The sequence below is a fragment of the Allobosea sp. GW822-FHT05A11 genome (genome assembly GCF_058800455.1).
On the sequence record NZ_JBXAMI010000003.1, the window covers coordinates 334,398 to 780,563 of the forward strand.

Annotated in this window: 419 protein-coding genes, 3 tRNA genes and 1 pseudogene (2 of these 423 running past the window's edge); 197 read left to right on the plus strand and 226 right to left on the minus strand. The window is 66.5% G+C overall.

All coding sequences use genetic code 11. From position 1 onward, the window contains the following. A protein-coding gene (gene ubiA, locus AC1RLU_RS11165; protein ID WP_113585671.1) for a 4-hydroxybenzoate octaprenyltransferase crosses the window boundary here: on the plus strand, nt 1-949 show its 3' portion. It extends 17 nt beyond the left edge of the window; only the last 949 of its 966 coding nucleotides appear in the window; its start codon lies beyond the left edge, outside the window; it ends in the stop codon at nt 947-949. Between the two features lie 3 nt (nt 950-952). Here the strand turns inward: ubiA and AC1RLU_RS11170 are convergent, their stop codons facing one another. Next, nucleotides 953-1,474, minus strand: coding sequence for a DUF6101 family protein (locus tag AC1RLU_RS11170; protein ID WP_492795561.1), 522 nt, complete (start codon nt 1,472-1,474; stop codon nt 953-955). Nucleotides 1,475-1,723: 249 nt separating this feature from the next. On the opposite strand from AC1RLU_RS11170, the gene AC1RLU_RS11175 reads away from it, so the two are divergent. From AC1RLU_RS11175 to lpxK, 5 genes are all read left to right on the plus strand, one after another. Next, on the plus strand, nt 1,724-2,551 hold the full coding sequence (locus AC1RLU_RS11175; RefSeq protein ID WP_492795563.1) for a 3'(2'),5'-bisphosphate nucleotidase CysQ: 828 nt from the start codon (nt 1,724-1,726) through the stop codon (nt 2,549-2,551). Between the two features lie 89 nt (nt 2,552-2,640). Then, nucleotides 2,641-2,883 carry a DUF4170 domain-containing protein gene (locus AC1RLU_RS11180; protein ID WP_082617077.1) on the plus strand — a complete coding sequence of 81 codons (243 nt, stop codon included), beginning with the start codon at nt 2,641-2,643 and terminating at the stop codon, nt 2,881-2,883. A gap of 42 nt (nt 2,884-2,925) precedes the next feature. Continuing rightward, on the plus strand, nt 2,926-3,663 hold the full coding sequence (locus AC1RLU_RS11185; protein WP_142114913.1) for a lysophospholipid acyltransferase family protein: 738 nt from the start codon (nt 2,926-2,928) through the stop codon (nt 3,661-3,663). Beyond that, nucleotides 3,660-4,964, plus strand: a complete 1,305-nt coding sequence (locus tag AC1RLU_RS11190) for a 3-deoxy-D-manno-octulosonic acid transferase (RefSeq protein WP_492795565.1) — start codon at nt 3,660-3,662, stop codon at nt 4,962-4,964. The genes AC1RLU_RS11185 and AC1RLU_RS11190 overlap by 4 nt, the downstream gene beginning before the upstream one ends. After that, nucleotides 4,964-5,971 carry a tetraacyldisaccharide 4'-kinase gene (lpxK, locus tag AC1RLU_RS11195; protein WP_492795567.1) on the plus strand — a complete coding sequence of 336 codons (1,008 nt, stop codon included), beginning with the start codon at nt 4,964-4,966 and terminating at the stop codon, nt 5,969-5,971. Before AC1RLU_RS11190 ends, lpxK begins: the two co-directional genes overlap by 1 nt. 15 nt (nt 5,972-5,986) lie before the next feature. On the opposite strand, the gene AC1RLU_RS11200 is transcribed toward lpxK, so the two are convergent. Beyond that, nucleotides 5,987-6,208, minus strand: a complete 222-nt coding sequence (locus tag AC1RLU_RS11200; RefSeq protein WP_492795568.1) for a DUF2093 domain-containing protein — start codon at nt 6,206-6,208, stop codon at nt 5,987-5,989. A 110-nt stretch (nt 6,209-6,318) separates the two neighbouring features. Here AC1RLU_RS11200 and AC1RLU_RS11205 point away from each other — a divergent pair, with 110 nt between their 5' ends. After that, nucleotides 6,319-7,131, plus strand: a complete 813-nt coding sequence (locus tag AC1RLU_RS11205) for a dienelactone hydrolase family protein (RefSeq protein WP_492795570.1) — start codon at nt 6,319-6,321, stop codon at nt 7,129-7,131. Between the two features lie 3 nt (nt 7,132-7,134). On the opposite strand, the gene xseA is transcribed toward AC1RLU_RS11205, so the two are convergent. Continuing rightward, on the minus strand, nt 7,135-8,730 hold the full coding sequence (gene xseA, locus AC1RLU_RS11210) for an exodeoxyribonuclease VII large subunit (protein WP_492795571.1): 1,596 nt from the start codon (nt 8,728-8,730) through the stop codon (nt 7,135-7,137). A 91-nt stretch (nt 8,731-8,821) separates the two neighbouring features. Here xseA and purD point away from each other — a divergent pair, with 91 nt between their 5' ends. From purD to AC1RLU_RS11225, 3 genes are read left to right on the plus strand one after another with little or no spacing between them, the layout of a single operon-like run. After that, on the plus strand, nt 8,822-10,099 hold the full coding sequence (gene purD / locus AC1RLU_RS11215) for a phosphoribosylamine--glycine ligase (protein ID WP_492795573.1): 1,278 nt from the start codon (nt 8,822-8,824) through the stop codon (nt 10,097-10,099). A 33-nt stretch (nt 10,100-10,132) separates the two neighbouring features. Next, on the plus strand, nt 10,133-11,047 hold the full coding sequence (locus tag AC1RLU_RS11220) for an alpha/beta fold hydrolase (RefSeq protein ID WP_492795574.1): 915 nt from the start codon (nt 10,133-10,135) through the stop codon (nt 11,045-11,047). A 24-nt stretch (nt 11,048-11,071) separates the two neighbouring features. Then, nucleotides 11,072-11,947 carry a patatin-like phospholipase family protein gene (locus AC1RLU_RS11225; protein WP_492795575.1) on the plus strand — a complete coding sequence of 292 codons (876 nt, stop codon included), beginning with the start codon at nt 11,072-11,074 and terminating at the stop codon, nt 11,945-11,947. Here AC1RLU_RS11225 and AC1RLU_RS11230 read toward each other — a convergent pair. Then, on the minus strand, nt 11,907-12,653 hold the full coding sequence (locus AC1RLU_RS11230; RefSeq protein WP_492795576.1) for an ArsR/SmtB family transcription factor: 747 nt from the start codon (nt 12,651-12,653) through the stop codon (nt 11,907-11,909). The two genes, AC1RLU_RS11225 and AC1RLU_RS11230, sit on opposite strands and share 41 nt — an antisense overlap. A gap of 105 nt (nt 12,654-12,758) precedes the next feature. Here AC1RLU_RS11230 and AC1RLU_RS11235 point away from each other — a divergent pair, with 105 nt between their 5' ends. Next, complete coding sequence (locus AC1RLU_RS11235; protein ID WP_492795577.1) at nt 12,759-13,502, plus strand: sulfite exporter TauE/SafE family protein; 744 nt, start codon at nt 12,759-12,761, stop codon at nt 13,500-13,502. 64 nt (nt 13,503-13,566) lie between these two features. After that, a complete protein-coding gene (locus tag AC1RLU_RS11240; protein ID WP_492795578.1) occupies nt 13,567-13,818 on the plus strand; it encodes a hypothetical protein in 252 nt (83 codons plus the stop codon). 3 nt (nt 13,819-13,821) lie between these two features. Here the strand turns inward: AC1RLU_RS11240 and AC1RLU_RS11245 are convergent, their stop codons facing one another. After that, nucleotides 13,822-14,286 carry a nucleoside deaminase gene (locus AC1RLU_RS11245; protein ID WP_492795579.1) on the minus strand — a complete coding sequence of 155 codons (465 nt, stop codon included), beginning with the start codon at nt 14,284-14,286 and terminating at the stop codon, nt 13,822-13,824. 123 nt (nt 14,287-14,409) lie between these two features. On the opposite strand from AC1RLU_RS11245, the gene AC1RLU_RS11250 reads away from it, so the two are divergent. The 4 genes and pseudogenes from AC1RLU_RS11250 to AC1RLU_RS11265 all read left to right on the plus strand — a co-directional run bounded on the left by AC1RLU_RS11250 (nt 14,410) and on the right by AC1RLU_RS11265 (nt 18,265). Next, a complete protein-coding gene (locus AC1RLU_RS11250) occupies nt 14,410-16,551 on the plus strand; it encodes a pseudouridine synthase (protein ID WP_492795580.1) in 2,142 nt (713 codons plus the stop codon). 3 nt (nt 16,552-16,554) lie between these two features. Next, nucleotides 16,555-17,118: a 16S rRNA (guanine(966)-N(2))-methyltransferase RsmD gene (gene rsmD, locus AC1RLU_RS11255; RefSeq protein ID WP_492795581.1), complete on the plus strand. Its 564-nt coding sequence runs from the start codon at nt 16,555-16,557 to the stop codon at nt 17,116-17,118. Between the two features lie 270 nt (nt 17,119-17,388). Then, a pseudogene (locus AC1RLU_RS11260) lies at nt 17,389-17,796 on the plus strand (phenylalanine 4-monooxygenase); the annotation flags it as partial. A 70-nt stretch (nt 17,797-17,866) separates the two neighbouring features. After that, complete coding sequence (locus AC1RLU_RS11265; protein WP_492795583.1) at nt 17,867-18,265, plus strand: hypothetical protein; 399 nt, start codon at nt 17,867-17,869, stop codon at nt 18,263-18,265. A 439-nt stretch (nt 18,266-18,704) separates the two neighbouring features. Here AC1RLU_RS11265 and mutL read toward each other — a convergent pair whose 3' ends face one another. The 9 genes from mutL to AC1RLU_RS11310 form a co-directional block, all read right to left on the minus strand. Next, a complete protein-coding gene (gene mutL, locus AC1RLU_RS11270; RefSeq protein WP_492795584.1) occupies nt 18,705-20,510 on the minus strand; it encodes a DNA mismatch repair endonuclease MutL in 1,806 nt (601 codons plus the stop codon). 155 nt (nt 20,511-20,665) lie between these two features. Continuing rightward, a complete protein-coding gene (locus AC1RLU_RS11275; protein ID WP_492795586.1) occupies nt 20,666-21,991 on the minus strand; it encodes a phosphoglucose isomerase-related protein in 1,326 nt (441 codons plus the stop codon). A gap of 34 nt (nt 21,992-22,025) precedes the next feature. Further along, nucleotides 22,026-23,321 carry a M16 family metallopeptidase gene (locus tag AC1RLU_RS11280; protein WP_492795588.1) on the minus strand — a complete coding sequence of 432 codons (1,296 nt, stop codon included), beginning with the start codon at nt 23,319-23,321 and terminating at the stop codon, nt 22,026-22,028. 53 nt (nt 23,322-23,374) lie between these two features. Continuing rightward, nucleotides 23,375-24,664 carry a M16 family metallopeptidase gene (locus AC1RLU_RS11285; protein ID WP_492795590.1) on the minus strand — a complete coding sequence of 430 codons (1,290 nt, stop codon included), beginning with the start codon at nt 24,662-24,664 and terminating at the stop codon, nt 23,375-23,377. Between the two features lie 148 nt (nt 24,665-24,812). Further along, nucleotides 24,813-25,457: a hypothetical protein gene (locus AC1RLU_RS11290; RefSeq protein WP_492795591.1), complete on the minus strand. Its 645-nt coding sequence runs from the start codon at nt 25,455-25,457 to the stop codon at nt 24,813-24,815. Nucleotides 25,458-25,530: 73 nt separating this feature from the next. Further along, nucleotides 25,531-26,013 carry a signal peptidase II gene (gene lspA / locus AC1RLU_RS11295; protein WP_142114899.1) on the minus strand — a complete coding sequence of 161 codons (483 nt, stop codon included), beginning with the start codon at nt 26,011-26,013 and terminating at the stop codon, nt 25,531-25,533. Beyond that, the gene (gene ileS, locus AC1RLU_RS11300; RefSeq protein WP_492795592.1) at nt 26,013-29,027 is read right to left on the minus strand and encodes an isoleucine--tRNA ligase; all 3,015 of its coding nucleotides are present in this window, start codon (nt 29,025-29,027) and stop codon (nt 26,013-26,015) included. The genes lspA and ileS overlap by 1 nt, the downstream gene beginning before the upstream one ends. 206 nt (nt 29,028-29,233) lie before the next feature. Next, nucleotides 29,234-30,217, minus strand: coding sequence for a bifunctional riboflavin kinase/FAD synthetase (locus AC1RLU_RS11305; protein ID WP_492795594.1), 984 nt, complete (start codon nt 30,215-30,217; stop codon nt 29,234-29,236). Nucleotides 30,218-30,318: 101 nt separating this feature from the next. After that, nucleotides 30,319-30,774: a MaoC family dehydratase gene (locus AC1RLU_RS11310; protein WP_244511894.1), complete on the minus strand. Its 456-nt coding sequence runs from the start codon at nt 30,772-30,774 to the stop codon at nt 30,319-30,321. 227 nt (nt 30,775-31,001) lie between these two features. On the opposite strand from AC1RLU_RS11310, the gene AC1RLU_RS11315 reads away from it, so the two are divergent. Continuing rightward, nucleotides 31,002-31,388: a response regulator gene (locus AC1RLU_RS11315; RefSeq protein WP_061964967.1), complete on the plus strand. Its 387-nt coding sequence runs from the start codon at nt 31,002-31,004 to the stop codon at nt 31,386-31,388. Nucleotides 31,389-31,494: 106 nt separating this feature from the next. Here the strand turns inward: AC1RLU_RS11315 and AC1RLU_RS11320 are convergent, their stop codons facing one another. The 3 genes from AC1RLU_RS11320 to AC1RLU_RS11330 form a co-directional block, all read right to left on the minus strand. Then, complete coding sequence (locus AC1RLU_RS11320) at nt 31,495-32,364, minus strand: TIGR01459 family HAD-type hydrolase (protein WP_248309252.1); 870 nt, start codon at nt 32,362-32,364, stop codon at nt 31,495-31,497. 115 nt (nt 32,365-32,479) lie between these two features. After that, nucleotides 32,480-33,976, minus strand: a complete 1,497-nt coding sequence (locus tag AC1RLU_RS11325) for an EAL domain-containing protein (protein WP_492795596.1) — start codon at nt 33,974-33,976, stop codon at nt 32,480-32,482. A gap of 134 nt (nt 33,977-34,110) precedes the next feature. Beyond that, nucleotides 34,111-35,871, minus strand: coding sequence for a tetratricopeptide repeat protein (locus tag AC1RLU_RS11330; protein WP_492795598.1), 1,761 nt, complete (start codon nt 35,869-35,871; stop codon nt 34,111-34,113). A 180-nt stretch (nt 35,872-36,051) separates the two neighbouring features. On the opposite strand from AC1RLU_RS11330, the gene aptA reads away from it, so the two are divergent. Continuing rightward, nucleotides 36,052-37,392: an omega-aminotransferase AptA gene (gene aptA, locus AC1RLU_RS11335; protein ID WP_091855934.1), complete on the plus strand. Its 1,341-nt coding sequence runs from the start codon at nt 36,052-36,054 to the stop codon at nt 37,390-37,392. A gap of 76 nt (nt 37,393-37,468) precedes the next feature. Here aptA and AC1RLU_RS11340 read toward each other — a convergent pair whose 3' ends face one another. From AC1RLU_RS11340 to AC1RLU_RS11350, 3 genes are all read right to left on the minus strand, one after another. After that, nucleotides 37,469-37,735 (minus strand): hypothetical protein, encoded by a 267-nt coding sequence (locus AC1RLU_RS11340; protein WP_492795600.1) that lies wholly within the window; start codon nt 37,733-37,735, stop codon nt 37,469-37,471. 34 nt (nt 37,736-37,769) lie between these two features. Further along, complete coding sequence (locus AC1RLU_RS11345) at nt 37,770-38,264, minus strand: peptide deformylase (RefSeq protein WP_492795601.1); 495 nt, start codon at nt 38,262-38,264, stop codon at nt 37,770-37,772. Between the two features lie 81 nt (nt 38,265-38,345). Then, nucleotides 38,346-39,119: an SDR family oxidoreductase gene (locus AC1RLU_RS11350; RefSeq protein ID WP_492795602.1), complete on the minus strand. Its 774-nt coding sequence runs from the start codon at nt 39,117-39,119 to the stop codon at nt 38,346-38,348. 116 nt (nt 39,120-39,235) lie between these two features. Between AC1RLU_RS11350 and AC1RLU_RS11355 the strand changes: the two genes are divergently transcribed. Continuing rightward, complete coding sequence (locus AC1RLU_RS11355; RefSeq protein ID WP_492795604.1) at nt 39,236-40,138, plus strand: LysR family transcriptional regulator; 903 nt, start codon at nt 39,236-39,238, stop codon at nt 40,136-40,138. 10 nt (nt 40,139-40,148) lie between these two features. Here the strand turns inward: AC1RLU_RS11355 and AC1RLU_RS11360 are convergent, their stop codons facing one another. The 4 genes from AC1RLU_RS11360 to AC1RLU_RS11375 form a co-directional block, all read right to left on the minus strand. Further along, nucleotides 40,149-42,350, minus strand: a complete 2,202-nt coding sequence (locus AC1RLU_RS11360; protein WP_492795606.1) for an FAD-dependent oxidoreductase — start codon at nt 42,348-42,350, stop codon at nt 40,149-40,151. A gap of 23 nt (nt 42,351-42,373) precedes the next feature. Next, nucleotides 42,374-43,582 carry an acetyl-CoA C-acetyltransferase gene (locus tag AC1RLU_RS11365; RefSeq protein WP_492795608.1) on the minus strand — a complete coding sequence of 403 codons (1,209 nt, stop codon included), beginning with the start codon at nt 43,580-43,582 and terminating at the stop codon, nt 42,374-42,376. A gap of 148 nt (nt 43,583-43,730) precedes the next feature. Further along, nucleotides 43,731-45,518, minus strand: a complete 1,788-nt coding sequence (locus AC1RLU_RS11370) for an acyl-CoA dehydrogenase C-terminal domain-containing protein (RefSeq protein ID WP_492795609.1) — start codon at nt 45,516-45,518, stop codon at nt 43,731-43,733. A 190-nt stretch (nt 45,519-45,708) separates the two neighbouring features. Then, entirely contained in the window at nt 45,709-46,146 is a 438-nt protein-coding gene (locus tag AC1RLU_RS11375) for a MerR family transcriptional regulator (protein ID WP_061964987.1), read from the minus strand. 374 nt (nt 46,147-46,520) lie between these two features. Between AC1RLU_RS11375 and AC1RLU_RS11380 the strand changes: the two genes are divergently transcribed. The 3 genes from AC1RLU_RS11380 to AC1RLU_RS11390 all read left to right on the plus strand — a co-directional run bounded on the left by AC1RLU_RS11380 (nt 46,521) and on the right by AC1RLU_RS11390 (nt 51,753). After that, the gene (locus tag AC1RLU_RS11380; RefSeq protein WP_492795611.1) at nt 46,521-49,874 is read left to right on the plus strand and encodes an SEL1-like repeat protein; all 3,354 of its coding nucleotides are present in this window, start codon (nt 46,521-46,523) and stop codon (nt 49,872-49,874) included. Nucleotides 49,875-50,056: 182 nt separating this feature from the next. Beyond that, the gene (locus tag AC1RLU_RS11385; RefSeq protein WP_061964991.1) at nt 50,057-50,986 is read left to right on the plus strand and encodes a sulfite exporter TauE/SafE family protein; all 930 of its coding nucleotides are present in this window, start codon (nt 50,057-50,059) and stop codon (nt 50,984-50,986) included. Next, nucleotides 50,983-51,753 (plus strand): TIGR02186 family protein, encoded by a 771-nt coding sequence (locus AC1RLU_RS11390; protein ID WP_061964993.1) that lies wholly within the window; start codon nt 50,983-50,985, stop codon nt 51,751-51,753. The genes AC1RLU_RS11385 and AC1RLU_RS11390 overlap by 4 nt, the downstream gene beginning before the upstream one ends. Here AC1RLU_RS11390 and AC1RLU_RS11395 read toward each other — a convergent pair. Next, nucleotides 51,750-52,994, minus strand: coding sequence for a molybdopterin molybdotransferase MoeA (locus AC1RLU_RS11395; protein WP_492795613.1), 1,245 nt, complete (start codon nt 52,992-52,994; stop codon nt 51,750-51,752). The two genes, AC1RLU_RS11390 and AC1RLU_RS11395, sit on opposite strands and share 4 nt — an antisense overlap. Nucleotides 52,995-53,143: 149 nt before the next feature. On the opposite strand from AC1RLU_RS11395, the gene AC1RLU_RS11400 reads away from it, so the two are divergent. The 3 genes from AC1RLU_RS11400 (at nt 53,144) to AC1RLU_RS11410 (ending at nt 55,026) form a co-directional block, all read left to right on the plus strand. Then, the gene (locus AC1RLU_RS11400) at nt 53,144-53,401 is read left to right on the plus strand and encodes a sulfurtransferase TusA family protein (protein WP_492795615.1); all 258 of its coding nucleotides are present in this window, start codon (nt 53,144-53,146) and stop codon (nt 53,399-53,401) included. A 27-nt stretch (nt 53,402-53,428) separates the two neighbouring features. Continuing rightward, complete coding sequence (locus AC1RLU_RS11405; protein WP_492795617.1) at nt 53,429-54,544, plus strand: Mrp/NBP35 family ATP-binding protein; 1,116 nt, start codon at nt 53,429-53,431, stop codon at nt 54,542-54,544. 80 nt (nt 54,545-54,624) lie between these two features. Beyond that, nucleotides 54,625-55,026 carry an SRPBCC family protein gene (locus AC1RLU_RS11410; RefSeq protein ID WP_061964999.1) on the plus strand — a complete coding sequence of 134 codons (402 nt, stop codon included), beginning with the start codon at nt 54,625-54,627 and terminating at the stop codon, nt 55,024-55,026. A gap of 7 nt (nt 55,027-55,033) precedes the next feature. Here AC1RLU_RS11410 and mobA read toward each other — a convergent pair whose 3' ends face one another. Together mobA and AC1RLU_RS11420 are read right to left on the minus strand one after the other, a co-directional pair. Continuing rightward, nucleotides 55,034-55,648, minus strand: a complete 615-nt coding sequence (gene mobA / locus AC1RLU_RS11415; RefSeq protein WP_492795619.1) for a molybdenum cofactor guanylyltransferase MobA — start codon at nt 55,646-55,648, stop codon at nt 55,034-55,036. Between the two features lie 9 nt (nt 55,649-55,657). Next, complete coding sequence (locus tag AC1RLU_RS11420; RefSeq protein ID WP_185745216.1) at nt 55,658-56,173, minus strand: DUF2478 domain-containing protein; 516 nt, start codon at nt 56,171-56,173, stop codon at nt 55,658-55,660. Between the two features lie 165 nt (nt 56,174-56,338). Here AC1RLU_RS11420 and AC1RLU_RS11425 point away from each other — a divergent pair, with 165 nt between their 5' ends. Together AC1RLU_RS11425 and AC1RLU_RS11430 are read left to right on the plus strand one after the other, a co-directional pair. Next, on the plus strand, nt 56,339-57,595 hold the full coding sequence (locus AC1RLU_RS11425) for a peptide ABC transporter permease (protein WP_142114884.1): 1,257 nt from the start codon (nt 56,339-56,341) through the stop codon (nt 57,593-57,595). Between the two features lie 90 nt (nt 57,596-57,685). Beyond that, nucleotides 57,686-58,669 carry a threonine ammonia-lyase gene (locus AC1RLU_RS11430; protein ID WP_492795621.1) on the plus strand — a complete coding sequence of 328 codons (984 nt, stop codon included), beginning with the start codon at nt 57,686-57,688 and terminating at the stop codon, nt 58,667-58,669. A 10-nt stretch (nt 58,670-58,679) separates the two neighbouring features. Here AC1RLU_RS11430 and AC1RLU_RS11435 read toward each other — a convergent pair whose 3' ends face one another. Continuing rightward, nucleotides 58,680-59,087, minus strand: coding sequence for a DUF882 domain-containing protein (locus AC1RLU_RS11435; RefSeq protein ID WP_162260064.1), 408 nt, complete (start codon nt 59,085-59,087; stop codon nt 58,680-58,682). A gap of 479 nt (nt 59,088-59,566) precedes the next feature. On the opposite strand from AC1RLU_RS11435, the gene AC1RLU_RS11440 reads away from it, so the two are divergent. Both AC1RLU_RS11440 and AC1RLU_RS11445 read left to right on the plus strand, forming a co-directional pair. Continuing rightward, nucleotides 59,567-60,739 (plus strand): M20 aminoacylase family protein, encoded by a 1,173-nt coding sequence (locus AC1RLU_RS11440; protein WP_061965010.1) that lies wholly within the window; start codon nt 59,567-59,569, stop codon nt 60,737-60,739. 10 nt (nt 60,740-60,749) lie between these two features. After that, nucleotides 60,750-61,853 (plus strand): NAD(P)/FAD-dependent oxidoreductase, encoded by a 1,104-nt coding sequence (locus AC1RLU_RS11445; RefSeq protein WP_492795622.1) that lies wholly within the window; start codon nt 60,750-60,752, stop codon nt 61,851-61,853. Between the two features lie 177 nt (nt 61,854-62,030). On the opposite strand, the gene eda is transcribed toward AC1RLU_RS11445, so the two are convergent. From eda to AC1RLU_RS11485, 8 genes are all read right to left on the minus strand, one after another. Further along, a complete protein-coding gene (eda, locus tag AC1RLU_RS11450; protein WP_492795624.1) occupies nt 62,031-62,675 on the minus strand; it encodes a bifunctional 4-hydroxy-2-oxoglutarate aldolase/2-dehydro-3-deoxy-phosphogluconate aldolase in 645 nt (214 codons plus the stop codon). 39 nt (nt 62,676-62,714) lie between these two features. After that, a complete protein-coding gene (gene pgl, locus AC1RLU_RS11455) occupies nt 62,715-63,401 on the minus strand; it encodes a 6-phosphogluconolactonase (protein WP_492795625.1) in 687 nt (228 codons plus the stop codon). Next, nucleotides 63,401-64,903, minus strand: coding sequence for a glucose-6-phosphate dehydrogenase (gene zwf, locus AC1RLU_RS11460; RefSeq protein ID WP_091855955.1), 1,503 nt, complete (start codon nt 64,901-64,903; stop codon nt 63,401-63,403). Before zwf ends, pgl begins: the two co-directional genes overlap by 1 nt. Nucleotides 64,904-65,074: 171 nt before the next feature. After that, nucleotides 65,075-65,827: an ABC transporter ATP-binding protein gene (locus AC1RLU_RS11465; protein ID WP_492795627.1), complete on the minus strand. Its 753-nt coding sequence runs from the start codon at nt 65,825-65,827 to the stop codon at nt 65,075-65,077. Beyond that, complete coding sequence (locus AC1RLU_RS11470) at nt 65,824-66,681, minus strand: ABC transporter ATP-binding protein (protein ID WP_492795628.1); 858 nt, start codon at nt 66,679-66,681, stop codon at nt 65,824-65,826. Before AC1RLU_RS11470 ends, AC1RLU_RS11465 begins: the two co-directional genes overlap by 4 nt. Nucleotides 66,682-66,685: 4 nt before the next feature. After that, nucleotides 66,686-67,591 (minus strand): nickel transporter permease, encoded by a 906-nt coding sequence (gene nikC / locus AC1RLU_RS11475; RefSeq protein WP_492795629.1) that lies wholly within the window; start codon nt 67,589-67,591, stop codon nt 66,686-66,688. Between the two features lie 10 nt (nt 67,592-67,601). Beyond that, nucleotides 67,602-68,666: an ABC transporter permease gene (locus tag AC1RLU_RS11480; protein WP_091855959.1), complete on the minus strand. Its 1,065-nt coding sequence runs from the start codon at nt 68,664-68,666 to the stop codon at nt 67,602-67,604. 156 nt (nt 68,667-68,822) lie between these two features. Then, a complete protein-coding gene (locus tag AC1RLU_RS11485; RefSeq protein WP_492795631.1) occupies nt 68,823-70,427 on the minus strand; it encodes an ABC transporter substrate-binding protein in 1,605 nt (534 codons plus the stop codon). Nucleotides 70,428-70,661: 234 nt separating this feature from the next. Between AC1RLU_RS11485 and AC1RLU_RS11490 the strand changes: the two genes are divergently transcribed. Genes AC1RLU_RS11490 through AC1RLU_RS11500 form a run of 3 tightly spaced genes read left to right on the plus strand, consistent with a single transcriptional unit; the run spans nt 70,662 to nt 77,469 of the window. Next, entirely contained in the window at nt 70,662-74,063 is a 3,402-nt protein-coding gene (locus AC1RLU_RS11490) for a transglutaminase family protein (RefSeq protein ID WP_492795633.1), read from the plus strand. Between the two features lie 8 nt (nt 74,064-74,071). Next, complete coding sequence (locus AC1RLU_RS11495) at nt 74,072-76,594, plus strand: circularly permuted type 2 ATP-grasp protein (protein WP_492795635.1); 2,523 nt, start codon at nt 74,072-74,074, stop codon at nt 76,592-76,594. Beyond that, the gene (locus AC1RLU_RS11500; protein WP_061965034.1) at nt 76,591-77,469 is read left to right on the plus strand and encodes a transglutaminase family protein; all 879 of its coding nucleotides are present in this window, start codon (nt 76,591-76,593) and stop codon (nt 77,467-77,469) included. The genes AC1RLU_RS11495 and AC1RLU_RS11500 overlap by 4 nt, the downstream gene beginning before the upstream one ends. A gap of 4 nt (nt 77,470-77,473) precedes the next feature. Here AC1RLU_RS11500 and AC1RLU_RS11505 read toward each other — a convergent pair whose 3' ends face one another. Beyond that, a complete protein-coding gene (locus tag AC1RLU_RS11505) occupies nt 77,474-77,836 on the minus strand; it encodes a winged helix-turn-helix transcriptional regulator (protein ID WP_492795637.1) in 363 nt (120 codons plus the stop codon). Nucleotides 77,837-77,935: 99 nt separating this feature from the next. On the opposite strand from AC1RLU_RS11505, the gene AC1RLU_RS11510 reads away from it, so the two are divergent. Next, a complete protein-coding gene (locus tag AC1RLU_RS11510) occupies nt 77,936-78,949 on the plus strand; it encodes a zinc-binding alcohol dehydrogenase family protein (RefSeq protein WP_492795639.1) in 1,014 nt (337 codons plus the stop codon). A gap of 21 nt (nt 78,950-78,970) precedes the next feature. On the opposite strand, the gene AC1RLU_RS11515 is transcribed toward AC1RLU_RS11510, so the two are convergent. The 3 genes from AC1RLU_RS11515 to AC1RLU_RS11525 all read right to left on the minus strand — a co-directional run bounded on the left by AC1RLU_RS11515 (nt 78,971) and on the right by AC1RLU_RS11525 (nt 81,161). Beyond that, nucleotides 78,971-79,303, minus strand: a complete 333-nt coding sequence (locus AC1RLU_RS11515) for a four-helix bundle copper-binding protein (RefSeq protein WP_492795641.1) — start codon at nt 79,301-79,303, stop codon at nt 78,971-78,973. Nucleotides 79,304-79,367: 64 nt separating this feature from the next. Continuing rightward, nucleotides 79,368-80,813 (minus strand): aldehyde dehydrogenase family protein, encoded by a 1,446-nt coding sequence (locus AC1RLU_RS11520; RefSeq protein ID WP_492795643.1) that lies wholly within the window; start codon nt 80,811-80,813, stop codon nt 79,368-79,370. Between the two features lie 78 nt (nt 80,814-80,891). Beyond that, nucleotides 80,892-81,161, minus strand: coding sequence for a hypothetical protein (locus tag AC1RLU_RS11525; RefSeq protein WP_492795644.1), 270 nt, complete (start codon nt 81,159-81,161; stop codon nt 80,892-80,894). Between the two features lie 56 nt (nt 81,162-81,217). Here AC1RLU_RS11525 and AC1RLU_RS11530 point away from each other — a divergent pair, with 56 nt between their 5' ends. Further along, a complete protein-coding gene (locus AC1RLU_RS11530) occupies nt 81,218-81,706 on the plus strand; it encodes a pyridoxamine 5'-phosphate oxidase family protein (protein WP_492795646.1) in 489 nt (162 codons plus the stop codon). Between the two features lie 6 nt (nt 81,707-81,712). Here AC1RLU_RS11530 and AC1RLU_RS11535 read toward each other — a convergent pair whose 3' ends face one another. The 4 genes from AC1RLU_RS11535 to AC1RLU_RS11550 all read right to left on the minus strand — a co-directional run bounded on the left by AC1RLU_RS11535 (nt 81,713) and on the right by AC1RLU_RS11550 (nt 85,009). Beyond that, on the minus strand, nt 81,713-82,363 hold the full coding sequence (locus tag AC1RLU_RS11535) for a phosphatase PAP2 family protein (protein ID WP_492795647.1): 651 nt from the start codon (nt 82,361-82,363) through the stop codon (nt 81,713-81,715). 95 nt (nt 82,364-82,458) lie between these two features. Next, entirely contained in the window at nt 82,459-83,358 is a 900-nt protein-coding gene (locus AC1RLU_RS11540; RefSeq protein ID WP_492795649.1) for a diacylglycerol/lipid kinase family protein, read from the minus strand. A gap of 44 nt (nt 83,359-83,402) precedes the next feature. Then, nucleotides 83,403-84,290 (minus strand): transglutaminase-like domain-containing protein, encoded by an 888-nt coding sequence (locus tag AC1RLU_RS11545; RefSeq protein WP_492795651.1) that lies wholly within the window; start codon nt 84,288-84,290, stop codon nt 83,403-83,405. Between the two features lie 335 nt (nt 84,291-84,625). Beyond that, nucleotides 84,626-85,009, minus strand: a complete 384-nt coding sequence (locus tag AC1RLU_RS11550) for a PRC-barrel domain-containing protein (RefSeq protein WP_061965051.1) — start codon at nt 85,007-85,009, stop codon at nt 84,626-84,628. 256 nt (nt 85,010-85,265) lie between these two features. Between AC1RLU_RS11550 and AC1RLU_RS11555 the strand changes: the two genes are divergently transcribed. After that, nucleotides 85,266-85,532, plus strand: a complete 267-nt coding sequence (locus AC1RLU_RS11555) for a YMGG-like glycine zipper-containing protein (protein ID WP_200959588.1) — start codon at nt 85,266-85,268, stop codon at nt 85,530-85,532. 78 nt (nt 85,533-85,610) lie between these two features. Here the strand turns inward: AC1RLU_RS11555 and hutC are convergent, their stop codons facing one another. After that, nucleotides 85,611-86,360, minus strand: coding sequence for a histidine utilization transcriptional repressor HutC (gene hutC / locus AC1RLU_RS11560; protein WP_492795653.1), 750 nt, complete (start codon nt 86,358-86,360; stop codon nt 85,611-85,613). A gap of 12 nt (nt 86,361-86,372) precedes the next feature. Further along, nucleotides 86,373-87,740, minus strand: coding sequence for a formimidoylglutamate deiminase (locus tag AC1RLU_RS11565; RefSeq protein ID WP_492795655.1), 1,368 nt, complete (start codon nt 87,738-87,740; stop codon nt 86,373-86,375). A 179-nt stretch (nt 87,741-87,919) separates the two neighbouring features. Here AC1RLU_RS11565 and hutI point away from each other — a divergent pair, with 179 nt between their 5' ends. From hutI to AC1RLU_RS11590, 5 genes are all read left to right on the plus strand, one after another. Then, nucleotides 87,920-89,086 carry an imidazolonepropionase gene (gene hutI / locus AC1RLU_RS11570; protein WP_492796206.1) on the plus strand — a complete coding sequence of 389 codons (1,167 nt, stop codon included), beginning with the start codon at nt 87,920-87,922 and terminating at the stop codon, nt 89,084-89,086. Continuing rightward, nucleotides 89,083-90,615, plus strand: coding sequence for a histidine ammonia-lyase (gene hutH / locus AC1RLU_RS11575; protein ID WP_492795656.1), 1,533 nt, complete (start codon nt 89,083-89,085; stop codon nt 90,613-90,615). The genes hutI and hutH overlap by 4 nt, the downstream gene beginning before the upstream one ends. Further along, nucleotides 90,612-91,421 (plus strand): N-formylglutamate deformylase, encoded by an 810-nt coding sequence (gene hutG / locus AC1RLU_RS11580; protein WP_492795658.1) that lies wholly within the window; start codon nt 90,612-90,614, stop codon nt 91,419-91,421. The genes hutH and hutG overlap by 4 nt, the downstream gene beginning before the upstream one ends. Then, nucleotides 91,418-93,085 (plus strand): urocanate hydratase, encoded by a 1,668-nt coding sequence (gene hutU, locus AC1RLU_RS11585; protein ID WP_492795659.1) that lies wholly within the window; start codon nt 91,418-91,420, stop codon nt 93,083-93,085. The genes hutG and hutU overlap by 4 nt, the downstream gene beginning before the upstream one ends. Nucleotides 93,086-93,167: 82 nt before the next feature. Further along, the gene (locus tag AC1RLU_RS11590; protein ID WP_492795661.1) at nt 93,168-93,728 is read left to right on the plus strand and encodes a HutD/Ves family protein; all 561 of its coding nucleotides are present in this window, start codon (nt 93,168-93,170) and stop codon (nt 93,726-93,728) included. Nucleotides 93,729-93,841: 113 nt separating this feature from the next. Here AC1RLU_RS11590 and AC1RLU_RS11595 read toward each other — a convergent pair whose 3' ends face one another. Then, nucleotides 93,842-94,921 (minus strand): citrate synthase/methylcitrate synthase, encoded by a 1,080-nt coding sequence (locus AC1RLU_RS11595; RefSeq protein ID WP_492795663.1) that lies wholly within the window; start codon nt 94,919-94,921, stop codon nt 93,842-93,844. A gap of 86 nt (nt 94,922-95,007) precedes the next feature. On the opposite strand from AC1RLU_RS11595, the gene AC1RLU_RS11600 reads away from it, so the two are divergent. Next, complete coding sequence (locus AC1RLU_RS11600) at nt 95,008-96,147, plus strand: citrate synthase family protein (protein WP_492795665.1); 1,140 nt, start codon at nt 95,008-95,010, stop codon at nt 96,145-96,147. Here AC1RLU_RS11600 and AC1RLU_RS11605 read toward each other — a convergent pair. The 5 genes from AC1RLU_RS11605 to AC1RLU_RS11625 form a co-directional block, all read right to left on the minus strand. Next, complete coding sequence (locus tag AC1RLU_RS11605; protein WP_282568653.1) at nt 96,144-97,349, minus strand: SAM-dependent methyltransferase; 1,206 nt, start codon at nt 97,347-97,349, stop codon at nt 96,144-96,146. The two genes, AC1RLU_RS11600 and AC1RLU_RS11605, sit on opposite strands and share 4 nt — an antisense overlap. A 179-nt stretch (nt 97,350-97,528) precedes the next feature. Beyond that, nucleotides 97,529-98,308 (minus strand): ABC transporter ATP-binding protein, encoded by a 780-nt coding sequence (locus AC1RLU_RS11610; protein WP_492795667.1) that lies wholly within the window; start codon nt 98,306-98,308, stop codon nt 97,529-97,531. Further along, nucleotides 98,305-99,078, minus strand: coding sequence for an ABC transporter permease (locus AC1RLU_RS11615; RefSeq protein ID WP_061965069.1), 774 nt, complete (start codon nt 99,076-99,078; stop codon nt 98,305-98,307). The genes AC1RLU_RS11610 and AC1RLU_RS11615 overlap by 4 nt, the downstream gene beginning before the upstream one ends. Beyond that, nucleotides 99,075-99,590 carry a mismatch-specific DNA-glycosylase gene (locus tag AC1RLU_RS11620; protein ID WP_492795669.1) on the minus strand — a complete coding sequence of 172 codons (516 nt, stop codon included), beginning with the start codon at nt 99,588-99,590 and terminating at the stop codon, nt 99,075-99,077. Before AC1RLU_RS11620 ends, AC1RLU_RS11615 begins: the two co-directional genes overlap by 4 nt. Nucleotides 99,591-99,600: 10 nt before the next feature. Beyond that, on the minus strand, nt 99,601-100,560 hold the full coding sequence (locus tag AC1RLU_RS11625; RefSeq protein WP_492795670.1) for an ABC transporter substrate-binding protein: 960 nt from the start codon (nt 100,558-100,560) through the stop codon (nt 99,601-99,603). 244 nt (nt 100,561-100,804) lie between these two features. Between AC1RLU_RS11625 and AC1RLU_RS11630 the strand changes: the two genes are divergently transcribed. Next, on the plus strand, nt 100,805-102,361 hold the full coding sequence (locus tag AC1RLU_RS11630; protein WP_492795671.1) for an acetolactate synthase large subunit: 1,557 nt from the start codon (nt 100,805-100,807) through the stop codon (nt 102,359-102,361). A 272-nt stretch (nt 102,362-102,633) separates the two neighbouring features. Here AC1RLU_RS11630 and AC1RLU_RS11635 read toward each other — a convergent pair whose 3' ends face one another. The 5 genes from AC1RLU_RS11635 to AC1RLU_RS11655 form a co-directional block, all read right to left on the minus strand. Further along, complete coding sequence (locus AC1RLU_RS11635) at nt 102,634-103,677, minus strand: histone deacetylase family protein (protein ID WP_492795673.1); 1,044 nt, start codon at nt 103,675-103,677, stop codon at nt 102,634-102,636. A 126-nt stretch (nt 103,678-103,803) separates the two neighbouring features. Continuing rightward, the gene (locus AC1RLU_RS11640; RefSeq protein WP_492795675.1) at nt 103,804-104,400 is read right to left on the minus strand and encodes a TetR/AcrR family transcriptional regulator; all 597 of its coding nucleotides are present in this window, start codon (nt 104,398-104,400) and stop codon (nt 103,804-103,806) included. 217 nt (nt 104,401-104,617) lie between these two features. After that, nucleotides 104,618-105,796 carry an acyl-CoA dehydrogenase family protein gene (locus tag AC1RLU_RS11645; protein ID WP_091855984.1) on the minus strand — a complete coding sequence of 393 codons (1,179 nt, stop codon included), beginning with the start codon at nt 105,794-105,796 and terminating at the stop codon, nt 104,618-104,620. 98 nt (nt 105,797-105,894) lie between these two features. Beyond that, nucleotides 105,895-107,016, minus strand: coding sequence for a GGDEF domain-containing protein (locus AC1RLU_RS11650; protein ID WP_185745214.1), 1,122 nt, complete (start codon nt 107,014-107,016; stop codon nt 105,895-105,897). 167 nt (nt 107,017-107,183) lie between these two features. After that, nucleotides 107,184-107,468 carry a hypothetical protein gene (locus AC1RLU_RS11655; RefSeq protein ID WP_492795677.1) on the minus strand — a complete coding sequence of 95 codons (285 nt, stop codon included), beginning with the start codon at nt 107,466-107,468 and terminating at the stop codon, nt 107,184-107,186. A 270-nt stretch (nt 107,469-107,738) separates the two neighbouring features. Here AC1RLU_RS11655 and AC1RLU_RS11660 point away from each other — a divergent pair, with 270 nt between their 5' ends. Further along, nucleotides 107,739-108,905 (plus strand): hypothetical protein, encoded by a 1,167-nt coding sequence (locus AC1RLU_RS11660; protein ID WP_492795679.1) that lies wholly within the window; start codon nt 107,739-107,741, stop codon nt 108,903-108,905. Nucleotides 108,906-109,082: 177 nt separating this feature from the next. Here the strand turns inward: AC1RLU_RS11660 and AC1RLU_RS11665 are convergent, their stop codons facing one another. The 6 genes from AC1RLU_RS11665 to AC1RLU_RS11690 form a co-directional block, all read right to left on the minus strand. Further along, on the minus strand, nt 109,083-110,039 hold the full coding sequence (locus tag AC1RLU_RS11665) for a succinylglutamate desuccinylase/aspartoacylase family protein (protein ID WP_492795681.1): 957 nt from the start codon (nt 110,037-110,039) through the stop codon (nt 109,083-109,085). A gap of 11 nt (nt 110,040-110,050) precedes the next feature. Then, nucleotides 110,051-110,872, minus strand: a complete 822-nt coding sequence (locus AC1RLU_RS11670; RefSeq protein ID WP_061965093.1) for an ABC transporter permease — start codon at nt 110,870-110,872, stop codon at nt 110,051-110,053. A gap of 14 nt (nt 110,873-110,886) precedes the next feature. Then, nucleotides 110,887-111,822 (minus strand): ABC transporter permease, encoded by a 936-nt coding sequence (locus AC1RLU_RS11675; protein WP_091855989.1) that lies wholly within the window; start codon nt 111,820-111,822, stop codon nt 110,887-110,889. Between the two features lie 139 nt (nt 111,823-111,961). Beyond that, a complete protein-coding gene (locus tag AC1RLU_RS11680; protein WP_061965097.1) occupies nt 111,962-113,551 on the minus strand; it encodes an ABC transporter substrate-binding protein in 1,590 nt (529 codons plus the stop codon). A gap of 214 nt (nt 113,552-113,765) precedes the next feature. Beyond that, nucleotides 113,766-115,388 (minus strand): amidohydrolase, encoded by a 1,623-nt coding sequence (locus tag AC1RLU_RS11685; protein WP_492795683.1) that lies wholly within the window; start codon nt 115,386-115,388, stop codon nt 113,766-113,768. 46 nt (nt 115,389-115,434) lie between these two features. Then, nucleotides 115,435-116,916: a M81 family metallopeptidase gene (locus AC1RLU_RS11690; RefSeq protein WP_492795685.1), complete on the minus strand. Its 1,482-nt coding sequence runs from the start codon at nt 116,914-116,916 to the stop codon at nt 115,435-115,437. A 229-nt stretch (nt 116,917-117,145) separates the two neighbouring features. On the opposite strand from AC1RLU_RS11690, the gene AC1RLU_RS11695 reads away from it, so the two are divergent. The 3 genes from AC1RLU_RS11695 to AC1RLU_RS11705 all read left to right on the plus strand — a co-directional run bounded on the left by AC1RLU_RS11695 (nt 117,146) and on the right by AC1RLU_RS11705 (nt 118,662). Continuing rightward, the gene (locus AC1RLU_RS11695) at nt 117,146-118,132 is read left to right on the plus strand and encodes a DNA topoisomerase IB (RefSeq protein ID WP_492795687.1); all 987 of its coding nucleotides are present in this window, start codon (nt 117,146-117,148) and stop codon (nt 118,130-118,132) included. Between the two features lie 64 nt (nt 118,133-118,196). Continuing rightward, a complete protein-coding gene (locus AC1RLU_RS11700) occupies nt 118,197-118,490 on the plus strand; it encodes a hypothetical protein (protein ID WP_492795688.1) in 294 nt (97 codons plus the stop codon). 22 nt (nt 118,491-118,512) lie between these two features. Next, nucleotides 118,513-118,662, plus strand: a complete 150-nt coding sequence (locus AC1RLU_RS11705) for a hypothetical protein (protein ID WP_492795690.1) — start codon at nt 118,513-118,515, stop codon at nt 118,660-118,662. A 45-nt stretch (nt 118,663-118,707) separates the two neighbouring features. Here the strand turns inward: AC1RLU_RS11705 and hemC are convergent, their stop codons facing one another. Both hemC and AC1RLU_RS11715 read right to left on the minus strand, forming a co-directional pair. Next, complete coding sequence (gene hemC, locus AC1RLU_RS11710; RefSeq protein ID WP_091855994.1) at nt 118,708-119,646, minus strand: hydroxymethylbilane synthase; 939 nt, start codon at nt 119,644-119,646, stop codon at nt 118,708-118,710. A gap of 105 nt (nt 119,647-119,751) precedes the next feature. Further along, nucleotides 119,752-121,197, minus strand: a complete 1,446-nt coding sequence (locus AC1RLU_RS11715) for an aminotransferase-like domain-containing protein (RefSeq protein WP_492795692.1) — start codon at nt 121,195-121,197, stop codon at nt 119,752-119,754. A gap of 98 nt (nt 121,198-121,295) precedes the next feature. Between AC1RLU_RS11715 and AC1RLU_RS11720 the strand changes: the two genes are divergently transcribed. Both AC1RLU_RS11720 and AC1RLU_RS11725 read left to right on the plus strand, forming a co-directional pair. Beyond that, complete coding sequence (locus AC1RLU_RS11720; protein WP_492795694.1) at nt 121,296-122,162, plus strand: DMT family transporter; 867 nt, start codon at nt 121,296-121,298, stop codon at nt 122,160-122,162. A 65-nt stretch (nt 122,163-122,227) separates the two neighbouring features. Then, nucleotides 122,228-122,491, plus strand: a complete 264-nt coding sequence (locus AC1RLU_RS11725; protein ID WP_061965110.1) for a DksA/TraR family C4-type zinc finger protein — start codon at nt 122,228-122,230, stop codon at nt 122,489-122,491. Nucleotides 122,492-122,590: 99 nt separating this feature from the next. Here the strand turns inward: AC1RLU_RS11725 and AC1RLU_RS11730 are convergent. From AC1RLU_RS11730 to AC1RLU_RS11745, 4 genes are all read right to left on the minus strand, one after another. Further along, nucleotides 122,591-122,666: transfer RNA gene (locus AC1RLU_RS11730), tRNA-Thr, on the minus strand. Nucleotides 122,667-122,757: 91 nt separating this feature from the next. Then, on the minus strand, nt 122,758-123,696 hold the full coding sequence (locus AC1RLU_RS11735; RefSeq protein WP_492796208.1) for a prephenate/arogenate dehydrogenase family protein: 939 nt from the start codon (nt 123,694-123,696) through the stop codon (nt 122,758-122,760). Between the two features lie 5 nt (nt 123,697-123,701). Continuing rightward, nucleotides 123,702-124,802, minus strand: a complete 1,101-nt coding sequence (gene hisC / locus AC1RLU_RS11740; protein ID WP_492796209.1) for a histidinol-phosphate transaminase — start codon at nt 124,800-124,802, stop codon at nt 123,702-123,704. A gap of 27 nt (nt 124,803-124,829) precedes the next feature. Beyond that, entirely contained in the window at nt 124,830-125,663 is an 834-nt protein-coding gene (locus AC1RLU_RS11745; protein WP_492795696.1) for a chorismate mutase, read from the minus strand. 169 nt (nt 125,664-125,832) lie between these two features. On the opposite strand from AC1RLU_RS11745, the gene metX reads away from it, so the two are divergent. Both metX and metW read left to right on the plus strand, forming a co-directional pair. Next, on the plus strand, nt 125,833-127,002 hold the full coding sequence (gene metX / locus AC1RLU_RS11750) for a homoserine O-acetyltransferase MetX (protein ID WP_492795698.1): 1,170 nt from the start codon (nt 125,833-125,835) through the stop codon (nt 127,000-127,002). Between the two features lie 3 nt (nt 127,003-127,005). After that, on the plus strand, nt 127,006-127,632 hold the full coding sequence (gene metW, locus AC1RLU_RS11755) for a methionine biosynthesis protein MetW (RefSeq protein ID WP_061965159.1): 627 nt from the start codon (nt 127,006-127,008) through the stop codon (nt 127,630-127,632). A 154-nt stretch (nt 127,633-127,786) separates the two neighbouring features. Here the strand turns inward: metW and clpB are convergent, their stop codons facing one another. Beyond that, nucleotides 127,787-130,405, minus strand: coding sequence for an ATP-dependent chaperone ClpB (gene clpB, locus AC1RLU_RS11760; RefSeq protein ID WP_091856001.1), 2,619 nt, complete (start codon nt 130,403-130,405; stop codon nt 127,787-127,789). A gap of 175 nt (nt 130,406-130,580) precedes the next feature. On the opposite strand from clpB, the gene AC1RLU_RS11765 reads away from it, so the two are divergent. Together AC1RLU_RS11765 and AC1RLU_RS11770 are read left to right on the plus strand one after the other, a co-directional pair. Continuing rightward, nucleotides 130,581-130,889 (plus strand): DUF2293 domain-containing protein, encoded by a 309-nt coding sequence (locus tag AC1RLU_RS11765; RefSeq protein ID WP_061965163.1) that lies wholly within the window; start codon nt 130,581-130,583, stop codon nt 130,887-130,889. Nucleotides 130,890-131,007: 118 nt separating this feature from the next. Beyond that, on the plus strand, nt 131,008-131,793 hold the full coding sequence (locus tag AC1RLU_RS11770; RefSeq protein WP_492795701.1) for an MOSC domain-containing protein: 786 nt from the start codon (nt 131,008-131,010) through the stop codon (nt 131,791-131,793). A gap of 99 nt (nt 131,794-131,892) precedes the next feature. Here the strand turns inward: AC1RLU_RS11770 and AC1RLU_RS11775 are convergent, their stop codons facing one another. The 6 genes from AC1RLU_RS11775 to AC1RLU_RS11800 all read right to left on the minus strand — a co-directional run bounded on the left by AC1RLU_RS11775 (nt 131,893) and on the right by AC1RLU_RS11800 (nt 139,675). Then, nucleotides 131,893-132,909: a DUF4167 domain-containing protein gene (locus AC1RLU_RS11775; protein ID WP_492795703.1), complete on the minus strand. Its 1,017-nt coding sequence runs from the start codon at nt 132,907-132,909 to the stop codon at nt 131,893-131,895. A 381-nt stretch (nt 132,910-133,290) separates the two neighbouring features. Continuing rightward, nucleotides 133,291-134,130 (minus strand): peptide chain release factor N(5)-glutamine methyltransferase, encoded by an 840-nt coding sequence (prmC, locus tag AC1RLU_RS11780; protein WP_492795704.1) that lies wholly within the window; start codon nt 134,128-134,130, stop codon nt 133,291-133,293. 65 nt (nt 134,131-134,195) lie between these two features. Beyond that, nucleotides 134,196-134,444: a hypothetical protein gene (locus AC1RLU_RS11785; protein ID WP_061965171.1), complete on the minus strand. Its 249-nt coding sequence runs from the start codon at nt 134,442-134,444 to the stop codon at nt 134,196-134,198. Nucleotides 134,445-134,518: 74 nt separating this feature from the next. Further along, complete coding sequence (gene prfA / locus AC1RLU_RS11790; RefSeq protein WP_061965173.1) at nt 134,519-135,604, minus strand: peptide chain release factor 1; 1,086 nt, start codon at nt 135,602-135,604, stop codon at nt 134,519-134,521. A gap of 56 nt (nt 135,605-135,660) precedes the next feature. Next, on the minus strand, nt 135,661-137,928 hold the full coding sequence (gene ptsP, locus AC1RLU_RS11795) for a phosphoenolpyruvate--protein phosphotransferase (RefSeq protein ID WP_492795706.1): 2,268 nt from the start codon (nt 137,926-137,928) through the stop codon (nt 135,661-135,663). A 181-nt stretch (nt 137,929-138,109) separates the two neighbouring features. Continuing rightward, nucleotides 138,110-139,675, minus strand: coding sequence for an alpha,alpha-trehalose-phosphate synthase (UDP-forming) (locus AC1RLU_RS11800; protein ID WP_492795708.1), 1,566 nt, complete (start codon nt 139,673-139,675; stop codon nt 138,110-138,112). Between the two features lie 280 nt (nt 139,676-139,955). On the opposite strand from AC1RLU_RS11800, the gene otsB reads away from it, so the two are divergent. Both otsB and AC1RLU_RS11810 read left to right on the plus strand, forming a co-directional pair. Beyond that, entirely contained in the window at nt 139,956-140,756 is an 801-nt protein-coding gene (gene otsB, locus AC1RLU_RS11805) for a trehalose-phosphatase (RefSeq protein ID WP_492795710.1), read from the plus strand. Between the two features lie 2 nt (nt 140,757-140,758). Further along, on the plus strand, nt 140,759-142,600 hold the full coding sequence (locus tag AC1RLU_RS11810; RefSeq protein WP_492795712.1) for a glycoside hydrolase family 15 protein: 1,842 nt from the start codon (nt 140,759-140,761) through the stop codon (nt 142,598-142,600). Between the two features lie 43 nt (nt 142,601-142,643). Here AC1RLU_RS11810 and AC1RLU_RS11815 read toward each other — a convergent pair whose 3' ends face one another. Continuing rightward, nucleotides 142,644-142,865 carry a putative antibiotic biosynthesis monooxygenase gene (locus AC1RLU_RS11815; protein ID WP_091856008.1) on the minus strand — a complete coding sequence of 74 codons (222 nt, stop codon included), beginning with the start codon at nt 142,863-142,865 and terminating at the stop codon, nt 142,644-142,646. A 103-nt stretch (nt 142,866-142,968) separates the two neighbouring features. On the opposite strand from AC1RLU_RS11815, the gene AC1RLU_RS11820 reads away from it, so the two are divergent. Continuing rightward, nucleotides 142,969-143,550, plus strand: coding sequence for a TetR/AcrR family transcriptional regulator (locus tag AC1RLU_RS11820; protein ID WP_492795714.1), 582 nt, complete (start codon nt 142,969-142,971; stop codon nt 143,548-143,550). Nucleotides 143,551-143,556: 6 nt separating this feature from the next. On the opposite strand, the gene AC1RLU_RS11825 is transcribed toward AC1RLU_RS11820, so the two are convergent. From AC1RLU_RS11825 to AC1RLU_RS11845, 5 genes are all read right to left on the minus strand, one after another. Continuing rightward, nucleotides 143,557-144,765 (minus strand): M20 family metallopeptidase, encoded by a 1,209-nt coding sequence (locus AC1RLU_RS11825; RefSeq protein ID WP_492795716.1) that lies wholly within the window; start codon nt 144,763-144,765, stop codon nt 143,557-143,559. 123 nt (nt 144,766-144,888) lie between these two features. Further along, nucleotides 144,889-147,657 (minus strand): tetratricopeptide repeat protein, encoded by a 2,769-nt coding sequence (locus AC1RLU_RS11830; protein ID WP_492795718.1) that lies wholly within the window; start codon nt 147,655-147,657, stop codon nt 144,889-144,891. A 108-nt stretch (nt 147,658-147,765) separates the two neighbouring features. Further along, a complete protein-coding gene (locus AC1RLU_RS11835; RefSeq protein WP_492795719.1) occupies nt 147,766-148,305 on the minus strand; it encodes a chromate transporter in 540 nt (179 codons plus the stop codon). Beyond that, nucleotides 148,305-148,871: a chromate transporter gene (locus AC1RLU_RS11840; RefSeq protein ID WP_492795721.1), complete on the minus strand. Its 567-nt coding sequence runs from the start codon at nt 148,869-148,871 to the stop codon at nt 148,305-148,307. Before AC1RLU_RS11840 ends, AC1RLU_RS11835 begins: the two co-directional genes overlap by 1 nt. Nucleotides 148,872-148,880: 9 nt before the next feature. Beyond that, entirely contained in the window at nt 148,881-149,513 is a 633-nt protein-coding gene (locus AC1RLU_RS11845) for a LysE family translocator (RefSeq protein ID WP_061965193.1), read from the minus strand. A gap of 172 nt (nt 149,514-149,685) precedes the next feature. On the opposite strand from AC1RLU_RS11845, the gene AC1RLU_RS11850 reads away from it, so the two are divergent. Further along, nucleotides 149,686-150,243 (plus strand): GNAT family acetyltransferase, encoded by a 558-nt coding sequence (locus AC1RLU_RS11850; RefSeq protein ID WP_142114833.1) that lies wholly within the window; start codon nt 149,686-149,688, stop codon nt 150,241-150,243. On the opposite strand, the gene AC1RLU_RS11855 is transcribed toward AC1RLU_RS11850, so the two are convergent. The 3 genes from AC1RLU_RS11855 to AC1RLU_RS11865 all read right to left on the minus strand — a co-directional run bounded on the left by AC1RLU_RS11855 (nt 150,240) and on the right by AC1RLU_RS11865 (nt 152,992). Next, nucleotides 150,240-150,746, minus strand: coding sequence for a DinB family protein (locus AC1RLU_RS11855; RefSeq protein ID WP_492795723.1), 507 nt, complete (start codon nt 150,744-150,746; stop codon nt 150,240-150,242). The genes AC1RLU_RS11850 and AC1RLU_RS11855 overlap by 4 nt on opposite strands. Nucleotides 150,747-150,759: 13 nt before the next feature. Then, complete coding sequence (locus AC1RLU_RS11860; RefSeq protein WP_492795724.1) at nt 150,760-151,983, minus strand: NAD(P)/FAD-dependent oxidoreductase; 1,224 nt, start codon at nt 151,981-151,983, stop codon at nt 150,760-150,762. Nucleotides 151,984-152,077: 94 nt separating this feature from the next. Continuing rightward, nucleotides 152,078-152,992 (minus strand): LysR family transcriptional regulator, encoded by a 915-nt coding sequence (locus AC1RLU_RS11865; RefSeq protein ID WP_492795726.1) that lies wholly within the window; start codon nt 152,990-152,992, stop codon nt 152,078-152,080. A gap of 165 nt (nt 152,993-153,157) precedes the next feature. Between AC1RLU_RS11865 and amaB the strand changes: the two genes are divergently transcribed. From amaB to AC1RLU_RS11885, 4 genes are all read left to right on the plus strand, one after another. Then, entirely contained in the window at nt 153,158-154,678 is a 1,521-nt protein-coding gene (gene amaB, locus AC1RLU_RS11870) for an L-piperidine-6-carboxylate dehydrogenase (RefSeq protein ID WP_492795728.1), read from the plus strand. 126 nt (nt 154,679-154,804) lie between these two features. After that, nucleotides 154,805-156,001 carry an acyl-CoA dehydrogenase gene (locus tag AC1RLU_RS11875; RefSeq protein WP_492795730.1) on the plus strand — a complete coding sequence of 399 codons (1,197 nt, stop codon included), beginning with the start codon at nt 154,805-154,807 and terminating at the stop codon, nt 155,999-156,001. Nucleotides 156,002-156,109: 108 nt separating this feature from the next. After that, nucleotides 156,110-157,300 (plus strand): CaiB/BaiF CoA transferase family protein, encoded by a 1,191-nt coding sequence (locus tag AC1RLU_RS11880; protein WP_492795732.1) that lies wholly within the window; start codon nt 156,110-156,112, stop codon nt 157,298-157,300. 132 nt (nt 157,301-157,432) lie between these two features. Further along, nucleotides 157,433-159,109, plus strand: a complete 1,677-nt coding sequence (locus tag AC1RLU_RS11885; RefSeq protein ID WP_492795734.1) for a thiamine pyrophosphate-binding protein — start codon at nt 157,433-157,435, stop codon at nt 159,107-159,109. Here AC1RLU_RS11885 and AC1RLU_RS11890 read toward each other — a convergent pair. Continuing rightward, on the minus strand, nt 159,106-159,648 hold the full coding sequence (locus AC1RLU_RS11890) for a cytochrome b (protein WP_492795735.1): 543 nt from the start codon (nt 159,646-159,648) through the stop codon (nt 159,106-159,108). The genes AC1RLU_RS11885 and AC1RLU_RS11890 overlap by 4 nt on opposite strands. A gap of 11 nt (nt 159,649-159,659) precedes the next feature. After that, nucleotides 159,660-160,226, minus strand: coding sequence for a YceI family protein (locus AC1RLU_RS11895; protein ID WP_492795737.1), 567 nt, complete (start codon nt 160,224-160,226; stop codon nt 159,660-159,662). A 188-nt stretch (nt 160,227-160,414) separates the two neighbouring features. Between AC1RLU_RS11895 and AC1RLU_RS11900 the strand changes: the two genes are divergently transcribed. Next, nucleotides 160,415-160,906, plus strand: coding sequence for a hypothetical protein (locus AC1RLU_RS11900; RefSeq protein WP_492795738.1), 492 nt, complete (start codon nt 160,415-160,417; stop codon nt 160,904-160,906). Nucleotides 160,907-160,916: 10 nt separating this feature from the next. Here AC1RLU_RS11900 and AC1RLU_RS11905 read toward each other — a convergent pair whose 3' ends face one another. From AC1RLU_RS11905 to AC1RLU_RS11925, 5 genes are all read right to left on the minus strand, one after another. Further along, nucleotides 160,917-161,516, minus strand: a complete 600-nt coding sequence (locus tag AC1RLU_RS11905; protein WP_492795740.1) for an HdeD family acid-resistance protein — start codon at nt 161,514-161,516, stop codon at nt 160,917-160,919. 142 nt (nt 161,517-161,658) lie between these two features. Continuing rightward, complete coding sequence (gene tal, locus AC1RLU_RS11910) at nt 161,659-162,627, minus strand: transaldolase (protein ID WP_492795741.1); 969 nt, start codon at nt 162,625-162,627, stop codon at nt 161,659-161,661. 210 nt (nt 162,628-162,837) lie between these two features. Further along, complete coding sequence (locus AC1RLU_RS11915) at nt 162,838-163,674, minus strand: carbohydrate ABC transporter permease (RefSeq protein WP_492795743.1); 837 nt, start codon at nt 163,672-163,674, stop codon at nt 162,838-162,840. Continuing rightward, a complete protein-coding gene (locus AC1RLU_RS11920; RefSeq protein ID WP_113585375.1) occupies nt 163,671-164,546 on the minus strand; it encodes an ABC transporter permease subunit in 876 nt (291 codons plus the stop codon). Before AC1RLU_RS11920 ends, AC1RLU_RS11915 begins: the two co-directional genes overlap by 4 nt. A 165-nt stretch (nt 164,547-164,711) precedes the next feature. Then, nucleotides 164,712-166,094 (minus strand): ABC transporter substrate-binding protein, encoded by a 1,383-nt coding sequence (locus AC1RLU_RS11925; protein ID WP_492795744.1) that lies wholly within the window; start codon nt 166,092-166,094, stop codon nt 164,712-164,714. Nucleotides 166,095-166,405: 311 nt separating this feature from the next. On the opposite strand from AC1RLU_RS11925, the gene AC1RLU_RS11930 reads away from it, so the two are divergent. From AC1RLU_RS11930 to AC1RLU_RS11940, 3 genes are all read left to right on the plus strand, one after another. Further along, nucleotides 166,406-167,386 carry an ABC transporter substrate-binding protein gene (locus AC1RLU_RS11930; RefSeq protein WP_492795745.1) on the plus strand — a complete coding sequence of 327 codons (981 nt, stop codon included), beginning with the start codon at nt 166,406-166,408 and terminating at the stop codon, nt 167,384-167,386. Between the two features lie 31 nt (nt 167,387-167,417). Beyond that, entirely contained in the window at nt 167,418-169,169 is a 1,752-nt protein-coding gene (locus AC1RLU_RS11935) for an ABC transporter permease (RefSeq protein WP_492795747.1), read from the plus strand. An 86-nt stretch (nt 169,170-169,255) separates the two neighbouring features. Further along, the gene (locus AC1RLU_RS11940; protein WP_492795749.1) at nt 169,256-170,563 is read left to right on the plus strand and encodes a GGDEF domain-containing response regulator; all 1,308 of its coding nucleotides are present in this window, start codon (nt 169,256-169,258) and stop codon (nt 170,561-170,563) included. A 2-nt stretch (nt 170,564-170,565) separates the two neighbouring features. On the opposite strand, the gene AC1RLU_RS11945 is transcribed toward AC1RLU_RS11940, so the two are convergent. Beyond that, nucleotides 170,566-171,495: a LysR family transcriptional regulator gene (locus AC1RLU_RS11945; RefSeq protein ID WP_492795751.1), complete on the minus strand. Its 930-nt coding sequence runs from the start codon at nt 171,493-171,495 to the stop codon at nt 170,566-170,568. A 123-nt stretch (nt 171,496-171,618) separates the two neighbouring features. Between AC1RLU_RS11945 and AC1RLU_RS11950 the strand changes: the two genes are divergently transcribed. The 7 genes from AC1RLU_RS11950 (at nt 171,619) to AC1RLU_RS11980 (ending at nt 177,428) form a co-directional block, all read left to right on the plus strand. Beyond that, nucleotides 171,619-173,115 (plus strand): CoA-acylating methylmalonate-semialdehyde dehydrogenase, encoded by a 1,497-nt coding sequence (locus tag AC1RLU_RS11950; RefSeq protein ID WP_061965233.1) that lies wholly within the window; start codon nt 171,619-171,621, stop codon nt 173,113-173,115. A 22-nt stretch (nt 173,116-173,137) separates the two neighbouring features. Next, a complete protein-coding gene (locus AC1RLU_RS11955) occupies nt 173,138-173,689 on the plus strand; it encodes a hypothetical protein (RefSeq protein ID WP_492795752.1) in 552 nt (183 codons plus the stop codon). Next, complete coding sequence (locus AC1RLU_RS11960) at nt 173,686-174,840, plus strand: isobutyryl-CoA dehydrogenase (RefSeq protein ID WP_492795754.1); 1,155 nt, start codon at nt 173,686-173,688, stop codon at nt 174,838-174,840. The genes AC1RLU_RS11955 and AC1RLU_RS11960 overlap by 4 nt, the downstream gene beginning before the upstream one ends. A gap of 148 nt (nt 174,841-174,988) precedes the next feature. Beyond that, nucleotides 174,989-175,876 carry a 3-hydroxyisobutyrate dehydrogenase gene (gene mmsB, locus AC1RLU_RS11965; protein WP_492795755.1) on the plus strand — a complete coding sequence of 296 codons (888 nt, stop codon included), beginning with the start codon at nt 174,989-174,991 and terminating at the stop codon, nt 175,874-175,876. A 43-nt stretch (nt 175,877-175,919) separates the two neighbouring features. Then, a complete protein-coding gene (gene nudC / locus AC1RLU_RS11970; protein ID WP_492795757.1) occupies nt 175,920-176,876 on the plus strand; it encodes an NAD(+) diphosphatase in 957 nt (318 codons plus the stop codon). An 87-nt stretch (nt 176,877-176,963) separates the two neighbouring features. Continuing rightward, nucleotides 176,964-177,191, plus strand: coding sequence for a helix-turn-helix domain-containing protein (locus AC1RLU_RS11975; RefSeq protein WP_492795759.1), 228 nt, complete (start codon nt 176,964-176,966; stop codon nt 177,189-177,191). 6 nt (nt 177,192-177,197) lie between these two features. After that, nucleotides 177,198-177,428, plus strand: coding sequence for a hypothetical protein (locus AC1RLU_RS11980; RefSeq protein WP_492795760.1), 231 nt, complete (start codon nt 177,198-177,200; stop codon nt 177,426-177,428). 46 nt (nt 177,429-177,474) lie between these two features. Here the strand turns inward: AC1RLU_RS11980 and AC1RLU_RS11985 are convergent, their stop codons facing one another. After that, nucleotides 177,475-178,329: a prephenate dehydratase gene (locus AC1RLU_RS11985; protein ID WP_061965246.1), complete on the minus strand. Its 855-nt coding sequence runs from the start codon at nt 178,327-178,329 to the stop codon at nt 177,475-177,477. Nucleotides 178,330-178,407: 78 nt separating this feature from the next. After that, nucleotides 178,408-179,142, minus strand: coding sequence for a 3-deoxy-manno-octulosonate cytidylyltransferase (locus tag AC1RLU_RS11990; RefSeq protein WP_492795762.1), 735 nt, complete (start codon nt 179,140-179,142; stop codon nt 178,408-178,410). Nucleotides 179,143-179,343: 201 nt separating this feature from the next. Between AC1RLU_RS11990 and AC1RLU_RS11995 the strand changes: the two genes are divergently transcribed. The 6 genes from AC1RLU_RS11995 (at nt 179,344) to AC1RLU_RS12020 (ending at nt 187,048) form a co-directional block, all read left to right on the plus strand. Continuing rightward, nucleotides 179,344-179,886 (plus strand): c-type cytochrome, encoded by a 543-nt coding sequence (locus AC1RLU_RS11995; RefSeq protein ID WP_061965247.1) that lies wholly within the window; start codon nt 179,344-179,346, stop codon nt 179,884-179,886. Between the two features lie 177 nt (nt 179,887-180,063). Beyond that, the gene (locus AC1RLU_RS12000) at nt 180,064-181,932 is read left to right on the plus strand and encodes an extracellular solute-binding protein (protein ID WP_492795764.1); all 1,869 of its coding nucleotides are present in this window, start codon (nt 180,064-180,066) and stop codon (nt 181,930-181,932) included. Between the two features lie 7 nt (nt 181,933-181,939). Next, nucleotides 181,940-183,028 (plus strand): microcin C ABC transporter permease YejB, encoded by a 1,089-nt coding sequence (locus tag AC1RLU_RS12005; RefSeq protein WP_113585328.1) that lies wholly within the window; start codon nt 181,940-181,942, stop codon nt 183,026-183,028. A gap of 2 nt (nt 183,029-183,030) precedes the next feature. Continuing rightward, nucleotides 183,031-184,203 (plus strand): ABC transporter permease, encoded by a 1,173-nt coding sequence (locus AC1RLU_RS12010; RefSeq protein ID WP_492795766.1) that lies wholly within the window; start codon nt 183,031-183,033, stop codon nt 184,201-184,203. Next, nucleotides 184,200-185,828 (plus strand): ABC transporter ATP-binding protein, encoded by a 1,629-nt coding sequence (locus tag AC1RLU_RS12015; RefSeq protein WP_492795768.1) that lies wholly within the window; start codon nt 184,200-184,202, stop codon nt 185,826-185,828. The genes AC1RLU_RS12010 and AC1RLU_RS12015 overlap by 4 nt, the downstream gene beginning before the upstream one ends. Before the next feature lie 2 nt (nt 185,829-185,830). Beyond that, complete coding sequence (locus AC1RLU_RS12020) at nt 185,831-187,048, plus strand: phosphopentomutase (protein ID WP_492795770.1); 1,218 nt, start codon at nt 185,831-185,833, stop codon at nt 187,046-187,048. Between the two features lie 3 nt (nt 187,049-187,051). Here the strand turns inward: AC1RLU_RS12020 and AC1RLU_RS12025 are convergent, their stop codons facing one another. Beyond that, nucleotides 187,052-188,509, minus strand: a complete 1,458-nt coding sequence (locus AC1RLU_RS12025) for a methyl-accepting chemotaxis protein (RefSeq protein ID WP_492795772.1) — start codon at nt 188,507-188,509, stop codon at nt 187,052-187,054. Beyond that, nucleotides 188,506-188,832, minus strand: coding sequence for a hypothetical protein (locus tag AC1RLU_RS12030; protein WP_492795774.1), 327 nt, complete (start codon nt 188,830-188,832; stop codon nt 188,506-188,508). The genes AC1RLU_RS12025 and AC1RLU_RS12030 overlap by 4 nt, the downstream gene beginning before the upstream one ends. Nucleotides 188,833-189,057: 225 nt before the next feature. Between AC1RLU_RS12030 and AC1RLU_RS12035 the strand changes: the two genes are divergently transcribed. Next, entirely contained in the window at nt 189,058-189,486 is a 429-nt protein-coding gene (locus AC1RLU_RS12035) for a TadE/TadG family type IV pilus assembly protein (protein WP_492795775.1), read from the plus strand. Nucleotides 189,487-189,523: 37 nt separating this feature from the next. After that, nucleotides 189,524-191,260: a pilus assembly protein TadG-related protein gene (locus AC1RLU_RS12040; protein ID WP_492795777.1), complete on the plus strand. Its 1,737-nt coding sequence runs from the start codon at nt 189,524-189,526 to the stop codon at nt 191,258-191,260. A gap of 6 nt (nt 191,261-191,266) precedes the next feature. On the opposite strand, the gene AC1RLU_RS12045 is transcribed toward AC1RLU_RS12040, so the two are convergent. The 6 genes from AC1RLU_RS12045 to AC1RLU_RS12070 all read right to left on the minus strand — a co-directional run bounded on the left by AC1RLU_RS12045 (nt 191,267) and on the right by AC1RLU_RS12070 (nt 195,658). Then, nucleotides 191,267-191,671 (minus strand): arsenate-mycothiol transferase ArsC, encoded by a 405-nt coding sequence (locus AC1RLU_RS12045; protein ID WP_082617235.1) that lies wholly within the window; start codon nt 191,669-191,671, stop codon nt 191,267-191,269. 107 nt (nt 191,672-191,778) lie between these two features. Beyond that, a complete protein-coding gene (locus tag AC1RLU_RS12050; protein WP_061965262.1) occupies nt 191,779-192,267 on the minus strand; it encodes a UPF0262 family protein in 489 nt (162 codons plus the stop codon). Between the two features lie 37 nt (nt 192,268-192,304). Beyond that, entirely contained in the window at nt 192,305-193,597 is a 1,293-nt protein-coding gene (gene hisD, locus AC1RLU_RS12055; protein ID WP_492795778.1) for a histidinol dehydrogenase, read from the minus strand. 41 nt (nt 193,598-193,638) lie between these two features. Beyond that, complete coding sequence (locus AC1RLU_RS12060) at nt 193,639-194,085, minus strand: DUF2948 family protein (RefSeq protein ID WP_061965266.1); 447 nt, start codon at nt 194,083-194,085, stop codon at nt 193,639-193,641. Nucleotides 194,086-194,145: 60 nt separating this feature from the next. Continuing rightward, complete coding sequence (murA, locus tag AC1RLU_RS12065; RefSeq protein WP_492795780.1) at nt 194,146-195,435, minus strand: UDP-N-acetylglucosamine 1-carboxyvinyltransferase; 1,290 nt, start codon at nt 195,433-195,435, stop codon at nt 194,146-194,148. 61 nt (nt 195,436-195,496) lie between these two features. Next, nucleotides 195,497-195,658, minus strand: coding sequence for a hypothetical protein (locus AC1RLU_RS12070; protein WP_170843316.1), 162 nt, complete (start codon nt 195,656-195,658; stop codon nt 195,497-195,499). Nucleotides 195,659-196,079: 421 nt separating this feature from the next. On the opposite strand from AC1RLU_RS12070, the gene AC1RLU_RS12075 reads away from it, so the two are divergent. The 4 genes from AC1RLU_RS12075 to AC1RLU_RS12090 all read left to right on the plus strand — a co-directional run bounded on the left by AC1RLU_RS12075 (nt 196,080) and on the right by AC1RLU_RS12090 (nt 202,521). Continuing rightward, a complete protein-coding gene (locus AC1RLU_RS12075) occupies nt 196,080-197,021 on the plus strand; it encodes an enoyl-CoA hydratase-related protein (RefSeq protein ID WP_492795782.1) in 942 nt (313 codons plus the stop codon). Nucleotides 197,022-197,179: 158 nt separating this feature from the next. Further along, nucleotides 197,180-199,510, plus strand: coding sequence for a putative bifunctional diguanylate cyclase/phosphodiesterase (locus AC1RLU_RS12080; RefSeq protein WP_492795784.1), 2,331 nt, complete (start codon nt 197,180-197,182; stop codon nt 199,508-199,510). Between the two features lie 105 nt (nt 199,511-199,615). Beyond that, the gene (locus tag AC1RLU_RS12085) at nt 199,616-201,061 is read left to right on the plus strand and encodes an FAD-dependent oxidoreductase (RefSeq protein WP_492795786.1); all 1,446 of its coding nucleotides are present in this window, start codon (nt 199,616-199,618) and stop codon (nt 201,059-201,061) included. An 11-nt stretch (nt 201,062-201,072) separates the two neighbouring features. After that, the gene (locus AC1RLU_RS12090; protein ID WP_492795788.1) at nt 201,073-202,521 is read left to right on the plus strand and encodes a sensor histidine kinase; all 1,449 of its coding nucleotides are present in this window, start codon (nt 201,073-201,075) and stop codon (nt 202,519-202,521) included. A 14-nt stretch (nt 202,522-202,535) separates the two neighbouring features. Here the strand turns inward: AC1RLU_RS12090 and AC1RLU_RS12095 are convergent, their stop codons facing one another. Further along, nucleotides 202,536-203,165, minus strand: coding sequence for a S24 family peptidase (locus AC1RLU_RS12095; protein ID WP_061965276.1), 630 nt, complete (start codon nt 203,163-203,165; stop codon nt 202,536-202,538). Nucleotides 203,166-203,332: 167 nt separating this feature from the next. Between AC1RLU_RS12095 and AC1RLU_RS12100 the strand changes: the two genes are divergently transcribed. Together AC1RLU_RS12100 and AC1RLU_RS12105 are read left to right on the plus strand one after the other, a co-directional pair. After that, on the plus strand, nt 203,333-203,677 hold the full coding sequence (locus AC1RLU_RS12100) for a DUF952 domain-containing protein (RefSeq protein ID WP_492795790.1): 345 nt from the start codon (nt 203,333-203,335) through the stop codon (nt 203,675-203,677). After that, nucleotides 203,674-204,762, plus strand: a complete 1,089-nt coding sequence (locus AC1RLU_RS12105; protein WP_492795791.1) for a quinone-dependent dihydroorotate dehydrogenase — start codon at nt 203,674-203,676, stop codon at nt 204,760-204,762. The genes AC1RLU_RS12100 and AC1RLU_RS12105 overlap by 4 nt, the downstream gene beginning before the upstream one ends. Before the next feature lie 3 nt (nt 204,763-204,765). Here the strand turns inward: AC1RLU_RS12105 and AC1RLU_RS12110 are convergent, their stop codons facing one another. From AC1RLU_RS12110 to AC1RLU_RS12120, 3 genes are all read right to left on the minus strand, one after another. Continuing rightward, nucleotides 204,766-205,020, minus strand: a complete 255-nt coding sequence (locus AC1RLU_RS12110) for a DUF6460 domain-containing protein (protein ID WP_244492708.1) — start codon at nt 205,018-205,020, stop codon at nt 204,766-204,768. A 103-nt stretch (nt 205,021-205,123) separates the two neighbouring features. Beyond that, on the minus strand, nt 205,124-205,804 hold the full coding sequence (locus AC1RLU_RS12115; protein WP_061965284.1) for a response regulator transcription factor: 681 nt from the start codon (nt 205,802-205,804) through the stop codon (nt 205,124-205,126). 147 nt (nt 205,805-205,951) lie between these two features. Next, nucleotides 205,952-207,589, minus strand: a complete 1,638-nt coding sequence (locus AC1RLU_RS12120) for a cisplatin damage response ATP-dependent DNA ligase (RefSeq protein ID WP_492795793.1) — start codon at nt 207,587-207,589, stop codon at nt 205,952-205,954. 113 nt (nt 207,590-207,702) lie between these two features. Between AC1RLU_RS12120 and AC1RLU_RS12125 the strand changes: the two genes are divergently transcribed. Continuing rightward, a complete protein-coding gene (locus AC1RLU_RS12125) occupies nt 207,703-208,473 on the plus strand; it encodes an SGNH/GDSL hydrolase family protein (protein WP_492795795.1) in 771 nt (256 codons plus the stop codon). 7 nt (nt 208,474-208,480) lie between these two features. Here AC1RLU_RS12125 and AC1RLU_RS12130 read toward each other — a convergent pair whose 3' ends face one another. Beyond that, nucleotides 208,481-209,509, minus strand: a complete 1,029-nt coding sequence (locus AC1RLU_RS12130; protein WP_492795796.1) for a ligase-associated DNA damage response exonuclease — start codon at nt 209,507-209,509, stop codon at nt 208,481-208,483. Between the two features lie 179 nt (nt 209,510-209,688). Between AC1RLU_RS12130 and AC1RLU_RS12135 the strand changes: the two genes are divergently transcribed. Next, entirely contained in the window at nt 209,689-210,627 is a 939-nt protein-coding gene (locus tag AC1RLU_RS12135) for a class I SAM-dependent methyltransferase (protein WP_492795798.1), read from the plus strand. A gap of 35 nt (nt 210,628-210,662) precedes the next feature. On the opposite strand, the gene AC1RLU_RS12140 is transcribed toward AC1RLU_RS12135, so the two are convergent. After that, complete coding sequence (locus AC1RLU_RS12140; protein ID WP_492795799.1) at nt 210,663-211,328, minus strand: class I SAM-dependent methyltransferase; 666 nt, start codon at nt 211,326-211,328, stop codon at nt 210,663-210,665. Nucleotides 211,329-211,493: 165 nt separating this feature from the next. Between AC1RLU_RS12140 and AC1RLU_RS12145 the strand changes: the two genes are divergently transcribed. The 15 genes from AC1RLU_RS12145 to AC1RLU_RS12215 all read left to right on the plus strand — a co-directional run bounded on the left by AC1RLU_RS12145 (nt 211,494) and on the right by AC1RLU_RS12215 (nt 228,105). Then, nucleotides 211,494-213,980, plus strand: a complete 2,487-nt coding sequence (locus tag AC1RLU_RS12145) for a ligase-associated DNA damage response DEXH box helicase (RefSeq protein WP_492795800.1) — start codon at nt 211,494-211,496, stop codon at nt 213,978-213,980. Next, nucleotides 213,977-214,696 carry a ligase-associated DNA damage response endonuclease PdeM gene (gene pdeM / locus AC1RLU_RS12150; RefSeq protein ID WP_492795801.1) on the plus strand — a complete coding sequence of 240 codons (720 nt, stop codon included), beginning with the start codon at nt 213,977-213,979 and terminating at the stop codon, nt 214,694-214,696. Before AC1RLU_RS12145 ends, pdeM begins: the two co-directional genes overlap by 4 nt. A gap of 111 nt (nt 214,697-214,807) precedes the next feature. After that, nucleotides 214,808-214,882, plus strand: a tRNA-Thr gene (locus tag AC1RLU_RS12155). A 289-nt stretch (nt 214,883-215,171) separates the two neighbouring features. Continuing rightward, complete coding sequence (locus AC1RLU_RS12160) at nt 215,172-216,695, plus strand: ABC transporter substrate-binding protein (protein ID WP_492795803.1); 1,524 nt, start codon at nt 215,172-215,174, stop codon at nt 216,693-216,695. Beyond that, nucleotides 216,692-217,609: an ABC transporter permease gene (locus tag AC1RLU_RS12165; protein ID WP_492795805.1), complete on the plus strand. Its 918-nt coding sequence runs from the start codon at nt 216,692-216,694 to the stop codon at nt 217,607-217,609. Before AC1RLU_RS12160 ends, AC1RLU_RS12165 begins: the two co-directional genes overlap by 4 nt. A gap of 16 nt (nt 217,610-217,625) precedes the next feature. Beyond that, nucleotides 217,626-218,516 carry an ABC transporter permease gene (locus tag AC1RLU_RS12170; protein ID WP_113585357.1) on the plus strand — a complete coding sequence of 297 codons (891 nt, stop codon included), beginning with the start codon at nt 217,626-217,628 and terminating at the stop codon, nt 218,514-218,516. Between the two features lie 37 nt (nt 218,517-218,553). Further along, the gene (locus AC1RLU_RS12175; RefSeq protein ID WP_492795807.1) at nt 218,554-219,876 is read left to right on the plus strand and encodes an LLM class flavin-dependent oxidoreductase; all 1,323 of its coding nucleotides are present in this window, start codon (nt 218,554-218,556) and stop codon (nt 219,874-219,876) included. A 393-nt stretch (nt 219,877-220,269) separates the two neighbouring features. Next, a complete protein-coding gene (locus tag AC1RLU_RS12180; protein WP_492795809.1) occupies nt 220,270-220,896 on the plus strand; it encodes a GNAT family N-acetyltransferase in 627 nt (208 codons plus the stop codon). A gap of 249 nt (nt 220,897-221,145) precedes the next feature. Continuing rightward, nucleotides 221,146-221,742, plus strand: coding sequence for a flavin reductase family protein (locus tag AC1RLU_RS12185; RefSeq protein WP_492795810.1), 597 nt, complete (start codon nt 221,146-221,148; stop codon nt 221,740-221,742). Nucleotides 221,743-221,756: 14 nt separating this feature from the next. Further along, complete coding sequence (locus AC1RLU_RS12190) at nt 221,757-222,755, plus strand: MsnO8 family LLM class oxidoreductase (protein ID WP_492795811.1); 999 nt, start codon at nt 221,757-221,759, stop codon at nt 222,753-222,755. A gap of 19 nt (nt 222,756-222,774) precedes the next feature. Further along, a complete protein-coding gene (locus AC1RLU_RS12195) occupies nt 222,775-224,133 on the plus strand; it encodes an LLM class flavin-dependent oxidoreductase (protein ID WP_492795813.1) in 1,359 nt (452 codons plus the stop codon). Nucleotides 224,134-224,144: 11 nt separating this feature from the next. Further along, nucleotides 224,145-224,285, plus strand: a complete 141-nt coding sequence (locus AC1RLU_RS12200) for a hypothetical protein (protein ID WP_492795815.1) — start codon at nt 224,145-224,147, stop codon at nt 224,283-224,285. A gap of 30 nt (nt 224,286-224,315) precedes the next feature. Further along, nucleotides 224,316-226,094 carry an amino acid ABC transporter permease/ATP-binding protein gene (locus tag AC1RLU_RS12205; RefSeq protein ID WP_492795817.1) on the plus strand — a complete coding sequence of 593 codons (1,779 nt, stop codon included), beginning with the start codon at nt 224,316-224,318 and terminating at the stop codon, nt 226,092-226,094. Between the two features lie 26 nt (nt 226,095-226,120). Then, nucleotides 226,121-227,050, plus strand: coding sequence for an ABC transporter substrate-binding protein (locus tag AC1RLU_RS12210; protein ID WP_492795819.1), 930 nt, complete (start codon nt 226,121-226,123; stop codon nt 227,048-227,050). Nucleotides 227,051-227,115: 65 nt separating this feature from the next. Further along, nucleotides 227,116-228,105, plus strand: a complete 990-nt coding sequence (locus tag AC1RLU_RS12215; RefSeq protein WP_492795821.1) for a PLP-dependent cysteine synthase family protein — start codon at nt 227,116-227,118, stop codon at nt 228,103-228,105. Between the two features lie 59 nt (nt 228,106-228,164). Here the strand turns inward: AC1RLU_RS12215 and AC1RLU_RS12220 are convergent, their stop codons facing one another. Together AC1RLU_RS12220 and AC1RLU_RS12225 are read right to left on the minus strand one after the other, a co-directional pair. Further along, nucleotides 228,165-228,854, minus strand: a complete 690-nt coding sequence (locus AC1RLU_RS12220) for a response regulator transcription factor (protein ID WP_492795822.1) — start codon at nt 228,852-228,854, stop codon at nt 228,165-228,167. Next, on the minus strand, nt 228,851-230,296 hold the full coding sequence (locus AC1RLU_RS12225; protein WP_113585366.1) for an ATP-binding protein: 1,446 nt from the start codon (nt 230,294-230,296) through the stop codon (nt 228,851-228,853). Before AC1RLU_RS12225 ends, AC1RLU_RS12220 begins: the two co-directional genes overlap by 4 nt. Nucleotides 230,297-230,574: 278 nt before the next feature. Between AC1RLU_RS12225 and AC1RLU_RS12230 the strand changes: the two genes are divergently transcribed. Further along, nucleotides 230,575-231,177, plus strand: a complete 603-nt coding sequence (locus AC1RLU_RS12230) for a hypothetical protein (RefSeq protein WP_492795823.1) — start codon at nt 230,575-230,577, stop codon at nt 231,175-231,177. Between the two features lie 266 nt (nt 231,178-231,443). After that, nucleotides 231,444-235,565, plus strand: a complete 4,122-nt coding sequence (locus AC1RLU_RS12235) for an autotransporter domain-containing protein (RefSeq protein ID WP_492795825.1) — start codon at nt 231,444-231,446, stop codon at nt 235,563-235,565. 90 nt (nt 235,566-235,655) lie between these two features. Here the strand turns inward: AC1RLU_RS12235 and AC1RLU_RS12240 are convergent, their stop codons facing one another. Then, on the minus strand, nt 235,656-236,723 hold the full coding sequence (locus AC1RLU_RS12240) for an NAD/NADP octopine/nopaline dehydrogenase family protein (RefSeq protein WP_492795827.1): 1,068 nt from the start codon (nt 236,721-236,723) through the stop codon (nt 235,656-235,658). Between the two features lie 103 nt (nt 236,724-236,826). Between AC1RLU_RS12240 and AC1RLU_RS12245 the strand changes: the two genes are divergently transcribed. Genes AC1RLU_RS12245 through hydA form a run of 6 tightly spaced genes read left to right on the plus strand, consistent with a single transcriptional unit; the run spans nt 236,827 to nt 242,013 of the window. Beyond that, nucleotides 236,827-237,693, plus strand: a complete 867-nt coding sequence (locus AC1RLU_RS12245) for a substrate-binding periplasmic protein (protein WP_492795828.1) — start codon at nt 236,827-236,829, stop codon at nt 237,691-237,693. Next, a complete protein-coding gene (locus AC1RLU_RS12250) occupies nt 237,693-238,454 on the plus strand; it encodes an amino acid ABC transporter ATP-binding protein (RefSeq protein WP_492795830.1) in 762 nt (253 codons plus the stop codon). Before AC1RLU_RS12245 ends, AC1RLU_RS12250 begins: the two co-directional genes overlap by 1 nt. A 2-nt stretch (nt 238,455-238,456) precedes the next feature. Continuing rightward, complete coding sequence (locus AC1RLU_RS12255) at nt 238,457-239,128, plus strand: amino acid ABC transporter permease (protein WP_091856072.1); 672 nt, start codon at nt 238,457-238,459, stop codon at nt 239,126-239,128. Nucleotides 239,129-239,134: 6 nt separating this feature from the next. Then, entirely contained in the window at nt 239,135-239,788 is a 654-nt protein-coding gene (locus tag AC1RLU_RS12260) for an amino acid ABC transporter permease (protein ID WP_492795832.1), read from the plus strand. Nucleotides 239,789-239,823: 35 nt separating this feature from the next. Then, nucleotides 239,824-240,564 (plus strand): GntR family transcriptional regulator, encoded by a 741-nt coding sequence (locus tag AC1RLU_RS12265; RefSeq protein ID WP_492795834.1) that lies wholly within the window; start codon nt 239,824-239,826, stop codon nt 240,562-240,564. Nucleotides 240,565-240,570: 6 nt separating this feature from the next. Further along, the gene (gene hydA, locus AC1RLU_RS12270) at nt 240,571-242,013 is read left to right on the plus strand and encodes a dihydropyrimidinase (RefSeq protein WP_492795836.1); all 1,443 of its coding nucleotides are present in this window, start codon (nt 240,571-240,573) and stop codon (nt 242,011-242,013) included. Nucleotides 242,014-242,060: 47 nt separating this feature from the next. On the opposite strand, the gene AC1RLU_RS12275 is transcribed toward hydA, so the two are convergent. Then, entirely contained in the window at nt 242,061-242,819 is a 759-nt protein-coding gene (locus AC1RLU_RS12275) for an AraC family transcriptional regulator (RefSeq protein WP_492795837.1), read from the minus strand. Nucleotides 242,820-243,058: 239 nt separating this feature from the next. Between AC1RLU_RS12275 and AC1RLU_RS12280 the strand changes: the two genes are divergently transcribed. From AC1RLU_RS12280 to AC1RLU_RS12290, 3 genes are all read left to right on the plus strand, one after another. Beyond that, nucleotides 243,059-245,287 carry a TonB-dependent siderophore receptor gene (locus tag AC1RLU_RS12280; protein WP_492795839.1) on the plus strand — a complete coding sequence of 743 codons (2,229 nt, stop codon included), beginning with the start codon at nt 243,059-243,061 and terminating at the stop codon, nt 245,285-245,287. Nucleotides 245,288-245,292: 5 nt separating this feature from the next. Continuing rightward, nucleotides 245,293-246,435: an ABC transporter substrate-binding protein gene (locus AC1RLU_RS12285; protein ID WP_492795841.1), complete on the plus strand. Its 1,143-nt coding sequence runs from the start codon at nt 245,293-245,295 to the stop codon at nt 246,433-246,435. 146 nt (nt 246,436-246,581) lie between these two features. Then, nucleotides 246,582-246,761 carry a hypothetical protein gene (locus AC1RLU_RS12290; protein WP_454031738.1) on the plus strand — a complete coding sequence of 60 codons (180 nt, stop codon included), beginning with the start codon at nt 246,582-246,584 and terminating at the stop codon, nt 246,759-246,761. 38 nt (nt 246,762-246,799) lie between these two features. On the opposite strand, the gene AC1RLU_RS12295 is transcribed toward AC1RLU_RS12290, so the two are convergent. From AC1RLU_RS12295 to AC1RLU_RS12345, 11 genes are all read right to left on the minus strand, one after another. Then, nucleotides 246,800-247,273: a nucleoside deaminase gene (locus AC1RLU_RS12295; protein ID WP_492795842.1), complete on the minus strand. Its 474-nt coding sequence runs from the start codon at nt 247,271-247,273 to the stop codon at nt 246,800-246,802. Nucleotides 247,274-247,289: 16 nt separating this feature from the next. Further along, the gene (locus AC1RLU_RS12300; RefSeq protein WP_082617237.1) at nt 247,290-247,883 is read right to left on the minus strand and encodes an ankyrin repeat domain-containing protein; all 594 of its coding nucleotides are present in this window, start codon (nt 247,881-247,883) and stop codon (nt 247,290-247,292) included. A 178-nt stretch (nt 247,884-248,061) separates the two neighbouring features. Further along, on the minus strand, nt 248,062-248,946 hold the full coding sequence (locus AC1RLU_RS12305; protein ID WP_492795844.1) for a DMT family transporter: 885 nt from the start codon (nt 248,944-248,946) through the stop codon (nt 248,062-248,064). Further along, nucleotides 248,943-250,232, minus strand: a complete 1,290-nt coding sequence (locus AC1RLU_RS12310) for an ArgE/DapE family deacylase (protein WP_492795845.1) — start codon at nt 250,230-250,232, stop codon at nt 248,943-248,945. The genes AC1RLU_RS12305 and AC1RLU_RS12310 overlap by 4 nt, the downstream gene beginning before the upstream one ends. Nucleotides 250,233-250,362: 130 nt before the next feature. Beyond that, nucleotides 250,363-251,970 (minus strand): ABC transporter ATP-binding protein, encoded by a 1,608-nt coding sequence (locus AC1RLU_RS12315; protein WP_492795846.1) that lies wholly within the window; start codon nt 251,968-251,970, stop codon nt 250,363-250,365. 8 nt (nt 251,971-251,978) lie between these two features. Beyond that, nucleotides 251,979-252,815 (minus strand): ABC transporter permease, encoded by an 837-nt coding sequence (locus AC1RLU_RS12320; RefSeq protein WP_492795848.1) that lies wholly within the window; start codon nt 252,813-252,815, stop codon nt 251,979-251,981. Next, on the minus strand, nt 252,812-253,789 hold the full coding sequence (locus AC1RLU_RS12325; RefSeq protein ID WP_492795849.1) for an ABC transporter permease: 978 nt from the start codon (nt 253,787-253,789) through the stop codon (nt 252,812-252,814). The genes AC1RLU_RS12320 and AC1RLU_RS12325 overlap by 4 nt, the downstream gene beginning before the upstream one ends. 165 nt (nt 253,790-253,954) lie before the next feature. Further along, nucleotides 253,955-255,523 carry an ABC transporter substrate-binding protein gene (locus AC1RLU_RS12330; protein ID WP_492795850.1) on the minus strand — a complete coding sequence of 523 codons (1,569 nt, stop codon included), beginning with the start codon at nt 255,521-255,523 and terminating at the stop codon, nt 253,955-253,957. 123 nt (nt 255,524-255,646) lie between these two features. Then, nucleotides 255,647-256,441 (minus strand): bestrophin-like domain, encoded by a 795-nt coding sequence (locus tag AC1RLU_RS12335; RefSeq protein ID WP_492795851.1) that lies wholly within the window; start codon nt 256,439-256,441, stop codon nt 255,647-255,649. 113 nt (nt 256,442-256,554) lie between these two features. Continuing rightward, nucleotides 256,555-257,163 (minus strand): helix-turn-helix transcriptional regulator, encoded by a 609-nt coding sequence (locus AC1RLU_RS12340; protein WP_492795852.1) that lies wholly within the window; start codon nt 257,161-257,163, stop codon nt 256,555-256,557. 187 nt (nt 257,164-257,350) lie between these two features. Next, the gene (locus AC1RLU_RS12345) at nt 257,351-258,121 is read right to left on the minus strand and encodes a GntR family transcriptional regulator (RefSeq protein WP_248309245.1); all 771 of its coding nucleotides are present in this window, start codon (nt 258,119-258,121) and stop codon (nt 257,351-257,353) included. 59 nt (nt 258,122-258,180) lie between these two features. Here AC1RLU_RS12345 and AC1RLU_RS12350 point away from each other — a divergent pair, with 59 nt between their 5' ends. Both AC1RLU_RS12350 and AC1RLU_RS12355 read left to right on the plus strand, forming a co-directional pair. Beyond that, nucleotides 258,181-259,122 carry a PfkB family carbohydrate kinase gene (locus tag AC1RLU_RS12350; RefSeq protein WP_492795853.1) on the plus strand — a complete coding sequence of 314 codons (942 nt, stop codon included), beginning with the start codon at nt 258,181-258,183 and terminating at the stop codon, nt 259,120-259,122. Nucleotides 259,123-259,242: 120 nt separating this feature from the next. Continuing rightward, nucleotides 259,243-260,382 carry a helix-turn-helix transcriptional regulator gene (locus AC1RLU_RS12355; RefSeq protein ID WP_492795854.1) on the plus strand — a complete coding sequence of 380 codons (1,140 nt, stop codon included), beginning with the start codon at nt 259,243-259,245 and terminating at the stop codon, nt 260,380-260,382. 135 nt (nt 260,383-260,517) lie between these two features. On the opposite strand, the gene AC1RLU_RS12360 is transcribed toward AC1RLU_RS12355, so the two are convergent. The 4 genes from AC1RLU_RS12360 to pyrF are packed head-to-tail and all read right to left on the minus strand — an operon-like array spanning nt 260,518 to nt 262,988. Continuing rightward, complete coding sequence (locus AC1RLU_RS12360; RefSeq protein WP_492795855.1) at nt 260,518-261,642, minus strand: anhydro-N-acetylmuramic acid kinase; 1,125 nt, start codon at nt 261,640-261,642, stop codon at nt 260,518-260,520. A 2-nt stretch (nt 261,643-261,644) separates the two neighbouring features. Further along, complete coding sequence (locus tag AC1RLU_RS12365) at nt 261,645-261,953, minus strand: DUF1330 domain-containing protein (protein ID WP_061965366.1); 309 nt, start codon at nt 261,951-261,953, stop codon at nt 261,645-261,647. A gap of 2 nt (nt 261,954-261,955) precedes the next feature. After that, complete coding sequence (locus AC1RLU_RS12370; protein WP_492795857.1) at nt 261,956-262,243, minus strand: DUF1330 domain-containing protein; 288 nt, start codon at nt 262,241-262,243, stop codon at nt 261,956-261,958. A gap of 37 nt (nt 262,244-262,280) precedes the next feature. Continuing rightward, nucleotides 262,281-262,988, minus strand: coding sequence for an orotidine-5'-phosphate decarboxylase (gene pyrF, locus AC1RLU_RS12375; RefSeq protein WP_061965370.1), 708 nt, complete (start codon nt 262,986-262,988; stop codon nt 262,281-262,283). 179 nt (nt 262,989-263,167) lie between these two features. On the opposite strand from pyrF, the gene AC1RLU_RS12380 reads away from it, so the two are divergent. Further along, nucleotides 263,168-263,932 carry a sulfite exporter TauE/SafE family protein gene (locus AC1RLU_RS12380; RefSeq protein ID WP_113587682.1) on the plus strand — a complete coding sequence of 255 codons (765 nt, stop codon included), beginning with the start codon at nt 263,168-263,170 and terminating at the stop codon, nt 263,930-263,932. A gap of 108 nt (nt 263,933-264,040) precedes the next feature. Here AC1RLU_RS12380 and AC1RLU_RS12385 read toward each other — a convergent pair whose 3' ends face one another. Genes AC1RLU_RS12385 through epmA form a run of 3 tightly spaced genes read right to left on the minus strand, consistent with a single transcriptional unit; the run spans nt 264,041 to nt 266,847 of the window. Continuing rightward, nucleotides 264,041-264,703 carry a DsbA family oxidoreductase gene (locus AC1RLU_RS12385; protein ID WP_091856092.1) on the minus strand — a complete coding sequence of 221 codons (663 nt, stop codon included), beginning with the start codon at nt 264,701-264,703 and terminating at the stop codon, nt 264,041-264,043. 15 nt (nt 264,704-264,718) lie between these two features. Continuing rightward, nucleotides 264,719-265,786 (minus strand): lysine-2,3-aminomutase-like protein, encoded by a 1,068-nt coding sequence (locus AC1RLU_RS12390; protein WP_492795860.1) that lies wholly within the window; start codon nt 265,784-265,786, stop codon nt 264,719-264,721. Next, nucleotides 265,783-266,847, minus strand: a complete 1,065-nt coding sequence (gene epmA / locus AC1RLU_RS12395) for an EF-P lysine aminoacylase EpmA (RefSeq protein WP_492795862.1) — start codon at nt 266,845-266,847, stop codon at nt 265,783-265,785. Before epmA ends, AC1RLU_RS12390 begins: the two co-directional genes overlap by 4 nt. 115 nt (nt 266,848-266,962) lie before the next feature. On the opposite strand from epmA, the gene efp reads away from it, so the two are divergent. From efp to AC1RLU_RS12410, 3 genes are all read left to right on the plus strand, one after another. After that, entirely contained in the window at nt 266,963-267,532 is a 570-nt protein-coding gene (efp, locus tag AC1RLU_RS12400; RefSeq protein ID WP_061965380.1) for an elongation factor P, read from the plus strand. Between the two features lie 89 nt (nt 267,533-267,621). After that, nucleotides 267,622-268,140 carry a DUF1993 domain-containing protein gene (locus tag AC1RLU_RS12405; RefSeq protein ID WP_306226668.1) on the plus strand — a complete coding sequence of 173 codons (519 nt, stop codon included), beginning with the start codon at nt 267,622-267,624 and terminating at the stop codon, nt 268,138-268,140. 16 nt (nt 268,141-268,156) lie between these two features. Then, the gene (locus AC1RLU_RS12410) at nt 268,157-268,615 is read left to right on the plus strand and encodes a GNAT family N-acetyltransferase (RefSeq protein ID WP_492795864.1); all 459 of its coding nucleotides are present in this window, start codon (nt 268,157-268,159) and stop codon (nt 268,613-268,615) included. A 319-nt stretch (nt 268,616-268,934) separates the two neighbouring features. Here AC1RLU_RS12410 and AC1RLU_RS12415 read toward each other — a convergent pair whose 3' ends face one another. From AC1RLU_RS12415 to AC1RLU_RS12460, 10 genes are all read right to left on the minus strand, one after another. Continuing rightward, on the minus strand, nt 268,935-269,585 hold the full coding sequence (locus AC1RLU_RS12415) for an MBL fold metallo-hydrolase (RefSeq protein WP_061965384.1): 651 nt from the start codon (nt 269,583-269,585) through the stop codon (nt 268,935-268,937). 30 nt (nt 269,586-269,615) lie between these two features. Beyond that, entirely contained in the window at nt 269,616-269,939 is a 324-nt protein-coding gene (locus tag AC1RLU_RS12420; protein ID WP_061965386.1) for a hypothetical protein, read from the minus strand. Beyond that, entirely contained in the window at nt 269,936-271,552 is a 1,617-nt protein-coding gene (locus tag AC1RLU_RS12425; protein ID WP_492795865.1) for a fumarate hydratase, read from the minus strand. Before AC1RLU_RS12425 ends, AC1RLU_RS12420 begins: the two co-directional genes overlap by 4 nt. Before the next feature lie 120 nt (nt 271,553-271,672). After that, nucleotides 271,673-272,134 carry a PTS IIA-like nitrogen regulatory protein PtsN gene (gene ptsN / locus AC1RLU_RS12430; RefSeq protein ID WP_061965390.1) on the minus strand — a complete coding sequence of 154 codons (462 nt, stop codon included), beginning with the start codon at nt 272,132-272,134 and terminating at the stop codon, nt 271,673-271,675. An 85-nt stretch (nt 272,135-272,219) separates the two neighbouring features. After that, on the minus strand, nt 272,220-272,804 hold the full coding sequence (gene hpf / locus AC1RLU_RS12435) for a ribosome hibernation-promoting factor, HPF/YfiA family (protein ID WP_142114777.1): 585 nt from the start codon (nt 272,802-272,804) through the stop codon (nt 272,220-272,222). Between the two features lie 136 nt (nt 272,805-272,940). Further along, on the minus strand, nt 272,941-274,464 hold the full coding sequence (gene rpoN / locus AC1RLU_RS12440; RefSeq protein WP_492795868.1) for an RNA polymerase factor sigma-54: 1,524 nt from the start codon (nt 274,462-274,464) through the stop codon (nt 272,941-272,943). Nucleotides 274,465-274,621: 157 nt separating this feature from the next. Continuing rightward, nucleotides 274,622-275,584 (minus strand): LPS export ABC transporter ATP-binding protein, encoded by a 963-nt coding sequence (gene lptB, locus AC1RLU_RS12445; RefSeq protein ID WP_142114776.1) that lies wholly within the window; start codon nt 275,582-275,584, stop codon nt 274,622-274,624. Then, the gene (locus AC1RLU_RS12450; protein WP_492795869.1) at nt 275,514-276,224 is read right to left on the minus strand and encodes an LptA/OstA family protein; all 711 of its coding nucleotides are present in this window, start codon (nt 276,222-276,224) and stop codon (nt 275,514-275,516) included. Before AC1RLU_RS12450 ends, lptB begins: the two co-directional genes overlap by 71 nt. Before the next feature lies 1 nt (nt 276,225). Further along, nucleotides 276,226-277,014, minus strand: coding sequence for an LPS export ABC transporter periplasmic protein LptC (gene lptC, locus AC1RLU_RS12455; RefSeq protein WP_492795871.1), 789 nt, complete (start codon nt 277,012-277,014; stop codon nt 276,226-276,228). 144 nt (nt 277,015-277,158) lie between these two features. Then, the gene (locus AC1RLU_RS12460) at nt 277,159-277,773 is read right to left on the minus strand and encodes a ribonuclease D (RefSeq protein ID WP_492795873.1); all 615 of its coding nucleotides are present in this window, start codon (nt 277,771-277,773) and stop codon (nt 277,159-277,161) included. Between the two features lie 234 nt (nt 277,774-278,007). Between AC1RLU_RS12460 and AC1RLU_RS12465 the strand changes: the two genes are divergently transcribed. The 3 genes from AC1RLU_RS12465 (at nt 278,008) to AC1RLU_RS12475 (ending at nt 280,392) form a co-directional block, all read left to right on the plus strand. Further along, complete coding sequence (locus AC1RLU_RS12465) at nt 278,008-278,436, plus strand: DUF805 domain-containing protein (RefSeq protein WP_091856103.1); 429 nt, start codon at nt 278,008-278,010, stop codon at nt 278,434-278,436. Nucleotides 278,437-278,527: 91 nt separating this feature from the next. After that, the gene (dapE, locus tag AC1RLU_RS12470; protein WP_492795875.1) at nt 278,528-279,739 is read left to right on the plus strand and encodes a succinyl-diaminopimelate desuccinylase; all 1,212 of its coding nucleotides are present in this window, start codon (nt 278,528-278,530) and stop codon (nt 279,737-279,739) included. A 68-nt stretch (nt 279,740-279,807) separates the two neighbouring features. Beyond that, on the plus strand, nt 279,808-280,392 hold the full coding sequence (locus tag AC1RLU_RS12475; protein ID WP_139163490.1) for a hypothetical protein: 585 nt from the start codon (nt 279,808-279,810) through the stop codon (nt 280,390-280,392). Nucleotides 280,393-280,404: 12 nt separating this feature from the next. Here the strand turns inward: AC1RLU_RS12475 and truA are convergent, their stop codons facing one another. The 3 genes from truA to def all read right to left on the minus strand — a co-directional run bounded on the left by truA (nt 280,405) and on the right by def (nt 282,852). Next, a complete protein-coding gene (gene truA, locus AC1RLU_RS12480) occupies nt 280,405-281,157 on the minus strand; it encodes a tRNA pseudouridine(38-40) synthase TruA (RefSeq protein ID WP_492795877.1) in 753 nt (250 codons plus the stop codon). A 53-nt stretch (nt 281,158-281,210) separates the two neighbouring features. After that, nucleotides 281,211-282,140, minus strand: a complete 930-nt coding sequence (gene fmt / locus AC1RLU_RS12485) for a methionyl-tRNA formyltransferase (protein WP_492795879.1) — start codon at nt 282,138-282,140, stop codon at nt 281,211-281,213. A gap of 172 nt (nt 282,141-282,312) precedes the next feature. Beyond that, nucleotides 282,313-282,852: a peptide deformylase gene (gene def, locus AC1RLU_RS12490; RefSeq protein WP_492795881.1), complete on the minus strand. Its 540-nt coding sequence runs from the start codon at nt 282,850-282,852 to the stop codon at nt 282,313-282,315. A 114-nt stretch (nt 282,853-282,966) separates the two neighbouring features. Here def and AC1RLU_RS12495 point away from each other — a divergent pair, with 114 nt between their 5' ends. Both AC1RLU_RS12495 and AC1RLU_RS12500 read left to right on the plus strand, forming a co-directional pair. Continuing rightward, complete coding sequence (locus AC1RLU_RS12495; protein WP_492795882.1) at nt 282,967-284,151, plus strand: DNA recombination protein RmuC; 1,185 nt, start codon at nt 282,967-282,969, stop codon at nt 284,149-284,151. Nucleotides 284,152-284,470: 319 nt separating this feature from the next. Continuing rightward, nucleotides 284,471-286,453: a methyl-accepting chemotaxis protein gene (locus AC1RLU_RS12500; protein WP_492795884.1), complete on the plus strand. Its 1,983-nt coding sequence runs from the start codon at nt 284,471-284,473 to the stop codon at nt 286,451-286,453. 43 nt (nt 286,454-286,496) lie between these two features. Here AC1RLU_RS12500 and AC1RLU_RS12505 read toward each other — a convergent pair whose 3' ends face one another. The 4 genes from AC1RLU_RS12505 to AC1RLU_RS12520 form a co-directional block, all read right to left on the minus strand. Next, nucleotides 286,497-287,012: an OsmC family protein gene (locus AC1RLU_RS12505; RefSeq protein WP_492795886.1), complete on the minus strand. Its 516-nt coding sequence runs from the start codon at nt 287,010-287,012 to the stop codon at nt 286,497-286,499. A gap of 97 nt (nt 287,013-287,109) precedes the next feature. After that, on the minus strand, nt 287,110-287,892 hold the full coding sequence (locus AC1RLU_RS12510) for an ABC transporter ATP-binding protein (RefSeq protein WP_061969105.1): 783 nt from the start codon (nt 287,890-287,892) through the stop codon (nt 287,110-287,112). Nucleotides 287,893-287,904: 12 nt separating this feature from the next. Then, nucleotides 287,905-288,735: an ABC transporter permease gene (locus AC1RLU_RS12515; RefSeq protein WP_492795888.1), complete on the minus strand. Its 831-nt coding sequence runs from the start codon at nt 288,733-288,735 to the stop codon at nt 287,905-287,907. 18 nt (nt 288,736-288,753) lie between these two features. Further along, nucleotides 288,754-289,716 (minus strand): aliphatic sulfonate ABC transporter substrate-binding protein, encoded by a 963-nt coding sequence (locus AC1RLU_RS12520; RefSeq protein ID WP_142114772.1) that lies wholly within the window; start codon nt 289,714-289,716, stop codon nt 288,754-288,756. A 308-nt stretch (nt 289,717-290,024) separates the two neighbouring features. On the opposite strand from AC1RLU_RS12520, the gene AC1RLU_RS12525 reads away from it, so the two are divergent. The 3 genes from AC1RLU_RS12525 (at nt 290,025) to AC1RLU_RS12535 (ending at nt 294,188) form a co-directional block, all read left to right on the plus strand. Then, a complete protein-coding gene (locus tag AC1RLU_RS12525) occupies nt 290,025-292,793 on the plus strand; it encodes a [protein-PII] uridylyltransferase (protein WP_492796211.1) in 2,769 nt (922 codons plus the stop codon). Nucleotides 292,794-292,963: 170 nt separating this feature from the next. Next, nucleotides 292,964-293,563 (plus strand): nucleotide exchange factor GrpE, encoded by a 600-nt coding sequence (gene grpE / locus AC1RLU_RS12530; RefSeq protein WP_061968366.1) that lies wholly within the window; start codon nt 292,964-292,966, stop codon nt 293,561-293,563. A gap of 4 nt (nt 293,564-293,567) precedes the next feature. Next, nucleotides 293,568-294,188, plus strand: coding sequence for a trimeric intracellular cation channel family protein (locus AC1RLU_RS12535; RefSeq protein ID WP_492795891.1), 621 nt, complete (start codon nt 293,568-293,570; stop codon nt 294,186-294,188). Here the strand turns inward: AC1RLU_RS12535 and AC1RLU_RS12540 are convergent. The 3 genes from AC1RLU_RS12540 to AC1RLU_RS12550 form a co-directional block, all read right to left on the minus strand. Then, complete coding sequence (locus AC1RLU_RS12540; protein ID WP_492795893.1) at nt 294,185-294,808, minus strand: alpha-ketoglutarate-dependent dioxygenase AlkB family protein; 624 nt, start codon at nt 294,806-294,808, stop codon at nt 294,185-294,187. The genes AC1RLU_RS12535 and AC1RLU_RS12540 overlap by 4 nt on opposite strands. Nucleotides 294,809-294,810: 2 nt before the next feature. Continuing rightward, the gene (gene dapB / locus AC1RLU_RS12545) at nt 294,811-295,617 is read right to left on the minus strand and encodes a 4-hydroxy-tetrahydrodipicolinate reductase (RefSeq protein ID WP_091857864.1); all 807 of its coding nucleotides are present in this window, start codon (nt 295,615-295,617) and stop codon (nt 294,811-294,813) included. A gap of 162 nt (nt 295,618-295,779) precedes the next feature. Further along, nucleotides 295,780-296,769, minus strand: coding sequence for a Tim44 domain-containing protein (locus tag AC1RLU_RS12550; protein WP_492795895.1), 990 nt, complete (start codon nt 296,767-296,769; stop codon nt 295,780-295,782). A gap of 194 nt (nt 296,770-296,963) precedes the next feature. Here AC1RLU_RS12550 and AC1RLU_RS12555 point away from each other — a divergent pair, with 194 nt between their 5' ends. Both AC1RLU_RS12555 and AC1RLU_RS12560 read left to right on the plus strand, forming a co-directional pair. After that, the gene (locus AC1RLU_RS12555) at nt 296,964-297,263 is read left to right on the plus strand and encodes a hypothetical protein (RefSeq protein ID WP_492795896.1); all 300 of its coding nucleotides are present in this window, start codon (nt 296,964-296,966) and stop codon (nt 297,261-297,263) included. 591 nt (nt 297,264-297,854) lie between these two features. Continuing rightward, complete coding sequence (locus AC1RLU_RS12560) at nt 297,855-298,994, plus strand: extensin-like domain-containing protein (RefSeq protein ID WP_162260105.1); 1,140 nt, start codon at nt 297,855-297,857, stop codon at nt 298,992-298,994. A gap of 108 nt (nt 298,995-299,102) precedes the next feature. Here the strand turns inward: AC1RLU_RS12560 and mepA are convergent, their stop codons facing one another. Next, on the minus strand, nt 299,103-300,041 hold the full coding sequence (mepA, locus tag AC1RLU_RS12565; RefSeq protein WP_492795898.1) for a penicillin-insensitive murein endopeptidase: 939 nt from the start codon (nt 300,039-300,041) through the stop codon (nt 299,103-299,105). A gap of 116 nt (nt 300,042-300,157) precedes the next feature. Between mepA and AC1RLU_RS12570 the strand changes: the two genes are divergently transcribed. Together AC1RLU_RS12570 and AC1RLU_RS12575 are read left to right on the plus strand one after the other, a co-directional pair. Further along, complete coding sequence (locus AC1RLU_RS12570) at nt 300,158-301,138, plus strand: tripartite tricarboxylate transporter substrate binding protein (RefSeq protein WP_113584707.1); 981 nt, start codon at nt 300,158-300,160, stop codon at nt 301,136-301,138. A gap of 91 nt (nt 301,139-301,229) precedes the next feature. After that, a complete protein-coding gene (locus AC1RLU_RS12575; protein WP_082617459.1) occupies nt 301,230-301,400 on the plus strand; it encodes a DUF3309 family protein in 171 nt (56 codons plus the stop codon). A 24-nt stretch (nt 301,401-301,424) separates the two neighbouring features. Here AC1RLU_RS12575 and lhpI read toward each other — a convergent pair whose 3' ends face one another. From lhpI to AC1RLU_RS12610, 7 genes are all read right to left on the minus strand, one after another. After that, the gene (gene lhpI / locus AC1RLU_RS12580; protein WP_061968381.1) at nt 301,425-302,378 is read right to left on the minus strand and encodes a bifunctional Delta(1)-pyrroline-2-carboxylate/Delta(1)-piperideine-2-carboxylate reductase; all 954 of its coding nucleotides are present in this window, start codon (nt 302,376-302,378) and stop codon (nt 301,425-301,427) included. Next, nucleotides 302,378-302,716, minus strand: a complete 339-nt coding sequence (locus AC1RLU_RS12585) for a LapA family protein (protein ID WP_454031689.1) — start codon at nt 302,714-302,716, stop codon at nt 302,378-302,380. Before AC1RLU_RS12585 ends, lhpI begins: the two co-directional genes overlap by 1 nt. A gap of 37 nt (nt 302,717-302,753) precedes the next feature. Further along, complete coding sequence (gene ihfB, locus AC1RLU_RS12590) at nt 302,754-303,038, minus strand: integration host factor subunit beta (protein ID WP_047576935.1); 285 nt, start codon at nt 303,036-303,038, stop codon at nt 302,754-302,756. A gap of 28 nt (nt 303,039-303,066) precedes the next feature. Further along, on the minus strand, nt 303,067-304,038 hold the full coding sequence (sppA, locus tag AC1RLU_RS12595) for a signal peptide peptidase SppA (RefSeq protein ID WP_492795901.1): 972 nt from the start codon (nt 304,036-304,038) through the stop codon (nt 303,067-303,069). Nucleotides 304,039-304,199: 161 nt separating this feature from the next. Further along, a complete protein-coding gene (locus AC1RLU_RS12600; protein WP_492795903.1) occupies nt 304,200-305,489 on the minus strand; it encodes an Hsp70 family protein in 1,290 nt (429 codons plus the stop codon). Between the two features lie 157 nt (nt 305,490-305,646). After that, complete coding sequence (rpsA, locus tag AC1RLU_RS12605) at nt 305,647-307,350, minus strand: 30S ribosomal protein S1 (RefSeq protein WP_061968390.1); 1,704 nt, start codon at nt 307,348-307,350, stop codon at nt 305,647-305,649. Between the two features lie 314 nt (nt 307,351-307,664). Further along, on the minus strand, nt 307,665-308,204 hold the full coding sequence (locus AC1RLU_RS12610) for a hypothetical protein (protein WP_492795906.1): 540 nt from the start codon (nt 308,202-308,204) through the stop codon (nt 307,665-307,667). A 187-nt stretch (nt 308,205-308,391) separates the two neighbouring features. On the opposite strand from AC1RLU_RS12610, the gene AC1RLU_RS12615 reads away from it, so the two are divergent. Together AC1RLU_RS12615 and AC1RLU_RS12620 are read left to right on the plus strand one after the other, a co-directional pair. Beyond that, nucleotides 308,392-308,949, plus strand: coding sequence for a LemA family protein (locus AC1RLU_RS12615; RefSeq protein ID WP_061968393.1), 558 nt, complete (start codon nt 308,392-308,394; stop codon nt 308,947-308,949). 37 nt (nt 308,950-308,986) lie between these two features. Next, on the plus strand, nt 308,987-310,060 hold the full coding sequence (locus tag AC1RLU_RS12620) for a M48 family metallopeptidase (RefSeq protein WP_492795908.1): 1,074 nt from the start codon (nt 308,987-308,989) through the stop codon (nt 310,058-310,060). Nucleotides 310,061-310,063: 3 nt separating this feature from the next. On the opposite strand, the gene AC1RLU_RS12625 is transcribed toward AC1RLU_RS12620, so the two are convergent. Next, nucleotides 310,064-310,963, minus strand: coding sequence for an NHL repeat-containing protein (locus AC1RLU_RS12625; protein ID WP_492795910.1), 900 nt, complete (start codon nt 310,961-310,963; stop codon nt 310,064-310,066). Nucleotides 310,964-310,973: 10 nt separating this feature from the next. Next, the gene (locus tag AC1RLU_RS12630; protein ID WP_061968398.1) at nt 310,974-311,582 is read right to left on the minus strand and encodes a 2-hydroxychromene-2-carboxylate isomerase; all 609 of its coding nucleotides are present in this window, start codon (nt 311,580-311,582) and stop codon (nt 310,974-310,976) included. Nucleotides 311,583-311,829: 247 nt separating this feature from the next. Here AC1RLU_RS12630 and AC1RLU_RS12635 point away from each other — a divergent pair, with 247 nt between their 5' ends. Next, a complete protein-coding gene (locus AC1RLU_RS12635) occupies nt 311,830-313,062 on the plus strand; it encodes an argininosuccinate synthase (RefSeq protein WP_061968400.1) in 1,233 nt (410 codons plus the stop codon). 122 nt (nt 313,063-313,184) lie between these two features. On the opposite strand, the gene AC1RLU_RS12640 is transcribed toward AC1RLU_RS12635, so the two are convergent. Continuing rightward, complete coding sequence (locus AC1RLU_RS12640) at nt 313,185-313,469, minus strand: GIY-YIG nuclease family protein (protein ID WP_492795911.1); 285 nt, start codon at nt 313,467-313,469, stop codon at nt 313,185-313,187. Nucleotides 313,470-313,644: 175 nt separating this feature from the next. Between AC1RLU_RS12640 and AC1RLU_RS12645 the strand changes: the two genes are divergently transcribed. After that, nucleotides 313,645-313,995 (plus strand): hypothetical protein, encoded by a 351-nt coding sequence (locus tag AC1RLU_RS12645; protein WP_492795912.1) that lies wholly within the window; start codon nt 313,645-313,647, stop codon nt 313,993-313,995. 69 nt (nt 313,996-314,064) lie between these two features. Here AC1RLU_RS12645 and AC1RLU_RS12650 read toward each other — a convergent pair whose 3' ends face one another. From AC1RLU_RS12650 to fabA, 5 genes are all read right to left on the minus strand, one after another. Continuing rightward, nucleotides 314,065-314,310 carry a DUF2188 domain-containing protein gene (locus AC1RLU_RS12650; RefSeq protein ID WP_061968406.1) on the minus strand — a complete coding sequence of 82 codons (246 nt, stop codon included), beginning with the start codon at nt 314,308-314,310 and terminating at the stop codon, nt 314,065-314,067. A 54-nt stretch (nt 314,311-314,364) separates the two neighbouring features. Beyond that, the gene (gene fabI / locus AC1RLU_RS12655; protein ID WP_142114766.1) at nt 314,365-315,198 is read right to left on the minus strand and encodes an enoyl-ACP reductase FabI; all 834 of its coding nucleotides are present in this window, start codon (nt 315,196-315,198) and stop codon (nt 314,365-314,367) included. A gap of 124 nt (nt 315,199-315,322) precedes the next feature. Further along, nucleotides 315,323-315,595 (minus strand): DUF3303 family protein, encoded by a 273-nt coding sequence (locus AC1RLU_RS12660; protein WP_113584712.1) that lies wholly within the window; start codon nt 315,593-315,595, stop codon nt 315,323-315,325. A 7-nt stretch (nt 315,596-315,602) separates the two neighbouring features. Continuing rightward, nucleotides 315,603-316,829, minus strand: a complete 1,227-nt coding sequence (gene fabB, locus AC1RLU_RS12665; RefSeq protein WP_492795914.1) for a beta-ketoacyl-ACP synthase I — start codon at nt 316,827-316,829, stop codon at nt 315,603-315,605. Nucleotides 316,830-316,940: 111 nt separating this feature from the next. Beyond that, on the minus strand, nt 316,941-317,453 hold the full coding sequence (gene fabA, locus AC1RLU_RS12670; RefSeq protein WP_061968412.1) for a 3-hydroxyacyl-[acyl-carrier-protein] dehydratase FabA: 513 nt from the start codon (nt 317,451-317,453) through the stop codon (nt 316,941-316,943). A gap of 285 nt (nt 317,454-317,738) precedes the next feature. Between fabA and irrA the strand changes: the two genes are divergently transcribed. Together irrA and AC1RLU_RS12680 are read left to right on the plus strand one after the other, a co-directional pair. Next, nucleotides 317,739-318,203, plus strand: a complete 465-nt coding sequence (gene irrA / locus AC1RLU_RS12675) for an iron response transcriptional regulator IrrA (protein WP_492795915.1) — start codon at nt 317,739-317,741, stop codon at nt 318,201-318,203. Nucleotides 318,204-318,235: 32 nt separating this feature from the next. Next, entirely contained in the window at nt 318,236-319,006 is a 771-nt protein-coding gene (locus AC1RLU_RS12680) for a YbaY family lipoprotein (protein WP_492795916.1), read from the plus strand. Between the two features lie 15 nt (nt 319,007-319,021). Here the strand turns inward: AC1RLU_RS12680 and AC1RLU_RS12685 are convergent, their stop codons facing one another. Further along, nucleotides 319,022-319,552 (minus strand): SH3 domain-containing protein, encoded by a 531-nt coding sequence (locus tag AC1RLU_RS12685; protein WP_061968418.1) that lies wholly within the window; start codon nt 319,550-319,552, stop codon nt 319,022-319,024. Between the two features lie 178 nt (nt 319,553-319,730). On the opposite strand from AC1RLU_RS12685, the gene AC1RLU_RS12690 reads away from it, so the two are divergent. Continuing rightward, nucleotides 319,731-320,726: a 2-hydroxyacid dehydrogenase gene (locus tag AC1RLU_RS12690; RefSeq protein ID WP_061968419.1), complete on the plus strand. Its 996-nt coding sequence runs from the start codon at nt 319,731-319,733 to the stop codon at nt 320,724-320,726. 9 nt (nt 320,727-320,735) lie between these two features. On the opposite strand, the gene AC1RLU_RS12695 is transcribed toward AC1RLU_RS12690, so the two are convergent. Together AC1RLU_RS12695 and AC1RLU_RS12700 are read right to left on the minus strand one after the other, a co-directional pair. Continuing rightward, nucleotides 320,736-321,416: an HAD family hydrolase gene (locus AC1RLU_RS12695; RefSeq protein ID WP_492795917.1), complete on the minus strand. Its 681-nt coding sequence runs from the start codon at nt 321,414-321,416 to the stop codon at nt 320,736-320,738. Between the two features lie 20 nt (nt 321,417-321,436). Next, nucleotides 321,437-322,441 (minus strand): complex I NDUFA9 subunit family protein, encoded by a 1,005-nt coding sequence (locus AC1RLU_RS12700; protein ID WP_492795918.1) that lies wholly within the window; start codon nt 322,439-322,441, stop codon nt 321,437-321,439. 285 nt (nt 322,442-322,726) lie between these two features. Between AC1RLU_RS12700 and AC1RLU_RS12705 the strand changes: the two genes are divergently transcribed. Both AC1RLU_RS12705 and AC1RLU_RS12710 read left to right on the plus strand, forming a co-directional pair. After that, nucleotides 322,727-322,813 (plus strand) — tRNA-Leu (locus AC1RLU_RS12705). Between the two features lie 165 nt (nt 322,814-322,978). Then, entirely contained in the window at nt 322,979-323,428 is a 450-nt protein-coding gene (locus AC1RLU_RS12710; protein WP_492795919.1) for a hypothetical protein, read from the plus strand. A gap of 26 nt (nt 323,429-323,454) precedes the next feature. On the opposite strand, the gene AC1RLU_RS12715 is transcribed toward AC1RLU_RS12710, so the two are convergent. The 3 genes from AC1RLU_RS12715 to AC1RLU_RS12725 form a co-directional block, all read right to left on the minus strand. Further along, nucleotides 323,455-324,864: an NAD(P)/FAD-dependent oxidoreductase gene (locus tag AC1RLU_RS12715; RefSeq protein WP_492795920.1), complete on the minus strand. Its 1,410-nt coding sequence runs from the start codon at nt 324,862-324,864 to the stop codon at nt 323,455-323,457. 83 nt (nt 324,865-324,947) lie between these two features. Next, on the minus strand, nt 324,948-325,292 hold the full coding sequence (locus AC1RLU_RS12720; protein ID WP_142114353.1) for a RidA family protein: 345 nt from the start codon (nt 325,290-325,292) through the stop codon (nt 324,948-324,950). A 65-nt stretch (nt 325,293-325,357) separates the two neighbouring features. Further along, nucleotides 325,358-326,050, minus strand: a complete 693-nt coding sequence (locus tag AC1RLU_RS12725; RefSeq protein ID WP_492795921.1) for a cupin domain-containing protein — start codon at nt 326,048-326,050, stop codon at nt 325,358-325,360. Nucleotides 326,051-326,397: 347 nt separating this feature from the next. Here AC1RLU_RS12725 and AC1RLU_RS12730 point away from each other — a divergent pair, with 347 nt between their 5' ends. The 4 genes from AC1RLU_RS12730 to AC1RLU_RS12745 all read left to right on the plus strand — a co-directional run bounded on the left by AC1RLU_RS12730 (nt 326,398) and on the right by AC1RLU_RS12745 (nt 330,793). Further along, the gene (locus AC1RLU_RS12730) at nt 326,398-327,900 is read left to right on the plus strand and encodes an ABC transporter substrate-binding protein (protein ID WP_162766329.1); all 1,503 of its coding nucleotides are present in this window, start codon (nt 326,398-326,400) and stop codon (nt 327,898-327,900) included. A 46-nt stretch (nt 327,901-327,946) separates the two neighbouring features. Then, nucleotides 327,947-328,864 (plus strand): ABC transporter permease, encoded by a 918-nt coding sequence (locus AC1RLU_RS12735; RefSeq protein ID WP_091857331.1) that lies wholly within the window; start codon nt 327,947-327,949, stop codon nt 328,862-328,864. After that, nucleotides 328,861-329,754, plus strand: coding sequence for an ABC transporter permease (locus AC1RLU_RS12740; RefSeq protein WP_492795922.1), 894 nt, complete (start codon nt 328,861-328,863; stop codon nt 329,752-329,754). Before AC1RLU_RS12735 ends, AC1RLU_RS12740 begins: the two co-directional genes overlap by 4 nt. Nucleotides 329,755-329,851: 97 nt before the next feature. Then, complete coding sequence (locus AC1RLU_RS12745) at nt 329,852-330,793, plus strand: alpha/beta hydrolase (protein ID WP_492795923.1); 942 nt, start codon at nt 329,852-329,854, stop codon at nt 330,791-330,793. Nucleotides 330,794-331,011: 218 nt separating this feature from the next. On the opposite strand, the gene AC1RLU_RS12750 is transcribed toward AC1RLU_RS12745, so the two are convergent. Genes AC1RLU_RS12750 through AC1RLU_RS12785 form a run of 8 tightly spaced genes read right to left on the minus strand, consistent with a single transcriptional unit; the run spans nt 331,012 to nt 341,140 of the window. Continuing rightward, the gene (locus AC1RLU_RS12750; protein WP_492795924.1) at nt 331,012-332,169 is read right to left on the minus strand and encodes a DSD1 family PLP-dependent enzyme; all 1,158 of its coding nucleotides are present in this window, start codon (nt 332,167-332,169) and stop codon (nt 331,012-331,014) included. Next, nucleotides 332,166-333,908, minus strand: coding sequence for a hydantoinase B/oxoprolinase family protein (locus AC1RLU_RS12755; protein WP_492795925.1), 1,743 nt, complete (start codon nt 333,906-333,908; stop codon nt 332,166-332,168). Before AC1RLU_RS12755 ends, AC1RLU_RS12750 begins: the two co-directional genes overlap by 4 nt. Beyond that, on the minus strand, nt 333,905-335,980 hold the full coding sequence (locus AC1RLU_RS12760; RefSeq protein WP_492795926.1) for a hydantoinase/oxoprolinase family protein: 2,076 nt from the start codon (nt 335,978-335,980) through the stop codon (nt 333,905-333,907). The genes AC1RLU_RS12755 and AC1RLU_RS12760 overlap by 4 nt, the downstream gene beginning before the upstream one ends. Beyond that, a complete protein-coding gene (locus AC1RLU_RS12765; protein WP_113586156.1) occupies nt 335,967-336,839 on the minus strand; it encodes an ABC transporter ATP-binding protein in 873 nt (290 codons plus the stop codon). The genes AC1RLU_RS12760 and AC1RLU_RS12765 overlap by 14 nt, the downstream gene beginning before the upstream one ends. Beyond that, nucleotides 336,836-337,801, minus strand: coding sequence for an ABC transporter ATP-binding protein (locus tag AC1RLU_RS12770; protein WP_492795927.1), 966 nt, complete (start codon nt 337,799-337,801; stop codon nt 336,836-336,838). Before AC1RLU_RS12770 ends, AC1RLU_RS12765 begins: the two co-directional genes overlap by 4 nt. After that, on the minus strand, nt 337,798-338,682 hold the full coding sequence (locus AC1RLU_RS12775) for an ABC transporter permease (RefSeq protein ID WP_492795929.1): 885 nt from the start codon (nt 338,680-338,682) through the stop codon (nt 337,798-337,800). The genes AC1RLU_RS12770 and AC1RLU_RS12775 overlap by 4 nt, the downstream gene beginning before the upstream one ends. Next, nucleotides 338,679-339,623 (minus strand): ABC transporter permease, encoded by a 945-nt coding sequence (locus AC1RLU_RS12780; protein WP_061970805.1) that lies wholly within the window; start codon nt 339,621-339,623, stop codon nt 338,679-338,681. Before AC1RLU_RS12780 ends, AC1RLU_RS12775 begins: the two co-directional genes overlap by 4 nt. A gap of 14 nt (nt 339,624-339,637) precedes the next feature. Then, nucleotides 339,638-341,140, minus strand: coding sequence for an ABC transporter substrate-binding protein (locus tag AC1RLU_RS12785; protein WP_162766330.1), 1,503 nt, complete (start codon nt 341,138-341,140; stop codon nt 339,638-339,640). A 201-nt stretch (nt 341,141-341,341) separates the two neighbouring features. Between AC1RLU_RS12785 and AC1RLU_RS12790 the strand changes: the two genes are divergently transcribed. Then, the gene (locus AC1RLU_RS12790) at nt 341,342-342,232 is read left to right on the plus strand and encodes a LysR family transcriptional regulator (protein ID WP_492795931.1); all 891 of its coding nucleotides are present in this window, start codon (nt 341,342-341,344) and stop codon (nt 342,230-342,232) included. 65 nt (nt 342,233-342,297) lie between these two features. Here the strand turns inward: AC1RLU_RS12790 and AC1RLU_RS12795 are convergent, their stop codons facing one another. Genes AC1RLU_RS12795 through AC1RLU_RS12805 form a run of 3 tightly spaced genes read right to left on the minus strand, consistent with a single transcriptional unit; the run spans nt 342,298 to nt 345,817 of the window. After that, entirely contained in the window at nt 342,298-343,788 is a 1,491-nt protein-coding gene (locus AC1RLU_RS12795; protein WP_492795933.1) for a mannitol dehydrogenase family protein, read from the minus strand. A 30-nt stretch (nt 343,789-343,818) separates the two neighbouring features. Next, complete coding sequence (locus AC1RLU_RS12800) at nt 343,819-344,796, minus strand: carbohydrate kinase family protein (protein WP_492795935.1); 978 nt, start codon at nt 344,794-344,796, stop codon at nt 343,819-343,821. Nucleotides 344,797-344,836: 40 nt separating this feature from the next. Further along, a complete protein-coding gene (locus AC1RLU_RS12805) occupies nt 344,837-345,817 on the minus strand; it encodes a sugar-binding domain-containing protein (RefSeq protein ID WP_492795936.1) in 981 nt (326 codons plus the stop codon). Between the two features lie 188 nt (nt 345,818-346,005). On the opposite strand from AC1RLU_RS12805, the gene AC1RLU_RS12810 reads away from it, so the two are divergent. Genes AC1RLU_RS12810 through AC1RLU_RS12825 form a run of 4 tightly spaced genes read left to right on the plus strand, consistent with a single transcriptional unit; the run spans nt 346,006 to nt 349,843 of the window. After that, entirely contained in the window at nt 346,006-347,355 is a 1,350-nt protein-coding gene (locus tag AC1RLU_RS12810; protein WP_185745152.1) for an ABC transporter substrate-binding protein, read from the plus strand. A gap of 33 nt (nt 347,356-347,388) precedes the next feature. Continuing rightward, complete coding sequence (locus AC1RLU_RS12815) at nt 347,389-348,261, plus strand: carbohydrate ABC transporter permease (protein ID WP_492795939.1); 873 nt, start codon at nt 347,389-347,391, stop codon at nt 348,259-348,261. Next, entirely contained in the window at nt 348,258-349,052 is a 795-nt protein-coding gene (locus AC1RLU_RS12820; RefSeq protein WP_492795941.1) for a carbohydrate ABC transporter permease, read from the plus strand. The genes AC1RLU_RS12815 and AC1RLU_RS12820 overlap by 4 nt, the downstream gene beginning before the upstream one ends. Further along, a complete protein-coding gene (locus tag AC1RLU_RS12825) occupies nt 349,049-349,843 on the plus strand; it encodes an inositol monophosphatase family protein (RefSeq protein ID WP_492795943.1) in 795 nt (264 codons plus the stop codon). Before AC1RLU_RS12820 ends, AC1RLU_RS12825 begins: the two co-directional genes overlap by 4 nt. 94 nt (nt 349,844-349,937) lie before the next feature. On the opposite strand, the gene AC1RLU_RS12830 is transcribed toward AC1RLU_RS12825, so the two are convergent. Genes AC1RLU_RS12830 through AC1RLU_RS12840 form a run of 3 tightly spaced genes read right to left on the minus strand, consistent with a single transcriptional unit; the run spans nt 349,938 to nt 353,157 of the window. Beyond that, complete coding sequence (locus tag AC1RLU_RS12830) at nt 349,938-350,258, minus strand: hypothetical protein (protein WP_492795945.1); 321 nt, start codon at nt 350,256-350,258, stop codon at nt 349,938-349,940. Then, nucleotides 350,255-351,940, minus strand: coding sequence for a GMC family oxidoreductase (locus tag AC1RLU_RS12835; protein WP_492795947.1), 1,686 nt, complete (start codon nt 351,938-351,940; stop codon nt 350,255-350,257). The genes AC1RLU_RS12830 and AC1RLU_RS12835 overlap by 4 nt, the downstream gene beginning before the upstream one ends. Further along, nucleotides 351,937-353,157 carry an enolase C-terminal domain-like protein gene (locus AC1RLU_RS12840; protein ID WP_492795949.1) on the minus strand — a complete coding sequence of 407 codons (1,221 nt, stop codon included), beginning with the start codon at nt 353,155-353,157 and terminating at the stop codon, nt 351,937-351,939. Before AC1RLU_RS12840 ends, AC1RLU_RS12835 begins: the two co-directional genes overlap by 4 nt. A 100-nt stretch (nt 353,158-353,257) precedes the next feature. Between AC1RLU_RS12840 and AC1RLU_RS12845 the strand changes: the two genes are divergently transcribed. The 7 genes from AC1RLU_RS12845 to AC1RLU_RS12875 are packed head-to-tail and all read left to right on the plus strand — an operon-like array spanning nt 353,258 to nt 359,290. Further along, a complete protein-coding gene (locus AC1RLU_RS12845; protein WP_492795950.1) occupies nt 353,258-353,941 on the plus strand; it encodes a FadR/GntR family transcriptional regulator in 684 nt (227 codons plus the stop codon). 32 nt (nt 353,942-353,973) lie between these two features. Further along, the gene (locus AC1RLU_RS12850; RefSeq protein WP_492795952.1) at nt 353,974-355,269 is read left to right on the plus strand and encodes an ABC transporter substrate-binding protein; all 1,296 of its coding nucleotides are present in this window, start codon (nt 353,974-353,976) and stop codon (nt 355,267-355,269) included. 6 nt (nt 355,270-355,275) lie between these two features. Next, nucleotides 355,276-356,193 carry a carbohydrate ABC transporter permease gene (locus AC1RLU_RS12855; protein ID WP_061970832.1) on the plus strand — a complete coding sequence of 306 codons (918 nt, stop codon included), beginning with the start codon at nt 355,276-355,278 and terminating at the stop codon, nt 356,191-356,193. Beyond that, nucleotides 356,190-357,011 (plus strand): carbohydrate ABC transporter permease, encoded by an 822-nt coding sequence (locus AC1RLU_RS12860; RefSeq protein WP_492795954.1) that lies wholly within the window; start codon nt 356,190-356,192, stop codon nt 357,009-357,011. Before AC1RLU_RS12855 ends, AC1RLU_RS12860 begins: the two co-directional genes overlap by 4 nt. Nucleotides 357,012-357,016: 5 nt before the next feature. Then, nucleotides 357,017-358,129 carry an ABC transporter ATP-binding protein gene (locus AC1RLU_RS12865; RefSeq protein ID WP_492795956.1) on the plus strand — a complete coding sequence of 371 codons (1,113 nt, stop codon included), beginning with the start codon at nt 357,017-357,019 and terminating at the stop codon, nt 358,127-358,129. A 4-nt stretch (nt 358,130-358,133) separates the two neighbouring features. Next, complete coding sequence (locus tag AC1RLU_RS12870; RefSeq protein WP_492795958.1) at nt 358,134-358,880, plus strand: SDR family NAD(P)-dependent oxidoreductase; 747 nt, start codon at nt 358,134-358,136, stop codon at nt 358,878-358,880. 14 nt (nt 358,881-358,894) lie between these two features. Next, nucleotides 358,895-359,290, plus strand: a complete 396-nt coding sequence (locus AC1RLU_RS12875) for a GlcG/HbpS family heme-binding protein (RefSeq protein WP_061970840.1) — start codon at nt 358,895-358,897, stop codon at nt 359,288-359,290. A gap of 172 nt (nt 359,291-359,462) precedes the next feature. Here AC1RLU_RS12875 and AC1RLU_RS12880 read toward each other — a convergent pair whose 3' ends face one another. After that, nucleotides 359,463-360,080 (minus strand): glutathione S-transferase, encoded by a 618-nt coding sequence (locus AC1RLU_RS12880; RefSeq protein ID WP_492795960.1) that lies wholly within the window; start codon nt 360,078-360,080, stop codon nt 359,463-359,465. Nucleotides 360,081-360,280: 200 nt separating this feature from the next. On the opposite strand from AC1RLU_RS12880, the gene AC1RLU_RS12885 reads away from it, so the two are divergent. The 9 genes from AC1RLU_RS12885 to AC1RLU_RS12925 are packed head-to-tail and all read left to right on the plus strand — an operon-like array spanning nt 360,281 to nt 367,569. Further along, a complete protein-coding gene (locus AC1RLU_RS12885) occupies nt 360,281-361,543 on the plus strand; it encodes an ABC transporter substrate-binding protein (protein WP_492795962.1) in 1,263 nt (420 codons plus the stop codon). Nucleotides 361,544-361,589: 46 nt separating this feature from the next. Continuing rightward, nucleotides 361,590-362,474, plus strand: a complete 885-nt coding sequence (locus AC1RLU_RS12890) for a branched-chain amino acid ABC transporter permease (RefSeq protein ID WP_492795964.1) — start codon at nt 361,590-361,592, stop codon at nt 362,472-362,474. Further along, nucleotides 362,471-363,478: a branched-chain amino acid ABC transporter permease gene (locus AC1RLU_RS12895; RefSeq protein ID WP_492795966.1), complete on the plus strand. Its 1,008-nt coding sequence runs from the start codon at nt 362,471-362,473 to the stop codon at nt 363,476-363,478. The genes AC1RLU_RS12890 and AC1RLU_RS12895 overlap by 4 nt, the downstream gene beginning before the upstream one ends. Next, the gene (locus AC1RLU_RS12900; RefSeq protein ID WP_492795968.1) at nt 363,466-364,200 is read left to right on the plus strand and encodes an ABC transporter ATP-binding protein; all 735 of its coding nucleotides are present in this window, start codon (nt 363,466-363,468) and stop codon (nt 364,198-364,200) included. The genes AC1RLU_RS12895 and AC1RLU_RS12900 overlap by 13 nt, the downstream gene beginning before the upstream one ends. Beyond that, a complete protein-coding gene (locus AC1RLU_RS12905; protein ID WP_492795970.1) occupies nt 364,200-364,904 on the plus strand; it encodes an ABC transporter ATP-binding protein in 705 nt (234 codons plus the stop codon). Before AC1RLU_RS12900 ends, AC1RLU_RS12905 begins: the two co-directional genes overlap by 1 nt. Beyond that, complete coding sequence (locus AC1RLU_RS12910) at nt 364,867-365,550, plus strand: TetR/AcrR family transcriptional regulator (protein WP_492796212.1); 684 nt, start codon at nt 364,867-364,869, stop codon at nt 365,548-365,550. The genes AC1RLU_RS12905 and AC1RLU_RS12910 overlap by 38 nt, the downstream gene beginning before the upstream one ends. A 45-nt stretch (nt 365,551-365,595) precedes the next feature. Further along, entirely contained in the window at nt 365,596-366,114 is a 519-nt protein-coding gene (locus tag AC1RLU_RS12915; RefSeq protein WP_492795972.1) for a cupin domain-containing protein, read from the plus strand. 1 nt (nt 366,115) lies between these two features. After that, the gene (locus AC1RLU_RS12920) at nt 366,116-367,228 is read left to right on the plus strand and encodes an FAD-dependent oxidoreductase (RefSeq protein WP_492795974.1); all 1,113 of its coding nucleotides are present in this window, start codon (nt 366,116-366,118) and stop codon (nt 367,226-367,228) included. 35 nt (nt 367,229-367,263) lie between these two features. Continuing rightward, nucleotides 367,264-367,569: a hypothetical protein gene (locus AC1RLU_RS12925; RefSeq protein WP_492795976.1), complete on the plus strand. Its 306-nt coding sequence runs from the start codon at nt 367,264-367,266 to the stop codon at nt 367,567-367,569. Between the two features lie 184 nt (nt 367,570-367,753). On the opposite strand, the gene AC1RLU_RS12930 is transcribed toward AC1RLU_RS12925, so the two are convergent. The 3 genes from AC1RLU_RS12930 to AC1RLU_RS12940 all read right to left on the minus strand — a co-directional run bounded on the left by AC1RLU_RS12930 (nt 367,754) and on the right by AC1RLU_RS12940 (nt 370,252). After that, nucleotides 367,754-368,233, minus strand: a complete 480-nt coding sequence (locus AC1RLU_RS12930; RefSeq protein ID WP_492795977.1) for a c-type cytochrome — start codon at nt 368,231-368,233, stop codon at nt 367,754-367,756. A gap of 70 nt (nt 368,234-368,303) precedes the next feature. Next, nucleotides 368,304-369,758, minus strand: coding sequence for a glycosyltransferase (locus tag AC1RLU_RS12935; RefSeq protein ID WP_492795979.1), 1,455 nt, complete (start codon nt 369,756-369,758; stop codon nt 368,304-368,306). Further along, on the minus strand, nt 369,656-370,252 hold the full coding sequence (locus AC1RLU_RS12940) for a TetR/AcrR family transcriptional regulator (RefSeq protein ID WP_061971430.1): 597 nt from the start codon (nt 370,250-370,252) through the stop codon (nt 369,656-369,658). Before AC1RLU_RS12940 ends, AC1RLU_RS12935 begins: the two co-directional genes overlap by 103 nt. A gap of 259 nt (nt 370,253-370,511) precedes the next feature. Here AC1RLU_RS12940 and AC1RLU_RS12945 point away from each other — a divergent pair, with 259 nt between their 5' ends. Both AC1RLU_RS12945 and AC1RLU_RS12950 read left to right on the plus strand, forming a co-directional pair. Then, complete coding sequence (locus tag AC1RLU_RS12945; protein WP_492795980.1) at nt 370,512-371,186, plus strand: hypothetical protein; 675 nt, start codon at nt 370,512-370,514, stop codon at nt 371,184-371,186. Further along, nucleotides 371,084-371,446, plus strand: a complete 363-nt coding sequence (locus AC1RLU_RS12950) for an SDR family NAD(P)-dependent oxidoreductase (RefSeq protein WP_492795982.1) — start codon at nt 371,084-371,086, stop codon at nt 371,444-371,446. Before AC1RLU_RS12945 ends, AC1RLU_RS12950 begins: the two co-directional genes overlap by 103 nt. Nucleotides 371,447-371,518: 72 nt before the next feature. On the opposite strand, the gene AC1RLU_RS12955 is transcribed toward AC1RLU_RS12950, so the two are convergent. The 9 genes from AC1RLU_RS12955 to AC1RLU_RS12995 all read right to left on the minus strand — a co-directional run bounded on the left by AC1RLU_RS12955 (nt 371,519) and on the right by AC1RLU_RS12995 (nt 382,458). Then, entirely contained in the window at nt 371,519-372,574 is a 1,056-nt protein-coding gene (locus tag AC1RLU_RS12955) for an ABC transporter substrate-binding protein (RefSeq protein ID WP_492795984.1), read from the minus strand. A gap of 49 nt (nt 372,575-372,623) precedes the next feature. Next, entirely contained in the window at nt 372,624-374,168 is a 1,545-nt protein-coding gene (locus AC1RLU_RS12960; protein WP_492795985.1) for a M81 family metallopeptidase, read from the minus strand. Nucleotides 374,169-374,183: 15 nt separating this feature from the next. Continuing rightward, nucleotides 374,184-375,242 (minus strand): ABC transporter substrate-binding protein, encoded by a 1,059-nt coding sequence (locus AC1RLU_RS12965; protein WP_492795986.1) that lies wholly within the window; start codon nt 375,240-375,242, stop codon nt 374,184-374,186. 40 nt (nt 375,243-375,282) lie between these two features. Continuing rightward, a complete protein-coding gene (locus tag AC1RLU_RS12970; RefSeq protein WP_492795988.1) occupies nt 375,283-376,395 on the minus strand; it encodes an extracellular solute-binding protein in 1,113 nt (370 codons plus the stop codon). Nucleotides 376,396-376,434: 39 nt separating this feature from the next. After that, nucleotides 376,435-377,802, minus strand: a complete 1,368-nt coding sequence (locus AC1RLU_RS12975) for an amidohydrolase family protein (protein ID WP_492795990.1) — start codon at nt 377,800-377,802, stop codon at nt 376,435-376,437. A 12-nt stretch (nt 377,803-377,814) separates the two neighbouring features. Next, nucleotides 377,815-378,585 (minus strand): 3-oxoacyl-ACP reductase FabG, encoded by a 771-nt coding sequence (gene fabG, locus AC1RLU_RS12980; protein WP_492795992.1) that lies wholly within the window; start codon nt 378,583-378,585, stop codon nt 377,815-377,817. Next, nucleotides 378,585-380,315 (minus strand): acetolactate synthase catalytic subunit, encoded by a 1,731-nt coding sequence (locus AC1RLU_RS12985; protein ID WP_492795994.1) that lies wholly within the window; start codon nt 380,313-380,315, stop codon nt 378,585-378,587. Before AC1RLU_RS12985 ends, fabG begins: the two co-directional genes overlap by 1 nt. After that, nucleotides 380,312-381,667: an aspartate aminotransferase family protein gene (locus AC1RLU_RS12990; RefSeq protein WP_492795996.1), complete on the minus strand. Its 1,356-nt coding sequence runs from the start codon at nt 381,665-381,667 to the stop codon at nt 380,312-380,314. Before AC1RLU_RS12990 ends, AC1RLU_RS12985 begins: the two co-directional genes overlap by 4 nt. A 104-nt stretch (nt 381,668-381,771) precedes the next feature. Next, nucleotides 381,772-382,458, minus strand: coding sequence for a GntR family transcriptional regulator (locus AC1RLU_RS12995; RefSeq protein WP_061971449.1), 687 nt, complete (start codon nt 382,456-382,458; stop codon nt 381,772-381,774). A gap of 171 nt (nt 382,459-382,629) precedes the next feature. Here AC1RLU_RS12995 and AC1RLU_RS13000 point away from each other — a divergent pair, with 171 nt between their 5' ends. From AC1RLU_RS13000 to AC1RLU_RS13015, 4 genes are read left to right on the plus strand one after another with little or no spacing between them, the layout of a single operon-like run. Next, nucleotides 382,630-383,763 (plus strand): ABC transporter ATP-binding protein, encoded by a 1,134-nt coding sequence (locus tag AC1RLU_RS13000; RefSeq protein ID WP_492796213.1) that lies wholly within the window; start codon nt 382,630-382,632, stop codon nt 383,761-383,763. Between the two features lie 3 nt (nt 383,764-383,766). Continuing rightward, nucleotides 383,767-384,633, plus strand: a complete 867-nt coding sequence (locus tag AC1RLU_RS13005; RefSeq protein WP_492795998.1) for an ABC transporter permease — start codon at nt 383,767-383,769, stop codon at nt 384,631-384,633. A gap of 5 nt (nt 384,634-384,638) precedes the next feature. Beyond that, entirely contained in the window at nt 384,639-385,481 is an 843-nt protein-coding gene (locus AC1RLU_RS13010; protein ID WP_492796215.1) for an ABC transporter permease, read from the plus strand. 24 nt (nt 385,482-385,505) lie between these two features. Then, entirely contained in the window at nt 385,506-386,957 is a 1,452-nt protein-coding gene (locus tag AC1RLU_RS13015; protein WP_492796000.1) for an NAD-dependent succinate-semialdehyde dehydrogenase, read from the plus strand. A gap of 65 nt (nt 386,958-387,022) precedes the next feature. Here the strand turns inward: AC1RLU_RS13015 and AC1RLU_RS13020 are convergent, their stop codons facing one another. The 7 genes from AC1RLU_RS13020 to AC1RLU_RS13050 form a co-directional block, all read right to left on the minus strand. Next, nucleotides 387,023-388,273 (minus strand): serine hydrolase domain-containing protein, encoded by a 1,251-nt coding sequence (locus AC1RLU_RS13020; protein ID WP_492796002.1) that lies wholly within the window; start codon nt 388,271-388,273, stop codon nt 387,023-387,025. A 42-nt stretch (nt 388,274-388,315) separates the two neighbouring features. Further along, entirely contained in the window at nt 388,316-389,152 is an 837-nt protein-coding gene (locus AC1RLU_RS13025; protein WP_492796217.1) for an ABC transporter permease, read from the minus strand. A 32-nt stretch (nt 389,153-389,184) separates the two neighbouring features. Beyond that, entirely contained in the window at nt 389,185-390,126 is a 942-nt protein-coding gene (locus AC1RLU_RS13030; RefSeq protein WP_113584485.1) for an ABC transporter permease, read from the minus strand. Nucleotides 390,127-390,162: 36 nt separating this feature from the next. Then, complete coding sequence (locus AC1RLU_RS13035) at nt 390,163-391,734, minus strand: ABC transporter substrate-binding protein (RefSeq protein WP_091859888.1); 1,572 nt, start codon at nt 391,732-391,734, stop codon at nt 390,163-390,165. Beyond that, nucleotides 391,706-392,719: a hydroxymethylglutaryl-CoA lyase-like TIM-barrel protein gene (locus AC1RLU_RS13040; RefSeq protein ID WP_492796004.1), complete on the minus strand. Its 1,014-nt coding sequence runs from the start codon at nt 392,717-392,719 to the stop codon at nt 391,706-391,708. The genes AC1RLU_RS13035 and AC1RLU_RS13040 overlap by 29 nt, the downstream gene beginning before the upstream one ends. Beyond that, nucleotides 392,716-393,888, minus strand: a complete 1,173-nt coding sequence (locus tag AC1RLU_RS13045) for a CaiB/BaiF CoA transferase family protein (protein ID WP_492796005.1) — start codon at nt 393,886-393,888, stop codon at nt 392,716-392,718. The genes AC1RLU_RS13040 and AC1RLU_RS13045 overlap by 4 nt, the downstream gene beginning before the upstream one ends. Before the next feature lie 155 nt (nt 393,889-394,043). Further along, a complete protein-coding gene (locus AC1RLU_RS13050) occupies nt 394,044-395,996 on the minus strand; it encodes an aconitase family protein (RefSeq protein ID WP_492796007.1) in 1,953 nt (650 codons plus the stop codon). A 178-nt stretch (nt 395,997-396,174) separates the two neighbouring features. On the opposite strand from AC1RLU_RS13050, the gene AC1RLU_RS13055 reads away from it, so the two are divergent. Next, on the plus strand, nt 396,175-397,074 hold the full coding sequence (locus tag AC1RLU_RS13055) for a GntR family transcriptional regulator (RefSeq protein WP_061971435.1): 900 nt from the start codon (nt 396,175-396,177) through the stop codon (nt 397,072-397,074). 188 nt (nt 397,075-397,262) lie between these two features. Here AC1RLU_RS13055 and AC1RLU_RS13060 read toward each other — a convergent pair whose 3' ends face one another. The 11 genes from AC1RLU_RS13060 to AC1RLU_RS13110 form a co-directional block, all read right to left on the minus strand. Next, a complete protein-coding gene (locus AC1RLU_RS13060; RefSeq protein ID WP_492796009.1) occupies nt 397,263-397,961 on the minus strand; it encodes a MipA/OmpV family protein in 699 nt (232 codons plus the stop codon). 191 nt (nt 397,962-398,152) lie between these two features. Then, on the minus strand, nt 398,153-399,532 hold the full coding sequence (locus tag AC1RLU_RS13065; protein WP_492796011.1) for a sigma-54-dependent transcriptional regulator: 1,380 nt from the start codon (nt 399,530-399,532) through the stop codon (nt 398,153-398,155). Beyond that, nucleotides 399,529-401,280, minus strand: a complete 1,752-nt coding sequence (locus AC1RLU_RS13070) for a sensor histidine kinase (protein ID WP_492796013.1) — start codon at nt 401,278-401,280, stop codon at nt 399,529-399,531. Before AC1RLU_RS13070 ends, AC1RLU_RS13065 begins: the two co-directional genes overlap by 4 nt. Nucleotides 401,281-401,343: 63 nt before the next feature. Further along, nucleotides 401,344-401,769, minus strand: a complete 426-nt coding sequence (locus AC1RLU_RS13075) for a DUF2147 domain-containing protein (protein ID WP_492796015.1) — start codon at nt 401,767-401,769, stop codon at nt 401,344-401,346. Then, entirely contained in the window at nt 401,766-402,170 is a 405-nt protein-coding gene (locus tag AC1RLU_RS13080) for an EamA family transporter (RefSeq protein WP_492796016.1), read from the minus strand. Before AC1RLU_RS13080 ends, AC1RLU_RS13075 begins: the two co-directional genes overlap by 4 nt. Next, nucleotides 402,167-403,327, minus strand: coding sequence for a GNAT family N-acetyltransferase (locus tag AC1RLU_RS13085; RefSeq protein ID WP_492796018.1), 1,161 nt, complete (start codon nt 403,325-403,327; stop codon nt 402,167-402,169). Before AC1RLU_RS13085 ends, AC1RLU_RS13080 begins: the two co-directional genes overlap by 4 nt. A 5-nt stretch (nt 403,328-403,332) precedes the next feature. Further along, complete coding sequence (locus tag AC1RLU_RS13090; RefSeq protein WP_492796020.1) at nt 403,333-404,187, minus strand: alpha/beta hydrolase; 855 nt, start codon at nt 404,185-404,187, stop codon at nt 403,333-403,335. A 10-nt stretch (nt 404,188-404,197) separates the two neighbouring features. Further along, entirely contained in the window at nt 404,198-404,557 is a 360-nt protein-coding gene (locus AC1RLU_RS13095) for an EamA family transporter (RefSeq protein WP_492796022.1), read from the minus strand. Beyond that, complete coding sequence (locus AC1RLU_RS13100; RefSeq protein ID WP_492796023.1) at nt 404,554-405,435, minus strand: arginase family protein; 882 nt, start codon at nt 405,433-405,435, stop codon at nt 404,554-404,556. Before AC1RLU_RS13100 ends, AC1RLU_RS13095 begins: the two co-directional genes overlap by 4 nt. Nucleotides 405,436-405,488: 53 nt before the next feature. Further along, nucleotides 405,489-406,943, minus strand: coding sequence for an aspartate aminotransferase family protein (locus AC1RLU_RS13105; RefSeq protein WP_492796025.1), 1,455 nt, complete (start codon nt 406,941-406,943; stop codon nt 405,489-405,491). Beyond that, nucleotides 406,936-407,631, minus strand: coding sequence for an MtnX-like HAD-IB family phosphatase (locus AC1RLU_RS13110; RefSeq protein WP_492796026.1), 696 nt, complete (start codon nt 407,629-407,631; stop codon nt 406,936-406,938). The genes AC1RLU_RS13105 and AC1RLU_RS13110 overlap by 8 nt, the downstream gene beginning before the upstream one ends. A 286-nt stretch (nt 407,632-407,917) precedes the next feature. On the opposite strand from AC1RLU_RS13110, the gene AC1RLU_RS13115 reads away from it, so the two are divergent. From AC1RLU_RS13115 to AC1RLU_RS13140, 6 genes are all read left to right on the plus strand, one after another. Further along, complete coding sequence (locus AC1RLU_RS13115; RefSeq protein ID WP_492796028.1) at nt 407,918-408,043, plus strand: hypothetical protein; 126 nt, start codon at nt 407,918-407,920, stop codon at nt 408,041-408,043. Between the two features lie 337 nt (nt 408,044-408,380). Continuing rightward, complete coding sequence (locus AC1RLU_RS13120; RefSeq protein ID WP_492796219.1) at nt 408,381-409,253, plus strand: undecaprenyl-diphosphate phosphatase; 873 nt, start codon at nt 408,381-408,383, stop codon at nt 409,251-409,253. 418 nt (nt 409,254-409,671) lie between these two features. Continuing rightward, nucleotides 409,672-410,934, plus strand: a complete 1,263-nt coding sequence (locus tag AC1RLU_RS13125) for a cyclopropane fatty acid synthase (protein WP_492796221.1) — start codon at nt 409,672-409,674, stop codon at nt 410,932-410,934. A 440-nt stretch (nt 410,935-411,374) separates the two neighbouring features. Continuing rightward, nucleotides 411,375-412,373, plus strand: coding sequence for an ABC transporter substrate-binding protein (locus AC1RLU_RS13130; RefSeq protein WP_492796030.1), 999 nt, complete (start codon nt 411,375-411,377; stop codon nt 412,371-412,373). Between the two features lie 102 nt (nt 412,374-412,475). After that, nucleotides 412,476-413,300, plus strand: a complete 825-nt coding sequence (locus tag AC1RLU_RS13135) for an ABC transporter ATP-binding protein (protein WP_492796032.1) — start codon at nt 412,476-412,478, stop codon at nt 413,298-413,300. Nucleotides 413,301-413,311: 11 nt separating this feature from the next. Further along, nucleotides 413,312-414,184, plus strand: coding sequence for an ABC transporter permease (locus AC1RLU_RS13140; RefSeq protein WP_492796033.1), 873 nt, complete (start codon nt 413,312-413,314; stop codon nt 414,182-414,184). Nucleotides 414,185-414,187: 3 nt separating this feature from the next. On the opposite strand, the gene AC1RLU_RS13145 is transcribed toward AC1RLU_RS13140, so the two are convergent. The 6 genes from AC1RLU_RS13145 to AC1RLU_RS13170 all read right to left on the minus strand — a co-directional run bounded on the left by AC1RLU_RS13145 (nt 414,188) and on the right by AC1RLU_RS13170 (nt 420,879). Next, nucleotides 414,188-415,582, minus strand: coding sequence for a sensor histidine kinase (locus tag AC1RLU_RS13145; RefSeq protein WP_492796035.1), 1,395 nt, complete (start codon nt 415,580-415,582; stop codon nt 414,188-414,190). Continuing rightward, nucleotides 415,579-416,247: a response regulator gene (locus AC1RLU_RS13150; protein WP_492796037.1), complete on the minus strand. Its 669-nt coding sequence runs from the start codon at nt 416,245-416,247 to the stop codon at nt 415,579-415,581. Before AC1RLU_RS13150 ends, AC1RLU_RS13145 begins: the two co-directional genes overlap by 4 nt. Before the next feature lie 255 nt (nt 416,248-416,502). After that, on the minus strand, nt 416,503-417,654 hold the full coding sequence (locus tag AC1RLU_RS13155) for an ABC transporter substrate-binding protein (RefSeq protein WP_492796039.1): 1,152 nt from the start codon (nt 417,652-417,654) through the stop codon (nt 416,503-416,505). Further along, on the minus strand, nt 417,654-419,819 hold the full coding sequence (locus AC1RLU_RS13160; protein ID WP_492796041.1) for a TonB-dependent receptor: 2,166 nt from the start codon (nt 419,817-419,819) through the stop codon (nt 417,654-417,656). Before AC1RLU_RS13160 ends, AC1RLU_RS13155 begins: the two co-directional genes overlap by 1 nt. Before the next feature lie 314 nt (nt 419,820-420,133). Then, the gene (locus AC1RLU_RS13165; RefSeq protein ID WP_492796222.1) at nt 420,134-420,400 is read right to left on the minus strand and encodes a helix-turn-helix domain-containing protein; all 267 of its coding nucleotides are present in this window, start codon (nt 420,398-420,400) and stop codon (nt 420,134-420,136) included. Beyond that, on the minus strand, nt 420,283-420,879 hold the full coding sequence (locus tag AC1RLU_RS13170) for a Crp/Fnr family transcriptional regulator (protein WP_492796042.1): 597 nt from the start codon (nt 420,877-420,879) through the stop codon (nt 420,283-420,285). The genes AC1RLU_RS13165 and AC1RLU_RS13170 overlap by 118 nt, the downstream gene beginning before the upstream one ends. Nucleotides 420,880-421,101: 222 nt before the next feature. On the opposite strand from AC1RLU_RS13170, the gene AC1RLU_RS13175 reads away from it, so the two are divergent. The 4 genes from AC1RLU_RS13175 (at nt 421,102) to AC1RLU_RS13190 (ending at nt 426,060) form a co-directional block, all read left to right on the plus strand. Then, nucleotides 421,102-422,451: a substrate-binding protein gene (locus tag AC1RLU_RS13175; protein WP_492796044.1), complete on the plus strand. Its 1,350-nt coding sequence runs from the start codon at nt 421,102-421,104 to the stop codon at nt 422,449-422,451. 182 nt (nt 422,452-422,633) lie between these two features. Further along, nucleotides 422,634-423,509 carry a branched-chain amino acid ABC transporter permease gene (locus tag AC1RLU_RS13180; protein ID WP_061968432.1) on the plus strand — a complete coding sequence of 292 codons (876 nt, stop codon included), beginning with the start codon at nt 422,634-422,636 and terminating at the stop codon, nt 423,507-423,509. Nucleotides 423,510-423,514: 5 nt separating this feature from the next. After that, a complete protein-coding gene (locus tag AC1RLU_RS13185) occupies nt 423,515-425,365 on the plus strand; it encodes a branched-chain amino acid ABC transporter ATP-binding protein/permease (RefSeq protein WP_492796046.1) in 1,851 nt (616 codons plus the stop codon). Continuing rightward, entirely contained in the window at nt 425,362-426,060 is a 699-nt protein-coding gene (locus AC1RLU_RS13190; protein WP_492796048.1) for an ABC transporter ATP-binding protein, read from the plus strand. Before AC1RLU_RS13185 ends, AC1RLU_RS13190 begins: the two co-directional genes overlap by 4 nt. A gap of 152 nt (nt 426,061-426,212) precedes the next feature. On the opposite strand, the gene AC1RLU_RS13195 is transcribed toward AC1RLU_RS13190, so the two are convergent. Beyond that, on the minus strand, nt 426,213-427,130 hold the full coding sequence (locus AC1RLU_RS13195) for a LysR substrate-binding domain-containing protein (protein WP_200959644.1): 918 nt from the start codon (nt 427,128-427,130) through the stop codon (nt 426,213-426,215). A 121-nt stretch (nt 427,131-427,251) separates the two neighbouring features. Here AC1RLU_RS13195 and AC1RLU_RS13200 point away from each other — a divergent pair, with 121 nt between their 5' ends. The 8 genes from AC1RLU_RS13200 to AC1RLU_RS13235 all read left to right on the plus strand — a co-directional run bounded on the left by AC1RLU_RS13200 (nt 427,252) and on the right by AC1RLU_RS13235 (nt 437,075). Then, on the plus strand, nt 427,252-428,448 hold the full coding sequence (locus tag AC1RLU_RS13200; RefSeq protein ID WP_492796049.1) for a pyridoxal-phosphate dependent enzyme: 1,197 nt from the start codon (nt 427,252-427,254) through the stop codon (nt 428,446-428,448). After that, complete coding sequence (locus AC1RLU_RS13205; protein WP_492796051.1) at nt 428,445-429,287, plus strand: transporter substrate-binding domain-containing protein; 843 nt, start codon at nt 428,445-428,447, stop codon at nt 429,285-429,287. The genes AC1RLU_RS13200 and AC1RLU_RS13205 overlap by 4 nt, the downstream gene beginning before the upstream one ends. 71 nt (nt 429,288-429,358) lie before the next feature. Beyond that, nucleotides 429,359-430,021, plus strand: a complete 663-nt coding sequence (locus tag AC1RLU_RS13210) for an amino acid ABC transporter permease (RefSeq protein WP_061968440.1) — start codon at nt 429,359-429,361, stop codon at nt 430,019-430,021. A 10-nt stretch (nt 430,022-430,031) separates the two neighbouring features. Then, nucleotides 430,032-430,748: an amino acid ABC transporter permease gene (locus AC1RLU_RS13215; RefSeq protein ID WP_492796053.1), complete on the plus strand. Its 717-nt coding sequence runs from the start codon at nt 430,032-430,034 to the stop codon at nt 430,746-430,748. A gap of 37 nt (nt 430,749-430,785) precedes the next feature. Beyond that, nucleotides 430,786-432,285, plus strand: coding sequence for an argininosuccinate lyase (argH, locus tag AC1RLU_RS13220; protein ID WP_492796054.1), 1,500 nt, complete (start codon nt 430,786-430,788; stop codon nt 432,283-432,285). After that, entirely contained in the window at nt 432,282-433,046 is a 765-nt protein-coding gene (locus AC1RLU_RS13225) for an amino acid ABC transporter ATP-binding protein (RefSeq protein ID WP_492796055.1), read from the plus strand. Before argH ends, AC1RLU_RS13225 begins: the two co-directional genes overlap by 4 nt. Next, nucleotides 433,039-434,364, plus strand: a complete 1,326-nt coding sequence (locus AC1RLU_RS13230; RefSeq protein WP_113584728.1) for an NAD(P)/FAD-dependent oxidoreductase — start codon at nt 433,039-433,041, stop codon at nt 434,362-434,364. Before AC1RLU_RS13225 ends, AC1RLU_RS13230 begins: the two co-directional genes overlap by 8 nt. A 149-nt stretch (nt 434,365-434,513) precedes the next feature. Next, nucleotides 434,514-437,075: a bifunctional acetate--CoA ligase family protein/GNAT family N-acetyltransferase gene (locus tag AC1RLU_RS13235; protein ID WP_492796057.1), complete on the plus strand. Its 2,562-nt coding sequence runs from the start codon at nt 434,514-434,516 to the stop codon at nt 437,073-437,075. 33 nt (nt 437,076-437,108) lie between these two features. On the opposite strand, the gene AC1RLU_RS13240 is transcribed toward AC1RLU_RS13235, so the two are convergent. Then, a complete protein-coding gene (locus AC1RLU_RS13240; RefSeq protein WP_061968452.1) occupies nt 437,109-437,861 on the minus strand; it encodes an IclR family transcriptional regulator in 753 nt (250 codons plus the stop codon). A gap of 192 nt (nt 437,862-438,053) precedes the next feature. Here AC1RLU_RS13240 and AC1RLU_RS13245 point away from each other — a divergent pair, with 192 nt between their 5' ends. The 7 genes in view from AC1RLU_RS13245 to AC1RLU_RS13275 are tightly spaced (at most 52 nt apart) and all read left to right on the plus strand, a layout consistent with a single transcriptional unit that may run on beyond the window. Further along, nucleotides 438,054-438,995 (plus strand): ABC transporter permease, encoded by a 942-nt coding sequence (locus AC1RLU_RS13245; RefSeq protein ID WP_061968454.1) that lies wholly within the window; start codon nt 438,054-438,056, stop codon nt 438,993-438,995. After that, nucleotides 438,992-439,873, plus strand: a complete 882-nt coding sequence (locus AC1RLU_RS13250) for an ABC transporter permease (protein ID WP_492796059.1) — start codon at nt 438,992-438,994, stop codon at nt 439,871-439,873. Before AC1RLU_RS13245 ends, AC1RLU_RS13250 begins: the two co-directional genes overlap by 4 nt. After that, nucleotides 439,873-441,660, plus strand: a complete 1,788-nt coding sequence (locus AC1RLU_RS13255; RefSeq protein ID WP_492796060.1) for an ABC transporter ATP-binding protein — start codon at nt 439,873-439,875, stop codon at nt 441,658-441,660. The genes AC1RLU_RS13250 and AC1RLU_RS13255 overlap by 1 nt, the downstream gene beginning before the upstream one ends. A gap of 25 nt (nt 441,661-441,685) precedes the next feature. Next, nucleotides 441,686-443,038: an MmgE/PrpD family protein gene (locus AC1RLU_RS13260; protein ID WP_492796061.1), complete on the plus strand. Its 1,353-nt coding sequence runs from the start codon at nt 441,686-441,688 to the stop codon at nt 443,036-443,038. A gap of 2 nt (nt 443,039-443,040) precedes the next feature. After that, entirely contained in the window at nt 443,041-444,606 is a 1,566-nt protein-coding gene (locus AC1RLU_RS13265; RefSeq protein ID WP_492796063.1) for an ABC transporter substrate-binding protein, read from the plus strand. 52 nt (nt 444,607-444,658) lie between these two features. After that, the gene (locus tag AC1RLU_RS13270; RefSeq protein WP_492796065.1) at nt 444,659-445,954 is read left to right on the plus strand and encodes an NAD(P)/FAD-dependent oxidoreductase; all 1,296 of its coding nucleotides are present in this window, start codon (nt 444,659-444,661) and stop codon (nt 445,952-445,954) included. Between the two features lie 26 nt (nt 445,955-445,980). Beyond that, on the plus strand, nt 445,981-446,166 hold the 5' portion of the coding sequence (locus AC1RLU_RS13275; RefSeq protein WP_492796067.1) for an RNB domain-containing ribonuclease. It continues 1,200 nt past the right edge of the window; only the first 186 of its 1,386 coding nucleotides appear in the window; the start codon lies at nt 445,981-445,983; its stop codon lies off the right edge, out of view.

A 446,166-nucleotide genomic window follows, 5' to 3' on the forward strand; every position in this document is an offset into this window, starting at 1 on the left:
CCTCGGAACCATGCCCGGGCGTGACTCGCCCCTGCCCGACGCGCTGACCGGGCATTGGGTCGACACCCGAGCGCCCCTTGCCATCAGGCCATTCCTCAAGCTCGCCCGCATCGAGCGGCCGATCGGATGGTGGCTGCTGCTCATGCCCTGCTGGTGGGCGGCCGGGCTTGCCGCCATCGCCGCCGGCCAGCCCTATCCCAATCCCTGGCACTGCCTGCTCTTCTTCGTCGGCGCGGTCCTGATGCGCGGCGCGGGCTGCACCTTCAACGACATCATCGACCGCAAGCTCGACGCCGAGGTGGCACGCACCCGCGGGCGGCCGCTTCCGTCCGGCCAGGTCACGGCAAAGGCGGCCGCGCTGTTCATGATCGCGCAGGCGCTCGCGGGCCTCGTCGTGCTCATGCAGTTCAACCGCTTCACGATCATCCTCGGCATTGGCTCGCTGGCGATCGTCGCGATCTATCCGTTCATGAAGCGGATCACGAACATGCCGCAGTTCGTGCTCGGCCTCGCCTTCTCATGGGGCGGACTGATGGGCTGGAGCGCGGTCTTCGGCCGGCTCGATCCGCCGGCCTACCTGATCTATGCGGCCGCGATCGCCTGGACCGTCGGCTACGACACGATCTACGCCATGCAGGATCTCGAGGATGACGTCATCGCCGGCATCCGGTCGAGCGCCCGCTATTTCGGCGATCACACGCGCGAGGCGGTGGCGCTGTGCTTCGCGCTGGCGGTGCTGCTGACGGGCACCGCGATCTGGCTGGTTGGCGGCGGCCCCGCCGCCTGGCTCGGCTTCGCCGCCTTCGCCCTTCATCTCGGCCGGCAGGTGACGCGCATCAACGGTGCGAGCGCGCCCGAAGCCCTCAGGATATTCCGGTCGAACCGGGATGCCGGCCTGCTTCTGGCGGCCGGGCTCGCTCTCGATGCCGCGAGCCGCGGCTGGTTCTGACGGTCAGTCGGTCATCCGGTCGCCATTGACGATCACCGGCAGTTCGGCGAGGCGGCCCGTCTTGCGACGCGTGAGGAAACGCGGACGGCGACCGTTGAGCAGGCCGTGGCGGCGGCGGATACGAATCGCGCCCAGCGCAAGCCGGCCAAGCTGCGGATAAGGCTCGGTCACCGTGCCATCGGCGGCTTCGAGCAGCAGCGGCAAGCCGCTGGTCCGGCCGAAATCACGCCAGAGCGCGACCGCGTCCTCCTGATCGGCTGAAGCGACCACGATGGAGCGGCCGTCGCCGGCGGTCAGGGCCAGTTCGAAACGTTCGTCGTCACCGGCCGGATTGGCCAGCCGCAACGCGACGCCGCGCCAGTTGGCGCCGCCGCGCAGGATCCGCACGGGGCCGACGCGCTCGATCGCCGGGGCGACCGGACGAGCCGGCATCGGGTTGCGGGAAACGATCGCTGTGGTGGTCGGACCGCCGGAGAGAGCAGGCACAAAACCGCTCTCTCCGGCGGCCGGCGTGACGCTGGCCATCGGTTATAACGCCTCTCTCTAATCCCTGCTGCAACGGAGCCCTCTGTCGATGCCGGGGCTCTCGTGCTTGCCCTGTGAGGATGGCCGCCAGCCGTGTCCGAGCGCTTAAGGGGTTGGGTTAAAGGAAGGTGTTTTCGCCCTGATCCGGCCCTAAACCGGGGGTTTCCTGCCGGATGCTTGACGGAATCTTTCGATCCGTGGCCGCATTTTCGGCTTGAAACAGCGACTATCGCGGCCGATAGGAAAGCCATGAACGCCACCACGCTACCGATCGCGGCCGAACTGCTGAAAGCCGTCGGCGAAAGCTGCCTGGAAGCCGGCACGATCGCCCTCGATCTGTTCCGGCCCGGCGCGACGACCGCGGCGCGGACCTGGGCGAAAAGCGGCGGCTCGCCCGTCACCGAAGCCGATATCGGCGTCGACACCTTCCTGCGCATCCGGCTTTCGGAATTGCTGCCGGAAGCTGCATGGCTGTCCGAGGAGACGGTCGACGACGCCCAACGGCTCTCTCATCGCTATGTCTGGGTCGTCGATCCGATCGACGGCACGCGCGCCTTCATGCAGGGCTCGCCGGACTGGGCTGTCTGCGTCGCGCTGCTCGACCAGGGCGCGCCGATCCTCGGCATCGTCCATGCGCCGGCCTGCCAGGCGACCTATCGTGCGCTCGCCGGTGGCGGCGCGACGCTCAACGGCGAAACCATCCACGCCTCATCCGCACAAAGCCTGACCGGCGCGCGCATCGCCGGCCCCAAGCCGATGCTCGATGCGCTTGCCCAGTTCGAAAGCTTCCAGGCCGTTGCCCGGATTCCATCGCTGGCGCTGCGCCTGACGCGCGTTGCCGATGGCACGATCGATGCCGGGCTGATCTCGCCCGATGCCCGCGATTGGGATCTGGCGGCGGCCGATCTCGTGCTGAGCGAGGCAGGCGGCCGGTTGACCGATGGCGAGGCCGGGCCCGTCATCTACAATCGCGAAGTCCCTGTCCATGGCATGCTCGTTGCGAGCAACGGCAAGCTCGCCTCGCCCCTGCAGACCGCGATCGAGCGCCTGCGCGACGGACGGACGCAGCCGGCCTGACGATTTTTTTCAACGCTTCCGGCGCGGTCCGCTCGCTTGGACGACCGGGATGGCTTATGGGGGCGCCACGGCCCTTGCAGGAGAGTTCGATGAGCGCGGAACCGGAACAGAAGCAACTCCTTCACCTCGTCCTCGGCGGCGAGCTCGCCTCGCTCGAAGGCATCACCTTCAAGGACCTGGCCAAGCTCGACATCGTCGGCGTCTTCCCGAATTATGCCAGCGCCCACACGGCCTGGAAGGCCAAGGCGCAACAGACCGTCGACCAGGCGCAGACGCGCTATTTCATCGTCCATCTCCACCGGCTGCTCGACCCCGAGACCGCCAAGAGCTGAGCCGGGACGGGCTCTGAGCGACAGGACCTGACGACAGAATCCATGGGTTTTTCGATCCTCAAGACGCGCGTGGCGCAGGAAACGCTCGGCCGGCTGCTGGCCGGCTACCTGCGCCTCGTCCAGCGCACGAACCGGATCGTCTTCGAACCCGCCGATATCTACGACCATGTCCGGCCGGATTTGCCACTCATCTTTGCAATGTGGCACGGCCAGCACCTCATGATCCCCTTCGCCCGGCCGGACTGGATGCCGGCCTGCTCGCTGGTTTCGCGCCATGGCGACGGCGGCTTCAATGCGGTGGCGCTGCGCGAGCTCGGCATCGGCGCGATCCGCGGTTCCGGCGCACTCGGCAAGAAGATCCGCGAGAAGGGCGGCGCCGCCGCCTTCCTCGCCATGGTCCGGCGCCTCGCAGCGGGGGACACCATGGTGCTGACGGCCGATGTGCCCAAGCGCGCCCGCATCGTCGGCCCCGGCATCATCGCATTGGCACGCGCCTCCGGCCGGCCGATCCGGGCCGTCGCCGTGGTGACCAGCCGGCGCATCGACTTCAACAGCTGGGACCGCGCCTCGATCGGCCTTCCCTTCGGGCGCTGCGCCATCGTCGTCGGCGAGCCGATCCTGGTCGCGCGCGATGCCGACGAGGCCACGCAGGAAGCCGCACGCCTCGCCGTCCAGGCGAGCCTCGACGATGTCCATGCCCGCGGCTACGCGATCGTCGGCAGCCGTGACCCGGGCGCCGGCCTGCGCGAGAAGCAGCTTGCTGCCGGGGCAGCGGCATGAGCGGCAAGGGCGCGATCCTCAGGACATATCGCTACGCGACGGCGCTGCTGGAGCCGGCGGCGGCCGGACTCCTGCTCTGGCGCCGGCGCCGCGGCAAGGAAGACCCTGCGCGGCACGCGGAACGGCGCGGCCACGCGAGCGTCAAGCGGCCGAACAAGCCTTTGGTCTGGCTGCACGGCGCCAGCGTCGGCGAGACCGTGACCCTGCTGCCCCTCATCGCCAAATTGCAGAAGCGCGGCTTCGCCGTGCTGGTGACCTCGGGCACCGTGACCTCCGCCAGGTTGATGGCGGCGCGACTGCCGGGCGGCGTAATCCATCAATACATCCCGCTCGACGTGCCGCGCTACATGCGCCGCTTCATGGATCATTGGCGCCCGGATCTCTGCCTGATCTGCGAATCCGAGATCTGGCCGAACCTGCTGATCGAGGCGCAGCGCCGCGCCATCCCGGTGGTGATGGTCAACGGCCGGATGTCGGAGCGCTCCTTCGCCCGCTGGTACAAGATGCCGAAGACCTCGCGCTTCCTGCTCTCCTGCTTCGAGGCCTGCCTGGCGCAGTCGCAGGGCGATGCCGAGCGGCTGGCCCAGCTCGGCGCACCGCGCGTCAGCGTCGCCGGCAACCTGAAATTCGACGTGCCCGCCCCGCCCGCCGATTCCGATACGCTCGCCATTCTCGACGGCCAGACGACGGGCCGCCCGGTCTGGATCGCCGCGAGCACGCATCCCGGCGAGGACGAACTGGTGCTGGCCGCCCATCTCGCGATCAAGCCTTACCTGCCGAAGCTGCTCACCATCATCGCGCCGCGCCACCCCCAGCGCGGCCCGGAGATCGAGGCGCTGGCAGAGGCGAATGACGTCGCCGTCTCGCGCCGGGCGACGGGGGGAAGCCCGGAACGGAACGTCGATCTCTATGTCGCCGACACCGTCAACGAGCTCGGACTGTTCTACCGGCTCTCGCAGGTCGCCTTCCTCGGCGGCTCGCTGGTCGAGGGCATCGGCGGGCATAACCCGATCGAGCCGGCCAAGCTCGGCTGTGCCCTGCTGCACGGGCCCTATGTCCACAACAATGCCGAGATCTTCGCGGCCTTCGACCGCGACGGCGGCTCGCGCGAGGCCGCCGATGCACAGGCGCTGGCAGGCGCAGTGCATCGCTGGCTGAACAACCCGGCCGAGGCCCGGCAGGCGGCGCGTGCCGCCGCGCAGACCGCGACCGAACTCGGCGGCGCGCTGAACCGCACGCTGCATGCGATCGAGCCCTTGCTGATGCGGGTGGCGATTGGCCAGCGCGAGAGCGCGCCCTGATGCTGCGGCGCGCCCCGCGCTTCTGGTGGCGGGAGAAACCCACGCTACTCGCCCGGCTGCTCCAGCCGCTCGGCTTCCTCTACGGCCGGATCACCTTGCAGCGGATGCGCCAACCCGGAGCCGATGCCGGCCTGCCGGTGATCTGCGTCGGCAATTTCATCGCCGGCGGCGCCGGCAAGACGCCGACCGCGATCGCCATCGCCCGCCTGCTCGATGAACAGGGCGAAAAGCCCTTCGTGCTGATGCGCGGCTATGGCGGACGGCTTGCGGGGCCGGTCGAGGTCGATCCCGACCGGCATCGCGCTGCCGATGTCGGCGACGAGCCGCTGCTGATGGCCCGCCATGCCCGCACCGTCATCGCCCGCGACCGGGTGGCCGGCGCAAGGCTCGCGCGTGGACTCGGCGCCACCATCGTCGTGATGGATGACGGCCTGCAGAATCCGTCGCTGGTCAAGCATCTCAAGCTTGCGGTGGTCGACGGAGCAAGCGGCGCCGGAAACGGGCTGTGTCTGCCGGCCGGCCCCTTACGTGCCCCGCTCGTCGAGCAGATGAGTGAAGCCGACGCCATCGTCGCGATCGGCCTGGGGGATGCAGGTGAACGCGTCGCCGCCGTTGCGCGGGCGCAGGGGAAGCCGGTCCTGTCAGCCACGCTCAAGCCAGCCGACCCTGTCGCTTCACGCCTGCGCGGTCAGAAGGTCGTAGCGCTGTCAGGAATCGGCCGCCCGGAGAAATTCGCGGCGACCTTGCGGGAGACGGGGGCGATCGTCGCAGCCGAGCAGGCTCATGGCGATCACCACCCTTATGAACAGGCCGATATCGCCGCTGCGCTCGCAGCCGCGCGCGAACATGCTGCCGTGGTCGCGACAACGGAAAAGGACTGGACCAAGCTCGCGCCGCTCTGGCCCGAAGATGCCCGCGAGTCGCTGGTCGTGGTGCCGGTCTCGCTGGTCTTCGCGGAGCCGGTTGCGATCACCGGCCTGCTTGCAGCCCTCGCAAAGGCAGGCTGAGAGCCTCGCCGCTCGTCAAGCCCGGCCGGCGCGGCGCAGCCTGAGCAACGCGGCTTCCGACGAGGCATAGGCTTCCTGCCATTCGATCGACCAGTAGCGGAGATCGTCGAGGCGGATCGGCGCGCTCGTCACGGCGCAGCGCACGAAGGCGCCGGGCTTGACGACGCGGAACTCGCCCGGACCGTAGTCGACCACGGCTTCGGGGCCATGAGGCGGAAGGCGCTCGCTGATATTCATCAAAATTGCATCAAATCATTGATCGGGAAGCGGAAAGCCGGGATACTCAGGGGCTTGTGATAACCTTCTGGTCGGCGATGTCCAGTCTCCAGCGCCTCGCGGCGTGCCTGATGAGCCTTGCGCTGCTCGCAGCTCCGGCCGCCCGTGCCGGTGGCTATGAGCGCGTCGCGATTCCGGCCGACCAGGGAACATTGACGGGCATCCTCTATCTTCCGGCCGGTCAGGGGCCTTTCCCGGCCGTGATCGCCCTGCATGGTTGCGGCGGCTTGTGGCGCGCGCAAGGCCAACTCTCGATGCGACATGCCGATTGGGGCGAGCGGCTGGCCGGCATCGGCTTCGCCGTGCTGATGCCGGACAGCTTCGGCTCGCGCGGGCTCGGCTCGCAATGCGGGGTGAAGGACCTGACGGTCAGGGCCGGGCGCGAGCGCGTCGCCGATGCGATGGCCGCCCGGATCTGGCTGCAGCAGCGCGACAACATCAAACCCGACGCGATTGCCCTGCTCGGTTGGTCGAGTGGCGGCCTGACCGTGCTGACGGCGATCCGCAAGGAGCGGGCTCCCACCGACGGCAAGCCGGATTTCAAGCGCGCCGCCGCCTTCTACCCTGCCTGCCGGAGCCAGTCGGAATCGCCGAGCTTCTCCGCCCGCATCCCGCTGCTGATCCTGATGGGCGATGCCGACGACTGGACGCCGGCCGCACCCTGCGGACATCTGGCCAAGGCCGCACAAGCGCGCGGCGAGCAGGTCGGCCTCGTGCTTTATCCCGGCGCCCTGCATGATTTCGACCATCCGCGCCTCGAGGTGAAAGAGCGCGAGAACATCGCCTATTCCGCCAGCAGCACCGGAAAGGTCACTGTCGGCACCAATATGGCGGCACGCGAGGACGCGCTGAAACGGGTCAAGGCCTTCCTGAGCGCGCCTTGAATCTCAGAACAGGTCGCCCTGCGTTCCCGATGCCGGTCCCTTGCGAACCGGGCGCGGCGCCGGCGGTTTCGCTCCTCCGGCCTCGCCGCCCGCAACGGTGACGCCGAAGCTGCCATCGGCCAGTTGGACCGAAAGCGCCCTGCCCGGCTGGGCTGCCTCGACGCTGCGGACGAGCGCCCCGGCCTCGTCGCGGATCAGGGCATAGCCGCGGGACAGCACCGCTTCCGGCCCGAGCGAACGGATCAGCGTCCAGAGCGAGGAAAGCTGGTCCCGGCGGCGATGCAGCGCCTGGCCGAAAGCGCGCTCAGCACGCTCAGCCACAGCAGTTCCGCGTTCGCGGCGCTGGATCAGGCTCTGGCCGAAAGCGTTGCGGGCCCGCGTTTCCAGCGTGGTGAGGCGATCGCGGGCATTGGCGATCCGGGTGCGCTCGCCGGCGATGGCGTTGCCGCGGGCTGCGGCGAGCACGCGCCCGAAACCGGCGAGCTCAGCGCGCAGGCGGGCAAGGGCGACGCGGGGCGAGCGCGCCTCCAGCCGGCGAGACAGGGCCTGCAATTGCTGCTCATGCGTGCGCGCGTTCCTGGCAAGCGCCGGCGCCAGCCGCGTCGCGGCGAGATCGAGCCGCTGGCGCGGCGCGGAGAGGACGGCCTCCGGCCCCGGCAAAGCACGGGCGAGCGCCCTGAGATCGCTGCGGCGACGATCGGACAGGCGGAGCATCGCGCCGGAATGGCGGCGCGCGAGATCGGCGACGAAGCCCATCAGTTCCGCCCGCACCGGCACGACCTTCTCGGCCGCGCCGGTGGGGGTCGGCGCGCGCAGGTCCGCAGCGTGGTCGATCAGCGTCCAGTCAGTCTCGTGGCCGACGGCGGAGACCAGCGGAATCGCCGAATCCGCGGCGGCACGGACCACCACCTCCTCGTTGAAGCTCATCAGGTCTTCGAGCGAGCCGCCGCCGCGCGCGACGATGATGACGTCCGGCCGGGGGATGCGCCCGCCTGCCGGCAGCGCATTGAAGCCGGCGATGGCGTTGGCGACCTCGGCGGCGCTGGTCTCGCCCTGCACGCGCACCGGCCAGACCAGGACATGGCGCGGGAAGCGATCCTCAAGGCGGTGCAGGATGTCGCGGATGACGGCACCGGTCGGTGAGGTCACGACGCCGATGACGGAGGGCAGATAAGGGATGAGCTGCTTGCGCTCCTCGGCGAAGAGCCCCTCGGCGGCGAGCCGTTTGCGACGCTCCTCCAGCAGCGCCATCAGCGCGCCGGCGCCGGCCAGCTCCAGCGAATCGATGACGATCTGGTAGCTCGACTTGCCGGCGAAGGTGGTGATCTTGCCGGTGGCGATGACCTCCAGCCCTTCCTGCGGGCGCGTCTTCAGGCGGCCGAAGACGCCCTTCCAGATCACCGCGTCGATCTTGGCGTTGGTGTCCTTCAGCGAGAAATAGACATGGCCGGAAGCGACCGGGCCGCGATAGCCGGAAATCTCGCCGCGCACGCGCACGAAGCCGAAATTGTCCTCGATGGTGCGCTTCAGCGCACCGGAGAGGTCCGAGACGCTCCACTCGGGCGCATTGCCGGTCGTCTGCTGCGATTCGCTGGTCATGGCCGGACCATAGCCGGACCGATGATGCAGCAGAAGCGTTGCCCGCGGCGCTAGGTGCCGCTATTGCGCCCGTGACGGAGCGGAGAGCGCGATGAAAATTCTTCTGATCGGTTCGGGCGGCCGCGAGCACGCGCTCGCCTGGGCGATTTCGGCCTCGCCGCTCTGCGACACGCTGTTCATCGCGCCGGGCAATCCCGGCACCGCTCATTGCGGCGAGAATGTCGTGATCGATATCGCCGACCATGCCGCCGTCGTGGCGTTCTGCCGGTTGCAGGGCATCGACCTCGTCGTCGTCGGGCCGGAAGGGCCCTTGGTCGCCGGCATCGCCGATGATCTCCGGGCCGCCAGCATCAAGGTCTTCGGACCGTCCAAGGCCGCCGCCCAGCTCGAAGGCTCGAAGGGCTTCACCAAGGAGCTCTGCGCCGAATTCGACATTCCGACCGCCGGCTTCGGCCGCTTCGGCAATGCCGCTTCCGCCAAGGCCTATGTCGCGGCCCAGGGCGCACCGATCGTGATCAAGGCCGACGGGCTCGCCGCCGGCAAGGGCGTGATCATGGCGCAGACGCTGGACGAGGCGAACGAGGCCATCGACATGATGTTCTCCGGCAGCTTCGGCGCGGCCGGGGCCGAGGTCGTGGTCGAGGAATGGATGATCGGCGAGGAAGCGAGCTTCTTCGCGCTCTGCGACGGCAAGCATGCGCTGGCTCTCGCCTCGGCGCAGGATCACAAGCGCGTCGGCGACGGCGATACCGGCCCGAATACCGGCGGCATGGGCGCCTATTCGCCGGCCCCGGTGATGACGCCCGCGCTGACCGAGCGCGTCATGGCCGAGATCATCCGGCCGACGCTGGCCGGCATGACCAAGCGCGGCACGCCGTTCCAGGGCGTGCTCTTCGCCGGGCTGATGATCACGGCGCAGGGACCGAAGCTGATCGAATACAACACCCGCTTCGGCGACCCCGAATGCGAGGTGCTGATGCCGCGCCTCAAGAGCGACATCGTGCCGGCACTGCTGGCCGCCTGCGACGGCATGCTCGACCAGGTCGACCTGCGCTGGCGCGACGAGGCGGCGCTGACCGTCGTGCTCGCGGCCAAGGGCTATCCGGCCAAGCCGGAGACCGGCAGCGTCATCCGCGATGTCGAGAAGGCGGAGGCGCTGGATGAGGTGCTCGTCTTCCATGCCGGCACGAAGCTCTCGAACGGCGATCTCGTCGCCAATGGCGGGCGCGTGCTGAACGTGGTCGCGCTCGGCAAGAGCGTCGGCGAGGCGCAGAAGCGGGCCTATGAGGCCGTCGACAAGATCGACTGGCCCGGCGGCTTCTGCCGTCGCGATATCGGCTGGCAGGCAGTGAAGCGCGAGCAAGGCTGACAGCTCGCCATCGCCGGGGCTATGCTCTCAGGCATGGCGAACATCGACAGTCTCTTCCCCGGCTTCAAGGCGCACTGGATCGACGGGCCGGTCGGCAAGATCTTCGCGCGTGTCGGCGGCGAGGGCCCGCCACTGGTGCTGATCCACGGCTTTCCGCAGACCCATGCCGAATGGCATCGATTGGCGCCGGAACTGGCAAAGACCCACACCGTGGTCTGCCCCGACCTGCGCGGCTATGGCTGGTCGGCCGCGCCGCATGGTGACGGCGGCCGGGAGACCTATACCAAGCGTGGCATGGGCGAGGATATCGTCACGGTGATGCAGGCGCTCGGCCATATCCGCTTCGGCGTGATCGGCCATGACCGCGGGGCGCGCGTTGCCTATCGTCTCGCGCTCGACCACCCCGGTCGGGTCGAGCGGCTCGTCCTGCTCGACATCCTGCCGACCGTCTCGATGTGGGAAGGCATGAACGCGGCCCGCGCCATGCAGGTCTATCACTGGACCTTCCTGGCCCAGCCCGAGCCGATCCCGGAAAACCTGCTCAAGGCCGATCCGGTCGGCTGGCTCGACCGCACCATCGCGAGCTGGAGCCGGGCGAAGAATCTCGACCTGTTCGACCCGCTGGCGATGCAGTCCTATGCGGAATCCTTCAGCGATCCCTCGCGAACCCACGCGGCCTGCGAGGACTATCGCGCCGGCGCCACCACCGATATCGAACACGACAAGGCCGATCTCGCGGCGGGCAAGCGCATCCTCTGTCCGACGCTCGTCCTCTGGGGCGAGGCCGGTATCCCGGCCAAGGGCGCAAGCCCGCTGGACGTCTGGCACCAGACTTTCGCGCCACAGGCCGAGGGCCAGGCGATCGACAGCGGCCACTTCCTGCCGGAAGAGAACCCGCAGGCGACGCTCGCGGCGCTGAAGCCGTTCCTGTCACAGGCTGCGACCTAAGCCGAGGTGCGGGCCGCGAAAGACATGACCAGCCCCCGCAGCGCCGATCCCAAGCAGAGCTTTGGCAGCGCGCCCGAGATCGCGCTCGTGCTCGGAGCCGGCGGAGCGCGGGGCCTGAGCCATATCGCCGTGCTGGAGGCCTTCGACGAGCTCGGCCTCAAGCCCAACCGCATCTCCGGCTGCTCGATCGGCGCCATCATCGGCGCAGCCTATGCCGCCGGGCTCTCCGGCCGGGAGTTGCGCGAGCATGTGCTGTCGACCTTCCGCGATCGGGCGCGGGTGATCGCACGCCTGCTCGATTGCCGCGTCGGCAAGCTCGCCGATCTCGTGCGCGGCCTCGGCAATCCCGTCCTGCTCGACGGCGAGCGCCTGCTCGACCTGTTCTGGCCGGAGGCCGTGCCGGATCGTTTCGAAGAATTGGCGATCCCGTTTAAGGCGATCGCGGCGGATTACCATCGCCACAGCGAAGTCATGCTACATGACGGGCCACTGACGCCGGCCGTCGCGGCCTCCCTCGCAATACCCGGGCTGATCCGGCCGGTCGCACTCGGCGGGCGCGTGCTGATCGACGGCGGGGCCATCGATCCCCTGCCCTATCGGGAGTTGCTGGCGCCCGGCCGCATCGTGGTCGCGGTCGATGTCAGCGCTCCCATGGCCGAGCCCGGCGAAGTCCGCATTCCCGGCGCGATGGAGGCGCTTGTCGGCGCCTCGCAGATCCTGACCCGCTCGCTGGTCCAGCGCCTGATCGAGCAGGAGCCGCCGGACATCCTGATCCGTGCGGGAGCCGACCGCATCGGCGGACTCGATTTCTTCAAGGCGAAGGCGATCCTCGCGGCAGCCGAGCCGATCAAGGACGAGGTCAAGCGAGCGCTGGCTCGCGCTCTCGAATCGCAGGGCTGATCGGCTCCGGCGCATCGCAACGGAAGCCCGGCAGCGCAGCCTCCAGCACCCCTCGCCCCTCATCCGTCAGGATGACGGCGCGGCTGTCCTTGCGGCGGCGGACCCAATCCATCTCGAAGCAGCGGCAGGCCAGAGCAGCGGCGAGATGGCCGGCCAGGTGCGGCCGGCGCTCGCTCCAGTCGAGGCAGGGGCGCAAGGCGGCGCGGCGGCTCCTGGCGGTGGCGTCAGGATCGAGGCCCAGCGCCCGGAAGATCGCCTTGCCTGAGGCGGTCAGCGCATAGCCACCTTCGCTCGCGGCGAGATGGCCGCCAGACATCAGCGCGTCGTGGATGCCGATGCCGAGCCGGCCGGCGAAATGATCGTAACAGGTTCGCGCCTGGCTCAGTTCGGCGCCGACACGGGACGGCAGGCGTCGGCTGGTGCCGTCAAGATTGGCCAACACCATCAGCCCTTCGAGCGCCGTCGCCACTTCAGGCCCAGCGAGCCGATAATAGCGATGGCGCCCCTGCGCTGCGACATCGATCAAGCCGCCTTGCATCAGCTTGGCGAGGTGGCCGCTCGCGGTCTGCGGCGCGATACCGGCGATCCAGGCGAGCTCCTTGGCCGTCAGCGCGCGCCCATCCATCAGCGCGTGCAGCATGTTGGCGCGGGCCGGATCGCCCATCAGATGGGCGATCTCTGCGAGATAGGGACCTTGGGTGCTCATGGTTACATGATGCGCCATCCCGCCATCGCCGCAAGCGGGAACGCTACGGCGCCGACCGTAGCGTCGGGCCGCGACAGCCGCCCGCGGCAATGCCACAAGCAGGGCATGGACAACACAGCTCTCCTCATCTTCGTCACCGCGACCTTCGTCTTCGCCGGCTTCGTCAAAGGCGTTATCGGGCTGGGATTGCCGACCATCGCGGTCGGCATCCTCGGTGTGGTGATGGCGCCGGCGCAGGCCGCAGCATTGCTGGTCGTGCCCAATCTGGTCACCAATGGCTGGCAGATCGCGACCGGACCCAAGCTGCTCTCAACCTTGCGCCGGCTCTGGCCGATGCTCGCGACGATCTGCCTAGGCACCTGGGCTGGCGCCGGGCTTTTGCAACAGCAGAAGGACGGCTCGGCCACACTCTGGCTGGGCGCAGCGCTCATCCTCTATGCACTGGTCGGGCTGAAGGCGGCGAAGCTGCGCGTTCCCACCCGCTGGGAAGGCTGGCTCGGCCCCGTCATCGGCTTCACCACGGGCGTGGTCACGGCGGCGACCGGGGTCTTCGTGCTGCCGGCCGTGCCTTATCTGCAGGCGCTCGGCTTCGACAAGGACGAGCTGGTGCAGGCACTCGGCATCTCCTTCATCGTCTCGACGCTGGCGCTCTCCTTCGGCCTGATCGGAGCCGGGGCGCTCAACGGCACCGTCGCCTGGCAGTCGCTGCTGGCGCTCGTCCCGGCCCTGATCGGCATGGGCGGAGGGCAGTTCATCCGCAGCCGCATCTCGCCGGCGACCTTCAAGATCTGCTTCTTCGCCGGCCTCCTAGCACTCGGAACCTATCTCTGCTGGCGCAGCCTCGGCTAACGGCCTTAACCGGGCGCTAACCATACGGGCGCAGCCTCGACCGCCAGCAACGGGAGCGCCTCACATGGATGCCTTCACCATGATCATCATGGCCTGCGTCGCCGGCGAGGCGCATTGCGCGACCAGCCGCGTCAGCGAGATGGGCTTCACCACGGCGCAAGCCTGCGAGGCGCGGATCGACGACATCGCTCGCACGATGACCAAGGAATTCGGCAAACGCCCGGAATTCAAGGGCCGGCAGGTGACCTATGACGTCTCCTGCATGGACCGCGCGCAGCTCTCGGCGAAATTCGGCATCGCCTCGTCGGATACGTGAGCGTCAGCGCCGCTCGCGGAAGAAATCCCGGAGCAGCGCCGCGGCTTCCGTCTCGCGCAGGCCGCCATAGACCTCCGGCACATGGTGGCAGGTCGGGTTCTCATAGAGCCTGACGCCGTTCTCGACCGCGCCGCCCTTCGGATCGCCCGCGCCGAAATAGAGCCGCCTGATCCGGGAAAACGAGATCGCCGCCGCGCACATCGGGCAGGGCTCGAGCGTGACATAGAGATCGCACCCGATCAGGCGCTCGCTGCCGATCGCCTCGCAAGCCAGCCTGAGGACCAGCATCTCGGCATGGGCGGTCGGGTCCTTCAGCTCCAGCGTGCGGTTGCCAGCACTGGCGAGAATCGTTCCGTCACGGACCACCACCGCGCCGACCGGCACCTCGCCGCGCAAGGCAGCTGCCTTCGCCTCGTCGAAGGCGAGCGCCATGGCGTCGACGGTGGATGAGTGTTGCGGTAGCGACATCGAAAACCCCAGCTTTGGCGCTCGCAGCAAGGGAAAGCCTCTGCTACAAGCGCCGGTTATAGCGAATAAGCGAGCCAGGCCTTTCCCGCAAAGCGGTTGTGCTCGGCCGGCTCAGGAGCAGCCATGAAAGACGACGACAACAATAGAGGCCGCGGCCCGCGCAAGGGTGGCGGCGCCGGCGGCCGTGGACCCGGCTCTGGTGGCAAAAGCTTCGGCGGCAAGCCCTTCGGCAGCCGTGCAGGCGGGGAAGGTCGCGGACCTGCGCGCGACGGCGAGCGCAAGCCCTTCCGCAGCCGCCCGGCCGGCGATGATCGCCCCGCCCGTGACGGTGAGCGCAAGCCCTTCCGCGGCCATTCGGCTGGCGACGAACGCCCGGCCCGCCGCTTCGAGCGCCCTGCCGGCAGCGAGGGCGAAGCCGCCCGTCCGCGCCGTTTCGATGGCGACAGGCCGACCCGCTCCAGGACCGAAGGCGAAGGCCGCGGCTTCCGCGAGCGGACCAGCGATGAGCGCCCGCAGCGTCCGGCCCGCACGGGCGATCGCCCCTTCGCCGGCCGTGACCGGCCGCAGGGTGACCGGCCGCCACGTGGCGAGAGCCGCGATGGCGAAAAGCGGTTTTCGCGCCCGCGCGCGCCGCGCTTCGAGGGGCAGGATGATCGTCCGCGCCGCCCGCGCGAGGATGCGCCCGAGCGCAAGCTGATCACAGCGGAGGAGCCGGAGCGGATCGCCAAGGTGATGGCGCGGGCCGGCGTCGCCTCGCGTCGCGACAGCGAGGCGATGATCGCGGAAGGGCGCGTCAGCGTGAACGGCACGGTGCTGAACAGCCCGGCCCTCGACGTCAAGCCGACCGATATCGTGCTGATCGACGGCGAGCCCTTGCCGGCCCGCGAGCGCACGCGGCTGTGGCTCTATCACAAGCCCCGCGGCGTCGTGACGACCAATTTCGACCCGGAAGGCCGGCCGACCGTCTTCGACGTGCTGCCGGAGGACCTGCCGCGCGTATTGACCATCGGCCGGCTCGACATCAACACCGAAGGCCTGCTGCTGCTGACCAATGATGGCGGGCTGGCGCGGGTTCTGGAGCTGCCGGAGACCGGCTGGCTCCGGCGCTACCGCGTGCGCGCCTTCGGCGAGGTGACGCAGGACGTGCTCGACACGGTCAAGGACGGCGTCACCATCGACGGCATCCAGTACGGGCCGGTGATCGCCCGCTTCGAACGCCAGCAGGGCTTCAACACCTGGCTGACGGTCGACCTGCGCGAGGGTAAGAACCGCGAGGTCAAGACCGTGCTCGAGCATCTCGGGCTGACGGTGAACCGGCTGATCCGCATCTCCTTCGGGCCGTTCCAGCTCGGCGAGCTCGAAGAGGGCGAGGCCGACGAAATCCGCTCGCGCGTGCTGCAGGACCAGCTCGGCAGCGAGCTTACAGCCAAGGCCGGCGCCGATTTCGAATCGCCGCGCCGCGATGCCCTGCCCACCGCACCGCGTCCGGCTCCGGCCGGCGACGATCGCCCGCGACGCCGCCGCGACGAAGCCGGCCGCGATGGCGAACCGGCCCACGCACCGCTGCGCGGCGACAAGCCCTGGACCCGCACCGTCTGGCGCGATGCCGAAACCGAGCCGCAGCGCGAGCGCAAGGCTCCGCCGCGCCGTGGCGCCGATCCGAAGCTGGAGCGGCAGGAGCGCGAGGCCACCGGCGACGTCAAACGCCGCCGCGACACGCCGATCGCCGACCCGAAGGGCCGGCGCGTGCTGGTCGAGCGCGTCCGCGCGCCCGTTTCGGAAGAGCGCGCCGCTCCCGAACGCGAGAGCAAGCGCCGCCCCGACCGCAAGCCGCGCCAGGAGCGCGGTGCCCAGGAGCGCGGTGGCGACGAGGCGCGCGCACCGCGTTCGTTCGAGCGCTCTGGTGGCGACGACAGGCCGGCACGGCGCCCGCGCCGCGAGGACGACGGTCGCGACCGCGGCGGCGATCGCCCTTGGGAGGACCGTGCGCCGCGTGGCGAGCGCCCCGACCGTGCTCCACGCGACGGCACTGAGCGCCCTGCCCGTGCCTTCCGCGAGCGTTCAGCCGAAGACCGGCCGCGTGGCCGCAGCTTCGGTGACAAGCCGGGTGGCAAGAGCTTCGGGGGCCGTTCCTCGGAGCGGCCGGCAGGCGGCGGACGCCCGTTCAGCGGCAAGCCGGGCGGCGGCCGGCCGGGTGGTGGCAAAGGCCCACGCCCCGGCGGCGGCGGCAGAGGCCCCCGTCCCGGTAGCGGTAGCCGCGGCTAAGCGATGCGGATCGTCGGCGGACGCCTGCGCGGCCGGCCCCTGGCCGGTCCGAAGCCTGGGATCGGCAGCATCCGGCCGACCTCGGACCGTCTGCGCGAATCCCTGTTCAACGTGCTCGCCCATGCCTATGGCGAGACGGTCGAGGGCGCGCGCGTGCTCGATCTCTTCGCCGGAACGGGCGCGCTCGGCTTCGAGGCCTTGTCGCGCGGCGCGGGTTTCGCGCTCATGGTCGATGACGGCACCGAGGCGCGGGGCATCATCCGCGAGAACCAGATGGCGCTCGGCCTCGCCGGCTTCAGCCGCATCTTCCGCCGCGACGCGACCAAGCTCGGCCCGATCACCGGCATGGCGCCGTTCGGCCTCGTCTTCTGCGACCCGCCCTATCGCAAGGGGCTGGGAGAGAAGGCGCTGGTCTCCGCTCGTGAAGGCGGCTGGCTGGCGCCGGATGCATTGATCGTTCTGGAAGAGGCCGCAGATGCCGAGATCAGCCTGCCCGAAGGCTTCGAAGAGCTGGAACGGCGGAGTTATGGCGAGACGCAGGTGGTGATGCTGCGGGCCAAGGAATAGGCCTCCATACGGCACCGCAGGCCGGCAGAGAGTTCTGCGTCTGACCGCGGGCAGAGCTTCCGAAGCTCGCCACGCTTCAAGCGGCGCGGCAAGCTTGTTTTCGGAAAGCGCCACCGTAGGGGCTGGCCGGAAGTGCGCTTCGCGCCCAGCCGCCAAGGGCGTATTCTAGCTTCAATTGCGGCACTGCCGGATCTGCGAGCCTATGTCGGGCGTTGTGGCGATACGGAGCCTCGCAGCTGGAGCCGGGGCCAGCTCTCAGGAGCGAAAACGATGTCCGGACATGCTCTTCTGAACGCGCAGACCGTCGAGGACTGCATCATCGACCAGGGCTGGGAGCGCTACACCGCCGAGGACCACGCCATCTGGCGTGTATTGTTCGAGCGCCAGCAGCGAACCCTGAAGGGCCATGTCTGCCAGGAATATCTCGACGGCCTTGCAGCGCTCGGCATCGGCCCCGACGGCGTGCCGGATTTCGCGCGCATGAACGAGCGGCTGCGGCGGCTCACCGGCTGGGAGGTCGTGGCGGTTCCGGGGCTCATCCCGTCGCGCCCCTTCTTCCAGATGCTGGCCAACCGCCAGTTTCCGGCCGGCACCTTCATCCGCAGCCGCGAGCAGCTCGACTATCTGGAGGAGCCCGACGTCTTCCATGATGTCTTCGGCCACGTGCCGCTGCTGACCAACCCCGCCTATGCCGACTACATGAACGAGTACGGCCGCATCGGGCTTGTCGCGGTCGAGACCAAGGGGGGTGAAGTTCCTCGCCCGCCTCAACTGGTACACCATCGAATTCGGGCTGATCCGCAAGCCCGAGGGCATTCGCATCTATGGCGCCGGCATCGTCTCGTCCTTCGGCGAGGCGAAATATGTGGTGGACGACCCCTCCGCCCACCACCTTGCCTTCAATCTCGAGCGCGTGCTGCGCACCGGCTATTACATCGACGATTTCCAGGCGAGTTATTTCGTCATCGACCGCTTCGAGCAGCTGTTCGACCTGCTCAGGGGCAGCGATTTCGCCACCCGCTTCGACGAACTGCGTGCCCAGTCGACCCACACGCCCTTCGAAATCCTGCCGCAGGACGTGGTTATCCGGAAAGGCAGCGGCCAGTTCTGGCGCGATTTCCCGACAATGAAGACGAAGCTGAAGTGAAGTTGAAGCCGAGCGGGGGGCCGGCTGGGTCGAGAGCCGACGTTGGACATTGGAAAACGCGGGTTGCGGTCTCAGTCGATGTTATGACAATCCAAGGGGGGTGATTTAACCACTATTCAAGAGATACCCGGTATCAAAATCTCATGAAACAGTTGTTCGCAAAAATAATCGCGCTTATGGCCGTCGAACAAAAATACGTGATGCCTGCGATGGCTATCACAATGCCTGTGATCCTCGCGATACTGTTTTGGACGGTGAATTTCTACACTGGTCCTGTTTGGGTCGGCCTTGCACTAGTTTGGATTGTCGGACTCCCTGTCCAAGTGTCCGTCTCAAGATGGCTTCAACGTCGGGCAAACAGGACCCCCAGAGATAAGCCTTGAATTTGGTGCGCGATCTTCCTTGCGTCTGCAACGGGTAGAAAGCAGACGCTCCTCCTTCACCGCCGCCCGAACAGCCGCTCGATATCCGAGAGCTTCAGTTCGACATAGGTCGGCCTGCCGTGGTTGCACTGGCCGGAATTGGGCGTGATCTCCATTTCGCGCAGCAATGCGTCCATCTCCTCGGCGCGCATGCGACGGCCGGCACGGACCGAGTTGTGGCAGGCCATCGTCGCCAGAACATGGTCGAGCCGGCGTTCCAGCGAGCCGGCCGTGCCGTGCTCGGCGAGCGCATCGGCGACGTCGCGGACGAGCCGCTGGAGATTGCCGCCGGCGAGCTGGCTCGGTGCCTCGCGCGCCAGCACCGCGCCGGGGCCGAAGGATTCCAGCACGAGGCCGAGGCTTTCGAGCTCGCCGCCCGCCGCGATCAGGCGGTCGGCATCGACGGGGTCGAGCTCGACCACCTCCGGCAGAAGCAGGGGCTGGCGGGCGATGCCGTTGCGGGCGCGCTCGGCCTTGAGGCGCTCATAGACGAGGCGCTCATGGGCGGCGTGCTGGTCGACGATGACGACGCCCTCGCGGGTCTGGGCGACGATATAGGTCTCATGGACCTGGGCGCGGGCGGCGCCGAGCGGCCGGTCGAGCGCATCGGCCGAAGGCTCGGCGAGATGGGCGCGGGCGTCGGCGGAGGATGCGGCGAAATCGGCGAAGCCGGATTGCGGCGCGCTCGCCGGGGTTGAGGCCGCGGCGTTCCAGCCCGGCGCCTGCGGGAAGTTAGGGCGCGGGATCGCGTTGCCGCCGCCGCCCATCGAGAGCACGGCGCGGAAGGCATCGAGCGTGCGGGCGCCGCCCGTCGTGGTAGCGCGGTGGCCGGCGGCGGCGAGCGCCGCCTTCAGGCCGGAAACGACGAGGCCGCGCACCAGAGCGGGGTCGCGGAAGCGCACCTCGCTCTTGGCCGGGTGGACGTTGACGTCGACCGAGCGCGGATCGCAGCCGACATCGAGAAAGAGCACCGGATGCCGGTCCGAGGGCACGACATCGGCATAGGCGCCGCGCACCGCCGAAAGCAGCAATTTATCGCGCACCGGGCGGCCGTTGACGGCCAGATGCACGCCAGCAGAGGTGCCGCGATGGAAGGTCGGCAGACCGGCAAAGCCGGAGATGCGGAAGCCCTCGCGCTCGGCCTCGATGCGCAGCGCGTTCTCGGGGAAGTCGCGTCCAAGCGCACGGCCGAGACGGCGCAGCAACCCCTCCTCGCCAATCGGCTCGGCCGACCAGTCGAAGGCGCTGACATGCTCGCCTTCCAGCGAGAAACGCACCTCGGGATGGGCGATGGCGAGGCGGCGCAGCATCTCGGAGACGGCCTGCGCCTCGGCGCGGTCGCTCTTCAGGAATTTGAGGCGGGCCGGGGTGAAGATGAAAAGATCCGAAACCTCGATGCGCGTGCCCGGCGCCGCGGCGACGGGACGAACGACGCCCTTCTCGCCCGCCTCGACCACGAGGCCGGAGCCCTGCGCGGCATCGGGCTGGCGCGTCGCGATCGAGAGCCTTGCGACCGAGCCGATCGAGGGCAAGGCCTCGCCGCGGAAGCCGAGCGTGTCGATGGCGAAGAGATCGCCGTCGGGAAGCTTCGAGGTGGCGTGGCGGTCGACCGCGAGCTCGAGGTCTTCCGGCGTCATGCCGGCGCCGTCGTCGACGACGCGGATCAATTCGCGCCCGCCGCCCTGGATGGTGACGGCGATCGACCGTGCGCCGGCATCGATCGCGTTCTCGACCAACTCCTTCACGGCCGCAGCCGGCCGCTCGATCACCTCACCGGCGGCGATGCGGTCGACCAGGACGGGATCGAGGCGGCGAACGGTCATGGTGCTCTGGCGGTCATCGGAAAACAGGGCTCGTCATTCTCGGGCGGAGCGCAGCGCAGACCCGAGAATCTCTCTCCGAAAGAGGCTCCAGAGCCTTCATGTCATGAGATGCTCGGGTCAAGCCCGAGCATGACGCGCCTCTATCGAAAGCGCTTTCAGGCGCGCCCTTCGGCAAGATAGCGCTTGGCGAGAAGCTTCGCTTCCTCCACCGCCGGCTGATCGAAGGGATCCACACCCATGGCGTAGCCGGTCAGGATCGTCTCCAGCATGAAATGCATCAGCATCTCGCCGTGGCTGGTCTCGTCGATGCGCTCGACATGGAAGCGACGCACTGCGCAACCGTTCTTGGCGAAGGTGTCGATCATCGCGATGCCCTGCGCCGCGACGAGGTCGCCAATGGTCTTGCCGGCGAAATCGGCCTGCCCGATCTTTTCCGCCAGGGCAGCGTCGATCTGCGGGCCCTTGCCCTTCACGCTCGTGGTGATGACGGTGAAGAACTTGTCCTTCGGGCCGGCGAGATAAAGCTGCTGCTGCGAATGCTGGTCGACCGGGCCGAGCGCGCCGACGGGCTGCGTGCCCTTCCCGTCCTTCCCGAGGCTTTCGGCCCAGAGCTGCATCCACCAGCGCGTGAGCAAAGCCAGCTTGTCGGCATAGGGCATCAGCACGGCGATGTTCTTGCCCGAACGCATGGCGGCGAGATGCAGCGCGGCGCCGACCGCAGCCGGCGTCTCGCGGACATCCTTGCCGGCGAAGAGCGGCGCGACCGCGCGGCTGGCGCCGAGCCTCAGCGCCTCGATATCGAGGCCGAGCACGGCGGCCGGCAGCAGGCCGCAATTGGTCAGCACGGAATAGCGCCCGCCGACATCGGTGTGATGCTCGAGGAAGGGCGTGCCGAAGGGTTCAAGCAAGGCGCGCAAGGGATGCAGCTTGCCGGGCTTGGCCGGCTCGGAAAGCCCTTCGAAATGCGTGCCGATCTGCTGATCTGTCAGATGCGCACCACGCAAAGCCTCGATCGCCGCGATCGACTGCAGCAAAGTCTCGCCGGTGCCGCCCGATTTCGAGATGGCGACGAATTTGGTGGTCTTGAGCGGGAGCTTCGCGAGCAGGGCCGCATAGGTCGCCGGGTCGAGATTGTCGATGAAATGGACATGCGGACCGGGCGTGAACTGCGACAGGCCGACGATGCCATAGCCGGTGAGCTGCGCCAGCGTCTGGCCGCCCAAGCTGGAGCCGCCGGTGCCGAGCACCAGCACATCGGTGGTGCCGCCGGATTTCAATCGCTCGGCTGCTGCCTTCACCGGACCGAGATCGGCGGTGTCGCTTGGCAGCTTGAGGAGCGGCAGGGAACCGTCCTTCGCCTGCGCCTGCAGCTTCGCCAGCGCCGGTTTGAGATCGGCCAGAGCCTTCTCGAAGGCGCCATCGGGGATGCCGCCCTTGCCGACCCTGGATTCGAGCGCGAGATCGAAGCTTTGCTGAGGCATGAACCTATCCGTATCGACAGAAGAGGAGGCTATTTCAGACCAGTGCGACGGGCTTGCCAACCGCCTGGACGAGCAGCTCGGGCTTGCCGAACAGGCGCTGCGCGACGCGCTTGACATCGGCCAGCGTCACGGCCGCGAAGAGGCCGTTGCGGCGAGCGAGGAAATCCGGCGTATCGCCACGCAGCGCCAGCGCCAGCAATTCCCCGGCAATCTTCGGCGAGGTGTCGAAGCGCAGCGGGTAGGAGCCGATGATGTAGCGCTTGGCCTCCTCGACCTCGTGCTCGGTCGGGCCGTCCTCGGCGAGCTTCAGCATTTCCTCGCGGATGACCTTCATCGATTCCGCCGCGCGGTCGTTTCGCGTGGCGGTGCCGCCGACCAGCATGGCGCTCTCGCGCATCGGCATCAGGCTTGAGGAGACGCCATAGGCAAGCCCGCGCTTCTCGCGCACCTCCATGAAGAGGCGCGAGGTGAAGGCCGAGCCGCCGAGGATGTGATTCAGCACGCTCGCGGTCATGAAATCCGGATCGTCCCACATCAGCCCCGGCGCGACGAAGCGCAGCACCGTCTGCGGCACGTCGAGATCGATGACATGGGTCTGGCCGAGGCCCTGGATCGGCAGGGGTTGCGCCGGGCGAGCCCGTGCCTCGCCCTTGGGCAGATCACCGAACAGCGCATCGAGCCGCCCGGCAAGTTCGGCCGCGCTGATGTCCCCGACGACGACGACCTTAAGCCCGGCACGATCGAGCAGCGTCGGCCTCAACGCCCTCAGCGCGAGAGCTTCCAGCTTGGAGACGCTGTCGATATCGCCCTTCTCGGGCCGGCTGTATGGGTGCCCCGGGAAAGCCGCGGCATAGAGCGCGTTGCGGCACATCACCTCGGGGTTCCTGGCCTGACGCTGCAACCCGGCGATGACCTGGGCGCGGACGCGGCCGACGGCGTCGGCATCGAAGCGCGGCTTGTTGAGGGCCAGACCGAGCAGATCGAAGGCCGTGTCGCGATGCGTGGAGAGGGTCTGCAGATAACCGTGGAAATCGTCGCGGCGCGCTTCGAAGCCGAGGCTGATGGCATGGTCGGCCATGCGGCCCTGGAACGCCTCGGCGTCGAGGTCGCCGGCGCCTTCGTCGAGCAGGCCGGAGATCAGATAGGCGCTGCCGGCGGCGTTCTCGGGATCGCGGCTGGCCCCGCCATCGAAGGCGAAATCGACCGCGATCAGCGGCAGGCTGTGCTCCTCGACCAGCCAGGCCTCGATGCCGCCGGGCGACCGGACCGTCTGGACGGCGATGGCGGGGCCGGCCGTGTTGAGCTTGGGCGTCGGAATCGGGGCGTTCATGTCGCTTCCTGTCGGCGGAACCTGATTTCCGCCCGTTCGATAAGACGGCGGCGTCAGGCCGGCAGCAGCAGGCCGGTGACGCTGCGATCAGGTTTGAGGTAGCGGCGCACCGCCTCGACGATCGCCTCGCGGCCGACGGCCTCGATACGCTGAGGCCAGGCGAGCACATCCTCGACGGTCTCGCCCACCGCCAGCGCCGAGCCGAAGATGCGGGCAAGCGAGGACTGGTTGTCGCGCGCGAAGACCGTTTCCGCCACCAGCCGCGTGCGGGCCCGCGCCAGTTCCAGCTCGGTCGGTCCGTCAGTCAGGAAGGCGGCGAGTGCCGCATCGAGCCCGGCCTCCATCGCCGCCATCTCGACGCCGGGGCGTGGGCTGGCAGAGATCTGGAACGCCGCACGGTCGACCATCGAGGCCATGAAATAGGCGTTGGCGCCGGCAGCCAATTCGTCTTCGACGCAGAGCTTGCGGTAGAGCCGGGAGGTCGTGCCGCCGCCGAGGATCTCGGCTGCGAGTTCGAGCGCCAGAACCTCGTCGCGCTCACCGGCCGTATAGGTCGGGGTCAGCCAGCCGCGACGCAGCGAGGGCTGCTGCACGCGCGGATCATTGAGCTGGACGCGGCGCGAGGCGCGCGGTTCCGGCTCGATCGGGCGGGAGCGGACGGGCGCCGCGCCACGCGCGGCGATCCTGCCATAGGTTTCCTCCGCGAGGCGACGAACCTCGGCGGCATCGGTATCGCCGGCGACGACCAGGATCGCGTTCTCCGGCGTGTAGAAGCGCTGGTAATAGGCGAAGGCGTCATCCCGGCTCAGGCGCTCGATCTCGTGCTCCCAGCCGATGATCGGCGTGCCGTAGGGATGATGGAAGAACAGCGTCGCGGAGAATTCCTCGCCGAGCTGGGCGGACGGGTCGGAATCGACGCGCATGCGCCGCTCCTCCAGCACCACGTCGCGCTCGGGCGCGACCACGCCCTCGTCGAAGGAGAGGCCGGTCATCCGGTCGGCTTCGTAATCCATCATCGCGCGCAGGTGTTCCTTCGGCACGCGCTGGAAATAGGCAGTGTAGTCGAAGGAGGTGAAGGCGTTCTCCTGGCCGCCGAAGCCGGCGACGATCTTGGAGAACTCGCCGGCCGGCCAGCGCTCCGTGCCCTTGAACATCAGGTGCTCGAGGAAATGCGCGATGCCCGACTTTCCGGCCGGATCGTCGGCCGAGCCGTTGCGATACCAGACCATGTGGGTGACGACCGGCGCGCGCCGGTCCTTCACCACCACGATATCGAGGCCGTTGGCCAGCCGGAACGATTCGACCGGCTGCGCCAGGTCGGTCCCTTGCGCATGGATGTTCACCTGGTGCCGTCTCCTCGATCGAAAAAAGGGCGGGCGCGACGCGCCCGCCCTTCTGGACAACTTGGTCAGGCGCCCTTGCTTCGGCAAGGGGCAATCGGGTGCGGCGATTAGGCCGGAGCCAGGGCGCCTTTCGTCGATGCCGTACCGCCTACTGCATCACCGGGCCGCGCCCGGTCGAGAATTCACGCGCACCGACAGCCTGCTTGTCCTCCACCGGGCCACGCTCGCCCGGGCCGAGCGCGGCCGACGAGGATGGGCGACGATAGCCGACCGGCGGCTCGGTCAGGGTGCGGCGCGGCGGCTCGGAGCCATAGGCGAGCGTGTCCTGATCGACCTGGTTCTGACGCGCAGCCATTTCGCGGCCGATGCGGATCGGCTTGATCTGGTTGTTGTACATATTCTGCTCTTCCGAGACCATCGGCCCCGTCGGCTGGCGCGCCGCGGTCCGGCCGCGGCGGATCTCCTGCGGCGACATGATCGGATTGTTCTGCAGACCAAGCGCCGACACGTAAGGCAGTGCGTTGGCCTCGTCCTTGCGGCGCTGGACATCCGGATCGTTCGGCCAAGCGGCATTGCGCTCGCTGGCCGCCTCCTGCGGACGCGGCAGCGTCGAATTCGGCGGAACGACCAGCGGCGCGCGGGCGCGATAATCGATATCGCCGCCGTCGCCCTTGCCCATGATGCCTTCCATCAGATTCTTGAACAGCATGCCGTCCTGCGCGAAGGCCGGCGAAGCGGCAAGCACAAGCCCGCCGGCGATCAGCAGATGAGCCACGCGAATGCGTCCGGCCATGTCAAATCTCCCTTCGGACAATCCCGCCATGTCTGAAACCCAGACGAACGGCAAAACAATGGCGAAACCGTCGTTAAGCTGTTTTTTCTGTGCTCGGGCGGAAAGACTCATACAGCAGACCGAGCACCCCGACAACGATCGCGACATCGGCGATGTTGAAGATATACCAGCTGAAACTGCCCCAATGGAAATGCACGAAGTCGACGACCGCGCCATAGACCGCGCGATCGACCCCGTTTCCAAGCGCTCCGCCGATGATCAGCGCCAGGCTGAACACGGAAAAACGCCGCGGCTCGCGCCACATCCAGCGCCAGAGCCAGACGGCCGCGACGAAGGAGATGACGACGAGGAACCAGCGGCCGAGATCGGTGCCCTGCTGGAACAGCCCATAGGAGATGCCGCGATTCCAGGCCAGCACGATCGTCAGGAAGGAGGCGAGATCGTACGGCCCGTTCTCGGCCAGCCCGACGCCATAGAGCAGCCAGCATTTCAGGAGCTGATCGGCGATGAAGACGATCAGCACCGTCAATAGGCCAAGGCGGCGGGCGGAGGTCATCAGGCGCGCACTCCCAGCTCCTTGAGCGCCTTGGCATCGCGCGGCGTCACCTGGGGATAGGCCTTGTCGGCGCTCGCCGGGTCGAAATATTTCCAGGAGCGGGCGCATTTGATGCCGGCCGCGCGATGCGGCACGACCGCGACGCCCGGCACATCGGCGAGGCGGAAGGCCTCGGCCGGCCCCTCCCCGCTCTCGACGCGGATGCCGGAGGTGATGCTGATCTCGGCGAGATCGGCGCCCGACAGGGCCGCATAAAGATCGCTGTCGGAGACGAAGACCTGCGGCGCTGCTTCCAGCGAGGAGCCGAGGCGCTTGGCCGCGCGCTCAAGCTCGAGAGCGCCGGTGACGACGCGGCGCACGCGCCGGATCTTCGACCAGCGCTCGGCCAGTTCGGGATCGAGCCAGCCGGCCTGTGCGGCGACGAAGCGCTCGAGATGGACCGAACCCTCGCCCGCCTTCTGGTCGGGATAGCGGTCGAGCCAGGCTTCCTCGGCGGTGAAGACCAGGATCGGCGCGAGCCAGGTTGTGAGACACCGGAAGAGATGGTCGACAACGGTCAGCGCGCTCTTGCGGACATGGCTCGACAGCGGATCGCAATAAAGTGCGTCCTTGCGCACGTCGAAATAGAAGGCCGAGAGCTCGGTGTTCATGAACTGCGAGAGCAGGAACACGACCTTCTTGTAGTCGTAGGTGCGATAGGCCTCCTCGACCTGCGGGCCCAGCTCGGCCAGCCGGTGCAGCATCAGCCGCTCCAGCTCCGGCATGGTCTGCGGATCGGAGACGCGGACATCCTCGCTGAAATGCGCGAGCGTGCCGAGCATCCAGCGCATGGTGTTGCGCAGCTTGCGATAGGTCTCGACGAAGGTCTTGAGGATCTCCTTGCCGATGCGAAGGTCGTCCGAATAATCGGCCGCCGCGACCCAGAGGCGCAGGATGTCGGCGCCCGAGTCCTTGATGATGTCCTGCGGAGCGGTGACGTTACCCTTGGACTTCGACATCTTCTCGCCCTTCTCGTCCAGGCAGAAGCCATGGGTCAGGACGATGTCGTAGGGCGCCCGGCCGCGGGTGCCGCAGCTCTCCAGCAGGCTCGAATGGAACCAGCCGCGATGCTGGTCCGAGCCTTCGAGATACATCACGCGATCCTTGCCACCATCGCCGCGGCGACGGGCGCGCAGATCGGCGCGCTTCTCCAGGGTGAAGGCATGGGTCGAGCCGGAATCGAACCAGACGTCGAGCACGTCGGTGACGCGCTCGTACTGCGCCGGATCATAGCCGAAGGGCTTGAGGAAGCGGGCGCCGTCCAGATCGGTGAACCAGGCATCCGCGCCCTCGGCCTCGAAGGCCTCGGCGATTGCGGCGTTGACCTTGGCATCGACAAGGATCGCCTTGGTCTCCTTCTCGACGAAGACGGTGATCGGCACGCCCCAGGCACGCTGGCGCGAGACGACCCAGTCCGGCCGGTTGGCGATCATGCCGGTGATGCGGTTCTCGCCGGCGGCGGGAACCCATTCGGTCTCCTTGATCGCCTTGAGCGCGCGGTTGCGCAGCGTATCGGTGTTGCCGCCCGCGACCGGCTGCGGATCGGCCGCATCCGGCGCGCCGGCCTCGCCGATCGGCTTGTCCATCGCGATGAACCATTGCGGCGTGTTGCGGAAGATCACCGGCTTCTTCGAGCGCCACGAATGCGGATACTGATGCTTCAGACGGCCGCGCGCGATGATGTTGCCGGCCTCGACCAGCGCCTTGATGACGACGTCGTTGGCATTGCCCTTGTCGCCCTTGTCGGTGATGACCTGCGCGCCCTCGAAGCCCGGTGCCTCCTTGGTGAAGCGGCCATCGGCATCGACGGTGTAGGGGATGCGGGTCTCGATGCCGCGCTCGGTGAGCTGGCGGCCATTGGCCATCCAGACGTCGAAGTCCTCGCGGCCGTGGCTGGGCGCGGTGTGGACGAAGCCGGTACCGGCATCATCGGTGACATGGTCGCCGTCGAGCAGCGGGACGACGAAATCATAGCCGCGGCCGCGCAGCGGATGGGCAGTGGTGAGCGTCGCGAGATCATCGGCAGAGACATCCGCGACCAGCTCGAAGGCCTCGACCTTGGCCGCCTTGAAGACGCTCTCGGCGAGATTCTTGGCGAGGATATAGGTGGCTCCGACCTTGGCCCAGTTGTTCTCGGGCGCAGCCGTCACCTTGTAGAGGCCATAGGCGACCTTGTTATGGAACGAGATCGCGCGGTTGCCCGGGATCGTCCAGGGCGTGGTCGTCCAGATCACGACACCAGCACCGGCGAGCGCGGCCGGGCCGTTCAGCACCGGGAACGGCACATAGATCGTGTCGCTGACATGCTCCTCGTACTCGACCTCGGCCTCGGCCAGCGCGGTCTTCTCGACCACGGACCACATCACCGGCTTGGAGCCGCGATAGAGCTGGCCGGTCTCGGCGAATTTCATGATCTCGCGGGCAATCTGCGCCTCGGCCGGATAAGCCATGGTCAGATAGGGGTTGGCCCAGTCGCCCTCGACGCCCAGGCGCTTGAACTCCTCGCGCTGGACATCGACCCAGTGCTCGGCGAAGGAGCGGCATTCCTTGCGGAACTCGACGACCGGGACGTCGTCCTTGTTCAGGCCCTTGGCGCGATACTGCTCCTCGATCTTCCACTCGATCGGCAGGCCGTGGCAGTCCCAGCCCGGCACGTAGTTGGAATTATAGCCGAGCATCTGCTGCGAGCGCGTGACGAGGTCCTTCAGCACCTTGTTCAGCGCATGGCCGATATGGATGTTGCCGTTGGCATAGGGAGGGCCGTCATGCAGGACGAAACGGTCCCGCCCCTGCCCGGCCTCGCGCAGCTTGCGATAAAGGTCGATTTTGGCCCAGCGGGCGAGCAGCTCTGGCTCGCGCTGCGGCAGACCGGCCCGCATCGGGAACTCGGTTTGCGGCAGGAACAGCGTCTGGGAATAATCGACGCCGTCGGCAGCGGTCTCGGCGGCTTTGGCAGTATTGGTCTTGTCGGTCATCATCCGGCTCGGGCAGTCGGGACGTCAGGCCGGTCGATGGGCCTCGGGCGTCCACTCTTGAAACGGGAAAAGCGGTCTTCAACCCGGACTGCGCAAGCGCCCGCGCCTAATCTAGCGCGAGGCGGCAGCCGGGCCCGTAATTCGCCGGGAAAGATCGATCGACAAGGCGCGATTGGCGAGCATGGAGGGCTTCTAGCAGGCAGCGCTCAAGGAAGGAAGGGCGGCGTATTCGCCAGAATGTCGCGCGCACGGGCGCTGTCGGCGTCCATTTGCACGATCAGGGCTTCCAGCGTGTCGAACTTCTCCTCGCCGCGCAGCCAGTCGACGAAGGCGACATCGACGCGCTCGCCATAGAGATCGCCGGAGAAATCGAAGACGAAGGTTTCCAGCCGCGGCGCGCCGTCGTCGAAGGTCGGGCGGCGGCCGAAGCTCGCGACGCCGTCATGCCAGACGCCGTCGATCTTCATCCGGACTGCATAGATGCCGTGGCGCAGCCGGCAATCGCGGGCGAGCTGCATGTTGGCGGTGGGATAGCCGAGCTCGCGCCCGCGCTTGTCGCCATGGGCAATGAGCCCGCGCACCAGCCACGGCCGACCAAGGAAGGTCGCGGCACGCCCGACATCCCCGGCCTCCAGTGCCGTGCGGATCAGCGTCGAGGAGACCGGCTCGCCCTGCCAGGAATAGGGCGGCACGACCGCAACCGGAATGCCGGCGGCGAGGCCATGGGCCTGCAACATCTCGGGCGATCCGGTGCGGCCCTTGCCGAAATGGAAATCATAGCCGCAGACGAGGCCGGCGGCGCCGAGCCGACCGATCAGCAGGTCGTCGATGAAGCTTTCGGCAGGGATCGCCGCGATGTCGCGGTCGAAGGGCAGGACGAAGACCTGGGCAAAGCCCGCCTGCGTCAGCCCCTCGAGCTTGAGCTGCGGTGAGGTCAACCGGAAGACCGGCTCTTCCGGGCGAAAGACGCTGCGCGGATGCGGCTCGAAGGTGAAGGCGGCCGGCTTCGTGCCGAGATCCTGCGCCATGGCGCCGGCGACACGGGAAAGCTCGGCATGGCCGCGATGGACGCCGTCGAAATTGCCCAGTGCCAGGACGGCACCGCGGAAGGCTTCGGGAGTGGGCTTGTCGAGGTCGAGGACCACGGCCGTCGGCTCGGGGCGGTCAGGCGCATCGGCTTGGAATGGCATCAATCGGGAACGTCCACGTGCACCTGCCCTGAAACGCGGGCGATGACCGTCTTTGCGGCGAAGGCCGGCGAGGCGTCAAGACCGCGCGCGGACGGAAGATCTCAGGCTCGCGGCTTCGGCGGCATCGCGACCCAGGCCTCGCCTTCCATCACGGCCTTGCCGTCGACGAGGCATTCGCAGAAGAAGCGTGCCCGGCGGCGCTCTGCCACGAGTTCGACGACCTCGACGCGGGCCGTGACCACGTCGCCGATCTTGACCGGCGCCAGGAAGGTCAGCGTCTGCGAGAGATAGACCGCACCCGGCCCCGGCAAACGCGTGCCGAGCAAGGCGGAGATCAGGCTCGCGGTCAGCATGCCATGGGCGATGCGCTGGCCGAACTTGGTGTTGGCGGCGAAATGGTCGCAGAGATGGATCGGATTGGCATCGCCGGACAATTCGGCGAAGAGCGCGACATCCCGCTCCATCACGGTCCGCATCAGGCTTTCGCTCTGGCCGATGGCCAGATCCTCGAAGGCGTGGACGGTGTAGAGCCCGCCGGGCATCGGCTGAACGGTCATGGATCACGCGCGGCCCGCGGACCTGCGCCCTCCTGTCTGCGATCCGGCCAAGCATCTCGCAACTGCAGCATCAACGCAATTAAACTTTGGTGCGGCGCACGCTTCTGCCCTTGCGTCACTTCGGCATCGAATTAACCGGTTCGCAAGGCGCTGCGGCTATCAACTCGGACGAGCGGCACGGCGCTGGTATGTCCCGGCACCGCGACCGTCATGCCTGGAGCATCGCAATGGCTCTCGACCCGTCCATGCCGATCCTCGTCGTCGACGATTACCAGACGATGGTCCGCATCATCCGCAACCTGCTGAAGCAGCTCGGCTTCGAAAATGTCGACGATGCCTCGGACGGCTCGGCCGCGATCTCGAAGATGCGCGACAAGAAATACGGCCTTGTGATCTCCGACTGGAACATGGAGCCGATGAGCGGCTTCGAGCTGCTCCAGAAGGTCCGCGAGGAAACGGCGCTGTCGGAAACGCCGTTCATCATCGTCACCGCCGAATCGAAGACCGAGAACGTCGTTGCGGCGAAGAAGGCCGGCGTCAGCAACTACATCGTCAAGCCGTTCAACGCGCAGACGCTGAAGACCAAGATCGAATCGGTCTGCGTCGCCGCATAGAGCATTTCTGCGTTCTTCGAACCGCGAAATGCTCTATCTCCTTGTTCTATCGCATTTTCTTCACGCGAACCGGCATCCACTTCGCTCGAAAATGCTTTAGGGCACCTCACCAGACCAGATGTGGCATCGCATAGGCCGGACGATGCGTCTGCCGGCCGAACCAGCCGTGACGCTCATCCCATGACGCTTCCATCAGATCCTGGGCGTGGATGCCGGCCAGCACCATGATGCCGGCTGCGCCGAAGGCGTCGGCGCCGGCGATGTCGGTGCGGATCGCATCGCCCACGGCGCAGATCCTGTCGCGGGCGATCGCGCTTCCCCGCGCCTTTTCGGCGGCAGCCACCGCCGCCTCGTAAATCGGCCGATGCGGCTTGCCGGCATAGACCACCCGTCCACCGATCTCCTCATAGGCCAACGCGACCGAGCCGGCGCAGGGAATGATGCGCCCGCCGCGCTCGACCACGAGATCGGGATTGGCGCAGATCAGCGGCAGGCCGCGCGCGGCGAAACCGGCAAGCAGGTCGGCATAGGTTGCCGCCGTGTCGTTCTCGTCGTCGAACAGGCCGGTGCAGAGCACATAGGCCGCCTCATTCGGCCCGGTCTCGCGCACGTCGAGCCCGGCGACCAGCGGCAGGTCCCGATCGGGGCCGAGGCGGAACATCGGCTCGCCCGCCCGCTCGCGGATCAGCGAGCGGCAGACGTCGCCGGAGGTGACGATGGCATCCCAGGCCTCGCGCGGCACGGCGAAATTGTCGAGCTGACCGACGATGACCTCGGCCGGTCGCGGCGCATTGGTGACGAGGACGACGCTGATACCGCGCTCGCGCATCCGCATCAGCGCCGCGACCGCATCGCGATAGGCGGCGACGCCGTTATGGACCACGCCCCAGACGTCGCACAGGCAGAGATCGAAACGATCCGCGACCTCGGAAAAGCCCGAAAGCGGAAGGGTGGAAGCGATCCCCGATGGCGACACTGTCTCGATCTCCGGCGGCTGCATTAATGAAAGGCGAGCTTCGCCCCTCGACAAGGCCTGATCTAGACGGGATTCGCCGGAAGCGGAACCGGAGACCGCGGCGGGCGGCCGCGCGTCAGGCGCTGGCGCGGCGCAGCACGGCCCGGAAGGGCAGCCGCTCCGGCGGCGCTTCCTGTGCAGCGGCGCCAGGGAAAGGCAGCGGTGCCGGCGAACCCTTGTCCTGGCCCAACAGGCGCTCGGCAATGCTCTGCGGCGGGGGGCGCTCGGCCTCGGCAGGCGCGAGAGCAGGCGGCGCCACAGGCCTGGGCTCCGGCTCGGCGAAAACCTCGGGCTTGACCGGACGCGGCGGCGAAAAGGCCAGACCCTGCCCCATCGTGGCGCCAAGCTCGATCATGCCGGCGGCGGCGGGATTGTCCTCGACCTGGTCTGCGACGAGGGTGATCGCGACACGGGCCAGCAAGGCGGCGAGGTCGCCGGCCGCGATGTCGCTCTGGATCCGGCCCTCGACATGCGCCTGGAGCAGCGCGGCCGGCGCCTTCACATAGCGGATGCCCCGATCGAACAGGGCACGCGGGTCGAGGCGCAGGTCCGCGAGTTGATCGAGCGCGAAACGAACCCCGTTCGCCGACATCGCGCCGAGCAGGCCGAGGCTGGTCGGGTCGAGCTCGCGGAAGACCGCCTGCGGCATCTCGATGACCAGATGCCCGGTATGCTCGCGATATTTGTCGAGGATGCGGGTCAGGGTGGCCAGTGCCCGCGACGACGTCCAGGTCGCGTTGCTGAAATTGCAGGAGACAAAGATGCTCCCGTCCTTCGAGCCGAGATGGCGGGCGATCGCCAGCGCCCGCGTCAGGACGAGAGCGTCCAGCGTCGGCCCGAAGCCGCGTGCCTCGACCGTCTCGATGAACTCATGGGGCAGCAGCAGCGTGTTCTCGTCGAGCCGCAGGCGCGCCAGCGCCTCGTAGCCGCAGGTCCGGCGCTGCGGCAGGGAGACGATCGGCTGCAGATGGATCTCGAGCCGGCCTTCTCCCAGAGCCTTGCCGATCAGGGCGGCCCGTTCGGCCTCGGCCTCCTCGCGCGCCGCAGCAGCGGCGGCGGCCCGTTCGGCAGCAAGCTTCTCGGCTCGTTCCCGGCGCATTGCTTCCGGGTCGAGCACCACCTTGGGCACTGGCGCTGCAGCCGCAGAGACGACAGGGTCCGGCAGGCGAGCCAGGACGTTCTCGTGATCGGCGAGCGTCGTCGCCACCTGATGGATCAGGTCGCCGAGCAGCCCGACCTCGGCCGTCAATTCATGGATCGCGGCGCGCGCCGGCGCGGCATCGGCATCGCGCATCGGCATCTGCTCGACGCGTTGCGACAGGGCATCGAGGCGGATGGCGTTGGTGGCGAGACGGACCTTGACCTCGCCAAGCCCCGCCATGGCCTGTTCGTGCCGGGCAAGACCGCGCCGCTCGAAGGCCCGCATCGCCAGCATGAAGCCGGCCCCGGAGGCCAGAAGGCCCAGCGCCGCACCGAGCCCGCCCGGCAGCAGGATCGCGACGGCAGCGCCGGCCGACAGGCCGGTCACGGCGCCAGCAAGAGGGTGCAGGGCTTTCAGGCGGGCAGGTGCCACGGCAGCGTTCGCGCCACGTCGAGGAATCGGATTGGGGACCGAATCACGGCCTCAGAGCGCAGATTAACCTTCCCGGCGAGGTTAAGCGAGCGATCCGCCTCATTTCCGCCACAGCCGGGCTTGCCGATCCTGACTTATGGCTTGTTCAGCCCGAGCGCGGTCAGAATCCTGTCGATCACCGACCGGGAAAAGGCCCGCCTTTCGAGAAAGGCGCGGGGGCTCTGCGCGAAAAGCGGGGATTTCTCGGCCAACTGGGCGAGCGCCTTCGCCTGTTTCTCCGGGTCGTTGTCAGCAGCGGCCTTGAGCGCCTGGCCGAGGAGGCTGAGCTGGCTCATGTCCGCGACCAGCATCCCGGCATGGCTCTCCGACGCTTTCCCGGCGCCGATCAGGTAAGCGCCCAGGAATGCATAGAAATCATATCGCGGCGGACGGGCGACGCTGAGCGCGGTCGCGCGTTCCAGCAGCGGCAACCCTTCGGGCGAGCGATCTAGCCGCACGTAGAGCGCCCCCATGTCAGCCAGGATCTCCGGATCATAGGGGTTGCGGGTCTGCGCCTCGCGGCCCATCTGGATCGCCTCTTCGGTGGCGCCGCGCAGCAGCAGCACCTTCATCATCGCCTGATAGGCCCGCGCTCCGGACGGGGCGAGGCGGATCGCCGTCAGTGCCGCAGCGAGAGAGCGGTCGAGCGGAGATCGCGCATCGCCTGTGTCATCCTGCGGGTCCGTGCCCGGCGAGGCCGGAGCCAGGCCGCGTTCGCCGAGCGTCATGATCGCGAGATGGGCCCAGGCCGGATAGAAACCCGGGTCCTGCTCGACCAGCTGGGCCAGGCAGAGCCTGGCAGCCTGGTGCATCTCGGGCAGCATGGCGCGGCGCGCGTCGAAGGCCTTCAGGATGCAGCGGATGGCGGGAGACGGCGAGAACTGGCGCACATCTGCCAGAATGATGCCGAAGGGCTCTGTCAGCCGCGTCGCCAGCCGCCGCGCCATCTCGGCCAGATCGCTTTCCTGCAGCGCCGCAAGCGAGAGGCGGTTCGACGAGGTCGTCCAGACGATGCGCCCGTCCCGGACGAAGCGCAGGCGGCCAAGTCCCTCGGCCCCGCCATTGACGCCCTGCGCGTCCATCTCGAACACATAGTCGATCTCATCCGAAAGGGCGGAGCCAGGCGACGGCGTCTTGATCGTCACGAGATCGTCGAAGCGCGCCATCGCATCGACGAGCAGCGCCGAGAAGCGGCGTAGGATATCCGCGAGCCGGGGATCGGAAGGCGGATTGGGAATCGTGATCGCGACACGCACGAGGCGAGGCGCCGCGGCCGCCTCGTGCAGCGCGTCGACGGCCTGCCCGACCGCAGCCGATTTCGAGGCCTCGGATACGACCGATCCGCGCGGCGGCGCCAGATACCACCAGCCGAGCGCGAGCAGGCCGAGCGCAAGCGCGGCGAGGGTCAGGCCGGCCCAGCGGCGGGCCGTGCGGCGATCCGGCTCGGGCGCATCTTCGAATCCGTCGACCGCAACCCGGCTCCCCTCGCCGCCGAACCAGGTGAAGACCGGGACATAGCCGCCCACCGGCATCGAAATCTGCACGGGGTCATCGCGGCCGTCCCCGGCATAATATTGCGCCAGCGACCGCCTCAGCCGCCCGGCCTCGACGCGGACGATCGGATCGATCTGCGGATTGAAGTCCGCTGGCCGGCCAAGGCCCTCGACCGCGATCGTGTAGCCTTTCAGCTCGGCTGCGCGTCCTTCGACCGTACGCTCGACGATGAAGCTCAGAAACGCCGAAAGCTGGGGAGCGGCGCGAAAGGTGTCGGAGACGAGGACGCGGTCGAGACCCGCGCGAATGATCGCCGCGGCTCGGACATCCAGCCGTCCAGGATCATCTGCGCCTTCCGTCATCGGGGTCCGTTCAGTTTGTCGCCCCCACCAGGGGAGCTTACGCCATTGGCGACCTAACGTCACCCGCAGCCGGCTTGGAGCCGTCATCCGCCGGACGCAGCCTTGGGGCGCCATGATGGCGATTTACAGGCCGCTGGCTCCTGCTAGCTTTAACCAAGGTTAATCCACAGGGGTCCTCGAATGACGTCAGCATCCTCCGCCATCGCCGCACCGAACGACCTCGAAGCCTACTGGATGCCGTTCACCGCCAACCGGTCGTTCAAGAAGAACCCGCGCATGGTCGCGCGGGCCGAGGGCATGTTCTACTACACGCCCGACAACAAGCCGGTCATGGACGGCACCGCCGGCCTGTGGTGCTGCAATGCCGGCCATGCCCGCGAGCCGATCATCCAGGCGATCCAGGCCCAGGCGCGCGACCTCGACTACGCCCCATCCTTCCAGTACGGCCACCCGAAGGTCTTCGCCGCCGCCGCCCGCATCGCGGCACTGGCGCCGGGCGATCTCGACCATGTCTTCTTCGCCGGCTCCGGCTCGGAAGCGGGCGATTCGGCGCTCAAGATCGCGCTCGCCTACTGGAACATCTCCGGCAAAGCCGCCAAGACCCGCCTGATCGGCCGCGAGCGCGGCTATCACGGCGTCGGCTTCGGCGGCATCTCGGTCGGCGGCATGTCGAACAACCGCAAGTTCTTCGGCTCGCTGCTCACCGGCGTCGACCATCTCGCCCATACCTATGATCGCGAGAAGCAGGCTTTCAGCAAGGGCGAGCCGGAATACGGCGCGCATTTCGCCGATGATCTGGAACGCATCGTCGCGCTGCACGACGCCTCGACCATCGCCGCCGTGATCGTCGAGCCGATGGCCGGCTCGACCGGCGCCCTGCCCCCGCCGAAGGGCTATCTCAAGCGGCTGCGCGAGATCTGCGACAAGCACAACATTCTCTTGATCTTCGACGAGGTCATCACCGGCTTCGGGCGGCTGGGCTTCGCCTTCGCCGCCGAGCGCTACGGCGTGATCCCCGACATGATCACCTTCGCCAAGGGCGTGACCTCCGGCACCGTGCCGATGGGCGGCGTGATCGTGCGCAAGCACATCTACGATGCCTTCATGGGCGGCCCGGACAACGTCATCGAGCTGTTCCACGGCTACACCTATTCGGGCCATCCGCTGGCGGCGGCCGCCTGCCTGGCGTCGCTCGACATCTACCGCGACGAAGGCCTGTTCGAGCGGGCGCGCGCGATGGAAGGCGCCTGGGCCGATGCGGTGATGAGCCTGAAGGGCGAGCCCAACGTCGTCGACATCCGCACGCTCGGCATCGTCGGCGCCGTCGATCTTGCCCCCCGCGCCGACGGCGTCGGCAAGCGGGCCTTCGAAGCCATGGACCGCCTCTTCCGCGAGGAAGGGCTGATGGTGCGAACGGCCGCCGATACGATCGCCTTCTCGCCGCCGCTGATCATCACGGAGAGCCAGGTCGACGAGCTGATCGAGAAGCTGCGCCGGGTGATCCGGGCGGTTGCGAACTAAAGCGCAAGGACGCCCGCCAACCCTGCGCCATACGGACGAAGGGCCGCCTCCCGCGAGGTGGCCCTTCGCGCACTCGTCAGCGCGCGACGCGCCAGGCGATCAGCAGAGCGAGCAAGGCCGGCACGGCGAAGACCAGTATGAGGATCGGCAATTCCTCGCGCACGGAGTAGCCGGCCTTGGTGACGCCGACCCACAGATTGACCACCGCGACCACAAGCCAGACCGGCACGAAAAGCTTGGCTGCCAGACCATACTCGGGCTGGGTTCCGCCCCATAGCTTACCGAAGAGCAGGAACAGACCGAGCAGCACCACGCCGCCGCCGATCACCATCGCCACATGCATCTGCCTGCTCCTCACCGTCGAAGCGCGTCTGCGCTCAGTCCCGCCCCAGCTTGCGATAGCGCGCGATCAGCCTGTCGCGCCTGAGTCGCGACAGGCGATCGATCCAGAAGATGCCGTCGAGCTGGTCGATCTCGTGCTGATGGCAGACGGCCAGCAGGCCGTCCGCCTCCTCGCTCTGCTCCACCCCGTCGAGATCGTGATAGCGCACCCGGACATGGGCATGGCGTTCGAGCTCGTCGGTGACGCCGGGCATCGAGACGCTCCCCTCGACATGGCGGATCGTCTCGCGTGAGACCCCGTCCAGCACCGGATTGGCATAGGTCCGGACGTCGCCGGGCGTCAGCTCCAGCACCACCAATCGCTGGGACACGCCGATATGCGGCGCGGTGATACCGATGCCGGGCGCCGCGCGCATCGTATCGAGCAGATCGGCCGCCAGTTCGCGCAGATCGGCATCGAAGCGCGTGACGGGTGCCGCCGCCACGCGCAGGCGCGGATCGGGAAAACTCAGGATCGGGCGTGGAGGCATGCGTAGGCTCGGTCTTCGCTATCCCGGTTCAGGCCCCGCTTCCCTAGCGGATCGCGGGTCCTGACCCCAGCAGGGACATCTTCACTTCGTCGTGTAGCCGCCATTCACGAGAATGGTTTGCCCCGTCATCCACCAGCCGTCCGAGACCAGGAAGCGGATCCAGGGGACGATATCCTGGATGTCGGTCAGGCCCGTCTTCGAGAAGGGCGAGAGCGCGGCAGCCGTCTTGTGATAGGCGACCGCATCGGCGCCTTCCGCCGGATAGAAGAACGGCGTGTCCATCGGGCCGGGCCCGATCGCGGTGACCGAGATGCCCCGCGCTCCGAATTCCTTCGAGGCTGCACGGGTGTAGTGCTCGACCGGCGCCTTGGTGCCGGCATAGCTCGCATAGAACGGCGTGAAGGCGCCGAGCAGCGAGGTCACCAGCGTGCAGACCTTGCCGTTATCGCCGACCTGCTTGCCGGCCTCCTTGAGGAAGAAGAACGCCGTCTTGGAGTTGACCGCGCTCATCTCGTCGAACTCGGCCTCGCTGATTTCGACCATCGGCTTCTTCAGCACCTTGCCGACCGTGTTCACGGCGATGTCGATCGAGCCCATCGCCGCCTTGGCGTCAGTGAAGAGCTTCTCCATCGCAGCCGCCGAGGTCAGGTCGGCCTGAAACGCATAGGCTTCCGCACCGGCTGCCTTGATCGCCACGAGGGTTTTCTCGGCCTCGGCCTTGGCCGACGTGCTGTTGTAGTGGATGGCGACGGCTTTCGCGCCCTGCGCGGCGAGGTCCTTCGCCAGCAGACCGCCGAGATTCTTGGCGCCGCCGGCGATCAGAACCGTCTTACCCTTGATGCCGTGATCGGCCATCGCATGCTCCTGTTCACTCGCAATCGATGGCCACAAGATACCGTCCCAAAATCGGCTATAAAGATTTTGATCAGGACATCACTGGTCAGGTATCACGAACAATACGGAGCGCCGATTTGGACCGCATCGACCTCTTCCGCATCTATGCCCGCGTCGTCGAATGCGAGAGCTTCACCCAGGCCGCCAAGGCACTCGGGCTGCCGCGTTCCTCGGTCTCGGCGGCAGTCGCCGCTCTCGAACAGCGGATCGGTACGCGGCTGCTGCATCGCACGACGCGGAGAGTCTCGGCGACGCCGGACGGCGCGGCCTTCTATGAGCATTGCACGCGGCTCGTCGCCGATGTCGAGGAAACCGAGGCACTGTTCCGCCATAGCACCGCGAGCCCCGCCGGGCGGCTCAGGATCGACGTGCCAGGCCGGATCGGGCGCCTGATCATCGCGCCGGCCCTGCCCGACTTCCTCGCCCGCTATCCTGAGATCGATATCGATCTCAGTGTCACCGACCGGGCAGCGAACCTGATCGAGGACGGCATCGACTGCATGCTGCGTGTCGGCCCCCTGAACGATTCGGGATTGATCGCCCGTTCGGTCGGGGAATTGCCGCTGATCAATGTCGCCAGCCCCGACTATCTCGCAGCGCATGGCGTGCCGACGCATCCCGGCGAGCTCGACGGGCACAGGGCCGTCAACTACGCTTCGCCGACGACGGGGCGGATCGAGCCCTGGGAATGGCTGGAGGACGGAACGCTTCACGGCCGCGCCCTGCCCGGTCGCGTCACCGTCAACAGCGCGGAGGCCTATATCGCCTGCTGCCTTGCCGGGCTCGGCCTGATCCAGATCCCGGCCTATGACGTGGCCGAGCATCTCGCGGCGAGCGAGCTCGTCGAGGTCATGCCACGGCACCACGCAGCGGCGATGCCGATGACCTTGCTCTATCCCCACCGCCGGCACCTGTCGCGCCGGCTGCAGGTCTTCGCGGACTGGCTCGTGGCGCTGCTGCGCACGCGGCTGGCTGCTTGAACCGGGAGGCTCAGGCCACCTTCTTCTCGGCCGCGCCGTAGAAGCTCTCGCCGGTCTTGGCCATGCGCTTCAGGAGACGGTTCGGCTTGAAGCGTTCGCCATGGGCCTTGGCCAGCTTCTCGCAAAGCTTCACGAAGGTGGCTGCACCCATATTGTCGATATAGGAGAGCGTGCCGCCGGAGTAAGGCGCGAAACCGAAGCCGATGATCGAGCCGACATCGGCCTCGCGCGGGTCGGTGACGACGCCTTCCTCATAGGTCTTCGCGGCTTCGAGAGCCTGCGTCACCAGGAGACGGTGCTTCAGCTCCTCCATGTCGACGCTCTCGGGATCGAGACGCGGGCCTGCGAGATCGGCGAGGCCCGGCCAGAGCCGCTTCGGCCCGGCTTCCGGATAATCGTAGAAGCCCTTGCGGTTCTTGCGGCCGAGGCGACCGTGCTTTTCGACCATGTCGGCGAGCAGCTTCTCCTGCGCCGGATCGACCGCGCCCTCGCCAAGTTGGGCCTTGGTGGCCTTCAGCACCTTGTAGGCGAGATCGACCGCGACCTCGTCATTGAGCGAGAGCGGGCCGACCGGCATGCCGGCCTGCTTGCCGGCCGCCTCGATCATCGCCGGCGGCACGCCTTCCATCAGCATCAGGTGGCCTTCGCGGATATAGTTGCCGACGCAGCGATTGGCGTAGAAGCCGCGGGTGTCGTTGACGACGATCGGCGTCTTCTTGATGGCGCGGACATAGTCCAGGGCCATGGCGAGCGCCTTCTTGCCGGTCTTCTTGGCCATGATGACCTCGACCAGCAGCATCTTCTCGACCGGCGAGAAGAAGTGGATGCCGATGAAGTTCTTCGGGCGCTGGCTGGTCTGGGCGAGGCCGGTGATCGGCAGCGTCGAGGTGTTGGAGCCAAAGATCGTGCGCGGGCCGACCACGGCCTCGACCTTGGCGATGACCTCGGCCTTGACCTTCGGGTCCTCGAAGACGGCCTCGACGATCAGGTCGCAGCCCTTGAGATCGGTATAATCGGCCGAGGCCTTGATGCGGCCGAGCAGCGCGTCGCGATCGGCGGTCTTGGCGCGGCCCTTCATGATCTGGTCGGAGACCAGCTTATGCGAATAGGCCTTGCCCTTCTCGGCCGCCTCGATGTCGCGATCGACCAGCACGACCTCAAGGCCCGCCTGCGCGGTGACATAGGCGATGCCGGCGCCCATGAAGCCCGCGCCGATGACGCCGACCTTCTTGAGCCTGGACGGCGGCACATCGGCAGGGCGGCGGGCGCCCTTGTTCAATTCCTGCATCGAGACGAAGAGCGACCGGATCATCGAGGCCGCCTCCTTCGTCCGAAGGATCTTGGCGAAGTAGCGGCTCTCGACCTTGAGGCCGAGATCGATCGGGAGCTGCAGCCCCTCATAGACCGCCGAGAGGATGGCGCGAGCGGCCGGATAGTTGTCATTGGTCTCGCGGCGGTAGATCGCGTTGGCCGGGGGCCAGATCTGCATGCCGGCCGGCGAATGCACCTTGTTGGAAGGCAGCTTGAAACCCTTCTGGTCCCAAGGTGCGGTCGCCTGCGGATTGGCCTTGAGCCAGTCCTTGGCGTTCTGGACGATGTCGGCGCGCGGGGTGACCGCATGGACAAGACCGGAATTGCGCGCGGGCAGCGCCTTCACCTGCTCGCCCTTGAACATCATCTGGAGCGCGTCGCCGGTCTGCATCAGGCGCGCGACGCGCTGGGTGCCGCCGGCGCCGGGGAAGAGCCCAACCTTGATCTCGGGCAGGCCGACGCGGGTCGAGGCATCGTCCGAGACGACGCGGTACTGACAGGAGAGCGAGAGCTCGAAGGCACCGCCAAGGCAGACGCCATGGATCGCGGCGGCGAACGGCTTCCCGCAGGTTTCGAGCTTGCGGTAGAGCAGCGAGAGCTTGCGGCTCTCGTCGAAGAAGCTCTGCATCGCGACCGCCTCGCCCTTCTCCTTGGCGAGCTTCACATAGAGATCGCGCAGGCCCTGGAGCATGGTGAGGTCGGCGCCACCGGAGAAGCTCTCCTTGCCGGAGGTGATGACGCAGCCCTTGATGGCTTCGTCGCCCGCGACCTTGTCGACGATCTGGTTCAGCTCTTCCATCACCTCGGGAGTGATGACGTTCATCGAGCGGCCCGGCATGTCCCAGGTCGCCACAGTGATGCCGTCGGCATCAGTCTCGAAGCGGAAATTGGTGAGGTTCATGATCTCTCTCCCTGCCCTTCCGCTCAGACGCGCTCGATGATGGTGGCGACGCCCATGCCGACGGCGACGCAGAGCGTCACCAGCGCGGTCTGCTTGCCCTGCCGCTCCAGCTCGTCGAGCACGGTGCCGAGCACCATCGCCCCGGTTGCGCCGAGCGGATGGCCCATGGCGATGGCGCCGCCATTGACGTTCAGGACCTCGTCATCGATGTCGAGCGCCTGCTGGTAGCGCAGTACGACCGAGGAAAAGGCCTCGTTCAGCTCGAAGAGGTCGATGTCCTTCTTGGACATGCCGGCCTTTCTCAGCACGAGTTCGGTGACGTCGACCGGGCCGGTCAGCATCAGCGCCAGATCGGAGCCGACCGTGGCGAAAGCCTTGATGCGGGCGCGAGGTTTCAGGCCCGCAGCCTTGCCGGCTTTCTTGGAGCCAACGAGCACGGCAGCCGCGCCATCGACGATGCCGGAAGAATTGCCGGCATGATGGACGTGGTTGATGAACTCGACTTCCGGATGCGCGGCGGTGGCGACCGCATCGAAGCCACCCATCTCGCCCATCTGGACGAAAGAGGCCTTGAGCGCTGCGAGCGTCTGCATGTCGGTACCCGGCCGGATCGTCTCGTCGCGATCGAGGATGACGAGGCCGTTGACGTCGGTGACGGGGATCACCGAGTTCTTGAAGCGGCCTTCACTCCAGGCCTTTGCGGCGCGCTGGTGCGAGCGCACGGCGAAGGCGTCGACGTCGTCGCGCGAGAAGCCGTATTTGGTCGCGATCAGGTCGGCGGAGACGCCCTGCGGCATGAAATAAGTGTCGATCGCGACGCTGGGATCGACCGCGATGCCGAAGCCGGAAGCACCCATGCCGATGCGTGACATCGATTCGACGCCGCCGCCGATCGCCATCTCCTTCTGGCCGGACATGACCTGCGCTGCGGCGAGGTTCACCGCATCGAGGCCCGAGGCGCAGAAGCGGTTGATCTGCACGCCCGGCACTTCCTTGCCGTAGCCGGCCTTGAGTGCGACCGTGCGGGCGATATCGGCGCCGGCCTCGCCGACCGGGTCGACGCAACCCATAACCACGTCCTCGACGAGGAGCGGATCGAGATCGTTGCGGTCCTTGATCGCGCGGAGCGCCTGGGTGCCGAGCTCGATCGCCGTGACTTCGTGCAGCGAGCCGTCGGCCTTGCCCTTGCCGCGCGGCGTCCGGACGTGGTCGTAGATGAATGCGTCTGCCATCGAGGGAACTCCCTGGCCTGCCGCGACCCGGCGGCTTGTTTTCCTGCTGAACGCCATGGTCGGGCTTGACTCGACCATCTTCTCATCCAGCGAACTCATCAAGAGATGCCCGGATCCAGCCCGGGCATGACGTTAAGTGCTATGCGCGTCAGAACTGCTCGGCGCTCAGCGCCATCGTCGTGTCGGCGCCGGAGGTGATACGCGCCAGATGGGCGCCGGTTTCCGGCAAGGTGCGCTCCATGAAGAAGCGGGCCGTGACGAGCTTGGCGCTCATCCGTTCGTCGGCACCGGCCTTGAGCTTCTCCTGCGCGGCCTTGGCCATCTTCACCCACATGTAGCCGAGCGAGACCAGACCCAGCAGATGCATGAAGTCGTTCGCGCCGGCGCCGGCATTGTCGGGCTTGGCGAGCGCGTTGTTCATGAACCACATCGCCGCCTGTTGGAGGTGGCCGAGCGAAACCTGGAGCGGCCCCAGCAAGGGCTTCAGCGCCTCGTCCTCGGCATTCTCCTTGAGGAAGGCGCCGACTTCGTTGAAGAAGGCCATGATGCCGCGGCCACCGTCGCGGCCGAGCTTGCGGCCGACGAGATCCATCGCCTGCACGCCGTTGGCGCCCTCGTAGATCATGGCGATGCGGGCATCCCGGACGAACTGCTCGACGCCGGTCTCGGCAATGTAGCCGTGGCCGCCGAACATCTGCTGCGCCTTCACCGCATTGTCGAAACCGATATCGGTGAGCACGCCCTTGAGCACCGGGGTCATCAGGCCGAGCTGGTCATCGGCCGCCTGGCGCTCGGCCGCATCGCCGGAGCGATGGGCGATGTCGGATTTCAGCGCGTTCCAGAGCACGAAGGCGCGCGCCGCTTCGTTGAAGGCCTTGATCGACATCAGCGTGCGGCGCACGTCGGGATGGACGATGATCGGGTCCGCCGGCTTGGCGGGCTCCTTGGCGCCGGTGAGCGCACGGCCCTGCAGACGCTCCTTCGCATAGGCGACGGCGTTCTGGTAGGCGACCTCGGACTGGGCGAGCCCCTGGATCGCGACGCCGAGGCGGGCCTCGTTCATCATCACGAACATGGCATTGAGGCCCTTGTTCTCGGTCCCGACCAGCCAGCCCTGCGCACCATCATAGTTCATGACGCAGGTCGCGTTGCCGTGGATGCCCATCTTGTGCTCGATCGAGCCGCAGGACACGCCGTTATTGGCGCCGACCGAGCCGTCTTCGCCCAGCTTGTTGCGCGGCACGACGAAGAGCGAAATGCCCTTCACGCCGGCCGGCGCGCCCTCGATGCGGGCCAGCACAAGATGGATGATGTTCCCGGTGATGTCCTGCTCGCCGGCCGAGATGAAGATCTTGGTGCCGGTGATGGCGTAGGAGCCGTCGCCGCTCGGCACGGCCTTGGTCTTGAGCAGGCCGAGGTCGGTGCCGCAATGCGGCTCGGTCAGGTTCATGGTGCCCGACCAGGTGCCGTCGATCATCTTCGGCAGATAGGTGCGCTTGATCTCGTCGGAGCCATGGACATAAAGCGCGGCGATCGCGCCCATGGTCAGGCCCGGATACATGGCGAAGGCCATGTTCGCGGCCGAGGCGTATTCGTTCATCACGGCGCCGAGCGTATAGGGCAGGCCCTGGCCACCATATTCCGGGTCCATGGCCAAGCCGATCCAGCCGCCGCCGGCATAGGCCTCATAGGCCGCCTTGAAACCCTTCGGCGTGGTGACGCGGCCGTCGGGATGGCGGGTGCAGCCCTCCTGGTCGCCGGAATGGTTGATCGGCTGGAGGACTTCCTCGCAGAGCTTCGCGCCCTCGCCGAGCACGGCTTCGATCACGTCGGAGGACGCGTCGGCGAAGCCCGGCAGGTTGTTGTAGCGCTCGATGGCGAAGACGTCGTTGAGCAGGAAAAGCGTGTCGTCGACGGGTGCCTTGTAGACCGGCATCGGATCCTCCCTCTCGTCGCAAGGCGGCGCCTGGTTCCTGTCGCCGCAGCAAGATAGTTCATATATAAACAATCTAGCCGAAGTTGCAACTGCAGCGTCGCGATTTGTCGCTCGCGGGATGGCGGGAGCGTGACGCGGCCATAAAAAAAGCCCCGGCGAAGCCGGGGCTTTGACTGTCGACCCGAGAACCTCAGGCTTTCGGCATACGAACGAGCGATGCTTCAAGCTCGGTGATCGCGCTTTCGATCTCGGTGCGCTGGCTGCGCAGCAGTTCGAGCTGCTCCACGATCTGCTCCCGGCTGAGCTGAAGGCCCCCGACGGAAGCCGCCATATCGCCAGCCCCGCCCTTCTTGTCCTCGTTGGCCAGCATGGCGCGGATCTCGACGAGCGTGAAACCGAGCTGCTTGCCCTTGAGGATCAGGGCGAGACGCGCCCGGTCGCGCGCCGAATAGATGCGGGTCATGCCGGAACGGCTCGGGGCGATCAGGCCCCGCGATTCGTAGAAGCGGAGCGTGCGCAGCGTGACGCCGAAATCACGGGCAAGATCGCTGATGGTGAAATCGCCGGTCTGATCGGCATCGGCAGGGGCGGTAGCGGAGCGGGTTTCATGAATCGAGGAACCCGCCATAGCTAAGCTTTGGCGTGACATGAAAGCTGCAATCCTTGCAAGTGTGTCGAATCGCCGGCCATGGCGGCGTCGAGTGGTACCGCAGTGATAGGGTGGGCGCTCTCGCTGCGTCAGGTAATACGCGCCCTCCGCAGGGTAAGTTACCGTTACATGGCTCGCAAAGGAGCCATTCCACGCGGCATTCGGAAAAAATTAACGATCGGCACGGCGGTTATTAACCCGTTGTTTACCATGCCCGCCAAATGTCGGGAATGCGCATCGGCGTCGTGGCTTCGTCAACGATATCTTCACGACCTGCCAAGGTTCGCGCGGGAGGCGACGGCACCAGGGGGCCTCGCCTGTCGCAGACAAGGTCCCCTTAGGCGAGCGAGATCATGGCCAACAGCTTGCCCTGGAGCGTGAAGGGCGTCGATCCCCGGACGCGCGATGCGGCAAAGGCGGCGGCCCGCCGTCTGGGAATGACGCTGGGCGAATGGCTCGACCACAAGATCCGCGACGAGAGCGACGAGGCTCACTTCCCCGCTGCTGTCCCTGCCCCCGCCGCCCCGGAGCAGCTTGACATCACCGCTCTGTCCGAACGGCTGGCCCGCCTGTCGCAGGGCCGGACCGATACCGCGCCGCGCCAGACGGCCCCGAACCCGTCGCGCGAGGCGATCGACAGCCTCGTCGGCCAGGCCGCCGCCCTCGAAAGCATGACCCGCGAAGCCAATGCCCGGACCGCCGGCGCGCTGGATTCGATCACCCGCTGGATCGAGAAGACCGAGGATCGCCTGTCGTCGAGCGAGCGCGGCTCGGCCGAGCGCCAGGAGCGCGCCACCAACGTCATCGCCGACGCGATCAAGACGATGGGCGAGCGTATCGCCGAAATCGAGCGCCGCAGCGTCGAGACCCAGCAGAGCCGCGCCGAGCAGGCGCCCCGCCTCGCCTTCAGCCGCGAAGGCCTTGCCGCTGCCGTCACCGACATCCGCACCCGCCAGCGCGTCCTCGATACCGACGAGGCGGCGCGACCGGCCGCGGTCGCGCCCGAGCGCATTTCGGCCCTGCGCGAGGACCTGCGCGAGCTCGGCTCGCGGCTCTCCTACGAGGGCCGCCGCCCGGCCCAGGCGCAACGCCCGGCCGCTCCGGTCCGCGTCGACACCAGCGCCATCGAAGCCAAGATCGGCCTGCTGGCCGAGCGCCTCGACCGGTTCGACCGGCGCGACCAGTTCGAGCCCCTGCTCAAGCCGCTGACCCGGATCGAGGCGGAAGTCTCGCGGCTGTCGCAGGACCGGGCCGGCGAGAGCTACCAGCGCTTCCAGCTCGAAATCGCGCATCTGGCCGCCAAGGTCGATGCGCTCGCCACCCGCGGCGGCCAGGTCGCCAATCTCGATCCCGTCAGGCGCGACATCGCGGAGCTCAGGGATCTCCTCGGCGCCGGCGGGCAGGACCACAAGCTGGACGATCTTTCCCAGCAGGTCGCGACGCTCGGCTTCGAGATCGGCCGGTTGCGCGATGTCCGCCCCGACATGGGCGAGCTGCGCAGCCTGGCGAGCGCGATCGACGACGTGCGCAGCGCAGTGCTGTCCCAGCGCGGCGAGTTTCCCGGCGCAGGCCTGCTGACCTCGCTTGCGAGCCAGGTCGACGCCCTGTCGCGCAAGTTCGACGCGGTCGCCACCCAGAAGCTGGACGAAAACAGCGCTTCGCGGCAGAGCGATTACCTCGCCAGCCGCATCGACTCGCTGCAACAGCGGATCGACGTCCTGGTCGAGCAGGGACCGTCCAACGTCACGCGCGAGATCGAGGCCCTCTCGAGCCGGATCGAAAGCTTTGCGGCCTCGAACCAGTTGACGCGGATGGTCGGAGAGGGTGCGGCTGCGGTCGATCTCAACCCGATCGAGCAGATGCTGCGCCATCTCGCCGAGAAGATCGACGAAGCCGGAGCGCCCGGCGCGAACGCCGAATCCTTCGATGCCCTCGAACGGCAGATTTCCGGCATCGCCAGCCGCCTCGACGAGGCGTCCGCAACCCGCTCGGCCGAAAACGGCATGGAACGCACGCTGCAGGACCTCGTCGTGCACCTGCGTTCGATGCGCGAGGAAACGGCGGCCGAACGCGCCGCCCTCGTCCAGGCCGCCAGCACGGCCGCCTCCGGCAAGGGCATCGCCGAACTGTCGAGCCTGGTGACGGGCCTGCGCGACAACCATGTCTCGTCCGACAGCCAGACGCGCGACGCAATCGGCGCCGTTCATGGCTCGCTCGAGTTGATCATGTCGCGGCTCGCGAGCCTCGAAGCCGAGCTGCAAGGCGAGCGGCATCCGCCCGCGAACGGACTGGCCGCAGCGATGCGCGCCGGGGATGGCGTCATCCGGACCAACCCCGTGCCGGCCCGTGACAGCACGAACCTCTCGGTCGGCGCCGCAGCGCAGGACCGCTTTGCCATGCCGGCCGGCGAACCCGGCCGCAGCGAGCCGACCTTGCCGGCGAGCACCGCTTTCGACATTCCGCTGGAACCCGGCTCCGGGCGCCCGCGCCCCGAGACCGCGATCGGCGCAGGCCTGGACCCGCAATCGGTCCGCCAGAGTCTGATCGCCGCCGCGCGGCGCTCCGCCAAGGCCGCCAGCGAGGCGGCAGCATCCACGCCCTCGCCCGCAGCGGAGCCGACGGCGAAGAGCCCGGGCCGCCTCAAGGACATCCTGGAGAAGCGCAAGCGCCCGCTGCTGCTCGGCCTCGCCGCGCTGATCCTCGCCATGGGCACCGCCCATCTCGTCACGAATTCCCTGCGTGGCGACAGCGCCAAGACCGCCAACAGCGGAGCGCGCAGCCTGATCGTGCCGCCCGCCGCCCAGCCGGAAGCGCCGGCCGCGCCGGCGCAGGCCCCCGCCAAGGACCAGTCTTCGGCGCTGCCCGCCACCCCGCAGGACGCTCCTGCCCAACCGGCCGCGAACCAGGCCGCGCCCGAGCAGTCCGCCACCGCGGCGGCCGCGCCCGCAACCCCGGTCGCCGCGGAAGCCGCAGCCACCGCCGCTCCGGTCGAACAGGTTCAGGCCGTGACTGGCATCGGCGATCTGCCGGCCGGGTTCGGCAGCGCAGGCCTGCGCAAGGCAGCCCAGGACGGCGATGCGCGCGCGGTCTACGAGCTCGCGAGCAAGGCCGCCGACGGCCCGGCCAACCAGCGCGACCCGAAGCTGGCGCTGCGCCTGTTCGAGCGCGCCGCTGTCGCCGGCCTCGCCCCGGCCCAGTTCCGCGTCGGCAACATGTTCGAGAAGGGCATCGGCACGCAGCGCGACCTGTCGCTCGCCCGGATCTGGTACCAGCGCGCCGCCGAACGCGGCAACGCCAAGGCGATGCACAACCTCGCCGTGCTCCATGCCGAAGGCGCCGCCGGCAAGCCGGATTACGCCATGGCGACGGAGTGGTTCCGCCGCGCCGCCGAACTCGGCGTCCGCGACAGCCAGTACAATCTCGCCGTGCTGCTCGGGCGCGGCCTCGGCGCGCCGACCGATCTCGCCCAGTCCTTCGTCTGGTTCTCGGTCGCTGCCGGCCAGGGTGACGAGGATGCCGGCCGCAAGCGCGACGAGGTGGCCCAGCGCCTGAAGGCGGAAGACCTCACCTCGGCCAAGGCGGTCGCCGCGAGCTGGAAGCCGAAGACGCTCGACGCCGCCGCCAACGAGGTCGCCGCCCCCGCAAAGGGCTGGGACCCCCAGCCGACCGCGGCGGCGCCGAAGCCCAGCAAGCCGTCCCGGACCTGAGCCGCGTTGCGCGACGTCATGCTTTCGACGTGTTGACGCGGCACGAAGAACAATCGTTTCCTAGGGCGGGCCGGAAGCGGCCCGCCTTTTCCTTTCAGGAACTTGTCTTAACCCGGGCGCTCTAGTCTGGGGCCCATCAGGCGCATGCAAACATCCATGCGCCAGCCTTGCGAGGGGTAAGCGTGCAGATCTACCTGCCGATCGCCGAGCTGCCGATCAGCGTGCTGATGGTTCTCGGCCTGAGTGGCGCGGTGGGCTTTATCTCCGGCCTGTTCGGCGTCGGCGGCGGCTTCCTGCTGACTCCCCTGCTGATCTTCCTCGACATCCCGCCGGCGGTTGCCGTCGCCACAGTCGCGGCACAGGTCGCGGGGTCCTCGATGACCGGCGTGCTGACCTATCTCCGGCGCAAGGCGCTCGACCTCAAGCTCGGCGGCGTGCTGGTCAGCGGCGGTATCCTCGGCACGGTGCTCGGCGTGCTGTTCTTCAACACGATGAAGCGGCTCGGACAGCTCGAGCTCGTGATCACGCTGTCCTATGTCACGCTGTTCTCGATCATCGGCGGGCTGATGCTCTACGACGCGCTGCGGGCGATGCTGCGCGTCCGGGCCGGCAAGCCGGCGCGCCTGAAGCGGCGCGGCGGCATGCATCCGTGGTGGATGGGCCTGCCCTTCCGCCAGCGCTTCTACCGGTCCGGCCTTTATTGCAGCGTCATTCCCATCGCGCTGCTCGCGGTCATCATCGGCTTCATCGGCGCCGTGCTCGGCGTCGGCGGTGGCTTCATCCTGGTGCCCGGCCTGATCTATTTCTTCCGCATTCCGCCGGCGGTGGTGGTCGGCACCTCGCTGTTCCAGATCCTGGTGACGATGACCGGCGCCACCGTGCTGCACGCCGTCACCAACCAGTCGGTCGACATCGTGCTGGCCGTGCTGCTGCTGCTCGGCGGGGTGATCGGCGCGCAGTTCGGCGGCCGTGCGGCGCGCAGCCTCAATGTCGAATCCTTCCGCTTGCTGCTGGCGCTGCTGATCCTCTCCGTCGGCCTGCGCTTCGCCATCGAGCTGTTCATCCCGCCGAGCGAGCCCTTCTCGGTCGTCGTTCCGGAGAGCGGGCGATGAGGTGGCTCGCCGCAATCCTCGCCGCCCTCTCGATCGGTTTCACGGTCGGCACAGCCCGCGCCGAAACGCTGATCGCGGCGATGTCGAGCCACCAGATCCAGATCACATCGAACTATACCGGCAGCCAGCTCACGGTGTTCGGCCTCGTCGAACGCGACGGCAGGACGGTCTCGCGCGGCGACCCCTACGACATCATCGTCACGGTGCGCGGTCCCCGGCGCATGCTGCTGGTGCGCGAGAAGGAACGGCTCGGCCCGATCTGGATCAACCGGACGCAGCGGCGCTTTCCCGACAACCCGGTCTTCCTGCATGTCGCCAGCAACCGCCCGATCGCGGAGATGATGTCCAACGAGACGGCGCAACGCGACCGCATCGGCCTCGTCAATGCCGAGCGGCCATCCGGCAGCTGGGTCGATCTCGATCCCGGCGCGCGGCGCTTCCGCGAAAGCCTCGTCCGGATCATGCAGGGCAAGGACCTCTACGGCTACGAGGAGCGCGGCGTCACCTTCCTGTCGAACGCGCTGTTCAGCGCCCCGGTCGACATCCCTGCCACGGCGCCAACCGGCTCCTATACCGTGGACATCGTGCTCTATTCGGGCGGTGTGCCGCTGGCGCGGCAGCAGACCAATTTCGAGGTGATCAAGACCGGCATCGAGCAGCGCCTGGCGCTGGGCGCCTATGATTGGGCCCTGCTCTACGGCCTCGTCACCGTGCTTCTGGCGCTGTTCCTTGGCTGGGGTGCGAGCGTGATCTTCCGGCGCGACTAGAAGAGATCGGCATAGGGCAGGAAGGGTGCAGCCTCCCCCGCCTCGACCCGCGCGATCTCCTCGGCGAGCACGACGAGCCCGTCCGACTGCGCGAGCGAGGCGAGCGAGCCCGCCCCCTCGCCTGGATGCCTGTGCGCGATGGTCACACCTTCGCCATCCTGCTCCAGAGACACCCGCAGGAATTCACGCCGACCCGGCTTCTTGGCATGCGAGAAGCCCAACCTGACCAGCTGGGCTGACGGCGGAGCATAGGTTTCGCCCGCCAATCGCGCGAGGAGCGGACGGGCGACAAAGGCGAAGCCGACGAAGACCGCAACCGGATTGCCAGGTAGTCCGATAAAGGGCGTCCCGGCGACGCGGCCGATTGCAATCGGCTTGCCGGGCTTGATCGCCACGCGCCAGAGATCGAGCGAACCGCAGGCGAGGACCGCGTCCCGGACATGATCGGCCTCGCCGACCGAGACACCGCCGGAGGTGAGCACGAGATCGCAATCCACTGCCGCCTCGCGCAGCCGCTGTTCCAGCATCTGCGCTTCGTCACGCAGGATGCCGAGATCGAGGACATCGGTACCGGCTCGCGTCAGCATGGCACGCAGCATCGCCCGGTTGGCGTCGTAGATCGCGCCGGGGCCGAGCGTCCGGCCGGGCTCCGCGAGTTCATCGCCGGTCGAGAACAGCGCGACGCGTGGACGGCGGCGCACGGTGACCTCGGCCAGTCCAAGCGCCGCGAGCAGGCCGAGATCCTGCGGACGCAGGCACCGCCCCGCCGGCAGAATCGCCTGCCCGCGCGCGACATCCTCGCCCGCCGATCGCAGATTGGCACCGCATCTGACGCCTGTCGGCAGGACGACCGCGCCGTCGCTCGCGACAGCGTCCTCCTGCATCACGATGGTATCGGCACCCTCGGGAACCGGCGCGCCGGTGAAGATACGCCAGGCGCCATGCTCCAGCACCGCAGCAGCTTCGCCTGCCATCGTCCGGCCGAGGATCGGCAGACTGGTCGCCGCGCCAGTCGTGAGATCGGCGAAGCGGACGGCATAGCCATCGACCGCCGAATTCGCGAAGGGGGGCAAGTCGCGCGGCGCAACCACCGCTTGCGCCAGTACATGGCCATCGGCTTCGGCGAGAGGCAGTATCAGCGTGCCGGCAACCGGATGGACGCGCGACACGGCGTCGGCCGCGGCTTCGTCCAGCGTGAGGAGCCCGGAATCGGATCTGCCGCCGCCCAGTCGCACCATCATGGTCCCCGCCTGCTTCGGCCGCCTGGACACATCGCCGCCCGCTTCCTCCCGATCGCTCGCCTCTTCATCGTCGGCGTGGCGGAAGGGGTCAAGTGACCTGCGTCAAGGCGGCGGTTGCCGCGCCCCGAACAGCCGTCCTATGAAGCAGCATGACGACGATGGCCCCGGCGGGCGCGACCCTCGATATCATTCCGCTCGACCTGCGCGGCCTGAAATGTCCGCTCCCGGTACTGCGCGTCCGCAAGGCGCTGATAGCGGCGCGGGCCGGCAGCCTGCTCGTCGTGGAATGCACCGACCCGATGGCGGCGATCGATCTGCCCAATCTCGTCCGCGAGACCGGCGACACCATTGAACGACTGGGGGATGCGGATAGCGCCCTCGTCTTCCATATCCGCAAGGCGGCGTGAGGCCGCGAGCGAACGGAGTTCAACCACGTGAGCCTTTCCCAAGCCGATGTCCTGCGGGCGCTGGAACTGGTGAAGCTGCCGGCGAGCGGGCAATCGCTCGCCGCCTCCGGCCGGATCGGCGATATCCTCGTCGATGGCGGCAAGGTGATCTTCGCGATCGGCATAGACGCGACCGAAGCGGCGGCGATGGAGCTGGTGCGCAAGGCGGCCGAGAGCGCGGTCGGCGGCCTGCCGGGCGTGACGCAGGTGCTGGTCGGGCTGACCGCCGACAAGGCCGGGCCCTCGGCCGGCATGCAGGCCCGCCAGCAGGCGCAGCGCCCCGGGCCGGGCGGACCGCCGAAGCCCGCCGGCGTGCCGGGCGTGAAGCAGATCATCGCGGTGGCCAGCGGCAAGGGCGGCGTCGGCAAATCGACGACCGCGGCCAATCTCGCCGTGGCGCTCTCGACGCTGGGCCTCAAGGTCGGCGTGCTCGATTCCGACATCTACGGACCGTCCATGCCGAAGATCTTCGGCATCAAGGGCAAGCCGCAGATCGTCTCGGGCCGGACGCTGGCGCCGATGGAGGCCTATGGCCTCAAGGTGATGTCGATCGGCTTCCTCGTCGACGAGGAGACGCCGATGATCTGGCGCGGGCCGATGGTGATCTCGGCGATCACCCAGATGCTGCGCGAGGTCGCCTGGGGCGATCTCGACGTGCTCGTCGTCGACATGCCGCCCGGCACCGGCGACGCCCAGCTCACCATGGCCCAGCAGGTGCCGCTTGCAGGCGCCGTCATCGTCTCGACGCCGCAGGACCTCGCCTTGCTCGACGCGCGCCGCGGCGTCGCGATGTTCAGGAAGGTCGCGGTGCCGATTCTCGGCCTGGTCGAGAACATGAGCTATTTCACCTGTCCGGCCTGCGGGCACCGCTCCGACATCTTCGCCCATGGCGGCGCCCGGCACGAAGCCGAGCGGCTTTCCATCCCCTTCCTCGGCGAAATCCCGCTGGCCATGCCGATCCGCGAGACATCGGATGGCGGCCGACCGATCGTCGCGAGCGATCCGTCGAGCGCCCATGCCAAGGCCTATGTCGCGCTGGCGCGACAGGTGCAGGCCAGCCTGGGCGGCGCGGTGCGGGCGGCGCCGCGGATCGTCATCGAATAAGGTCGAGCACGCGATGCCGGCAGCTTGACAAATCTGGAAATCCGTTCTTCTTTTGTTCTGTATTCAGAAGGACGAAAACCATGGCCGTCCATCGCGCCCGCCATATCGGAATCGGCATCGACCGACCGGTGGAGGAGGTCTATGCCTTCCTCGCCGACCCCGTGAATTTCCCGCGCTGGGCCGAAGGGCTCGGCCACAGCTTCGTGCAAGTCGAGGGCATGACCTGGCGCGCCGAGACGCCGATGGGGCCAATGCGCATCCTGTTCAGCGAGCCGAACAATCACGGCGTGCTCGACCATGCCGTCATTCCCGAGCACGGCCCGGCCATGCACAATCCGATGCGCGTCGTCGCCAATGGCGACGGGGCGGAAGTGGTTTTCACGCTGTTCCAGCGCGACGGCATGTCCGACGACGAGATGGCACGGGATGCGGCCATGGTCAGCCGTGATCTCGCGGCCCTGAAAGCGCTGCTGGAACGATAAGACGCGCTTAGATGGTGGCCGCCAGACGCTCGGCTTCGGCAAGGTCCTCGAGCGTGTTGACGTTGAAGAAGGGATCGACGGACTCGGCTGACCACTCGGCGACGGCGACGCCATGGCCTTGCGTCCAGCGGCCGAGTCTGCGTTCCCCTGCTAACAATGCCTGACGCAGGTCCTCACGCAGCGAGACCGGCCAGAGGCCGATGGCGTGATGCTGCTGCCCGCCCGAGGCAGCGCAAGCGAGCGGCGTGCCAGCGGTAGTGCGTACCTGGTGAAGGCGCGAGGCAAGATCGCCGGGGATGAAGGGCGTATCGGCTGCTACGCTGAGCAGCCACCCGGTTTGCGGCCGATGCTCGGCGACCCAATCGAGACCCGCCAGAACGCCGGCGAGAGGACCGGCGAAATCCGGCACGGTATCGGCGACGACCGGCAGGCCGAATTCGGCCAAGCGTGCGGGATCGCCATTGGCGTTGAGCAGGAGGTCGTCGCACTGTCCGCGCAGGCGCTCGATGACGTGGGCGAGGATCGGCCGGCCGGCAAGCGGCTTCAGGGCCTTGTCGCCGCCGCCCATCCGCCGGGCGAGGCCGCCCGCGAGGATCAGGCCGATCGTGGGCGTCTCCGCCATGCCGCTCGATCAGGCCGCGACGGCCGTGGCGGCCTGCACCCAGCGCTCCACGACCTCTTCGTCAACGGGCAATTCCTGCCAGTCGTCACCAGCGAAGTCGCGCCAGGCCGGCAGGAAATCGCGGCGCACGGCAATCAGCAGCGGCAGGCCGGCGAGCAGCGCGCCGGCGATCTCCTGGCGCAGTCCCTCGCCCAGGGCCTCCTGCTTGCCGAAGCGGTTGACGATCACGAGATCGGCGCGCCCGGCCAGCGCATCGGAAAAGGCGGCAGCGGCGGCAGCAAGCCCGGCCGCGTCGAGATGGCAGCCCGAAGCGCCGGCGCCGAGATCCTGGCTGATCGGGAAGCGCCGGCCGCTCGCGACGTCCTCCAGCGACATCGCCATGCAGCGGTCGTCGCATGTCGCATCATTGTGCTGGACCACGCCGCCGAGGCGCAGGCCCTGCCGTTTCAGCCTGTCGACGAGGCCGTGCATGAAGGCATCGATCGCGAAGCCGCTCGCAAAGGGGATGGCTGCCAGCATGGTCATGCCGGTTTCTCTCATGAACGCTACCGCTCCGCCAGTGGCGGCACCGCCGCGCCTCTGCAATCCCGTCGGAGAGATGCCGCGACAGTGTTGCGCCGCACCTACAGTCGGGCGCGCCTGCGCCCGCTAGGGTGGCAGGCTGAGGCCCCGTGACGACCGCCGGAACGCATGATCCGAAAGAACGCTCAAGCCCCGCTCGACCCGGCTACCGACGCCGCGCTGCTGCTGCGGCGCATCGGCTTCGGCACGCTGGCCCTCGTCCTGCCGCTGGCCGCGCTGGTGTCGCGCCGGGCCGCCGTCGTGCTGGTGCCGATCGGTGTCGCGCTGCTGATCATCGCGAGCCTGATCGAGGATCCCCGCAAATTCGTGGCGACCCTTCGGGCCTTGCTGCTGAGCCGCCCCGGCGTGATCCTGATCGGCCTGATCGCCTGGGCCTTCCTGTCGCTGGTCTGGAGTCCGTTCCCGGGCGCGGCCGCCGAGAAGGCCGGCAATCTCATGCTCGCAGCCATTCTCGGCTTCGTCGGCCTCTCCGCCCTGCCTGAGCGGATGCGCTCGTCGAACCTCAATCTCGTCGCACTCGGCACCGGCAGCGCCGGCATCTTCGCGCTCGGCCTGATCGCGGTCGCGGCGCTGCGCCATGCCGAGACGCCGCCGGGCGCCGTCGAGCGTGGCGTCTCGATCATCCTGATCATGGCCTGGCCGGCGCTGGCCTGGCTGCTCTCGCGCGAACGAGGCTTGAGCGCACTCGGGCTCGCTCTCGTCGTGGCGCTGCTGGCGCTGACGCGGTTCGAGGACGGCGAGACGCTGGCGATGATCTTCGGTGCGGTCGCCTTCGGCGCGGTCACCGCCAGCCGCGAGCGCGCGACGCAGATCATCGCCACGATCGTCGCCGGCTTGATGCTGCTCGCGCCGATTCTGCCCTTCCTGCTGGCGCCGCTCGTCTCGATCCTGCCGGACAGCGCCGACGACTTCGCGCAGATGCTGTCGATCTGGGCCGATGTGATCCGGCAATCGCCGATCGAAGTGATCACCGGGCACGGCCTCGATACCGTCCTGCGCGGCCAGATGAGCGGTACCCTGCCCCAGCCCGCTCCGGCGACGCTGCTGTTCGAGACCTGGTATGAGCTCGGCCTGGTCGGTGCTGCTGCGGCGGCGGCCTGCCTCTATTTCGCGATCCGTGCCGCCGGGCGCATGACCGGAGCGCTCGCCGCCGGCGGCGTCGCCGCCTTCACCACCGCCTTCGCACTCAGCGTCTTCGGCTTCGCGCCGCTGCTGCCCTGGTGGCTGATGACCCTGACGGCCGTCATGCTCCTTTTCGGCGCCATCGCGCGGGGGCAGTATCGGACCGACCGCCCCGCCGTGCCGCTGCCGACACGTGCCCCCAACCATACGCGCCCCAAAGCCTCCCAACCGCCGCGCCCGTAGCGGCCCGGACGACCGGCGCTTGACGGGCCGGCATCTGCCGCGCTCTCGTGCCGCCTGATCGGAATCGCTGCGGCAGAGGACAAGAGCGCCATGACCTTCGACGTCACCCCGTTCGACGTCACCCTCGCCGACGTCCAAGCCGCCGCCGCGCGCATCGCCGGCAAGGTCCGGCGCACGCCGACCTATCACAGCGTCGGATTGTCGGAGCGCCTGGGAGTCGAGACCTGGATCAAGCTGGAAAGCCTGCAGCTCGGCGGCTCCTTCAAAGTGCGGGGCTGCTTCAACAAGCTGTCAGGCCTGAGCGAGGCGGAGCTCCGGCGCGGCGTCGTCACCGTGTCCGGCGGCAATCATGCGATCGCCGTCTCCCTCGTCGCGCGCGCGGTCGGCACGCGGGCGCTCGTGCTGATGCCGAAAGCAACGCCGGCGCTCAACATCCGCCTGACGGAGGAAGCCGGCGGGCAGGTCGAGCTCTGCGAGGATTCCATCGCCGCCTTCGCCAAGGCCGAGACTTACGCCGCGCAGGGCATGACCCATGTCCACTCCTATGACGACCCGGCGATCATCGCCGGCCATGGCACGCTCGGCCTCGAACTGGCTGCCGATGCCGGCGGGCGGCTCGACCATGTCTTCGTCTCGGTCGGCGGCGGGGGTTTTTCTGCCGGCGTCGGCGCTGCCCTGAAAGGCCTCGATCCGGCCGTACGCCTGCACGGCGTCGAGACCGAAGGCGCCACGACGATGACGCAGGCGCTCGCAGCCGGCGAACCGGTCTCGATCCGCCCGACCTCGATCGCCCGCACGCTCGGCGCGCCTTTCGCGACCAGGCGCACGATGGCAGCCGCCCGGCAATTGCTGGAGGACATCATCGTCGTGCCAGATGCCGCCGCAGTCCGCGAGCTGGTCTGGGCCCTGGACAACGAACGCGTCCTGCTGGAGCCGGCGGCCGCCTGCGTGATCGCCGCGGCGCTGGAGCGGAAGGACAGCTTCCGGCCGGGCGAGCGCATCTGTCTCGTGCTCTGCGGCTCGAACGTCGCCCTCGCGGATATCGAGAGCTGGCGCTCGGGCTTCGGGATTTAAGACACCCCGATCAGCGGCTGTTGCGCGCCACCCGCGTGTAGTGGCGGCGCTTGCCGGCGGAAGCGTAGCGGCTGCGCTTGTGGCCGTGCCAGGAAATCTCGCGCGCGCCGACATCGGCATGGACCAGGCCGTTCGAGTAGGTGCCGACACCGCCGACGTTCTCGATCGCGCGCGCCGCAGCGGCTGCCTTGCGCGACGACGTCGCCATCGGCCGGAAATCGATCGCCCGGCCGCTGTAGTGCTGGGAGTGGCGGGCATGACGGCCGCCGCAGGTCGAGGTGATCTGGATCGGGCCGATCTTTGCGACGAGATCGGCGATCATCGCCTTCGTCTCGGGCTTGAGGCAGCCGAGGCCTTTGACCTGCGGCTGAAAGGAGATTTTCTCGGGCGTAACATCAGCCAGAGCGGCAGCAGGCAAGAAGCCGCACAGTAACGCAAGCAACGACAAGCGACGCATCATCTACCAAACATGTAAGGGGGGATTGGAAAGGATCAGGCCAGATAATCTCGATGGCCCGAGCGGATGCCGCCTCCGCTAATCGTGAAGCAAGGCCAAATCATGGCTGAGACCTTTCCAGATTATTTCACGCCTGTCATCCGGATCGCTCCTGGCTCTTGGTCATGTGACGATGACCTCTGATTGGCGCCCGTGAAATGGCACCAGAGGAGCCGACGGCGAAGCGCTGTCGTCCCGCACGCGATGCAGCGCGCAGCGGCATTCCATACCGCTGCGCGCACGGGATGCCCCGCTGGATCGGCCCTCCGTGAGCGCCCGCCATTCCGCGAAGGCCCATCCCCTGCGCGCCACCGGCTTGGACAGGCGGGGCGCGGCTGGGCTAGCCTGCGCGACGGCACCCGCTTTCTGCGCGGTCGCCCCATACGATCTCAGAGGATACGATGCCCAAGACCGACATCATCGCGGCGCTGACCCCGGAAATCACCGCGATCCGCCGCGACATCCACCGCCACCCCGAACTGATGTACGACGTCCACCGGACCGCTGGCCTCGTCGCCGACAAGCTCAAGGAGTGGGGCGTCGATGAGGTCGCCACTGGCGTCGGCCAGACCGGCGTGGTCGGCATCATCAAGGGCAAGGGCCAGAATTCCGGCCGGGTCATCGCCATGCGCGCCGACATGGACGCGCTGCCGATCCATGAAGAGACCAATCTCCCGCACCGCTCGACCGTGCCCGGCAAGATGCATGCCTGCGGCCATGACGGCCACACCGCGATGCTGCTCGGCGCCGCCAAGTACCTGACCGAGACCCGCGATTTCGACGGCACCGCCGTGCTGATCTTCCAGCCGGCCGAGGAAGGCGGCGCCGGCGCCAAGGCGATGATCGACGACGGGCTGATCACCCGCTTCGGCATCCAGGAAGTCTACGGCATGCACAACAAGCCGGGCGTGCCCGTCGGCAAGTTCGAGATCCGCAAGGGTCCTGCGATGGCCGCAGCCGACCGCATCCACATCAAGATCGAGGGCCTTGGCGGGCACGCGGCGGCGCCGCACCGCGTCAACGACCCGATCGTCGCCTCCTGCGCGCTCGTCACCGCGCTGCAGACGGTGTCCTCGCGCAATGCCGATCCGCTCGATTCCATCGTGGTCTCGGTGACGGCGCTGAATGCCGGCGAGGCGTTCAACGTCATCCCCCAAACCGCCGAGATCAAGGGTTCGGTCCGCACGCTGACGCCGGAGATGCGCGCGCTGGCGCAAAAGCGCATCACCGAGATCGTCGAAGGCGTGATGAAGGCTTTCGGCATGAAGTACGAACTGGAGTACCATCTCGGCTATCCCGTGACCTTCAACCATGCCGGCCAGACCGATTTCGCCACCAGCGTGACGAAGGAGGCCTTCGGCTCGGACGCGATCAACACCGAAGTGCCGCCGACCATGGGCTCGGAGGATTTCTCCTACATGCTGGAGGAGCGCCCCGGCGCCTTCATCAATATCGGCAACGGTGACTCGGCGGGCCTGCACAACCCGGCCTACGAGTTTAACGATGCGGCGATCCCGGTCGGCGTGAACTACTGGGCGAGCCTGATCGAGATCGCCATGCCGCAGCGCGGCTGACGGCCGGGCGATGAGCGACATCGATTGTCTGGTGATCGGGGCCGGCGTCGTCGGCCTCGCAGTTGCTCGCGAACTGGCGCTGGCCGGACGCGAGGTCGTCATCGCTGAGGCTACTGAGGGCATCGGCACCCAGACCTCGGCACGCAATTCCGAGGTCATCCATGCCGGGATCTATTATCCGCCCGGCTCGCTGAAGGCCCGCGTCTGCGTCGCGGGCCGCAGCAAACTCTATCGCTACCTGCAAGAACGCGGCTTGCCGCATAAGGCCTGCGGCAAGCTGATCGTCGCCACCGCCGAGGCCCAGAAGCCGGCGCTGGAGACGATCATGGCCCGCGCGAAAGCCTCGGGCGTCGACACGCTGCGCTGGCTCTCAGGCGCCGAGGCAAAGGCGATGGAGCCTGAGGTGCGCTGCGAGATCGCGCTCCTCTCGCCCGAGACCGGCGTGGTCGACAGTCATGCGCTGATGCTGTCGCTGCTCGGCGAGTGCGAGGCGGCCGGCGGATCGCTCGCGCTGAACACGCCGATCACCGGCTGGCGGCGCGAGGCTGAAGGCTTCAGCGTCGATTTCGGCGGTGCGGAGCCTGCGACCTACACGGTGCGGACCGTCGTGAATTCAGCCGGCCATGGCGCACCGAAGCTGCTCGGCCTGCTCGACGGCTTTCCGTCTGAACACGTGCCGGTGCAGCACTATGCCAAGGGCAATTATTTCGCACTGACCGGCAAGCAGCCGTTCAGCCATCTGGTCTATCCGGTGCCAGAAGCAGCAGGGCTCGGCATCCACGCCACCATCGACATGGGCGGGCGGGTCAAGTTCGGGCCGGATGTCGAATGGGTCGAGAGCGATCAGGATTTGGTGGTCGATCCGGCGCGGGCGGAGAAATTCTACGCGGCCATCCGGACCTATTGGCCGGCTCTGCCGGACGGGGCGCTGGTCGCGGATTACGCGGGCATCCGGCCGAAGCTGCACGGGCCGACCGAGCCGATGCCGGATTTCCGCATCGACGGGCCGGAGGTGCATGGAGTCGCCGAGGTGGTCAACTTGCTGGGCATCGAGAGCCCCGGACTGACGAGCTCGCTAGCAATCGCCGAGATGGTGCGGGAGAAGCTGTCGTAGAGTGTCATCCCGCACGCGCTGCGGCACGAAGTGCTGCTGCGCAGATGCGGGACCGCGCGGCAAGAAGGCGCCTTTTCCTGAGAACGATCCCGTGTCTGCGCCGCAGCGTTTCACGCTGCAGCGCGCACGGGATGACAGCCTTCTTTCCCCGCGATCTTATCGCGCGTTGCGCTGCTCTTACCCCCGCGCCTTCAGGAACGCTTCCTTCGCCTCGCGCGCCAGCGTTTCGATCCGCTTCCAGTCACCCGCGGCGATCGCATCGGCCGGAACCAGCCAGGAACCGCCGACGCAGATCACCTGCGGCAGGGCAAGATAGTCGCTGAGGTTCTTGAGCCCAACACCACCGGTCGGACAGAAGGTCATCTGCGGGAACGGGCCGGAGAGCGCCTTCAGGGCCGGCGGGCCACCGGCTTGCTCGGCCGGGAAGAATTTCGCGGTGGTGCGGCCAGCGGCAACCGCGCGCATGCAATCCGAAGCCGTCGCCACACCCGGCAGCCAGGGCAGACCCGCCTTGCGCAAGGCTTCGTCGACACTCTCGCTGAAGCCCGGGCTGACCACGGCCTGCGCGCCGGCATCCTTGACCTGCTGAGCCTGGGCCGGGGTGACGACCGTGCCAGCAACCGCCAGCGCCTTCGGAACCGATTTCGCGATGGCCGCGAGGGCTTCCATCGCGGCCGGGCGGCGCAGCGTGACCTCGACGACATCGATGCCGCCGGCGACCAGCGCATGGGCGAGATCGACGGCGCGCGAGGCGTCCTCGATCACCACGACGGGGATCACGCCGCAATTCTTCAACCGGGCAATCGCGGCAGTCTCGTCCATGGTCTCGTCTTTCAATCGATTTGAACTGGCAACCGGGCTCTACTCCTTCGCCCAGTAGACGTCGAGCCCTCGCGCGCTGCCGAGCAGAAGGTCAACAGGCAATGGCTGCTGCCCGCGCTCCGGAGCGGCCTTGAGTACAGCTTCCTTGGCAGTGCCGGAGACGAGCAGGCTCGCCCAGCCGGCGCCAAGCAGGCGGGCGGGCGAGAGCGAGAGCCGCGGCGGCAATCCCGGCGGGCGAGCGACGACGATGCCACTATCCGGCATGGCATTGAAGGCAGCCTCTGCGCCGGGAAAGAGCGAGGCGATATGCCCGTCGGCGCCCATGCCGCTGACGAGCAGGTCGATCTGGGGCAGTTCGGCAAGTTTGGCGCACAGCACGGCAGCAGCGGCCTCGATGTCGCTGCCGTGCTCGTGGAAGGACAGGAACGAGGCTCGCTCTGCCGCGAGCGGCGCGAATTGCGCCCGGATCATGCGCTCGTTCGAAGCGGCATCATCGGCGGCGACGAAGCGTTCGTCGGTCGGCAGCAGTGTGACCTGCTCCCAGGGCAGGTCATGCTGGCCGAGCGCGGCGAGGAAGCCGGCCGGGGTCGTGCCGCCGGGCACCGCGAGCAGCGCCCTGCCCTGCCCGGTCAGCAAATCCTTAAGCCGGATCGCAACCGCCTCCGCCAGCGCCTCCGAGGCGTCGGCCAGAGTGGCGAAGCGGTGCCAGGCGAGCGGGCCGGCCATCAGACCAGATCCGGATCGGCCCAGGAGCGGCCGTCGCGCTCGATCAGGCCGATCGCCTGCGACGGGCCCCAGGAGCCGGCGGCGTAGCGATGCGGATGCGGGTAGTAGTCCTGCCAGCCGGCGATGATCGGATCGACCCAGGACCAGGCCTGCTCGACCTCGTCGCGATGCATGAACAACGTCTGGTCGCCGCGGATCACATCGGTCAGCAGGCGCTCATAGGCGTCCGGCGTGCGCTCGTCGAAGGCCGTGGAATAGCGCAGGTCGAGCTGGCGCGGCACGATCTTGAGCCGGCCAGAACCGGGCACCTTCATCATGAGCTGGAGCTGCACGCCGTCGTTCGGCTGCAGGCGGATGAACAGGCGGTTGGCGTCGAGCCGGTCGCCGCCGCCATTGCCGAAGATCGAATGCGGTACCGGCTTGAAGGTGACGGCGATCTCGGAGTAGCGCTGCGCCATGCGCTTGCCCGTCCGCAGATAGATCGGCACGCCGGCCCAGCGCCAGTTGTCGACCTCGCAACGGATCGCGACGAAGGTCTCGGTATTGGAGGCGTGGCCGAGTTCATCGGCATAGCCCTTGACGCGCTGGCCGTCGATCTGGCCGGCGCCGTACTGGCCCCGCACGGTGAAGCGCTGGACGTCCGGTCCGACGATCGGACGCAGCGCCTTCAAGACCTTGATCTTCTCGTCGCGGACGGCGCCGGCCTCCAGCATATTCGGCGGCTCGATGGCGAAGAGGGTGAGCAACTGCATGAGATGGTTCTGGACCATGTCGCGCATATGCCCGGACTTGTCGTAATAGCCGGCGCGCTGCTCCAGGCCGACCGTCTCAGCCACGGTGATCTGGACATGGTCGATGTCGCGGCTCGACCAGGAACGCTCGAACAGCGTGTTGGCGAAGCGCAGGACGAGCAGATTCTGCACCGTCTCCTTGCCGAGATAATGGTCGATCCGGTAGGTCCGGCTTTCCGGCAGGATGCGTGCGACGGCATCGTTGATCGCCCGCGCCGAGGCGAGATCGCGGCCGAGCGGCTTCTCTAGGATGACGCGCGAGGTCGGCGTCAGGATGTCGGCCTTGGCTAAGTTCTCGCAGATCGGGATGAACAGATCGGGCGGGGTCGAGAGATAGAAGGAGCGGACGCGCTCGCTGTCGCCCAACGCCTTCTTCAAAGCCTTATAGGTTTCCGGTTTCAGCGCATCGAGCATCACCATGGTCAGGCGGCGCAGGAAGGGCTCGACCTGATCCTTCGGGATGCCCTCTTCATCGAGGCGCCTGGCGATCTGCTTCGGCAGGCCCTCGACATCCTCCTCCTTGCGGACGACGGCGAGGATGCGGCTCTCTTCGGGCAGGACGCCCTCGCGGTTGCGCTGGGCCAGCGCCGGGAAGAGCTTGCGCAGGGCGAGATCGCCGCCCGCCCCGAAGATCACGAGATCGAAGGGCGGGACCGGTGTCCGCTCGGGAATGCTCTCGGGCCGAAGCGCGTTGTCCACGGTTGCGTCCATAAGTCCTGTAACTCCGTCAGGCGGTGCCGGTTCGCTGGACCGGCGCAAGGCCTTGCAGGCCGGTCGCAATCCGAACCGGACACGAAGCAGCTAGCGCAAGGCTGCGACCAGAGTGAGACGGATTTGCCGCGCTGCAAAGAGGGGACGGCGCAGGGCCGATCCCCTCGTCGTTCAGCCCGCGCGCCGGAAGCCTGCGCTCGCGGTCAGCAATTGCTGGGCATAGGCCGTCTGCGGCTGGCGCGCCGCCAGGGTCTCGACCGTCATTTCCTCGACGGCACGGCCGAACTGCATGACCAGCAGGCGCTCGCACATGTGGCCAACGACCGAGAGATCGTGGCTCACGAGGATGTAGGTCAGCTTGCGTTCCTGCCGTAGCGCCGCGAGCAGATTCAGCACCTCCGCCTGGATCGAGACGTCGAGCGCCGAGGTCGGCTCGTCCAGCAGCAGGATCGAGGGTTCGAGCACGAGCGCTCGCGCGATCGCGACACGCTGGCGCTGGCCGCCCGAAAGCTGGTGCGGGTAGCGGAAGCGGAACGAGGCCGGCAGGCCGACATCGGAGAGCGCCTTGCCGATCCGGGCCTCGGCATTGTCGAGGCCATGGATCGCGAGCGGTTCGGCCAGCGTATCGTCGACCGTCTTCTTGGGATGCAGCGAGCCATAGGGGTCCTGGAAGACCATCTGGACGTTGCGGTAGAAGGCCTTGTCGCGAACCTTGGGCTGCACAACGCCCTCGATCGCGACATTGCCGCTCCATTCGCGGTTGAGACCGGAAAGCACCCGCAGGACCGTCGACTTGCCCGAGCCGGACTCGCCGACGAGGCCGTAGCTCTCGCCCTTGCGGACGTCGAAGGAGAGGTCCTTCACGACATGGGAGTCGCCGAAGGAGACGTTGAGCTTGTCGACGGAGATCGCTGCGTTCGTCATGCCAGCCACGCCGGGTCACGGTTGAGGGTGGCGAGCTTCGCCCGGGGATGGTCGAGGTCCGGCAGGCATTCGAGCAGGCCGAGCGTATAGGGATGGCGGCGGCTGCGCGCGGCCGTGTCGGCGAGCTCCGCCGCCGGCAGCGTCTCCATGACCTTGCCGCCATACATGACGATGACGCGGTCGCAGAAGGACTGCACCAGATGCAGGTCGTGGCTGATGAAGATCAGCCCCATGCCGCGCTCGGTGACGAGATCGTCGAGTATCTTGAGAATCTGGAGCTGGACGGTGACATCGAGCGCCGAGGTCGGCTCGTCGGCGATCAGGACTTCCGGCTCCGCGATCAGCATCATCGCGATCATGACGCGCTGGCCCATGCCGCCCGAGACCTCGTGCGGGTAGAGATCGTAGACGCGCGCGGGCTCGCGGATCTGCACCTGCTCCAGCATGGCGAGGCTGCGCTCGCGCGCCTCGCGGGAGCCGGCCTTGCGATGGATGCGATAGGCCTCGGCGATCTGGCTGCCGACGGTCTCGACCGGGTTCAGCGAGAATTTCGGGTCCTGCATCACCATGGAGATATGGCGGCCACGGAGCTTGCGCCGCGCCCCCTTGTCCATGGCGGTCAGGTCCTGGCCGCGGAAGCGCATGCGGTCGGCGCTGACGACGCCCGGGTGCGGGATCAGATCTAGGATGGCGCGGCCGGTCATCGACTTGCCCGAGCCGGACTCGCCGACGATGCCGAGCCGCTCGCGGCCGAGCGTGAAGGAGAGGCCGCGCACGGCCCGGACGATGCCGGTCGGTGTGTGGAAATCGACCTTGAGATTGTCGACTTCGAGAAGAGGCTGCTCGCTCGTCATCAGCTTACCTCGCATCCATGACGTCGCGGAGCCCGTCGCCGAGCAGGTTGAAGCCGAGCGCGACGATGCAGATGGCGACGCCGGGGAAGGTCGCGACCCACCACTGGTCGAAGATCTGCTCGCGGCCGGCCGAGATCATCGCGCCCCATTCGGGCATCGGCGGCTGCGCGCCGAGGCCGAGGAAGCCGAGGCCGGCGGCCGTCAGGATGATGCCGGCCATGTCGAAGGTGGTGCGCACGATCAGCGAGGACATGCACATCGGCACGACATGCTTCCAGATGATGCGCCCCTGCGAGGCACCCTGCAGGCGCATCGCGGCGATATAGTCCTGGTTGCGGATCACCATGGTCTCGGCGCGGGCGACGCGGGCATAGGGCGGCCAGGTCGTGATCGCGATGGCGATGATGGCGTTGACGATGCCGGGGCCGAGCGCCGCGACGAAGGCCAGCGCCAGCACGAGGCGCGGGAAGGCCAGGAAGACGTCGGTGATGCGCATCAGCAGCCGGTCGACCCAGCCGCCGTAGTAGCCGGAGATCGCGCCGATCAGCAGGCCGAAGGGGCCGACGGTGACGACGACCAGCAGCACGATGACCAGCGTGATGCGCGTGCCGTAGACGATGCGGCTGAAGATGTCGCGACCGAGCGCGTCGGTGCCGAACCAGTTGGTCGCCGAGGGCGGCAGGAGGCGCTTGTCGAGCGTCTGCGCGATCGGGTCGAAGGGCGCGATCAGGGGTGCGAAGGCAGCGATCAGCAGCAGCAGGACGATGATGACGAGGCCGGCCACCGCCATCGGGTTGCGCCTGAAGGCGAGCCATTGCCGGTAGAGCTGGCCGAGGCGGGCCTGACGGCGCGACTCAGGCGAGTCGCTGATCAGCCAGGCATGCAGGCCAGTGGAGGAGGTATCGCTCATGTCCGCCTCCTCAGCGCACGCGCGGATCGGCCAGGCGGCCGATGATGTCGGTCAGGAGATTGACCGCGATGAAGACGACGCCGACCACCAGCGTGCCGCCGAGAACCGCGTTCATGTCGGCGTTGAGCAGCGCATTGGTCAGATAGCGGCCGAGGCCCGGCCAGGCGAAGATCGTCTCGGTCAGCACCGAGCCCTCCAGCAGATGCATGTAGGAGAGCGCGATCACGGTGAAGAGCGGCACGGCGGCGTTGCGCAGCGCATGGCGCCAGATCACGGCCGTCTCGGAAACGCCCTTCACGCGGGCGGCGATGACATATTGCTGCTGCAGCTCGGTGATCATGAAGCTGCGCGTCATGCGGCTGATATAGGCGACCGAAAGCAGGCCGAGCACCAAGGCCGGCAGGATCAGATGCGAGAAGGCGTCCCAGAACGCCTCCCATTCGCCCTCAAGCGCGGCGTCGATCATGATGACGCCGGTGCGGGTGGTGACGATGTCCTGCCAGACGACCGAGATACGACCGGGACCAGCGACCCAGCCGAGCTTGGCGTAGAACAGCAGCAACGCCATCAGGCCGATCCAGAAGACCGGGACGGAATAGCCGACGAGGCCCACGACGCGGGCGACCTGGTCCTGCCAGCGGCCCTGGTTGACGGCGGCGAGGATGCCGAGCGGGACGCCGATGAGCACGCCGATCAGCGTGCCGAGCGTCGCGAGCTCCAGCGTCGCCGGGAAGACGCGCTTGATGTCCTCGACGACCGGGTTCGAGGTCAGCACGGAGGTGCCGAGATTCCCGGTGAAGACCTTGCCGATATAGATGGCGAATTGCTGCCAGAGCGGCTTGTCGAGGCCGAGCTCGATGCGCGCCGCTTCATAGGTCTCGGGCCGGGCGTTGTCGCCGACGACGGCGAGTACGGGATCGATCGGAATGACGCGGGCGATGAAGAAGGTGACCAGCAGCAGGCCGAACATGGTGATGACCACGGTCGTCAGCTCGCGCGAAAGCGCGCGGCCCCAGCGGCGAAGCCTTCCCGGCGCGGCGGCCTTGGCTGTGGGCGCTTGCGTCACGGCTGTCATGACCCGCCTCCGTTTCTCGTGTTTTTCGTCGGTATGCCGGAACCGGCCGCGAGCAATCCAGGCTGCGCGGACATCCGAGGCATATCCGGGGATGAGGCATGAAAGGAAACCCGCCGCGACCTTTTCAGGATCGCGGCGGGCTCCTGAGCCGGGGGCTCAGTTCTTGGTGATGGGGGCGTAGCGGTTGGTGTCCGAGCTCGGTCCGATGACCCAGCCGTTCACGTTCTTGCGCTCGGCCGAGACCTCGATCTGCTGGAACATGATGACGAAGGGCGAAACCTTCTGGTGCTCGCGCTGCAGGCCCTCATAGGCGGTCTTGCGCTTGGCCGCATCGGATTCCAGCACGGCGGCCTGGGTGGTCTTGGTCATCTGCGGGATGTCCCAGGCGTTGCGCCAGGCCAGCGTCTTCGACTTCGCCTCCTCGCCATTGTCCTCGTTGATGGCGAAGGTCTCGGCATTGGTGTGCGGGTCGAGATAGTCCGGCCCCCACTGGCCGATATAGATGTCGTGGGTGCGGGCGCGGTACTTGGTCAGCGTCTGCTTGCCGTCGCCGGGGATGATCTCCAGCTTGACGCCGGCCTGGGCCCAGGTCGCCTGGATCGCCTGGGCGATGTCGGTGATCGGCGCGACGGAACGGGTGTCCATCGTCACGGTGAAGCCGTTGGGGAGCCCGGCCTTGGCCAGCAGTTCCTTCGCCTTGGCGACGTTGAGCGAATAGGGCTTGTCCGAGATCGCGCCGAGGAAGCCCTGCGGCAGGAAGGATTCGTGGCCCTTATAGGTACCCTCGAGGATGTTCTTCTCGATCGAGGCGTAGTCGACCAAGAGCTTCAGCGCCTCGCGGACCTCGGGCTTGGCGAGGTTCGGGTTCTTCTGGTTCAGGCCGAGATAGAGGATATAGCCCTTGTCGCCCTGGACGATCTTGATCGCGTCGTTGGTCTTGACCGCCGCGAGCTGGTCCTTGGAGAGGTTGCGGGCGATATCGACGTCGCCCTTCTCGACGAGGAGGCGCTGCGAGGCCGGCTCCGCGACATGGCGCACGACAATGCGCTTGCTCTTCGGGGCGCCCTTCCACCAGCTCTCGTTTGCGTCGAGCGTGTACTGCTCGTTCGGGCGATAGCTGCGGACCTTGTAGGCGCCGGAGCCGGCCGAATTCAGCTTCAGCCAGCCATTGCCCCAGTCGCCATCCTTCTCGTTGGCCTTGACCAGCTTGGAGTCGACGATGGCAGCGACGCCGGAGGTCAGGCAGTTATAGAAGAAGGTCGGGGCGAAAGGCTTCGAGACCGTGATCTGGACGGTGTTCTCGTCGACGGCCTTCACCTTGTCGAGCACGTTCTCGGCGACGAAGCCGAACTGGCGCAGGATGAAGCCCGGCGACTTGTTCAGCGTCACCGCGCGCTGGAAGGAATAGACCACGTCGGCGGCGGTCATCGGGTTGCCGGAGTGGAACTTCACGCCTTTGCGCAGCTTGAAGGTGTAGGTCAGATTGTCGGGGCTGACGGTCCAGCTCTCGGCAAGATCCGGGATCAGCTCGTTATTCTTGGCGATATCGATATTGATGAGCTTGTCGTAGACATTCGCGCCGACCTCGACGCCCGAGAACTCGAAGGCCTCGGCCGGATCGAGCGTGATGATGTCGTCGATCTGCTTGGCCATCACGATCGTGTCCTTCGGCGTCTGCGCGAAGGCGGCGGTGGTCGACATCAGGGCCGCAAAGGCCGAAACCGCCATCAACTTGGCTACGTGACGCATCGATTTCCCCATTGTTCGTGTTGCGCGGGCGCTAGCCGCCCGTTGGGCGCTATGTGCAACCAGTCCCTAGCGGCTGTCCAGTCGACGAACGGCGATGGAAAGGGCTCGGCGAGGCATTTTGCACATCTCTTGAGCAGCAACCCGGCGCTCAGGGAGCTTTCCGGCCTTGGCGACTCCTTGCGCGCACCGACCGCCCCGCTAACCTGACGTCGCCGGCGGCTTCCGCCTGCGATTGGGGGGCGAACCTTGGCCATCATCGCCGCGCTGAACCATGTCACGCACTACCGCTACGACCGGCCGGTCACGCTCGGGCCGCAGATCGTGCGCCTGCGACCGGCGCCGCATTGCCGGGCCGGGATCGAGAGCTATTCGCTGAAGGTGACGCCGGCGCAGCATTTCGTGAACTGGCAGCAGGACCCGGCCGGCAACTGGCTGGCCCGATTTGTCTTTCCGGAACCCGTGATGGAATTCCGGATCGAGGTCGATGTCGTCACCGAACTGTCGATCATCAATCCATTCGATTTCTTCGTCGAAGCGCAGGCAGAGACCTTCCCCTTTGCCTACACGCCCGAGCAGACCGAGGAGCTTGCGCCTTACCTGGTCACGGAGCCGGCCGGGCCGCTGCTCTGCGCCTTCTTCGCCGAGCTGCCGCGCGAACCGATGAACACGGTCAACTTCATCGTCGACCTCAATGCCCGCCTGCAGCGGCGCATCGCCTATGGCATCCGCATGGAGCCCGGCGTGCAGGAACCGGAGCATACGCTCTCGATCGGGTCGGGCTCCTGCCGCGACACGAGCTGGCTGCTGGTCCAGGCGCTCCGGCATCTCGGCCTCGCGGCGCGCTTCGTCTCCGGCTACCTCATCCAGATGAAGGCGGATATCGATCCGCTCGAAGGCCCACGCGGGACCGACAAGGACTTCACCGACCTGCATGCCTGGGCCGAGGTCTATATCCCCGGCGCCGGCTGGGTTGGGCTCGATCCGACCTCGGGGCTGCTCACCGGCGAGGGCCATCTGCCGCTGGCGGCGACGGCGCATTATCGCTCGGCCGCGCCGGTCTCGGGCGTTGCGAGCTATGCCGAGACGAGCTTCGACTTCCAGATGAGCGTGACGCGGGTGCACGAGGTGCCGCGCATCACGCTGCCCTTCTCCGATGCGTCCTGGGGCGAGCTCGACGCGCTCGGTGATAAGGTCGAGGCCGATCTGCAGGCGCAGGATGTCCGTCTCACCATGGGCGGCGAACCGACTTTCGTCTCGATCGACGACCAGACCGGCGAGGAATGGAACATCGCCGCCGTCGGGCCGACCAAGCGCCAGCGCGCGGACGTGCTGATCCGCCGGCTGCGCCAGCGCTTCGCGCCCGGCGGGATGCTGCATTACGGCCAGGGCAAATGGTATCCGGGCGAGACCCTGCCGCGCTGGGCCTTCGCGCTCTACTGGCGCCGGGACGGCCAGCCGATCTGGCGCAATGCCGATCTCATCGCCCGCGAGCCCGGCGCGCAGACGGGCGGCGACCGCGAACTCGACATCGCGTCCACGATCCGCGACGCCGAGGCGCTGGCGCAGGGGCTTTCCGAGAAGCTCGGGCTCGGCGCCGACCATGTGATGCCGGCCTATGAGGACACCGGTGTCTGGCTGCTCAAGGAGGCGCAGCTGCCCGACAATGTCGACCCGCTCGATTCGCGGCTCTCCGACCCGGAGGAGCGCTCGCGGATGGCGCGGGTCTTCGAACTCGGGCTCGGCAATCCGCGCGGCTACGTCATCCCGGTGCAGCGCTGGCAGGCGGGCGCGAACGACCGCCGCTGGCGCTCGGAGAAATGGCAGCTGCGCCGCGGCAAGCTCTTCCTGGTGCCCGGCGACTCGCCGGTCGGCTACCGTTTGCCCTTAGGCTCGCTGCCGGTCGTGCCCAAGGCCGAATACCCGCATATCCACCCGCAGGACCCGATGGAACCGCGTCCGCCGCTGCCGGCGGCAGGGCCGGCCGGGGCGAGCTGGACCGATCATCCCGAGGCACGGCCTGCAGAACCGGCCGCCACGGAGGAACGGCCCGGTCCGGCACAGATGAGCATCGGCGCAACTGCGGCGGCGGGTCCGGTCCAGGACCGGCGCGAGCAGGAGATCGGCGGCGAGCATGTCCGCACCGCGCTCAGCCTCGAAATCCGCGACAATGTGCTCTGCGTCTTCCTGCCCCCGGTCGAGCGGCTGGAGGATTATCTCGACCTTGTCGCCTCGGTCGAGGCGGTGGCGGAAGAGCTTGGCCAGCCCGTGCATATCGAGGGCTATGCGCCGCCCTTCGACCCCCGCCTCGACGTCATCAAGGTCACGCCCGATCCCGGCGTGATCGAAGTCAATATCCACCCGGCAAAGGACTGGCGCGAGGCGGCGGCGATCACGCAGGGCGTCTACGAGGAGGCGCGGCTGGCGCGGCTCTGCGCCGAGAAATTCATGGTCGACGGCCGCCATACCGGCACCGGCGGCGGCAACCATGTCGTGCTCGGCGGCGTGACGCCGGCCGACTCGCCCTTCCTGCGCCGGCCGGACCTGCTCAAGAGCATCATCCTCTACTGGAACCGGCACCCGTCGCTGTCCTACCTGTTCTCGGGGCTGTTCATCGGCCCGACAAGCCAGGCGCCGCGCATCGACGAGGCAAGGCAAGATCAGCTCTACGAACTGGAGATCGCGCTGGCGCAGGTGCCCAGGCCCGGCGAAAAGCCGATCCCGCTCTGGCTGGTCGACCGGTTGTTGCGCAACCTGCTGGTCGACGTCTCCGGCAACACGCACCGCACCGAGATCTGCATCGACAAGCTCTATTCCCCGGACGGACCGACCGGCCGGCTAGGCCTCGTCGAGTTCCGCGGTTTCGAGATGCCGCCGGATGCACGGATGTCGCTCGCCCAGCAACTGCTGCTGCGCGCGCTCATCGCCTGGTTCTGGCGGGAGCCGCTCGACGGCAAGCTGGTTCGGTGGGGCACGACCTTGCATGACCGTTTCATGCTGCCCGAGATGGTCTGGCAGGATTTCAAGGACGTGCTCGCAGACCTCAAGCGCGCCGGCTACGCCTTCGATCCCGTCTGGTTCGAGGCGCAGGCCGAGTTCCGCTTCCCCTTCTTCGGCAAGGTCGCGCATGGCGGCGTCGAGATCGAGATCCGGCAGGCGCTCGAACCCTGGCATGTCATGGGCGAGGAAGGCGCGATCGGCGGCACGGTGCGCTATGTCGACTCGTCGATCGAGCGTCTGCAGGTCAAGGCGACCGGACTGGTGCCGGGCCGTCATCTCGTCACCTGCAACGGCCGGCGCCTGCCGCTGACGGAAACCGGCGTCTCGGGCGAGGCCGTCGCAGCGGTGCGCTTCAAGGCCTGGCAGCCGGCATCTGGCCTGCATCCGAAGATCCCGGTGCATGCGCCATTGACCTTCGACATCGTCGATCTCTGGTCCGGCCGCTCGCTCGGCGGTTGCGTCTACCATGTCGCCCATCCCGGGGGGCGCAATTACGAGACACCTCCGGTCAATTCCTACGAGGCGGAGGCAAGACGGCTCGCACGTTTCGAGGCGATCGGTCATAGTCCCGGCGCTCTGGCGATTCCGCCGGAGGAACGCAGCGCCGAATTCCCGCTCACGCTGGACCTGAGGCGCCCGACAGGGATCTGACGCGAAGAATGCCGGTGCAGGGCCGCATCCGATCGGGACGCAGCAGGGCCGAGCGGCGCGCATCGCTGCTTGCCGGCTATCGTCCCTTGCCGGGCGTCTGCGACGAGTTCATCGACGAGAACGGGAATGTGCGCCCGCATTGGGAGCCGTTCCTGTCGGGCTGGTGCGCCCTGTCGCCCTCGGAGCTGAACCAGCGCTTCGGGTTGGCCGACCGGCATGTCCGCGACACCGGCGTGTCCTATCGCGTCCATGGCGATATCGACGAGCGCGACCCCGGCGTCGGCGAGCGTGCCTGGCCCCTGTCGCATGTGCCGCTCGTCATTCCCGAGGCGGAATGGCAGGCGATCGCCGCCGGCGTGACGCAGCGCGCCGAATTGCTCTCGACCCTGCTCGACGACATCTACGGGCCGGGCGAATTGATCGCGGAGGGCCTCCTGCCCGCTGCAGTCGTTACCGGCAGCCCCGATTATCTGCGCCCGATGCACGGGATCGCAGGCGGCGGCACGCTCCAGCTCTATGCGGCCGATCTCGGCCGTGGTCCGGACGGACGCTGGTGGGTGCTGCAGGACCGGACCCAGGCCCCTTCCGGCGCCGGCTACGCGCTGGAGAACCGGCTGGCGCTGGCGCGCGCCTTCCCCGACATGTTCCGCAACATGAACATCGAGAGGCTGGCGGCCTTCTTCCAGGGCTTTCGAGCGGGGCTGGTTTCCAGCTCGAAACGTGTCGAGCCGCGCATCGCCCTGCTGACGCCCGGCCCGCTCAACGAAAGCTATTTCGAGCAGGCCTATCTGGCGCGCTATCTCGGCTTCCTGCTGGTCGAGGGTGGCGACCTGCTGATGCGCGAGGGCCGCGTGCATGTGCGCACCATCGCCGGCCTGAAGCGCGCCGACGTGATCTGGCGACGCATCGACGGCGATTTCGCCGATCCGCTCGAGCTCAATTCCCGCTCGGCGCTCGGTGTCGCCGGGCTGGTCGAGGCTGCCCGGCAAGGTCAGGTCCGCATCGCCAACGGGCTCGGCTCCGGGGTCGTCGAGGCACGCGCCCTGATGGGCTTCCTGCCAGCCCTGGCGCGGAAACTGCTCGGCCAGGACCTGATCCTGCCGAATATCGCGACATGGTGGTGCGGGCAGCCGCAGGAGCGGCAGACCGTGCTCGACAGGCTGGGCGAGATGAGCATCGCACCGGCCTTCCGCGGCGGCGGCAACGGCACCGACCCGTCTCAGGTCGTGGCCGGGGAATTGCCGGAGGCGGAGCGCGCAGCGCTGCGCGAGCGCATCGAGGCACATGGCATGGATTATGTCGGGCAGGAGGTCGTCAGGCTCTCGACCATGCCGGTCTTCCAGAACGGCCGGCTCGAACCGCATCCGATGACGCTGCGCGTCTTCGCCGCGGCGACGCCCGACGGCTGGAAAGTGATGCCCGGCGGCTTCTGCCGGATCTCCGACGAACCCGATGCCCGTGCGGTCAGCATGCGCAACGGCGTGCGCTCCAGCGATGTCTGGGTCACCTCGAACGAGCCGGTCGCGCAGGTCACCCTGCTGCCGGCGCCGGACCGCATCAGTATCCGCCGCGTCACCGGCACGCTGCCGAGCCGGGCCGCCGACAACCTGTTCTGGCTCGGACGCTATCTGGAGCGCGGCGAGGCGATCCTGCGCCTGGTGCGCGCTCTGCTCGGCCGCCTGATCGATCCCGACCCGGCGCCCGGCCGCAACGACACGGTGCGCCAGCTCGCCGGCATGCTCGTTGCCTGGGGCGCCGCGCCCGCCGGGCAGGAACGCCGGGCGCCGGCGGCACAGGCCTATGCCGCGCTCTACAGCCTCGACGATTACGGCTCTGCCGCCGCTTCGCTGCGCGAGGCGCGGCGCACCGCCTCGGGCATCCGCGAGCGCCTCTCCGTCGATGCCTGGCGGCTGTTCGGCGACCTCCAGCGCCAGCTCGATCCCGAGGACGGGCGCAAGCCGAGCGAGGGCGAGGCCTACGAAATCGCCGACCGGGCGCTGAAATCGCTCGCCGCCTTCTCCGGCCTCGGCCAGGAAAACATGGTGCGCGGCAACGGCTGGCGCTTCCTCGATATCGGCAGGCGGCTGGAACGGGGCATCGCGACCTGCCGCTTCGCCCGACAGTTCGCCGACAGCAACGCCTCCAGTGACAGCCTCGACGCGCTGCTCGACCTGACTGACTCGCAGATCACCTATCGCTCGCGCTACCTGCTTGGCGCCAGCCTGCAGCCCGTGCTCGACCTCGTCATGCTCGACCCCTACAATCCGCGCTCGGTCGCCTTCCAGGTCGAGCGGCTCGACGCCGAGATCGCCGCCCTGCCGACGCTTGCCGATGACGGCATGCTGGAGGCACCGCGCCGGCTGGTGCTGCGGCTGGCGGCCGATTGCCGGACGATGGAGGCAAGCCGGCTCGACCGCACCAGCATCCTGCTGTTCGAACAGTTGCTGATGGGGCTCTCGGGCGCGATCGCCGATCGCTATTTCCTGCAGAACAGCGGCCCCGAAGGCTCGCGGATGACGAGCATCGCGTGATCTACGAGCTGCGCCACGTCACGACCTACGGCTATAGCCGGCCGGTGCCCTTTTCACGCTGCATCCTGCGGCTTTTGCCGCGCGACGGGGCGGGCCAGCGCGTGCTGAAGAGCGAATTGCTGATCACGCCCCGCCCGGCCGAACGCAATGACGGGCTCTGCTTCTTCGGCAACCGCATGACCACGATCACGATCACCAAGCCGCATCGCGAGCTGAAGCTCGAAATGCGGGCGCGGATCGAGGTCGACCGGCCGCCGCCGCCGCATGCCGGGCTGACGCGGAACTGGGAGGATGTCGCGGCGCTGGCGCTCGATTCCCGGAGCCTCGCGCCGGATTCGCCGGCGCATCACCTTTATCCCAGTCGGCTCGTGCCGCATGTCCCCGCGGTGATCGACTATGCCCGGTCGAGCTTCGACGCCGGCCGACCGGTGCTGGAAGCGGCCTGCGAGCTGATGGCCCGGATCAGGCGCGACTTCACCTACGATCCCGAAGCGACCGAGGTGACGACGCCGCTGGCGGAAGCCTTCGAGCAACGCCACGGTGTCTGCCAGGATTTCGCGCATATCATGATCGCGGGCCTCAGAGGCCTTGGCCTGCCGGCTGCCTATATCTCCGGCTATATCCGCACGATCCCGCCGCCGGGCCAGAAGCGGCTCGAGGGCGCCGATGCCAGCCATGCCTGGGCGATGCTGTGGTGCGGGCCGGAAATCGGCTGGGTCGGGCTCGACCCGACCAATGACCTGATCGTCGCCGACGACCATATCGTCACCGCCTTCGGCCGCGACTATGCCGATGTCGCCCCGCTCGACGGCGTGGTGATCGGGCCGGGCACGCAGAAGGTCGGCGTCGCCGTGGACGTGGTGCCCGTAGGCTGAGCCTTTAGGCCGCCGTATCCGCAGCGAACGGCTGCGGCGAACGGGCGTGCGTCTCCCCCCAGCTCTTCAGCGCCATGATCACCGGCTCCAAGGTCTTCCCCTTGGCAGACAGGCTGTACTCCACGCGCGGCGGTACTTCCGGGTAGACGACGCGCACGATCAGGCCGTCCGCCTCCAGCTCGCGCAGTTGCGTCGTCAGCATACGCTGGGTGACGCCGGGGATCCGTCGGCGGATTTCGTTGAAGCGCAAGGTCCCGCTCATCAGGTGATAGAGCGCGATGCCCTTCCACTTGCCGCCGATCAGGCCGAGTGCCGCCTCAACAGGGCAGCCGGCCGAGCAATAGGGCTCCTGGAAGCGCGGCGGCATGACGGTATCCTTTTCGACACTATGGGCTGAAATTGTGCGTTCTTGCGCCTTATGAAGGTTATGCGCATCTCGGCTCCATCGCAATGCAGGAGAGACGCCATGCGCGCCGTCGGATACCGCCAGTCGCAACCCATCACCGCCGAGACCAGCCTGATCGATCTCGACCTGCCCGTGCCGAAGGCGGCCGGGCGCGACCTGCTGGTCGAGGTCAAGGCCGTCTCGGTCAACCCGGTCGACACCAAGCTCCGCGTCCGCAGCCAGCCGGCGGAGGGCCAGACCAGCGTACTCGGCTGGGATGCGGCCGGCACCGTCAGGGCGGTGGGGCCGGAGGTGACCGGGTTCAAGCCGGGCGACGCGGTGTTCTATGCCGGGGCGATCGACCGGCCGGGCTCGAATGCGGAATTCCATCTCGTCGACGAGCGCATCGTCGGGCCGAAGCCGAAGAGCCTTGGCTTCGCCGAAGCCGCTGCCCTGCCGCTCACCGCCATCACCGCCTGGGAAATGCTGTTCGACCGGCTCGATATCCGCAAGCCCGTGCCGGGCGCGGCGAACGCGCTGCTGATCATCGGCGGCGCAGGCGGCGTCGGCTCCATCGCGATCCAGCTCGCGCGCCAGCTCAGCGACGTCACGGTGATCGCGACCGCCTCACGGCCGGAAACCCGCGCCTGGGCACAGGAACTCGGCGCGCATCATGTGATCGACCACACCAAGCCGCTGCCCGCTCAGATCGCGGCGCTCGGCATCGGCGCGCCGGCCTTCGTCTTCTCGACGACCCATACCGACACCCATCTGGAGGGCATCGTCGAACTGATGGCGCCGCAGGGCCGGTTCGGCCTGATCGACGACCCGAAGACGCTCGACGCCAATCCATTGAAGCGCAAGAGCCTGTCGCTGCACTGGGAGCTGATGTTCACCCGCTCGCTGTTCCAGACCGCCGACATGGGCGAGCAGGGCAAGCTCCTGGCGGAGGTTTCGCGTCTCGTCGACGAAGGCAAGATCCGCACGACGCTGGCGGAGCATTTCGGCACGATCAACGCGACCAATCTCAAGCGGGCGCATGCGCTGATCGAGAGCAACCGCGCCAAAGGCAAGATCGTGCTGGAAGGCTTCTGAGCCTCGCGGGCCGGCCCGCGCTCAGGCGGCGAGTGCGGCGCAGGCCTTCGCACAGGCACGGCAGGCGGCGACGCAGGAATCCATGTCGCCGACCCGTGCGCAGTCGGTTGCACAGGCCTCGCAGACCTCGGCGCATTCCCTGGCCATGTGACGGCCGTGGACCGAATCCATCAAAAGCAAATGCGCCGTGGTCCGGCAGATTTCGGCGCAAGCCGCCATCAGGCGCAGATGGTCGGGCTCGGCATAAGCGCCGCCCACCTTCAGGCAATGGGTCATCGCCATGCCGTGGCAGTGCTTGTAGCAGTCGAGCGCGAGGTCGGCTGCGTTGCGCGTCTTCGGGTCGAGATGGTGCATGTCGCGGCTCCGATCGGGAGGGGTATCCCGATCAACCGCCGCGACAGGCGCCCTGTTCCGGTGGTCAGGCCAGCGTGTAGGCCGTCTTGACCGTGGTGTAGAACTCCTTGGCGTAGGCGCCCTGCTCGCGCGGGCCGTAGCTGGAGCCCTTCCGGCCGCCGAACGGGACGTGGTAGTCGACGCCCGCCGTCGGCAGGTTGACCATCACCATGCCGGCCTCGCTGTTGCGCTTGAAATGCGTCGCATACTTGAGCGAGGTCGTGCAGATGCCCGAGGAGAGGCCGAACTCGGTGTCGTTGGCGAGGCTGAGCGCCTCCTCGTAATCCTTGACGCGGACGATGTTGGCGACCGGTCCGAAGACCTCCTCGCGCGAGATGCGCATGGCGTTGGTCGTCTCGGTGAAGAGCGCCGGCTGGAGGTAGAAGCCGGGGGTCTCGCGCTTCAGGAGCTCGCCGCCGAAGACCAGCTTGCCGCCCTCGTCCTTGGCGATCTGGATGTATTTCAGGTTCTGGTCGAGCTGGCTCTGGTCGACCACGGGGCCGATATGGGTGCCGGCCTTCAGCGCATCGTCGACGACGACGCTCTTCAGGCGCTCGATGCAGGCCTCGACAAATTTGTCATGGATGCCGGCCTGGACGATCAGGCGCGAGGAGGCCGTGCAGCGCTGGCCGGTCGAGAAGAAGGCGCCATTCACGGCAACCTCGACGGCGACCTTCAGGTCGGCGTCATCGAGCACGACGAGCGGGTTCTTGCCGCCCATCTCGAGCTGGACCTTCTTCATCGGATTGCCGGCGATGCAGGCGGCCGCGACCTTGCGGCCGGTCGGGACCGAACCGGTGAAGGAGATCGCATGCACGTCCTTGTGCTCCAGCAGCGCCTGGCCGACGACCGAGCCGCGGCCCATGACGAGGTTGAGCGCGCCCTTGGGCAGGCCGGCACGCTGGAGGATGTCGACCAGCGCCCAGGCCGAGCCCGGCACGAGATCGGCGGGCTTCAGGACGACGCAATTGCCCCAGGCCAGCGCCGGGGCGATCTTCCAGGCGGGGATCGCGATCGGGAAGTTCCAGGGCGTGATCATGCCGACGATGCCGACCGCCTCGCGGGTGATCTCGACGCCGACGCCCGGACGCACCGACGGCACCATCTCGCCGCCGAGGCGCAGGCACTCGCCGGCGAAGAAGGCGAAGACCTGGCCGGCGCGGGTCGCCTCGCCGATGCCTTCGGCGAGGGTCTTGCCCTCCTCGCGCGAGAGCAGGCGGCCGAGCTCGTCCTTGCGGGCGAGGATCTCGTCGGAGGCCTTCTTCAGGATGTCGTAGCGCTCCTGCGGAGTGGAGCGGCTCCAGGCCGGGAAGGCGGCCTTGGCGGCGGCGACCGCGTTGTTCAGGTCCTCGACCGTCCCTTGCGTGTACTCGCCGACGACGTCGTTGGTGTTCGAGGGGTTGATGTTGCGCGAGGCATTGGCGCCGCCGGCCCATTCGCCAGCGATGAGGTTCTTGAAGGGCGCGTTCATCTCTCTCTCCCACGAAACAGGCTCGTGGCAGGGTGTTAGCGCCTTTGGAACGGGAAGGCCAATGCCCAGGGCGACAGGCTATTTTTCCTTGATCGAAAGCCCGTTCTTGCCGACAGAGATTTCCACGCCGTCCGGCTGCTTCTTCTCCTGGTAGAGCGAATAGCCGGTCACGGCGAGAGCGGCGACGAGAACAAGGACCAGTACAACCAGAAGATGACGCGAAGCGAGCATGGAGAAATCCTGTTGAAGGCGGCCAAGCCGCAAGCCCGATCCCAACGCGGGCCGGGCGGCGATGTTCCGCTGCACCGCCGGGAACGTTGCTTCTCGCGCAGCGTTGGCATGGCGCACAGGCCGGTTCCCATGCGACGCTGGCCATGACAGGATCGCACCGGCAGGAGGTTGCCATGGCCGACACCGAACTGCAGGATCGCATCTGGGCTGCGCTATCCGCCCACCCGGTCTACATGGTCTCGCTCGTCGCCGAAGGCGACATCAGGACCAGGCCGATGTCCGGCCATCTCGACCGCGACCACCACCGCCTGCTCTTCATCACGCACCGGCATACCGGCATCATCGGCGCGGCCTTGCGCTCGCCCTCCGTCAGCGTGGCGATCAGCCATGAGGACCGCAATTTCTACGCCGCGATCTCCTGCTCGGCCTCCGAGGTCCCGAGCCGCGAGACGCTGCGCGAGGTCTGGACGCCGATGGCGAGCGCCTGGTTTCCGAACGGGCCTGATGATCCCGACGCGACGCTGCTGGCGCTCACGCCGACCTCCGCCGAGATATGGGACGGCCCGTCGAGCAGCGTGCTCGTCGCCTTCAAGCTGGCAACCGCCAAGATTCTCGGCCGCACGCCCGATCTTGGCGTCAACGCCACGATCGACATGCGCTGAGCCCGTTCAACCCGGGTCGGAAGCGGCCATTTTGCGTCCGAGCCATGCGTTCGCAACGCTCGACCAGACGACCCCGAGAGCCCAGCCGCCGAGGACGTCTGACGGCCAGTGCACGCCGAGATAGATCCGGCTGAGCCCGATCAGGCCGACCAAGACCACCGCCATGACCATGCAGAAGCGGGCGATATCCGCGCGCCGCGAGGCGAGGCCGACGAAGCCGGCGATGGTCAGCAGCGTCACGGCCGAGAGGAAGGCGTGGCCGCTCGGGAAGCTCGCGGTGAAGGTCAATGCCGCGTGCTCGACGATATCCGGCCGCGGGCGGGCGATGACGATCTTCAAGCCGGTGCTGGCCAGGAAAGCGGCAGCGAGGCTGACGACGAGCCCGATCGCGAGATGGCGGTAGCCGCAGAGCCAGAGCGCCAGCGTCGCCGTCAACGCCATGAAGAACAGTCCGACGAAGCTGCCGAGCGCCGTCATGTCGCGCACCGCCTCCTGAAACCAGGCCGGCCCGAGCGGAACTGCGGGGTTGGCGGCATCGCGGAACAGCATGATCAGTGTGGTATCGAGGGAGAAGCTGCGTCCGGAAATGATCAGCAGCGCCAGCCCGAGGAAGACCAGGCCGGCCACGGCGGGAACGAGGATGCGTGGCTGGGGCAAGAAGCGCGATCTCCGAAAGGTCTGGGACAGAAGATTACCGGAGGGCACCGGGGTCGAACAGGCGGCGTTCCGCCGCCTGTGACTCGCGGGCTTCGTTACGCGCTCGCCGGGCGGGCGGCGATCACGCTGAGCGCCTTCGGCAGGAGACCGTAACGCAAGGGGCCGGCCTTGCGCTCGACCTCCCCGTCGAAAGTGATGTGCCCGCGCCGCTTGTCGCGCCGCATCAACGTCACCGCATCGCCGGTGAAGGAGGTCAGATTATGCGAATCACGCCAATGACCGGACACGACCGACAAGGCCGCCTTGCCACGTGAATAGAGACCGCCGGCATTCAGGACATGCACCTCGAAGACGCCATCGTCGAGCCGTGGACGACGCCAGTCCGCGCCCTCGAAGCAGTTCACCGTGACGAGCACCGCATCGGCTTCGACGAGGCGATGGTCGCTGCCAATGGTGATGTCGAGCATGACCGGGCGCGTGAACAGGATCGAGCGCGTCGCGGCGATGCCGAAGGCCGCCGCACGGCTGAAGGGAAAGCGCCGGCGCGCATATTCGCGCTCGCGCGCCATCAGGCTGAAGAAGCCCATGCCGGACAGCGAATGGAACAGCCGGTCATTGACCCGGCCGACATCCATCTCCACCGGCTCGCCCCGGCAGAGCGCCCCGACCTGCTGCTCCAGCGGGCCGGCGAGCCCGAGATCGCGGCCGAGCACGTTCACGGTGCCCATCGGCAGGATGCCGACCGGGCGGTCGGCCTGGATCAGGACCGGCAAGGCGCCGTTGATCGTGCCGTCGCCACCGGCGAGGACCGGCATCGCGTGGCGGTCCTCGATCGCGAGGGACAGCGCATCGTCGATCTCGCGCGGGGGCACGAGGTGTACGTCAGCGCCGCAGCCATGGGCCGCGAAGGCAGCCTCCAGCCGCGTGGCGAAAGCATCCGCGCCGGCTTCAAGAACCGTTCCGGCGCGGGCATTGACGATGACGGTGTAGCGCATGGTGCTGGGGTAGATGGGTGGCGCCCGATCACGCGCAAGAGCGGTTACGCGGCGGCCGGGCGCGCGTCGAACTGTTCCGGCATCGATGGCATCAATGGCATCGGCACCTCCTCGATCTCTTCGGTGACGACCTCAAAGCGCTGCAGGGTATGGGTTCCGAAGGAGCTGATCATCGCGACATCGGTCGCGTCGCGGCCGCGCGCGATGACGATGCGGCCGATGCGCGGTTCGTTATGGCGGGCATCGAACGTGTACCAGCGCCCGCCGAGGAAGACCTCGAACCAGGCATTGAAATCCATCGGGGCGGGATTGGGCGCCACACCGATATCGCCGAGATAGCCGTTGCAGTAGCGCGCCGGGATATTCATGCAGCGGCAGAGCGTGACGGCGAGGTGCGCGAAATCGCGGCAGACGCCGATCCGCTCCTCGAAAGCCTCGGCGGCGGTGCGGGTGTTGCGGGCGAAATGGTAGCCGAAGCTCAGGTGATTATGGACGAAGTCGACGATCGCCTGCACGCGCGGCCAGCCCGGCTGGACCTGCCCGAACAGGCTCCAGGCCTGGTCGTAGAGCTTGTCGGTCTCGCAGTAGCGGCTGCCCAGAAGATAGACGAGGGCCGCGTCCGGGAGACGCGACGGAGAAACCTCGCGGGCGACCGGATTGACGATATCGGGCTCGCCGGAATCGTGGACGATCCCCTCGGATTCCAGCCTGATGCCGCCGGGCGGCGCGATCATCCGCCGGCGAATGTTGCCGAAGGCATCGAGATCCTGCGTCATCGCAATCGGCCGGGAGGGATCGGCGAGCGAGGTCAGCCTCATCTCGTCAGGCGTCGTCAGATCGTGCCGGCGCGACGGATGCACGTCCAGCAAGGTGATCAAGGGCATGTCATGGGCACAGATCAGCTCGATCCGATAGCCGTAACGGATGCGCATCTCGCCTTCTCCTGATGTGAGGGCCGGGACCGCTGCGCGAACTGGCTGCTGCGGATCTTCGGGTGCGTTGATCCCCCGCCGATTAGACGCGCGAAGGGGGTCTGCTGTTCCCGCGGATTTGCGAAAAATGGTCCGGAAACCGCGGAATTCAGCCGTTTGCAGCACCCTAAAAAAGAAGATGCGGGCCTTTCGGCCCGCATCCCGCCGCCACGACGGTTCGGCTGGGGGGATAGCAACCGCCGCGACCTGCGCCCTGATCGGCTCCGCATTCCTTGAAACGCGACCGATTCAAACTATAACTTGGCGGGTCACCTTCAGGCGAAATCGCCCTGCGGTCACATCATCCAGTAAGGCATCGTGCCGTAGTAGTCGTGGACACGCTTGCCGTAAGCCTTGTCGTCCCAGTCCGGCTCGCCTTCGCTGTCATACATCGGCGCCGCCTCGAGCTGTTCCTTGGTCAGCGGCACGACATAGCCGCCGCGCTGCGTGTCGTAGTCGAGAACGCTCCACGGGATCGGATGGTATTTCTCGCCCAGCCCGAGGAAACCGCCGAAGGACATGATGGCGTAGGCGACCTTCCCGGTCAGCTTGTCGAGCATCACGTCGTAGATTTCGCCGAGATGATCGCCGGCCGCGTTGTAGACATCCGTGCCGGCAACGCGGGCACCCGCAATGAGCGGATTGGCGGTCGCAGTGGCGGTCATGGGAACATCGGTCATGGTCTTCCCCCTTGTTTCGCGATGGGATGCCGGAGAAAGCGCCCTCCGGCGGGACTTGCCTCACCAACCGACGCTGGGACGATAGGTTCCGGCGCGACCGGGAAAATTCGCGGCCTTCGTGCGGACACGAAATCCCTCTCCAAGACGGAAGACCGATGGAAGAAGGCGATAGCGGTTTGCCGCCAGGCGGAACCTTCGTCGCCCGACACTGTTGGGTGCTTCGAGCGACCCGTCATCTCACGGAGGAGGAGAGATCATGATCATCAAGAAGCTGCTGCTTGTCGCAGCCATCGGCGCCGCGCTGGGCGCCTGTACGCCCCGCGAGCAGAATGCCGGCACGGGCGCGCTGATCGGCGCGGGCGCCGGCGCCATCATCGGCGGCGCGGCCACGGGACGCGCCGGCGGCGCATTGGCCGGTGCAGCGATCGGCGGCGCGAGCGGTGCGATCATTGGCGGCGCGGCGACGCGTCAAAGCTGCTACGGGCGGGATGAATGGGGTCGCCGCGTGGTCTACGACTGCTGAGGTAGCAGTATCCCAACGAAGGCCCGCCTCACCGGCGGGCCTTTTCTTTTGCGCGAATCTGCGTGGCGGCCCCTGCCCTCAGGCCGCCCCATATGGCCCGAAGCGCCCGACGAAGCGGTGGCGGAAGCCGGGATAGAGCAGGCGCACCGCCGTCACCGGATGCGACTGGTTCCAGGTTCGCCGTTCGACCAAGAGGCAGGGCTCACCGACCGCGATGTCGAGCAAGGCGGCCTGCTCTTCGCCAGCCCCGATCGCGCTGATCGCATGCTCGGCCTGCGACCACAGGCTGTGCTGCAAGAGCCAGTCACCCGGCGGGGTCCCGGCAAAATCCTCTTCCGCAAGCCCGGTCACGCCGGCAACATGGATGACGCGCTCCTCCAGCACATGCGGCTTGCCGTCGGCGCGGTGCAGGACGAGGAGATGCGCCACCTTGTCGGAGCGCTTCAGGCCGAACAGCTCGGCGACCTCCGGCGAAGGCCGGCCGTCGGTGCGCGCCAGCACCTCATAGGCGTAAGCCTGGCCGAGCTGCCGCACCTCTTCCGGGATCGAGAGGATATCGAGCATGGCGTGGCTCGCCGGGGGCGTCGCGACCACGGTTCCCGAACGGCGGCGGCGGATGATCAGCCCCTCGCGAGCAAGCTGGACGAGCGCGCGATGCACGGTCATCCGCGAGGCACCGAGCTGCTCCATCAGCGCATGTTCGGGCGGCACGCTCGTCCCTGGCTGCCATTCCCCGCTGACGACGAGATCGCGGATCGCCCGCCGGATCTGGTCATAGACCGGCCCGGCACCGTCCAGTTTCACCGCGTCGAGCCGGGTCTCCGTCATCGTCGTCCCTGATTACTCCGCTGCGAGCAGGCGCCGCATCACGCCGGCAAAGCGCGAGCGCACCGAATCGCGGGCGACATGCCGCCCCTCGGCCACCACCGTCCTGCCACCGACGACGACATCGCGCAAAGGCATGGCATTGGCGGCGAAGATCGCGCTGTCGACAGCCTCGGCGCCGCCCCTGCCGACAAGAGCCGGGTGATCGGTGTCGAGCGTGATGAAATCGGCGCGGTGGCCGGGCGCGATGGCGCCGATGGCACGGCCGCAGGCGCGCGCACCGCCGGCGCAGGCAGCCTGCCAGAGCGCGAGGCCGGTCGAGGCCTTCTCTTCCGCGAAGAGCGCGCGGCGGCGGTCGCGCAGGCGCTGCGAATATTCGAGCTGGCGCAGCTCCGAGCCCGCATCGATCTGGATATTGGAATCGCTGCCGACGCCATAGGCGCCGCCGGCCTGCGCATAGCGGATACCGTCGAAGATGCCGTCGCCGAGGCTGGATTCGGTGATCGGGCAGAGGCCTGCGACGGCGCCGCTGCGGGCGATGCCATCACGCTCGGTATCGCTCAGATGCGTCGCGTGAATCAGGCACCAGCGCTTGTCGAGCGGGATCGTGTCCATCAGCAGTTCGACCGGGCGCTTGCCGGTGATCTTCAGGCTGGCCTCGACCTCCGGCACCTGCTCGGCGACATGGATATGAACGGGATCGTTCGGGCGCAGCGACGAGACCCAGCCGAGATCGTCGAGCGCGACCGCGCGCAGCGAATGCGGGGCGACGCCGAGCCGTGCGTCCGGCAGGTCGCGGATCGCAGCGAGGCTGCCTTCCAGCAAGCGCTGATAGGCATCGCGCTCGTTGACGAAGCGGCGCTGGCCATGGACGGAGGGCGCCTGGCCGAAATTGCCGAAGCGATAGAGCACCGGCAGCAGGGTGAGGCCGAGGCCGGTTTCCTGCGCGGCGGAGGCGATGGCCTGTCCCATCGTGGCGATGTTGGCGTAGGCGCGCCCGTCCTTGTCGTGGTGGAGATAGTGGAACTCGGCGAGCGCGGTGAAGCCGCCCTCCAGCATCTCGACGAAGGCCTGCGCGGCGATCGCCTGCACATCATCGGGATCGAGCCGGTCGAGGAAGCGGTACATCACCTCGCGCCAGGTCCAGAAGGAATCCTCCGGCGCGCCGCGGCGCTCGGACAAACCTGCCATCCCGCGCTGAAAGGCATGGCTGTGCAGGTTCGGCATGCCCGGCAGCGCGATGCCGGCGAAGCTGCTCTTACCCCCTGCCGGCTTCACCCCTGCCTCGACGGACGTGATCGTGCCGTTGGCGACGGTCAGCTTCACATCGCTGGCAAAACCTTCGGGCAAAAGCGCCTCGGCCAGATGCAGGGTCTCGGTCACCGTTTCGCTCCGTCGCTCGCTGGCGCTCAATTGCATATGCAATTAACACTTGCCAATTGCATATGCAATTGGATAGCATGACTTCAATTCAAAGAGTAGCGGGAGGACGCACGGTGGCGAAAGCGCCTGGTGAGACGATTGTCTGCGACAAGCTCTGGACGAATGCGCGGCTGGCAACGATGTCGGCAGGGGTCGATACGCCCTATGGCGCGATCGAGGACGGCGTGATCGCCGCCCGTGAAGGCCGCATCGTCTTCGTCGGCCCGCGTAGCGAGGCTCCCGCCTTCCAGGCCGCCGAGACCATCGATTGCGAAGGCCGCTGGATCACGCCGGGCCTGATCGATTGCCACACCCATCTCGTCTATGGCGGCGACCGGGCGCATGAATTTGAGCTGCGCCTGCAGGGCGCGACCTATGAGGAGATCGCGCGGGCCGGCGGCGGCATCCTCTCCACCGTCAAGGCGACGCGCGAGGCGAGCGAGGATACGCTCTTCGCCTCCGCCGATAAGCGCCTCGCCGCGCTGATGGCCGAGGGCGTCACCACCGTCGAGATCAAGTCCGGCTACGGGCTGGAGCAGCAGGCGGAGCTGAAGCAATTGCGTGTCGCGCGCCGCATCGGCCGCGAGTGCCCCGTCACCGTCCGTACCACCTTTCTCGGCGCCCATGCTGTGCCGCCGGAATACAAGGGTCGCTCGGGCGATTATACCGCTCTCGTCGCCGGGCCATTGCTCGACGCCGTCGCGGCCGAGGGGCTCGCCGATGCCGTCGACGCCTTCTGCGAGGGCATCGCCTTCTCGCCGGATGAAACCAAGGCCGTGTTCGCGGCCGCCAAGGCCAAGGGCCTGGCGATCAAGGTCCATGCCGAGCAGCTTTCGAACCTGCATGGCGCCAAGCTCGCGGCCGAGATGGGCGCGTTGTCGGCCGACCATCTCGAATATCTCGACGAGGACGGCGTCATCGCCATGGCCAAGGCCGGCACGGTCGCGGTCGTGCTGCCGGGCGCCTTCTACTTCCTGCGCGAGACGCAGAAGCCGCCGATCGAACTGATGCGCAAGCATGGCGCGGCGATCGCGCTCGCGACCGACGCCAATCCCGGCTCCTCGCCGCTGACCTCGCCGCTCTTGGTGCTCAACATGGCCTGCACGCTCTTCCGGATGACGCCGGAAGAGGCGTTGGCCGGCCTCACCCGCCATGCCGCGACCGCGCTCGGCCTCCAGGACGAGGTCGGCACGCTCGAATCCGGCAAGCGTTGCGATCTCGCCATCTGGGAGATCGAGCGCCCGGCAGAACTCGCCTACCGCATCGGTTTCAATCCCCTTCACACCCGCATCTGGAACGGACAATGACCACGGTTTCGCTGAACCCGGGCGCAGCCCATCTCACCGACTGGCGCGCGATCCTCGACGGCGCCGTCGCCTCGCTCGGCGGCGAGAGCGCCAGGAACATCGCCTCCGGCCAGAAGATCGTCGAGGAGATCGTCGCCGCCGGCACCGTGACCTATGGCGTCAATACCGGCTTCGGGAAGCTCGCCAGCGTGCGCATCGCCGATGCCGATCTCGCCAAGCTGCAGAGCAACCTGATCGTCTCGCATGCGGTCGGCACCGGCCCTGCCCTGCCCGACGGCGTGGTCCGCCTGCTGCTGGCGATGAAGGCGGCGAGCTTGGCGCGCGGCGCCTCCGGCGTACGCCCCGTCGTGATCGAGGCGCTGACCAATGCGCTCAAGGCCGATGCCTTGCCGGTCATCCCCGCCAAGGGCTCGGTCGGCGCCTCCGGCGACCTCGCCCCGCTCGCCCATATGACCGCGGCTCTGATGGGCTACGGCGAGATCCGCCTGAAGGGCGAGACCCTCCCGGCGGCCGAGGCGCTGAAGTGTGCGGGTCTCGGCACTCTCGCGTTGGGCGCGAAGGAAGGCCTGGCGCTGATCAACGGCACGCAGGTCTCGACCACGCTGGCTCTGACCGGCCTTGCTGCCATCGCCCGCGTGTTCGATGCCGCGCTCGTCGCCGGCGCGCTCTCGGTCGATGCGCTCAAGGGCTCCGACACCCCGTTCGATCCGCGCATCCAGAGCCTGCGTGGCCAGCCCGGCCAGATCAAGGTCGCCAAGATCCTGCTTGACCTGATCGCCGGCAGCGCGATCCGCGAGAGCCATCGCCATGGCGATACAAAGGTGCAGGACCCCTATTCGCTGCGCTGCCAGCCGCAGGTCATGGGCGCCGTGCGCGATCTCATCGGTAATGCCGCCGCGACGCTCTCGATCGAGGCCAATGCCGTCACTGACAACCCGCTGGTGCTCGGCCCCGGCGAGATCGTCTCGGGCGGCAATTTCCATGCAGAGCCCGTCGCCTTCGCCGCCGACATCCTCGCCATGGCCGTCTGCGAGATCGGCAACCTCTCCGAGCGCCGCATGGCCCTGCTGGTCGACCCCGTGATGAGCGGCCTGCCGCCCTTCCTCGCCCGCGATGCCGGCCTGAACTCGGGCTTCATGATCGCGCAGGTCACCGCCGCCGCGCTCGCCTCCGAGAACAAGCAGAAGGCCTATCCGGCTTCGGTCGACACCATTCCGACCTCGGCCAACCAGGAAGACCATGTCTCGATGGCGACGCATGGCGCCTTCCGCCTGATCGACATGGCGAAGAATGCCGCGAGCATCATCGGCGTCGAACTGACGGCGGCCGCGGAAGCGATCGAGCACCACCGCCCGCTCAAGACCAGCGCGCGCCTTGAGCCGGTGCTCGCCCTGCTGCGCGAAAAGATCGCTCCGCTGACCGAGGACCGCTACCTCGCTCCCGACCTCGCAGCCGCGACCGAGTTCGTGCTCTCGGGCGCCGTCGGCAAGGCGGCGGGCCTCGACAGCTTCGCCGAGTGCAGTGCATGAGCGCCGAGATCGTCACGGTCACACGGGGCTCGTCCCCGCTGATCCTCTCGATGCCGCATCCCGGCACCAGCGTTCCGCCGGAGGTCGCGACGCAGCTCAACGAGCGTGGAAAGCTGGTCGAGGATACCGACTGGCATATGCGCCAGCTCTACGGTTTCGCCGCGCCGTTCGAGCCCACGATCGTCGAGGCGCAGCTCTCGCGCTTCGTCATCGACCTCAACCGCGATCCGGCCGGCGTCTCGCTCTATCCGGGCCAGGCGACGACCGAACTCGTGCCGACCACGACCTTCGACGGCGCGCCGATCTGGCAGACGGCACCGGACGCCACTGAGATCGAGCGGCGCAAGGCGGCCTATTTCCAGCCCTATCACACGGCGCTGGCTGCCGAGATCGCGCGGGTGAAGGCCGAGCACGGCTATTGCGTGCTGTGGGATTGCCACTCGATCAAGTCGGTGATCCCGCGCCTGTTCCCGGGCACGCTGCCGACGCTGAATCTCGGCACCAACTCCGGCGAAAGCTGCGCTGCGAGCGTCGAGGCCGCCGCGGTCGCGGCCATGGCCGGCCAGCCGGTCACCCAGATCGCCAATGGCCGCTTCAAGGGCGGCTGGATCACGCGCCATTACGGGCGGCCGTTCGAGCGCGTACACGCGCTCCAGATGGAAATCGCGCTCTCGGCCTATCTCACCGACGAGACCGCGCCCTGGGCCTTCGACGCGACGAAGGCCGCTGCCTTGCAAACCGCCTTGTCCGCCATCATCGCCGCAGCCCTGGACGCGGCCAGGACTCTCGAACGGAGCCGCTCATGACCCGCCTGGACAACACCCGCGTCATCCGCCCCGCCACCGGCACCGAGCTCAGCGCCAAGAGCTGGCTGACCGAAGCGCCGCTGCGCATGCTGATGAACAACCTGCATCCGGACGTCGCCGAGAACCCGCAGGAACTCGTGGTCTATGGCGGCATCGGCCGTGCCGCCCGTTCCTGGGAGGATTTCGATCGGATCGTCGCGAGCCTGCGCCAGCTTGAGGCCGACGAGACGCTGCTCGTCCAGTCCGGCAAGCCGGTCGGCGTGTTCCGCACCCACAAGGATGCGCCGCGCGTCCTGATCGCCAACTCGAACCTCGTGCCGCACTGGGCCAACTGGGACCATTTCAACGAGCTCGATAAGAAGGGGCTAGCGATGTACGGCCAGATGACGGCCGGCTCCTGGATCTATATCGGCACCCAAGGCATCGTGCAGGGCACCTACGAGACCTTCGTCGAGGCTGGCCGCCAGCACTATGGCGGCAGCCTCAAGGGCAAATGGGTCCTGACCGGCGGCCTCGGCGGCATGGGCGGCGCCCAGCCTCTCGCTGCGGTGATGGCCGGCGCTTCCTGCCTCGCCGTCGAGTGCAATCCCGACTCGATCGATTTCCGCCTGCGCACCCGCTATCTCGACGAGAAAGCCGAAACGCTCGACGAGGCGCTGGAGACGATCGCCCGCTGGACTGAGAAAGGCGAGGCGAAGTCGGTCGGCCTGCTCGGCAACTGCGCCGAGATCCTGCCCGAGATGGTCCGCCGCGGTATCCGCCCCGACATGGTCACCGACCAGACCTCGGCCCATGACCCGATCAACGGCTACCTGCCGAAGGGCTGGACCATGGGCCAGTGGAAGCAGGCGCGCGAAGCCAATCCGAAATCCGTCGAGACCGCGGCGCGCGCCTCGATGCGCGAGCATGTCGAGGCGATGATCGCCTTCCAGGACATGGGCATCCCGACCTTCGACTACGGCAACAACATCCGCCAAGTCGCCAAGGACGAGGGACTGGAGAACGCCTTCGCCTTCCCGGGCTTCGTGCCGGCCTATATCCGCCCGCTGTTCTGCCGCGGCATCGGCCCGTTCCGCTGGGCCGCGCTCTCGGGCGATCCGGAGGATATCTACAAGACCGACGCCAAGGTGAAGGAGCTGCTGCCCGACAACAAGCACCTGCATAACTGGCTCGACATGGCGCGCGAACGCATCGCGTTCCAGGGCGTGCCGGCGCGTATCTGCTGGGTCGGCCTCGGCGATCGCCATCGCCTCGGCCTCGCCTTCAACGAGATGGTCCGGAACGGCGAGCTCAAAGCGCCGGTCGTGATCGGCCGCGACCATCTCGACTCCGGCTCGGTCGCCTCGCCGAACCGCGAGACGGAAGCGATGAAGGACGGCTCGGACGCGGTCTCCGACTGGCCGCTGCTCAACGCGCTGCTCAACACGGCGTCCGGCGCGACCTGGGTCTCGCTGCATCATGGCGGCGGCGTCGGCATGGGCTTCTCGCAGCATGCGGGCGTCGTGATCTGCGCCGACGGCACGGATGACGCGGCTGCTCGCCTATCGCGCGTGCTCTGGAACGACCCGGCCACCGGCGTGATGCGCCATGCCGATGCCGGCTACGAGATCGCGCTGGACTGCGCCCGCGAGAAGCAGCTCAACCTGCCGGGCATTCTGGGCTGAACCCTCCCGTCATTCCGGGGCTCCGCGTCAGCGGAGAACCCGGGATGACAACGGTGGCCGCTTGAATTCGAAGGACCGTTCCATGCGCATCATCCGCGCCTCCGATTGCAAGGTCATGCCGTGGAAGAACGGCGGCGGCACCACGACCGAAATCGCGATGGCGCCGGAAGGCGCCTCGCTCGGCGATTTCGACTGGCGCATCTCGATGGCCCATGTAGGCACAAACGGGCCGTTCTCGTCCTTCCCTGGCATCGACCGGACGCTGTCGGTGCTGACCGGAAACGGCATCCGCCTCGCTTTCGGCGACGGCGAGACGGTCGCGCTCGACCGCGCGACCGCACCGTTCTTCTTCGCCGCCGACCGGGCGGTGGCAGGCGTGCTGGTCGACGGGGCGATCGACGACCTCAACGTGATGAGCCGGCGCGGAGCTTGGAGCCACAGCGTCGAGCGGCTGACCGGCGGATCGCATGAGATCGCAGCCGAGCGTGGATTGCTGGTTCTAGTCGCGCGCCGGGGCGATTGGCAGGTGAACGGCACGACGCTCGCCGCCGGGGACAGCGCCGTGCTCGAAGCCCCCATCACAGCAAAACTCGCCACCGGGGATGGTGGCGAGCTGTTCGCGATCCGACTGCAGCCGGCCTGAGCTGCCGTCATTCTCGGGCAGAGCGCAGCTCCGACCCGAGAACCTCATGACTAGAAGGCACTGGTTTCCGAGATGCTCGGGTCAAGCCCGAGCATGACGCCTGTTGTGCCGTCTCAAGCCGCCTGCCGCGGCTGCGGGCCGACATAAACCGACTGCGGGCGGATCAGGCGGCCGCCGGCGATCTGCTCCTTGGCATGGGCGAGCCAGCCCGTCGTCCGGCCGAGCGCGAAGACGCAGGTGAAGCTGTCCGGCGTGAAGCCGAGCGCCTCCAGCAGCAGCGCCGTGTAGAACTCGACATTGGTTTCCAGCGTGCGGTTGGGCTTGCGCTCGCGCAGAATGGCGAGCGCCGCCTGCTCGACCGCCTCGGCCAGTGCAAGGCGCCCGCTATCGGCGCCGAGCCGGCGGATCGCGCCCTTCAGCGCATCGGCGCGCGGATCGCGGACGCGGTAGATGCGGTGGCCGAAGCCCATCAGCCGGTCGCCGCGATCGAGCGCGGTTTCCAGCCAGGCGCGTGCATTGCTCGGTTCGCCGATTGCATCGAGCATCTCGATCACCGGGCCGGGCGCGCCGCCATGGAGCGGACCCTTCAGCGCACCGATGCCGGCCAGCACGGCCGAGACCAGCCCGGCGCGGGTCGAGGCGACGACGCGCGACGCGAAGGTCGAGGCGTTGAGGCCGTGATCGGCGACGGTGACGAGATAGGTGTCGAGCGCTGCCGTCTGCTGCTTTGTCGGCGCCTTGCCCGTCAGCATGCGCAGCGTGTCGGCCGCCTGCGACAGCGACGGATCGGGCGCGATTGGCGCGAGGTCCTGACGCAGGCGCAGCGATGCGGCCGTGAAGACGGCCGGCGCCGCCAGAACCCGCAGCACCGTGCCTGCATCCTCGCCATCCGGGATCAACGCCGTCATCGCGCGGATCATCTCGACCGGCCCGAGCGTCACGGGGATAACGGCCTTCCTGACCACCGTCTCGAACAACTCCTGTCGCGCGGCACCCAACGCTGCCGGCAGGTCCTTCATGGCGGGCAGGTCCGGCACGAAGCCGTCGAGCATCAATGCGGCCATCTCCTCGAAGGAGGTATGGCCCGCGAGCTCATCGAGGCTGTGGCCGCGCATCACCAGCCGCCCGGCCGCTCCATCGACTTCCGAGAGCACGGTATGGGCGGCAACGACATCTTCAAGGCCATCGGACATGGCGGTTCTCCTCAACATCTGAGGCCTTGAAGATTGATAGCTTCACCGGTAGAATCAATCTTGAACAATATAATCAATGTATTTCGATGACCGACTGGCTGACGGCGCAACAGGTGATGCAGCGGCTCGGGCTGAAGCCGCAGACGCTCTACGCCTATGTCAGCCGCGGGCTGATCGAGGCGCGCGGCGACGCGGACGACTCGCGGCGGCGGCTCTACCGGGCCGAGGACGTGGCGCGGCTAGAGCATCGCAAGGCACGGGGGCGCAAGCCCGCCGCCATCGCCGAGGATGCGATCGCCTTCGGCGAGCCGATCCTGGCGTCGGGCATCGCCACGATCCAGCGCGGCAAGCTCTGGTATCGCGGACAGGATGCCGAAAAGCTTTCCGAGACGGCGAAGCTGGAGGATGTCGCAAGGCTGCTCTGGGATTGCGGCTCGCAGCGCTTCCCGCCGTTGTTCACGATCGTGCCGGAGGCGCCGGCCCGGCAGCGGATGTTCGCGGTGATCGCCGCGCGCGCCGCCAGCGATCCCGCCATGGCCGGCCGCACCAAGAAGGCGCTCTATCTGGAAGCGGCCTCCGTCATCGACTCGCTCGTCGATGCCATCGCCGGGCGGCCGGGCCAGGGGCCGATCCACCACCGGCTGGCGCAGGCCTGGGGCTGCGGCGCTGATGGAGCCGACCTGATCCGCCGCGCGCTGGTGCTGCTCGCCGACCATGAGCTCAACGCCTCGACCTTCGCGGTCCGGGTGGCTGCCTCGACGCGCGCCTCGCTCGCTGCCAGCATTCTGGCGGGGCTCGCGACATTGTCCGGGCCGCTGCATGGCGGGATGACGCCGCGCGTGCTCGGGCTGATGCGCGAGATCGCAAGCGAGGGCGTCGAGGTGGCGGTCCCGGCGCGGCTTGCGACGGGCATGCCCCTGCCCGGCTTCGGCCATCCGCTCTATCCGGATGGCGATCCGCGGGCTCGCGCGCTGCTCACCGCATTCACGCTGCCGCCAGCCTATGCGGCCACGCGCCGGGCCGTCACCGCGTTGACCGGCGAGGAGCCGAATATCGATTTCGTGCTGACGGCGATCGTAAGCGAACTCGGGTTGGCGCCGGATATCTCGTTCCAGATTTTTGCCGCCGCGCGCTGCGTCGGCTGGATCGCGCATGCGCTGGAGCAGGGCGAGACCGGACGCCTGATCCGGCCTCGCGCCCGCTATGTCGGGCCGGAGCCAGCCTAGGCCGGCTCAGCGATCTTCCGCGCAAGCTCGCCCTCGCGCTCTTCGATATAGCCGCGCGTGATCGGCAGGCCGTCGAGCTTCTTGGCGAGCTGGAACTGGAACACCACGAGATCGTCATGCCGGAAGCTCGCCTCGCAGGCCGCGAGATAGAACTCCCACATCCGGGCGAAGCGCTCGTCATACATCGCCACCGCCTCGTCGCGCCGGGCGAGGAAGTTCTCGCGCCAGACCTTCAGCGTCTCGGCATAGTGCAGGCGCAGCACCTCGACATCGGTGATGATCAGCCCCTCCTGCTCGACCGCTGCCGCCACCTCCGACATGGCGGGGATATAGCCGCCGGGGAAGATGTACTTGGCGATGAAGGGATTGGTCGCGCCGGGCGGCGTCGAGCGGCCGATGGTGTGGACGAGTGCCACGCCGTCATCGCTCAACAATTCCCGGATCTTGCGGAAATAGTCGCGGTAATAGCCGACGCCGACATGCTCGAACATGCCGACCGAGACGATGCGGTCGAACGGCTCGGCGAGATGGCGATAGTCCTGCAGCCGGAACTCGACCGGCAGGCCGGATTCGGCGCCGCGCTGCTGCGCGATGGCGAGTTGCTCCTCGGAGAGCGTGATGCCGGTAACCGAGGCACCCGTCTCGCCGGCGATCGACAACGCCATGCCGCCCCAGCCGCAGCCGATATCGAGCACGCGCTGGCCGGGCTTGAGATCGAGCTTGCCCATGATGTGACGCTTCTTGGCCAACTGCGCCTGCGCCAGCGTCATGCCGGGCTCGGCGAAATAGGCGCAGGAATACTGCATGTCCGGATCGAGGAAGAGCCGGAAGAAGTCGCTCTTGAGATCGTAGTGATGCGCGACGTTGCGGCGGGCGAGCGCCGGCGTGTTGTGCTGGTGGAAGCGCCGCACCGCCGTGCGCAGGCCCTCCAGAACCTTGCCCCAGCCCTTGGGGCGCGCGCGATGCACGGCAGCGACCAGCGCATCGAGCAGGTCGTAGAGCGAGCCCTGCTCGACGACGACGCGTCCGTCCATCACGGCTTCGCCCAAGGCGAGCTCGGGATTGAGCGCGAGTTTCAGTTCCGTCGGGGAATCGACGATGCGCATGCGCAATCGCGGCGCAGTGCCCTGCCCGATCGACTGCAACGTGCCATCGGGGAAAACGACATCGATACGTGGCTCGATCGCGAGCCGAGACAACATTCTGGCAATCAGCGAGTGCATTGGCCCCACCTTCGGCAGCGCCCCTTTCGCTGAAGATGGCAATTCGGAGCACCGCCGTAACCGCCCTTTGGTGCAAGGCAGTCCCACGCCTGCGACATGACAACGCAGGTAAGGACGTTCGGTTCCGCTAGGGAAGCATAGCATAGCCGACCTGCCGGCTAATGATCCGCCGCGATGACCTCTGCGCGGATCTCCTCGACCAGCCGCTCCTTCAGGGCGACGAATTCCGGGGTCGTCTTGATGGTGTAGGGCCGCGGATGCGGCAGATCGACCGCGATATCGGCCTTGATCCGCCCCGGGCGCGCGCTCATCACCACGACACGCGAGCCGACGAAGATCGCCTCCTCGATATCATGGGTGACGAAGAGCACGGTCTTCTGCTCGCGCTCCCAGATGCCGAGCAGCATTTCCTGCATCAGGGCGCGGGTCTGGTTGTCGAGTGCGCCGAAGGGCTCGTCCAGCAGCAGGATCTTCGGATCGTTGGCGAGCGCGCGGGCGATCGCCGTGCGCTGCTGCATGCCGCCCGAAAGCTGCTTCGGGAAATGATCGACGAAGCTGCCGAGCCCGACGCGCACCGCCCAGTCACGGGCGATCTTCAGGCGCTCGGCTTCCGGTACGCCCTTCTCGCGCAGGCCGAAGGCGATGTTCTGCTGCACCGTCAACCAGGGGAAGAGCGTGTAGCTCTGGAAGACGAAGCCGCGATCGGCACCCGGCCCGGAAACAGCTGAGCCGTCGAGCAAGACGCGCCCTTCGCTCGCCGTCTCCAGCCCGCCGATGATGCGCAGCAAGGTCGACTTGCCGCAGCCGGACGGGCCGAGGATGGTGATGAAGTCGTTGTCGGCGACGCTGAGCGAGGTCGGCATCAAGGCGCGTGTCGGCTCGGCCCCACGCTGGCCGGCGAAGACCTTGCCGAGATTCTCGATGACAAGCTTGCTCATGCGCGCGCCCACGGAAACAGGCGCTGGTTGATCGCCTTGAAGAGGAAATCCGAGATGAGGCCGATCAGGCCGATCACGATGATGCCGAAGATAATCTGCCCGGTGTTCAGCAAGGCCTGGCTGTCGGTGATCATGTGGCCGATGCCGGAAGAGGAACCGATCAGCTCGGCGACGATGACATAGGTCCAGGCCCAGCCGAGCACGAGGCGGAAGATCTCGGCGATCTCGGGCGCGGCATTGGGCAGCATGACGCGGCGCACCACCGAGCGGTCTGTCGCGCCCAGCGTATAGGCGGCGTCGACGAGATCGCGCCGGATCGAACCGACTGAAACCGCGATCATCAGGATGAGCTGGAAGACCGAGCCGATGAAGATGACGAGCAGTTTCTGCGTCTCGCCGATGCCGGCCCAGAGGATCAGGAGCGGAATGAAGGCCGAGGCCGGCAGGTAGCGCGCGAAGGAAACGAAGGGCTCGAGAAAGGCCTCGATCGGCTTGTAGGCGCCCATCAGGATGCCGATCGGCAAGGCGACGATGACGGCGAGGATGAAGCCGCCGAGGACGCGCCAGATCGTCATCATGATGTCGAAGCCGAAGCCGTATCGCACCATCAGGTTATAGCCTTCGCCGACCATGGTCAGCGGATCGGCGAGGAACAGGCGCTGGACATAGCCGCCGAAGGTCGCGACCGACCAGAGCGCGACGAAAAGCGCGAAGAAGGCCAGGCCGTAGCCGATGCGGGCCGGGGCCGAGACGGGTTGCAAAGGTCTCATCGCGATTGGGTTCCGGTCACGGCCATGGCCAGTTGCTTCCAGGGTTCGATCGACCAGAAGCCGGCTGCGGCGCCTGAGGTCGAGGGGAGGATATAGACGTCGGCATCGGCCAGTCTGTGCGCCTGCGGCCCGTAGGCGAGCCCGCCCTCCCTGATCCCGAGGGCGACCTGGGCCGCGCGCTTGCCGTTGAAAGCGAGGATGCGGGGCCGGTTCGCAGCGATCCGCGCCGTGAAGCCGGCCACGTCGAAATGGCCGCCGCGCAGCGCGGAATCCGGACCCGAGCTGCGCTTGGCGACATCGGTCAGGCCGATGCCGTAGCGCGGCAGGGTCGCGAATTCCTCCGGCCGGAGCCTCATCGGGACGAGCCCGATCTCATGAAGCACCGGCCAGAACTTGTTGCCCGGCCCGGCATAATAGGCGCCGCGCCGGGCCGAGACGGCGCCGGCCTGCGTACCGCAGAAGACGACACGCAGGCCGGGTTCCAGAATATCCGGGAGGATGTCGCCGGTCATGCGCCGACGGTTACTTGCCGGCGACGAACCGCGTATCGACCAGCGAGGCGAGATCGGGCTTCGCCTTGAGCAGGCCGATCTCGAGCAGCAGGTCGGCGGCCTTGGCCGAGAAGGCCTGCCAGTCGCCCGCGAAGAATTTCTTGTTGCCCTCGGCATCCGACCAGCGCAGGAACGCCGCCGATTTGCCGAACTGCTCGCCGGTCTGCTTCACGTCGGCGCCCATGATCTCATAGGCCTTGGCCTGGTCCTTCTTGATCATCTCCAGGGCCTCGAAATAGCTCTGGGTCAGCGCCGCCGCGGCCTTGTCGTTGACGAGGAAGGCGGGCGTGCAGCCGAAGGTGTCCATCACCATCGGATAGTCGAGGGTCGTCGCGATGATCTTGCCGGCATCGGGCTTGTCACGGACCGTGGAGAGATAGGGCTCATAGGTCATGGCGGCGTCGTTCTGGCCGGCGATGAAGGCCTGGGCGGCGGGGCCGGGCTCCATGTTGACGACCTTGACGTCCTTCACCGAGAGGCCGTTCTCCTTGAGCATCCAGGCCAGCGCGAAATAGGGCGAGGTACCGGGCGCGGAAGCTGCGACCGTCTTGCCCTTCAAATCCTTGATCGCAGCGACATCCTTGCGCACGGCCATGCCGTCGGCGCCGTAGCTCTTGTCGAGCTGGAAGATCTGCTTGGTCTTGATGCCGGCCGCATCCCAGACGATCCAGGTCTCGACCGTGGTCGCGGCGCACTGGATGTCGCCGGAGGCGATGGCGAGGTGGCGGTCCTTCTGCGGGATCTTCTTGATAGTGACGTCGAGGCCGTTCTTCGCGAAGATGCCGGCCTCCTTGGCGAGCACGAGCGGCGCGAAGCCGGTCCAGCCGGAAATGCCGATATTGACCTTGGTCTGCGCCTGGGCGCCACCCGCCGCGAGAAGCGCCGCGAGGCCGAAGCCGACAGTCGCACCGATGCGCTTGAAAACTGCCATGATTGAAACCCTTCCCCGGTTTTTTGGCCGATGCACCACGCTGACGCCTGGAGCGTCATTTGCGGCGCAATGCAACCTTCGTTCCAAAACAGCCTAATTGCATATGCAAACAGGTCAAGCCGCCGATCAGCGCCGCTTGGGGAAGTCATGACATTCTCTCGTTTGACAGGGCAGAGGGAATTTCCTCCTCTTCCGCCCGCCGGCGCGAGGGGCGCCCTTATTTTCTGTGAGTCGAGGTTTCCCAATGAACGGCGCCGACCGCCTTTGCGACACGCTTCTGATCAACGGCGTCGATACCTGCTTCGCCAATCCCGGCACCTCCGAGATGCATTTCGTCGCGGCGCTCGACCGCAAGCCGGAAATGCGCTGCGTGCTCGGCCTGTTCGAGGGCGTGGTGACCGGTGCGGCCGACGGTTATGCCCGCATGGCCGACAAGCCGGCTGCGACGCTGCTGCATTGCGGACCGGGCATGGCCAACGCGCTCGCCAACATGCACAACGCGAGGCGCGCCCGCACGCCGATGATCAACGTCGTCGGTGACCACGCGACCTATCATCTCCAGCATGACGCGCCGCTGACCAGCGATATCGAGAGCCTGGCCGAGCCGATGTCGCATTTCGTCCGCCGCATCGCGACGCCGGAGGATGTCGGCCCGGCGATCGGCGAAGCCTATGTCGCCTCGCTGACGCTGCCTGGCGTCACCACCGTGATCCTGCCGGCCGACTGCGCCTGGGGCAGCGTCGAGCCCGCCACGCTGAAGCCGACCGAATTGCCGGCGCTGAAGAGCGTCGATGGCGCGACGATCCGCGAGGTCGCGGCCGGCCTGCGCAAGCATGGCAAGCGCGGCGCGATCATGCTGACCGGCCTCGCGCTCCGCGAGAAGCCGATGGAGATGGCCGCCCGCATCTGCGCGGTGACCGGCGCCCAGATCTTCAGCCAGATGTCGAACGGCCGCATCGAGCGCGGCGCCGGGCGCGTCGCCATGCCGAAGGTGTTCTATCCGATCGACAAGGCGCTCGATCAGCTCAAGGACGTGGATTACCTCGTGCTCGTCGGCGCGCAGGTCCCGGTCGGCTTCTTCGCCTATCCCGGCAAGCCCGGCCGCCTGATCCATGACGGCTGCGAGGTCGCCAAGCTCGCGATCCCCGGCGACGACCTGCCGGCCGCGATCACCGGGCTCGCCGAGGAGATGGGCGCGACGAAGACCGCTCCGCTCTACATCGCCCCGCCGCGCAAGGAGCAGCCTGGCCTGCCGACCGGCAAGCTCGATGCCGACAAGGCCTGCGCCATCGTCTCGGCCCTGCTGCCCGAGAATTGCATCGTCTGCGACGAGTCGGTCTCGTCCGGCCGCAGCTTCTACTACGACTGCCACAGCGCGCCGCAGCACGACTACATCCAGCTCACCGGCGGCGCGATCGGCGAAGGCATCCCGCTCGCCATCGGCGCGGCCGTCGCCTGCCCCGACCGCAAGGTCATCGGCATGCAGGCCGACGGCTCAGGCATGTACACCGTGCAGGGGCTGTGGACGCAGGCGCGCGAGAATCTCGACATCGTCACGGTCGTCTTCGCCAACCGGACCTACCAGATCCTGCATGGCGAAATGCGCGCCGTCGGCGTCAACGATTTCGGCCGCAACGCCACGCTGATGCTGAACATCGATGAGCCGGCGCTGGACTGGGTGATGATGGCCAAGGGCATGGGCGTCGAAGCCGCGCGGGCCACGACGGCCGAGGAGTTCACGAGCCTGTTCAAGGCCGCGCTCAGCCGCAAGGGGCCGTTCCTGATCGAAGCGGCGATCTGAGGGACATCAAGCGGCGCTGAAGGGTGCCCTGAAGCGTGTCATCCCGCACGCGCTGCGGCACGTCAGTGCTGCGGCGCAGATGCGGGATCGTTCTCAGAAAAGGCCGCTTACTCGTCGCGTCATCCCGCACGCGTTGCAACACGCAGTGTTGCTGCGCAGATGCGGGATCGTCCTCAGGAAAGGGCGCCTTCTCGTCACGCGGTCCCGTGTCTGCGCAGCGGCATTCACATGCCGCAGCGCGCACGGGATGACAGCCCCAGAGAAGACAGGCGCTACTTGAACCCGCCCAGAAACGCATCGAGGCAGTCGCCGATCGCCTCGATGGCGTAGCCGCCCTCCTGCACCACCAGCGTCGGCAGGCCGAAACCCTTCACCTGCCGGCCGATCGTGCCGAAATCGCTGGCTTCCAGCTTCAGCACGCCGATCGGGTCGTCCTTGTGGGCGTCGTAGCCGAGCGCGATCACCACGACCTCCGCGCCGAAATCACGGATCGCCTTGCCGGCCTCGGCGACGGCAGCCTCCATCGCGGCGCCGCCGGCACCATGCTCCAGCGGCAGATTGAGGTTGAAGCCCTCGCCCGGGCCGTTGCCGCGCTCATCGGCATAGCCGGTGAAGAACGGGTAGTAGTTCGTGGGGTCGGCATGGACCGAAATCGTCAGCACATCGTCGCGGCGATAGAAGATCTGCTGTGTGCCGTCGCCGTGATGGGCGTCGACGTCGAGGATCGCGACCTTGCCGAATTTGGAACGCAGGTGCTGGGCCGCGATCGCGGTGTTGTTGAGATAGCAGAAGCCGGTGGCGCGGTCGGCACGGGCATGGTGGCCGGACGGACGGCAGAGCGAGTAGACGGCGCGCTCGCCAGCGAGGATCGCATCGGCGGCGGAGACGGCGGTCTCGGATGAGCGCAGCGTCGAATGCCAGCAATGCTCGCCGATCGGCACCGAGAGATCGCCGAGATACCAGCCGAGCTGGCCGATGAAACCGGTCGGGCGGCAGGGCGGACGGACATCCTCGTCCGGGCGGCCGCTCCAATAGGGAAAGGTGCTCGGCCAGACTTCCGGCCCGCGCTCGGCCGGCAGGTCCTGCCAGCGCGCCCAGGCGGTCTCCAGGAACTTGACGAAGCCGGCATCATGGATCGCGAGGACCGGGTCCGTGCCATGCGCTGCGGGCTTCTCCGGCGTGATGCCATGTTTCCCGAGCGCGCCGAGCAGGCGCTCCGTCCGTTCCGGCAGGTCCTTGGGAGCCACGACCTTGCCGAAGCGCATATATTGCTGGGGATCGTGGAGGGCTTGGTCGGGGTGATAGAAGGCGCGCATCAGGCGAAGAATCCTCGTCAGATCGCGAGGCGACCGACGGCCCCGCATGGGGATGCTAGCAACCGCCGACGCCTTGGTCAGCCATGACGATGCCGCCCGCCCCTGCATGGGAGGCGGGGCAGCCACTCAATGCGGCGAGAGCAGCGCCACGAATTCGCGCGCCAAGGCGTCGATCGCATGGCGCTCCGGCCGATACCAATCGGTCGAGCCGTTGAGCGCGCCCAGCAGGAACAGGCGCAGCACGTCAGGCGAGTTGCCTGCGGGCATGCCGCCGGCCTGCTGCCATTCGGCGATCAGCCCCCGCCAGACATCCTCGTAGGCGCGGCGCACCGCGCGCACGCTCTCAGGCGCGGGCGCCGCGCCGAAGGTGAAGACCTTGATGCTGGCCGAGGTATAGTCGCCATGGCCATGCAGGGCGGAGAGATGCGCCCGGACTGCTGCCTCCAGCCGGACGCGCGGCGAGGCCCCCTCCTCCGCCGCGAGCGCCGCGACGACCGCCTCATGGACGAAGTGCACGCCGTCATTGACGACCGCCTCGACGATCTCCTCCTTCGAGCCGAAATGGTAATAGAGGCTGGCCTTGCGGATGCCGACGGCCTCGGCGATCTCGCGCAAGGTGGTCTGATGGTAGCCGCCGCCACGCAGCAGGCGCGCGGCATGGTCAAGGATCAGCCGGCGCGAGCCGCCTTCGGCGGTTGGCCGAGTGGTTGGGGCATCGCTCATAGCGTGTCTTCCCGTGCGCGCTGCGGCGCGTAGTGCCGCGGCGCAGACACGGGACCGCGCGACGAGAGGGCGCCTCTTCCTGAGGACGGTCCCGTGTCTGCGCAGCAGCGTTTCACGCTGCGGCGCGCACGGGATGACCCTGCCCCCATCGAAAGACGGTCCCGCATCTGCGCAGCAGCACTGCGTGCTGCGGCGCGTGCGGGATGACGCTCGGCCCTCACAGCCGCTTCGCCACTTCCTCGAGCATGACTTCGGTCGCGCCTCCGCCGATCGCCTGGACGCGGGCATCGCGGGTCATGCGCTCGATCGCGCTTTCGCGCATGTAGCCCATGCCGCCATGGAACTGCAGGCAATCGTACATCACTTCGTTGACCAGCTCGCCGCAATAGGCCTTGGCCATCGAGACCTCGCGGGTGGCGTCGAAGCCCTGCGCGTCGAGCCAGGCGGCGTGGTAGACGAGCTGGCGGCCGGCCTCGACCTTGCCGGCGAGCTCGGCCAGACGCTGGCGGATCGCCTGCTTCTCCCAAAGCGGTGCGCCGAAGGCTTTTCGCGTCTTCACGTAGTCCAGTGTCAGGTCGATGGCGGCCTGCGCCTCGCCCATCGCCATGGCGCCGATCACGGTGCGCTCGTTCTGGAAATTGCTCATGATCGCGTAGAAGCCGCGGCCTTCTTGTCCGAGCAGGTTCTCGGCCGGCACCTTGCAGTCGACGAAGGAGAGCTCGGCAGTGTCGGACGAGCGCCAGCCATGCTTGTCGAGGGCGCGCGAGACGGAGAAGCCCGGCGTGCCCTTCTCGACGAGGAAGATCGAGACCGATTGCGACGGTCGCGCTTGCGGGTCCGTCTTGGCGGCGACGCAATAGAGATCGGCATGGACGCCGTTGGTGATGAACATCTTGGCGCCGTTGAGGACGTAATGGTCGCCCTCGCGCCGCGCCGTGGTGCGGATGCCCTTCACATCCGAACCGGCATCGGGCTCGGTCACGGCGACCGCGACGATCTTCTCGCCGGCGATGATGCCGGGCAGGTACTTGTCCTTCTGCGCCGGGCTGCCGGCATTGGCGATATGGACCGAGGCCATGTCGGTATGGACCAGCGCCGTGATGGCGACGCCGGAGAAGGTGGAGCGCCCCAGTTCCTCGGCCAGAACCACGGTCGCCATCGTGTCCATCTCGGAGCCGCCATACTCGCCGGGGTAGCGGATGCCGAAGAAGCCGAGCTCGCCCATCTTGCGCAGCACCGCGCGCGGGACGAAGCCGTCCTCCTCCCATTGCAGGGCATGCGGCTTGATCTCCGCCTCGACGAAGCGGCGGACCTGGTCGCGCAACGCCTCATGTTCCTCGGTAAAGTAAGGCGAGCGGCGAGCGCCCTCCACAGCAGGCTTCCCGACAGCCGACATCGCCTTCTCCCGTTTTCTGCAGCGCCACCAGCGAGCTACCTGCCGGACGGTAGGTGAACACCGCGCCGAGATCAAGCTACCTTCCCTCTATGGCGATGTCAGGCGACGTCGTCCCAGTGGGCGACCATGCTGCGACCCTTGCCGGCGCGCTTGGCGCCGTAAAGGGCCTGATCGGCCGCACGCGTCAGGACCTCGGCCGTCCAGGGCGTGGTATCCTGCTCCGACTTGACGGATACCCCGACGCTCGCGCCGACGGTGACAAGCTGACCCATCAGCATGAACGGCGCCATGACGACGGACACGGCCCGGTCGGCGATCTCGGACAACGCAGCCGCATCCTCGACGCTGCGCACGACGAGGGCGAACTCGTCACCGCCCAGCCGCGCCACGCTGTCACCCGGCCGGACGACACCCTTCAGGCGCATCGCGACCTGCTTGAGCAGATCGTCGCCGGCCTGATGGCCGTGGCGGTCGTTGATCAACTTGAATCCGTCGAGATCGAGCAGCAGGAGGCCGAGCGCCTCGCCGCTTTCGCCGGCCTCGCGCAGCACGCGATCAAGCCCGCGGCGATTCATGAGCCCGGTCAGGGAGTCGTGACTGGCGGCGAAGTCGAGTTCGCGGCGCACCATCAGCAATTCCTCGAACTGGCCGATGATGTAATCCGAACTCTCATAGATCGAATAGAGATAGACGAGGAGCAGCACGCTCAGCGCCTGATAGAGCGGATCGCCGGAAGCCAGGAAGGCGACGACCAGCGTGCCGATCGCGATGGTCGAGAGCACGGCGCAGATCCAGTAACGGAGCGTACGCAAGTAGGACCCGGCCGTCAGCGCCATGGTGAGCCCGAGGCTGAGCACGAAGCCGCCGGCATGGTCGGTCGCGGCGGCGGCCAGCGTCAATGCCGCGATGACGAGCGTGAAGGCGAAGGCGGAATAGGCGTAGCCTGCCTCCCAGCGCCGCGCTTCCGCCAGGGATAGCTTGCGCGCGGGATCGCGCCGCTTGAAGCTGACGATGTTGGCGATGCGCAGCAGGGTCGTCACGATGCCTGCTGCCGTCAGCCACCAGAAGATCGTCTCGCCGGTCTGCACGGCCATGATCGCAGAGCCGACGATCAGCCCGGCCGCAATGCAGAGGATCTGAGGCAGGGCCGCGAAGAGACGCGAGATGATCTCGATCTCGATATCCGCGGGAAGCTGCGCGGCGCGTCTACGGGGCCTCATCAGCAGATGCATGGCGATGCCTCTACGCGCGAGGCTCTAAGAACCCGTCAGCCCGATCCCGGGCATTTTAGGGATCGCATCGCTTGCTCGATATCGGGCAGAAACGAAAAGGGGCTGGCACATGCCAGCCCCGTTCCAGGCTCCGCATCGGAGGGCGGACGCTGCGATCAGTTGCAGCCGCAGCCGTGACCGAAGCCCCCGAGCAGGCCGCCGACGAGTCCGTTGCGGGAGACGATCGCCTTCACCGGGGCGACGACGCCGGCCTTATTGCCGTTGGCGATGCCGTTGCCGCTGAGCACGCTGACATTGTTGAGCGCATTGATCTTGACGCCCGACACGGCCGTCGTCACCGGGGCGATGATGCCGCCGAGAAGCGAACCGCCTCGCCCACCGGCCATAGCGGGGGACACGGCGAAAGCTGCAACCGTAGCGAGAACAAACGCGTATTTCATCTTGCTTCTCCCTGTTTCGCCTCCGGGCCGGAAGCGACGAAACACGTATAGGTTGCAACAACCTCTTCAAGCAACCTTCTCTCAACATTAACCATACCGAGTAAAGTTAATTTGCAACCAGAAAGCACACTTCAAAACTAAACCCCAAATCATTCGCGATATACATAAATCGATCCGAATACATATAAGAGCAAATCCGGCATAATTTACGATCAATTAACCGTTATAAACCATGATTGCGAAATAAATTTTCAGATCACGGCGACGTCGATGCAGAAAATCATCATTCTCGCATTGGTCTTTCACGCCTCCCTTGCGCTCGCGACTGAGACACCGGCCGAGAATAAGGAAAATTCGATCGCCGTTGTCGGGCTTCGCGGTGGCTTCGACAGCAATCCCGCCGGCGCCTGGGGGGCCAATGGCACTCCTGTCGCCACAACCTATGCAACCTGGGATTACCTGCGCGGCACATTGCAGGACGGCTACGGGCTGAACCTGTCGCTTGTCGAGACGCATTACGACCCGCGCGCGCTCGCCTCCGCCCGCGCCCATTCGCTGACGCTGAAGCACGGCTTCAGCCTCGGCGAGGCCAGCGCGCTGCGTTCCTCCCTCACGGCAAGCAGCGAGCAAACCTGGTCACGTCGGAAAAGCAGCCTGTCCTGGCGCAAACGGTTCGATCACAGCATCGGCGCGTTCCGCCTCTTCGCCAGCGGGGAAGCGCGGATGACGGCGCTGAACGAGCGCAACGTCTTCAATCTCGGCGATTTCCTGCCGCGCGACGAGAATTTCGGCACGCTGGGGCTGACGACGGGCGCCGCCTGGCGATCGGGCGAGACCGAAATCGGCCTCTCCTTCAGCGCCGCGCGCGTCCACTATATCGAGGGCGTCGACTATCTCGGGTTCCGACGCGACCATAACCGGCTGCAACCCAACCTGTTCTTCTCGACGGTGCTGAAGGGCGCCGCGATCGAGGCCTCGCTTTCGCCGTTCCGCGCCTATTTCCCGGAGAAGGAGTTCGATGCGGTCGAGAGCCTGCTCTATACGGCGAAGCTGCGCCTGCCCTATGAGCGGTTCACGCTCGATCTCGGCTCGCTGCGCACGGTGGAAGACACCACCCTGCCCTTCTCCGTCATCAACCTGGTGACGGCGCATGAGGCGAAACTGACGGCCCGGATCGACGACGACAATGCCGTCAGCCTGTCGGCCCGGCGCAAGACCGACGATTATGTCGGCCTCGATGCCCGCTCGGACCAGAAGGGTGTCGGCATCGACTACCAGCGCAACCTGGGCAAGGGCCTGATCGGCACCGTTGCCGGCGCCTGGCGCAAGACCAAGGAGACCGGCCTCACCCCCGTGACCTCGTTCAGCGTCATGCTGGGCCTGCAAAAGCAGATCGACCTCAGCCGCAGCGGCAAGACGGAAAAGAGCGACGGGTGAGGCAACGGGCCCGGCGCCGAGCCATCTCCGCCGTCATGCCCGGGCTTGACCCGGGCATCTCCTGCAGAAGGAGGCTCCAGCACCTCACCCTCCGGTCATTCTCGGGTCAAGCCCGAGAATGACGCCGTTCCTGGCAGCAGGGCTCCGGCTCTCAGACCCGCGGCAGCCCGGCCACTTTCAGTACCGGCGCCGGCTCTCCGTCCCGAGATAGCAGATGCCCTCGCCGGGCTTGGCCTTGGGGTTCGGGAAGATGATGAAGCCGTCGCGCGGCATCGTCACGACGGTGCCGTCAGCGCGCCGCGCGATCGGCGTACCCTTCGCGACACGGTCGCCGGTCTTCCAGCTGCCCTCGACGCGGTCGCCCTCGGCCTCACAGATCACGAGATCGTCCATATGCACCACGGTGCGCGCGGCTGGCGCCAGCGGCGGCTCGTCGGTCAGGCCGAGATGGACGAGCACGTTGCGGATCGCCTTGTAGCCGACATCGACGGAAGCCGGGTCGTCGTGACGCCCGCATTCGAGCGTCACGCCATAGCCGCCGGCAAAGCGCATGAACTCCGTCGTGCCGAAGCCCTCGGTCACGGCGAGCCGCGGCAGGTTCAGGCGCTCGCGCGCTGCGATCAGCCGGACATAGATGTCGAGCCAGCCATGGATCATCAGGTCGACGCCGAGACAGGCGGCGAAAGCGGCCTCGGCTGCGCCATGGCGGAAGGGCTCGAGCGCGCCGCGATTGTCGTCCGGACCGAAGAAGACGAAGGGCACGCCCTCCCCGGTAAACGAATGGACATCGAGCAGCATGTCGTGCTGGCGCAGGATGGTGGAAAGACGATTGCCGATCCTGTCCTCGTTGTCATCGGGTTGCGGCCGCTCGCGCAGGTCGCGGTTGAGGTTGCGGTCGCCCTCGCGGGTGTTCTGCCGGAAGGCCTTGGGGTTGGCGACGGGCAGGAAGGTGACCTCGCCGCGCTGGATCGAAACACGGCCGGCGCGGCAATCCTCGATCACGCGGGCGATGGCGTTCGGCCCGCAGGTCTCGTTGCCGTGGACGGCGCCGAAGACGAGGAGCTTCGGCCCGGCCTTCAGCCCATGGAAGCGGATGGTCTCGAGCGGCGGGTCGATCAGGTCTGGCGTGGTCATAGGCTCTACTGTCAGGCTTTGCGTAGCTGTGAGTGGGGGTCGAGGATGTCGCGCAGGCCGTCACCCAGCAGGTTGAGGCCGAGCACGGTCATGAAGATGGCGAGGCCCGGGAAGATCGAGATCCAGGGCGCGGTGGTGATCTGGTCGCGCGCGTCGGAGAGCATCGAGCCCCAGCTCGGGAAGGGCGGGCGGATGCCGAGACCCAGGAAGGAGAGCGCCGCCTCCGCCAGCACCGCGCCGCCCATGCCGAGCGTGCCGATGACGATGATCGGGCCGGCGATGTTCGGCAGGATCTGCAGCAGCATGATGCGCAGGTTACTCGAGCCGAAGGAGAGCGCCGCCTCGACATAGCCCTGCTGCTTGATCGACAGCGTCGCGGCGCGCGACAGCCGGCAAGTATAGGACCAGTTGGTCAGGCCGAGTGCGATCAGCAGGCTGGTCAGGCCCGGCTGGAGAATCGCCATGATGGCGAGCGCAAAGACCAGCGAGGGAATCGACAGCATGAGATTGGTCAGGCCGTTGACGAAATCGTCCCACCAGCCGCCGAAATACCCAGCCGACATGCCCAGCGCCACGCCGATCACCGTATTGATCAACTGCGAGACGATGCCGACCGTCAGCGAGATGCGCGCGCCGTAGAGCACCCGGCTGTAGATGTCGCGGCCCTGCGCATCCGTGCCGAACCAGAACTCGGCGCCGGGCGGAACCTCGGCATTCATCAGATTGGCGTCCATGACGGGATCGGTATGTGCCAGCCAGGGTGCCAGCGTCCCGCCGATCACAACGGCAGCGAAGAGCGCGCCGCCGATCCAGAGATTAGCCCGGAATTTCATCTGCTGCCCCGCCCCTAGGTGTATTTGATGCGCGGATCGATCAGAGCGCAGAGCACGTCCACGATGATGTTCACGACGAGGAAGAAGAGCACGAGCAGCAGGATGCAGGCCTGGACGACGGGAATGTCGCGCAGCGACACGCTGTCGACCAAGAGCGAGCCGATGCCCGGCCAGGCGAAAAGCTTCTCGATCACGACGGCGCCACCCATGATCGAGCCGAACTGCAGGCCCAGCGTCGTCAGCACGATGACCATGGCGTTGCGCGCCACATGCCAGCGCATCACCCGGACCTCGCTGTTGCCCTTGGCGCGGGCGGTGCGAACGAAGTCCGCGTTCATGACTTCGAGAACAGCGGCGCGCGTTGTGCGGGCGAGCAGCGCGAGCGGCGCCACGCCGAGCGCGACCGCCGGCAGCACGATATAACGCGGATTGCCGTCGCCATAGCCGAAGCTCGGGAACCAGCCGAGCACCAGCGCGAAGGCGTACATCAGCATCAGTCCGAGCCAGAACTGCGGCAGGGACAGGCCCGACACGGCAACAAACATCGATTGCATGTCGAGCCAGCCACCCGGCTTCAGCGCGGCCAGGAAGCCAAGCGGAATGCCGAGCGCGATGGCGAAGGCCATCGCGGCTATGGCCAGCTGAAGACTGGGCCAGATCCGCTCGAGCAGGGAATTGATCACGGGCTGGCGGGTGCGGAACGAGGTGCCGAGATCGAGCGTTGCAAGCTTCCCGGCATATTTTACGAAGCGCACATAGACGGGCTCGTCGAGGCCGAACTGCTTGTTCATGCGCGCGACCTGCTCGGCATCGACGACCGAGCGGCCATCCGACATCTGGGTCGAGGCGAAGTCGCCGGGAATGACGCTGAACATCACAAAGACGAGCCCAGCGACCGCAAGCAGGATCGGGATGGCCTGCAGCAGACGGCGGAAGACATAGGGCAGCATGGTCAACTCCTGATCGCCGCCGCAGGGCGGACTCAGGTCAAGGCCCGAAAGTCTCCGTCACCCCGGGCGGGCGGCATGGCCGCACCGATCCGGGATGACGGATGTCTTCGAGCTGGCGGAAACCTCCGCGGAGGCGCGCTTACTTCGCTGCGGGCGAAGACGCGTCGACCCAGAGATCCTCGTAACGCTGGAGCGCGAGCTCCGTAGCGTTCGCCTGCAGGCCATGCAGCCAGGGCTGATAGGCCATCACCGCCTTGTTGTAGTTGAAGAACCAGACGGGAGCCTCGTCCTGCAGCAGCGCATTGGCCTTCTTCATGAGCTCGATCTTCTTGCCGGCGTCCCTCTCGGCCGCGGCCTCCTCGAACAGCTTGTCAAAAGCGGCGCTCTTGAAGGTGGTGTAGTTGCAGGACGAGCGCGGCGTCGCCGAGTGGAAGCACTTCAGCGCGGTCAACGGATCGGGGCCGGAGGTGTTCGACCAGATATAGGCCTGGAAGTCGCCCTTCGCGATGACGCCACCAAGCGCCGAGGTCTCGACCGGCTTGACCTTCACCTTGATACCGACCTTGGCGAGCATGGGAATCGTCGCCTCGACGATCGGAATGCCCCAGCTCTCGTTCGGCGTCGCCGTCCATTCGAACTCGAAGCCATCGGGATAACCGGCCTCGGCCAGGAGCTTCTTGGCCTTCTCCGGGTCAAAGGCATAAGGCTTGGCATTCTTGTCGAAGGCTGGGACCGAGCTCGGCAGCCAGCTCACCGCGCGATAGGCCTTGTCGCGAACGAGACGCTTGATGATCAGGTCGCTGTCGATCGCGTAGTTAATCGCCTGGCGCACCCGCTTGTCGGAGAACGGCTTGAACTCCGGGTTCATGCCCATGTTGCGGGTGAAGACCTCCGCGACCTCCAGGATGCCCTTCGAAAGATTCGGATCGGCCTTGTAGGCAACGTACTGGGTCGAGCCGAGGATCGAGACGTCGATCTCCTTGTTGCGGAAGGCGACGTCGCGCGCAGCCGCCTCGCCCATCGGCGAGATCACCAGCTTGTCGGCATAGGGCTTGCCGGGCTTGTAGTATTTCTCCCAGCGCTCGAAGACCATGCGCGAACCGGGCACATGCTCGACGAACTTGAACGGGCCGAGGCCGATCGGCTTGTTGAAGAAGTCCGGCTGCTGCGCTTCCTTGGCCGGCATGATCGCCGTGGTAGCAGCATAGAACAGGAAGCTGGGATCGGCCGGATCGGTCAGCGTCATCTCGATGGTGAAATCATCGATCTTCTTGAGGCCGGAAATCTCCTTGGCCTCGCCCTTGCGAACGGCCTCGGCGCCCTTGATGCGCACGACGCGGCTCGCACCCGGATAGTTCTTGGAACCATCGACAAGACGCGTGAACGACCAGATCACATCGTCGGCCGTCATCTTGCGGCCATTGTGGAAGAACGCGTCGTCGCGCAGCTTCAGCGTGTGCGTCAGCCCGTCCGCCGAGGTGGTCATGCTCTTGACGAGCTCGGGCTCGGGCTTGCCGGCCTTCGAATCCCAGCGGAACAGCATGCTGTGCAGGGCGTAGCCGTAGATCTCGTCCTGGATCTGGTTCGAGACATGGCTGTCATTGCTGACGAAGGAGGCGCCATAGGGCGCCGTGAAGCGGATCGTTCCGCCGCGGCGCGGCTCCTGGGCCTGCGCCGAGATCGTAAAGGCTGCCAGCGTCAGCGCGGTGGCGAAGGCAAATTTCTTCAACAACACGATTTTTCCTCCCGTTTCCCATCTGCTCCGGCTGATCCGGAGTTGTTTGTTTCAAGTGGAACCATAACGGCTTTGCCGCGCTTGTCTTCCCCCGCGCGGTCAAATTCCCCGAACAGCTCCGCGATTCACGGTGTTGCAGAGCTGTTCTGAACTCCGTTTCGCATTTTCTTCACGCGAACCGGCATTTTTCGCTCGAAGATGCTCTGCCTCAAGCTCCCCGCTCGTAGACGACCGCGCCGCCAAGAATGGTCAGATCGCAGCGGGTGTCCTTGAGGATATCGGCCGGAGCGGCGCTCAGCAGATCGCGCGAGAACACAGCGACGTCGGCGAGAAGGCCCGGGGCAAGCCGCCCCTTCACCTTCTCCTGCTTCTGCGAGAAGGCGCCGAACTCGGTATAGGCCTGCAAGGCCTCCTCGATCGAAACGCGCTGACGCTCGTCCATCACCGTGCCCTTCCAGGTCTCACGCGTCAGCATGGTGTGGAAATTCGGGAAGGGGTTGGGGTCGCAGACCGGCGCATCGCTGCCCGTCGCCGGCTTCAGGCCGAGATCGAACCAGGTCCGGAAGGGATAGCTCGGCAGCGCCCGCTCGGGGCCGAGTACCTTCACATAGGCATCGCCGAAATCATGGATGAAGACCTGCTGCGGACAGGGATAGATGCCGGCCTTGACCATGCGCTCGTGCTGAGCCGGGGTTGAGAAGCCGCAATGCTCGATGCGGTGGCGACGGTCCGGGTCGGGGAAGGCTGCGAGCGCCTTCTCATAGGCGGTGATGAGCTGCTCGATCGCGGCATCGCCGATGGCATGGCAGGCGAGCTGGTAACCCTTCTTGTGGGCATCGAGCACCATGCGTTCGAGCTCGGCATCCTCCCACATCCAGACGCCGGTGGTCTTGTCCTCGCCGAGATAGGGCTCGGTCATCCAGGCGGTGCGGCCGCCGGCCGAACCGTCGAGGAAGAGCTTGACCGCGCCGATCATCAGCATCTCGTCGCCGGTCCCGGAGATCAGTCCGGCGTCGTAGCAATCAGGCACGATCGAGCGGCCGTCATCGCCGAGCAGGGTCAGCCAGGTGCGGACCGGCAGGCGGCCGTCGCGCTTGGCGCGGTGATAGGCGGCGATCTCGCGGAAGCCACCCTTCTGGCCGACGGCGGCATCCATGCAGCTGGTGATGCCGAGCGAGAGCAGGTACTGCCCGCCGCGCTCGATACCGGCGATGATGTCCTCTTCGGTCGCTGCCGGAATCGCGGCCTGGACCGGGGCGCGGGCGTTCTCGGCGAGCAGGCCGGTGAGGCGGCCGTTCTGCTGCTCGATCAGGCCGCCTTGCGGTGTCGGCGATTGTTCGTCGATGCCGCCGAGGCGCAGCGCCTCGGAGTTGCAGATCGCGATATGGCCGCAGGCGCGCACCAGCATGACCGGGTTGTTCGGCGCGGCGCGGTCGAGTTCTTCGCGATAGGGGTGACGGCCGGTGTCGAGCTTGGTCTGGTCATAGCCGCGCGAGAGAATCCATTCGCCAGGCTTCGACTGTGCGGCACGGGCCGCGATGGCGCCGAGAAGGGCATCGAGCGTCGGCGCGCTCTCCGGCTTGGAATCGACCCAGCCCATGGTCATGCCGAGCGAGACGAGATGCAGGTGCGAGTCGTTCAGACCCGGCGTCGCCAGCCGGCCCTTCAGGTCGATGACGCGGGTCTTCGGCCCGATCAGCGGCTTGATCTCAGCATCGCTGCCGGCAGCCAGCACCTTGTCGCGGAAGATCGCCAGCGCCTCGACGACGCCCTCTTCGCGCCCGCACCAGATCGGCCCGTTGCGCAATACGATATCGGCCTGAACCGCCATGGTGTTCTCCTCAAATCCAGTCATCGCCGGCACTTGCGAGCGGCGGTCAGATGTCGTCGAGCGGGAAGATCGGGCGGCGCACCTTCTTGTACGGCCGCTCCTTGAAATTGCGCGTCGAGAGCGCGCCCGTATCGACCTCCAGCACCTCGCGCGCGATCGGCTCGAAGGCGGCACGGAAATGCTGCATCGACTTGACGATCACTGTCGATTTCCGGGTCGGATCGACGCCGAGCGAGGTGAACTGCGCGAGATCGGTCGCCTGGCCGTTATGGGTGATGACGATGATCTCGACATCGTCGACGCGCAGCAGGGCCGAGAGCCCGTAATTGCGCCAGACACCGCCGGCCATCGGGCCATGGCAGAGGAAATAGCCGTCGGTGATCGCGACCACGTGTGCATCGAGATCGAGCGGCGCGCCGCCCATGGTCGGATCGACCTTGCCGCCGAGCTTGATCCGGCCGCGCTTGCCGACGCCGATCGCCTGGGCGGCCAGCACTGCCTCGGGGTCGTTGATCGCATGGAAGCCGACATTCTTCAGCCTGGCATCGAGCACGGCGCGCAGCAGGTTGGTGGCGTCGCCATAGGCGCCGGAGCCGGGATTGTCGGAGTAATCCGAGATCACCACGGGCTTGTAGCCGGGCTTGCCCATGTCGGCCTCGCCAGCCTTGGCGCGGGCCATGGCCTCAGCCAAGGGCGTGAAATGGATCGAGGAGAAGCGGCGCTGCTCCCAGGCATAGTCCATCAGGTCTTCAGCGATGGCTTGCGCCTTGCCGCGATCATCGGCCGTGACCGCGATCGAGGGGCCGATATCGTGGACATCCGCCGAGGAGAAGCCGGCCTGGACGCTGACGACGAGCGCATCGCCCGAGGCTTCCAGCGCGTCGCCACGGCGCAGCAGTTCGAGGAAAGGCGGCGAAGTCGTGCGCCCGCCGTCGAGCGCGTAAAGGATCGGGCGCCGGGCGAGCGCGACCTTGGGCTTGATCTCGCCCTTCAGCGCGCGCTGCAGCAGCTCCGCCGCCTGCCAGGTCCGCTCGTATTGGTCGATATGCGGATAGGTGCGGTAGGAGATCAGCGCATTGGCGTTGTCGGCCATAGCTTGCGTCACCGTCGCATGCAGGTCGAGCACGGCGACGACCGGCACGTCCGGGCCGATGCGCTTGCGCAGCCGGGCGAGCAACTCGCCCTCGCCGTCATCCGAGCTCTCGGTCGACATCGCGCCGTGGAGATGCAGCAGCACGCCGTCGACGCCCGGTGCCGCATCGCAGATCTGGCCGGCGAAAAGATCGAAGGCCGCGTCTGTGACGCGGCCGGAGGGGTTGGCGCCGGTCACCAGCGGGTGGACGAGGCTCCAGCCGAACTTGTCGGCCGCCTCGAAGGCCGCGCCCATCGAGGTGCGTGTGCCGCGGAAGGCGCCCGGGATTTCATTGTCGCGATAGGCGCCATGCGCCCTGAAGGTGGCTTCGTCCGTGAGCTGAACACTGAAGGTGTTCGTCTCATGCATGAACTCGGCGATCAAAACGCGCGGCACCGTCATCTCCCCAAACATATCGTTCAATTTTTTTGACAGTCTTGGCGAGCCAACTCGGGATTTGCCACTGTTTTTCGCGCATGCATCCCCAGAAACCTGCGCGCTTGTCGAAATGTGGTGAATATGCTCGACTGAGCGGAACCAACTGGGCAATGGCGCCGTTTTCGCAGCGGACCCCCGCGAGCGCCCGCCCATGCCGGTTTCCCCGCAGGCTAAACGCCTTTCCGCCGTGACACGACTGCGGCGCGTTTCGTCAGATGAACTCACGATCCGTCGCGTTCGCCACGGCCGCTCCTTCGGTTACCGGGACGCAGAGGGCGGCAAGATCAGCGACGAGGCCACCCTCGCCCGCATCCGCTCACTGGCCATTCCCCCGGCTTATGAGGACGTTCGCATCGCGGCCGATCCGCGCGCCCATCTCCAGGCGATCGGCCATGACGAGGCCGGCCGCATCCAGCATCGCTACCATCCGGACTGGGAGAAGGTGCGCGAGCGGCGCAAGCTCAAGCGGCTCGCCCGGCTGATCGAGGCGCTGCCGAAGCTGCGGGCGCGCATCGCAACCGATGTCAAGGCGCGGACCCTGTCGCGCGACAAGGCGCTGGCCTGCGCGGCGGCCATCATCGACCGCTGCCATCTGCGCGTCGGTAACGAGACCTACGCCAAGGAGAATGGCAGCCATGGCACATCGACGCTGCTCAAGCGGCACGTCACACTGACGGGCACGCGGGTCGCGCTGCATTTCCGCGGCAAGAGCGGCAAGGACATCTCCTGCGCCATCGACGATGCGCCGCTGGCCCGAGCAATCACGCGGATCACCACCCTGCCCGGCCGCCGGCTGCTGCAGTATCGCGGCGAGGACGGCTCCGTCGCATCGATCCACGCGGCCGAGATCAACACCTATCTCAAGCGCGCCTGCGGCCTGCCCGTCAGCAGCAAGGATCTGCGGATGCTCGCCGCCAATGCCGCCGCGGCGGAGCTTCTCCTGGCCGGCGAGGCGGTGGCGAGCGAGGCCGGCCGCAAGCGCCAGCTCGCCGACATCATGCGCGCAATCTCGGAGAAGCTGGTCAACACGCCGGCCGTCGTCCGCAAGAGCTATGTCCACGCGATCGTCATCGATGCCTATGCCAGCGGCCGTTTGCAGAAGAGCTACGCGAAGGCGCGCGCCAAGGCCGGCTGCTCGCGGATCGAACGCGCTCTGGGGCTGCTCGCCGCCTGAATCTCGGGGGAACAATGCCACCCTTCAGAGCTTGGTCCTGAAAGCCTTTTCAGAGGAGACCGCCATGGCCAAGCCCGACAGGAAGCGCGAGAATCCCGCCCTGCTCGAGGACGAACGCAAGCCCGCGAACGCCGGTCAGACCGCCGCCGAGACCGACCCCAGCGAGAGCCAGCGTGTCAGCGACCGCACCAACATCCATGATGCGGGGAGCGATGCCAACGACACGCCGGATAGGCTGACGGAATCGGAAGAGGCCGTGCGGCAGGCAGCGGAGGACGTGCCCGTCGGGAGGCCGCTACGCGGCAAGACCGAGGCGATCCCGGTCTTCGATCGCGGCTCGCTTCCGCCCAAAACCTAGTTCAGCAAAGGAGGGCAGCCCGATGATCGGCGATTGGGGCTTCGTCGTCTGGATCGTCGTGATCGGCGTGCCGATCGGGATCGTGCTCACGACCTTATGGGCCCGCTCGCGCGACGCCGGTGGCGCGATGCTCGACAAGCCCAACGCCGACGACCCGCGTGATCCGATCTAGGCGAGGCGCGCGCGAATCGAGCGCTACGCCCAGCTGCGACAGGACCTATAGCGACTTGAAGCTCGGATAGTGCCCGCGGTAGCTCTTCTCGAGGATCGCGACGCCGCCCCGCTCCTTCAGGATCTGCGCAACAGCGAGGCCGAGCTCACGTGCCTGTTCCGGTGCCGCGCTCTGATCGGCGACGACGCGCTCCGTGCCTTCGATCGAAGTCACCTGCGCATGCAGCGTCAAGCGGCCGTCCTGCCATGTCACGCAGGCGCCGACCGGCAGGCTGCAGCCGGCCCCGAGCGCATGCATCATCTCGCGCTCGGCCTCGGCCTCGGCACGGGCCTGCGGGCACTCGATCGCCTTCAGCACCTCGATCACCGCCGCATCCTCGGCGCGGGCCTCGAGCCCGAGCGCGCCCTGGCCGACCGCATAGGGGAACAGGGACGGGGCAAGCGCCTCCGAAGAGGCTTCGTCCATGCCGAGCCGGCGCAGTCCGGCTTGCGCCAGGATGACCGCGTCGAGCGCGTCCTCGCCGCCGATCTTGGCCAGGCGAGGGCCGACATTGCCGCGGATCGGCACGACGGTGACGTCAGGCCGGAGGTTCAGGATCTGGGCGCGGCGGCGAAGCGAGCCGGTACCGACGCGGGCGCCCTGGCGCAGGGTGGCCATGGTCGCGCCGCAGAGCGCATCGCGCGGGTCCTCACGCGGCGGCACCGAGGCGAGAACGAGGCCTTCATGCAGGGTGGTCGGCAGGTCCTTCAGCGAATGGACGACGAAATCGACCTCGCGCTTCACAAGTTGCTGCTCATGCTCGACGGCGAAGACGCCGACCATGCCGAACTGGTGGAACTCGGAGACGCGGTCGCGGTCGGCGATGGTGGCGATCTGGCAGAGGGTGAATTCCGCTTGCGGGAATTTCTCCCGGATCAGGCCCATGACGTGGTTGGTCTGGGCCATCGCCAACGGGCTGCGGCGCGTGCCGATCCTCAGATGCATGATCTCAAAACTTTCGGTCCTGTCCGGCCGGGCCGGTTATTGCCGCGGTCTATATCAGGGGGGCGCCGGGCTGACGAGTGCGGCACATGCCCATACTGCTCTGGATCAATCGTGGGCGGCAGCCCCGCCCTGCTGCCGCATGGCGGCCATCGCCTGCCCGAGCACCTCGATCACGCGCGGATCGCGCGACTGGGCGACGTTGAAACGCATGAAGTTGCCGGCCATCTGGGCGACGCTGAAGACATTGCCCGGCGCCAGCACCACGCCCTGCATCACGGCAAGGCGGGCAAGCTCGGCGGAATCCACGTCCTCCGGCAAACGGCACCAGAGATAGAAGCCGCCGCGCGGCATCAGCCAGGGCCGAATCCCGAGCGGCTCCAGGCGGGCGGCGACCTCGCGCCGCGCCTGAGCCAGGCGCCTGTGCAGCTCCTCCATATGCTTGCGGTAGCTGCCACCGGCGAGGACACCCGCCAGCAGCTCCGTCGAGACCGGCCCGGGGCCTCCGAAACTGGTTGCGACCTGCAGATCGACGAGCCCGTCGATCCAATCTGCCCGCGCGGCGATATAGCCGCAGCGGACGGCGGCCGAGAGCGTCTTCGAAAAGCTGCCGATCCGGATGACGCGCTCCAGCCCGTCGAGTGCCGCGAGCCGCGACGAGGGCTCCGGTTCGAAATCGGCGAAGATGTCGTCCTCGACGATGATCATGTCGTTGGCAGCGGCCGTGCTGAGCACGCGATAGGCGGCCTGCGGCGACAGGCTGGCGCCGGTCGGATTGTGCAGGCCGGAATTGGTCAGGTAGAGGCGCGGGCGCTCGGCCGCGACCACCGCCTCGAACGTCGCGATATCCGGCCCCGACGGGGCATAGGGCACGCTCAGGATCCGCACCTGATGCGCCCGCAGCAGCGCCTGGAAGTTGAAATAGCAGGGATCGTCGACGAGGACCGCATCGCCCGGCCGCAGCAGGAAGCGGCAGATCAGGTCGAGCGCCTGCGTGCCCGAGCCGGTCAGCATCAGCTGCTCGGCCGAGACCGCAAGCCCGGCCTCGGCGAAGCGCCCGAGCAGGAGCCGGCGCAGGACGGAGGCGCCGCGCGTGCCGCCGTAATCGGTGAGGATGGCGCCATCGGCCCGCGCCAAGGCCCGGAAGCCGCGGCGCAGAGCCTCATCCGGCATCCAGTCGGCCGGCAACCAGCCGCAGCCCGGCTTCAACGCCCCCGGTTCGGCATCGAGCGACTGGCGCGAGACCCAGAACGGATCGACCACAAGCTCCTGCGGCGAGGCGGCCTGCGTCAGCGCCAGGGGCGGCAGGCCGCCGCCTGTCACATAGAAGCCGGAACCCTGCCTTGCGCGGATCAGGCCTTCCGCCGCGAGGCGATCATAGGCCTCGACGACGGTGGAAGGTGAAACCTTCATCGTCGCGGCAAAGCGCCGGATCGAGGGCAAGCGGTCGCCCGGCGCCAGAGTCCGTGCAGCCAGCCGGCGCCGGATCGCCGCCATCACGACTGCCGTGCGAGTCGCCCCGTCTTCGCCCTTGCTGATTGTATGGCCATCCATAGCCATACAGTTTGCCATGAATGTATCGGTCTGTCGCTGGTGCTCTGGAGGGCGGACGCATAGAGCACGGCTTCCGGCACAGCAGTAGAGCGGATCAGATGTTCAGGGATTGGGGTGGCAAGGGTTGGGGCAGCGGGCTCATCGGCGTGCTGATCTTCAGCGGTTCGCTGCCGGCGACGCGCGTCGCGGTGGCCGGCTTCTCACCGCTGTTCCTGACCGGAGCCCGCGCCGCGATCGCAGCCCTGCTGGGCGCGATCTGCCTGATGCTTTTGCGCCAGAAATGGCCGAGCCGGGCGGATATCCGCCCGCTCACGATCGTCGCGCTCGGCGTCGTCCTTGGCTTTCCGCTGCTGACGGCACTCGCCCTACAGCATATCCCCTCGGCGCGCTCGATCGTCTTCATCGGCCTGCTGCCGCTAGCGACCGCGCTGTTCGGCGTGCTGCGCGGCGGCGAGCGGCCGAAGCCGGTATTCTGGCTGTTCTCGGGGATCGGCAGCGCGACCGTCGCAGGCTTCGCACTCGCCAACAGCGACAGCGGCTCGCTGGCGGGCGACCTGCTGATGATCGGCGCCGTCCTGCTCTGCGGGCTTGGCTATGCCGAAGGCGCGACGCTCTCGCGCCGTCTCGGCGGCTGGCAGGTGATCTCCTGGGCGCTGCTGCTGTCGCTACCGGCGATGGTTGTCATCGCCTTGCTGTTCTGGCCCTCGACCTGGCAGGGCATCGGGACGCCGGCCTGGATCGGCCTTGCTTACGTCTCAGTCTTCAGCATGCTCGTCGGCTTCGTCTTCTGGTATCGCGGCCTGGCGCTCGGCGGCATCGCCAGCGTCGGCCAGCTTCAGCTCTTGCAGCCGTTCTTCGGGCTCATGCTCGCAGGTTGGCTGCTCGGCGAGCCGATCGCCTGGACGATGATCGCCGCGACCGCCGTGGTCGTGCTCTGCGTTGCCGGGGCGAAGCGCTTCGCCTGAGCCCGCCCCCCAACTCTTGGAATTCCCGCCATCCAAGGCCATCTTGTGGCGATGGAGGTTGCGTGATGGCAAGCGGATGGGCTCCGGACGGAGCGGTTCAGGACCAGATAGACGGTTCGATCACGGACGCAGTTCGGTTGGCGCGCTCGCGGCTGCCAAACGGCCCAGGCGAGATCTACTGCCAGGAATGCGGCGAGGAGATTCCCGAAGCGCGCCGCCTCGCCATGCCCGGCGCCCGGCTCTGCGTCGCTTGCCAGTCCGGGCAGGATCGGTCGGCGGCGCAATCCAGCTATAACCGGCGCGGCAGCAAGGACAGCCAATTGAAGTGAGTTGGGCTGTGGCGGCGCGCGCCGCATCGCTTCGGCTGCGTGCGGAGATGGGCATCCACCAGAAGCGATGGCGATGACGCGCTGCGATGTCGGGGGGAGTGGTGCCGCAAGAGGGATTCGAACCCCCGACCCCCTCATTACGAATGAGGTGCTCTACCAGCTGAGCTATTGCGGCAACGGGTGGCGCTGTACCAGCAGGCGCCGGGCTTGGCAAGCCAATCTCGACGTCATGCACATCACCCTGACATGGCGCTGTGCGGCAGCCGTCAATCCTTGCGCAGCTTCTCCGTCTCGGGCTTCTCCTGGCCGAGCGCGACGATGCCGCGGCGGATCGTGCGGGTACGGGTGAAGTGCTTGTGCAGCGTCTCGCCATCGCCATAGCGGATGGCGCGGGTCAGCAGCGCGAGGTCCTCGTTGAAACGGCCGAGCATCTCCAGCACGGCTTCCTTGTTGTGCAGGAAGACGTCGCGCCACATCGTCGGGTCGGAAGCCGCGATGCGGGTGAAGTCGCGGAAGCCGCCGGCCGAGAACTTGATCACCTCGGACTGCGTCACCGCCTCCAGATCCTCGGCCGTGCCGACGATGTTGTAGGCGATCAGATGCGGCAGGTGGCTGGTGACGGCCAGCACGAGGTCATGATGATGGGCGCTCATCACTTCCACCAGCGCGCCCATGCCTTCCCAGAACTGGCGGGTTTTCGCGATGGCCGCGGCGTCCGTGCCTTCCGGCGGCGTCAGGATGCACCAGCGATTGAGGAAGAGGCTGGGGAAGCCGGCATCGGGGCCGGAGTTCTCCGTGCCCGCGACCGGATGGGCCGGCACGAAGGCGACGCCCTCGGGCAGATGCGGCGAGACGGCGTCGACAACCGAGCCCTTGACCGAGCCGACATCGGAGACGATCGCACCCGACTTCAATTCGCTGGCGATCTCGGCCGCGACCGGCCCGCAGGCGCCGACCGGGACGCAGAGGATGATGTGATCGGCATCGCGAGCCGCTTCCGCCGCCGTCTCCGCCACCATATGGCCGAGGCCAAGTTCGCGCGCCCGCTTGCGGACGGCCTCGTCGCGATCGGCCAGCACGATCGTGCCGGCGAGATTCAGCTCCTTCGCCGCGCGCGCGATCGAAGAGCCGATCAGCCCGATGCCGATGATGGCGAGGCGGGCGAAGACCGGCTCGGAGCGGCGCGGCGCGAAGCTTTCCGCCATCTCGGTCACGCCTTGAGGAAATCGGCGAGCGCGGCGACGACGAGGCGGTTCGCCTCCTCCGAGCCGATGGTCATGCGCAGCGCGTCCGGCAGGCCATAGCCGCCGACCGCGCGCAGGATCAGGCCGCGCTGGGTCAGGAAGGCGTCGGCGTCCTTGGCGGTCTTGCCGGCCGTCCTGGTGAAATGGATCAGCACGAAATTGCCGACCGAAGGCGTGACGGTCAGGCCGAGCTTCTCCAGCTCTGCCGTCGTCCAGGCCAGCCATGTCTCGTTGTGCTCCAGCGCGGCGGCGACATGCGCCTCGTCGGCGACGGCAGCGGCGCCGGCCTCGATCGCGGCGCCGTTGACGTTGAACGGGCCGCGGATGCGTTCGAGCGCGTCGATGATGTGGGCCGGCGCATACATCCAGCCGATGCGCAGATTGGCGAGACCGTAGATCTTCGAGAAGGTGCGGGTCATCACGACATTCTCGCTCTCGGCGACGAGCTCGATGCCGGAGGCGTAGTCGTTGCGGCGGACATATTCGGCATAGGCCGCGTCGAGCACGAACAGGACATGCGGCGGCAGCCCGGCCTGCAGGCGCTTGACCTCGTCGAAGGGCAGATAGGTGCCGGTCGGGTTGTTGGGGTTGGCGAGGAAGACGATCTTCGTCTTCGGCGTCACCGCTGCGAGGATGCCGTCGACATCGGCCGTATAGTTCTTCTCGGGCACGATGACCGGCTTGCCGCCCATCGCAAGGATGGCGATGCGGTAAACCAGGAAGCCGTACTGGCTGTAGATACCCTCGTCGCCCGCACCGAGATAGGCCTTGGTGACGAGCTCCAGCAGTTCGTCCGAGCCGTTGCCGCAGATGATCCGCTGGGGATCGAGGCCGTAGCGGCCGGCAATCGCCTGCTTGAGCTTGGTCGAGGTGCCGTCGGGATAGAGCTCCAGCTTGGCGGCGAGGCCTTCGAAGGCTGCGATCGCCTTCGGGCTCGGGCCGAGCGGGGTTTCGTTGGAAGAGAGCTTGTGCAGCTTCACGCCGGCGGGCGCGGCGGACTTGCCGGGAACATAGGCCTCGATATCGAGGACGCCGGGACGCGGGGTGGGACGGGTCGCCATGACGATTGACCTTGCAGCAGGAAGCCAGCCCGTTCAGCGGGCGGATTTGACGGAGAAGCGAGCGGCGTGGCTGCCGATCTCGGCGAAGTCGCTCAAGCCTGCCGGCACGAGGGCCTGGCGGATCGCCGCTTGATCGACCTCGCCGGAGGCTGCGACGAGCAGCGAGAGATGCGAGCCGTCGGCCGCCGAGGCCGAGACTTCGGCCAGATGCTCTGCGAGGCCATGCCGCAAGCTTTCAGACCAGCGCTCGACGCGAGCAGCATAGAGCACGATCTCGCGTACGGCGGCGTCCGCCAGCGGTTTGGCGATGCAGTAGACCGGGGTTCCCGCGGGATGGTTAGGCCGCTCGACGAAGGGCAACCGCGCGATGATCTTCGGCGCATCCGCCCCGATCAGGTCGCGCCACCAGATGCCGGCGCTGGCGCCCTGGTCCATGCGGAAGATGCCGAGATCGCCCGCCGATTCAGCGACAGCGCGGATGACGGAGCGCGCATCCTCATGCGTGATGAACGGCACGGTGAAGCCGAAATGGAAGCGGGCGGAATCGCGCATCGCCGCATCGCCACCGGAGATGTCGGCATGAACGGAGTAGTTTGCCTGCACATAGGTGAAGGTCGCGATGATGATGCGCCAGACGCTCTCGACCGTGTCGAGCGGGAGCAGCCCCTTATGGCTGAGCGCGAGCCGCTTCATGATGTCGGCCTCGCGGCCGGGACGGAAGGCGGAGCCGGAGGCCTGCGTCTTCTTGATCGAGATCAGCGTCTCGATGACCTGAGAGCGCTCCATCAGCAGCGCATGCATCGCGCTGTCGATGCGATCGATTTCACCGCGGAGATCGGCGAGGGACGTAGGAGCGGCTTCGGTCATGGCAACGCGCTTTCCGGCAAGGCCACGCTCCTTAGCGCTCCCGCCGCGCCTTGGCAAAGCCGGCCGCGCAGTACCGCGTTGACAGAACCGCTTTGGCGCGGCATCGCTAGAGTTCGATTTTCCGAACGCCTGGACCGGCAAGACAAATCCTACTGCCGAAGCGGACGACATGAGCGACCTCTCCCCCAGCCTGGCCGATCCGCAGAAGGAGGCGAACGAGCCCTCCAGCCCGGTCGCGCGCTTCGGGCCTGACACGCCGCTCTTGATGGATTGCGGCGTGGTGCTGGATCATTGGCAGATCGCCTACCAGACCTACGGCACGTTGAATGCCGAGAAATCGAACGCGATCCTCGTCTGCCACGCTCTGACCGGCGACCAGTATGTTGCGAGCCGCAACCCGATCACCGGCAAGGGCGGCTGGTGGACGGCGATGATCGGGCCGGGCAAGCCGATCGATACCGACCGCTTCTTCATGATCTGCGCCAATGTGATCGGCGGCTGCACCGGCACGACTGGACCGGCCTCGACCGATCCGGCAACGGGCAAGCCCTGGGGCCTGTCCTTCCCGGTCGTCACCATCCGCGACATGGTGCGGGCCCAGGCGGCGCTCATCGATTCATTGGGCATCGAGACGCTGTTCTGCGTCGCCGGCGGCTCGATGGGCGGCATGCAGGTTCTGCAATGGGCGGCGAGCTATCCGAACCGTGTGTTCGCGGCACTGCCGCTCGCCACCGGCGCCAAGCATTCCGCCCAGAACATCGCCTTCCACGAAGTCGGCCGGCAGGCAGTCATGGCTGATCCGGAGTGGCGACGCGGGCGCTATCTCGAAGAGGGCACGCGCCCGGCCAAGGGGCTCTCGGTCGCGCGGATGGGCGCGCATATCACCTATCTCTCGGAGCAGGCGCTGCACCGCAAGTTCGGCCGCAAATTGCAGGACCGGGAAGCACCGACCTTCTCCTTCGACGCGGATTTCCAGGTCGAGAGCTATCTGCGCCATCAGGGGCTGAGCTTCGTCGAGCGCTTCGACGCCAATTCCTATCTCTATGTGACGCGCGCGATGGATTATTTCGACCTCGCCGCCGACCATGACGGCGTGCTGGCGCGCGCCTTCGCGGGGACCAAGACGCGCTTCTGCGTGGCCTCCTTCACCTCGGACTGGCTGTTCCCGACGGCGGATTCGCGCGCGATCGTGCATGCGCTCAACGCGGCTGGCGCCTCGGTCTCCTTCGTCGAGCTGGAGAGCGACAAGGGCCACGACGCCTTCCTGCTGGAAGAGCCCAATCTCTTCGCCACGACGCGCGGCTTCATCGGCGCAGCGGCGCGGGCACGCGGACTCTAGACCATGGCCTTCAGCGACACGAACCAGACCAACCGCATCGACCTCAAGCTCGTCGCCGAGATGGTACAGCCAGGAACACGCGTGCTCGATGTCGGCTGCGGCGACGGCGCGCTGCTCGCACTGCTGGCCGAGAGCCGACAGGTCGATGCGCGCGGCATCGAACTGTCCCGCGAGGGCGTGGCCGGTTGCGTGGCGCGTGGGCTCTCGGTCATCCAGGGCGACGCCGATACCGATCTCGGCGACTACCCTGACGATAGCTTCGACTACGTCATCCTTTCGCAGACGATCCAGGCGACGCGCAATCCCCGCCTCGTGCTGGAGCAGATGCTGCGCATCGGCCGGCACGCCATCGTCTCCTTCCCGAATTTCGGGCATTGGCGGATGCGCAGCCAGGTGTTCTTCCAGGGGCGGATGCCGGTGACGGACTCCCTGCCCTACGCCTGGTGGGACACGCCCAACATCCATTTCTGCACGATCCGCGACTTCGTCACGCTCTGCGACCAGATCGGCGCCAAGAAGGAGCGCGCCGTCGCGCTCGACGCCGCCGGCGGCAAGGTCGGCGTCAACGCGCCCTGGTGGTTCTGGAACCTATTCGGCGCGCAGGCCGTGTTCCTGCTGAAGCGGGGCTGAGTTCCTTCTCCCCTCGGGGGAGAAGGTGGCATGGCAAAGCCATGACGGATGAGGGCAGCGCGTCGGCCAAAAGAAAAGGGCCGCTTGCGCGACCCTTCCCTCATCCGTCTGCTTCGCAGACACCTTCTCCCCCAAGGGGAGAAGGGTAGTCGCGTCAGTTCAGCGCCACGCCGGCTGGCCGCTTCTCCTTCACGGCCGCGACCGAACCCAGCATCAGCGAGCCCGGCCCGACGGTGATCGGCACATCCTCGCCGTCGACGATCTCGCCGGCGAGAATGGCTTCGGCCAGCGGGTCCTGCACCGATTTCTGGATCACGCGCTTCAGCGGGCGCGCGCCATAGGCGGGGTCGTAGCCCTTCTCCGCCAGCCAGTCGCGCGCCTCCTTCGAGAGCTCGAGCGTGATCTTGCGGTCGGTCAGCAGCTTCGCGAGGCGAGCCATCTGGATGTCGACGATCGCACCCATGTCCTGCCGCCGCAGGCGGTGGAACAGGATGATGTCGTCGATCCGGTTCAGGAACTCGGGCCGGAAGGCGTGGCGGACCACGCCCATGACCTCGTCGCGAACCGCGTCGCTGTCCTGGCCTTCCGGCTGGTTCACCAGGAACTCCGAGCCGAGATTCGAGGTCATGATGATCAGCACGTTGCGGAAGTCGACGGTGCGGCCCTGGCCATCGGTCAGGCGGCCGTCGTCGAGAACCTGCAACAGGACGTTGAACACGTCCGGGTGCGCCTTCTCGACCTCGTCGAAGAGCACGACCTGATAGGGTCGGCGACGGACGGCTTCCGTCAGAGCGCCGCCCTCCTCGTAGCCGACATAGCCGGGAGGCGCGCCGATGAGCCGGGCGACCGAGTGCTTCTCCATGTATTCGGACATGTCGATGCGCACGAGCGCGGTGTCGTCGTCGAACAGGAACGAGGCCAGCGCCTTGGTCAATTCGGTCTTGCCGACGCCGGTGGGGCCGAGGAACATGAAGGAACCGATCGGGCGGTTGGGGTCCTGCAGGCCGGCGCGCGCGCGGCGGACCGCGGTCGAGACCGCCTCGACCGCCTCGCGCTGCCCGACGACGCGGGCGCCGAGAACCTCCTCCATGCGGAGCAGCTTCTCCTTCTCGCCTTCGAGCATGCGGTCGACCGGCACGCCGGTCCAGCGCGAGACGACCTGCGCGACATGGTCCGGCGTCACGGCCTCCTCGACCATACCGGCATCGTCGCCCTTTTCCTCGACCTCGGCCAGAGTCTTCTCGAGCTGCGGGATTTCGCCATAGGCAAGCTCGCCGGCCCGCTGATACTCGCCCTTGCGCTGCGCCTGGGCGAGCTCGTTGCGAGCATTGTCGAGCCTGGTCTTGATCTCCGCGGCGTGGCCGAGCTTGTCCTTCTCCGCCTTCCACCTGGTGGTGATGGTGTCGGAGCGCGTCTCCAGATCGGCCAGTTCGGATTCGAGCCGCTTCAGCCGCTCCTTCGAGCCGGCGTCGCTCTCCTTCTTGAGCGCCTCCTGCTCGATCTTGAGACGGACGATCTCGCGATCGATCGAATCCAGCTCTTCCGGCTTGGAGTCGACCTGCATGCGCAACCGTGCTCCGGCCTCGTCGACGAGGTCGATCGCCTTGTCGGGCAGGAATCGGTCGGTGATGTAGCGGTTCGACAGCGTCGCAGCCGAGACCAGCGCCGAATCCGTGATGCGGACACGGTGATGCTGCTCGTATTTCTCCTTCAGGCCGCGCAGGATCGAGATGGTGTCCTCGACCGTCGGCTCGTCGACGAAGACGGGCTGAAAACGCCGCGCCAAGGCAGCATCCTTTTCGACGTACTTGCGGTATTCGTCGAGCGTGGTCGCGCCGACGCAATGCAGTTCGCCGCGCGCCAGAGCGGGCTTCAGCAGGTTTGACGCATCCATCGCGCCATCGGTCTTGCCGGCACCGACGAGGGTGTGCATCTCGTCGATGAACAGGATGACGCCGCCATCCGAGGACGAAACCTCGGTCAGCACCGCCTTCAGTCGCTCCTCGAACTCGCCGCGATATTTCGCGCCGGCGATGAGCGAGCCCATGTCGAGCGCGAGCAGTTCCTTGTCCTTCAGGCTCTCGGGCACGTCGCCATTGACGATGCGCAGCGCGAGGCCCTCGGCGATGGCAGTCTTGCCGACGCCGGGCTCGCCGATCAGGACGGGATTGTTCTTGGTTCGGCGCGACAGCACCTGAATGGTGCGGCGGATCTCCTCGTCGCGGCCGATCACCGGGTCGAGCTTGCCCTCGCGCGCCGCAGCAGTGAGATCGCGGGCGTATTTCTTCAGTGCGTCATAGGCCTGCTCGGCCGACGCGGAATCGGCGGTGCGGCCCTTGCGGATCGCCTCGATCGCGGCGTTGAGTGCCTGCGGCGTCACGCCTGCCTTCGACAGGGCCTTGCCGGCATCGCTGTCCTTCTCGATCGCCAGCGCGAGCAAGAGCCGCTCGACCGTGACGAACGAGTCGCCGGCCTTCTCGGCTGCCTTCTCGGCGGTATCGAAAACGCGGGCGAGGCCCGGCGTCAGGTTGAGCCCGCCCGAGCCGCCCGAAACCTTCGGCAGCTTGGCCAGCGCCTGGTCCACAGACTGCAAGGCGACGCGCGACTGGCCGCCGGCCCGGTCGATCAGACCAGCCGCCATGCCTTCGTTATCGTCAAGCAGCGCCTTCAGCAGATGCTCCGGCGTGAACTGCTGGTTGCCCTCGCGCAGGGCGATCGTCTGCGCCGCCTGGAGGAAACCCTTCGCCCGATCCGTATATTTCTCGATATTCATTCAGCTATCTCCGCCCGCAGGCCGCGCCCCGTAGCGACGTGAACCTGCTGCCCTTTCATCAGGATGGGGCGCCGCGATGGGCCGCCCCTCGCCCTCCAAGATAGTGTGACATTGGCGCAACGGAAGAGGCCCGTACCAGAATTGACCTGGCGCAAGCGGCAGGCGCAGATCGGGCATGGCCGGGACCAAGCGACAGCAGGCGATTCGGAAAGCCTTGAGGGCGCTGGCACCCGGCATTCCGCTATCGGATGCCGAGGCCGTCGTGACGCTGGCGGAGCGGCGCCACATGAAGGACTTGCCGCCCTCGACAGCGCTCTGGCTCGCCCTCGGCAGCCATGTCCGCCACGTCCACACCGACTACGAACGCCTGCTCGGCGAGGGCTACGATCGCGACGCCGCCCGTTTCTTCGTCGCCGAGGAGACCGACGCCGTCCTTGCCGGCTGGGGTTGCCAGCGTTCGGTCAGCGAGGGCGAGGACGAATGACGCGGTCTCCCTGCCATGTGCCGATGCAGGCGGCTGATCGAAACGGATACAAGATTTGATCTGTCAGGGCCGGCCGACGAGGCTATGGTCCGCGACCTTGCCTGAACGGGACCCGACCATGCGCATCGAAACGCTCTACCGCTATCCCGTGAAAGGCCTCTCTCCGGAACGGCTCGAACGTGCCGCGCTCTCGGCGGGCGGGTATTTCCCCGGCGACCGGCTCTTCGCCATCGAGAACGGCCCCTCCGGCTTCGACGCGGCCGAGCCCGTGCACCAGCCCAAGATCAAGTACCTGATGCTGATGCGCAACGAGTCCCTGGCACGGCTCAAGACCCGCTACGACGATGCCAGCGGCGATCTCGTCATCCACGAGGGCGGGCAGGAGGTGCTGCGTGCAGCGACCGCCAATGGCGAGGGCCACGCCGCGATCACCCGCTTCTTCTCCGGCTTCATGCCCGAGGAACTGCGCGGCGAGCCGAAGCTGCTGACGGCGCCGCCGACCTATCGCTTCACCGATTCGCGCTCGGGTTTCGTCTCGATCATCAACCTCGCCAGCGTCGCCGACCTGGAACAGCGCCTCGGGCAGCCCGTCGACCCCTTGCGCTTCCGCGGCAATTTGATGGTCAGCGGGCTCGCCGCCTGGGCCGAAAATGATCTCGTCGACCGCGAGTTGACCGGCCCCGGCGGGCTGCGCCTGCAGGTGATCAAGCGGATCGAGCGCTGCGCCGCGACCAATGTCGACCCCGAGACCGGCGCGCGCGACATGCAGATCCCGAAGGCGCTGATGAAGAATTACGGCCATGTCGATTGCGGCATCTATTGCCGCGTCCTCGCCGACGGCGCGCTCGGCGAAGGGGACGGGCTCACGGTCGCGGAGGCACCGGCGCAGCTCGGCATTGCCTGATACCGCCTGCCGTCATTCTCGGAACACCGGCAGATTCCAGACAAGAAAAAGGGCCCGAACGGGCCCTTTTCCATATTCGATCGATGATGCCGGAGCAGCTTACTCGCTCGAGCCATCCGTCTCCGAGCCCAGCGCATCCATGACCTCGCGCGGCGAACGGCGGCGGCGAGTGCGCTTGGGCGCTGCCTCATCCGCAGCCGGTTCTGCCGGGGCGGCGGCGGGCTCGACGGCCGGGGCCTCGACCGGCTCCGGCGCGGGGACACGCACAGGGGTGGTCAGGAAGGACGGCAGCGCGGCGGCGACATCATCACCCGCATCGGCCTCGACCTCGCGCTCGCGGCGCGGGCGACGCTCCCGCTGAGGGCGCTCGGCCCGCTCGGGACGCTCGAAACGGCGCTGTTCGCCCTGAACCTGCTCGGAAGCAGCCTCGACGGCACCGCCCTCGCTGACCGGGATGTCGGAACGCGGCGCATCGGGACGCGGAGCGTAACCGCCGGGAGCCCCCTGGCCTTCGGCATTGCGGTCGAAACGACGCTCGCCGCGATCCGGACGATCGAAGCGACGCTCGTTGTTGTTGCTGTTGTTGCGGTCGTTGTTGAAACGCTCGCGGCGGTTCGGGCGGTCGAAACGCTGGCCCTCGCCGCCGTTCTCGCCCTCATTGCGCTGGCCACCGCCATGGCCGTTATAGCCATTGGCGTTGGCATAGCCGTTCGAGCGCATCTCCGGCTGCGGGCCGGCGCCAGGCTGGAAGGACTGGCTCTCATCGTCGCCCTCTTCCTCGCCCTCGTCCGCGTCTTCGACGAAGGCGCGATTCGGCGGGAAGGAATGGCCAAACTGCTGAGCCATCTGCTCCTGCGCCGCGAGCAGGATGCGGTAGTAATGCTCGGCGAACTGGAAATAGCTCTCGGCAGCAACGGTATCGCCCGAAGACTGGGCATCGCGCGCAAGCTGGAGATATTTCTCGGCGACATTCTGCGCCGTGCCGCGAACCTTTACGTCCGGTCCGTTGGATTCGTAGCTACGCTGCAACGGATTGGGAGATTTGCGATTGCCGTTATTGTTGCCGCCACCGCTATTGTTGCGGCCGCGCATACGCCGGTTCTGACCTGGTCTCATTCGCGTCTGTCTCGCGCTTCTGTGTTCAAAGCAACCGTGGTGCCGTCATGCGCGTTGCGATGCACAGCGGGTTGCGACGCTGTGTCGGACGAAGGTGACCTGAAGGGGCGATCCGCCGTTCCTGGTCTTCACGCGCTCTTTTCCAAAAAGGGGGTTTCAACCCCATGAGCCGATCGGCGCCACGCGCCTTCGGGGCTCCATCCGGCTTGTCAGTTGCATCGCTGCGGGAACACGCCCCCAAACGATGCCGTACTCGAGCAAATCCTGTACGATCGGGAACTGCCCAGAGGCTCGGCTCTGACGCCACCAGCTTCGGCTGGATGCTGCTTAGCTCGTTTTGGCTGCTTCTCCAAGCGAAATCGACCAAAAGCCTGTGCATTATCAAGCGAGCGTGAAGATCAACGCCCGCTCATGCCCTCCCAGATCGTTCCGGCTGCCACTGAATTCAAGCCCGCCGGCCCGCATCAGCGCAACGACATCCGGCCCCTGCCCGGCTCCGATCTCGAAAACGACAACGCCGCCGGGCGCAAGCAAGGACGGCAGGGATGAAGCCAAGAGACGATAGGGCCCAAGCCCGTCTGCGCCGCCGTCGAGAGCCAGCAGCGGATCGTGCTCGCGCACCTCGACGGAGAGCGTCGCAATCTCGCCCGAGGGAATATAGGGCGGGTTCGAGACGATGAGATCGAAGCGGCCGGCGAGACCTTCGGTCCAGCTGCCTTGCTGGAACGCAGCGCGGCATTCCACGCCGTTGAGCGCGGCATTGCCAGCCGCGGTCCGGCAGGCCTCCTCGGACAGGTCGATGCCGAGGCCGTGCGCCTGCTGCAACTCGCTGAGCAGGGCGATCAGCAGGCAACCGGTGCCGGTTCCGAGATCGAGCAGCGCCAATTCCTCGCCGCGGCGGCCGGCAAGCTGCGCGAGCGCCGCCTCGACGATCGTCTCGCTATCCGGGCGCGGCTCCAGCGTCGCCGGCGACAGACGGAACGGCAGCCCCCAGAACTCACGCTCGCCGAGAATGCGCCAGACCGGCTCCCCCGCGAGGCGACGAGCCGCGAAATCGTCAAGCCGCGCGCGTGCTTCCGCCGGCAGGAGCGTATCCGGATCGGCGTTGGCGGCGCCCAGGCTGCCTTCGACCAGCAGCCGCGCATCGAGGCCGGGGCTCGGCGAGCCCGCGCGCAGGAGGCTCTGCGCAAGACGGCGCCGCGCCTCCCTGACGGTCGGCACGGCGCCCTCCCCTCGAACGCTTCCCGCGGCACCCGCTTCGGGTTCCGCACCTCCCCGAATGGAGGTCAGTTGCCCTGCATCTTCAGATTGACGCAGGTTATCATCTTCTTGTTCAGCGAGGCCTTGCTTTCGCGCGTGCCGCGCATCTCCGTCCGGCACGCCTTGCGCGCCTGCGACTGCGTCATCGCGCCCTGCAGAGCCGCCGGCTGGCCCGACGTCATCTTGCGGAAGGTGCGCTCCTGAGCCTGCGAGACGCCGCTCATCGCCAGCGCCATCAGCCCGGTCACCGCTATCGTCGAGAACATCTTGATCATGAGAGGGTCCCCCCTTTGCTGGTGTCGATGCATCAACAACGCGGGACGGGCGCTTTGGTTTCATCGCGCGGGCCTCACGCCATGCCCTCGGCCGCCAGCAGCTTTGCCTGGTGCTCTGCCGTGAGCGCGTCGATGATCTCGTCGAGCACCAGCCCCTGCATCATCTCGTCGAGCTTGTAGAGCGTCAGGTTGATGCGGTGGTCGGTGACGCGCCCCTGCGGGAAATTATAGGTGCGGATGCGTTCCGAGCGATCGCCCGAGCCGACCTGCGAACGTCGGTCCGCCGAGCGCTCGGCATCGATGCGCAGGCGCTCCATGTCGAAGAGCTTGGCGCGCAGCAATTCATAGGCCCGCGCCTTGTTCTTGTGCTGGGAGCGCTCGTCCTGGACCAGCACGACGGTGTTGGTCGGGATATGGGTCAGGCGCACCGCCGATTCGGTCTTGTTGACGTGCTGGCCGCCGGCGCCGCCGGAGCGCAGCGTGTCGGTGCGGATGTCGGCCTCGTTGAGGGTGATGTCGACATCGGTGGCGAGTGGCAGCGTCGCCACCGTCGCAGCCGAGGTATGGATGCGCCCGCTCGCCTCGGTATCCGGCACGCGCTGAACGCGGTGGACGCCGGATTCGAACTTGAGACGGGCATAGACGCCGCGGCCGTTGATCTCGGCGATGACCTCCTTGTAACCGCCGGCCGTGCCCTCGCTCTCGGAGAGGACATCGAGGCTCCAGCCCTTCTGGGCGGCGTGGCGCTGATACATGCGCAGGAGATCGCCGGCGAAGAGCGCGGCCTCGTCGCCGCCGGTGCCCGCCCTGATCTCGAGAATGACGCCGCGCTCGTCGGCGGCATCCTTCGGCAGCAGGGCGACGAGGATCTCGCGGGCGCGCGCCTCGATCTCGGCGCGGGCGATGTCGCGCTCCTCATAGGCGAGGTCGCGGAACTCGGAATCGGTCGCGGGATCGGCGATCAGCGCCTCCGCCTCGTCCAGCGAAATCTGCGCCTGCCGCCAGGAGGCGATCGCCGCGACCACGGGATCGAGCTCGGCCAGTTCCTTCGCGAGTTCGACGGTGCGCGCCGCCTCGGTGGCATGATTGATCTCGTCGGTCGCGGCGGCATGGCGCGCCACGATGACGTCGAGACGATCCTGAGGGAGCTGGAGGGACATCAAATGAACTCGTGAAACAAAAGGGAAAAGCGGCAGCGGCTGCAAAAGCAGCGTCGCTAGACCGGGACCTTGAACTCGGTCGCGAAGGCGGCGAGTTGCTGGCGCAGATTGGTGGCGCCTTCCGGAGAGGCCAGCATCCAGTCCATGCGCTCGCGCAGCTTGCCGGCATCGAGCGCGCGCAACATCGCCTTGACCGGCCCGATCGAGGCGGCCGACATCGAGAAGCCGCGATAGCCCAGGCCGATCAGGGCCATCGTCTCCAGCGGCTTGCCGCCCATCTCGCCACAGACGGTGACGGGGCAGCCGGTCTCGGCAGCAGCCTCGATGATACGCCTGAGAGCCCTGAGGGCGCCGACGCCGAGCGGATCGAAGCGGTCGGCGACACGCTTGTTCTCACGATCGGCGGCGAAGAGGAACTGCATGAGGTCGTTGGTGCCGATCGACAGGAAATCCGCCTCGCGCGCGATCTCCCGCAGCTCGAACAACAGCGACGGCACCTCGACCATGACGCCGACCCTGAGATCGCGCGGCGGGGCAACGCCCTGCTTCTCCAGCATGGCCTGCTCGCGACGGATGATCATGCGGGCGCGGCGGAACTCCTCGGTGGTCGCGACCATCGGCAGCATGATCTTGAGATCCCGCCCCGCCCCGGCCCGCAGCATCGCGCGCACCTGCGCCCGGAGCAGCCGCGGCTTGTCGAGGCCGATGCGGATCGCGCGCCAGCCGAGCGCCGGGTTCTCTTCCTCGACCCGCTCCATATAGGGCAACACCTTGTCGCCGCCGATATCGAGGGTGCGGAAGGTGACCGGCAATTCCGCCGCAGCCTCCAGCACGGCCGCATAGAGCGCCTGCTGTTCGGCGGTGGTCGGCATGTGCTGCGCCACCATGAACTGCAATTCGGTGCGGAACAGGCCGATGCCGGAGGCGGCCGTCGCCTCGATGTTCGGCATGTCGACGATCAGGCCGGCATTGATCTGCAGGGTGATGTCGACCCCGTCGCGGGTGACGGCCGGAAGCTCCTTGAGCTTCTGGTACTGCTTCTGCTTGCGGGCGCGCAGCCGCGCCTTGTCCTTGTAGGCATTCTCGACGTCGGGCTGCGGGCGGATCTGCACCTCGCCCGCCTGACCATCGACGATGATGGCATCCCCCGCCTCGACCAGCGCGGTCGCGTTGACGACCTCGCCGACGGCGGGGATGCCGAGCGCGCGGGCGACGATCGCGATATGGCTGGTCGGCCCCCCCTCCTCCAGCACGAGCCCGCGCAAGTGAGCACGGTCGTAGTCCAGCAGCGCCGCCGGACCCATCGAGCGGGCGACGAGGATGGCATTCTCCGGCAGGTTCTCGCGGGCGACGCCGTTCGCCTTGCCGACCAGCGTGCGCAGCAGCCGGTTGGCGAGATCGTCGAGATCGTGCAGCCGCTCGCGCAGATAGGGGTCTGTCTGGCGCAGCATCTTGGCGCGGGTGTCGGACTGGACGCGCTCGACCGCCGCCTCGGCGGTGAGTCCGGTCAGCACGACCTCGCGCATGCGGCGCAGCCAGCCCTGGTCATGGGCGAACATGCGGAAGGTCTCGAGAACGTCGCGATGCTCGCCGGTATGGGCGACGTCGCCGCGCTCGACCAGTTCGTCGATCGAGGCCCGCATCTCGCCGATCGCCGCTTCGAGCCGGCCGACCTCGGCAGCCGGATTCTCGGCGATGAGATTGGTGATCGCGACGCGCGGCTCGTGCAGCACGACATGGCCGAGGCCGACGCCATCGGCCAGCGCCACGCCGACGCCATGGATCGGACGATCGAGGCCAATCGAGGCGCCGGGCGCCGCCAGCGACTTGAGGCCGCCGGCCGCGATCATCTCCGCCATCAGCATGGCGGTGGTCTGAAGGGTCTCGATCTCGTCTTCGGAATAGAGCCGCGAAGCCCGATTCTGGATGACGAGCACGCCCATCACGGCGCCGCCGCGCAGAATCGGCACGCCGAGGAAGGAGCGGTAGACCTCTTCGCCCGTCTCCGGACGGTAGGAGAAGGAAGGGTGAGCCTGCGCGTCCGACAGCGCCAGCGGCTCGGCCTCGCTCGCGATCAGGCCGACGAGGCCCTCGCCCGCCCGCATGGTGGTGAGGTGGACCGCCTCGCGGTTGAGGCCTTCGGTCGCGTAGAGTTCAAGCGAGCCGTCCTCGCGCAGGACGTAGACGGAGCAGACTTCGGCGACGAGATTGCCGGCGATCAGGACGACGAGACGGTCCAGCCGCTCCTGCGGGCTGATCGATGCCGCCATGACCTCGCGGAGACGGCGCAACAGAACGCCCGGTCCTCCGAGAGCGCCTCGCATCGATCTCAGCCCTCCGCCCGCCTCCTCAGCCATCGACGATACGATGCCTGTCCAGACCTGAGTCGCCCACTCCGGTCATGCTGCCTTCTAGCGACCAAAGACCTTATTCGGCAAGGGCCGCGAACAGGGTCCGTAGCATCACCCCAAGATTTCCGTCGTTTTTGGGCTCGAGGCCGAAGTCTCAGGGCCGCACCAAAACGAGATGAGAGGCCTCGGCGGCACTCCGCTTCCGGCGCGATCCTGCCGACATCTTGCGGACACCGGCTTCCGGGGCAGCCGATGACGCGGCCGATGTCTCGCCCCGGCCCGTCCGCCGCGCGCCGGCACGTGGTTCCTTGCGCTCGTTACCCACGGCCAATGCCTCGGCCGCCCCGGCCTCACCGGACAGGGCCAGCAGGTATTGCCGCGTCCACCAGTCGATATCGGTAGCCGCGATGATGGCATAGAGCTTCTCGAAGCGGCGGATGCGCTCGGTCTTCGGCATGGCGAGCGCGGTGCGGATCGCTTCCGCCACCTCGTGGGAATCGAAGGGATTGACGATCAGCGCCTCGCTCATCTGCTGGGCCGCGCCGGCGAAGCGCGAGAGCACGAGCACGCCCGGATCGGCCGGGTCCTGCGCCGCGATATATTCCTTGGCGACGAGATTCATGCCGTCGCGCATCGGCGTGACCAGGCCGACCTGGGCGCGCCGGTAGAAGCCGGCCAGCGCCTTGCGCGAATAGGCCTTCTTGACCACACGGATCGGCGTCCAGTCGAATTCGCCGAGCTGGGCGTTGAGACGGCCGGCAACTTCGTCGGACTGGCGGTCCAGATCCGCATATTCGGGCACGTCGCTGCGCGAGGGCGGGGCAATCTGCAGCAGGCTGACCCGCCCGCGCTCCTCCGGATGGCCGCGCAGGAATTCGCCGAACGCCTCCAGCCGCTGGACGATGCCCTTGGAGTAGTCGAGCCGGTCGACCCCGATGACGAGCTTGCGCTGGCCGAGGGATTCACGCGTGGCGCGCAGAGGCGTCGTCGCCTGGCGGGCGGAGGCGGCGGCGAGCCGGCGGAAGCCCTCGACATCGATCCCGATCGGGAAGGCCCGCACCGTGGTCTCGCGCGGGCCCAGCCGCACGCGCCTGCCGTCGGTGCGGGCGCCGCAAAGGGAGACGAGTCCGTCGATCAGGTTGCGCGCATCGACCTCGGTTTGCATCCCGACAAGGTCGTAAGCTGCCATGGTGCGGATCAGCGTCGCGCTGAACGGCAAGACGCCCATGATCTCGGCCGCCGGCCAGGGGATATGGTGGAAATAGCCGATGCGGTTGGTGACGCCGCGCCGGCGCAGTTCCGCCGCCAGCGGGATCAGGTGGTAATCATGGATCCAGATCATGTCGTCGGGCTTGATCAGCCCGGCGAGCGCGCGGGCAAAGCGCCGATTGACGCCGAGATAGCCCATATAGTCGCTGCGCTGGAACTCGGTGAGGCCGAGCCGATAGTGCATCAGCGGCCAGAGCGCCCGGTTCGAGAAGCCGAGATAGTAGCTCTGGCGCTCGGCCTCGCTCAGATCGGTCACGGCATAGGTCACGTTGCCATGTTCGACCTGCCGGACCGGCGCCGGCGCGCCCTCGCTGACCGCCCCGCTCCAGCCGAACCACAGACCGCCGCGCTGCTCCAGCGCTTCGCGCAGGGCGACCGCCAGCCCCCCGGCCATCACCTTTTCATGGCGATCGGGAATCGTGACGCGATTGGAAACGATGACAAGACGCATAAACTCGCATTCTCCGGCAGGGGCCGCCCGCATTTCGCCATCGGCGGCAGGAACAGAACGCTTCCGAAAGCGTAATGTTTCCGTGGTGCGGACGCGGTCACATGGCAGCGCTGTGGCAGCCGTGCGGTGAAATCGCGACGACATGGTAGGCTTTCGACAGATCGAGGCAACCCCTCGACCTCTATTTTCGACGCGGCTATGGCTAGGCGACAGGACAGAAAAGGATGTCCTTGGTCGCTTGGCCGCTCTTCTGCCGCCTTCTCTGCCCAGATACGAAACGATGACGATATTGATCGAACCCGATACTGCCTCAAGGCCCGATGAGATCGCTTCCCCGGGCAGCGAGATCGCTCTTTTTTTGGATTTCGACGGAACGCTCGTGGAAATCGCCCCTTCGCCGGAGGACGTGCATCTCGACCGACGGGTGGCTCCGGCGCTGATGGCGCTGCGTGCCCAGCTCGGCGGGGCGCTGGCGCTCGTCTCCGGCAGGCCGATCGGCTTCCTCGACGGCATCCTTGCACCGCACCGCTTCGATATCGCCGGGCTGCACGGGGCTCAGATCCGCGTCGACGGCGAGATCCGCTCGCAGGCCGATACGCATAAGGGCATGCATGGGGCGCTGCGCGATCTCGTACGCTTCGCCAACAGCCATGTCGGCATCATCGTCGAGGACAAGCGCATCTCGATCGCACTGCACTGGCGGCTGGCGCCTTCGCTGGAGGCCGAGGCCCTGGCGCTGATGCGCAGCATCGCCGTGAAGCTGGGGCCGGGCATGCGCCTGCAGGAAGGCAAAGCCGTCGCCGAGCTGGTTCCCGCCGGCGCCAGCAAGGGCAGTGCCATCGCCTGGCTGATGGCGACACCGGTCTATGCCGGCCGCATCCCCGTCTTTATCGGGGACGACATCACCGACGAGGACGGCTTCGAGGCGGTCAACGCCATGGGCGGCGTCTCGGTCCGCATCGGCGCCGACCGCGAGAGCCATGCCACCTGCCGGCTGGCCTCGCCGACCGCCCTGCGGCATATCCTTCTCGAAGCCGCCGAAGGTGGCCATCTTACCGCTTCCAGCTTCAAGCAGGACTGATCATGACCGTAACGACTTCGACCGCGGGGCAGCACTCCGCCTCGCTCGACCTCGGCGTGATCGGCAACTGCTCGATCGCCGCCCTCGTCGACCGGCGCGCCCGCATCGTCTGGGGCTGCTTCCCCCGTTTCGACCGCGACCCCGTCTTCTGCTCGCTGATCGACAATAAAGCCGAGGACGGCGATGCCGAGCCCGAAAAGGGCGTCTTCGCCATCGAGCTCGTCGGCATGACCCGCTGCGAGCAGGGCTATCTCGACAACACCGCGATCCTGTCCTCCGTGCTCTCCGACGACCAGGGCAATGCGATCGAGATCCTCGATTTCGCACCGCGCTTCGTGCGCTACGAGCGCTTCTTCCGGCCGCCGCAGCTGGTGCGGCGGGTCCGGCGCGTCTCGGGACGGCCGCGCATCCGCGTCCTCGTCAGGCCCTGCCTCGGCATCGGCGAGGAGCCCGACGAGACGACGCGCGGCTCCAACCATGTCCGCTTCGTCGGCGCCGATCAGACGATCCGGCTGACGACCAACGCACCGCTTTCCTATGTCGTGGAAGGCACGCCCTTCGCCGTCGACCAGGCCTATTCCTTCTTCATCGGCTCGGACGAGGCTTTGCGCGCCGAGATCGAGACGACTTCGCGCGAGTTCCTCGACAAGACCACCGACTATTGGCGCGATTGGGTGCGCTCGCTCTCGGTCCCGTTCGAGTACCAGAAGGAAGTCATCCGGGCCGCGATCACGCTGAAACTCTGCTCCTTCGAGGAGACCGGCGCGATCGTCGCGGCATTGACGACCTCGATCCCGGAAGCGCCGGGCACGCAACGCAACTGGGACTACCGCTATTGCTGGCTGCGCGACGCCTATTTCGTCGTCCATGCGCTGAACCGGCTCGGCACGACGCGGACGATGGAGGACTATCTCGGCTTCATCACCAATATCGTCGACACCTTCTCCGAGAGCGGGGCCGAGCATCTGCCGCCGCTCTATCCGATCACGCGCGGCGGCTCGCTCACCGAGTTCGAGGCGAAGAACCTGTCAGGCTATCGCGGGCACCAGCCGGTGCGCTTCGGCAACGGCGCGGCCGTGCAGATCCAGAATGACGGCTATGGCGCGGTCGTGCTGGCGGCAACGCATTCCTTCTTCGACCGCCGCCTGATCCAGCCCGGCAAGGAGACGTTGTTCGGACAGCTCGAACGCATGGGCGAGATCGCCATCGCCGTGTTCGACAAGCCCGATGCCGGCCCCTGGGAGCTGCGCGAGAAGGAGGCGGTGCACGCCTTCTCGAGCGTGATGTGCTGGGCGGCCTGCGACCGGCTCGCCCGCATCGCCGGCACGCTCGGGCGCGCCGACCGGAAGGAGTACTGGAAAGGCGAGGCCAAGCGCCTGAAGAACACCATCGCCGAGCAGATATGGAACGAGCAGAAGGGCCATTTCGTCTCGACCTTCGGCGGCGAAGAGCTCGATGCGACGCTGCTGCTTCTCGCCGAACTCGGCTTCGTCAAGGCCGACGATGCCCGCTTCGTCGCCACCGTCGAGGCGATCGGCCGCGACCTCAAGCGCGGCGACCTCCTGCTGCGCTACGCCACGCAGGACGATTTCGGTTACATGCATACCGGCTTCCTGATCTGCGCCTTCTGGTATGTCGACGCGCTGAACGCGATCGGACGCAGCGAGGAGGCGAAGGAGCTGTTCGGGCGCATCCTGCAGCGGCGCAACAGCTTCGGCCTGCTCTCGGAGGATGCGGACCTCAAGACCGGCGAGCTGTGGGGCAATTTCCCGCAGACCTATTCGCATGTCGGCCTGATCAACTGCGCGATGCGGCTGAGCCGGGACTGGGAAGAGGCGTTCTGAGAGGCGGGCGCCGGCCCGCTTTGCCCTCGGAGCCCGCGGCCTTTCAACGCGGCGCGCCGAAGCGGAAGGCGACCGGGATCACCCCATAGACCATCGCGAGCACCATGGGCGGCACGGCCAGCGCCGTGACGCCGAAAATGGGCCAACCCGCGGTGAAGGGCGCCAATGCGGCCAGCACAAGATTGATCGCGGCATAGGCGCCCAGGGTCGCGACGACCAGAAAGCGCAGACGCGAGGCGAGCCGCGACAGAAAAGACAGAGCCATCAAGCTTCTCCACGTAACGAAACGTTCCGTTTCTATTTGTTGAACTAAACGGACCGTTTCGTTATGTCAAGGAGCGAGCGGTCCGTGCGAGGAGTTCGATAGGATGGAGCCAAAACCGAAGCGCCGGGCCTCTATCGGCGCTCGCCGCAGCCCCGAGACGGAAGCCGCGGTGAAGGCGGCGGCGCGGGAGCTGCTAGCCGAGAAAGGCTATGCCGGCTTTTCGATCGAGGAAGTCGCCCGCCGCGCCGGCGCGGGCAAGCCGACGATCTATCGCTGGTGGCCGAACAAGGCCGAGCTTTTCATCGCGATCTACGGCGTCGAGAAGGACGCCGCCATTCCCGTACCGGATGAAGGCTCGTTGCGCGCCGACCTCCTGCGCTACACCAGGGATCTCTGGCGCTTCTGGCGTGAGGATGCAGCGGGACGCGTTTTCCGCGGGCTGGTCGCCGAAGCGCAGACCAGCGCGGAGGCCCTTGCCGCGCTGCGCTTCAAGTTCATGCCGGAACGCCTCGCCTCACCGCGCCGGATGTTCGTGCGCGCCGCCGAGCGCGGCGAGTTTTCGTCTGAAGAGATCGACGACCGGTTGGAGCTCTGGGTCGGCTTCAATTGGCTGCACGTGCTGACCGACCGGCTGAGCGAGGACGAACCTTCGCTCAGCCGCAAGATTGACCTGCTCTGCCGCTGAGCTCCGTCACTCCACCTTGGCGGCAGCACGCATCACGGCGAGCGCCAGCACCTGCGCTGCCGGGACGATGCTCTCGACCTCCAGGAACTCGTCCGGCGTATGGGCCATGCCGCCGATCGGACCAACGCTGCAGAGCGTCGGAGTGCCCTGCGCGGCGGTGAAGCCGGAATCGGCGCAGCCGCCGGTGAATTCCGCGGAGACACCGATGCCGAAGGCGGAAGCCGCCTCGCGATAGGTGTCGTAGAGCGCGGCAGAATCCGAAGAGCGCTCCAGCGGCAGGAACTCGCCCTTGATCGAGAGCACGGCGCTGGTGCCGGCAACCTCGGGCTTCTCGATGATCGCCTTGATCTTGCCGACCATCTTGTCGCGCTGGGCGGCGGTGACATAGCGCAGGTCGATCTCGCACCAGGCGCTGGGCGCGATGGTGTTGACGGTCTGGCCGCCGCCGATCAGGCCGACATTGACGGTGATGCCCTTCTCCAGATCGGTGAGGCCCTGAAGCTTGGGAATCTTGTGGCCGAGATCGACGATGGCCGAGGCGCCCTTCTCGTAATTCGCGCCGGAATGGGCGGGCTTGCCGGTGAACTCGGCGCGCATGAAGACGCCGCCCTTGCGGCCGCTGGTGACCGACTGCTTCTGGTCCCTGGCGAATTCAGTGCCGGCCGGCAGGCGGCTGGGCTCGGCATTGAAGACGCAGCGCGACTCGCGCGCGGCAGCCTCGATGACCGGACGAGAGGACGGCGAGCCGATCTCCTCGTCGCTGGTCGTCAGCATCAGGAGCGGCGCGGCCAGACCGCCGCATTCGGCGAAGGCAGCAGCAACGAAGGCCGAGATCATGACGCCCGCCTTCATGTCGGCGACGCCCGGCCCATAGGCGCGGCCACCCTTGATGGTGAAGGGCCGGCGGGTCGGTTCGCCCTGCGGAAAGACGGTGTCGCGATGGCCGAGCAGCATGACCGGGCGCTGGTCGTTGGCCGTGGGATTGGGCAAGCGTGCACGGACCGCATCGCCGAAGCGGCTATCCGGCACGATCTCGACATCGAGCCCGTTCGCCTTGTGGAAGCGCGCGACGACCTCGCCGGCCCGGTCGACGCCGGCCTTGTCATAGGAACCCGAGTCGGTGTCGACCAGCTCGCGCAGCAGCGCGACCATGCCCTCCTTGCGGCTCGCCAGCCACTCGGTGACCTTCTTCTCCTCGGGGGTCAGGGCGCTCATGGGCTCACTCGCATTCGTTCCGGATGGGACAATGCGGGCAGCTTATCGCCAATGCCGCGAGCGGCAATGGCGAGCGGTGGCGGCCATGCCATTCATGTCGCGCATGGCCTTAAGCCCCCAAGCCTATTTCCGGGCGGCCATCCGCCGGATCAAGGCATCGCGAGCCGTGCGGGCAGCGTCGCGGGTCGCTTCATCGGCCGGCGCGCGCGCCGGCTGTTCCAGCGCCTTGGCATAGTAGCCGAGCGCGAGCTGGTCGGAGGCGATCCCGGCATAGAGATCGCCCAGACGCTTGTTGGCCTGGAGAGACGCTTCGGACCGTGCCGCCGCAGCCTCGAAGGCGCCGATGGCGCCGGGCACGTCGCCCAGCTTGGCCTTCAATTCCGCCCGCGCGAGCAGGAAGCGCGGGTCGTTTGCCTTCGCCACGAGCGCCGTCTCGACATCGGCGAGCGCGGCAGCCGCATCGCCCTGTCCGAGCCGGGCATCGCTCCGCAGCAGCAGGGCATCCGCATCCCCGGGAGCCACCGCGAGCCGGGCCGTCGCATCCTCCGCCGCTTCAGCGAAGCGTCCGAGGCCGAGCCTCGCTTTGGCCCGCAGCAGCAGCAGATCGGCTTCCGGCGAGGGCGCGGCGAGCGCGGCGGTGGCGAAGCGTTCGGCCGCCGCCGGATCTCCGGTCGCGAGATTGATCCGGGCTGCAAGCGCCTGCCAGCGCAGCTCGCTCGGCTCGATCCGCAGGGCCATCGCGATATCGGTCAGGGCGGCCGGATTGTCGGAGCGCAGGTTCAATGCGGCCCGCTCGGCATAGGCGCGGGCCCGATCCGGCGCCCGCTTGATGACCTCGGTGAAATCGGCGCGCGCAGCGTTGATCCGGTTCAGTTGCACGCGGGCAAGGCCACGCCAGAGGAAGAGATCGGCGACAAAGCCCGGCGTGAGGCTGGAGTTACGGGCACGGAAAGGAATGTCGACCGCATCGTCGATGACCTTGCTCAGGTCCGATTCCGCGTCGAGCGCATCGCCCAGCCGGGCGGCGGCAAGGCCATTGACGGCCCGCGCCGCGATGTTGAAGCGGTTGTCAGTGAGCGCAGCCGCAGCCTGCTCCCGCGCCGTAGCCATGTCGCCCCGGACCAGCGCGACGCGAGCCCGCAAAGCCTGCTCGGCATAGGCGCCCGGCAAGCGGTTGCTGCGCCAGTTGTCGAGAATCGAGACGGCCTCGTCGAGCGCGCCGGTTTCGATGAGCGCCACGACGAGATCATCCTCGCCCTCCGGTCCCGTGGGGACATCCATCGGCAGCCGCGCCTTCTCGCGCATATCCTCCAAGGCCTGGGCCGGCCGGCCAGCCATGAGAAAGGCGTTGGCGCGCTCCTCGCGATAGTACCGCGCCTTGGGGTCGTGCTCGACGAGCGCGGTCAGATCAGTGACTGCCGCATCGTAGTTTCCCCTGCCCTGCGAGACCGCGGCCCGCGCCAGCATGGCCCGGGCCCAGATTTCCTTGTCGGCACCAGAGCGACGGACGGCACTATCAGCGTCGGCCCAGGCGCGATCGAAAGGCGACATGTCCTTGTCATAACGATAATCCGCCATATGCGCGTAGGCCCGCGCCAGGGTGGCGGGGAGATAATCGGGCGCCGCTGCCACGGCCAGTTCGAAATCTCCCAGCCGGTCGGCGAAGGGCCTGGCCTCGGCACGCAGGATCAGCCTGTCGGCCTTGTCCTGCGGGGTCGTCGCCGTTTCGACGAGCCGGTCGCAGCTCTGCATGCGCAGCGGATCGTCGCGGGTGGCACAGCGCTTCTTCAGTTCGGCCTCGCAGAGATCGGCCACGACGATCGGCTTCGGCTTGTCGAATTCCGCGACCCGCGCCGCGTGACGCTCTTTCGAGGCGACATCATAGGCCATCTTCGCATCCGTGCGCGCCGCGGAACGGACGAGGATGGCACGGGCGCCGGGCTGATCGCCCGAAGCGAGCAGGATGTCCGCCTTGAGCTCATGGGCATCGAACAGGCCGGGATCGAGTTCGATCGCCTTGTCGGCATCCACGGTGGCTGCGGCAATGTCCTTCATCGCCAGCTTCACCGCACCACGTGTCGCATAGGCGCGTCCGAAACGGGGCTGCGCTTCTGCGACGATTTCGGCATCGGCGAGCGCTTCCGGCAATTCGCGACGCGCCAATCGCGCCCGGGCGCGGATCTCGATCAAATCGACCTGCTTCGGGAAGGCGACAAGCCCCTCGGTCGCTTCCTTCGCCGCGGCCTCGAAGGTGCCGAGATAATACAGGCTGCGGGCGCGGGTGATGAAGGTTTCCGAGGTACGGAAGCCGCCCTCGCGCGCCTTGTCGATATGCGCGACGGCGTCGCTATAGCGGCCGGTGGCATAAGCGAGCAGGCCGAGGAGATAATCGCTGCGTGGATGCTGCTTTTGCCAGAACAGGCCCTTGCGCAGGTCCTCGCCTGCCCCGGCGAAATCATACTGCAACAACCTGAGATAGCCGCGATTGGCGTGGTTGTCGGGGTCGAAGGGATCGTTCTCGATGGCTGCGGTGAAATCCGCCATGGCCCCGTCGCGATTCCCCAGCGTGAAGCGGACGCGGCCGCGATCCCGGTAGAGCGGCGCGAATTTCGGCGCGATGGCCAGCGCCTCCGTGTAATCCTTCTCCGCCTCGGCGGGACGGCCGAGCGCGAGCTGGGTATGGCCGCGCGCGACATGGGCCATCGCCTTGACCTTGCGGTCGGGGCGCCCCTTCAGCAGCGTGTTGCAGGCGGCGAGCCCCTTCTCGGTGCGATCATCCTTGCAGAGCGCAACCGTTCCGGCCTTCTGGGCCTGGGCCGTCTGCGAGCCGAGCATGGAAAGCATCGGCAGTGCGAGGACAAGGAAGGCCATCCGCGAGAGCAAGCTGGGCATGCCGACCTCCCTGACAACGCACCGGGGTGACGTTGGGAGATGCTAGCATGATGGCGGGGGCAGCGTCATGCCATCCCCCGAATGAACGACCGGTGCTGCCGCTCGCGCTCAGGCGATACCCGCATACCAGGCGAGGACATAGGCGAGCGTGCCGACCGCCATCGGCACGAGAGGATTGACCTTGGAGCGATAGGTCACCAGCGCCGTCGCCGCCGTGATCGCATAGCCGACGAGGCCGGCATCAGCGGCCAGCGTCGCAACGACGCCGCTCGCCAGCATCAGGCCGAGCGCGATCGGCACCAGCGCAAGCGTAGCGATCCGGACCACGCGATGGCCACCGAAGCGCTGGAGGCCGCGGCTCGAGGCGAGCGCCAGCAGGCAGGAGGGCAGCAAGAGGGCCGTCGTCGCGACCAGCAGGCCGGCGGTGCCGGCGACATGCCAGCCGATGACGCTGCCGAGCATGATGTTGGGACCGGGTGCCGTCTGTGCGATGGCGAAGAGGCGGGCGAAGGTCGGCGCATCCATCCAGCCGAGGATTTCGACGACCTGGCGGTGGATTTCCGGCACCACGGCATTGGCGCCGCCGATCGCCATCAGCGAGATCGTGCCGAAGGTGACGATCAGCTGGAAGAAAACGCCGCGCTCCATCAGGCCCGCCGCGCTCCCAGCGTCGCTGCCACGAGACCGAGCGGCACGAGCACCAGCAAGGTCGGCAGCATCGGCAATCGCAGCACTCCGACCGCGACGAAGGCGGCCGCGGCCATCAGCCAGGCCCAACGCGCAAGGCCGGCCCTCGTCAGGAGCCGCAGGGCGGTGCCGAGGATGAGCCCGGCGGCGCTGGCGGCGGCGCCGGTCAGGGCGATCTGCGCCAAGGGGTGGCCGGAGACCGCCTCATAGCCGTTGGCGAGCGCGACCAGGCAAAGCAGCGGCATCGCCATCAGCGCGAAGACGCAGGTCAAGGCGCCGATTCCGCCCCGGAAGCGATCGCCCAGCATCACCGCCGCATTGACGGTGTTGGCGCCGGGCAGCGCCTGGCAGATGCCGATCAATTCGGCATAGCCGCGATCGTCGAGCCAGTTGCGCTCGCTGACGATGATATGGCGTGCGATCGGCCCCACGCCGCCGAAGCCCATCAGGCCGATCTTGAGAAAGCCGGTGAACAGGTCCGGCAGGCTCGGCCGCGGCGCTTCCGATGCGCTTTCGAGGGTCGACATCCGGGTTGGCTAGCGCCGCGATTCCATCGCCATGCGCAGCGCGAAGCCGGCGAGCACGGTGCCCATGATCCAGCGCTGGACCAGCGACCAGAACGGCCGCGTCCGCAGGAACAGCGCGATGCTGCCGGCGGCCGTCGCAATCAGGGCGTTGACGCTGCCGCTGATCGCGATCTGGACGAAGCCGAGCACGACCGACTGGCTGAGCACATGGCCGGCGGCCGGGTCGATGAATTGCGGCAGCAGCGCGAGATAGAACATCGCGATCTTCGGGTTGAGCAGGCTGGTCAGGAAGCCCATGGCGAAGAGCTTGCGCGGCCCGTCATGGGGCAAATCGCGGACATGGAAGGGCGAGCGTCCGCCCGGCCGCACCGCCTGCCAGGCGAGCCAGAGCAGATAGGCCGCGCCGCCGAGCCGCAGCACGTCATAGGCATAGGGCACCGCGAAGAGCAGCGCCGTAATGCCGAAGGCGGCGCAGAACATGTAGACGAAGAAGCCGAGGATGACGCCGCCGAGCGAGATCAGCCCCGCGCCCCTGCCCTGCGCGATCGATCGCGAGATCAGGTAGATCATGTTGGGGCCGGGCGTCAGCACCATGCCGAGCGCGATCAGCGAGAAGGTGATGAGGGTCGTCGTCTCGGGCATCTGAAGCGCTCCGGCGGAACTCAGCGCTTGGACCATGGATCGCGAGAACCGGCAATCGACTGTGCCATGGGAACGGCCATGCAAGTCTCGCCATGCGGAGAGCCCTGCCCCGCCCCAAGGGAACCCACCGGTTTGCCGGCGGTTGTCGCCTGCAAGCGGATCGGGGGGAAACATGACGCTGTTCAGCCGGCTGCTCTACACCATCATCTCTGTCGCGCTGCTCGGTGCCTCGATCGTGCTGATCGGCGTCGCGGTCTGGCGGACCTCGCAGGGCTTCTGGACCGGCGAAGGCGCGCTCGACACGATGCTCGACGCGATCGGGCTTGTGATCATCGCGGTCGCCGTCGCCGATGTCGGCAAGTTCCTGTTCGAGGAGGAGGTGGTGGCCGACCGCGAAATGCGCCGGCCGGCCGAGGCGCGGGGCTCGCTGACCAAGTTCATGTCGATCATGATCGTGGCGCTCTCGCTAGAATCGCTGGTGCTGATCGCCAAGACCTCGCGCGAGACTATGGGGGACATCGTCTATCCCGGCCTGCTGATGCTGCTCGCCGTGCTGGCGCTGGTCGGGCTCGGCCTGTTTCAGAAGCTCAGCCAGAACGCGACGGCTGCGGTGCCGCCGGATCGGGGCGAGGACGAGAACGACGAAGCCGAGGAACGACCGCTCGCGATCGGCAAACCGTCCACACATTCCAGACGTCGCCCGGCTGCGCCAGCCGCTGATCCTGCCTAGCGCGGCTCATCGACCAGGAGCAGATCGGTGTCATCCGGCTTCGCCCCCGCCGCCGTGAGCATGGCGTGGATCTGGCCGCGATGATGGGTCTGGTGGTTGAAGAAATGCGCGATCACGAAGCCGCGCGGCTTGCCCATCTCGCGGCCAGCGGCGCCGGAATACCAGATCAGCGTCCCGCGCAGCCAATCGGCCGTGACCTTGTCCGCCCAATCGAGAATGAACTCATCGCGCTGGCGCCGGCGCGCTGAGAACTGCGGCCAGCCCTCGAAATAGACAGCCGAGTCACGGCCGCCGACAGCCGGCTTCTCGCTGCCGATGAGGCGGCTGAGCCAAGTCTCGTCGCCCCAGAGGATGTGGTTGAAGGTGCCGTGGATCGACTTGAAGAAGGCGCCGCGATCGAGCTTGCGTGCCGCATCGGTCAAGCTGTCCGCTGCCGCCATCAGGCTGCGGTTCTGCCAGGCATTGTAGCGGGCCATGGTCTGGACGAAAGCGGGATCGACCATGGCGGCCTCCTCGTCAGATGACGTTGGCCTCCTTGAGCGGCCTCCCCTCCACGATGCGCTCGTGGCCGAGATCGGCAAGGTCGAGCGAGCGATAGCGGCCATGCGCGATATGCTCGGCAAGCCCACGCCCGACCGCCGGAGACTGCTGCAGGCCGTGGCCTGAGAAGCCGTTGGCGAGATAGAGATTGGGCAGGCCGACCGCCGGGCCGATGATGGCGTTATGGTCGAGTCCGCACATGTCGTAGGGGCCGGCCCAGGCGCGGCCGGGCTTGATCTGCTCGAAGGCCGGGATGCGGGTCGCGAGCGAGGGCCAGACCACTTCCTCGAAGAAGCCCCAGTCGACATCCTCGGCCGCCGGGTCGTTCTCGACCCATTCGACATCCTGCTCCGGCGTCAGGGGCGAGCAGCTGCCGATGAAGAGCTGGCCTTCCGCCGTGCGCTTGCCTTCCTGCCGGCACCAGGCGCCGGTCGTGTCGATCAGGAGCGGGCAGCCATCGACATCGCCCTTGCAAGTGAAGGTGAAGACATAGCGCTTCATCGACTTCACCGGGATTTCAATCCCTGCCGTCGCGGCGAGCCTGGCGCCATGGGTGCCGCTGGCGTTGACGACAGCGCCGCAGGCGATGCGGCTGCCATCCGCGAGCTCGACAGCGGTGACGCGTCCGCCCTCCGTGACATAGCGGGCAACCTCGCCCTGCCGGTACTCGACACCGAGGTTGCGCGCCTTCTTGCGGAAGGCCTGGAGCAGCGCCCAGCCGTCGAACCAGCCCTCGCCGCTGACGCCGAAGGTGCCGCAGGCGAGATCCTCGGTATTGAGCCAGGGGAAGCGCTGCTTCAGCGTGGTGGGATCGTAGAGCGCGATATCGGCGCCCTCTGCCGCCTGCAGCTTCTGATTGGCTTCGAGGATCGGTGCGCCGACCTCGCTCGCAAGATAGAGATAGCCGCCCTCGTGCAAGTCGATGGCCGGAACCTCGCCATCGACCGCGAGATGCTTCCCGATATTGCGCAGGAAATCGACGCCGAAGAGCGAAATGCGGATATTCACCGCGCTCGAAAACTGCTGGCGGATCGAGGCGGCCGAGAGCGCCGAGGCGGAGAAGCGATAGGTCGGGTCCTTCTCGATCACCACGACCTTGCCGGTGAAGCCGGGATCGGCGGCGAGATGATAGGCGACGGAGGAGCCGATCGCGGCGCCACCGCAGATCACGACATCGGCGCTTTCGGAGACGGGCGGCATGGCAGGCCTCGCGCAGTCGGCTTCGCTGGAAAAAGCCGGGTTGGTGAATTTCGCGCATGAATGAACGAGCGCAGCCTGCTTGTCGAGAGGGGCCTTAGTTCGCCGGCGCGCATTCTCCGAGCAGCCAGTCGCGGAAGGCAACGACGGTCGGCAGATTGGCCTTTTCCTCGGGGTAGACGAGATAGTAGCCGTCGCGGCCCGTCACCGGTCGGTCGATCGGGATGACCAGCGAGCCGGAGCGCAATTCCTCCTCGACGAGGAAACGCGGCACGATGGCCAGGCCCAGCCCCGCCACCGCCGCCTGCGCGATCATGGCGAACTGCTCGAAGCGTGGCCCCATCAGCGCCCGCTCCGGCCCCAGTCCCTGCTGCTCCAGCCAGTCCGCCCAGGCGCGCGGCCGCGTCGACTGCTGGAGCAACGGCACGCGCAGCATATCGAAGGGATCGGCGATGCCGGCGCGCACCACCAGCGACGGCGCCGCGACCGGCACGACCTCCTCCCCCATCAAGCGATGCAGCCTTGCGCCCGGCCAGCTATCGGCGCCGAAATGCACGGCGGCGTCGACCTGCTCGCGGGCAAAGTCGAACGGCACCAGCTTGGTGGTGAAGTTGATGGTGATGCCGGGATGAGCCTCGATGAAGCGCGGCAGGCGCGGGATCAGCCAGCGCGTCCCGAAGGTCGGCAGGATCGCGAGATTAAGCACGCCGGCCGCACCGCGAAAGGCCATGGCGGAGACGGTCGCGGCTGCGAGACGGGACAGGCCGTCACGGATATCATTGGCATAGGCCGCGCCCGCCGCCGTCAGGCTGACACGCTTCTTGACGCGCTCAAACAGGCTGACGCCGAGCACCTTTTCGAGATGCGCGACCTGCCGGCTCACCGCGCCCTGCGTCAGGTTCAGCTCCTCTGCTGCGCGCGTGAAGCTGCCATGCCGGGCCGCCGCCTCGAAGGCGGCGAGCGCGGACAGCGAAGGCACCGAGAGGCGACCGGGAACCAGAATATCATCCATGATAAATTCTCACCAAGTGATGAGAACATATCGGTTGCCGTCGCGCCATGAAAGAGGGCATTCTGCAGGCCTCAAGCGCGGCGGCCTCCGGTTCCCGCGCCTTCATGTCATGCGCCCTAGGGCATGCGCCCTTTGGCTCCCGCTCGCGACCGCTGGAAGACAAAGATGGCCACATCCCTGCCGAAAGACACGCTCGCCCTGCTCAAGCGCCTCGGCGTTTCCGAAGCGTCTTACGCCGATGCCGGCCTCTCGGCCCGTTCGCCGATCACCGGCGAGACCGTCGTGACCCTGCGCGAGACGTCGCCGGCCGAGGCCGAGGCCGCGATCGGCCGGGCGCAGTCCGCCTATCTCGCCTGGCGCAAGGTGCCGGCGCCGCGCCGCGGCGAGTTCGTCCGCCTGCTCGGCGAAGAGCTGCGCGCCGCCAAGACCGATCTCGGCCTGCTGGTGACGCTGGAGGCCGGCAAGGTCACCTCCGAAGGCCTCGGCGAGGTCCAGGAGATGATCGACATCTGCGACTTCGCCGTCGGCCTGTCGCGCCAGCTCTACGGCCTGACCATCGCCACCGAGCGCCCGAACCATCGCATGATGGAGACCTGGCACCCGATCGGCATCTGCGGCGTGATCTCGGCCTTCAACTTCCCGGTCGCGGTCTGGTCGTGGAATGCGGCGCTCGCCTTCGTCTGCGGCGACAGCGTCGTCTGGAAGCCCTCCGAGAAGACCCCGCTGACCGCGCTCGCGGTGCAGGCCATCGTCGAGAAGACGATGAAGCGCTTCGGTCCGGAAGCGCCGATCGGCCTCTCGGAAGTGCTGATCGGCGGCCGCGAGCTCGGCGACATCCTGGTCCAGGATCATCGCGTCCCGGTCGTCTCGGCCACCGGCTCGACCCGCATGGGCAAGGAAGTCGGCCAGAAGCTGGCGGCTCGCTTCGCCCGCGCCATTCTCGAGCTCGGCGGCAACAATGCCGCGATCGTCGCTCCCTCGGCCGATCTCGACATCGCGCTGCGCGGCATCGCCTTCGCGGCGATGGGCACCGCCGGCCAGCGCTGCACCACTTTGCGCCGCCTGATCGTGCATGAAAGCGTCTATGACGCGCTCGTGCCGAAGCTCGCCAAGGTCTACGGCTCGGTGAAGATCGGCGATCCCCGCGAGGCCGGCGTGCTGGTCGGCCCGCTGGTCGACGAGGCCGCCTATCAGGGCATGCAGAAGGCGCTCTCCGAGGCCAAGGCCGAGGGTGGCGAGGTCCATGGCGGCGAGAAGGTCGATGTCGGTTCCGGCGGCTTCTATGTCCGCCCGGCGCTGGTCGAGATGCCCAGGCAGTGCGGCCCGGTCGAGCGCGAGACCTTCGCACCCATCCTCTACGTGATGAAGTACAAGTCCATCGACGAGGCGATCTCGATCCAGAACGCGGTCGGCGCCGGCCTCTCCTCCTCGATCTTCACGCTGAACATGCGCGAGGCCGAACTCTTCGTCTCGGACGAGGGCTCCGATTGCGGCATCGCCAACGTCAATATCGGCCCCTCGGGCGCCGAGATCGGCGGCGCGTTCGGCGGCGAGAAGGAGACGGGCGGCGGCCGCGAGGCCGGCTCGGACGCCTGGAAGGCCTATATGCGCCGCGCCACCAACACCGTGAACTACGGCACCACGCTGCCGCTGGCTCAGGGCGTCAGCTTCGACGTGGATGCGTGATCGGTAAGACCCGTCATTCTCGGGCGGAGCGAAGCGCAGACCCGAGAATCTCATGACCAGTAGCTGGTTTCCGAGATGGTCGGGTCAAGCCCGACCATGACGCAAACGATACGGGAGAGAATGAAAATGGCCGGCAGCCACAAGCTCGCGAAGTTCACCTGGGACGATGCCTATCTGCTCGACGAGCAGCTGAACGAGGACGAGCGGCTGATCCGCGACACCGCCCGCGCCTATGCGCAGGAGAAGCTCGCTCCACGCATCCATGACGCCTATCTCGACGAGAAGACCGACCGCTCGATCTTCAACGAAATGGGCGAGCTCGGCCTGCTCGGCGTCACCGTTCCCGAGGAATACGGCTGCGCCGGCGCCAATTACGTCTCCTACGGGCTCGTCGCCCGCGAGGTCGAGCGCATCGACTCGGGCTACCGCTCGATGATGTCGGTGCAGTCCTCGCTCGTGATGTACCCGATCTATGCCTATGGCAGCGAAGAGCAGCGCAAGAAGTACCTGCCGAGGCTCGGCTCCGGCGAATGGGTCGGCTGCTTCGGCCTGACCGAGCCGGATGCCGGCTCCGATCCCGGCGGCATGAAGACCCGCGCCGAGAAGGTTGCCGACGGCTACAAGCTGACCGGCTCCAAGATGTGGATCTCGAACTCGCCGATCGCCGACGTCTTCGTCGTCTGGGCGAAGTCGGCCGCGCATGACAACCAGATCCGCGGCTTCATCCTCGAAAAGGGCATGAAGGGTCTCTCCGCGCCGAAGATCGGCGGCAAGCTCAGCTTGCGCGCCTCGATCACCGGCGAGGTCGTGATGGACGGCGTCATCGTTCCCGAGGAGAACCTGCTGCCGAACGTCTCGGGCCTGTCGGGCCCGTTCGGCTGCCTCAACCGCGCCCGCTACGGCATCTCCTGGGGCGTGATGGGCGCCGCCGAGGACTGCTTCCATCGCGCCCGCCAGTATGGGCTAGACCGCAAGCAGTTCAACAAGCCGCTCGCCCAGACGCAGCTCTACCAGAAGAAGCTGGCGGACATGCTGACCGAGATCACGCTCGGCCTGCAGGGTTCATTGCGCGTCGGGCGCCTGCTCGATGACGGCAAGATGGCCCCGGAGATGATCAGCCTCGTCAAGCGTAACAATTGCGGCAAGGCGCTCGACATCGCCCGCCAGGCCCGCGACATGCATGGCGGCAACGGCATCTCGATCGAGTATCAGGTGATGCGCCATGCCGCGAACCTTGAGACGGTGAACACCTATGAGGGCACGCATGACGTCCACGCGCTGATCCTCGGCCGCGCGATCACCGGCCTGCAGGCGTTCTTCTGAGCGCTCTCAGCCGTCATGCCCGGGCCTGACCCGGGCATCTCGTCCCACGCGAACCTCCCCGGAGATGGTCGGGTCAAGCCCGACCATGACGCCCGAGTCGAACCCGCCATGACGACCTCCCCTCTTGCCGGCCTGCGCGTCCTCGAACTGGCGCGCATCCTCGCAGGTCCCTGGATCGGCCAGCTCCTGGCCGATCTCGGCGCCGATGTCGTCAAGGTCGAGGCGCCGGAAGGCGACGACACCCGCAAATGGGGCCCGCCCTTCGTCGAGGGCACCGGCGACGAACATCTCTCCGCCGCCTATTTCCACGCCGCCAATCGCGGCAAGCGCTCGATCACCGCCGATTTCCGCACGGCCGAGGGACAGGCGCTGGTCCGGCGCCTTGCCGCCCGTGCCGATGTCGTGATCGAGAACTTCAAGGTCGGCGGCCTCTCGAAATACGGGCTCGACGCGGCGTCGCTGCGCAAGGAATTTCCGCGCCTCGTCTATTGCTCGGTCACCGGCTTCGGGCAGGACGGCCCCTATGCGCCGCGCGCCGGCTACGACTTTCTCGTCCAGGGCATGGGCGGGGCGATGTCGATCACCGGCGAGCCGGCGGGCGCGCCGATGAAGGCGGGCTATGCGGTCGCGGACATCTATACCGGGCTCTATGCCACGGTCGGCATCCTCTCGGCTTTGCGCCAGCGCGACGCCACCGGCGAGGGTGCGACGCTCGATCTCGCTTTGCTCGACTCGCAGGTCGCGGTGCTCGGCAACCAGGCGATGAACTATCTCGTCGGCGGCAATCCCCCGCCGCGGCTCGGCAACGCCCACCCGAACATCGTGCCCTATGACGTGTTCCCGGTCGCGGACGGCCATATCATCATCGCGACCGGCAATGACGGGCAGTGGCGCAAGCTCTGCGAAGTGCTGGGCGAGCCGACGCTGGCCGACCATCCCGACTATCTCGACAACAAATCGCGCGTGAAGAACCGCGTCGCGTTGACCGCCAAACTGCACCTGCTTTGCCAGCGCTATGCCAAGCTCGATCTGCTGGCCGCGCTGGAGAAGGTCGGCGTGCCCGCGGGCCCGATCAACGATATCGGCGAGGTGTTCGCCGACCCGCAGGTCATCGCGCGCGGCGTGAAGGTCGACCTGCCGAGCGCTGCCGCGAAGGCTGGCGCCATTCCGACCGTCGCCTCGCCAATCGTCATGAACGGCGTGCGGCAGGTGGCAGGACGTCCGAGCCCACGGCTCGGGGAACATGCCGATGACATCTTGAACGACCCGGCCTGGGGCGGAGCCTCCGCGGCGGAATAACAAACTCAGCCCTCATCCTGAGGAGCTGCGAAGCAGCGTCTCGAAGGATGGTCCAGCGTGCTCTGGAGCATCCTTCGAGACGCGGGCTTTGCCCGCTCCTCAGGATGAGGGCTCGCAAAAGGGACAGGGAACATGGCTAATCGCACTGGCGGGCAGATCCTCGTCGACCAGCTTCTGATCCACGGCGCCACCGACGCCTTCTGCGTGCCGGGCGAGAGCTATCTCGCCGTGCTCGACGCGCTGCACGACGCCTCGATGAAGGTCACCATCTGCCGGGCCGAAGGCGGCGCCTGCATGATGGCGGAAGCCGCCGGCAAGCTCACCGGCAAGCCCGGCATCTGCTTTGTAACGCGCGGCCCCGGCGCCACCAACGCCTCGCCCGGCATCCATATCGCCGACCAGGACTCGACCCCGCTGATCCTCTTCGTCGGCCAGATCGACGGCAGCATGCGCGAGCGCGAGGCCTTCCAGGAGCTCGACTACCGCGCCGTCTTCGGCACGATGACCAAATGGGCGACCGAGATCGACGATGCCGCGCGCATCCCGGAGATCATCAGCCGCGCCTTCCATGTCGCGACCTCGGGCCGCCCCGGCCCGGTCGTGATCGCGCTGCCCGAGGACGTGCTGACCGATCTCGCCGACGTGGCCGACGCCGAGCCCTATAACGTCACCGAGCAGCACCCTGCCCCTGCGCAGATGGCCGATCTCGCCAAGCGCTTCGCTTCGGCCAAGTCGCCGATCGCGATCCTCGGCGGCTCGCGCTGGAGCCCGGAGGCGATCGCCGACTTCCAGGCCTTTGCCGAGCGTTTCGACCTGCCCGTCGCGGTCTCGTTCCGCCGCCAGATGCTATTCCCGGCCGACCATCCGAACTTCGCCGGCGATCTCGGCATCGGCCCCAACCCCAAGCTGCTCGCCCGCATCAAGGAGAGCGACCTCGTCCTGCTGGTCGGCGGGCGTCTCTCGGAGATGCCGAGCCAGTCCTACACCCTGTTCGGCATCCCGAACCCGGGCCGGCCGCTGGTGCATGTCCACGCCGACCCGGAAGAGCTCGGCCGGGTCTATCGCCCGACGCTGGCGATCAATGCTTCGCCCGCCGGCTTCTGCGCCGCGCTCAAGACGATCGAGCCGCCCAAGGCCCCGGCCTGGAAGGGCGCGGGCGCTATCGCGCATGAATCCTATATCGCCTGGAGCGAGCAGCCGGCACCCGTGCCCGGCGAATTCCACCCCGGCGAGATGGTGCGCTGGCTGCGCAGCCAGCTCCCCGAGGACGCCATCATGTGCAATGGCGCAGGCAATTACGCGACCTGGGTGCACCGCTTCCACCGCTTCAACAAGTTCGCGACGCAGCTCGCCCCAACTTGCGGCTCGATGGGCTATGGCGTTCCGGCCGCGATCGGCGCCAAGCGGCTCTTCCCCGATCGCACCGTCATCGCCTTTGCGGGCGACGGCTGCTTCCTGATGAACGGCCAGGATTTCGCGACGGCCGTGCAGTACGACCTTCCGGTCATCGTCGTCGTCGTCGACAATGGCATGTACGGCACGATCCGCATGCATCAGGAGCGCGAATATCCCGGGCGCGTCTCGGCGACGACACTGAAGAACCCGGATTTCGCGGCCTATGCCAAGGCCTTCGGCGGTCATGGCGAGCGGGTCGAGAAGACCTCGGAGTTCGCGCCGGCTTTCGAACGCGCGGTGAAGAGCGGCAAGCCCGCGATCATCCACTGCCTGCTCGATCCCGAGGCGATCACACCGGCCAAGTCGCTCTCGACGATCCGCGCCGAGGCCTTCGCGGCCCAGAAGAAAGACTAAGAACGGCCGAGCCACATCCGCTGCATCAGCCCGTCCCTGAGGACGAACTGATGCAGCAGGGCCGCGCCCGCATGAACGAAGGCGAGCGCGGCCATGATGTCGAACAGCGTCGCATGCGCCCGCAGCATCGCGTCATAGATGGCCTGATCCGGGCCGATCGGATGTGGCACCGAAAACAGCCCGAAGAACAGCGTCGGGATCTGGATCGGCGCGGCAGCAGCCATCAGGAAGCCGGAAACCGGTAGCGCCAGCAGGCAGAGATAGAGCCCGCCCTGCACCGTCGCAGCCACGGCTCGCTGCCAGCGCGGCATCGGGACCGGCGCGGGCGCCCGCAGCAAACGCCGAACGGCTAGGCGCAGCAAAACCAGCCCCGCCAGCGTCAGGCCGAAAGACTTGTGCCATTGGTAGAGCGCGAAGCGGGACAGCAGGTCGCGCGTCTCGTCGCCCATCAGGCGGGACAGTCCATACTGTACCGCAATCAGCGCCACCGTCAGCCAATGCAGCAGGACCAGAAGCGGGTGCCAATTGCGGGAGCGCATCGCCGGCCATCCTAGCGCGAGATCACGCCCTTGATGTCGATCTCGACCTGATCGTCGACGATATTGACCTCGCGCCCGATCGCGAAGGCAGCACGCGAGAAACTCGCGCTGGCATGGAAGGGCAAAGTGCCGCCCGCGCGCATGCCGGCCGGATCGCTTTCGGCGACGGCGATGACCGTGACAGGCTGCGACGCGCCCCGGATCGTGAGCTGGCCCGTAATAGAGAGGCTGCGCTCACCGGTGCGCGCCACCTGTTGGGATACGAAGCTGGCAACCGGATAATGCGCGACGTCGAGCATCGTCTGCCCCTTGATGAAGCCGTCGACGAGATCGGCGCCCGTGCGCAGGGATGCGGTCTGGATCGTCATTCTGATCCGGCTGCGCTCCGGCCGGTCGAAATCGAGTGCGATGGTGCCGTCGACAGTGCCGAAACGGCCGCTCGCCGTCGGGATGCCGAAATGACGCGCCACGAAGGCGACCGCGCCGCCGTCTCTCGACAACGACCAGATGTCCTGCGCGAAGGCAGAAGCGGACGACGGCCCCAGAAGAGCCGCAACAAGCAGCGCACGCATCATCATGGCATGGCTCCTCGGCAGCCGGATGGCCCACATCTTAGGCCTGGCTCCCCACCGGCTGGCAGGGGCAGACACGCAGTTGTGAGGAAGCCCGGCCTCCGCGGGAAAGATTCTTAACCGCTTTCGTGAACCCGGACCGAACCTTTCGCGACCACTCGTCGTTGGTAAGACGACGACGTGGAGGCAAGGCGATGACGCGGGCATGGATGATGCGATGGGCGGTGGCCGCAGCGCTCGCCTTTTCGGCTGCGCCCAGCGCCCAGGCGGCAGGCCTCTTCGACGACCTCGCCCGTGCGCTGTTCGGCGGCGGGCCGCGCCTGCGGGCCTCGCCGATCTACGAATATGACGACGAACCGCGCAGGCGGGCGCCCCGCGCCCGCGCGCCGGAGGTTTCCTCGAAACCCAAGCCACCCGTCGTCCAGCTCGATCCCCAGGCCGACAAGGAATGGTATCTCAAGGACCCGACGCTGCGGCGCGGCGACATCGTGGTCACCGCGGGCGGCGTGCTGGTCTATCAGGGCCGCAGCGCCGCTGCGCGCCCCGCCGATTTCGTCGCGCTCGGCGGCAACGATGCCAAGGGCTGGAAGCAGCAGTTGCAGACCGCAGCGGCCGGCGGACGCGCCCGCTTCAGCGATCTCAGCACGCCCACCAAGGCGGCCGTGACGGCCGAGGCCGCCGAGTAGGCGGCCGGCTTCAGCGCGGCTTCACCCCATCGAAAGTCGAGCGGATCGCGCGGGCGAGCGCAATCGCGGCCCAGCCCTGGAAGATCAGCTCGATCGCCAGGAAAGTGCCGAGAACCCATAGGCTCGACGCCGGCCATTGCGCCAGGATCATGCCGCCCAGAAGCAAGGACAGCAGGCCCGAGAAGGCGACCCAACCCCAGGCCGGCAATTCCCGATTCTGGAAGGCCATGATGAGGCGCAGCACGCCGGTCGCGATCAAAGCCGCGCCGGCCAGCAGCGTCAGCGAAGCCGTCGCCACCAGCGGATTGACGAAGGTCATCACGCCGACAGCGACATAGAGCAGGCCGATCAGGATATGCCAGAGGCGGCTCCTCCAACCCTGATGGCGGAAAGCATCGATCAGCACGACGATGCCTCCAACGAAGATCATCGCGCCAAACCAGATCGCGCTGGCGAGACTGAGAAGCGCCACGGCACCCAGCCCCAGCACGCCCAGAATGACGAGCACAATGCCTTCAGCCAGCAGCCAACCCGAATTGCGCCGGAGCGGGACGAGATGCGTGGCGAGCGAGGAACCCTGGCGGGGCGAAGATTCTGCAGGCATCGTCATGGCCGACTCCGGTTGGGCGGGCCGCGACAGCCAATGCGACCCGTCAGGACAGGCGCTATCAGAAGCCCGCGCGAGGACTTCGTCAATGATCTGCCGCAATCCCGATCTCAGAGGGGTGACGCCCGGCCCGCCCTAGACCGCCTCAGCCGAGCTTCGCGGCGACGAGCTTGCGCAGGCCGCGCAGGTCCTTGACGAAGCCGCGGATGCCTTCGGCCAGCTTCTCGGTGCCCATCGCATCCTCGTTCATGGCGAAGCGGAAGGCCTTTTCGTCATAACCCAGCTTCTTGGCGACGCCCCCTTCCATCTGCGGCGACGAAGCCGGCGAAAGGCGGCGCGGCAGGTCGCCGGTCGCGGCGGCGAGCTCGTCGAGCAGGCCAGGCCCGATGGTCAGGCGGTCGCAGCCGGCCAGCGCCTCGATCTCGCCGGTGTTGCGGAAGGAGGCACCCATCACGACCGTCTTGATGCCGAAGGCCTTGTAGTAGGCGTAGATGCTCTTGACCGAGACGACGCCGGGGTCGGTCTCGGCCGTGTAAGGGCCGCCGCCGGCCTTGACGTGCCAGTCGAGGATGCGGCCGACGAAGGGCGAGATCAGGAAGGCGTTGGCCTCAGCCGCCGCGACCGCCTGCGGCAGCGCGAAGAGCAGGGTCAGGTTGCAGTCGATGCCCTCGCCCTGCAGCACCTTGGCAGCCTGCAGGCCCTCCCAGGTCGAGGCGATCTTGATGAGGATGCGGTCCTTCTCGACACCGCACTCCTTGTAGGCGGCGATGACGCCGCGCGCCTTCGCGATGGTCGCGTCCGTGTCGAAGGACAGGTCGGCATCGACCTCGGTCGAGACGCGACCGGGGACGATCTTGGTCAGCTCAGTGCCGAAGCTCACCGCGAGGCGATCGCAGACGGCATGGACCGCCTTCTCACCGCTGCCCTGCTTCTTGCCCCAGCCGATCGCCTCGTCGACGAGATGCGCATAGGCCGGCGTCTCCACCGCCTTGAGGATCAGGGTCGGGTTCGTAGTGCAGTCGACAGGCTTCAGACGGCGCACGGCCTCGATGTCGCCGGTGTCGGCGACGACGGTGGTCATCTGGCGGAGCTGGTCGAGCTTGGAGGCGGTCATCGGTCTATCCTCGGCAATTCTTCTTGTCGTAACGCATTCAATGTGGCGCCTGTTCACCGCAATGGCGAGAGCGATGAAGCAGTTCCGCCATGCGGCGAGCTGACGCCCGCGTCATGCCCCGGGCATCCCGTGAAGGAAGGGCGCCTTTTCTGGCCTGAGCTTCTCGGGTCGAAGCTGCGCTTCGCCCGAGAATGACGCGTGGGGACTCCCTCAGCTCTTCACTGCGCCCGAGGTCAGGCCACCGACCATGTTCTTGCGGAACAGGTAGTAGATCACCGCCGGCGGGATGGCATAGAGCAGGCCCGCCGCCATCAGCAGGTTCCAGGGCGCGTCATCGGCCGAGAGGAAGAGGCCAAGGCCGACAGCAAGCGGAACCGCCTGCTCGGAGGAGAGCAGCAGGAAGGCGTAGAGATACTCGTTCCATGCGAGCAGCAGCGCGTAGATGCCGATCACCACCATCGAGGGCTTCATCAGCGGCAGGTAGACCAGCCGGAACAGCTGGATCGAGGTGGCGCCGTCCATCACGGCGGCTTCGTCGAGCTCCTTCGGCAATTTGTCGGAAGCCTGCTTCAGCACCCAGATCGCATAGGGCGAGGCGAGCGCGACCATCGCGAGGATCAAGGAGGCCTGCGTATTGAGCAAACCGTAGGAGCCCATCGCCTTGTACATGGGGATGGCAAGGAAGGCGGCCGGGATCAGGTAGGTCGCCAGCGCCAGGTTCATCATCGTGCGCCCGCCCCTGACCTTGAGCCGCGCGATGGCGAAGGCCGCGAAGGTGGCGACGAACAGCGTGATCAGCCCCGTCGCGATCGCGATGAAGAAGCTGTTGAACATCTGCCGCCAGAAATTGTGCAGGTAGTAGTGCTGCTGCGCGAACACGATCTGGAAGTTCTGCAGCGTCGGCTGGTCGGGCCAGAGCTTGCCGGCCAGCATCGATTCCTGGTTGGAGATCGACAGCACGAAGAGGTGGTAGATCGGCAGCAGCGTCCAGACCAGGACGGGGATCGCGATCAGCAGCAGCTTGCCTTCGTCGAGGAGCTTTCTCATGCGTCGGGCCCCTTCGACAGGCGCTTCACCATCACGAAGACCATCGGCAGGATCAGCGGCATGGCGACGATGATCGAGGCGATGCCGAGATCGAGATTGTTGTTGCGCATGTAGCGGATGCCGAGCGTCGCCAGCACATGGTTGAGGTCGCCCGGCCCGCCGCCCGTGAGCAGGTAGACGCTGTTGAAATCGCCCAGCGTCCAGATCATCGAGAGCATCGTCGAGGTGACGTAGAGCGTTGCCAGCGAGGGCCAGGTGATGAAGCGGAACTGCTGCCAGCGATTGGCGCCGTCGACGCTGGCAGCCTCGTAGAGGTCCTGCGCGATCGCGAGCCGGCCGGTGATCAGGATCAGCGTCCAGAACGGCAGCGACTTCCAGATGTGGACGAAGATCGAGGAGATGAAAGCGAGCGTCGGGTCGGTCAGCCAGCCCGGTCCCTCCATGATGCCGAACCACTGGAAGAGCTGCTGGTTCACCATGCCGTTCTCGGGATTCAGCATCACCCGGAAGGACAGAATGGTCGGGATCGAGGGCACCGCCCAGGGCAGGATGAACAGCACCAGCACGATCCGGATCCAGGGCCGCTGCTGTATGAAGAAGCCGGAGAGAGCGAGCGCGATCAGGAACTTCAGGTTCACCGCGACGAACAGGAAGATGACCGTGTTGACGACGGTGCGCAGGAAGATCGGGTCGGCGAAGAGCGCCCGGTAGGAATTCCAGTTGAGGCCGAGCCAGAGGCCATAGGCCACCGGGTAGACCACCATGACGGCGAAGACGAGGACGTAAGGGGCCAGCATGATGGCACCCCACATCGCGCGGTCGCGGGTGAAGCCCGAGTTATCCTCGCGTGGCGCCGCAAGCGGCGCGGTCATGACGGCTGAGCTCATGGACTCTCCGTGGAATTGTCACCCTGTGAAAGATACGCCGCGGCAAGGATTGCCGCGGCGGGTCGTCGATGCAAGCGGAACGAGGACCGGGCTCTACTGTCCTAGCATCGGCTTGGCCCGAAAAGTGGGAGCCACTTTTCGGGCCAATGCTCAGCCGGCGATCTGCTTGATGCGGGCGATCATCTCGTCCACGGCCTGCTCGGCCGGGATCTTGTCCTGGACGACGCGGTTCACCGCCTTGGCCCAGACGTTCTCGGCATTCACGGTCGTGAAATTGTAGTTGTAGACGAACTGGAACGGCACGGTGCCGTCCTTGTACTGCTTGTAGACGACCGCGCGATGCGGGTCCTTGCCATCCGACCAGAACGGCGCCTCGATCGCCTTCAGCGTCGTCGGCACCCAGCGCCCGGCCGAGCCCTCGACGAAGGGCCGCAGGTTCTCGTCCTTCATGAAGAAGGCCATGAACTCCTTGGCGCGCTTCTTGTTCTTGGCATCGGCGAAGATCACCGCGGTCTTCACGGCGGCGAGGTTGGTCATCTTGCTGCCGTCCGCCTTGAGCGGGAATTCGGCGGTGCGGATGTTGTCCTCATAGTTCTTCTTGGCCGTCGCCCGCTGCTCGGCCGTGAGCGCGGGGTTGCTCATGTCGTCCATGTGCTTGCCGGCGATCGAGATCGTGGCGTTGTGCGTGGCGACCGTGGTGCGGTTGTGGAAGGCGACGTTGTTGTCGGGGTCGAGCCAGTTCACCGAGGAGGGCGGGGTGCAGCCGCGCTGGAAGATGTTGGCGTAGGACTTCACCGCCTCGACCATCGCCTTCTTGTTGGCGGGCTGGTCGAGCACGATCTTGCCGTTCTCGTCGACGACCTGAGCGTTATAGGCGTTGGCGAAGGTCAGGAACGAATAGAAGGTGTCGGACGCCGCGATGCCCATCGGGTGGCCGATGCCGTAGACGCGCTTGCCCTTGGCGCGCATCGCGCCCTGGACCTTGTCGCACCAGAAGTCCCAGTAGCCGTTCCAGGTCTTCGGGATGTCGGCCTCCTTGAAGCCGGCCTCCTCGAGCATGTCCTTCCAGTAGGTGATGTGCATCATCTGCTGCTCGACCGGGAAGGCATAGTATGACTTCTTGCCGGTCTTGCCGTTCATCAGGAAGGTGGTCGAGACCGCCATCGGCTGGAACTCGGCCTTCATCGGCTCGATCACGTCCGAGACGTCCTCGAGCTTGCCGTCATAGGCCCATTTGCCGGTGGTGCGGAAATCATAGGTCGTGCAGAAGCCGACATCCGGAGGCGTGCCGGCATCGACCGCGCCGACCGATTTCGTGACGCAGTCCTCGGTGGCGTAGAGCGAGAGCTCGACCTTGACGCCCGTCGCCTTCTGGAATTTGTCGACGACCGCCAGCAGCGCGTCGTCCTCTCCCTTGTAGAAGCCCTTGGTGAACCAGGCCGTCAGCGTCTCCTGCGCCATCGCGGCGCCGGACCAGCCCGCTACGACTGCCGCGACAGCCGTTCCCATGGCGAAATGCCGTACAAGCTTCATCCGATATCCTCCCATTTAAACCGTTTTAAAGCGACCTTATGGTCGTCTTGCCGCGACCCTAATCGAAAAGCCCCGCCCGAAACAAGCCGGGCGAGCATCCATTAAATAGCACTTATTCTTTCAGGATACGCAAGCCCCCTATGCGCCCACAGCACGAGAGCCCGCCTTTCGCGAACCTTCATCCTGCAAGGCGCTGCTCCCTCGGATCAAGGTGAGGCTAGGAAGTCCCCTGGCCCATTTCATGGAACTGTCATCTGCCGGGACTACCGGCAGCGCCATCTCGCAACAGCGATCAAGAGATGGAGTTTGACATGCAGCGCAAGGCCCTGAGCGCCTTCATCATCGCGGCCGGCCTCGCGGCCGCGCCGCAGGCTTTCGCCATCGAGGGCAAGCTGGTGCTCTATACCAGCCAGCCCAATACCGACGCCCAGCAGACGATCGACGCCTTCAAGGCAAAATATCCGAAGGTCGAAATCTCCTTCGTCCGCGACGGCACGCCGCGCGTGATGGCGAAGCTCAAGGCCGAGTTCGAGGCCGGCGCCCCGCAGGCCGACGTGCTGCTCATAGCCGATGCGGTGACCATGGAAGGCCTCAAGAAGGACGGCCGCCTGCTCGCCCATGACAAGGCCGATCTCGCCGCCTATCCGGCCGGCATCCACGACCCGCAGAAGATGTGGTTCGCGACCAAGCTGATCACCACCGGCATCGTCTACAACACCAAGGCTGCGATGAAGCCCGCGAGCTGGACGGACCTCATCAAGCCGGAGGCGAAGAATCAGCTGGCCATGCCGAGCCCGCTGAACTCCGGCGCCGCGCTGATCCACACGATCACGCTGACCAGCAACCTTGGGGATGGCTGGGGCTTTTACGAGAAGCTCAAGGAGAACGGCACGCTCGCCGCCGGCGCCAATGGCGACATCCTGCGCCAGGTCGCCACCGGCGAGAAGCTCTACGGCATGATCGTCGACTTCATGCCGATCCGCGAGAAGGCCAAGGGCGCGCCGGTCGAGTTCGTCTTCCCGAGCGAGGGCGTCTCCGCGGTCAGCGAGCCGGTCGCGATCCTGAAGACCACCAGGAACCCGGAAGCCGCCAAGGCCTTCATCGATTTCCTGCTCTCGAAGGAAGGCCAGGAGCTGGCGCTGAAGCAGGGCTATGTCGCCGCCCATCCCGACGTCGCCCTGCCGGCCGGCTATCCCGCCCGCAGCGCGATCAAGCTGATGGCCTTCGACGCCGCCAAGGCGCTCGCTGAAGAGACCGCCGCTCGCAAGCGCTTCGGCTCGATCTTCGAGTGATGACGGCTTTGCTGCAGCAGCGGTCGGCGCGATGACGCTGGCCGTTGCCCGAAACATCCGGCGGGAGCCCGCGATCGCGGCCCCGCCGGCTCCACGTTTGCGCCTGCCGGAAGGCTGGAGCCTGCCTGCGCTCGTCGTCGCGGTCGCTCTGCTGCTCGGCGGCCTGCCCTTCTTCAGGCTGGCCGCCGCGGCGTTCGCGCCCGGCTGGCAGTTCGCGCCGAGGGAAGCCTTCGCCGAGATGACGAGCCGCGCGGCCGTTACAGCAACCTGGCACACGCTGGAGACGGCCTCGCTCTCGGCGCTCGGCGCGCTTCTCGTCGGCGGCATCGTCGCGCTGGCGCTCGGCGTCACCGATGTCAGGGGCAAGCGCCCCCTCGCCTTTGCCTTCGTCTTCTCGATGATGATCGCGCCACAGGTGGCGGCGCTCGCTTTCCTGAGCCTGCTCGCGCCGAACTCGCCAATCCTCTCGCTAATCGGCCTCGCGCCGCCACCGGGCACGCCGAACCCGCTGCTCGGGCGCGGCGGCATCATCCTGGTCATGGCGCTGCATCATGCGCCGCTCGTCGCGATTACGCTCTGGACCGGGCTGCGCAGCATCCCGCAATCGCTGGTCGAAGCCGCGCAGATGGAGGGCGCCGCGCCCGCGACCATCACCACGCGGATCGTCATCCCGGTGCTGCGGCCGCAGATCATCGCCGCCGGGCTGATCGCCTTCGTCGCGGGCGTCGGCAATTTCGGCATTCCGGCCCTGCTCGGCCTGCCCGTGAACTACCTGACGCTGCCGACCTTGATCTATCGCCGGCTGTCGAGCTTCGGTCCGTCGAGCCTCGGCGAGACGGCCGCGCTCGCGGTGCTGGTCGGCGTGGTCGCGGCGCTCGGAATCGTTGCGGGAGCTCTCGCCGCGCGCAACCAGCGCGGCAAGGTCGAGATCGAGCGGCCTCTGGAGCCCTACTGGCTGCTCGGCCCGGCCCGGCCCTTTGTCCCTGCTGGGCTCTGGCTGCTGCTCACGCTCAAGCTTGGATTGCCGCTGCTCGCCCTGCTCAGCGAGGCGCTGACTCCGGCGCTGGGCGTAGCGCTTTCCTGGCAGACGCTGACCTTCGACAAGTTCACGGAAGTTCTGTTCCGGCAAGCGGTGACCATGCGCGCCTTCCGCAACTCGCTGATCTTCGCCGGCTGCGCCGCGCTGATCCTCGCCATCCTCGCGATCGTTTTCGCCTATGGGCTGGAAAGGCGGCTCGGCAGGTTGCGGCGCGCCGTCGAACTGATGATCGAACTGCCCTATGCCCTGCCGGGCATCGTCCTGGCCATCGCCTGCATCCTGATCTTCCTGAAGCCGTTACCGCTGATCGGCGTCAGCATCTACGGCACGCCCTTCATCATCCTCTTCGCCTATCTCGCCCGATTCCTGCCGCTGGCGCTGAAGGCGCCGGTCGCAGCGATGGCCCAGATCGAGGCGCATCACGAGGATGCCGCGAAGCTCGACGGCGCCAATCTCCCGCAGATGCTGCGCTTCATCGTCGCGCCGATCCTGGCGCCGGCTGCCGCCGTCTCGGCGCTGATGGTCTTCCTCGTCGCCTTCAACGAGTTGACGGTCTCGGCCCTGCTCTGGTCCTCGGGCACCGAGACACTCGGCGTCGTGCTGTTCAGCCTGAAGGAGGCCGGGCTTGCCGGCGAGGCGGCGGCCGTCGCGATCAGTGCCTGCGCCGTCATCCTCGTCGTGATGCTGGCGCTCGACCTGATCGGGCGCAACCGGCAGCACAATATCCTGCCCTGGCGGATCTGAGGCTTCTCCGTGCAGGTCATCAAAGCGCAGCCGTTGCCCCAACAGATGTGACGGAAAATTAAACTTGGGGGCGCCCTAGATGGAGCATGGGTGCCCATCAGACATTACAGGCCAGGCCGGAGCCCGTGCCGGACGATCGCCAGATTCTCGTCATCGAGGATTCACGAACCTTCTCGCTGGCGCTGCGGCAACTTCTCCAGGCCGAGACCGGACTGCCCGTCACGACCTGCGCATCGCTGAAGGAGGTCAGCGACCTCATCGTCGCGGCGCCGGGCGCCTACGCGATCGCCGTGGTCGACCTCAACCTGCCGGATGCTCCGCGCGGCGAGGCGCTCGACTGGACCGTGACCCACGGTATCCCCTCGGTCGTCTTCACCGCCACCTTCGATCTCGCCACGCGCGGGCGGATTATGGAGCGGGAGGTGATCGACTACGTCCTGAAGGACAATGAATTCGCGCTTCCCAACATTGTCGGCACGGTCAAGCGGGCGCTGAACAACCGCAACACCCGCATCCTCGTCGTCGACGATACCCGCACCACCCGCAAGGTGCTCGCCCGGATGCTGTCGATCCAGCAATATGCCGTGGTCGAGGCCGGCTCCGGGCAGGAGGCGCTGGCGATGCTGGAGAGCAATCCCGACATCCAGCTCGTCGTCAGCGACTACTACATGCCGGACATGGACGGCTTCGAGCTGGCCCGGCGCATCCGCCGCCGCCATCCGAACGTGCGTGTCCTCGGCATCTCCTCCTCGACCGACCGGCAGACTTCGGCGGGGTTCCTCAAGGCCGGCGCGCATGATTTCGTCTCGCGCCCGTTCGTGCTGGAGGAGCTGCAATGCCGCATCGCCTCCAATGTCGAGGTCCTCGACCAGCTCAGGCAATTGCAGGACCTTGCAGCGCGCGATTTCCTCACCGGCCTGTTCAACCGCCGCCATTTCTTCGCCCGTGGCCGGCAGCTCGTCGGCGAAGCGCGCGATATGGACCTCCCGGTCTCGATCGCTATTCTCGACATCGACCATTTCAAGCGGCTCAACGACCGCTACGGCCATGACGGTGGCGACCAGGCGCTGACGGCGGTTGCGAGGACGCTGAGCATCATGGCCGAGCGCGGCTTCAACCTGCTCGCTCGCATCGGCGGCGAGGAGTTCGCCATCATCTTCCCGGGGGCCGATCTCGCCGAGGCCGAGCGCCTGTGCGAAGGCATCCGGACGGCCATTGCCGGCGCGCCGCTGACCATCGAGGGAGAAACCCTGCCGCTCACGGTCTCGATCGGCGTCGCTTCGATCGGCCCCGGCGATGCGCTCGAAGCTGCCCTCGGGCAAGCCGACCAGGCGCTCTACACAGCCAAGCAGGACGGGCGCGACAAGGTCCGCACCGCTACCGCTGCCGCCTGAGGCTATTCCGCTGCGATGCGCGACTCGGGCCTGTGCTCGCCCATCAGCAGGGCACGCGACGCCTTCACCTCGCGGACGACGAAGTCGACGATGGCGCGAACTCGCGCGACATCCTTCAGGTCGGCATGGACCAGGAGCCAGAAGGAGCGCGTGATCGAGACCGTCTCGGGCAGGACGGGCACGAGCCGCTTCTCTCCTTCCGCCATGAAGTGATGGATCACACCGATGCCGGCACCGGCGGCGACGGCATTCATCTGGGCGATGACGCTCGAGCTCTGGACATGGGCGCGCAGGCCCTTGGCAACCTCGTCGAGATAGTCGAGCTCGGGCGAGAAGATCAGGTCGTCGATATAGCCGATGATGCGATGCTCGAAGAGGTCCTCCGGCTTGGTCACCGGCGGCATCGAGGCGAGGTATTCCGGCGAGGCGTAAAGCCCGAGGCGGTAGTCTGAGAGCTTTCGGGCGACGACCTTGCCTTCCTTGGGCGGGGCCAGCGTGATCGCGACATCGGCCTCCCGCTTCGACAGCGAGAGCAAACGCGGCATGGCGATGAGCTGGATCTCGAGGCCCGGATAGGATTTCGCGAACAATGCCAGGCGTGGCGCGAGGAACGAGGTGCCGAGACCATCCGGTGCGCCGATCCTGACGGTGCCCGACAGCGCCATGTCGGCGCCGCCGATATCGCTCTGGATCGCGAGCGCCTCGGTTTCCATGCTCTCCGCCTTGGCGAGCAGGCGCTCGCCGTGAGCGGTCAGCATGTAGCCCTGCGGGCGGCGCTCGAAGAGCTTGGCCTTCAGAGCCTCCTCCAGCGAGGTGATGCGGCGCGAGACGGTGGCATGATCGGCGCCGAGGCGGCGCGCCGCCGCGGTCAGGCGCCCGGAACGCGCGACGGCAAGGAAAAAGCGGAGGTCGTCCCAGTCGAAGCGCTCCAAGGTCCTCTCCCCGTATTTGTGTTTTCGCACGGCCGACGTTTCACTCTCGCTATAGCCGTGCATAAACGAGAATGGTAGGGAGGATGCGGGATCATCGCACCATCAGTTCGTAGGGAGGGCGCCATGCGTCAGGTTGGACATTTCATCGGCGGCAAGCATGCCGCGGGCACGTCGGGTCGCACGGCCGACATCTACCAGCCGATGGACGGCACGATCATCGGCAAGGTGGCGCTGGCCTCGACGGCCGAGCTCGACGCCGCCGTGCGGAACGCCGCCGAGGCGCAGCCGAAATGGGCCGCCGTCAATCCGCAGCGCCGCGCCCGCGTGCTGATGAAGTTCATCGACCTGATCGCGCAGAACAACGACGCGCTCGCCGAGCTGCTCGCCCGCGAACACGGCAAGACCATTCCCGATGCCAAGGGCGACATCCAGCGCGGCGTCGAGGTCCTGGAATATTCGCTCGGCATTCCGGGCCTGATGAAGGGCGAGTTCACCGACGGCGCCGGCCCCGGCATCGACATCTATTCGATGCGCCAGCCGCTCGGCGTCGTCGCCGGCATCACCCCGTTCAACTTCCCGGCGATGATCCCGCTCTGGAAGCTCGGCCCCGCCATCGCCTGCGGCAATGCCTTCATCCTGAAGCCCTCCGAGCGCGACCCGGGCGTCCCGATGCGCTTTGCCGAGCTTTTCATCGAGGCCGGCGGCCCTCCCGGCATCCTCAACGTCGTCAACGGCGACAAGGAAGCGGTCGACGCCATCCTCGACCATCCCGAGATCAAGGCCGTCGGCTTCGTCGGCTCGACCCCGATCGCGGAATACATCTACGCCCGCGGCTGCGCGGCCGGTAAGCGCGTGCAGTGCTTCGGCGGCGCCAAGAACCACATGATCATCATGCCGGACGCCGACATGGACCAGACCGTCGATGCGCTGATCGGCGCGGGCTACGGCTCGGCCGGCGAGCGCTGCATGGCGATCTCGGTCGCCGTCCCGGTCGGCAAGGCCACCGCCGACGAACTGGTCAAGCGCCTGATCCCGCGCGTCGAGAGCCTGAAGATCGGCCCCTCGACCGATACCAGCGCCGATTACGGCCCGGTCGTGACCAAGGCGGCGATGGAGAAGATCAAGTCCTATGTCGATATCGGCGTGAAGGAAGGCGCCAAGCTCCTGGTCGACGGGCGCGACTTCAAGATGCAGGGCTACGAGAACGGCTTCTATGTCGGCGGCTGCCTGTTCGACAACGTCACCAAGGACATGAGCATCTACAAGGACGAGATCTTCGGACCGGTGCTCTCGGTGGTGCGCGCCGAGACCTATGACGAGGCGCTGAAGCTGACCAACGACAACGAATACGGCAACGGCACCGCGATCTTCACCCGCGACGGCGACGCGGCACGCGACTTCGCCTCGAAGGTCCAGGTCGGCATGGTCGGCATCAACCTGCCGATCCCGGTTCCGCTGGCCTATTACACCTTCGGCGGCTGGAAGCGTTCCGCCTTCGGCGACCTCAACCAGCACGGCCCGGACGCGATCCGCTTCTACACCAAGACCAAGACGGTGACGGCGCGCTGGCCGAGCGGTATCAAGGATGGTGCGAGCTTCGTCATCCCGACGATGAACTGAGGCGCCACCGACGGAGGAGGCCATGGAGCGACCGCTGCGCATCATCGCATCGTCGCTCGTCCTCCTCTGCGGCATGGGGCCCGCCCTCGCGACCGGCCCCTCGCCCGACGCCACATCCTCGTCCGAGGATGCGCTCTGCGAGCCGGGCGCATCCGAGAACGCGCCCCTCGGCGAAGTGGAGCTCGCCCGCTGCCGCCGGCTCTGGCAGGAGCGGGTCGAGGCCGCCCGGGAGCGGAGCCGGAGCTATGTCGAAGGATTGATCGAGGATAGCCGGCAGCGGCGGGAACGCGCGGCGAGCCTGCCGCCGCCAACTCCTGCGCCCGTGACGGTCGAAACCTTCCTCGGCAGCGATCTCGCCTATGGCGATGTGGTGGTGACCGACAAGGGGCCACGCGTCTTCGTCGGGAAGGCCGGAGAAGCTGCCGGACCCGAGGATTTCGTCGCCCTCGACGCGGCCCGGTCGCCGCATCGCGGCCGTGCCCAGCCCTATGACGGGGCCTATCCGCAGCCCAAACGCCCTCAGGTCGCGACGCAGCGGCCCGCCGCCCTCAAGCCCCAGGAGCGCCAGCCTTGAGCCCGTTTTCCCTGACCGAGGACCAGATCGCGATCCGCGACATGGCGCAGGACTTCGCTGCCGAGACATTGGCGCCCCATGCCGCGCGCTGGGACGAGGAGAAGCATTTCCCGGTCGAGGAAATGCGCGCCGCAGCCGCGCTCGGCATGGGCGGCATCTATATCCGCGACGATGTCGGCGGCTCCGGCCTCTCGCGTCTCGACGCAGCCTTGATCTTCGAAGCGCTCTCGACCGGCTGCCCGACGGTCGCGGCCTATATCTCGATCCACAACATGTGCGCCTGGATGATCGACCGCTACGGTTCGGACGAGCAGCGCCAGCGCTTCCTGCCGAAGCTCTGCACGATGGAGCATCTGGCGAGCTATTGCCTGACCGAGCCCGGCGCCGGCTCGGACGCTGCTGCGCTCAAGACGAAGGCGGTGCTGGACGGCGACCATTACGTTCTCGACGGGCAGAAGCAGTTCATCTCCGGCGCCGGCGTCTCCGACATCTATGTCGTGATGGCGCGCACCGGCGAGGCCGGCCCCGGGGCCATCTCGACCATCGTCGTCGAGAAGGACACGCCCGGCCTCTCCTTCGGCGCCAACGAGAAGAAAATGGGCTGGAACGCCCAGCCGACGCGCGCCGTGATCTTCGAGAACTGCCGCGTGCCCGTGACGAACCGCCTCGGCCCGGAAGGCATCGGCTTCAAGATCGCCATGGCCGGGCTCGATGGCGGCCGACTCAATATCGGCGCCTGCTCGCTCGGCGGGGCGCAGGGCGCGCTCGACCGATCTCTGGCCTATGCCAAGGAGCGCAAGGCCTTCGGCTCGGCCATCGCCGATTTCCAGGCCTTGCAGTTCAAGCTCGCCGACATGGCGACCGAGCTGGAGGCGGCCCGCAGCCTGCTCTGGCGCGCGGCGGCGGCGCTCGACGCCAAGACGCCGGATGCGACCAAGCTCTGCGCCATGGCCAAGCGCATCGCCACCGATACCGGCTTCGAGGTCGCCAACCACGCCCTGCAGATCCATGGCGGCTACGGTTATCTCGCCGATTACGGCATCGAGAAGATCGTCCGGGACCTGCGCGTCCACCAGATCCTCGAGGGCACCAACGAGGTGATGCGGATGATCGTGGCACGCGGGCTGGTCGGCCGGTCGAAGGGGAATTGACGCCGGAGGCGTCATCCCGAACGCCAAACGGCGACCTGGGATGACAAGACGAGACAGCACCTTTTTCTGATGACGATCCCGCGTCTGCTTTTCGCGCAGCCCGGAATGACACCAAGAGCGACGACAAAAACGACGAGAGGATACGACCATGACCAACATCGCCTTCATCGGCCTCGGCAATATGGGCGGCCCGATGGCCGCGAACCTCGTCAAGGCCGGGCACGCCGTCAAAGCCTTCGATCTCGTGCAGGCCTCGAAGGACGCCGCCGCTGAACTGGGCGTTGGCATCGCCGGCTCGGCGAAGGACGCCGTGGCCGATGCGGAGGTCGTCGTGACCATGCTGCCGGCGGGCAAGCATGTGCTGAGCGTCTGGGCCGATATCCTGCCGGCGGTGAAGCCCGGCACGCTCCTGATCGATTCCTCGACGATCGATGTCGAAAGCGCCCGCAAGGCTCATGCGCTGGCGGCCGAGCGCGGCTGTCTTTCGCTCGACGCTCCGGTCTCGGGCGGCACCGGCGGCGCGAAGGGCGCGACGCTAACCTTCATGGTCGGCGGCACCGAGGATGCCTTCGCCCAGGGCGAGCCCATCCTTGCCAAAATGGGGCGGCGGATCGTGCATTGCGGCGGCGGCGGCAACGGCCAGGCGGCCAAGATCTGCAACAACATGATCCTGGGCATCTCGATGATCGGCGTTTCCGAGGCCTTCGTGCTGGCCGAAAAGCTCGGCCTGTCGCATCAGGCGCTGTTCGACGTCGCCTCGACCTCGTCGGGCCAGTGCTGGTCGCTGACGACCTATTGCCCGGTGCCGGGGCCGGTGCCGACCTCCCCCGCCAATAACGAGTACAAGCCGGGCTTCGCCTCGGCGCTGATGCTGAAGGACCTTAAGCTGTCGCAGGAAGCGGCGCAGGCAGCAGGCGCCTCGACCCCGCTTGGCGCGGCGGCGGCGCAGCTCTTCGGGCTGCACAATGCCTGGGGCGAGGGTGGCACGGATTTCTCCGGCATCATCCATCTTCTGCGCGGACGCGGGCAGGCGTGAGACGCGCTTGCGCGGCAAGGCGTCGCGGGTCTAGACCCTGACCATGAACGACGCCCTGCCCCGCCGCGAACGCTCCTCCTTCACCGGCTTCGCGATCAACCGGCTCGACCGGCGCGAAGACCTGCGCAACCAGCCCAACGCGGTGACGGCCTTGCGCCACCGCTCGGACACACGGATTGCCGTGGTCGCGGGCGAGACGCCAATCCTGAAGCGCCTCGATGGCGAGGCGCTCACGGTCTGGTTCAGCCATGGCGAGACCGAGATGCTCGGCCCGGCGGCCGAGGAAATCTTCATGGGTATGGCCGAGGACGGGACGCCCCGCTTCGGCCGCCTGCTCGACAAGGCCCTGGCCGAGACTCTGAAGGAAAGGGCCGAGCTGTTCGTCACCGATCTGCGCTCGGTCGCGCTGAAGCGCATCGTGCCGGAAGACGAGGTCGGGCCGCTCGGCGAGGCCAAGGCCGTGCTCGACTGGCATGCCCGCCATCGCTTCTGCGCGCAATGTGGCGGGCCGACCGTCGCCGGCGCCTCGGGCTGGCGGCGCGAATGCACTGCCTGCGGCGCGATGCATTTCCCGCGCACCGATCCGGTCGTGATCATGCTGGTGACGCGTGGCGATGCCTGCCTGCTGGCCCGCCAGGCCCGGTTCGCACCGGGCATGTATTCCTGCATCGCCGGCTTCGTCGAACCGGGCGAGACGATCGAGGACGCGGTCAGGCGCGAGAGCTGGGAGGAGGCCGGCTTGAAGGTCGGCGCCGTCCGTTACCTCGCCTCGCAGCCCTGGCCCTTCCCCTCCTCGATCATGATGGGCTGCATCGCCGAGGCGCTCGGCGACGAGATCACGCTCGACATGACCGAGCTTGAGGAAGGCCGCTGGTTCCCCCGTGAAGAGGTACTGCAGATGCTGGACGGCAAGCATCCCGACGGGCTCGCCTGCCCGCAGCATATCGCCATCGCCAACACGCTGGTGCGGGCCTGGGCACTGGACGGCGAGCGGATCTAACGGGGCCTTTTACCATTCCTTAACCGTGAAGGGCGTCCCCTTGCGCTGTCCACCGGGGCTTTTGGGGGCTCGGAAAGGACCGCGACCATGCACGAGCTCGACCCTGAGCAGACCATCATGGAGCAGCTCGTCGGCCTGCCCGTTGCCGATGTCGAACGTGATCTGATTCTCGCCACCCTGCGCGAAACCGGCGGCAACCGCACCCACGCTGCCAACCTCCTCGGCATCGCCATCCGCACGCTGCGCAACAAGATCAACAGCTATACGGCGGCAGGCTACGACGTGCCGGAAGCGCTCCAGCCGTCGGCGCAGTGAGCGGCCATGCGCACCACGGCATCGAACGCGGCGGCGGCCGGTCAGTTGGTCGCCGCGACGACCACGGCGGCGCTGCTGCGCTGCCTGCTCCACAAGGGGGTCCTGGCGCCCCACGACATCCGGGAAATCTACGAGGCCGCCCTTCTCCTGCTCGAAGAGCAGCAGGGGGCGGCGCCGGAGCACTCCGCCGCATTCATTGCGGCGCGGGAGATCATCGAAGACGGCCTCAAGGACTGAGGCGGTCTTCCTGCGCAGCGAACAGCCGTCGCTTGTTCACAAGCGGCTACTCGCCGGCTTCCTCGATCGTCGAGCGGAAGTCGTTGGCGGCATAGACGCCCATGATCTTCATCTCCTTGGAGAAATAGGAGAGCTCGTCGAGCGCGCGCCGCAGCGCCGGGTCGTCGGGATGGCCCTCGACATCGGCATAGAACATCGTCGCCGAGAAATGGCCGTCGACCATGTAGCTTTCGAGCTTCGTCATGTTGACGCCGTTGGTGGCGAAACCGCCCATCGCCTTGTAGAGCGCGGCCGGAATGTTGCGGACGCGGAACATCAGCGTCGTCACGGTCTTGGCCCCACCCTGGCGCGCATATTCCGGGTATTTCGAGAGCACGACGAAGCGGGTGGTGTTGTGCTTCTCGTCCTCGATATCCTCCATCAGGATATCGAGGCCATAGACCTCCGCCGCGATGCGCGGCGCGATGGCCGCGCGCGTGAGATCGCCGGCCTCGGCGACCTGCCGGGCGGAGCCCGCGGTGTCGGCGGCGACCTCGGCCTTGAGGCCGAGCTTGCGGATGATCTTCCGGCACTGGCCGAGCGCGTGGATATGGCTCTGGACCGTCTGGATCGTCGCAAGCGTCGCGCCCTTCACGCCCATCAGGTGAAAGCGGATCGGCAGGAAATGCTCGCCGATGATGTGCAGCCCCGAACGCGGCAGCAAATGATGGATATCGGCGACGCGGCCGGCGATCGAGTTGTCGATCGGGATCATGCCGTAGCGTGCCTTGCCATCGCTGACGGCCGAGAGCGCGTCCTCGAAGGTGGCACAGGGCAGAAGCTCGCAGTCCGGAAACACCTGAAGGGCCGCCTGCGAGGAGAAGGCTCCGGGCTCACCCTGATAAGACACGACGAAGGACATGGGACGACTTCAGGCTCCAGCTTCTTGTTATCCGCCACTCCAGAGGGCGACCGTGATACGGCCCCTGCGGAAACGGCTTTATCGGGACTTCAGCAATACACGAGCGCGATCGAGATCGGGCGGCGTGTCGACGCCGCGCGGCACATGGTCGATGACCATGACGTCGATGCGCATTCCGTCTTCCAGCGCACGGAGCTGCTCCAGCTTCTCGCGCAGCTCCAACGGCGACTGCGGCAGGCTGACGAAACGGTCGAGCGCGGCGCGGCGATAGGCGTAGAGACCGACATGGTGATAGAGCGGCCCCTCGCCGTAAGGTGCCGTGGCGCGCGTGAAATAGAGCGCGCGCAGGTGGCCGGGCGCAATCTCGCTGCCGACGAGCTTCACGACGCTCGGCGCCGTCTTCTCTTCCTCGTCGTCGATCACGCCGGCGAGAGTCGCGATATCCACAGCCGGATCGGCAAGCGGTTTCACCGCCGCGGCGATGGCCGAGGGCGCCAGCGTCGGGAAATCGCCCTGCACATTGACGATGATGTCGTAATGCCTGTCAGGGTCGAGAATATCGGCCGCTTCCTTGATCCGGTCCGATCCGGTCTGATGCTCGGCGCTGGTCATCACCGCCTTGCCCCCGGCGGCTTCGATCGCGGCCGCGATTTCCGGCGCATCGGTCGCCACCGCCACATCGCCGGCCCCGGATTCGACCGCCCGGCGCCAGACATGCACGATCATCGGCTCGCCATGGATATCGGCGAGCGGCTTGCCGGGCAGGCGCGTCGCCTGCATGCGGGCCGGGATCAGGATCAGCGGATGGGCCATTTTCGGATCGTGCTCGGCATGGGCACCACCGGCAGAAGCCGGCGGCGGCAAAAAGTCTCAAACGGTGCGTGCTTATACGAGTTGCAATGAAGCGCGCAAAGCGGTTAAGCAACGGCGGAAGCTGGAGCCTTTCAAGACTCCGGCCAAGCGCTATCTCGTCTCCCGCGCCTCGGACGCGGAGGGCACCAGGGTTCGGATACGATGAACATCGAAGCCAACAAGATCGCCGGCGCGGTTCTCTCCACGCTGCTCGTCGTGCTGGGCCTCAATATGACGGCCGGTATCGTCTTCGCGCCGAAGAAGCCGGCAGTGACAGGCTTCGACCTGCCGAGCGAGGAGCCGGCTGCCGCAGGTGGCGCCGCCGCTGCCCCCGCAGCCGAGGAGCCGATCGCGGTGCGCCTCGCCAAGGCCGACCCCGCCAAGGGCGAGAAGGCCACCGCCGCCTGCAAGGCCTGCCATACCTTCGAGAAGGGCGGCGCCAACAAGGTCGGCCCGCATCTCTACGACGTCTATGGCCGCAACGAAGGCACGGTCGCCGGCTTCGGCTACTCGGCCGCGATGAAGGGCCGCAATGACAAGACCTGGGACGCCGAAGGGCTCGACCATTTCCTGAAGGGCCCGAAGGCCTATGTGCCCGGCACGATCATGGCGTTCGCCGGCATCGCCAAGCCCGAGACCCGCGCCGACGTGATCGCCTATCTCAACAGCCTCTCCGAAGCGCCGAAGCCGCTGCCGAAGCCCTGAGACGGCCCGGCAAACAGCCATTCAGCAATCACGAAGCCGGGCTCTGCCCGGCTTTTTCGTTTCGTGCCTTGCTCCCGCCCTGCGGCTGCCCGCACAATCCGCGCCTCACCAGCCATTGCGGTCGCGCCGCACGCAGGCGACACAGGACAACGGCGAATCAGACGGAGACGCGAAACGATGGCGATGCGCATCACACGCCGCAGATTGCTGGAAGCCGCGGGCACGGCCGCGGTCGCGGGCACCTTGCCCGGGCTTTCCGGCACGGCGCTGGCGCAGGATGCCGAATCGCATGGGCTCTCGACCTTCGGCGAACTCGCCCTGCCGCCCGACTTCCCGCATTTCGCCTATGTGAATCCGAAGGCGCCGAAGGGCGGCATGCTGACCGTCCAGATCAAGCGCGGCGGCGGCAACCAGAGCTTCGACACCTTCAACACGCTCAATACCTATGTCCTGCAAGGCGACGGCGCGGCCGGCATGGACGCCTGCTTCGACAGCCTGATGGCCGGCTCCGGCGATGAGCCGGGCTCGCTCTACGGCTTGCTCGCCAAAAGCGTCGCGGTCTCCCCGGACAAGCTGACCTACCGATTCCGGCTGCGCCCCGAAGCGAAGTTCCATGACGGCACGCGGGTGACAGCGCGCGACGCCGCCTTTTCGATGAACATCCTGAAGGCGAAGGGCCATCCCTCCTATCGGCTCCTGCTCAACGAGCTCGTCTCGTCGGAAGCCGAGGGCGACGATATTCTCGTGGTGAAGCTCTCGCCGAAGCGCGGGCGCGACCTGCATCTCGTCGTCGCCGGCCTACCGGTCTTCTCCGAAAAATACTGGTCGACGCGGGACTTCACCGCATCGACGCTGGAGCCGCCCCTGGGCTCCGGCGCCTACAAGGTCGGGCGTCTCGAGCAGGGTCGCTTCATCGAATTCGAACGCGTGCCGGACTACTGGGCCAAGGATCTGCCGGTGAATGTCGGCACCAATAATTTCGACCGGGTGCGCTGGGAGTATTTCCGCGACCGGCAGGTCGCCTTCGAAGCCTTCAAGGCGGGCGCCATCACCTTCCAGGAGGAGTTCACCTCGCGCATCTGGGCGACGGGCTACGATTTCCCCGCCCTGCACGAGGGCAAGGTCAAGAAAGAGGCTCTGCCGAAGACCGAGCCGGTCGGCTCGCAGGGCTGGATCTACAATATCAGGCGCGAGAAATTCGCCGACCCGCGCATCCGCGAGGCGCTGGGGCTCGCCTTCGATTTCGAATGGACGCGCAAGACCATCATGTTCGGCTCCTTCGAGCGCATGACCTCCTATTTCGAGAACTCGGATTCGAAGGCCACCGGCAAGCCCTCGGCCGAGGAAATCGCGCTGCTGGAACCCTGGCGCGGCAAGGTGCCGGACGAGGTCTTCGGCGAGCCCTTCCTGCCGCCGGTCTCCGACGGGTCGGGCAGCGATCGCGCCCTCTTGCGCAAGGCCGACGAGATGCTGCGCGCCGCCGGCTGCAAGCGCGACGGCAATGTGATGAAGCTGCCGAACGGCCAGCCCTTCGAGATCGAGTTCCTCGATTCCAACCCGGCCCTGCAACCGCACACCCAGCCATTCCAGGCCAATCTCAAGCGGCTCGGCATCAACGCCACCTCCCGCCTCGTCGACCCCGCGCAGTACCAGCGCCGCCTCGACCAGTTCGATTTCGACATCATCAGCATGGCGCTCTCGGGCGGCTCGATCCCCAGCGATACGCTCAGCATCGTCTATGGCTCGGAAGCCGCGAAGACCCGTGGCTCGCGCAACGTCGCCGGCATTGCCAGCCCGGCCATCGACGCAATGATCGAGAAGATCGGCCAGGCCAAGACCTATGCCGAATGCGTCGTCGCCGCAAAATGCCTCGACCGGCTGCTGCGCGCCGGGCGCTACTGGATCCCGATGTGGTGGAACGACGAGGAATGGCTGGCCTATTGGGACATGTACGACCGGCCGGCGACCAAGCCGAAATACTCCTCCGGCGCGCCGGGGATCTGGTGGTACGACGCCGAGAAGGCCAAGCGGATCGGAAAGGCGTGAGCGGGGCATGCTGAGCTATATCGCCCGGCGCCTCGCGCTGATGGTGCCGACGCTGTTCGGCATCCTGCTCGTCTCCTTCGTCATCGTGCAGTTCGCGCCGGGCGGGCCGGTCGAGCGCGTGATCTCCCAGCTCCAGAACCCCAATAGTGGCGGCGCAGCCGACCGCGTCGGCGGCGGCCAGGGCGGCGACGCCGGGGCGCATGGTGACGGCGCCGCCTATCGCGGCGCGCAGGGGCTCGACCCCGCCTTCATCAAGGAACTGGAGAAACAGTTCGGCTTCGACAAGCCGGCGCATGAGCGCTTCCTGAAGATGCTTGGCGACTATGCCCGCTTTGACTTCGGCCGCAGCTACTTCCGCGACGCGCCGGTGCTGCAACTGATCAAGGAGAAGCTGCCGGTCTCGATCACGCTCGGCCTGTGGATGACCTTGATCTCCTACGCGATCTCGATCCCGCTCGGCATCCGCAAGGCGATGAAGGAGGGCTCGCGCTTCGACACCTGGACGAGCGCGGTCGTCATCGTCGGCTATGCCATCCCGAGCTTCCTGTTCGCGATCCTGCTGATCGTGCTCTTCGCCGGCGGCTCGTTCTGGCAGATATTCCCGCTGCGCGGCCTGACCTCCGACAACTGGGCCGATCTCAGCCTCTTCGGCAAGGCGAAGGACTACCTCTGGCATATCACGCTGCCGGTGTTGGCCATGGCGCTCGGCGCCTTCGCCACCTCGACGCTGCTGACCAAGAACTCCTTCCTCGACGAGATCCGCAAGCAATACGTGCTGACCGCCCGGATGAAGGGTCTCAGCGAGCGGCGCGTGCTCTACGGCCATGTCTTCCGCAACGCCATGCTGATCGTCATCGCCGGCTTCCCCGGCGCCTTCGTGCATGCGCTCTTCGCGGGATCGCTGCTGATCGAGACGATCTTCTCGCTCGATGGCCTCGGCCTCCTCTCCTTCGAGGCGATCGTCAACCGCGACTATCCGGTCGTCTTCGCCAATCTCTTCATCTTCTCGCTGATCGGCCTCGTCGTGCACCTGATCACCGACCTGACCTATAGCTGGGTCGATCCGCGCATCGATTTCGAGAGCCGGGAGGCGTGAGCATGGACACGCTGATCGATATCCCGCCGCCGGCCCTGCGCAGCGACACGCCGCTCGCACCGGCCGAGGCCAAGCAGGGCTGGCTCAAGCTCTCGCCGATCAACCGGCGCAGGCTCAACAACTTCAAGGCCAACAAGCGCGGCTGGTGGTCGCTCTGGCTTTTCCTCGCGCTGTTCGTGCTGACGCTCTTCGCCGAGTTCATCGCCAACGACCGGCCACTCATCGTCCGCTACAAGGACGAATGGCTGTTCCCGGTCGCGGTGAACTATCCGGAAGAGAAATTCGGTGGCTTCCTCGCCACGACCGATTATCGCGATCCGGTCATCGCCAAGGAGATCGCCGCCAACGGCTTCGCAATCTGGCCGCCGATCCGCTACTCCTATCGCACCCATAATCTCGACCTGCCGGTGCCCGCGCCCGCGCCGCCGACCTGGCTGCTCAAGGACGAGCAGTGCAAGCCGATCGCGGAACGTACGGGCGGATCGACCTGCCGCGATCTCGAATGGAACTGGCTCGGCACCGACGACCAGGGTCGCGACGTCGTGGCGCGCCTGATCTACGGTTTCCGCATCTCCGTGCTGTTCGGGCTGATCCTCTGCGCCTTCTCCTCGGTGATCGGGATCGCGGCTGGCGCCATCCAGGGCTATTTCGGCGGCTGGACGGACCTGATCTTCCAGCGCCTGATCGAGATCTGGACCTCGATCCCGGCGCTCTACCTGTTGATCATCGTCGCAGCGATCATCACGCCCGGCTTCTTCGTGCTGCTCGGCATCCTCCTGCTGTTCTCCTGGGTGGCGCTGGTCGGCGTCGTCCGCGCCGAATTCCTGCGGGCCCGCAATTTCGAATATGTCCGGGCAGCCCGCGCGCTCGGCCTCTCCGACCGCACCATCATGATCCGGCACCTGCTGCCCAATGCGATGGTGGCGACGCTGACCTTCCTGCCCTTCATCCTGAACGGCTCGATCACCACGCTGACCTCGCTCGACTTCCTCGGCTTCGGCCTCCCGCCGGGCTCGCCGTCGCTGGGCGAATTGCTGGCGCAGGGCAAGGCCAATCTCCAGGCCCCCTGGCTCGGCCTCTCCGGCTTCATCGTGATCGCCTTGATGCTGTCGCTGCTGATCTTCATCGGCGAGGCCGTGCGCGATGCCTTCGACCCGCGGAAGACCTTCGCATGACTGCGCCGCTGCTCTCCGTCGAAGACCTCTCCGTCGCCTTCCGCCAGGGCGGGCGGGAGACGCTCGCGGTCGACCATGTCTCCTTCCAGGTCGCCAAGGGCGAGACGCTGGCGCTGGTCGGCGAATCCGGCTCCGGCAAGTCGGTCTCGGCGCTCTCGATCCTGAAGCTCCTGAACTATCCGGCAGCGCACCATCCCTCCGGCAAGATCCTGTTCAACGGGCAGGACCTGATCGCGGCCGACGAGGACGCGATGCGCCAAGTGCGCGGCAACGACATCACCATGGTGTTCCAGGAGCCGATGACCTCGCTCAACCCGCTCCACCCGATCGAGCGGCAGATCGGCGAGATCCTCGAACTGCACAAGGGCCTGCGCGGCGAGAAGGCGCGCGCCCGCACGCTGGAGCTGCTCGACCTCGTCGGCATCCGTGACGCTAAGAGCCGGCTCGACGCCTACCCGCACCAGCTCTCCGGCGGCCAGCGCCAGCGCGTGATGATCGCCATGGCACTCGCCAATGAGCCGGAGCTGCTGGTCGCGGACGAGCCGACGACCGCGCTCGACGTCACCGTGCAGGCGCAGATCCTGAAGCTGCTCAAGGAGTTGCAGGGCCGGCTCGGCATGGCGATGCTGTTCATCACCCATGATCTCGGCATCGTCCGGCGCATCGCCGACCGGGTCTGCGTCATGCTGAAGGGCAAGATCGTCGAGCACGGGCCGGTAGCCGAAATCTTCGGCAATCCGCAGCATGACTACACCAAGCGCCTGCTCGCGGCCGAGCCGAAGGGCCGCCCTGCCCCGGTTCCGGCAGATGCCGCGACGCTGCTGGAGGCTGGGCCGGTCAAAGTCTGGTTCCCGGTCAAGTCCGGGCTGCTGCGCCGTACGACCGGCCATGTGAAGGCGGTCGACGGCATCTCGGTGAAGGTCCGCGAGGGCGAGACGCTGGGCGTGGTCGGCGAATCCGGCTCGGGCAAGACCACGCTCGGCCTCGCCATCCTCAGGCTGATCTCCTCGGAAGGACCGATCGTCTTCCTCGGCGACCGGATCGACGGGCTCTCCAGCAAGCAGGTCCGGCCGAAGCGCAAGGATTTGCAGGTGGTTTTCCAGGACCCCTATGGCTCGCTCTCGCCACGCATGTCGGTGGCCGAGATCGTGGCGGAAGGGCTCGCGATCCAGCAACCGAACCTGACCTACCCGCAGCGCCGCGAGGTCGTGGCGCAGGCGCTCGCCGATGTGGGCTTGGATCCCACAGCGATGGACCGCTACCCGCACGAGTTCTCGGGTGGCCAGCGCCAGCGCATCGCGATCGCGCGGGCGATGGCGCTCGATCCGAAATTCGTGGTGCTGGACGAGCCGACCTCGGCGCTCGACATGTCCGTGCAGGCGCAGATCGTCGAATTGCTGCGCGGCCTGCAGGAGAAGCGCAAGCTGGGCTATCTCTTCATCAGCCACGACCTCAAGGTCGTCAGGGCGCTGTCGCATCGGGTGGTAGTGATGCAAAACGGCAAGGTGGTCGAGGAAGGCCCGGCCGAGGCGATCTTCGTTTCGCCGCGCGAGGCCTATACGCAGGCGCTGCTGGCCGCCGCGCTCAATCTCGACACGGCCAATGCTGCCGCTGTGAGGGACTGAGCATGGCCCGCGCGCTCCTGATCGTGCTGGATTCGGTCGGCTGCGGCGGCGCGGCCGATGCGGCGGCCTATGGCGACGCCGGCTCCGACACGCTCGGTCATATCGCCGAGGCCTGCGCGGATGGGCACGGCGATCGCGAGGGGCTGCGCAGCGGGTCGCTCAAGCTGCCGAACCTCGTGCGGCTCGGGCTCGCCCATGCTTGCGAGGCGTCAACTGGCCGGCCGCTCGCCGGGGTCGCGAAGCCGGCCAGGCCCGAGGGGCGCTGGGGCTATGGCGTCGAAATCAGCCAGGGCAAGGACACGCCGTCCGGCCATTGGGAGATCGCCGGCTGTCCCGTGCCGTTCCAGTGGGGCTACTTCACCGATCTGGAGAATTCCTTCCCGCACGAGCTGGTCGCCGGCATCGTCAAGGAAGGTGCCCTGCCCGGCATCCTCGGCAACAAGCATGCCTCGGGCACCGCGATCATCGAGGAGCTCGGGGCGGAGCATATCCAGACCGGCAAGCCGATCTGCTACACATCGGTCGATTCCGTGCTCCAGATCGCGGCGCATGAGGAGCATTTCGGGCTCGAGCGGCTCTATGCCCTCTGCAAGGTCACGCGCGGGCTCGTAGACCCGCTGCGGATCGGCCGCGTCATCGCCCGCCCCTTCGTGGGATCGCCGGAGGAAGGCTTCACCCGCACCGGCAACCGCAAGGACTTCGCCATCCCGCCGCCGGACGAGACGATCCTCGACCGGCTGGCGGCGCAGGGACGGACGGTCGTCACCGTCGGCAAGATCGGCGACATCTTCGCCCATCGCGCCACCGGCACCGAGATCAAGCCCTTCGGCAATGCGGCGATGCTCGATGCGGCGCTGGAGGCCTGGGACGGCCTGCCGGATGGCGGCTTCTGCTTCGTCAATCTCGTCGATTTCGATACCGAGTTCGGCCACCGGCGCGATATTCCCGGCTATGCGGCGGCGCTCGAAGCCTTCGACCGTCGCCTGCCGCATATCGAGGCGACCCTGCGGCTAGGCGACATCGCCGTCATCACCGCCGACCACGGCAACGATCCGAGCTGGCCCGGCACCGACCATACCCGCGAGCATGTGCCGATCCTGGCCTTCGGCCCCGGCATCGGCACTGAGCCGCTCGGGCGCCGCGGCAGCTTCGCCGATATCGCGGCGAGCCTCAGTGCCTTCCTCGGGATCGGACCTGTCGGTCCCGGCCGCCCCTGGTAGCTGTCAGGCGGCCGCGACCCGGCTGCAGAAGCTCGCCACGTCCTGGCGGATTTCCTGCGCCTGCCGGGCGAGCGCGCTGGCGGCATCCTGCAATTGCTGGGCAGCGCCATGGGTCTGGCGGGTCATGACCTCGAAGCCGCCGGCGACATCGGCGCTGCGCTGCGCGCCCTCGAAAGACAAGCGGACCTGATGCGCGATCTCGGCCGTGGCGCGGCTCTGCTCGTCGACGGAGAGCGCGATCGCGTTGGCGACGCTCTCGACCTCGCCGATCGCCTCGACGATGTCGCGGATCGCCTTGAGCGAGCGCTGCGAAGCCTGCTGCATCGTGCCGATCTGGTGCGAGACCTCGTCGGTGGCCCTGGCGGTCTGGGCCGAGAGCGTCTTGACCTCGCTGGCGACGACGGCGAAACCGCGGCCCATCTCGCCGGCACGGGCCGCCTCGATCGTGGCGTTGAGCGCGAGCATGCTGGTCTGGGCGGCGATGCCACGGATGATCTCGACGACGGCGCCGACATTCTCGCTGCTCTGGGCGAGGTGCTCGATCTCGGCGCTGGCACGACGGGCGAGCCCTGCGGCCATCTTCGAACCATCGGCCGATTGGCTGGCATTGCGGCCAATCTCGCCGATCGAGGCGACAAGCTCGGCGCTGGCGGCGGAAAGATGGTCGATACTGTCCATGGTGCCGGCGGCGGAATCGGAGACCATCGTGGTCTGGCGCCGGACATGGTCGGAGGTTTCGGTCAGCGCGCCGGCCTCGGTGTTCATCGCGGCCGCCGAGTGATCGAGCACGGCCATCGCCTGCTCCATCTGCGAACGAAAATCGACGACGACATCGCGCAGCATCTCGGCACGCCGCCCGAGCTCTTCGGCAAGATTGCGCTCCTTCTCGCCGGCGATCCGCTCACGCTCGGCCACTTCCTGCGCCCGCGCCAGGTTCTGCTCGTTCACAGCGAACATGCGCTGCAGGACCACGGCGAAGATCGCGAGGAACGCCGTCTCGATGATGACGATCACCGCATGGAGCAGCACGCGCAGCAGGCTGCCGCCCTGATAGAACACGGCGGCCGGCAGGGCGTATTGCAGCACGAGATGGTGCGCGGCCGTCAGCACGGCGCCCATCAGGATCGGCCGCCAGTCGCAGAAGCCGGCCAGCAGCGCCAGAATCGCGAAATAATACATGTGGATGTCCGGCTGCCAGGGATGGCCGGCAAAGCTGAACACCAGGATCGAGACCTGCCCGATCAGCACGACAGCAATGATCAGCTGCGTCACGATCGCCGGGCCGGCCAGGCGATAGACCAGCACAGCCGTAACGGCAGCCAGCGCCGCCATCGCGACCGGGATCGCACCTGACGCGCCGTTGGCCCAGAAGCCCAGCGCGAGCAGCGGCACATGCAGCAGTCCGAGCGCGAGCAGGGCCTGCGTGACCCTGTGGCGCACTGCTGACAAGGTCCAGATCATGACGATGCTTCCGTTCGGCCGGGGGTGTCGAGGCACCCGGCAAGGCCGGCCAGGACGAGGGAGAACCATGCGCCTTTGGGCAAGGCCGGCGCCTGCCCGCTCAGCGTCGGGGCGACCACGACGATCGCCGTGAAGCGGCCGTTGCGCAGGACGCGATGACCGGATGCGAAGCTCCGCGCCACGGCTTCCACGCCATCCGTCCAGGGCGGAAAGACGATCGCGACCGGCGCGCTGCCGTCGGCCGCCCGCGGCAGGCTCGCAAGGGCTCCGACGCTGACCAGCAGGCAGACGAGAGCGACGAGAAGACCGCCGCCAAGCGACAACCGTTCCGCGCCAGCCGCACTAGGTTCCGCAGGAGATGTCGAAGGCATTGGCAGTGAATCACTCGGAGCGACGGCGGCGTATCGGCGAACCAAATCCACTCGCGTAAAATTTTACTTAAGCGATTCACGCGCGATGAACGGCGATTCCGCCCCGGCCCGCATTTACTTTTCGTCAACAGGAGAGGTTTACAATTTTTGGTTGTATAGACTGATGGAGGAACGGCCATGCTTCCCGCACTGTCCCGCCTCTTGCGAAACCAGCACGCGACGACCGCGATCGAGTTCGCCTTCATCGCTCCGATCCTGCTGCTGCTCCTCGTCGGCATCATGGGGTATGGCTACGTCTTCGGCATCTACCACAGCATCCAGCAGATCGCAGCCGAAGCGGCACGCTCGTCCGTATCGGGCCTCAGCGACACCGAGCGCTCCCAGATCGCGCACGATTTCATCACGGCTCATGCCGGCGCCTACGCCTTCATCGATCCGGCGAAGCTTCGGGTCCGAACCGGCCAGACCGGCCCGCAGATGCAGAGCTTCGAGGTCTCCGTCGCCTACGACATGAGCGGCTCGATCTATGACGACCTCAGTCGGCTGGTTTCGCTTCCACAACCCGTGATTGAGCGCCGGGCTATCGTCCAGCGCGGCGGATACTGAACGCTTTTCCGAGGGCTCAAGGCCAAAGGGGGCATCCATGCTCAGGCTCGTGAACTTCGCCGGGAATCAGAGGGGCGGTGCCGCCATCCTTTTCGCGGTCTCTGCGACAGTCCTGTTCGGCTTCGGTGCGATGGCCGTCGATGTCGGCAATTTCTACTACGAGAAGCGCAAGCTGCAGACGGCCAACGATCTTGCCGTTCTCGCAGCGGCGAGCGACCTGCCGCGCGCCCAGGCCGCGGCCCGGGCCAGCGCGATGCAGAACGGCTTTTCCGGCAACGCGATCCAGACACTGCAGACCGGCATATACACGCCCGACCCGAAGCTGGCGGTGGAGGCACGCTTCGTCCCGAGCGCGGCCGCGAGCGTCAACGCCGTCAGGATCGACATGCGGACCACCACGCCGCTGCTGCTCGGCCGGGTCCTGTCATCGTCAACCGCGACCTCGCCGACGCCGGGCGCGGCCCCAAACTCGGCGGGAGGCACACAGCCCGTGGCAAGCCTCAGCGGCGGGGACGTGCCGATCGGTTCCAGCGCCATCGCGTTCCAGGATGCCCAGGCCTCGTTCGCCGTCGGCTCGCGCCTGCTCAAGCTCGATGGCGGCCTGCTCAACAGTCTGCTGGGTAGCCTGCTCGGGGGCGGCGTCTCGCTCTCCGTCATGGATTACGATGCGCTGATCAAGGCGCGGGTGGACCTGTTCGACTTCTCGAAGCGCCTCGCCACCCGTCTCAACCTGACCGCGGCGACCTATGATGACGTACTCAAGGCCGATGCCCGCCTCGGCGACGTGCTGGCGGCCATCGTCGACGCCTCCCGCGATCACGACACGCGCAGCGGCACCGCCACCGCGGCACTGGGCCGGATCGCGACCGCATCAGCGAGCAACCTGCCGGTCAACCTCGCTTCGCTGATCTCCTTCGGCCCGGCCGGCGACAAGCCGCTCTCCGGACCGAAGCCGCTCGCGGCCTCGCTCTCGGCGCTGGATATCGTCTCGGCGGTCGCGCAGATCGCCAACGGCAACCGCCAGATCGATGTCGGGCTCAACCTGAACCTGCCCGGGGTTGCAGCGGTATCGCTGAAGCTCGGCATCGGCGAGCGGCCGGTGGGCACTAGCCTGGTGCGGGTCGGGCGCGCCGGCTCCAGCGTCCACACGGCGCAGACACGGCTCCTGCTGACGGTCGATCTCGTCGGCTCGGGCGCGGCCTCGCTGGTCCGGCTGCCGCTTTATCTCGAACTCGCCGCCGCGACGGCCCGGATCACCGGCATCCAGTGCTCGCCGGGCGACGTCTCGACCTCGCGCGTCACGCTCGGCGTCACGCCCGCCGTGGTCGACGCCTGGATCGGGCAGGTCTCGATGGCGGAATTCAACAATTTCAGCAGGGCGCCGAACCCGCCCGCCGCGACGCTCGTCAACGCCGCCGGGCTCGCCAAGGTCACGGGCCGCGCCCATGTGACGATGACGAACCTCTCCGAGGCCGCCGTCAGCTTCAGCTATCCGGAGATCCAGCGCAGCGACAAGAAGACGACCTCGACGCACAATTTCATCGCCACCCTGCTGGGGCGGCTGGTCGGCGACCTGGAGCTGCGGGTGGAGGCGCTGGGTCTCGGCCTCGGCCTGCCGGGCCTCGACGGGCTGGTCAGCGGGGTCATCGGCAACGCGGCGACGCCGCTCGACCAGATCCTCAACGGCGTGCTCGGCACGCTCGGCATCGGTCTCGGCCAGGCCGATAGCTGGGTCAGCGGCGTGCGCTGCGGCGGGGCCGTGCTGGTGCGGTGAGCCCCGTCAGCTCTGGAGGCGCTGCTTGATCCGCTTGATCAGGCCGTCCCGGACATCGCGATAGGCGTCGAGCTTCTGCTCGCGCGAGCCCTGGAAAATGGTGGGATCGACGGTGGGCCAATATTCCACCTCGGCGGCATGGGTCCGCGTCAGGTCCAGGGCCTTGTGGTGCGCTTCCGGCGAGAGCGTGATGATCAGGTCGAAGTTGAGCCCCTCCCATTCCTCCAGCTCTTCGATCGATTTCGGCTTGTGGCGGCTGAGATCGATGCCGATCTCGTCGAGCACCGTCGACACGAAGCCATCGATCTCGCCCTTCCGGGCGCCGGCCGACTGGACATAGATCGACTTGCCGAAGAAGTGCTTGGCCAGAGCCTCGGCCATGGGCGAGCGCACGGCATTCATCGCGCACATGAACAGCACGCTTTGTACCTTGCGCGGAACGTCACGCGCATTCGGCGCATTTTCGACAGGCGAGCCGGGGGCCAATTCGCTCGAAAATGCGTTGGGCTTCAAGCGCGTCAGCCCTTCCAGTGCAGGGCGTAGATCAGCGTGAAGAGGCGGCGCGCCGTGTCGAAATCGACCTCGACCTTGTTCGCCAGCCGCTCGGCCAGGATGCCGGCTGCCTCGTCGTGCAGGCCGCGCCGGCCCATGTCGATGGCCTCGATCTGCGCCGGTGTCGAGGTCCGGATCGCCGCATAATAGCTGTCGCAGACCATCTCGTAGTCCTTGATGATGCGCCGGAACGGGCTGAGCGAGAGATGATGCGTCACCACCGGCGCGCCGTCCGCCGCCTTGATCTCGAAGACGAGACGCCGCTCGACCATGGCGAGATGGGCGAGATACGGCCCGCCGTCATGCTCGGGAACGACGAAGCTGTTGCGCTCGATCAGGTCGTAGATCGCGACGGCACGCTCGTGCTCCTGATCAGGCGTGCCGCGGCCGAGGGAGGTCTCATCGAGGGTCAGGCCAACCAGGCGCTGGTTGGTGGCAATCGAGACGTCGGGCATCGCTCCTCCGGCCATGGCGCCGCCCGTCGGACGGAGCTCAGATATTCAGTCTGATCGTCACGGATCGGCCGTGCGCCTGCAAGCCCTCTGCCTCAGCCAATTGCGTCGCGGCCGAGGCCAGGACGCGCAGGCCCTCGGGGCCGCATTTCAGAAGCGAGGTCCGCTTCATGAAATCGCCGACGCCGAGCCCCGACGAGAAGCGGGCCGAGCGCGCCGTCGGCAGGACGTGGTTGGGGCCGCCGACATAGTCGCCGATCGCTTCCGGCGTATGCCCGCCGAGGAAGATCGCGCCGGCATTGCGGATCAGCCCCGCAAGGCGCTCGGGATCGGCCGTCATGATCTCGAGATGCTCGGGCGCGAGCCGATCGACCAGCGGCACGGCGGCTTCGAGATCGGCGACGAGCAGGATCGCGCCGAATTCCTGCCAGCTCCTGCCGGCGATCTCGGCGCGTGGCAGCGTCGCGAGCTGGGCCGCGACCGCCTTCTCGACCTCGGCGGCCAGTGCGGCATCGTCGGTCATCAGGATCGACTGAGCGGAGACGTCGTGCTCGGCCTGCGCCAGCAGGTCGGCGGCGATCCAGTCGGGATTGGCGCTGCGATCGGCGATCACCAGCACTTCGGAGGGGCCGGCGATCATGTCGATGCCGACCTGGCCGAAGACGCGGCGCTTGGCGGCAGCGACATAGGCATTGCCGGGACCGACGATCTTGGCGACCGGCGCGATCGCAGCCGTACCATAGGCGAGCGCCGCGACGGCCTGCGCACCGCCGATGCGATAGACCTCGTCGACGCCGGCGAGCCGGGCAGCGGCGAGCACGAGCGGGTTGGTTTCGCCCCGCGGCGTCGGCGCGACCATGACGATGCGCGGCACGCCGGCGACCTTCGCCGGAATGGCGTTCATCAGCACCGATGAGGGATAGCTCGCCGTACCGCCGGGCACATAAAGCCCGACCGCCTCGATCGCGCTCCAGCGCCAGCCGGCCCCGACGCCGGCCGCATCCTCGACCCAGGAATCCGTGGGCTTCTGGCGGCGGTGATAGGTCTCGATGCGCTCTCGCGCCGTCTCCAGCGCCGCCAGCAATTCAGGCGAGCAGGCCGCGACGGCCGCGTCGATCTCGGCCTCGGAAACGCGCAGGGTCTCGGACGTCAGGTCGAGCGCGTCGAAGCGCGATGTATAGCCGATCAGCGCTGCATCGCCCTTCTCACGGACATCGGCGATGATGTCGGCGGCGATGCGATCGACCTCCTCCGAGACCTCGCGCTTGGCGGAGAGCAGCGCCGTGAAGCCCGCAGCGAAGCCGGCATCCCTGTCGTCGAGCCTGATCGGCATCGCTGGGTCCTTGGGTATTGGTCGAAAAAGGGCTGGAGGACTCAGGCGCCGTCGGGATGACCGGGCGTCGCCACGGCTTCCCAGACCGGGCCGAGATCCTTCATCTGGGCCTCGATGCATTCGACCGAAAGGCGGATCGCCGCCCCTTCCGAGAAATGCAACGTCACCTCGCCGGCAGGGTCCTCGCCGAGATCGAAGGTGACGGCGAGGAGATTCAGGACCTTGTCCGGATCGTTCTTGTCGAGCTTGGCGCTGCGCACGGCCTGGACGCGATCGAAATGCAGCGCCGTCAGGCGCCGCCGTCGCTGGCCGTGCTGGGCGCCTTCCCAGTCGAAGCGGCGCAGCGCGAGCGCGAAACGCTGCTCGCGCGGCAGATAGACGAGGTCGGCCGCCTTCAGCACCGCATCCTGGAGATGGGCTGAGACAATCGCGAGATCATCGGCGTCGAGCGCAATGAGCTTCAGCGGGTCGGCGGCAGCGTCTGACATGGTCCTGTTCTGACGAGCCGCCCCGAGAAAATCAACAGTCCCGCAATCAACAGCCGAGAATCAGCTGCTGATGCGCTCCACCAGCGCGCCGCAGCGGCTGAGCTTGGCTTCCAGCGCCTCGAAGCCGCGATCGAGATGGTAGACGCGGTTGATCGTGGTGTCGCCTTCGGCGGCGAGCCCGCCGATCACCAGCGAAACCGAGGCGCGCAGGTCCGTCGCCATCACCGGCGCACCCGTCAGCTTCTCGACGCCCTCGACATGGGCGACATCGCCGTCCAACCGGATCTTCGCGCCAAGGCGGGCGAGCTCCTGCACATGCATGAAGCGGTTCTCGAAGATGGTTTCGCGGATGCGCGAAGTGCCCTTGGCCTTGGTCATCAGCGCCATGAACTGCGCCTGGAGATCGGTCGGGAACCCCGGGAAGGGATCGGTGTCGATATCGACCGCCGTGATGCCGTGGCCGTTGCGGCGCACGCGGATGCCCTCGTTGGTCGAGTCGATATCCACCCCGGCCTGACCCAGCACATCGAGCGCCGATTGCAGCAGCTCCGGCCGGGCGCCTTCGAGGACGACGTCTCCGCCGGTCATCGCCACGGCCATCGCATAGGTGCCAGCCTCGATGCGATCAGGCAGCACGGCATGATGCGCGCCGCCGAGGCGCACCACGCCGGTGACCACGATGCGCGAGGTGCCCACGCCCTCGATCTTGGCGCCCATCTTGACGAGGCAGGCGGCGAGGTCGGTGACCTCCGGCTCGCAGGCGGCGTTCTCGATCACCGTGGTGCCCTGGGCGAGCACCGCGGCCATCAGCGCGGTATGGGTGCCGCCGACCGTCACCTTCGGGAAGACGATCTCGCCGCCCTTCAGACCCTTCGGCGCGCGCGCCAGCGCATAGCCGTTCTCGATGACGATCTCGGCGCCGAGCTTCTCCAGCGCCATGAGCAGCAGATCGACCGGGCGCGTGCCGATGGCGCAGCCGCCCGGCAGCGAGACCTTGGCCTCGCCCATCCGGGCCAGGATCGGCGCGATCACCCAGAAGCTCGCCCGCATGGTCGAGACCAGCTCATAGGGCGCGCAGGTGTCGACGATCTGGCGGGCGGTCAGCGAGATGGTCTGGCCGGTCTCCGCGGACTGGCCGATGCGCTTGCCGGCGACGGTGCGGTCGACGCCCTGGTTCGACAGGATGCGCGAGAGCGCCGTCACGTCCGAGAGGCGCGGCACATTGGTCAGCGTCAGCGTCTCGTCCGTCAGCAGGCTGGCGATCATCAGCGGCAAGGCGGCGTTCTTCGCGCCGGAAATCGGGATGGCGCCATTGAGGCGCTGGCCGCCGGTGATGCGGATCTTGTCCATCGTCGGGTCCTGCTCGGCCGGCCCGGCACAGGGCCGGCGGCGCATGGGAGAATAAGGGAGTTCAGGTCCGGGAGGAATCGGCCTGAGAGGGCGGGGCCGGCTCACGCGCTTGCGCTTCGTCCGAACGGCGAGCGCGAGCCTGGGCCTTGCGGCGCTTCAGGTTCTCGCGGAGCGCGGCGGCAAGGCGCGCCTGCTTCTCGTCCTCGGCTGTCTGGCGGGTCACGGCATCAGCTCGGCAAAAGATGTTTGAACGCGGGAACGCGGCGAATTCGCGGCGGTATCGTTAGACCCACAGCCGCCGGTGGACAAGGCCATCGATCGCCGCCCGCCCTGCCCCATGACGGGCCAGCATCGTGCCGGAGCGAGCCAGCTCCGATCCGGTTTTACCACCCGGAAACGATCCTTCTCCCGCAGGCCGCGGCACGACTCATTTGTTTCCAGCTTCGGGCCTCTCCACGCAATCATCGTTCGCATCACGGCGGCGCGGCTCTTGCCAGGTTGGCATCCGAGCGTCCCAGAACGCATCGCGTGACGCAGCGTCATCGAAAAAAGCTTAATGCTATTAACCATTTCCGCCGGATTTCGTTTACACTTCGTTAAGCTCGTTTACGCTGCGGGCATCAAGGAATTTGTGGGGTAGCTTCATGTTGCAGTCCTTGAAGGTCAGAGCAGGAAGCCTCGCGCCGACCCTGCTCGAGAGTTGCGAAGTCATCGATGCGATCCGCTACAAGGCAGGCTTCCTGCCGGAGGTGGAGATCGCCTACGAGCCGGACATCAAGACGCTCTGGGTCACGATCCGGCCGGAGCTGAAGCCGGTCTTCACGCTGCAACTGCTCGACAGCCTGGTGAAGATTCAGAGCGCGATCGTCGCGCTATGGGGCGCCCCCGACCAGTATCACCGCGCGCCGGTGCGCTTCCTCGCCTTCCGCGGCACGGGGCCGTTCTTCACGCTCGGCGGCGATCTCGATTTCTACCTGGACTGCCTGGCCAAGAACGACCGCGCCGCGCTGGCGGAATACGCCCGGCTCTCGGCGGAAGGCGCGATCTGGAACTCCGGCGGCCTCAACGGCCTCGTGGTGACGCTCTCGACGATCCACGCCAAGGCGATCGGTGGCGGCATCGACGCGCCGCGCTCGTGCAACGTCATGGTCGCCGAGGAACAGGCCTCGTTCGTCTACCCGGAGATCAAGTTCAACCATTTCCCGATCACGGCGGTGGCGATCCTGTCGCGACGCATGGGCCAGCGCGCCGCCGAGCAGATGCTGCTCTCCGGCGAGGAGATGAGCGCGCAGGAGTTCATGGCGGCCGGCGGCCTCGAGGCGGTGGTCCCGACCGGCACGGGCGAGGACTGGATCCGCAAATACTGCGCCGACTCACTGCCGATCCACGCCGCCAAGACCGCGCTGTTCTCGGCCTTCAACCGTCGCCATGGCGACCTGCGCGAAGAACTCGGCCATCTCGGCGAGATCTGGACGAATTGCATGCTGCGCCTCAGCCCGAGCGCAATCTCGAAGCTGCAACGCATCGCGCAGACGCAGGACCGGATGCTGGCCCGCGTCTATCAGCGCCACCTCGCCCCGGTCTGACCGAAGGCGCGTATCAGGTCCCGCCAGATTTTCGGGGGAACGGCCCCCGGAAAACCACACGAAGCATTTACCTCTGCTCTCGTACAACCCTTCGGCACAATGCGCGACGTGCGAGCTTCGCGCGTCGTGATGCGCGGGGGCGGCAAAGGCAGAAGTAGATGGCAGGCGCGCTCAAGCGACTGATGACAGCTGGCGAGCGCGAGCAGGGCGAGACCATCGACCTGACCGGCTATACGCTGCTGGTCAGCTCGCTGTTCTCGTCGCCGGCCTCGATCGTCCCCGGCGGCATCGCCGGCATCCTGACGCCGTTCCTGTGCTGGGTGTCCACCGGCATGGACATCTTCATGGTCCTCACCGTGCTGGTGACGCTGATCGTCATCCTGCGCATCATGACGGTGATCGCCTATCGCCGGCGCAACCACGCGCAGGACAGCTACGCGGAGACCCGCCGCTGGGACCGCGACTATTTTCTCGGCGCCACGACGTTCAGCGCCGTCCTCGGCTACAGCTGCTATGTCGCGCTGGTCCAGACCGACGATGCCGCGGCGCATATCACCTCGGTCGCCTCGACCATCGCGCTCGCCTCCGGCTATGTCGCGCGCAACGCCGGCCGGCCGAAATTCGTCGCGGTGCAGCTCCTGACCTTCTGCATCCCGATGGCGATCGGGCTGATCGGCGCCCATAATCCCTATTACCGCTATATCGGCTATTTCGCCTTCCTCTACGTGGCGGCCAATATCGCGATCACCAACTCGCTGCATCGCAACCTGCTCGCGCTCAGCGACGCCAACAAGCAGTCGAAGGCGCTCGCCTCCGCCCTGCACTCGCAGAACCTGACGCTCGACGCCGCGCTCAACACGATGATCGACGGGCTCGCGATGTTCGACCGCAGCCTCAAGCTCGCGGTCAGCAATGCCCCCCACAGCACGCTCTACGGCCTGCCGGAGACGCTCGCCCTCCCCGGCACACCCTTGACGGCGATCGCGCGCTTCCTCGTCGAACGGCAGGTGATCAGCCAGGACCAACTGCGGGACATCCGCGCGGCACTGACGGAGCTGCAGGCGACCCAGCAGGCGACCAGCCGCGAGCTGGTGACGCGGGGCGGCCTCGTACTGGTCGTGACGCTGGCGCCTGCTGCCGAGGGTGGCATCCTGATGCTCACCGAGGATGCCACCCAGCGCAAGGCGACCGAGGCGCGCATCGAGCAGATGGCGCGCTTCGACGAGCTCACCGGGCTGGCGAACCGGTTCGAGTACAGCACGCAGATCGCGGAAGCCTTCGCCAAGCTCGAGCGCACCGGCGATGCCTTCGCGCTGCTCTATCTCGACCTGGACGGCTTCAAGCAGGTCAATGACAGCCTCGGCCACGATACCGGCGACCATGTGCTGATGGAGACCGCGAGCCGTCTGCGCAGCGCGATCCGCAGCAACGACCAGCTCGCCCGCTTCGGCGGCGACGAGTTCCTGCTGATCCTCCCCTCCGCAGACCATGTCGTCGTCACCGCCATCGCCAAGCGCATGATCGACGTGATGGCGCGGGCCTTCGACGTCGACGGCAAGACCGTCTACGTGACGGCGAGCATCGGCATCGCGATGGCGCCACACGACGGCGCCAATCCGGCCGACCTGCTGCGCCATGCCGATACCGCGCTCTACAAGGCGAAATCGGCTGGCCGGAACACCGTGATGTTCTTCAACCCGGCCATGGCCGAGGAGATGATGGAGCGGCACGAGATCGAGATCGATCTGCGCAAGGCCTGCACCGACGGCACGCTCGAACTCTATTACCAGCCGATCATCGACCTGAAGACCCAGAAGGTCGTATCGCGCGAGGCCCTGATGCGCTGGCGCCACCCGACCCGTGGCATGGTGCCGCCCGGCGTGTTCATCCCGATCGCCGAGCAGTCCGGCCTGATCGCCGGCATGGGCGACTGGGCGATCCGCCAGGCCTGCCGCGATGCCGCAAGCTGGGAGCCGGGCATCGGCGTCTCCGTCAACGTCTCGCCATTGCAGTTCCGCGAGCCACGCCGGATCGTCGAAACGGTCAAGGACGCCCTCCTCGCCTCGCAGCTCGAATCGCGTCGCCTGATGCTGGAGGTGACGGAATCGCTGCTGATCGAGGACGAGAAGCTGGCGCTCTCGGTGCTCGACGAGTTGCGGGCCCTGGGCGTCACCTTCGCGCTGGATGATTTCGGAACCGGCTATTCCTCGCTCGCCTATCTCTCGACCTACCCGTTCGCGCAGGTGAAGATCGACCAGAGCTTCACGCGCGAGGTCCACACCAACGAGGCGTCCAAGGCTGTCATCGAGGCGGTCTGCCAACTGGCGCGCCGCCTGCAGATGAACGTCGTCGTCGAGGGTATCGAGACCGAGCAGCAGCGCATCGCCGTCCAGCTCCTCGGCGCCCATCGCGCCCAGGGTTTCCTGTTCGGCCGCCCCGAGCCGCTCGCCGGCATCAAGGCCAGGAACGGCAGCCGCAGCGTGGCCTGAACGGGCGAGCAGCGTTCTTTTTCCGAAGCGCCTGCGCAGCGGCCTTGATTCCGCCGGCCCGGCAACGCATCAGCGATTGGACAAACGAGCAAAACGGGACATCCGGTGAGCGACGGCACGGCCAAGGCGGCGAAACCAGCCGCGTTGACACCCGATATCTGCGTCATCGGCGCGGGCGCGAACGGCGTTGCGCTCGCGATCGCCGCCGCGACTTTCGGCGTCCCGGTCGTTCTGGTCGAGCGCGACGCCATCGGTGGCGACCGGGGGCCGCTCGCAGCCCAGGCCCTTATCGCGATCGCCGCCCGGGCGCAGGCGCTGCGCGATGCGGCGCGCCTCGGCCTCGCGGCGGCCGAGGCGCAGCCGAACCCGGCCCAGATCCACGACCATATCCAGCGTGCCCTGTCCGCCGACCGCGCCAATCATTCAGCCGAGCGCCTGGCTGCGCTGGGCATCACCGTCATCCGGGGCGAGGCCCATTTCACCAGCCGCAGCACGGTCACCGTCGATGGCCGCCCGATCAAGGCGCGCCGCTTCGTGATCGCCACCGGCGCGCATGTTGTTTCGCCGGCGATGCCGGGGTTCGATTCCGTCCCTGTTCTCTATGAGTCCGATCTCGCCGGCCTGACCCGATTGCCCGAACGGCCGATCGTGATCGGCGACGCGGGCGTCGCCCTGGCCCAGGCCCTGCGCCGCCTCGGCTGCCTCGCAAACCTCGTCGCTCCGGACGGGCTGCTCGCAGATCGCGATGAGGAAGCTGCAATGATCCTGCGGCGCCGGCTGCTGCGCGAGGGGCTGGATCTCCATGAAGGCTGTGAGCCGCTGCGGGTGGAACGCAGCCGCTCGGGGCTTCGGCTCGTCCTCGCGACGCCCTCGGGCGAAACCACGATCGAAGGCTCGCATCTTTTCGTCTGCGGCCAGCGCCGCCCCGCGATCGGCAGCCTCGACCTCGATCTCGCCGGGATTCGTCACGATGCATCCGGTATCAGCGTCGACCGGAGCCTGCGGACGAGCAATCGCCGCGTCCATGCCATGGGGGCCTGTGCAGGTGGCGCAGCGGCCGCCTCGCCCGACCTCGCCGGCGACGACCATGTCGGACTCGTGCTGCGCAGCATCCTGTTTCGCCAGCCGGTGAAGATCGATCCGGCGAGCGAGCCCCGCGTCGTCTGGAGCCGGCCTCAGATCGCCGCGATCGGCCTGACGGAGGCTGAAGCCCTTGCCAGGGCCGGAGCGATCCGGGTGCTGCGCTGGCCGTTCTCCGAGAACGCGGCCGCACAGGCTGCCGGTGAGACGGACGGTTTCGTCAAGGCGGTCGTCGACCGCAAGGGTCGCATCCTCGGCGCCACCATCGTCGGCGACGATGCGGGGGAATTGATCGCCCCTTGGTGCATCGCAATGCGGGCCGGGCTCGGCGTCAGCGAGCTCGCCGGCATGCCTCTGCCCGCCTTCGCCCGCGCGGACGCCTCGCGCCGCGCCGCGCTCTCGTTCCATGCGACATTGACCACGCGGCCGGCCTTGCGCCGCCTGATCGGCTTTCTCAGGCGTTTCGGCTAAGATCGCTGACGATGCATGCACCCAAGCCAGACCTCTCGGTCAGCCAACCGCGCGGCCTCACGCGCCTCGGCCTTTCGGCCAAGCTGCTGCTCGTCACCGTGCTCTTCGTCATGCTGGCGGAGGTGCTGATCTATCTGCCCTCCATCGCGAATTTCCGCCGCAACTGGCTGCATGACCGGATCGCCGCCGCCCAGGTCGCCGCGCTGGTGCTGGAGGGCGCCCCGGAGGACGGCCTGCCCGAGGGCAGCGAGAACCGCCTGCTGATGGGCGTCGGAGCCCGCGCGATCGCGGCCCGCGTCGGCGGCGCACGCCGGCTGCTCAGCCTCGACTCGATGCCCCCGCCGGAGGTTTCCCGCTCGATCGACCTGCGCAGCCTCGACTGGATGAATGCGATCAAGGAGGCGCTCGCCGTCCTCGTCGCACCCGCGACCATGCCGATCCGCGTGGTCGGCGAAGCCGTCGGCGGCGCCGATTTCGTCGAGATCGTCATCGACGAAGCGCCGCTGCGCCGGGCGATGCTGAAATTCTCGTGGAGCCTGCTGCTGATCTCGCTGCTGATCACCGGCCTGACGGCTCTGGCCGTCTATATCGCGCTCAATGCGCTGATCATCGGGCCGATCCGGCATCTGGCGGCCAATGTCATGGAGTTCGAGGCCGACCCCGAGAACCCGCGGCGGATCATCGAGCCCTCCCTGCGCGCCGACGAGATCGGCGAGGCGGAACGCGCGCTCGCCCGCATGGAAGCGACGCTCGCCGACGAGTTGCGCACCAAGAAGCACCTCGCCGAGCTCGGCCTTGCCGTCTCGAAGATCAATCATGACCTGCGCAACATGCTGGCGGCGGCGCAGTTGATGTCCGACCAGCTGATCGAGACCCGCGACGCCAAGATCCGCCGCTTCGCACCGCGCCTGATCGCGACGCTGGGGCGCGCCATCGACTTCTGCCAGGCCACCCTCGCCTATGGCCGCGCGGCCGAGGCCACGCCTGCGATCCGCGATGTCCCGTTGCGGCAGCTCGTCGCCGAGCAGGCGGAAATGCTCGGACTCGGCGACGGCAAGCAGCCGCGCTTCGAGAACCGGGTTCCGCCCGAACTGTCGGCGCCCTGCGATCCCGACCAGATGGCGCGCGTGTTGACGAACCTGATGCGCAACTCGGTCCAGGCGCTGACGCGGGCCGGGGCGGAGCCCGGCGACCTGCCGGTGCTGACGGTGACGGGCGGGCCGGAGAACGGCTCGGTGGCTTTGCGCATCATCGACAACGGACCCGGCGTGCCGGAGCGGGCGCGGGCCAATCTGTTCCAAGCCTTCCGGGGCTCGGCGACACCCGGCGGGACCGGCCTCGGCCTTGCGGTCGCGGCCGAGCTGGTCCGGCTCCATGGCGGCTCGATCACGCTCGAGCCATCCGATGCCGGCGCGGTCTTCGCGGTGATGCTGCCGGCCCGCCGCGCCAACGGGCACTGACGAATCATCTCCGCCTACTGGCTTGCCCAGATCACCCGCGCCATGAAGGCGATCTCGGCGAGGTTCAGCACGCGGTCGGCATGCTCCGGGTTGAGCGAGGCGAGCTCGATCGTCTTGGCGGTCTGGCGCCTGAGCTGCTTGGCCAGCACCTCGCCCTCCACCGTCTTGACCACGACCCGATCGCCGCGCCGGACCGTCGCGGTCGGCGAGACGATGATGGTGTCGCCGTCGCGATAGAGCGGCAGCATCGAATCACCGGAGATTTCCAGCGCATAGGCCTTCTCGTCGGCGACGCCGGGAAAGGCGACCTCCTCCCAGCCCGTGCCAACTGGAAAACCGCCATCGTCGAAGAAGCCGCCCGAGCCCGCCTGGGCGAAACCGATCAGCGGGATCGTCCGGGCAGGCGCGGGATCGCGGCGCAGCACCACGCTCATGAACTCGTCGAAGGAGGCGCCGGTCGCGGCCAGGATCTTGGAGATCGATTCGGTCGAGGGCCAGCGCTCGCGCCCGTCGGGGGCGACGCGCTTGGAGCGGTTGAAGGTGGTGGCGTCGAGCCCGGCCTTGCGCGCCAGCCCCGAGGCAGTGAAGCCGTAACGCTGGGCCAGCGTGTCGATCGCCCCCCAGATCTGGTCATGTGACAGCATCGCTGAGGGCCTCGCTGCGCTCTTGCCGTTCGGCGGGGATTGAAGATAGGAAATATCCCCTATCATATAAGATTTCAATCCGAATCTCGCCGCAATCCGACAGCGACTTGCGGAATCCTCCTGCCAGCGTTTAAGCCGGTGCCCGACATGCGCGCGCGAGACCTCCGGTGCCCCTGATCTACAAGATATGCCCTGCCGCGCTCTGGTCCGAAGCGGAGGCCAAGGGCCGCTTCGACGGCGCCCCGGTCGACCTCGCCGACGGCTACATCCATTTCTCCACGGGTGCCCAGGTCGCCGAGACCGCAGCGAAGCATTTCGCCGGGCAGGACGGCCTCCTGCTCATCGCCGTCGACGATGAGAGGCTGGGCCCGGCCCTGCGCTACGAGCCCTCGCGTGGCGGGGCGCTCTTTCCGCATCTCTACGCCCCGCTCGATCCGAAGGCGGTTCGTTGGGTCGCTCCCTTGCCGCTGAAGCGCGACGGCAGCCACGCCATTCCGGAGACGCTCGCATGATCGGCGGCCTGTTCAACCTCGCCCGGCCGCTGATCCACCGCATGGATGCGGAGACGGCCCATCGCCTGACCGTCGCGGCACTGGCCGCGGCGCCTGCCCTGAGGCCAGGTGCCGACGACCCCGTGCTCGCGACCGAGGCCTTCGGGCTCTCCTTCCCCAACCCGGTCGGCCTCGCCGCCGGCTTCGACAAGCATGCGGAAGCGGTCGACGGCGCACTGGGCCTGGGCTTCGGCTTCGTCGAGATCGGCGGCGTGACGCCGCTGCCGCAGCCCGGCAACCCGCGCCCGCGGGTCTTCCGGCTGCTCGAGGACGAGGCCGTGATCAACCGCTACGGCCTCAACAGCGAGGGCATGGAGGCCGTCGCGAAGCGGCTCGAAGCCCGGCGGGGACGTGGTGGCCTCGTTGGCGTCAATCTCGGGGCCAACAAGGATTCTGCCGACCGTGCCGCCGACTATGCCACGCTGGCGCGCCGGCTGGCACCACATGCCGATTTCCTGACGATCAACGTTTCCTCGCCGAACACGCCGGGCCTGCGCGACCTGCAGGCGGAAAGCGCGCTCGACGACCTCGTGGCGCGCACGCTCGCCGCGCGGGACGAGGCGACAACCGGCGGCAGGCGCACGCCGGTCCTCGTCAAGGTCGCGCCGGACCTGACCCTGCCAGAGCTCGACGGCATGATCGCGGTCGCACGCAAGCGCAGCATCGATGGCCTGATCGTCTCGAACACCACGGTCACGCGCCCGCTGACCCTGCGCAGCACCAGCAAGGCCGAGACGGGCGGGCTCTCCGGCAAGCCGCTCTTCACCGCCTCGACCCGCATCCTGGCCGAAGCCTTCCTGCGCGTCGAAGGGCAGTTCCCGCTGATCGGCGTCGGCGGAGTCGATTCGGCCGAGACCGCCTTCGCCAAGATCCGGGCTGGGGCTACGCTGGTGCAGTTCTATTCGGCGATGGTGTTCAAGGGCCCGGGCCTCGCCAAAGAGATCAAGGCAGGGCTCGCCGCCCAGGCGCGCCGCGCCGGGCTGACACGGCTGACCGCCCTGATCGGACGCGACGCGGCTGCGATCGCGCGCGGCGAAGGGCTGTAGAGCTTACTTCCGCGCTGCGAAAAGCCGCATCAGCAGCCAGAGCGGCACGACGATCAGGGCGCCGGCGATCAGCCACTGCGCGACCTCGCGCACCGCGCCGAAGCCGAGCCCGGTGATCGAGCGCAGGAAGCGCGCGGCCGCCTCGTAGAGATTCTGCGGGGACAGGCCGAGGAAGGCCATGGCTGCGCCGACCAGCAGCGAAATGAAGATCAGGCGGACGAGGACGCTGAGGGGCGAGCCGCCGAGAAACCGTTCCATGGAAGCAATCGTCATCCTGTTGCGCCCCCTGCCGTTCCGGGGCGCTTCTGTGCTGTCTTAACCTGAAATCCACCGCGCTTGAACGGCGTCTGAACGGATTGCCTCAGGCCGTGGCCGAGGCGCCCGCCGTCGCCCAGGCGGTGCCGGCGATCTTCGAGGCTGCGATTACGGCCTGCGTGCGGCTGTCGACGTCGAGCTTGGTCAGGATCGCCGAGACATGAGCCTTCACCGTCGCCTCGGAGACGCCGAGCTCATAGGCGATCTGCTTGTTGAGGAGCCCTTCCGACAGCATCATCAGCACGCGCACCTGCTGCGGCGTCAGTGTCGACATGCGGCGGACCATGTCGGCGATCTCGGCATCGACCGGGGCGGAGAGATCGACGCCCGGCGGGGTCCAGACCCCGCCGTCGAGCACGGCGCGGATCGCCTCGCCCATTTGCGCGACGTCCGCGGTCTTGGGCAGGAAGCCGAGCGCGCCAAACTCGATGCAGCGGCGAATCACCGCCGGATCGTCATTGGCGGAGACGACGATGACCGGGATCTCCGGATGGTCCGCCCGCAGGAAGAGCAGGCCGGAAAAGCCCTGCACACCCGGCATGGTGAGATCGAGCAGGACGAGATCGGCATCACCGCCGCTGGCCAGCGCCTCGGTCAGGGCCTCGAGCGAGCCGACCTCACTGACCTCGGCACCGCCGATGGCGCTCGACACGGCCTGGCGGAGCGCGCCGCGAAACAGCGGATGATCGTCCGCGATGACGATCCGCGTCGAAGGCTGCTTGCTCATCGCCCCACTCCTTAAAGCCTGCACCGTCCCCCGCCCGAAACCGCGTTATCCGCTTCGGGCCGATGCATTCGTCCGACCCGGGCATTTTGCCCCAGGCCGGCCGCGCATCACAAGCACCGCAAGCGCAAGGCTGCAACCCATTCCGGCTCAACCATTGGTCGGCAACAGCGCTTCGAGCACCTCGATATGGTCGGCTTCACCAGGCGGCTTGTCCCAGCGGATGCGGTTGATCCGGGGAAAACGCATGGCGAGGCCGGATTTATGCCGGGTCGAACGCTGCAAACCTTCGAAGGCGACCTCGAAGACGAGGCCCGACTGCGCGTCATGCGTGACCTCGCGCACCGGGCCGAAACGGTTCAGCGTGTTCTTGCGGACATATTTGTCGATCTCGATCAGCTCCTCGTCGGTGAAGCCGAAATAGGCCTTGCCGACCGGCACGAGTTCCTGCCCGCCATCCTCGCCGACGCGCCAGACGCCGAAGGTGTAGTCGGAATAGAAGGAGGAGCGCTTGCCGTGGCCGCGCTGGGCATACATCAGCACGCAGTCGACGAGCCGGGCATCGCGCTTCCATTTCCACCAATAGCCCTTGGGGCGGCCGGGCAGATAGGGCGAATCGCGGCGCTTGATCATGCAGCCTTCGACCGCTTCCGCATCGGCGCCTGCCCCCGCACCGGCCGGATCGGCGCGGGCGGCCGTCAGTTCCTCCCAGGAGGCGAAGGGGATGACCGGCGAGAGATCGAAGCGGATGCTGGCGAGGCGCGACAGGAAGGCCTCCAAACGCTGGCGCCGCTCCTCCAGCGGCAAGTGGCGGACATCTTCCTCGCCATCGACGAGCAGGTCATAGACGCGGATATGAGCGGGGAATTCGCCCAGCATCTTGGCGGTGACGGTCTTGCGGTTGAGCCTTTGCTGCAGCGTGTTGAAGCTCTGGACCGCGCTCTCGCGCATCACCAGCAACTCGCCGTCGAGTGCGCCGTCCACCGTCAATTCCTCGACGAGGTCGGGGAAGGCAGCGGCGATGTCCTCGCCGGTGCGGGAATAGAGCCGTGTCACGCGCGTGCCATCGGCCTTGCGGCCGCTCACCGCCTGGACGCGGATGCCGTCCCATTTCCACTCGGCGGCAAATTCGGCCGGATCGAGCTTGTCGAAATCGCCGTCCTCGATCGGGTGCGAGAGCATGACCGGGCGGAACGGCGCGGGATCGCGCGCCTCGGGCCGCGCGCCCCTGCCCTCCAGCCAGGCAAAGAGCTCGGCATAGGGCGGCTCCAGCCCGTGCCAGACCTGCTCGACCTCGTCGGGCGGCACGCCGCCGAGGCTGGCGGCGGCCGTCTTGGCGAGCCGGGCCGAGACGCCGATGCGCAGCGCGCCTGTGATGAGCTTGAGCAGGGCCCAGCGGCCGGTCTCGTCGAGCGCATCGAGCCAGCCGGCGACGAGGCGCGGCAAGTCGGTCTTGCCGGCCTCGCGCAGTCTCTCGACCACCTCCGGCAGATGCGGCACTGCGTTGGCGCCATGCCGCGCCGGCCACATCAGCGCGACCGTCTCGGAGAGATCGCCGACATAGTCATAGGACAGCGCGAAGAGCACGGGGTCGGCGCGCTCGGCGATCAGCGCGCGGATCAATCCGGCCTTGGCATTGCGGAACACCAGTCCGCCCGTCATCGCCGCCAGCGCATAGCCGCGATCCGGGTCGGGCGTGGTGCGCAAGTAATCGGCGATCAGTGCGATCTTGGCGTTGCGGCGCGGCTCATAGGCCAGGCGATCGAGCAGCCAGGCGAAGCGGTTCATGCTGTCGCCCCCGCGCCACAGTGCCTGGGTTCGTTCCTGTTGCACCGCATCGTTCAGATACTGTTCATGAAGCAAACCTTAACGGCAGCAGAGTAGCTGGGAGAGAGACGCCGATGCGTGCCGCGATGCGGTTCCTTGCCTTGCCTGTCGTCGCTGCAACGCTTTCGGTCGGAGTCCCCGCGCAGGCGGCGAGCTTCTCCTGCCGCGAGACGCCGATCGTGCACTCGAATGCCGCGCTCGCGCCGCTCTCCGCCAAGGTCTCGCAGGGCCAGCCGCTCGCCATCCTCGCCATCGGCTCGTCCTCGACCGAAGGCATCGGCGCCAGCGCCAAGGACAGGACCTATCCCGCCCGCCTTCAGGCGCTGCTCGGCAAGGCGTGGCCCAAGTCCCAGGTCGAGATCGTCAATGCCGGCATCGGCGGCGAGACTGCCCCGCAGACGCTCGCGCGGCTGAAGACCGCGCTTGCCGCGCGTTCCTATGATCTCGTGATCTGGCAGGTCGGCACCAATGATGCCGTCAAGGGCGGCGATCTCGACGCCTTCAAGGCGATGGTCGGCGACGGCATTTCGCTGGTACGCGAAGCCGGCCCGGCGCTCGCCATCCTCGACCCGCAGTATTTCCCCTCGGTGCGCGATCCACAGCGCTACGGCCGATATGTCGAGGCCGTCGGCGACGTCGCCCGGCGCGAGGCCGTTCCGGTCTTCGGCCGCTATGACGCGATGCGCGAATGGCACCGCAGCGATGCCGAGGCCTTCAAGGCCGCGCTCTGGACCGACGGCTTCCACATGAGCGATGCGGGCTATGACTGCCTCGCCCGCGACATGGCGAACGCGATGGTCGGCATGGCCGCGCCCTCGCGCCCGGTCGTCGCCGCCTCGCGCTGACCGGAGCCTAGACGGCCGCCGCATCTGCCGCCTCCTCGACCGGATCGGCCTCGCCCTCGTCGCCATAGCCGACGAGATGCAGCGGCTTGGCCTTCAAGCCCGCCGTGCCGCACCAATGGACGAGCGCATCGGCCTCGCCATGGGTCACCCAGATTTCGTCCGCTTGAACCTCCCTGATCGTCGCGAGCAGGTCGTCCCAATCGGCATGATCCGAGATAACGAGCGGCAGTTCGACGCCCTTCTGGCGCGCCCGCGCCCTGATCCGCATCCAGCCCGAGGCGAAGGCCGTGACCGGATCGGGAAAGCGGCGCGCCCACAGATCCTGCGTCGCGCTCGGCGGACAGATGACGATCTCGCCGCCCAGCGTCTTGCGATCGGCCTCGGAGACCAGCCTGATCTCTCCGAGCGGGATGCCCTCGGCTTCGTAGAAGGTGGTGATCTTCTCGACCGCGCCATGGATATAGATCGGCCGCTCGTAGCCGGCCTCGCGGATCAGGGCCATGACGCGCTGCGCCTTGCCCAGCGAATAGGCGCCGACGATATGCGTCCGCTCCGGAAAAAGCCTGACCGATTCAAGCAGCTTGGCCACCTCCCCCGATGCCGGCGGATGGCGGAAGACCGGCAGGCCGAAAGTCGCTTCGGTGATGAAGATGTCGCAAGGCATGGGCTCGAACCCGGTGCAGGTCGGGTCGCGCTCGCGCTTGTAGTCGCCTGAGGCGACGATCCGCAGGCCGCGGCTCTCGACCGCGATCTGGGCGGAGCCGAGGACATGGCCCGCCGGCAGGAAGGTGAAATCGACCTCACCGATGCGGATTGCCTCGCCGGGCACCGTGACCTGTTGCGAGCCCGTAAAGCCTTCGCCGTAGCGTAGCGCCATGATCGCCAGCGTCTCGCGTGTCGCCAGCACGGCACCATGGCCGGCGCGGGCATGGTCGGAATGGCCATGGGTGATCAGCGCCCGTGCCACCGGGCGAACGGGGTCGATATGGATGTCGGCGGGCGGGCAATAGAGCCCGGCCGGCGTCGGCAGCAGCAATTCGGAGGGGCGCCAGCGGGCGCTTTGTCTGGCCAGCGTCAGATTCCCCCGTGCAGCGTGGCGAGGCGGACGAATGGCCGCCAACCACCCGAAATTGGCATTGGACTGCTTCGAAAGGCGAATTTCGCTTCGCGTTGCGTTACTCTAGACCCGCTTCCCCCACCTCCGAGGATTCGCCCATGCATTTCGCCAGCTCCGGCGACCCGGTGCTCGACCGCCGCTACGGCCGAGCCAAAGCGGCGCTGGAAGACGGCGATCCACAAACCGCGGTGGACATCCTCGACCAAACCGTGGCGCAAGCCTATCACTTCACCGCCGCCTGGCATCTCTACGGGCTGGCGCAGGAAGCGCTCGGCCACAAGGAAGACGCTGCCACCGCCTGGCGGCAATGCCTCGACCTCGATCCCAACGACCATTTCGGCGCGCGGCTCGACCTTGCCCGCATCGGTGCGCTGCCGGCCGAGCAGGCGACCTCGGAGAATTTCTCCGGCGCGCTTTTCGACGCCTATGCCGACCGCTTCGACAGCCATTTGACCGAAATCCTGCAATACAACGCGCCCGACCTGCTGAAGGCAGCGCTCGTCCGCTGCTGCAGCAACGCCGGCCGGCCCTTCCGGTTCGACATCGTCTACGATCTCGGCTGCGGCACCGGCCTGATGGGCGAGGCGATCCACGAGCAGAGCGGCTTCATCGCCGGCTGCGATCTCTCGCCACGCATGATCGAGCGGGCGCGCGCCAAGCTCGCGCCGGATGGCACGCCGCTCTACGACAAGCTCGCCGTCACCGGCCTGACGAGCTTCCTCTCCAGCCGGCCCGACGCTTCCGCCGATCTCGTCGTCGCGGCCGATGTCTTCGTCTATCTCGGCGAGCTCGCGCCCTGCTTCGCCCAGAGCGCGCGCGTGCTGGAACCGGACGGGCTCCTGGCCTTCACGGTGCAGAGCCATGACGGCGAAGGCGTCGTGGTGGGTGATGACAGGCGGTTCGCGCATGCGGAAGGCTGGCTACGAGAGCGGCTCCTGGAAGCCGGGCTCACTCCCGTACTCGTCGAACCCGCCAGCACGCGGCAGGATCGCGGCACCCCTGTGCCGGGGCTGCTGGTCGTGGCGGAGAAGCGGTGAGGATGCCCGCCTAGGGTCGATAACCAAAGCCGCTGTCAGGCGTAGGCGACCCAGCCACGGAACGCGAATCCTGCATAAAAGAGGCTGATTTCGCTAAAGCCAGCCTCATATAAGAGCTGCTGGTCGTCTTCGGGCGAAAGGATGGGTAGACGTTCCGCGACCGCATCTTGCGCCTTCCTGGCATGCGAAGGCTCGATCCCGGATGAAATCGCAAAGGCGGCAACCCGAGACATCCACAGATCGACCTCGTCTTGCGGGATGCTGTAATGGGCAACAACGAATGGAGCGCCGGGTTTCAGCCGCCTGCGGACCTCTCGAAGCGTGCGCAAGCGCTCTTCCCGCTCGATGAAGTGAAGCGTCAGAATGCAGGCTCCCGCGTCGAACGGCCCCGCCGGCGCGATATCGATGAACCCTTGGTGAAACGAGGCCCGCGCGGCTAGCTCTCCGAGCGTCAATCGCGCCAAGTCCAGCATCGGAGCAGACGGATCGACCGCGACGAAGCTCCAGCCGGGCTTCGCCGTGGCGAAAACCTTCATCTCGAGGCCTCCGCCCGCACCGAGAACCAGGACCTTCGCGTCTTCTGGTGCGCGCTCTGCGATAAGAAGCATGGCCATGCGTTGCATGTCCGCAAAACCGGGCACCATCCGAGGTGGGTTCTCCGCATAACGTGCGGCAAGTTGGGGGTCGGCGAATGCGTCCATAATCGTGGATAGGACACGAGATAGCGCCCCGCAATATCTCCATCGCGTCACCAGCAGGCATTCCGGCCTCTCGAAGCGAACCAGCCTGCAGTCTGCGATCAACCAAAGCCTTACCCCCCTTATTCCCCTTTCGTTCTCCCTCATCACCCCCTATCTTCGGCCGGCATGGCCGCTCCCTCCCCGCCCCCTCCTGCCTTCGAGGCCTGGTTTTCCGGGCGCGGCTGGAGCGTGCGGCCGCATCAGCTCGCGTTGCTGGAGGAAGCCCGCGCCGGGCGCTCGACGCTGCTGGTCGCGCCGACCGGTGCCGGCAAGACGCTCGCCGGCTTCCTGCCCTCGCTGGTGGAGCTGGCTGAGCGCAAGGGCCGGCATGACGGGCTGCATACGCTCTATATCTCGCCGCTGAAGGCGCTCGCCGTCGACATTGCCCGCAATCTCGAAGCGCCCGTGCACGAGATGGCACTGCCGATCACGATCGAGACCCGCACCGGCGACACCTCCGCCGCCAAGCGCACGCGCCAGATCCAGCGCCCGCCCGATATCCTGCTGACGACGCCGGAACAGCTCGCGCTACTGGTCTCGCATCGCGACGCCGCGCCGTTCTTCTCCAATTTGCGCCGGATCGTGCTCGACGAATTGCATGCGCTGGTCACCTCGAAGCGCGGCGACCTGCTGGCGCTCGATCTCGCACGGTTGAAGGCGCTGGCGCCGCAGGTCTCGGCCGTGGGCCTCTCGGCGACGGTGCGCGAGCCGGCCGATCTCCAGCGCTATCTCGGCGGCGCCGGGACGCCGGCGGGGCTCGTCACGGTCGCGGGCGGGGCCAAGCCGCGCATCGGCATCCTCGACACCGAACGGCGCCTGCCGATCGCCGGCCACACCACCCTGCATGCGATGGCCGAGGTCTATCAGGCCATCCGCACGCACAAGCTGACGCTGGTCTTCGTCAACACGCGGATGCAGGCGGAATTCGCCTTCCAGGCCTTGTGGAACCTGAACGACGACAACCTGCCGATCGCGCTGCATCACGGCTCGCTCGACGCCCAGCAGCGCCGCAAGGTCGAAGCTGCCATGGCGGACGGACGGCTGAAGGCCGTGGTCTGCACCGCGACGCTCGATCTCGGCATCGACTGGGGCGATGTCGACCTCGTCGTCAATCTCGGCGCGCCGAAGGGCGCGAGCCGCCTGATCCAACGCATCGGCCGCTCCAACCACCGCATGGACGAGCCCTCGGAGGCGCTGCTGGTGCCGTCCAACCGATTCGAGCTCTTGGAGTGCCGCGCCGCGCTCGAAGCCGTCCATGAGGCCGCACAGGACACCCCGCCACCGCGCATCGGCGCATTCGACGTTCTCGCCCAGCATGTGCTCGGCGTCGCATGTTCCGATGGGTTCGAAGCCGATGCGCTCTATGAGGAGGTCTGCACCGCCTCCCCTTACGCCGATCTTACCCGCGAAGACTTCGACGCCGTCGTCAATTTCGTCGCGACCGGCGGCTATGCGCTGAAGAGCTATGAGCGCTTCGCCAAGCTCAGGCAGGACAAGGCCGGCCTCTGGCGCGCCAGCAACGCCCGCGTGATCCAGCAATACCGCATGAATGTCGGCACCATCGTCGAGGCGACGATGCTGAAGGTCCGGCTCGGCCGGGCGCGCGCCGGCAGGCCGGGCCAGCCCGGCATGATCACCCGCGGCGGGCGCGTGCTCGGCGAGATCGAGGAATATTTCGCCGAGACCATGGTGGCGGGCGATACCTTCGTCTTCGCCGGCGAGGTTCTGCGTTTCGAGGGCATCGTAGAGAACGAGGCGGTCTGCTCGCGTGCCTCCCCCGGCACCGATCCCAAGATTCCCTCCTATGACGGCGGCAAGTTCCCGCTCTCGACCTTCCTCGCGGCGCGCGTGCGCGCGATCCTGGCCTCGCCCAGCCTCTGGCATACGCTGCCGGAGGAGGTCTCGGCCTGGCTGCATGCGCAGAAGCGGATATCGCGCCTGCCCCAGCCGGGTGAACTGCTGGTCGAGACTTTTCCGCGCGGCGGGCGCTTCTATCTCGCAGCCTACCCGTTCGAGGGACGCCTCGCCCACCAGACGCTCGGCATGCTGCTGACGCGCCGGCTGGAGCGCGCCCGGATGCGCCCGCTCGGCTTCGTCTGCAACGATTACGGCATGGCCTGCTGGACGCTGGGTGACATGACGGCCGCGATCGCACGCGGCGCGCTTAATCTCGACGACTTGTTCGCGCAGGACATGCTCGGCGACGATCTGGAAGACTGGATGGCGGAATCGGCGCTGATGAAGCGCACCTTCCGTTCCTGCGCCATCATCGGCGGATTGATCGAGCGCCGCTTCCCCGGCCAGGAGAAGAGCGGCCGGCAGGTGACGATTTCGACCGATCTGGTCTACGACGTGCTGCGCCGGCACGAGCCCGACCATATCCTGCTCAAGGCCGCGCGAGCAGACGCGGCAACCGGCCTGCTCGACATTCGCCGGCTTGGTGAGATGCTGACACGGATCAGCGGGCGAATCGTGCATCAGCCGCTCGACCATGTCTCGCCGCTCTCCGTCTCCGTCATGCTCGAGATCGGGCGCGAGGCGGTCTATGGCGAGGCGGCGGACGAGATCCTGGCGGAAGCAGAGGCGATGCTGACGGAAGAGGCGATGGCGTGACGGTTGCAGCCGCAATGCTGGCCAAGGGGCCCGGAGCGACGAACGAGGCCTTCATGCTGGACCGGCTCGCGCTCGTGCCCGATCTCTCGGGCGCGCTCTGGTTGCCGGAGGAGCGCACGCTTGTCGTCGCGGACCTGCATCTGGAAAAGGGCTCCGCCTATGCGGCGCGCGGCGTGATGCTGCCGCCCTATGATTCCACTGCAACGCTCGTGGCGCTGGCCGCCACGATCCGGCGCCATCAGCCGGCCCGCGTGATCGCGCTCGGCGATTCCTTCCACGATCGTGATGCCGAAAACCGCCTTGCGCCCGAGACACGAGCCACGCTCAGCCTGATGCAGCAGGGCCGCGACTGGCTCTGGATCACCGGCAACCACGACCCGGCGATCAGCCGTGCCATGGGCGGCGAGAGTGCCGCGGAGGTCGTGCTTGCCGGCGTGACCTTGCGCCACGAGCCGACCGCCTCCGAAGACGGCTACGAGATCGCCGGGCATCTGCATCCGGCCGCCAAGGTCCGGATGCGCGGGCGCGCGATCCGGCGGCGCTGTTTCGCGATGTCGGCGCGGCGTTGCGTGATGCCGGCGATGGGCGCCTATGCCGGCGGCCTCAACCTGCGCGACGCCGCTTTCCGGCCGCTGTTCCGCGAAGGCTTGAGCGCCCATCTGCTTGGCGACGGCCGGCTCTTCCGGATCGATCCACGGTTATTGCTGCCGGATTGATCGAGCGGGTTGCGTCCGTCACAAGGTTGTGGCATCAGGGCGCCGCTTCGGAACGACGCCAGCGCACGCAACCGCCTCAGAGCGACCGCGAACGCTTCGGCCGTCGGACCTGCTGCGGTAGCTCAGTGGTAGAGCACTCCATTGGTAATGGAGAGGTCGCGAGTTCAATCCTCGCTCGCAGCACCAGCCATTCTCCCGATAGCCGATTATTCTCCAGCAATCTCGGGATAGACGCGCTGTTTCCGCAGCCGACCACGCCGTCGCCGAAGTGGGCCGGCTTTCTCTCCCGACCGACTCCCCTCGCCCGACAAGACTGTTGAAATGGCCTGACCCACGGCGGGCGGGAGAATAAAACTGTCGCGCGGCAGTTGAGCCGGAAAGCATCGCTTTCCAATCACGTCGATGTTCGGAGGCCTTTTCCAGGCGGAGGACGCTAATCCTAGAGGACGACAACCTTGCAAGAGACGCGCTCCGCATGCCCCTGTTTCGTCCTACATACTGGTCTGGCTTCATCCTCTCGGCAGGCCTCGCCCTGGCCAGCATGGCGGGCGCCGCTGCGGCGCAGACCCTGACCATCGCGCAGGGCAATGACATCCTGTCGCTCGACCCGGCCAATCACGGCAACAACAGTACCGAGTCGGCGCTCGTCAATATCTACGAGTACCTGGTCGACAAGGATTTCAGCCAGGGCCAGCTGCGCTTCACACCGCGTCTCGCGCGCTCCTGGAGCACGGAAGACAACATCCGCTGGACCTTCAAACTGCGTGACGACGTGCTCTGGCACAATGGCGATCGCTTCACTGCGGCAGACGTGAAGTTCACCATCGAGCGGGCCCAGCAAGACAAGAAGCTGATCAACGCCTCGAAGTTCCGTCGCATCAAATCGGTCGAGGCGCCCGACGACACGACGGTGGTGATCGAGACGGACAGGCCCGACACGCTGCTGCTGCATTATTTCGTCGGCAACGGCGCGGGCATCCTGCCCAAGGCAGCCTTCGAGAAGGCCGGCGGGAAGGAGGAATTCTTCAAGAAGCCGGTCGGCACCGGCCCCTATGTCTTCGAACAGTGGATCAAGTCCGACCAGGTCATCCTGAGCCGGAACCCGCGCTGGTGGGGCGGCACGCCGAAATGGGACAAGGTGGTGATCCGCTCGATCCCCGAGACCACCACCCGCGTCGCCGAACTGCTGACCGGCGGCGTCGATATTGCCGTCAACATCCCGCCCGAGGACATTGCCCGGCTGAATGACAACAAGGGCACCCGCGTCATCACCTTCGACATCGCGCGCAACATCGCCCTGCATGTACGCACCGGCAAGGACCGCGTCACCGGCGATCCGAAGCTGCGCGAGGCGATCGACCTCGCCATCGACCGCGATGCCATCGTGAAGCAGGTGCTGGAAGGACATGGCAAGCCGACCCGCGGCTTCTTCCCGCCCGCCATCCCGGGCTTTGCGCCGGACCTCAACACGAATATCCGCTTCGACCCTGAACGCGCCAAAGCGCTGCTGAAAGAGGCCGGGTTCGATGGCCACAAGCGCCCCGCGATCAAGATCAGCACGCCCAGCGGTCGCTATGTGAAGGATCGCGAGATCGTGGAGGCCGTGGGAGGCTATCTGGAGGATGTCGGCTTCCGGGTGCAGGTCGAGGTGCTCGACTGGACGGTCTACAACAGCAGGCTTGCCGGCGACGGCTTCGGGGAACTCTACCTCTGGGGCATGGGCTCCTACACGGACGCTTCCTCGATCTTCGTGCAGGACTTCAAGCGCCATTACGACTGGTCGGACCCTGCCTTCGAAGACCTGGCCAGGAAAGCCGGCAACGCCAAGACGGAGGCGGAGCGCATCGCGCTCTCGCAGCAGGCGCAGAAGATCGTCGCCGAGCAGCGCGTGCGTATCGGTTTGCTGCTGCCGCAGTCGATCTACGGCGTCAGCGACCGCGTCGTCTATGACGGCCGCTTCGACGAGATGATCGCTGCGGAGGATGTCGGGCGGCCATGACCAAGCGCTCCCCGCTGCGGGCCCTGCTGCAATTCGTGCCCGTGCTCTACATCGTCTCGCTGGTGGTCTTCGTCCTGGTCTACCTTACCGGAGATCCCTCCGCCCTGCTGATTCCGGAGGACGCCAGCGAAGCGGACCGGCTCGCCCTCATCGCAGCGTGGGGGCTCGATCAGCCCTGGTACACGCAGTACCTGCACTATATGGCGAACATCCTCAGCGGGGATTTCGGGGTATCCTATCGCTATGGCACAGATGCCCTGCCCGTGGTGCTGGAGCGTATCCCCGCCACGCTGACGCTGACAGCCGGCGGGCTCGTCGTCGCGATCCTGATTGCGCTGCCCACGGGCATCTTCGCCGCGCTGAGGCGGAACAGCCTGCCGGATTTCGCGATCTCGGCCGTGACGGTGCTGGGCAAGGCGATGCCGAATTTCTGGGTCGGGATCATGCTGATCCTCATCTTCGGCGTCTGGCTGCGGCTGGTGCCGGTCTCGGGCAGCGGCGGCTTTGCGCATCTCATCCTCCCGGCGATTACGCTGGGGACGGGTTTCGCGGCGGAACTGACCAAGCTGATCCGCTCCAGCCTGCTCGAGGTGATGGGACAGGACTATGTCCGCACGGCCCGCGCCAAAGGCGTCCCCGAGACGCTGGTCGTGCTGCGCCACGGATTGCGCAACGCACTGATCCCGGCCCTGACGATGACCTCGCTGCACGCCATCGCCCTGCTCGGCGGGGCGCTCGTCACCGAGACCGTGTTCTCCTGGCCCGGCCTCGGCCAGCTCGTCGTGCAAGCGGTCTACGTCAAGGATATGGCCGTCATCCAGATCGCGGTCTTCGTCATCACCATCATGGCGCTCACGATCAACCTGACGACAGATGCGCTCTATCGCCTGATCGACCCGCGCCTGCGGCACTGACCGGAGTTCCAGGCACATGACACCGTTATCGCTGCCGATCCCGCGCGAAACCAGAATCGTGATTCCGCGCCTGGCGCGATCGCTCCTGTCGAACAAGGCGGGGGTCGCAGGATTATTGATCGTCGCCATGATGGTGGCGGTAGCGCTTGCCGCCGACCAGTTGGCGCCGCTCGATCCGCTGCGACGCAACCTGTCGCTGAAGCTGATGCCGCCGGCCTGGCTGGAGGGCGGCGATCTGCGCCATCTTCTCGGAACCGACAGTCAGGGACGCGATCTGTTCAGCCGCATCCTTTTCGGCGCACGCACCTCTCTTGCAGTCGGTGTCGCCGCCGTGGCGCTGTCGAGCCTGATCGGGCTTGCGCTCGGTCTCGTCGCTGGCATGGCAGGCGGCAAGGTCGATCTCCTCATCATGCGGCTGATCGATGCCATGCTGGCGATCCCGACGATGCTCTTCATGCTGGTCGTGGCGCTCGTGGCCGGGACCGGGCTGCTGCCGCTCGTCGTGGTCATCGCCGCCACGAACTGGGTCGGCGCCGCGCGGATCGTCAGAGCCGATGTGCTCAGCGTGAAGGAGATGGATTATGTCGCAGCGGCACGCGCGCTGGGCGCCCGGCCGCTGGGGCTGTTGCTGCGCCATATCCTGCCCAACACGCTCTCCTCCTTCGTGGTGGTCTCGACGATGAATGTCGGAACGGTGATCCTGGCGGAATCGGCCCTGAGCTTTCTCGGCTTCGGCATTCAGCCGCCGGATATCTCCTGGGGCCAGATGCTCAGCGAGGGCCGGCAGTATCTCGCGACCAGCTGGTGGGTCGCGACCTTCCCGGGCATCGCGATCACGCTGACCGTGCTCGGCGTGATCCTGCTCGGCGACTGGCTGCGAGACCATCTCGATCCGCGCCTCGACTGAGCGCATCTCCTTCCCGATATCGAAGCGACCCAGACCAATGACGATGCATCACCGCCATTCCGGCAAGCGCAAGCTCCATCTCGGCCTGTTCAACCAGCCGCTGGGGCGCCACCCCGCCGCCTGGCGCCGGGCCGAGGCGCAGGGACATCCGGAGGATATCGACTGGGCCATCCGGAACGCGCGCAAGGCCGAGGAAGGCCTGTTCGACATGTTCTTCGTGGCCGACAACCTGGCCGGCCCCGAGCCGGGCGCGCAGGGCAAGGCGGGCGGCCTCGAGCCGATCACCTTGCTTTCGGCGCTCGCGATCGCGACGTCGAAGATCGGGCTGGTCGGCACGATCTCGACCAGCTTTTCCGAGCCCTACAACATCGCCCGGCAACTGGCCTCGCTCGACCATATCAGCCGCGGACGCGTCGGCTGGAACGTGGTGACGACGCAATCCGACCGGTCGGCCGAGAACTTCAGCCTCTCCACGCTGCCCGACCACGCGGCCCGCTACGCCCGGGCCGGCGAGTTCGTGCAGGTGGTGCGCGGGCTCTGGGACAGCTGGGCCGAAGGCGCGCTTGTGATGGAGCGCGAAAGCGGGCGGTTCCTCGATACCAGCCGGGTGCGTCTGCTGGAGCACAGGGGAGCGTTTTTCTCCGTGCGCGGGCCTCTCAACATCTCTCGCCCACCCCAGGGACATCCGGTGATCGTTCAGGCAGGCTCGTCGCGCGACGGCATCGGACTCGCCGGGGCGCAAGCCGATCTCGCCTTCACCGCGCAGGACACGATCGACGACGCACGCGTCTACCGCCATGCCTTGGCGGAGGTAGCCGAGGCGGCCGGGCGTCCGACGCCGCCGATCCTCCCGGGCGTCATGCCGATCGTGGGCCGCACCGATGCCGAGGCGCGGGAGAAATTCACGGCGCTGCAGGAACATACCGACATTGCGGCCGGCATCAGGCAGCTCTCGGGTCGCTGGGGCTACGACCTGTCGACCCATCCGCTTGACGGCCCGGTGCCGGAGCCGGGAGAGCGCATCCATGGCGAGAGCCGGGTGCGCCTGTTGCTGAACAAGGCACGCGCCGAGAACTACACTCTGCGGGAACTCGCGGCCCTCGCCATCGCCTCGCATGGGCACCGTATCGTCATCGGCTCGCCCAAGACCATCGCCGACGATTTTCAGCATTGGTTCGAGCAGGGAGGCGCCGACGGCTTCAACCTGATCCCCGCCTCCATGCCGGACGGGCTCGACGATTTCGTCGATCTGGTCGTGCCCGAATTGCAGGCGCGTGGGCTGTTCCGCGAACGCTATGAGGAGACAACCTTGCGAGCGCGCTTTGCCCTCCCGATACCGAGCCTGGGTGCCTTCGCCTGACCCAAACGTGGAGGTGCGTCAGATCGATGTCCGATGGCGGCAGGCGCGATCGGTGCGAGGCCTTGCGATGAAAGCGATCCATCTCGGCTGCGACCTGGCCGAGCGTGGCTCGCATCGACACTGCCGATCGACCGGGAATCGGTCGATGCCGCCCAAATCGCCTGACGGCGCGCAGTTCGCCGAAGCAAACGCCAGAGACGTGTCCATTCCCGCGACCGTATGAGCAGGATATGTTCACAAATACTCAGTTTGGCAAAAGGTAATTTTCGAATAATCGCGCCAGATAAGAACATCATACTTATTTTTTCTGCAGTATTGATCGATATAGATCCGCCGATATTCTGCTCCGACCGATAATGCGCCGTAGCCAGCGCCATCTGCCGGAGCCTTTTCATGCCAGACCTGATCGTCAGGACCTCCCCGCTAGATCCTCGTGCCGAAATCCTGGTCGAGGGGCTCATAGCGGAATATGACGGGCGCTACGGAGCCAATAGCCGCCCCGGCGGCGCACGTTCCGAGCTGATGCGCTATCCGGCGGAGGCCTTCGCGCCGCCGCTGGGCGAATTCATCCTCCTCCGTCGTGGCGACGAGACGATCGCCGGCGGCGCCTTCATGAGCCATGACGACGAGACCGTGGAGCTGAAGCGGATCTGGACGCGCGAGGATATGCGACGGCAGGGCCTTGCCCGGCGGATCGTTGCTGCCCTGGAGGACGCCGCGGCAGCGCTAGGATATGTGCGGGCCTATCTCACGACCGGCTTCCGCCAGCCCGAGGCGACCAATCTGTATCGTTCGCTCGGCTATCGGCCCCTGTTCGACATGTCCGTCGAGCCGGAACTGTATCGGTCGCTGCCCTTCGAGAAATCCATCGGGGCCAGGGCGGGTGCAACATCGACAACCCCGATCCATCCGCCAGCCGCATCCTTCGCGGAGGCAAGTGCCCGGGTCGCCGCCATCAAGGCGGAGCAGGAGACCCGGATCGCCTTGCGGCTGGCTGCCCTGCGCTCTGACGCCGCGTGAAGTGAAATCGCGGTGCATGTTCGCCGCCCAGAAGGTAATCGATCTGCACCGGCCGGAATCTTTGCAAATCTGAACTCTTGATCGAAGCAGAGATGAACCCGACACTTGTGATGACGGGTCGATTTCGATCCGCACCAAGTTTTCCTCCATCCGATTATTGGGCCAACCTGGGTCTCGCTCCAGGCGGCTTGAGCGCCGTTGCGTCCATTTCCTTGCGGCCCGCCCGCTTCAGCCTGTTCGGAGTATCCGATGACCATCGTGCCGCTCGCATCCCGCAAGATCGTCAGCAGCGCACCGCATCCCGAGCCGGCTTCGTCCGGACCGGTCTCCGCAGGCTCGTTCAGGGCGGCGATGCGCCAGCTTCCAGGAGGAGTGAGCGTTGTGACCAGCGGACGCGATGGCGGGCGGACCGGGCTGGTCGCGACATCCGTTTCGTCACTCTCGGCGGAACCACCGACCCTGATGTTCGGTCTCAACCTGGCATCTTCGACAGCGATGGTGCTGCGCCGGCAAGGTGCCTTCGCCGTCAACTTCCTGGCCGTCTCCCAGGCTGACGTCGCCGAGCGTTTCTCCGGCCGCCGCGGCGAGAAGGGCGAAGAGCGCTATGCCGGCGCGCGCTGGAGCGAGGGCGTGACGGGCTCGGCCCTGCTTGATGGCGCGCTGGCCTCGCTGGATTGCGAGGTCGAGGAACTGATCGAGCGTCACACCCATGCGATCGTGATCGGCCGCATCCGCGAGATTCGCATCGGCCGGCAGCAACCGGCCCTGATCTACCGCGACGGGCGCTTCGAATCGCCGCTATCGCCGCAGCAATCGCTTCCTTCCGTCGGCCTTCGGGCCTTTTGAGCGCGAGCGGAGTCATGCCTTATAGCCTGAGCCTTCTCGACAAGAGTCCGATCCTGGACGGCGAGCCCGCCACCGACGCCATCCGCCGAAGCGTCGCGCTCGCACAGGCGGCCGAGCGACTGGGTTACGCCCGATTCTGGCTGGCCGAGCATCACGGAGCCCCTGGACTCGCCAGCAGCGCGCCAGAGATCCTGATCGCGCATCTTGCGGCCCGCACCCAGCGCATCAGGATCGGCAGCGGCGGCGTGCTGCTCGGCCATTACAGCCCCTATAAGGTGGCGGAGACCTTCAATCTGCTGGCAACGCTCGCGCCGGATCGCGTCGATCTCGGCATCGGCAAGGCACCTGGCGGGCTGCCTTTCTCGACGCGGGCGCTGCGAGCCCGCCAAGCCGAGGCAGCGCCCTTCGGCGAACTCCTGCGCGAACTGGACGGCTATCTGCTCGACCGAAGCAAGGCTTCGCCGGGTATCGACGTCGCCAGGGCCTTTCCAGCACCGTCCGCTCCGCCGGAGCGCTTCTTGCTGGGCGCCAGTGCCGAAAGTGCCGCGCTTGCCGCCGGACTGGGCTGGAGGCTCGTTTTCGCGGGCCAGCTCAACGGCGATCCCAAAGCGCTCGAAAGCAGCTTCGAGACTTACGCGAAATCCGGCGGCATCGGGACGCCGCTGCTGAGTGTCGCAGCGCTCGCAGCCCCGACTGCCGAAGAAGCGCGCAGCATCACCGATCAGCTCAGGGTCGTCCGGGTTTCGCTGGCGGACGGCCAGAGCGTCAATCTCGGCAGCGAGGAACAGGCCGCGGAGTTTGCGCGGCAGGCCGGCGCAACGGATTTCAGAGCCGAGGTCCGCAGGCCGCATGTCCTGTCCGGCACGGCCGAGGATGTTCGCCGGGAACTGGACGTCCTGCACGCGCGCTTCGGCGTCTCGGAATTCATCATCGACACCCCCGTCGCGGCGACGCGGCTTCGCGCCACATCGGTCAGCCTGCTGGCCGGTGAAGCGCCTGCTCTCGCCGCTTGATCGTCAACGGAGACTCGCCATGGCCCAGACACAGCCGCGCAAGACCCGCCTGACCTTCGGGGTGATGCTGCAGGGCGCCGGGAGCCACATGAACTCCTGGCGGCACCCGGCCAATCCGGCCGATGCCAGCGTCAATCTGGACTTCTTCATCGCCAATGCCCGCAAGGCGGAGGAGAACGGCATCGCCTTCGCCTTCGTGGCCGACGGGCTCTACATCAACGAGAAGTCGATCCCGCATTTCCTCAACCGCTTCGAGCCTCTGACGATCCTGTCGGCGCTGGCGACGACGACGCGCAAGCTCGGGCTCGTCGGCACGGTCTCGACATCCTATAGCGACCCTTTCACCATCGCCCGGCAGTTCGCCTCGCTGGACCTGATCAGCGGCGGCCGCGCCGGCTGGAACGCGGTGACCTCACCGTTGGAAGGCTCGGGCCGCAACTACAGCCGGCCACACCCCGAACATTCCCTGCGTTACGAGATCGCGCAGGAATATCTCGATGTCGCCAAGGGGCTCTGGGATTCCTGGGATGACGACGCCTTCGTTCGCGACCGGCAGAGCGGGCGCTTCTTCGACCGCGAGAAGCTGCATACGCTGGGCCACAAGGGCCGCTTCTTCCAGGTGGAGGGGCCGCTCAATATCCAGCGCTCGGCGCAGGGACAGCCTGTGCTCTTCCAGGCCGGCGCCTCGGAAGCCGGAATTGGCCTGGCCGGCCGGCATGCCGATGCGGTCTTCGCCAATCATGTGCCGCTCGAGGATGCCCAGGCCCTCTACCGCAGCATCAAGACCAGCGCGCTCGCCCATGGCCGCAGTGCCGACGACGTCAAGATATTCCCTGGCGCCGGCCCCATCGTCGGGCGCACTCATGCCGAAGCGGAGGAGAAGTATCAGGCGATCCGCAATCTCGTCTCGATCGACGAGGCGCTGGCCTATCTCGGCCGCTATTTCGACCATCACGACTTCACGGCCTATCCGCTCGAGGCGCCCTTCCCGGAACTCGGCGAAATCGGCAAGAACAGTTTCCGCTCCACCACCGACCGCATCAAGCGCAACGCCGCGCTGAAACATCAGACGCTGCGCGAGGCCGCGCTGGAGGCGGCGACGCCGCGCACGGATCTGATCGGCACGGCGGAGGAGATCGCCGACGTGCTGATCGGGCGCGTCGAGAAGCAGGCAGCCGACGGCTTCGTGCTCGGTTTCCCGGTCCTTGGCCAGGGCCTTTCCGACTTCGTCGAGCTGGTCATCCCGGTGCTGGAAGAGCGTGGCGTCTATGACCGCTCGCTCTCGGGCACGACGTTGCGCGACCATCTCGGACTGCCCCGCAAGACGAGCCGCTACGTCGATGCCGGCGCGGGCGAGCAGGCGCGCAGGGCCGGCTGAGGCAAGCGTCGATGACCTTCCGCGTCGCAGCCGGGGCCAAGGCGGTCGATCCGGAAAGCTATCGGATCCTGCCCTTCGAAAACCGCCTGCCGCCCGCGCTCGCTTCGCCGGCCAAGCAGCCGGATACCCGTCCGCAGCTGCGGACGGGCTGACGCACCGACATCCATCACACGAGCCAGATCATGACCCTCGCCAGCGATCTTGCGGGCCTGCCCGCGCGCGCCCAGACGGCACCGTATGTCGGTGATTTCAGCCGGTTCCGGATCGTGCCCGCGCGCTATCCGGCCCGTACCATCGGCACCATCTTCGCCGCCCTGGTGATCTTCGCGGTGCTGAACTCCGTGTTCTCCAACCCGCGTTGGGGCTGGGACGTCTTTGCGGAATGGTTCTTCTCGGAGCCGGTCCTGGCCGGCCTTGGTCGCACGCTGCTGCTAACGCTCGCGGGCGCCGCGCTCGGTTTCCTGTTCGGGACGCTGCTCGCCCTGGCGCGGGTCTCGGGCTCGTCGCTGCTGGCCTCCCTATCCTTCGCCTATGTCTGGCTGTTCCGCTCGGTGCCGCTGATCGTCCTGCTGCTGATCCTGAACAACCTCGGCTATCTCTACAGCACTGTCTGGCTCGGCGTTCCGTTCACCGACATCACTTTCGCTACCTGGTCGACGACGCAGCTGATCACGCCTTTCTTCGCGGCGGTGCTGGGGCTGACCCTGCATGCGGCGGCCTTCTCCTCCGAAATCGTGCGCGGCGGCATCCTCTCGGTCGATCAGGGGCAGCACGAGGCCGCGGCCGCACTCGGCCTGCCGCAACGGCGGCAATTCACCCGCATCGTGCTGCCGCAGGCGATGCGGACGATCCTGCCGAACGGCTTCAACGAGATCATCTCGCTGACGAAGGGCACCAGTCAGGTCTATATCCTGGCGCTGCCCGAGCTGTTCTACACCATCCAGATCATCTACCGGCGCAATCTCGAGGTCATCCCGTTGCTGATGGTGGCGACGGTCTGGTACCTCGTGATCCTCAGCGTGCTGTCCTTCGTGCAGCACCATATCGAGCGGCATTATTCGCGCGGCGCCTTGCGCAATCCGCCGGCTTCCGCGCTGACGCAAGCGTTCGCATGGCTCAGGCGACATGTGCCGGCGGGTCGCGCTCCCGGTAGCGAGCATGTTGCCCTGGCCCCGTCACCATCCGCTGCCGCGACCCGCCCCGGCGGCGAGATCAGGATCGGCGGCGTCTCGAAGAGCTTCGGCCCGCTCACAGTCCTCGACAATGTCAGCCTCACCCTGCGATCCGGCAGCGTCACCGCGATCATCGGGCAATCGGGCTCCGGCAAGTCCACGCTGTTGCGCGCGATCAACCATCTCGAGCGCGCCGACCAGGGCTTCATCACCATCGACGGCGCGCTGATCGGCTATCGCCAGGACGGTGACACGCTCTACGAGCTCAAGGAGCGCGAGATCCTGAAGCGCCGCGTCGATGTCGGCATGGTCTTCCAGAACTTCAACCTGTTCCCGCACCTCACGGCCATCGAGAACATCGTCGAGGCACCGGTCTCGGTGCGCGGAATTCCTCGCGTGCACGCGCTTGCGGAGGCGCGAAATCTGCTCGCGCGTGTCGGCCTCGCCGACAAGGCCGGCGCCTATCCGCGCCAGCTGTCCGGGGGCCAGCAGCAGCGTGTGGCCATCGCCCGCGCTCTGGCCCTGAAGCCCAAAGTGCTGCTGTTCGACGAACCCACCTCGGCGCTCGACCCCGAACTCGTCAACGAGGTGCTGGACGTCATCAAGGAACTCGCCCGCTCGGGCACGACGCTGGTGATCGTCACCCACGAGATCGGCTTCGCCCGCGAGGTCGCCGACGAGGTGGTGTTCATGGAAGCCGGCCGCATCGTCGAATCCGGCCCGCCGGCCCGTGTCCTCGGCACGCCCGACCATCCCCGCACCCGCGAATTCCTGGCCAAGGTCCTGTGACCGCTCACTCCCGGAGAAAGCACTCCATGATCCACCGCAGACACCTGCTCGCCCTGCTCGGCAGCGCCGCTTCCCTGACCCTGAGCCTCGCGCCCGGCATGGCCCAGCAGGCGCTGGACCTTTCTGCCGCGCAGGCGACCCGCCCACGCGCCGAACCGGACGAGGCCGCGATCAAGGCCATCGGCAAGGACGCAAAATTCGTGAAGGACGGCGTCCTTACCGTCGCCAGCGCCTCGGTGCGGCTGCCCTTCGCCGCTTTCGCCGAGGACAACAGGACCAAGATCGGCGTCGAGATCGACTTTGCCAGCCTGGTCGCCGACGCGCTGGGGCGCAGGCTGGAAATCGTCAACGTGGCGTGGGCCGATTGGCCGCTCGGCGTCATCTCCGGAAAATACGACGCCGTGCTTTCGAACGTGACGGTGACCGAGGAGCGCAAGGAGAAGTTCGACTTTTCGACCTATCGGCAGGACCTGCTCGGCTTCTACGTCAAGGCCAGCAACCCGATCGAGATCCGCGAGCCCAAGGATGTGGCCGGGTTGAAGGTCATCGTCGGGTCGGGGACCAATCAGGAGCAGATCCTGCTCCGCTGGAACGAGCAGAACGTCAAGGCGGGGCTGAAGCCGGTCGAGCCGCTCTATTTCGACGACGACGTCGTGCTCTATATCGCCCTGGAGAGCGGCCGCGCCGACGCCTATCTCGGCCCCAATCCGACGCTCGGCTTCCAGTCCACGCAAGGCAAGACCAGGCTCGCCGGCAACTTCAGCGGCGGCTGGCCGCTGACCGCCGAGATCGCAGTGACGACGCGCAAGGGCGCAGGACTTGCCGAGGCGATCACGGCCGCCCTCAACGGCCAGATCAAGAATGGCAACTACGGCAAGGTCCTCGCCCGCTGGAACCTCGCGAGCGAGGCCGTCCCCGAATCGCGCACCAACCCGCCGGGCTTGCCGAGGAAGTGAGATCGGCGTCGGCCGCTCGTCAGTGAGACGCGCGGCCGTCATCGATCTTTTCAGGGAGAAACGCCATGGGAATCGACAACTTCGCTGCGCTCGTCGGCAACACGCCCCTGCTGCCGCTTCAACGCTTCGCAGACAGGCAGAACCTCAAGGCGAAGCTGTTCGCGAAGATCGAGTATCTGAACCCGGCCGGCAGCATCAAGGACCGCACCGCCTGGGGCATCATCCGCGACGCCGAGGAAAGGGGCCTGCTCAAGCCGGGGCAGCTGATCGTCGACCTGACCAGCGGCAATACCGGCATCGGCCTCGCCGCTATCGCCGCGGCGCGGGGTTATCGCTCGAAATTCTACCTGCGCAATACGATCAGCGAGGACAAGATCCGGCTGCTCCAGCAATACGGCGCCGAGGTCGTGCTGATCGACAATGCGGTATTTCTGCAAGCGGGCGCCATCCATCGGATCATCGAACGAGTGCGGCGTGAGAACCCGGATGCGTATTACACCAACCAGCGCGGCAATCCGGCTAATCCCCGCGTCCATTTCGAGACGACCGGTCCAGAAATCTGGAGGGCGACACAGGGCGAGATCGACATTTTCGTCGCAGCGGTCGGCACCGGCGGCACCATCTCAGGCACCGGTCGCTTCCTCAAAGAGCAGAAGAGCGACGTGGAGGTCGTGGTGGTCGAACCCGGCGCAGCCTCGCTGCCTTCGGTCGAGAACCCCTATCCGGACAGCATCGAGGGCGTTCACAAGGTCACCGAAGTCGAGGCCGATTACCTTCCGGACAATTTCGACCCGCGTGTCGTCGACGAGGTCATCGTGACCGAGACCGCCCAGGCCCGCCACTTCGCGCAGATGCTGGCGCAGGAGGAGGGCATCCTCGCCGGAACCTCCTCCGGCGCCGTGCTCTACGCCGCCTCCGAGCTCGGTCGGCGGCCCGAAAATGCCGGCAAGACCATCGTCGCGGTTATCGCCGATAGCGGCGAGCGCTATCTCAGCCCGCCGAAACTCGGGCCTGGAGCGAAAAAGGCGCCCGCGCCGGATCGAGCCGCCGCCTGATCGAAAGCCATCAGCGTGCGTCGGATGCAGGCAGGCGCCAGCAGCCGTTCAACGGATGGTCATTGCAAGGTTGCGGTAAAGGTATAGCCGACGCCGTAGACGACCTTGATCGGCGCTGGCAGGCTGGTGCGCTCCTCGATCTTGCGGCGCAGGCGGCTGACGATGGCGTCGAGGTGGCGATTGCCGAAGTTCGACCGTGGGCGGGCAAGCGTCTCCATCAATTCCTCGCGCTGGCAGATGTCGCCGCCGCGGCTGCACAACGCACTCATGAAGGCAAATTCGGTCGCGGTCAGCTTGAGCGAACGGAGATTGGGTGCGACCAGAATCCAATTCGTGCCGTCCAGCAGCCATTGATCGCTGATGCCGGTCGCCGCGCTGGGCGGGTTTCCGCTCCGCCGCAGCAGGCTGCGAATGGCCGCCTCGATCTCGCGCAGCGTGCTGTGCTTGACGAGATAGATGTCCGCTCCGCTCTCGAAGCCACGGATGCGGTCGTCGCTGTCGCCGAGCGCCGTCAGCATGATGATGCCGCAGTGATGGGTTTCGCGAATCTGGCTGGCGAGCTCGAAGCCGTTTCCATCGGGCAGGCCGACATCGAGAATGATGATGTCGGCCGCGTGGCCGGTTGCGAGCGCCTGGCGCAATTCCTGCGCTGAGGCGACCCCGCTGGCCGAGAAGCCGCACAGCCCCAGGAAATCGACCAGGTCCTTGCGCAGCCGCGTTTCGTCCTCGACGATCAGAATCTGCGTCACGCTGCAGTCTCCTCTGGCAAATCGGCGGCAGCCTCACGCGACGACGGCACGCGCACGATGGCCGTCGTACCCTCGCCGTTGTCGGAGACGAGCTGCAGGGTTCCGCCGTGATAGGCCAGGAACTTGCGCGCTGCGTAGAGCCCCAGGCCGGTGCCGGTGATCGCCTTGGCGTTGGAGGCGCGAAAGAAGCGGCGCCCGATCTTGCTTTCTTCGGCATGGGGAATGCCGATGCCCCGGTCGCGAACCTGGATCACGACGGAAGCCGCTTCCTCCCAGGCTTCGATGCGGATCGCCGGGTCGTCGGGTGCATATTTCAAGGCGTTGTCGATCAGGTTGATGATGACCGTCCCGAGCATTTCCGGGTCGGCATGAAGGGAGGCGGCTTCGTCGGCCACGGCAAAATGGAGCCTGCCGCCGCGTGCCGTCATCTCGAAATGCAGGCGCGCATCCCCGATCAGGGAGCCGAGCTGGACCGGTTCGGGCTGGAAGCCGTTCTCGCGGTCATCCGCCATGAATCTGTCGATGAGGGAGAAGAGGCGATTGAGCGCCTCGCCGATGCCGGAGAGGCGCTCTCGCGTGGCTTCGGGCGACCTGTCGCCGACGAGACCGATCATGTCGACGGCGTTGCGGATGATCGCGAGTGGCGTGCGGAACTCATGGCTGACCACGCGCATGAAATCCGCTTGTTCATCGCGCAGGGCCCGCTCGGCCTCGATGCTGGCATTCAGCCGGCTTGCGAGCCTGCGGCGCTCCTCCACTTCCTGCAACAGGGCGTCGTGCTTCCTGCGCAGATCGGCGGAGAGCCGCGAACTGACCATGAAGAGCAGGCAGGCGAACAACGCGATCAGGAAAAGCGTGCCCTGCAACAGGTACCAGGCGTTGCGGTCCGCCAGAATCGGGCCACCGTCGAAATCGGCGGGCAGGCGATATTCGAGGACGCTCTGCAGGATGCTGGCCGCCATGTACTCGGCGAGAATGGCGATGGTGATCAGGCGCAGGAGCGGGGGTTGCGTCCGGTCCCGCACGAGGCCCAGGCACATCACCGACATCATGATCACGGTAAAGACGGTCGAGCTGTAAATCCGGGTCGCGATGTCGTCCGGGTCGATCGCGACGGCCGCGCTCCAGACGGCGATCTGCAGAACCAGGAGCGAGATGCCGATCCAGGTATAGCGCGGCTGCCCCAGGAAGCGGGCCAGCCCCTCCGCGAGCAGGACGAGTCCCAATTTGATGACCGTGTTGTGCAGCACGATAGCCAGGGCACCCGGCTCCGGACCACGGATGATCATCAGGAGGAGGCCGACGGCAATCGCTCCAAAGCCCGCCGCAAGGAATTTGAGCTCGTAGAGATGGCGCCAGGCCCGCCAGACGAAGACCCAGGCCACCGCCTGCAGACTTGCAGTCGCCAATGCCACGATCAGGACCGTTTTGAGATCAAGCATCTCGCCGCATTCTCATGCCCTAGCCAATACTCGATATTGGATAAAATTCTACCCTTAATAACCTATGTATAGATTCATTATAAGATATTCATGTTTGATTTCGTCAGAATCTGAACGAATTCATAGGTAGAAATCCGCCCCTATTTTGATTTACCCAATACAAAATACTTTTGGCGCCCTGACTGAGGCAAGACTGACCGACGGTCACAGGGCAGTGGCCCGATCGCCGCGTGAAAAGACGCCTTGCCGACACCGCTCTCACAAGGGGGAGATTGCGGATGTATGTTCGCGTGCTGTTCGGGGCCGTCGAAGCCCTCAAGTCCAGGTTGCTTGATCGCTGGACCGCCGGCTGGTCGGTGCCCACCGACGAGGTCTTCATCCCGGCTCGCCTTCCGTTGCGCGATGCCGAGGCGGGAGGCGGCATCGCCGAGCCCTGGTTGCGGATGGCGGCACGATCCGCCGCCGTGAAATGGCGCAGCGAGGTGTGCGGCGTTCATCGGGGCCGGGTCCGGAGCGTGGTGATCGCCGGGGCGGGATTGCCGCAACCGGCGTCGAACAAGGTGCATGGAGCCGTGCATGTCACGGCCCGCTACTGTGGCCGGGTCCCGGATGGAGGCTTCTGCTTTCGGCATGGCCTCTGCGATACGAACGGCTCCGAGGTCCTGCATTTCGTCTCTCAGGTTTACTTCAACCCGCCACCGGATCTTCCCGCGTATCCGACCTTGAAATTCGACATCGACGACGATTCCGGAGCTTTGTATCAAGCCGCCATGCGTTCAACCATGGCCGCTGCAGCATTATCCGACGGCGATTTCTCCGAAAATTCGGTTATCGTCCCGATTGATACGAAACAACATGCCGTAGCGTCAGGTATTTCGTAAGAATCTGTCAGAATTCAACTGAATTCAACGGTAGCCTGACCAGAGGCAGAAATCTAACCTGAGAATCGGCTTGCTTCGTTCTTCGCCAGGCGGTTGCCGGAACCGTCGACGCGGCGCCGAGCGCAATGCCACCGACGATGTCGCGAGATGAGTGACGAACGGGCTCCCGATCCGGTCACTCGGCAGGGGGAATGATGACGCTTCGCAGCCGCGATTTGCTGAAATGCGCGCCCGCATCCCGCAGCGCCACGACGCCGATGACCTCTATGCCGGGATCGCATGCTACGTCTCCGGCTGTTGCCGGTGAAGCCATCGGCCCGGTCTCCAGTTCCCTTGCCCAGCGACGAAGCAGCCTGCGCCTGACGACGTCCCGCACCTGCCTGGCCCTCGCCTTGTCGCTCGGCGCGGGACTGCCGCAATGGCCGCAAGCCGCATCTGCGCAGCAGATCACCCAGGGCGGCGGCAACGGCGCGGGCTATTCCTTCGGCCTCGGCGGCATCGCCGGCGGTGGCGGCGGTGGTGGCGACCGCGGCTTCGGCATTGTTGGGAGCGACGGCGGTTCGGCCGCGCAGACGCCCGGCGGATCAGCCTCGGCCGGGGGAGCCGGCGCCAATGACGTCGGCGGGCTTGGCGGAGCGGGCGGGGCGCCGGGCGCTCCCAATAACCTGGCGGCCGGCGGCGGCGGCGGCGGCGGTGTTGGCGGCTTTGATCCCGGATTCCCCGGCAATGGCGGAGTGGGCGGAACCGGCGGCGGCGGCAACCTCCTCAATACGACCTCCCCCCTGTCGCTCGGCTCGGCCTATGCCGGTGGCGCGGGGGCGGCCGGTTCCTCGGGAGGGCCCCTTGCCGGCGGCGGCGGCGGTGGGGGTGGGGGTGGCGGCCTCGTCTTGACCGGCGCCGGAGTTGCCATGAATACGAATGGCTTCGCTGTCTCAGGCGGCGGCGGCGCTGGCGGCGGCATCGGTGCGGGAGCCGGAGCCGGCGGCGCCGGGCTGGTGCTGCTGAACGGCGGCACGATCACCGTCGCAGCCGGAGCGGGCGGCACCAGCGTCATCGCCGGCGGCCAGGGCGGTGACGATTATGAGAGCGGGCACGGCGGCGCCGGACTGTTCCTGTACAATGGCGGCAGCTTGTCCCATCAGGCCGGCTCGATCACCGGCGGCGCGGGCGGGACAGGCGCCTGGGCCGGCTCCGGCGGTTCCGGTGTGCTGAGCAATCTCGGCATCATCGACAATCGGGCCGCGATCACAGGCGGCAAGGGAGGCGATTCGCACGCAGGCGGGACCGGCTACGGCCGAGGCGGCGCCGGCCTGGAAGCCTGGGGCGACTCGATCGCCAATATGACAGGCGGCAGCATCACCGGCGGGGCGGGCGGGAACCAGTCCGACCTCAACCCAGTCTATGTCGCGGGCGTCGGCGGGGCCGGCATCATCTTCCGGGACGGCCAGACCGCGAGCCTGGACAATGCCGGGACGATTTCCGGTGGCAATGGCGGCACCGCCGCTTCCAGCAGCCACGGCGTTGGCGGCGTCGGCATCGTCGGCGCGGCGAGCGGCGGCATCTCCATCGTCAATTCGGGGACGATCGCGGGCGGGCTGTCCGGCGACGGCGTGACGCGCGCCAATGCGGTCGCGCTCTTCGGCAGCAACAACCGCTTCGAGATCCGGGCAGGCTCGACGACCGACGGCAATGTCGTGGTGCAGGGCGGCGGCACCAACAATGTCCTGGCGCTGGGTGGCGCTACGGATGGCAGCGTCAATATCGGCAACCTCGTGGCCTCGCATACCGGCTTCACGACCTACGAGAAGACGGGTTCGTCGACCTGGACGCTGTCGGGCCCCGGCAACCAGAACTGGTCGATCCGGGAGGGGACGCTGACCGGCAACGCCGCCAGCATGGCCGGCAACCTGACCTTCGCGACGGGAGCCGGTACACGCGGTGTCGTTTTCCAGGGCCTGGGCACCTATTCCGGGACCATCTCGGGAGATGGCAGCTTCACATTGGCGGGCGTGGCGGGCTCCGCTCTCACCATTGCCAATGCACAGAGCTACACCGGCATGACCACCATCAACGCCGGCACCTTGCGCATGGGCGTGGCCAACGCCTTGACCGCTTCGGCCGGCATACAGCTCACTGCGGGTAGCTGGGACCTCAACGGCCACGACCAAACCGTGAAGGGATTGGCGGGGAATCCCGGTACGGACGTCGCTCTCGGCAGCGCGACGCTGACGGTGAACAGCACCGCGCACTACTCCTATTGGGGCACGATTTCCGGCTCCGGCAGCCTGACGAAGTCAGGCGAAGGCCTGCTCGATCTCATTGGGATCAACACCTATACCGGCCCGACCCATGTCGTCGGCGGGGGAGTACGCGTTGGCCCTGGCGCGGCCATCCGGAATTCGTCCGCGATCAACATCGCCAATGGCGCGTCATTCACCGTCCTGGCGGCGAACGCCCTGTCCCCCACGGTCGCCGTCAGCCTGACCGGCGCCCACTCGTTGTTCGCGGTGGTCGCCGACCAGCAGATCGGCTCGCTCGCCGGTGCGACGGGCACAAACGTGTGGTTCGATCCCGGCCGGGCGCTGACGACAGGGACGAACAATACGAGCACCGTCTTCAGCGGCGATCTCGGGTTCAACGGCGAGGGCTCCCTGACCAAGGTGGGCACGGGCTCGTTCACCCTGGCCGGAACCAACGGCTATACCGGCGCGACGTCGGTCGATGGCGGCTCGCTGATCGTGAACGGCTCGATCGCGTCCTCCTCCGGCGTGACGGTGGCGACCGGCGCGCTGCTGGGCGGCACAGGCGTTATCCCGACGACGGTGCTCAATGGCGGCACCCTCTCGCCCGGAAACTCGCCGGGCACGCTGACGGTCAACGGCAACCTGACCTTCAACCCCGGCTCGACCTATCTCGCCGAAATCCAGGGCGCGGTCTCGGACCGCGTCAACGTGACCGGCACGGCCGCGCTGGCGGGGACGCTGCGTCTGGCGCCGCTCGGCGGCGCCTATGCGTTCAACAGCGCCTACACGCTGCTCTCGGCGGCGGGAGGACGAACAGGCACCTTCAGCCCGGTCGACACGGCGGGAACCTTCGGCGACGGCGTGACCACGACGGTGAGTTACACCACCAATGACGTGCTGCTGACGCTGACGCCGAAGCCGCTCACGCCCGAGGGGCCCGGGGATCCCGGCTCGCCACCGGGCTCGCCGACGCTCGGCGTGACCCATCCGCGCAATGCCTATGCCGTCGCGCGCTCGATCGACACGGCGGTCGAGAATGGCGGCGATCCGTCGACGCTGTTCGGGATCTACAACCTGCCGGCAGCCGCGATCCCGGCAGCGGTGAACAGCTTGTCGGGCGAGATTCATACCGCGGCGCCTGCGATGGCGAGCCTCGCCTCCGACCAGTTTCTGCGTATCATGCTCGACCCGTTCGCGGCCGGGCGGCTGAATGGTAACGGCGTCGGACCGGGCACAGCGGCGTTCTCCGGCCTCATGCGCAAGGGCGCGGACGAACCCGCCCTTCCCTCACGCCTCGACACCCCGTTCTACTCGGTCTGGGGCTCGGCCTATGGCTCCTATGGCCGCACCGGTGGTGACGCCGCGATCGGCTCGGCGAAGCGCACGATCGACGACGCGCATCTCGCAACGGGCATCGATATCCGGCTGTTGCCGGGGACAGTGGCGGGCGTCGCGGTCTCGGGCGGCAAGGCGCGGGCCTCGCTGCCGGGCCTGATCGGCAAGATCGACGCCGACGTGTTCCAGGCCGGCCTCTACGGCATGACACAGCTCGGCCTGGTGAAGCTCGGCGGGGCGCTGAGCTATGCCCGGCTGGAGAATGATGTCAGCCGCGGCATTCCGGCCCTGGGCTCGAGCCTCTCGTCCTCCTATGCGACGACGGCCTGGAGCGGCAGGTTGCAGGCGAGTGCCGCGCTGCTCGGCTGGAACGGCTTCACGGTCTCGCCGCTGGCGGCGATCCAGGCGACCCGGGCGCATAGCCCTGTGGTGGTCGAGGCAAACTGGGCCGGCGCCAATGCCGGGGCACTCGCACTCGGCGGGCGCAGCGACGTCACCGCCCGCAGCGAACTCGGCCTGCAGCTCGATGCCGATACCGTGCTCGGTTCGGTTCCGGTCACGGGCTATGTCCGGGCGGCCTGGGGGCATTATTTCCGGCGCGATGCGGATCTGACCGCAAGCCTGATCGGGCTGCCGGGCGCGAGCTTCACCGCGACCGGGGCCCAGGCAGACCGCAACAGCGCCCTCCTCAGCGCCGGCCTCAACGCCAGGCTCTCCGAACGCGTCACCTTCGGCCTCAACCTCGACGGAGAGCTCTCCGCCAACAGCAGCCGCCTCGGTGGATCGGCCCGGATCAGAGTCAGCTTCTGAAGGCAGCGATGGTCGTGCAGGCGCAAGATCGCGCAGGCCGACCGGCGCCCGATATCGTTCCAGGCTGGCCGGCCTTCAGTCCCCGACCTGTTATTGACGCAGGCCGGGGGAGTGCGTGCGCATCCACTCCGCCGACAGAACCCGCTCGTCCCGGCCGATCGCCCGAAAATCGACGGCCTCCAGAATGTTCGCAATGGCGATCAGAGCGGTCGTCAACGGCGTCGTGGCGCCGACCTGACGACCGAGGACTTCCAGGGGCACGAGCGAGCAGGGCACATCCTCATGCAGGAATCGCTTCTGCAACTTGGGCCCGAAGCGAGGGATGGCGCCGAACAGCCGCGTTCCCGCCGGATAGGCCCGCTGGGAGAAGGTGGCGGACGGCAGCGGCGTGAGCCCGGCCGCCCGCATCACCTGATCGCGCTCCTGCTCCAGCGCGGCGGCGATGACATTGACCCGGCCCATGCGCGCCTCGTCGAAATGTAGGATGCCGGTCGTCAGATCGCCCATGTCACGGTCCAGCGTCATCGCGCCGCCGATATAGGCGGGAACGTGGCCGATGCAGTTCGGGTTGTTCAGGCCGCTTTCGAGCACGTTTGCGGAATAAGTGAATTCCGGGAACTGCTCGAGGAAGGCCGCGTAATGCGGATTGTCCTTCGCTTCGGGCAGGCCGGCGAGCTCGAGCCAGCGCTTCTGCCCCTTGAGCACGACGGTCGATGGATTGAGCTTCCCGGCCAGATGCAGCGTGTTGTTGAGTTCGAAGACCGCGACGCCCTGGGGATTGCCTGCTGAAATCAGTGCGTCGGCGAAGACCTTGGAACCGCCGACATAGCCGCAATGCAGCACGACCATCTGGCCGGGCGCGAGACCGGGCGCGATCTCGCGTGCCACGGCCGCATGCCGGTCAGCGGTGGTGGAGACCACGACGACATCCGCTCCGGCGACGGCCGCAGCGCCATCCGCCGCACTTTTCGGCAGGGCAACCGCCCCCTGCCCGCCCAGCCCCTCGAAGGACAGCCCCCCGGCCATGTCGGTCGATGAACGCACCGCATCGTCGCAGTCATACCATCCGCTAATGCGCGCACCCCGCGCTGCGACAGCGACCGCAAAGCCCGCACCTGCTCCGCCGAGCCCGATCAATGCGTAGTTCAGAACCGCCATGCCCTGCCTCCCCCTTGCATATCACGGATGATCATGTTGTCATCCGGTCGTCCGTACGTTTAATGTTCATCAAAATAATGTCAATCAAACGAGGGGAAATCCAATGACGTTAGACTTCATTATCCTGTTGCGAAGGAAGATCAGCCTGGCAGCCGGCGCCGCCGGCCTCCTGGCTGCGACCCTGTCCGGCGCAGCAGCGGAGCCGCTGAAGATCGCGGCCGATGTCGGCTATGCGCCGTGGGCGATGCGCCAGCCTTCCGGCGAAATCGAGGGGTTCTCGATCGAGGTTGCGAAGGACATCGCCCGGCGCATCGGCCGCACCGGTGTCGAAGTCGTCGACGTCAATTTCTCCGCGATCTTCGCGGGCCTCTTCGCCGGGCGCTACGACATGATCGTCGCCCCGATGTCCATGACCAAGGAGCGCGCAGCGCAGCTGCTCTTCACCGAAGGTTACCTGACCGGCGGGATCGGCCTGGTCACGCGCTCCGACGACGACAGCATCACCAAGCCCGAGGACCTGCGTGGCAAGGTGCTCGCGACCAATAGCGGCAGCTTCACCGATACCTGGGCGACGGCGAACGAGGCCAAGTACGGCTACAAGATCCAACGCTACGACAAGGACAGCGACGCATTGCAGGCCGTGATCGCCAAGCGCGCCGATGCCGATGTGGTCAACCTCAATGTCGGCCAGTACGCGGCCTCGAAGAACCGCCGCATGAAGGTCGTGCACCGAATCTTCGTCGACTACGATCTCGGCTACGGCTTCCGCAAGGACGCCAGGGAATTGCGCAACCAGGTCGAGAACGCGCTGGAATGCATGAAGCTCGACGGCACGCTGCAAGGCCTGCACGAGAAATGGTTCGGCGAGCAGCCCGATCCGGCCGATTCCAGCATGAAGGTCTTCGCCGGCTATGGCCCGATCGGGCTCGAAGGCTACGAGCGCAGCTATCACAAGCCGGATTGCAAGTGATGGCCGCAAGCGCGCCTGCCAGGGCCCTGCTGAAAATGCGGGGGATCGAGAAGAGCTTCGGTGCCGTCCCGATCCTCAAGGGCATCGACCTCGATGTCGCCGCCGGCGAGCTGGTCGCGATCATCGGCCCGTCGGGCTCCGGCAAGTCGACGCTGCTGCGCTGCATCAATCGCCTGGAGGAGCCGCAAGCCGGCTCCATCCACCTCGACGATATCGAGATCACCGGAAAGCGCGTCAACCTGAGCAAGATCCGGCGCGATATCGGCATGGTCTTCCAGGCCTTCAATCTCTATCCGCATTTCACGGCCGAGCGGAATGTCAGCCTCGCCCTGTCGAAGGTGCTGAAGCTGAAGGGGGCGGAAGCCTCGGAGCGGGCGCTGGCAGCGCTCGAGCAGGTCGGCCTGCGCCACAAGGCCAAGGCCTTTCCGGCCGAGCTTTCGGGCGGCCAGCAGCAGCGCGTCGCCATCGCGCGCTCGATGGCGATGGCGCCGAAGCTCTACCTCTTCGACGAGCCGACCTCCGCGCTCGACCCCGAACTCGTCGGCGAGGTCCTCGCGGTGATGCAGGAGATGAAGGCGAAGGGCCAGACCATGGTGGTCGTGACCCATGAGATGGCTTTCGCCCGGCAGGCCGCCGACCGGGTGATCTTCATGGACGAAGGCGTCATCGTCGAGCAGGGGACGCCCGACGCGATCTTCCGCCAGTCCGTCAATCCGCGCCTCAGCAGCTTCCTGCGCAATTATCGCGGCAAGGAGGCCTAGAAATGGGCGAGATCGGCAAGTTCTTCTTCGACGGCACCATCGCAGCCGCCGTGCTGCCCTTCCTGTTCCAGGGCTTCCTCGTCACGCTGCAGTTGTCCGCCCTGACGATCCTGTTCGGGCTGTCGCTCGGGCTCGCACTCGCCTGCGCCCGCGCCTACGGCATCACGGCGCTGAACCTGCTGATCGTCGCCTTCGTCGACATCCTGCGTTCGCTGCCGGCGCTGGTGATCCTGATCTGCATCTATTTCGTGCTGCCGGAATACGAAATCCGAATCGACGCCTATTGGGCGACGGTGCTGACGCTCGGCCTTGTGCTCGCCGCGTTCTCCGAGGAGATCTTCTGGGCCGGCATCACCTCGGTTCCGAAGGGCCAGTGGGAGGGCGGGCTCTCGACCGGCCTGACCTTCACCCAGACGCTGTTCTACATCGTGCTCTACCAGGCGGTGCAGATGGTCATCCCGCCGCTGACCAACAAGACGATCAGCATCACCAAGAACACGGCGCTCGCCTCCGTCGTCTCGGTCTCGGAACTGCTGAACCAGGCGTCGAGCCAGCAGGCGCTCTATGCCAACCCGACGCCGCTTACCGTCGCCGCCCTGTTCTACCTGGCCGTGTTCGCGCCGCTGGTCGTGCTCAGCCGGCACATCGAGAGCCGCTATGCGGTGAAGAGGTAAGGCACCATGTTTCACCCCGACACTGTCGCGCTGACCATTCCCTACCTGCTCTCGGGGCTGAAGGTCACGCTCCTGCTCGCGATCCTGATCGTGCCGCTGGCCTTCGGCGTGGGCACGCTGGTCGCCATCGTCGCGAATTCGGCCTCGCGGCCGGCGCGGCTCGCCGCCTATCTCTACATCGATTTCTTCCGCGCCTTCCCGCCGCTCGTCCTGATCATCTTCGTATTCTATGCCCTGCCCTTCCTGGGCCTGCGCCTGCCCGAGATACCGGCCTTCGTCCTGGCGATGACGCTGAACGGCTCGGCCTATTTCGCCGAGATCGTCCGGGCGGGGCTCGCGGCCGTGCCGAAGGGCCAGTACGAGGCTGCGCAGGCAACCGGCCTGAACGGCTTTCAGGTGCTCGCCTATGTCGCCCTGCCCCAGGCGCTGAAGAAGGTGCGCCCGCCCCTGCTCAGCAATGTCCTCGAGCTCGCCAAGGCGACCTCGCTTGCATCGGTCGTCGCGATCGCCGAACTGCTGCGCAACGCGCGAATCGCGCAAGGAGCGGTTTATGATCCGACGCCCCTGCTCATGGCCGCCCTGGTCTATCTCGCGATATTCTGGCCCTTCGTGCGCTTGCTTTCGCTGATAGAGAAGCGCCAGCCCTTCAAGCCGGCATGAACACCGCCCCCCGCAACATCGGAAACGCTATGCCCGTGCCGCTTCATCTGCAGATCCAGGCCGACATCATGGGAGCGATCGAGCGCGGCGACTTCCCGGTCGGCGAACAGCTTCCCTCGGAGACGGAGCTGCAGGCCCGCTACGGGGTCAGCCGGGCGACGATCCGCAAGGCGATGGAGGAGCTCTCGGCCGGCGGCGTCGTGATGAAGCTCCAGGGCCTCGGGACCTATGTCAACGACCGCGTCAAGGTCGGCCAGAGCGTGCGGCTGCGCGGCTATCTCGATGATATCCTGATCGCCGACGAGCGCCTGAGCTTCCAGACATTGGCGATCGACGACGTTGAGCCGGCGCCCGATATTGCTGCCCTGTTCGCGCCGGCCGACCGGGGGCCTGCGACCCGCTATCGTTCGCTCATCCTGCAGGCCGGCAAGCCGCTGATGATCGGCACGTCCCATATTCCCGTCTCGGTCTCGCCCCGCGTCGACGACGCCGAATTGCCGCCGGGCGAGCAGCAGACCGTGGTGCGTTTGCGCCGGGCCGGGCTCGCGATCCAGCGCGGGCAGCAGACTCTGGGCGCGATCGTCGCCGATGCCGAGCAGGCCTCGAATCTCGGCGTGCCCGCAGGCACGGCCCTGGTCGCCTCGCGCCGCCTCTATTACGACCGCTCCGACAGGCCGCTCATCGTCATCGACGGCATCTTCCACCCGACCAATTACAGCCTCGTCGTCGATCTCGTGCCCAGACCGGGCGGTCGCTTCGTCAGCTCAAGCCGGTAGAATTCCATGTTCGATCTTGTCATCCGCAATGCCCGCTGCGCCAGCTCCAGCGACGTCTTCAACGCCGATATCGGCATCCGCGACGGCCGGATCGCCGCGCTCGGCGCCATCGGCGACAAGGCACCGGAGATCATCGACGCGGCTGGCTGGCTGGTCACGCCGGGCGGCGTCGACAGCCATCTCCATATCGACCAGCGCAAGGGCCAGGGCCGGATCAATGCCGACGACTTCTATTCGGGAACGGTCTCGGCCGCCTGCGGCGGCACGACGACGGTCCTGCCCTTCGCCCCGCAGCATCGCGGCGAAGGGATCGCCTGGGCGGCGGCCGACTATCACGAGCGCGCGCGGAAGTCGGTGCTCGACTATAATTTCCACATCGTCGTCACCGACCCGTCCCATCCCGATTTCGACCGCGACCTCGCCGAGGCCGCGGCAGGGGGCCTGCGCTCGCTGAAGATCTTCACGACCTATGCCGCCGTCGGGATCGCCGATCGCGACATCGTCACAGTCTTCGCCGCCGCCCGCCGGCACGGCTTCATGGTCATGGTCCATTGCGAGAACACCGACATCATCGACCATGTGACCCAGCGATTGCTGGCGCAGGGCCATGTCGCGCCGAAATTCCATCTCGCCTCGCGGCCGACCATCGCCGAGGCCGAGGCCGTGTTCCGGATCTGCGCCTACGCCGAACTGTTCAACGTGCCGACCATGATCGTGCATGTCTCGACCGGGCGGTCACTCGACGTGGTCGCGCTCTCACGCGCCCGAGGCACCACGCTCTTCGTCGAGACCTGCACCCAGTACCTGACGCTCGACGGCAGCCTGCTGGACAAGCCCGGCCATGAGGGCGCCAAGGGCATCTTCAGCCCGCCCATCCGCGACGCGGCCAACCGCGCCGAGCTCTGGCGCGCGGTCGCCGACGGGCGCATCGACGTACTCTCCTCGGATCACTCGCCCTACAGGTTCGACGAGGTCGAGAAATTCCCGAACGGCTTCGGCGCGAGCTTCGACAAGATCGCCAGCGGCGTGCCCGGCGTCGAGATCCGCATGCCGCTGCTGTTCACGCAATGCGTCAAGGAAGGCCGGATCAGCCTGCCTGAATTCGTCCAGCTGACATCGACCAATGCCGCACGAATCTACGGGCTGGCACCGCGCAAGGGCGATCTCACCATCGGAGCCGACGCCGATCTGTGCATCTGGGACGAGAATTACGACCGCGTCATCGACAACGCGATGATGCATCACAACGTAGACTTCACCCCCTATGAAGGCCTGAAGGTCACGGCCTGGCCGGCGGTCACGCTGAGCCGTGGCGAGGTGATCAGCCGCTATCACGAGTTCTGCGGCACACGCGGGCGCGGCCGTTTCCTGCCGGCGACGGCGACCGCCCCTCATCAGGACCGGACCGATGCGGAAAAGGAGCTGGAAGCCTTCGGCCTCGCCTGGTGAGGCAGTCAGTGGCCAGTTGATCCCCCATCAAGCCGGGCTGAACAATTTCATCTGTCCAGCTCCGGCGATGGTGGCAAGACCGTCGTCGTCAGCGTCCGGCGCATCATGTCGCGCAGCGCATTGGCATTTCGGTAGCCGGCGGTCACTGCCGCTTGTCGCAAGGGGACGCCGTTTGCCTGGAGCGTCAGCGTATGGAGCATGCGTAACCGCCGCCGCCACTCCGCGAAGCTCAATCCGGTCTCACCGCGAAAGCGGCGCGTGAAGGTGGAGCGGCTGACGCCGGTCTGCTCCGCCCAGCCATCCAGATCGTGGGCAAGCGCCGGCTTCTGGATCATGTCGCGAGCCAGTTTCCGCAAGGGCGGCGTCTGCGGCATCGGCAGCGCGATCTGGATCTCGCTGGCTTCACGGATCTCGTCGACGATCAGCGCCGCAAGATGCCCGCCGCGGCCACCGAGATCGTAGAGCAAGGGCCCGCTCGCCAGGGCGCGCAGCGAGACGTCGAGCAATTCCGAGACGGCGATCACGCGACAACTGCGCGGAACGGCATCGCCGAGCGCCTCGCCGGTGAAGAAAGCCGCCCGCATTTCGCAGCAGCCATAGGCCGCCAGCTCATGCGGCAGGTCGGCCGGCACGAGGAGCGCATAGCCCGACGGGACCGTCCAGGTGCCGATCTCCGTATGGAGCAGGAGCAGCCCGCCGGAGGCATGGAGCAGCTCGATGCGGCGATGGCTGTGCCAGCGTGTGCGGGCGCCGTTGAGAAACGACTGGTGCAGGACCGTGACCGGACGAGGCGTTTCCTCGCTCAACCACAGTCTGTCGACGGTCTGCGGACCCGCTTGATCCGAACTCGGTGGTTTTTCCCGAACGCGCATGAGTGCGACCAAATTTGACCCGGACACGGTCAATTATGATCCACGTCCGTAGAAGGATCGCAGCTATAATTCAAGAGCAGTCGATCTAGTTTATAATCAGTTCAAACTAGATCGACGCAAGGGTATTCGTCAAGAAACATAGCTTAAATTCAAATCCAGGGCCGACGACGCGTATGCTATACATCACCGTATTCCGGCGCTTCACCGCGATACAAAGAAGCGTTCGCGCCTGTGCCCTGTCACAGATTTCACTGCCGGCGCTGTTCGTTGCGCTTGCTACGGGCGCCTCGGCCCAGCAGAGCGAGCCTGCGATCCGCCTCGACACCATCGAGGTGCAAGGCACCCGCGAGCAGGCACTCGGCCCGGTCAATGGCTATGTCGCGACCCGCAGCGCCACCGGCAGCAAGACCGACACGCCGCTCATCGAAGTGCCGCAGACCGTCAACGTCGTCACGGCCGACCAGATCCGCGCGCAAGGGGCCCAGAGCGTGAGCGAGTCCTTGCGTTACACCGCAGGCGTTCGCGGCGAGACCTATGGAGCCGCCTCGCAATTCGACAGCTACACGCAGATCCGCGGCTTCAAGGGCGATCTCTTCCTCGACGGATTGCGCCTGCCCGACGGCGCGGCCACGGCCGACTGGACGACCTCGGTCGTCGAGCCCTATGGGCTGGAGCGCGTCGAGGTTCTCAAGGGCCCTTCCTCCGTCCTCTACGGCCAGAGCGGCCCGGGCGGCCTCGTCAACATGGTCAGCAAGCGCCCCACCGCCACGCCGCTGCGCGAAGTCCAGCTCCAGACGGGCAGCTTCGGGCGCCTTCAGGGGGCCTTCGACCTGTCGGGGCCGATCGATCCGCAAGGCACCTTCCTGTATCGTCTGACCGGGCTCGCACGGAATTCCGGAACGCAGACCGATTTCATCGACGACGACCGGCTCTTCATCGCGCCGGCCTTCACCTGGCGCCCGAGCGCCGACACCACGCTGACGGTGATGGGCCAGTACCTGCGCGAGCGCAACGGCAAGACCAGCTTCAATTACCTGCCGACCTCCGGCACGCTCCATCCCAATCCCGTCAATGGTCGCCTGCCCTGGAACCGCTATGCCGGCGAGCCGGGCTTCGACCGCTTCGAGCGCGACCAGGGCTCGATCGGCTATGCCTTCGAGCATCGCTTCAACGACAGCCTGACCTTCAGCCAGAACCTGCGCTACACCCAGAACGACGTCTATCTGCGGGCGCTCAACCGCAACGGCGAATTGCTGGCCGACAACCGCACGCTGAACCGCGCCGCCTTCCGCATCGACGCCGCGGCGCGCGCCTTCACGCTCGACAACCGGCTGGAGGCCAAATTCGGCACCGGCCCGCTGTCGCATACCGCGCTCATCGGCCTCGATTACCGCAACGAGATCAGCCAATACGATGTCGGCCGCGGCCCGGCGCCCTCGATCCAGATCTTCAACCCGGTCTATGGCGCGCCCGTCGCCGATCCCGGCATCAACTTCCAGCGCAAGGATGCGGAACTGCGCCAGCTCGGCTTCTATGCACAGGACCAGATCAAGCTCGACCGCTGGATTGCGACCTTCTCCGGCCGCTACGACATCGCCGAGACCCGGACGCGCACGCAGACCCTGACGACCAATACGCTGGCCCGCACCTCGACGACGGACCGCGCCTTCAGCGGCCGTGCCGGGTTGAGCTACGTCTTCGACAACGGCATCGCACCCTATGTCAGCGTTTCCACGTCGTTCCAGCCGACGGCGGCGACCGACTTTTCCGGCGCGGCCTTCAAGCCGCTGACTTCCCGGCAATACGAGGCCGGCGTCAAATATCAGCCGGCATGGATGAATGCCTCCCTCACCGCCGCGGTGTTCGACATTCGCCAGGACAATACGCTGACGGGCGATCCGAACCCGGCGCATCCCTTCGCGCAGGTCCAGCTCGGCGAGGTTTCCGTGCGCGGCTTCGACGTCGAGGCCAGGGCGCAGCTGACCGAAGGCCTCGGGCTGATCGCCTCCTATGCCTTCCTCGACCACGAGATCACCAAGAGCTCGATCGCAACCGATATCGGCAAGCGGCTGCCGGGCACACCGATGCATCAGGGCTCGCTCTGGGCCGACTATGCGATCCAGGGCGGCCCCTTTGCCGGCCTGTCGCTTGGCGGCGGCGTCAGGTTCGTCGGCAGCACCTACGACACCAACAACACCGTGCGCATCCCGTCCTATACGCTGGTCGACGCCACCATCGGTTACGATCTCGGCAAGCTGATGCCGGCCTTGAACGGCGCCAAGCTGTCGGTCGTCGCCAAGAACCTGTTCGACCGCTACTACGTCTCGCAATGCGGCAACGTCCCGGGCTGCACGCTGGGTTCGCGCCGCACGGTGCTGGCAACGCTGAGCTATCGCTGGTGAGGATCATGAACCGCGCGACCGGACTTGGGAGGCGCGCGGCCGCGCTGGTCGGCCTCGCCCTCTCGCTGCTGCTTGCTGCGCCGGCCGCGGCGAAGGACATCCGCGTCACCGATCTCGCCGGCCGCGAGGTGGTTCTCAAGGAGCCGGCGAAGCGGATCGTCCTCGGCGCCTGGGTCAGCCTTGATGCGCTGTCGCTGCTGCATCCCGACCCCGTCAGCCTGCTCGCAGGCTGGGCGGAGGGCGGCGCCAATGCGATCCAGCCTGCGATCCTGCGCGGCCGGTTTCCGGCGATCGACCGGGTTCCGGTCGTCGGCCGTGGCTCCTTCGAGGCCATCGGCATCGAAACGATCATCGCGCGCCAGCCGGATCTCGTCCTACTCAGCCGTTTCGACGCCTATCGCTACGGTTCCGACGCCGCCCCGGGCATCGCGAAGCTGGAGGCGGCGGGCATCCAGGTCGCCATCGTGGATTTCTTCCTCGACCCCCTGAAGAGCACGGAGCCGAGCCTGCGCATCCTCGGCAAGCTCATCGGGCGCGAGGCGCAGGCGGAGGCGTTCATCGCCTTCTATCGCGAGCATCTCGACCGTATCGCGACACGGCTGGCCAAGAATACTGCCGAGCGTCCTTCGGTTTTCCTGCATGCTTTCGCGGCAAGGCCCGAATGCTGCTTTTCCGCCGGCCCCGGCACGATCGACGGCTTCATTCGTCTGGCCGGGGGCGAAAACATCGGCGCGGAGAAGATTCCCGGCGCGGTCGGACAACTCAGCCTGGAGTTCGTCCTGACGCGCAATCCCAAAGTCTACGTCGCGACCACGACCTCCGACAATGCCGACGCCGAAGCCTTCGCGCTTGGCCCGGCCGTACCGGCGGAGAAAGCCGCCCGCAGCTTCGCCAGACGCCTCGAAGGTCGCGACCTCGCGGCTCTGGATGCCGTCGCGCAGGGTCGCGCCCATGGTCTCTGGCACCTCTTCGTCCATACGCCCGCGCATGTCGTTGCAATCGAGGCTTTGGCAAAATGGCAGCACCCAGGAATCTTCGCGGATATCGACCTGGGCGCCACCCTGCGCGAGATCAACAGCCGATTCCTGGCGGCGCCGCTGGAGGGAACATTCTGGATCTCCACCGGAAGACATGCCCCCCGGCGGTGAGCCATCGCGGCGAGCGGATGGACTCCGTTCCAGCCTTCGCGTCAGGTACACTGGTCGACCGTCGCTGGCAGCACGTATCGATCAATCGGCACCCTCATGCCATTATAGGTCGACCGATCAGGCGTGACCGCGAAGCGGAGTAGATTGTGACCGAGCGATTTGAACGGCATCGCCAACCCTGGACAGCCGAGGAACTCCAGAAGCTGAGGTTGCTGGCCGGAAAGGGCATGGCCCTGAAGGCGATTGCGAAAGCGATGACACGAAGCGAAGAGTCCATCAAGGACCGCGCAAAGCTCGACGGAATCAGGATCGCGAAGCTCCGCTAGACCCCATCAGGGCTCCCTACCGCGAGGGAGCCATGGCCTCAGGTCGGCCCTGCCTGACGCCGCTTCCATTCGGCATAGAGATCGGGCCCGCCTTCGAGGCGAACCGGCTTATAGGCGATCTTCATCGACTGCTCGGCGAAAGGCTTTGCCAGATCGGCATAGACCGCCGCGCTCGACAGGCCATAGGGCGCGCCGTCATCGTTGGAATAGGCATAGTAGACCTCGCTGACGCCGGCGATCCGCATCGCCGCCATGCACATCGGGCAAGGATGGCCGCTGGCATAGACCACGCAGCCGGCGAGGCTCGGCGAAGCCAGCTTGCGGCTCGCCGCGCGCAAGGCGGTCAGCTCGGCATGGGCGGTCGGGTCGTTGGTCGCGACGATCTCGTTGACGCCGGTCGCGATCACCTCGCCCTCCCGGACGATCACGGCCCCGAAGGGCCGGCCGCCCTTGTCCATATTGGACCGCGCAAGTTCGATCGCCTCGCAGAGAAACCGCTGTGCCTGATTCATGATCGCACCCTTCAGTTCAACGCCCCCCGGCCGCGAGCAGGATCTGCTGCATCCCGGCCTGGCCGCGGCTGCGGGCGTGCTGGAGCGGGGTCACGCCATCGCGGTCGGCGAGGTTCACATTCGCACCGGCCGCGAGCAGGTCCTTGACGATCTGTTGATGCCTGTCGCCGCCATCGCTCAGGATGATCGCCTCCAAAAGCCCGGTCCAGCCGAGATTGTTGATGTGATCGACCGCAACGCCGGCCGCGATCAGGGTGCGGACCGTCTCGACATGGCCACGCTCGCAGGCCGGGATCAGCGCCGTACCGCCGTAGCGATTGGTGCTCTTCAGGTCCGCGCCATGCTCCAGCGTCAGTTTGAGGATGGCGAGGTGGCCGCGCGCACCGGCATAGAGATAAGGGCTGTCGTTCATCCCGTCCTTGGCGTTGACGTCGGCGCCGGCCTCGATCAGGGCGCGGGCGGCGTCGACGCGATTCTCATGGGTCGCGACCAGCAGGGCGGTCCGGCCGCGCGCGTCGCGTGCGTCGATCACTGCGCCCTCGACGAGCAGCCGCTTGATCGTGGCGACATCATCCCTGGCCGCAGCGGCGTGCAATCTGGTTTCGGTCATGGCTTGTCCGGATACTGTCTGCGGGCCGAAGGCCAGCAGGAGAACAACAAAGGCCAGGATCGGCGAAAATCGGGGCAATTCCGTCTCCCTGGACTGCGACCGGCGCCGTTCCGGTAGACCCGACCCGACGCGCTTCGACGGGAAAGATAGCCGGAGACATCGGACATGGCACCTGGGCTCATGGCCGCCGGGCCGGAACCAGGATCGCGCCGGAAGCTGCGATCACCAAAGCGAGGCCGAACCAATCGGTCGGCGTCGGCCGCTCGGCAAGCAGCAGCACCGAACCGAGCACGCCGATCGCCGGTACCATCAGCGTGCCCAGGCTCGCGATCCCAGCCGGCAGGCGCGCCACCACCGTGAACCAGAGGAAATAGGCCAGTGCCTGCGCGCCGATGATGTGGAAGCTCAGCGCCGTCAGCACGCGCGGCGAGAGCAGCTTCGGCACGGGCAGGCCCTCGAAGACGAGCATGCCGATGCCGGCGACGAGCCCGCCGATCAATAATTGCCAGGCGGCGATCGTCAGCGCCGGGGCGGAGACCGGCCAGCGCTTGGTCACGATCGTGCCGAGCGCCCAGCTCACCGCCGCGAGTAGCGCCAGCATCAGGCCGAAGGAGAGCTGCCCCACCAGGATCAAGGGCAGGCCGAGGCAGATGAGCCCGGCGATGCCGAGCGCGAGCCCGGCGAGGCGCCTGCCGTCGAAGGCCTCACCCAGCACGAAGCGGGCGAGCAGCGTCGCCCAGATCGGCATGGTGAAGGTCAGGATGGCGGCGCGCGAGGTCGGCGCGGCGAGCTGCGCGAAGGCGAGCAGCACGTTGAAAGCCGCGATCGAGAGGAAGCCGGCAACGACCAATCGTAGCCACTGCCCGCGCGGCACCGCGAGCGGAACGCCGCGCGTGAGAGCGACCGCGACAAGGACGAGGCCGGCGAAGCTCATCCCGGCGGCGCGCAAGGTCCAGGGCGCGATCTCGGTCAGCGATATCCGCACCGCCGGCCAGTTGAAGCCCCAGAGCAGGCCGAGCAGCGGGACAAGCAGCAGCGCCCTGCCCGGCTTGCCCTCGCTCACCCCTCGATGCTTTCGAGCCCGCACCATTCGGCCACGAAGAGCGCCATGGCGCCGGTGATGCGCTTCACCGAGGCGAGGCTGACGCGTTCGTCGAAGGCATGGATGTTCTCGCCCATCGGGCCGTAGCAGAGCGCCGGAATCTTGTCGTAGAGCGCGTGGACGCGGGTATCGAGATAGGCCGCCGTCATGAAGCTCTTGAGCGGCTTGCCGAGCGCTGCCTCATGGGCGCGCGCGAGCACGGCCTCGGCTTCGCTGCCGGGCTCCAGCACATAACCCTCGGCCCAGAATCCGTTGAAGGTGACCTTCGGGGGATTGTTGGCCAGGAAGGAATCGCCGCGCGCAGCTTCGCGGATGCAATCCTCGATGCGCTGCGCCGTCTCCTTGGCGGTGACACCGGGATAGAGCCCGACGCGACAGTCGACACGACACCAGCACGGCACGGAGGAGGCCCAGTCGCCACCCTCGATCTTGCCGATGTTCAGGTTGATCGGATGCGGGTCATCCTCGAAATGCTCGCGGCCGGCCTTCTCGATGTTGAACTGCTCCTCGAGCTTGCGCAGCGCTCCAACGACCCGATAGGCTGCGTCGATCGCATTGGCGCCGGTGCCCATCTCGCGGACATGGGCCGGGATGCCGCGCACCTCGAACTGGAACCAGAGCACGCCAGCATTGGCGCGGGCCAGCATCTCGTATTCCGGCTCGGGGATCAGCGCGGCCTCGGCGCGATAGCCGCGCAAATGCGTCATCAGCGCGCCGTTGCCGGTTGATTCCTCCTCGACGACGGATTCGACATAGACCGTCGCCGCCGGCTGCATGCCGATGCGGCGCAGCGCATCGAGGCAGAAGAGATTGGCGGCGGAGCCGGCCTTCATGTCGGCGCTGCCGCGACCATACATCCAGTCGCCCTCGATCACGGGATCGAAGGGCGCATGCTTCCATTGATCGGTAGGGCCGGCCGGGACGACGTCGACATGGGCCTGCAGGATCAGCGAGCGGCCCTTCTCCTCGCGGGGGCGATGGATGCCGACGACGATCGGAGCTTCCGAATGCGTCTCGGAGAAGGGAGCACCGCCGGGATGGGCGGCGATCGCTTCCCTGTCCATGGCGAAGCGGTCCATGGTGAAGCCGCGCTGCTTCATCGCCCGGAAGATGAAATCCTGGACCGTGTGCTCCTGCCCGCGGGTCGAGGCGAAGCGGACGAGTTCCTGCGTATAGGCGACCTGCTCGTCGAAGCCCGCCTCGACGGCAGCGAGGATTTTTTCGCGCAAGGCGGGATCGAGAGGCATGGGGCAGATCTCCTTAGGCCGAATCCGTCATGCTCGGCCTTGTGCCGAGCATCCACGCCTTACGACATGGATGAAGGGAAAGACGTGGATGGGCGGGACAAGCCCGACCATGACGCGGAGCGCTGCCCCATTAGTGCCCGAAGCGCCCGCCGCCCGGCACCGCCGCCAGCAGTTGCCGCGTATACGCGTGCTGCGGGTCGGCGAAGATCGCGGCCGTCGGCCCGCTCTCGACGATACGCCCGCGCTGCATCACCGCGATGCGGTCGCAGATCTGCGCCGCGACGCGCAGATCATGGGTGACGAAGAGGATGGCGAGGCCGAGCCGGCTCTGGATGTCCTTGATCAGCTTGAGAATCTGGGCCTGCACGGAGACGTCGAGCGCGGACACTGCCTCGTCCGCGACCAGCACGTCCGGTTCGAGCGCCAGCGCCCGGGCGATGCCAACGCGCTGGCGCTGGCCGCCCGAAAACTCATGCGGGTAGCGGTCGATCGCATTGGCGGAGAGGCCGACCAGTTCCAGCAATTCCTTCGCCCGCGCCAGTGCCTCCTTGCGCGGCGTGCCGTGGGCGACGGGACCGTCAGAGATGATGCGGCCGACAGTCTGGCGCGGATTGAGCGAGGCGAACGGGTCCTGGAAGACCATCTGGATGCGCTTGCGCTGGCGTCGTAGTTCGGCGGGTTTGAGTTCGGAGAGGACGAGATCGCCGAGCGCGATGCGGCCGCGATCGGGTTCGATCAGGCGCAGGCAGCAGCGCCCGACCGTCGACTTGCCCGAGCCGGATTCGCCGACGAGACCGAGCGTCTCGCCACGGACAAGCGCGAAGGAGATGTCCTCGGCCGCCTTGACCTCGCGCGCCACGCCGAAGAGCGAGCGCTTGCGATAGGTCTTGCCGAGCCCCTCGACGCTGATCACCGGCGCGGTATCCGGCAGCGGCGGCAGCACGGCCGGCGTCAGCGAGGGCACGGCGGCAAGCAGCTTCTGCGTGTAGGGATGTTGCGGAGAACCCAGCACCTGATCGGCCGTGCCCTCCTCGACCAGCACGCCCTTTTCCAGCACGGCGATACGGTCGGCGATCTCGGCGACGACGCCCATGTCATGGGTGATGAAGAGCACGGCCGTGCCGTGGCGATGGCGCAGGTTGTCGATCAGCTTGAGGATCTGCGCCTGGGTGGTGACGTCGAGCGCGGTGGTCGGCTCGTCGGCGATCAGGAGCTTGGGTTCGAGCGCGAGCGCCATCGCAATCATCACACGCTGGCGCTGGCCGCCGGAGAGCTCGTGCGGATAGGCCTTGGCGAGGCGCGGCGGATCGGGCAGGCCGACCTCGGTCAGGAGATCGATGGCGCGGGCCCGGCGCGTCGCCCTGTCGTGCAGGCCATGGGCCTCGAAGGTCTCGACGATCTGGTCGGAGATGCGCATGACCGGGTTGAGCGAGGTCATCGGCTCCTGGAAGATCATGCCGACCTCGCGACCGCGCACCTCCTGCATCGCCTGCTCGTCGAGGGCGAGGATGTCGCGGCCGGCGAGCCTCATCTGGCCCGCGACCGGCTTCACCGCCTTGGGCAAGAGACCCATCACCGCATGGGCGATCATCGACTTGCCGGAGCCGGATTCGCCGACGACGCAGAGGGTCTCACCGGGCTGGATGGCGAGCGTGACGGTCTCGACGGCATGGGCGCGATCGGCCATCGCGGGCAGGGCCAGCGTCAGGCCTTCGATGGAGAGCGCGGGCGTTTTCATTCGCGCCGTCATTCCCGCACCCTGGCCAGGCGCGGGTTCAAGGCATCGTTCAGCCCCTCGCCGGCGAGATTGAGCGCGAGCACCGTCAGGAAGATCGCGAAGCCCGGGAAGAACGAGATCCACCAGGCGTCGAGCAGGCGCGTGCGGCCGGCGCCGACCATGTAGCCCCAGCTCATCAGGTTGGGATCGCCGAGGCCGAGGAAGGAGAGCGAGGATTCCAGCAGGATCGCCGAGCCGATCATCAGCGAGCCCATGACGATGATGGGCGCGATGGTGTTGGGCAGGACCTGGCTGAAGATGATGCGCGGCGTCGACTGGCCGATGGTGACGGCTGCCTGGACATATTCGCGACTTCGCAGCGAGAGCACCTCGCCTCGCACCAATCGCGCCACGGGCGGCCAACTGACCACGCCGATCGCGAGCACGATCGAGCCGAGTTGCGGCTGCAGGATCGCGACCAGCACGATCGCAAGCGCGAAGGAGGGAATGGTCTGGAAGAACTCGGTGAAGCGCATCAGCGCGTCGTCGACGAAGCCGCCGGCATAGCCTGCGGCAGCGCCGAGCGGCACGCCGATCACCAGCGCGACCAGCGTCGAGACCATGCCGATCATCAGCGAGACGCGGGCGCCATGGACGAGGCCGGAGGCGAGGTTGCGGCCGAGCGTGTCGGTGCCAAGCGGGAAGCGCTCCATGGTGAAGGGCGCGAGGAAGGGCCGCGCCACCGGCCGCCAGGGCGATTGCGGATAGAGCGTCGGCGCCAGGATCGCGAAGGCGATGACGGCAAGCAGGATGAGGATGCCGATGACGGCGCCGCGGTTGCGGGCGAAGCGCTTGAGGAAGTTCATGCGTGCGCCTCGATGCGCGGATCGACGATCCGGTAGACCAGATCGGTCGCGATGTTGAAGCAGACGACCATCGCCGAGGAGACGAAGAAGACGCCGAGCAGGACGGAATAGTCGCGCTGGACCAGCGCATCGAACATCAACCGGCCGATGCCCGGCCAGGCGAAGACGGTCTCGGTCAGGACCGCGCCGCCGACGAGCTGCCCCGCCTGCAGGCCCGCCAGCGTCACCACCGGCAGGATGGCGTTGCGGGCGACGTGCCGGCGCCAGACTCTGGCTTGCGAGACACCCTTGGCGCGGGCCGTCTTGACGAAATCGGCGCCAGCCACCTCCAGCATCGAGGCGCGCATCATCCGGGCATAGAGTGCGGTGAAGAACAGGCCGAGCGTCAGCGCAGGCAGGACGAGATGCTGGCCGATATCGAGCGCGCGGGCGAGACCGGTATAGTTCGCGCCGATGGTCTCGTAGCCGACATTGGGCACGAGCCCGAGCTTCAGCGCGAAGACGATCTGGCTCATCAGCGCCACCCAGAACAATGGCGTCGCGTAGAACATCAGCGCCAGCGTGGTGATCAGGCTGTCCGACCATTTGCCGGCCCGGCGCGCGGCGAGCGCGCCCATCGCCGTGCCGACGACGAGCGAGACGAGGAAGGCCGCGCCGGTCAAAAGCAGCGTCGCCGGCAGGCGCTCCATGATCAGGCTCAGCACCGGCTGCTGCTGGCGATAGCTGAAGCCGAGATCGAAGGTGAGATAGCCCTTCAGGTAGATCCAGAGCTGGGTCAGGAAGGGCTGGTCGAGGCCGAAACGGGCGCGCAATTGTTCGAGGAGCTGCGCATCGGCAGCGCCGGCCTCGCCGGCGAGGACCTGCGCGGGGTCGCCGGGTGCCGCCCGGATCAGCAGGAAATTCAGGATCGCGATCGCGAAGAGGACGATGATCCCCTTCACGAGCCGGCCGGCGAGGAATTGCGCGAGGTTCATTCAGGACTTTCGTGAAGCTGCCATCCCACGCGCGCCGCGGCGCGAAGTGCCGCTGCGCAGACGCGGGACCGTCATCAGGATAGGGCGGCCTTATAGGCTAACCCCGATACGATCCCGGATCGCCGCTTCGCGGCGTCCGGGATGACGCGCCCCTCGGAGCTGACCTTACTCCTTCCAGGCGTCGCGGAAGCCGTCGTCGACGCCGATGCCGGTGGTGACGAGGTTCTTGACGTTGCAGCGATAGATGGTCGGGAAATCCATCTCCAGCAGCCAGAGCACCGGCAATTCATCGGCCAGGATCTTCTGGATCTTGGTGTAGAGGTCCTGGCGCTCCTTGTCGGTCGGTGCGATCGCCGCGTCGGCGAAGAGCTTGTCGACTTCCGGATTGGAATAGCCGCCGACATTGGCGAAGGGATTGCCCTTGGCAATATTGGAGGAAATGTAGGAGCGGGCTACGCCCATGGCGGGATCGCCGAGCTGGTAGAGGAAGTTGAAGTTCAGGTCGAAATCCCAGTTCGACGCCTTCTGTGTCCAGCCAGGCACGTCGGTATTCTCGATCTGGATCTTGACGCCGACATCCTCGAAATTCTGCTTGATCGCCTCGGACCAGCGGCTCCAGGTCTCACCATAGGGCAGGTTGAGCAGCTTGATCGTCTCGCCCTTGTAGCCGGAGGCCTTGATCAGCTCCTTCGCCTTGGCGGGGTCATAGGTGTATTTCGGCACATCGGCGGAATAGAACTTGGTCTTGGACGAGATCGGCCCGGTCGGCAGCTTGCCGAGGCCGCCCCAGACCACGTCCCTTCCGAACTCGCGGTCGATCGCGTACATCAGCCCCTGGCGGAACTGCTTGTTGCCGAGGATGCCGTTGCGCACGTTGGGCGTGATCCAGGCATGGGGAGCGAACATCTCCCAGCCCTTGGTGGTCATGCAGGTATTGGGCAGCTTCGACAGGCGCGCGACGTCGTAGACATCGACAGAGCCGCCGGTCAGCACATCGACCTTGCCCGTCTCATAGGCAACGGCGCGAGCGGCTGCATCGGGAATGATCTGCCAGTAGATCTCGTCGAGGTTCGGCTTGCCCTTCAGCCAGTAGTCCTCGTTCTTGACGAGGTGGATATAGGAGCCCTTCTTCCACTCCTTGAGCTTGAAGGGACCGGTGCCGATCGGCGTATTGTTGGCGGGGTTGGCGCGATAATCCGTGCCGTCATAGATGTGCTTGGGGATCATCGGCGCGGAGGCGACCTCCTGCGTGATGATCAGCGGGCCGAAGGGCTGCTTCAGTACGATCTTCACGGTGAGATCGTCGACCTTCTCGATCTTCTCGACCTGGGCGTTGACGATCGGGCGCCAGCGCGGATGAACCTCGCGCAGGAACTTGTCGAGGGTGAAGACGACGTCGTCGGCCGTGAACGGCTTGCCGTCATGCCATTTCACGCCTTCCTGGAGCTTGAAGGTGTAGGTCTTCGCGTCCGGGGAGATCTCCCAGCTCTTGGCGAGCGAGGGCTGCGGCTCGAGCTTCTCGTTATAGCGCAGCAGCGATTCGTAGATATTGCCGGCGACCATGTTGGTCGGGCCGTTCTGGTTAAGGCCCTGCATCAGCATCGGCGGCTCGGGCTGGACGACGACATGGACCGTCCCGCCCTTCTTCGGCTCCTGCGCCTGCGCGGCGCCCAGCGCGAGCACTGAGGCGGCAAGCGCCAAACCGAATCCCAAACCCGTAGCCTTCGCGATCATCTGCCTGTTCCCCTGTCTCGTATCGAGATCATATCGTTTGAATCGGATCCGTTCGGATCGTCCGGCGCCATCGCACCCGATCACGCGCCTCTTGGCAAGCGCCGCGCCAACCGATCGGGCACCTCAGCGGGCCATGCTTGCAAGGGCATCGCGCATCGAGGTGCTGGGAATGCCGAAGAGGCCGCCATAGTGCGTTTCGAGATCGGTGATCACGAACATCACCGTGGAGATCGAGACGATGCCGATTGCCAATACGATCGCGGCGAGACGGCGACGCGGGATCTGCAGGCCGAAGCTCAGGAAGACCAGCATCAGCCAAAAGGTCACGATACTCGTGAACAGCGGCGAGATGGGGCCGCGCACATCCTCGATCACAGCCCAGCGCCGTTGCTGCACGCGCTGATAGGTGGCTCGACACTCTGCAGCAAGGTTGGCGCGAAGCGCATCGGCGGGGTTCAGGCCGTTGATCGCCCGGCCGATGCGGCCGATCAGGGCGCCGAGCGCGGGATCGGCGCCTTCGCGTGCCATGGCAGCGGTGTCGGGATAGGAGACGCCCGCGGGTTTGGGCTCGTCTGGCCAGGTACTTGCGATCACACCCGCCGTATAGCTGCGCAGGTCGAGCCGGATCGGATCTGCCTCGGTCCCGTAGCTGCGCAGGCATTCATCGAACTGGGCGAGCCCAGCCGCATCGGCATTGCGATCGCGATAGGCCGTATCGAAGGCCGCCTTGACGCTGGAAAGCTGCAGGCTGAGCACCAGGGCGGCGAAGGTCACGAGCAGGCTCGTCACCAGCCGGATCGCCTCCATCGTGCGTTCGGAGAGATGCTCCTCCGACAGCCAGCCCCGCAGCTTGACGCCGAAGATGGCGCTCCCGCTGAGCAACGCGCAGAAAATGAAGGCTGCCAGCGTCTCGGCCATGGTCGCGATCGCTCCGGACGGATGCGGTCCCTGCGCATACCGGCCCAGATGGGCGTGCGACCGCAGGCCCTGTCAACAGAGGCGACGGATTCCTCGCCATGGAGCCCGCGTGCTCAGCGGAGCTCCTCGACATAGGTCGCGACGAAGCGGACGAGTTCGCTCTGCCGGGCCGTGCCGGTCTTGGCGAACAGGCGCTGGAGATGGGTCCGGGCGGTGGTCGGGGCGATACCCAGCCGCTTGGCGGCAATGATCGTGTCGAGCCCCTCGACCATCAGGACGAGCATGCGCTCCTCGGTCGGCGTCAGGCCGCAGGCCTCGCTGACACGGGCGATGTTGCGATCCATCGCGCTCTCGGGATCGTCCACCGTCAGGACGAACAATTCGATGCTCGTCAGATGGACCGCGTCGATCGCGATCTGGCGGCCGTTGCGCAGCACCAGCGGCAACCGCATCTCGCCGGCCGCACTGCCAGTGCGGCAACGCTTCAGCCAGAGCTGCAACCGCGCCATGAAATCCTTGTCGCTGGCAGTGAAGCGGTCGATGCCCCCCAGGCCGTCGCGGGTCAGCGCTGCCGCGCCGCAGTTGCCGAAGCGCTGGTTCAGCTCGGCATCGATGACGAAAACCGGCCTGGAAGTCCGCCCGAAGGCATCGGGGGCGACATGGGCGCGTGCGTGGAACGGGCTGTAGCTCGTCCTGGCGGCAATCGAGACGTGAAGCGACATCGCAATATCCATCCCTGCAATCGACGGGTCGCCGCACCCTGCTGCCGGAGAACCGAAACCCGGCCGGATGCAGCTCCGTTCTCTTTGGTCGCGGCGAGGCGCGAGCAGGTTCAATGCTCCTCTCGATTTTGGACTGTTATTGGATATTGCATTCAGGCGCCCGCGGCAGGCTCCCCCACCGCCCGCGTCAGGCGGTCAGCGTCAGCTTGTAGGTATAGGTATCGCCCCGGAACAGACCTTCGACATATTCCAGCATGTCACCGTCGGCGCCGTAGCTGCGTCGTTTGATCAGCAGGCAGGGCACGGGAGCATCGAAGCCGAAGATGGCGCGCTCCTCGGCCGTCGGCGCCGCAGCCTCGATGGTCTGGTCACAGCGCGTCAGGGGCAGGCCGAGTTCGGCGAGCCGGGCATAGACCGAGCCGGAGAGATCGCTCTCCGCCAGGTCCGGCGCCCGCTCCAGATTATACCAGGCGACCTCGCGCGACATCGGGATGCCGTCGCCGGAGCGAATGCGGACCAGCTTGAGGAAGCGCGCATGCGAGGAACGGCCGAAGATCGAGGCGATCGAGCGGTCGTTGACCACTGAGCGCTCGACGATACGGGAGGACGGCACACGGCCGAGCTCCTGCATCTCCTGGGTGAAGCCCTTGAGACGATCCATGCCGGAATGCAGGCGCGGTCCGGCCCCTTGCACGATCGAGCCCAGCCTCCCCTGCGCGCTCAGCAATTTCCGCTCGCGCAGGGCGTTGTAGGAGCGCTGCACGGTGGCGCGGCTGATGCTGAGCCGCTCGGCGAGCTGACGTTCAGCCGGCAGGGTCGTGCCCGGCGGCAGCGTGCCGTCGCCGATCAGCTGAGTCAGCTGGTCCTCGAGCTGCTGGTAAAGCGGCTTGGCGGTGTCGGTACGCAGTTCCAGCAGGTTCTGGAAGGGCGGTTTTGCAATCTGCTTAGGCACTGTCATCGATGGCATGAGCGTGACACAACCCGCGTAGCAGTTCGTGAATGGGAAAATCAAACCCTATGACCGGCAAACCTGTTTTCGTGCTGGGAAGCTTCGTCGTCTCCTGCTCGGCCAAAGTCGCCCGCTTCCCGCGCCCGGGGGAATCGCTCGCCGCCGAAACCGTGACGATCGAGCCGGGCGGCAAGGGGCTGAACCAGGCGATCATGGCCCGCCGCCTTGGCGCTGCAGTCGAGGGCCTGCTCGCCGTCGGGGACGACCTCGCCGCAGCCTTCGCGCCGCCGGCGCTCGAACGGGCCGGCCTGCCGCAATCGATGCTGGTCCGTCTCGACGGCGCGACGGGTAGCGGCATCGGCTTCACGGACGCCGGCGGCGAGACCTGCCTTGCCGTCGCCTCCGGCGCCAATCTCGCCCTCACGGCCGCGCATGTCCGGCAGCGGGCGCCGGCCGTTGCCGCTGCGGCGCTGGTGACGGCCCAGTTCGAGATCGGCGATGCGCCGATCGAGGCGGCCTTTACGCTGGCCCGGCAGGCCGGCATCCCGACCCTGCTCAACCCCTCGCCCTTTCGGCCGATTCCCGCCGCCATCCTGGCGCTGACCTCGATCCTGATCATCAACGAGACCGAAGCCCGCGGCCTCGCGGCCGCGCTCGGACGGGAGCAGGACGAGGCAACCGATCCGGATCGCTTCGCGAGGCAACTCGGGCCAGCGCTCCTGAAGCACGGCCCGCGGCTCGTCGTCCTGACCCGAGGTGCAGCCGGAGCCGTGGCCGTCACGGCGGATGCTCCCGCCATCGTGCAGGCGGGCTTTCCCGTCGAGGCGATCGATTCGCTCGGCGCCGGCGACGCCTTCGCCACGACGCTCGGGGTTCGGCTGGCGATGGGACTGGCCTTGCCCGAAGCCCTGCGCGACGCCGCGGCGGCGGGCGCCCTGACGACCACCCGTCACGGCGTCTTCGAGGCGTTGCCCACGGCCGACGCCATCGCGCTCATGAGCGGGAGGTGAAGCAGCCTCCTCGCGACGAGAAAATTTGGATTGCTTTTGGACTTTTCCTGACCAGCCCATCCTGCTATTTTGGGAAGGGTGCATCACGCATGTGCCTTCCTTGGCCAGCCGGGATTTCTCATGCCGCGCCTCGACGTCGATACCGTCATGTCCACGATCGACCGGCTGCTGGTCGGGGCGATGGACGAAGGACAGATGCAGGCCGCCGCGGAAGCGATGCGGCAACTCTTCAACGGCTCGAAAGCCTGCTTCGCCGGGATCGGCCCCCACCCCGACGACTGGGCATCCTATGCGACCGATCCCGACGAAGCGCTGCAGGAGCGTTGCACCGGCGAACTCGCGCCCGATTTCATCGAGATGGGCGGCACGCTGCGCGACATCCCGTACGGTGCGATCTACCGGGATCACGAGGTGTTCGGCGCGGAAGCCCTGCGCAACTCCCGCGTCTGGCTGGAATGGATGCGCCCGCAGGACATGTTTGGCGGCCTGGCCTGCCGGCTTGCCGGGAATGGGCAGGCCTTCTGGCTCTTCGACGTGCAGCGCGGGCGACATCAGGAGGGTTTCGACGCCGAGGATGCCGCCCTGCTCGAAAAGCTCTATCCGGTGTTGCGGCGCGTGGTCGAACTGCGCCGCCATATCGGCCGGGTGACCATCCAGCGGGACGAAGCTCGCGGCGCTCTCGACCGGATCGCCATCGGCCTCGCGATCCTCGACCAGGACATGCGCATCACCTACGCCAATGAAGGCGCCGACGAGATCCTCGCCGACCCTGACGGCGCGCTCAGGCTGCGCCAGGGCCGCCTGTTCGCACGTCAGCCTGCCGACCAGCGCCAGCTCAAGCAATTGGTCGAAGGCGCCCTGCGGAGCGCACTGGACCCCCTCGCCCATCATCAGGCCAGCATGATCCTGCATGGCGAGGATGGTTCTCATTCGCTTTCGGCCTGCGCCATGCCAGCGCCCCCTTCGCCTGCTCAGGACCAAGCGGCCGGCCAGGTCCTGATCGCGCTGCGGCGCCTTGAGACGGCGACCAATCTCGTCGCCTGCGCGCGCCAGCTCTTCGACCTCACCGATACCGAAGCCAAATTCGCCTCCGCGCTCGCGAGCGGATCATCCCTGACCGAAGCCGCCGAAGCCCAGGGTGTCCGGATTTCGACGGCACGCACGCATCTGGCGCGGATCTTCCAGAAGACGAATACCCGACAGCAAAGTCAGCTCGTTTCACTACTGCGCAGCGCGGAACTCCCTCTTCGGCCGCGCTGAATCCTCGGCATTCGGGCTGATCCCAAGCAACATTCGCCGCGTCTACGGTTTGTTTTCCTAGCTTCCTCTCGGTCAGGCCATGAAAACGAACCTAGACGAGACGCCGCGGCCGTTTCGTCATCCAAATGACGGAGATTATCCGGCCGGCCGATGAAACCGGCCACCCGTCATCGGCCTGGGCACGCCGGTGGTCGAGGGCAGGCTCAGCGGCAACCCCTTTACCGAGCGTATGGCGAAATAGGCGAAGATCTGCGCCTCCAGCGCATCGCCGTTCCAGCCGACCGCCTCCACCGGCTCGACCGGCATACCCAGCCGCTCGGCGAGCCGCATCATGAAATGCCGGTTGAGCCGACCGCCGCCGCCGACGAGCCAGCGCTGCGGCCGGCGTGGGACATGGCGCAGCGCCGCAACGAGGCTCTCGATGGTGAAGGCCGCCAGCGTCGCCGCGCCATCGGCATCCGAGAGCGGCTCGACGACCTGGGCGCGGCGGTGGAAATCGTTACGGTCGAGCGATTTCGGCGCAGGCCGGTCGAAGAAGGGATTGGCCATGAAGCCGGCAACGAGATCGTCATGCACGCGCCCGCTGGCCGCCAGCGCGCCATCAGCGTCATAGGGCCGGCCGAGCCGGCGCAGCACGAAATCGTCGAGGATCGCGCTTGCCGGGCCGGTATCGAAGGCAACGACGGTATCGCCGTCGATATAGGTGACATTGCCGACGCCGCCGAGATTGAGGACCATCACCGGCTGGTCGAGGCCCTGCGCGAGGGCGCGATGATAGAGCGGGGCAAAGGGCGCGCCCTCCCCGCCGGCTGCGACATCGGCATCGCGGAACCGGTCGACCGCGGGGATGCCCAACGCATCGGCCACCGCCTGACCGTCGATGAGCTGACGGGTAAAGCGCTGCTCCGGCCGGTGGTAGACTGTCTGGCCGTGCAGGCCGACGAGATCGATCGCGGCGAGAGCAAGCCCCTGATCGGCGATGTAGGCCCGGACGGCGGCGAGATGGTCGGCGGTGATAGCGGCCTCGAGCTCCGCCAGCGGAGCGCGCCCGGCCCGCTCGGCATCGGCGATCACGGCCTGAAGCTCCCGGCGCGTGGCGTCGCGGTAGGGATAGGACGCGCCGGCGCCGAAGGAGACGGCGTCGTGCCCGTCGCTCGTCACCAGCGAGACGTCGATGGCATCCATCGACGTACCGCTGATCACGCCGATCGCGGTCAGGCTCTCCTGCGACAGGTCGGCCTCAGGCGTTACGCCGGACAAGGCTATTCGCCCGGCTGCGGCCCGTCATAGCCGCCGATGATCACGAGATCGGACTGGCCGGCGCTGCTCAGATGCTTCACCGCTTCCTGGTATTCGGGCGAGGCGTAGCAGGCGCGGGCCGTCTCCTCGTCCTTGAACTCGATGACGACGTTGTGCTTGCGGCCCTCACCGCGGGCGAGCTTGTATTCGCCGCCGCGAACCAAGAACTTCGCGCCGTATTTGGCGAAGGCCACGGCGTTGAGCGAACGATACTTGGCGTAGGCCTCGGCGTTCTCGACGTCGACGCGCGCGATCCAATAGCCCTTGGCCACGGTCAGACGCCTTCGACAGCGACGAGATCGATCTCGCCGGCGCCCTCGCGCAGCTTGCGCGCCTCGGCATATTCCGGCGAGAACAGATAGGCCCGCGCCGTCTCGAAGTCCTTGAATTCGAGAACGACGTTGCGGGCGCAACCTTCGCCCTCGCCCACCGTCATCTGGCCGCCGCGCACGACTGGCGTGCCGCCATATTGCTTGATGACCTCGGAGGCCTTGGCGGCATAGCCCGCCCATTTGGTCGCGTCGGTGACCTTGGCGCGGCCGATGACATATCCCTTGGGCATGGTGCTATCCGTTGGCTGAATCGGGTTCGGACGGAGCTTACGAAGCCGCGACGATCTCGTCCATGACCGCGCCCGCCGCCGCACGCGGGTCTGCCGCGCGGATGATGGGACGCCCGACGACGAGGTGATCGGCGCCGACGCGGATCGCCTCGGCCGGGGTGAGCGTGCGCTTCTGGTCGCCCGCCGCGCTCCCGGAAGGCCGGATGCCCGGCGTCACGATGACCATGTCCGGCCCGATGACCTCGCGCACGATCGCCGTCTCGGCAGCCGAGCAGACGATGCCGTCGATGCCGGCCGTGCGAGCCTGCTCGGCGCGCAGGCGCACGAGATCGCGCACCGCGAGCCCATAGCCGGCATCGCGCAGGTCGCCATCGTCATAGGAGGTGAGCGCAGTGACCGCGAGCAGCTTCAGGTCGGCGTCGCCGCGGCCTTCGACGGCACCGCGCATGGTCTGCGGATAGGCATGGACCGTGAGGAAGGTGACGCCGAGCTTGGTCAGCGAGTCCACGCCCTCGGTCACGGTGTTGCCGATATCGTGCAATTTGAGGTCGAGGAAGACCTTCTTGCCCTCGGCGACGAGCTGGCGCGCGAGATCGAGGCCGCCGGCGAAGGCGAGGCGATAGCCGATCTTGTAGAAGGTGACGCCGTCGCCCAGCGTCGAGACCAGGCGGTAGGCATCCCACACGGTCGGTACGTCGAGGGCGACGATCAGGCGGTCGCGGACATCGTTGATCTTCGGGTTCATCAACCGGCTCCCTGAGTTTCGAGGGAAGGCGCATGATTCGAAGCAGGATGCAAGCGCGGGAAGCGCGAGCCCGGCACGGAGAACATCCTTCTGCGCATTGCTGCCTTTCCGAGAAACCTGTTTCCCCCGACCGGCCGACCCTCTAGGCCACACGCTCCGCTTCCTCGGAGACGCCGACGATGTCCTGGGCTGCCCTGACCGGGTTTCTGCTGCTGACCGGCATGGCCGCCTATGTCCAGACGCTGACCGGTTTCGCCTTCGGGCTGATCACGATGGGCGGCGTCGGCCTGACCGGCCTGCTCTCGCTGCCCGATGCCGCCATGCTCGTCAGTGTTCTCACGCTGGTCAACGCGGCGCAGATGCTGCTCAAGGGCTGGCGCGATGTCGACTGGCGCAAATTCGCGCTGGTTCTGATCGCGAGCTGGCCCTTCCTCTTCATCGGCTTCAATCTGCTGGAATGGCTCGCCGCGAGCCGGGCCGATCTGCTGCGGCTGGCGCTGGGCTTCGTGATCATCGTCTCCAGCCTGCAGCTCGCGCGGAAACCCGACCCGTTCCGGCAGCCGTCGCGAGCCCCCAGCTTCCTGTTCTTCGGTGGCATCGCCGGATTGATGGGCGGCCTGTTCTCGACCGCGGGCCCGCCGCTGGTCTACCATTTCTACCGCCAGCCGATGCCGCTCGTCGTCGTCAGGGAAACGCTGGTGACGATCTTCGCGCTGAACGCCCTGTTCCGCACAGGGCTCGTCATCGCCTCCCAGCAGATTCCCGCGGCATCGACGCTATCGGCTCTCTTCGCCATTCCGGCAGTGATCGCGGGAACACATCTGGCACGCCGCTATCCGCCCCCGCTCTCGCAAGCCGTCATGCGGCAGATGGTGTTCCTGCTGCTGTTCCTGTCGGGCGTTTCGCTGGGCGCGCCGGCGGCTGTGCACCTGCTGGGGTTTTGAAACGTCATGCTCGCCCTTGTGGCGAGCATCCCCGTCTTGAACACCGCATTGCCTGAGGGAAGACGTGGATGGCCGGGACAAGCCCGACCATGACGGGAGCGACCGCGCTTAGAACTGCGGCTCCTGCGGAGCCTGCGCCGTCAGCACCTGCTGGAACACCTGTGCCCAGACTTCCGGCGGCTGCGCGCCCGAGACCGCGAGCTTGCCGTCGACGATGAAGAAGGGCACGCCTGTGACGCCGACCTTGCGAGCGTGATCCTCCAGCCCGATCACGGTCTCGCGCAACTCATCGTTGGCGAGTTCGTCGCGGGCGGCCTGCTCGTCGAAGCCCTGCTCGACCGCGATCTGGATCAGCGTCTCGAGGTCGCCGATGTCGCGCCCATCCTGCCAATAAGCCTTGAACAGGGCCGCCGTCATGTCGCCGCCGCGCTGCACCGTCGAGGCGGCTGCAACCAGCATATGGGCCATGCGGGTGTTGACGCTCTTCGTCACCTTCGCCCAGTTGAAGGTGACGCCGCTCTCCAGCGCCGCCTCCGACAGCCGAACCTCGATCTCCTTGCGCTTGCCAGGGCCGAACTTGCTTTCGAGGTACTGGGTACGATCCATGCCCTCCTCGGGCATCTCCGGGTTGAGTTCGTAGGGCAGCCAGGTAATGGCGAAGCGCTCGTTCAGGCCATAGCGCTCCAGCGCCGTCTCCAGCCGGGCCTTGCCGATGAAGCACCAGGGGCAGGCGATGTCGGAGACGATCGCGAGCGGCATCTTGTCCTGCATGTCGATGTCCTTGTCTCAGGCAGGCGGGTAGCGGTGCTGCCCGCCATGCCGGTCTTCGGCGAGCGCTTCCACGCCCGGCGTCTCGCAGCCGGAGAGGAAGGCGGGACCCACCGGAATCTTGCCGGCACCGCCGGGGATGTCGAGGATATAGGTCGGCTGGCACAGCCCGGAAAGGTTGCCACGCAGGCTTTTGACCAGCGCCTGCCCCTCTTCCAGCGTCAAACGGAAATGCGAGGTGCCGGGCGCCAGATCGGGATGGTGCAGGTAATAAGGCTTGATGCGGTTCTCGACGAAGGCCCGCATCAGGGCACCGAGCGTCCCGACATCGGCATTGATGCCCCTGAGCAGCACCGACTGGCTGAGCAGGACATGGCCGGCATCGGCGAGCATCGCGATCGCGGTGCGGGCATCCTCGGTGAACTCGCGCGGATGGTTGGCGTGGATGGCGATATAGCTCGCCTTGCCGGGGATGCGCAGCGCCCTCGCATAGTCCGGCGTGATCCGGCCGGGATCGACCACCGGCACGCGGGTGTGCCAGCGCGCGACCTTGATATGCGGGATCGCGGCGAGGCGCCTGGCCACCTCGCGCACGCGGCGGGCGGAGAGAATGAAGGGATCGCCGCCCGTCATGATCACCTCCCAGATCTCAGGACGGGAGGCGAGATAGGCGAGCGCCGCGTCGAGCTTGGCGCCGGTCAAGGCATCGCCGCCGGGGCCGACCATCTCGCGCCGGAAGCAGAAGCGGCAATAGACCGGGCAGGCATGGACGAGCTTGAGCAGGGCGCGGTCGGGATAGCGATGGACCACCCCCTCGACCGGGGAATGAGCCTCGTCGCCGATCGGGTCGGCCAGCTCCTGCGGCAGCGTCGTAAGCTCGGCCGCATCAGGGATGAACTGGCGCGCGATCGGGTCCGTCGGATCGGCGGGATCGATCAGTCCGGCGACGGCCGGCGTCACCGAGACGGCATAGCGCTCCGCCACCTTCTGCAAGGCATCGCGGCGCGCGGGCGCGGCCAAGCCGGCCTCGACGAGCGCGTCGATGCTGCGCAAAGGCTGGCCACCGGGGGGCTGGTGAACGGTCATGCCCCTCCCCTGCCCGGTTCCGCGACCGGCGTCCAGAGCACATCCTCGATCCGGCGCGCGCCCACGCAGAGCATGACGAGCCGGTCGAAGCCGAGCGCGATGCCGGATGCGGCCGGCATCAACGCCAGCGCTTCCAGGAAATCGTCGTCGACCGGATAGCGCTCGCCATAGATGCGCTCCTTCTCGTCCATGTCGGCCTCGAAACGGCGGCGCTGCTCAGCCGGATCGGTGAGCTCGCCGAAGGCATTGGCGAGCTCGACGCCGCAGGCATAGAGCTCGAAACGCTCGGCCACACGCGGATCGCCGGGCTTGGGCCTTGCGAGCGCGGCCTCACTGATCGGGTATTCGCAGAGGATCGTGGCGCGGCCGCGGCCGAGATGCGGTTCGATGCGCTCGGAGAGGATGCGGCTGAAGATGTCGGACCATGTGTCGTCTTCGGCGACCCGGATGCCGGCCTCGATCGCATCGGCCGCGAGCCCGCCCCGATCGACCTCCCGGTCGGCCGTGACGGTGCGTAGCAGGTCTATGCCGGCATGGCGCTTGAACGCTTCCTGCAAGGTCAGGCGCTCGGGCTCGGCGAAGGGGTCGACCTCGACGCCGCGCCAGCGCAGTGTCGTGGCGCCAGCGGCGCGGGCGGCCTCGGCCATCAGTGTGGCGCAGTCCTGCATCAGCGCCTCGTAACCCTCGCCGGAGCGATACCATTCCAGCATCGTGAATTCGGGGTGGTGCAGCGCCGTGCGCTCGCGATTGCGGAAAACGCGGGCGAAATCGAAGATGCGGGTCTCGCCGGCCGCGAGCAGCTTCTTGGCTGCGAATTCCGGCGAGGTGTGCAGGTAATAGGGATGCGGCTCTGCGGCATTGTCGATCAGCGTCGTCCCGAAGCCATGCAGATGCGTCTCGTTGCCGGGCGAGACCTGGAGGATCGCCGCCTCGACCTCGGTGAAGTCGCGGGCCTCGAACCAACGCCGCAGCGCAGCCTTGATCCGCCCCCGAGCCAGCAGGGCCGGGCGGCGGTCGGCATGGATGTCGGGGCGCCAGAACGGCGTCGGGGACGAACTCATCGAAACTCGCGTCGAATGCGTCGGAAAGCTTTCGTTTCGCGCGCGAATGCGGTAGTTGCGCGGCGACAGAATTCGCATAGCGCGGCGGAACGCCGCGCACCAGAAGGACATTCACGTGGTCAAGGTCATCGCCTCTTCCGTCCGCAAGGGCAACGTCCTGGATCTGGACGGACATCTCTGCACCGTCATCTCGGCCGAGAGCTTCTTCCCCGGCAAGGGCACGCCGACCACGCAGATCGATATGCGCCGCATCTCCGACGGCACCAAGATGACGCAGCGCTACAAGACGACCGAGCAGGTCGAGCGCGCCTATGTCGAGGACCGCGACTTCACCTATCTCTACCAGGACGGCGAGCAGTACGTCTTCATGAACCCCGAGACCTACGACCAGATCCCGGTCGACAAGGACGTGATCGGCGACGCCGCTCCCTATCTCCAGGAGAACATGAAGGTCTCGCTCTCGGTGTTCGAGGACAAGGCCGTCGCGATCGAACTGCCGCAGCGCGTCACGCTCGAGGTCGTCGAGACCGAGCCGGTGACCAAAGGCCAGACGGCCTCCTCCTCCTACAAGCCGGCGATCCTCTCGAACGGCGTGCGCAGCGCAGTGCCACCGCATGTCGGCATCGGCACCCGCGTCGTCGTGATGACGGCCGACGGCTCCTATGTCGAGCGCGCGAAAGACTAATCTGCTGGCGCAGAGCGCCGCGGAAAATTCTCCTCTATAGCTTTACGCAGCGGGCCCTTTCCGGGCCCGTTGTCGTTTCCGAGGACATCATGACGCTCACAGTCAAGGCCGCCGCCCTTTCCGGCTTCGTGCAGACGCTCAAGGCGCTCGACGCCATTCTCGACAAGGCCGTGGCACAGGCCGAGACCCGCAAGATCCAGCCGGAGGTGCTGCTGAGCGCCCGCCTCGCGCCGGACATGCTGGCCTTCACGCGCCAGATCCAGCTCTGCTGCGACTTCGCCAAGAACGCGGTCGCCCGCCTTTCGGGCGGCGAGAACCCGCGCTTCCCGGACGAGGAGAAGAGCTTTCCGGAGCTGAAGGAGCGCATCGCCAAGACGCTGGCCTTCGTCGCAGCGGCGGATGGTGCCACGCTCGATGCCGGGCTTGCCCGCGAGGTCACCTTCCCGCGCGGCCCCTCGGCGACCGTGACGATGACCGGGGAGGCTTATCTCACCCGCTTCGCCATCCCGAACTTCTATTTCCACGCCACGACGGCCTACGACATCCTGCGCCAGAACGGCTTCCAGATCGGCAAGCAGGACTTCCTGCTCGGCGTCTTCGACGCCTGAGGCCAGCCTTCCTCGCATGAGCGCGGCGCCTGCCATCACCATCGAACGCCCCTCTCCCCGGGATGCCGGGGAGATCGCCGCGCTCTATCTGGCGTCGCGCGCGGAGGCCCTGCCCTGGCTGCGCCGTGTCCATAGCGACGACGAGGTACGGAGCTGGATCGCGCATGTCAGGCTTGCCAGCGGCGAGACCTGGGTCGCGCGGGCGGCCGGGCGCATCCTCGGCTTTCTCTGCCTCGACGGCGAGGATCTCGACCAGCTCTACCTGCTGCCGGGAGAGTTTCGGCGTGGCATCGGCTCGCTGCTTCTCGCCAAGGCGAAGGAGCTGAGCCCGGAGCGGCTCCACCTGTTTACCTTCCAGCGGAACATGGCTGCGCGGGCCTTCTACGAGCGCCACGGCTTCCGCCTCGTCGACCTCAACGACGGCGAGCGCAACGAGGAAGGCGAGCCGGACGCCCTTTACGAGTGGCGCCGATAGTTTTCGGAAGAGGGCTTGTAATCGGGAAGAGCCATCCCCATCTTCGGATCACGGCGATGTCGAGAGCGTTCCACAGCTCTCCAGCGCCGTTGAAGACGGCCATGAGCCGAACGTTTGACGCCGGATGTACGCGCACCCGTTCAGGACATGGCCGTTGGTTCATTCCGAGGCCCGTAGCGGACATCCGCTGCGGGTCTTTTCGTTTCCACCTTCGGCCTCAGCGAGGCATGCGCCGACGGTCCCGTCCCTCCTTTGGCGAGCACGGTGCTCAAGACGCAGATGCTCGCCACAAAGGCGAGCATGACGCCATGGCTTTCTCTCAACCCTGCAGGAACGGATTGTTCTGCCGCTCTTCGCCGAGCGTGCTGGCCGGGCCGTGGCCCGGCAGGAACTGGACGTCGTCGCCGAGCGGCAGGAGCTTCGTCTTGATCCCCGAGATCAGCGCCTCATGGTCGCCATAGGGGAAATCGGTGCGGCCGACGGAGCCGGCAAAGACGGTGTCGCCCGCCAGCAGGAAACGCAGGTCCTTCTGGAAGAAGGTGACATGGCCCGGCGAATGGCCCGGCACATGTGCGACCGCGAAGGTCAGGTCGCCAAGAGAAACCGTATCGCCCTCCTTCAGCCAGCGCGTCGGCACGACCGCCTTCATGCCGGGGATGTCGAAGCGCAGCCCCTGTTCCGGCAAGGCCTCGAGCAGGGGCTTGTCGCCCTCATGCGGCCCGATGACCGGGATCGACAGCGCCTCGGCCAGCTCTGTCGCGCCGCCGGCATGATCGAGATGGCCGTGCGTCAGCCAGATCGCGACCGGGGTGACGCCGAGCTCCTTCAGGGCGCCGAGAAGCTTCGGAACATCGCCGCCGGGATCGACGATGGCCGCCTCGTTTGATTTGGGCTCCCAGACGATCGAGCAGTTCTGCTGGAACGGCGTCACCGGCACGACGGCGATCTGGAGCGGCGGCTGGTCGGTCATGGGAGGCCTTTCGATGATCGCAGAAGGCTTTTACCGCCCGCCGCAGCGACTGGCGATGAGCGCGCGGTAATTCACCAGCTCGGAATCCATCTCGGCGACATTGCGCGCGCGTTCCGCCCCGCCCTGACAGGCGGCGAAGACCGAGCGGGCCTTCTGGAGATAGGTGACATGCTCGCGCCAGGTCCGGCACTGCGTCGCCTGGTCGGCTGTGGCCACACCCGCGAGCCGCGTCTGCTGCTGGCGGAAGCCGGCCTCGTTCTGGAAGAGATCGCGCGAACAGGTCGCCGGGCGCGGCTGCTGGGCCAACGCGGGAGCAGCCAGCAAAAGCGCCGCAACGGCCAGAACCAGCCTCATCCGAGGTTCAGCTCCTTGAAGAAATCGTTGCCCTTGTCGTCGATGACGATGAAAGCCGGGAAATCCTCGACCTCGATCCGCCAGACCGCCTCCATGCCGAGTTCCTGATATTCGAGCACCTCGACCTTGCGGATGCAGTCCTGCGCGAGGCGCGCCGCCGGCCCGCCGATCGAGCCGAGATAGAAGCCGCCATGGGCCTTGCAGGCCTCGCGCACGGAGGCCGAGCGGTTGCCCTTGGCGAGCATCACCATCGAGCCGCCGAAGGACTGGAACTGGTCGACGAAGGAATCCATCCGGCCGGCCGTGGTCGGGCCGAAGGAGCCCGAGGCGAAGCCCTCCGGCGTCTTGGCCGGGCCGGCATAGTAGACCGGGTGGTTCTTGAAATAGTCAGGCATGCCCTCGCCGCGCTCCAGCCGCTCGCGGATCTTGGCATGGGCGAGGTCACGGGCGACGACGATCGTGCCGGTCAGCGACAGGCGCGTCTTGACCGGGTGCTTCGAGAGCGTCGCGAGAATCGCGCTCATTGGCTGGTTGAGGTCGACCTTGACGACATCGCCGCCGAGCGAGGCGTCCTCGACCTCCGGCAGGTACTTGGACGGATCGGTCTCCAGCGCCTCCAGGAAGATGCCATCCTTGGTGATCTTGCCCTTGGCCTGGCGATCGGCCGAGCAGGAGACGCCGAGCCCGATCGGCAGCGAGGCGCCGTGGCGCGGCAGGCGGATGACGCGCACGTCATGGCAGAAATACTTGCCGCCGAACTGCGCGCCGACGCCGAGCGCCTGCGTCATCTTGTGGACCTCCTCCTCCATCTCGATGTCGCGGAAGGCATGGCCGCTGGCTGAGCCCTTCGTCGGCAGCGCGTCGAGATATTTGGTCGAGGCGAGCTTGACCGTCTTCAGGTTCTGCTCGGCCGAGGTGCCGCCGATGACGATGGCGAGGTGATAGGGCGGGCAGGCAGCGGTTCCGAGCATCAGGATCTTCTCCTTCAGGAACGCCATCATGCGGTCCTTGGTCAGGAGCGAGGGCGTCGCCTGGTAGAGGAAGGTCTTGTTGGCCGAGCCGCCGCCCTTGCAGACGAAGAGGAATTTGTAGGCGTCCTCACCCTCGGCATAGATGTCGATCTGCGCCGGCAGGTTGGTCGCCGTGTTCTTCTCCTCGAACATCGAGAGCGGCGCGAGCTGCGAATAGCGCAGGTTGCGCTTGAAATAGGCATCCGCCACGCCCTCGCCGAGCGCCGCCTCGTCGTCGCCATCGGTCCAGATCTTGCGGCCCTTCTTGCCCATCACGATCGCGGTGCCGGTGTCCTGGCACATCGGCAGCACGCCGCCTGCGGCGATATTGGCGTTCTTCAGCAGGTCATAGGCGACGAACTTGTCGTTCGAGGTCGCCTCGGGATCGTCGAGGATCTTGCCGAGCTGGGCGAGATGACCGGGGCGCAGCAGGTGGTTGATGTCGATGAAGGCCTGTTCGGAGAGCTGGCGAATCGCCTCGCGCGAGACGTTCAGTACCTCGCGATCGCCGATCTTCTCGACGCTGACGCCTTCGCTGCCGAGCTTGCGATAGGGCGTAGTGTCCTCGCCCAGCGGGAAGAGATCGACATGCGTATAGGCCATGGCCAGCGGCTCCGAAACAAGTTGCGCCGCAATCAGGACATGGGAAGACGCGGCGCCGATCCAGCCGGGGTCATAGCCCGTCGGCCGGCATCGTCCAAGCAGTCTTTAATGCGTTTAAGCCTAGGCCGCCTGCGCGGCTGATTCGGCGAGGATCGCGTAGATCGCGGCGGGGTCGCGGACCTTGCGGACCTGTTCCAGAACGGTCTGGTTGCGCAGCACGCGCGCCACACGGGCGAGCGCCTTGAGATGATCAGCGCCGGCACCTTCGGGCGCAATCAACACGAAGATGATGTCGACGGGCTGGCCGTCGAGCGCGTCGAAATCGATCGGCTTCTCGGTGCGGGCGAAGAGCCCGACGAGGCGATCGATCGCCGGCATGCGGCCATGCGGGATCGCGATGCCATCGCCGATACCGGTGGAGCCGAGCCGCTCGCGCTGGAGCAGAGCTTCGAAAAGCTCGCGGTCCGGCAGGCCCGTCAGCGAGGCGGCATGCTGGGCAAGCTCCTGCAGAGCCTGCTTCTTGCCGTTGGCCCGCAGCGGCGAAATCACCGCTGCTGGGCTCAGAAGATCGGTCAGCGTCATTCGCCCGTCCATGCATGTCCCGTGCCGGTCGAAAAGCCGGCGGCACGGGTCAGGTTCGACGGCCGGAGCGGATCGCCCGCCGGCCTCAGGACAACGATGCCGGCGGGTCGATCCAGCCGATATTGCCGTCGCGGCGGCGGTATACGACGTTCATGCGGCCATTGCCAGCGTGGCGGAAGATGACGACCGGCGCGCCCGTCAGGTCAAGCTCCGCGACAGCGTCGCTTACCGTCCTGATATGCAGGGATTTGGTCGATTCCGCGACGATCACCGGGTTATCGCCGGCTGAAGCCCCATCGATTTCCTCGATATCCTCATCGGGAGCCGCGATCACGTAGCTGGGGATTTCGATGCCAATGTCGCGGCCATTGCCCGCCGAACGATCCTTCAGCCGACGCTTGTAGCGTCGCAGCCGCTTCTCGATGCGCTCGGCCATCTTGTCGAGGCTGGCATAGGGATCATGGGCAGTGGCAGAGGCTTCCAGCGTGATTCCCGAGGAGAGGTGCAGGACACCGTCGGTCCGGAAGGCGGAGCCGTCCTTGTCCACCGTGACGTGGCCCTGGTAGCCACCCTCGTAATATTTGCTGACCGCCGCAGCGACCCGCTCCTCGGCCTGGCCGCGCAGGGCCTCGCCGACATCGAGATTCTTGCCGGAGATTCGCAAGCTCATGGAGTGCTTCCCCTTGGTTTAGCCATGGCCCTGTTCGGCCATCCCTAGGAGCTAAGAACCGCGAGTCGGGGTTGTCAATGAGCCGGCGCACTCATGGCGCGCATGCGCCTGCGCTTTGGAACAAAATCGCGCGACGCTACCCCAGCGCCATCGCGACTTTCTCGCGCCGGCGCTCCATGGAGGACGGGATTCTGAGGGATTCGCGGTATTTCGCCACGGTGCGTCGGGCGATATCGATGCCGCCATCCTTGAGCCGGGTGACGATGGCATCGTCCGAAAGGACCGCCGAGGGGCTCTCGTCGTCGATCATCTGCTTGATCCGGAAGCGGACAGCCTCGGCCGAATGCGCTTCGCCATAGCCGGTCGCGGCGATCGCAGCCGAGAAGAAATACTTCATTTCGAAGACGCCGCGCGAGCAGGTCAGGTATTTGTTCGAGGTCACGCGCGAGACCGTCGATTCGTGCATGCCGATCGCATCGGCCACGGTCTTGAGGTTGAGCGGGCGCAGATGCTCGACGCCATGGGCGAAGAAGCCGTCCTGCTGCCGCACGATCTCGCTCGCGACCTTCAGGATCGTCCGGGCGCGCTGCTCCAGCGAGCGGGTCAGCCAGTTCGCGGTCTGCAGGCATTCGGCGATGAAGGCCTTGTCCGAATCGTTGCGGGCCGCCCGGGAGACGCGCGCATGGTAGGTCTGGTTGACCAGCAGGCGCGGCAGGGTGTCGGGGTTGAGGTCGATCAGCCAGGAACCGTCGGGCGCGGCGCGGATGAAGACGTCCGGCACCACGGTCTCGGCGGCCGAGCCACCGAAGGCGCGGCCGGGCTTGGGGTCGAGGCGGCGGATTTCGCCCACCATATCGGCGATATCCTCGTCGTCGACGCCGCAGAGGCGCTTCAGCGCGGCGAAATCGCGCTTGGCGACCAGCGGCAGGTTCGCCACCACTACCTGCATCGCCGGGTCGAAGCGGTTGCGGTCGCGCAACTGGATGGCCAGGCATTCGGCAACGTCGCGGGCCGCGACGCCGGACGGGTCGAAACCCTGGACGACGCGCAGCACCGCCTCGACCCTGTCGATGGCGACGCCGAGGCGTTCGGCGATCTCCGCCAGCGGCTCGCCGAGATAGCCGCTATCGTCGACCGCATCGATGATATGGCGGCCGATGATGCGCTCCGCCGGCGCGATCACGGCGAGATCGAGCTGCGCGACGAGATGATCATGCAGCGAAGCGTCCGCCGTCAGGCTGCTTTCGAAACCCTCGGGATCGCCGTCGAAGGACCCACCCGACGCACCATAGGCGCCGCCGACGATCGGCAGGCTGTCGGCGCCGCCCGCCTCGCTACGGGCCGGGGTCGGCTGCTCGTTCTGGAAGACGTTGTCGAGCCCGGTGCCGAGCCTGCCCTCCATGCCCTCCTGCGTATGCAGGCTCTCGGCACGGGCGAAGCTCTCGGCATCGGCGGCGTGAGGACCATCGGCATCATCGGGCCGGGCCGGCAGGTCGTTCGCCTCGTCGCGCTCCAGCAGCGGATTGCGCTCGAGTTCGCCCTCGACGAAATTCTGAAGCTCGAGATGGGAGAGCTGCAGGAGCTTGATCGCCTGCAGCAGCTGCGGCGTCATCACCAGGGATTGTCCCTGGCGCAGCTCCATGCGCGGCATCATCGCCATGCGCCAAAGGCCCTTCCCACTCGCGCGCCATCGGCACGCTTCTTGCTTGCGAAAAGGACACTAGCGCCGGCTCACCGCCGCGTCAAAGGCTGCACCGCGCCTGCGGACAGAGAATGATGCACCGCAACAAATCCGCAGCGAAGCGGACCGAAGTGCCTCAGAGGCGGAAATCCTCGCCCAGATAGACGCGCCGGACATCCGGATTGGCGATGATCTCGGCCGGCGAGCCTTCGGTCAGGACCCGTCCCGAGTGGATGATGTAGGCGCGGTCGACCAGACCGAGCGTCTCGCGGACATTATGGTCGGTGATCAGCACGCCGATGCCGCGATCGGTCAATTGACGCACCAGCGCCTGGATATCGCCGACCGCGATCGGGTCGATGCCGGCGAAAGGCTCGTCGAGCAGGATGAAGGAGGGCTTGCCGGCCAGGGCGCGCGCGATCTCGCAGCGGCGGCGCTCGCCGCCCGAGAGCGCGATCGAGGGCGCCTTGCGCAGGCGGGCGATGGTGAATTCCTCGAGCAGCTGGTCGAGCTGGCGCTCGCGTGCCTTACGGTCGGGCTCGACCACCTCCAGCACCGAGCGGATATTGTCCTCGACCGACAGGCCGCGGAAGATCGAGGCTTCCTGCGGCAGGTAGCCGATGCCAAGGCGCGCGCGCTGGTACATCGGCAAGGCCGTGATGTCGTTGCCTTCGAGCGAGATGATGCCGGCATCGGCCGCGACCAGCCCGGTGATCATGTAGAAGATCGTCGTCTTGCCGGCGCCGTTGGGGCCGAGCAGGCCGACCGCCTCGCCCTGACGCAGATGGAGACTTGCATCGGAGACGACGGCACGCCCGCCATAGCTCTTGCGCAGGCCGTCGACCGCGAGGATGCCCGGTCCGCCGATCGCGGCGACCCTGGACGAGGCCTGACGGACCTCCCCGTTGTCACGATTGCCGAAAAGACCGCGCAGCCGGCCGAAGACGCCCGGTTGCTGCGGGCGTGGGGCCGGCCGCGCCGGCGCGGCCGTGGGACGAGGCGCTTCGGAAACAGTCACTGCAGCACGATCAGTTGGTGGGCTTGGGCGCCGGCTTGGCGCCGGGCTTGCCGGCCTCGGTCTTGTTGGCGTCAGCCGCATTCGGAACGAACAGGCCCTGCACGCGCCCGCCCTGGACATTCGCGATGCCGGTTTCCGTGTTGTAGATCAGCTTCTCGCCGCGGGTCACGTTCGGCCCGTCGTTGAGGGCGACATTGCCGGTCATGATCACGACGTTGTTGGCGCGATCGAACTCGGCATTGTCCGAGGTCGCGGCCTGCGTCTTCGAGACCACCGTGACCGGCCCCTTGCACAGGATGCGCTTGATCGAGCTGTCATTGCCCTGACCGCCCGCACCCGCGCCCGCCGCAGCCGGCGTTGCCGGGCGCCCGGCGGTTCCGCCCGGCCCGCCACGGCCCTCGTAGAGCACCGTCATCACGGTGCAGCGAACCGTCGTCTCGCCCTGCACGGCAACGACATTGCCGGAGAAGATCGCCTTGTTCTCCTTGTCGAGCACGTCGAGCTTGTCCGCGTCGATCTTGATCGGCTCCTTGCTGTCGCCGCCGAGGCCACCCAGCGCCGAGGATGCGCCGCGCGCCTTGGCCGGGGCTGCCTGCGGCTTGGCGGGGGCGGCCTGCGCAAAGGCCTCCTGCGGCGCGCCAAGCAGCGCGAAACCCGCTGCAAGCAGCAGCGCGGCGTCGCGGGCATCTGCGAAACGGAGCATCTGGCCAGCCCTGGTCATGTCACTGTCTCTTCCCATTACCAGCGTCGCCTGCCGGTGCTGCATCCGCGGGAGGAACCCGATTCGCTTTCAACAATTCCGGCATCGGCGTGCTGCCCTCGCGTTCGGGGCCGGCGAGCGTACCTGCTGGCGCGTTCCGGATGAAGACTCGCACCCGTCCCTCGAAGGCGATCAACTCGCCATTGTTCTTCACGTCAAGGGTGTCGGCGTCCACCGTGGTCTCCCCGAGGCTGACCTTGACCGGCTCCTTCGAGACGACGGTGCCGGATTTGAAGTCGACATCGGCCGTCTTCATCTGCATCTCGTGGTCGCTCTCGGTGCGGATCCTGACGTCGTCGATGAGACGCAGCTTCTCCTTCTGCGTATCGAACAGCCCCGTCTTCGCATTCACCGTCACCCAGCCCTCGCGCTCCATCTGGATGCGCGCCGTCAGGGTCTGGAGCTCGATCTGCGTCGGATTCCTGATCTCCTGGAAGGCGTTCACGGCCGTGACCTGGTAGGGCCGGTTGTCCTTGCGGTAGCCCGAGAGCTTCGGCGTCTCCATCCTGACCTTGCCGCCGGTGATGCCGACCGAGCTGACCGAGACATTCGCCAACTTGCCGCCGAGCGGCGACAGGAAAGGAATGACGACGAGCGCCAGCACGAGCACGATCGCCGCGACGGGAATCAGCCGGCGCAGGAGGTGCACCAGTTGCGTATGGCGCCGCGCCGCGCCGAAGGCCGCGCGCCGGCGCAGCGCCTGCGCGGCCAGCCCCGCAGCCGGGTCGTTGAAGGTCATTGCCAAAGTCATGTCCCGCGCAATGGCAGCCGCTGACGGCATTTTCGTGTCACAGGACAGGCCACATCGCGCCCCCGCGTAGCTCATCCATGAGGGCGCGCACTTGTCCGCGCGCGCCACCCGCGCGCAGACTGACGCAAGAAGCCTTGGAAATTGTCAAGTGTGCGCGAAGATGTCGGTCTCGTCCCAGCCGGCGAGATCGAGCTCGGCCCGGTAGGGCAGGAACTGGAAACAGGCCTGGGCGAGGTGCCGGCGCCCTTCGCGCGCCAGCATCGTCTCGAGCTTCTCGTGCAGCGCGTGCAGGTGCAGCACATCGGAGGCGGCATAGGCGAGCTGGGCCTCGCTCAGCGTATCGGCGCCCCAGTCGGAGGATTGCTGCTGCTTCGACAGGTCGACGCCGAGCAGTTCGCGCACAAGATCCTTGAGCCCGTGCCGGTCGGTATAGGTGCGGGTCAGCTTCGAGGCGATCTTGGTGCAATAGACCGGCGCCGTGACCACGCCGAAGGCGTGCTTGAGCACTGCGACGTCGAAGCGGGCGAAGTGGAAGAGCTTCAGAACGGCCGGGTCCTCGAGCAGGCGGATCAGGTTCTTCGGACGCTCGCCGCCCTTGGGAATCTGCACGACATCGGCGGTGCCGTCGCCGCGCGACAGCTGGACGACGCAGAGCCGGTCGCGGTGCGGATTGAGGCCGAGCGTCTCGGTATCGATCGCGACGCTCGACCCGGCCTCATAGCCGTCCGGCAGGTCGCCGCGATGGAAACGGATGGTCATGCTCGAAACCTCACTGGGGCCGCGCGGAGGCGCCCTTCAACTGCACTTCACGACAAGGGGAACGGCAGGCCGCGAGCTGAAAGCAACGCGTGTTCCGCAGCTAACCGCCAGCCCCGCCGCGTTCAAGCCCTTTCTGGGCCGATATAAACTCTTAGGCGCCCCGTTAACCTTTTATTCACCATAAGCTTCACCCTCGCGGCAAGCCGTGCGACAAAGGCCATCGGAGCTTGCCTGATGTCCCTGATCCGCCTCTTCAGCGATTTCGATGGCCGCATCGGCTTGCGGACCTTCTGGCTTGGCAGCATCGCGGTCGCGCTGACGCTGCTCGCCATCCAGCGCACCGTGCCGCTTTTGGTCGGTTACCGGGACGCGATCATGGTCGTCGCCTTCGTCAAGGCCTTCGCCCTGTTTCCCTGGGCCGCGCTGGCAGCGAAGCGTGCCACCGACCGTGGCAGCACACCGCTCTTCGGCATCCTGCTGGTCTGCGCGATCGTGCTGCCGGAGCATCTGCGCGTCGTCATGCCGTTCGGCTGGCGCCCGTCGCTGGAGGCGATCTCGACTATGGCCTGGGTCGTCGCCTTCATCGATCTCGGGCTACTGCCGTCGGCAACGAAGCAGGATAGAGTTGCGGCCACGCCAGCGGGGGCTAGAACATCGGATTGAATACCAACCCGATGCTCTAGATCTTTGATTTTGCATCGGCTTTCCCGAAAACCGCATTCCACTTTTCGGGCCGATGCTCTAAAGCGGCGGAATGAGCGCCGCACCCACATCCCCCACCCCCGTACTGCCTTTCGATCCAGCCGACCCCGTCGCCTTGACGCAGGCCCTGGTCCGCTGCCCCTCGGTGACGCCCGAAGAAGGCGGCGCGCTCGCGCTGCTTGCCGCCGTGCTCTCGGCGGAAGGCTATGATGTGCATCGCCCGGCCTTCAGCGAGCCCGGCACGCCTGATGTCGAGAATCTCTATGCCCGCATCGGCAGCACCGCTCCGGTCTTCGTGATCGCCGGCCATACCGATGTCGTTCCTGTCGGCGACGAGGCTGCCTGGACGCGCGAGCCCTTCGGCGGCGCGATCGAGAATGGAACGCTCTACGGGCGCGGCGCCTGCGACATGAAGGGTGGGCTCGCCGCCATGGTCGCAGCCGCGATCCGCTACGGCCGTGACAATCCCGATGCGCCCGGCTCGATCGCCTTCCTGGTCACCGGCGACGAGGAAGGCCCCTCGGTCAACGGCACGGTCAAGCTGCTCGCCTGGGCGCATGAGCGCGGCGAGCGCTTCGACCATTGCATCCTCGGCGAGCCGACCAATCCGGCGACGATGAGCGACATGATCAAGATCGGCAGGCGCGGGTCGCTGACCGGCAAGCTCACCGTCCAGGGCACGCAGGGTCACGTCGGCTATCCCCATCTCGCCGACAACCCGATCCGCGGCATGGTGCGCCTGCTCGCCGCTCTCGACGCTACACCGCTCGACGGCGGCACGCAGCATTTCGACCCGAGCAATCTCGAAGTGACGACGCTCGATGTCGGCAACCCCGCGACCAACGTCATCCCGGCGCAGGCGAAGGCGGCCTTCAACATCCGCTTCAACGACACATGGACGCCGGAGACGCTCGCCGCCGAACTGGAACGGCGCCTGCACGAGGCGGCCGGCAACCAGGTGCGCTACACACTCGAGGTCCAGCCGACCAATGCGGTCGCCTTCCTGACCGAACCCGGCCCCTTCGTCGCGATCGTCGCCGACGCGATCGAGGCCGAGACCGGCAAGCGCCCGGCGCTCTCGACCACGGGCGGCACCTCGGACGCGCGCTTCATCAAGAATTACTGCCCCGTCGTCGAATACGGCGTCGTCGGCAAGACGATGCACCAGATCGACGAATTCGTCGCCGTCGCCGACCTCGTGGCGCTCGAACGGATCACGCATCGTTTGATTACCAGCTATTTTGCCGCGCACCGTCAGGCTTGACGCGACGGAACCACGGTCCATTATCGCGGTTAGACGAAAGTCTAAGATCGCAGATGATGGAGACCGTGATGAGGCTGGCAGCCGATGACGTCGCGCGTTCGCTGCGCGGCTCCTGGCACCTCATGACGCGGGGCGCCGAAGCTCTCCCCGAGCTCGACCTGACGCGGGACGGGTTCTGGCGCTCCTTCCTCGCCTTCGCGCTGATGCTGCCGGCGACGGTCGCCATCCTCGCGGCGGTGCGCCTGGTCGCCGGGCTGCCGAACAGCGCCGGATTGTTCGCCGCGCCGACGCTCGCCCTGTCGGTGATCGCGGCGATGGCGCTCACCATCCTTGCCGTCCCGGCCCTGCTGATCGTGCTGCGCCCGGAGCTCGCGCAAAGCCCGCGCTTCACCAGCTTCGTGATCGCCTGGAACTGGGCCGGCATCGTCTCGGCCAGCCTGATGGCGGTCCCGGCAGCGATCTTCGCGATCGGCTGGGCGCCGCCGAAGCTCGCGATCGTGCAGTCGCTCTTCTTCGCCGCGATCGTGCTGAGGCTGCGCTATTGCGTGGCGCGGGCGGTTTTCGGCCCGGAGGTTCGCGGCGTCGCCCTGCCGCTGGTCGCCGCCAGCCTGGTGCTCGACTACGGCGTCACGCGGCTGTTCGGCCTGTTCTGAGGCGCCGCGGCTTCAAGCCGACGGATCGACATAGTCGACCCCGGCGAGATAGAGCCCGCAGGAAGGCGCCAGCGCCGCGCATTGCGAGCGGTCGCGGGCGGCCAGGACCTTGCCGACCTTGTTCTCCGGCCAGCGGCCCATCCCGACCATCTTCAGGCAGCCGACGATCGAGCGGACCTGATGATGCAGGAAGGAGCGGGCATGGACATAGACGACGATCTCGGAGCCCTCGCGGCGGACATCGCAACGATCCAGCGTGCGGATCGGACTGTTGGCCTGGCATTCGGCAGCCCGGAAGGTGGTGAAGTCGTGCTGTCCGAGCAGCGCCTTGGCCGCGCGGTCCATCGCCTCGTGATCGAGCTTGACCGGCACATGCCAGACGCGGTCGCGATCGAGCGCCGGCTGGGCCCGGCGGTCGAGGATGCGGTAGACGTAATAGCGGCGCCGCGCCGAGATGCGGGCGTCGAAATCACCGGGGACCGGTTCGGCGCTGAGCACAGCGACAGGAATCCGCTTCAGCCGGGCGTTGGTCGCGTCGCGCACGACATCGGTGCGCCATTCCTTGTCGATATCGACATGGGCGACCTGATGGGTGGCGTGGACGCCGGCATCGGTCCGGCCGGCGCAATGCAAGCGGACGGGATGACCGCAGAACGCTTCCACCGCCTCCTCGACGCTCTGCTGCACGGACGGGCCGTTGAGCTGGCGCTGCCAGCCCGAGAACGGCGTGCCGTCGTACTCGATGACGAGCTTGTAGCGCGGCATCAGAGCTGGCTACCGAAAAGTGCGAAGCGGTTTTCGGACAATGGCCTGCTCATTCAAAGCTTGTCGCCGGCTCCGAGCCGGGCGCCGCGCAGGAACTCGGCCCCGCTCATCGGCGCCTTGCCGGCGCGCTGGACCTGAAGCAGCTTCACCGCCCCGACGGCGCAGGCGACACTGCCCTCGTCGTCGAGCAGCGTGCCGGGCTCGGCCGCGCCGCCGGCCCGGGCCGTGCGCAGGATCTTCAGGCGCTCCGGCCCCTTGCCGAGATCGATCTCGGCGAAGGCGCCCGGGAAGGGCGAGAGGCCGCGCACGAGGTCGTGGACCTGCTGCGCCGGCAGGGTCCAGCTCAGCTTCGCCTCGGCATTCGCGATCTTGCTCGCATAGGTCACACCCTCTTCCGGCTGCGGCGTGAACTGCAGGCCGCCGCGCCCGAGCGCAGCGAGCGCGCGCACCATCAGATCGGCGCCGAGGGGGCTGAGCCGGTCATGCAATTCGCCGGCGGTCATGTCCGGGCCGATGGCGAGGCTCTCGACCATGGCGACGGGGCCGGTATCGAGCCCTGCTTCCATCTTCATCACACAGACGCCGCTCTCGGCATCGCCCGCCATGATCGCACGCTGGATCGGGGCGGCGCCGCGCCAGCGCGGCAGCAGCGAGGCATGGAGATTAAGGCAGCCGAGCTCGGGCAGATCGAGGATCGCCTGGGGCAGGATCATGCCATAGGCGACGACGACGGCGACATCGGCCTGATGCGAGGCGATGATCTCGGCCTGCTCCGGCGTCTTCAGCGTCTTGGGCGTGAAGACCGGGATGCCGAAACGCTCGGCGGCACGGTGCACCGGCGAAGGCTTCGTTTCGAGGCCGCGGCCAGCCTGCGCCGGGGGGCGGGTGTAGCAGGAGACGACCTCATGCCCCTGGCCTACGATCTCGGTCAGCACCGGCACGGCAAAATCCGGCGTGCCCATGAAGATGACGCGCAAGCTCATACGCTCGACCTTACCTTGGCCCGGCTCGACACCGGGAAGAATAGAACAGCCCTCATCCTGAGGAGCAGCCAGGGGCTGCGTCCCAAGGGATGATCCAGTCGTCTCCTGAAGCACCCTCCGAGACGCCGCGTACCGCGGCTCCTCAGGACGAGGGCTCGGATACGACCGCTCGCTACGCAGCCCGTTCGCGCTTGGCTGCCTTGGCGAATTTCTTGGTGACGCGCTCGCGCTTCAGCCGCGAGATGTGGTCGATGAAGAGCACGCCATCGAGATGGTCGATTTCGTGCTGCAGGCAGGTCGAGAGCAAGCCATCGGCCGCGATCTCATGGGTCTTGCCGTCGAGATCCATGTAGCGGACCTTGACCTCGGCCGGACGCTCGACCTCCTCGTAATATTCCGGGATCGAGAGGCAACCTTCCTCGTAGGCGCTGAATTCGTCCGAGGACCAGATGACCTCCGGGTTGATGAAGACCTGCGGCTTCTTCGGCTCGGGCTCCTCGCCCTCCTTCGTCTCGGGCTTCGACAGGTCGATCGTCACCACGCGCAGCGGCACGCCGATCTGGATCGCCGCGAGCCCGATGCCGGGCGCGTCGTACATCGTCTCGAACATGTCCGCGACCAGCGTCCTGATCTCGGGCGTAACGGCCTCGACCGGCTTCGAGACGAGGCGAAGCTGGGCGTCGGGCAGGATGACGAGCGGGCGAACGGACATGGGATTCCAAGGAGAAAGAGCTGTTGAGCCCGGGACATAAGCATTTGTGGAGGAGCGGTCAAACTGTTCCGCTTTCGTTCGCAATTCCCTGTCGAATCGGCTAGGCTCCCGCGCATGAACGAGATCGCCTTCACCCTGCTGGAACGCCCGGTGACATGGGCCGAGGCCGCGCTGGGCTTCGGGGCCCTGAGCCTCGCCCTGCTGCTGATGGCGGTGATCGCCGGCTGGCGTGGCGGCCGGAGCCGCGCGATCGAGGCAGCGATGGCGACTGAGCGCGCCCGCGAAATGGACGACAAGGTCGCCGAGATGAACCGCCAGCAGGCCGAGCTCGCCGGCCGGATGCAGTCGATGGCCGAAATCCTGTCGACCCGGCAGGGCGATCTCGCCCGCCTCGTCGCCGACCGGATGGACGGCCTGAGCCACAAGGTCGGCCAAGGTCTCGAGCAGAATGTCCGCCAGACCACCGAAAGCCTCAGCAAGCTGCAGGAGCGGCTGGCGGTGATCGACAGCGCCCAGAAGAACCTGACCGACCTCACCTCCGAGGTCGTGACGCTCCGCGACGTGCTCGCCAACAAGCAGGCGCGCGGCGCCTATGGCCAGGGCCGGATGGAAGCGATCATCCGCGACGGGCTGCCAGCCGCCTTCTTCGCCTTCCAGCCACAGCTTTCCAACGGCAAGCGGCCGGACTGCCTCGTCACCCTGCCCGGCGACGGGCGCGGCCTCGTCATCGACGCCAAGTTCCCGCTGGAGAGCTTCACGCTGCTGCGCGAGGCGCGCGGCGACGACGCGAAGAAGACGGCCGGCCAGCGCGTGCGCAGCGATGTCGGCGTGCATGTGAAGGATATCGCCGAGCGCTATTTCCTGCCCGGCGAGACGCAGGATATCGCCCTGCTCTTCGTCCCCTCGGAATCGATCTATGCCGATCTGCACGAGCATTTCGACGATGTCGTGCAGCGGGCGCACCGGGCGCGCATCATGATCGTCTCGCCCTCGCTCCTGGCGCTGGCGATCCAGCTGATGCAGTCGCTGGTTCGCGATGCGCGGATGCGGGAAGAGGCGCAGGTGATCCAGACCGAAGTCGGCAAGCTGCTCGACGACGTGCGCCGGCTCGGCGAGCGCGTCGACAAGCTCGACAATCATTTCCGGCAGGCACAGGACGATGTCGGCCAGATCAAGACCTCGGCCGGCAAGGTGACGAGCCGCGCCGAGAGGATCGGCGCGCTCGAATTCGACGACGAGAAGAGCGAGCCGAAGCTGCCCTTCGCCAAGGGGCTGGAGCTGAAACGCGCTGCCGAGTAGGCACCGGCGCCTTCACGCCTGCCGTCACCGCAAACGCTTCCTGCGCTTTTCATTTCTGCACTTGCGATGCGGAAGCTGCGCTGCTCGGCCGGCCATAGCGAAAGTACGCGTTCATGCCCGGGCGGCCCGCCCGTTGCGGCATTAGAACAGTTTTAAGCATTATCTGGAAGAAATTCAGGCGCTATCAGCACTCAATACGATCGAATGCCGGCCTGGACTAGGCATCTCGACCACGCCTGCAGCCTAAACCTATGCGTTGCCGGCGGCGTGCACTCCATAGCTGCCATACCGCGTCGTTTTTCCCGAGAGATGGCCCTTCATGCTGAAACTGCCTTTTCTGCGACTTCCGATCGCGACACGTCTGGCGATATTGGCCGTATTGATCGTCGGCGTTGCCGTGGCAGCCTCGGTCGCGGTGTCCCTTCGCGCGGCCGAGAAGGCGATGCGGGAACGGGCCCAGTCGAGCCTGATGGTCAACATCAACCTTCTGCGGGATATCCTTCTTGCCAAGGGCGAGCCCAGATTCGAGGGTGGCAAACTCATTTTCGGCGGTGAAAGCGTAAACGGCAACTTCGCCGCGGTCGACAAGGTGAAGGAGCTTTCCGGCGGTACCGCCACGGTCTTCATGGGCGATACCCGGGTGACGACCAACGTCATGAAGCCGGACGGCACGCGGGCCGTCGGCACCAAGCTGGCACAGGGCCCGGCCCATGATGCCGTCTTCAAGGAGAAACGCACCTATTCCGGCGCAGCCGACATTCTCGGCGTGCCCTATTTCACGATCTACGAGCCGATCATCCAGAAATCGGACGGCAACGTGATCGGCATTCTCTATGTCGGCATCAAGCAGGAGGAATTCCTGGCCGTCATCGGCGAGATGATCCGCGCCAACATCATTGCCGGCCTGGCGATCGCGGCCGTCGCGGCGGGCCTGCTGTTCTGGCTCGTACGTCGCATGATGAAGCCGCTCGCGACCTTGAGCGCGGCTCTGAAGCGGCTCGCTCAAGGTGATCTGGACACGCCCGTTCCCGCTTTCGGCGGCGACCGCGAGTTCGGCGCCATGGCCAACGCCGTCGAGGTGCTGCACCATGCATCCATCGAGAAGATCCGGCTGGAACAGGATGCTGCCGCGCAGGCCGAATTGATGGGTGAAACCCGCCGCCAGACAGAGGCACAGCGACAAGCGGCGGCGCGCGAGCAGATGGAGCAGGCTCAGGAGCTGGAACGGGTCGTCGAAGCGCTCGCCAAGGGGCTTGCCGCCCTTTCGGAGGGCGATCTGCGCCACCGCATCGAAGCGGACATGCCCGCCGCCTATGCCAAGCTGCGCGACGACTTCAACGAGACGGTGGATCGCCTCTCGGACACGGTGGCGACGATCCAGACGACCTCGGCCGATGTCGGCCTCGCCGCCCGCGAGATCAATATGGGCGCCGACGATCTGTCGAAGCGCACCGAGGAGCAGGCCTCCTCGCTGGAGGAGACCGCCGCCACGACCGAGGAGCTCGCAGCCTCGGTCAAGGCCTCGGCCCAGGCCTCGAAGGATGCCGCCCGGATCGCCGACGAGGCGATGCAGGCGGCCGAGAGCGGCGGCACTATTGCCGGCCAGGCGGTCGATGCCATGGCCAGGATCGAGAGCGCCTCGCAGAAGATCTCCGACATCATCCGGGTGATCGACGACATCGCCTTCCAGACCAACCTGCTGGCGCTCAACGCCGCGGTCGAGGCGGCCCGCGCCGGCGATGCCGGCAAGGGCTTCGCCGTCGTCGCCTCGGAGGTGCGCACCCTGGCGCAGCGCTCGAGCGAGGCGGCCAAGGACATCTCCGGGCTGATCTCCTCGTCCAATGTCGAGGTCGGCGAGGGCGTCAAGCTGGTGCGTCAGGCCGGCGACCAGCTCAGCCGCATCCTCGCCGCCTCGCAGAAGGTGGCGGCGACGATCGCCGACATCTCGGCGGCGTCGGGCGAGCAGGCCAACGGCATCGACGAGATGAGCCAGGCGGTCGCCCATCTCGACGAGATGACCCAGCAGAACGCGGCCTTGTCCGAGCAGAGCGCAGCCTCGGCCAACGCGCTCTCCGGCCGGATCGAGCAGCTCAACGGACTGGTCGCGACCTTCAAGATCGATCAGGGCCAGACCTCGGCATCGCGCGCGCCTATCCCTGCCCGCCCGGCAGCGTCGGAGCCGGACCGGTTGCGCCAGCTCGCCGAAGCGGCCTTCCAGCAATCGCGACGCCCCGCCCCTGCCAAGACCGTGGAGCGCGCGGCCAATGCCCGCAACGGCAGCACAGGCTGGGAGGAGTTCTAGCTCCTCCCGACCCATCCTGCTTCCGCGCGCTTCCCGGTTCGCGTCAGGAAGCGTTGCGTTCCAGGGTAGCCGACAGCTCGGGCTTCACGTTCAGCGTCTGGAAGACCACGCAATAGCGCTCAGTGAGCTTGAGCAGCGTGTCGAGCTTCTCCTGCGGCGCATCGGTCTCGACGTCGAAGGAGAGGCGGATCGCCTTGAAGCCGACGGCCGCGTCCCTGGCGACACCGAGCGTGCCGCGGAAATCGAGATCGCCCTCGGCGCGGACCACGCCCTTCCTGAGATCGATCTCGAGCGCCGTCGCGACCGCCTTCAGCGTCACGCCGGCGCAGGCGACCAGCGCCTCCAGCAGCATGTCGCCGGAGCAGAGCTCGGCGCCGGAGCCGCCCGTGGCCGGATGGAGGCCTGCGAGCGCGATGGCACGGCCGGTCTCGACCTTGCAGGCGATGTGCTGGTCGTCGAGCTGGCCATGGGCCTTGAGCGTAATGACCGCCGCCTCGGGGTTGGTCCGGTATTCATCCTTGAGGGGGGCCTGCAAGGCACGCAGTGCGGTGACGTCCATGGAATTCGAGCCTCTCGTTCGTCCTGAAGATCGCTTATGCGGCTGATAGGCTGAAAGCAGGGCTGCGTGCCAGCCCGGCCGATGCGATCCGGTCCGGCTACCACCACATGCCCGCGGTCTCGGCCGCCTTCTCCTGATGCGGGGCCTCGTCGCGCAGCGAGCGGTCGAGCGCGCGCAGGGCCTCGCGCTTCGCCGCCTCGAAGGCCGGCGAAAGCCGGTCGCGCGGACGGGCGAGCGGGTTGTCGAGCTCGTCGAAGATGCGACCGGGCTTGGGCTGCATCACGACGATGCGGTCGGCCAGCGTCACCGCTTCCTCGACATCATGCGTGACCATGACCACGGTCGGGCGGCTCTCCTGCCAGAGCGCCAGCAAGTGGCCGTGCAGGCTCGCCCGCGTCGTGGCGTCGAGCGCCGAGAAGGGCTCGTCCATCAGCAGGAGCTTCGGCCGGGTCACGAGGGCGCGCGCGATGGCGACGCGCTGTTGCTGGCCGCCGGACAATTCGCGCGGCCAGCGCTTCTCATGGCCGGCGAGGCCGACGCGGACGAGCGCATTGGTCACCAGCCCCTCGCGCTCGAAGGCCGAGAGATGCGACAGGCCGAAGCCGACATTCTCGGCAACGCTGAGCCAGGGGAAGAGCCGCGGCTCCTGGAAGATGACGCCGACATCGGCGCGCGGCTCGGCAATCGCCTCGCCGTCGAGGCGGATCGCGCCCTCGCTCGGCCGGTCGAGCCCGGCAATGAGGCGCAGCAGGGTGGTCTTGCCGCAGCCGGAGCCGCCGAGCAGCGCGACGATCTCGCCGCGCCCGACATCGAGCGCGATCGATGCCAGCGCATGCGTGCCGTCGGCATAGGTTTTGGACAGCCGGTCGAAACTCAGCACGGGGTTCAGCCTTCAGAGCTTGTCGCGCGCCGTATCCTGCCAGGCGAGGAAGGGCCGCGTGATGGCGACGAGCAGGCCGTCCGCCAGCTTGCCGAGCACGGCGAAGCTGATGATGGCCGCGATGATGGAGTCGGGGCGGCCGAGCTGCTGGCCGTCCACGAGTAGATAACCCAACCCCTCGCTCGCCCCCATGATCTCGGCCGCGACCACGAACATGAAGCCGAGGCCCAGCCCGGAGCGCAGCGCGACGATCCAGTCCGGCAGGATCGCCGGCAGGAGCACGCGCCTGACCATGGCGAGGCGCGAGAGGCGGAAGACGCGGCCGACCTCGACGATCTTGCGGTCGATGCCCTGGATCGCCGCGGCGACACCGAGATAGACCGGGAAGAAGACACCGGCCGCGATCAGCGCCACCTTCGAAGCCTCGAAGATACCGAACCAGAGAATGAAGAGCGGCACCCAGGCGATCGAGGGGATCGCGCGCAGCGCCTGCAAGGTCGGATCGAGCAGGCTGCGGGCGACGGGCAGCGCGCCCGTCACTGCACCGAACACCGTGCCGGCGAGCGCGCCGAGGCCGAAGCCCGCCCCCACCCGCCAGAGCGTCGCCCCGGCATGGGTCAGGAGTTCGCCCGAGGCGGCGAGGCCCCAGAGCGTGCGCCCAACGACGCTCGGCGGCGGCATCAAGCGCCCGTTGGCGATCCCGGCAGCGACGAGCCATTCCCAGAGGATGGCCAGCACGATCGGCAGGACGAAGCCGGCGATCGCGAGCCCGTAGGAGCGGCGCGGGGCGGCAGGACGCCGCTCCGGCTCGTCCAGGGCATTTGCGATCTCCAGGACGCTCATCGCCTTGGGCTTATGCCGTCAGTTGGTCGCCGCGAAGCGCCGGTCGAGCAGCGCGTCGACCGCGGCCTTCACATCGGTCGAGGCCGGCAGCACGCCGGCATCCTTCAGCGCGATGCCGGCGGCGGTGATGCCGTCGATCTGGGCCTGGCCGATGCTGGAATGGGTCAGCTCCGTACGGGTGAGCTGGCGCTCGATTACGGCGTCGGAGAGCTTGGTGGCGTCGACCAGCACCTTCTTGACCTCGGCCGGATTGGCGAGCGCATAGGCGCGCGCTTCCTCGTAGGCCGCCAGCACCTTCTTCACCAAAGCCGGGTGCTCGTTGGCGAAGGCTTCGCGGACATTGAGGATGCCCCAGGTGTTGTCCTCTGGCTTGCGGTAGAACAGCCTGGCGCCGCTCTCGACCTCGGCCGCGGCCATCATCGGATCGAGCCCGGCCCAGGCATCGACATCGCCGCGTTCCAGCGCGAGGCGGCCGTCGGCATGCTGGAGCAGGACGAGCTTGACGTCCTTCTCGGTCAGCTTGGCATCAGCCAGCGCGCGAACCAGGAAGATATGCGGGTCGGTGCCGCGCGTGACGGCGACGCGCTTGCCCTTGAGGTCGGCGACCTTGGTGATCTCGCTCTTGGCGCCGGTGACCAGCGCCGTCCATTCCGGGCGGGAATAGACATAGATCGACTTGATCGGGTTGCCGTTGATCTTGCCGATCAGCGCGGCGGCGCCAGCCGTCGAGCCGAAATCGATCGAGCCGGCATTGAGGAATTCGAGCGCCTTGTTCGATCCGGCCGAGAAGACCCAACGGACCTTGATGCCGTCGGCCTCCAGCGCCTTCTCGAGGATCCCGCGTTCCTTCAGCAGGAGGCTGACGGGATTATAGGTCGCGTAGTCGAGCCGGATTTCCTTGGGCGCCTGCGCGAAGGCGGGCGCGGCAAGGCCGGCGGCAGCGATGAAGGCCAGTGCGAGGCGACGGGTGATGCTGGTCATGGGGCTTATCCCTCTGTCGATGGTGCGAGGGATCGGGACGGGTGGCGTCCCTGGCCCCACGCTTTAGCTGCACTTGTTTCGCGCCCGCAAGCTGGTGGCTCAAATCGGCGCGTATCCGACCTTTAGGTCCAATCGTTCTGTTTGTCAAACAACACGAAATGAAGCGTTCTTTTCTTTATTTCACATTTTTTAGACGTTTAATTTTACTCTCTCCCTACCCTCGCCTCCATGTTACGAAAGGCGACGTCCGCCGCAACGGAGCTTTCGTGACCACGCCTCCCGCAAAGCCTGTCCTGTCGCTCGCCGAGATGCTGCAGAGTCCCGAGGCCGAAATCGTGCGGCTGTTCGAGACGGTCAACCGGCGCGACAAGGCCAGGATGCGGCAGCTTCTGATCGCCGGACTCCGGGAGGTGCTCGACGCAGGGCATGCCTCGGCCAGGGCGATCCTGGCCGGTCCGCGCGGCGGGCTTGCCTGCGCGCGCCGGCTCTCGGCCGTGATGGATGCGGTGGTGCGCGGGCTGCACAGCGCCGCGACCAGCTATTTCTACCCGGCCGACAACCCCTCGCAATCGGAACGGATCGCGGTCGTCGCCGTCGGCGGATACGGGCGCGGCACGCTGGCGCCGGGCTCGGATGTCGACCTGCTCTTCCTGTTTCCGCACAAGCAGACGGCCTGGGGCGAGAGCGTGGTCGAATCCATGCTCTACCCGCTCTGGGACCTGAAGCTGAAGACCGGTCACTCCGTGCGCTCGATCGACGATTGCGTGCGCGAGGCCCGCGCCGACATGACGATCCGCACCGCCTTGCTGGAAGCACGCTTCCTGGTCGGCGACCGCCCGCTGTTCGACGAGATGGTCCGCCGCTTCGATGCCGAGGTGGTCGAGGGCACGGCCCCGGCCTTCACCGAAGCCAAGCTCGCCGAGCGCGAGCTCAGGGTGCAGCGGGCGGGCGCCTCGCGCTATCTGGTCGAGCCCAATGTCAAGGACGGCAAGGGGGGCCTGCGCGACCTCAACACGCTGTTCTGGATCGCCAAATATGCCTACCGCGTCCATGACGTGCGCGAACTCGTCGAGGCCGGGCTGTTCGACGAGCAGGAGTTGCAGATGTTCCAGCGCTCGGAGGAATTCCTCTGGCGCGTGCGCTGCTGGCTGCATTTCATCACCGGCCGGGCCGAGGAGAGGTTGTCCTTCGACCTGCAGCGGCAGGTCGCGGCCGCGATCGGCTATGCCGGACGCAGCGGGCAGGCTCCGGTCGAGCGCTTCATGAAGGCCTACTTCCTGATCGCCAAGGATGTCGGCGACCTCACCGCCATCGTCTGCGCCGCGCTGGAAGCGCGACAGCAGAAGCCGCGCGCGACGCTGTCGAAGCTGCTCGGCACCTTCGCCAAGCGCAAGCGCGAGCGTTCGCTCGGCCATACCGACTTCAAGTTGACCAACCAGCGCCTCGATGTCGTCGACGACAGCGCCTTCGAGCGCGATCCGGTCAACCTGCTCCGGCTCTATGCCATCGCCAGCCGCGAGGATCTCGCCATCCATCCGGATGCCAGCCGGCTGGTGACGCAGTCGCTGCGGCTGGTCACGCCCGGCCTGCGCAACGACCCCGAAGCCAACCGCATCTTCCTGGAGATCGTGACCGGCCGGCGCTCGCCCGAGGTGGTGCTGCGGCGCATGAACGAATCCGGTTTGCTCGGCCGGTTCGTCCCGGATTTCGGCCGCATCGTCGCGATGATGCAGTTCAACATGTACCACCACTATACGGTGGACGAGCATCTGATCCGGGCCATGGGCGTGCTGGCCGAGATCGATGCCGGCGCGCTCGAGGCCGAGCATCCGCTCTCCAACGAGATCATGCCGGCGATCTCCAACCGGCGCGCGCTCTATGTCGCGCTTTTGCTGCACGACATCGCCAAGGGGCGGCCGGAGGACCACTCGATCGCCGGCGCCCGGATCGCGCGCAAGCTCGGCCCGCGCTTCGGGCTGACCAGCGCGCAGACGGAGACCGTCGCCTGGCTGGTCGAGCACCATCTCGACATGTCGACGGTGGCGCAGAGCCGCGACCTCGGCGACCCCAAGACGATCGAGAGCTTCGCCGCCACCGTGCAGACGCTGGAGCGGTTAAAGCTCCTGCTGATCCTCACCGTCGCCGATATCAAGGCGGTCGGGCCCGGCGTCTGGAACGGCTGGAAAGGGCAATTGCTGCGCACGCTCTACTACGAAACGGAGCTCGTGCTCACCGGCGGGCATTCGGCCGTCGAGCGCAAGGCGCGGGTCGCCATGAAGCAGGACGAATTGCGCCGGCGCCTGTCCGACTGGAACACCGAGGAGCGCGATGCCTATGTCGCGCGGCACTACCCCGCCTACTGGATCAAGGTCGATCCGGAGCAGCAGGAGAAGCATGCACGCTTCCTGCGCGAGGCGGAAGCCGCCGGGCGGACCACCGCGACCATCGTCGAGACCGACCAGTTCCGCGGCGTGACCGAGCTGACCGTGCTGGCGCCCGACCATCCGCGCCTGCTCGCCATCGTCACCGGCGCCTGCGCCGCGGCTGGCGGCAATATCGTCGACGCGCAGATCTTCACCACCAGCGACGGGCTGGTGCTCGACACGATCTCGGTCTCGCGCGCCTTCGACCGCGACGACGACGAATTGCGCCGGGCCGAACGCATCGCCGCCGCGATCGAACGGGCGCTGAAGGGCGAGATCAAGATCGCCGATCTCGTGGCGCAGCGGCGCGCCCCGCCGCCGCGCGGGCAGACCTTCCAGGTCGAGCCCGAAGTCGTGATCGACAACGTGCTCTCGGCCCGCCACACCGTGCTCGAAGTGTCCGGCCTCGACCGACCGGGCCTGCTCTACGATCTCACCACCGCGATCGGGAAGCTCAACCTCAACATCGCCTCGGCCCATATCGCGACCTTCGGCGAGAAGGCGGTCGACGTGTTCTACGTCACCGACCTGACCCATGCGAAGATCGTCTCGACCGGCCGGCAGCTGACGATCCGCAAGGCCCTCATCGACGTCTTCAAGTTCGAGGCGGAGAAGCCGAGCCCGACCAAGGTGAAAGTGCCGGCCCGCGCTTGATTTAAACGACCATAAGGCCGATATCCGGCACGAACGCGGCTGCGGCCCCGCAAGGGGCGGCGCAGCCAAGTCTTTATTTGCCGCATTTTCGCTGACGCGGACCTTCGGTTCTTCACGCGAACCGGCATCCACTTCGCTCGAAAATGCTGAGAAAGGGACGTGACGATAAAATGACGCAGAACCCTGCGACGGAAGACCCCAACCTCGAAGCCGGCGCGGATGCGCCCGAGCAGGCGGCCAACGCCGAGGCAGGCCTCGACGCGCAGCTCGCCAAGCTCCAGGCCGAACGCGACGATCTCAAGGACAAGCTGCTGCGCACGCTCGCCGAGATGGAGAACCTGCGCCGACGCACCGAGCGCGAGATCGCCGATGCGAAAACCTATGCCGTGACCAGCTTCGCCCGCGACATGCTCGGCTCCTCCGACAATCTCCGCCGGGCGCTGGAAAGCCTGCCCGCCGATGCCTTGAAAGCGGCCGATGCTGCCGTGAAGACGCTGCATGAAGGCGTCGAATTGACCGAGCGCGAACTGCTCAAGACGCTGGAGCGTCACGGCGTGCGCCGCATCGACCCGCTGGCTGAGAAATTCGACCCCAACCTGCACCAGGCGATGTTCGAGGCGCCCGACGCCACGATCGCCAAGGGGCTGGTCTCGAAGGTCGTGCAGATCGGCTACAAGATCGGCGAGCGCGTGCTGCGCCCGGCGCTGGTCGGCGTCTCCGCGGGGGCGCCCAAGGCGGACGCGCCGGCCGACGAAACCAGCCCGCACTGACGCCGTGTTCGAGGCCGCCGGCGTCGCCATCTTCGCGCTGACCGGTGCCCTCGTCGCCGCCCGCAAGGGCATGGACCCGTTCGGCTTCATCCTGCTGGCGACCGTCACAGGCGTCGGCGGCGGAACCTTGCGCGACGTCCTGCTCGGGCGCGGCATCTTCTGGGTGCGCGATCCCAGCGACGTCATCGTCTGCACCGTGGTCGCCCTCGGTTGCTGGGCCCTCGCCTATCTCAAGCCCGGCGTCCTCGAAGGCTGGGCCGGCCGCAAACTGCTGATCTGGGCCGATGCCGCCGGCCTCTCGCTCTTCGCCGTCATCGGTACGCTCAAGGGCCTCGACGCGGCCGTTCCCGTACTCTCGGCGGTCGCGCTCGGCGCGATGACCGGGACCTTCGGCGGCATCCTGCGCGACATCCTCGCCGGCGACCGGCCGATGGTGCTGTGGAGCCGCGATTTCTACGTCACCGCCGCAACCGCCGGAGCCGGCACCACGGCCCTGCTCACCGGCCTCGGCCTGCCCGGCCCGGTCGTGATGCTCGGCGGGTTCGCAGCCTGCTTCGGCCTGCGGGCGGGCTCGCTGCTGTTCGGCTGGTCGTTCCCCCGTCTGCCCGGCAAGCCGGCCGATTAGGGCTTCGGCTTCGTCACCCGCCGCAGTGTCAGGTTGATCCGCCCGCCCTCGGGCAGCAGCGTCGACGATCCCGTCAGGATGCGGTCGATGCCGTGATAGGCGAGCCGCGCCTCGCCACCAAAGATCAGGACATCGCCCGACGCGAGCTTGAGCGAGGTGGTCTTGCCGCCGCGCGTCGTACCGCCGATGCGGAAGAGCGCGGCATCGCCGAGCGAGACCGACAGGACCGGAGCGTCGAAATCCTGCTCGTCGCGGTCCTGATGCAGGCCCATCTTGGCACCCGCCGCGTAGAAGTTGACGAGGCAGGCCTCGGGTGGATGCGGATAGCCGGCCAGCTCCGCCCAGAGATCGAGAAGCGGCGCCGGCATCAACGGCCAGGGCTCGCCCGTCTCGGGGTGCTCCGGCTGGTAGCGATAGCCATTGATGTCGGAGACCCAGCCGAGCGAGCCGCAATTGGTCATGCGGACCGAGAAAGGCTTGCCGGTCTTCGGCATGCGCGGCTGGAAGAACGGCGCCTTCCGCGCCACGGCACGCAGCTCCGCCACCAGGGCGGCCTGCTCCTCCGGCGCCAGCCTCCCCGGCCAGTGGACGACGCCCGGTGCAACGGTGACGCGGGGCATCGTCAGAGCGCGTCGAGGCCGAGCACGTCGGCCATGGAGTAGAGCCGCGCTTCACGCCCCCTGCCCCAAAGGGCGGCCTTGACCGCGCCCTGTGCGAAGAGGCTGCGATCCTCCGCGACATGGGCGAGTTCGAGCCGCTCGCCGGCGCCGGCGAAGATCACCTTGTGATCGCCGACGACCGTGCCACCACGCAAGGCAGCGAAGCCGATCGTGCCGGCCTGGCGCGCGCCGGTGATGCCGTCGCGGCCGGCGACGCGTTGCTGTGCGAGATCGACCGCGCGCCCTTCCGCCGCCGCCTCGCCAAGCAGGACGGCCGTGCCGGAGGGGGCATCGACCTTCATGCGGTGATGCATCTCGACGATCTCGATATCCCAGTCGGTGCCGAGCGTCGCGGCGACCTTGCGCACCAGCGCCGCCAGCAGGTTGACGCCGAGGCTCATGTTGCCGGAGCGGATGATCGGCGTGCGCTTCGCAGCCTCGGCCAGCTCAGCCAGATGCGTGGGCTCAAGCCCGGTCGTGCCGACGACATGCAGGATTCCGGCATCGGCGGCGAGCTTGGCAAAGGCGACCGTCGCGTCCGGCGCCGTGAAATCGAGCACGCCATCGGCGGATGCGAAAGCTGCGGCGGCGTCGCTCGTCACCTTGATGCCGGATGCCGGCAGGCCGGCGAGAATCCCGGCATCCTCGCCGAGCGCGGCAGAGCCCGGCCGCTCGATCGCGGCCACAAGCGTGCAGCCGTCGGCCTGATCGATGGCGCGAATGAGCATCCGGCCCATCCGCCCGGCGGCACCGACGACGACGAGACGCATATCACTCATGGAAGGCGGGCTCCGGGCTGGTTCTGCGACGAAAGCAGATGCCTTCGCCAGTAGCGCAATAGGCCCGGCTCCGCCAGCGGCCCACCCGAAAGCCGCGCATAGCAAAACGGCCGGGTTGCCCCGGCCGTTCCTGTTCTCGCAAGAGGTCGACGCTCAGGCCGCCTGCTGGATGCCCGAGAGCTTCCAGGCGGCGCCGCGCTCGCGCAGGAAGGTCCAGTATTCGCTGACCTCCTGGGTCTGCGTTGCGCTGCCCTCGACGACATTGCCGGACTTGCGGTCATAAAGCGCGTTGATCAGGCTGAAGCGCATCGCCACCGTCGCGTAATCGGCGTTGCCCTCGTGCCAGGCCTGCGACAGGTCGCCCTGCAGCAGCTTGACGTCGGAGACGCGGTCGACCACGCCGCGGCGGGCGTTGTCGCTGAGATCCTCGTCGAAATAGCCGAACATCTCGGGTGTCGTCCGCTGGCGCAGGCCGGCCTCATCCTCGTTGGAATAGGCGGTGTTGACCTCGCCGAGCAGGCGCTCGAAGGCGTTGAAATCCTCGCCCGAAAGCTCGATCGGCTGGGGCTGCACCGCCGCAGCAGCGGCACCACCGCCGAAGCCGCCCATGCGGGCGGCAGGCTGCTGCTGCGGGGCGTCATAACCCTGGCGGGCATAGGGCGCACCCGCGCTGGCGAGCTGCGGCTCGGAACGGCGGCGGAAGAAGCGGATGGCGAGCATCACGATGCCGGCGATCAGCGCGAGCTGAAGCAGGAAGCCGAGCACGCCGGCGAGCGAGGCCAGGCCACCGAAGAAGCCCGAGCCCGACAGCATGCCGAACAGGCCCGCGCCGAGCAGGCCGGCACCGATGCCCATCATCATATTGCGCGCGAAGGACGGGCGGGCCGCCTGAGCAGCCGCACCGGCGGCCGAGGGGCCAGCCATCGACGGCGACGCCGACGAGGACGGGGCCGAGCGCTGGAAAGTCTGGGCGCCGCCCGGCGTCGTATTCGTCGACGGCGGCGCACTGTTGGTGAACGACCCACGGCTGCCCGAGCTGCGGCCGCCGCCCGGACGGGCTTCGGCAACGAGCGGCACGAGCAACAGGGCCCCGGCAACCAGGGCGACGGCACGTCCACGATGGGCAAGCGAAATCAGAGACATTGTTCCTCCCGGAGCCCCCCAATGGGCCCACCGCTGCCCAATATGGAGAGAGCCCGCATTCCACGCAAGGCCCGATCCGGCTAACAGACTGAAATTACTTACTATTTCAAATCGGTACATAATTATTCGTTGCGATCGGACCGATATGGTAAACTCCTGAGCCGTCTCGCCATGCGAGGCGCAGGGAGAGAGCCATGACCGGATCCGGACTGAGGCCTCACCGACATCGCGTGCTGAGCTGCATGCTCGCGCTCGCCGTGCTGTTCCTGTTCAGCGAAGCGGCAGCCGCCGGCGAGCCGGCCGTCGCGCTGGACAAGCCGCGCCTCGCCCAGGCGCCGGAGCCGCTCTGTTTCTGCTGGAACGACGGCCGTAAGATCGCTGAAGGGTCGATGTCCTGCATCAGGACCACGCAGGGCCGGCGCGTCGCGACCTGCGGACGGGTGGTCAACATGATGTCCTGGCAACTGACGGAAACCGCCTGCCCGGAGAGCTGAACGCTTCCGCCTGAGGCCTGAGCCCAAACAGAAACGCCGCCGGGACTTCTTCCCGGCGGCGTTGTTGTCATTGCTCTTGTGGTCCTAGCGACTTCGAGACTGACCCGTTGTCAGAACGCTCCCAGAACGATCGCCATCATGAAAACGAAGGCCGCACCCATGATCAATCGGTCGAGACGTAGCGTGACACTCATCACACCCTCCTGTGTCATTGACCTGTCGTGGAGGCTATCAGAACTGACGAAGGCCGCAAGGGGGCAGCATCGTGGCGGGGCCGGGACGGAGGGTACAACATCCTTAATCAGGGGTTAAACCATTGATTAGATTTGGGGATATTCCTGACTGCGAAATTTCGTCGCGAGTCTGCTCCAGCGCGGCGCCACAGCTTCGCCACGGTTCGACCTCGGGCCCCGTGGCCTGATCTTGGCAACATCTGGGAGATGGTTCGAGACGGCGAAATCCGCCCCGGTTAAGGCCGGGAACGGTGCATTAAGGCGCGATTCACCACGGCGCCAAAGTTAATCCGCCTGTGGCGGCCGGAGCGCAGTCGGTTGAGAAACCGTTCACCAAGCGGTTCGCATTTGAATGGTCATGCGACGCGCTCATCTCGCCCTCATCGCACTCGGCATCGCCGGCGCAGCCGGCCTGGCGGGCTGCGGCAAATTCCAGAAGCCGCAGCGCGCCGCCTGGCGCGACCAGGCGGAAGCCGCCTGCATGGCCTCCCGGCAGGTGCAGATCTCGTCCTATGTCAGCCTGCGCGGCAAGGCGATCGACGGGCCGGGAACCTGCGGCATGCAGCAGCCGCTGAAGGTCTCGGCCTTCTCGAATGGCGGCATCGGCCTGACCAGCTCGGCCACCCTCTCCTGCCCGGTCGTCGCGACCACCGACAAATGGCTGGCCGAAGTGGTGCAGCCGGCGGCGATGAACGTGCTCGGCGCCCAGGTCGTCGAATTGCGCGCCGGCTCCTATTCCTGCCGGGCGATGAACAACGGCACCAGGACAACGCGCACCTCGGAGCATGCCTTCGGCAACGCCGTCGACGTCTTCTCCTTCCGGCTCAACGACAACCGCGTGATCACGGTGAAGGATGGCTGGCGCGGCTCCCCCGAGGAGCAGAATTTCCTGCGCGAGGTCTTCGTCGGCGCCTGCCAGCATTTCTCGACGGTGCTCGGCCCCGGCGCAGACCCGCTGCATTACGACCATTTCCATATCGACCTGGCCCGGCACTCGAAAGGCCGGCACATCTGCAAGCCGGTGATCAAATACACGCCGAACTACAATCTGCAGCCGCCGGACCCGGCGCGGCCCTACGCCTCGTCCCAGTCGCAGCCGCGTGACATGGCGCCGGCGGCCGGCACCATGGTCGCGGACGGCAGGCTGCTCCGACAGCCCAGCGATGGCTTGCGGCCGCCCGGCGCGGTGCAGGGCGGCTACCCGGTCGCGAACTATGGCCGAGGCCAGGCCCAGAGCCTCGATGCGCAGCAGCGCTTCCTGGAGCAGTACGACACGCGCCAGCGGCAGGGGCACTTCCAGCCGCAGCCGCTGCCCAGCGAGAATGCCGGGCCGCTGTCACTGCCGGGCGCGGTACCGCCGACGGAAGAGGCGGTTCTCGGCGACGAGGGCGGCACGGGTGTCGTCGACATGGAAGGCGAGGACCAGGCCCAGCCGATGATCACGCCGCAGCACGACCCCTTCGCCTACAGCTCCGGGCGCGTGCCGCCGCGGCGCTAGATCGCCATGCGTCCTATCGGGCGCAAAGTGGCGATCTAGCCCATTGCCTAGCATCAGGTTGCTCCGAAAAGTGGGTTCCACTTTTCGGTCCGATGCTGAGCCCCACGCTCAGCGCGAGACCAGCACCTGCCGGCATTCCGGCGGCAGGGCATCGAGCGACATCGGCGGCTTCGGCTTGGGTTTCGGGCCCGGCCTCGGCTTCGGCGGGTTGAAGATGGCCTTGCGCTGGCGCTCGATCCAGCCGCTGAGCTCGGCGCCGCAGCCATCGCCGAAATTCGGAGGTTCCTGGCCCTGGCAACTCGCCATGCCGGCCGGACAGGCCAGCCGGATATGGAAATGGTAGTTGTGGCCCCAGATCGGGCGCACCTTGTCCAGCCAGCTCTTGTCGGCGCCGGCCTCGCGGCAGAGCGCGACCTTGAGCGCCGGGTTGACGAAGATGCGCTCGACCTTCGGCTCGGCCGCCACCGTGCGGATCAGCCTCGTATGGGCCGGGGTCCAATGGCGTGGATCGACATCGCGCCAATCGGAGCGAGCCATGTTGACCGCCGACATGTTCTCGCGCTGCTCGCGGTCGAGCCGGCCCCGCGGCATCGGCGTCAGCCAGACATCGGCATCGAGCCCGATCTGGTGCGAGGCATGGCCGGTCAGCATCGGCCCGCCGCGCGGCTGCGACATGTCGCCGACGAGCAGCCCCGCCCAGCCGGTGATGCGCGGCACGTCGCGCGCCAGCTTCTCCAGATAGTCGATCAGGGCGGGATGGCCCCAGTTGCGATTGCGGTTGAGCCGCATGACCTGCCAGCTTGGCCCATCGACCGGCAGGGCTTCGGCGCCGGCGAGGCAGCCGCGCGCATAGGAGCCGATCGCTCGTGCCTGCATGCTCGCCGGCGCGGTCTTCTGGCCGAAGAGCGTGCGGGCGGCATCGGGCCAGGCGGCAATGTTGGCGGCGCGGTTCTTCGCCTCCTGATCCGCCGTCGACTGGGCGAGTGCTGCAACCGGCAGCAAGGCGAGCGGAACGAGGAGAGCTGCGATTCGGGAGATGGCGCGCATATCCTGAGAATCACCGCGACCAGCCATCGCGGTCAAGCGCCATGGCTGGACAAGCGGCGCGGCGAATTGCAGCCTTGCGCATCGGCGCCGCAGAGCACCTTTCAGGGAGGATACCGATGACGGCCAGGATCGACCGCCGCAGCATTCTTGCCGGCGCAGGCGCCCTTCTCGCAGCACCGACCGCAGGCCTCGGCCAGCAACCCTGGCCTCAGGGACGGGTCCTCAAGCTCGTCGTGCCGTTTCCGCCGGCGGGTGCGACCGATGTGCTGGCGCGCCTCGTGGCCGACAAGCTCGGCCGGACCTGGGGGACCAATATCGTGGTCGAAAACCGTCCGGGCGCCGGCGGCAATATCGGCACGGATGCCGTCGCCAAGGCCGAGCCGACCGGCGACACCTTCCTGATCGTCTCGGTGGGCATGGCGACCAACCAGTATCTCTACCAGAAGCTGACCTACGACCCCGCCAGGGACCTGGCGCCGATCACCATGGTCGCGATGGTGCCCAATCTGCTCGTGGTCAACAAGACGGTGCCGGCGAACAACGTCGCCGAGCTGATCGCCTACGCGAAGGCCAATCCCGGCAAGCTCACCTATGGCTCGTCCGGCATCGGCACCTCGGTGCATCTCTGCGGCGAGCTGTTCCAGAAGCTGACCGGCACCAAGATGGTGCATGTGCCCTATCGCGGCACGGCGCAGGCGACGCAGGACCTGATCGGCGGGCGCATCGACCTGATCTTCGACAATATCCCGCAGGCGCTGCCCCATGTCCGTGCCGGTTCGATCCGCGGCTTCGGCATCACCACGGCAAAGCGCTCGCCGACGGCGCCGGAATTCGCACCGATCGCCGATACCGTGCCGGGCTTCGACGTCTCCTCCTGGTTCGCGCTGTTCGCGCCGGCGAAGACACCGCCGGCCGTCATCGCCAAGATCCAGGCCGACACCAAAGCGGGGATTGCCGACCCGGCCGTGCGCGCGAAGATGGATGCGCTCGCCGCGGAACCCGTCGGCAACAGCCCGGACGAGCTTGGTGCGTTCCTGCAGGCCGAGATGAAGCGCTGGGGCGACCTGATCAAGGAGGTCGGCCTCAAGGTGGAATGATCCGGAGCCGCCCGGGCGGAACCGAGGCTTCGCGGCCGGCGTTTCCCGCTAGACCTCGCCCGAAACGGGCGCTGCTTTACGGGAGTTCGCCATGTCCACCCTTCTCATCATCGTGCTGCTGATCGTGCTTCTCGGCGGCGGTGGCTATTACGGCCATCGCAGCTATGGAACGGCCGGGCTCGGCGGCGTGCTCGGCCTCGTCCTCGTGATCGTCCTGATCCTGTGGCTGCTCGGCGCCATCGGCGGCGCGCGCATCGCCTGACGCCTCGACCGGCGTGCGCCGCGATCAGCTCGCGGCGCGGCTCTCCCAGACCGCGACAGCCGCGGCCAGATCCTCGAGCGCGACGCCGACGGATTTGAACAGGGTGATGCCACCGCCCTCGACCGGGCCGGCGATCCTGCCGTGGCAAAGATCGGCCAGCGTGCCCGCCACCTTGTCGGCGCTGTAGCTGCCCTCGGCGATGGCGACGGCGACGTCGCCGCCTTCGTCGATCGCCTTGCTGGAATCGACGATAACGCGGGCACGGTGCAGCGCATCGGCATCGGCCTCGCGCATCTGCATGGTGAAGCCGCCGATCAGGTCGAGATGGGCCTCGCGCTTCAGCCAATGACCGTGGATCAAGGGCTCGGTCGCGTTGGTCGCGCAGGAGATGATGTCGGCCGTGCGGGCCTCGCCTTCGAGATCGGTGGTGGCGCGGGCCTCGATGCCCTCCTTCGCCAGTTCGGCGACGGTCGCCTCGGCGGCTTCGGGCCGCCGCGCCCAGATCGCGATCTCGGTCAGCGGCCGGACGGAGCGATGCGCCTTGATGATGAAGGGCGCGAGCGCGCCGGCCCCGACCATCAGCATGCGGCTGGCCTCGGGGTTGGACATGTAGCGCGAGGCCAGCGCGGAGGCCGCCGCCGTGCGCCATGTCGTCAGCCGGTTGCCGTCCATGACGGCGAGCGGCTTCCCGGTCGCACCGTCCATCAGCAGGTAGGCGCCCATGACGCCCGGCAGGTTGCGCTTGCCGTTGCCGAAGAAGACCGAGACGATCTTGGTGCCGATATAGGGATTGGCGACATCCGGCCCGCTCCAGGCCGGCATGGTCAGCAGGATCGCGTCGGTCTCGCCGGGTCGCTCGATCGCGTATTGGCCGCGCTTGGGCGCGATGACCTCGCTGCGGAAGGCGTCGTCGAGAAGGTCGATCAGGCCGGGATAGCTCAGGGCCGCATCGATCTCAGCCACGTCGAAAAGTCGCATCAATTCCGTCCGTTGGTCAGTGCCGGCAACGCGGAGTCGGGCACGGCCGAACGCAGCGCCTGGGTTTCGGAGCGCAATGCCTCCGCCTCACGGCGGTTGCGGCGCGCGGCCTTGCGGTGCTTGCCCTGCGCGACCCAGGAGGCCAGGCCGCCGACCAGAACGCCGACGGCGATCGCCGCGAGCACCACGGCGAAGAGCGGTAGCTCGATCGAGAACATCGGCAGGTCGCGGCTGAACGGATCGAGCGAGACGCGCACAGTGCCGCGGTTGGCGACCGAAAACAGCACGATCACCAGCGCGACGGGAACCAGCACCAGCGCCTTGAAGAAGGCCTTCATCACAATCTCCGTGTGGCCGCGGGACCGGCGCCTCAGCTCAATCCTTGCCGTTGAGGCGCAGCCGCAGCTCCTTGCCCGTCTTGAAGACGGGGACGAACTTCTCTTCGACCTCCACCGCGTCGCCCGTGCGGGGGTTGCGACCGATGCGGGCCGAGCGGCCCTTGCGCGAGAAGGCGCCGAAGCCGCGCAATTCAACCCGGTCGCCCCGGGCCAGCGCCTTCACCACCTCGTCCAAGATGGCCGAGACGATGTTCTCGATATCGCGCTGGTAGAGATGGGTGTTGCGGTCGGCGATCCGCTGAACGAGTTCGGATTTAATCATCGCTGGGGCATAACCATTTGTATCAAAATCACTTTTCAGCGGCAGGCTGCCAGAGCGCCAAGGGCGCGTCAAGCCGCAAGCCGAGCGGTTGGTCCGCTGCGCGTGCGATCGTCGTGGCGAGCGCATCGAGGCCGGCGCCACGCGCCATCGCCTCGGCGAGGCTCCACAGGCCGAAGGAGGAGGATTCGCTGCGGCGGCGCCAGTCGCGGACCTTCAGGTCCTTGGCGACGCTTTTCTCGCGCTCCATCCAGGCGATCGCCTCCGGCTCGCCGCCGATCTGGTCGATGAGCTTCAGCCCCACCGCCTGGCGGCCGGAATGCACCCGCCCGTCGGAGACCGAAGCCACTTCGCCCTCGGCGAGATGGCGGCGATCACGCACCATGTCCTTGAACCAGGTGTAGTTGTCGTTGACGACGCGCTGCAGCGCCTCGCGCGCCTCGGGCGAAGTCGGCTCGAAGCCATTCGGCGCCGCCTTGAGCGGGCTCGACTTGACCGTTTCGACCTTGACCCCGACCGTATCCAGCAGGTTCGACACGTTGGGGAACTGGAAGAGCACGCCGATCGAACCGACCAGCGAGGTCTGCCGGGCGACGATACGGTCTGCCCCCATCGCCGCGATATAGCCGCCCGACGCCGCGAGGCCGTCGACGACCGCGACCATCGGCTTCTTCGCCGCGAGCTGGCGCAACGCCGTATGCACCGCCTCGGAGCCGGAGGTGGTGCCTCCGGGACTGTCGACGCGGAGCACGACGGCCGAGACCGCCTTGCTGTCCTCGACCGACTTGATCAGGTCGAGCGTCCGGCGATCGCCGGAGATGAAGCCGGAGATGGTGATGCGCGCGATATGGGCGCTCGACAGGCCGGCCGGACCATCGCCCTTCCAGGCGAAACCGGCGACCACCGCGGCGACGATCACGCCGAGCACGGCGAGCACACGCCAGAGCGTCAATTTGCGGCGCAGGCTGCGGCGGTCTGCGAGCAGATCGGCATCGGACGACATCGGTTACTCCTGGAGCATGTTCGGTCCGAACATGCTCAGCTTTTTGATTTCGCGCGAATTCTTTTCGTTCGACCGGTTCCGGCCGAACGGAAAGCGCGCGGCGGCTGCGGGTCCGTGATGTAGACCTGCTGGCCCGGACGGGCAAGGCGGGAGGCGCTGCGTCAGGCCGCGACCGAGGCGCGCGCCCGGTCGAGCGCGAGCAGCGCAAGCCCGCTGGCGACCGAGCGGAAAGCATCGCCGATATGCACCTTTCCGGCACCGAAGCGGCGGTCGAACAGGCTGCGCACCGCCGGAACGTAGGAGGTGCCGCCGGTCATGAACACCGCCTCGATGCGGTCGCCGCCGAGCCCGGCCTCGGCCAGCGCGCGGTCGAGCGCGGCTTCGATGGCGCCGACATCGTCGGCGATCCAGCGCTCGAAATCGGTGCGGCGGATCGGCTTCTCGATGGTGACGCCCACCTGGCTGAAGCTCAGCGTGGTCACCTCGTTGTCGGAGAGCGCGACCTTGGCGGCGGAGACGGCGCGGTAGAGCTCGTAGCCGAGATCGTATTCGATCACCGTCAGCAGATCCTCGAGCTTGCCGGGCTCGACCGCCTCGCGGATCAGGGCGTTGAGCTCGGCCATAGTCTCGCGGCTCTTCATCAGCGAGAGCTTGTGCCATTGCGCGAAGGCGGCGTGATAATGCGCCGGGACAGGCAGCAGCTTGTCGAAGGAGCGGTATTCCGTGCCCTTGCCGAGTGCCGGCGAAACCGCATGCTCGATGATGCGGTAGTCGAAGGTGTCGCCGGCGACGCCGACACCGGCATGAGAGAGCGGGATCGCCTCCAGGCCACCATTGCGGCCGGGTTCGAAGCGCATCACCGAGAAGTCGCTGGTGCCGCCGCCGAAATCGGCGACCAGCATGGTCTGCGGCTCCTTCAGGTCGCGCGCATACCAGTAGGCGGCGCCGAGCGGCTCATAGGCGAAATCGACCTGGGCCATCCCGGCCTTGCCGTAAGAAGCCTTCAGGCGGCCAACCGCCAGTTCCTCGTCCGGGCGCTCGCCGGCGAAGACGACCGGGCGGCCGGAGACCAGCGGCAGCGCCTCGCGATCAGCGAGCCCCTCGGAGAGGTCGGACAGGAAGACGCCGATCAGGTCCTCCAGCCGGAAGAGCTTGCCGAAGAGCCGGGTCTCCTGGAAGGCGCGACTGGAAAGATGGGTCTTCAGCGATTGCAGGAAGCGATGCTCGGTCGTCATGCCCAGGGCCATGTCGAGCGCATCGGGGCCGCTGACATGGGTGATGCGGGTCTGCGGCGGGCGGCCCTCACGCCAGAACATCAACGCCGAGCGATAGGCATCGACCGCGCCCTGCTTCGTGGCGAAGGAGCGCGTCATGACCGATCCGTCAGCGCCAGCCAGCGCGACGACGCTGTTGGTGGTGCCGAAGTCGATGCCGATGGCGGCGGGGGTCATGGCGGGCTCCTTTCACGGGACAGACGAGCCCTCACCCGAAGCGTCGCGGTGCGACGCTTCGGGTGAGGGCTGGGTAAAATCAGCCGAAACAAAAGCCCGCGCGGATCGCTCCGCGCGGGCTGTCTTGGATGTCCGGCCGCTTCACGCGGCCGAAACCTCACTTCTTGTCGGTGGCCTTCTTGAGCGCGGCGCCCAGGATGTCGCCGAGCGAGGCACCGGAATCGGCGGAGCCGTACTGGGCCATCGCTTCCTTCTCCTCAGCCATTTCCAGGGCCTTGACCGAGACCTGGATCTTGCGGGCCTTCTTGTCGAAGAGCACGACGCGGGCGTCGATGCGCTCGCCGGCCGCGAAGCGCTCGGGGCGCTGCTCGGAGCGATCGCGAGCCAGCTCGGCGCGCTTGATGAAGGTCATCATGTCGGTGTCGGCGATCTTCACGTCGAGACCGGACTCCTTCACCTCGACCACCTCACAGGTGACGATCTGGCCCTTCTTAAACTCGCCGGCATCCACGAAGGGATCGCCGCCGAGCTGCTTCAGGCCGAGCGAGATACGCTCCTTCTCGACGTCCACATCGAGAACGATCGCCTGCAGGACGTCGCCCTTCTTGTATTCCTCGATGACCTGCTCGCCCGGACGGTTCCAGTCGAGATCGGAGAGATGGATCATGCCGTCGATATCGCCTTCGAGACCCAGGAACAGGCCGAACTCAGTCTTGTTCTTGACCTCGCCCTCGACCGTCGAGCCCGCCGGGTGCTGCTCCGCGAAGAGCTCCCACGGGTTGCGCAGGGTCTGCTTGAGGCCGAGCGAGATGCGACGCTTGACCGGATCGACCTCGAGGATCGCGACGTCGACTTCCTGCGAGGTCGAGACGATCTTGCCGGGGTGGACGTTCTTCTTGGTCCAGGACATCTCGGAGACGTGGATCAGGCCTTCGATGCCCGGCTCCACTTCGACGAACGCGCCGTAATCCGTGATGTTGGTCACGCGACCCTTGAGACGGGTGCCGACCGGGTAACGCTCGGCGATGCCATCCCACGGATCGGCCAGCAGCTGCTTGATGCCGAGCGAGATGCGGTGCGTGTCCTGGTTGATCTTGATGATCTTGACCTTGACCGTCTGGCCGATGGTCACGACCTCCGACGGGTGGTTCACGCGGCGCCACGCCATGTCGGTGACGTGCAGCAGGCCGTCAATGCCGCCGAGATCGACGAACGCACCGTATTCGGTGATGTTCTTGACGACGCCGTCGATGACCTGGCCCTCTTCGAGCGAGGCGACGAGCTCGGAACGAGCCTCGGCGCGGGTCTCTTCGAGAACGGTACGGCGCGACACGACGATGTTGCCGCGGCGGCGATCCATCTTGAGGATCTCGAAGGGCTGCGGCTGGCCCATCAGCGGGCCGACGTCGCGGATCGGACGGATGTCGACCTGCGAACGCGGCAGGAAGGCCACGGCGCCGTCGAGATCGACGGTGTAGCCGCCCTTGACGGTGTTGAAGATCATGCCGCTGACCTTCTCGCGGGCCTCGAAGGCCTTCTCAAGCTTGACCCAGCTCTCTTCGCGGCGAGCCTTGTCGCGCGAGATGACGGCTTCGCCGAGCGCGTTCTCGATCCGGTCCAGATAGACCTCGACCTCGTCGCCGACGTTCAGTTCCTGCTCGCGGCCGGGGCCGGTGAATTCCTTGAGCGCGACGCGTCCTTCGGTCTTCAGACCGACGTCGATGATCGCCATATCCTTCTCGATGGCGACGACCTTGCCCTTGATGACGGAGCCTTCGAGGGCATCGTTCTTGCCGAAGGATTCCTCGAGCAGGGCGGCGAAATCCTCGCGACCCGCGCTGTAGCTTTCAACTGCTGACATGTAATCTCCTGGGAGCCGGCCGCGTATCCCGCGGGTGTCCGGCCTTAAGCGCCGTGGTTGGTGCTGCGTTCCGGATCGCGGCCGTCGGCACATCCTCTCGGAGGTTTCCACCTCCCCGTCAGGCGGGGTTGGCGGAGGCGCCAGGACCAGCGGCTCGATCCGTATCCGGACGACCTGCTTCAAACACGAAACGGGAGCAGGTCTTGCAGACCGCCCCCGGCGCATGATCGATCACGGCCCTTCGGACAGGGGCGATGTAATGCAAACCGGCCTTCAGGGCAAGGTCGAAACCAAGCCCCGAGACGCCAGTTCGATCAGGGACGCAGCAGCTTATAGCGCTTGTGCGTCAGGCAACTGTCGACGACCAGCGCATAATCGGACGAAGCCTTCTCGACCGCGGCCGCGCCGCTTTCCGCGGTCGCCCCGCCGACGGACTGCACCGCGTTGGCGGCGCTAGCCAGCACATGGGCCTGTCGAAACCCCGGCACCGGGATGTAGCTCGCCAACGTACCGGCGACCGCGATGGCGGTGCCGGTCTGCTGTTGCTGCGTCGCGCGCTTGATCGCAGCCAGTTGCGGCGCCGCCTGCTGGCGACAGGCGGCCAGATCACGCTGATAGCGGTCGGGATTGACACGATGCATGTCGACGAGCGGCTCGTAGACGGAGGTACCCGGATCCTCCATGGGCACGGTTGCGCCCGCAGCGCTGGAAGCCAGCTGCGGCCCCTGCCCCTCCGGTGGCAAGGCGGGCGCTGCCGGCAAGGCAGCCGCTACCGGCTCAGGCCCTTCCGATTGCACCGTCTGATTGCAAGCACCCACGTTCAGCGCCAGCAGCGCCGCCACAAAAACCCTCATTGCCCCATCCCCTGCTCTTTCGGATATCTTTATTCTTGAGTGTCGCGCGACCCGCCTTTCGTCACGACAGCGCTCAAGACAGAACATAACGTTACGTCACATTCAATATCCTGCCGAGCCGCTTCCCCAACACCGCCCGCTATGCCAGTCTGCGGGCAGGTTTCACGGCATTTCGCGGGAGCATTCCATGGGCTGGGCCATTCTGGGGCTGATCGTCGTTCTCGTCGTCTACCTGATCATGACCTATAACGGGCTCGTCGCGATGCGGCAGCGCGTGAACCAGGCCTTCGCCGATATCGACGTCCAGCTGAAGCAGCGCCACGACCTGATCCCGAACCTGGTCGAGACGGTGAAGGGCTATGCGACGCACGAGAAGTCGACGCTCGATGCGGTGATCGCCGCCCGCAACGCGGCACAGGGCGCGACCGGCGTGCATGACAAGGCCGCGGCCGAGCAGCAGCTTTCCGGGGCAGTCGGCCGGCTGCTCGCATTGGGCGAGGCCTATCCCGACCTCAAGGCCAGCGCCAATTTCCAGCAGTTGCAGGTCGATCTCGGCAATGTCGAAGACAAGCTCGCGGCGGCGCGGCGCTTCTTCAACAATGCAGTCGGCGAGTTCAACGCGGCGATCCAGGCCTTCCCGGCGGTGCTGTTCGCGCCGCAGATGGGCTTTACCCAGCGCGAGTTCTTCGATGTCGGCCCGGAAACCCGCGCCCAGATCGAAGTCGCACCCAGCGTGAAGTTCTGACGGCGGCAAGACGTTCACGGCAACGGGAGCGGCTGCGATGGCCGAGGCCTTCGGGCTCTATACCCACCAGCGCAACAACCGGATCAGGTCCAACCTCCTGATCGCCGGGCTTTTCCTGCTGGTCTATCTCACCGCCTGGGGCCTGCTGCTCGTCGCCTTCGGTTATGGCGGCGTGCCGCGCGGGCGCACCGCCTTCGGCGAGGCCGGCCGCATCTTCCGCTCGTGGTTCCCTTTCATCACCGCGGCGACGATGCTCTGGGTCTTCGTCGGCTTCCGCATGAATGTCGCGATGATCAATGCCGTGACGGGGTCGACGGGTCTCGCGCGCGAGGACAACCCGAAGCTCTACCGGATGCTGGAAAACCTCTGCATCTCGCGCGGCTTGCCGATGCCGAAGCTCGCCATCGTCGAAAGCGAGGCACTCAACGCCTTCGCCAGCGGCGTCAACGACAAGCAGTTCACCGTCAGCGTCACGACCGGGCTTCTCGCCCAGCTCAACGATGCCGAGGTCGAGGCGGTGCTCGCGCATGAGCTGACCCATATCCGCAACGGCGACGTCCGGCTGATGGTGATCGCGGTGGTGATCGCCGGCGTGATCTCCTTCATCGGCGAAATCGTCTTCCGCGGCTTCGGTCGCAGCCGGGTCAGGGTTTCGTCGGATGATGCGAAGAAGGGCAACGGCCTTGCCATCATCATCGGCATCGCGGTGATCGCGATCTCGTGGTTCCTGGCGGTGCTGATCCGGCTGTCGCTGTCGCGCTCGCGCGAGTACCTCGCCGACGCGGGGGCGGTCGAACTGACCAAGAACCCGGATGCGATGATCTCCGCCCTGCTCAAGATCTCCGGCCGGGCCGATATCGAGGGGGTACCGTCGGGCGTGATGGACATGTGCTTCGAGAACGACCCCGACGATTTCGCCGACCTGTTCTCGACCCACCCTTCGGTCACCAAGCGCGTGCAGGCGCTGGTCGAGACCGCCGGCGGGCGGATGCCGGCGATGCCGCCGCACCCGCCGAAGATCGGCGAGCGTCAGGACCTGCCGACCATGGTCGAGGAAACCGCGGCGCGCGGGCCATGGGCGCGGCCGCCGCAGGCGCCTGGCTCGCACTAGAACTCAGGCGACGAGCTTGGCCGGATCGATCTCGAAGACCAGCGGATAGAAGGTGCTCCAGCGGCTCCAGCGCTGCGTTCCGGCCTCGCCGACCGCCCAGAGCCTGCCATCGGGCGCGAAGCCAAGATCCTCGATGCCACCGGGAGCGGGGTAGCGCGCAAGCACGGTACCCGTGGCGGGGTCGAGTTGCGACAGGAAGGCCGGCCGGTTGCCGGAGCTCTGCGAAATCCAGACCTTGCCCGCCTTGTCGAAGGTTGCGCCCTGCGAAAGGAGCGGCAGCGGCAGGATGGCCCGGCTATCGGCAAGACCGATCGGCGTCTCGCCGCCGGCAAGGACGCGATCGATGGGAACCGCATGCAGGTTCGGTGCGCCTTCGCGGCGATAGGGCCCGAACCAGAGCGCATCGCCCGACGTCGTCAGGAAGGAAGGCCCCATCGACTTGTCGACGCGCATCTCCTTCAGCGGCACGCATTCGCCGCTGCGACAGGATTCCTTGAAATCGAGAGCCAGGAGCCGCCCGGAATTGGCGACGAACAGCGTATCCCGCGCTGTGGCGAGCCCACCGGGATGGCCATAGGTTGCCGGCAGCGCGAAGCTGCCGAGCAGGCGCCCGTCCCGGCGCGAGAGCCGGAACAGCCGCGCGGGGCCGTTGTCCTGGTCGCGCTCGGTGCTGCGATAGGCGGCGATCAGGATCTCGTCGCCGAAGACGGTGAGCCCCTGCGGCACATAGCCCTCGTTGAGGCCGGGCGACCAGTAGCGCCGGCCGATCGCGGCCGCGTTGGGCACGGTGGTCAATTCACGGGCGTCATAGGTCGGCGCCTCGCCGGGCAAGGCGGGGCGCGCCCGCGCGCCCGAGGCCAGGCACAGGCCGGCGCCCGCCATCAGCATGTGGCGCCGGTTCACGCTCATCGCCTCAACGCCCTTCCGTCGCCCATTCCAGAGCTTCCTCCAGACGGTCATCGCCCCAGAACAGTTCGCCGTCGCCGGCGACGAAGAAGGGCGCGCCGAAGATGCCGATCGACTTGGCATATTCGATCTCAGCACGCAGGCGGCCCTTGACCTCCTCGCTGCGCGAGAGCGGGATCGCGACATTGGGATCGCTGCCCGCCTCTTTCAGCGCGGCGCTCAGCACGGCTTCCTCGGCCATGTTGCGGCCTTCGCAGAAATGCGCCTGGAACAGCGCCTTCGAGAAGGCAGGCGTCCAGCCGCCGTCGCGGCCGGCGAGCGCCAGCCGCGCCGCCGTCAGCGAATTCTGGGGAAAATTCTCCGGCTTGACGATGGCGACACCCTGCCGCCGGCCGCGCCGGGCGGTATCGCGCCACATATAGCGGCCCTTGCTGGGATAGAGCGCGAAGGGCGAGGTGTTCCAACCCTGCGCCGCGAAGATCGGCCCGAGCAGGAAGGGCCGCCAGCGCAAGGTGACGCCGGCCTCCTCTGCCAGTTTTTCGATTCTCAGGGCGCTCAGGCAGGAATAGGGCGACGCGAACTCATACCAGAAGTCCAGAACGGGACGATTCGGCATTCAGCCTCCGAACAGGTCGTCATGTCGTGTCGCGCCCGATCGAGCCTGCGCCCTTCGTAACGCGACCGCAAGCGCCGCGAATGAGCGCCTGTGGAATGGAAGGACGACGCGCTCGCCCGCATCGATCCATCAGCGGACGACGCGGGATCGATCAGAAGGTTCCGATTGCTTCGCCCCGAACGCTGGGATAGTGCGCCATTGCGTCCGAAACGCGGCCCATGGGGGCTGCCAGAAGGAAAATGAACAGATGGCTGACAGCAGCGTGAAAAAGGTCGTCCTCGCCTATTCCGGCGGTCTCGACACCTCGATCATCCTCAAATGGCTGCAGACCACCTATCGATGCGAGGTCGTGACCTTCACCGCCGATCTCGGCCAGGGCGAGGAGCTCGGACCGGCGCGCGACAAGGCGCTGCTGCTCGGCATCAAGCCGGAGAACATCTATATCGAGGACCTGCGCGAGGAATTCGTGCGCGACTACGTCTTCCCGATGTTCCGCGCCAATGCCGCCTATGAGGGCGTCTATCTGCTCGGCACCTCGATCGCGCGTCCGCTGATCGCCAAGAAGCTGATCGAGATCGCGGAAGCGACCGGCGCCGACGCCGTCTCCCACGGTGCGACCGGCAAGGGCAACGACCAGGTCCGCTTCGAGCTCACGGCTTACGCGCTCAAGCCCGACGTCGTCGTGATCGCGCCCTGGCGCGAATGGGACCTGCGTTCGCGCGAGCAGCTCATCGCCTTCGCCGAGCAGCACCAGATCCCGATCGCCAAGAACAAGCGCGGCGAGGCGCCCTTCTCCGTCGACGCCAACCTGCTGCATGCCTCCTCGGAAGGCCGCGTGCTGGAAGACCCGGCGGTCGAGGTTCCCGATTACGTCTATTCGCGCACCATCTCGCCGGAAGATGCGCCGGACAAGCCGACTATCATTACCATCGGCTTCGAGAAGGGCGACGCGGTTTCGATCGACGGCCAGAAGCTGTCGCCGGCGACGCTGCTCGCCAAGCTCAACGATCTCGGCCGCGACAACGGCATCGGCCGGCTCGACCTCGTCGAGAACCGCTTCGTCGGCATGAAGTCGCGCGGCATGTACGAGACGCCCGGCGGCACGATCCTGCATGCGGCGCATCGCGCCATCGAGTCGATCACGCTCGACCGCGGCGCAGCCCATCTCAAGGACCAGATCATGCCGCAATATGCCGAGCTGATCTATAACGGCTTCTGGTTCTCGCCGGAGCGCGAGATGCTGCAGGCGCTGATCGACAAGAGCCAGGAGTTCGTCACCGGCGACGTGCGCCTCAAGCTCTACAAGGGCGGCGTCCATGTCATCGGCCGATCGAGCGACTATTCGCTCTACGACCAGGACCTCGTCACCTTCGAGGAAGGCGCGGTCGCCTACGACCATCGCGACGCGGCCGGCTTCATCAAGCTCAATGCGCTTCGCCTGCGTACGCTCGGCCAGCGCAAGAAGAAGCTGGGTCTCTGAGCCCCGTTATCGCGCGGCGCCTTGTGCGCCCTGCGACGCGGCCCCCAGGTGTCATCCCGTGCGCGCTGCGGCATGTAATGCCGCTGCGCAGACACGGGACCGCGTGACGACAAAAGCTCCCATCACCCGGCGAGGTCAGACCACGCCGGGTTTTCCTTTTCGATCAACGCTGTCTTCCAGGCGCGGCGCCATGTCTTGAGGACTTTCTCGCGCTCAATCGCCTGATTGGGGTCGTCGAACGTTTCGACATAGACGAGGCGATCAATGTTGTACTTGGCCGCGTGCCCCTTGATCGCGTGGGTCTTGTGCTCGGCGATCCGGCGTTCGAGATCGCTGGTGATGCCGATGTAGAGCGGGCCGTCCTTGCGAGTGGCGAGGATGTAGACGGCGTAGATGCGGGCGGTCATGTAGACCTCGCGGTGAGGGCGAGACAGCACCCTATCCGGCACGCGGTCCCGTGTCTGCGCAGCAGCACTGCGTGCCGCAGCGCGCACGGGATGACACCCTTCAAAAACGCCGCTGCGTGAACCACCGCCGCGCTCGCGCGTTAAGCACTCACCGATCAACCTGAGTGCTCCTCGCATGCTTCGCTTCCTCGCCCCTGCCCTGATTTCCGCAACCCTCGCCACGACCGCCATCGCTCAGGAAGTCCCACCGAAAAGCGAGAAACCGGCAACGCCGGAGATCGCGACCTGCAAGACGGCCGCGCTGCAGGCGCTCCACGCCAAGGAACCGGAGATCAAGGACATCTATATCGACGAGGACGCCGCCACGGTCGCGGTGTCCGAAGCGAAGATCGAAAACATTCCGGTCACGCGCATCGTCATGGCCGAGGCCTATCTGCGGACCGATCGCTCGGACAAGCCGCGCCGCTTCCTCTGCCTGCTCGGCGAGAAGAACAAGGTGCTGCTGACCTTCTTTACCGCGCGCTGAGGCCTGCCGGCAGGCAAAGCGAAAGGGCCGCTCAACGGCCCTGTTGCTCTCCTGGGAACGAACTGCCCCTCAGCCGCCGTCGACGACCCTGGTTGCGGGCCGGTCATGGCCATCCGCCAGCTCCTCGTGCCAGCGGCCGTTCTGATCCTGATAGACGATCCCGTCGGTATTTCCGGCGACAGTCTGCCGGGCGGCGGCCCGGTTTGCCGCCTTCAACGCCGCATCATGCGTCGGAAAGGTCTCCGACAGCGCGCCGCCGACCTTGTAGGCCCAGCCGCCGTCATGCTCGACCACCTCGTACTTGACCATGACCATCGCGCATCCTCCTTTCAATCGAAGGAAAACCGCGCCCCGGCCATGGGGTTCCGGCTAATCGCCGTTGCCGCTATCGGCCGCGCGCAGCGAATCCAGCACCGGCATCGAGGTGATGTGGTAGCCGGCATCGACATGATGGATATCGCCGGTGACACCTCCGGAGAGATCCGAGAGATAATAGAGCGCCGAGCCGCCGATCTCTTCAAGCGAAACCGACTTGCGCAAGGGCGAATTGGCGCGCTGCCAGGAGAGCATAGCGCGCGCATCGGAGATACCGGCGCCGGCCAGCGTCCGCACCGGCCCGGGCGAGAGCGCGTTGACGCGGATGCCGCGCGGGCCGTAATCGCCGGCGAGATAGCGCACGCTCGCCTCAAGCGCCGCCTTGGCGACGCCCATGACGTTGTAGTTCGGCATGATCCGCGTCGAGCCGCCATAGGTCAGCGTGATCATGCTGCCGCCCCTGGGCATGCGCTCCGCTGCCCGCCGGGCGATCTCGGTGAAGGAGAAGCAGGAGATCACCATGGTTCGCGAGAAGTTCTCGCGGCTGGTGTCGGCATAGAGGCCCTTGAGCTCGTTCTTGTCGGAGAAGCCGATGGCGTGGACGATGAAGTCCAGCGTGTTGCGCTCGGGATCGCCACCCCAGGCCTCGTCGAGCGCAGCAAAGGCAGCATCGACCGAAGCGCTGTCCTCGACGTCGCAGGGCACGACCAGCTTCGAGCCGATGCTCTCCGCCAGCGGCCGGACGCGCTTGCCGAGCGCATCGCCCTGATAGGTGAAGGCGATCTCGGCGCCATGGGCGTGAAGGGTGCGGGCAATGCCCCAGGCAATCGAATTCTGATTGGCGACGCCCATGATGAGGCCGCGCTTGTTGTGCATCAGCGGGAGCATGGCAAACTCGGAAGGGGCTTCAGGAACGGGTCCGAAGGCGGGGAAACGGAGGGAAGTCGGCTGGTCGGGTGGATCGAACTCTCGGCATATCGGCACTGCCCGGTTTTTGCGGGCACGAAAACGGCTAGTCTGTCCTGGTGATCGCGGCAGCGGCGGCCTTCGAGGTCGAAACCGGCACGATCTCGAAACGCACGAGATCGTTCCATTGCAGGACCCATTCCTGCAGCAGCGCGATATCGTCGCATTCCATGATCTGGAAGCAGCGGCCGAGATCGGCCGAGACCCAGCTCTCGACATAGCGCACGCCGGCCGGAGCCATCCGCCCGCTATGCTGGAAGCGGGCGTAGACGTCCTTCACGCGGGCCTGATCGAAATGCTCGATCACCATGAAGAGCATGGCGCTCTCAGACCTCCAGGCGCTTCATCACGATGGTGGCGTTGGTGCCGCCGAAACCGAAGGAGTTCGAGAGCACGCAGCCGAGGCCGGCATTGTCGATGCGCTTGCGCACGATCGGCATGTCGGCGAAGGCCGGGTCGAGCTCGTCGATATGGGCGCTCTCGCAGATGAAATCGTTGTTGAGCATCAGGAGCGAGTAGATCGCTTCCTGCACGCCGGTGGCGCCGAGCGAATGGCCGGTCAGCGACTTCGTCGCCGAGATCGGCGGCGACTTGTCGCCGGCGCCGAAGACCTCGCGGATCGCCTCGATCTCCTTGGCGTCGCCGACCGGGGTCGAGGTGCCATGCGGATTGATGTAATCGACCTTGGCCTTCACGCTTTCCAGCGCCATCTTCATGCAGCGCACCGCGCCCTCGCCGGACGGCGCGACCATGTCGTAGCCGTCCGAGGTCGCGCCATAGCCGACGATCTCGCCGTAGATCTTGGCGCCGCGTGCCCTGGCATGCTCCAGCTCCTCGAGCACGACGACACCGGCGCCGCCGGCGATGACGAAGCCGTCGCGGGCCAAATCATAGGCGCGCGAGGCGCGCGCGGGCGTTGCATTGAAGTCGGAGGACATCGCGCCCATGGCGTCGAAGAGGACGGAGAGCGTCCAGTCCAGCTCCTCGCAGCCGCCGGCGAAGATGACGTCCTGCTTGCCCCACTGGATCAATTCATAGGCATTGCCGATGCAGTGGTTCGAGGTCGCGCAGGCCGAGGAGATCGAATAGTTGACGCCCTTAATCTTGAACCAGGTCGCCAGCGTCGCCGAAGCGGTCGAGGACATGCCCTTGGGCACGGCGAAGGGGCCGACCTTCTTCGAGGAACCGCTCTCGCGGGCCTTGTCATAGGCGTCGATCAAGGCGCGGGTCGAGGGGCCGCCGGAACCCATGATGATGCCGGTGCGCTCGTTGCTGATCTCGGCCGTCTCCAGGCCCGCATCGGCGATCGCCTGCTCCATCGCGACCTGGTTCCAGGCCGAGCCGCCGCCATGGAAACGCATGGCGCGCCGGTCGAGCACCGTCGCGGGATCGAGCGTCGGCACGCCGGCGACCTGGCTGCGGAAGCCGTGCTCGGCGAAATCCGGAACGAAGGAAATGCCCGATTTCGCCGATTGCAGCGACGCCAGGACCTCCTGCGTGTTGTTGCCGATGGACGAGACGATGCCCATCCCGGTGACCACGACGCGTCTCATGCTCGCTACTCCAGCTCTCAGCACGCGGCGGGCAAGCCCGGCCGCTTCTGGATTCCTATCGCGCAAATGGACCGAGCGGCAGCTGCGCGCAAGGTCGGGCTGCGTTTTTCCTCAGGCGGCTTCCGGCTTGAACAGGCCGACGCGCATGTCGCTGACCGTGTAGATGCGCTTGCCGTCGGCCTCCAGCCAGCCATCGGCGATGCCCAGGACGAGCTTCGACTTGAAGACGCGCTTGAAGTCGACGCCGTAGACGACCTTCTTGACCGAGGGCAGGACCTGATCGGCGAACTTGACCTCGCCGACGCCGAGCGCCCGGCCACGGCCCGGCAGGCCGAGCCAGCCGAGGAAGAAGCCGGTGAGCTGCCAGAGCGCATCGAGCCCGAGGCAGCCCGGCATCACCGGATCGCCCTTGAAATGGCAGTCGAAGAACCAGAGATCGGGCTTGATGTCGAACTCGGCGCGGACCATGCCCTTGCCGTGCTCGCCGCCCTCTTCGGCGATCTCGACGATGCGGTCGAACATCAGCATCGGCGGCAGCGGCAACTGCGCATTGCCCGGCCCGAACAGTTCCCCACGACCGCAGGCGAGGATCTCCTCGTAGCTGAAAGACGACTGACGCTGCATTCCCGTGAGGCTCCCTCGCACCGGCCGGATGCGGCCGACGTCTCCTGCGCCGTGCCTAACACAGCGGAAGCCGGAAACGAAAGAGCAGCGGGCGCGTTGACCCACACCGCAACGCCGAAAACCACAACGAAACCGCGCCAGATCAATGCAGCAAGGGGCGCCCACCGCCTGGAAGCCGGCGCGACGCTTGCGACGGGAAGCCCGACGCCCTACATTTCAGTTGAAATCATTCAAGAGACGGAGCCTCCAGGACATCCGTTAGACAAAAGGGCACGCGAGCACGGCATGAGCGACCTGACCTCCCAGGACCAGGGCTATGGAACGCCGACGCGGCAGGGCTGTCCCTTTCACGATATCCGCCAGAAGCTGCGGCGCGTCGGGTTGCGCCCGACCCGCCAGCGCGTCTCGCTCGGCTGGGTGCTCTTTGCCAAGGGCCAGCGCCATGTCAGCGCCGAGATGCTGTTCGAAGAGGCGATGAAGGAGCGCATCCCGGTCTCGCTGGCGACGATCTACAACACGCTGCGCCAGTTCACCGAGGCAGGCCTGCTGCGCGAACTCACCCTCGACGGCGCCAAGGCCTATTTCGACACCGCCGACCATGATCACCATCATTTCGTCGTCGATGGCGAGAACCGGGTGATCGACATCCCGGCCGACGAGATCGACGTCGCCAGCCTGCCGGTGCCACCCGCAGGCTACGAGATCGCGCGGGTCGACGTCGTGGTGCGGCTGCGCAAGATCGACGGCTGATCGCCGCTCCGCCACTTCCGGGGACGATATTCATGCGCTTCACCGATTCGCTGCTCTCGCGCCGCGCGCTTGCAGGCCTCCTGCTCGCAGCAGCCGTTCCCGCCACGCCGGCGCTCGCCGCACCGCGCGTACTTCGGGGCACCGTCGCCTATCGCGAACGCATGGCGCTGCCGCCCGGCGCGATCGTCGAGGTCAAGCTGCTCGACGTCTCGCTGGCCGATGCCCCCTCCCGCACGATCGCCGAGACCCGCGTTTCCGGTCGGCGCATCCCGGCACGCTGGACCCTGCGCTTCGATTCACGGCGGATCGAGCCCCGACACAGCTACGCGCTGCAGGCGCGCATTCTCGACGGCGACCGGCTGCTCTTCACCACCACGGAACGGCACAGCGTTTTCACGGGCGGGCCGGACAAGACCGATATCTGGGTTCAGCGCGTCTCGGGCGATGACCGGCCCCCCGCCGCGGCCCCCTCCCCGATCGGAAGCTGGCGTCTCGCAAGCCTCGGCAGCAAGGACGTTCCCGGCTCGATCATCACGACCCTCGCGATCGCGGCGGACGGCAATGTGTCAGGCCGGGGCGGTTGCAACGGCTTCGGCGGCAATGCGACGCTCAAAGGCCGGGCGATCCGGTTCTCGCGGATGGTTTCGACGATGATGGCCTGCGCGCCGGACGTGATGGCGCAGGAGCGCGGCTTCCTCGACGGGCTTGCCAAGGTCCGCCGCTGGGATATCCATCGCGGCTCCGGCCTGCTCGCGCTGCTCGACAGCCGCGGCCGGCCGGTGATGGTGCTGACTGCGCAGTAGCGCAGGCGGCCAGCGTCAGTCGACCTTCTCGTTGGGATAGACGCCCCAGAGACGCTCCTGGCGGATAAAGCCATCGATGTTGCCGACGCTGATGCGACACCAGGCATTGACGCAGGACGAGACGCTGGTGACGACGCCCGGCTGCAGCCTGGCGACGACGGCTGACTCCTCGTTCGCAGCGCTGCGCATCGGGAAATTCTCGTCCTTTTTCTTCGACCAGGGCGCGACGAGCGCGGTGCGGCGGCCGGAGAGCAGGCTGTGCAGCACCCAGCCCTCGGTGCCGTCGGCATCGCGCACGCGGCGCCAGGTCTCGAATTCCGCGGTGACTTCCATCGGCAGGCCGGCGCGCTGATAGACCCAGCGCGTCCGGTGCTCCTTCGAGGGGCCTTCGCGCAGGTTCACGCGATCCGTCTTCAGGCTGACATAACGCGGCACCGGCAGCCCGGTGACCGACCCGGCCTGCATGTCCTGGGCAGAGGCGACCGCAGGCAAGCCGAGGAGGGCGAACGTCGCCAGGGCCAGGCAGCGCATCGACGAGATTTTCATGCCGCCACTCTCCTTCGCGTCCGCTTACCCCCGGCGAAGGGGCAAGTTGTCATCCGCCGCGCTGCCGCCTAGACAACGATCATGGTGCCGCGCAACAATTCCCATTCCTGGGCCACCAGGGTTAATGGCGGGTTGAGGATATCAGGCCGATACGGCCAATGACGGAAGGGTGACCGCCATGTCGAAGAAGAAGCCCTTGGTGGTGGTGACGCGCAAACTGCCCGCCGTGGTCGAGACCCGGATGCGCGAACTCTTCGACGCACAGCTCAACATCGACGACAAGCCGATGTCGCAGGCCGCGCTGGTCGAGGCCGTGAAGACCGCCGACGTGCTCGTCCCGACCGTGACCGACAAGATCGACGCCGCCGTGATCGCGCAGGCCGGCGACCAGCTGCGCCTGATCGCCAATTTCGGCAACGGCGTCGACAATATCGACGTCGCCAGTGCCGTGCAGCGCGGCATCACGGTGACCAACACGCCGGGCGTCCTGACCGACGATACCGCGGACATGACGATCGCGCTGATCCTGGCCGTCGCCCGCCGCATTGCCGAGGGCGCGCGCGTCATCCCCGATGACGACTGGGCCGGCTGGTCGCCGACCTGGATGCTCGGCCGGCGCATCACCGGCAAGCGCCTCGGCATCGTCGGCATGGGCCGCATCGGCCAGGCACTGGCGAAGCGCGCCGCCGCCTTCGGCCTCTCGATCCACTACCATAACCGCCGCCGGGTCGATCCGCGCACGGAGGAAGCGCTCAATGCGACCTATTGGGATTCGCTCGACCAGATGCTGGCGCGGATGGACATCGTCTCGGTCAACTGCCCGCATACGCCGGCGACCTATCACCTGCTCTCGGCCCGCCGCCTCAAGCTGATGAAGCCGGACGCGATCCTGGTGAACACCGCCCGCGGCGAGGTCGTCGACGAGACCGCGCTTGCCCGCATGCTGGAAGCCGGGGAGCTCGCCGGCGCCGGGCTCGACGTGTTCGAGAGCGAGCCGGCGGTCAATCCGCGCCTGCTCAGGCTGGCGCGCCAGCACAAGGTCGTGGTGCTCCCGCATATGGGCTCGGCCACGCATGAGGGCCGCGCCGATATGGGCGAGAAGGTCATCGTCAACATCAAGACCTTCATGGACGGCCACAAGCCGCCGGACCGCGTGCTGCCGAGCATGCTCTGAGGGCACGCTTCAGGCGGCGCGCAGCCCCGCAAGGCGCGCCGCTTCCGCAGGCCATTCCCTGAAATCGTCGACGACCGCTGCCGCTCCAGCAGCCAGCAGGCGCTCGCGCATGCGCCCCTTATCATGGGCGACGCCGGTGAAACCGGCGACCTGCATGCCGGCCGCCCGCGCCGCCAGCACGCCCGGCACCGAATCCTCCAGCACCAGGCAGCGCCCGGCCTCGGCACCCATCTGCGACGCAGCGAACAGGAAGACATCCGGCGACGGCTTGCCGCGCGCCACCTGCGAGGCCGAGAAGACATGGGGATCGAACAGGTCGATCAATCCCGCCAGCGCGAGATTGCGACGCAGCGGCTCGAGCACCGTCGAGGACGCCACGCAGCGGCGCCCGGCCAGAGCGGTCAGCGCCTCGCGCACGCCGGGAAGCGCGCGCAGTTCGGTTTCCAGACGCAGCGCGACCGCATCCTCGATGCGCGTCTCGAAATCGGCAGGGAGAGACCGGCCGAGCTCCAATTCGATGATCTTAAGGCCGTCGACCCAGGGAATGCCGACGAGCCGCTCGACATAATGGTCGAGCGTCCAGTGACTCAGGCCGATCTCATGACACATGGCGAGGTTGACCTCGCCATAAAGCGTCTCGGTATCGATCAGCGTGCCGTCGCAATCGTAGATGACGAGGTCGAACGACACGGGCCTTGCCCCCCGGCCGCTCAGCGGGCCTGGAGCGCGTCGAACTGGCCGGTCTTGCGGAAACGCCAGAGATAGGAGGAGATGACCGCCTCCGACGAGGTCGGCGCCAGCCCGAGCCCGGCGAAGTCGCGGCCCTCGGCCTTGGCCTCCGCAGAGACCACGTTGTCGCTGGCGAGCAGCGTAACCTGATCGCGCGTCATGACGAGTTCGTCCGGGATCAGGCCGAGCGTCAGCGTGTCGGCGACCTGCAGCACGCTGCCCATGATCCGGGCCAGTGGGAAAGGCAACGGCGCGAGCAGGCGCTTGCGGCCGGTCACCTTGCAGACTTCCTCGACGATCTCACGCAGGCTCTGCACCTCCGGCCCGCCAAGCTCGTAGACGCGACCGCCTTGCACGATGCCGTCGACAGCACGGGCGACGATCTCGGCGACGTCGCCGACGAAGGCCGGCTGGAACTTCGTCACGCCATCGCCGACCAGCGGCACCACCGGCAGCATCCGGGCGAGCGAGGCGAAGCGGTTGAAGAACGTATCCTCCGGCCCGAACATCACGGACGGCCGCAGCACGACCGCGCCCGGCACGGAGGCGAACATGGCCGCCTCGCCCTCGGCCTTGGAGCGGGCATAGGCCGAAGCCGATTCGGCGGAGGCGCCGAGCGCCGAGACCTGGACCACGCGGGCGATGCCGGCAGCGGCGCAGGCCTGCGCGACGGCGCGAGCGCCATTCGCCTGCACGGCCGGGAAGCTCTGGCGACCCTGCTCCTGCATGATGCCGACGAGATTGACGACGGCGTCAGTGCCCCTCACGGCGGCCGCGACCGAAGCGGGATAGCGCAGATTGGCCTGAACGGCATGGATCTGGCCGACAGAGCCCAGCGGCTGGAGGAAATTGGCGAGATCCGGCCGACGCACGGCGACGCGCACCCGGTAGCCGCGCTTGACGAGCGCGCGCACGACATGGCGGCCGACGAAACCGGAGCCGCCGAAAACCGTGACGAGTTGCTGGGCCGGGGCCTGGGAAGCCATCGTGAAAGCTCCGTTTAGAATGCTTCTGCCCTCCTAGATCATGTTCCGCCAAAGTGGAAATGCCTTTTGCGGCAGAGACCTCCTGCGCCCAGGCCCTGCGGCGTTCCGCCCTACTCCCAGACGCGGCATCCCCCATTCAACGTCGATCAGCCGCTTTCGCACCGGAACGGCCCGGAATTCGCTATGGCCGCTGAGACCCTTTCCACAGGACCGCAAAAACAAATTCATTTCGCCGCGACAGGGCCGTTGACAGGACGACTCGGCCCCCGTAAACGAACCGCCGTTGCCCAGGTGGCGGAATTGGTAGACGCACCAGCTTCAGGTGCTGGCGCTCGCAAGGGCGTGGAGGTTCGAGTCCTCTCCTGGGCACCACTCTTTTTCCTCAGCAGGAGAAAGAGTTACGCATTGATAAGGGGTTAGGTGGTATCCGCTTTGACATTGCGGGTTGACACCGGGGCTCTTGCAATGCCCGTCCCTTCGCTACCAAGTCGGGATCCTACGACCTCAACGTGAAGGTGCCGCTGGCCCTTCGCGCCCTTGCCAGAGGGGCAGCGCGTCAGCCTTCCCGTTGCCGGCGAGCAGTACAGCGTCGTCGTCAGCGACAAGGTCTTCCTCTCGCCGCGAACCAAGGAAGCGAAGATCGCCCGGGAACGCTTTCCCCTCGCGATCAATGCCCTCAATGCCTTCTTCGAATCGCTCGGGCAGCCACCGCAGACCTTGGGCCGGGCCGATGTGAGAGCCCTCGCCCGCGAGGCCTACAAGCAGGCCGTCAGCGACATCGATCACGATGACGCCGATGAGGTCGAGGCCTATCGCGACGCGTTCGCTGAGGCGACTGCCCACCATCTCAACGAAGGCACCAGCGAGAAGACCGTCAAGATCGAGGCAGCCATCGAGACCGGCATATGGCGCAGAGGTAACGAGAAGCTCGGCACATTATATTCAACCGAGGCATTTACCGATAACCGGCGTAGCGCGGCAAAATGACTGCTTTGCCGCAGTATGGAAGGCAATCAGCGGGTGCCGATACGCAGGCCGAACACCTTCGGGATCGCGGCAGCCGCGCGCATCGCCACCGAGGGTGTCTCGCGGCGCTCGTCGGCCTCCTCGCAGCCGATAATGCCCCAGCGCACGAAACGGCCTCCGACAACCCGGAAAGGCTCCGGCGGCAGCGCGGACAGCTCTCGGCGGCAAAACGGAAGGTTGGCCCATTCATCCTGCTCGCCGAGGACGAGCGATGCGAGAGATTGTCCGCCGATATAGGTCGGGTTGACCCCATGGCCGGAGTAGCCGCAGCCATAATGCACGCGCGTACCGGGCAAGGTCCGGAAAAATGGCAGGCGATCGGAGGAGACGTCGAGGCCACCACCCCAGATCTTCGCCACTCCGACATCGCCCAGGCCGGGCAGAAGTCGCCGCAGGCCACGCTCGGCCCTGGCGGCCGATGCCGCATCCTGCGTCAGGATGGGGTCGACCGCGTTGCCATTGTAGCTGATCGGGCCCGAGCCCGATCCCATCAACACACGCCCGTCGATGGTCGTGCGGAAATAATGCACGAACATGCGCATGTCGGCGAGGCCTTGCTCGCCCGTCCAGCCGATCTCCTCCAGCTTCTCAGGCACGGGCTCGGTCATCAACGCATAGCTTGAAAAGACGCTGACATAGGGCCTGATCTCGCGACGGCTGGCGAGGCCGGTATTGGTGGCGAGAACGACGTCGCGCGCGAGAATCTGCCCGCCCGGCGTCCGCAACCGGTTCGGCGAGCCGCTGTCCAGACCGGACAGAGGCGTGTTTTCGTAGATCGTGACGCCTGCCTCGATCGCGGCGCGGCGCAATGCCCGGGCGAGCCGGGCCGGGTGCACATTGGCACCTTCGGGGAGGTAGATGCCGCCGCGGAAGACGGGCGACTTGCAATAGGCCGCGACTTCCGCCGGCGAGAGCGCCCTGGCAGTGTCGGAAACTCCCAGCCGTTCGGCCGTCGCGACGGAGGCTGCGACCTTGGCGTCCTGCGCAGGACAGGTGGAGATCCGGACATTGCCGCTTTCACGCCACCAGACGTCGCGCCCCGGCGCGGTCGCGAAGCGGCGGATGGCATCCTGCGCCTTGGTGCCGGCACGGGCGACGGCGAGCGCGGCATCGGCGCCGAGCGAGGCTTCTATCCCGCCGAGCGAGCCCCAGTAACCATGGGTCTTGCCGCCATTCTTGCCGCTCGCCCCCGAGCCGCAAAGCGAGGCCTCGATGAGCACCACGCTCAGTCCAGGCGCGCGCTCGCGCAGAGCCAGAGCCGTCCATAATCCCGTGAAGCCGCCGCCGACGATGGCGACATCGGCCGTGATCTCACCGCTGAGCGAGGGCGACGGCGCCACGCCGCCCTCCGCCTTCAGAGCATCGGTGAACCACCAGGACGGATCACCTGGGAGCATGCTGGGAACAGCAGGATCTCGTGACATGTCGCAACCGATTTTCTTGAAGAAGGAGGCGGAAAGGCGCGGCGCCTGCGGGGCCCCTAGACGAGCGCCTGAACCTGAACCTCGACCAGGATGTCGTCGGCCGCGAGCCGGGACTCGACCGTCGCGCGCGCCGGCGGCCGCTCGGGGTCGACCCAGGTTTCCCAGACGGCGTTCATTTCGTTGAACGTGCCGACATCCTTCAGCCAGATATTGGCTGTGACGAGACGGGTGCGGTCGGTGCCGGCCATCGCGAGATAGGAATCGATCTGGGCCAGAATATCGGCCGTCTGCTCACGCACGCCGCCGCTGCGGTCCTTGGCGGTCAGCCCGGAGAGGAAAGCGAAGCCGTTCGCAATCAGGACCTTGCTCAGGCGGCCGGTGACTTCATGACGGGTGATCATTGTGCCTCTGTTCGTTGCGCGAGTGGAAGAAGACCGGCGGGGCGGAACCAACCGCCGCCTACCGCTTAAAGGTGTGCCTCTCTGATACGGATGATCCAGACCAGCTTGGCCTCTTCGCTGCTGCGATTGACCAGGTGATGCGGGATGCTGCTCTCGAACTGGAAGCTGTCGCCCTCGCGGATCTCCGCCACGGCGTTGCCGACAGCCAGCTCCACCCGGCCGGAAAGGACGTAGCCGGCCTTGTCGCCCGGCCCGGTCAGGACGTCGTCGCTGGTCGCTCCCGGCGGCAAGGTCAGGATCATGAAGCGGAGCTGGTTGTTATCCTTCGGCGACAGCAGTTCCTTGGTCAGGAGGCCGGGCCCGACGACGAAGCGCGGGCGGTTTTCCCGGCGGCGCACGAAGGTTGGCTCGTCATTCGTCTCCGGCTCCCGCTCGAGGAAGGCCCAGAGATTCACCCCGAGTGCGCTCCTCAGCTTCTGCAGCGTGCTGATCGAGGGGTTCGAATTGCCGCGCTCGATCTGGCTGATGATCCCGGCGGACAGCCCCGCTTTTGTCGCCAGCTCGAGGATCGTAAGCTTCCTGTCGGTGCGGAGCGCGCGCAGCCGCTGCCCGATCTGGGCGGCGTCATCATCGGAGGGCGCCGGATCGGTCGCGACAGAAAGAGGCTTCGGCATGCAGGGAAATCCATTAAAGTGAAAACAGACCATAGTGAAATTCATTGAAGGGCGCAATTGCCTTGATGCGATATTGGCCTCCAACAAAATTATCAAACGATATCAGCGCTACTAGAGACCTCGCGGCGCAGCACCCCTCACGGGACGCCTCAATCCCTTGACATCGAATTCAACATAGTGAAGCAATGTTCACGAAGCCCCGGAGAAGGTCGCCTTGGGAGGCTCGAATGCCGCAGTTTCGCAGATGCCTTCCGGGAAAGGCGTCGCTGTCGCCTACATCGCTGTCAAATCGGCATGCCCGCCGCAGCGCCGGGGTTGCTCCTGCGCTTGCTGGCCTTCGGAGTTGTGACCCGTCCAGATGGCCAGGCGAAACGGCTGCCGCTGCGCGGCCGGAGAACTCGATCATTTCCAACGATATCAAGGGGATTGCGATGACCGTCTCACGCGCTGCTGCTCTGTTGCTCGGCCTTGCTGCCGCAACTCCTGCCTTTGCCGGAAAGGCGAACGACACGCTCACCGTGTCCTGGGATCGTGAGCAGACCACCCTCGACGTCTATTACTTCACGGATCACTCCGGCCTCACCCTGATGAACAACGTCTGGGACGGGCTCGTCGATCGGGATCCCAAGACCGGGGAGTATGTCGGCAATCTCGCCACGAGCTGGAAGTGGGAGAGCCCGACCAGCCTCCTCTTCGAGCTGCGGAAGGGCGTCAAATTCCATAACGGCGAGGATTTCGACGCCGACGACGTCGTCTACACGATCGACTACGTCAAGGATCCCAACAACAAGATCCTCCTGGTGCAGATGGTCAGCTGGATCGACGCCGTCGAGAAGGTCGATCAATACACCGTGCGCATCAAGCTGAAGCGCCCGTTCCCGGCCGCGCTGGAATATCTCACGCTGGGCGTGCCGATCTATCCGGATCAATACTACAAGAAGGTCGGCACCGCCGGAATGGGCAAGAATCCGGTCGGCACCGGTCCCTATAAGGTCACCTCGTTCTCCCCCGGGCGCGAATACGTGATGGAGCGGAACGACGCCTATTTCACAGGCGGGACGAAGCCCAAGGCGCGCATCAAGCGGGTCGTCGTCCGGACCCAGAAAGACCTCAACCTGATGATGGGCGAGCTGATGACCAAGCGCGCCGAATTCCTGTGGCGGCTGACGCCGGACCAGGCCGACCAACTGGAGAGCATCCCCACCATCCGGGTCGAGCGCTCGCCAACCCTGCGGGTCGCCTTCCTGACCTTCAATGCGCTTGACCCGCAGTCGCCGCTCGCGCGCCCCGAGGTCCGGCGCGCCGTCGCCCATGCGGTCAATCGCGACGCGATCGCCAAGAATCTCATCCGTGGTGGAGCGGCCACGCTCAAAACCGTCTGCGCGACCAAGCAGCTTGCCTGTCCCGCACCGGGGGTCGATTACGCCTATGATCCGGCCAAGGCCAAGGAGCTTCTCGCCAAGGCGGGGCTCCCGGACGGTTTCGAGACCTCGATCGGCTCGACCTCGGACCGCTTCATCACCGAGGCGGTGATCGGCGACCTCCAGCGCGTCGGTATCCGCGCCGCCATGAACTTCAACGTCTGGGCTGCTTTCCGCGACAAATGGGTCAAGCGCGAGATGCCGCTCTTCCACGCCTCGACCGGCTTCTGGGGTATCAGCGACGCCTCGATCGCCTTCGGGACCTATTTCGGCGAGGCGCCGCAGGACCTTTCGCGGGACCCGGTCGTGACCGAGGCGATCCGCAAGGCGGACGGCACGCAATCTGTCGAGGAGCGGACGAAGTTCTACAAGGAGGCGCAGGACCGCATCCTGGATCAGGTCTATTGGCTGCCTCTCGTTGAAATCGTCAACAATTACGCTTTCTCGAAAGAGCTCGATTTCACGCCGTCTCCAGATGAGATCAACCGCTTCTACCGCGCTTCCTGGAAGTGATCTTCATGAACCTTTCGATCGGCCCCAATTCTGAGGGAGGTTCGCATTGGCAAGTTTCGCGCTGAAACGAATCCTCGTCGCCGTCCTGGTCGCCTTCACGGTCTCGGTCGTGTCGTTCACCGTGCTGCGCCTCTCGGCCGATCTCGCCCAGGCGCTGGCCGGTGAGGGCGCAAGTTCCGAGCAGGTCGAGCAGATCCGCATCAGCTATGGTCTGGATCGGCCGCTTGCGCTGCAATACCTCGACTGGCTCGGGAACATCATCCGCGGCGATCTGGGGGAATCGTACTACTTCAAGCAGCCGGTCTCGGCTCTGATCCTGGAACGCGTCCCGGTCACCTTCACCGTCGCGACGCTGGCGATCGGGCTGGCCCTGCTGCTGGCGATCCCGCTCGGCATCTGCGCGGCCCTGAATCGAAACAGCTGGCTGGACCGGCTCTGCCTGACGACGGCGGTGGTCGGCCAGGCGGTACCGAGCTTCTGGCTCGCGCTGATGCTGATCTACATTTTCGGCCTGCACTGGCAGTGGTTGCCCTTGTCGGGAAGCGAGGAGTGGCAGGGCTTCATCCTGCCGATCATCGTGCTCGCCTATTATGCGATGCCGGCGATCATGCGCCTGACGCGGGCGGGGATGATCGAGGTGCTGCATGCGGACTACATCCGGACCGCGCGCGCCAAGGGGCTGAGCCTCAGGGCCATCGTCACAACCCATGCCCTGCGCAACGCGCTGATGCCGGTCGTGGCGCTCGCTGCGGTCCAGTTCGGCTTCCTGCTCGGGGGCTCGACGGTCGTCGAGACGGTCTTCGCGCTGCATGGCGTCGGCTATCTCAGCTGGGAATCGATCCAGCGAGCCGACTTCCCCGTCGTCCAGTCGATCGTGCTGATGTTCTCGATGATCTTCGTCGTCCTCACGCTGGCGTCCGACCTGTTGAATGCCGCAATCGATCCCCGGGTGCGCCTGCAATGACCGATATGTCTCTCTCCGGGCCGTCATCGGCCTCGGCGCGGGGCGCGCGCGCCAGGCGTTGGCTGCGCAACACCGGCGCGAGCGTCGGCGGCGCGATCGTCCTCCTCGCCGTTCTCTGCGCGGTCGCGGCGCCGCTCCTGGCCCCGTATGACCCTTATCTCCAGGACTTGCCGACGCGGCTGAAGCCGCCGGTCTGGGCAGCGGAGGGCAGTTGGGCCCATATGCTGGGGACCGACCAGCTCGGCCGCGATTATCTCAGCCGCCTGATCTACGGCAGCCGGATTTCGCTGCTGATCGGCTTCGGCACCGTCCTGATCTCGGGCTCGATCGGTATCCTGCTGGGCATGCTGGCCGGCTTCTATGGCGGCCGCCTGGATCTGATGATCTCCTTCTTCGTCACCGTGCGGCTCGCCATGCCGATCGTTCTGGTCGCGCTCGCCGTTGTCGGGCTGATCGGAAGCTCTCTGACCGTCGTGGTCGCTGTTCTCGGCCTGCTGCTATGGGATCGCTTCGCTGTGGTGACGCGGGCCACGGTCATGCAGTTGCGCGACAGCGAATATATTATCGCAGCGCGCTCCTATGGCGGCTCCGACGCCAGGATCATGCTGCGCCATGTGCTGCCGAACATCCTGGGTCCGATCCTGGTCGTGTTCACGCTCGAAATCGCCCACGCGATTCTGCTCGAGGCCGCGCTCTCGTTCCTGGGGCTCGGTGTTCAGCCGCCGCTTCCATCCTGGGGGCTGATGATCGCGGAAGGGCGGAACTACGTCTTCTTCACGCCCTGGGTGATCACGATTCCCGGTATCGCGCTCGTGGTCCTGGTGCTCGGCATCAACCTGCTGGGCGACGGGCTGCGCGACCTGAGCTCGCCGAGAGATGCTGCCGACTGAATCCCAGACATGTCCAGCCCGGCAAGTAGCCGTGGATCTGATGCCTTCCGAGTGGCCGATGCCGCGCCACGAATGACCGAAGAAGAGGAACGCCGAAATGATTGAACATGCGATGACGGAATACAAGAAGCGGGTGAGCGAGGTTCGCGGCGGGTCGAAGGCCCGCCCGCGCGATCCGAACGAGCGCCGCGCGCAGTTCGAGGCCTATGCCGACATCTTCAAGGAGCCGTATCCGGCGAGCATCACAGTCACCAACTGGTTCATCGCCGCGCCGGGGCGCGAGATTCCGATCCGGATCTACAGCCAAAAGACCGACGAGAAGCAGCCGACGATCGTTTACTTCCATGGCGGCGGCTATATGTCCGGCAGCCTCTACACCCACGATACGGTGGTTGCGAACCTGGCGGCTGGCACCGGCGCCCAGATCGTCGCCGTCCATTATCGCCGGGCTCCGGAGAACCCCTATCCGGCTGCGGTCGATGACGGCTTCTTCACGCTGCAATGGCTCGAAAAATACGCCGATCGCTACAAGATCGACCTCGATCGCCTCGCGATCGCCGGTGACAGCGCCGGAGGCGGCCTGACCGCGGCCATCTCGATGATGTCGCGTGATCGCCAGGGGCCGAAACTGGCGATGCAGGTTCTGCTGTATCCCGGCCCGATGAACACGGATATCGAGACCGACAGCTATGTCCGGATCAACCACGATCCGCAGTTCAACAAGAACGACCTCGAATTCTATCTGAAGGCCTATCTGTCGGATAAGCTCGACACCAAGGATCCTTATGCCGTGCCGCTGCAGGCCACGAACTACGCCGATCTGCCGCCGGCCTTCATCCATGTCGCCGAGCTCGACCCGCTTTACGACGAAGGCCTGCTCTACGGCGAGCGGATGAACGCGGATGGCGCGAAGGCCGAGGTCCGCGTGGCCAAGAACCTTGAGCACAGCTTTCTGCGTGCCGTCACGGTGTCGCCCGAAGCCCGGGAAGAAGCGGCCTATCTCTACGCCACGATCAAGCGTGGCCTGAGGATCGGCTGAGCGATCTTTGGGGCGGGGGCAAGGTTTCCGCGCCGCCCGCCCCATTGCTCAATGCTGGACAGCACCTCGCGCCGCGGTCCACGGGTCGGCCCCAAATCCCGTGTCACCCCCGGATCTGGTCTTCAGCATGGCTGCGGATTTGAGCTGAATGTCCGGTTTCTGGTGATGGATCAATGTCCGCCCCTGGCGCTTGCGCCTCTTACAATACCCGATCAGCCTCAGTCAGCGCGTCCCCGAGCCTCGACCATCCATAGCGCAACCAGCTTCTCGTTCTGGACCACGTGAAGGACGTCATGCAGGTTGATGGTGGGGTCGCAGTGCGGAACAGTGCACTCGACAACCGTGCCGATCGGCAACGCAGATTGTCCTTCCGACGCAAGGACGCGGCCGAATTCGTCGCCGCACCATTCGATCCGTCCGACCAATTCTCCGTTCAGGAAGACGCGCGGCGGCGGCCCATCGAGCGCGAAGCTTTTGCTGCCGCCATCGGTAATGGCGAAGCCGAGGGAACTGTGACCAATTATCGTCACGGCGATCCGCAGCGCCGGCTTGAACTCCGGGCCGCCTCGGCCATGCATGTCGACGCTGCCATAGGCTTCATCCATGAAGACATAGGAGCCGGCCTGAATCTCGGTCAGCAAATGATCCTCGCCGTCGAGGAGATGGCTGCCGGTCCCGCCTCCCGAGACGATCTCTGGCGCCAGGCGGGCCTCCCGCAGAGCCTCGATCATCGACGCCAGCAACCTGCCCATCTCTTGATTGGCGACGCGGCGCGCGATGAAGTCGTCGATATGCTGGACACGGCCTTGATAGGCCTGGACACCGCGATAGCGCAGCCCGTGCAGCCCAGAAACGAGCCTCGCCAGTTCGACAGCCTCAACCGGCGTTGCGACGCCGCTGCGCTTCAGCCCGACATCGAGATCGACCAGCACATCGAAGGCGGTGCCGTGCCGCTGTGCTGCCTCCGCATAGGCGGTGGCGAGGTCGGCTCGGTCGACGACGACGCCGATACGCCCGCCCGCGGCGGCTGCGCGCGCCAACGCCTCGATCTTCGCAGGGCTGGCGATCGGGGCGCTGAGCAGGAGATCACGCACGCCGCCCTCGAACAGCGCAAGCAACTCGCCTGGCTTGGCGCAGCAATTGCCGAGCGCACCTGCTGCCATCTGCCTGCGCGTGATCTCGGCGCATTTGTGCGATTTCGCATGCGGTCTCAGGCTCAATCCGGCCTTCCGGCAGGTCTGGGCCATCAACGCAATATTGTGCTCGAACAGATCGAGATCGAGTACGGCGGCCGGCGTCTCCAGCCGCGCCCGGCTGCCCTCCTCGCCGACGAGATTCTTGTTGAGCGCAGCCGCGCCGAACAAGGTCCTGCTCATGTCCTCGTCTCCACAAGCGCAGCGCGGCGGTGAACCGTGGCGTCGTGATCGATGCTCACGCCGTCGGCGGCAAAGACCACGCCGTAATCGCGCACAGCGCCCTCGGACGTGACCTTGCCCTCGCGCAGGTCGTCCTCAACGCGGATGGGATCGCGGCGCAACGCATCGCCAGAACCGCCGCCACCAGCGCCGATCAGGCGGAAGACATCGCCGGCTCGCGCCGTGAAGCTCTCCATCGGCATGGTGGGCAGGCCCTGCTCCGTGCCATCCGCGCGGATCAGGACATGGGCCGAGGGCGCGCCAGGGCGGCCCCCCTCGAAACCGAAGGGCGGATGGTCGCGCCGGTCGCCACGCAGCACGAAGCGGACCGGTGCGAGGAAGCGGAACTCGCGGATGAAGGAGAGCCCGCCGCGGAACTCGCCGGGCCCACCCGTATCCGGCACGAGACCATAGCGCAGTACCTCGACCGGCATGTCGGCCTCGATCATCTCGACCGGCTGGTTGGAGAGATTGGCGGCGGGGTTGGAGATGCCCTCGATCCCGTCCTTGCCGGCGCGTGCGCCCCAGGTGCCGACCACCATCTCGTTGAGCACGAAGGGCCGACCCTCATGCGTGCCGCCGGCGGCGAGCAGATAGGGCCCGCCCTCCGAGCCGCCGATGGCGCGCTCCGGCACGATTTGCGCCAGTGCCTGCATGATCGCATCGAAGACGCGATAGCCGACGACGCCGCGGGCCCCGCAGGCAGCCGGATAGCGCGGATTGACAAGGCAGCCCTCCGGCGCCCTGACCGTGATCGGCCTGAGATAGCCCTCGCAATTCGGGATGTCCTGCTGCGACAGGCAGCGTATGGCGCAGAAGGAAGCCGATTCCGGCAGCGAGATCGGGCAGTTGATCGAGGCCGCGACCTGGTCGGCCGTTCCGGCGAAATCGATGTCGATCGTGTCGTCCGCCACCGTGACGGTCGCGACGATCGGCAGCGGCTCAGGATTCTCGCCGACGCCGTCGATGTAATCGGTCGCGCGGTAGACGCCGTTCGGCAGGGCGCGGATGACCTCGCGCATCATCGCCTCGGCATGGTCGTGCAGCGCGTCGATATAGGTGTCGAGAATCCCGGCCCCATACCGGGCGACGAGCGTCTTCAACCCTTCCTCGGCTACATTGCAGGCGGCGATCTGGGCGCGGATGTCGCCGAGCACCTCGACCGGCGAGCGCGTGTTCGCCTCGAGGATGCGGAACACCGCTTCGACCGGTTCGCCCGCGTCGTAGAGCCTGAGCAGCGGGATGCGCAAACCTTCCTGCTGGATCTCCGTCGCGTAGATCGCGACGCTGCCGGGCACGATGCCGCCGAGATCGGTGTGATGCGCCACCGTCGCGGCAAAGCCCGAAAGCCGGCCGCCGACGAAGATCGGCTTCAGGATGTAGATATCCGGCAGATGCTGGCCACCCGAACCATAGGGATCGTTGGCGATCAGGATGTCGCCCGGTTTCAGGCCGTCGCCATAGCGCTCGCGGACGAAGCCCATGATCCGCGGGAAGGAGCAGAGCTGGATCGGCAAGGTCAGGCCCTGCGCGATCACCCGGCCCTGTGCATCGCAGAGCGCGGTGGAATAATCCATGATGTCGCGCACGACGGGCGAGTAGGCAGAGCGCATCACGATCAGCGCCATCTCGTCGGCGGTCGAGGCCAGCGCGTTGCGGATGACTTCGAGGGTGATCGGATCGATCTCGCGCGTGCTCATGCAGCCTCCAGAGCGATGTCGATATTGCCGGCCTCGTCGAGCCTGGCGCTCTGGCCGGGTCCGACCACGCAGGTGCAGTCGTATTCCTCGATGACGAAGGGGCCGCGCCGCGCCGTGCCGTCGAGATCGGTCCGGCCGATCACGGCGATGGCCGCAGCCGGCGCGCCTGCAGCGAAGGAGACCGGCCGGTCGATCCGGCGCATCGGCGCTTCCCCGGCGAATTGCTGGGGCGGGGCGACCAGCGGCAGACGCACCGTCAGGCGGGCATTGACGAGATGGACCGCGTCCTTCTGCGAGCGATGGCCGTATGTGCGCTCGTGCTCGCGGTGGAACAGCTCGCTGAGCTCGGCGATGTCGAAGCGCCTCGCCGGCACGGTCAGTTCATAGGCCTGGCCGACATAACGCAGGTCGGCGGCATAGCGGAACTCTGCCTGCCCGAGATCATAGCCTTCGAGCGCGAGCATGCGGCTGGCATCGGCGCCGAGCGCGGCGAAGAGCTGCTCCAGCCCGGCATCGTCGAGCTCGCCCGCCCGCCGTCGCGAGGGCCGCACGAACTCCTGCTCGACATCGGAGCGCAGCAGGCCGAGCGCGCTGAAGACACCGGCGGCGCGCGGGACGATGACACGGCGGATGCCGAGCGCGCGCGCGACCTCGGCCGCGACCACCGGGCCATTGCCGCCGAAGGCGACCAAAGTCGCCTGGCGCGGATCACGGCCCCGATAGGTCGAGACCGCCTTGACCGCGCGCGTCATGGTGGTGACCGCCAGCGTCAGCACGCCACGGGCCGTCTGCTGGAGGTCGAGGCCGAGCGGGCGTGCGACCTGGTCGTCGAGCGCTGCGCGGCCCGCATCGGCCTGGAGCGGGAAGCTGCCGCCGGCAAGCGCGACGTCGTTGATGTAGCCCAGCGTGAGGAAAGCGTCGGTCAGCGTCGCCTGTCGGCCGCCCAGCCCATAGCAGACCGGTCCCGGATAGGCGCCGGCGCTCTGCGGGCCGACCGAGACCTGGTTCATCCGGTCGATCGCGACGATGCTGCCGCCACCGGCGCCGATCTCGGAGACGTCGATGAAGGGCATCTTGATAGGGTAGCCGCCGCCCTTGACCAGCTTGCTCGACAGGTTGATGCCGGCGCCGACCTCGTATTCGGTGGTGCGGGCCGGCTCGCCATGCTCGATCAGCGCCGCCTTGGCGGTGGTGCCGCCCATGTCGAAGGAGATGATGCTGGGCTCGTCGCTCCCGGAAACCAGCCGCGCGCAGGCGATGACGCCGGCTGCCGGGCCGGATTCGACCAGCGAGGCCGCGCGCTTCACCGCCGAACCCAGCCGCATGATGCCGCCGCCGGAATGCATCATCTCGACCTGGCAGGTGACGCCGATGGAGGCGAGCCGCGCCGTCAGCGCGCTGGCATAATTGCGCACGACCGGGCCGATATAGGCGTTCACCACCACGGTCGAGGTGCGCTCGTATTCGCGGATCTCCGGCAGGATCTCCGAGCCGCGGCAGATATAGACGCCCTCGCCGAGCTCGGCACGCAGGATGCCCTCGGCCTCGATCTCGTGCTGCGGGTTGGCATAGGCGTGGAGGAAGCTGATCGCGACGGCCTCGACGCCTTCCTCGCGGAAGCGCTGCGCCGCTGCGACGACATCCTCCCGCGAGAGCGGCACGCGCACCGCGCCATCGGGACCGAGACGCTCGCTGACCTCGAGACGCAGGCGTCGCGCCGCCAGCGGCTTCGGCTTGTCGTATTGCAGGTCGTAGAGCACGGGGATGCGCAGGCGGCGCATCTCGAGCACGTCGCGGAAGCCGGCCGTGGTGAGGAGCCCGGTGCGAGCGCCCTTGTATTCGAGGATGGCGTTGGTCGCGACCGTGGTGGCATGAACGATGCCGGTGATGCGGTCGGGCGTGGTCTGGTAATCCTCGACCAGCGCCTTCAACGCCTGAGCGATGCCGCGGCTGTAATCATCCGGGGTCGAGGGCACCTTGCGGGTCTCGATCAGCCCGTCGTCGCGCGCGACGACGACATCGGTGAAGGTGCCGCCGATGTCGATACCGATCCGGTAGCTATGCTGCGCCATGGATGTCTTCCCGGGTTTCTGGGGTCGCCACATCGGCACGGACGGGCAACGGCGTACGTCGGCCGGCGAGGCCTTTGGGCACGGCGGCGATCAAGGCTTGGGTGTAGGGGTGCTGCGGCCGGTCGAGCACGTCGAGGCAAGGGCCCTGCTCGACGATCGCGCCCTTTCGCATCACGACGATACGGCTGCACAGCGTGCGCACCAGCGCGAGATCATGGCTGATGAAGAGCAGCGTCAGCCCGAGTTCGCGGGTCAGGCGAGAGAGAAGATTGATCACCTGCGCTTGCAAGGAGACGTCGAGCGCCGAGACCGGCTCGTCGGCAATCAAAACCTCCGGCTTCATCGCCAGCGCCCGCGCGAGGCCGATGCGCTGGCGCTGCCCGCCGGAGAGTTCATGCGGCAGGCGCGGCCCGATCTCGCGGCCGAGTCCGACCAGCGTCAGCAGATCGACGATCTCGCTCTCGCGTTGCGGCTTGGGCACGCCGCGCAATGCCAGTGTCTCGCCGAGGCAGCGGGCAACGCTCTTGCGCGGGTTCAGCGCGCTGCTCGAATCCTGGAAGACCATCTGGACACGCCGGCGCCATGGCCCGGCATGGTCGCGCATCAACTCCGTCATCGACTGACCGTCGAGCAGGACCTCGCCCGAAGTCGGCTGCGCCAGCCCGACGGCGAGGCCCGCCAAGGTCGATTTGCCCGAGCCGCTTTCCCCGACGATGCCGACGACATCACCGCGCATGACATCGAGGCTGACATCGTGGAGCGCGACGAGCCGATTGTCGCGCCTGCGCAGACGATCGAGCAGCCCGCCCTGCGAGAAGGATTTCGAGACGCCGCGCAACGACAGGACCGGGCCGGTCATCGCGGCCTCCAGCAGGCAGTGCGGTGCCCGGCCTCAGTGACCAGCGCCGGCATCTGGCTGGCGCAGGGCTCGGCGGCATCGGGGCAACGCGGCGAAAACGGGCAGCCGGCCGGCAGGCGCCCAAGCCGCGGCGGCGCGCCTTCAATCGCCGTCAACGGGCCGACCGGGCCGGACAGGCTCGGCACACAGGCCTTGAGCAGGCTGGTATAGGGATGGCGCGGAGCGCGCTCGATCGCCTCGACCGGCCCATCCTCCACGACCTTGCCGCCATACATCACCACGACGCGGTCGACGATCTCGGCGACGAGCTGGAGGTTGTGCGAGATGAAGACGACGGCGAGGCCGAGCTCGCGGCGCAGTTCCGCGATCAGGTCAACGATCTGGGCCTGGACGGTGACGTCGAGGGCCGTGGTCGGCTCGTCGGCGATCAGGAGGCGCGGCCGGCAGGCGATCGCCATGGCGATCAGCGCGCGCTGGCGCATCCCGCCAGAGAATTCGTGCGGATAGGAGGCAAGGCGCCGGCCGGCATCGCGGATGCCGACGCGCTCCAGCGCTTCCGCCGCGATATGCCTGGCTTCGGCTGACGAGACGCCATGATGCGCGCGCACCACGTCGGTGATCTGGCGGCCGATAGTCAGCGCCGGATTGAGCGAACTCTGCGGGTCCTGGAAGACCATGGCGATGTCGCGTCCGCGCAGCGCCCGCATGCGCTTCTCGTCAGCGGCGAGCAGGTCCTCGCCATCGAAGACCACCCGCCCGCCGGAGACGCGCGCAGGCGCGCCGAGCAGGCGCATCACCGCCAACATGCTGAGGCTCTTGCCCGAGCCGGATTCGCCGACGATGCCGACGGCTTCACCGGGCGCGACGCAAAAGTCGACGCCGCGCACGGCCTCGACCACACCGCCATCGGCGGAGCGGAAGCCGACGCGCAGGCCCTCGACGCTGAGCAGGGCCGGGCTCATGCGACCAGCGTCCTGGCTTCGCTGCGCGGGTCGAACAGGTCGCGTACCGCATCGCCCAGCAAGTTGAAGCCGATCACGGTCAGCGAGATGGCAAGCCCCGGAAACACGGGCAGCCACCACTCGCCAGAGTAGATCGCGCTGCGGGCATCCGAGAGCATGGTGCCCCAGCTCGGCTGTGGCGGCTGCACGCCGAGGCCGACGAAGCTGATCGAGGCCTCGATGACGATGCCGATCGCGACCAGCAGCGTGCCTTGCACGATGATCGGCGAGAGGCAGTTCGGCAGCACGTCGCCAATGACGATCTGCCAGTGCGAGGCGCCCTGCAGGAAGCGGGCGCGGACATAGTCGGCCCCGGCGATGCGCTTGGCCACCGCGTAGGTGACGCGCGCGAAGACCGGAGAGAACAGGCAGCCCACGAGCGCGACGATCTTGACCTCGTTGGGCAGGAGCAACGAGCCGAGCGGCATCGGTCCGACGCCGAGGATGCCGACGATGGCGATCGCCCAGACCAGCAGCGGGATCGAGGCGACGCCGTCGACGATGCGCATCACGATCTGCTCGCCGAGGCCGCCCTTGTAGGCGGCGAAAACCCCGGCGGAGACGCCGATCAATCCGCCGATCAGCACGGCACCGATCCCGACGAAGAGCGAAGCGCGTGCGCCGAACAGGATGCGGCTGAGGATATCGCGCCCGCCTTGGTCGGTGCCGAGCCAGTGCCGCATGTCGGGCGCGGCCAGCCTGTCCTCGATATTGAGCGCGAGCGGGTCGTAAGGCGCGATCAGCGGCGCGAAAATCGCGGCGAGCACGATCAGCCCGACGATCCCGGCACCGAGCCAGCCGCTCCAGTCGAGGCCATGCAGGGCTTTGCGCAGGCTGCTCATGCCGTCGCCCTCTGGCGCGGATCGAGCACGCGGTTGATCAGGTCGGCACCGAGATTGGCGAAGACGAAGATCGCGGTGAACAGGAAGACAATGCCCTGCAGCAGCAGAAAGTCGCGTTGCGAGATCGCGTTCAAGAGCGCGCGCGACAGGCCGGGGATGTTGAAGACCTGCTCGATGATCAGCGCCCAGCCGAACATGTAGCCAAAGGACAGCGCCGCGAGGTTGACCACCGGCGGCAGCGCGTTGACCAGCGCGTAGAACACGACCTGCCGGGAGGAGAGGCCCATGGCCCGGGCGGTGCGGACATAATCGCCGCGCAAGGTCTCCTGCAGGCTCGCCTGCGTCATCCGCGCCAGCACGGCAATGTAGTAGACCGCGAGGGAGAGCGAGGGCATCAGGATACTCTGCAGATGCAGCGACAGGCCGGCCGAAAGCGGGACATAGCCGCCCGGCGGCAGCAGGCGCAGATCGACCGCGAGGAAGCGGATCAGCACGATGCCGAGCCAGAAGGCCGGGATCGAGAGGCCGAGCACCGAGGCGAAGCGGCTCACCCGGTCGAAGGCTCCGCCCGGCTTGAGCGCGGCGAGCACGCCGATGCCGATGCCGAAGACGAGCGCGATCAGGAAGGCGAAGAGCACGATCGCCAGCGTTACCGGCAGCGCATCGACGATCTCGTTCGCGACATCGCGGCCGGTGACGAAGGACTTGCCGAAATCCCCATGCGCGACATCCCCGAGCCAGGCGACATATTGCGCCAGGAAGGGGCGGTCGAGGCCGTGTGCCTGCTCGAACTGCACGATCTGCTCGGCGGTCGCATCGGCCCCGAGCACGATCCGGGCCGGGGAGCCCGGACCGGAGCGCGTCAGCGCGAACAGCGCGAGGCCGACGAAGAGCAGCGTGCCGATCGAGGAGACGATGCGGCCTGCGACGAGGCGGAGCATGAGCGATCAGGCCCTCAGAGCTTCACTTCGCCGACGCTCATCGTCAGCGCCTGGTTCACCTTGAAGTTCTGCACGCCCTGGCGCCAGAGATTGGAGGCATGCACGAAGCCGAGCACGCCGATCGGCGCATCGCGGGCCAGGATCATCTGCATCTTGCCGTAAATGTCCTTGAGCTTGGCCTGATCGCTTTCGGCGAAGGCAGCCGACATCAATGCGTTGAGCTCGGCATTGTCGTAGCCGGTGCTCTTCGACAGGAACTGCCCGGGCATCACGGTATTGGCGATCGTATAGGTCGGCTCGCCCGGCGACATGTAGACCTGCATCGCCATCTGATGCTCGCCCCGGGCGATCTGCTGGATCAGCACCGAGAACTCGTAGACCTTGAGGTTGAGCTTGATGCCGATCTTGGCGAGCTGCGCCTGCAGGAAGATCGCCGCGTCCTTGGTGTCGAGCAGATAGGGCTCTGCCTGGATGCTGATGTCGATCTCGGCGCCGTTGGGATATTTCGACTTGGCCAGGAACTGCTTGGCTCTCTCCAGGTCGAAAGCGATTTCCTTGTCGGCCTCGGGATTGTACCACCAGCCCCGTGGTGGCGCGAGCCCGCCGGTCGGGTCGAGCAGGCCGTAATAGACCTTGTCGGCTATGGTCTTGCGATCCGTGGCGCAGGCCAGCGCCTTGCGGAAATTCACATCGTCGAACGGCGCCTTGAGATTGTTGGTGAACATCAGCAGCGAGCCGCCCAGCGTCGGCCGCGAGGCGCCAGCCACGTTCGGCATGGTCTTCAGGCGATTGAACTCGCGCGGCGGCGGGGCGCTGATGATGTCGACCTGCCCGGTCAGCAGATAGGCGACGCGCGTCGCATCCTCGGGGATCATCTTGACGACGAGCCGGTCCCAGGCCGGCAGGCCCTTGCGCCAGTAGTTCGGATTCTTCCTGAAGCTGATATAATCGTTCGGCTTCCACTCCTCGAAGACGCCGAACCCGGTCCCAACGCCGGCGGGCCTCTGCTTGAAATACTCGTCGCCATGCTCCTTGCGGGAGCCGGCGGGGAAGATGCCCATGTACTTGGTGAGGAAATAGACCCACTGCCCGTAGGGCTCGGCGAGCTCGACCTGGACCTTAAGCGGATCGAGCACGCTCACCTTCGCGATCTTGGCGAAGATCGGCCGGCGGAGCGCTTTGTTGGCGGGATCGAGGAGATAGTCGAAGGAGTATTTCACGTCCTCCGCCGTCATCTTCTTGCCGTTGTGGAAGGTGACGTCGTCGCGCAGCTCGAAAGTATACGTCTTCTGGTCGGCCGATACGGTCGGCAGGGCCTTGGCGAGCTGCGGCTTCAGCACACCGTCGACATCGTATTCGACCAGATTCTCGAACACGGTCTGGCCGAGCACCATGGCATCGTGATTGAGCTGATTTATCGGATCGATGGTGATTGGATTGCTCGGCAGGACGATGGTCAGCGTCTTGCCGTTATTGGGCTGGGCGTGAAGCAGGCTTGCGGGCAAGAGGCTGCCCAAGGCTCCGCCTGCTGCAGTTGCGAGAAAAGCACGGCGATTTGTCGGCACGGTCAGCATCGAACTTCCCCTGTTTTATTGGCAATGCCTTGGCGGCGCCGGAAGCCGGCGCCGCGCCGAACGAGAGAAAGCTAGATCGCTGCGCCGACGATTAAAAATAGGAAGTGCTTGCTGCTTGATTGTCTTTCGCTATCGTCTTGAACGATGCGCTATACCTTCGGCCAGGCGGAAGCGTTCTACTGGGTGGCCCGGCTTGGCGGTTTCCGCGCCGCGGCCCAGCACCTCAACCTGTCACAGCCGACGGTCAGCCTGCGCATCAAGGAGCTGGAGCGCATCCTCGGCGGAGAGCTCTTCGACCGCTCGCTCTACCGTCCGGCGCCGACGACGCTCGGCAATGCGATCTATGCCGATACCGAGCGCATGCTTGCCCATGCCGAGCAGGTGCAGCGTCACAGCAAGGACGGCCTGCGCGGCAGGAGTCTCCTGCGGATCGGCGCCGCCGATTCCTTCGCAGCCGCGATCCTGCCCGATCTGCTTGCCCAGCTGGCGCGCCGCCATGCCGAATTGCAGGTCGACGTCACCGTCGACTTCAGCACCAAGCTTGAACAGCTCCTGCTCGATCGCTCGATCGACATCGCCTTCCTCTCGCAGCCGCGCGCCCATGAAGGGGTCACCATCGTCCCGCTCTGGCTGATCGATCTGGTCTGGGTGATCGGCGAGGGCCTTCCCTTCAGCGGCAATATCGCGACGCCGGAGAAGCTGGTCGACTTGCCGATCTTTACCAACAGCTCGCCGTCGGGCCTGTTCACGACCATCCAAATGTGGTTCGGCGCGCACGGGCTGAAGCCGCGTCGGCTGAATACGTGCAATCCGCTGACGGTGATAGCTCGTCTCGCGAGCGCCGGCACCGGCGCGGCGATGATCCCGCGCGAGATGATCCATCTCTCGGGAGAGAAACTGGCACTACGCGTGCTGGAAGCGCGCCCGGCGATCCCATCGCACAATCTATGTGCGATGTGGTGGAACAACGAATCTGCCGATGAATGCAGTTACCTCGTTAACCTCGCTGCCGATATCGCGAAGATCGGGCGGTAACGGGTCCCTCGGTATATAAGTGTCCGCTTCCTGGCAGAGCTTGAATGTCAGCTTGTGGCGCGCCCCTACCCTTGTCGACGTGAGGCCAAACGCTCGGCCTCATCGAGGGTATGATGGGTCCCGAGATTGTACAACGATGCCAACCAGCGATGCGTAGCCTCGACGAGAAGAGGGTTGTCGCCCAACTCGCCGAACAACGACCGCTCAGAAAGAAGCGGCCGAGGATCGCAGCCCCCCTCGATCGCTCTCTCGCGCAGAATCTCAGCAATGGGATGCGAAACCTGGATAGGCTTCCCCTGCTCACCCGTTCCGCGAACGCGACGCAGCCAAGCCGCGAGAGCCAGTGCGAGGAACGTCACATCGCCGCCGGACTGCAATCTGTCGCGGATCGGATCGACGAGGTAGTTCAAGGGCGCATCGGTATTGACGCGCTGCACGGTGTCCCGAATGGCCGGATTGGCGAAGCGTTCGATGAGCCGCGCCTTGTAGGCCGCCAGATCGACGCCCGGAATGTCCGGCAATGTCGGTCCTGTTTCGCGCTCCATCAAGGCCATCATGACCGCGCGGATTCGCGAATCGGCGAGGGATTCATCGATCGTGACGTATCCAGCGAGCTGACCCAGGCCGGAAACAGCGAGATGGCTGGCGTTGAGCAATCGCAGCTTCATGAACTCGTACGGCGCGACGTCCGGCACGAACTGGGCTCCGACCTGCTCCCAGGCCGGGCGACCTGCTGGAAAGCGGTCCTCGATCACCCACTGGCTGAAGGTTTCGGATATGACGGGCCAGCGATCCGCGAGACCGTGCCGGGTGGCGAGCTCATCGATATCCGCCTGCGCCGTGACAGGCGTGATGCGATCGACCATCGTCGAGGGAAAGGCGACCTCGCGTTCGATCCACGCCGCAAGTGCATCCTCTCTCAAGCCGGCCATTGCCAGGACAGCCCTGCGGAGAACCTCCCCGTTATGCTGGATGTTGTCGCAGGTCAGCAGCGTCGGAGGTGCCGTTCCGGCATGTTTCCGCCGACGAAGCGTCTCGACGATCAGGCCGATCGCGCTGCGGGGATTGCCGGGACTTTGGAGGTCGGCGCGAATCAGCGCGTGATGGGGATCGAGCTGCTTCGTCGCCGGGTTCAGGCAATAGCCGTTTTCCGTGACCGTGAGGCTGATGATCCTGATCGCCGGGTCGTCGAGCTTCGCCAGCAGCACTTCACTTGACTGCGTGGCATCGACAAGGCCGACAAGCGAAGCGATGACCCGAGCGCGCTCCTGAACCCCCTCCCGCTCGACGAGGGTGTAGAGCGCGTCCTGCGGAGCCAGGCTTTCTCCCATGCGCCGATCATTGGGCACCAGCAGGCAGCCGAGGATTCCCCAGTCGAGCGCTTGGGGATCCTCCTCCATCAATTCCTGCGTGTATCGCGCCATATGAGCGCGATGAAAGCCGCCCAGACCGATATGAGCGATGCCTGCCTTGACCTGCGCCGGGTCGAATCGAGGACGTTCCACGGAGGGCGGTAAGACCGACAGGTTACGACGGTTCAGCGCGATGGGGGGCATGGCAGTCTCATTCTCGCGAACGGGTGGCCTCTAGCGGACGACGCCTGCGCGGACGGCATCTGCGCTGGCAGGATTTGGCGGCATCTCGGCCAGCCGCGGAGGGTCGGCTCCGCGGCGAGAGCAGGTTATCGCGGCGGCGGTCACGGCGAAGGCCAGGACCTCTGACACATGCGCGTCGTCCAGCGCGGCCACGCCTTCGCGTGACAGGAGGCCGTACTGATCCAGCCGCGCGAGCAGGGCGGCGTGGAAGCTGTCGCCCGCACCCACCGTATCCACGGTCTCGACCGGCCGACCGGTTTCGACGATGGGGGCACGGCCCGGGCGCCAGGCAACCGCGCCTTTTGCACCATGGGTGATGACGCAAAGCGCGGCGCCGGCAGCAAACCAGTTGGCCGTCACCTCGCGATGGGACATGCCGGGAAACGCGATGCCGAGATCCTCGTCGCTTGCCTTGATGATGCCGGCATTGGGGAGGAACTCGGCGAACTGCCGGCGCCAGCGCGCAAGGTCAGGGATCACCGTCGGTCGCAGGTTGGGGTCGATGGAGATCAGCCGTTCGCCCGCCTCGCGCCGGGCGAGCGCAAGATGCGCGCTCGCGACGGGCTCTACGGCCAGCGTGAAGGAGCCCATGACGATAGCGCGCGTATCCTTGTCGAGCTCTTTCGGCAGGTCGGCGACGTCGATGCTGCGATCCGCCTTGTCTTCACCATGGAACGCGTAGGCGGGTTGCCCGTCCGTGTTCTTCCCGACGACGCTGATGGTGGTCAAGCGCGCGCTTTCGACGGCGTGCCCGACGCCGATCCCCTCAGCGACGAGGCGTGAACGGATGGCGGCGCCGAATATGTCGGAGGACAACCCGCCGAAGAAGGATGTCGTCACGCCGAGCCTGGCAAGGCCGATGGCCACATTGTAGGGCGAGCCGCCGAGGACCGGCTGCGCTCGCATGGTTCCGTCGTCGATGCTCACGAACAGGTCGACGATCGCCTCGCCGCACACCAGAATGCTCATGAAGCAGCGCCTTCCGCTCGGGCGTTTGCGGCAGCGTCGATCATGGCAGCGAATCCAGCACGAACTGGGCCGTCTTCGCATCGGTCACGAGCGTGGTCGCGGCCTTGGCGCGAACGCAGGCCAAGACCGCGTCGGCGCGCGCATATCCGCCGACGGCCACGCGGTCTGGAACGATGATGAAATCTTCGTAGGAGATCGTCAGACAGCGCTCGGACAGGGAGCGGCAGATGCGTCGCCCGTCCGCGTCAAAAATGTGTCCCAGGATCTCGGCCGTCGCGCCGGCTTCGGCCGCTTCGGCGCGCGCGGTCTCGTCGAGGCTCTCGAAGACCCCCGAACCGTCCGGTTTCCAGGCCCCGACTGAGAACAGCACGCGTGTCAGCTTCTCGAACTGCGCGATGCTGTCGGCGATACCAATCTGCTCGCGCAGGGATGCGACCAGAGCCGCGTCGGCGAGCAGCAGCGGGGCATAGATCGGAAAGGTCTGGCCGCGGAAGCGCATGGCCATCGCACGGATCATCTCGGCCGGGTTATGTTCGAAATAGGTGGCACGGCTGACACCCGACAGCTGGACGATCGAGCGGCCGGGCAGTTCGCCGATCCGATCGAGGATGCGGCTGGTCGTCCGCCCCGCGACAAGGCCCACGACGTCCTCCGATGCTCCCGCCTCGACGAGGTAGGAAGCGGCGGCGGCGGCGAGTATCGCAAGCTCGGACGCCGGATCGGTGGCGGGAAGCACGATCGCGCGCCGCAAGCCCGCCTTGTGCATCAGCGCCGACGACAGGGTAAAGTCCACGTCGGCCGGCGGGCGGATATCGATGCGGACGAGCCCGGCGCTGCGCGCCTGTTCCAGCAGGCGCGATACGGCGAAGCGGCTGATCCCCAGGCGCTTGGCGATCGCCACCTTCGGCTCCTCGTCGATGTAGAAGCTGCGGGCGACTTCCAGAAGCTGGATAGTGCGGGCCGCGGATCGAGCCCCCCGCGCCCGCGGGACGCTCTCGTCTCCGATCGGCTTCTCGCTCATGACCGTCCCCGTTCCAGCATCGCGTGGCTCCCAGCTACGTCCATCGATCCTCGTTACACGATCATGTTGCGAGGCAGGAGCCACGCGATTGCGGATACCGTCTCTTCAGCCAGCTAAATTGACCGGCCTGCTCATATGTGCATACATGCGCTCAAATGGGCAAACAAGCCTTAACGCGGGAGAGAAACATGGCTTTGTCACGTCGCGAGATTCTTCTGTCCGGTGTCGTGTTCGGCATGACCGGTGTGGCGTTCGGGAGCGCTCAAGCGGCCGAATTCGCGGCCTGGGAAGCCGGGCTGAAGGGCAAGCCTGCTCGCGAGATCCGCATCCTCGCGATCTCGCATCCCGCCTCGGACGCCATGAAGGCGCTGACGCCGGAATTCGAGGCTGCGACCGGGATCAAGGTAACGTGGGAGGTCGTCGGCAGCGGCGAGATCATGTCCAAGCAGCTGCTGGCCCAAACCGCGCGCGACACCTCCTATGACGTCTATATGGTGCGCGGCACGGCGCTCGCCGAATACGAGGCCAAGCGGATGCTGGCGGATCTAGGCGACCTGCTCAAGGACAAGGACGCGACACCGGACGACTACGATTTCGAAGATATTCATGTCGCCTACCGGCAGGGCATCGGTACCGCGAAGGGCAAGACGCTCGGTATTCCCGTCGCCGGCGAGACGTTCTTCCTGTCCTATCGCAAGGACCTGTTCGAGAAATACGGCCGCAAGGCGCCCGACACGATGGACGAGCTGCTGGAAACGGCCCGCTTCTTCCAGAACAAGGAGCCGGGGCTCTATGGCATCTCGATGCGCGCCGAGACGGGGCGGACCCTCGCGTTGAGCTGGGAACTGTTCACGCCGGCCTTCGGGGCGAACGTCATCGATCAGAAGACCTGGGACGTCGCCGTCGACAGTCCCGAGACACAGCAGTCGCTGGAATATCTTCTCGCCCTTCTGTCGAACGCGCCTCCGGATATCGAAACCTATAGCTGGGATGCGGCAGTCTCCGCCTTCGCCTCCGGCAAGACGGCCATGTGGTTCGATGCCACCTCGTTGCAGCCCTGGCTCACCGACACGACGAAATCGAAGATCGTCGGCAAGGTCGGCTATGTCGCGCCGCCTTCCGGACCGAAGGGTCGCTTCGGACCGGTCGGCGGCTGGAGCCTGGGCCTTCCCGCGAACAGCCGCAACAAGGAGGCAGGCTGGGCCTTCATCGCCTGGATGACGTCGAAGCAAAAGGCGAAGGAGGTCGTCGCCAAGGGCGGCGTCCCCTCGCGTCTTTCGACCCTGACCAGCCCGGAATTCACGGCGCAGGACCCGGTGCTTGCCAAGGCGATCAAGGACAGCCTCGACGCCGCCGGCAACCTTCTCTCGATCGGGCGAAACTGGGTTCCACAGACAGCCGAGGCCAACAAGATCCAGCAGACCGCCGGCTTCTATGCGGGACAGGCGCTGCTGAAGAAGATGTCGCCGAAGGAGGCCCTGGCCGCTGCGAAGCCGGAACTGGAGCAGATCTCCGCCCGCATCAAGAAAAGCATCTGATCGTCGCAGGATGACGATGTATCGGCTCACGACATGATGAAGCGCCTGACGCCCTGGCTATGGGTGGGGCCTTCGGCTCTGCCCTTGCTGCTGCTGAGCGCCGTGCCGATCGCGCTGCTCGGCTATATCAGCCTGACCTCCTTTGAGATCGGCTACACTTGGTCGGATCGCGAGTTCGTCGGGCTCGACAACTACCGGCGCCTGCTGTCCGGCCGGGAGGTCGAGTTCTGGCCCGCCGTCAGGCTCAGCCTGATCGTCACCGTGGTCAGCGTCGTGGCCAAGACCTTGCTGGGGCTGGGCGTGGCGACGCTGCTCAGCAAGAAACTCCGTTTCTCATACGTCGCGACGACGCTGATCATCCTGCCCATGGCGGTCAACCCAGCCATCGCCGGGCTGATGTGGAAGCTGATGCTCAGCTACGATTTCGGCATCGTGAATGCCGCGGCCGAAGGCGCGTTCGGTGTGAAGATCGTCTGGCTCGGCCAGAGCTATGCCCTATTCTCGGTTCTGCTCGTCGTGGTCTGGATGCATTTCCCGCTCTCGGTGCTGATGATCCTCGCGGGCTTCCGCAACATCGCGCCAGAGCCGCTCGAAGCCGCGCGGCTCGACGGATGCAGCGACCGCCAGGTGTTCTGGCTGATCGTCGTCCCGCAGCTGCGTCCCGTGATCCTCAGCAGCAGCATCTTCCAGGCGATCCTGGCTTTCCAGGCTTTCGGGCCGATCTTCACGCTGACGGATGGCGGCCCAGGCAACGCCACAACGATCCTGCCGCTCTACGTCTACAAGACGGCGTTCACGCTAGGTTCGGTCGGGCTCGCCGCGGCGGCGGCGGTCATCCTGGTCCTGATCATCACTGCCCTGTCCGGGCTGATGGTCGCGACGGGCCGCAAGGGACAGGCGACATGACGCAGGCCCGCCCCCGCGACTATCTCTGGCTTGGCCTGGCCTGCGCCTTCGCCGCCTTTCCGGTCTTCTACATGGTGGTGACTTCGCTGAAGACGCGAGCACTGCTCTACGAGCCGGCGCGCTTCGTCTTCAGCCCTACCCTCGACAACTACCGGGCCGCGATCGTCAGCCACGGTCTCTACAAGTACATCGTCGACAGCCTGATCGTGTCGCTGTCGAATGTGGTGCTCTGCCTGACATTGGGGACGGTCGCGGCCTACGCGATCCACAAGTTCAGCTTTCCGCGCAAGGAAGCCGTGGTCTTCGGCATCCTGTCCTCGCGCATCTTTCCGTCGATCGCGCTGGTCCTGCCCTTCTACGTGCTCGGCCTGACCTTCGAGATGCTGGACACCTACGCGATCCTGATCCTGACCTTCATGGTCTTCAACCTGCCCTTCGTCGTGCTGATGATGCGCAGCTATCTCGCTGCGCTCGCGCCGGAGGTCGAGGAGGCCGCGTTGCTCGACGGCTGCAGCCGGTTCGGGGTGCTGATGAGGATCGTGCTGCCGCAGGTCCGGACGGGATTGTTCGCCACGGGGATCATGTGCTTCCTCGCCGCCTGGAACGAGTTCACTTACGCGCTCTTCTTGAGCTCCTCCAAGGTCAACATGGTTTCGACGGCGGTCGTCTTCTTCAAGACCGAGCGCGGGATCCTGTGGGGCGAGGTTTCCGCGCTCGGCGTGGTCGCTGTCCTGCCCGTCGTCATCCTCTGTTTCGTCGCCCAGAAATATCTCGTCAAAGGCATGTCGTGACCATTCATCAGCCACCCGGCAGCACCAGTCACCGCGCATTCGCGGAGCAGCTGTTTCGCGAATACGAAGACATCACCTTGCCGCTCCACGGGCGCCTGAGCGCACAGGACAAGCGCGACGGATCGGCGGTGACCGAGGCCGACCAAGCCGCCTCGGCCCACGTGCTGCGGAGGCTCGTCGCACACACGCCGGATATCGGCGTCATCTCCGAGGAAGAGGCGGAATCCTATTTGCCCGCCGCCCAACGCCAATGGGCGATCGATCCGCTCGACGGCACGGCGTCCTTCGCCCGCGGCTTGCCGGTCTGGGGACTGGGCATGGGATTGATCGACGGCGCGATACCGGTGAGCGGATATCTGCACTTCCCGGTGACGCGCCAGACCTTCATCTACGAGGATGGCCTGGCGCTGCTCAACGGCGCACCCATGCCCGCCCGGCCGGAAAGGCTCGCGGCGGACACGCTCAACATCATGATCACCGCGATCCACGACGTCATCGATGTTCGCCGGGTGGAGGGCTACCGCCTGCACAATCTCGGTTCGAACCTTTACCACCTGATGATGCTGGCTGCGGGGCGCTGCGACACCATCATCACCGGGCCCTGCTACCTCTGGGACCTGGCGCCCGCGCTACCGTTCACCCGCGCGCTCGGGCACGTCGAGCGCTACCTCGATGGGTCCCCGCTCGCCTTGGCGGATCTTCTGAAACCGGACTACGGGTTTCCGGTCAGGCAGCCGATGCTGATCGGCCCGCCTGAGATTGTCGAGGCGCTTATCTCCAAATTGACCTGACCTGCTGGAAGCAGCGCTTGTGGCGCCGCTCTCAGACCACGGCGCCCGAACAGTTTCCGGTACCAAAGGAAGGCAGGGCCACTCGCGTTTGAGTTCAGGCAAAGTTGAGCGCCCGCCAAGGAGCAGGCCGCTTCCGGCTTAGCAATGTCCGGTTCCAAGTGATCGCCTCATGTCGGATTCTGGCGCGATCCAATGTCGAAGATGGCGCAGGAGAGTTCGAGTTGTCCATCGGCGGTAAAGACGGCGCGGAGGCCTTGCTATCGTTCTCGCCGTGATCGGTGTCGTTGCGCAGGCGCAGATCGATCGGGTCGATCTGCGCGGCGATCGCCAACTCGTCCATCGCGCCGGATGAGCTTGGAGGCAGCGAATTGAATTCGTCGCCGATCGATGGTTCCGCCCCAGGGAGCTGCGTCAAGCCAGGCCGTCCGCGAGCTTTTCCGACAGCATCGTGGTCGGCAGATTGGTGTTGGCTCGCGGTACGCAGGGCATTACGGAAGCGTCGATTACGTGCAGGCCACTGATGCCGTGGACGGCGCCATCTCGTGGAGAGACCACGGCTGCCTCGTCATCGGCCCGCCCCATCCGGCAGGTTCCTGAAGGGTGATAGCCGCCGATGGTATGCTTGCGGATCATCTCCTCCATCGCATCGTCATCCTCTAGGGCGGTCGGGATATCGTCGCCGCTGGCGAAGAGGCGGTCGACAAGCAGCTTGCGCAGAGGCGCCGGCCCCTCGGTCAGAAGCGCGGGACCGAGCGTGACCAGCCAGTTGCGCAGGCTGACGCCTCCGACGAGCTTGGCCATGGCACCATGGGTCGCGGCAAAAGGAGTGCTGCAGGCTTGTCGCAACTCGTTCGAGGCGTAGAGCGACCACATCCGCCGCACAGCCAGCTTCATCCGCGCCATGTCGCGCGGATCGGACAGCATCTGGAAGCCGATCTCGGGTCGCCCGGCCGGGTTTTCAGGATTCAGCCGCACCCAACCGGTGGAATAGGGCTTGTTGATCCAGCTGAAGAGCGAGCCGATTCGCCGGCCGATCGGGTGCCAGGCCGACTTCGAGACGACCACCATGAACATGTCGCCATGCCCGCAGCCCTCGACCTCCGAGGAGTAGCGCCAGGCCGCCTGCACATGCCGCCGTGGCGTCTTGCCGAGACGATGCCCGCGCCGGATCCATGACGACATCGCCATGGAGGGGTGTTCGTTCAGGTTTCGGCCGACGCCGGGCAAATGGTGGAGAACCGCGACGCCGGCCTCGTTCAGGTGCGCTGCATCCCCGATGCCGGCACGCAGCAGCAGCGCCGGACTTTCCAGCGCGCCGGCGGACAGGATCACACGGCGCGCGGCGACACGCTCCTCTCCGATCTGGACGCCGACGGCGCGCCGGCCTTCCATCAGCAGGCGGTCGACCTTTGTATCCGACCGAATGGTGAGGTTCGACCGCCGTCGGGTCGTCGCGTCGAGATAGCCCATGGCGGCCGAGCGACGCGAGCGCCGATCGGTCGTCAGCGACATCGGGAACCAGCCATCTTCGAAGACCGCATTCTGGTCGCCGATATTGCGATAGCCCGCCGCCGTCAGCGCCTGCATCGTCGCGCGGGTAAAGCCGGGCCATTCCTCCGGCATCACGCGGCTGATCGCGATCGGACCTGACGAACCGTGCAACGGCCCGTCATAGTCCATGTCGGTCTCGAGCTTGCGGAAATACGGCAGAACCCCATCCCAGTCCCAGCCTTCCGCACCGAGCGCCGCCCATTCTTCGTAGTCGGCCGGCAACCCGCGATTGCCGATCTCGCCATTCATGCTCGACCCGCCGCCGATCACGCGCGGCTGGATATAGGGTTTGACCGAGGAGCGGGAGGGATCGTTGTGTGAGACCGGCATCAACCGGGCACGCAGGTCGCGCCACTGATAGGCAGGGTTGAAGGCGGCGCGATAGGGATAGACGTCGCGGATCTCCTCCGGCTCCTGTCCCGGCTCGAAATCGGGGCCGGCCTCAATCAGGAGGACACGGTTCTGCCCCGAGGTCGACAGCCGGTTGGCCAGCACGCAGCCCGCCGGCCCGCCGCCGACGATGATGTCGTCATAGGAAGCGGTCATTTGGCGGTTCCACCGTCCTTCTTCAGGGTGAATTCCTGATAGGCGGTGCGGTTGGCGATGATGTAATCCCAATCGTAATCGACACCGAGGCCGGCCTCGTCGGGAACCGGCACGCAGCCGTCCTCGCCGATATCCTCCAGCGCATCGCTGTAACCGGAACCGAAGACCGGCGGCACGGGATTGGCGACGCCGGGTGCGACGAGGGAGAGTTCGTACCAGCTCGAATTGCGCATCGCCGACATGCAGTGCCGCTGGGCCGGGCCGGCAGCGTGGATTTCGCAGTCGAGGCCGAAGGCCTCGGCCAAGTGCGCGACCTTCATCGTGCCGGTGATGCCCATGTCGTAATCGGGGTCGACGCGCATGTAGTCCGTCGCCCGGTCGCGGAGCCAGGCGGCCTTACTCTCGAGGCCGCGCACATGCTCGGTCAGCATCAACGGGGTGCGGATGTTCTCCTTGAGCTGCCGGGCGGCATGCGGGGACCAGCCGGCATCCATGAAGGGGTCTTCGTACCAGAGATAGCCACCCTCATCGCAGGCCTTGCCGACATAGATCGCGTCGGCCAGCGTGCGCAGCTCGCTTGCGGCGTCGTACATCAGCTCCATCCGGTCGCCGACGCGCCGGGCGCAGAGCAGCAGGTTCGCGGCCTCCTCCTTCGGGTCGCCTTCACCCCAGCCATGGATCTTGTAGCCGCGATAGCCGAGCGCGAGGCACTCCTCGGCGAAATCGGCATAAGCCTCGATGCTGTCGAGAATCCCGTCGCGACCACCATTCAGCGTGCTGGCATAGGTCGGAAGCCGCTGCCGGTAGCCGCCGAGGAGCCGCCAGACCGGACGATCGACGGCCTTGCCGGCCAGATCCCACAGCGCGATGTCCAGCGCGGAATGGCCGATCGCCATGTAGTGGCGATGTGCGCGCTTCAGCTTGTTGTAGATCGCCTCGCGCTCCTCGGCGTCCTCGCCCAGGATCAGGCCGGCCGCAGCCTTCACCTGCCCGATCATGACGCCGTTCTTGCCGCTATGGACGCTGCAATACTCGCCGCGATGTCCGCCTTCGGTCTCGATCCGCAGGGCAAAGGCGCTCAACCGGGACTGCGCGCCCTTCATCACGCTGCGGTTGCCGCTGGCATCCACCCCGAGACCGTCGACCGTGTAGCCGAACTCATGCACCTCGATCCGTGCGATCCGCGCTTCCGGCCGCGAGCCGATCAATCTGTTCATGGCGATCCCTGACAATTTCGGCTTGCAACCGGCAAAGCTGTCTGACAACATAATTGTAAGCAGACTGATTTAGCGCCGTCAACGGGACAGGCTCGCCAGGATGGACTCGGACGAAAGCCGCTCCGCGATCGCCTATCGGCAGATCGCCGGCTATATCGACAATGTCGCCGATGGCGCGCGGCTGCCGCCCGAGGCGGATTTCGCCGAGATGTTCGGGCTGTCGCGCGCCAGCATCCGCGAGGCGCTGGCCCGGCTGCGCGCCGAGGGCATCGTCCGTTCGCGCAAGGGCTCGGGCACCTTTGCGATACGCACCGGCGCACCCGAAATGGTCAGGCTTTCGGCGATCTCCTCGCTGCGCGAACTGGCTCAATGGCACGAGGTTCGTCTTGCTCTGGAAAGCGAGGTCGCGGCTCTGGCCGCAGATCGGCGAACCGAGGACGACCTCGCGCGACTTCAGGCGGCGCAGGAGGCGCTGCTTGCCAGCCTGCTGACCGGCCGAGGCGAGCGCGAGGACGTCGCCTTCCACGCCGCACTGGCGGTCTGCGCCCATAATTCGAAGCTGTCGGACGCGCTGGGGCGGTTGACCTCGCACATCTTCAGCTGGGGCAATCTTTCGGCGCAGCGCTCCGTGCTGACCATGGCGGAGCGCCGCGAGCTGATCGCGCTCGAGCATGGCGCCATCGTCGCCGCAGTCGCAGCGCGTGACGGAGATCGCGCCCGCGCCGAGATGCGCCGTCACCTTCTGGCCGGTCGCATGCGCGTGCTCAGCGACCTGCAGACGTAAGCCAAAGAAACAATCGGGGAGGAGCTCATCTCATGAAATCAATGCTCTTTGACAGAAGGTCCGTGCTGCGCGCCGGCGCTGCCGGGCTGGCACTGGCCAGCCTGCCGAAACAGGCTGGCGCACAGGGCCTTTCGGGCACGGTCCGGGTCTGGACCTTCCTCGGGGCAGACGGACAATCGCCGCGCGAAGTCGTGCTGCGCGAGATCATCAAGCGCTTCAAGGCGGCGCATCCCGGCGTCGATGTCAGGATCGAGGCCCAGCCCTTCCAGGAACTCGAGGTGAAGTTCGTCGCCGCCTCCGCCCAGAATCGCGCACCCGACGTGATCTGGATGCGCGACACCTTCCTCGACCTGGTGCAGCAGCGCGGTGCGCTCGCCAATCTCGACGATCTTCTGTCGGCGGAGTTCAAGGCCAAGGCGCTTCCCGATCTCTATCCGGTCTTCGTCGAGAAATCGGTCTTCAGCACGAAGCGCACCTCCCTGCCGCTCTGGCCGAGCCCGGCTCAGGCGATCTTCTATCGCAAGGATGCGCTGGCCGAGCTCGGCCTCGACGCCCCGCCTCTCACCTGGGACAAGTTCATCCCCGTCGCAGGCAAGCTGACCAAGGGCGACCGGCTGGGCTTCGGCCTGCCGACCAACGACAACAGCGTCTCGGCCTTCATCAACATCATGTCCGGGTTCGGCCCGTCGATCTTCGATGCCGCCACCGGCCAGTTCAATGTCACCGGTCCCGAGGCCAAGGAGGCCGCGAATGTTGTCAGACAGCTCGTGGCAAACGGGGCGCTGTCGCCGACGCTGCTGAATGCGATGGGCGACGATATCCAGGATCAGTTCGCCTCCGGCCGCTTCGCGATGGTGCAGGCCTTCGCGCCGCGCTTCCAGCAGTACAAGCAGATTGCCGCCGGCTACAGCGGCAAGGATCTGGCGGTCTCGGCCTGGCCCGCCTTCGGCACGAACCCGCCCGCAGTCCTGCTCGGCCCGTATTGGACGGTGGGCATCTCCGCCAAATCGGCCAATCCGGCCGCAGCCACCGCCTTCGTCGAAAGCCTGTTCACCGAAGAGGCGTCGCTGGAATGGGCCAAGACCGCCGGTCTCGTGCCCGACCGACGCTCCGTGCTGCAGAACCCCTATTTCGCGACGCCGGCCGCGTCGGACATCCACGCCTTCACCGCGCTGCTCTCGGCGCCGGGCGTGATGACCTTCCCGCAGCGCATGCCCAACATCACCAAGATCTTCCCGGTGATGAACACGGCCCTGCAGGAGCTGATCGGAACCAAGGAAAGCGTGGACGCCATTCTCGGACGGGCCAAATCCACGCTGGGCTGGTAGCGCGCCATGCACGCCATGCCTCTTGCGAAGCCGCGGAGCCTCGACGCCGTCGCGCGCCAGGCCCGGCTGGTCGGCTCGTCGCTGGTGGCGCCGGCTCTGCTGTTGGTCATCGCCATCAACATCCTGCCGGCGCTCTACGGGTTCTATCTGAGCCTGCACAAAGTCTTCTTCTTCGGGAACGAGGGCTTCGTCGGGCTCGCCAACTATCTCGAGCTGTTCCGCGACCCCTTCGCCTGGCAGGCGATCGGCCGGTCGCTGCTCTTCACCTTCGCCGCGCTTGCCGTCGCCGTTCCGCTGGCGCTGCTGGCGGCGATGGGCATCCGGCGGCTGGGCCGCTGGGGCAGCATCCTGCTGACGGTCCTGCTCGTGCCCTGGGCGATGAGTCCCATCGTCGTGGCGCTCCTGTGGAAATGGATTCTCGTGCCTTCGCCGGGCGGGCTGGTGGGCGCGGCCTTCAATGCGTTCGGCCTGCCGCCGCAAGACCTGCTGACCGACCCGTTGCTGGCCATGCCGACGCTGATCATCGTGGCGGTGTGGCGCAACTTCGCCTTCGCCACGATCATCCTGATCGGCGGCCTCGGGCAGATCCCGCGCGATCTCTACAAGGCGGCGGCGGTCGACGGACTCGGCGCCTGGGAGAGCTTCCGCAAGATCACGCTGCCGCTGCTCGCACCCTCGCTGCTGATCGTGATCTCGATGCTGACCATCAGCTATTTCAACGAGGTGCAGCTCATCATTGGCCTGACCGGCGGCGGCCCGATCCGGCAGACCAGCACATTGGCCTATGCGCTCTACCACACCGGCTTCGTCGAGCTGGATCAGGGACGCGGCAATGCGATCGCGGCGGTGATGTTCCTGATCAATATGGGGCTGATCGCCGTCTATATCCGCATTCTGGGCAAGCAGCCGGGAGCAGCCGCATGAAGATACTCTCCCGCGCCTCGCTTCTCCTCGTCTGCCTGCTGGCCGGCCTCGTCGCCCTCGGCCCGATCCTCTGGGCCGCATCGACCTCGTTCAAGGCGACCAACCGCATCTTCGCGGTTCCGCCCGAGCTCCTGCCGCAAAGTCCGACCATCGAGCACTACGCCAAGCTGGTGGCAGAGGGCGTCCACTGGGCGTTCCTGAACAGCTCTGCCTATGCGGTCGTGGCCGTTCTGGCCTCGCTGATCTTCGGCGCGACCGCGGGCTATGCGCTGATGCGCTATCCCGTTGCGGCCAAGCCCGCGGTGCTGCTCGTCTTCCTCGGCACCATGGCGGTGCCCGGCTTCGCCGTTCTCCTGCCGACGCAGATGCTGGCAACCAGCATCGGCTTGCACAACACCTGGGCGATCCTGCCGATCCTCTATGCCGGGCACATCCTGCCCTTCGCGGTCTGGGTCACCCGCTCGCATTTCGCCACCGTACCGCGCGAGCTCGAGCAGGCGGCCGAGATGGATGGCTATTCGCGGGCCGAGGCCGTCTGGAAGATCGTGCTCCCCGGCGCAAAGCCCGCGCTGCTGGCGGCTGCGACCTTCGGCTTCCTGCATTGCTGGAACGACTACGTCACCGGCTCGACCATGGTGGACTCGCCCGAACTGCGCACGCTCCAGGTCGCGCTGATCTTCTTCCAGGGCTTCCACGGTCGCGATTGGGGCTCGCTGATGGCGGGCGTGATCATCGCGACGATCCCGCCCGTGGTGGTCTTTCTCCTGTTCAGAAAATTCCTGATCGGCGGCTTCGCCGATGGGTCCGTCAAAGGCTGAATGATATGACCGAAGCACGGCCGAACACGGCCCAATCCGTCCGCTTCCGTAATGTCGGGAAGAGTTATGGCTCCGGCTGGGCGGTGTCGGGCGTCAACATCGCCGTCGAGCCCGGGCAGTTCGTCACCCTGCTCGGCCCCTCCGGCTGCGGCAAGAGCACGACGCTCAACATGATCGCCGGGCTGGAGACGCCGACCGAAGGGCAGATCATGATCGGCGACCGGGACGTCACCACCATGAAGCCGGCGGATCGCGACATCGCCATGGTGTTCCAGTCCTACGCGCTCTACCCGCATATGACGCTCTACGAGAACATCGCCTTCCCCTTGAGGGCGCGCCGGCGCCGCACGCCCGAGGCGGAGGTCGACCGCAAGGTCCGCGCCGCCGTGAAGATGCTCGGCCTCGAGGCGATGCTCGACCGCTTCCCGCGCCAGATCTCGGGCGGCCAGCGCCAGCGCGTCGCGCTCGGCCGGGCCATGGTGCGGACGCCGACCGTCTATCTGCTGGACGAGCCCCTCTCGAACCTCGACCAGCAACTGCGCGTGCAGATGCGTTCCGAGCTGAAGGACATCCACCAGCGGCTAGGCGCCACCATGCTCTACGTCACTCATGACCAGAGCGAGGCGATGACCCTGTCGGATCTGGTCGTGGTCATGTCGAACGGACGGGTCGAGCAGGCCGGAAGCCCGCGCGAACTCTACAACAATCCGGCCAATCTCTTCGTCGCCCGCTTCCTCGGTGAGCCCGGCATGAACATCCTCGACGGCGAGGCGACCGACGGACGGCTGCGCGGACCGGGCTTCGACATCATGCTTCCTGCCCTGGCGCAGAAGGCCGGGCGCCGGATTTCGGTGGGGATCAGGCCCGAGGATCTGAAGCACGACGCCTCCGAGGCCGCGGCTATCCGCGGCACCGTCCGCACCGTCGAGTATCTGGGGTCGCGCAGCCTTGTCCGCGTCGAAGTGGGCGAGCGCCTGATCGCGGCCTTCCTGCCCCCTTCGGTCGACCTTCCGGCCGGGGCAGCCATCGGCCTGTCCCCGGCCGATCCGGACAAGGCGCGCTTTTTCGAAACCGATGGCGGCGCTTCGCTGCACTACCATCAGAACCTTGCAGGCTGAGGCCATGAACAGAATTTCCCTCGACGACCAGGTCGCGGTCGTCACCGGCGGCGCCCAGGGGCTGGGCCTCGCAATCGCCAAGCGGCTCATTGCCTCGGGCGCGCGCGTCAGCCTCTGGGATCGCGACTCGGACGAATTGAAGAAGGCGCTGGCGCTGCTGGGCTCCGGAGCTTCCGCCAAGCAGGTCGACATCACCGATCTCGACCGCCTGACGCATGCCCATCGCGAAGTCGAAGCCGAAACCGGCCCGGTCTCGATCCTCGTCAACTCAGCCGGCATCGCCGGCGGCAACGCCCCGCTCGACGCCTATGACCCCGACGAGTGGCGCCGCGTCGTCGAGGTCAACCTGAACGGTACCTTCTATGTGAACAAGGTCGTCGTGCCCGGCATGAAGGCGCGGAATTATGGGCGGATCGTCAATATCTCGTCGGTCGCAGGCAAGGAAGGCAACCCGAATCTCGCCGCGTATTCGGCCGCAAAGGCGGGCGTGATCGGCCTGACGAAATCGCTGGGCAAGGAGCTCGCCGGTTACGACATCGCCGTGAACGCGATCTCGCCAGCCACAGCCAAGACGCGCATCCTCGACACGCTTAAGCCGGATTTCATCCAATACATGCTGTCGCGCATTCCCCGTGCCCGCTTTCTCGAGGTGGACGAGGCCGCCGCCATGGTCGCCTGGCTGGTCAGCCGCGAGAACAGCTTCACCACCGCCTCGGTCTTCGATCTCTCGGGTGGGCGCTGCACATATTGAGTACGGGAGGCACCATGACTCTGGAACGGGCGCAGAGCCTGATCGCCGCGGCTCTGGCAGCCGGCCGCGCACTGGGCGCACGGCCGCTGGCGGCGGTGGTCGTCGATGCCGGGGGCCATATCGTCGCATCAGCCCGAGAGGACGGGGCCACGATCGCCCGGCACGAATTCGCCCTGGCGAAGGCCTGGAGCTGCATCGCGCTCGGATTGGATACGCGCGACCTCGTCGAACGAGCGGAGGCGAATACAGCCTTCTTCTCCGCAGCCGCGACACTCTTGTCCGGCAGGTTGCTCCCTGCTGCCGGCGGGGTATTGGTGCGCGAGGATAAACAGATCCTAGGCGCGCTCGGTGTCTCCGGCGACGCTGCAGACGTGGATGACGCCTGCGCAGTTGCAGCCATTGGACGGTAAACTGGCAGGCGAACAAGCTTCGTGGCCTGGTTCGAACCGAGATTGACATCCGTTTGCAGTTTTTTGAGCGGGCCTTCGATGTCCGTTTCAGGACCGATGTTCAAGGTCCGCTTGTCGGCAATCAGCCAATGTCTGGTTGTGGCGCATCTCGTTAGCTACTCCTCCCAAATTGTCACGGCACATCAAGGGAGGGGGCTGTCGTTCTGAGCGAGTCTCGGGCGGCGAACCCGGCTTCCCATTCCGCGACGCGCGGAAACCGCGTCCTCCACACGAAATCCGGAAAGCGCAGATCAAGATAGCCGAGCGCGCAGGCGATGGTAATCGTACCGATATCCACCCTACCCGCCAAGCTCGCCGCATCGTTCTCGATCGCCGCCAGCCCGGTGCTGGCCTTGTCGAGCTGGCCCTCAAGCCATTCCAGCCATTGCCGCTCCGGCGGTCGCGCGGCAGTCTCGTAACGCGCGAGCAGGGCGCCCGCGAGCATGCCGTCGCCGAGCGCCTGCTCGGTTAGCGCCCGCCAGCGCGCCGGCCCCTTGGTCGGCAGGATCGTGCCACCGCAGGTCTCGTTCAAATAATCACAGATCACGCGGCTGTCGTAGATCACACGTCCATCGGCCAGTTCCAGAGCGGGGATCTGGCCGAGCGGGTTCAGGGCGACCAGAGCGACATTGCGCTGCACCGGATGCGCCGCAATGCGCACGGTCTCGATCTCGGACAGACATCCGAGTTCGTGCGCCACGATCATGACCTTCCGCACATAGGGCGACTGCGGCGAGAAAAACAGCTTCATTCTGACGACTCCATGAAACGAGTTTGTTTTTTAGACAAAATTGTTTGACGCGTCTATTTTTCAAACTTAGATTGCAATTATGTTGACGATAGGTAGTCGCACCCGGTGTGGGACACCTCTCTTCGATGGCGATCGCGACGTGCGGTCGGCGGGATTTCTCAGGCGGCATCAGACCGCTTTGCGCGAAGGGGATAAGCAGCATGAAGAGAATCACACGTCGTCAGGTGATGCCGTTGCTGGCAGGTGGGGTGGTCGGAGCGAGTTCGGTTTTTTCGAGCCGCGCGGTTGCAGACGAGGGTCCGATCAAGATCGGTGGGATCTTTCCGCTGACGGGCGCGGGCTCTGTCTTCGGCAACCAGAACTTCCAGGGTGTCGAGATCGCAGTCGATCTGATCAACGACCGTGGTGGGCTCAATGGCCGCAAGATCGCGTTGTTCAAGGGCGACGGCCATACGCCGCAAGCCGCGATCAGTGAGACTAACAGACTCGCCGCGCGCGAAGGCGTTCGCATTTTCACCGGCAGCTCGACCAGCGCGGTCGGCATGGTCGCCAGTCAGGAGGCCGAGCGTAACGGCGCCTTCTACTGGGAAGGGATGGCGGTTGCCAACGGCTTCACGGAGCGCGGTTTCAAGAATGTATTCCGCGTCGGGCTGGATGCCGGCGGCCTCGGCAGGCCCGCTCCGCTCTATATCGCCGAGGCCTTGAGCGGTCTGCTCAACAAGGACCCGAAAAATATCCGGATTGCCGTGATTGCCGAGGATTCCGCCTTCGGCGTCGACGTGTCGTCGGCCGCGATCGCAGAGGCGAAGACACGCGGCATCACTGTTGCGCTGCACGAGCTGTATTCCGCCAAGACCACGGATTTGTCGCCGCTGGTTCTGAAGCTGCGCTCGCTTAAGCCGGACGCGATCGTTGCGACGCAGTTCATCAACGATGCCGTCCTGCTGCAGCGCCAGATGAAAGAGATGCGCTACCGGCCGCCAGCCTTCATCGGGACCAGCGCGGGGCATTCGACCCTGTCCTTCGCCGAGGCGATCGGCGACGACGTCAACGGCATCTTCTCGTCGTCCTATCCGAACGACGCCAACCCCGATGCGCTCTCGCCCGCGACGAAGGCCGATCGCGACGAATTTCTCAAGCGCTACCAGGACAAGTACAAGGTCGTCCCCGCCGTGCAGGAATCGCTCGGCTTCGTCGTCGGCATGTCGCTGATCCGCGACATCATCGGCAAGGCCAAGGGTGGCGATGCGGCCGCTCTGCGCGAGGCGGCCTTGGCAGCCGACGTTCCCAACGGTGCCTATATCAACGGCTGGGGCATGAAGTTCGACGCGAAGGGCCAGAACACCCGCGCCTTCGGCAGCGTCGTCCAATGGCAGGCGCGCCGGATGGTCTCGGTCTTCCCGGCGGCCAACAAGCTGGCGGATCCGATCCTGGTGCCGCTGCCCGCCTGGGGCGCCCGCTGATCCATCGGGCCCCGCGCCACAACATCGCCAGCACGAGGGACCGATCGTGGAAATCTATGTGCAGCTCGCATTGTCGGGGCTGTTCGTCGGCGGCATCTACGCCCTGATCAGCGTCGGCTTGACGCTGGTCTTCGGGGTGCTGCGGGTCGTCAACTTCGCACATGGCGAGTACCTGACGCTGGCGATGTTCCTGACCTTCTTCATGTACCACCTGTTGGGGCTGGATCCGTTTGTCGCCAGCCTCATCGTGGTGCCGATCCTGTTCGTGCTCGGCCTGCTCACCGAGCGCCTGCTGGTCAGGCGGACGCTGGAAGCACCGCATGTCGTGCAGGTCTTCGTCACCTTCGCGCTGTCGCTTTTCCTGCAGAACCTCTTCCTGGTTCTGTTCACCTCCGACTTCCGCACCGTCCGGACGGATTATGCGACGGCGGCTTTCGAGATCGGGCCGTTCTACATCTCGTGGCTGCGCATGGTGGCCTTCGCGGCCTCGATCGCGCTGACCGTCGCCCTCGCCCTGTTCCTCAAATACAGCTACATGGGGGCGGCCATCCGCGCGACGGCGCAGGATCGTCGCTCGGCGCGGCTGGTCGGCATCAATGTCGACCGCATCTACGCGCTGACCTTCGCGATCGGCTGCGCCTTGGTGGGCGCTGCAGGCGTGCTCCTGGCGCCGCTCTACCCGGTGAACCCCTATACGGGCGCCGACCTCATCCTCGTCGCGTTTGTCGCCGTCGTGCTCGGTGGCATGGGCAGCATCGCCGGGGCCACCTTGGCCGGATTGCTGATCGGCGTGATCGAGTCCTTTTCCAGCTTTTTCCTCGGGGGAGAGATGAAGCAATTCGTCTACTTCATCGTATTCATGGCGATCCTCGCCTTCCGGCCGGTCGGCTTCTTCGGCCGCAAGGGCGCCGAAGTGATGGACGTCACATGAGCGAGCGGTCCGTTTCCAACCCCGCCGGGGTGGCACCCATTCGGCCGCCGCGCCATGCTTGGTCGATAGCCGCCTTCGCCGTGCTCGCTGGCCTGCCGATCCTCGTCAGCGACCCATTCGTGCTGAACATGGTGATGATGTCGCTGCTGTCAGCGGCCGCCGCGCTCGCCTGGAACCTGTCCGGCGGCTATGCGGGGCAGCTCTCGCTCGGGCACGCCGCCTTCTACGGCATCGGCGCCTACACCTCGACGCTGCTGTTCCTCAAGGCTGGCATCAGCCCGCTGCTGGGAATGCTGGCGGGCGCTGCGATCAGCGCCGCCGCGGCGATCGTGCTCGGCATGATCACGCTGCGGCTGAAGGGCGCGTTCTTCGTCATGTCGACGCTGGCCTTCGGCGCCGTGATCCACATCAGCGCCATCAACTTCCGCGACCTCACGGGAGGATCCTCGGGGCTGGCGATCCCGCTGCAGCCGAACGCGCTCAACCTGACCTTCGCGAACAAGGCGGTCTATGTCTACGTCGCGCTCGGTCTGATGGCCGCCTATTACGCCGTGACGCTGCTGATCGCGGGCAGCAAGCTCGGCTATTCGCTGGTCGCCTTCCGCGAAAACCACGATGCTGCCCGCGCGCTCGGCATCAGGACGCTGCCGATCCGCATCGGCATCTTCGCTCTCTCGGCCGGGATGACCAGCCTGTGCGGGACGCTGCATGCGCAGTATTTTCTCTACATCGATCCCGACAGCGTGATGGGCCTCAGCCTCTCCCTCAACTTCGCGCTCATGGCGATCGTTGGCGGGCTCGGCACGGCCTATGGGCCGATCATCGGGGCGGCAGTGGTGACCTGTGTCTCGTTGGCGATGCAGATCTATCTCGGCAACCAGATCTCGGGTCTCACGCAGCTCGCCTATTCCGGGATCGTGATCATCGTCCTGCTCGCCATGCCCGGAGGGCTGGGGCCGGGACTGCGCGACGCCTTGACCAGGAGGTTCGGATGGCGACCCTGACGTGCAGCGGGCTCAGCAAGAGCTTCGGTGGGCTTCGCGCCGTGCAGAACGTGTCCTTCACCGCGCAATCGGGCCGCATCCTCTCGATCATTGGGCCGAACGGGGCCGGCAAGACCACCGTCTTCAACCTCCTGACCGGCTTCATCCCTGCGGATTCCGGGTCCGTGCAGCTTGACGACCGGCCCCTGGCGGGACTGTCGCCCGAGGATCGCTGCCGAGCCGGGCTGGTGCGGACCTTCCAGGTCGTTCAGCCCTTCCGCGGCCTCACCGTGCTCGAGAATGTGGTCATGGGCGCGATGCTGCGAACGGCGTCGATCGCCGAGGCACGCGAGGCGGCCGCTGCTGTCCTCGATGATCTCGGCATGTCGCGCCTGGCCGAGCTGCGCGCCGGCAGCCTGTCCATTGGAGACCGCAAACGGCTCGAGATGGCGAAGGTGCTGGCGACGCGCCCCTCGGTCCTGCTGCTCGACGAGGTCATGGGCGGGCTGATCCCGATCGAGGTGCAGCGCATGATCGCCTTCATCCACGACCTGCGCGATCGCGGCCTCGCGGTGGTCGTCATCGAGCATCACATGAGCGCGGTCATGCGCCTCTCGGACGAGATCCTCGTCCTGCAGAATGGCGAGCCGATCGCGCAGGGCTCGCCGAAAGAGATCTCCCGCGATCCGAAGGTGCTCTCCGCCTATCTGGGCCCGAACTTCAAAGCGGATGGGGGTCTGTGATGCTGGCGATTCGAAATCTGTCGGTGCGCTTCGGCGACGTGCCGGCGCTGGAAGAGTTCTCGTTCGAGGTCGGTCCGGGCCAGGTCGTCGGGATCGTCGGCAGCAACGGCGCCGGCAAGACCACGACGCTGTCGGCGATATCCGGGCTGATCGCAAACCGCACGGGCTCGGTCAGCTTCGATGGCGAAGCGATCGAGCGGCTGTCCGCCCACGAGATCGTCGAGCGCGGGTTGATCCACGTTCCCGAGGGGCGCCGCCTGTTTCCGTTCATGACGGTGCAGGAAAACCTGGAGCTCGGCGCCTATCCGCGCCCGGCCCGGCCGAAGCGTCAGCAGCAGCTCGATTTCGTCTTCTCGCTCCTGCCGAAGCTGAAGGAACGCCGCGGGCAGCAGGCGGTCACGCTGTCGGGCGGCGAGCAGCAGATGTGCGCGATCGGGCGAGGCCTGATGTCGTGCCCGCGCCTGCTCGTGCTCGACGAGCCGACACTCGGCCTCGCCCCCATGCTGGTCGAGGAGGTCTTCAGCCTCGTCCGCTCGATCCGCGACACCGGCGTTCCGGTGCTCATCGTCGAGCAACAGGTGGTGCACGTGCTGCGCAACGCGGATTACGCTTATGTCCTCGAAAGCGGCGCCTGCGTCATGCAGGGGGCGGGCTGCACGCTGCTTGATGACGACGCTTTGCGACGCGCCTATCTCGGCGTTTGAGAAAGGTGACAGCACAGTGACTCAGTCTGACCGGAAACGTGGGCTCAAGGCAGCGCACCGCAGCAACCAGATTCTCGATGCGGCGAAGACCGTCTTCGTGGATGCGGATTTCAGTGCCGTGAACGTCGAGGATATTGCTAGCGCATCGGGGTTGTCGCGCGCGACGATCTACCAGTATTTCAACAGCAAGCAGGATATCTACACGGCTCTTCTGCTGCGCGATCTCGATGGCATGATCGGTGGCTTAAAGCGCGCTCTGATCGAAACGGACTCGGTGAAGAACAATCTTTTCCGGATGACAACGGAATACATGAATTTCTTCCGAGATCATCAGGAGTATTTCCGAACCCTGTCGTTCTTCTATCTTCCAGGCCGCAAGGAATCTCTGCCTCCGGAAGCGGCGGAACAGGTTCGCATCAAGCTCGACGAAGGCATCGCCACGATCGAACGCGCGATCGTTCTCGGTATCGAACGACAGGAGGCCCGGCCGGTCGACGCCCGCGCGGCGACGCTCTCCCTGTGGGGGCAATGGATGGGCTGCGCCTATCTGGCCGCAACCGGGCGGATCTCTCTCTACGAGCGCACGAGCGAGCAGGTCTACGCCAACGGCATCGACATCTTTCTCGACGGCTTCCTGCTCGATTGAGGCCGTTCTCTTCAGCAACACCGCTCTCGCGGGAAAGGAACTACGGTGACGATCGAAACGCATTTTCTGCGTGGGAACGGTCGCGTTCCGAATTCGCATCTGCCGCTGCTGCTCTATCGCGGCGTGATCGGTGGCACGCCTCCCGAGATGGAAGCGCTTTTGCGGCGCAATGGCTGGCCACCGGATTGGCACAGCTCGTTCGGCATGTACCCCAAGCACCATTTCCACAGCGACACGCATGAGTTGATTGCGGTCACGCGCGGCGCACTCGTCGGGCGCTTCGGCGGCCATGACGGCATCAGGGTGACGATGGAGGCCGGGGACATTGTCGTGATCCCGGCCGGCGTCGGGCATTTCGGCGAGACGATTACAGAAGATCTCAGGCTGACCGGCGCCTTCCCATCCGGTTACGCCATCCATGATTTTCGTCTCGGCGATGCCGACGAGTACGCCCGCATGGTCGAGCGCTCGCAGCGCGTCCCGATCCCGGCCTTCGACCCGGTCTACGGGGCCGGCGGGCCGCTCATTGAACTCTGGACCACGCGTCCCGCAGGAAACGCCTGACATGTCGACAGTCCATATCGCCGGCGGCGGCATCGCCGGCCTCGTCGCCAGCATCGTCTTCGCAAGGCGGGGCTGGCGGGTCACCGTCTACGAAAGGAGCCCGGCGCTCAGGGCCAACGGCAACGGCTTCCCGATCTTCGAGAACGGCCTGCGCATTCTCGAGGCGCTCGGCCTCGGCGGCCAAATCGAGACGTCCGGTCATAGGCTCGAACGCTGGAGCATCTATCGCAGTTCCGGCGAGAAGGCGACCGAGTATGAACCGTTCAACGCAACGGGCGGGCGGATCGTGATGTTCCATCGCCAGGCGCTCGTGGATCTTCTGGTCGAGGCGGCTCGAATGTCCGGCGTGACGCTTGCGTCCGGCTCGCGCGTGGTCGGAGCCGAGGACGCCGGGGCGATCCTTCTTGAGGACGGCCGCCGACTCGAGGCCGATCTCGTGGTGGGTGCCGACGGCATCAGGTCAGCCGTGCGGCGGGGGGTGATGGGCGAATTGCCGCTCGGTGAACACCGCAAGGGGGCGCTGCGGTTGCTGATTCCGATCGAGCCGGGCGATTTCCTCGATGGCAATACCCGCGTCGGGCGGGAGTTCAACGATCCCAGCGGACGCCGTGTCGGCTTGCTGCCGTGCTCGCCGACGCTGATGTACATGATCCTGGTCAACCTCCTGTCCGATTCTGATGCCGGGCGCCAGCCCGTCGATGTCGAGCTCTGGTCGGCCACCTTCCCGATGCTGCGCCGTTATTTCGAGAGGATCGGCAAGAGCGGACATTACGACGTCTACCATTCGATCTTCCCGCCGGCATGGCATGCCGGGCGTTGCGCGCTGATCGGCGATGCGGCGCACGGCATGACCCCCGCTCTGGGACAGGGGGCGAATACGGCGATGATGACAGCCTATTCGCTTGCGGCCACGGTTTCTGCGGGGGCCTCGCAACAGCACGAGTTGCGCGAATGGGAGCGCAGGCTTCGGCCGCTCGTCGATTTCACCCAGAAATACGCCGAGGGAATCACGGCAGGTCGGCTCGATCCGAACAACGAGATCTTTTTCAGCGATCCGGGTCTGAGACGTCTGCTCGAAGCGAATATCCCGGCCGAATTCGGCGCCGCCGCGTGATCGCGCGGCCGCCCTTCCCATGAAAGGACACGACCATGTTCACGGCTCCCCCGTCGCTCGACAAGTACGACACCTTGCAGGACACCGCCGGCTATGCGCGCCCGGCGGATGATTTCGGCGAGCATGTCCCCGCTGGCGACCATCTCGAGAACCTCCTGCATTTGAAGAAGATGCTGATCGACAAGCGCCGCTTCATGGCGCAGGACGTCATCACCTATCCCGTGGTGTATCTCGCCCGGGCGCAGGACATCGCAAATCTACAGGGGTTGCTGGCAGCTCTCGACGTTGCGATCACGCATGAACTCTCATTACGCGAGACAGGTCAGCTCACCCACGCGTGATGAATGCGCCGGGGATCCTGCGGGCCAATTCGACAGACGATCAGGGGCCGGACAGACGGTCGACCAGCCCCTGGCGGCGGGTTCCAGCGTCCGGTTATGGGCTTAGCATCAACGTCCGGAACTGGCGCAATGCGATGCGCCAGTCAGCAACAAGCACTTCGAGCTCAAGTTCGGCGGACGGCCTTCATGGAGAGATGACCGTCAAGTAAGGGCTGGCCGGCTTGTCCTGTGGAGGGGTGATCGCCGGCACCTTGTTGGAGATCGGCTTCAGCGACTTCAGATAGCTTGCCAGCGAGTCGGCGTCCTGCGGGTTGAGCCTGCCGTAGGAATGCCAAGGCATGACCGGTGCCAGAACCCGGCCGTCCGGTCGCTCGCCTTTGGTTACCGCCTTGATGATGTCTGCCTTCGACCATTTGCCCAGTCCCGTCTCCGGATCTGGCGTCAGGTTCGGCGGGTAGAAGATACCGACATTGGGGATATGGAAGCCGACGTCGCCTCCGGCGATGAAGCGGGAATGGTCGGGTTTGCCGAGCATTTGGCCGGGTGTATGGCAGCCGCCGCAGTCCATGATCGTGGCCAGGTACTCGCCCCGCTTCACATCGGCGTGGCCAATGGCTGGGAGACTTGTCAGGGCGATGACAGTGGCAAAGGCAAGGCGATACATCTCGCTTCTCCTTGGAAGGCGGCAAGTCTGCATGCTTCCGGCGATGGAACCGTCCGGAAGTCGCAGGCGATCAGGCCGCCTGGCCCGGCTTATCGGCTCGATGCCCGGCGGCGAAGGCTTCGATCTCTGCGATTAGGCGATCAACGCTGGAGCCTTCCGCCGCGAGCAGGCCGGCCATTCGCCTGGCCTGCTCCGCGAAGCTGGCATCGGCGAGGACATCCTGAACCGCGCGTGCGATTTCGGACGGGCTCGCTGTCGGGGCCAAGCGAATGCCGACCCGATGATATTCCACGCGGGCGGCATTATCGTTCTGGTCGCGTCCCATCGGCATAACGACCAGGGGAACGCCATGACGCAGCGCACGCAGGACCGTGCCGTGTCCGCCATGGGTCACGACGACCTGCGTCGATGGCAGGATCGCCTCATGCGACGCGCTGTCGAGGATGCGGACATTGTCCGGTGCTTCGATTGCGAGCTGCTCCAATGCCTTGCCGAGCGTCACCACGGCGCTAACCGGGAGTTGGCCGAGCGCAGCAACGATACGACGCAAGACTTTGTCCTGCCCCTGATGCGTGGTGCTGAAGGAAACCAGCGCTCTCGGGCGCGTGTCGATGCCGATTGCGTGGTGTCCGGAAGTGACCGCCCAGCTCGGCTCCTCCAGGAGGGGGCCGACATAGCGGACATACTCCGGCATCCGAGCGACGGGAAAGTCGAAGCTGGGGCTGGTCGCGAGCAGGCAGCGCCCGGCGCGGGCGGCCTGATCGAGGACGCGCGCGAGCGGGGCGAGGCCAAAATGGGCGCGGGCGGCATTGGGGGCTGGCAGCGCCTGGTTCCAGAGCGCCTCGCCGACGGCTGCGGCTTCCGCATCGCGCGCCTGTTCGGCCGGGTTTCCAGCGGGCTGGAAACCCGGCCCGAACGGCGGGTGGCCGGGCAATGGCGACAGGGAGATGTTGGCTGCGAGCAGCACAAGAGGGGTCCGGGAGACTTCCGCGGCTAACATGCCGCCGAAGAGCAGATCCGAGCCGATCATCAGGTCCGCGGGCTCCGCGGCCAGCGCATCCAGAATATCGAGCGCATAGTCCCGTGCCGGACCCACGAAGATCCGACCGCACCATTGCCGAAACGCAGCGATCGGGTCCGCGATATCCCGATCGCGCACGAAACAGCTGGCGGCGCTTCGATCCGGCCGGTTGGGAGCACGGGTCCAGGGCTGGAAGCGTGCTCCGGCCGCAATCGCCTCGGCTCTCATGGAATCATCGGCGATCAGGCGAACGTCATCGCCGCGGGCCGCGAGGCCTCGCAAGGCGGCGATGAAGGGCGGCACGTTGCCGCCGCCTTCCCATCCCGTCACCAGAATGCGCAGAGGCGTCTGTGGGCTCGACAGCTGTGTCATGTCGGAGTTCCTGCACCTGAACCGGAAATCTAACGAACCGCGCCCTCGTGGAGCAGCCGTTCCACTGCCTCGATCATCAGCCGGCCGGTCTCGCCGGCCGTATGGTTTTGGTTGCGGCGCAGCAGATGCCACACCCACACATCCGTCAGCGCCAGCAGCTGTGCGAGACGGTCGGCTTTCGCCGAGGGAGGCAGCTTGTCGAGCCAAGCCGCGAACATCTCCTCGATCCACGCGCGGTGACTATTGCGGCCGCGCGCGAGGATCGCGCCGAACTCGGGAATGCGCGCCTCCTGGCTGAGCGTGCGGACAACGATGTCGCCCGCCTGTTCATAGTCCTGCACCAGGACCGTGATGATCGCAGCGACGGTCTTTCCGGGGTTGTGCCAGCGCCTGGTCCTGATCTCCGCATCGAGCCCATCGGCCATCGCGCTCAGCACGCCAGCCTTGTCGCCGAATCGCCTGATCACGGTCTGTCGGGTCGTATTGGCCGCCCTGGCGATATCGTCGAGCGTGATGTCCTCAAACCAGCGCTCGCTCAGGAGGTGCCTGAGAGCGTCCACGATTTGTTGCTCGGTGTCTTGCACGGCATGGGCGCGTGCGACCTGACGATAAGCACGGGGCGACACTGTTGAATTCCAATTTAGAGTTACTCACTGTAACATCAAATTGAAATGCGTCAATGCATCCCCCGATGAAGCCGGCGGCATCTCTTCGAACAGCGACACCTCGGGGAACGAGCTTGCAGTCCGCGGCAAGCATCCCGATCTCCACCGGGTCGGCAGGCGGCCTCCTGCAGGCTCGTGCGATGCTCGGCTGCGGACATGTCCTGACCAGAAACCGATCCATGATGAGCCCTTCGGAACGCCGGGCTCAGATGGATCTCACATGGCACGTGGCGCAAGCACGGTTCCTCGACGCAGCACGACCGGCCTGCGCCGGTTTCTGGATCCTGAACAGCAGCGCGCCTGGATCGAGGGCACGGCTGGCTTGCCCGACGCCGACGAGCGCTCCGAGTCCCTGGAGCTGCGGTTCAAGTACATCCCCCGGTTTGAAAAGCTGCTTCGCCGCCCGCAGGCACAGGACGTCCTGGCGCTTCTCGGCCTCTATGGCCGGAACTGCATCCCCATCCCGCGCAGGAGCGAACGTCACTACTGGTCGGTTTCCTGCCTGCCTTCGACGTCCGACAAGCCGCTTGTCCGCGTCAACGCGAGCTGGATGGAACTTTTCACACTCTATGCGGCCGAAGAAGGTGTCCGTGCGCGCTGCCTGATGCGCCTCTCGGATTTCACCACGGACCATTCGCTCGCACGCAGCCATCTGGACGAGGCCTTTCTCGAGAGCTGCGTCACGGCGCCGGAGGATATCAGCTATTTCTTCCCACATGGCCCGGACATGTTCGGCGTCAATGTCCTGGGCTGCGCCTCGATCCGTCGTTTCCTTGAAATGCCGCGGATCCTATGCGCCATTCGGACTTTCAATTTGATGCACATGAACCGGGGGCGGAACGCCTACCAGGCCAGTCACTGTTACAGCCTGGCAGATTTCATGCTGGCAGGGTGAATGCCAGCGCGGCCGAGCTGGGCTGCCTGAAGGGGCTCGTAAACTGTGCCGGTCTAGTCGGCATGCGTGAGCGTTTCGTCGACGTTCCGGACCCGACGATCCGGCAGGTCTTCGACGTGAATCTCTTCGGCGCCATGGCCTGCATTCGCGAGGCGATCCCGCGCATGTCGACCGCGAGCCGTGGCTCTGGCGGAGCGATCATCAACATCTCCTCGGGCCTCTCCACGGCCGGCGCACCGAATGTCGAATCGCGGCAATGAAGCCGTAATGGGGCTGATGCGGGCGACCCGCTCGCGCCGGCTCGGGATCCCCGAGCCGGCATCCCGATAGCGCTATTTCTGGATCCAGCTGTTCCAAGCTTCGAGCAAGCGCGCCTGATTGGCGGCGATCCAGGCAGCATCATGCTTGACGATCGCCTTGAAGGCCTCCGGCGAGTTCGGAATGTTGGCCCGCGCGGCATCGCTCATCTTCGCCACGGCGTCGAGGCTGGGCGGTGTCACGTTCAGACGCTCGGCCAGTTTCGCCTGGACGTCGGGATTGTCGAGATAGAACTTCAGCAGCGCCTCGGCCCCGGTCGAGTTGGGTCCGTCGCGTAGGATCTGCATCGTGTCGGCCAGCAGAAAAGCTCCATCATAGGACACCGCGACCGGTTGCTTCTCGGCCTTGAGCGCGGCCGCCCGTGTGCCCCAGATCATTCCCATCACATATTCGGCGTTGCGGAAGCCCTGCTGGCTCTGGTCCCCCGTCCGCCACCAGAGCTGGACCTGCGGCTTGATCTGATCGAGCTTCTTCAGAGCTCGGTCCACATCGAGCGGGAACAGCTTGTCGGCCGGGACGCCGTCGGCCAGCAGCGCCGCGGCGAAGACACGCCAGGGGTCATTGAAGCTCGGTAGCGCCCGGGGGCCGGGAAAGCGCGAGACGTTCCAGAAATCGGCCCAGTTTCCGGGAGGCCCGTCCTTGAAGCGCTCGGTGTTGAAAGCCATCAGCGTCGCGTTGAAGGAGATCTTCACGCCGGCGGGGCCGCAGGTCTTCTCCGCGAGATCCTTTCGCGCTTCGAAGCTTTTGCAGAACGAGGTCAAGTCGCGCGAGAAGCTGCGATTCTGGGTCGACTCGGCGATGATGTCGACATTGTTGATGATGTCCCAGGTCACCTTGCCGGCGTTGGCCATGGCCTGGGCCCGCGTACGCTGCTCGGAATCCGTCGCCACGACCGTCGCGACGCCGATGCCCGTCGCCTTCGTGAAAGGCTCGAACCAGACCTCTTTCAGGGCGCGGTCATAGGTGCCGCCGGTCGTCGCGACCACGACCTCCTTTGGTTGCGCCAGCACGGACGTGCCCAGCGCGGCCGACAGTGCGATCTGCCCGGCCAGGATCGAAAGAGTCCGCACGCGCGACCTTCTGGTGAGAGGCCGCGGATGTTGTCTCGCTCGCATGGTGTCAGTCCCCTTTTTGGCTGTGGTTGGTCGAGTGACGCGCAAGCGATCGCCGCTCATCGGCAACGCTCGCAAAGATTCGGGCGGTCAGGGCCGGCCGGGAGATGATGTCCTCGGGATGGATCGGCCGCCGCTTCGCGAAGGGCAAAAGCCCCGGCCGGTAGTTCGAGATGCCGGGCGTATCGACTACGAGGCAGGGACCGATCGTCTCGAACGAAATCTTGAAGTGGTAACCGGACTTGACCACCACGATGTCCTTGTCGGCGAGATCGATGCCCTGGCTGCGGAAAGCCGCTGGGTCCTGGGTGAAGCCGGGCAGGCTCATGGCGAGCACCGTCAGGTTGCCGGAACGCAGGATCGCCGTATCGCCGAGCGTCGCCGGCTCGTTCCTGAGATACGGACCGTCCTGAACGAAGCGGCCGTCTCCGAGACCGGCAACCACCCAGCGAGACCGGAACGGGCAGATACCGGACGAGAGGGTACCGCCGAGCGGCTGTTCGATCTCTGCTCCGATTCCCGCCATCTGCGCGATGCGGACTATGGCGGGGTCAGTGATCGGGACGACGGCCTCGAGGTTCGGCCAGCGCATGGCGAGTTCATGCAGGATCGCCGTGCCGTCTCCCGGGGTGCCCGCGAGAACACGGTCGCCCTGATCGCCGAGGATGGCGGGGCGCGCGATGCGTCCTGCCGTGACCGCCGACAAGGCGTCATGCAGGGGCATGAAATCGGAGACGAAGGCGTCGCGCTGGGTCCAGAACAGCGCCGCGAGTTCCTCCACAGCCGCCTGGGCCAGCTGCGCGTCGCCATCGGCGATGGCCGTGATGCATTGCTGCCCGTCTGGCACATCGACCAGCGTGGTGCAGTTGTAGATGGAAATGTCGAGCAGCTGCGGATTGGCAGCCATCATCTGGCATCGCCTGGCATGTAGCGCGGCGAGTGGGCCTCTCGCTGTCTCCATCTGCGCACCGAAAATGAAGGGCAGCCAGACCGAAGCCGTCACCGGCGCGAGTTTGCCCTGCAAGGTCTCGACGAGGAGAGCGGCCGCGCGCTCGCCGGCGAGATCGTAGTCGGTATGCGGGTTCTCCTTGCAGGCGACGACGATGTCCGCATTCTCCAGCATCGCCGGCGTAACATGGGCGTGGAGGTCCAGGCTGACGGCGATGACGGCTCGCGGCCCAAGCGCCTGGCGGACGGCGGCGAGCAGCACGCCTTCTGGATCGTCGAGACTTTCCGTGATCATGGCGCCGTGCAGGTCGAGGAAGACGCCGTCCGGCCGCTGCGCCTCGACCTCACCGACGATCTCGGAAAGGAGATCTTGGAAGACGACGTCCTCGACAGGCCCGCCGGGCGGCGCGACCGCCGAAACTCCGGTCAGGATCTCTGCTCCGCTCGCCGTAAGCCGCCTGCAGCCACCAGCGAGTCCCGAACTACCCTGCGCGACCTTTTCGAGCAGGGCCTTGCCGCGAACGATCGCGAAGCTGGCGAGCCCGGTCCGCAGCCGGCTGAAGCTGTTGCCCTCGTGGAAGAGGCTGGAGACGAAGATGCGCATCGTGGAGCCGCCCGTTTATTGCTGAAGCCAGGCGTTCCAGCGGTTGAGCATCGCGGTCTTGTTGGCGTTGATCCAATCCGCGTCGGGCACGACGAGGCCGCCGAACACGTCGGGCGCCAGCGGCAGGGCCTTCTGGGCCTCGGCACTCATCATCGCGGCGGCCTTGCGGCTGGTCGGCGTGCAGGTCTGGGCTTCGCAGCGGCGCGCCTGGCCCTCGATGTTCTCGACGTAGAATTTCAGGAAACGCAGGGCATTCTCGCGGTTTGGCGCGCCCTTGATCAGGGCCCAGCGATCGCCGACCAGCACGGCCTGGTTCTGGCTCCAATCCAAGGGCTGCTTCTCGGCGCGAAGGGCGGACGCCCGGGTTTGCCAGATCATGCCCATGACGTATTCGCCGTTGCGAAAGCCCTGGACGCTCTGGTCGCCGGTCTTCCACCAGAGCGCAACATGCGGCCGGATCTCGTCCATCTTCCGGAAGGCCCGGTCGAGGTCGAGCGGGAACAGTTTGTCGACCGGTACGCCATCTGCCAGAAGGGCGGCGGCGAGGACGCGCCACGGGTCGTTGAAATTCGGCAGCGACCGCGGCCCCGGGAAATCCTTGACGTTCCAGAAATCCGCCCAGCTGCGTGGCTTGCGGCCCGGAAACTTGGCGTCGTTGTAGACCAGCAGTGTCGTGCCATAGGCAGCGAGCAGGCCGGTGGGCTTGCAGGCGCCGGGCAACAGGTCGTCATTGCCCTTCAGCGGCTCACAGAAGCTGCCGAGGTCTTCGGTCAGGGCGCGATACTCGTCCGAAGAGGACTGGATGTCGCCCGCTTGGAAGATATCCCAGGAGACGCTTCCCGCCGTCACCATCGCCTTGACGCGTGCGACCGTCTGGGCTTCGGCACCCGAGACCGGCCGGATCCTGATCCCGGTCGCCTTCTCAAAGGGCTCATAGAAGTGCTTGCGCAGTTCCTGCTCCTGCGCACCACCGGTGGTGGCGATCACGAGTTCCTTGCCGGATTGGGCATGGACGGTGGCGGGCAAGGCGAGCGCGAGCAGTGCCGCGGCGATCAATCGGTCGAGCTTTGTCACGGTGCTTCCTGTCTCTTCCGTAGGCTTTCGTTGGAACGGTTCAGCGCGCGAGCCAGTCGGCCCAGCGGCGCAGAACGGCGTCCTGATTGGCGTCGAGCCAGTCGCGATCGATCTTGACGATGCGCGGCCAGTTTTCGGGCGCGGTCGCCAGATCGCGCGCGATCGCGGGCTCTAGCAGCGGCAATGCACCCTTGAGGCCGGTGGCTGCCAGGCCCTCCTTGACGAAGGCGGCATGGGCGCCGGGGCGGCTGTAGACGAAGTTGAGCAAGGCGAGCCCCGCGTTCGGGCGCTGGGCACCTTCGAGTACGCCCCAGAACGAGGCATCGAGCGGCGCACCGTTCCATGAGACACCGACCGGCAGCCCCTCCGAGCGAAGCCGCATTGCCCGCCCCGCGAAGATCATCGCCATGACGACCTCCTTCGACCGGAAGATCTGCTGGCTCTGGTCGCCGCTGCGCCACCAAACGGCGATGTGCGGCTTGATCGCATCGAGCTTGCGGAAGGCGCGATCGAGATCGAGCGGGAAGAGCTTGTCGACGGCGACCCCGTCCGCGAGCAGCGCGGCGATCAGGTTCCACCAGGGTGTGCCGGCATTGGGCAGCGAACGCGGCCCCGGAAAGGCCTTCACGTCCCAGAAATCCACCCAGCTCGCGGGCTGTCGACCGGAGGCGGGAAAGGCGTCGAGACTATAGGTCAGCAGAGCACCGCCGACGTCGAACAGGGCGCCATATTGCAGGCAAGCCCCGTCGACACCTTCTCGCGCCACGTTCGGCGTCGCCTCGCAGGCGGGGCCGAGATCGCGGAAGAAGCGGCGATTCTCGGGGGTCAGCGAGTCGACCGACAGCGTGAGCACGTCCCATTCGACTCGCCTGACCTGCGTCATCGCCTTGAGCTTGGCGAGTTTCTCGCCATAGGAGCCACCGGTGGCAACGACCCTGATGCCGGTCATCTCCGTGAACGGATCGTAGAAGGTCTTCTTGACCAGCTCGCCATAGGCCCCCGTCCCGCCGGCGACGACGACGTCCTTTTCGCCGGCCTTGTTGGCGCGCTCGACCAACGCGTCGATGGCGGCCTGCGCCTGTGCGGGATCGAGGAGCGGCAGGCCGAGCAGCGGCGCGGCGGCACCGGCCTTGACGAATTCGCGACGATTCATGCGTGGTCCCCTTCTCTCTCTCTCTCTGTCTCGTTGACGTCAGTTGCTGAGGCCGCAGCGGCGCATGAGGCCGCTTGCCGAGGCATGTGCCCGCTCGATCACCGCGCCGGGCTCCTGCCTTTCGGGTAGTCCATCCCGGGCGACGCAGCGTCCATTGACGAAGACCGCACGCGGCGGCGTCGCGCTGCCGAGGATTGCGGTCTCCCAGACCGGATCGAGATCCAGCGCCTCGGATGCGTCCGGCGCGCGCAAGACGATGTCGGCGCGCTTGCCCGGCGCGATGCTGCCGGTCCAGCCTCCGGCGCCCACGCTCGCAGCGGCCCCAGCGGTGCGCATCCGCATGATCTCGGCCGGCGTCGCCGGCGTGCCGCAGACGGCGGCATTGGCATGAGCGAGCGTGCCCAGCGCGTCGAAACGCACGCTGCGGGGAATGTCGGTCGCGAGCCCGACCGCCGCGCCGCCGCGGGCGAGATCGAGCATACGCGGCCGGCCTTTTTCGCTGCCTATCATCCGCATCTGCGAATAAGGGCACCAGACGATCCCCGTGCCGCTGCCGGCGAGACGCTCGACGTCGCCGTGATGGACCAGGTTCATGTGGACGAAGGTCGTGCCGGGACCGAGCGCGCCCGCTTCCTGCAACGCGGCGATCGTCTCGCCGGCCGCTTCGCCGGCGCGATAGGCGTTCGGGCTGTAGCCGCGATGTTCCTGGAACTGGACGCCGTTCCGCCGCGCGAGATCGAGCGCGGCGCGAAACAGCTCTGGCGATGCTGTGTCGGCGCCATAGATGCCGACGAAGGCGTGGACGAGACCGCCGGGCTCCGCGTTGCGGCGCAGTTCGCGGCCGAGCCGCTCCAGCGCTTCCTCGAGATCGCGCGGCCAGAGCTTCAGGAAGCTCGGGCTGACGAGTTCGGGCTGGTTCTCGGCCAACGCACGGGCGCGGTCCGAGACGTAAGGGTCGGTGAGCCAGATGCGGATACCGAAATCGTCTGCAACCTGCGCGACGGCATCGGGCATGAAGATGGTGCCGGGATCGACGAAGCCGGTATAGCCGGCCCGGAAATAGTCGAGCGTGGCGAGCGCGGCGCTGGCGTATTCATCTTCCGGGCGCAGCGCGGATTTCCAGTTCCCCATCGTGACGGAGGCCGCCTCCATGCGCTGGAGCACGCTGCGGGAGGTGTATTGCGAGATGTGGATATGGGCATCGATGAAGCCGGGATGGACGACGCCGCCCTTGGCGTCGATGCGCTCGCGCGGCGCGTAGGTCTCACGCAACCTCGCCGTATCGCCCACTGCGACGATGTCGGCCCCGGTGATCGCTACGGCGCCGTCGGCAATCACCGTGTCGTCCGTATCGACGGTGAGAACCGTGGCGCTCTCGATCAGGATGTCGCAGGGCTGCGGGGTCATGCGGAGGAGCTTTCAGGACGGGGTGAATTCGCCGCCGTTGATGTCGAGGATCGCACCGTTCACGAACCCGGCTTCCGGCGCGCAGAGGAAGAGGACGGCGCGGGCGATGTCCTCCGGCCGGCCGAGCCGGGCGGACGGAATGCGCGACAACGCGGCCTGGTTGGCGGGAGCCGAGGGATCTCCGGTCATCTCCGTTACGATGCGGCCCGGCGCGATCGTGTTCGCAGTGATGCCGTGCCGCGCGTATTCGGAGACGATCGAACGCGAGAGGCCGGCCAGCGCTGCCTTGGAAGCGGCATAGCTCGCGCCTGCGATCCGCGGCTGCGTGCGCCCGGCGAGCGAGCCGATGAGCACGATCCGGCCATGCCGCCGCTCCGCCATGCCGGGCAGTACCGCCTGACAGCAGAGCAGCGCGCCGGTCAGGTTGACCGAGAGCACGTCGTTCCACTCCGCCAACGGGATTTCGGCGAGCGGTGCACGGCCCTCCTGGCGTTTCGGCGAGAAGCCGGCATTGCAGACGAGAGCCTGGACATGGCCGAGATGCGCCTCGACATCCCGGAAAAAGGCCGCGATGGCCGCGGGGTCACGAAGATCGAGCGTATCCGCGTGGATGGCGCTCCGATCGAAGCGCTGGCCGAGGCTTTCTGCTGCCTTCTCCACATTCGCCCGCTGCTGGCTGAACAGGGCGACCGCCCAGCCTCCTTCGAGAAATGCCTCGGCCGTGGCGAGGCCGATCCCCGAACTGCCTCCCGAAACGACCGCGACGGGACGAACCGGCTTCATCAGACGAGCTCCGCCTCTTGCGGCGCCTTGTCGAGCGTGCCGTCATAGAGCGAGATCGCCGGATGCGCGTCCGGATCGGTGGCGACCTCGATCAGGATCGGCCGGTCGCTCTGCAGTGCCGCACGCAGCGCGGGCAGGATCTCAGCCGCCTCCCGAACATGAACGCCCTCGCAGCCGCAGGCGCGCGCGATCGCAGCGTGATCGACCGGCGCGAAATGGCAAGCGGTTGTATAGCGACCGAACTTCACCGTCTCGGCATCCTTCTGATAACCAAGGACGCCGTTGTTCAGGACGATCACGGTCAGCGCGATGCCCATCCTGACCATCGTTTCGAGCTCGGCCCAGGAATGAGCGAAGCCGCCATCACCGACGAGCGCGACGACCTTCGACCCAGGGCGTGCGACCTTGGCTCCCATCGCCAGAGGCAAGCCCCAGCCCAGCCCGGCAAGACCGCGCGGCGTCAGAAAGCGCATGCCCGGTGCAAGGCCACGCAACTGCCCGACGATCCACATCGAGGAATAGCTCGCATCGGCGGCGACGATCATGTCGGGCGTCAGCAGGGTCTGCAGTTCGGCCATGACGCGCTCGGGCCGGATCGGGCTGGTATTGTGTCCCGTCGACGGTGCGCGGCGCTGGTCGAAGCTCTCCCACAACCCCATGATCCGTTGCTCCAGCGCGGGGCGAGCCTGCGTGCGGCGGCTCAGATCGACCTTGCGAAGGGCCTCCGTAAGCGCCCCCAGCGTCTCGGCTGCGTCGCCGACGAGGCGAAAGGCCTCGTAGTTGCGGCCGATCTCCTGAGGGTCGAGATCGATCTGGATCAGGCGCGCGGAGTTCGGCACCAGCCGCCAGCTGTCGGTGCCGTTCTGGTTGTTGCGCGTACCCACCTGAAGAATGAGATCGGCCTCTTGCAGCAGCTCGCGGCTTTGACGGCCCAGCGATGTCGGCCCGGTCAGCGCTCCGAGCACGCCGCAGGACAGGGGGTGATGCTCGTCGACGGCGCCCTTGCCCATATTGGTGGTGAAGACCGGCAGCCCGGCCAGATCCTGCAACGCGGCCAGCGCGGCCGGCGCGCCCTGCGAAAGCGCGCCGCCGCCCGCCATAACGACCGGGTTCCGCGCCTCGGCGATCAGCCTGGCGGCCTGCTCGATGGCCGCCTGGCCGGGGCGGACCCGATCGGCCGGGAACGTGCCGTAATTCGCCGAGCGAGCCACGGCTGACGCAGCGACCGGCTCACGCAGGAGATCGGCCGGCAACAGCAGGACCGCAGGGCCCGGACGCCCGCTCGCGGCCGCGATGAAGGCGGCGTCGACATAGTCATCGACGCGATCGGCCCCGCCGAGCCTGCGCGTCCATTTCGCGCAGGACGAGAACAGCGCGATGTGGTCCAACTCCTGGAAGGCGTTCTTGTCGACCTGATGCCGCTCGACCTCCTGGACGATGGCGACGATCGGGATGCTGGCCTTGAGCGCTTCGGCCAGGGGGGCCACGAGCAGCGTCGCCGCCGGTCCGTTCTGCGCGGCCACCACCGGCACGCGCCCCGAAATCCGGGCGTAGCCGTCGGCCATCGCCCCGCCCATGTTCTCCTGGCGATAGGCGATCTGGCGGATGCCGATGGCTTCCGCCGCGAGGATGACGGCAGAAGGGAGGCTCTGGCCGAAGATGACCTCGACGCCGTGGCGCTTGAGCGCGCGGGCGATCGCCTGGGCGACGGTTTCGGTCGGCTTGGTCATGCTGCAAGGCTTTCGATCAGGTCGCCGCGGGCGGCGAGGAAGGCATCGAACACCAAGACGACCTGGTCGACGTCATCGGTGGTCATCGGTGTCGAGAGGCAGGCCGCAGCGCCCACCGGCAGGATGATGCCGGCTTCGGCGAAGAAGCGGCTGAGTTCCCTGACCGCATGGGCCTGGGCAGCGTTCGGGGTCGCCTCGCGGAAGTCGTTCGGCAATGCCGCTTTCGGATGGATGCGGAACAGCGACGCCGCGCCCGAGACGCAGAACGGAGCGTGATGGCGCACGATGGCTGCGGTCAGCTCCTTCCGGAGCCTGTCGCCGAGATGTTCGAGACGGGCGAAGGCCGCCTGGTCGAGTGCCGTCATCGAGGCGAGGCCGGCGACCATCGAGAGCGGGTTGGCCGAGAAGGTGCCGCCCTGAGGCAGCAGCGGCTTGCCGCCGGAGGCGTCGAAGACGTTCATGACCTCGCGCCGTCCGGCGATCGCGCCGATCGGCAACCCGCCGCCGATGATCTTGCCCAGGGTGATCAGATCCGGCTTGAGCCCGTAGCGTGCCGCCGCACCCTGATAGCCCTGCCGGAAGCTCAGCACCTCGTCGGCGATGATCAGAATGCCGTGCTTGGCCGCGGCCCGCTGGATGGCCGCGACGAATTCCGGCTTCGGCGCGATCAGGCCGGCACGGCTCGGCATCGGGTCGAGGACGATCGCGGCAAGCCTGCCGGCATTGGCCGCGAGCAGCTTTTCGGCGAGTTCGGGACGGTTGAAGCGGAGCGTGACGACCTCTTCCAGAACCGAATCCGGCATGCCGCGATAATAGGGCACGGCGCTTGGCGCATCCTCGGCGCCCCAGTTGGCTGGCGTGCTGGACTGGCTGACCTCGACCCAGTCATAGGCGCCGTGATAGGCGCCCTCGATCTTGGCGATCGCCGGACGGCCCGTCGCGGCCCGGGCTGCCTTGATCGCAAACATCACGGCCTCGGAACCGGTATTCACGAAGCGGATCGTCTCGGCACCGGGCACGCGCCCGCAGATCAGTTCGGCGAGCTCGATCTCGGCCAGGGTCGGATTCGCAAAACAGGTCCCCGCCTGCAACTGGCGGGTGACGGCCTCGATCACCGGGCCGAACCGGTGGCCATGGATCAGGGTGGTGAAGTTGCCGTTGAGATCGAGAAAGCGGCGCCCGTCGAGATCGCGCAGATAAGCGCCTTCGCCGCTCTCCATGTAGCGCGGAACCGGGTCCCGCTCGATCGTGACCCGCGTCGTTCCGTCGACGAAAACCTTTCCTGCACGCTCGAACGCCAACGTCGAAGCGCTACCTACCGAATTATGTCCCTGGGGTGTCACTGCGGTCATTGCTCTCATGCATCCATGGGCCGCCATGCCGGCGGTTGGAGAGAGCTAGCCCGATATTGATGTTTGGTGCAACAAAAATATTTGCCGATGCCGGCGCTTCGTTCTCAGGCTTGAGAATCGATCTTGGCTTTCAGGCGCGCATAGCCGTCGCGAATGTCCTGCTCCATGGCGGCGCGCACCTTCGATCCGTCTCTGGCACGTAAGCCGTCGAGCGCGGACATGTGGTTCGAAACGCCCTGTCGATTGGTGGCGAAATGGGGATAAAGGCCGTTGAGAGACGGCCCAACCCGCAGCCAGAGCGATTCGATCATGCCGACCAGCCGCGGCCAGCCTGCCAGCCGGTAGATCAGAAAATGGAACTCGCGGTTGGCACGCAGCACTTCTCGATAATCGGCCGAGTCGAGGCCTGCGTTGATCTCGCCCTGCAGGCGCTCCAGTTCCGAGATATGGGGCGCTTCGACGTGGCCTACCGAGCGTTCCGCCGCCAACCCTTCCAAGGCAATCCGCGTCGCCGCAATCTCGTCGAGCGCCTCAAGGGTGAGTGAAGGCAGGACCACCGTCTTGGGACCTTCGTTGACGAGAGCCCCCTCCGACAAGAGACGGTTGATCGCGTCGCGGGCCGGTGTCGTGCTGACGCCCAGCGCGGCAGCGACGGACCTGACCGTCAGTTTCTCGTTGGGCGGAAACGAGCCGGCCACGATGATCTGCTTGAGCCGCTCGTAGGTGAGCTCACCGAGACTGGATTGCCTGACGATCGGTGAAACGACGCCTGCCAGCGGATGCTCCGACATGTGATCCTCGTGTTGTTGTCTGATGCGCCAAATAGCGAGACAGCCGCCATCCTACCAGACCCAGGAGTTGACAACCGATAAATGATACATCAAACGTCAAAATAGCGATAGCAGCCGGCAGGCCTTCGACCGCCAGCGCACTTACAGAAAATGATGGGGATCATGAACAGGATGTCGGAGAAGCACGCATTCTCGCCACCCGGGCAAGAGCCCTCGATCAAGGGTGAGGCGATCACCTTTACGGGCATCACCAAGCGATTCGGCTCCGTGATCGGCGTCGATCATATCGATCTTCAGGTCGAAGCGGGCGAGTTCCTGTCCCTGCTAGGCCCCTCCGGCTCCGGCAAGACGACGCTTCTGATGATGCTCGCGGGCTTCGAGACGCCGAGCTCGGGTTCGATCGCGCTCGGGGGACGGGATCTGACCCATGTGCCGCCGAACAAGCGCGGCATCGGCATGGTCTTCCAGCGCTATGCGCTGTTTCCCCATATGAGCGTCGCCCAGAACGTCGCATTCCCGCTGAAGATGCGCGGGCTCGGCAAGGACGAGATGGCGCCGCTGGTCGAGCAGGCCCTCGCGCGCGTCCGCCTTCAGGACTACGGCGCCCGCATGCCCGCCCAGCTCTCCGGCGGCCAGCAGCAGCGTGTCGCCGTCGCGCGGGCTCTCGTCTTCCAGCCGCCTGTCCTGCTGATGGACGAGCCGCTCGGCGCTCTCGACAAGAAGCTGCGCGAGGAGCTGCAGATCGAGATCAAGAAGCTGCATGAGAGCCTCGGCGTCACGATCATCTACGTGACGCATGACCAGGAAGAGGCGCTGACGATGTCCGACCGCATCGCGGTCATGGATCAGGGGCGGATCCAGCAGCTCGGCAGCCCCGTCTCGCTCTACCACGAGCCCGAGACCGGCTTCGTGGCGGACTTCATCGGCAAGATGAATTTCCTGAAGGGCGTCGTCACCGGCATCGGCGATCGCGAGGCGATCATCGAGGTTTCCGGACAGTCCATCGCCGTGCCCCGCTCGCAGTTTGGCGGGCGCGGCGACCTGACCACCGGCAGCCCGGTGCGCGTCGCGGCGAGGCCCGAGACCCTCAGCACGAGCCAGAGCCCGGATGGCGCGATCCCGGGAGAAATCGAGACATCCATCTTCCTCGGCTCGCATCGCACGCTGATCGTCCGGATGCAGGACGGCACGCAGCTTCAGATCCAAAGCTCGTCGGCCAGGGGCACAGACGATGCCGGCCTTCGCGGCCGGACTTTCGTCAGACTGTCACCCTCTTCGGTTCGCGTCTTCGCAGGCGAGGGTTGATCCATGGCGGCCGCTGCTACCGCTCCTTCCGATCGCTCCTTCGCCGGGCAGTTGTCCCGCCCGGTCTCGCTTGCACTGGCGCTGCCGCTCGTGCTCTTGCTGGGCCTCGCTTTTCTGCTTCCGGTCGCAAAACTCCTGATCGGCAGCGCCTTCACCCCCGGACCGACGGCGGAGCACTATCTGCGGATCGCACAGGAGCCGCTGTTCCTGCGCATCCTGCTGCGCACCGTCCAGACCGCGGCGATCGTGACGATTCTCGCCATCCTGCTCGGCTATCCGGTCGCCCTCGTGATGTCCCGGCTCGACGGGCGCGCGGCGATGCTGGTCGCGGCGTGCGTCCTGATCCCGCTCTGGACGAGCGTCCTGGTGCGCTCCTACGCCTGGATCGTGCTGTTGCAGCGAACCGGGGTGGTCAACAACGCGCTGATGAGCTGGGGCCTGATCGACCAGCCGCTCAGGCTGATCTACACGGACGGCGCGGTAGTCATCGCGATGACCCACGTGCTGATGCCCTATATGATCCTGCCGATCTTCTCGGCCTTGCGCTCGATCCCGCCGGAGCTCGATCGCGCAGCGCGCAATCTCGGCGCCGGGCCGTGGCGCAGCTTCATCGCCGTCACGCTGCCGCTGAGCCTGCCCGGCATTTATGCCGGCTGCATCATGGTCTTCATCCTGTCGCTGGGCTTCTACGTCACGCCAGCGCTGGTCGGAGGCCCGCAGAACCTGACGATCGCAACACTCATCGGCCAGCAGGTCACCGAATTGCTGAACTGGCCCTTCGCCGGGGCGCTCGCCGGCGTCTTGCTCGGCGTGACGCTCGGTCTCGTCGCCCTGTTCAGGCGGTTCCTCAATTTCGGGAAGGCGATCTGATGACGATGCCAATCTCGCAGCCGGCGGAGCCGGCAGTGTCTTTACGCCCGGTTTTCTCGCCCGCGTTCGGGCGCTGGTGCCTCAACGGCTTCGTCGGACTCGTCCTGATCTTCCTGCTGCTGCCGACCCTGCTCGTCATCCCGATGTCGCTGGGCGAGGCATCCTACATCCAGTTTCCGCCGCGCGGGCTGACGCTGAAATGGTATCAGGCCTACTTCGCCGATGCCGACTGGATGAGCGCGACCTGGTTCAGCTTGAGGATCGCCTTCGCGACGACCATCGCTGCGACGGTCATCGGTACCCTGGCTTCCTTCGCCCTGATCCGCGGCAACCTGCCGGGCGCCCGCGCCCTTCAGGCACTGACGCTGGCTCCCTTGATCGTACCGCACATCGTGCTCGCCGTGGCGCTCTATCTCGTCTTCGCTCCCATCGGCCTGACCGGCAATTTTCTTGGCTTCGCGGTCGCTCATACCATGCTGTCGGTGCCCTATGTGATGCTGACCGTTACGGCGGCGATGCAGCGGCTCGATCCAGCCCTGGAGCTCGCGGCCCTCAATTGCGGCGCCAGCCGCGCCCAGGCCTTCTGGCATGTCGTGCTGCCCAATATCGCGCCCGGCGTGGCCGCAGGGGCCGTCTTCGCCTTCCTCGCGTCCTTCGATGAGGCGACCGTCGCCTTCTTCATCTCCGGCATCGAAGGCAAGACGATCACGCGAAAGCTCTTCGAGGACATCGACTACAACCTGACGCCCGTCATCGCGGCGGCATCCACCGTGATGGTGGCGCTTTCGCTGGTGCTGATGGGCGGGGTCGAGTGGCTCCGCTCGCGCTCGGCGCAGACGAAGATCTGACCTCCCTCAATGTCGGCGAACACCATGCTTCAGCTCAACGACCCGTCACTTCTGAAGGCGCAATGCCATGTCGACGGCGCCTGGCTCGGCGCGGGCGTCGATGCCGTCGACAATCCCGCGACCGGGGAGATCCTGGCCAAGGTGCCACGCTTCGGCGCCGACGAGACGACCGCCGCCGTCGAGGCCGCACAACGCGCCTTCAAGCCCTGGGCGAAGAAGACCGCCAAGGAGCGTTCGACGATCCTGCGCAAATGGTTCGAGCTGATCATGGCGAACCAGGAGGACCTGGCGCAGATCATGACGGCCGAGCAGGGCAAGCCGCTGGCCGAGGCGCGCGGCGAGGTCTCCTACGCCGCCTCCTTCGTCGAGTTCTATGCCGAGGAAGCCAAGCGCATCTACGGCGAGACGATTCCCTCGCCCTTCCCGGGCTCGCGCATCATCGTGCAGAAGCAGCCGGTGGGCGTCTGCGCCGCGATCACGCCCTGGAACTTCCCGGCGGCGATGATCACCCGCAAATGCGCGCCGGGGCTTGCCGCCGGCTGTACCTTCGTGGTCAAGCCCGCGCCGGATACGCCGCTGACGGCGCTAGCGCTGATGGAGCTGGCCACCCGCGCCGGCTTCCCCAAGGGGGTCATCAACATCGTCACCGGTGATGCCCAGGCCATCGGCGGCGTCATGACCAGCCATCCGGCAGTGCGCTTCATCGGCTTCACCGGCTCGACCCCGGTCGGCAAGCTCCTGATGCAGCAGGCTGCTTCCACCGTGAAGAAGGTCGGCCTCGAACTCGGCGGCAACGCGCCCTTCATCGTCTTCGACGATGCCGATATCGACGCCGCCGTGCAGGGCGCCATCGCGGCCAAGTTCCGCAACATGGGCCAGACCTGCGTCTGCACCAACCGCCTCTTCGTGCAGGCGGGCGTGCATGACGAGTTCGTGGCGAAGTTCGCCGGCGAGGTCGCCAGGCTCAAGGTCGGCAACGGCACCGAGGTCGGCGTCGTGCAGGGGCCGCTGATCAACGCGAAGGCGATCGAGAAGGTCGAGCGCCATGTCGCGGACGCCGTCGCCAACGGCGCCAGGGTGGTCGTCGGCGGGCGCCGCCATGCGCTGGGCCGCAGCTTCTTCGAGCCCACGGTGCTTTCGGGCGTCACCACCAGGATGCTGGTGACCAACGAGGAGACCTTCGGCCCGGTCGCCCCGGTCTATCGCTTCTCGACCGAGGACGAGGTCGTCGCAATGGCCAACGACACCCCCTTCGGCCTGGCTGCCTATTTCTACACGAGGGACCTCGGCCGCGCCTTCCGAGTCGCCGAAGAGCTCGAATACGGCATGGTCGGGATCAACGCCGCGATGCTCGGCACCGAGGTCGCGCCCTTCGGCGGCGTCAAGGAATCCGGCCTCGGCCGAGAGGGCTCCCTCCACGGCATCGAGGAATTCGTCGAAATCAAATACATGCTCATGGGAGGAATTGGCGGATAAGTGCTCAAAGTGGACTATTGCAGGCGTCCGCTTTCGGGCAGACCGCTAAGGTCAGCTTGTGGCGCCTAAGCAACCGCATCCATCAGCGCTGCAAACAGGGTGGCGTCGGCATGGCGACCACGGCCGTTCGGCCCCTGGCTATCGTTCCAGGCCGCCCATTTCACGATGACGATCCCTTCGATCGGACTGATCGAAATCGACTGTCCCGCGTTGCCGAGTGCGTAGAACATCGAGTCCGCTCCGCGCAGCGGCAACGGGTCAGCGAAGGGCGTCTCTGGATCGACGGCCCCCGCGCGAACCGAGTTCACGCCTTGGGCAGCGTGCAGCCACCATTGGAAACCATATGGCGCGCGTTCCCTCAGCGAAGCCCCGGAGGGTTTGGTCGCTTCCGACAGCCACCAGGATGGCAGGATTTGGGTCGTTCCAATCGAGCCGCCTTCCAGGATGAATTGCCCAAATCGTGCATAGTCACGCAACGTGGCCCCGATGCCTGAAGCCGTGAATGTCGTGCCGCCATCGGCTTCCGTATTCCAGAAGCCATCAGCTTCCATGCTGAACGGCTTCCAGATCTTCTCCGAGAGGTAGGCGGCCGGGCGTTTTCCTGTCGCCCGTTCGACGATGATGCCGCACAGGATGGAGTCCAGAGACGAATAATAGAAGACGCTGCCGGGAGGTGTCGTCTGCTTGGGTACGCGATTAGCCACCTTGTCGAGCAGGCGTAGGAAGGAGCCGACTTCGCGCCCGACGGTACACGCCTGAAGGGTGTAGACGTCCGCATTGGGGTCTTTGTAGTCTTCGATAAAGGGTACGCCGGAGACCATCTGGAGGGCATGGCGCAGGCTGACGCCATCGTAGAGGCTGCCTTTCAGCTCCGGCACATATTTGGAAACAAGATCGTCCACGGAATCGATTGCGCCGTCTTGGATGGCAGCCCCGACCAGCGTCGACGTGAAGGACTTGGCCATCGAGCGCGATGCCCAGCGCGTCGAGGCGTCGTTGCCGTGGGCATACTTCTCTAGGACGATCTTCCCGCGCTTCAGCATGATCAATCCGGTCGTCTGATTGTCATCGAAGTAGTCGTCGAGCGTCAGCCGCTTGCCTTCGTAGGTATAGGTGGCATCGATGCTCCCCACCGTTTCAAGTGAACGAACATGATCTCCCGCCGGAACGACATCGCACGGAAACAGGTGATGCATGTTCCGGTGCGCGATGAACTTCTCGGCGGTTGTCCATCTCAGCTGATCTTCGGGCTTCGGCAACGCAACCTGGTCCTGCGGCAGGACCGGCGTGAGCTCGCGCTGGGCGATACGGGACATGGAGCGTTTCCTCAGCTGGAAGTTTCGGCTTTTGGTTCTGACCTACAGGTCTTTCGCCATTCTCGGGTCGAGCGCTTCCCTGAGGCCGTCGCCGAGCAGATTCACGCTAAGCACGCAGAGCGACAGGAAGAGCGCGGGGAAAAGCAGCATCGTGGGCCGGATCTGCCAGAATGTCCGGGCATCGGCGATGATGTTGCCCCAGCTCGGAATGATGGGAGGCAGGCCAGCCCCGATGAAGGAGAGGATCGACTCCGCGATCATGGCCGCCGCGCAGACATAGGTCGCCTGGACGGATAGCGGCGCGATGGTGTTCGGAAAGATATGCCTGATCGCAATCCGGGTCGTGCTGGCTCCCGCTACGATAGCCGCATCGATGTAAGGCTCTTCGCGGATCGAAAGAACGACGCTGCGCACAAGGCGCGATGTCCGTGGAATCTCGGCGATCGTTATGGCGACGATCACAGTCAGAAGAGAGCCTCGGATCAGCGCGACGATCGCGATCGCGAGCAAGATCGAGGGAATGGACATCATTCCATCCATGATGCGCATGATGATCGCATCGAACCTACGAACGAACCCCGACATCGTCCCGATGATCACGCCGCACACGGACGCGAAGAAGGCGACTGACAGGCCCACGATCAGAGAGACGCGGCTGCCGTAGATCACCCGCGAATAGATATCGCGGCCGAGCATATCGGTGCCAAACCAGAACTCCGCCGATGGAGGTTTCAGTCGATTGGCGGGATTGAGCTGCGCGGGATCGACGGTTCCCAGGAACGGCGCGAAGATTGCGATCAAGGCCAAGACGATGAGCAGCGCGCTCGGAAATGCGATCAGCGTGTTGCGGCTCATATAGCGCAGCAGCCGACTGCCCATGGTGCGCCGAGCCGCCAGGGGAAGGGTCATGGTCAATAGCTGATCCTCGGATCGAACACCGTGTAGAGCAGGTCGACGATGAGATTCACGAGGACGTAGCTCGCCGAGAAGATCAGGACGACGGCCTGGATGACGGGATAGTCCCGCCCCATGATTGCATCGATCGTCAGGCGACCGAGCCCTGGGAGGGCGAAGACGCTTTCGGCCACGACCGAACCGCCGATCAGCAGGGCCACGCCTGTGCCCACCACCGTCACGATCGGAACAGCGGCATTCTTGAGCGCATGTCCGAATAGCAATGACCGGTCAGCGACACCCTTTGCCCTGGCCGTGCGGATGTAGTCCCGCGACATCGTCTCAAGCATCGTCGCGCGCGTGATCCGGGCGATGAGCGAGATATAGACCAGGCTTAGAGCGAGAGACGGAAGGATGATCCCGCGGAGCCAGGGCAGGACGCCGTTCTCGATGCGCGTGTAACCCTGAACGGGAAACCATGATAGCTGCAGACCGAATGTGTAGGCGAGAAGGTATCCGGTGACGAAAACCGGTAGCGAGAAGCCCCCGACGCAAAGGATCATGACGGCTCGATCGATAAAGGATCCCCGTTTCCAGGCGGAGAGAACGCCCAGCGGCACGGCGACGCTCACCGATATGACGAGGGTCGCAAGCATCAGCGAAACGGTCGGCTGAATGCGCTGGGCGATCAGATTGCTCACCGGCGCGCCGCTGAGCACGGACTTGCCGAAATCTCCCTGCAGGACGTCCCAGAGCCAATGTCCGAACCGGACGTAGATCGGCAAATCCAGACCAAGCTGCTGGCGTATGCGCTCCACGACCGCCGGCGTAGCCTGATCGCCGGCGATCATGAGCGCAGGGTCACCCGGTGTGATGTAGAGCAGGCCGAAGATCAGCACTGCCACGATCAGCATCACCGGGATCGTGGAAAGGCATCGCTTTCCAATATAGAGCATCATCTCGCGAGGAGCCTGTTATCACTGTGCTGTGACGGGCTAAGCCCGTTTCACGCCCCAGAATTTTGCGAAGCCCGGCGCGAACCCCTGGAGGTTAGAGCGTGCCAGGCCAGGCGCCTGGACCTCACCGATCGGGACGTATGGCACGTCTTTCCAGGCCTGAAGCTGGATTTGGGCCGCGATTTCTTTCTGAGCGGCGACGTCGGTCGAGTTGAACCACTCTTCGGTCAACTGTTCGATGCGGGGGCTGTCGGGCCAGCCAAACCAGCCCTCGCGGCCATTTGCACGCGCCAGGAAATTCGTCGCCGGATCGAGGAAGTACTCGGAGTCCGCCCCGACGAAGAAGCATGCCCAGCCGCCCTTATCCGGCGGCTCCATGCTTGCCCGGCGCTGCGAAACGGTTCCCCAATCCAGGGACTGGAAGTCGACGTTCAGCCCCATCTTTTTGAAGGTGCTTTCCGCGACCTGGCTGGCGGCCAGATTGCGCGGGGTGTCCGAGCCGACGAGCATCACCATCCGCTCGCCCTTGTAGCCCGCGGCGGCTAATTCGCTCTTGATCTTGTCGAAATCGGTCCTGCCGCGGAAAGCCTCCTTGATACCAGCGTCGGTCTTCATGGAGCCCAGATAAAGCCCGATATCGTCGCGCCACTCGCCACCCCCGCCGACCGCTTGCATGATCGACTTCCGATCGATGCAGCTGAGCAGGATTCGCCGAATTTCAGGGTTGTTGAAAGGCGGATAGAGGTGGTTGAGCCTGAGGAACATGACCTGGCCGCCGGCCGGCACGATCTTCATGTTCGGATTGCCCTGCACGATCGGCAGGAAGTCCGGCAGCGGGGATTCCCACCAGTCCATTTCGCCGCTTTGGATCGCCGCGAGCGCGGTGGATCCGTCCGGGATGACATGCCACTCGACGCGGTCAAAATGCACGTTCTTGGGGCCGGAGCTGAAGCCGACCTCGCCGCCCGAGCGGGGTGTGTACTTCTTGAACTTCTCGTAGGCGATGAGAGCGCCGGGGCTGTAATCCTTCGCGACGAAGGAGAAAGGCCCGCTGCCGACGACCTCGGTCACCGCCTTGGACGGGTCCGTCGAAGCATGGCGCTCCGGCATGATCACAGCGATGTTGGAGCCGACTTTACCCAGCGCTGCCGGCAGGAGCGCGAACGGACGCTTCAGGCGGAACCGCACCGTCTTGTCATCGACGGCAAGCAACTCGTTGGTTCGGCTGAACAGGGTCTTGCCGAATGTGTCGCGCTTGCTCCATCGATTCAGGCTGGCGACGACGTCCTTGGCGCGCACCGGCTCGCCGTCATGGAAGAACAGCCCGTCGCGCAGCTTGATCGTCCAGTCCAGGCCGTCGGCCGAAACCTCGTGACCTTCCGCCATTTGCGGCTGCGGCGCGAAATTGCTGTCGAGCCCGTACAGCGTGTCATAGACCATGAAACCATGGAGACGCGTAGGAGCCGACGTGTTTGCGATCGGATCGAGGATCGCAAGACTGGCGCCGGGAATGAACTTCAACACCGAAGCCGGCTGAGCAATAGCGAACCGGGGCAAGCTCGCAGCGGCAGACGCAGCCAGGCTACCTTGCAGGAATGTACGTCTCTTCATCGCGTCCTCCCTGGACTTGGGCTTGTTGTTGGCGGTTCTCGCCCTTGGCCCATTGAATGTTTTTTGGAACGCCGGCGCGTGCGATGGCGCCATAGAGCTGCTCCGCCGGCATGGCAGCTTGCTGGATGCGGCGAACGTCGGTCAGAGCATGGAGGTCGATGCCTGTTCGATAGCCCTTCGTTTCGCAGAGAAAGACGAGGTCCTCGAAGACCGCGTTGCCCGTCGCACCGGGCGCAAACGGGCAGCCACCCAGGCCGCCAAGCGAACCGTCCAGAATCCGGCATCCTGCATCGAGCGCGGCAGATGCGTTTGCGATTGCCATCCCACGCGTATCGTGCAGGTGAACGGAGAAGCGACCCGAGCCAACAAGCAGGTGGACCGCTTTCGAAAGCTCAAACACCTGATCCGGGCCGGCAAAGCCGACCGTATCCGCGATCCCCACCAGATCCGCGCCTGCCTCGAGGCATCGCTCGACCAGGTTGAGGACTTCCTCGGATTTGACGTCCCCGGCGATCGAGCATCCGCACGCCATCGCGATGCCGACCGAGACGAGAGCCCGGTGCCCGGTCGCGTTACGCTTGGCGACGGCGCCTCGTACGAGATCGATGGCTTCGGAACGCGAGCGGCGGATATTCGCCTGGCTGTGTTCCTCCGTCGCCGAGACGACACAGGCAATTTCGGCGACGTCCGTCGTAAACGCATCGTCGATGCCACGCTCATTCAGTACGAGCGCGGAAGCGTGGAGTTTTGGCCGGGTCCGGAAGAACTCCAGCAGCCCAGGCAAGTCAGCGAACTGGGGAAAGCGGCTGGCGGGCAGGAAAGATCCGACCTCGAAATGCGTGACGCCGGCCGCGCATTCCTGAGCAAGCCAATCCAGCTTCTGGTCCGTAGATGGCCATGCTTTGACGAGCTGGAGTCCGTCGCGCAGGCCGACTTCGCGAAGAACGACCCGATCGGTCGGATAGGCTGCTTCCACCGGCATCACATCGTCTCGCCGTTGGCAGTTGCGCGGGATTGAGAGCGCCGGGCTTTCAGCTCGGCCAGCACTTCTTCGGTGTGCTCACCAATCTTCGGCGGATCGCGTCGCTTTTGAAGGCGCGTTCCGTCGAACGAAAAAGGCAATGCGGGCGTCTTGACCTGATGACCTCCATCAGTGGTCAGGTCCATCAACCCGCCCGACGCATTGAGATGAGGGTCGTCGAACAGATCGCCGGGTGTGTTTACCGGTGCGAACGGCAGCCCGAGCTTTTCCAGAATCTGGCTGATCTCTTCGCTGTCGTATCGAGCAACGATGTCCCTGATCTCGGGAATGATCCAACTGCGGTTATCGACGCGCCCCTGACTGGTCGCAAGGCGCGGGTCGCTCAACCAACCTTTTCGATCGAAGGCCTCGCAGAAACCGACCCAGTGCTCCTCGCCGACGATCGAAACAAAGATCTTCTCGCCGCCCTTGGTGTCGAAAAGATCATAGACCGGCCAGGGGGCCTCCTTCACCGACCATGGTTGAGAGCGCTCCCCTGTGACGCTTTCGAACATCATGGCTTGGGCCATGAGGAAGACGTTGTTCTCGAACAGAGCGCTCTGGATGTAAGTCCCCATGCCCGTCTTCGCGCGCTGCGCCAGAGCTGCCTGGATCGCGATGACCCCGAACATTCCGCCCATGATGTCATTGACCGACGCGCCCGCGCGCATCGGCCGGCCGGGAAGACCGGTCATATAGGCAAGCCCGCCCATCATCTGAACGACCTCGTCCAGCGCCAAGCGGTTCTCGTAAGGCCCGGGCAGATAGCCCTTGAGCGAGCAGTAGATGAGCCGCGGGGCTTCCGGCGCCAAAGTCCCATAGTCCAGCCCGAAGCGCCCGAGGAGGCCGGGGCGGAAGTTCTCGATGAGGACGTCAGCACCCAGAACCAGCTGCTTGGCTGTCTGCCGGCCCTCGGGAGTGGCAGTGTCGATCACGACGCTGCGCTTGTTGCGGCTGTAGGTGTTGAAGAAGCCTGAGGCTACGCCCTTGAAGAAGCGTGTCCTGTCGCCCTTGGGCGGCTCCACCTTGATCACGTCGGCGCCGAGATCGGCGAGGATCATTCCGCAGGATGGCCCCATGACCATCTGCGAGAACTCAACGACGCGGACCCCCTCCAAAGGCAGTTGGCTCATGTCACGCGGCCTTTGAAAGGGCAGGACGCAGCAGCCAAACCACGGCCGTTCGCCGTGCCTCGATACGCTCCGCCAGTGAGAGCAACTTTCATAACCACCCTAGTCCAGTTTTTTGTAATTTATGAATTCAAATTACAAAATCTGCATTTCGAATGTCAATGAGATTCAGGCCGTCCAGGACCGGACCGGATGTCGTCGAAGCTGGCGATCTGGCCGGCGATTGCACTAGCAGCGACGGTAAAAGGGCTGGCGAGCCAAACCTGCCCCGGACCTGACCGGCCAGAGAAGTTGCGGTTGATCGCGGAGATCGTCACTTGATCGCGCGCCGTTGAAGACCCAGGGCCGCAGTTCGCGCATGCTCCGCAGGCAGGCTGCATGAGCTCAGCGCCTACTGCGCGGAAGGCGTCGAGATATCCTTTCGCCTCGCAGTAGTCCCGGACGTCGATCGTTCCGAACTGCAGGATCAGGGTGACGCCTGGTGCCACCTTCATTCCCCTGGCGGCCGCCCAGGCGAGAACCTCGTGGTAATTGTCGAAGTCCTCGCGCTTTCCAGCGGTGCACGAACCGCCATATGCGATATCGATAGTCACCGGTGCCGTCAGTTTCGACAGGTCAACGCCGTTGCCGGGATCTCCTGGCTTCGCCACCATCGGTGCCATGGCGGAAACATCCAGGACAATGCGCTCCGCATACTTGGCGCCCGGATCGCTTCGCATCCAATCCTCGACGACGAAATCGACGCCTCTGCGTTCCCGGATGAAGCGCACCGTCTCGTCGTCCGGCGCGACCAGCCCTGCGAACCCGCCCAGTTCAGCGACCATGTTCGTCAGTGTTGCGCGCTCATCGACCGACATTCCGGCAACCGCTGGGCCTGCAAACTCGAAGGCCCGTCCCACACCTGCGCCTGACCGGATCGCCGGCAACGCCAATAGGTGCAGGACAACATCCTTGGCAGTCACACCACGTGGCCTGTCACCTTCCAGCCAGATCAGGATGCTCTCGGGCATTGCCATCCGGACGGCGCCGGTAACGAAGCTGTTGGCAATATCCGTCGTCCCTACCCCGAAGGCGACGCATCCGAGAGCGCCCGAATGCGGCGTGTGGGAATCCGTACCGACGATCAGCTCTCCCGGCAGAGCGTAGCGCTCAGCCATCAGGGCATGCGAGATGCCCTCCGAGCCCGGTCCGTCGTTCAGATAGCCATGATGGCGAAGGCCGTGCTCCTCGACGAATGCACGATGCGCAGACGACAACTCCCGGATCTGCGGCATGAGGTGACGATGAGCCGGGCTCAGGTGGGTGTACGAGTAGTGATCTTCGAAAACCAGGATCGATGACGGGTCGCTCAGCCTGAGAGCCTGCCCGAACTCGCGGTGGAGCATGTGCCGGGCCATGGCGGTGTAGATGTCATGGATAAATCGGACATCGGCGCGCACGAAGCCGCTATCGCCAATTTCCCGGACTGCCGGCGTATCCATCGTGCTAATCGCATGACGACGCACGATCTTCTCGAAGAGCGTGCGTGGAGCAGGGTCAGACGGGACCTCCACCGCCTCGATGGGCGCAAGCTTTTGACGCCCGTAGCCGAGCAGGCCTCCGGCACGGAGAATGGACTGGGCAAGCGGGTCCCGCCCAGTCAGCAATTCGTCAACTGAGATCGCCTCGCCGGCTTGAATGCGCCCGATCAACGAAAAATCAGTCGACGTAAACAATCCGACATTGTCGGCGTTCTGACGGTAGATCCGCTCGAAGCTTTCGGCAATCACGAGCCGGATGCCGGCCATACGCTCGGCAACCGGCGAATGCTCGCGGGACGATCCTTTGCCGTATCGGCCGCCGGCGACAATCGTGGAGAACCCGCCATTTTTCAGCGCTCCCAACGCGATCGGATTCTCGTCACCAGCCTTGAAACCGATATGCGCATGCGATGCCAAACGTTCGTCGAAGAACGCTAACGACGGAATCGGCGTAATCTCGTCGGTCGAGATTTCCGAACGCAACGGGCGGCAATCCTCGATAGTGAGATCCTTCCCGCCGAGCTGCTGTCTGACGCGGCCGGGATCGCACGACAAGAATAGAACGCGACGCCCAAGATCCAGATTGGTCATTGTCTGGCTGTCCCGATCATCGGTGTTCCGGCTTCCACCCGCGAGATGCTTTTCCAGATTTCGGCATCGCCTTACAAAAATGCTTATCTGCTATTTTTGTAATTTGTAGCAAAAAATGACAAAATGATGATCATTTGTCAATGAGACGTCACGATGTGATATCAGAGGCGATATTGGCTTGGGCGAGCACGATATGGGCGCAGATTTGAACGTTTCGCCGAAGACGCTGGAACTGGTCGGACAAATCATTCAGATCGCGCGAAGCGACAACCTCCGCCGTGGCGAGCGGCTTTTCCCTCACCGGTTCGCCAATCGCCTCGGTGTCTCTCGCGGACCGGTTCAGAGCGCGATGCAGATCCTGGTCGCCAAGGGGATTGCTGAAGCTGTTCCGAACAAGGGCTTCGTCTTGGTTGACGAGCTCGACACCGCGACTGCGCTCGAAGCGCTGGGGAGCGCGGACGACGAGAGTGAAGCCCACTATTTGAGAATTGCGCGGGATCGCTTGAACGGCGCGCTTCCGGACGTCGTCAGCGAAGCCGAACTCATGCGACGCTACGAGATGAAGCGTGCGGCGGTTTTACGTTTGCTGGATCGGATCGCATCCGAAGGTTGGATCGAGCGTTCGCGTGGCTACGGATGGCGCTTCACCCAGACGCTCAACAGCGCGCGATCCTACGCCGAAACTGGCAGGTTGCGCATGATGATCGAGCCAGGAGGTATCCTCGAGCCCGCGTTCCAATGGCGTACTGATCTGATGGCATCCGTGCGAGAGCACCAGCAGCGCCTGCTGGAAGACCCAGGCCGTTTCACCCCTCCCGAGCTTTTTCGCTTCGGCTGCGAGGTGCATGAGGCCATTGCCGAGTGCTCCGGGAACGCGGTGCTGCTGGAGACATTAAAGCGCCTCAACCGACTCCGTCGCCTTTTCGCATACAGCTTCATAACTGATCTGCAGGTGGAAAAACATGCTCGGGAGCACCTACAGCTGCTCGATCTGCTAGAGGCTGGACAGCATTCCGATGCCGCGGAGCTCATGAAGCACCATCTTCGCTGGAGCGGTGGCGGAGATCAGATCGGATAGCTTCTGCATCGGCCTGCGCTGATGGGAGGCGCATCTTCGTTGTTCGGCATTCGTGCGCAGGTAACTTTCTGCACCTTCACAACGGGGCCAGGCGATGATGCGGCGCAGCCGTCAAAGCAGCGCTCTCGGCCCGGTCGTGCGGCGACCATCACCGCCCGTAGGGGGCGGCATCCCTCGGAATCAGAAAATTAGCCGCCAACCTTGAACGAGTAGCTAGCACGAATGCCGAAGGTCGCCTGATCCCGCTGGCCGAGCACGCGTACTATCGAAGAGTCGCCGGCGCTATCGAGAAGACGCTCGTATTTGGCATAGACGCCGGTCGTCCAGACAGGCGACCATTGGTAATCCAGAGCTGCTCCGACACCCGCGGAGCGCGCGCCGCCCTTGGCTTTGAACGGGCTCACCCAGCCATTCAGCAGCGCCTCGCCGGGCGTCACGCCAAAATTGCGGCGCATGAAGGCCGTGCTGCCGAGCGACAGGCGCGGGCCGCCAGACAGGGTAAAAGCTCCGAACCTTTCGACCCAATCCGCCGACAGGTCGGCGACAACGCCGTGATGACCGTGGAAGCCCTGGCGGATCTCCACCCGCGTCCGCAACCGCTCCTCAATCGGCCAGAATTCGGCGAAGGCGCCCGCCTCGATTGTCCACGGCACATCACGCAGCCCAAACAGCCTGCGGTCGCTACCGCTGTAGCGGCCGGCACGGAAACTGGCCACAGGCCCGAAACTAAACCGCTTGGTTTCGTAGAGCGCGTAATCGAGCCCATCATCGGGCGCGCTGAAGCCTGCATCCTCGCCCGCACGGCGCCAGCTCAACGAAGGCATGCCCGAGAATCCGGCTTTCCGCGCACCGTCGTAATTCGGCCCGAACTCGGCGGAACCACCCAAGGTTACGATCCAGCCCGAAGCGGGCTCCGACGCCAGATACGGCACCGCAGGATCGGCAGCGCGAGCTGGTGCGGCAGCACAGAGGCCAGCGAGCAGCAACTTAGTCGGTGTAACGCGCAACACTCGATATCCCTCAGCATTTCTCATAAAGAACCGCAGCCTCAGGCCAATGGACAGCCACATTGTAACATCTATTCGGATGCGCGCCTGCTGACCTTGATGCCCAGTTTCTTGAGCCGATGCCAGAGGCTGCGTTCGGCGATGCCGAGCAGTTGGGCAGCGTGGACCTGCTTGCCACCGGTCTGACGCAGAGCCTCTATGATGAAGCGCCGCTCGATTGTCTCGAGTTCGGCGTCAAGGTCGCTGGGAAGCGCGTCGCGATCTCGCAAACGCGACTGGGTGTCGAACAGATCGCGCGGCAGGTCGGGGCTGTCGATGGTCGGGGATTTCGCCACGATGACTGCCCGTTCCACGCAGTTCTGCAGCTCCCGGATATTTCCGGGCCAGGCATAGTCGGCCATCGCCGCCAAGGCTCCTGGGGTGAAGCCAAGGACGCGCTTTCCTACGCTCTCGGCGAGAATGCCGAGAAAGTGAGTGGCCAGTATCGTTATGTCCTCCCGGCGCTCGCGCAACGCCGGGAGGTGGATCGGAAAGACGTTGAGCCGATAGTAGAGATCCTCGCGGAACTGACCTCCTGCCACGGCCTGGCGCAGATCCTTATGCGTAGCAGCGATCAGGCGCACATCGACGGATACGTTCTGGTTGCCGCCGACGGGCTCGAAGCTGCGCTCCTGGATGACACGTAGCAGTTTCACCTGGATCGCCAGCGGCATATCGCCGATCTCGTCGAGGAACAGCGTGCCGCCATCGGCAGCAGCGAAGCGTCCCATCCGGTTAGCAAGCGCGCCCGTGAACGCACCTTTGACATGGCCGAAGAGTTCGCTCTCCAGCAACGTCTCAGGGATTGCCGCGCAGTTGACGGCCACGAAGGGCCTTTTACGCCTTGGACTGTTGAAGTGAATCGCGCGGGCCACGACCTCCTTGCCGGTGCCACTCTCGCCATCAAGCATCACAGTGGCGCGGGTCTCGCAAACCTCGGTGATCTGTTCGATCACCTTGCGAAAGGGGGCGCTGGAGCCGATGATGTTGTCAAAGCTGTAGCGGCCTTCCAGCTCGCTGCGCAGCCGCTCGTTGTCGCGAACAACCTCGCTCAGCCGCAGAGCTCTGCCGATGGTCGCAGCGACGTGGTCAATCTCGAAAGGCTTTGCGATATAGTCGAAAGCCCCTTCCTTGACGAGTTCCACGGCGTCGCGCACTGCGGCAAAGGCCGTGATCATCACCACCGGAATTTCCGGCCAACGCCGGCGGATTTCTCCCATCAGGGCGCGGCCGTCCATGCCCGGGAGGCGCAGATCGGTGAGGACGAGGTCGACCTGCTCCTGTTCGATCAGGGCAAGAGCGCCCGCTGCGCTATGGGCCGCTATGGCGCGATAGCCCAGATCCTGCAGCGCCGCTGTCAGCACGTCCGCAAGCCGAACCTCGTCGTCGACAACCAGAATCGTCGGCGTCATGTCGTGCCTCGCCATGAGTTGCCTCGGGCATCCAGGCGCGGAAGCGTCAATGTGAAAGCCGTCCCCTCGCCTTCCTTGCTGGAACACTGCACCGTGCCATGATGGACTGCCGCCACCGACTGGACCTTGGCCAGACCGAGCCCGGTACCTTTTGCCTTAGTGGTGAAGAAGGGATTGAAAATCTCGGCGATAATCGCGGGCGCGATGCCGACGCCGTTATCCGAGATCGTGAGTGAGACTTCACCCTCCTGCGCCATGAGCCTGAACGCGACAACGCCCCCATCGGGCATGGCATCGATCGCATTCAGCACGAGGTTCAGGCAGGCCTGATGCAGTTGATCCGGATCGCCCGAGACCAGGGTATCGGGCGCCTCGTCGGCAATGTTCACGCTGATAGCATGCTTCGCGAATTCGGGGGCGGCGAAGGCGATGACCCGATCAACCACTGCACGCAGCGGAAACACCTTCTTACGCGGCTCCTTGGGTTGCGCAAAATCGAGAAAATCGCGCACCAGCGTTTCGATGCGGCGAACCTCGTCGATGACATAGCCGAGCATCCGCGCTTCCGAGGGGCCGAGTTTGGCACGGCTCAGCACCACCTCCGTGGAGGTCTTGATGATGCCGAGAGGGTTACGCACCTCATGCGCGATGACCATGGCGGCCTGGCCCAGCGTCGACAGGCGATCGCGTCGGCGCAGCTCCTCCTCGAGCGCTTGAACCTTGCCGAGTTGCTCGGCCATGACATTGAAGCCGGCCGCGAGCTCGGCGATCTCGCGGCCGCCCTGGGCCGCCACACGCTGCCGGTAGTCACCGGCCGTGATCGCCCGCACGCCGCGCGTCAAGGCCTGAAGCGGCCGCACCAGAATACCCGACATGGCGGCACCGACGAGGATCGAAAGGCCACTGCCGAACAGGAAGATGCCAACGAACAGGCGCCAGCGCCCGATCTGCTCAAAGAAGCCGTCACGACTGGCAAGGCCGATAAAGGCCACGGCGACGATCTTGCCATTGATCCCGCGAAAGCCGGTATAGACCGCGCGATAGCCACCGCCCTCCGCGTTCTGGTCAAAAATCATGTTCTCGCCGGCGGCAAGGCGGCGGAGGATGTCCTGCGGCACCGGAGCCGGCGGGGTCGGCCCGGGATGCGTCATCAAGACGGGCACGAAGCCGCTGCCGGCATCGCCGAACAGCTTCACGTCGAGAGACGTCACCACCTTGATGCTGCCCAGATAGGCTTCGTCGAGCCAGGTGCCTACGAGCACATGCGTCCTGCGGCCGAGCCGGGTGACCGTATGGACGGCGCCGGCCATGATGTAATGCTTCCCGTCTGTCTCGATCTGAAAGATTCCATGCCGCGGCTCAGTCGGAAGCGGGCCGTCCGCGCTGAAAGGCTGCGATTCGTAGAGCCGCTTCTGATCGTCTGAATAAATCGCAATGAGGTCGTAGCCGACCGAAGTCAGCACCGCCAAATCCTTCTCGAATATGACGGGGTGTTTCAGATCCTCCTCGGTGGCGCTTTCAACCCGCTGCCCGATCACCGTGGCGACGCGCTGCGCTTCGGCGGTGGCCTCGCGGACCTCGAGCTTGAAAAAGCGCGAGGTCTCGCCGAGCCATTGCTCAACATTCCTCTCGAACGCGTTCGATATCAGGCGCGCCGCGACGTAGGCGGAAGCCAGCATGGCCGGCACGCTGACCAGCAGGAAGCCGATCACGAGCCGCATGCGCAGCGTTGTCAGGCGCGGCTGCAAAATGTCCCCCTGCGCGCCAATTCCACGCTGGCCCGTCGCCGCGACCGATCGGCAGGCAACGTCTTAGTCAAGTCTTGTCCAAATATCATCGTCACAGATCAGCCCGCTCAAGACACAGCCCTTTATCGAAAGCGTTGTCCTGGATTTCAGCTCGAGTATGGTCTTGTAACTGCGTCCGTCTTCAGGATTGTAGCCGTCTCCGCGCCAAGTGGCAGCGCCATGATCAAGCCTGAAATTCGTGAGGACGCGCAGGCCCATCAGCGAACGGGTTCGCAAGCCGGGATCGGGATTTAAGCTGTCGATACGGTGCTGCTTCAGCCAGACAATTGTGCCGCACAAAGCTTGGCCGCAGCGTGCGATGTCGATCTGCGATTCGCCATCGGAGTCGCGCCAGCGGCCGACGATATCGGACATCGGATCCGCCAGCGCTCCATTGGCAAAAGAGAGCCCCACCAGAAACATCGCAGCCGGAAGCATCGTTCTCATCATCCGGCCGCCTCTTCCTGCGAACCAAGCAAGGCGACGCCTGCGACGATCAACGCGATCCCCAGACCGCGCGTCAGATCGATACGGTCTCCGAAGACCAGCCAGGCCAGCAGGGGTACGGTGACATAGGCCAACCCGGTCATTGGAAAGGCCCGGCTGAGCGGCATCATCCGCAGGATCATCATCCAGACGACGAAGGTCCCGGCATATCCCGCCGCCGCCAGCCACACGCCGGGGAGGGTCAGGGCCCGGGCCAGCATCGCCAGCCCGAAATCGAGATCGGCAAGGTGATCTGCCCCCCATTTGAAGGCAAGCTGAGTCCCGGTATCGAGCGCGATGAAGGCGGCCCAGACCGCCAGCGCCCGCCAAGGGAAGGGTTTCGATATCGTTTGCGCCAAAGTCATGCTGCGCTCCGTGGAGGTGACAGGCGATGGTCCTTGAGGTCGGGATCCAGCCGATCGAAGGCGAAGAGCGGGCCGAACCAGTGCAGCACCCAGTTGAAGGCCGGCCGGCGGTGCTTGAAGAAGATCGTAGACGGCACCAGCCGGCTGCCGAAACGCAGCTTCGAGGCATAGGCAGTCTGGCCGCTCTGCAATGTGCCCACACCATTGGCCAGGCAGAACCGGACATTCGCCATCCAGCTCACGACATAGAGATTGTGATCGCGCGCCAGCGGATAGAGCATGCCGAGAAACTTATCGATGACACGGTTCTGCTCGACCAGCAGCAGGTTGAAGGCTGCAAGCGTGTCGCCAACCCAGTAGAGCGCGAACACCGCCCGATTGCCGAGCGCCTGGGATACCTCGGCGAAATAGCCCGGCGGCAGCTGCTCCAGATCGCCGTAATCGAGGCCGCTGTGCAGCCGCGTCGATTCATAGAGCGCGGCGATGTCGGCCTCGATTCCGACGATCGACCGACGCATCTCGATCCTGACCGTGCCCGCCTTGGCGAGTTTGCGCCTGATATCCTTGCGCGTGGTGGCAGAGAGCGTGGCGAGATAGATACCCTCCCCGGCAGGAGGCAGGTCCAGAACGGCGACAGGCAGGCTCCCAAGCCGGGCAAAGCCGTTATTGACCAGCATCGCACCAAGCATCGCCTCCTCACCCGGAGCAAGGTCCTTCCAAGCGACGAGGCTCGCGAACTGGCGCGCCGCCTCGCGTTCAAGCAGCTCACACAAGGCCCGGCCTGCGGCAGCCCGCCTGGCATCGCTCAGATTTGGTACGAAGCCGACATGGCAGCGCTCGGCATAAGGCGAACCGACGCACAGCACTTTCAACGAGACAAGCCCAGGCAATCGCCGAAACAGAAAGTCCCCGATGGGACGCAGACGGCCCTGCAAGGGCGTGTCGAGCCGGTAATCCAGCATGAAGAAGGGTGCGACGGCGACCAGGACTCCATCTTCTTCGACATAGGCCGCGGCTGTCCGAACGCCGCTGCCACCCTGCCGCGCCGCGCTTTCGCAGGCGACGTAATAGGCGTGGTTTTCTGCCTCCCCGGGAAAGCAGGTGTTCCAGAGCCCGGCATCAATCGCGTCGACGCCCGCCACGATATGGCTGTGCATCCCGCTCATTCGGCGGCCATGGCTGGGGCCGCGCCATTCTCCGCACGCGCTGCTGCCAGTTCCAGCCGGCGCGCCAAGGCCAGCGAGCGGTCGATCACGACATCGCGCTGCCGGTCTATCGTGACGAGATGATAGCAATCATCCATCACGACGGTGTCGACAAGGCCGCCGAGATTGCGCTGGATGTAGACTGCGTTCGCCAGACCGGCGATATCGTCATCGCGGGCATGCGCGATCAAAGCCGGCTGCATGATCGTCCCGATCGTGCGCTTGACCCGCGCGATCAGGGCCCACATCTCGCGCAGCGACTGCGACGGCGTGCCGAGGAGGCCCGCCTCGGCGCTGTCGCCGCGCGCCATCGCGTGCACGATGATTGCACGGATGCGAGGGTCCTTGACGCCATAGGGCTCGCGCTCGACGAAGCGGAAGCGCCGACCGATGGGAGTGTCGATCAGGAGCTTCAGCAGGAAGCTGTACCACGGGATCGACCAACCATCGTACCAGAGCGTCGGCGCATATAGTGCCATGCCCTGGACGTCGGCCTTTCGTTCGACGGCGATGTGCATCGCCATCACGGCGCCCATCGAGAGCCCGCCCACGATGACAATGTCGCAGTCCATCCGGAGGCGATCGAGTGCGGCCTCGGCGCTGGCCGCCCAATCACGCCAGCCGGTGGCGAGCAGATCGTCCTCGCTCCCGCAATGCCCCGCAAGCTTCGGACAGTGAACGGTATGGCCGGCGGCGTGCAGCGCGCGGGCCACCAGGCGCAATTCGGTCGGCGTGCCGCCGAGCCCGTGGATCAGCAGGAAACCGGTGCGGCTTCCGGGAAAACAGAGGCTGTGATCGACAACAGAGGACACGATATCTCCTTCAGGCCGTTCGCGCGACGACAAGGACGCCGAGCGTGATCAACGTAGCGCCGATCCATTGGCGCCTGCCGATGGGCTCCTTCAGGAAGATCCCGCTGGCCGCAGTGACGCCAAGGAAATTCAGGCTCGCGATCGGAAAGGCGATCGACAGCGGCGCCTCCGCCAGGATTCTGAGCCAGACGAAGATCTCGACGATGTAGATCGCCACGCCGGCCACGACCCAGGGCTGGCTCAACAACACCCTGACGAGGGCGAACCCCTTCGCCTCCGGCAGTTCGTCAGCCCCGATCTTGAGGCAGAGCTGGCCGCCGACGTCGCAGGCCACTGACAGGGCGAACCACAGGATGAGCGCCGTCGTCATTGCAGCACCTGCTCGAAGCAGGAGAGCAGCGAGGCGTTGACCCGGGCATTGATGTCGAGCTGTTCGCGGGACGGTATTTCCTGCGCTGGGTGGTCGAAATAGGCCAGCGTTGCGCGGAACGGATCGCGGAATTGCGGTGGTGAATAGTCGCCGCAGATATCGACGCCGACGATCTCGCAGGACTGCGCGAGATGCGTGACCGCCTCGATCAATCTGGCCAGAGGCAGCCCGCCCTGATCCCAGTTAGTCACCGCCTCGTCGGGACCCAGCACGTCCTTGTCGATCGTGAGCCAGAGCGCCTTCGTCGGCAGGCCCGCGACTAATTCGTCGAGAAAGGCGCTCCAGTTTTCGTCCGCGAGATTGCGCCAATGCAGATAGCCGCCATCCTGGCGATGGGAGGCACCGTCGCGATACCGCCCCCAGATCCGCGAAGGCGCATGGCGCCAGGGATACAGGACGATCCGCCCTTCCGAGACCGCCGCGAGATTGGCGAATTGCAGTTCGGGACGGACAAGGTCGCTGCTGCACGGCCCGATCGTTACGACCCGCTTCACCTGCGGCAATTCCAGCGCCCGGTTGACCCAGGCGCCGCAATTGTAGGTCGGCGGAAACCTGACCCAGTCGGGATGGTTGTCGAAATGGATGACGGTGAGATCTTGCCGCTTGCTGGCGAGCAGCCCTGCGGTAACATGGTGGAAATCGCCAGACCCGTAGAAGGTGACGGTGGGCTCGTCATCGTCGACCGGCAGGCGGCCGACCAAGCGTTCCATCGCCGCACGCGTCGCGACAAGGCGCAGCGAAGCAGAAAGGTCGGCGACACCGATGCAGGGGGAGGCTCCCGCATCGATGCGCCGGCGCAGCGGCTCTTGAGCCGCCACGCTTCCATCAAGGTCGATCACGCGAAGCCGCATAAGATCCACCCCTTATTGATTCAGACTTTTGCGACGCGGGTGAACAGCTGATCAAGCAGCTTGATCGCGAGGTCGATCTCGGCGTGGCTCATGGTCAATGCCGGAGCGAGCGTGATGACATTCTTGTGGTAGCCCCCGATGTCGAGGACGAGGCCATAGCGCTTACCCTCAACCACAAGATCCGCCTTCATGCCCTCATCGCACATCAGGTCGACGAGGCGCTTCGACGGCGTGAAGCTGTCATGCGGCTCGCAGATCTCGATGCGCAAGGCCATGCCGAGCCCGTCGACATCGCCGACGATCTTGTGGTTGCGCTTCAGCTCTTCCAGGCCCTGGAGGAAATAGGCGCCCTTCCTCATGACCATGGTTTCGTAGTCGTCCTCCGCCATCATCTTCATGGCTTCGAGCGCGACGGCCGTGCCCAGCGGATTGGCATTGAAGGTCGAATGCGTCGAGCCCGGCGGGAAGATTGTCGGGTTGATCAGCTTTTCCTTGGCCCAGATCCCCGAGAGCGGATTGAGACCGTTGGTGACGGCCTTGCCGAAGACGATCACGTCGGGCGTGACACCGAAATGCTCGATCGACCAGAGTTTTCCGGTCCGGTAGAAACCCATCTGAATCTCGTCGACGACAAGCAGGATGCCGTATTTGTCGAGCACCTTCTTGAGTTCGATGAAGAAGTTCTTCGGTGGGATGACATAGCCGCCTGTGCCCTGCAGCGGCTCGACATAGAAGGCCGCATACTCGGCCTGGCCCGCCTTGGGGTCCCAGACGCCGTTGTATTCGCTCTCGAACAGGCGTTCGAACTGCTGGACGCAATGGAGGCCGTACTCTTCCTTGCTCATCCCCTTGGGGCCACGAAAATGGTAGGGGAATGGCACGAACTGCGCGCGCTCGCCGAAATGCCCGAAGCGGCGGCGATAGCGATAGGACGAGGTGATCGCCGAGGCGCCCAGCGTGCGGCCGTGATAGCCGCCCTCGAAGGCGAACATCAGACTTTTGCCGTTGCTGGCATTGCGCACGAGTTTCAGCGAATCTTCGACCGCCTGGGCGCCGCCGACATTGAAGTGGACACGGCCCTTCTCGTTGAACTTCGCCTCGGCATCCCTGGCGATCAGCGCGGCTAGCTCGATCTTTTCGCGATGCAGATACTGGCTGGCAACTTGCGGCAGCGTGTCGATCTGGCGCTTCAGCGCATTGTTCAGGCGCGGATTGGCGTAGCCGAAATTCACCGCCGAATACCACATCTGCAGATCGAGGAAGCGATTACCCTCGTCGTCGAACATGAACGAGCCTTCGCACCCCGAGAATATCTTGGGGAACTGCGTATAGTGGACCGTATCGCCATGGGAGCAATACTGCGCCTCCAGCGCGAGCAGGCGCTCCTGCTCCTGCCTGTGGTCGAACTTGGGAGCGAACGTCTCGAGCTTCGGGGTGGGCAAGGCGTGAGCCGTCAGGGTGTAGCCGTCATCCATGAATCGTATCCTTTGTCAGTTCGCGCACGGCTCCGCGCGTTGCTGGGGTGCACAGCAGCGCTTCCAGCAGGTCCGTGGCTTGCGAGAAATCGGTGAAGGGGTGGTGAGGCAGGCCGTTGTCGCGGCAATGCGCGATCAGGCCCGCCTTGGCGAAGACGACGTCGGCCTGGCCGGCGACGCAATGGTCGGATTTGCCGTCGCCGACCAGCAGCGTCAGCGGGCGGCGCAGGCTGTCGGCCACGGCGCATTTGCAGGTGCCGCTGCTGCAGTCTCCGCTGGAGGCCGTGTAAGGGGATGACAGCTGCCAGCGGTCACCGCCAACCGGTTCGAGATGGTTGGCGATCACGCTGAGCGAGCCCAGCCCCGCTCGCGCCAGAACTTTTCGGATCGTGCGGTCGAGACCGTCCGAGACGACCGTGACCGGAATATCCTCGGTCAGGCAGACCCGCACGAAGGCTAAGAAACCCGGATCGATCTCAATACCGGCGATGAACGCGTCCAGTTCGGCTGGGGAGACCCGCAGCAATCCGACCTGCCGCCTCATGCATTCGCGCGAACCGATGAGGCCAGCGACCCAATCCTCCTCGATCGCCTGCCATCCTGGCTCGGCGAAGCGCTGAAGGATCTGGTCCGTGGTATCCTGTCGCGAAATCGTTCCGTCGAAATCGACGATTGCTTGCCAATGCATGGGCAGCCTGTCCAGACCCTGAATCGTTGATCCCTGACCGCAAGTGGCGTGCCATCGTATAATCCATTGATTTTACTTATTAATTTAAATTCTCCCGCTACAGAAATCCCACACACGCTGGAGCTTTCATCAAAAAATGGAGGTCTTGTCGCAGGCAGCCTCGACACTTTGCGCCCGCCTCGCCGCCCGAACGGAACGGTGATGCCGTACAGCGCCGCCAACCGGACATGGTGACCGATGCCGCGACCTCCGGTATCCCGATGGCCACGACCGCCTCGATCCAAGTGTGGAATGGCTCGCCGACATGTTCGGACGCGTCGGCTTCGGGCTTGCCGGTTCGGTGCGCCCCGTGCGCGACGGGCTGATCCACGACGAACTCGAAATCCAAGCGCCGGTGTACGCCGCGGCCTGAGGCCTGGATCTGGAGGCAACGCTGATCCTCTCCCCCCTCAGGCCGTTCCAGGCACAATCTCCCGCGCAGATCGGCCCGGCGTCAGGAAGCTGAGTATTTGAGGCCCGGCCTTACGCGGGACTAGGAAGGCTTGCCTCACAACTTGGCGGAAGCTGCAAAATTTGAAGCGACACCAACGCCCCATGACCGGTCGTTTTGGCCGCCGGCTCCGCGATTGCGCACGGCTGAGGGCGCCGCCTGGCCGTTGGGCGCTGTTGTAGAGCCTTTGGACGGGAGCCTCTCGTGCTGGAACGCTTTGTGCTTGGGGCGCTGCAGTCTTCTCGCGAGATCCATCATCATGGCCGCAGCCTGCTCCGCCGGACTCGATACCGGGTTCGCCACACTCAGCTTCGGGCAGATCGCCGTTCTCGGGCTGGTCCAGGGCGTAACTGAGCTGCTGCCGATCTCCTCGACGGCCCATATGCGGGTGGTTCCGGCCTTGTTGGGCTGGCCTGATCCGGGCTCGGCCTTCTCGGCGTTGATGCAGCTTGCCGCACTGACAGCTGTGGTCAGCTATTTCAGACGCGATATCGGTAACATGGCCGGCGGAATTCTCGACGGACTCAGGACCCGCCGATTCGCTGCCGGCCCGGGCCGGCTAGCGCTCGGCATCTTGCTCGCGACCGTTCCGATCATCGTCGCCGGCGTTGTGCTGACACCTGTGCTCAACCGTTGCGGATCGCCGTTGCGCTCGCTCGGCGTGATCGGCGCGGCTTCCCTGGTCATGGCGCTGCTGCTCGCAGCCACGGAATGGTGCGCAAACCACCGGCGGAGCGCCGAGCAAGCGGGCTTCCGGGATTTCCTGCTGATCGGCCTGGCTCAGGTCGGTGCCCTGATCCCAGGCGTGTCGCGGTCCGGCTCCACGCTGACGGCAGCGATGGGGCTGGGCTTCAAGCGCGCTGAAGCGGCACGACTATCATTCCTGCTTGGCCTGCCGGCCATTGCGCTGGCTGGGCTGAAGGAAGCGTGGGAGCTCGCGAAAGCCGGGATCGATGCACATGCGATGGTGCTTCTGATTGTCGGCCTGATCGCCGGCTCGCTTGCTGCCTTCGCTGCCATCTCGGCACTGATGCGCTATCTGGAACGAATGTCGAGCTGGGTCTTCGTGACCTATCGCGCCGGCATGGGCGTCCTCCTGCTTTTGGCCGTTGCGACCGGTTGGCTCTCCTAGTGTCCATGCCCGGGGATTTCCTGATCGACATGGCCTCCAAGGCGAAACACCTGAGCGGGAGCGGCCGATGCGGGCTCGCCATCTCCACATTTATTTTGCTCTGCGCAACGGCTTGTCCGGCATCCGCGGGACCGGCTGCTGAGTGGCGCTTCTGCTATGCCGGCCACGAGCAGGGCCGCCGCTTCTACATCTCGCAGCCGTTTTTAACCACCGGCTCGCTCGAAAGTATCGAACGGCAATGGGTCACCTGGCTCGGCCGGCAGGCCGTACGGTCCGAAACGACCGGATGTCCACGAGGGCCCGACCGCCCTGGTGTCGAAGCCTTCATCAAATCAGCGGTTCGATACAATGCCGGCCTTGGCCGCAATGCGGTCGAACTCGACTGGCAACCCGTTCCATGAGCGGTCAGGACCCCATCATGTATCGCATGCTTCGCTCCATGCTCTCCCAGCTTGTCACGCGCGGCGCCCTGGAGGTGACCGGACCGGACCGCAGGAGCTTCATCTGCGGGGATGGCAGCGGCGATCCGATTGCGATCCGCTTCATGGATCGCAGCGCGATCGTGGCTTTCCTGGCGGACCCGGAAATGAAACTCGGCGAGTTGTACATGGATGGGCGCCTTCGCGTGGAGCAAGGCTCGATCCACGACTTCCTCACGCTGATCCTGGCCGGTGCACGCGAACAGCCGCCGGGCTGGTGGGAAGGCGCGCTCGATCGGGGGCGCTTCCTGCTGCGGCATCTGGCGGCACGCAACACCCGCAGCCGCTCGCGCAAGAACGTCGCCCATCACTATGATCTCGACGACAGGCTCTATGCCCTGTTCCTCGATGACGACTGGCAATATTCCTGCGCCTATTTCGAGACGCCGGAACAGGATCTGGACGCAGCACAGCTCGCCAAGAAGCGGCACATCGCCGCCAAGCTCCTGATTGAACCGCAGCATCGCGTCCTCGATATCGGCTGCGGCTGGGGCGGGCTTTGTCTCTATCTCACCGAGGTCGCGCAAGCGCGCGAAGCTCTCGGGGTAACGCTTTCACGCGAGCAGCTCGAAGTCGCCAATCGAAGGGCGCAGGAGGCTGGCGCCGGCGAGCGGGCACGCTTCGCCTTACAAGATTATCGCGATGTCGACGGCATGTTCGATCGCATCGTTTCGGTCGGCATGTTCGAGCATATCGGCCCGCGCTTCTTCGCGACGTTTTTCGAAAGCTGCCACCGGCTGCTGCGGGACGACGGCGTGATGCTGCTTCACACCATCGGCTGTTCGGACGGGCCGAACCATCCCAATCCCTGGCTCAATCGCTACATTTTCCCCGGCGGCTATCTGCCCGCCCTGTCGGAAATCGTGCCGGCGGTGGAAAACGCCGGACTGATCGTCACCGATATCGAAGTGCTGCGGCTCCACTATGCCAAGACACTGCAGGCCTGGCGCGAGCGGTTCATGAGGCGCAGGGCGGAGGCTGCGGCTCTATATGACGAGCGTTTCTGCCGCATGTGGGAATTCTACCTGGCAATGAGCCAGGCTGCCTTCGAGCATCAGGATGTCGCGGTTTTCCAGCTGCAGATCGCGCGGCGGCAGGACGCCGTGCCATTAACGCGTGACTATATGGATCGTCAGAAGGCGCACCTACGCCGGCGCGAGCAACAATCCGCTGCACCTGGGTGCACCCGCGCCTCTCCCTGAGGCCGGGGCATCTTGGTGATGATATCGCGGTTTCCCGCCCCATTGCAGCCGGGGCAATCTGGAGACCTCCGTCGCGCTGACGGCACTTTCGCTCCCCAACCACGAAGAGAAGGACGCCGACAAAGGCTGCCTTCCGAACATCGGCGGGGATGTCGGCACCGAAAAGGACAAGCCCCGGAACCAGCGACGCGGCAACGAGGCCGACGATGGGGTTACGGCCTCCCCTCTCGACGACGATGGTCGTCCACGACGAGCTGGCATTGACGGGGAAAGCACCGGCGAGGCCCGTGAGCAGATCGGCCTCGCCAGGAGGCGATTCAGCGATCGCCACTTCGAAAGGTTGGTGAAAGCTTGGCGAGCTACGGACGTGGCTATCGCCGTAAAGCCGCCCTCGAAGAGCGGTGTCCGGGCGAGAGGACGTGAAACCAAGGAACCCGCCCATGCGCATCCGTGCCGCCATCTATTCGCTTGCCTTCGCGTCGGTGCTTGCCGGCTCGACCGCGGCGCTCGCAGCCGACAAAGTGACCATCATGGTCGGTGGCTACGAGAAGCAGATCTATCTGCCCGCCAAGCTCGCCGAGAGCCTCGGCTACTTCAAGGACGAGGGGCTCGATGTCGAGCTGCTCAACGAGGCGGCCGGCGTCGATGCCGAGAACGAGATGCTCGCCGGCGTGGTTCACGGCGTCGTCGGTTTCTACGATCACTGCGTCGACCTGCAGGCGAAGGGCAAGTTCGTCGAGTCCGTCGTCCAGTTCAGTCAGGCCCCGGGTGAGGTCGAGCTCGTCTCGAACAAATATCCCGACGTGAAGTCGATGGCCGATCTCAAGGGCAAGAATCTCGGCGTGACCGGCCTCGGCTCGTCCACCAACTTCCTGACCCAGTACCTGATGGTGAAGTCGGGTGTGCAGCTCAGCGACTTCACCTCGGTGCCCGTCGGCGCCGGCGCCACCTTCATCGCCGCCATGCAGCAGGACAAGATCCAGGCCGGCATGACCACCGAACCAACCATCTCGCGCCTGCTGAAGACCGGGGAGGCGCGCGTCCTCGTCGACATGCGTACGATCGAGCAGACCAAGGCAGCGCTCGGCGGCACCTATCCGGCGGCTTCGCTCTATATGCCGACGGCCTGGGTCGAGAAGAACAGGCCAACCGTGCAGAAGCTGGCGAATGCCTTCGTCAAGACGCTGAAATACATCAGCACCCATAGCGCCGAAGAGATCGCCAGCAAAATGCCGAAGGATTACTATGTCGGCGACAAGGACGGCTATGTGAAGGCCTTGGCCGATGGCAAGGCGATGTTCACCTCCGATGGCGTGATGCCGCAGGGCGGCCCCGAGACGGTTCTCGCCGTGCTCTCCGGCTTCTCAAAGAACATCAAGGGCAAGCAGATCGACCTGTCAAAGACCTACACGACCGAGTTCGTGAAGGCTGCGAAATAAGTCGCACGCACCCAAGGGCGGCCGGCACGGTCCGGTCGCCCCCCTCTTTGCCTTTCATCGAGTGCCCATCCGTGACGCCGCCATTGCGGCGAAGGAGGTCCCATGCCTGCAACCGATGCGGCCGGCAGCCCGGTCGTCGAGCTGATCAACGTCTCGCGCCGCTTCATCACCCCGGACGGCAAGTCGATGACCGCGATCCGGGACTTCAACATGAGCGTGGCGCGCGGCGAGTTCGTCGCCGTCGTCGGCCCAACCGGCTGCGGCAAATCTACCACGCTCAACCTCGTTACTGGCCTGGCCCGTCCGTCGAGCGGAGAGGTCCGCCTCTTCGGCCAGCCGGTCACCGACATCGACCCGCGCATCGGCTTCGCCTTCCAGACCGACGCGTTGTTCCCCTGGCGCAGCGTGATCGACAACGTCGTCGCCGGCCCGCTATTCCGCGGCAAACCGCGCGACGAGGCCTATGCCAAGGCGCGCGAATGGCTGGCGCGCGTGCATCTGAGCGGCCACGAGAGCAAATATCCGCACCAGCTTTCGGGCGGCATGAGGAAGCGCGTCTCGCTGGCGCAGACCTTCATCAACGAGCCGCAGGTGCTGCTGATGGACGAGCCCTTCTCGGCGCTCGACGTGCAGACCCGCGTCGTCATGCACGAGGTGCTGCTCAATCTCTGGTCGGAAGCGAAGGCCTCGGTGATCTTCGTCACCCATGATCTCGAGGAGGCGATCGCGCTCGCCGACAAGGTCTATGTGCTGACCTCGGGGCCCGGCACGGTGAGGGCGGTCTATCCGGTCGAGCTGCCGCGCCCGCGCGTCGTCAGCGAGATCCGCTACCAGGACGACTTCATCGCGCTCTCCCGCCGCATCTGGGGCGACCTGCGCGTCGAGGTCGAGCGCGGCAGTGCCCGTGACGAAGCCCGCGCAGCCTGAGGAGAGCCGCCATGACCGACGCCACCCTCGCCTCCCCCGTATTCCGCCCCGGCACCTCCGACGCAGAGATCGAGGCCGCCGCGGCCAGCGCCGCCCGCAACCATCACTACAAGGTACTGTTCTGGCGCTGGGCCATTCTGCTCGTGATGCTCGGCGGCTGGGAGCTCGGCGCCCGCCTCGGCGCTATCGACGAGTTCTTCTTCTCCAGTCCGAGCGCGATCTGGAGTCGGCTCGTCGAATGGACGATCGAGGGAACCTCGGAAGGCCCGCTCTGGCTCCATCTCTATGTCACGATGGAGGAAGCCATGCTCGGCTTCGCGATCGGCTCCGTTGCGGGCATCGTCGTCGGCATCGCGCTCGGCCGCAACCGGATGCTGGCGGACATTTTCTCGATCTACATCAAGGTATTCAACTCGATCCCGCGCGTCGTGCTGGCCCCGATCTTCATCATGATCTTCGGCCTCGGGATCGGCTCCAAGGTGGCGCTCGCCTTTATCATGGTGTTCTTCGTCGTCTTCGCCAACGCCTTCCAGGGCGTACGCGAAGCCGACCGGAACCTGATGGCCAATGCGCAGATCCTCGGCGCGCGCGGCTGGCAGCTCACGCGCTCGGTGGTCATTCCATCCGCGATGAGCTGGATCTTCGCCTCGCTGCATGTGAGCTTCGGCTTCGCCATCATCGGTGCCATCGTCGGTGAGTTCGTCGGCTCCCGCCACGGCATCGGGCTGCTCATCAACATCGCGAAGGGCACCTTCGACTCGGCCGGGATGTACGCGGCGATCGTGGTGATCATGATCGTGGCGCTCGCCGCCGAATACCTGATGACCTGGGTCGAAGGCCGGCTCGCGACCTGGCGCCCGGCGCCGCTGCAAGATCAGCATTGAGCTTTACGCTGCCGGCACATCTCCGGGAGCTGCCGGCAGTCTGACCTCGACGCGCAGCCCCGGCGAGGGCTGCGTTTCCATGAGCGCGATGGTCCCGTCATGGGCGGCAACGATCTCCTTGACGATCGCGAGCCCGAGCCCGGTGCCCTCGACCGTCGCGGGCGCGAGGCGATGGAAGCGCTGGAACACCCGCTCGCGATCCGCCTCGGGAATGCCGGGGCCGTTATCCTCGACGACCAGCAGAATGCCGGCCTCTCCCTGCTCCAGTTTCACCGCGACGGTGCCGCCCTGCGGAATATGGCGCAGCGCGTTCTCGACCAGATTGAGGACGAGCTCGCGCAGGAGTGTGACATGTCCGTGGATCGGCAGGGCGGCGGGGGCAGCCTCGAAGGACAGGTCGATGGCACGGTCGAAGGCGATGCCGGCGAGGCTTTCCAATGCAGCGCGCGTGACCTCGTTGAAGTCCAGATCGTCCTTGCGCAGCGCCCCGCCGCCGGGTTCGGCCCGCGTCAAAGTCAGAAGCTGGTTCACCAGTCGAGCCATGCCATCGACTCCGCCATCGATCGCCGCAAGCACCTCCCGCTGCAAGCGCGGGTCGTCGTCGCGGCGGGCCATCCCGATCTGCGTCTTCAGCACGGCAAGCGGCGTCCGGAGTTGATGCGAGGCATCGGCAACGAAGCGTCGCTGCAGCGCGATATAGGTGTGGACGCGCTCCAGCGCGTGGTTGAGCGCATCGATGACAGGCCTGAGTTCGCTTTGCACGCCGTTCCGGTCGAGCGCATTCAGGGATTCCGGATCGCGTTCCCGCAGCTCATCGCGCAGCCGCAGCAGCGGTGCGAGGCCACGGCGCAGCCCCAGAAGCGCAAGCAAGGCAGCAATGCCAACGAGAATGAGTTGATCCCTCAGCGAGGCCTGCCAGATCTCGCCGACCAGCCGGTCGCGCCCATGCAGCGTCGTGGCGACGATCACAAGCGCGTTGCCGCCATCGACTTTCGAGATCACCGGCTGGGCGAGGGCGACAGCGCGCATGGCCTGGGTGCGAAACACTCCGTCGTAGTAGGAAGGCTCCAGCCCGCGTGGCGGGGCAGGCGGCGCGACCACGTCGGGAAAACCGGCGATGAGTTCGCCTGCCGGCGAAAGCACCCGGTAGATCACCTTGTCGCGGTCGGGCGAGGTGAACATCTCGAGGGCCGAAGGTGGGATCAGCGCCTCGATCCGCCCGTCGGCTTCCTTGACCTGCTCGGCAATGACGCGGGCCGAGGCGAGAAGCGTCCGGTCGGTGATCAGATCGGCAGTCTGCATGGCGTCCCGGTGCAGGCTCCAACCGTTGAAGGCGACGACTGCGGCGAGCGGCAGCAGCAGCCATGCCAGCAGTTCGGCGCGCAGGCTGCGGCTCACGCCGCAAGCCTCAAGGCATAGCCGAGGCCACGCAGCGTGCCGATCGAGACGGAACTTCCGCCGAGCTTCTTCCGGACGCGGTGGACGTAGATTTCCAGCGCATTGTCGGTGGCATCGTCGTCGAAGCCAAACACGGTTCCCGTCAAGGCCGCCTTCGAGACGACGCGCCCGCCGGCGAGCAGAAGCGCTTCGAGCACGCTGTACTCCCGCGCCGTCAGGGCGAGCGGAACGCCGCCGAGCGTGAACTGGCGCGCATCCGTCGCGAGTGCGAGTGGACCAAATTCGACGCGCGCCGTGCGGCTATCCTGCCGGCGCCGCAACTGGGCACGAATCCGGGCTTCCAGCTCATCGGGCTCGAACGGCTTGACCAGATAATCGTCGGCGCCCGCGTCCAGCCCTGCGACACGGCTCGACACCGCGTCGCTGGCGGTCAGGATGATGACCGGCGTCAGGCCCCGGCGCTGCCGAAAGCGGCGCAGAAGCTCGAGGCCGGTCAAGTTGGGCAGGCTGATGTCGAGGATGATGAGATCGTAGTTTTGTGTGGCCAGCGCAGCATCGGCGTCGACGCCGTCATGGAGGCAATCCACGACATAGCGGCCTTTCCGCAGCAACCGTGCCAGCCAGTCTGCGAGCTCGCGATTATCCTCGACCAGCAATATCCGCATGCGGCTGAGCACCAGGATTCAGGTTGCTGAAAGGCCGCTAACAAGCGCCTTTCCCGCTGCACTTTCCAAATGATCCGCCATTCAGGCAACTGATATTCGCAGCCGACGCTCCGCTGTGCCGCGAACCGAGACCAGAAGCCGTCCGATAACTTTCATGGCATTCATCTACGCCTCGGTTGGCGCCGCGCTCGGGGGCCTCATGCATCGATGAAAAGCTATGGCTGGGCAGCGATGAGGACAATTTCCGCGGCGCAATCACAGGCCGCCAGCCAGCCCAATCCAGTAGCCAGGCTGATACTGGATTGGCAGAAAGCGCTCGTGCAGCTCCCGCAGCGTTGCCTCTGCATCGATATCGCCGAAAAGCTCCGGGTGAAGCCAGCTTGCGATGCGCTGCAGGGCCACGAACTGGTAGGGGCTGTTGTAGAACTGGTGCCAGATCGCAAAGACGCGTTGTTCGGCGACGGCTTTGCCATGCGCGAATGCCGGACGCTTCGCCAGCGCCTTGAGCTTGCTGCGAGCTGCCGATAGGTCAGCCCCCGGACCGAGGCCGACCCAGCCGCCGCCGGGAGCCAGCGCGTCCCAGTTTCCGCCCGTTACGATGACGACGTCCGGGTCCCGGGCGATGATCGTTTCAGGATTGATCGTGCCGAACGTTCCCGGAAGAAGTTCGGAGCCGAGGTTATGGCCGCCAGCCATTTCGACCATGAGGCCGAAATTCTCCTTCCCGAAGCTCATGCAGCAGGCGTCCGAATAGCCGGGGATGCGATCCAGCATGACGAGCGGCCGCTTGAGGTCCGGGTTTCTCGCTATCGGAGCCGTCACGCGGGCGATCTGGTCGCTGCGGAAGGCGATCAACGCGTCCGCAATCGCCTCGCTTCCAAACAAGCGCCCGAGCAGACGCAAGGATAGCTCCGTGTTTCGGAGCGGCGCATGGCGGAAATCGACATAGAGCACCGCGATCCCCACGGAGGCGAGCTTGTCGACGAGCTGCATCTCGGCACTGGCCCGCTCAGCTTCGTAGTTGAGGAGAAGCACGTCGGGCTGAAGCGAAATCGCCTTCTCGATGTCGAAATTGCCAGCTCCCACGCTGCCGAATTTCGGGATGCCGGCAACCTCCGGAAAGCGTTCAGCATAGGCGCGGTAGCTGTCGGGGTCGGATTTTTCCAGGTCCTCCCCCCAGCCGACGATCCGCTCAAAGGGGTTGCCGCGGTCCAGCGCCGCAATGGCGTGGATCTGCCGCCCTTCGCCGAGCAGCACCCGCCGAACCGGAAGCTGCACCGCGACCTCCCGTCCAAGAATGTCGGTGACCTTGATCGGCGCGGCTGACGGCCGGCTGGCCGCGATGAGCGGCAGGCCCAGACCGACGGCACCGAGAAGACCGCGGCGAGAGAGGGGCAAGCGCGCCATCACAGGTCCATGGACATGGACAGGAGATATGTCCGCGGTGCCCCTTGCGTGAACGTCCCGAAGGAAGCGGCCCCCGCCCAGTATTTCGTGTCGGTCACATTCACGACATTCGCCCGGAACGTCGTCTTGCGGCCGTTGAGTTCGGTCGCGTAGCGCAGCCCGAGGTCGAGGCGCGTCCAGTCCGGCAAGGCCTGCGTGTTGGCGGCATCGACGTACTGCTTGCCGGTGTGGATGATCGCCGCATTGACGGTCAGGCCAACAATCCAGGGCACATCCCATTCCGCGCCGAGATTGAGCTGAATGCGCGGCACGCCGATGGGCGTATTGCCGATATTGGCGATGGCCGCCGTCCGGGTCAGCTCCCCATTGAGAAGGGTCACGCCACCGAGCACACGCCATTGCGACGAGATCTGACCGAAGGCCTGGAGTTCGAGGCCCCGGACCCTCTGCTCTCCCGTTTCGGCGAACCTGCCGGCAGGGCTGAGTTCGCCAACGGGCCGCGTGATCTGGAACGCCGCGAGCGAGGCTCCGAAGCCATTGTAGTCCAGCTTGACGCCGGCCTCGATCTGGCGGGCCACGTAGGGAGCGAGTATCTCGCCGGCATTGGTGGCCGTAACCGGCGCAACGTCGCCGCGGCTCAGCCCTTCGATATAGTTTCCATAGAAAGAGACGTGCTCCCAGGGACGGATGACCAGTCCGACGAACGGCGTCGTGGCGCTCTTGTCGTAGGACGAGGCCAGCGTCCCGACATTGGACACATAGTTTCGTGCCTGAATGTTCTGACGCCGGACGCCCAGCGTCAGAAGGATGCGCTCGTCGAAAGCCGAAAGGGTATCGGCCGCCGAGAGGCTGGTCAGCGTGCTGTCGGAAAGCGGCGCCTGTCGCCCCACGCGCAGAGCCGCAATTTCCGGCACGCGCACGGGATTGTAGATGTTCGAGATGTAAGTCCCGCCGACAGCGCCGAACTCGCGCTTGGTCTCCTCATGATAACGGGATGCCTGCACGGTCAGGTTATGGCGAATGAAGCCTGTCTCGAACTTCGCCCTGATGCCACCCTCGAAGGTGTGGCGATCGATACCCATGCCGTAGAATTGCGGTGAGGTGCTGGTCGTCCCCAGCACGCTGGTGATCATCGGCGCGGAAGCGAAGAAGCGCTCGACATTGCTGTGCGAGGCACCGGCGTTGCCGAACACGGTGATGGCGTCAGTGACGTCGTATTCCAGCTTGAGCAAGCCGCCACGATCATCGACGTCTGAATATTCCCAGGGCTGAGTGACGTTGCGGCGACCATCCGCAGCTTTGGGAACCGGCACTCCCGCGCGCATGAAGAATGGCCGGGCAGGCGCGTTGAAGCGGTCGGATTGAGCGAGGACATAGGCCCATGCGCGGAACCGCTCGCCCTGATAGTCGATGGCCAGAGCTCCGACGCCCGACTGCTCCTTCTGATGGTCGACAGCTGTCCTGCCGTCATTCAGGCTCGTGATGGCCCGCACACCCCATTCCCGATTGGCACCGAAGCGTCGGGACATATCGAGCTGCCCGCCGCCTCGTGCGTTCGAACCATAGTTCAGCGTAAAGCGCGTTAGGTCGCCTTCAGCACGCTTCGGAACGATATTGACGACGCCGCCGATCCCGCCATTGGGTGAAACGCCGCTGATCGCTGCCGAAGGCCCCTTCAGCACCTCGATGCGCTCGGCGTAATCGGAGAAAACGCGGAAGCTCGGCGCGACGCCGTAGACGCCGTCGAACGCGATCTCGCCGCTGGTGCCCTCGTTGATCGGGAACCCGCGGATATAGAGCGAATCGAACGGCGCGCCCGTGCCCTGGGTTGCCCGGACCGATGGATCGAGCGCGAGGGCCTCGGAGGCCGTCCTGGCCTGGCGGTCGCGGATGAACTGTTCGGTGTAGCTGGTGACGCTGAACGGCGTCTTTGCAATGTCGGTGTTGCCGAGAGCGCCGATGCGAGCCCCGGTCGCAACCTGTCCGCCTGCGAACGGCGCCGGAACCTGCGAGGAACGCGTCCCTTCGACGATGATCTCGTCGAGTTGGACCTGGCTCTGCTGCTGAGCGACGACTGGCGTGCAGGACAGGGAGAGGCTCGTGGCGACAATCGCCGTCGCGCTCACCGCCGGCAGCGCCGTAAGCTTTCCTCTTCGCACCATCATAACGATGGAGAATTTCGTGACATTCATTCCAGCACCACAAGCCGTAATCGAAACTAAAACGCTCCGACCTGATGATATCTGCGGTGCAGTCTTGTCAATAATCCAACCGAATATCTGATGATAAACTCAGTGACAGTCCAGATACGCGCGCCGTAATTTTTAATTACTCAAATTAACACCCGGAACTGAGGCACGCCCACAGGGATGCGCCATTGACACACGCTGCAAAGTACTTGTCACAACATAGCGAGGTCGAGCTGGCCTTCATCGATGGCAGTTTCGGGAGGCCTGCCTCCAAGAGCCTGCCGGCTGCCTCATAAGCCGCGCTGGGCCGTTGGCCCGGCTGGAATGAGAGCAAGGTCTACCGGCTGATATTGTGCCAGGCGGCGCAATCCTGCGATGTCCGGCAGCTCCATGAGACGCGAGGTGCTGACGATCAGCCGCTCGGCACGCAGTTCCTGCATCACGCGATTGAGGTGCGGAACGCTGAGCCCCAGCACATCGGCCAGGATGCCTTGCGAAAAGGGAAGATCGAACCGCGTCTGTTCGGCGCATCCGACCTCCAGCAGGCGGTCGTGAATCTCGAGCAGGAAATGCGCGAGCCGCTCGATCGGCGTGCGCCGGCCGAGATTGACGATGTGCTCCGCACAAATCGCCGCTTCCGGGCTGCGAGCCAGGTCAGGACGAGGCCGAATTGCGGCCGCTCGTAGCAAAGACGCACATAGGAACTGAGCGGGCAGACGCTGTAGCTGAGATTGCTCACCGCCACGACCGCATAGGTCGCGCGGTCGAAGAAGCTGACGGGAAAGCCGATCACGTCGCCCGGCAGAATCACGTTCAGAATCTGCCGCTTGCCGTTCCGCAGCAGCCTGTAGCGGATCGCGTAGCCGCTCCGGACGAAACACAGGTCGCGATGCTCCGCCCCGTGGACGATGAGATCGTGCCGCTTCGCCGCCGTCCCCTCGCGCTCCATGATCGCCTCGAGGCTATCGAGATTCCCGGCGTTCATATCCATGAGGCGAGAAATCTTTGTGACGAAGGGATGTCCGGTGAGCGGCATGATGCGGTTTACACCCCTTATCGATTGGCTCTCATGGAGTATTCTGCGGCCGATTATTAATCGAAATCAATAATCAATATTATCGAACGAAAGTGGCATTGACCATATAGCCAATGCAGCGGGGAATGGCCGCGACGTGTCTTCAGATATTCGGTGCCGACAGCACGTCCAAACCCCCGCATGACGAAGGGGAGGATCGGACACCAGAGGGGAAGGACGCACATGACATCCGACAATCGCAAGCTTACGAACCTGTCCCGGCGCACGCTGATCCAGGGCGGCCTTAGCGTTGCGGGCGGCGTGATCCTGCCGGCGGGCCTGTTCCCGGTCCACGCGGCCGGCCAGACGGCGATCGGCACCTGGCCCGAAGGGTCCAAGGGCGACACCGTCAATATCGGCGCAGCCGTGCCGCGCACCGGCGCCTATGCGGTGCAGGGCGAAGACGAGCTCAAGGGCTGGCAGCTCGCCGTCGAACACATCAACACCAACCATGAGCTGATGAAGAAGCTCGCGCCGAAGATCAACAACGGCGTCAACGGCAAGAAAGTGAACCTGCTTGCGGCCGACTCCGCCGCCAAGCCGAACCAGGCGGTGCAGGAACAGCAGACCTTCATCAACCAGAACAAGATCATCCTGATGACCGGCTCGACCTCGTCGGCCGTCGCGGTGGCGCTCAACAAGTTCGCGCAGCGCGAGAAGGTGCTCTACGTCGCGGCCATTTCAGGCTCGAACGACACCACCGGCAAGGATTGCGTGCGCTACGGCTTCCGTCAGAATTTCTACGGCGAGACCGCCGCGAACGCGATCGGCCCGCAGCTCGTGAAGGCCTACGGCAAGAACCGCAAGGCGGCGTTCATGACGCCGGACTACACCTACGGCCACACCGTCACCAAGTCGGTCAACGACTACCTGACCGAGAAGGGCGGCTGGACCCAGGTGACCAACCAGATCTCCCCGCTCGGCACCCAGGATTTCAGCCAGTACCTGACCAATATCGCCAATTCCGGCGCCGAGTTCATCATCAACGTCAACTGGGGCCGCGACGCCGTGCTCTCGGTGCAGCAGGCCAAGCAGTTCGGCCTGACGCCGGCGATGAAGATGGTGATCCCCTACCAGATCCCGTTCCTCGCCAAGGAAGCGGGGCCGGAGCTGATGGAAGGCGTCTTCGCCGCGACCGATTACTGGTGGACGCTCGAGGACAAGTATCCACTGGCCAAGATGTTCAACGAAGCCTTCGTGAAGAAGTTCGGCTATCGCCCGGAATGGGGCGCTGAGAACGCCTATGTCAGCTTCGCGCATTGGGCGCGTATGGTGACGGAGGCCGGCAGCTTCTATCCGCCGGATGTCATCAAGCAATACGAGAAGGGCGAGACGATTCCCTCGCTGCTCGGCGACGTGCGCTATCGGCCGGAAGACCACCAGTGCATCCGCCCCGTCGTCATCGTCCGCGGCAAGGCCGTCAAGGACATGAAGAACAAGGAAGATTTCTGGGAGGTTCTCGAGGTCCTTCCGGGCGAACCGCTGATGCAGAAGCCGGATGCGTTCGGCTGCAAGCTCGGCGACTACACCTGACCGATCGAACCCGCCGCCGCGCTGGCTGAGAAGGCGGGTTCTCCGGATTGCGGGAGGGGGTGCGGGGGACCGAACGTCGGTCTCCCGCGGCTCCCTGCCCCAGCCCCCGTCCGACGACAAGACAAGCGCAGAAGCCGGCGCGAGGCCGGACTCTACCCGCGTTCAGGCAAACGGATAGCATCGTGGTCAACTGGGCGAACTTCATCTCGCAATGCTTCAACGGGCTCGTGCTCGGCGCGCTGCTCGCGCTGATCTCGTCCGGCCTGACGATCATCTACGGCACGCTCGGCGTGCTGAATCTCGCGCATGGCGCGATGTTCATGCTCGGCGGCTATGCCGGCTGGGTCGCCTACACCTATAGCGGCTCGTTCCTGGTCGCGGTGGCGGCAGGCTCGCTCTTCGTGATGCTGGTCGGCATCGTGGTCGAGCGGCTCATCATCCGGCATTTCTACACCCGCCCGCATGAGGACCAGCTCCTCGTCACCTTCGGCCTCAGCATCGTGTTCGTCGAGGCGGTCCGGTTCTTCTTCGGCAGCCTGTCGAAGATGGTGCCGCCGCCGGGCCCGCTGGTCGGCATCACGCCGCTCGGCTTCATGATGTATCCGACCTACCGGCTCGCCCTGCTCGGCATCGTCGCCGTCGCGCTGCTGGCGCTCTATTTCGTACTCTACCGCACCCGGATCGGCATGATCGTGCGCGCCGGCATCGAGGATTCGGTGATGGTCGATTCGCTCGGCATCGACGTCTACAAGATCTTCATGCTGGTGTTCGGCATCGGCGCCATGGCGGCGGGCTTCGCCGGCATCGTCAATGCGCCGGTGGTCTCGATCGCGCCGGATGTCGGCGAGGCGATCCTGGTGCAGACATTCGTCGTGGTGGTGATCGGCGGCGTCGGCTCCTTCCCCGGCGCGATCCTCGGCGGCCTGATCGCCGGCCAGATCATCTCCATCACCTCCATGTTCAACCCCGGCTACGCCTATATCATGCTGTTCGTGGCGATGACGCTCGTCCTGGTGCTGAGGCCCTACGGGCTGCTCGGCGCAGCCGGCCGCGAGTGACGCCGATGCGCAGCCAACGCCCCTTCCTCGTCGAGACCATTACTGCGATCGCGCTGATCCTGGCGCCGTTCGTGCTGCCCCATCTCGGCTTCACGCCGAACACCATCAACCGCATCCTGGTCTGGGGCCTGTTCGGCCTCGGCTTCGATATCCTGTTCGGCTATACCGGCCTCCTCTCGTTCGGCCAGTCGGCCTTCTTCGGCACCGGCGGCATGTTCGCAGCCTATCTGCTGACGGAAGCCGGCTTCGGCTATGTGATGGCCGCCGTCTTCCTCGGCACGGTCGTGGCCGCGATCGTCGGCTATCTGATCGGCCTGATCGCGTTGCGCCGCACGGGCATCTATTTCGCGATGATCACGGTCGCGATCGCAGAGGTGTTCTTCTTCGTCGAGTTCAATCCGCTTTCCGCCTTCACGGGCGGCGAGAACGGCCTGCCGGGCGTGCCGAGGCCCAGCATCTTCCTCGGCTTCACGACGCTGGAATTCAACACCGATTTCCAGGTCTACGGGTTCCTGGCATTCTGGTATTTCGTCGGCCTCGTCATCGCGCTGCGCATCGTGCGCTCGCCGGTCGGCGCGATCCTCTCCGCGATCCGCGACAATCCGCAGCGCGCCGCCGCGCTCGGCCACGACATCCACAGCTACAAGCTGACCGCCTTCGTCGTGGCGGCGGCCTATGCCGGCTTTGCCGGCGGCATGCTTGGCCTGATGCAAGGGTTCATGCCGCCGGATGCCTTCATGTTCGAGACCTCCGGCCAGCTCGTGATGCAGACGGCGATCGGCGGCGCCGGCACCTTGTTCGGCCCGCTGGTCGGGGTGGCGGTCTGGCTCTATCTCAGCGACTTCTTCCAGAACACGCTGCATCTGGGCGCCACCTGGAAGCTCGTCCTCGGCATCGTGTTCGTGCTGCTGGTCTGCTTCCTGCGCCACGGCATCGTCGGGGCCGTGATCGATCTCTACCGTCTCGTCGCCGGCCGGCGGGCGGAGGCGGCTCCCGGGGCAGGCGTCGTCCCTCCCGCGAGCGTGCCCGCCACCGCTCCGACTGTCGCGATGATGCCGGCCCGCCGCCGCAACACCGACCGCTCCTCCGGCCCCATCCTCCAGGCCACCGGCCTGACCAAGCGCTATGGCGGCGTGGTCGCCAACAGCGACATCGACTTCACCGTCAACCACGGCGAGCTGCGCGGCATCATCGGCCCGAACGGCGCCGGCAAGTCGACCTTCTTCAAGATGCTGACCTGCGAGGTGCCTCCGAGCTCCGGCCAGATCCTGTTCGAGGGCAAGGACATCACCGGAATGGGCGTGGCCGATGTCTGCCAGCTCGGCCTCACCAAAAGCTACCAGATCAACCAGCTCTTCAACCGGCTCACCGTCCGCGAGAACCTGATGATCGCCGCGCTCGCCGAAACCCGCGGCAAATTCAAGCTCGACCTGTTCAGCAATCCCAGGAACAGCCCCGAGCTGACCGAGCAGGTCGACCATGCGATGGCGCTGGTCAATCTCGCCAGCCGGGGCGATGCCCAGGTGTCCGAACTGGCCTATGGCGAGAAGCGGCGGCTCGAGATCGGGCTGGCGCTCGCCACCTCGCCGTCGCTGCTGCTGCTCGACGAGCCGCTTGCCGGCATGAGCCCGGCCGAGCGCATCGAGACGGTCAAGCTGCTCAAGTCGATCAGCCGGGGGCGTACGATGATCGTGATCGACCACGACATGGACGCGCTGTTCGAGCTCGCCGAGCGCGTCACCGTGCTCCAGGAGGGGCGCGTGCTGGTCGAAGGCACACCCGACGAAATCAAGGGAAACACCAAGGTGCAGGAAGCCTATCTGGGCGGCGTGCACGACGTGTTGGCGGCCCAATGAGCATGCTCGACGTCACCGGCCTGAATGCCCATTACGGCGACAGCCACATCCTGTTCGATGTCGCGCTGCGCGTCGATCGCAACGAGCTCGTCGCGCTGCTCGGCCGCAACGGCGCCGGCAAGAGTACGATGCTGAAAAGCCTGATGGGCGTGGTGAAGCCGACCAGCGGCTCGATCCTGTTCGACGGGGAGCAGATCGCCGGCCGCAAGAGCCACACGATCGCCCGCGCCGGCATGCAGCTCGTGCACGAGGACCGTCGCATCTTCGGCAGTCTGAATGTCGAGGAGAACCTGGTGCTGGCCGGTCTGACGGCGAAGGGCCGCTGGCCGCTCGATCGCGTCTACGAGATATTTCCGCGCCTGAAGGAGAGGCGCACGAGCCGGGGCACCTATCTTTCCGGCGGCGAGCAGCAGATGCTTGCGATCGGGCGGGCGCTGGTGCGCGACCCCAAGATCATCCTGCTCGACGAGCCGTTCGAAGGGCTGGCACCGGTGATCGTGCAGGACCTCGTCAGGACCTGCCGCGAGCTTGCGATGGCCGGCCAGACGATCATTCTGGTCGAGCAGAACATCGCCGCCGCGCTGACCCTGGCGACGCGCGCCTACATCATCAATAACGGCCATATCGCCCATGAAGGCCCGACCGGCGAGATTCGGGCCCAACCCGAACTCCTGCAGCGGTATCTGGGGGTCTAGGACACCGGACTGAATACGGTATTCAGTCCGGTGTCCTAGGCTTTTGATTTGCATCGGCATTTTCCGAAAACCGCGTTCCACTTTTCGGGCCGATGCTCTAGGCGTCTTGCCCGGCCATCGCGCCTGACGCGCGACAGGCAAGTGCGGTCTCCTCACATCGGCCCGTTCGGGGGCGGTTCGCCACGATGCGCGGACGTCGTCTCGTATCCGGCGAGCTCTTCGCGCACGACGGCAAGAAAGCCATCGACGAGAGGATCGGCGCGGTAGTGGCTCGGGAACATCGCGTGGCCGTGGAACATGACCTCCGGCTTGAACGGGCGGAAGGCGATGCCGCTGCGCCGGTAATCGTCGGCGGCAATCGGATTGACGATGCCGATGCCGAGCCCTTGCTCGACAAGCGCGCAGATGGCGGCGCTGAAGGGCGTCTCGATCGCGAGATGGCGGCGCACGCCCGCATCCTGGAAGATGCGATCGACACGTGCCCGCGCACCGTCCTCCAGCGAGAGCGAGATGAAGGCCTCGCCTTCGAGATCCTTGGCCGTGATGCGATCGCGCTTTGCAAGCCGGTGCCCCGGCGGGAGCGCGCAGACGCCGGGGATCATGTAGAGTGGACGATGCTCGACCAGGGGAATGTCGATCACGTTCGCGATGAAGCCGATGTCGCAATAGGACGACGACATCCAGCGCGTCACCGTGCCGTCATGGCCCATCTGCAAGGAGACGCTGACCTGCGGAAAGCGCTCCTTGAAGCGCCGGATGCAGCGGGGGACGAAGCCCAGCGCCATCACCGGCATCGCAGCGATGCGCAGGCGCCCGGTCCCGAAGTTGCGGATGTCGCGCGCGGCGTAGGAGAGGGTCTCCAGTCCGATATAGCTGCGTTCGACCTCGCGATAGAAGGCAAGGCCCTCCTGGCTCGGTCGAATCCGCCCCGCTTTTCGCTCGAACAGCTTAAGTCCGATCTCGGCCTCCAGCTCGGCGATCAGCCGGCTGATACTGGGTTGCGAGGTCCGCAATTCCTGCGCGGCCGCCGTCATCGAGCCGCGCAGGATAATGGTTCGGAACGCGTCCACCTGCCTCAAATTCATAGGTCTGCTCATATCAGGAGTGAATAGAAGAGCCAAAAACTGAGATTTGACCAGATAGATGGCCGCGGCAATACTTTTGGCCATGTCAACGCGCCCAAACACCGCTGTGACGTCCCGCCTCACCGGCATGGTCTGCCTGCGCTGCGCAGAGCCCTGGCCGGTTGCGGATTACGAGTCCGGGTGTCCGCGCTGCGCGACCGAGGGGCATGCATCCAATCTGCGCCTGACCTACGCGCCCGGCGAGCGCGGCGTCTCGCTCCCCTACCCTGACGCGCCATGCCTGGGCGAAGGCGCGACGCCGCTGGTCGAGCTGCCTGAGCTGGCGCGCGCGCTGAAGCTCGGCAGGCTGTCCGCCAAGATCGAATGGTGCAATCCGACCGGATCTCACAAGGACCGGATGAGCGCGCAATTGATCGCGCGGGCTCTCGATCGCGGCGCCCCGCGCGTCGTGGCGGCATCGAGCGGCAATGGCGGCCTCTCGGTGGCAGCCTATGCGGCGCGCGCAGGGCTCGCCGCGGAGATCGCAACGACCGATGCCCTGCCGCCGGTTTACCGCAGTGCCATCACCGCACATGGCGCGAGCATCGCCAGCTTTGCCGGCAGCATGGCGCGCTGGCAGCATCTCGCGAAACGCGTCGGGCAAGGAGCCTTCGCGGCGACGAACTACAAGGTGCCGGCCATCGGCACCAACCCGTTCGGCATCGAAGGCTACAAGACGATCGCGGCCGAGCTCGCGTCGGAGACGATGCCCGATCTCGTCGTCGTGCCCTGTTCGCGCGGGGACCTCCTGTCCGGCATCCGCCTCGGCTTCGAGGAGATCGGCGCAGGCTTGCCGATGCTGGTCGCAGCCGAGCCCTTCGCGCGCCTCGAGCGGGTGCTCGCCGGCGCCGATTATCGCGAGCAGTTCGCGAGCGATACCGCCCAGGCTTCGATCGCCGGCAGCACGGTGACATGGCAGGCCGTCGCGGCCCTGCGCGCCAGCGCCGGCCGTGCCGTTTCTGTCGATGATGGCGCGGCGCGGGCGGCACAGCGTCGTCTCGCAGCCTGCGGCCTCCATGCCGAGCTGTCCGCGGCCTCCGCCTTGGCTGCGCTCGCCGCCATCGCCGCGGATGGTGGGCTCGCCGGCCGCCACGCCGTGATCGTGCTCACGGGAGCAGGCTCCCGTGATCCCGGCGACACCGACCTGGCCGCAAGGCCCTGGAACGAAGCTGCCTCCGAAGAGGCGCTCGCGCAGCCGGCAACGACCGGCGCCTTACCACAGAGAACCGAGCCATCGGTCCAACAGAAGAGGGAAAACGGATGACCACCTATGTCTCGCACCTGTCGGCGCTCTCGGCTGCCGCAGCCGCCGTCTTCACGCTCTCGGTCGGCGCTCAGGCCCAGGGCCTGCCCCCGCTGCCGGAAGCGATCAAATCCGCAGGCATCCTGAAGGCCGGCGTGCGCTGCGACCAGCCGCCCTATGGCTACAAGGACGAAACCGGCAAGTTTGCCGGCGTCGAGACCGACATGGCGATCCAGATCGCCGCCTGGGCCTTCGGCTCGCCGGACAAGATCGAGCTGACCTGCGTGACGGCCGAGAACCGCATCCCGCAGCTGGCCGGCAAGAAGGTCGACATCCTGATCGCGACGCTCGGCGTCACGCCCGAGCGCGCCCGCGTGGTCGATTTCTCCAAGCCTTATCGCTGGGGCGGCTCGGACATGCTCGTCGCCAAGGACAGCCCGATCAAGAAGCTCGACGATGTCGCCGGCAAGACCGTGATCATGCTCAAGGGCTCGACCCAGGCGAAATGGTTCGAGGACAACATGCCCAAGCTCGAGAGCATGCGGCTGAACACGGCGTCCGATGCGCTGCAGGCGCTCAAGCAGGGCCGCGGCGACGCCTATACTCACGATGCCGCGACGCTCGTCGTCATCGCCGCCAAGGACCCGAGCCTGCGCCTCGTCGGCGAGTCCTTCGCGGTCTCGGACGCTGCCGTCGGCGTGCGCAAGAACGAACCCGAATGGCTCGCCTATGTCGATGCAGCCCTCGATCGCATGAAGGCCGAGGGCCTCTACGCGAAATGGGTCGAGAAGTGGATTCCGGCCGAGATCAGGCCCTTCTACGTCGACGCCTTCACCAAGCCGAAGCCGACCGCGCGCTGAGCGAAAGGCAAGCGCCGGGAGCGGTCTGAGCTCCCGGCAACCCGATACCTGGCAGCGGAGGAGCGCGTGCCATGGAATTCGACGTCGCCTATCTCAACGCGCAGTGGCCCGCGCTGATGCGCGGCCTGTGGCTGACGGTACAGGTCAGCGCGCTCTCGATCGTGCTCTCCATCCTTGTCGGCGTGCTCGGCGCGGCGGCGCGCGTGCTGCAGGTTCCGGTGCTCGGCAAGCTCGTCGTCGGCTATGTCGAGTTCATCCGCAACACGCCGCTGCTCGCCCAGCTCTTCTTCATCTTCTACGGCCTGCCGGGACTGGGCCTCAGGCTCTCGCTGTTCTGGTCGGGCGTGCTCTGCCTCACGGTCTGGGCCGGAGCCTACCAGATCGAGAATGTCCGTGGCGGGCTTGAAACCGTGGGCAAGGGGCTGCGCGAGGCCGCCTTCTCGCTGGGCTTGTCGCCCTGGCGCTTCTTCCGGCTCGTCGCCGCGCCGATGGCGATCCGCGTCGGCCTGCCGTCGATGCTGAACACCTCGATCTCGCTGCTGAAGAACTCCTCCTATCTGCAGGCGATCGGCCTTGCCGAGCTGACCTATGTCGCGATCGACCGGATCTCGATGGACTTCCGCACCATCGAGATGTTCGCCGCGATCTGCGTGATCTACCTCCTGCTGGTCCTCACCCTCTCCTTCTTCGCGAGCCGGCTGGAATACCGGCTCAACGCCCCGTTCAGGCTTTGAGGGGGGCGAGATGGACCTGCTGATCCGCAACCTCCCCTTCATCCTGCAAGGCCTTGCCATGACGCTGGGCCTGGCGCTGGCGACGCTGTTCTTCGCGACGATCATCTCCTTCCTGCTCGGCACGCTGGCGACGCTGCGCTTCGGCTGGCTGCGCGTGCTGGTGAAGGTCTATGTCGAGCTTTTCCGCGACATCCCGCTGGTCGTGAACATCTTCTTCGTGTTCTTCGTGGCACCGCTGTTCGGGCTGGAGCTCTCGCCCTTCGCTGCGGTCACGGTGGGGCTTTCGGTCTGGGGCAGCGCCAATGGCATCGAGATCGTCCGCGGCGGCTTCAATGCGGTCCCGCGGCATCAATGGCAGAGCGCTGCCGCGCTCGGGCTGAAGACCTGGGAAATCTATCTCTTCATCACCGGTCCACAGGCGCTGCGCGCGATCCTTCCGCCCTTCGTCGGGCTGCTCACACTGCTCGTGCAGGCGACGTCGCTCGGTGCGCTCGTTGGGGTCAACGAGTTCTTCAAGGTCGGCCAGATCATCGTCGAGCGCACCACGATGATGGAGGGCTGGAATCCGGCCTTCACGGTCTATGCCGCGGTGCTCCTCACCTACTTCGTCATCTGCTCGACGCTGAGCTGGTTCGGCCGCTGGCTGGAGCGCCGGCTGAAGAGCGACCGCCCGCAAGCCCGGCCGGAGGCGATCTCCCCGGCCGAGCCGGCAACGCAATTGCCCTGATCCTTCGCAAACTCACCTGCATACCGGGAAAGCCGCCATGGAATCGAAAGTCAGCCGCCGCCTGACCGAAAAGGTCGCCGAAGAAGTCTGCGAGCACATCTATGCGCCGCGACTTGCACGGGATTTCCGCACGGTCTTCGACCATATGAGCGACCTCAACCAGGCGCATGTGCTGATGCTTGCCCGTTGCGGGCTGATCTCCCCGCAGGCCGCCAAAGCGCTCGCCGGCGGGCTCCTGCGCATGGAGGAGGAAGGGCCCGAGGTCGTCGAGCTCGACCCGCAGCGCGAGGATGCGTACTTCAATTTCGAAGCCCATCTGATCAAGCTGATCGGCACCGAGGCCGGCGGGCGGATGCATATCGCCCGCAGCCGCAATGACCTGACGGCCGCGATCGACCGGCTGCGGGCCCGCGACCTGCTGCTCGATGCGAGCCAGGCGCTTCTCTCGGTCGAGGAGCATGCGCTCGACGGCGCCTTCCGCTTCCGGGACGTGGTGATGCCCGGCTACACCCATCTCCAGCCGGCGCAGCCCATCACCTACGGCTTCTATCTCGCCGGCGTCGCGCAATCGCTCGAGCGCGACCATGGCCGGCTCGCGGATGCCTGGGCGCGCACCAATATCAGTCCGCTCGGAGCAGGCGCGCTTGCCGGGACGACCTTCGCGATCGACCGCGAGGCGGTGGCGCGTTCACTCGGTTTCGAGGGGCTGGTGGAAAATGCCCTGGATGCCGTCGCGACCCGGGATTTCGGATTGGAGATCCTGTCGGCGCTCACCCAGATCGCATTGGGCTGGAGCCGCGTGGCGCAGGACTATCATGTGATGGTCTCGCATGAATTCCAGACGATCGAGTTCCCCGACCGCGTCACCGGGACCTCGAGCATCATGCCGCAGAAAAAGAACCCGGTGGTGCTCGAACACCTCAAGGGCAAGGCCGGCCATCTGCTGGGCCTCTATGTCGCGTCCGCGACGGCGGTGAAAGCGACGCATTTCACCAACACCATCGACGGCAATCGCGAGGGCATGCGCGGTGTCTGGGAAGCGGGCGAGGAGACGCTGCGCTGCCTCTCGCTGTTCGACCTCATCATCGCGACGGCCCGGCCGAACGCCGCGCTGATGAAGCGACGCGTCACCGAGGATTTCGCCTCCGCGACCGATCTCGCCGACCTGATGGTCCGGGAAGCCGATCTCTCGTTCCGCGAGGCGCATCATGTCGTGGGCGGGGTCGTCCGCGCGGCGATGGATGCCGGCCTGGCGGCTGACGGCATCACCTCCGGGATGGTGGACGCGGCAGCCCAGGAGCAGCTCGGCCGGCCGCTCGGCCTGCCGGCGGACCATGTCCGCGAAAGCCTCGACCCGGCGGCAAGCGTCGCCGCGCGCCTCGTCCCCGGCGGACCGGCACCGGACAGGGTCGCGGAGGCGGTGGAGGCAGCGCAGGCGCGGCTCGAAAATCGCCGCGGCATTCTCGCACGCAAGCGCAGTGACCTGAAGGATGCGCGGGAAGCGCTGAAACGCGCGATGCGGGAACTCGCCGCATGAGCGCCTCCCCGCTGATCAGCCTGCGCGGCATCGCCAAGCGCTTCGGCGCGCATCAGGCGCTGCACGGCATCGACCTCGATGTCGAGGCCGGGAGCGTCGTGGTGCTGATCGGGCCGAGCGGCTCCGGCAAGAGCACGCTGATCCGCTGCATCAACGGCCTCGTCAGGCCGGACGAAGGCACGCTCCGCATCGCCGGAAGCCCGGTCGACATCCACCATGAGCGCGCCTGGCAGCAGATGCGGACCGAGGTCGGCATGGTCTTCCAGGACTACGCCCTGTTCCCGCACCTGACTGTCCTGCGCAACATGACGATCACGCCGGAGCGCCGCCGCGGCGTTCCGCGCGCCAAGGCCGAGGAGGAAGCACGCGCGCTGCTGACGCGCGTCGGCCTCGCCCACAAGGCGCAGGACTATCCGTCCGCCCTGTCGGGCGGGCAGCAGCAGCGCGTCGCCATCGTCCGCGCGCTTGCCATGCGGCCGAAGGCGATCCTCTTCGACGAGCCGACATCCGCACTCGATCCCGAGACGATCGGCAGCGTCCTCGACGTGATGAAGGACCTCGCCCGCGAGGGCACGACCATGGTCGTGGTCACCCACGAGATGGGCTTTGCCCGCGAGGTCGCCGATCGCGTCGTGTTCATGGCCGAGGGACGGATCGTCGAGGAGGCGCCGCCGGGCGCCTTCTTCGACGCACCCCGCCACGAACGCACCCGCGCCTTCCTGTCCAGCATCAGATCCTTCGGAGAGGCCGCCCATGCCTGAGCCTGCCGGCGTGCTGGCGCCGAACTTCACCACCGATCCCTATTGGTGGGACGCAGCCCCGCCCGAAACCGCGCGCGACCCGTTGCCGGAGGAGACCGATGTCCTGGTCGTCGGCTCCGGCTATTGCGGGCTCTCGGCGGCGGCCGAGCTTGCGCGCAACGGCGTCGACGTCACCGTCGTCGATGCGGAGGAGCTCGGCGCCGGTGCCTCGACGCGCTCGGGCGGCATGGTCTCGAGCGGTCAGAAGCTGGTGATCGGCGGCGCGATCAAGGGCGTCGACGCCGCCCGCATGGAGCGGCTCCTGGAGGATTCGCTGTCCTCCTACGAGCATCTCAAGTCCCTGATCCACGAGAAGGAACTCGATGCCGATCTCGGCGTCTTCGGCCGCTATTTCGGCGCCCATGTCCCCCGTCACTACGACCGGCTGCGCCGCCATGGCGAATTGCTGGCAAGGCATACCGGCGTCACCGTCCACGAGATTCCGAAGTCACGGCAGCACGAGGTGACGAAGACGGATTTCTACCATGGCGGCATCGTCATCGACGACTATGGCGGCCTCCACCCGGCGAAGTACCATCGCGCCCTGCGTCGCCTCGCGCAGGCCAATGGCGCCAGGCTGCGCTCGCATGCGCCAGTCCTCGGAGTCGACCCCGTCGCCGATGGTTTTCACGCGGTACGGACCGGCCGCGGGATCGTTCGCGCCCGCCACGTCTTCTTCGGCACCAACGGCTACACCGACAAGGCGAGCGGCTTCCTGCACAAGCGCATCGTCGGCGTGCGCAGCTACCAGATCGCGACCGAACCGCTGCCGCCGGAGCTGATGGCCGAGATCAATCCCGGCCGGCGCATGATCACCGATTCCAAGCGCGAACTGATCTATACGCGCCCGTCGCCGGACGGCACGCGCATCCTGTTCGGCAGCCGGCCGGGCCTGTTCACCCTGCCGGAACGCGAGGCCGCGCCGCGCCTCCACGCCATGATGCTGAAGGTCTGGCCGCAACTTGCGGGCTACAAGGTCACCCATTGCTGGAGCGGCAAGGTCGGCATGAGCGCCGACAAGATCGCGCATATGGGCAAGCTCGGCGGTATCGATTTCGCCGTTGGCTGCAATGGCAACGGTGTCGCGCTGATGACCTATCTCGGCCACCAGTCAGCCCTCAAGCTACTCGGGAAGCAGAACCGCAAGAGCGCCTTCGACGACCCGGCCTTCCCGGAGATTCCGGTGCCGCTCTATGATGGCCGGCCGTGGTTCCTGCCGATCGTCAGCGGGTGGTATCATCTCCAGGATGCGATCGATCGCCGTCTGGCACGGCTCTGAGGGGGTGATTGCGAACAAGGATTGTGGCCCCGGCGGCAGTCCGTTCGTCATCGCCTGAAAGGCTCGTGGAACGCGTTCGCAGAAGACGTCTGGCTTGACGGCCGGGAATCGCGTCTGCTGGTCTTCCCGCGAACGGAAACCGCCGACCGATGACGCTCGCCCTGCTCAGACGCGCGCTTGAACCCCGGACGGTCACGGCGATCGCCGGCTCTCCCGAAACGGATGTGCTGGTGGCGCAGATCCGCGCGGAGCCGTATCGCGGCGAACTCACCGTGCTTTCCGATCCGAGCGCTCTGCCGGCGCTGCCGCCCTGCGATCTCCTCATCGCTCCCGTCGCGATTGCGGAGCAGGTGCTGGCTGCCGCAGCGGGCCGCGGTTGTGCCGGGCTTCTCGTGCCCGATGGTGCAGCCGCCGATTGCGATCGCCTCCGAAGCGCGGCACGGGCCGCGGGCTTGCGCCTGCTCGGGCCGTCGTCGCTCGGTCTCGCCGCGCCGCGTCTCGGCTTCAACGCGACCGCTGTCCCGGTGCATCTGGCTGCGGGTTCGCTTGCCCTCGTCGCGCAGTCCAATTCCGTGGCGGCCGGTATCATGGCCTGGGCCGCCAGGCGCGGTGTCGGGCTTTCCGGTGCCGTCGTCCTGGGCGAAGGCGCCGATGTCGATATCGCCGATTGCCTCGATCACTTCGGCGCCGACCCGTCGACGCGCACCATCCTGCTGGCGATCGACGACGTCACCGATGCCGTGCGCTTTCTGTCGTCCGCCCGCGCTGCGGCGCGGCTCAAGCCGGTGCTGGTGCTGAAGCCGCCGCGCCGGGAGCCGGCATGGCCGGCCCTGACGCATTCGGCCCTGATCGTGACCAGCGACGCCGCTCATGAGGCCGCCTTCCACCGGGCCGGCCTGCTGCGGGTCAGCGATCTCGATGAGCTCTTCGCGGCGGCCGAGACGCTGGGACGCGCCCGCGCCGCCGATGCCGGCCGGCTGGCGATCGTCAGCAATGGCGACGGGCTGGCGGCGCTCGCCGCAGCGCGATTGCGGCAGGCCGGCGGCGTCGATCGCCTGAACCGGGAGCCGGAGATCGTCCGGACGGCACAGGACTACCGTGAAGCGGTGACACGCCTGCTGGCCGAGAGCGATATCGATGCCGTGCTGGCGCTCAACGCCCCGCTCGCACCGGACGAACCGGCCGATTGCGCCCGCGCCGTGGCCGAGGCCCGCTCGACGTCGCCGGTGCAGAAACCGGTTCTGGCCGTATGGGTCGGGGGCGGCGAGGAGATGGCGGGGATATTCGCAGCTGCCGGCATTCCCTCCTTCGCGACGGAGCAGGACGCGATCCTGGGTTTCCAGCATCTGACCCGCCATGCCCGCCTGCTCAAGGAACTGATGGCGACCCCGCTCGCGCTCGATGAAGGCGATCAGCCCGACATTGCCGCTGCCGCCGCGCTCGTCGACCAGGCGATCGGGCAAGGCCGCAGCTGGCTCGAGCCGGATGAGGTCGCGCAGTTGCTCGCCCTGTTCCGGATTCCGACGCTCGGTCTCGTCATCTCGGCGGATGCCGCAGGAGCCGCTGAGGCTGCCAAGGTGCAGTTCGCGGCCGGACGCACGGTCGCCCTCAAGATCGTCTCGCCGGATATCGCGCATAAATCGGATGTCGGCGGCGTCGAGCTCGACCTTGCCAATGAACAGGCCGTGCGGGAGGCGGCCGGCCGCATGATCATGCGCTTGCGGGAGTTGCGGCCGGAAGCGCGGTTGGCCGGCTTCATGGTGCAGCCGATGGCCCATCGCGCCAAGGCACGCGAGTTGATCGCCGGCTTTGCCGTCGACCCCTGCTTCGGCCCGGTCATCGTCTTCGGGCGCGGCGGCACGGCAGCCGAGCTCATCGCCGATACGCATGTCGCATTGCCGCCGCTGGATCTCGCCTCCGCCGAGAACCTGATCGCCCGGACGCGGGTTTCCCGCATCCTGGCCGCCTATCGCGATGTTCCCGCCGCCGACCGGCGCGCCATCGCCGCTGTCCTGGTGGCGCTGGGAAACATCGCCTCCACCCTTCCGCAAATCCGCGCGATGGACCTCAACCCGATCCTCGCCGATGCCAAAGGCGTCATCACGGTCGACGCGCGCGTCGTGCTGGAGCCGGACCCGGCGCGTCGCCGCCACCCGGCGATCCGGCCCTATCCGGCAAGCTGGACCTTGCAGCTTGCGCTCGGCGAGCGGCGCTTCTTCATCCGCCCGATGAAGCCGGAGGACGAGCTTCCGATCGGCGCGATGCTGGCCCGGGTCACGCCGGAGGACCTGCGATTGCGCTTCTTCGCGCCGCTGAAATCATTCAGCCACGCCTTCCTCGCCCGCCTGACCCAGCTCGACTATGCGCGCGAGATGGCCTTCATCGCCGTCGAGGAAGGCAGCGGGGACGCGGCCGGCGCCGTTCGCCTTCACGCCGATCCCGGCCATGTCGAGGCCGAATATGCGATCCTGCTGCGCTCCGACCTGAAGGGCATCGGGCTCGGCCGCGCGTTGATGGAGCTGATCATCGACTGGGCCAGGGCCGAGCAGCTGGAGCGCGTCCATAGCCAGGTGCTGGCCGAGAACGGACCGATGCTCGCGCTCTGCCGCGATCTGGGTTTCGAGGTCAGGCTCGATCCCGAGGATATTTCGATCAGGCGCGTGACGCTCAACCTCGGCAGCATCGACGGCGAGGCACGGGCCAAACGCTGATCTGCCACCCGTTCCGGCGGCCAACATCACCACTCAAGGCAGGCATTCGCTGAGCGCGCCGATCTGGCTCTCGACCCAGTCGTCCGTCATCATTTCGAGCGGCGCGTTGAAGGAAACGGCCATGTTGACGTCATGGGGGGCCTGGCTGGCCCGCGGCAAGCCGATGCCGCCCTGCCCCGGAAAATAATAGCCCATGTTGAGCGCGTAACCACGGCGCTGTGCGTCGGCAACCTGCCCCAGGATGACATCGCCATCGACATGGCGCCCCGACGGGTGCTTCAGGTAGCGCTCGGCATTCGCCTCGATGATCTGCTGGATCGCGGCGTCCGGCAGCAGCGACATCAAGGCGAGGCTGCCTGCGCCGACGCCCATCGGCACACGGTAGCCCACACCCATCGAGAACTGGCGCCGCGTCGAACGGCTGATCATTTCGGCGCAGACCGCATCGACCCCGGACTGCACGATCAGGTAGACGGTGAAGCCCGTCCGGCGCGCGAATTCGGTCATGCCGGGACGGATCTTCTGCACCTGCGGCTCGAGCCGCTCCTGTCGCCGCGCCAGCATCGGCACGGCCGAGCCGAGGCGGTAATGGCCGTATCGGCCCGTCGGCTCGGCGAAGCCCTTCTGCAAGAGGGCGACGAGGCTGCGATGCGCCGCCGACTTGGCGCAGCCCATGCGCTCGGCGATCTCCGCCAGGCTCAGACCTTCAGGCCCGACCTCGCCGAGCGCCAGGACGATGTCCAGCGCCCGCTCGGCATTCGACGAGGAACTCAGAGGCTTCGTCACGGCAATAATTCCGATTATCAGAACAAATATAACCTTATCATACCGAATACAGGAATTTGTTGACAAGGGCCGGTTTGTCCGTTCCGCTAGGGACGCTGCCGGAGCGTCGAGACGTCTAGGAGCGCTCGCGAACCGGCCGCCAAAGGCAGCCGCCAGCTCCATCGCTGGTCGGACAATGCGGGGGCGAACCGGATGGTGTCATTCCTGGCGAGGCGTCTGGGCTTCGCCGTCGTCACGTTGTTCAGCGTCCTGACGCTGGTCTTCCTGATCGTGCGGATCCTGCCGGGTGATCCCGTCCTGGTGATCCTCGGCGACCAGGCGAGCCCCGCCAGCGTCATCGCGCTGCGCCAGCGGCTAGGCCTCGACCAGCCGCTCCTCGTCCAGTACGGGCGCTTCCTCCTGCAGGCGATCCAGGGCGACCTCGGCACCTCGATGATCTCCGGCCGGCCGGTGACGGAGGAGATTCTCGCCGTCCTGCCCTATACGCTGGAATTGACCATCGCGGCCCTGATCCTGGGCGCCGCGCTCGGCATCCCTGCCGGCGTCTGGGCCGCGGTTCGGCGCAACCGGCTTCCCGACTATGTGCTGCGCCTGCTCTCGTTGCTGGGGCTCTCCCTGCCGGCCTTCGTCGCGGCGATCATCCTGCTGATGGTCTTCGCCATCCAGTTCCGCTGGTTCCCTGTGATCAGCGCCGGCGGCGCCGACACGCTGACCGAGCGGCTGCGGCAAATGGCGCTGCCGACACTGGCGCTCGCGCTGATCATGATGGCCTACATCACCCGCGTGACCCGCTCGGCGATGCTGGAGGTGCTCAGCCAGGATTTCGTCCGCACGGCGCGGGCCAAGGGCGCCTCCGCCTCGGCGGTGATCTGGTCGCACGCACTCGGCAATTGCCTGATCCCGATCACCACCGTCATCGGCCTCTATCTGGGCATCCTGATCGGCAATTCGGTGCTGACCGAGATCGTGTTCTCGCGCCCCGGCCTCGGCAAGCTGATCCTCACAGCGTTGAGCCAGCGCGACTACACGCTGCTGCAGGGGATGATCGTCGTCTACACGCTGATGGTCGTCGTCGTGAACCTGCTGACCGATCTGACCTACGGCTTTCTCGATCCGAGGGTGCAGTACAAATGAGCGAGACTGCAGCGGACACCGCTCGCCCCGCCGCCCGCCAGAGCGCCTTCCGCGGCGTGCTGGGCCGGCTCAACTTTTCGACCTGGGCCGGCATTACGATCGTCGTCCTGCTCGTGCTCGCCGCGATCTTCGCGCCCTATCTCGCGACGCATCCGCCGGCCAAGCAGAGCATCATGGACCAGCTCGCCCCGCCCGGCGGCGGCTACCTGCTCGGCGCCGACCAGTTCGGCCGCGACATCTGGTCGAGGCTGCTCTTCGGCGCGCGCTATTCCCTCGCCATCGGGCTCTTCGCGATCCTGACCGCCCTGGTGATCGGATCGCTGATCGGGATGACCGCGGGCTATCGCGGCGGGCGCACCGACATCCTGCTCATGCAGGTGATGGACGTCATCCTCGCCTTCCCCTCGCTGATCCTGGGCCTGGCGCTCGTCGCCCTGATGGGCGCGACGATGACGAATATCGTCATCGCCATCGCCTTCACCGCGACGCCCGCCTTCGCCCGGATCGCGCGCGCCGCCGTGATCGCCCAGCGTGACCGCGAATACGTCCAGGCCTGCCGCGCCATGGGCTTCTCGGGCGGACGCATCCTGTTTCGCCATATCCTGCCGGCGATCCTGCCGGAGGTGATGGTGATGACCTCGCTCTGGATGGCGACCGCGGTGCGCACCGAAGCCTCGCTCGCGTTCATCGGGCTTGGCCTCGCCCCGCCGACGCCGACCTGGGGCGGCATGGTCCGGGAGGGCTTCGAAAACATCCTGAGCTCGTTCCACCTCGCGCTCTTCCCAAGCCTCGCGATCCTGATCCTGGTGCTCGCCTTCAACCTGATCGGCGACGGCCTGCGCGACGCGATCGATCCCCGCCTGAAGGACGCCTCGTGATGGTCGGCAAGAATACGAGCGACAAGCCAGTCCTGTCGGTCAGCGGCCTGACCATCGCCTTCGGCTCCACCACCGTCGTGCACGATCTCAGCTTCGGGATCGCCGCCGGCGAGACGCTCGCTGTGGTCGGCGAATCCGGCTCGGGCAAGAGCGTGACTTCGCTCGCGATCATGGGCCTGCTGCCCGAGCGGATCGGGCGGGCGAGCGGCTCGGTCAAGCTCGGCGACCGCGATTTGCTGACGCTCGACGAATCCGAGATGCGTAGCGTCCGCGGCGGCCAGATCAGCATGATCTTCCAGGAGCCGATGACCTCGCTGAACCCGGTCCAGCGCATTGGCGACCAGATCGGAGAGGCCATCCGCATCCATCGCGGCCTCAAGGGCACGGAACTGCGCGAGGCCGTGCTCGAGATGCTGCGCAAGGTGCGCATCCCCGACCCCGAGGAGCGCATCGACAACTACCCGCATACCTTCTCCGGTGGCATGCGCCAGCGGGTGATGATCGCGATGGCGCTGGCCTGCAACCCGGCGCTGATCATCGCCGACGAACCGACGACCGCGCTCGACGTCACCGTGCAGGCACAGACGCTGGCGCTGCTCAAGGAACTGCAGCGCGAGACCGGCACGGCGATCCTGTTCATCACCCATGACATGGGCGTGGTGGCGGAGATCGCCGACCATGTCCTCGTCATGCGCCGCGGCCGCGCGATCGAGCAGGGCACGGTCCACGAGGTCTTCTCCAATCCGCGCGATGCCTATACCCGCAGCCTGATCGCAGCGGCGCCGAGCCTTGTCGGCAAGCTCACGGACGGCACAGTCGCCGCGCGCGGCGTCGAGGGCGTTCCCCTCTCCTTCCGCGGCGATGCGCCGGTGCTGGAGGTGCGCGACCTCTCGGTCCGCTTCCCCTCGCGCGGTGGCCTGTTCGGGCGGCTGAAAGGCGAGGTCCATGCGGTCGAGCAGGTCTCCTTCGCCATCGGCAAGGGGGAGACGCTCGGCCTCGTCGGCGAATCCGGCTCGGGCAAATCGACCATCGGCAAGGCGATCATCGATCTCGCGCCGCGTCATTCCGGCGAGATCACCGTCGCCGGCCGCCGGATCGACTATGCCGACCCACGCAGCCTCGCGGGCTTGCGCCGCGACGTGCAGATGATCTTCCAGGACCCGTTCGGCTCGCTCGACACCCGCCAGAGCATCGGCTCGGCGATCATCGAGCCCATGCAGGTCCACGGCATCGCCTCCGGCAAGGAGGCACGCGCCAAGATGGAATGGCTGCTGGAGCGCGTCGGGCTCGATCCGTCGCGCGCCACCAGCCTGCCGCACGAGTTCTCGGGCGGGCAGCGCCAGCGCATCTGCATCGCCCGGGCGCTGGCGATGTCGCCCAAGCTGATCATCGCCGACGAGGCCGTCTCGGCGCTCGACGTCGCGATCAAGGCGCAGATCATCGACCTGATGATCGATCTGCAGAAGGAATTCGAGGTCTCCTATCTCTTCATCAGCCACGACATGGCGGCGGTCGAGCGCATCTGCGACCGCGTCGCGGTGATGTATTTCGGCGAGATCGTCGAGATCGGCGCGCGCGACGACGTGATCGGCCGGCCCGGCCACGGCTATACGCAGCGCCTCCTCTCCGCGATCCCGATCACCCATCCCGATCAACGCGGCGGCCGGCCGCCCCAGCGCGTCGACGCCACGCCGCCGCGCAGCCCGATGAAGCCCGTCGGCTACCGCCCGCCACCGCAGAGCTGGGAGATGATGGCTGAGGGCCATTTCATCCGCCGGGCGAGCTAGTCATCCAGGAGCCGGAACGCGAACCATGCACGCCATCGAGGAACTCGCCGCCTTCGTCGCCGACCACCCTGAGGGCGCCCTGCCGGAGGCAGCACGGGAAAGTGCCTCGCTCCTGGTCGCGGACCTGATCGGGGCCACCGCCGCCGGGCTCGATTCACGGCTCGCCACGGCCGCCCGAGCCGCCGCCGAACAGCTCTACGGCTCCGGCCCGGCCGGCATCTGGCTGACCGGCAGCAAGCTCAGTGTCGCCGGCGCCGCCATGGCCAATGCGGCAGCGGCGAGCGCACTCGATATCGACGACGGCCATCGCGGCGCCGCCGGCCATGCCGGGGCCGGCGTCATCCCGGCCGCCTTCGCCGTCGGCCAGGCGCTCGACGCCTCCGACGCGCGCATCTTCGACGCGATCGCGCTCGGCTACGACGTCGCGCTCCGGGTCGGAACGTCGCGGCCGACGCCGACGATCGAGACCTATAGCAGCGGCCGCTGGGTGAATTACGGCGTCGCCGCCACGGCAGGGCGGCTGCTCGGCCTCGACGCCCCGGCGCTCGCCCATGCCATGGCGATCGCCGGGGCCGAAGGTCCGATCAGCTATCCGATGGGCACCTCGAAATACCAGGGCAGCACGGTGAAGGAGGTCATCCCGCCTGCCGTCGTCGCCGGGTTGACCGGCGCCTACCGGGCGCGGGCCGGCGCCACCGGCCCGCGCGATCTGCTCGACCGCGACGACCGTTTTACCCGCAGCGTGCTGACCGGTGGGCTCGGCGAACGCTGGTGGCTGCAGGACTGCTATCTCAAGCCCTATGCCTGCTGCCGCTACATGCATGCCGCCGTCGATGCCATCCTCGCCTTGCGCGAGCCGGGCAAGCCGATCCTGTCGCTGCGCATCGAGACCTTCCCGCGCGGGCTTGGCCTCGCCAACGAGCGGGCACCGCAGACGCTCGAAGGCGGGCAGTACAGCTATTACTTCAGTTGCGCGCTGGCGGCGATCCACGGCGCCGCCGCCTTGCAGCCGGTCGATCCCGCGCATCTCGGCGATCCGCAGGTGCTCGAACTCGCCGCCCGGATCGAGCTTTCGGCGCATGATGATTTCGCCGCCGCGTTCCCGAAGAGCACGCCCTGCCGTGTGATCATCGACCAGGGCGAGGGTCCGCGCAGCCTGAGCGTGCCCTACCCGCTCGGCGACGTCGCCAATCCGATGAACCGCGCGCAGGTCACCGAGAAATTCCGGCGCATCGGCGCGGCGAGCGTCGCGCCCGACTGGCAGGACGCGATCCTGGCCGGGCTCGACGGTCTCACGCATGCCGGCTTCCGGCCACTTTTCGCCGCGCTCGGCACACAGCCGGCGCGGCTGCGACTGGTTTCAACAGGGGAAGGCTAACAATGAAAAACACCACATTGACCAAAGCCGGACTTCTCGCCGGCGTCCTCGGCTTCGGCCTGCTGGCATCGATGCCAGCCTTCGCCGCGAAGACCGAGCTCACTCTGGGTGCTGCCGCCGTCGATGTCGGTACGCTCGATCCGCATTACGCCAGCAGCACCTCGGACCGCATCCTCTCGGCCTGGATCTTCGGCGGGCTCGTCCGCTTCGCCCCGGGCTCGACCGACCCTGCCACGATCGAAGCCGATCTCGCCGAGAGCTGGCAGGCGAGCGACGACCGTCTGGTCTGGACCTTCAAATTGCGCCCCGGCGTGAAATGGCAGCATGGCTATGGCGATGTCACCGCCGACGACGTCGTGTTCAGCCTCGACAAGGCGCGCGATCCCAAGCGCTCGGCCTTCGCCAGCGACTATGCCGCCTTCCAGAAGGTCGAGGCGGTCGATCCGCAGACGGTCCGCATCACGCTGTCGAACCGCGTGCCGAGCCTGCTCGGCCTGCTCACCAACTATGCCGGCGGCTTCATCATCTCGAAGAAGGCCTTCGAGGAGCGCGGCGAGAACTTCCGGCGCAATCCCGTCGGCTTCGGGCCGTTCGCGCTCGATGCGATCACCCCCGGCCAGGCCGTGACCTTCAAGGCGAACGACACCTATTTCCGCGGCAAGCCCAAGCTCACCAAGATCACCTATCGCTTCCTCAACAACAACGCCGCGCGCGACCTCGCCTTCGTCGCCGGCGAGGTCGATGCGGCGACCGGCCTCGCCGACCAGCGCTGGCTGCAGCGCACGCTCGCCAATCCCGGCGTGGTCGTCGACAGCTTCGACCCGGCCGAGCTGACGACGCTCAGCGTCAACGTGACGAAGCCGCCCTTCGACAACATCAAGGTTCGCCAGGCTCTCGCCCATGCGATCGATGCGCCCAAGATCGCCCAGTATCGCGGCCCCCGCTTCACCCGCGCCGGCAAATCCGCGATCCCCTCGAACAATCTCGGCTTCACCGAGGATGCCGGTGTCCTGCCGCATGATCCGGCCAAGGCCAAGGCGCTGCTGAAAGAGGCCGGATTCCCCAACGGCCTGACCGTGACCATGCTCGCCAGCCAGTTGCCGAGCCTGGAATCGACGGCCCAGATCATTCAGGGGCAGGTCGCCGAAGCTGGCATCACGCTCAATCTTCAGCCGGTCGAGCACGCCACCTGGCACCAGATGATCCGCAAGGACCTGAGCCCGCTCGTCATGTACGGCGCCGCGCGCTTCCCGATCGCGGACAACTACCTGACGCAGTTCTACCATTCGAAGAGCGCCATCGGCCAACCCGGGCAGGTCGTGAACTTCAGCCATTGCGACGTCGCCGACAAGCAGATCGAGGCGGCGCGCGGCGAGACCGATCCCAAGAAGCAGATCGCGCTCTGGCAGGAGGCGCAGAAGCTGATCATCGGCAATGTCTGCGTCATCCCGATCACCGAGACCGGGCAGGTCTGGGCTCGCCGGGACAAGCTCAACTGGGGTTTCGACCTCAAGGGCTCGATGTCGCTCGGCCCGCTCGTGACCGAACAGACCCATTTCGTCGACTGAACCGATCGGCCGCGCCCATTCGGGCGCGGCCCCCTCCATCTGCGGCCGAGCCATGTCCAAGCTGACCTATCCGAACTACACCAACCATTGCGGCTGGAACGCGATGCTTCCCGCGCGTACGCCGCAAGCCCCGCTGAGCGGGGACATCACCGTCGATTATGCCGTCGTCGGCGCCGGCTATACCGGCGTCGCGGCGGCCCGGCGCCTGCATGAGCTCGACCCGCAGGCCCGGATCGTCCTGCTGGAGGCGACGACGGTCGGCGAAGGGTCCTCGGCCCGCAATTCAGGCTTCACCGCCCCCGATGTCCTGCCTCGCACGGCGTCGATGGAGATGGCCGAGAAGGCCCGCAACCAGACCCGCCTCTTCACCGAAGCCTTCGACTGGCTGACCGGCATTCTCCGCGACAACAACATCTCCTGCGACATGCAGAAGGTCGGTTCGATCCGCACCGCCGCGACGGAAGCGGGAGAGGCTTCGCTGCGCAAGGTCGCGGACGTCGCCCGGGCCAATGACCTGCCGCACACGATCCTGAACCGGGCTGATATCCGCGAGCGGATCGGCGCGGATTACTATCGCTACGGCATCTACCTGCACGACACCTGGCTGCTGCAGCCGGCGGCGCTGATCCGCGGCCTCGCCGACGCGCTGCCGGGGGGTGTCACGCTCCATGAAAACAGCCCGGTTCGCGAGATGCGCCGGGAAGGCTCCGATTGGCGCCTCGTCACCGAAGGCGGCTCCGTCCGCTGCCGGACGGTGGTCCTGGCCAATAACGGCTTCATCCCGAGGCTCGGCTTCCTGAAGTCCCGGATGGCGACGATCTTCACCTATGCCGCCGTCACCGAAGCGGTGAAAGAGAACGATATCGGACATCTCGGCCAGTCCCCGGCCTGGGGCGTGCTGCCCTCGCACCGGCTCGGCACCACCTTGCGTCGCATCGGCCGCGACCGGCTCATGGTTCGCTCGCTCTATGCCCATGATCAGGAAATCGCGCAGGCCACGGCGGTGCGGGAACTGCGCGATCGCTTCCACCGCCGCTGGCCCGGGCTGCGGCATGTCGATTTCGAGTTCGTCTGGGGCGGGACGACGGCCTTCACCATGAACGGCGCGCCCTGGTGGGGGAAGATCGAGGACGGGCTCTATGCCTCGGGCGGCTGCAATGGCAGCGGCATCGCCAAGGGCACGATGCTCGGCCGCAAGCTCGCCGATCTGATCCGTGGCGTCGGCACGCCCGGCGAGGTCGAGGCGGTCATGGGCGCGGCAAGCTGGATCGCGCCCGAGCCGTTCCGGTCGATCGGCTTCCAGATCATCTCGGCGCTGGAAAGCCGCAAGGCGGGGCTGGAGGCCTGACGATTGTTCCGGTAACCCGGTAGACGATGAAGACCCTGATCGACTCCACCCATGCGCTGATCGGCGGGCTGGCCGCGATCCGCCGGCAATTCAACGTTCCCGAGCAGTTTCCGCCCGCGGTCCTCGCGGCAGCCGACAGCGCGGCCCGGCGCCAGCCAACCGCGCATGCCGATCGCACGGACCAGCCTTTCGTCACGCTCGACCCGGCGACC

Excerpts from the sequence above, each read along its gene's own strand:
- AC1RLU_RS12610 (WP_492795906.1), bottom strand. The coding sequence starts at position 308,204 with ATGAGGGTTTTTGTGGCGGCGCTGCTGGCGCTGAACGTGGGTGCTTGC.
- AC1RLU_RS12015 (WP_492795768.1), top strand. The coding sequence starts at position 184,200 with ATGACTGCGCCGCTGCTCTCCGTCGAAGACCTCTCCGTCGCCTTCCGC.
- AC1RLU_RS12060 (WP_061965266.1), bottom strand. The coding sequence starts at position 194,085 with ATGTCAGACGCTGCCGCCGACCCGCTGAAGCTCATTGCGCTCGACGCC.
- AC1RLU_RS12045 (WP_082617235.1), bottom strand. The coding sequence starts at position 191,671 with ATGTGCGCGATGAATGCCGTGCGCTCGCCCATGGCCGAGGCTCTGGCC.
- AC1RLU_RS12235 (WP_492795825.1), top strand. The coding sequence starts at position 231,444 with ATGCCGGGATCGCATGCTACGTCTCCGGCTGTTGCCGGTGAAGCCATC.
- AC1RLU_RS12795 (WP_492795933.1), bottom strand. The coding sequence starts at position 343,788 with ATGCCCCCCATCGCGCTGAACCGTCGTAACCTGTCGGTCTTACCGCCC.
- AC1RLU_RS11850 (WP_142114833.1), top strand. The coding sequence starts at position 149,686 with ATGACGCTGTTCAGCCGGCTGCTCTACACCATCATCTCTGTCGCGCTG.
- mepA (WP_492795898.1), bottom strand. The coding sequence starts at position 300,041 with ATGCGCGCCATCTCCCGAATCGCAGCTCTCCTCGTTCCGCTCGCCTTG.
- AC1RLU_RS12120 (WP_492795793.1), bottom strand. The coding sequence starts at position 207,589 with ATGAACCGCTTCGCCTGGCTGCTCGATCGCCTGGCCTATGAGCCGCGC.
- AC1RLU_RS11175 (WP_492795563.1), top strand. The coding sequence starts at position 1,724 with ATGAACGCCACCACGCTACCGATCGCGGCCGAACTGCTGAAAGCCGTC.
- AC1RLU_RS12195 (WP_492795813.1), top strand. The coding sequence starts at position 222,775 with ATGGCCCAGACACAGCCGCGCAAGACCCGCCTGACCTTCGGGGTGATG.
- AC1RLU_RS12405 (WP_306226668.1), top strand. The coding sequence starts at position 267,622 with ATGACGCTCACAGTCAAGGCCGCCGCCCTTTCCGGCTTCGTGCAGACG.
- nudC (WP_492795757.1), top strand. The coding sequence starts at position 175,920 with ATGAACGACGCCCTGCCCCGCCGCGAACGCTCCTCCTTCACCGGCTTC.
- AC1RLU_RS11510 (WP_492795639.1), top strand. The coding sequence starts at position 77,936 with ATGCGCGCCGTCGGATACCGCCAGTCGCAACCCATCACCGCCGAGACC.
- AC1RLU_RS11650 (WP_185745214.1), bottom strand. The coding sequence starts at position 107,016 with ATGAGGCCCCGTAGACGCGCCGCGCAGCTTCCCGCGGATATCGAGATC.
- AC1RLU_RS12525 (WP_492796211.1), top strand. The coding sequence starts at position 290,025 with ATGCTGCAGAGTCCCGAGGCCGAAATCGTGCGGCTGTTCGAGACGGTC.
- AC1RLU_RS11400 (WP_492795615.1), top strand. The coding sequence starts at position 53,144 with ATGACGACGATGGCCCCGGCGGGCGCGACCCTCGATATCATTCCGCTC.
- AC1RLU_RS11620 (WP_492795669.1), bottom strand. The coding sequence starts at position 99,590 with ATGACCGGCGACATCCTCCCGGATATTCTGGAACCCGGCCTGCGTGTC.
- AC1RLU_RS12225 (WP_113585366.1), bottom strand. The coding sequence starts at position 230,296 with ATGCTTGATCTCAAAACGGTCCTGATCGTGGCATTGGCGACTGCAAGT.
- AC1RLU_RS11810 (WP_492795712.1), top strand. The coding sequence starts at position 140,759 with ATGACCGTAACGACTTCGACCGCGGGGCAGCACTCCGCCTCGCTCGAC.
- AC1RLU_RS11895 (WP_492795737.1), bottom strand. The coding sequence starts at position 160,226 with ATGATGATGCGTGCGCTGCTTGTTGCGGCTCTTCTGGGGCCGTCGTCC.
- ptsP (WP_492795706.1), bottom strand. The coding sequence starts at position 137,928 with ATGCGAGGCGCTCTCGGAGGACCGGGCGTTCTGTTGCGCCGTCTCCGC.
- lspA (WP_142114899.1), bottom strand. The coding sequence starts at position 26,013 with ATGACCTCCGCCCGCCGCCTTGGCCTATTGACGGTGCTGATCGTCTTC.
- AC1RLU_RS12310 (WP_492795845.1), bottom strand. The coding sequence starts at position 250,232 with ATGCCTCTCGATCCCGCCTTGCGCGAAAAAATCCTCGCTGCCGTCGAG.
- AC1RLU_RS13025 (WP_492796217.1), bottom strand. The coding sequence starts at position 389,152 with ATGGGCAGTCGGCTGCTGCGCTATATGAGCCGCAACACGCTGATCGCA.
- AC1RLU_RS13245 (WP_061968454.1), top strand. The coding sequence starts at position 438,054 with ATGGTGTCATTCCTGGCGAGGCGTCTGGGCTTCGCCGTCGTCACGTTG.
- AC1RLU_RS12630 (WP_061968398.1), bottom strand. The coding sequence starts at position 311,582 with ATGCCGAATCGTCCCGTTCTGGACTTCTGGTATGAGTTCGCGTCGCCC.
- mobA (WP_492795619.1), bottom strand. The coding sequence starts at position 55,648 with ATGGCGGAGACGCCCACGATCGGCCTGATCCTCGCGGGCGGCCTCGCC.
- AC1RLU_RS12145 (WP_492795800.1), top strand. The coding sequence starts at position 211,494 with ATGGCCGCTCCCTCCCCGCCCCCTCCTGCCTTCGAGGCCTGGTTTTCC.
- amaB (WP_492795728.1), top strand. The coding sequence starts at position 153,158 with ATGGCCACATCCCTGCCGAAAGACACGCTCGCCCTGCTCAAGCGCCTC.
- xseA (WP_492795571.1), bottom strand. The coding sequence starts at position 8,730 with ATGACCAGCGAATCGCAGCAGACGACCGGCAATGCGCCCGAGTGGAGC.
- lpxK (WP_492795567.1), top strand. The coding sequence starts at position 4,964 with ATGCTGCGGCGCGCCCCGCGCTTCTGGTGGCGGGAGAAACCCACGCTA.
- AC1RLU_RS12790 (WP_492795931.1), top strand. The coding sequence starts at position 341,342 with ATGCGCTATACCTTCGGCCAGGCGGAAGCGTTCTACTGGGTGGCCCGG.
- AC1RLU_RS12320 (WP_492795848.1), bottom strand. The coding sequence starts at position 252,815 with ATGAACTTCCTCAAGCGCTTCGCCCGCAACCGCGGCGCCGTCATCGGC.
- AC1RLU_RS12340 (WP_492795852.1), bottom strand. The coding sequence starts at position 257,163 with ATGTCGCTTCACGTCTCGATTGCCGCCAGGACGAGCTACAGCCCGTTC.
- AC1RLU_RS11835 (WP_492795719.1), bottom strand. The coding sequence starts at position 148,305 with ATGGAGCGCGGCGTTTTCTTCCAGCTGATCGTCACCTTCGGCACGATC.
- AC1RLU_RS11225 (WP_492795575.1), top strand. The coding sequence starts at position 11,072 with ATGACCAGCCCCCGCAGCGCCGATCCCAAGCAGAGCTTTGGCAGCGCG.
- AC1RLU_RS11370 (WP_492795609.1), bottom strand. The coding sequence starts at position 45,518 with ATGCCGGTCTACAAGGCACCCGTCGACGACACGCTTTTCCTGCTCAAC.
- AC1RLU_RS12370 (WP_492795857.1), bottom strand. The coding sequence starts at position 262,243 with ATGCCCAAGGGATATGTCATCGGCCGCGCCAAGGTCACCGACGCGACC.
- AC1RLU_RS12750 (WP_492795924.1), bottom strand. The coding sequence starts at position 332,169 with ATGAGCAGGACCTTGTTCGGCGCGGCTGCGCTCAACAAGAATCTCGTC.
- AC1RLU_RS12140 (WP_492795799.1), bottom strand. The coding sequence starts at position 211,328 with ATGGACGCATTCGCCGACCCCCAACTTGCCGCACGTTATGCGGAGAAC.
- AC1RLU_RS11550 (WP_061965051.1), bottom strand. The coding sequence starts at position 85,009 with ATGACCGATGTTCCCATGACCGCCACTGCGACCGCCAATCCGCTCATT.
- AC1RLU_RS11440 (WP_061965010.1), top strand. The coding sequence starts at position 59,567 with ATGCCCAAGACCGACATCATCGCGGCGCTGACCCCGGAAATCACCGCG.
- lhpI (WP_061968381.1), bottom strand. The coding sequence starts at position 302,378 with ATGCGACTTTTCGACGTGGCTGAGATCGATGCGGCCCTGAGCTATCCC.
- AC1RLU_RS11505 (WP_492795637.1), bottom strand. The coding sequence starts at position 77,836 with ATGCCGCCGCGCTTCCAGGAGCCCTATTGCTCGGCCGGCTGCCCTGTT.
- AC1RLU_RS13235 (WP_492796057.1), top strand. The coding sequence starts at position 434,514 with ATGACGCTCGCCCTGCTCAGACGCGCGCTTGAACCCCGGACGGTCACG.
- AC1RLU_RS11430 (WP_492795621.1), top strand. The coding sequence starts at position 57,686 with ATGACCTTCGACGTCACCCCGTTCGACGTCACCCTCGCCGACGTCCAA.
- truA (WP_492795877.1), bottom strand. The coding sequence starts at position 281,157 with ATGCCGCGCTACAAGCTCGTCATCGAGTACGACGGCACGCCGTTCTCG.
- AC1RLU_RS12245 (WP_492795828.1), top strand. The coding sequence starts at position 236,827 with ATGACGTTAGACTTCATTATCCTGTTGCGAAGGAAGATCAGCCTGGCA.
- AC1RLU_RS12425 (WP_492795865.1), bottom strand. The coding sequence starts at position 271,552 with ATGGCCTATACGCATGTCGATCTCTTCCCGCTGGGCGAGGACACTACG.
- ileS (WP_492795592.1), bottom strand. The coding sequence starts at position 29,027 with ATGACCGACAAGACCAATACTGCCAAAGCCGCCGAGACCGCTGCCGAC.
- AC1RLU_RS12810 (WP_185745152.1), top strand. The coding sequence starts at position 346,006 with ATGGCTTTGTCACGTCGCGAGATTCTTCTGTCCGGTGTCGTGTTCGGC.
- AC1RLU_RS12315 (WP_492795846.1), bottom strand. The coding sequence starts at position 251,970 with ATGAAAACGCCCGCGCTCTCCATCGAAGGCCTGACGCTGGCCCTGCCC.
- AC1RLU_RS12465 (WP_091856103.1), top strand. The coding sequence starts at position 278,008 with ATGTCCCTGATCCGCCTCTTCAGCGATTTCGATGGCCGCATCGGCTTG.
- AC1RLU_RS11885 (WP_492795734.1), top strand. The coding sequence starts at position 157,433 with ATGGCTAATCGCACTGGCGGGCAGATCCTCGTCGACCAGCTTCTGATC.
- AC1RLU_RS12110 (WP_244492708.1), bottom strand. The coding sequence starts at position 205,020 with ATGGAACGGTTTCTCGGCGGCTCGCCCCTCAGCGTCCTCGTCCGCCTG.
- AC1RLU_RS12450 (WP_492795869.1), bottom strand. The coding sequence starts at position 276,224 with ATGACCAGGGCTGGCCAGATGCTCCGTTTCGCAGATGCCCGCGACGCC.
- AC1RLU_RS12925 (WP_492795976.1), top strand. The coding sequence starts at position 367,264 with ATGTTCACGGCTCCCCCGTCGCTCGACAAGTACGACACCTTGCAGGAC.
- AC1RLU_RS11205 (WP_492795570.1), top strand. The coding sequence starts at position 6,319 with ATGAGCCTTGCGCTGCTCGCAGCTCCGGCCGCCCGTGCCGGTGGCTAT.
- AC1RLU_RS13175 (WP_492796044.1), top strand. The coding sequence starts at position 421,102 with ATGACATCCGACAATCGCAAGCTTACGAACCTGTCCCGGCGCACGCTG.
- AC1RLU_RS12075 (WP_492795782.1), top strand. The coding sequence starts at position 196,080 with ATGTTGCAGTCCTTGAAGGTCAGAGCAGGAAGCCTCGCGCCGACCCTG.
- AC1RLU_RS12970 (WP_492795988.1), bottom strand. The coding sequence starts at position 376,395 with ATGAATCGTCGCGAATTCGTCAAGGCCGGTGCCGCCGCGCCGCTGCTC.
- hemC (WP_091855994.1), bottom strand. The coding sequence starts at position 119,646 with ATGCATCTGAGGATCGGCACGCGCCGCAGCCCGTTGGCGATGGCCCAG.
- AC1RLU_RS12640 (WP_492795911.1), bottom strand. The coding sequence starts at position 313,469 with ATGACCGCCCGCATCTACGCCGTCTACATCCTCGCCACTCGCAAGGAC.
- AC1RLU_RS12765 (WP_113586156.1), bottom strand. The coding sequence starts at position 336,839 with ATGACCGGCCCGGTCCTGTCGTTGCGCGGCGTCTCGAAATCCTTCTCG.
- AC1RLU_RS11240 (WP_492795578.1), top strand. The coding sequence starts at position 13,567 with ATGGATGCCTTCACCATGATCATCATGGCCTGCGTCGCCGGCGAGGCG.
- AC1RLU_RS11675 (WP_091855989.1), bottom strand. The coding sequence starts at position 111,822 with ATGCTGCCCTATGTCTTCCGCCGTCTGCTGCAGGCCATCCCGATCCTG.
- AC1RLU_RS12620 (WP_492795908.1), top strand. The coding sequence starts at position 308,987 with ATGGCCGAGGCCTTCGGGCTCTATACCCACCAGCGCAACAACCGGATC.
- AC1RLU_RS13270 (WP_492796065.1), top strand. The coding sequence starts at position 444,659 with ATGTCCAAGCTGACCTATCCGAACTACACCAACCATTGCGGCTGGAAC.
- AC1RLU_RS11920 (WP_113585375.1), bottom strand. The coding sequence starts at position 164,546 with ATGACCGCGCCGCTTGCGGCGCCACGCGAGGATAACTCGGGCTTCACC.
- AC1RLU_RS11380 (WP_492795611.1), top strand. The coding sequence starts at position 46,521 with ATGGCCAACAGCTTGCCCTGGAGCGTGAAGGGCGTCGATCCCCGGACG.
- AC1RLU_RS12000 (WP_492795764.1), top strand. The coding sequence starts at position 180,064 with ATGGCGATGCGCATCACACGCCGCAGATTGCTGGAAGCCGCGGGCACG.
- sppA (WP_492795901.1), bottom strand. The coding sequence starts at position 304,038 with ATGTCGTCCGATGCCGATCTGCTCGCAGACCGCCGCAGCCTGCGCCGC.
- AC1RLU_RS12255 (WP_091856072.1), top strand. The coding sequence starts at position 238,457 with ATGGGCGAGATCGGCAAGTTCTTCTTCGACGGCACCATCGCAGCCGCC.
- AC1RLU_RS12210 (WP_492795819.1), top strand. The coding sequence starts at position 226,121 with ATGATCCACCGCAGACACCTGCTCGCCCTGCTCGGCAGCGCCGCTTCC.
- AC1RLU_RS11975 (WP_492795759.1), top strand. The coding sequence starts at position 176,964 with ATGCACGAGCTCGACCCTGAGCAGACCATCATGGAGCAGCTCGTCGGC.
- AC1RLU_RS11735 (WP_492796208.1), bottom strand. The coding sequence starts at position 123,696 with ATGGCGGAAAGCTTCGCGCCGCGCCGCTCCGAGCCGGTCTTCGCCCGC.
- rpoN (WP_492795868.1), bottom strand. The coding sequence starts at position 274,464 with ATGGCGATGATGCCGCGCATGGAGCTGCGCCAGGGACAATCCCTGGTG.
- AC1RLU_RS13020 (WP_492796002.1), bottom strand. The coding sequence starts at position 388,273 with ATGTCCCGTATCGCCCAGCGCGAGCTCACGCCGGTCCTGCCGCAGGAC.
- AC1RLU_RS11725 (WP_061965110.1), top strand. The coding sequence starts at position 122,228 with ATGGCAAGCGGATGGGCTCCGGACGGAGCGGTTCAGGACCAGATAGAC.
- murA (WP_492795780.1), bottom strand. The coding sequence starts at position 195,435 with ATGGACAAGATCCGCATCACCGGCGGCCAGCGCCTCAATGGCGCCATC.
- AC1RLU_RS12775 (WP_492795929.1), bottom strand. The coding sequence starts at position 338,682 with ATGAGCAGCCTGCGCAAAGCCCTGCATGGCCTCGACTGGAGCGGCTGG.
- AC1RLU_RS13130 (WP_492796030.1), top strand. The coding sequence starts at position 411,375 with ATGCGCATCCGTGCCGCCATCTATTCGCTTGCCTTCGCGTCGGTGCTT.
- ptsN (WP_061965390.1), bottom strand. The coding sequence starts at position 272,134 with ATGACGCTGACCGATCTTCTGAGCCCAGCAGCGGTGATTTCGCCGCTG.
- AC1RLU_RS12720 (WP_142114353.1), bottom strand. The coding sequence starts at position 325,292 with ATGATCACCCGTCATGAAGTCACCGGCCGCCTGAGCAAGGTCCTGATT.
- AC1RLU_RS13065 (WP_492796011.1), bottom strand. The coding sequence starts at position 399,532 with ATGACGCCGACGATTCTGGTTGTCGACGACGAGGTTCGGCTTGCGGAC.
- AC1RLU_RS12835 (WP_492795947.1), bottom strand. The coding sequence starts at position 351,940 with ATGACCGCTTCCTATGACGACATCATCGTCGGCGGCGGGCCGGCGGGC.
- AC1RLU_RS12780 (WP_061970805.1), bottom strand. The coding sequence starts at position 339,623 with ATGCTCCGCCTCGTCGCAGGCCGCATCGTCTCCTCGATCGGCACGCTG.
- AC1RLU_RS11890 (WP_492795735.1), bottom strand. The coding sequence starts at position 159,648 with ATGCGCTCCCGCAATTGGCACCCGCTTCTGGTCCTGCTGCATTGGCTG.
- AC1RLU_RS12745 (WP_492795923.1), top strand. The coding sequence starts at position 329,852 with ATGATTGAACATGCGATGACGGAATACAAGAAGCGGGTGAGCGAGGTT.
- hydA (WP_492795836.1), top strand. The coding sequence starts at position 240,571 with ATGTTCGATCTTGTCATCCGCAATGCCCGCTGCGCCAGCTCCAGCGAC.
- AC1RLU_RS11250 (WP_492795580.1), top strand. The coding sequence starts at position 14,410 with ATGAAAGACGACGACAACAATAGAGGCCGCGGCCCGCGCAAGGGTGGC.
- AC1RLU_RS11615 (WP_061965069.1), bottom strand. The coding sequence starts at position 99,078 with ATGAGACCTTTGCAACCCGTCTCGGCCCCGGCCCGCATCGGCTACGGC.
- rpsA (WP_061968390.1), bottom strand. The coding sequence starts at position 307,350 with ATGTCAGCAGTTGAAAGCTACAGCGCGGGTCGCGAGGATTTCGCCGCC.
- grpE (WP_061968366.1), top strand. The coding sequence starts at position 292,964 with ATGACGCAGAACCCTGCGACGGAAGACCCCAACCTCGAAGCCGGCGCG.
- AC1RLU_RS12020 (WP_492795770.1), top strand. The coding sequence starts at position 185,831 with ATGGCCCGCGCGCTCCTGATCGTGCTGGATTCGGTCGGCTGCGGCGGC.
- AC1RLU_RS11310 (WP_244511894.1), bottom strand. The coding sequence starts at position 30,774 with ATGACCGTTCAGCCGATGCCCGGCGGGCTCTACACCGTCCACGCCTTC.
- AC1RLU_RS11390 (WP_061964993.1), top strand. The coding sequence starts at position 50,983 with ATGAGGTGGCTCGCCGCAATCCTCGCCGCCCTCTCGATCGGTTTCACG.
- fabG (WP_492795992.1), bottom strand. The coding sequence starts at position 378,585 with ATGAAGCCGGTTCGTCCCGTCGCGGTCGTTTCGGGAGGCAGTTCGGGG.
- AC1RLU_RS13150 (WP_492796037.1), bottom strand. The coding sequence starts at position 416,247 with ATGCGGATATTGCTGGTCGAGGATAATCGCGAGCTCGCAGACTGGCTG.
- AC1RLU_RS12180 (WP_492795809.1), top strand. The coding sequence starts at position 220,270 with ATGCCAGACCTGATCGTCAGGACCTCCCCGCTAGATCCTCGTGCCGAA.
- epmA (WP_492795862.1), bottom strand. The coding sequence starts at position 266,847 with ATGAGTTCGTCCCCGACGCCGTTCTGGCGCCCCGACATCCATGCCGAC.
- AC1RLU_RS12250 (WP_492795830.1), top strand. The coding sequence starts at position 237,693 with ATGGCCGCAAGCGCGCCTGCCAGGGCCCTGCTGAAAATGCGGGGGATC.
- AC1RLU_RS11815 (WP_091856008.1), bottom strand. The coding sequence starts at position 142,865 with ATGGCTCTGTCTTTTCTGTCGCGGCTCGCCTCGCGTCTGCGCTTTCTG.
- AC1RLU_RS11545 (WP_492795651.1), bottom strand. The coding sequence starts at position 84,290 with ATGCGCATCCGTTACGGCTATCGGATCGAGCTGATCTGTGCCCATGAC.
- fmt (WP_492795879.1), bottom strand. The coding sequence starts at position 282,140 with ATGAGCTTGCGCGTCATCTTCATGGGCACGCCGGATTTTGCCGTGCCG.
- AC1RLU_RS11985 (WP_061965246.1), bottom strand. The coding sequence starts at position 178,329 with ATGTCCTTCGTCGTGTCTTATCAGGGTGAGCCCGGAGCCTTCTCCTCG.
- AC1RLU_RS12880 (WP_492795960.1), bottom strand. The coding sequence starts at position 360,080 with ATGAAGCTGTTTTTCTCGCCGCAGTCGCCCTATGTGCGGAAGGTCATG.
- AC1RLU_RS11860 (WP_492795724.1), bottom strand. The coding sequence starts at position 151,983 with ATGCCGCCCGTCTCCGAAAGCGCCGATGTCGTGATCTGCGGTGGCGCC.
- AC1RLU_RS12650 (WP_061968406.1), bottom strand. The coding sequence starts at position 314,310 with ATGGTCATGGTCAAGTACGAGGTGGTCGAGCATGACGGCGGCTGGGCC.
- AC1RLU_RS11990 (WP_492795762.1), bottom strand. The coding sequence starts at position 179,142 with ATGGCCCATCCGCTGATCCTGATCCCGGCCCGCATGCAGGCGACGCGC.
- AC1RLU_RS13085 (WP_492796018.1), bottom strand. The coding sequence starts at position 403,327 with ATGCACAGCCATATCGTGGCGGGCGTCGACGCGATTGATGCCGGGCTC.
- AC1RLU_RS12770 (WP_492795927.1), bottom strand. The coding sequence starts at position 337,801 with ATGAGCCCGGCCCTGCTCAGCGTCGAGGGCCTGCGCGTCGGCTTCCGC.
- AC1RLU_RS12905 (WP_492795970.1), top strand. The coding sequence starts at position 364,200 with ATGCTGGCGATTCGAAATCTGTCGGTGCGCTTCGGCGACGTGCCGGCG.
- AC1RLU_RS12200 (WP_492795815.1), top strand. The coding sequence starts at position 224,145 with ATGACCTTCCGCGTCGCAGCCGGGGCCAAGGCGGTCGATCCGGAAAGC.
- AC1RLU_RS11200 (WP_492795568.1), bottom strand. The coding sequence starts at position 6,208 with ATGAATATCAGCGAGCGCCTTCCGCCTCATGGCCCCGAAGCCGTGGTC.
- argH (WP_492796054.1), top strand. The coding sequence starts at position 430,786 with ATGGAATCGAAAGTCAGCCGCCGCCTGACCGAAAAGGTCGCCGAAGAA.
- AC1RLU_RS12645 (WP_492795912.1), top strand. The coding sequence starts at position 313,645 with ATGCTTCGCTTCCTCGCCCCTGCCCTGATTTCCGCAACCCTCGCCACG.
- AC1RLU_RS13170 (WP_492796042.1), bottom strand. The coding sequence starts at position 420,879 with ATGCCGCTCACCGGACATCCCTTCGTCACAAAGATTTCTCGCCTCATG.
- AC1RLU_RS12410 (WP_492795864.1), top strand. The coding sequence starts at position 268,157 with ATGAGCGCGGCGCCTGCCATCACCATCGAACGCCCCTCTCCCCGGGAT.
- AC1RLU_RS11925 (WP_492795744.1), bottom strand. The coding sequence starts at position 166,094 with ATGAAGCTTGTACGGCATTTCGCCATGGGAACGGCTGTCGCGGCAGTC.
- AC1RLU_RS12380 (WP_113587682.1), top strand. The coding sequence starts at position 263,168 with ATGTCCTGGGCTGCCCTGACCGGGTTTCTGCTGCTGACCGGCATGGCC.
- hisD (WP_492795778.1), bottom strand. The coding sequence starts at position 193,597 with ATGCCGATCAGGCTCGACGACAGGGATGCCGGCTTCGCTGCGGGCTTC.
- AC1RLU_RS13030 (WP_113584485.1), bottom strand. The coding sequence starts at position 390,126 with ATGATGCTCTATATTGGAAAGCGATGCCTTTCCACGATCCCGGTGATG.
- AC1RLU_RS12850 (WP_492795952.1), top strand. The coding sequence starts at position 353,974 with ATGAAATCAATGCTCTTTGACAGAAGGTCCGTGCTGCGCGCCGGCGCT.
- dapB (WP_091857864.1), bottom strand. The coding sequence starts at position 295,617 with ATGCGTCTCGTCGTCGTCGGTGCCGCCGGGCGGATGGGCCGGATGCTC.
- AC1RLU_RS12415 (WP_061965384.1), bottom strand. The coding sequence starts at position 269,585 with ATGACCGACCAGCCGCCGCTCCAGATCGCCGTCGTGCCGGTGACGCCG.
- AC1RLU_RS11775 (WP_492795703.1), bottom strand. The coding sequence starts at position 132,909 with ATGAGACCAGGTCAGAACCGGCGTATGCGCGGCCGCAACAATAGCGGT.
- AC1RLU_RS13105 (WP_492796025.1), bottom strand. The coding sequence starts at position 406,943 with ATGGATGACGGCTACACCCTGACGGCTCACGCCTTGCCCACCCCGAAG.
- AC1RLU_RS11930 (WP_492795745.1), top strand. The coding sequence starts at position 166,406 with ATGCAGCGCAAGGCCCTGAGCGCCTTCATCATCGCGGCCGGCCTCGCG.
- AC1RLU_RS11590 (WP_492795661.1), top strand. The coding sequence starts at position 93,168 with ATGCGCATCATCCGCGCCTCCGATTGCAAGGTCATGCCGTGGAAGAAC.
- AC1RLU_RS12690 (WP_061968419.1), top strand. The coding sequence starts at position 319,731 with ATGTCGAAGAAGAAGCCCTTGGTGGTGGTGACGCGCAAACTGCCCGCC.
- AC1RLU_RS11630 (WP_492795671.1), top strand. The coding sequence starts at position 100,805 with ATGAACGGCGCCGACCGCCTTTGCGACACGCTTCTGATCAACGGCGTC.
- AC1RLU_RS11425 (WP_142114884.1), top strand. The coding sequence starts at position 56,339 with ATGATCCGAAAGAACGCTCAAGCCCCGCTCGACCCGGCTACCGACGCC.
- AC1RLU_RS13210 (WP_061968440.1), top strand. The coding sequence starts at position 429,359 with ATGGAATTCGACGTCGCCTATCTCAACGCGCAGTGGCCCGCGCTGATG.
- AC1RLU_RS13160 (WP_492796041.1), bottom strand. The coding sequence starts at position 419,819 with ATGATGGTGCGAAGAGGAAAGCTTACGGCGCTGCCGGCGGTGAGCGCG.
- AC1RLU_RS11640 (WP_492795675.1), bottom strand. The coding sequence starts at position 104,400 with ATGAGCGATGCCCCAACCACTCGGCCAACCGCCGAAGGCGGCTCGCGC.
- AC1RLU_RS12035 (WP_492795775.1), top strand. The coding sequence starts at position 189,058 with ATGCTTCCCGCACTGTCCCGCCTCTTGCGAAACCAGCACGCGACGACC.
- AC1RLU_RS12125 (WP_492795795.1), top strand. The coding sequence starts at position 207,703 with ATGCGTGCCGCGATGCGGTTCCTTGCCTTGCCTGTCGTCGCTGCAACG.
- hutG (WP_492795658.1), top strand. The coding sequence starts at position 90,612 with ATGAGCGCCGAGATCGTCACGGTCACACGGGGCTCGTCCCCGCTGATC.
- AC1RLU_RS12025 (WP_492795772.1), bottom strand. The coding sequence starts at position 188,509 with ATGATCTGGACCTTGTCAGCAGTGCGCCACAGGGTCACGCAGGCCCTG.
- AC1RLU_RS11495 (WP_492795635.1), top strand. The coding sequence starts at position 74,072 with ATGCCGGTGCAGGGCCGCATCCGATCGGGACGCAGCAGGGCCGAGCGG.
- AC1RLU_RS11700 (WP_492795688.1), top strand. The coding sequence starts at position 118,197 with ATGGCCAAGCCCGACAGGAAGCGCGAGAATCCCGCCCTGCTCGAGGAC.
- AC1RLU_RS12700 (WP_492795918.1), bottom strand. The coding sequence starts at position 322,441 with ATGGCTTCCCAGGCCCCGGCCCAGCAACTCGTCACGGTTTTCGGCGGC.
- AC1RLU_RS13015 (WP_492796000.1), top strand. The coding sequence starts at position 385,506 with ATGCTTCAGCTCAACGACCCGTCACTTCTGAAGGCGCAATGCCATGTC.
- AC1RLU_RS11625 (WP_492795670.1), bottom strand. The coding sequence starts at position 100,560 with ATGGCAGTTTTCAAGCGCATCGGTGCGACTGTCGGCTTCGGCCTCGCG.
- hutU (WP_492795659.1), top strand. The coding sequence starts at position 91,418 with ATGACCCGCCTGGACAACACCCGCGTCATCCGCCCCGCCACCGGCACC.
- AC1RLU_RS13155 (WP_492796039.1), bottom strand. The coding sequence starts at position 417,654 with ATGGCGCGCTTGCCCCTCTCTCGCCGCGGTCTTCTCGGTGCCGTCGGT.
- AC1RLU_RS11360 (WP_492795606.1), bottom strand. The coding sequence starts at position 42,350 with ATGAACCTCACCAATTTCCGCTTCGAGACTGATGCCGACGGCATCACT.
- hutI (WP_492796206.1), top strand. The coding sequence starts at position 87,920 with ATGTCGGCAGGGGTCGATACGCCCTATGGCGCGATCGAGGACGGCGTG.
- AC1RLU_RS12570 (WP_113584707.1), top strand. The coding sequence starts at position 300,158 with ATGACGGCCAGGATCGACCGCCGCAGCATTCTTGCCGGCGCAGGCGCC.
- lptC (WP_492795871.1), bottom strand. The coding sequence starts at position 277,014 with ATGACTTTGGCAATGACCTTCAACGACCCGGCTGCGGGGCTGGCCGCG.
- AC1RLU_RS12050 (WP_061965262.1), bottom strand. The coding sequence starts at position 192,267 with ATGCCCGACGTCTCGATTGCCACCAACCAGCGCCTGGTTGGCCTGACC.
- mutL (WP_492795584.1), bottom strand. The coding sequence starts at position 20,510 with ATGACCGTTCGCCGCCTCGATCCCGTCCTGGTCGACCGCATCGCCGCC.
- AC1RLU_RS12295 (WP_492795842.1), bottom strand. The coding sequence starts at position 247,273 with ATGAATCAGGCACAGCGGTTTCTCTGCGAGGCGATCGAACTTGCGCGG.
- AC1RLU_RS12515 (WP_492795888.1), bottom strand. The coding sequence starts at position 288,735 with ATGAGCGTCCTGGAGATCGCAAATGCCCTGGACGAGCCGGAGCGGCGT.
- AC1RLU_RS11840 (WP_492795721.1), bottom strand. The coding sequence starts at position 148,871 with ATGTCGACCCTCGAAAGCGCATCGGAAGCGCCGCGGCCGAGCCTGCCG.
- zwf (WP_091855955.1), bottom strand. The coding sequence starts at position 64,903 with ATGGACGCAACCGTGGACAACGCGCTTCGGCCCGAGAGCATTCCCGAG.
- AC1RLU_RS12005 (WP_113585328.1), top strand. The coding sequence starts at position 181,940 with ATGCTGAGCTATATCGCCCGGCGCCTCGCGCTGATGGTGCCGACGCTG.
- AC1RLU_RS12080 (WP_492795784.1), top strand. The coding sequence starts at position 197,180 with ATGGCAGGCGCGCTCAAGCGACTGATGACAGCTGGCGAGCGCGAGCAG.
- AC1RLU_RS11610 (WP_492795667.1), bottom strand. The coding sequence starts at position 98,308 with ATGAGCAAGCTTGTCATCGAGAATCTCGGCAAGGTCTTCGCCGGCCAG.
- AC1RLU_RS13005 (WP_492795998.1), top strand. The coding sequence starts at position 383,767 with ATGGCGGCCGCTGCTACCGCTCCTTCCGATCGCTCCTTCGCCGGGCAG.
- AC1RLU_RS11410 (WP_061964999.1), top strand. The coding sequence starts at position 54,625 with ATGGCCGTCCATCGCGCCCGCCATATCGGAATCGGCATCGACCGACCG.
- purD (WP_492795573.1), top strand. The coding sequence starts at position 8,822 with ATGAAAATTCTTCTGATCGGTTCGGGCGGCCGCGAGCACGCGCTCGCC.
- AC1RLU_RS12010 (WP_492795766.1), top strand. The coding sequence starts at position 183,031 with ATGGACACGCTGATCGATATCCCGCCGCCGGCCCTGCGCAGCGACACG.
- AC1RLU_RS11530 (WP_492795646.1), top strand. The coding sequence starts at position 81,218 with ATGGCCGACACCGAACTGCAGGATCGCATCTGGGCTGCGCTATCCGCC.
- AC1RLU_RS13135 (WP_492796032.1), top strand. The coding sequence starts at position 412,476 with ATGCCTGCAACCGATGCGGCCGGCAGCCCGGTCGTCGAGCTGATCAAC.
- AC1RLU_RS12875 (WP_061970840.1), top strand. The coding sequence starts at position 358,895 with ATGACTCTGGAACGGGCGCAGAGCCTGATCGCCGCGGCTCTGGCAGCC.
- AC1RLU_RS12945 (WP_492795980.1), top strand. The coding sequence starts at position 370,512 with ATGGCACGTGGCGCAAGCACGGTTCCTCGACGCAGCACGACCGGCCTG.
- AC1RLU_RS11365 (WP_492795608.1), bottom strand. The coding sequence starts at position 43,582 with ATGGCAGACGCATTCATCTACGACCACGTCCGGACGCCGCGCGGCAAG.
- AC1RLU_RS13075 (WP_492796015.1), bottom strand. The coding sequence starts at position 401,769 with ATGATGAGAACGATGCTTCCGGCTGCGATGTTTCTGGTGGGGCTCTCT.
- AC1RLU_RS11685 (WP_492795683.1), bottom strand. The coding sequence starts at position 115,388 with ATGGCGGTTCAGGCCGATATCGTATTGCGCAACGGGCCGATCTGGTGC.
- AC1RLU_RS12555 (WP_492795896.1), top strand. The coding sequence starts at position 296,964 with ATGACCGGATCCGGACTGAGGCCTCACCGACATCGCGTGCTGAGCTGC.
- AC1RLU_RS13140 (WP_492796033.1), top strand. The coding sequence starts at position 413,312 with ATGACCGACGCCACCCTCGCCTCCCCCGTATTCCGCCCCGGCACCTCC.
- AC1RLU_RS13095 (WP_492796022.1), bottom strand. The coding sequence starts at position 404,557 with ATGACGACGGCGCTCATCCTGTGGTTCGCCCTGTCAGTGGCCTGCGAC.
- AC1RLU_RS12975 (WP_492795990.1), bottom strand. The coding sequence starts at position 377,802 with ATGACCCCGCAGCCCTGCGACATCCTGATCGAGAGCGCCACGGTTCTC.
- AC1RLU_RS12950 (WP_492795982.1), top strand. The coding sequence starts at position 371,084 with ATGCGCCATTCGGACTTTCAATTTGATGCACATGAACCGGGGGCGGAA.
- AC1RLU_RS11980 (WP_492795760.1), top strand. The coding sequence starts at position 177,198 with ATGCGCACCACGGCATCGAACGCGGCGGCGGCCGGTCAGTTGGTCGCC.
- AC1RLU_RS11170 (WP_492795561.1), bottom strand. The coding sequence starts at position 1,474 with ATGGCCAGCGTCACGCCGGCCGCCGGAGAGAGCGGTTTTGTGCCTGCT.
- AC1RLU_RS13205 (WP_492796051.1), top strand. The coding sequence starts at position 428,445 with ATGACCACCTATGTCTCGCACCTGTCGGCGCTCTCGGCTGCCGCAGCC.
- AC1RLU_RS12615 (WP_061968393.1), top strand. The coding sequence starts at position 308,392 with ATGGGCTGGGCCATTCTGGGGCTGATCGTCGTTCTCGTCGTCTACCTG.
- AC1RLU_RS12040 (WP_492795777.1), top strand. The coding sequence starts at position 189,524 with ATGCTCAGGCTCGTGAACTTCGCCGGGAATCAGAGGGGCGGTGCCGCC.
- AC1RLU_RS11420 (WP_185745216.1), bottom strand. The coding sequence starts at position 56,173 with ATGACCATGCTGGCAGCCATCCCCTTTGCGAGCGGCTTCGCGATCGAT.
- AC1RLU_RS11915 (WP_492795743.1), bottom strand. The coding sequence starts at position 163,674 with ATGAGAAAGCTCCTCGACGAAGGCAAGCTGCTGCTGATCGCGATCCCC.
- AC1RLU_RS11375 (WP_061964987.1), bottom strand. The coding sequence starts at position 46,146 with ATGGCGGGTTCCTCGATTCATGAAACCCGCTCCGCTACCGCCCCTGCC.
- AC1RLU_RS11470 (WP_492795628.1), bottom strand. The coding sequence starts at position 66,681 with ATGACGAGCGAGCAGCCTCTTCTCGAAGTCGACAATCTCAAGGTCGAT.
- AC1RLU_RS12095 (WP_061965276.1), bottom strand. The coding sequence starts at position 203,165 with ATGCTGTCACATGACCAGATCTGGGGGGCGATCGACACGCTGGCCCAG.
- rsmD (WP_492795581.1), top strand. The coding sequence starts at position 16,555 with ATGCGGATCGTCGGCGGACGCCTGCGCGGCCGGCCCCTGGCCGGTCCG.
- AC1RLU_RS11445 (WP_492795622.1), top strand. The coding sequence starts at position 60,750 with ATGAGCGACATCGATTGTCTGGTGATCGGGGCCGGCGTCGTCGGCCTC.
- otsB (WP_492795710.1), top strand. The coding sequence starts at position 139,956 with ATGACGATATTGATCGAACCCGATACTGCCTCAAGGCCCGATGAGATC.
- AC1RLU_RS12995 (WP_061971449.1), bottom strand. The coding sequence starts at position 382,458 with ATGTCGGAGCATCCGCTGGCAGGCGTCGTTTCACCGATCGTCAGGCAA.
- eda (WP_492795624.1), bottom strand. The coding sequence starts at position 62,675 with ATGGACGAGACTGCCGCGATTGCCCGGTTGAAGAATTGCGGCGTGATC.
- prfA (WP_061965173.1), bottom strand. The coding sequence starts at position 135,604 with ATGTCCCTCCAGCTCCCTCAGGATCGTCTCGACGTCATCGTGGCGCGC.
- AC1RLU_RS12740 (WP_492795922.1), top strand. The coding sequence starts at position 328,861 with ATGACCGATATGTCTCTCTCCGGGCCGTCATCGGCCTCGGCGCGGGGC.
- fabA (WP_061968412.1), bottom strand. The coding sequence starts at position 317,453 with ATGCAGCGTCAGTCGTCTTTCAGCTACGAGGAGATCCTCGCCTGCGGT.
- AC1RLU_RS13080 (WP_492796016.1), bottom strand. The coding sequence starts at position 402,170 with ATGACTTTGGCGCAAACGATATCGAAACCCTTCCCTTGGCGGGCGCTG.
- AC1RLU_RS11555 (WP_200959588.1), top strand. The coding sequence starts at position 85,266 with ATGATCATCAAGAAGCTGCTGCTTGTCGCAGCCATCGGCGCCGCGCTG.
- AC1RLU_RS13250 (WP_492796059.1), top strand. The coding sequence starts at position 438,992 with ATGAGCGAGACTGCAGCGGACACCGCTCGCCCCGCCGCCCGCCAGAGC.
- AC1RLU_RS11600 (WP_492795665.1), top strand. The coding sequence starts at position 95,008 with ATGACCGACTGGCTGACGGCGCAACAGGTGATGCAGCGGCTCGGGCTG.
- AC1RLU_RS12870 (WP_492795958.1), top strand. The coding sequence starts at position 358,134 with ATGAACAGAATTTCCCTCGACGACCAGGTCGCGGTCGTCACCGGCGGC.
- AC1RLU_RS11480 (WP_091855959.1), bottom strand. The coding sequence starts at position 68,666 with ATGACAGCCGTGACGCAAGCGCCCACAGCCAAGGCCGCCGCGCCGGGA.
- AC1RLU_RS12280 (WP_492795839.1), top strand. The coding sequence starts at position 243,059 with ATGCTATACATCACCGTATTCCGGCGCTTCACCGCGATACAAAGAAGC.
- AC1RLU_RS12885 (WP_492795962.1), top strand. The coding sequence starts at position 360,281 with ATGAAGAGAATCACACGTCGTCAGGTGATGCCGTTGCTGGCAGGTGGG.
- AC1RLU_RS11275 (WP_492795586.1), bottom strand. The coding sequence starts at position 21,991 with ATGCCTCAGCAAAGCTTCGATCTCGCGCTCGAATCCAGGGTCGGCAAG.
- AC1RLU_RS12520 (WP_142114772.1), bottom strand. The coding sequence starts at position 289,716 with ATGACCAGCATCACCCGTCGCCTCGCACTGGCCTTCATCGCTGCCGCC.
- AC1RLU_RS12165 (WP_492795805.1), top strand. The coding sequence starts at position 216,692 with ATGACCAAGCGCTCCCCGCTGCGGGCCCTGCTGCAATTCGTGCCCGTG.
- AC1RLU_RS12820 (WP_492795941.1), top strand. The coding sequence starts at position 348,258 with ATGACGCAGGCCCGCCCCCGCGACTATCTCTGGCTTGGCCTGGCCTGC.
- mmsB (WP_492795755.1), top strand. The coding sequence starts at position 174,989 with ATGACCAACATCGCCTTCATCGGCCTCGGCAATATGGGCGGCCCGATG.
- AC1RLU_RS11540 (WP_492795649.1), bottom strand. The coding sequence starts at position 83,358 with ATGCGCTACACCGTCATCGTCAATGCCCGCGCCGGAACGGTTCTTGAA.
- AC1RLU_RS13125 (WP_492796221.1), top strand. The coding sequence starts at position 409,672 with ATGTATCGCATGCTTCGCTCCATGCTCTCCCAGCTTGTCACGCGCGGC.
- AC1RLU_RS13260 (WP_492796061.1), top strand. The coding sequence starts at position 441,686 with ATGCACGCCATCGAGGAACTCGCCGCCTTCGTCGCCGACCACCCTGAG.
- AC1RLU_RS11950 (WP_061965233.1), top strand. The coding sequence starts at position 171,619 with ATGCGTCAGGTTGGACATTTCATCGGCGGCAAGCATGCCGCGGGCACG.
- AC1RLU_RS12325 (WP_492795849.1), bottom strand. The coding sequence starts at position 253,789 with ATGAACCTCGCGCAATTCCTCGCCGGCCGGCTCGTGAAGGGGATCATC.
- AC1RLU_RS11940 (WP_492795749.1), top strand. The coding sequence starts at position 169,256 with ATGGGTGCCCATCAGACATTACAGGCCAGGCCGGAGCCCGTGCCGGAC.
- AC1RLU_RS11765 (WP_061965163.1), top strand. The coding sequence starts at position 130,581 with ATGGCCGGGACCAAGCGACAGCAGGCGATTCGGAAAGCCTTGAGGGCG.
- AC1RLU_RS12815 (WP_492795939.1), top strand. The coding sequence starts at position 347,389 with ATGATGAAGCGCCTGACGCCCTGGCTATGGGTGGGGCCTTCGGCTCTG.
- AC1RLU_RS11665 (WP_492795681.1), bottom strand. The coding sequence starts at position 110,039 with ATGACCACGCCAGACCTGATCGACCCGCCGCTCGAGACCATCCGCTTC.
- AC1RLU_RS11220 (WP_492795574.1), top strand. The coding sequence starts at position 10,133 with ATGGCGAACATCGACAGTCTCTTCCCCGGCTTCAAGGCGCACTGGATC.
- AC1RLU_RS12330 (WP_492795850.1), bottom strand. The coding sequence starts at position 255,523 with ATGATCGCGAAGGCTACGGGTTTGGGATTCGGTTTGGCGCTTGCCGCC.
- AC1RLU_RS11485 (WP_492795631.1), bottom strand. The coding sequence starts at position 70,427 with ATGGGGAAATCGATGCGTCACGTAGCCAAGTTGATGGCGGTTTCGGCC.
- AC1RLU_RS12240 (WP_492795827.1), bottom strand. The coding sequence starts at position 236,723 with ATGGCGGTTCTGAACTACGCATTGATCGGGCTCGGCGGAGCAGGTGCG.
- dapE (WP_492795875.1), top strand. The coding sequence starts at position 278,528 with ATGAGCGCCGCACCCACATCCCCCACCCCCGTACTGCCTTTCGATCCA.
- pgl (WP_492795625.1), bottom strand. The coding sequence starts at position 63,401 with ATGGCCGGCCCGCTCGCCTGGCACCGCTTCGCCACTCTGGCCGACGCC.
- AC1RLU_RS11745 (WP_492795696.1), bottom strand. The coding sequence starts at position 125,663 with ATGACCGAAGCCGCTCCTACGTCCCTCGCCGATCTCCGCGGTGAAATC.
- AC1RLU_RS13050 (WP_492796007.1), bottom strand. The coding sequence starts at position 395,996 with ATGACCAATCTGGATCTTGGGCGTCGCGTTCTATTCTTGTCGTGCGAT.
- AC1RLU_RS12115 (WP_061965284.1), bottom strand. The coding sequence starts at position 205,804 with ATGAGCAAGCAGCCTTCGACGCGGATCGTCATCGCGGACGATCATCCG.
- AC1RLU_RS12230 (WP_492795823.1), top strand. The coding sequence starts at position 230,575 with ATGTATGTTCGCGTGCTGTTCGGGGCCGTCGAAGCCCTCAAGTCCAGG.
- AC1RLU_RS11705 (WP_492795690.1), top strand. The coding sequence starts at position 118,513 with ATGATCGGCGATTGGGGCTTCGTCGTCTGGATCGTCGTGATCGGCGTG.
- AC1RLU_RS11305 (WP_492795594.1), bottom strand. The coding sequence starts at position 30,217 with ATGCCATTCCAAGCCGATGCGCCTGACCGCCCCGAGCCGACGGCCGTG.
- fabI (WP_142114766.1), bottom strand. The coding sequence starts at position 315,198 with ATGCTCCCGCTGATGCACAACAAGCGCGGCCTCATCATGGGCGTCGCC.
- AC1RLU_RS11660 (WP_492795679.1), top strand. The coding sequence starts at position 107,739 with ATGCAGAAAATCATCATTCTCGCATTGGTCTTTCACGCCTCCCTTGCG.
- AC1RLU_RS12860 (WP_492795954.1), top strand. The coding sequence starts at position 356,190 with ATGAAGATACTCTCCCGCGCCTCGCTTCTCCTCGTCTGCCTGCTGGCC.
- AC1RLU_RS11820 (WP_492795714.1), top strand. The coding sequence starts at position 142,969 with ATGGAGCCAAAACCGAAGCGCCGGGCCTCTATCGGCGCTCGCCGCAGC.
- AC1RLU_RS13225 (WP_492796055.1), top strand. The coding sequence starts at position 432,282 with ATGAGCGCCTCCCCGCTGATCAGCCTGCGCGGCATCGCCAAGCGCTTC.
- nikC (WP_492795629.1), bottom strand. The coding sequence starts at position 67,591 with ATGAGCGATACCTCCTCCACTGGCCTGCATGCCTGGCTGATCAGCGAC.
- AC1RLU_RS12575 (WP_082617459.1), top strand. The coding sequence starts at position 301,230 with ATGTCCACCCTTCTCATCATCGTGCTGCTGATCGTGCTTCTCGGCGGC.
- fabB (WP_492795914.1), bottom strand. The coding sequence starts at position 316,829 with ATGAGACGCGTCGTGGTCACCGGGATGGGCATCGTCTCGTCCATCGGC.
- AC1RLU_RS11185 (WP_142114913.1), top strand. The coding sequence starts at position 2,926 with ATGGGTTTTTCGATCCTCAAGACGCGCGTGGCGCAGGAAACGCTCGGC.
- AC1RLU_RS11865 (WP_492795726.1), bottom strand. The coding sequence starts at position 152,992 with ATGGATGATATTCTGGTTCCCGGTCGCCTCTCGGTGCCTTCGCTGTCC.
- AC1RLU_RS12730 (WP_162766329.1), top strand. The coding sequence starts at position 326,398 with ATGACCGTCTCACGCGCTGCTGCTCTGTTGCTCGGCCTTGCTGCCGCA.
- AC1RLU_RS13010 (WP_492796215.1), top strand. The coding sequence starts at position 384,639 with ATGCCAATCTCGCAGCCGGCGGAGCCGGCAGTGTCTTTACGCCCGGTT.
- AC1RLU_RS12930 (WP_492795977.1), bottom strand. The coding sequence starts at position 368,233 with ATGTATCGCCTTGCCTTTGCCACTGTCATCGCCCTGACAAGTCTCCCA.
- AC1RLU_RS11935 (WP_492795747.1), top strand. The coding sequence starts at position 167,418 with ATGACGCTGGCCGTTGCCCGAAACATCCGGCGGGAGCCCGCGATCGCG.
- AC1RLU_RS12215 (WP_492795821.1), top strand. The coding sequence starts at position 227,116 with ATGGGAATCGACAACTTCGCTGCGCTCGTCGGCAACACGCCCCTGCTG.
- AC1RLU_RS11315 (WP_061964967.1), top strand. The coding sequence starts at position 31,002 with ATGGCTCTCGACCCGTCCATGCCGATCCTCGTCGTCGACGATTACCAG.
- AC1RLU_RS11720 (WP_492795694.1), top strand. The coding sequence starts at position 121,296 with ATGTTCAGGGATTGGGGTGGCAAGGGTTGGGGCAGCGGGCTCATCGGC.
- AC1RLU_RS12345 (WP_248309245.1), bottom strand. The coding sequence starts at position 258,121 with ATGACAGTGCCTAAGCAGATTGCAAAACCGCCCTTCCAGAACCTGCTG.
- AC1RLU_RS12660 (WP_113584712.1), bottom strand. The coding sequence starts at position 315,595 with ATGCTCTTCATGGTGATCGAGCATTTCGATCAGGCCCGCGTGAAGGAC.
- AC1RLU_RS12190 (WP_492795811.1), top strand. The coding sequence starts at position 221,757 with ATGCCTTATAGCCTGAGCCTTCTCGACAAGAGTCCGATCCTGGACGGC.
- AC1RLU_RS11670 (WP_061965093.1), bottom strand. The coding sequence starts at position 110,872 with ATGAAATTCCGGGCTAATCTCTGGATCGGCGGCGCGCTCTTCGCTGCC.
- AC1RLU_RS12910 (WP_492796212.1), top strand. The coding sequence starts at position 364,867 with ATGACGACGCTTTGCGACGCGCCTATCTCGGCGTTTGAGAAAGGTGAC.
- AC1RLU_RS11855 (WP_492795723.1), bottom strand. The coding sequence starts at position 150,746 with ATGGTCGATCCCGCTTTCGTCCAGACCATGGCCCGCTACAATGCCTGG.
- lptB (WP_142114776.1), bottom strand. The coding sequence starts at position 275,584 with ATGCGGCTGACGCCAACAAGACCGAGGCCGGCAAGCCCGGCGCCAAGC.
- AC1RLU_RS11595 (WP_492795663.1), bottom strand. The coding sequence starts at position 94,921 with ATGTCCGATGGCCTTGAAGATGTCGTTGCCGCCCATACCGTGCTCTCG.
- AC1RLU_RS12105 (WP_492795791.1), top strand. The coding sequence starts at position 203,674 with ATGATCGGCGGCCTGTTCAACCTCGCCCGGCCGCTGATCCACCGCATG.
- aptA (WP_091855934.1), top strand. The coding sequence starts at position 36,052 with ATGACGTCAGCATCCTCCGCCATCGCCGCACCGAACGACCTCGAAGCC.
- AC1RLU_RS12680 (WP_492795916.1), top strand. The coding sequence starts at position 318,236 with ATGCGCTTCACCGATTCGCTGCTCTCGCGCCGCGCGCTTGCAGGCCTC.
- hutC (WP_492795653.1), bottom strand. The coding sequence starts at position 86,360 with ATGACGGAGACCCGGCTCGACGCGGTGAAACTGGACGGTGCCGGGCCG.
- AC1RLU_RS12600 (WP_492795903.1), bottom strand. The coding sequence starts at position 305,489 with ATGACCCCCGCCGCCATCGGCATCGACTTCGGCACCACCAACAGCGTC.
- AC1RLU_RS12175 (WP_492795807.1), top strand. The coding sequence starts at position 218,554 with ATGACGATGCATCACCGCCATTCCGGCAAGCGCAAGCTCCATCTCGGC.
- AC1RLU_RS12800 (WP_492795935.1), bottom strand. The coding sequence starts at position 344,796 with ATGAGCATTCTGGTGTGCGGCGAGGCGATCGTCGACCTGTTCGTGAGC.
- AC1RLU_RS11825 (WP_492795716.1), bottom strand. The coding sequence starts at position 144,765 with ATGAGCGCCCTGACCCCCGAGGAGAAGAAGGTCACCGAGTGGCTGGCG.
- AC1RLU_RS11900 (WP_492795738.1), top strand. The coding sequence starts at position 160,415 with ATGACGCGGGCATGGATGATGCGATGGGCGGTGGCCGCAGCGCTCGCC.
- AC1RLU_RS12285 (WP_492795841.1), top strand. The coding sequence starts at position 245,293 with ATGAACCGCGCGACCGGACTTGGGAGGCGCGCGGCCGCGCTGGTCGGC.
- AC1RLU_RS12385 (WP_091856092.1), bottom strand. The coding sequence starts at position 264,703 with ATGCAGGACAAGATGCCGCTCGCGATCGTCTCCGACATCGCCTGCCCC.
- AC1RLU_RS11955 (WP_492795752.1), top strand. The coding sequence starts at position 173,138 with ATGGAGCGACCGCTGCGCATCATCGCATCGTCGCTCGTCCTCCTCTGC.
- AC1RLU_RS11395 (WP_492795613.1), bottom strand. The coding sequence starts at position 52,994 with ATGATGGTGCGACTGGGCGGCGGCAGATCCGATTCCGGGCTCCTCACG.
- AC1RLU_RS12560 (WP_162260105.1), top strand. The coding sequence starts at position 297,855 with ATGCGACGCGCTCATCTCGCCCTCATCGCACTCGGCATCGCCGGCGCA.
- AC1RLU_RS11330 (WP_492795598.1), bottom strand. The coding sequence starts at position 35,871 with ATGACGGAAGGCGCAGATGATCCTGGACGGCTGGATGTCCGAGCCGCG.
- AC1RLU_RS12840 (WP_492795949.1), bottom strand. The coding sequence starts at position 353,157 with ATGAACAGATTGATCGGCTCGCGGCCGGAAGCGCGGATCGCACGGATC.
- AC1RLU_RS11635 (WP_492795673.1), bottom strand. The coding sequence starts at position 103,677 with ATGCGCGCCTTCTATCACCCCGACCAAGCCCTCCACGATCCCCAGCAA.
- AC1RLU_RS12350 (WP_492795853.1), top strand. The coding sequence starts at position 258,181 with ATGACCGGCAAACCTGTTTTCGTGCTGGGAAGCTTCGTCGTCTCCTGC.
- AC1RLU_RS12355 (WP_492795854.1), top strand. The coding sequence starts at position 259,243 with ATGCCGCGCCTCGACGTCGATACCGTCATGTCCACGATCGACCGGCTG.
- AC1RLU_RS11995 (WP_061965247.1), top strand. The coding sequence starts at position 179,344 with ATGAACATCGAAGCCAACAAGATCGCCGGCGCGGTTCTCTCCACGCTG.
- AC1RLU_RS13185 (WP_492796046.1), top strand. The coding sequence starts at position 423,515 with ATGCGCAGCCAACGCCCCTTCCTCGTCGAGACCATTACTGCGATCGCG.
- AC1RLU_RS12390 (WP_492795860.1), bottom strand. The coding sequence starts at position 265,786 with ATGACCGTTCACCAGCCCCCCGGTGGCCAGCCTTTGCGCAGCATCGAC.
- tal (WP_492795741.1), bottom strand. The coding sequence starts at position 162,627 with ATGACCGCCTCCAAGCTCGACCAGCTCCGCCAGATGACCACCGTCGTC.
- AC1RLU_RS11340 (WP_492795600.1), bottom strand. The coding sequence starts at position 37,735 with ATGCATGTGGCGATGGTGATCGGCGGCGGCGTGGTGCTGCTCGGTCTG.
- AC1RLU_RS12865 (WP_492795956.1), top strand. The coding sequence starts at position 357,017 with ATGACCGAAGCACGGCCGAACACGGCCCAATCCGTCCGCTTCCGTAAT.
- AC1RLU_RS11280 (WP_492795588.1), bottom strand. The coding sequence starts at position 23,321 with ATGAACGCCCCGATTCCGACGCCCAAGCTCAACACGGCCGGCCCCGCC.
- AC1RLU_RS13255 (WP_492796060.1), top strand. The coding sequence starts at position 439,873 with ATGGTCGGCAAGAATACGAGCGACAAGCCAGTCCTGTCGGTCAGCGGC.
- AC1RLU_RS12500 (WP_492795884.1), top strand. The coding sequence starts at position 284,471 with ATGCTGAAACTGCCTTTTCTGCGACTTCCGATCGCGACACGTCTGGCG.
- AC1RLU_RS11290 (WP_492795591.1), bottom strand. The coding sequence starts at position 25,457 with ATGGCCGGACGCATTCGCGTGGCTCATCTGCTGATCGCCGGCGGGCTT.
- AC1RLU_RS12540 (WP_492795893.1), bottom strand. The coding sequence starts at position 294,808 with ATGCCCCGCGTCACCGTTGCACCGGGCGTCGTCCACTGGCCGGGGAGG.
- AC1RLU_RS12990 (WP_492795996.1), bottom strand. The coding sequence starts at position 381,667 with ATGACCGCAGTGACACCCCAGGGACATAATTCGGTAGGTAGCGCTTCG.
- AC1RLU_RS11785 (WP_061965171.1), bottom strand. The coding sequence starts at position 134,444 with ATGATCAAGATGTTCTCGACGATAGCGGTGACCGGGCTGATGGCGCTG.
- AC1RLU_RS12755 (WP_492795925.1), bottom strand. The coding sequence starts at position 333,908 with ATGAGCACGCGCGAGATCGATCCGATCACCCTCGAAGTCATCCGCAAC.
- metX (WP_492795698.1), top strand. The coding sequence starts at position 125,833 with ATGAGCGACCTCTCCCCCAGCCTGGCCGATCCGCAGAAGGAGGCGAAC.
- AC1RLU_RS12585 (WP_454031689.1), bottom strand. The coding sequence starts at position 302,716 with ATGAAGGCCTTCTTCAAGGCGCTGGTGCTGGTTCCCGTCGCGCTGGTG.
- AC1RLU_RS11245 (WP_492795579.1), bottom strand. The coding sequence starts at position 14,286 with ATGTCGCTACCGCAACACTCATCCACCGTCGACGCCATGGCGCTCGCC.
- AC1RLU_RS11345 (WP_492795601.1), bottom strand. The coding sequence starts at position 38,264 with ATGCCTCCACGCCCGATCCTGAGTTTTCCCGATCCGCGCCTGCGCGTG.
- AC1RLU_RS11515 (WP_492795641.1), bottom strand. The coding sequence starts at position 79,303 with ATGCACCATCTCGACCCGAAGACGCGCAACGCAGCCGACCTCGCGCTC.
- AC1RLU_RS13035 (WP_091859888.1), bottom strand. The coding sequence starts at position 391,734 with ATGAAGAGACGTACATTCCTGCAAGGTAGCCTGGCTGCGTCTGCCGCT.
- AC1RLU_RS12685 (WP_061968418.1), bottom strand. The coding sequence starts at position 319,552 with ATGAAAATCTCGTCGATGCGCTGCCTGGCCCTGGCGACGTTCGCCCTC.
- AC1RLU_RS13190 (WP_492796048.1), top strand. The coding sequence starts at position 425,362 with ATGAGCATGCTCGACGTCACCGGCCTGAATGCCCATTACGGCGACAGC.
- AC1RLU_RS11645 (WP_091855984.1), bottom strand. The coding sequence starts at position 105,796 with ATGTCGGCTGTCGGGAAGCCTGCTGTGGAGGGCGCTCGCCGCTCGCCT.
- AC1RLU_RS11880 (WP_492795732.1), top strand. The coding sequence starts at position 156,110 with ATGACGACCTCCCCTCTTGCCGGCCTGCGCGTCCTCGAACTGGCGCGC.
- ihfB (WP_047576935.1), bottom strand. The coding sequence starts at position 303,038 with ATGATTAAATCCGAACTCGTTCAGCGGATCGCCGACCGCAACACCCAT.
- AC1RLU_RS12550 (WP_492795895.1), bottom strand. The coding sequence starts at position 296,769 with ATGTCTCTGATTTCGCTTGCCCATCGTGGACGTGCCGTCGCCCTGGTT.
- AC1RLU_RS11800 (WP_492795708.1), bottom strand. The coding sequence starts at position 139,675 with ATGCGTCTTGTCATCGTTTCCAATCGCGTCACGATTCCCGATCGCCAT.
- AC1RLU_RS11350 (WP_492795602.1), bottom strand. The coding sequence starts at position 39,119 with ATGGCCGATCACGGCATCAAGGGTAAGACGGTTCTGATCGCCGGCGGC.
- def (WP_492795881.1), bottom strand. The coding sequence starts at position 282,852 with ATGTCCGTTCGCCCGCTCGTCATCCTGCCCGACGCCCAGCTTCGCCTC.
- AC1RLU_RS13265 (WP_492796063.1), top strand. The coding sequence starts at position 443,041 with ATGAAAAACACCACATTGACCAAAGCCGGACTTCTCGCCGGCGTCCTC.
- AC1RLU_RS11520 (WP_492795643.1), bottom strand. The coding sequence starts at position 80,813 with ATGAACGCGCCCTTCAAGAACCTCATCGCTGGCGAATGGGCCGGCGGC.
- irrA (WP_492795915.1), top strand. The coding sequence starts at position 317,739 with ATGAGCGACCTGACCTCCCAGGACCAGGGCTATGGAACGCCGACGCGG.
- AC1RLU_RS12205 (WP_492795817.1), top strand. The coding sequence starts at position 224,316 with ATGACCCTCGCCAGCGATCTTGCGGGCCTGCCCGCGCGCGCCCAGACG.
- AC1RLU_RS11830 (WP_492795718.1), bottom strand. The coding sequence starts at position 147,657 with ATGCCCAGCTTGCTCTCGCGGATGGCCTTCCTTGTCCTCGCACTGCCG.
- AC1RLU_RS12760 (WP_492795926.1), bottom strand. The coding sequence starts at position 335,980 with ATGGCGCAGCATAGCTACCGGATCGGTATCGACATCGGCGGCACCTTC.
- pyrF (WP_061965370.1), bottom strand. The coding sequence starts at position 262,988 with ATGAACCCGAAGATCAACGATGTCCGCGACCGCCTGATCGTCGCCCTC.
- AC1RLU_RS13045 (WP_492796005.1), bottom strand. The coding sequence starts at position 393,888 with ATGAGCCAACTGCCTTTGGAGGGGGTCCGCGTCGTTGAGTTCTCGCAG.
- AC1RLU_RS12985 (WP_492795994.1), bottom strand. The coding sequence starts at position 380,315 with ATGACCAAGCCGACCGAAACCGTCGCCCAGGCGATCGCCCGCGCGCTC.
- AC1RLU_RS12300 (WP_082617237.1), bottom strand. The coding sequence starts at position 247,883 with ATGACCGAAACCAGATTGCACGCCGCTGCGGCCAGGGATGATGTCGCC.
- AC1RLU_RS11605 (WP_282568653.1), bottom strand. The coding sequence starts at position 97,349 with ATGTTGTCTCGGCTCGCGATCGAGCCACGTATCGATGTCGTTTTCCCC.
- AC1RLU_RS11715 (WP_492795692.1), bottom strand. The coding sequence starts at position 121,197 with ATGGATGGCCATACAATCAGCAAGGGCGAAGACGGGGCGACTCGCACG.
- hpf (WP_142114777.1), bottom strand. The coding sequence starts at position 272,804 with ATGAGCTTGCGAATCTCCGGCAAGAATCTCGATGTCGGCGAGGCCCTG.
- AC1RLU_RS12635 (WP_061968400.1), top strand. The coding sequence starts at position 311,830 with ATGGCTGACAGCAGCGTGAAAAAGGTCGTCCTCGCCTATTCCGGCGGT.
- AC1RLU_RS12475 (WP_139163490.1), top strand. The coding sequence starts at position 279,808 with ATGAGGCTGGCAGCCGATGACGTCGCGCGTTCGCTGCGCGGCTCCTGG.
- AC1RLU_RS13230 (WP_113584728.1), top strand. The coding sequence starts at position 433,039 with ATGCCTGAGCCTGCCGGCGTGCTGGCGCCGAACTTCACCACCGATCCC.
- AC1RLU_RS12185 (WP_492795810.1), top strand. The coding sequence starts at position 221,146 with ATGACCATCGTGCCGCTCGCATCCCGCAAGATCGTCAGCAGCGCACCG.
- AC1RLU_RS12805 (WP_492795936.1), bottom strand. The coding sequence starts at position 345,817 with ATGAGCGAGAAGCCGATCGGAGACGAGAGCGTCCCGCGGGCGCGGGGG.
- AC1RLU_RS12715 (WP_492795920.1), bottom strand. The coding sequence starts at position 324,864 with ATGCTCCCAGGTGATCCGTCCTGGTGGTTCACCGATGCTCTGAAGGCG.
- AC1RLU_RS12090 (WP_492795788.1), top strand. The coding sequence starts at position 201,073 with ATGCATGCACCCAAGCCAGACCTCTCGGTCAGCCAACCGCGCGGCCTC.
- AC1RLU_RS11230 (WP_492795576.1), bottom strand. The coding sequence starts at position 12,653 with ATGAGCACCCAAGGTCCCTATCTCGCAGAGATCGCCCATCTGATGGGC.
- AC1RLU_RS12960 (WP_492795985.1), bottom strand. The coding sequence starts at position 374,168 with ATGCGCATCTTCGTCTCCAGCCTCTTCCACGAGGGCAACAGCTTCAGC.
- clpB (WP_091856001.1), bottom strand. The coding sequence starts at position 130,405 with ATGAATATCGAGAAATATACGGATCGGGCGAAGGGTTTCCTCCAGGCG.
- AC1RLU_RS13110 (WP_492796026.1), bottom strand. The coding sequence starts at position 407,631 with ATGCATTGGCAAGCAATCGTCGATTTCGACGGAACGATTTCGCGACAG.
- AC1RLU_RS12420 (WP_061965386.1), bottom strand. The coding sequence starts at position 269,939 with ATGAGGCTGGTTCTGGCCGTTGCGGCGCTTTTGCTGGCTGCTCCCGCG.
- AC1RLU_RS13120 (WP_492796219.1), top strand. The coding sequence starts at position 408,381 with ATGGCCGCAGCCTGCTCCGCCGGACTCGATACCGGGTTCGCCACACTC.
- AC1RLU_RS12920 (WP_492795974.1), top strand. The coding sequence starts at position 366,116 with ATGTCGACAGTCCATATCGCCGGCGGCGGCATCGCCGGCCTCGTCGCC.
- AC1RLU_RS12845 (WP_492795950.1), top strand. The coding sequence starts at position 353,258 with ATGGACTCGGACGAAAGCCGCTCCGCGATCGCCTATCGGCAGATCGCC.
- AC1RLU_RS11655 (WP_492795677.1), bottom strand. The coding sequence starts at position 107,468 with ATGAAATACGCGTTTGTTCTCGCTACGGTTGCAGCTTTCGCCGTGTCC.
- AC1RLU_RS11235 (WP_492795577.1), top strand. The coding sequence starts at position 12,759 with ATGGACAACACAGCTCTCCTCATCTTCGTCACCGCGACCTTCGTCTTC.
- AC1RLU_RS12160 (WP_492795803.1), top strand. The coding sequence starts at position 215,172 with ATGCCCCTGTTTCGTCCTACATACTGGTCTGGCTTCATCCTCTCGGCA.
- AC1RLU_RS13215 (WP_492796053.1), top strand. The coding sequence starts at position 430,032 with ATGGACCTGCTGATCCGCAACCTCCCCTTCATCCTGCAAGGCCTTGCC.
- metW (WP_061965159.1), top strand. The coding sequence starts at position 127,006 with ATGGCCTTCAGCGACACGAACCAGACCAACCGCATCGACCTCAAGCTC.
- AC1RLU_RS12135 (WP_492795798.1), top strand. The coding sequence starts at position 209,689 with ATGCATTTCGCCAGCTCCGGCGACCCGGTGCTCGACCGCCGCTACGGC.
- AC1RLU_RS12460 (WP_492795873.1), bottom strand. The coding sequence starts at position 277,773 with ATGACCATCCGTTTCCATCGCGGCGACCTGCCGGACGGCTATGAGGCC.
- AC1RLU_RS12170 (WP_113585357.1), top strand. The coding sequence starts at position 217,626 with ATGACACCGTTATCGCTGCCGATCCCGCGCGAAACCAGAATCGTGATT.
- AC1RLU_RS13000 (WP_492796213.1), top strand. The coding sequence starts at position 382,630 with ATGTCGGAGAAGCACGCATTCTCGCCACCCGGGCAAGAGCCCTCGATC.
- AC1RLU_RS11875 (WP_492795730.1), top strand. The coding sequence starts at position 154,805 with ATGGCCGGCAGCCACAAGCTCGCGAAGTTCACCTGGGACGATGCCTAT.
- AC1RLU_RS11180 (WP_082617077.1), top strand. The coding sequence starts at position 2,641 with ATGAGCGCGGAACCGGAACAGAAGCAACTCCTTCACCTCGTCCTCGGC.
- AC1RLU_RS12900 (WP_492795968.1), top strand. The coding sequence starts at position 363,466 with ATGGCGACCCTGACGTGCAGCGGGCTCAGCAAGAGCTTCGGTGGGCTT.
- AC1RLU_RS12495 (WP_492795882.1), top strand. The coding sequence starts at position 282,967 with ATGAACGAGATCGCCTTCACCCTGCTGGAACGCCCGGTGACATGGGCC.
- AC1RLU_RS12895 (WP_492795966.1), top strand. The coding sequence starts at position 362,471 with ATGAGCGAGCGGTCCGTTTCCAACCCCGCCGGGGTGGCACCCATTCGG.
- AC1RLU_RS11770 (WP_492795701.1), top strand. The coding sequence starts at position 131,008 with ATGCGCATCGAAACGCTCTACCGCTATCCCGTGAAAGGCCTCTCTCCG.
- AC1RLU_RS12855 (WP_061970832.1), top strand. The coding sequence starts at position 355,276 with ATGCACGCCATGCCTCTTGCGAAGCCGCGGAGCCTCGACGCCGTCGCG.
- AC1RLU_RS11845 (WP_061965193.1), bottom strand. The coding sequence starts at position 149,513 with ATGCCCGAGACGACGACCCTCATCACCTTCTCGCTGATCGCGCTCGGC.
- AC1RLU_RS11190 (WP_492795565.1), top strand. The coding sequence starts at position 3,660 with ATGAGCGGCAAGGGCGCGATCCTCAGGACATATCGCTACGCGACGGCG.
- AC1RLU_RS11465 (WP_492795627.1), bottom strand. The coding sequence starts at position 65,827 with ATGACGAACGCAGCGATCTCCGTCGACAAGCTCAACGTCTCCTTCGGC.
- hutH (WP_492795656.1), top strand. The coding sequence starts at position 89,083 with ATGACCACGGTTTCGCTGAACCCGGGCGCAGCCCATCTCACCGACTGG.
- AC1RLU_RS12260 (WP_492795832.1), top strand. The coding sequence starts at position 239,135 with ATGTTTCACCCCGACACTGTCGCGCTGACCATTCCCTACCTGCTCTCG.
- AC1RLU_RS12335 (WP_492795851.1), bottom strand. The coding sequence starts at position 256,441 with ATGGCCGAGACGCTGGCAGCCTTCATTTTCTGCGCGTTGCTCAGCGGG.
- AC1RLU_RS11905 (WP_492795740.1), bottom strand. The coding sequence starts at position 161,516 with ATGACGATGCCTGCAGAATCTTCGCCCCGCCAGGGTTCCTCGCTCGCC.
- AC1RLU_RS12505 (WP_492795886.1), bottom strand. The coding sequence starts at position 287,012 with ATGGACGTCACCGCACTGCGTGCCTTGCAGGCCCCCCTCAAGGATGAA.